General features: G+C 41.9%; 297 protein-coding genes, 8 tRNA genes, 2 rRNA genes, 7 pseudogenes and 1 riboswitch. Of the genes and pseudogenes, 190 read left to right on the top strand and 124 right to left on the bottom strand.

The features are described 5' to 3' along the window. Nucleotides 1-10: 10 nt before the first annotated feature. The 7 genes from I593_RS17675 to I593_RS17645 all read left to right on the top strand — a co-directional run bounded on the left by I593_RS17675 (nt 11) and on the right by I593_RS17645 (nt 7,964). Nucleotides 11-87: transfer RNA gene (locus tag I593_RS17675), tRNA-Ile, on the top strand. 48 nt (nt 88-135) lie between these two features. Further along, nucleotides 136-211 (top strand) — tRNA-Ala (locus tag I593_RS17670). Between the two features lie 395 nt (nt 212-606). Continuing rightward, a 23S ribosomal RNA gene (locus I593_RS17665) occupies nt 607-3,498 on the top strand. A 213-nt stretch (nt 3,499-3,711) separates the two neighbouring features. Beyond that, nucleotides 3,712-3,826 (top strand): 5S ribosomal RNA (rrf, locus tag I593_RS17660). Between the two features lie 354 nt (nt 3,827-4,180). Continuing rightward, the gene (locus tag I593_RS17655; protein ID WP_016168934.1) at nt 4,181-5,542 is read left to right on the top strand and encodes an MFS transporter; all 1,362 of its coding nucleotides are present in this window, start codon (nt 4,181-4,183) and stop codon (nt 5,540-5,542) included. Nucleotides 5,543-5,905: 363 nt separating this feature from the next. After that, nucleotides 5,906-7,072, top strand: coding sequence for a PQQ-dependent sugar dehydrogenase (locus I593_RS17650; RefSeq protein ID WP_016168933.1), 1,167 nt, complete (start codon nt 5,906-5,908; stop codon nt 7,070-7,072). A 166-nt stretch (nt 7,073-7,238) separates the two neighbouring features. Further along, entirely contained in the window at nt 7,239-7,964 is a 726-nt protein-coding gene (locus I593_RS17645) for a sulfite exporter TauE/SafE family protein (protein ID WP_016168932.1), read from the top strand. Here the strand turns inward: I593_RS17645 and I593_RS17640 are convergent. From I593_RS17640 to I593_RS17625, 4 genes are all read right to left on the bottom strand, one after another. Next, on the bottom strand, nt 7,954-8,877 hold the full coding sequence (locus I593_RS17640; RefSeq protein WP_016168931.1) for a LysR family transcriptional regulator: 924 nt from the start codon (nt 8,875-8,877) through the stop codon (nt 7,954-7,956). The two genes, I593_RS17645 and I593_RS17640, sit on opposite strands and share 11 nt — an antisense overlap. A 119-nt stretch (nt 8,878-8,996) precedes the next feature. Beyond that, complete coding sequence (locus I593_RS17635; RefSeq protein WP_016168930.1) at nt 8,997-10,301, bottom strand: solute carrier family 23 protein; 1,305 nt, start codon at nt 10,299-10,301, stop codon at nt 8,997-8,999. Between the two features lie 369 nt (nt 10,302-10,670). Next, the gene (ppc, locus tag I593_RS17630; protein ID WP_016168929.1) at nt 10,671-13,361 is read right to left on the bottom strand and encodes a phosphoenolpyruvate carboxylase; all 2,691 of its coding nucleotides are present in this window, start codon (nt 13,359-13,361) and stop codon (nt 10,671-10,673) included. 147 nt (nt 13,362-13,508) lie between these two features. Continuing rightward, on the bottom strand, nt 13,509-14,132 hold the full coding sequence (locus I593_RS17625) for a TetR/AcrR family transcriptional regulator (RefSeq protein WP_016168928.1): 624 nt from the start codon (nt 14,130-14,132) through the stop codon (nt 13,509-13,511). A 145-nt stretch (nt 14,133-14,277) separates the two neighbouring features. On the opposite strand from I593_RS17625, the gene I593_RS17620 reads away from it, so the two are divergent. From I593_RS17620 to dnaJ, 4 genes are all read left to right on the top strand, one after another. Further along, nucleotides 14,278-15,399: an efflux RND transporter periplasmic adaptor subunit gene (locus I593_RS17620; RefSeq protein WP_016168927.1), complete on the top strand. Its 1,122-nt coding sequence runs from the start codon at nt 14,278-14,280 to the stop codon at nt 15,397-15,399. After that, nucleotides 15,396-18,518: an efflux RND transporter permease subunit gene (locus I593_RS17615; protein WP_016168926.1), complete on the top strand. Its 3,123-nt coding sequence runs from the start codon at nt 15,396-15,398 to the stop codon at nt 18,516-18,518. Before I593_RS17620 ends, I593_RS17615 begins: the two co-directional genes overlap by 4 nt. Nucleotides 18,519-18,659: 141 nt before the next feature. Next, entirely contained in the window at nt 18,660-19,034 is a 375-nt protein-coding gene (locus tag I593_RS17610; RefSeq protein ID WP_016168925.1) for a hypothetical protein, read from the top strand. Nucleotides 19,035-19,140: 106 nt separating this feature from the next. Next, nucleotides 19,141-20,256, top strand: a complete 1,116-nt coding sequence (dnaJ, locus tag I593_RS17605) for a molecular chaperone DnaJ (RefSeq protein ID WP_016168924.1) — start codon at nt 19,141-19,143, stop codon at nt 20,254-20,256. Nucleotides 20,257-20,309: 53 nt separating this feature from the next. Here the strand turns inward: dnaJ and I593_RS17600 are convergent, their stop codons facing one another. Continuing rightward, nucleotides 20,310-20,564, bottom strand: a complete 255-nt coding sequence (locus I593_RS17600; RefSeq protein WP_016168923.1) for a hypothetical protein — start codon at nt 20,562-20,564, stop codon at nt 20,310-20,312. Nucleotides 20,565-20,856: 292 nt separating this feature from the next. Between I593_RS17600 and dapB the strand changes: the two genes are divergently transcribed. Next, nucleotides 20,857-21,678 carry a 4-hydroxy-tetrahydrodipicolinate reductase gene (dapB, locus tag I593_RS17595; protein ID WP_016168922.1) on the top strand — a complete coding sequence of 274 codons (822 nt, stop codon included), beginning with the start codon at nt 20,857-20,859 and terminating at the stop codon, nt 21,676-21,678. A 58-nt stretch (nt 21,679-21,736) separates the two neighbouring features. After that, nucleotides 21,737-22,381 carry an START domain-containing protein gene (locus I593_RS17590; protein WP_016168921.1) on the top strand — a complete coding sequence of 215 codons (645 nt, stop codon included), beginning with the start codon at nt 21,737-21,739 and terminating at the stop codon, nt 22,379-22,381. Nucleotides 22,382-22,409: 28 nt separating this feature from the next. Here the strand turns inward: I593_RS17590 and I593_RS17585 are convergent, their stop codons facing one another. Both I593_RS17585 and dkgB read right to left on the bottom strand, forming a co-directional pair. Continuing rightward, nucleotides 22,410-23,609, bottom strand: coding sequence for an MFS transporter (locus I593_RS17585; protein WP_016168920.1), 1,200 nt, complete (start codon nt 23,607-23,609; stop codon nt 22,410-22,412). Between the two features lie 9 nt (nt 23,610-23,618). Next, complete coding sequence (gene dkgB, locus I593_RS17580; protein WP_016168919.1) at nt 23,619-24,422, bottom strand: 2,5-didehydrogluconate reductase DkgB; 804 nt, start codon at nt 24,420-24,422, stop codon at nt 23,619-23,621. A gap of 111 nt (nt 24,423-24,533) precedes the next feature. Here dkgB and I593_RS17575 point away from each other — a divergent pair, with 111 nt between their 5' ends. Then, nucleotides 24,534-25,424 carry a LysR family transcriptional regulator gene (locus tag I593_RS17575; protein WP_026440919.1) on the top strand — a complete coding sequence of 297 codons (891 nt, stop codon included), beginning with the start codon at nt 24,534-24,536 and terminating at the stop codon, nt 25,422-25,424. On the opposite strand, the gene I593_RS17570 is transcribed toward I593_RS17575, so the two are convergent. Continuing rightward, on the bottom strand, nt 25,384-25,785 hold the full coding sequence (locus I593_RS17570; protein ID WP_016168917.1) for a hypothetical protein: 402 nt from the start codon (nt 25,783-25,785) through the stop codon (nt 25,384-25,386). The two genes, I593_RS17575 and I593_RS17570, sit on opposite strands and share 41 nt — an antisense overlap. A 98-nt stretch (nt 25,786-25,883) precedes the next feature. Here I593_RS17570 and I593_RS17565 point away from each other — a divergent pair, with 98 nt between their 5' ends. Beyond that, entirely contained in the window at nt 25,884-27,326 is a 1,443-nt protein-coding gene (locus I593_RS17565) for an aminotransferase-like domain-containing protein (RefSeq protein ID WP_016168916.1), read from the top strand. Here the strand turns inward: I593_RS17565 and ahr are convergent. From ahr to I593_RS20175, 8 genes are all read right to left on the bottom strand, one after another. After that, nucleotides 27,296-28,333, bottom strand: coding sequence for an NADPH-dependent aldehyde reductase Ahr (gene ahr, locus I593_RS17560; RefSeq protein ID WP_016168915.1), 1,038 nt, complete (start codon nt 28,331-28,333; stop codon nt 27,296-27,298). The genes I593_RS17565 and ahr overlap by 31 nt on opposite strands. Before the next feature lie 26 nt (nt 28,334-28,359). Further along, nucleotides 28,360-28,923: a DNA-3-methyladenine glycosylase I gene (locus I593_RS17555; protein WP_016168914.1), complete on the bottom strand. Its 564-nt coding sequence runs from the start codon at nt 28,921-28,923 to the stop codon at nt 28,360-28,362. 25 nt (nt 28,924-28,948) lie between these two features. Continuing rightward, nucleotides 28,949-29,194 (bottom strand): hypothetical protein, encoded by a 246-nt coding sequence (locus I593_RS17550; RefSeq protein WP_016168913.1) that lies wholly within the window; start codon nt 29,192-29,194, stop codon nt 28,949-28,951. Nucleotides 29,195-29,213: 19 nt separating this feature from the next. Continuing rightward, entirely contained in the window at nt 29,214-29,753 is a 540-nt protein-coding gene (locus I593_RS17545; protein WP_016168912.1) for a M23 family metallopeptidase, read from the bottom strand. 65 nt (nt 29,754-29,818) lie between these two features. Further along, complete coding sequence (gene mutY / locus I593_RS17540) at nt 29,819-30,847, bottom strand: A/G-specific adenine glycosylase (protein WP_016168911.1); 1,029 nt, start codon at nt 30,845-30,847, stop codon at nt 29,819-29,821. Between the two features lie 123 nt (nt 30,848-30,970). Further along, complete coding sequence (locus I593_RS17535) at nt 30,971-31,336, bottom strand: HIT family protein (protein ID WP_016168910.1); 366 nt, start codon at nt 31,334-31,336, stop codon at nt 30,971-30,973. A 75-nt stretch (nt 31,337-31,411) separates the two neighbouring features. Then, entirely contained in the window at nt 31,412-32,152 is a 741-nt protein-coding gene (locus I593_RS17530; protein WP_016168909.1) for a dienelactone hydrolase family protein, read from the bottom strand. A gap of 292 nt (nt 32,153-32,444) precedes the next feature. Continuing rightward, on the bottom strand, nt 32,445-32,603 hold the full coding sequence (locus I593_RS20175) for a DUF1328 domain-containing protein (protein WP_016168908.1): 159 nt from the start codon (nt 32,601-32,603) through the stop codon (nt 32,445-32,447). Between the two features lie 188 nt (nt 32,604-32,791). Between I593_RS20175 and I593_RS17520 the strand changes: the two genes are divergently transcribed. The 3 genes from I593_RS17520 to I593_RS17510 all read left to right on the top strand — a co-directional run bounded on the left by I593_RS17520 (nt 32,792) and on the right by I593_RS17510 (nt 35,592). After that, entirely contained in the window at nt 32,792-33,244 is a 453-nt protein-coding gene (locus tag I593_RS17520) for a YcgN family cysteine cluster protein (RefSeq protein ID WP_016168907.1), read from the top strand. 88 nt (nt 33,245-33,332) lie between these two features. Then, nucleotides 33,333-34,235: an alpha/beta hydrolase gene (locus tag I593_RS17515; protein WP_016168906.1), complete on the top strand. Its 903-nt coding sequence runs from the start codon at nt 33,333-33,335 to the stop codon at nt 34,233-34,235. A gap of 82 nt (nt 34,236-34,317) precedes the next feature. Then, nucleotides 34,318-35,592: a replication-associated recombination protein A gene (locus tag I593_RS17510; RefSeq protein ID WP_016168905.1), complete on the top strand. Its 1,275-nt coding sequence runs from the start codon at nt 34,318-34,320 to the stop codon at nt 35,590-35,592. A 224-nt stretch (nt 35,593-35,816) separates the two neighbouring features. On the opposite strand, the gene I593_RS17505 is transcribed toward I593_RS17510, so the two are convergent. The 5 genes from I593_RS17505 to I593_RS17485 form a co-directional block, all read right to left on the bottom strand. After that, a complete protein-coding gene (locus tag I593_RS17505) occupies nt 35,817-36,593 on the bottom strand; it encodes an ABC transporter ATP-binding protein (RefSeq protein WP_016168904.1) in 777 nt (258 codons plus the stop codon). 11 nt (nt 36,594-36,604) lie between these two features. Further along, entirely contained in the window at nt 36,605-37,318 is a 714-nt protein-coding gene (locus I593_RS17500) for an ABC transporter permease (RefSeq protein ID WP_016168903.1), read from the bottom strand. Further along, nucleotides 37,315-38,004, bottom strand: coding sequence for an ABC transporter permease (locus I593_RS17495; protein ID WP_016168902.1), 690 nt, complete (start codon nt 38,002-38,004; stop codon nt 37,315-37,317). Before I593_RS17495 ends, I593_RS17500 begins: the two co-directional genes overlap by 4 nt. 92 nt (nt 38,005-38,096) lie before the next feature. Then, the gene (locus I593_RS17490; RefSeq protein WP_016168901.1) at nt 38,097-38,882 is read right to left on the bottom strand and encodes an ABC transporter substrate-binding protein; all 786 of its coding nucleotides are present in this window, start codon (nt 38,880-38,882) and stop codon (nt 38,097-38,099) included. A 349-nt stretch (nt 38,883-39,231) separates the two neighbouring features. After that, a complete protein-coding gene (locus tag I593_RS17485) occupies nt 39,232-39,846 on the bottom strand; it encodes a LysE family translocator (RefSeq protein ID WP_026440922.1) in 615 nt (204 codons plus the stop codon). A gap of 91 nt (nt 39,847-39,937) precedes the next feature. Between I593_RS17485 and I593_RS17480 the strand changes: the two genes are divergently transcribed. After that, nucleotides 39,938-40,396: an Lrp/AsnC family transcriptional regulator gene (locus I593_RS17480; RefSeq protein WP_016168899.1), complete on the top strand. Its 459-nt coding sequence runs from the start codon at nt 39,938-39,940 to the stop codon at nt 40,394-40,396. 125 nt (nt 40,397-40,521) lie between these two features. Here the strand turns inward: I593_RS17480 and purC are convergent, their stop codons facing one another. From purC to dapA, 3 genes are read right to left on the bottom strand one after another with little or no spacing between them, the layout of a single operon-like run. Next, nucleotides 40,522-41,241 carry a phosphoribosylaminoimidazolesuccinocarboxamide synthase gene (gene purC / locus I593_RS17475; protein ID WP_016168898.1) on the bottom strand — a complete coding sequence of 240 codons (720 nt, stop codon included), beginning with the start codon at nt 41,239-41,241 and terminating at the stop codon, nt 40,522-40,524. Between the two features lie 37 nt (nt 41,242-41,278). Further along, complete coding sequence (locus I593_RS17470; RefSeq protein WP_016168897.1) at nt 41,279-41,887, bottom strand: hypothetical protein; 609 nt, start codon at nt 41,885-41,887, stop codon at nt 41,279-41,281. Between the two features lie 13 nt (nt 41,888-41,900). After that, nucleotides 41,901-42,800 carry a 4-hydroxy-tetrahydrodipicolinate synthase gene (gene dapA / locus I593_RS17465; protein ID WP_016168896.1) on the bottom strand — a complete coding sequence of 300 codons (900 nt, stop codon included), beginning with the start codon at nt 42,798-42,800 and terminating at the stop codon, nt 41,901-41,903. Between the two features lie 636 nt (nt 42,801-43,436). Here dapA and mhpT point away from each other — a divergent pair. The 4 genes from mhpT (at nt 43,437) to ppk1 (ending at nt 48,734) form a co-directional block, all read left to right on the top strand. Continuing rightward, nucleotides 43,437-44,654 (top strand): 3-(3-hydroxy-phenyl)propionate transporter MhpT, encoded by a 1,218-nt coding sequence (gene mhpT, locus I593_RS17460; protein WP_016168895.1) that lies wholly within the window; start codon nt 43,437-43,439, stop codon nt 44,652-44,654. Between the two features lie 184 nt (nt 44,655-44,838). Next, nucleotides 44,839-45,474: a bifunctional nicotinamidase/pyrazinamidase gene (gene pncA, locus I593_RS17455; RefSeq protein ID WP_026440923.1), complete on the top strand. Its 636-nt coding sequence runs from the start codon at nt 44,839-44,841 to the stop codon at nt 45,472-45,474. A 53-nt stretch (nt 45,475-45,527) separates the two neighbouring features. Continuing rightward, nucleotides 45,528-46,502, top strand: coding sequence for a bile acid:sodium symporter family protein (locus I593_RS17450; RefSeq protein WP_016168893.1), 975 nt, complete (start codon nt 45,528-45,530; stop codon nt 46,500-46,502). Between the two features lie 168 nt (nt 46,503-46,670). After that, a complete protein-coding gene (ppk1, locus tag I593_RS17445) occupies nt 46,671-48,734 on the top strand; it encodes a polyphosphate kinase 1 (protein WP_016168892.1) in 2,064 nt (687 codons plus the stop codon). Between the two features lie 60 nt (nt 48,735-48,794). On the opposite strand, the gene I593_RS17440 is transcribed toward ppk1, so the two are convergent. Then, nucleotides 48,795-50,048 (bottom strand): hypothetical protein, encoded by a 1,254-nt coding sequence (locus I593_RS17440; protein ID WP_016168891.1) that lies wholly within the window; start codon nt 50,046-50,048, stop codon nt 48,795-48,797. Nucleotides 50,049-50,125: 77 nt separating this feature from the next. Between I593_RS17440 and serB the strand changes: the two genes are divergently transcribed. The 3 genes from serB (at nt 50,126) to I593_RS17420 (ending at nt 52,939) form a co-directional block, all read left to right on the top strand. Continuing rightward, nucleotides 50,126-51,346 carry a phosphoserine phosphatase SerB gene (serB, locus tag I593_RS17435; protein ID WP_016168890.1) on the top strand — a complete coding sequence of 407 codons (1,221 nt, stop codon included), beginning with the start codon at nt 50,126-50,128 and terminating at the stop codon, nt 51,344-51,346. Nucleotides 51,347-51,757: 411 nt separating this feature from the next. Then, nucleotides 51,758-52,090, top strand: coding sequence for a ciprofloxacin tolerance protein AciT (aciT, locus tag I593_RS17425; RefSeq protein WP_016168889.1), 333 nt, complete (start codon nt 51,758-51,760; stop codon nt 52,088-52,090). A 369-nt stretch (nt 52,091-52,459) separates the two neighbouring features. Then, entirely contained in the window at nt 52,460-52,939 is a 480-nt protein-coding gene (locus I593_RS17420) for an SCP2 sterol-binding domain-containing protein (RefSeq protein ID WP_016168888.1), read from the top strand. 63 nt (nt 52,940-53,002) lie between these two features. Here I593_RS17420 and dtd read toward each other — a convergent pair whose 3' ends face one another. Further along, on the bottom strand, nt 53,003-53,443 hold the full coding sequence (gene dtd / locus I593_RS17415; RefSeq protein ID WP_016168887.1) for a D-aminoacyl-tRNA deacylase: 441 nt from the start codon (nt 53,441-53,443) through the stop codon (nt 53,003-53,005). A gap of 156 nt (nt 53,444-53,599) precedes the next feature. Between dtd and pncB the strand changes: the two genes are divergently transcribed. From pncB to asd, 3 genes are all read left to right on the top strand, one after another. Then, on the top strand, nt 53,600-54,808 hold the full coding sequence (gene pncB / locus I593_RS17410; protein WP_016168886.1) for a nicotinate phosphoribosyltransferase: 1,209 nt from the start codon (nt 53,600-53,602) through the stop codon (nt 54,806-54,808). A gap of 109 nt (nt 54,809-54,917) precedes the next feature. Next, the gene (locus I593_RS17405; protein WP_016168885.1) at nt 54,918-55,766 is read left to right on the top strand and encodes a sulfurtransferase; all 849 of its coding nucleotides are present in this window, start codon (nt 54,918-54,920) and stop codon (nt 55,764-55,766) included. Then, complete coding sequence (gene asd / locus I593_RS17400) at nt 55,763-56,614, top strand: archaetidylserine decarboxylase (protein ID WP_016168884.1); 852 nt, start codon at nt 55,763-55,765, stop codon at nt 56,612-56,614. The genes I593_RS17405 and asd overlap by 4 nt, the downstream gene beginning before the upstream one ends. Before the next feature lie 87 nt (nt 56,615-56,701). Here the strand turns inward: asd and phoR are convergent, their stop codons facing one another. The 3 genes from phoR to I593_RS17385 form a co-directional block, all read right to left on the bottom strand. Beyond that, a complete protein-coding gene (phoR, locus tag I593_RS17395) occupies nt 56,702-58,060 on the bottom strand; it encodes a phosphate regulon sensor histidine kinase PhoR (RefSeq protein WP_016168883.1) in 1,359 nt (452 codons plus the stop codon). Between the two features lie 10 nt (nt 58,061-58,070). Then, entirely contained in the window at nt 58,071-58,781 is a 711-nt protein-coding gene (gene phoB, locus I593_RS17390) for a phosphate regulon transcriptional regulator PhoB (protein ID WP_016168882.1), read from the bottom strand. A gap of 221 nt (nt 58,782-59,002) precedes the next feature. Continuing rightward, nucleotides 59,003-59,689 (bottom strand): TetR/AcrR family transcriptional regulator, encoded by a 687-nt coding sequence (locus tag I593_RS17385; protein WP_016168881.1) that lies wholly within the window; start codon nt 59,687-59,689, stop codon nt 59,003-59,005. Nucleotides 59,690-59,899: 210 nt separating this feature from the next. Here I593_RS17385 and I593_RS17380 point away from each other — a divergent pair, with 210 nt between their 5' ends. Further along, nucleotides 59,900-60,739 (top strand): SDR family NAD(P)-dependent oxidoreductase, encoded by an 840-nt coding sequence (locus tag I593_RS17380; protein WP_016168880.1) that lies wholly within the window; start codon nt 59,900-59,902, stop codon nt 60,737-60,739. A 63-nt stretch (nt 60,740-60,802) separates the two neighbouring features. Here I593_RS17380 and I593_RS17375 read toward each other — a convergent pair whose 3' ends face one another. The 5 genes from I593_RS17375 to I593_RS17355 all read right to left on the bottom strand — a co-directional run bounded on the left by I593_RS17375 (nt 60,803) and on the right by I593_RS17355 (nt 66,049). Further along, nucleotides 60,803-62,170 carry an MATE family efflux transporter gene (locus I593_RS17375; RefSeq protein WP_016168879.1) on the bottom strand — a complete coding sequence of 456 codons (1,368 nt, stop codon included), beginning with the start codon at nt 62,168-62,170 and terminating at the stop codon, nt 60,803-60,805. 127 nt (nt 62,171-62,297) lie between these two features. Continuing rightward, complete coding sequence (locus I593_RS17370) at nt 62,298-63,452, bottom strand: methionine aminotransferase (RefSeq protein WP_016168878.1); 1,155 nt, start codon at nt 63,450-63,452, stop codon at nt 62,298-62,300. 100 nt (nt 63,453-63,552) lie between these two features. Then, nucleotides 63,553-64,857 (bottom strand): DUF445 domain-containing protein, encoded by a 1,305-nt coding sequence (locus I593_RS17365; protein WP_016168877.1) that lies wholly within the window; start codon nt 64,855-64,857, stop codon nt 63,553-63,555. Nucleotides 64,858-64,872: 15 nt separating this feature from the next. Then, on the bottom strand, nt 64,873-65,451 hold the full coding sequence (locus I593_RS17360) for a CC0125/CC1285 family lipoprotein (protein WP_016168876.1): 579 nt from the start codon (nt 65,449-65,451) through the stop codon (nt 64,873-64,875). 58 nt (nt 65,452-65,509) lie between these two features. Further along, entirely contained in the window at nt 65,510-66,049 is a 540-nt protein-coding gene (locus I593_RS17355) for a DUF924 family protein (RefSeq protein ID WP_016168875.1), read from the bottom strand. Between the two features lie 316 nt (nt 66,050-66,365). Here I593_RS17355 and gshA point away from each other — a divergent pair, with 316 nt between their 5' ends. Further along, nucleotides 66,366-67,943: a glutamate--cysteine ligase gene (gshA, locus tag I593_RS17350; protein WP_016168874.1), complete on the top strand. Its 1,578-nt coding sequence runs from the start codon at nt 66,366-66,368 to the stop codon at nt 67,941-67,943. A gap of 18 nt (nt 67,944-67,961) precedes the next feature. After that, a complete protein-coding gene (locus I593_RS17345; protein WP_016168873.1) occupies nt 67,962-68,477 on the top strand; it encodes a disulfide bond formation protein B in 516 nt (171 codons plus the stop codon). Nucleotides 68,478-68,538: 61 nt separating this feature from the next. On the opposite strand, the gene I593_RS17340 is transcribed toward I593_RS17345, so the two are convergent. Continuing rightward, nucleotides 68,539-69,870, bottom strand: coding sequence for an alpha/beta fold hydrolase (locus I593_RS17340; protein WP_016168872.1), 1,332 nt, complete (start codon nt 69,868-69,870; stop codon nt 68,539-68,541). 243 nt (nt 69,871-70,113) lie between these two features. Between I593_RS17340 and I593_RS17335 the strand changes: the two genes are divergently transcribed. The 8 genes from I593_RS17335 (at nt 70,114) to urtE (ending at nt 79,024) form a co-directional block, all read left to right on the top strand. After that, nucleotides 70,114-70,698: a YqiA/YcfP family alpha/beta fold hydrolase gene (locus tag I593_RS17335; protein ID WP_016168871.1), complete on the top strand. Its 585-nt coding sequence runs from the start codon at nt 70,114-70,116 to the stop codon at nt 70,696-70,698. Nucleotides 70,699-70,712: 14 nt separating this feature from the next. Continuing rightward, nucleotides 70,713-72,593 carry a DNA topoisomerase IV subunit B gene (gene parE, locus I593_RS17330; RefSeq protein ID WP_016168870.1) on the top strand — a complete coding sequence of 627 codons (1,881 nt, stop codon included), beginning with the start codon at nt 70,713-70,715 and terminating at the stop codon, nt 72,591-72,593. After that, nucleotides 72,593-73,150, top strand: coding sequence for a DUF6714 family protein (locus tag I593_RS17325; RefSeq protein ID WP_016168869.1), 558 nt, complete (start codon nt 72,593-72,595; stop codon nt 73,148-73,150). Before parE ends, I593_RS17325 begins: the two co-directional genes overlap by 1 nt. Nucleotides 73,151-73,392: 242 nt before the next feature. Further along, complete coding sequence (gene urtA / locus I593_RS17320) at nt 73,393-74,676, top strand: urea ABC transporter substrate-binding protein (protein WP_016168868.1); 1,284 nt, start codon at nt 73,393-73,395, stop codon at nt 74,674-74,676. Nucleotides 74,677-74,765: 89 nt separating this feature from the next. Next, complete coding sequence (gene urtB, locus I593_RS17315; protein WP_016168867.1) at nt 74,766-76,391, top strand: urea ABC transporter permease subunit UrtB; 1,626 nt, start codon at nt 74,766-74,768, stop codon at nt 76,389-76,391. 5 nt (nt 76,392-76,396) lie between these two features. Further along, nucleotides 76,397-77,500: an urea ABC transporter permease subunit UrtC gene (gene urtC / locus I593_RS17310; protein ID WP_016168866.1), complete on the top strand. Its 1,104-nt coding sequence runs from the start codon at nt 76,397-76,399 to the stop codon at nt 77,498-77,500. Continuing rightward, nucleotides 77,497-78,315, top strand: coding sequence for an urea ABC transporter ATP-binding protein UrtD (urtD, locus tag I593_RS17305; protein ID WP_016168865.1), 819 nt, complete (start codon nt 77,497-77,499; stop codon nt 78,313-78,315). Before urtC ends, urtD begins: the two co-directional genes overlap by 4 nt. A gap of 10 nt (nt 78,316-78,325) precedes the next feature. Then, complete coding sequence (gene urtE / locus I593_RS17300) at nt 78,326-79,024, top strand: urea ABC transporter ATP-binding subunit UrtE (protein ID WP_016168864.1); 699 nt, start codon at nt 78,326-78,328, stop codon at nt 79,022-79,024. Between the two features lie 28 nt (nt 79,025-79,052). Here urtE and I593_RS17295 read toward each other — a convergent pair whose 3' ends face one another. After that, nucleotides 79,053-79,796 (bottom strand): hypothetical protein, encoded by a 744-nt coding sequence (locus I593_RS17295; RefSeq protein ID WP_026440925.1) that lies wholly within the window; start codon nt 79,794-79,796, stop codon nt 79,053-79,055. A 226-nt stretch (nt 79,797-80,022) separates the two neighbouring features. On the opposite strand from I593_RS17295, the gene I593_RS17290 reads away from it, so the two are divergent. After that, nucleotides 80,023-80,523, top strand: a complete 501-nt coding sequence (locus I593_RS17290) for a DUF1877 family protein (RefSeq protein WP_016168862.1) — start codon at nt 80,023-80,025, stop codon at nt 80,521-80,523. 72 nt (nt 80,524-80,595) lie between these two features. Here I593_RS17290 and I593_RS17285 read toward each other — a convergent pair whose 3' ends face one another. Continuing rightward, complete coding sequence (locus I593_RS17285) at nt 80,596-81,321, bottom strand: outer membrane protein OmpK (protein ID WP_016168861.1); 726 nt, start codon at nt 81,319-81,321, stop codon at nt 80,596-80,598. A gap of 894 nt (nt 81,322-82,215) precedes the next feature. On the opposite strand from I593_RS17285, the gene I593_RS17280 reads away from it, so the two are divergent. The 5 genes from I593_RS17280 to I593_RS17260 all read left to right on the top strand — a co-directional run bounded on the left by I593_RS17280 (nt 82,216) and on the right by I593_RS17260 (nt 86,585). Next, entirely contained in the window at nt 82,216-82,593 is a 378-nt protein-coding gene (locus I593_RS17280; RefSeq protein ID WP_016168860.1) for an HPF/RaiA family ribosome-associated protein, read from the top strand. 142 nt (nt 82,594-82,735) lie between these two features. Further along, entirely contained in the window at nt 82,736-83,278 is a 543-nt protein-coding gene (locus tag I593_RS17275) for an ankyrin repeat domain-containing protein (protein ID WP_016168859.1), read from the top strand. Between the two features lie 15 nt (nt 83,279-83,293). Further along, nucleotides 83,294-84,064 (top strand): transporter, encoded by a 771-nt coding sequence (locus tag I593_RS17270; protein ID WP_016168858.1) that lies wholly within the window; start codon nt 83,294-83,296, stop codon nt 84,062-84,064. Nucleotides 84,065-84,081: 17 nt separating this feature from the next. After that, nucleotides 84,082-85,902: a protein-disulfide reductase DsbD gene (gene dsbD / locus I593_RS17265; RefSeq protein ID WP_016168857.1), complete on the top strand. Its 1,821-nt coding sequence runs from the start codon at nt 84,082-84,084 to the stop codon at nt 85,900-85,902. Between the two features lie 2 nt (nt 85,903-85,904). After that, nucleotides 85,905-86,585 (top strand): glutathione S-transferase family protein, encoded by a 681-nt coding sequence (locus I593_RS17260; RefSeq protein ID WP_016168856.1) that lies wholly within the window; start codon nt 85,905-85,907, stop codon nt 86,583-86,585. 14 nt (nt 86,586-86,599) lie between these two features. Here I593_RS17260 and I593_RS17255 read toward each other — a convergent pair whose 3' ends face one another. Continuing rightward, nucleotides 86,600-87,799 carry a GGDEF domain-containing protein gene (locus I593_RS17255; RefSeq protein WP_016168855.1) on the bottom strand — a complete coding sequence of 400 codons (1,200 nt, stop codon included), beginning with the start codon at nt 87,797-87,799 and terminating at the stop codon, nt 86,600-86,602. A 237-nt stretch (nt 87,800-88,036) separates the two neighbouring features. Here I593_RS17255 and I593_RS17250 point away from each other — a divergent pair, with 237 nt between their 5' ends. After that, nucleotides 88,037-88,603 carry an FMN-dependent NADH-azoreductase gene (locus I593_RS17250; protein ID WP_016168854.1) on the top strand — a complete coding sequence of 189 codons (567 nt, stop codon included), beginning with the start codon at nt 88,037-88,039 and terminating at the stop codon, nt 88,601-88,603. Between the two features lie 55 nt (nt 88,604-88,658). Here I593_RS17250 and I593_RS17245 read toward each other — a convergent pair whose 3' ends face one another. Further along, nucleotides 88,659-89,570, bottom strand: a complete 912-nt coding sequence (locus I593_RS17245) for an alpha/beta hydrolase (protein WP_016168853.1) — start codon at nt 89,568-89,570, stop codon at nt 88,659-88,661. 157 nt (nt 89,571-89,727) lie between these two features. Between I593_RS17245 and I593_RS17240 the strand changes: the two genes are divergently transcribed. Beyond that, nucleotides 89,728-90,165, top strand: coding sequence for a DUF2147 domain-containing protein (locus I593_RS17240; RefSeq protein WP_016168852.1), 438 nt, complete (start codon nt 89,728-89,730; stop codon nt 90,163-90,165). 68 nt (nt 90,166-90,233) lie between these two features. Here I593_RS17240 and I593_RS17235 read toward each other — a convergent pair whose 3' ends face one another. Beyond that, a complete protein-coding gene (locus tag I593_RS17235) occupies nt 90,234-90,584 on the bottom strand; it encodes an arsenate reductase (protein ID WP_016168851.1) in 351 nt (116 codons plus the stop codon). A gap of 476 nt (nt 90,585-91,060) precedes the next feature. After that, on the bottom strand, nt 91,061-91,879 hold the full coding sequence (locus I593_RS17230; protein ID WP_016168850.1) for an exodeoxyribonuclease III: 819 nt from the start codon (nt 91,877-91,879) through the stop codon (nt 91,061-91,063). 40 nt (nt 91,880-91,919) lie between these two features. On the opposite strand from I593_RS17230, the gene pyrE reads away from it, so the two are divergent. From pyrE to I593_RS17215, 3 genes are all read left to right on the top strand, one after another. After that, nucleotides 91,920-92,570, top strand: coding sequence for an orotate phosphoribosyltransferase (pyrE, locus tag I593_RS17225; RefSeq protein WP_016168849.1), 651 nt, complete (start codon nt 91,920-91,922; stop codon nt 92,568-92,570). A gap of 383 nt (nt 92,571-92,953) precedes the next feature. Then, nucleotides 92,954-93,721, top strand: a complete 768-nt coding sequence (locus tag I593_RS17220; protein WP_016168848.1) for a helix-turn-helix domain-containing protein — start codon at nt 92,954-92,956, stop codon at nt 93,719-93,721. Nucleotides 93,722-93,818: 97 nt separating this feature from the next. Then, nucleotides 93,819-94,658, top strand: a complete 840-nt coding sequence (locus I593_RS17215; RefSeq protein ID WP_016168847.1) for a sterol desaturase family protein — start codon at nt 93,819-93,821, stop codon at nt 94,656-94,658. A 227-nt stretch (nt 94,659-94,885) separates the two neighbouring features. On the opposite strand, the gene I593_RS17210 is transcribed toward I593_RS17215, so the two are convergent. Next, on the bottom strand, nt 94,886-95,098 hold the full coding sequence (locus I593_RS17210; RefSeq protein WP_016168846.1) for a DUF3565 domain-containing protein: 213 nt from the start codon (nt 95,096-95,098) through the stop codon (nt 94,886-94,888). A 122-nt stretch (nt 95,099-95,220) separates the two neighbouring features. On the opposite strand from I593_RS17210, the gene gshB reads away from it, so the two are divergent. The 8 genes from gshB (at nt 95,221) to lpxC (ending at nt 104,572) form a co-directional block, all read left to right on the top strand. Then, entirely contained in the window at nt 95,221-96,168 is a 948-nt protein-coding gene (gshB, locus tag I593_RS17205) for a glutathione synthase (protein WP_016168845.1), read from the top strand. Between the two features lie 306 nt (nt 96,169-96,474). Further along, the gene (gene murG / locus I593_RS17200) at nt 96,475-97,572 is read left to right on the top strand and encodes an undecaprenyldiphospho-muramoylpentapeptide beta-N-acetylglucosaminyltransferase (RefSeq protein WP_026440927.1); all 1,098 of its coding nucleotides are present in this window, start codon (nt 96,475-96,477) and stop codon (nt 97,570-97,572) included. Nucleotides 97,573-97,584: 12 nt separating this feature from the next. After that, the gene (murC, locus tag I593_RS17195; RefSeq protein ID WP_016168843.1) at nt 97,585-99,033 is read left to right on the top strand and encodes a UDP-N-acetylmuramate--L-alanine ligase; all 1,449 of its coding nucleotides are present in this window, start codon (nt 97,585-97,587) and stop codon (nt 99,031-99,033) included. Nucleotides 99,034-99,084: 51 nt separating this feature from the next. Beyond that, on the top strand, nt 99,085-100,014 hold the full coding sequence (locus I593_RS17190) for a D-alanine--D-alanine ligase (RefSeq protein WP_016168842.1): 930 nt from the start codon (nt 99,085-99,087) through the stop codon (nt 100,012-100,014). A gap of 3 nt (nt 100,015-100,017) precedes the next feature. After that, nucleotides 100,018-100,872, top strand: a complete 855-nt coding sequence (locus tag I593_RS17185; protein WP_016168841.1) for a cell division protein FtsQ/DivIB — start codon at nt 100,018-100,020, stop codon at nt 100,870-100,872. Between the two features lie 64 nt (nt 100,873-100,936). Then, nucleotides 100,937-102,199 (top strand): cell division protein FtsA, encoded by a 1,263-nt coding sequence (ftsA, locus tag I593_RS17180; RefSeq protein ID WP_016168840.1) that lies wholly within the window; start codon nt 100,937-100,939, stop codon nt 102,197-102,199. A 161-nt stretch (nt 102,200-102,360) separates the two neighbouring features. Further along, entirely contained in the window at nt 102,361-103,545 is a 1,185-nt protein-coding gene (ftsZ, locus tag I593_RS17175; RefSeq protein ID WP_016168839.1) for a cell division protein FtsZ, read from the top strand. 124 nt (nt 103,546-103,669) lie between these two features. Then, on the top strand, nt 103,670-104,572 hold the full coding sequence (lpxC, locus tag I593_RS17170) for a UDP-3-O-acyl-N-acetylglucosamine deacetylase (protein WP_016168838.1): 903 nt from the start codon (nt 103,670-103,672) through the stop codon (nt 104,570-104,572). Between the two features lie 97 nt (nt 104,573-104,669). Here lpxC and I593_RS17165 read toward each other — a convergent pair whose 3' ends face one another. Then, complete coding sequence (locus I593_RS17165) at nt 104,670-105,110, bottom strand: hypothetical protein (RefSeq protein WP_016168837.1); 441 nt, start codon at nt 105,108-105,110, stop codon at nt 104,670-104,672. A 107-nt stretch (nt 105,111-105,217) separates the two neighbouring features. On the opposite strand from I593_RS17165, the gene I593_RS17160 reads away from it, so the two are divergent. From I593_RS17160 to recJ, 10 genes are all read left to right on the top strand, one after another. Next, nucleotides 105,218-105,907: a M23 family metallopeptidase gene (locus tag I593_RS17160; RefSeq protein ID WP_016168836.1), complete on the top strand. Its 690-nt coding sequence runs from the start codon at nt 105,218-105,220 to the stop codon at nt 105,905-105,907. A gap of 330 nt (nt 105,908-106,237) precedes the next feature. Further along, nucleotides 106,238-108,952, top strand: coding sequence for a pyruvate dehydrogenase (acetyl-transferring), homodimeric type (aceE, locus tag I593_RS17155; RefSeq protein WP_016168835.1), 2,715 nt, complete (start codon nt 106,238-106,240; stop codon nt 108,950-108,952). A gap of 2 nt (nt 108,953-108,954) precedes the next feature. Beyond that, complete coding sequence (locus I593_RS17150) at nt 108,955-110,919, top strand: 2-oxo acid dehydrogenase subunit E2 (RefSeq protein WP_016168834.1); 1,965 nt, start codon at nt 108,955-108,957, stop codon at nt 110,917-110,919. A 167-nt stretch (nt 110,920-111,086) separates the two neighbouring features. Further along, nucleotides 111,087-111,380 carry a hypothetical protein gene (locus I593_RS17145; protein ID WP_016168833.1) on the top strand — a complete coding sequence of 98 codons (294 nt, stop codon included), beginning with the start codon at nt 111,087-111,089 and terminating at the stop codon, nt 111,378-111,380. Between the two features lie 71 nt (nt 111,381-111,451). Beyond that, nucleotides 111,452-111,594: riboswitch (yybP-ykoY riboswitch) on the top strand. An 84-nt stretch (nt 111,595-111,678) separates the two neighbouring features. Then, the gene (locus tag I593_RS17140; protein WP_016168832.1) at nt 111,679-112,254 is read left to right on the top strand and encodes a TMEM165/GDT1 family protein; all 576 of its coding nucleotides are present in this window, start codon (nt 111,679-111,681) and stop codon (nt 112,252-112,254) included. Nucleotides 112,255-112,433: 179 nt separating this feature from the next. Next, nucleotides 112,434-113,231 (top strand): oxygen-binding di-iron domain-containing protein, encoded by a 798-nt coding sequence (locus I593_RS17135; RefSeq protein WP_016168831.1) that lies wholly within the window; start codon nt 112,434-112,436, stop codon nt 113,229-113,231. A gap of 183 nt (nt 113,232-113,414) precedes the next feature. Beyond that, nucleotides 113,415-114,881, top strand: a complete 1,467-nt coding sequence (guaB, locus tag I593_RS17130; protein ID WP_016168830.1) for an IMP dehydrogenase — start codon at nt 113,415-113,417, stop codon at nt 114,879-114,881. Nucleotides 114,882-115,004: 123 nt separating this feature from the next. Further along, the gene (gene glmM / locus I593_RS17125) at nt 115,005-116,336 is read left to right on the top strand and encodes a phosphoglucosamine mutase (protein WP_016168829.1); all 1,332 of its coding nucleotides are present in this window, start codon (nt 115,005-115,007) and stop codon (nt 116,334-116,336) included. An 11-nt stretch (nt 116,337-116,347) separates the two neighbouring features. Further along, on the top strand, nt 116,348-117,004 hold the full coding sequence (pdxH, locus tag I593_RS17120) for a pyridoxamine 5'-phosphate oxidase (protein ID WP_016168828.1): 657 nt from the start codon (nt 116,348-116,350) through the stop codon (nt 117,002-117,004). Then, on the top strand, nt 117,005-118,705 hold the full coding sequence (recJ, locus tag I593_RS17115) for a single-stranded-DNA-specific exonuclease RecJ (protein WP_016168827.1): 1,701 nt from the start codon (nt 117,005-117,007) through the stop codon (nt 118,703-118,705). It abuts the gene before it with no gap. A gap of 54 nt (nt 118,706-118,759) precedes the next feature. On the opposite strand, the gene I593_RS17110 is transcribed toward recJ, so the two are convergent. Then, the gene (locus I593_RS17110; RefSeq protein ID WP_016168826.1) at nt 118,760-119,536 is read right to left on the bottom strand and encodes a putative porin; all 777 of its coding nucleotides are present in this window, start codon (nt 119,534-119,536) and stop codon (nt 118,760-118,762) included. 310 nt (nt 119,537-119,846) lie between these two features. Then, entirely contained in the window at nt 119,847-120,671 is an 825-nt protein-coding gene (locus I593_RS17105) for a putative porin (protein ID WP_228130588.1), read from the bottom strand. A 197-nt stretch (nt 120,672-120,868) separates the two neighbouring features. Between I593_RS17105 and prfB the strand changes: the two genes are divergently transcribed. The 5 genes from prfB (at nt 120,869) to I593_RS17080 (ending at nt 125,821) form a co-directional block, all read left to right on the top strand. Continuing rightward, a protein-coding gene (gene prfB, locus I593_RS17100) for a peptide chain release factor 2 (RefSeq protein WP_151504452.1) occupies nt 120,869-121,964 on the top strand; the annotation gives its coding sequence in 2 pieces (ribosomal slippage) (nt 120,869-120,940 and nt 120,942-121,964; 1,095 coding nt in all). Between the two features lie 141 nt (nt 121,965-122,105). Then, nucleotides 122,106-122,405, top strand: a complete 300-nt coding sequence (locus I593_RS17095) for an ArsR/SmtB family transcription factor (protein WP_016168823.1) — start codon at nt 122,106-122,108, stop codon at nt 122,403-122,405. A gap of 26 nt (nt 122,406-122,431) precedes the next feature. Next, nucleotides 122,432-123,511 (top strand): alkene reductase, encoded by a 1,080-nt coding sequence (locus I593_RS17090; protein WP_016168822.1) that lies wholly within the window; start codon nt 122,432-122,434, stop codon nt 123,509-123,511. A gap of 99 nt (nt 123,512-123,610) precedes the next feature. Further along, a complete protein-coding gene (locus I593_RS17085) occupies nt 123,611-124,891 on the top strand; it encodes a 3-deoxy-D-manno-octulosonic acid transferase (protein ID WP_016168821.1) in 1,281 nt (426 codons plus the stop codon). A gap of 222 nt (nt 124,892-125,113) precedes the next feature. After that, on the top strand, nt 125,114-125,821 hold the full coding sequence (locus tag I593_RS17080; protein ID WP_016168820.1) for a 16S rRNA (uracil(1498)-N(3))-methyltransferase: 708 nt from the start codon (nt 125,114-125,116) through the stop codon (nt 125,819-125,821). Here I593_RS17080 and I593_RS17075 read toward each other — a convergent pair. Together I593_RS17075 and I593_RS17070 are read right to left on the bottom strand one after the other, a co-directional pair. Beyond that, nucleotides 125,801-126,736 carry a mechanosensitive ion channel family protein gene (locus I593_RS17075; protein WP_409360598.1) on the bottom strand — a complete coding sequence of 312 codons (936 nt, stop codon included), beginning with the start codon at nt 126,734-126,736 and terminating at the stop codon, nt 125,801-125,803. The two genes, I593_RS17080 and I593_RS17075, sit on opposite strands and share 21 nt — an antisense overlap. 156 nt (nt 126,737-126,892) lie before the next feature. Next, the gene (locus I593_RS17070) at nt 126,893-127,474 is read right to left on the bottom strand and encodes a DUF805 domain-containing protein (protein WP_016168818.1); all 582 of its coding nucleotides are present in this window, start codon (nt 127,472-127,474) and stop codon (nt 126,893-126,895) included. Between the two features lie 290 nt (nt 127,475-127,764). Here I593_RS17070 and acs point away from each other — a divergent pair, with 290 nt between their 5' ends. Both acs and I593_RS17060 read left to right on the top strand, forming a co-directional pair. Then, the gene (gene acs / locus I593_RS17065) at nt 127,765-129,714 is read left to right on the top strand and encodes an acetate--CoA ligase (RefSeq protein ID WP_016168817.1); all 1,950 of its coding nucleotides are present in this window, start codon (nt 127,765-127,767) and stop codon (nt 129,712-129,714) included. A gap of 212 nt (nt 129,715-129,926) precedes the next feature. Next, complete coding sequence (locus I593_RS17060) at nt 129,927-130,262, top strand: hypothetical protein (protein ID WP_016168816.1); 336 nt, start codon at nt 129,927-129,929, stop codon at nt 130,260-130,262. A 151-nt stretch (nt 130,263-130,413) separates the two neighbouring features. Here the strand turns inward: I593_RS17060 and sfnG are convergent, their stop codons facing one another. Both sfnG and msuE read right to left on the bottom strand, forming a co-directional pair. Beyond that, nucleotides 130,414-131,511, bottom strand: a complete 1,098-nt coding sequence (gene sfnG, locus I593_RS17055; RefSeq protein WP_016168815.1) for a dimethylsulfone monooxygenase SfnG — start codon at nt 131,509-131,511, stop codon at nt 130,414-130,416. A gap of 26 nt (nt 131,512-131,537) precedes the next feature. Continuing rightward, nucleotides 131,538-132,272 (bottom strand): FMN reductase, encoded by a 735-nt coding sequence (gene msuE / locus I593_RS17050; RefSeq protein WP_016168814.1) that lies wholly within the window; start codon nt 132,270-132,272, stop codon nt 131,538-131,540. Nucleotides 132,273-132,641: 369 nt separating this feature from the next. Between msuE and I593_RS17045 the strand changes: the two genes are divergently transcribed. Beyond that, nucleotides 132,642-133,292 (top strand): response regulator, encoded by a 651-nt coding sequence (locus tag I593_RS17045; RefSeq protein WP_016168813.1) that lies wholly within the window; start codon nt 132,642-132,644, stop codon nt 133,290-133,292. A 64-nt stretch (nt 133,293-133,356) separates the two neighbouring features. Here I593_RS17045 and I593_RS17040 read toward each other — a convergent pair whose 3' ends face one another. Together I593_RS17040 and I593_RS17035 are read right to left on the bottom strand one after the other, a co-directional pair. Continuing rightward, the gene (locus I593_RS17040; protein ID WP_016168812.1) at nt 133,357-134,124 is read right to left on the bottom strand and encodes a hypothetical protein; all 768 of its coding nucleotides are present in this window, start codon (nt 134,122-134,124) and stop codon (nt 133,357-133,359) included. Between the two features lie 437 nt (nt 134,125-134,561). Further along, a complete protein-coding gene (locus I593_RS17035; RefSeq protein WP_016168811.1) occupies nt 134,562-138,053 on the bottom strand; it encodes a hybrid sensor histidine kinase/response regulator in 3,492 nt (1,163 codons plus the stop codon). 184 nt (nt 138,054-138,237) lie between these two features. Between I593_RS17035 and I593_RS17030 the strand changes: the two genes are divergently transcribed. From I593_RS17030 to I593_RS17015, 4 genes are all read left to right on the top strand, one after another. Then, nucleotides 138,238-138,570: a DUF485 domain-containing protein gene (locus I593_RS17030; protein WP_016168810.1), complete on the top strand. Its 333-nt coding sequence runs from the start codon at nt 138,238-138,240 to the stop codon at nt 138,568-138,570. Next, nucleotides 138,570-140,285 (top strand): cation acetate symporter, encoded by a 1,716-nt coding sequence (locus I593_RS17025; protein WP_016168809.1) that lies wholly within the window; start codon nt 138,570-138,572, stop codon nt 140,283-140,285. Before I593_RS17030 ends, I593_RS17025 begins: the two co-directional genes overlap by 1 nt. Nucleotides 140,286-140,487: 202 nt before the next feature. Beyond that, nucleotides 140,488-141,171: an ion channel gene (locus I593_RS17020; RefSeq protein ID WP_016168808.1), complete on the top strand. Its 684-nt coding sequence runs from the start codon at nt 140,488-140,490 to the stop codon at nt 141,169-141,171. A 168-nt stretch (nt 141,172-141,339) separates the two neighbouring features. Next, the gene (locus I593_RS17015; RefSeq protein ID WP_016168807.1) at nt 141,340-143,313 is read left to right on the top strand and encodes a BCCT family transporter; all 1,974 of its coding nucleotides are present in this window, start codon (nt 141,340-141,342) and stop codon (nt 143,311-143,313) included. Between the two features lie 51 nt (nt 143,314-143,364). Here the strand turns inward: I593_RS17015 and omp33-36 are convergent, their stop codons facing one another. Beyond that, nucleotides 143,365-144,267, bottom strand: coding sequence for a porin Omp33-36 (gene omp33-36, locus I593_RS17010; protein WP_016168806.1), 903 nt, complete (start codon nt 144,265-144,267; stop codon nt 143,365-143,367). Nucleotides 144,268-145,333: 1,066 nt separating this feature from the next. On the opposite strand from omp33-36, the pseudogene blaOXA reads away from it, so the two are divergent. After that, nucleotides 145,334-146,173 (top strand): annotated as a pseudogene (gene blaOXA, locus I593_RS17005) (OXA-1036 family carbapenem-hydrolyzing class D beta-lactamase). 202 nt (nt 146,174-146,375) lie between these two features. Then, complete coding sequence (locus I593_RS17000) at nt 146,376-148,079, top strand: GGDEF domain-containing protein (protein ID WP_016168804.1); 1,704 nt, start codon at nt 146,376-146,378, stop codon at nt 148,077-148,079. 34 nt (nt 148,080-148,113) lie between these two features. Here the strand turns inward: I593_RS17000 and I593_RS16995 are convergent, their stop codons facing one another. The 4 genes from I593_RS16995 to uvrA form a co-directional block, all read right to left on the bottom strand. Continuing rightward, on the bottom strand, nt 148,114-148,908 hold the full coding sequence (locus I593_RS16995) for a toxin-antitoxin system YwqK family antitoxin (RefSeq protein ID WP_026440929.1): 795 nt from the start codon (nt 148,906-148,908) through the stop codon (nt 148,114-148,116). A gap of 138 nt (nt 148,909-149,046) precedes the next feature. After that, the gene (locus tag I593_RS16990; protein WP_016168802.1) at nt 149,047-149,244 is read right to left on the bottom strand and encodes a hypothetical protein; all 198 of its coding nucleotides are present in this window, start codon (nt 149,242-149,244) and stop codon (nt 149,047-149,049) included. Between the two features lie 10 nt (nt 149,245-149,254). Beyond that, nucleotides 149,255-149,767, bottom strand: coding sequence for a hypothetical protein (locus I593_RS16985; protein ID WP_016168801.1), 513 nt, complete (start codon nt 149,765-149,767; stop codon nt 149,255-149,257). A 121-nt stretch (nt 149,768-149,888) separates the two neighbouring features. Further along, the gene (uvrA, locus tag I593_RS16980; protein WP_016168800.1) at nt 149,889-152,720 is read right to left on the bottom strand and encodes an excinuclease ABC subunit UvrA; all 2,832 of its coding nucleotides are present in this window, start codon (nt 152,718-152,720) and stop codon (nt 149,889-149,891) included. Nucleotides 152,721-152,966: 246 nt separating this feature from the next. Here uvrA and I593_RS16975 point away from each other — a divergent pair, with 246 nt between their 5' ends. The 3 genes from I593_RS16975 (at nt 152,967) to I593_RS16965 (ending at nt 154,977) form a co-directional block, all read left to right on the top strand. After that, nucleotides 152,967-153,569 (top strand): TetR/AcrR family transcriptional regulator, encoded by a 603-nt coding sequence (locus I593_RS16975; protein ID WP_016168799.1) that lies wholly within the window; start codon nt 152,967-152,969, stop codon nt 153,567-153,569. 3 nt (nt 153,570-153,572) lie between these two features. Then, a complete protein-coding gene (locus I593_RS16970) occupies nt 153,573-154,550 on the top strand; it encodes a zinc-binding dehydrogenase (protein WP_016168798.1) in 978 nt (325 codons plus the stop codon). 73 nt (nt 154,551-154,623) lie between these two features. After that, entirely contained in the window at nt 154,624-154,977 is a 354-nt protein-coding gene (locus I593_RS16965; RefSeq protein ID WP_016168797.1) for a DUF1304 domain-containing protein, read from the top strand. 54 nt (nt 154,978-155,031) lie between these two features. Here the strand turns inward: I593_RS16965 and I593_RS16960 are convergent, their stop codons facing one another. Further along, a complete protein-coding gene (locus I593_RS16960; RefSeq protein WP_016168796.1) occupies nt 155,032-155,406 on the bottom strand; it encodes a hypothetical protein in 375 nt (124 codons plus the stop codon). Nucleotides 155,407-155,671: 265 nt separating this feature from the next. Between I593_RS16960 and I593_RS16955 the strand changes: the two genes are divergently transcribed. Then, nucleotides 155,672-156,013 carry a GlpM family protein gene (locus tag I593_RS16955; protein WP_016168795.1) on the top strand — a complete coding sequence of 114 codons (342 nt, stop codon included), beginning with the start codon at nt 155,672-155,674 and terminating at the stop codon, nt 156,011-156,013. Between the two features lie 43 nt (nt 156,014-156,056). On the opposite strand, the gene I593_RS16950 is transcribed toward I593_RS16955, so the two are convergent. The 3 genes from I593_RS16950 to tenA form a co-directional block, all read right to left on the bottom strand. Beyond that, nucleotides 156,057-156,863, bottom strand: a complete 807-nt coding sequence (locus I593_RS16950) for an SDR family NAD(P)-dependent oxidoreductase (protein ID WP_016168794.1) — start codon at nt 156,861-156,863, stop codon at nt 156,057-156,059. Nucleotides 156,864-156,956: 93 nt separating this feature from the next. Then, nucleotides 156,957-157,328 carry a MerR family transcriptional regulator gene (locus tag I593_RS16945; protein ID WP_016168793.1) on the bottom strand — a complete coding sequence of 124 codons (372 nt, stop codon included), beginning with the start codon at nt 157,326-157,328 and terminating at the stop codon, nt 156,957-156,959. 71 nt (nt 157,329-157,399) lie between these two features. Continuing rightward, nucleotides 157,400-158,074, bottom strand: a complete 675-nt coding sequence (tenA, locus tag I593_RS16940; RefSeq protein WP_016168792.1) for a thiaminase II — start codon at nt 158,072-158,074, stop codon at nt 157,400-157,402. 211 nt (nt 158,075-158,285) lie between these two features. On the opposite strand from tenA, the gene I593_RS16935 reads away from it, so the two are divergent. The 4 genes from I593_RS16935 to I593_RS16920 all read left to right on the top strand — a co-directional run bounded on the left by I593_RS16935 (nt 158,286) and on the right by I593_RS16920 (nt 163,500). After that, a complete protein-coding gene (locus I593_RS16935; protein ID WP_016168791.1) occupies nt 158,286-159,371 on the top strand; it encodes a DUF475 domain-containing protein in 1,086 nt (361 codons plus the stop codon). A gap of 150 nt (nt 159,372-159,521) precedes the next feature. Beyond that, nucleotides 159,522-160,886, top strand: a complete 1,365-nt coding sequence (locus I593_RS16930) for an MFS transporter (RefSeq protein WP_016168790.1) — start codon at nt 159,522-159,524, stop codon at nt 160,884-160,886. A 51-nt stretch (nt 160,887-160,937) separates the two neighbouring features. Continuing rightward, nucleotides 160,938-161,534, top strand: a complete 597-nt coding sequence (gene ssb / locus I593_RS16925; RefSeq protein ID WP_016168789.1) for a single-stranded DNA-binding protein — start codon at nt 160,938-160,940, stop codon at nt 161,532-161,534. Nucleotides 161,535-162,060: 526 nt separating this feature from the next. Beyond that, entirely contained in the window at nt 162,061-163,500 is a 1,440-nt protein-coding gene (locus I593_RS16920) for an amino acid permease (protein WP_016168788.1), read from the top strand. A 72-nt stretch (nt 163,501-163,572) separates the two neighbouring features. Here I593_RS16920 and pdxR read toward each other — a convergent pair whose 3' ends face one another. Then, nucleotides 163,573-165,072 (bottom strand): MocR-like pyridoxine biosynthesis transcription factor PdxR, encoded by a 1,500-nt coding sequence (pdxR, locus tag I593_RS16915; protein ID WP_026440932.1) that lies wholly within the window; start codon nt 165,070-165,072, stop codon nt 163,573-163,575. Nucleotides 165,073-165,228: 156 nt separating this feature from the next. On the opposite strand from pdxR, the gene gabT reads away from it, so the two are divergent. The 3 genes from gabT (at nt 165,229) to ahpC (ending at nt 168,763) form a co-directional block, all read left to right on the top strand. Beyond that, nucleotides 165,229-166,527, top strand: coding sequence for a 4-aminobutyrate--2-oxoglutarate transaminase (gabT, locus tag I593_RS16910; RefSeq protein ID WP_016168786.1), 1,299 nt, complete (start codon nt 165,229-165,231; stop codon nt 166,525-166,527). Then, nucleotides 166,524-167,981 carry an NAD-dependent succinate-semialdehyde dehydrogenase gene (locus tag I593_RS16905; protein ID WP_016168785.1) on the top strand — a complete coding sequence of 486 codons (1,458 nt, stop codon included), beginning with the start codon at nt 166,524-166,526 and terminating at the stop codon, nt 167,979-167,981. The genes gabT and I593_RS16905 overlap by 4 nt, the downstream gene beginning before the upstream one ends. Nucleotides 167,982-168,199: 218 nt before the next feature. Beyond that, complete coding sequence (gene ahpC / locus I593_RS16900; protein WP_016168784.1) at nt 168,200-168,763, top strand: alkyl hydroperoxide reductase subunit C; 564 nt, start codon at nt 168,200-168,202, stop codon at nt 168,761-168,763. An 87-nt stretch (nt 168,764-168,850) separates the two neighbouring features. Here ahpC and ycaC read toward each other — a convergent pair whose 3' ends face one another. After that, nucleotides 168,851-169,477: an isochorismate family cysteine hydrolase YcaC gene (gene ycaC / locus I593_RS16895; RefSeq protein ID WP_016168783.1), complete on the bottom strand. Its 627-nt coding sequence runs from the start codon at nt 169,475-169,477 to the stop codon at nt 168,851-168,853. A 307-nt stretch (nt 169,478-169,784) separates the two neighbouring features. On the opposite strand from ycaC, the gene I593_RS16890 reads away from it, so the two are divergent. From I593_RS16890 to I593_RS16880, 3 genes are all read left to right on the top strand, one after another. After that, nucleotides 169,785-170,669 carry a pirin family protein gene (locus I593_RS16890; RefSeq protein WP_016168782.1) on the top strand — a complete coding sequence of 295 codons (885 nt, stop codon included), beginning with the start codon at nt 169,785-169,787 and terminating at the stop codon, nt 170,667-170,669. Nucleotides 170,670-171,102: 433 nt separating this feature from the next. Next, nucleotides 171,103-172,401 carry an FAD-dependent oxidoreductase gene (locus tag I593_RS16885; RefSeq protein ID WP_016168781.1) on the top strand — a complete coding sequence of 433 codons (1,299 nt, stop codon included), beginning with the start codon at nt 171,103-171,105 and terminating at the stop codon, nt 172,399-172,401. A gap of 4 nt (nt 172,402-172,405) precedes the next feature. Further along, on the top strand, nt 172,406-173,245 hold the full coding sequence (locus I593_RS16880; RefSeq protein WP_016168780.1) for an SAM-dependent methyltransferase: 840 nt from the start codon (nt 172,406-172,408) through the stop codon (nt 173,243-173,245). 56 nt (nt 173,246-173,301) lie between these two features. Here the strand turns inward: I593_RS16880 and I593_RS16875 are convergent. From I593_RS16875 to I593_RS16865, 3 genes are all read right to left on the bottom strand, one after another. Further along, nucleotides 173,302-173,377 (bottom strand) — tRNA-Thr (locus I593_RS16875). A 126-nt stretch (nt 173,378-173,503) separates the two neighbouring features. Beyond that, nucleotides 173,504-173,830, bottom strand: coding sequence for a gamma-glutamylcyclotransferase family protein (locus tag I593_RS16870; protein ID WP_016168779.1), 327 nt, complete (start codon nt 173,828-173,830; stop codon nt 173,504-173,506). 33 nt (nt 173,831-173,863) lie between these two features. Then, nucleotides 173,864-175,108, bottom strand: coding sequence for an MFS transporter (locus I593_RS16865; RefSeq protein WP_016168778.1), 1,245 nt, complete (start codon nt 175,106-175,108; stop codon nt 173,864-173,866). A 121-nt stretch (nt 175,109-175,229) separates the two neighbouring features. Between I593_RS16865 and I593_RS16860 the strand changes: the two genes are divergently transcribed. Beyond that, the gene (locus I593_RS16860) at nt 175,230-176,150 is read left to right on the top strand and encodes a LysR family transcriptional regulator (protein WP_026440935.1); all 921 of its coding nucleotides are present in this window, start codon (nt 175,230-175,232) and stop codon (nt 176,148-176,150) included. A gap of 160 nt (nt 176,151-176,310) precedes the next feature. Then, entirely contained in the window at nt 176,311-176,775 is a 465-nt protein-coding gene (locus I593_RS16855) for a surface-adhesin E family protein (protein WP_016168776.1), read from the top strand. Between the two features lie 23 nt (nt 176,776-176,798). On the opposite strand, the gene I593_RS16850 is transcribed toward I593_RS16855, so the two are convergent. Beyond that, complete coding sequence (locus I593_RS16850; protein WP_016168775.1) at nt 176,799-177,680, bottom strand: LysR family transcriptional regulator; 882 nt, start codon at nt 177,678-177,680, stop codon at nt 176,799-176,801. A 168-nt stretch (nt 177,681-177,848) separates the two neighbouring features. Here I593_RS16850 and I593_RS16845 point away from each other — a divergent pair, with 168 nt between their 5' ends. From I593_RS16845 to I593_RS16820, 6 genes are all read left to right on the top strand, one after another. Continuing rightward, nucleotides 177,849-179,366 carry a CoA-acylating methylmalonate-semialdehyde dehydrogenase gene (locus I593_RS16845; RefSeq protein WP_016168774.1) on the top strand — a complete coding sequence of 506 codons (1,518 nt, stop codon included), beginning with the start codon at nt 177,849-177,851 and terminating at the stop codon, nt 179,364-179,366. 11 nt (nt 179,367-179,377) lie between these two features. After that, a complete protein-coding gene (gene mmsB / locus I593_RS16840; protein ID WP_016168773.1) occupies nt 179,378-180,268 on the top strand; it encodes a 3-hydroxyisobutyrate dehydrogenase in 891 nt (296 codons plus the stop codon). 84 nt (nt 180,269-180,352) lie between these two features. Continuing rightward, nucleotides 180,353-182,014 (top strand): AMP-binding protein, encoded by a 1,662-nt coding sequence (locus tag I593_RS16835; RefSeq protein ID WP_016168772.1) that lies wholly within the window; start codon nt 180,353-180,355, stop codon nt 182,012-182,014. Between the two features lie 120 nt (nt 182,015-182,134). Next, nucleotides 182,135-183,259: an acyl-CoA dehydrogenase family protein gene (locus tag I593_RS16830; protein WP_026440936.1), complete on the top strand. Its 1,125-nt coding sequence runs from the start codon at nt 182,135-182,137 to the stop codon at nt 183,257-183,259. A gap of 92 nt (nt 183,260-183,351) precedes the next feature. Then, a complete protein-coding gene (locus I593_RS16825) occupies nt 183,352-184,155 on the top strand; it encodes an enoyl-CoA hydratase (RefSeq protein ID WP_016168770.1) in 804 nt (267 codons plus the stop codon). A 9-nt stretch (nt 184,156-184,164) separates the two neighbouring features. Continuing rightward, nucleotides 184,165-185,229, top strand: a complete 1,065-nt coding sequence (locus I593_RS16820) for an enoyl-CoA hydratase/isomerase family protein (protein ID WP_228130591.1) — start codon at nt 184,165-184,167, stop codon at nt 185,227-185,229. Between the two features lie 467 nt (nt 185,230-185,696). Here I593_RS16820 and I593_RS16815 read toward each other — a convergent pair whose 3' ends face one another. Continuing rightward, nucleotides 185,697-186,437: a hypothetical protein gene (locus I593_RS16815; protein WP_016168768.1), complete on the bottom strand. Its 741-nt coding sequence runs from the start codon at nt 186,435-186,437 to the stop codon at nt 185,697-185,699. A 71-nt stretch (nt 186,438-186,508) separates the two neighbouring features. Here I593_RS16815 and I593_RS16810 point away from each other — a divergent pair, with 71 nt between their 5' ends. From I593_RS16810 to I593_RS16800, 3 genes are read left to right on the top strand one after another with little or no spacing between them, the layout of a single operon-like run. Beyond that, the gene (locus tag I593_RS16810) at nt 186,509-186,958 is read left to right on the top strand and encodes a hypothetical protein (RefSeq protein ID WP_016168767.1); all 450 of its coding nucleotides are present in this window, start codon (nt 186,509-186,511) and stop codon (nt 186,956-186,958) included. Next, nucleotides 186,959-188,569 carry a glycoside hydrolase family 19 protein gene (locus I593_RS16805; protein ID WP_016168766.1) on the top strand — a complete coding sequence of 537 codons (1,611 nt, stop codon included), beginning with the start codon at nt 186,959-186,961 and terminating at the stop codon, nt 188,567-188,569. After that, entirely contained in the window at nt 188,556-189,266 is a 711-nt protein-coding gene (locus tag I593_RS16800; protein ID WP_016168765.1) for a hypothetical protein, read from the top strand. Before I593_RS16805 ends, I593_RS16800 begins: the two co-directional genes overlap by 14 nt. Nucleotides 189,267-189,452: 186 nt before the next feature. On the opposite strand, the gene I593_RS16795 is transcribed toward I593_RS16800, so the two are convergent. From I593_RS16795 to I593_RS16780, 4 genes and pseudogenes are all read right to left on the bottom strand, one after another. Further along, entirely contained in the window at nt 189,453-189,800 is a 348-nt protein-coding gene (locus I593_RS16795) for a hypothetical protein (protein WP_051195133.1), read from the bottom strand. A gap of 144 nt (nt 189,801-189,944) precedes the next feature. Next, nucleotides 189,945-190,814, bottom strand: a pseudogene (locus tag I593_RS16790) (IS982 family transposase). A gap of 74 nt (nt 190,815-190,888) precedes the next feature. Then, nucleotides 190,889-192,064: pseudogene (locus I593_RS16785) on the bottom strand (tyrosine-type recombinase/integrase). Nucleotides 192,065-192,244: 180 nt separating this feature from the next. Further along, a tRNA-Ser gene (locus I593_RS16780) sits at nt 192,245-192,335 on the bottom strand. 121 nt (nt 192,336-192,456) lie between these two features. On the opposite strand from I593_RS16780, the gene I593_RS16775 reads away from it, so the two are divergent. Further along, nucleotides 192,457-194,334, top strand: a complete 1,878-nt coding sequence (locus I593_RS16775) for a potassium transporter Kup (protein WP_016168760.1) — start codon at nt 192,457-192,459, stop codon at nt 194,332-194,334. Between the two features lie 94 nt (nt 194,335-194,428). On the opposite strand, the gene I593_RS16770 is transcribed toward I593_RS16775, so the two are convergent. Further along, nucleotides 194,429-194,890, bottom strand: coding sequence for a hypothetical protein (locus tag I593_RS16770; protein WP_016168759.1), 462 nt, complete (start codon nt 194,888-194,890; stop codon nt 194,429-194,431). A gap of 250 nt (nt 194,891-195,140) precedes the next feature. Here I593_RS16770 and I593_RS16765 point away from each other — a divergent pair, with 250 nt between their 5' ends. Together I593_RS16765 and I593_RS16760 are read left to right on the top strand one after the other, a co-directional pair. Next, nucleotides 195,141-196,217: a DNA/RNA non-specific endonuclease gene (locus I593_RS16765; protein ID WP_026440939.1), complete on the top strand. Its 1,077-nt coding sequence runs from the start codon at nt 195,141-195,143 to the stop codon at nt 196,215-196,217. A 41-nt stretch (nt 196,218-196,258) separates the two neighbouring features. Continuing rightward, nucleotides 196,259-196,504: a hypothetical protein gene (locus I593_RS16760; RefSeq protein WP_016168757.1), complete on the top strand. Its 246-nt coding sequence runs from the start codon at nt 196,259-196,261 to the stop codon at nt 196,502-196,504. A 51-nt stretch (nt 196,505-196,555) separates the two neighbouring features. On the opposite strand, the pseudogene aqpZ reads toward I593_RS16760, so the two are convergent. Continuing rightward, a pseudogene (aqpZ, locus tag I593_RS16755) lies at nt 196,556-197,244 on the bottom strand (aquaporin Z). 126 nt (nt 197,245-197,370) lie between these two features. Next, nucleotides 197,371-198,378, bottom strand: a complete 1,008-nt coding sequence (locus tag I593_RS16750; protein WP_026440940.1) for an AraC family transcriptional regulator — start codon at nt 198,376-198,378, stop codon at nt 197,371-197,373. Nucleotides 198,379-198,460: 82 nt separating this feature from the next. Here I593_RS16750 and I593_RS16745 point away from each other — a divergent pair, with 82 nt between their 5' ends. Continuing rightward, the gene (locus I593_RS16745) at nt 198,461-199,129 is read left to right on the top strand and encodes a sterol desaturase family protein (protein ID WP_016168754.1); all 669 of its coding nucleotides are present in this window, start codon (nt 198,461-198,463) and stop codon (nt 199,127-199,129) included. Between the two features lie 153 nt (nt 199,130-199,282). Here the strand turns inward: I593_RS16745 and hisF are convergent, their stop codons facing one another. Beyond that, the gene (gene hisF, locus I593_RS16740; RefSeq protein ID WP_016168753.1) at nt 199,283-200,041 is read right to left on the bottom strand and encodes an imidazole glycerol phosphate synthase subunit HisF; all 759 of its coding nucleotides are present in this window, start codon (nt 200,039-200,041) and stop codon (nt 199,283-199,285) included. A 113-nt stretch (nt 200,042-200,154) separates the two neighbouring features. Here hisF and I593_RS16735 point away from each other — a divergent pair, with 113 nt between their 5' ends. The 3 genes from I593_RS16735 to I593_RS16725 are packed head-to-tail and all read left to right on the top strand — an operon-like array spanning nt 200,155 to nt 202,152. Then, nucleotides 200,155-201,105: a homoserine kinase gene (locus I593_RS16735; protein WP_016168752.1), complete on the top strand. Its 951-nt coding sequence runs from the start codon at nt 200,155-200,157 to the stop codon at nt 201,103-201,105. A 14-nt stretch (nt 201,106-201,119) separates the two neighbouring features. Then, nucleotides 201,120-201,734: a DUF1294 domain-containing protein gene (locus I593_RS16730; protein ID WP_016168751.1), complete on the top strand. Its 615-nt coding sequence runs from the start codon at nt 201,120-201,122 to the stop codon at nt 201,732-201,734. A gap of 31 nt (nt 201,735-201,765) precedes the next feature. Further along, on the top strand, nt 201,766-202,152 hold the full coding sequence (locus I593_RS16725) for a DUF4870 family protein (RefSeq protein ID WP_016168750.1): 387 nt from the start codon (nt 201,766-201,768) through the stop codon (nt 202,150-202,152). 415 nt (nt 202,153-202,567) lie between these two features. Here I593_RS16725 and I593_RS16720 read toward each other — a convergent pair whose 3' ends face one another. After that, complete coding sequence (locus tag I593_RS16720) at nt 202,568-202,927, bottom strand: COG3415 family protein (RefSeq protein WP_016168749.1); 360 nt, start codon at nt 202,925-202,927, stop codon at nt 202,568-202,570. Between the two features lie 97 nt (nt 202,928-203,024). On the opposite strand from I593_RS16720, the gene I593_RS16715 reads away from it, so the two are divergent. Both I593_RS16715 and I593_RS16710 read left to right on the top strand, forming a co-directional pair. Next, nucleotides 203,025-204,356 carry an APC family permease gene (locus tag I593_RS16715; protein ID WP_016168748.1) on the top strand — a complete coding sequence of 444 codons (1,332 nt, stop codon included), beginning with the start codon at nt 203,025-203,027 and terminating at the stop codon, nt 204,354-204,356. Between the two features lie 72 nt (nt 204,357-204,428). Next, on the top strand, nt 204,429-205,841 hold the full coding sequence (locus I593_RS16710; RefSeq protein ID WP_026440941.1) for an NAD(P)/FAD-dependent oxidoreductase: 1,413 nt from the start codon (nt 204,429-204,431) through the stop codon (nt 205,839-205,841). A gap of 65 nt (nt 205,842-205,906) precedes the next feature. Here the strand turns inward: I593_RS16710 and I593_RS16705 are convergent, their stop codons facing one another. Continuing rightward, nucleotides 205,907-206,806, bottom strand: a complete 900-nt coding sequence (locus tag I593_RS16705) for a DMT family transporter (RefSeq protein ID WP_016168746.1) — start codon at nt 206,804-206,806, stop codon at nt 205,907-205,909. Nucleotides 206,807-206,904: 98 nt separating this feature from the next. Between I593_RS16705 and I593_RS16700 the strand changes: the two genes are divergently transcribed. Then, nucleotides 206,905-207,453 carry a helix-turn-helix domain-containing protein gene (locus I593_RS16700; protein WP_016168745.1) on the top strand — a complete coding sequence of 183 codons (549 nt, stop codon included), beginning with the start codon at nt 206,905-206,907 and terminating at the stop codon, nt 207,451-207,453. Between the two features lie 72 nt (nt 207,454-207,525). Here I593_RS16700 and hisA read toward each other — a convergent pair whose 3' ends face one another. The 4 genes from hisA to hisB form a co-directional block, all read right to left on the bottom strand. Continuing rightward, nucleotides 207,526-208,257, bottom strand: coding sequence for a 1-(5-phosphoribosyl)-5-[(5-phosphoribosylamino)methylideneamino]imidazole-4-carboxamide isomerase (gene hisA, locus I593_RS16695; RefSeq protein WP_016168744.1), 732 nt, complete (start codon nt 208,255-208,257; stop codon nt 207,526-207,528). An 85-nt stretch (nt 208,258-208,342) separates the two neighbouring features. Beyond that, nucleotides 208,343-208,975, bottom strand: a complete 633-nt coding sequence (locus I593_RS16690; protein WP_016168743.1) for a 3'-5' exonuclease — start codon at nt 208,973-208,975, stop codon at nt 208,343-208,345. A 103-nt stretch (nt 208,976-209,078) separates the two neighbouring features. After that, the gene (gene hisH / locus I593_RS16685) at nt 209,079-209,696 is read right to left on the bottom strand and encodes an imidazole glycerol phosphate synthase subunit HisH (protein ID WP_016168742.1); all 618 of its coding nucleotides are present in this window, start codon (nt 209,694-209,696) and stop codon (nt 209,079-209,081) included. Beyond that, nucleotides 209,696-210,289, bottom strand: a complete 594-nt coding sequence (gene hisB, locus I593_RS16680) for an imidazoleglycerol-phosphate dehydratase HisB (RefSeq protein WP_016168741.1) — start codon at nt 210,287-210,289, stop codon at nt 209,696-209,698. Before hisB ends, hisH begins: the two co-directional genes overlap by 1 nt. Nucleotides 210,290-210,385: 96 nt before the next feature. Here hisB and I593_RS16675 point away from each other — a divergent pair, with 96 nt between their 5' ends. From I593_RS16675 to I593_RS16655, 5 genes are all read left to right on the top strand, one after another. After that, complete coding sequence (locus tag I593_RS16675) at nt 210,386-210,769, top strand: GNAT family N-acetyltransferase (protein ID WP_016168740.1); 384 nt, start codon at nt 210,386-210,388, stop codon at nt 210,767-210,769. Nucleotides 210,770-210,989: 220 nt separating this feature from the next. Next, nucleotides 210,990-211,065: transfer RNA gene (locus tag I593_RS16670), tRNA-Phe, on the top strand. Between the two features lie 138 nt (nt 211,066-211,203). Beyond that, a tRNA-Phe gene (locus tag I593_RS16665) sits at nt 211,204-211,279 on the top strand. A gap of 111 nt (nt 211,280-211,390) precedes the next feature. Then, complete coding sequence (locus tag I593_RS16660) at nt 211,391-212,143, top strand: class I SAM-dependent methyltransferase (protein WP_016168739.1); 753 nt, start codon at nt 211,391-211,393, stop codon at nt 212,141-212,143. An 85-nt stretch (nt 212,144-212,228) separates the two neighbouring features. Next, complete coding sequence (locus tag I593_RS16655) at nt 212,229-212,741, top strand: hypothetical protein (RefSeq protein ID WP_016168738.1); 513 nt, start codon at nt 212,229-212,231, stop codon at nt 212,739-212,741. Nucleotides 212,742-212,814: 73 nt separating this feature from the next. On the opposite strand, the gene I593_RS16650 is transcribed toward I593_RS16655, so the two are convergent. The 3 genes from I593_RS16650 to ompR all read right to left on the bottom strand — a co-directional run bounded on the left by I593_RS16650 (nt 212,815) and on the right by ompR (nt 217,260). Further along, nucleotides 212,815-214,332, bottom strand: coding sequence for an acetyl-CoA hydrolase/transferase family protein (locus I593_RS16650; RefSeq protein ID WP_016168737.1), 1,518 nt, complete (start codon nt 214,330-214,332; stop codon nt 212,815-212,817). 432 nt (nt 214,333-214,764) lie between these two features. Then, nucleotides 214,765-216,225, bottom strand: coding sequence for an ATP-binding protein (locus I593_RS16645; RefSeq protein ID WP_016168736.1), 1,461 nt, complete (start codon nt 216,223-216,225; stop codon nt 214,765-214,767). A gap of 270 nt (nt 216,226-216,495) precedes the next feature. After that, nucleotides 216,496-217,260 carry an osmolarity response regulator transcription factor OmpR gene (ompR, locus tag I593_RS16640; protein WP_016168735.1) on the bottom strand — a complete coding sequence of 255 codons (765 nt, stop codon included), beginning with the start codon at nt 217,258-217,260 and terminating at the stop codon, nt 216,496-216,498. 337 nt (nt 217,261-217,597) lie between these two features. On the opposite strand from ompR, the gene I593_RS16635 reads away from it, so the two are divergent. The 3 genes from I593_RS16635 (at nt 217,598) to I593_RS16625 (ending at nt 221,996) form a co-directional block, all read left to right on the top strand. After that, nucleotides 217,598-219,964, top strand: coding sequence for a Tex family protein (locus tag I593_RS16635; RefSeq protein WP_016168734.1), 2,367 nt, complete (start codon nt 217,598-217,600; stop codon nt 219,962-219,964). 122 nt (nt 219,965-220,086) lie between these two features. Continuing rightward, entirely contained in the window at nt 220,087-220,764 is a 678-nt protein-coding gene (locus I593_RS16630; protein WP_016168733.1) for a hypothetical protein, read from the top strand. Nucleotides 220,765-220,790: 26 nt separating this feature from the next. After that, nucleotides 220,791-221,996 (top strand): helix-turn-helix domain-containing protein, encoded by a 1,206-nt coding sequence (locus I593_RS16625; RefSeq protein WP_016168732.1) that lies wholly within the window; start codon nt 220,791-220,793, stop codon nt 221,994-221,996. Between the two features lie 229 nt (nt 221,997-222,225). Here the strand turns inward: I593_RS16625 and I593_RS16620 are convergent, their stop codons facing one another. Together I593_RS16620 and I593_RS16615 are read right to left on the bottom strand one after the other, a co-directional pair. Then, nucleotides 222,226-223,113, bottom strand: a complete 888-nt coding sequence (locus I593_RS16620; protein ID WP_016168731.1) for an SDR family NAD(P)-dependent oxidoreductase — start codon at nt 223,111-223,113, stop codon at nt 222,226-222,228. Between the two features lie 284 nt (nt 223,114-223,397). After that, nucleotides 223,398-224,675, bottom strand: a complete 1,278-nt coding sequence (locus I593_RS16615) for an O-acetylhomoserine aminocarboxypropyltransferase/cysteine synthase family protein (protein ID WP_016168730.1) — start codon at nt 224,673-224,675, stop codon at nt 223,398-223,400. Nucleotides 224,676-224,968: 293 nt separating this feature from the next. On the opposite strand from I593_RS16615, the gene ettA reads away from it, so the two are divergent. Continuing rightward, nucleotides 224,969-226,630 carry an energy-dependent translational throttle protein EttA gene (gene ettA / locus I593_RS16610; protein WP_016168729.1) on the top strand — a complete coding sequence of 554 codons (1,662 nt, stop codon included), beginning with the start codon at nt 224,969-224,971 and terminating at the stop codon, nt 226,628-226,630. Between the two features lie 50 nt (nt 226,631-226,680). Here ettA and I593_RS16605 read toward each other — a convergent pair whose 3' ends face one another. Next, entirely contained in the window at nt 226,681-227,118 is a 438-nt protein-coding gene (locus tag I593_RS16605; RefSeq protein ID WP_016168728.1) for a tetratricopeptide repeat protein, read from the bottom strand. A gap of 246 nt (nt 227,119-227,364) precedes the next feature. Between I593_RS16605 and I593_RS16600 the strand changes: the two genes are divergently transcribed. From I593_RS16600 to I593_RS16585, 4 genes are all read left to right on the top strand, one after another. Next, complete coding sequence (locus tag I593_RS16600) at nt 227,365-227,727, top strand: cation efflux protein, CzcI-like (RefSeq protein WP_016168727.1); 363 nt, start codon at nt 227,365-227,367, stop codon at nt 227,725-227,727. 108 nt (nt 227,728-227,835) lie between these two features. After that, complete coding sequence (locus I593_RS16595) at nt 227,836-229,152, top strand: TolC family protein (protein WP_409360597.1); 1,317 nt, start codon at nt 227,836-227,838, stop codon at nt 229,150-229,152. 1 nt (nt 229,153) lies between these two features. After that, the gene (locus I593_RS16590; RefSeq protein WP_016168725.1) at nt 229,154-230,401 is read left to right on the top strand and encodes an efflux RND transporter periplasmic adaptor subunit; all 1,248 of its coding nucleotides are present in this window, start codon (nt 229,154-229,156) and stop codon (nt 230,399-230,401) included. Further along, nucleotides 230,391-233,573: an efflux RND transporter permease subunit gene (locus tag I593_RS16585; RefSeq protein ID WP_016168724.1), complete on the top strand. Its 3,183-nt coding sequence runs from the start codon at nt 230,391-230,393 to the stop codon at nt 233,571-233,573. The genes I593_RS16590 and I593_RS16585 overlap by 11 nt, the downstream gene beginning before the upstream one ends. A 45-nt stretch (nt 233,574-233,618) precedes the next feature. Here the strand turns inward: I593_RS16585 and I593_RS16580 are convergent. Beyond that, nucleotides 233,619-234,423 (bottom strand): annotated as a pseudogene (locus tag I593_RS16580) (DUF4198 domain-containing protein). Between the two features lie 166 nt (nt 234,424-234,589). Between I593_RS16580 and I593_RS16575 the strand changes: the two are divergent. Next, nucleotides 234,590-235,561, top strand: a complete 972-nt coding sequence (locus I593_RS16575; RefSeq protein WP_016168722.1) for a cation diffusion facilitator family transporter — start codon at nt 234,590-234,592, stop codon at nt 235,559-235,561. Nucleotides 235,562-235,589: 28 nt separating this feature from the next. On the opposite strand, the gene I593_RS16570 is transcribed toward I593_RS16575, so the two are convergent. The 5 genes from I593_RS16570 to I593_RS16550 form a co-directional block, all read right to left on the bottom strand. Then, the gene (locus I593_RS16570; protein WP_016168721.1) at nt 235,590-235,931 is read right to left on the bottom strand and encodes a hypothetical protein; all 342 of its coding nucleotides are present in this window, start codon (nt 235,929-235,931) and stop codon (nt 235,590-235,592) included. Nucleotides 235,932-236,059: 128 nt separating this feature from the next. Then, a tRNA-Glu gene (locus tag I593_RS16565) sits at nt 236,060-236,135 on the bottom strand. Between the two features lie 29 nt (nt 236,136-236,164). After that, a tRNA-Ala gene (locus I593_RS16560) sits at nt 236,165-236,240 on the bottom strand. Nucleotides 236,241-236,297: 57 nt separating this feature from the next. After that, a complete protein-coding gene (gene gltX, locus I593_RS16555) occupies nt 236,298-237,806 on the bottom strand; it encodes a glutamate--tRNA ligase (RefSeq protein WP_026440944.1) in 1,509 nt (502 codons plus the stop codon). 124 nt (nt 237,807-237,930) lie between these two features. Further along, nucleotides 237,931-238,227 (bottom strand): hypothetical protein, encoded by a 297-nt coding sequence (locus tag I593_RS16550; protein ID WP_016168719.1) that lies wholly within the window; start codon nt 238,225-238,227, stop codon nt 237,931-237,933. A 400-nt stretch (nt 238,228-238,627) separates the two neighbouring features. On the opposite strand from I593_RS16550, the gene I593_RS16545 reads away from it, so the two are divergent. From I593_RS16545 to I593_RS16510, 8 genes are all read left to right on the top strand, one after another. Continuing rightward, nucleotides 238,628-239,629 carry a sulfate ABC transporter substrate-binding protein gene (locus I593_RS16545; RefSeq protein ID WP_016168718.1) on the top strand — a complete coding sequence of 334 codons (1,002 nt, stop codon included), beginning with the start codon at nt 238,628-238,630 and terminating at the stop codon, nt 239,627-239,629. A gap of 175 nt (nt 239,630-239,804) precedes the next feature. Then, complete coding sequence (gene rsmH, locus I593_RS16540) at nt 239,805-240,716, top strand: 16S rRNA (cytosine(1402)-N(4))-methyltransferase RsmH (protein ID WP_016168717.1); 912 nt, start codon at nt 239,805-239,807, stop codon at nt 240,714-240,716. Between the two features lie 10 nt (nt 240,717-240,726). Next, the gene (ftsL, locus tag I593_RS16535) at nt 240,727-241,059 is read left to right on the top strand and encodes a cell division protein FtsL (RefSeq protein WP_016168716.1); all 333 of its coding nucleotides are present in this window, start codon (nt 240,727-240,729) and stop codon (nt 241,057-241,059) included. A gap of 12 nt (nt 241,060-241,071) precedes the next feature. Further along, nucleotides 241,072-242,895, top strand: a complete 1,824-nt coding sequence (gene ftsI / locus I593_RS16530) for a penicillin-binding protein PBP3 (RefSeq protein WP_016168715.1) — start codon at nt 241,072-241,074, stop codon at nt 242,893-242,895. A 10-nt stretch (nt 242,896-242,905) separates the two neighbouring features. Continuing rightward, the gene (locus tag I593_RS16525; RefSeq protein WP_016168714.1) at nt 242,906-244,402 is read left to right on the top strand and encodes a UDP-N-acetylmuramoyl-L-alanyl-D-glutamate--2,6-diaminopimelate ligase; all 1,497 of its coding nucleotides are present in this window, start codon (nt 242,906-242,908) and stop codon (nt 244,400-244,402) included. Between the two features lie 9 nt (nt 244,403-244,411). Next, on the top strand, nt 244,412-245,821 hold the full coding sequence (locus I593_RS16520; protein ID WP_016168713.1) for a UDP-N-acetylmuramoyl-tripeptide--D-alanyl-D-alanine ligase: 1,410 nt from the start codon (nt 244,412-244,414) through the stop codon (nt 245,819-245,821). A 1-nt stretch (nt 245,822) separates the two neighbouring features. After that, nucleotides 245,823-246,941, top strand: coding sequence for a phospho-N-acetylmuramoyl-pentapeptide-transferase (gene mraY / locus I593_RS16515; RefSeq protein WP_016168712.1), 1,119 nt, complete (start codon nt 245,823-245,825; stop codon nt 246,939-246,941). A gap of 70 nt (nt 246,942-247,011) precedes the next feature. Then, nucleotides 247,012-247,815 carry a putative RNA methyltransferase gene (locus I593_RS16510; RefSeq protein WP_026440945.1) on the top strand — a complete coding sequence of 268 codons (804 nt, stop codon included), beginning with the start codon at nt 247,012-247,014 and terminating at the stop codon, nt 247,813-247,815. A 52-nt stretch (nt 247,816-247,867) separates the two neighbouring features. On the opposite strand, the gene ponA is transcribed toward I593_RS16510, so the two are convergent. Then, entirely contained in the window at nt 247,868-250,393 is a 2,526-nt protein-coding gene (gene ponA, locus I593_RS16505) for a penicillin-binding protein PBP1a (RefSeq protein ID WP_016168710.1), read from the bottom strand. Between the two features lie 165 nt (nt 250,394-250,558). Here ponA and I593_RS16500 point away from each other — a divergent pair, with 165 nt between their 5' ends. The 18 genes from I593_RS16500 to I593_RS16415 all read left to right on the top strand — a co-directional run bounded on the left by I593_RS16500 (nt 250,559) and on the right by I593_RS16415 (nt 273,084). Continuing rightward, nucleotides 250,559-251,617: a pilus assembly protein PilM gene (locus I593_RS16500; protein WP_016168709.1), complete on the top strand. Its 1,059-nt coding sequence runs from the start codon at nt 250,559-250,561 to the stop codon at nt 251,615-251,617. Continuing rightward, entirely contained in the window at nt 251,617-252,294 is a 678-nt protein-coding gene (locus I593_RS16495) for a PilN domain-containing protein (RefSeq protein ID WP_016168708.1), read from the top strand. Before I593_RS16500 ends, I593_RS16495 begins: the two co-directional genes overlap by 1 nt. After that, on the top strand, nt 252,291-253,037 hold the full coding sequence (locus I593_RS16490; RefSeq protein WP_016168707.1) for a type IV pilus inner membrane component PilO: 747 nt from the start codon (nt 252,291-252,293) through the stop codon (nt 253,035-253,037). Before I593_RS16495 ends, I593_RS16490 begins: the two co-directional genes overlap by 4 nt. After that, nucleotides 253,034-253,561 (top strand): pilus assembly protein PilP, encoded by a 528-nt coding sequence (locus tag I593_RS16485; RefSeq protein WP_016168706.1) that lies wholly within the window; start codon nt 253,034-253,036, stop codon nt 253,559-253,561. The genes I593_RS16490 and I593_RS16485 overlap by 4 nt, the downstream gene beginning before the upstream one ends. Nucleotides 253,562-253,621: 60 nt before the next feature. Next, nucleotides 253,622-255,736, top strand: a complete 2,115-nt coding sequence (gene pilQ, locus I593_RS16480; RefSeq protein WP_026440947.1) for a type IV pilus secretin PilQ — start codon at nt 253,622-253,624, stop codon at nt 255,734-255,736. A gap of 37 nt (nt 255,737-255,773) precedes the next feature. After that, nucleotides 255,774-256,316: a shikimate kinase AroK gene (gene aroK, locus I593_RS16475; protein ID WP_016168704.1), complete on the top strand. Its 543-nt coding sequence runs from the start codon at nt 255,774-255,776 to the stop codon at nt 256,314-256,316. Between the two features lie 20 nt (nt 256,317-256,336). Beyond that, a complete protein-coding gene (aroB, locus tag I593_RS16470; RefSeq protein ID WP_016168703.1) occupies nt 256,337-257,419 on the top strand; it encodes a 3-dehydroquinate synthase in 1,083 nt (360 codons plus the stop codon). A 10-nt stretch (nt 257,420-257,429) separates the two neighbouring features. After that, complete coding sequence (locus I593_RS16465) at nt 257,430-258,302, top strand: hypothetical protein (RefSeq protein ID WP_016168702.1); 873 nt, start codon at nt 257,430-257,432, stop codon at nt 258,300-258,302. Nucleotides 258,303-258,748: 446 nt separating this feature from the next. Beyond that, nucleotides 258,749-263,224, top strand: a complete 4,476-nt coding sequence (gltB, locus tag I593_RS16460; RefSeq protein WP_154653751.1) for a glutamate synthase large subunit — start codon at nt 258,749-258,751, stop codon at nt 263,222-263,224. Nucleotides 263,225-263,293: 69 nt separating this feature from the next. Further along, entirely contained in the window at nt 263,294-264,715 is a 1,422-nt protein-coding gene (locus tag I593_RS16455; protein WP_016168700.1) for an FAD-dependent oxidoreductase, read from the top strand. 192 nt (nt 264,716-264,907) lie between these two features. Beyond that, nucleotides 264,908-265,786: a metal-dependent hydrolase gene (locus tag I593_RS16450; protein ID WP_016168699.1), complete on the top strand. Its 879-nt coding sequence runs from the start codon at nt 264,908-264,910 to the stop codon at nt 265,784-265,786. A gap of 135 nt (nt 265,787-265,921) precedes the next feature. Beyond that, a complete protein-coding gene (locus tag I593_RS16445; protein ID WP_016168698.1) occupies nt 265,922-266,512 on the top strand; it encodes a LemA family protein in 591 nt (196 codons plus the stop codon). 26 nt (nt 266,513-266,538) lie between these two features. Further along, complete coding sequence (locus I593_RS16440; RefSeq protein WP_016168697.1) at nt 266,539-267,588, top strand: TPM domain-containing protein; 1,050 nt, start codon at nt 266,539-266,541, stop codon at nt 267,586-267,588. After that, nucleotides 267,582-268,142: a TPM domain-containing protein gene (locus tag I593_RS16435; protein ID WP_016168696.1), complete on the top strand. Its 561-nt coding sequence runs from the start codon at nt 267,582-267,584 to the stop codon at nt 268,140-268,142. The genes I593_RS16440 and I593_RS16435 overlap by 7 nt, the downstream gene beginning before the upstream one ends. A gap of 263 nt (nt 268,143-268,405) precedes the next feature. Beyond that, nucleotides 268,406-268,849, top strand: a complete 444-nt coding sequence (locus I593_RS16430) for a pilin (RefSeq protein ID WP_016168695.1) — start codon at nt 268,406-268,408, stop codon at nt 268,847-268,849. 217 nt (nt 268,850-269,066) lie between these two features. Then, entirely contained in the window at nt 269,067-269,507 is a 441-nt protein-coding gene (locus tag I593_RS16425) for a pilin (protein WP_016168694.1), read from the top strand. A gap of 116 nt (nt 269,508-269,623) precedes the next feature. Then, nucleotides 269,624-271,297 (top strand): PglL family O-oligosaccharyltransferase, encoded by a 1,674-nt coding sequence (locus tag I593_RS16420; protein ID WP_016168693.1) that lies wholly within the window; start codon nt 269,624-269,626, stop codon nt 271,295-271,297. Between the two features lie 173 nt (nt 271,298-271,470). Then, nucleotides 271,471-273,084: a PglL family O-oligosaccharyltransferase gene (locus I593_RS16415; protein WP_016168692.1), complete on the top strand. Its 1,614-nt coding sequence runs from the start codon at nt 271,471-271,473 to the stop codon at nt 273,082-273,084. A 56-nt stretch (nt 273,085-273,140) separates the two neighbouring features. Here the strand turns inward: I593_RS16415 and bfr are convergent, their stop codons facing one another. The 6 genes from bfr to gmk all read right to left on the bottom strand — a co-directional run bounded on the left by bfr (nt 273,141) and on the right by gmk (nt 278,016). Continuing rightward, on the bottom strand, nt 273,141-273,605 hold the full coding sequence (gene bfr / locus I593_RS16410; protein WP_016168691.1) for a heteropolymeric bacterioferritin subunit Bfr: 465 nt from the start codon (nt 273,603-273,605) through the stop codon (nt 273,141-273,143). Nucleotides 273,606-273,830: 225 nt separating this feature from the next. Further along, nucleotides 273,831-274,025: a bacterioferritin-associated ferredoxin gene (locus I593_RS16405; RefSeq protein WP_016168690.1), complete on the bottom strand. Its 195-nt coding sequence runs from the start codon at nt 274,023-274,025 to the stop codon at nt 273,831-273,833. A gap of 219 nt (nt 274,026-274,244) precedes the next feature. Continuing rightward, entirely contained in the window at nt 274,245-274,628 is a 384-nt protein-coding gene (locus tag I593_RS16400) for a RidA family protein (RefSeq protein WP_016168689.1), read from the bottom strand. Between the two features lie 74 nt (nt 274,629-274,702). After that, nucleotides 274,703-276,808 (bottom strand): RelA/SpoT family protein, encoded by a 2,106-nt coding sequence (locus I593_RS16395; RefSeq protein ID WP_016168688.1) that lies wholly within the window; start codon nt 276,806-276,808, stop codon nt 274,703-274,705. 223 nt (nt 276,809-277,031) lie between these two features. Next, nucleotides 277,032-277,313, bottom strand: coding sequence for a DNA-directed RNA polymerase subunit omega (rpoZ, locus tag I593_RS16390; protein ID WP_004978050.1), 282 nt, complete (start codon nt 277,311-277,313; stop codon nt 277,032-277,034). A 79-nt stretch (nt 277,314-277,392) separates the two neighbouring features. Continuing rightward, nucleotides 277,393-278,016, bottom strand: coding sequence for a guanylate kinase (gene gmk, locus I593_RS16385; RefSeq protein WP_016168687.1), 624 nt, complete (start codon nt 278,014-278,016; stop codon nt 277,393-277,395). Between the two features lie 135 nt (nt 278,017-278,151). Between gmk and ispH the strand changes: the two genes are divergently transcribed. The 12 genes from ispH to rplS all read left to right on the top strand — a co-directional run bounded on the left by ispH (nt 278,152) and on the right by rplS (nt 289,329). Continuing rightward, entirely contained in the window at nt 278,152-279,102 is a 951-nt protein-coding gene (gene ispH / locus I593_RS16380; RefSeq protein WP_016168686.1) for a 4-hydroxy-3-methylbut-2-enyl diphosphate reductase, read from the top strand. Between the two features lie 165 nt (nt 279,103-279,267). Then, the gene (locus I593_RS16375) at nt 279,268-279,765 is read left to right on the top strand and encodes a GspH/FimT family pseudopilin (protein ID WP_016168685.1); all 498 of its coding nucleotides are present in this window, start codon (nt 279,268-279,270) and stop codon (nt 279,763-279,765) included. Next, nucleotides 279,765-280,307, top strand: a complete 543-nt coding sequence (gene pilV, locus I593_RS16370; protein ID WP_016168684.1) for a type IV pilus modification protein PilV — start codon at nt 279,765-279,767, stop codon at nt 280,305-280,307. The genes I593_RS16375 and pilV overlap by 1 nt, the downstream gene beginning before the upstream one ends. A gap of 1 nt (nt 280,308) precedes the next feature. Further along, a complete protein-coding gene (locus tag I593_RS16365; protein ID WP_016168683.1) occupies nt 280,309-281,295 on the top strand; it encodes a PilW family protein in 987 nt (328 codons plus the stop codon). Beyond that, nucleotides 281,292-282,119 carry a pilus assembly PilX family protein gene (locus I593_RS16360; protein WP_016168682.1) on the top strand — a complete coding sequence of 276 codons (828 nt, stop codon included), beginning with the start codon at nt 281,292-281,294 and terminating at the stop codon, nt 282,117-282,119. Before I593_RS16365 ends, I593_RS16360 begins: the two co-directional genes overlap by 4 nt. A gap of 17 nt (nt 282,120-282,136) precedes the next feature. Next, nucleotides 282,137-286,009: a PilC/PilY family type IV pilus protein gene (locus I593_RS16355; RefSeq protein ID WP_016168681.1), complete on the top strand. Its 3,873-nt coding sequence runs from the start codon at nt 282,137-282,139 to the stop codon at nt 286,007-286,009. Further along, nucleotides 285,997-286,581 carry a type IV pilin protein gene (locus I593_RS16350; protein WP_016168680.1) on the top strand — a complete coding sequence of 195 codons (585 nt, stop codon included), beginning with the start codon at nt 285,997-285,999 and terminating at the stop codon, nt 286,579-286,581. Before I593_RS16355 ends, I593_RS16350 begins: the two co-directional genes overlap by 13 nt. Next, entirely contained in the window at nt 286,581-287,024 is a 444-nt protein-coding gene (locus tag I593_RS16345; RefSeq protein WP_016168679.1) for a type IV pilin protein, read from the top strand. Before I593_RS16350 ends, I593_RS16345 begins: the two co-directional genes overlap by 1 nt. Before the next feature lie 149 nt (nt 287,025-287,173). After that, on the top strand, nt 287,174-287,431 hold the full coding sequence (gene rpsP / locus I593_RS16340) for a 30S ribosomal protein S16 (protein WP_016168678.1): 258 nt from the start codon (nt 287,174-287,176) through the stop codon (nt 287,429-287,431). A 25-nt stretch (nt 287,432-287,456) separates the two neighbouring features. Beyond that, the gene (gene rimM, locus I593_RS16335) at nt 287,457-288,005 is read left to right on the top strand and encodes a ribosome maturation factor RimM (protein ID WP_016168677.1); all 549 of its coding nucleotides are present in this window, start codon (nt 287,457-287,459) and stop codon (nt 288,003-288,005) included. Nucleotides 288,006-288,032: 27 nt separating this feature from the next. Continuing rightward, nucleotides 288,033-288,776, top strand: a complete 744-nt coding sequence (gene trmD / locus I593_RS16330) for a tRNA (guanosine(37)-N1)-methyltransferase TrmD (RefSeq protein ID WP_016168676.1) — start codon at nt 288,033-288,035, stop codon at nt 288,774-288,776. Between the two features lie 178 nt (nt 288,777-288,954). Beyond that, nucleotides 288,955-289,329 (top strand): 50S ribosomal protein L19, encoded by a 375-nt coding sequence (rplS, locus tag I593_RS16325; RefSeq protein WP_016168675.1) that lies wholly within the window; start codon nt 288,955-288,957, stop codon nt 289,327-289,329. Between the two features lie 57 nt (nt 289,330-289,386). Here the strand turns inward: rplS and I593_RS16320 are convergent, their stop codons facing one another. The 3 genes from I593_RS16320 to I593_RS16310 form a co-directional block, all read right to left on the bottom strand. Beyond that, a complete protein-coding gene (locus I593_RS16320) occupies nt 289,387-290,358 on the bottom strand; it encodes a lipase family alpha/beta hydrolase (RefSeq protein WP_016168674.1) in 972 nt (323 codons plus the stop codon). 165 nt (nt 290,359-290,523) lie between these two features. Then, nucleotides 290,524-291,507, bottom strand: a complete 984-nt coding sequence (locus I593_RS16315) for a lipase family alpha/beta hydrolase (protein ID WP_016168673.1) — start codon at nt 291,505-291,507, stop codon at nt 290,524-290,526. A 35-nt stretch (nt 291,508-291,542) separates the two neighbouring features. Continuing rightward, complete coding sequence (locus tag I593_RS16310; protein WP_016168672.1) at nt 291,543-292,580, bottom strand: lipase secretion chaperone; 1,038 nt, start codon at nt 292,578-292,580, stop codon at nt 291,543-291,545. Nucleotides 292,581-292,733: 153 nt separating this feature from the next. Here I593_RS16310 and truB point away from each other — a divergent pair, with 153 nt between their 5' ends. From truB to I593_RS19820, 3 genes are all read left to right on the top strand, one after another. Next, nucleotides 292,734-293,639: a tRNA pseudouridine(55) synthase TruB gene (gene truB, locus I593_RS16305; protein WP_016168671.1), complete on the top strand. Its 906-nt coding sequence runs from the start codon at nt 292,734-292,736 to the stop codon at nt 293,637-293,639. A 13-nt stretch (nt 293,640-293,652) separates the two neighbouring features. Further along, nucleotides 293,653-294,423: a sulfite exporter TauE/SafE family protein gene (locus I593_RS16300; RefSeq protein ID WP_016168670.1), complete on the top strand. Its 771-nt coding sequence runs from the start codon at nt 293,653-293,655 to the stop codon at nt 294,421-294,423. A 310-nt stretch (nt 294,424-294,733) separates the two neighbouring features. After that, nucleotides 294,734-296,977 (top strand): collagen-like triple helix repeat-containing protein, encoded by a 2,244-nt coding sequence (locus I593_RS19820; protein ID WP_016168669.1) that lies wholly within the window; start codon nt 294,734-294,736, stop codon nt 296,975-296,977. Between the two features lie 41 nt (nt 296,978-297,018). On the opposite strand, the gene I593_RS16290 is transcribed toward I593_RS19820, so the two are convergent. The 4 genes from I593_RS16290 to serA form a co-directional block, all read right to left on the bottom strand. Next, complete coding sequence (locus I593_RS16290) at nt 297,019-298,107, bottom strand: tetratricopeptide repeat-containing glycosyltransferase (protein ID WP_016168668.1); 1,089 nt, start codon at nt 298,105-298,107, stop codon at nt 297,019-297,021. Nucleotides 298,108-298,287: 180 nt separating this feature from the next. Beyond that, nucleotides 298,288-299,175 carry an EamA family transporter gene (locus I593_RS16285; protein WP_016168667.1) on the bottom strand — a complete coding sequence of 296 codons (888 nt, stop codon included), beginning with the start codon at nt 299,173-299,175 and terminating at the stop codon, nt 298,288-298,290. Nucleotides 299,176-299,244: 69 nt separating this feature from the next. Next, nucleotides 299,245-300,150 carry an EamA family transporter gene (locus I593_RS16280; protein WP_016168666.1) on the bottom strand — a complete coding sequence of 302 codons (906 nt, stop codon included), beginning with the start codon at nt 300,148-300,150 and terminating at the stop codon, nt 299,245-299,247. A gap of 290 nt (nt 300,151-300,440) precedes the next feature. Then, a complete protein-coding gene (gene serA, locus I593_RS16275; RefSeq protein ID WP_016168665.1) occupies nt 300,441-301,673 on the bottom strand; it encodes a phosphoglycerate dehydrogenase in 1,233 nt (410 codons plus the stop codon). 355 nt (nt 301,674-302,028) lie between these two features. Here serA and I593_RS16270 point away from each other — a divergent pair, with 355 nt between their 5' ends. The 5 genes and pseudogenes from I593_RS16270 to craA all read left to right on the top strand — a co-directional run bounded on the left by I593_RS16270 (nt 302,029) and on the right by craA (nt 307,107). Next, nucleotides 302,029-303,438, top strand: coding sequence for an FAD-binding oxidoreductase (locus I593_RS16270; protein WP_016168664.1), 1,410 nt, complete (start codon nt 302,029-302,031; stop codon nt 303,436-303,438). Nucleotides 303,439-303,618: 180 nt separating this feature from the next. Further along, entirely contained in the window at nt 303,619-303,990 is a 372-nt protein-coding gene (locus tag I593_RS16265) for a hypothetical protein (RefSeq protein WP_016168663.1), read from the top strand. 147 nt (nt 303,991-304,137) lie between these two features. Then, nucleotides 304,138-305,001 (top strand): hypothetical protein, encoded by an 864-nt coding sequence (locus I593_RS16260; RefSeq protein WP_016168662.1) that lies wholly within the window; start codon nt 304,138-304,140, stop codon nt 304,999-305,001. Between the two features lie 334 nt (nt 305,002-305,335). Beyond that, nucleotides 305,336-305,562, top strand: a pseudogene (locus I593_RS20920) (multidrug transporter MdfA); the annotation flags it as partial. Nucleotides 305,563-305,877: 315 nt separating this feature from the next. Then, a complete protein-coding gene (gene craA / locus I593_RS16255) occupies nt 305,878-307,107 on the top strand; it encodes a chloramphenicol efflux MFS transporter CraA (protein WP_016168660.1) in 1,230 nt (409 codons plus the stop codon). 77 nt (nt 307,108-307,184) lie between these two features. On the opposite strand, the gene I593_RS16250 is transcribed toward craA, so the two are convergent. The 5 genes from I593_RS16250 to I593_RS16230 all read right to left on the bottom strand — a co-directional run bounded on the left by I593_RS16250 (nt 307,185) and on the right by I593_RS16230 (nt 312,616). Beyond that, nucleotides 307,185-307,469, bottom strand: a complete 285-nt coding sequence (locus tag I593_RS16250; protein ID WP_016168659.1) for a DUF3817 domain-containing protein — start codon at nt 307,467-307,469, stop codon at nt 307,185-307,187. A 158-nt stretch (nt 307,470-307,627) separates the two neighbouring features. Continuing rightward, nucleotides 307,628-309,778 carry a YccS family putative transporter gene (gene yccS / locus I593_RS16245; RefSeq protein WP_016168658.1) on the bottom strand — a complete coding sequence of 717 codons (2,151 nt, stop codon included), beginning with the start codon at nt 309,776-309,778 and terminating at the stop codon, nt 307,628-307,630. Between the two features lie 250 nt (nt 309,779-310,028). Next, a complete protein-coding gene (gene sodC, locus I593_RS16240) occupies nt 310,029-310,577 on the bottom strand; it encodes a superoxide dismutase family protein (protein WP_016168657.1) in 549 nt (182 codons plus the stop codon). Between the two features lie 145 nt (nt 310,578-310,722). Beyond that, entirely contained in the window at nt 310,723-311,853 is a 1,131-nt protein-coding gene (locus tag I593_RS16235) for an AI-2E family transporter (protein WP_026440952.1), read from the bottom strand. Nucleotides 311,854-311,971: 118 nt separating this feature from the next. Continuing rightward, nucleotides 311,972-312,616, bottom strand: a complete 645-nt coding sequence (locus I593_RS16230; RefSeq protein WP_016168655.1) for a ParA family protein — start codon at nt 312,614-312,616, stop codon at nt 311,972-311,974. A 111-nt stretch (nt 312,617-312,727) separates the two neighbouring features. On the opposite strand from I593_RS16230, the gene I593_RS16225 reads away from it, so the two are divergent. Continuing rightward, complete coding sequence (locus tag I593_RS16225; protein WP_016168654.1) at nt 312,728-313,198, top strand: Holliday junction resolvase-like protein; 471 nt, start codon at nt 312,728-312,730, stop codon at nt 313,196-313,198. Between the two features lie 31 nt (nt 313,199-313,229). Here the strand turns inward: I593_RS16225 and I593_RS16220 are convergent, their stop codons facing one another. Beyond that, nucleotides 313,230-313,862, bottom strand: a complete 633-nt coding sequence (locus tag I593_RS16220) for a class I SAM-dependent methyltransferase (RefSeq protein WP_016168653.1) — start codon at nt 313,860-313,862, stop codon at nt 313,230-313,232. Between the two features lie 190 nt (nt 313,863-314,052). Here I593_RS16220 and I593_RS16215 point away from each other — a divergent pair, with 190 nt between their 5' ends. Next, a complete protein-coding gene (locus tag I593_RS16215) occupies nt 314,053-314,574 on the top strand; it encodes a hypothetical protein (protein ID WP_409360596.1) in 522 nt (173 codons plus the stop codon). A gap of 87 nt (nt 314,575-314,661) precedes the next feature. On the opposite strand, the gene I593_RS16210 is transcribed toward I593_RS16215, so the two are convergent. Next, a complete protein-coding gene (locus I593_RS16210; RefSeq protein ID WP_016168651.1) occupies nt 314,662-314,994 on the bottom strand; it encodes a HopJ type III effector protein in 333 nt (110 codons plus the stop codon). A gap of 163 nt (nt 314,995-315,157) precedes the next feature. On the opposite strand from I593_RS16210, the gene crcB reads away from it, so the two are divergent. Further along, on the top strand, nt 315,158-315,541 hold the full coding sequence (gene crcB, locus I593_RS16205) for a fluoride efflux transporter CrcB (RefSeq protein ID WP_026440953.1): 384 nt from the start codon (nt 315,158-315,160) through the stop codon (nt 315,539-315,541). Nucleotides 315,542-315,630: 89 nt separating this feature from the next. On the opposite strand, the gene I593_RS16200 is transcribed toward crcB, so the two are convergent. The 4 genes from I593_RS16200 to I593_RS16185 form a co-directional block, all read right to left on the bottom strand. Next, a complete protein-coding gene (locus I593_RS16200) occupies nt 315,631-315,885 on the bottom strand; it encodes a type B 50S ribosomal protein L31 (protein WP_016168649.1) in 255 nt (84 codons plus the stop codon). A 97-nt stretch (nt 315,886-315,982) separates the two neighbouring features. Continuing rightward, a complete protein-coding gene (locus tag I593_RS16195) occupies nt 315,983-317,287 on the bottom strand; it encodes an ABC1 kinase family protein (RefSeq protein WP_016168648.1) in 1,305 nt (434 codons plus the stop codon). Between the two features lie 306 nt (nt 317,288-317,593). After that, nucleotides 317,594-318,892 (bottom strand): MATE family efflux transporter, encoded by a 1,299-nt coding sequence (locus I593_RS16190; protein WP_042068984.1) that lies wholly within the window; start codon nt 318,890-318,892, stop codon nt 317,594-317,596. A gap of 92 nt (nt 318,893-318,984) precedes the next feature. Further along, nucleotides 318,985-319,446, bottom strand: a complete 462-nt coding sequence (locus I593_RS16185; protein WP_016168646.1) for a DMT family transporter — start codon at nt 319,444-319,446, stop codon at nt 318,985-318,987. A 79-nt stretch (nt 319,447-319,525) separates the two neighbouring features. Here I593_RS16185 and hemW point away from each other — a divergent pair, with 79 nt between their 5' ends. The 3 genes from hemW to I593_RS20910 all read left to right on the top strand — a co-directional run bounded on the left by hemW (nt 319,526) and on the right by I593_RS20910 (nt 321,558). After that, nucleotides 319,526-320,725 carry a radical SAM family heme chaperone HemW gene (hemW, locus tag I593_RS16180; RefSeq protein WP_016168645.1) on the top strand — a complete coding sequence of 400 codons (1,200 nt, stop codon included), beginning with the start codon at nt 319,526-319,528 and terminating at the stop codon, nt 320,723-320,725. A gap of 38 nt (nt 320,726-320,763) precedes the next feature. Next, nucleotides 320,764-320,970: an acyltransferase family protein gene (locus I593_RS20915; RefSeq protein WP_016168644.1), complete on the top strand. Its 207-nt coding sequence runs from the start codon at nt 320,764-320,766 to the stop codon at nt 320,968-320,970. 108 nt (nt 320,971-321,078) lie between these two features. Further along, nucleotides 321,079-321,558 carry a hypothetical protein gene (locus I593_RS20910; protein WP_228130587.1) on the top strand — a complete coding sequence of 160 codons (480 nt, stop codon included), beginning with the start codon at nt 321,079-321,081 and terminating at the stop codon, nt 321,556-321,558. Between the two features lie 180 nt (nt 321,559-321,738). Here I593_RS20910 and I593_RS21065 read toward each other — a convergent pair. Further along, nucleotides 321,739-321,867 (bottom strand): annotated as a pseudogene (locus tag I593_RS21065) (hypothetical protein); the annotation flags it as partial. Between the two features lie 349 nt (nt 321,868-322,216). Here I593_RS21065 and hchA point away from each other — a divergent pair. After that, nucleotides 322,217-323,086, top strand: coding sequence for a glyoxalase III HchA (hchA, locus tag I593_RS16170; RefSeq protein ID WP_016168641.1), 870 nt, complete (start codon nt 322,217-322,219; stop codon nt 323,084-323,086). A gap of 65 nt (nt 323,087-323,151) precedes the next feature. Here the strand turns inward: hchA and I593_RS16165 are convergent, their stop codons facing one another. After that, nucleotides 323,152-324,975 carry an acyl-CoA dehydrogenase C-terminal domain-containing protein gene (locus I593_RS16165; RefSeq protein WP_016168640.1) on the bottom strand — a complete coding sequence of 608 codons (1,824 nt, stop codon included), beginning with the start codon at nt 324,973-324,975 and terminating at the stop codon, nt 323,152-323,154. Between the two features lie 240 nt (nt 324,976-325,215). Here I593_RS16165 and I593_RS16160 point away from each other — a divergent pair, with 240 nt between their 5' ends. Continuing rightward, on the top strand, nt 325,216-327,600 hold the full coding sequence (locus tag I593_RS16160; protein ID WP_016168639.1) for a hypothetical protein: 2,385 nt from the start codon (nt 325,216-325,218) through the stop codon (nt 327,598-327,600). 70 nt (nt 327,601-327,670) lie between these two features. On the opposite strand, the gene aroE is transcribed toward I593_RS16160, so the two are convergent. From aroE to hemF, 3 genes are all read right to left on the bottom strand, one after another. Next, nucleotides 327,671-328,459, bottom strand: coding sequence for a shikimate dehydrogenase (aroE, locus tag I593_RS16155; protein ID WP_016168638.1), 789 nt, complete (start codon nt 328,457-328,459; stop codon nt 327,671-327,673). 96 nt (nt 328,460-328,555) lie between these two features. After that, nucleotides 328,556-328,762, bottom strand: a complete 207-nt coding sequence (locus I593_RS20165; protein ID WP_016168637.1) for a hypothetical protein — start codon at nt 328,760-328,762, stop codon at nt 328,556-328,558. Between the two features lie 284 nt (nt 328,763-329,046). After that, nucleotides 329,047-329,988: an oxygen-dependent coproporphyrinogen oxidase gene (hemF, locus tag I593_RS16145; protein WP_016168636.1), complete on the bottom strand. Its 942-nt coding sequence runs from the start codon at nt 329,986-329,988 to the stop codon at nt 329,047-329,049. Nucleotides 329,989-330,219: 231 nt separating this feature from the next. Between hemF and hemN the strand changes: the two genes are divergently transcribed. Continuing rightward, the gene (gene hemN / locus I593_RS16140; protein ID WP_016168635.1) at nt 330,220-331,590 is read left to right on the top strand and encodes an oxygen-independent coproporphyrinogen III oxidase; all 1,371 of its coding nucleotides are present in this window, start codon (nt 330,220-330,222) and stop codon (nt 331,588-331,590) included. Between the two features lie 57 nt (nt 331,591-331,647). Here hemN and ribA read toward each other — a convergent pair whose 3' ends face one another. Further along, nucleotides 331,648-332,250: a GTP cyclohydrolase II gene (gene ribA / locus I593_RS16135; protein ID WP_016168634.1), complete on the bottom strand. Its 603-nt coding sequence runs from the start codon at nt 332,248-332,250 to the stop codon at nt 331,648-331,650. A gap of 302 nt (nt 332,251-332,552) precedes the next feature. Here ribA and dxs point away from each other — a divergent pair, with 302 nt between their 5' ends. From dxs to I593_RS16120, 3 genes are all read left to right on the top strand, one after another. Further along, nucleotides 332,553-334,460 carry a 1-deoxy-D-xylulose-5-phosphate synthase gene (gene dxs / locus I593_RS16130; RefSeq protein WP_016168633.1) on the top strand — a complete coding sequence of 636 codons (1,908 nt, stop codon included), beginning with the start codon at nt 332,553-332,555 and terminating at the stop codon, nt 334,458-334,460. Between the two features lie 116 nt (nt 334,461-334,576). Further along, entirely contained in the window at nt 334,577-335,407 is an 831-nt protein-coding gene (locus tag I593_RS16125; protein WP_016168632.1) for an inositol monophosphatase family protein, read from the top strand. A 435-nt stretch (nt 335,408-335,842) separates the two neighbouring features. Further along, a partial coding sequence (locus tag I593_RS16120; protein WP_016168631.1) for a DEAD/DEAH box helicase occupies nt 335,843-337,260 on the top strand: 1,418 nt, incomplete at its 3' end.

The raw sequence follows: 337,260 nt of genomic DNA, 5'->3' as shown, positions 1-337,260 counted from the left end.
ATGTATCTGAGGGTCTGTAGCTCAGTTGGTTAGAGCACACGCTTGATAAGCGTGGGGTCACAAGTTCAAGTCTTGTCAGACCCACCACTACTGACGAAGTACGGAAGATCAGAAACATTGACTTATTGATAAGCTGGGGACTTAGCTTAGTTGGTAGAGCGCCTGCTTTGCACGCAGGAGGTCAGGAGTTCGACTCTCCTAGTCTCCACCATCACATTGCATTGCAATGAGCTAAGAAACAAGCAAACGAAGTTTTAGATTATAGAAATTAATAAGAAGTTAGCGTAATATGCGCGTCTTGTTAACTTCTGTGATTTATCACAGTTTACTGCAAGCTGACGAGGCTGTAGTTAATCATTAACAGATTAGAAAATTGAGTCTGAAATAAATTGTTCACTCAATAACAAAGAAAGAAGAAGTAATTCTTTGATCTAAGTTGATTGAGAACTAGCAAAAACACTGAATCAAGCGTTTTGGTATATGAATTTAGATTGAAGCTGTACAGTGCTTAAGTGCACGGACAACAAACTGTAAGAGATGAATGAGCGATCATTGATCACTGTCTTATTACTACTTGTAGGTAATAACGACTGTTTGGGGTTGTATAGTCAAGTAATTAAGTGCATGTGGTGGATGCCTTGGCAGTCAGAGGCGATGAAAGACGTAATAGCCTGCGATAAGCTCCGGGGAGGCGGCAAATATCCTTTGATCCGGAGATTTCTGAATGGGGGAACCCACCTACTATAAGGTAGGTATTGCAACATGAATACATAGTGTTGCAAGGCGAACGAGGGGAAGTGAAACATCTCAGTACCCTTAGGAAAAGAAATCAATTGAGATTCCCTCAGTAGCGGCGAGCGAACGGGGAAAAGCCCATTAAGTCATATCAGTTTTAGTGGAATGCTCTGGGAAGTGCAACCATAGTGGGTGATAGTCCTGTACACGAAAGGGCTGATATGATGATGTCGAGTAGGGCGAGGCACGTGAAACCTTGTCTGAATATGGGGGGACCATCCTCCAAGGCTAAATACTCCTGACTGACCGATAGTGAACCAGTACCGTGAGGGAAAGGCGAAAAGAACCCCTGTGAGGGGAGTGAAATAGATCCTGAAACCGCATGCATACAAGCAGTGGGAGCCGACTTGTTCGGTGACTGCGTACCTTTTGTATAATGGGTCAGCGACTTACATTCAGTAGCAAGGTTAACCGTATAGGGGAGCCGTAGAGAAATCGAGTCTTAATAGGGCGTTTAGTTGCTGGGTGTAGACCCGAAACCAGGCGATCTATCCATGAGCAGGTTGAAGGTTGGGTAACACTAACTGGAGGACCGAACCCACTGTCGTTGAAAAGCCAGGGGATGACTTGTGGATAGGGGTGAAAGGCTAATCAAGCCTGGTGATAGCTGGTTCTCCCCGAAAGCTATTTAGGTAGCGCCTCGGACGAATACCATAGGGGGTAGAGCACTGTTTCGGCTAGGGGGTCATCCCGACTTACCAAACCGATGCAAACTCCGAATACCTATGAGTACTATCCGGGAGACAGACTGCGGGTGCTAACGTCCGTAGTCAAGAGGAAAACAATCCAGACCGCCAGCTAAGGCCCCAAAATCATAGTTAAGTGGGAAACGATGTGGGAAGGCATAGACAGCTAGGAGGTTGGCTTAGAAGCAGCCACCCTTTAAAGAAAGCGTAATAGCTCACTAGTCGAGTCGGCCTGCGCGGAAGATGTAACGGGGCTAAAACTATGTGCCGAAGCTGCGGATTTGACATTAGTCAAGTGGTAGGGGAGCGTTCTGTAAGCCGATGAAGGTGTATTGAGAAGTATGCTGGAGGTATCAGAAGTGCGAATGCTGACGTGAGTAACGACAAAACGGGTGAAAAACCCGTTCGCTGAAAGACCAAGGGTTCCAGTCCAACGTTAATCGGGGCTGGGTGAGTCGACCCCTAAGGCGAGGCCGAGAGGCGTAGTCGATGGGAAATTGGTTAATATTCCAATACTTCTGTGTAATGCGATGAGAGGACGGAGAAGGTTAAGTCAGCCTGGCGTTGGTTGTCCAGGTGGAAGGTTGTAGGCATGTATCTTAGGCAAATCCGGGGTACTCTATGCTGAGAACTGATAGCAAGCTGTACTTGTACAGTGAAGTGGCTGATACCATGCTTCCAGGAAAAGTCTCTAAGCTTCAGTTACACAGGAATCGTACCCGAAACCGACACAGGTGGTCAGGTCGAGTAGACCAAAGCGCTTGAGAGAACTCTGCTGAAGGAACTAGGCAAAATGGTACCGTAACTTCGGGAGAAGGTACGCTGCTGACGGTGATAGGACTTGCTCCCTGAGCTATTGGCAGCCACAGAAACCAGGCCGCTGCAACTGTTTATTAAAAACATAGCACTCTGCAAACACGAAAGTGGACGTATAGGGTGTGATGCCTGCCCGGTGCTGGAAGGTTAATTGATGGGGTTAGCGTAAGCGAAGCTCTTGATCGAAGCCCCAGTAAACGGCGGCCGTAACTATAACGGTCCTAAGGTAGCGAAATTCCTTGTCGGGTAAGTTCCGACCTGCACGAATGGCATAATGATGGCGGCGCTGTCTCCAGCAGAGGCTCAGTGAAATCGAAATCGCTGTGAAGATGCAGTGTACCCGCGGCTAGACGGAAAGACCCCGTGAACCTTTACTGCAGCTTGACATTGAACTTTGACCTTACTTGTGTAGGATAGGTGGGAGGCTTTGAAGTTGGAACGCCAGTTCCAATGGAGCCGTCCTTGAAATACCACCCTGGTAATGTTGAGGTTCTAACTCTGTCCCGTTATCCGGGACGAGGACCATGTCTGGTGGGTAGTTTGACTGGGGCGGTCTCCTCCTAAAGAGTAACGGAGGAGTACGAAGGTGCGCTCAGCGTGGTCGGAAATCACGCGTAGAGTATAAAGGCAAAAGCGCGCTTAACTGCGAGACCCACAAGTCGAGCAGGTACGAAAGTAGGTCTTAGTGATCCGGTGGTTCTGTATGGAAGGGCCATCGCTCAACGGATAAAAGGTACTCTGGGGATAACAGGCTGATACCGCCCAAGAGTTCATATCGACGGCGGTGTTTGGCACCTCGATGTCGGCTCATCTCATCCTGGGGCTGAAGCAGGTCCCAAGGGTATGGCTGTTCGCCATTTAAAGAGGTACGCGAGCTGGGTTTAGAACGTCGTGAGACAGTTCGGTCCCTATCTACCGTGGGCGCTGGAAATTTGAGAGGATCTGCTCCTAGTACGAGAGGACCAGAGTGGACGAACCTCTGGTGTACCGGTTGTGACGCCAGTCGCATCGCCGGGTAGCTATGTTCGGAAGGGATAACCGCTGAAAGCATCTAAGCGGGAAGCCTACCTCAAGATAAGATTTCCCTAGGACTTTATGTCCTCTAAAGAGCCGTTGAAGACTACGACGTTGATAGGTTGGATGTGGAAGCATAGTGATATGTGAAGCTGACCAATACTAATTGCTCGTGAGGCTTGACTATACAACACCCAAGCAGTTGTATGTAAAGCTTATAATCGATTCATAAAAGATCAGTTAAACCTGATCTGAAACAAAAAACTTGATTTAGTGAAAGCTAGAACATAAAATTCGACTCAGTTAACTAATCCGTTAATAACTCATTTGGTACAAAGTACGGTAGCAATAAGATCATAGGATCTGAGCATAAAACCCGAACAAGTCCATAAACAGTTGTGCTGGCGACAATAGCAAGAGTGAACCACCTGATCCCTTCCCGAACTCAGAAGTGAAACCTCTTAGCGCTGATGGTAGTGTGGGGTTACCCATGTGAGAGTAAGTCATCGCCAGCTCATTAATTCAAACACCCCCTTCTAATAAGAAGGGGGTGTTTTTTTATATAAATATTTATTTAAATTTATATAAAATGATCATTTTTTAAAGCAAGCTAACTTTGGTCTTATTGTTGAATAATTAAAAATTAACCTAATGATTTTAAATAACTAATTATTATTGATTGCGATATAAGTAACGTTTTTACTACATATTAAGTACTATTAACTACCTAAATTGCTGACGAAACGTTCCATTTTAAGCATTGAATACTTAAAAGGTATTTATTTATACCTTTGAGGTTTTAGACAAAAAATGAACGGCTATTCATTGTATGTTGACAATAAAAAATCTCACAATTGGAGGTGAGTAAAATGACAGCGACGACAATGAATGTAAATGCTGTGATTGATCAGGCTAAATTTAAACCTTTTCATCTAACGGTAGTTTTATGGTGCTTATTTGTAGTTTTGTTTGATGGCTATGACTTGGCAATTAATGGTGTGGCATTACCCTTATTGATGAAAGAGTGGGGGATGACTGCAGTTCAAGCTGGAATGTTAGCCAGTACTGCATTGGCTGGCATGATGTTTGGAGCCATGTTATTTGGTATGTTGGCAGATAAAATCGGTCGTAAAAAAGTCATTATTATCTGTGTTACCTTGTTTAGTGGCTTTACCTTTGCAGGTGGTTTTGCCTCTAACCCGACTGAATTTGGTATTTTACGCTTTGTTGCGGGTTTAGGGATTGGTGGTGTATTGCCTAATTTAGTTGCCCTGACTTCAGAATATGCTCCACAAAAATTCCGTAGTACTTTAGTGACTGCTATGTTTAGTGGCTATGCGATGGGTGGAATTATGGCAGCCTTATTGGGTGCAGCATTTACCCCTACCTTTGGCTGGAAAATTATGTTTTTCATTGCTGGTATCCCATTGTTATTTGTGCCAATTTTATGGAAATTCTTACCTGAATCAGTCACTTTTTTAGTCAAGGCTCAGCAAACAGAAAAAGCACGCGATATTATTCAACGTCTTGTCCCTGCAGAAACCGTAACTCAAAATACTGTATTGGTTCTGAATGAAGCGAAAGTTCCAGATGCTTCGGTTGCAGCACTGTTTAAAAATGGTCGTGCAATGGGGACCATTTTATTCTGGAGCTGTTTCTTCATGTGCTTGCTAATGGTTTATGCCTTAGGTAGTTGGTTACCAAAACTCATGATGGCAGCGGGTTATTCATTGGGCAGTAGCTTAATGTTCTTGCTTTCTTTGAACATTGGTGCAGTTATTGGTACCGCAGGTGGTGGTATCCTTGCCGATCGCTTCCATTTAAAACCAGTTATTATCAGTATGCTTATAGTAGGTGCATTGGCACTGGTTGGTTTAGGTTTTAACTCTCCACAGCCTGTAATTTATTTATTGGTGGCATTGGCAGGTGCAGCTTCAATTGGTTGTAGTATTTTGTTGTATAGCTATGTTGCGCAATATTACCCATTGGCAGTTCGTTCAACAGGTTTGGGATGGGCATCTGGCATTGGTCGTGTCGGGGCGATTGTAGGTCCGATTGTGATTGGGATGTTATTAGGCATGGAACTTCCACATAAAATGAACTTCATTGCCGTTGCGATTCCTGCGATTATTGCGGCTTTTGCGGTTTCTCTAATTAAAACGAATCCAGCAGAAGAATTGGTTGAAGTGCCTACAACATCTCAAGCGACCAAACAAAGATCATATAGTTAAGCTATTCCTGTGAATAAGGGCCTCTAGATGAGGCTCTTTTTATTCAAATAGGAAATGACAAAAATAAAAAAGCCCCGATGGGATATCGGGGCTTTTTCGTATTTCATTAAAGGTAAAACTCCTGTAATACCTCAACGTCCTGTTGTCGACTCTTTATTGTTATTCTAAGAAACATCCTGTTTCTGTATGCATTCAATTTATCCTGAAATTGGATGCGAGGATAGGCGTATTAGCGGTATTTTCTGTACGCTTTGGCTGACATAGATTCACTCTTAAATAGGTTTGAATGCTACATATTGAATCTATTTATCAGGAGAGAGTTTGGTTAGATTGAATAGAAATAAGACAAACAGTGAGAGCATGATGAAGTATTCAAAATGTGGTTTCCTTTTGTGGCTCAGCTTTCTCAGCCCAATGTCTATTTCCGCTTGTCATGCACAAGATAAAACAGTCGATGAACAACACCAACAAGCAGCAATTGCTCCACTTTCACAACCTTATCAAATTAAAAAAATAACTGAATTCAATGAGCCTTGGGCATTAGCAGTCATGCCCGATCAGCGCTTATTGATTACTGAGAAAGCAGGGAAGCTGTTTGTATTTAATCCCCAAACGCAGCAAAAAATAGTTGTAGAGGGCGTTCCGCAGGTTGCCTATGGAGGCCAAGGTGGTTTGGGCGATGTGGTGCTGCATCCAGATTTTAAGCAGAATCATATTATTTATTTCAGTTATGCCGAACAAGGTAAAGGTGGCTATGGTGCAGTAGTTGTGCGTGCTGTTTTAGATGAGCAGCTATCCAATCAACCACGATTAATGAACTTGCAGCCGATTTGGCGGCAAGTGCCTAAAGTTTCGGGACAAGGTCATTATGCACATCGCTTGGCCTTTGATTCAGCAGGAAAATTATGGATTAGTTCAGGAGAACGACAGAAGTTTCAACCTGCACAAGATATGCAGAGCAATTTAGGTAAAATTTTGCGCTTGAATGATGATGGTTCGCCAGCAATAGGCAACCCATTTATAGCTCAAGGTCCGATTGCGGCTCAAATTTGGAGTCTAGGACACAGAAATCCTTTGGGGATGGCTTTCGATGCACAAGGACAGCTTTGGGTTGCTGAAATGGGGCCTCGTGGTGGCGATGAGTTAAATCGTATTTATAAAGCTGCAAACTATGGATATTCGATTGTGTCGAATGGTGATCATTATAGTGGGCGAGATATTCCTGATCATACGACTCGTCCTGAGTTTCAAGCTCCTGAGATTAGTTGGACTCCAGTCATTTCTCCATCGAGCTTAATGTTCTATCAAGGTTCTAAATTCCCGAAATGGACCAATAAAGCACTCATTAGCGGCTTATCTTCACAAGCAATTATTATAGTAGATACGCAAACTGTGCCTGTACAAGAGGTACAACGTTTAGCTATGAAACAGCGAATTCGTGGTTTGGTTGAAGCAGAGGATGGTTCAATTTGGGGAATAGAAGATGGCAAACATGCCGCCTTATTCCAATTAACTGCGCCTAAACCCTAAAGTGCAATGTCTATTTCATCTTTATCTGTTTATGAAAATTCTACTTTCGATATGCCAACTTTGAGTAAGCCTCAGGAAAAACCTGAGGCTTAGTACAAAAAAGCCTGATTTTTCTTTGTACTGAAGCGCCTTAGCATAGCACTGGGATGTTTTAAGGAAGAGAGCAGTGCTGAGTTTTATTGTGGTGGTTTTTCTGTTGGCAGGGATGGTAAAAGGCATGATTGGTTTAGGTTTGCCTGCCGTATCGATGGGACTATTGTCCATGTTGATTAGCCCTTATCAAGCAGCAGCATTGCTGATAGTACCTTCTATGGTTACCAATATTTGGCAGTTATTTGCTGAAGGACAGGTATTACGGGTTTTAGCTCGATTCTGGACGCTTTTGCTGGGGATTATTATCGGTTCAATCTGGAGTATTTTTCCCAACCTAGGTCAAAGTGAATTTCATAGTGAAGCGCTTTTAGGTGCCATGTTATTGCTTTACGGCTTATATGGTTTAGTTGCCAAACAAATACCAAACTTGTCGCGTTATGCTTGGATCTTATCTCCATTGATTGGGTATTTGGGTGGGGCATTGACTGTGGCAACTGGCGTTGTGGTCATTCCCGTGGTGCCTTATTTGCAGTCTTTACATTTACAGCGGGATGATCTGGTTCAATCCCTAGGTCTGGCATTTACCGTATCGACCATGTGTTTGGCTATATTTTTACAGCAGAATCCTGTGGCTCATCTCGAGATTGATTATCTATGGTCAGTGATGGCTTTGATTCCTGCCTTACTTGGCATGTGGTTGGGCACGCGGATACGCTATAAAATTGCAGAGCAGAAATTTCGCAAAGTCTTTTTCTGTGGTTTGATGGCTTTAGGTGGGTATATGCTGCTTAGTCATTAATTGTGTTGGGTATACTGTCAAGCTGAGGACGTTGTTGAATTAAATATTGGCTAAAATGTTGATAATCTAAAGTTAAGGTATCAAAATTTTGTGCAGCCAACAGTAACTTTCGGTTTGCCCATGCACCTTTTAATTGAATTTGTTGGAATGCGTACAACTGTTGTAAGCGTTGGGCAGCCCGTTTCGGAATGATGGCAATCCCAATGCCATTGGCAACGACCTGTGCAATTGCACCAAAATTAGGAAGACGAAGACGATACTGAATGCTATAGCCCAGTAATTTGGCTTGTGCTTCAATCGATTGCTGTAAGGAGTGATATTGCATTAATCCGACAAAGGCATGTTCCAAGGTATCAACCAAGCTTAGTTCAGGATGGTGGGTTAAAGGATGGTGGCGTGGGCAGATCAATACCAGAGGATCATCTGCAAACTCTAGGGTTTGTAGGGGGTGAGCATTAAAAAAACTCGAGATTAAGCCAAGTTGTGCGATCCCTTTGCTTAAAGCTTGAATAATGTCATTGGACTCTGCTTCTTGCAATTCGATATGTAAATGCGGATTTTCCATTAAGTAAGCTGGTAGAACCAAAGGTAAATATTCACTCTGAGCTGAAGAATTACACCACAGGGTCATGCTGCGATGTTGTCGTTGAGAAAAAGGCTGCATTGCCTGTTCAAGTTGCTGATGTTGTTGAATTAAAGTTTGGGCATGTTGATTAAACATTTGACCTGCCAGTGTGAGTTTGACGCCAGTGGCATGGCGGGTAAACAGCGAGACAGAGAACTGTTGTTCGAGTTTTTTAATCCGTTCACTGGCGGCTTGTAAGGATATTGCAGAACGTTCTGCACCCTTAGTCAAACTGCCTGTTTCGACAATATTCAAGAATAACGTTAAGTCAAAAAAGTCGAGGCGCATAGCCATAAATTCATCTTATATTGAGTTTTCCATCTTAAAAACTTGATCACCAAGAGGCAATGTTAAAGCCTGAAAATATAAAAAAAGCAGCCCGTAGGCTGCTATAAATGGAGCAATATTTATTCGCTTTTATCTTTTAAGCTGAAGAACCAGTTTAAAACCAAGGCTGCGAAGGTAGCCGTTCCAATGCCGCCCAAATTGAAATTGCCGAACTGCAAGGCAAAATCACCTGTACCTAAAATAATGGTCACTGCTGCAACCATCAGGTTTTTATTTTTAGAAAAATCGACTTTGTTTTCAATCCAGATTTTGGCACCCGCAATGGTAATTAAACCAAAGACTACAATAGAAGCACCTGTGAGAATTGCAGTTGGAATGGTGTGAATAATGGCACCAAACTTTGGCGATAACCCCAAGAAAATGGCAAACACACCTGCAATCACAAATACAATAGTTGAGTAAACGCGCGTAACAGCCATCACCCCAATGTTTTCGCCATAGGTGGTCATACCTGGTGCACCAACACCGCCAGAAAGCGTCGTTGCAACACCATCTGCCAAAAAGGCTTTACCAATTTGCGGGTCTAAGTTTTCACCCGTCATGGCACTGACTGCTTTAATATGCCCCAAATTTTCAGCCACTAAAATTAGCGCTACTGGAGCAATAATCAACATGGCATTCACATCAAACTGTGGCGAATGGAAGGTTGGAAAGCCAAACCACGCTGCTTGTTGAATTGGAGTAAAATTAATAGGTGTACCGTATCCCATGACATTCGAAATGATGAAATAGAGTAGATATGCCAGTAATAAGCCGATTAAGAGCAGTAAGCGTTGCAATAGGCCTTTGGTGAAGACAGCAATTGACCCCATACAAAGCACTGTCACCAGTGCCATCCACATATTAAAGGGATTGCCCGCCACGCCTTTTACTGTCACAGGTGCCAGATTTAAACCAATAATCATCACCACAGCACCAGTTACTACTGGTGGCATGAGTTTTTCAATCCATTTGGTGCCCGTTGCCATGACCATCAGACCAAACAGTGCGTACAACACGCCACATGCCATGATCCCGCCAGCAGCGACGGCTAAATTGGCATTCGGTGCACCCGTTCCAGAAGCGGCATAACCTGTGGCAGCAATGACCACGCCAATAAAAGCAAAGCTTGAGCCAAGATAACTTGGAACACGTCCACCTGTCATTAAAAAAAACAGAATGGTACAGATGCCCGACATAAAAATCGCAAGATTGGGGTCAAAACCCATCAAGAATGGGGCAAGAACTGTCGCACCAAACATGGCAAAAGCATGTTGAATGCCCAACACAGCACTTTGTACAGGCGGAAGATACTCATTTGTGCCGACAGGCTGCGTCTCGACATTGCCTGTATATGGACGCCATTTGGGAAACCAATTGGACATAAATTGATCGCTTTAAAAATAAATTGTGCACATCATACTCTTTCTTTTCGAGTGATTTAATCATTGATTTTTAATTTCAGATTAAGTAGAACTCTGATTTATAATAATTTTATACCAAGTGGTAAAATGTTTTGATTTTTAAATTAACAATAAATCAATATATTATTCTATAAATTATAGTCAATAAAAGCTGTTTGTTCGCTTTGCTTAGCGATAAATTTTTTTTATCAATCTTTCAAAAATTTTTTAACAATATAAAAAAACTGCTGAAAATTGAAGGTGGCAAGAAATATTTTGCCAATCGATTCAAACAAAATGCTGTTTTGGCAACCCAGCATACGGCTGAGTTGCCAATTGAGAATACTTACATCAACCCGTATTGCGAAGACCTGCTGCAATACCTGCGATACTGACCATTAAGGCATGATCGACTGGGGTATGTTCAGCTTGACGTTCTGCTAGATACAAACGACGTCGTTTCATCAGTTCTGCTTGCAGCAAATGCAGAGGCAGTAAGTAAGGTTTACGAACCCGCATCGATTGATCCAAAACTTCGTTGCTGCTGAGCAATTTGGATTCATCTTTTAAGGTGAGCAGGGTTCCCACTGCATCTTGTAGACGTTGGCGCAATGTTGTGCCCAGAGCTTTTAAGTCTTCATCTTGGGTCAAGTGGGTTTCATAGTATAAAGCCACATGTCCATCAGCTTTGGACAGGACCATTTCCAACATATCGATCAGGGTTTGGAAATAAGGCCATTGCTGCAACATGTCCTCTAAGGTTGCTTTATGTCCTTGTTCAATCACTTGATTAATAGCCGCACCTGTGCCTAACCAAGCGGGGAGCATCAGACGAATTTGCGTCCAGGCAAACACCCAAGGAATAGCACGTAAGGATTCAATCCCGCCACTGACTTTACGTTTGGCAGGTCGAGAACCCAATGGCAACATTTGCAGTTCCAGTTCAGGTGTGACGGTTCTTAAATATTTCACAAAGTGCGGATTTTCACGTACCGTTTGACGGTAAACCTGTACCGAAAGGTCAGTCATGCGATGCATCAGTTCACGCCATTCGGCTTTCGGCTCTGGCGGTGGAAGTAAGGTTGCTTCCAGTGTGGCTGCGGTATAAATTTCCAGATTTTGTAGCGCAATGCCTTCCAGTCCGAATTTAAAACGGATCATTTCGCCTTGTTCGGTGACGCGAATGGCACCAGAAATCGAACCTGGAGGCTGAGAAAATAACGCTTGTTGGGTTGGAGCACCGCCACGACTGATAGAACCACCACGACCATGAAACAGGGTCAGTTGGACCGCATGTTGTTTGGCGATGGCAGTCAACTCTTCTTGCGCACGGTATTGCGCCCAGTTGGCAGACATAAAGCCAGCATCTTTGGCCGAGTCTGAATAACCAATCATGACTTCATGTTTGCCCTGAATATGCTGTTTGTACCAATGCATATTGAACAGGGTTTGCATGGTATGTGCCGCACCATCCAAGTCTTTCAAAGTTTCAAATAGGGGAACTACACGTAAAGGCTGTTGAATGCCAGCTTCTTTTTGTAAGAGTAGAACAGCAAGCACATCACTTGGATATTCCGCCATGGAAATAATATAGGCACCGAGGCTTTCAGCAGGCTGTTCTGCCAAGGTCCGCATGGTGGCAAACACTTCTTGTACATCGGGGTGTAGAATCAGGCTTTGCTCAGGCTCATTCAAATGTTTTGGCAGCAACGGGCGTTTGCTTTGTAATTCTTGTAATAAGAAGTTTTGACGGGCTTGTTCCGTCCAAGTTTCAAAATTGCCTAAACCTAAATATTCGGTGATAGCGGAAATGGCTTGGCGATGACGCCCTGATTCCTGACGAATATCCAACTTTAATAATTCGATACCAAAGCAATTGACCCGATGAATAAAGTCCAATAATTTTCCATTGGCAATTTCAGGTAGGTTGCACGACATGAGAGAGCGATAACAGAGTAATAAAGGCTGTAATAGTTCCTGTTTACTTTTGATGATGCGACTGTCATCTAAAACCTGATCTTGCCCCTGAAGCTTATGGGCCAACCATTCTCGGGTGATTTTTAAGCGCTCGCGAGTGTCACGTAAATATTCACGATAAGGTTCAGGATGAGGCGCTCCCAAAGCCTGAACTAATTCATTGCTACAGTTTTGAATCGACAATTCCCAACGTAGGTCTTCAATATCACGTAAATATAAGTCAGCCGCTTTCCAGCGTGACAACCACAGCACTTCTTGGGTCACATTGTGGGTTACGTTCGGGTTGCCATCACGGTCACCACCCATCCAAGAAGCAAAACGCACGGGAGCAACATGTAGCGGTAAACGTTGTCCACAATGTTCTTCTACCATCCCATCCAGTTCACGCATGAACTTGGGTACTGCATTCCACAAGGTTTGTTCAATGGTGGTGAAACCCCATTTGGCTTCATCGATAGGGGTCGGACGATGTTGACGAATTTCATCGGTTTGCCATGCAGAACAGATCAGCTGTTTTAAGTCTTCTAGTACGGCTTGGCGTTCACGCGGGGTGAGTTTTTGCTGATCGAATTTGAATAAACAGTCATTAATGCCATCATATTTTTGAATGAGGGTACGACGGCTCACCTCTGTAGGGTGTGCGGTCAACACCAGTTCAATTTTAAGTTCACACAGTTGTTGATAGAGCTGTTCTGCTGAGACTTGATGGGTTTTGAATTTTTGGAACAGATGATCGAGTGGATTTGGTGATGGGGCTTCAGGATCAAATTCACTTTGGCGACGGCTACGTACCACATGGTACTGTTCGGCGATATTGGCAAAGTTCAAAAAGTGCGTAAATGCACGGGTGAGCGGAAGAATCTCATCATCTTCTAGACTGAGAAAGAGCTGCTCTAGTTGTTTTTCGGCTTCAACTTGTCCATCACGTGCACCTTTGGCAAGTGCTCGAATCTGTTCTATCTGATTAAACAAATCTTGCCCGGCATGTTGTTTTAAGGTTTCCCCTAATAAATTACCAAGTAACCGTACGTCTTCGCGTAGTGGAGCATCAATTTGTTGAATCATTTTCCATTCTCCAGTTCTTATTCTTTTTGACTATACCCCGATTTAATCGAATGCCAAGTAGCAGGGCTACAAAAGTCGCAAGCTTTTGTTGATAAAACTAGCAATTGGATAATGGAATGGCGTTGGAAGGATCAAGGAAAAGAGGCACTAGGCATGCGAGCCATATTTCAGCATGAACAGTTCGATACTTTGTTGGATGATTTCCTGCTGTTGTTGAGAGGTTGGAATAGCACGTACACCCAGTAAAATTTCTAAATGACGTAGTCCAAGCAGTAAGGACAGTAGCAATAGGCGTTGCTGTTCCACATCCCCATGTTGAATAAAACCCAAGGTGGCAGCTTGCTGAAAAAACTCTTCCCAGCCATCACACATTTTTTGATGGGATGCATTATAAAACTGTAATGCTAAGGGATTTTGTTCGGCAGCCAGTTCAATCAGCAAATGTTCCAACTTCACTGCTTCGGGTAGGTACACAATGTTTAATGCGATTTGGCAAGCTTGAGCAAAAGCCTCAAGAAAATCACTGTCTGCATTCAATTCAAAGGGACGTGTTTCCATTAAATTTTCGCAGGTTTGTTCAATCGCACAGGTAAAAAGCGTGGCTTTGTCCTGAAAATGATTATAAATCGTTAGCTTGGTGACCCCAGCTTCTTGGGCAATTTGATTCATGCTCGAACCATGATAGCCATATTTGAGGAACAGGTTTCTAGCAGCTAGCAGAATTTGCTTATGCTTTTCTAAATCTTTGGGCCGACCGACATTCGTTTGCACAAAATTTTCCACTTTCGCTTAATTAAGACATTTACTTTAAACAGGGCTTTTAATTAATGTACCGCGTGGTATATTAATTAAAAATTGTTCAAAGAACAGCATAGTATTTTGCCTTAAAAATGACATTTAGATAAGAGCACGACGAATGAACCTTGCCAAGACCCTAATCGCCAGTCTTATAATTTTATCCAGTTTGACCCTTTGGGGGTGTAATCGAGAACAGACGACAACAGAACAAGTCCCTTTTGTCATGGTGGTACAACCATCCACCTCTTTAACTGAGCAAAAAAGTTATGCGGGTGAAGTTAAAGCTCGACAACAAACGGATTTGGCATTTCGGGTGTCTGGGCAGGTTATGCAACGTTTTGTCGATGTTGGTGATCAGGTTCGGGTTGGACAGGTTTTGGCAAAGCTGGACGTGAAAGATGCTCAATTACAATTAAATGCTTCCCGCGCACAATTGGAAAGTGCTCAGTCAGCAGCGAAAGTCGCTGAACAGGAGCTAACACGTTTTAAGCAATTATTGCCGATGAACGCCGTGAGCCGTTCACAATATGATGCGATGAATAATCAGTATCAAGCTGCATTGGCCAGCCTGAAACAGGCGCAATCCAATTATGAAGTCAGTCAAAACCAGACTCGCTACAATCAGCTTATTGCAGACAAAAGTGGTGTGATTACCGCACGTAATATTGAAGTGGGGCAGGTGGTTGCAGCAGGGCAAGCGGCTTATCAATTGGCGATTGCAGGCGAGCGTGAGGTGGTCATTGGTGTGCCTGAACAAGCCATTAATGATTTACGCATTGGGCAGGAAGCATGGGTGACTTTGTGGTCAAAACCACAAGATAAATTTGCAGCTTATGTGCGTGAAATTTCCCCAGCAGCGGATCAGTCGCGTACTTTTAGTGTGAAAGTTGCCTTAAAGAGCCAGAGCCAAGACATTCAGTTGGGGCAAAGTGCACGAGTCTTTTTTAGCAGTTTGCAGCACAATATCTTGAGTGTGCCTTTATCCAGTGTGTCTGCGAATGAGCAACAGGCCTTTGTTTGGGTGGTGCATCCAGACTCACGTGTCCATAAAGTTCCTGTCACCTTAGGTGCTTACGGGCGTGACAGCGTCCCTGTATTGTCTGGGTTAAAGCCTGAAGATTATATTGTAGTGGGTGGTGTACACCTGTTAAGAGAGCAACAAAAAATTCGCCCGATTGATCGGGAAAATCGTGCAGTGCAACTGTCTAGTACCAAGTCTGCGACAGGAGCGAAATCATGAATTTCAACCTGTCAGAATGGGCATTAAAAAATAAAGGCTTAATCCTATATTTCATGATCTTGCTAGGCATCGTCGGTATGGTGTCCTATTCCAAGTTGTCGCAAAGCGAAGATCCACCATTTACCTTTAAAGTCATGGTGGTGCAAACCTATTGGCCAGGTGCAACAGCGAAGCAAGTTTCCCTGCAAGTGACTGACCGTATTGAGAAAGAACTCATGAGTACGGGCAATTATGAGCGCATTATGGCGTACTCGCGTCCAGGCGAGTCGTTGGTGACTTTTTTCGCGAAAGATTCGTTGCGTTCTGCACAAATTCCTGATGTCTGGTATGACGTACGTAAAAAGGTCAATGACATTCGGCATGAACTACCGAGTGATGTACAAGGCCCATTTTTTAATGACGAGTTTGGCGATACCTTCGGCAATATTTACGTACTTACGGGCAAGGGCTTTGACTATGCGGTACTCAAAGAATATGCCGACCGCTTACAACTACAATTACAGCGGGTTCAAGATGTAGGCAAGGTCGATCTGATTGGGTTACAAGACCAGAAAATCTGGATTGATTTATCCAATACCAAAGCCACGCAACTGGGCATTCCTATCACTGCGATTCAGCAGGCTTTGCAGCAACAAAATGCCATAGCCAGCGCAGGTTATTTTGAAACTCAGACCGATCGCATTCAAATTCGCGTGAGCGGTCAGTTGCATAACGTCGAAGATCTGAAAAAAATGCCCTTATTGGTGAATGGTCAAACCATTCAACTGGGGGATGTGGCAGAGGTTTACCGTGGCTTTAGTGAACCTGCCCAGCCACGCATGCGTTTTATGGGTGAAAACGGCATTGGTATTGCGGTTTCGATGCGTAAGGGGGGAGATATTCTGGCTTTGGGGGAAAACTTACAGGCCGAGTTTGCAACCTTACAGAAAAGCTTACCTTTGGGGATGAAGCTAGAAAAAGTCTCTGATCAGCCCGTTGCGGTTGAACGCAGTGTGCATGAATTCATGAAAGTCTTGGCTGAGGCCGTGATTATTGTACTGTTGGTAAGTTTCTTTTCTTTGGGTTTTCGTACTGGCTTGGTGGTGGCATTTTCCATTCCGCTGGTACTGGCTATGACCTTTGCAGGCATGAATTTATTTGATGTAGGACTGCATAAAATTTCTTTAGGTGCACTGATTTTAGCCCTTGGTTTATTGGTCGATGATGCCATTATTGCCATCGAAATGATGGCGATTCGCATGGAACAAGGCTATAGCCGCTTGCAAGCCGCGGGGTTTGCATGGAAAACCACGGCCTTTCCAATGCTGACGGGGACTTTAATTACCGCAGCAGGATTCTTGCCGATTGCCACAGCCGCTTCTAGCACTGGAGAATATACCCGTTCCATTTTTCAGGTGGTGACCATTGCTTTAATTGTGTCTTGGTTTGCTGCGGTATTGTTTGTCCCTTATTTGGGGGATAAGTTATTGCCTGATTTTCAGCAGCAACCAACTAGAGCACCTTGGTATCAAAGGCTTTGGGCTCGTTTCAGAAAACAACCTGAGCCACAGCCCATCAAGTTGCATAGTACTGAACATGATCCTTATCAGACCCAGTTTTATCAACGTTTTCGTGCATGGGTAAACTGGTGTGTGACCTATCGTAAAACCGTGATTGCCACGACCTTGGGTATGTTTGTGCTTTCAGTGTTGATGTTTAAATTGGTTCCACAACAATTTTTCCCGCCATCAAACCGCGCTGAAATTTTGGTAGATTTAAAACTTGAAGAAGGCGCTTCTCTTAAAGCCACAGAGGCGGCAGTGAAAAAGGTCGAGCATTTTCTTTCGAAACAACAGGGAATTGAAAATTATGTGGCTTATGTAGGGACAGGTTCGCCGCGTTTTTATTTACCTTTAGATCAGCAATTACCCCAAGCCAGTTTTGCTCAGTTTGTGGTTCTCGCATCTTCTTTGGATGATCGCAATGACATTCGCCATTCTCTGGAACAGCAAATTCGTCAATTACTACCTGAAGTGCGGACACGGGTTTCCTTATTGGAAAATGGTCCGCCGGTAGGTTATCCAATTCAATACCGTATTTCGGGAGAGGATCTTAATTCGGTTCGCCAATGGGCGCAAAAAGTTGCTGCTGTAGTGGGAGAGAATCCAAATACCACAAATGTGCACTTGGATTGGGGTGAACCCAGCAAGATTATTCAATTGCAGATTGATCAAGACCGTGCCCGCCAAATGGGAGTCTCGAGCGTAGATTTAGCCAATTTTCTGAATAGTTCAATTCAGGGCGCTGTATTGCATCCCTACCGTGAAAAGCGCGAGTTAATTGATATTCGGTTACGTGGTGATGAGGCAGAGCGTTTGAGTGTTGAATCTCTCGCCAGTTTGGCTGTACCGACTACCCAAGGGACTTTCGTACCATTGGCCCAGATTGCCAAAATTGAATATCGTTTTGAAGAGGGGTTAATTTGGCACCGTAATCGCTTACCGACCATTACGGTACGCGCGGATATTCGGACCAAATTACAACCCGCAACGGTGGTGGCTGAATTGTCAGATCGTATGCAACAAGTCCGTTCAGAATTGCCTGCGGGCTATTTGCTAGAAGTCGGAGGCACAGTCGAAGAATCGGCCCGTGGGCAAAAGTCAGTGAATGCGGGGATGCCGCTGTTCTTGGCTGTGGTCATGACCTTGCTGATGATTCAACTTAAAAGTATTTCCCGTGCCACCATGGTCTTGCTCACGGCACCGCTCGGTTTAATTGGCGTAGTATTATTCTTGCTGTTGTTTAATAAGCCGTTTGGTTTCGTCGCGATGCTAGGTACAATTGCCCTTTCAGGCATGATCATGCGAAATTCTTTGATTTTGATTGATCAAATTGAACAAGATCGTGCCGCAGGACAAGCTACCTGGGAGGCAATTATTGAAGCGACGGTCCGCCGTTTCCGTCCAATCTTGTTAACTGCACTGGCCGCAGTTTTGGCCATGATTCCATTATCACGCAGTATTTTCTTTGGGCCAATGGCGGTGGCGATTATGGGTGGCTTAATAGTTGCGACTTTGCTCACACTATTCTTTTTACCTGCTTTGTATGCGCAATGGTTTAAGGTGAAAAAGACCGTTTAGTACAAAATATTTTAGTAATATCAGGTGCGAAAGTTTGAAAATTTCAATATAGTAGCACCTTATATTTTTATTAAATTTCAGTTTAGGAATTTTGCTACATACTAAAAAAAACAAAGATGTAGTAATGAGGTTTAATCGCACATGAAGCAAGACAGTTTAACCAAGTATCGCCGCTCTATCGCGATTTCTTATGTCTTCATGTTTTTGGCATTATTTACCGTCATCAGCGGTATTTTTGCTTATTGGTTTGCCCGTAAAGTGACCCAAGTGGATACTGAAGTCTGGTTACAAGCCCAAGCCCTTTGGGTTATGCGAAATATCATTATTTATACCGTACTCAGTTTATTTGCTGCATTGTGGTTTATTCCTTTATGTTTCTTCACTTGGAATAGTGCACTTTGGGTTACAGGATGTACCGTTGCAGGTGTGGTATTCGCATTGATTGCCTTTTTATATTTACTCAATGCTTGGATTAAAGGCCTTTCTAAGTTTATAAAAAATAAAGCAGTTTTCTAGAATTTGTAAATTTTTTAACATTTTGCCCTTGTAAAATCACGCTTCACCCCCAATTTCAGAGCATTATTCAGTATGAAATGAAATTCCGTGAGGAGCATCGCCAGCTATGGCTAAACGTGATTATTATGAGGTTTTAGGTGTCGCTAAAACCGCTAGTGATGATGAAATTAAAAAAGCCTACCGTAAGTTGGCGATGAAATATCATCCAGACCGTAACCCAGACAACCCTGAAGCAGAAGAAAAATTTAAAGAAGCCTCTGAAGCTTACGAAATTCTTTCCGACAGCGAAAAGCGCAGCATGTACGACCGTATGGGACATGGTGCATTTGAAGGTGGTTTCGGTGGCGGCGGTGGTGGCTTCGGCGGTTTTAGTGCAGAAGACATTTTCAGCCAGTTTGGTGATATCTTCGGTGGTGCTTTTGGTGGTGGCGGTCGTGGTCAACAGCGTCAGCGCCGTGGTTCTGACTTACGTTATGTGATGGAACTCACTTTAGAAGAAGCAGTAAAAGGGGTGAAAAAGACCATTACCTTTACTGCGCCAGCACCATGCGAGAGCTGTGACGGTAAAGGTTCTAAAAACCCGAATGATGTTGAAACGTGTAAAACCTGTCATGGTGCAGGTCAAGTCCGTATGCAGCAAGGCTTTTTCTCAGTACAGCAAACCTGCGGTACATGTCGTGGACAAGGTAAAATCATTAAGAACCCTTGTCAGAAATGTCATGGTTCGGGGGTTTCTGACCGTCAGCAAACCCTAGAAGTGACGATTCCAGCTGGGGTAGACAATGGCGATCGCGTGCGTTTAAGCGGTAAAGGTGAAGCCATTCGTGATGGTCAATCTGGCGACTTATACGTAGAAGTTGTGGTACGTGAACACGAAATTTTCCAACGTGATGGTGCAGATCTGTATATGGATGTACCAGTAAGCATTGCTGATGCTGCTTTGGGTAAAGAGATTGAGATTCCAACGCTAGAAGGTCGTGTAAGTTTGAAAATTCCTGAAGGTACGCAAACTGGAAAAATGTTCCGTTTACGTGGCAAAGGGGTTAAACCTGTACGTACCAGCATGCAGGGTGATTTACTCTGCCGTATTGTGGTGGAAACACCTGTGAACTTGACGGCTCGTCAACGTGAACTGTTGAAAGAACTGCAAGTGACTTTAGATGGTGAAGACAATAACTCTTCACCAAAGAAAAAGTCATTCTTTGATCGTTTGTTTGACTAATTCAAAGTAATAAAAAAAGGGCGTGTAAAACATGCCCTTTTTTTATGTCTGTTTTATTGTGGGATAGGTGCATCAATCGCTTCAACACTCACCGTTTCTTCAACTGGTTGTTGCGCTGCACTCGCGGATGTTTGAGTAGCATTCGTTGCCATGCGTTCGGCAAGGCTTCCAGGTTGACCATTAACGTTGGTCATAATTTTAACCCCTGCCAAACTGTCAATGCTGTCGCCAGATTGGGCAGCAGGTTCAGCATACACATGAGCAGCAACAGTACACAGTAAAGCGAGTATTATTTTTTTCGAATGCATAGAAAGTCTCCTGACAATTTTTATCTTGATGATTCGTGATGGCTAGTCTGAGTAAGCAAGATGTAAATTGTGTGAAAAATGAGAGGTTTCATTTTCATTTTTAAAGATTTTTTTCGATATAAACCCATACCATGATCTAATTCTTCACTATCTCGATACGTTGAGAGTGGGCACTTTGAAGTTTAAATCGATTCAACCAAGATTTTTGCGAAAAAATTAGATTACAACTTAGTCGTGTTCCAGAGTTTTGTTATAGTAAAGGCAATTTTAAATTCGAGATTAGGAACGGATTATGTCTACAAGTCCACGTATTGGGGTATTGGGTGCAGGCGGTCGTATGGGTCGCATTCTGATTCAGGCGGTACAACAAGCGGGCTATCAACTGGCTGCTGCGGTTGAGCGACCAGAAAGTAGTTTAGTGGGTTCAGATGCAGGTGAGCTTGCAGGCATTGGCAACATTGGTGTGAAGATTGTGGGCAGTCTGCAAGAAATTTTACCTGTATGTGATGTGGTGATTGATTTTACTGCGCCTGTTGCCACCGAACAGCACTTGAAGCTTTGCCGTGAAGCGGGTGTCGCCATGGTCATTGGCACTACTGGCATGAATGATGAGCAAAAAGCACTTCTTGATGAAACATCAACTCATACGCCAGTCGTCTATGCAGCCAACTATTCTGTAGGCGTGAATGTATCAATTAAATTATTGGAACTGGCATCAAAAGTCTTTGGCGATACAGTTGATATTGAAATCATTGAAGCGCATCACCGCCATAAAGTTGATGCTCCATCGGGTACTGCTTTAATGATGGGTGAAGCCATTGCAGATGCATTAGGTCGCGACTTGAAACAAGATGCTGTGTATTGCCGTGAAGGCCATACTGGTCCACGTGAACGCCAAAGCATTGGTTTTCAAACCATTCGTGGCGGTGACATTGTGGGTGAACACACTGCAATGTTTATTGGTGAAGGTGAGCGTCTAGAAATTACTCACAAAGCCACCAACCGAATGAATTTTGCTTCGGGTGCAGTTCGTGCCGCAGCATGGGTGGTTGGACGTGAAGCACGTAAATATGACATGAAAGATGTACTCGGTTTTAACGATATTCAAGTGTAAAACACGGCCTGAATTTGCGAAAACATTTGCATAAAATTAAAATAAGAAGCTGAATTAAATGAAAATAAAACTTATCACTTGCTGTGCTGTAGCCTTATTGGCTACAGCACAGGCCAAGTCTATCGACAATGCCAAACTCAGTATTAACAAGCAGAATATTAAAGTTTGGACCTATCAAAACAGTACAAACCCTGTGGTGTTGTATAAAGCCGAAACTCATTTTGATGTGCCGATTGAAAAGGCCGCTGCCCTGATTTTGGATGTGGAACAAGCGCCAAGATGGGTGCCTTATATGGGCAGCGTCAAAGTCTTATCTCGCGATGACAGCAAAGGCGAGTTTCTGTTATATATGGTGCTGGATTTTCCCTTTCCTTTAAAAGACCGAGACTTGGTGGTAAAGGGGAAAATGAGCAAAGATGCTCAAGGTATGATTCATATTCAAAACAAGGCTGTGAATCAAGGCTATCCGTTAAATCCAAATTATGTACGTTTAACCCGTTATGAAGGTGATTGGACTTTTCAGAAACTGGGGAAGCAGAAAGTGAAAGTCTCGACCTATGGCTATGCCGATCCTGAAGGTTCTATTCCGCTTAGCGCTGTGAATTTATTTGTGGAGCAGCAGCCATATGAAATGTTGTTAAAAATGAAGGATGAATTGGCAAAACCGCGGAATTATGCAGCTTTGCCAATCGCATTGCGCTAGTCAATATGATGTTAAAATCGACATGGATTTAGTGTTCAAGACATTGAGGTTCTATTTTCTGTATTTGGCTTTGCACAAGCTGTTTGTTCAGTAACATTTTTTGTAAGCCGACCAACAGTAAGGCTAGACCACTTAATAGTGCACCGATCCAAGACACCGCCGTATAGCTGAGTCCAAAACTGAGTACACTGGCGCCCGCCAGTGCACCCAAGGCATTGCCTAAATTAAAGGCGCCAATATTGACCGAAGAGGCAAGTCCAGAGGCTTCATGCGCAACCGACATGACGCGCATTTGTAAAGGGGGAACCACTGCAAATGCGGCTGCTCCCCAAAGGGTTAATGCAATGGCTGCCCCAATGGCGGTTTGTGCCAGTAGCGGAAACAGTAGCATCATGATGCTGAGTAGGCTGAGAAAACCCAATAGCGTCCGATCCAGTGAGCGATCTGCGAATTTTCCCCCCAGATGATTGCCAATTGAAAAGCCAATCCCAACCAGAACCAACATGAACGTGATCAGGCTGGGTGTAGCTTGAGTGAAGTTTTGCAAACTGGGTGCAATGTAGGTATACAGTGTGAACATCGCGCCTGAGCTCATGACTGTGGTCAATAATGCCAAAACCACAGGTAAACGACGGAGTACCTTGAGTTCCTGAGCAATATTGGGACGAGGACTGGCTTGACCTTCGGGAAGTGCTTTCCAGAGAGACAGCATGGTGATTACACCCAGTAGCGTGATGCCCAGAAAAGCAATGCGCCAACCAATATGTTGCCCCACCCAAGTGGCAAAGGGAACGCCGCCAATATTGGCCAGAGTCAGCCCCATAAACATGGCTGCGACGGCACTGGCTTGTTTTTCTTTGGGTACCACGCTGGCGGCGACCACGGAACCAATGCCAAAGAAAGCACCATGATTTAAGCTGGTCAAGATACGTGCCAGCATTAAGCTCGAATAACTGTGGGCAAAATAAGCTAGCAGGTTACCTAGTGTGAAAATGACCATGAGCAGGATCAGGGCACGCCGTTTGGAATAGCGGCTAAACCACAGTGTCATCAGCGGGGCGCCCAACATCACCCCAATCGCATAGGCACTGATGAGCATACCTGCTTGTGGAATAGAAATACTCAGATCATGGGCAATTTCAGGTAAAAAGCCCATGGGGGAAAATTCAGTAGTTCCAATAGCAAAGGCGCCAATCGCCAGCGCCAATAACGGGTAATTCATTTTCATTTGCTTGCCCTAATCCCACTTGGGAGCGAGTTGTTCAGGATTGACCTCACGTGAGTTTCGGTCGAGTTCAGTAATTGCCTGCATCTGTTCAGGAGTGAGCTGTAAATCTTGTGCTTTCAAATTTGCCAACAAATGCGCTCGTTGTGTAGAAGAGGGAATGACGGCATAACCTTGTTGCAGCGCCCATGCCAATGCCACTTGTGCGGGACTGGCATTGATTTGCTGGGCAATCGTCTGTAAGACAGGATCTTGCAGCACTTTGCCATAGGCCAAAGTCATGTAAGAGGTCACATCAATCTGTTGCTGTTGCAGATAACTAACCAAGGGGCGATTTTGTAAATAAGGACTCAGTTCAATTTGATTGGTGGCAATATGCTCGAGTCCAATACTGTTAATTGCCTGTTGGGTTAGGGCGATATTAAAATTTGAGATACCGATATGTTCGGTCAGTCCTAATTGCTTGGCATGCAGCAAGGCTTGCATGACTTCCTCAATTTGAATGCCCAGTAGTGGGGCAGGCCAATGAATTAAAGTCAAATTCACTGCATCCGTGCCTAATTTCTGTAGGCTCTGTTTTAAGCTCAGAATCAATTGCTCTGGAGCGTAATTTTCAGTCCAAATTTTGGTGGTTAAAAATAATTCATGTTGTGGTACACCACTGTTGGCAATGGCTTGACCAATTTCAGCTTCATTGCCATAAATTTGTGCCGTATCAATGGCACGATAGCCGACTTCAAGCGCCATCTGAACAGCATCCCTTACCGTTGCACCCGTCAAGCGAAAGGTACCCATTCCCATTTTTGGAACAATCATGTTTTTCTCAACCGAACTTTTTTAAAGATGGAGCTATTTTGCTGAAATAACTGTTGTGGAAAAATCTAGGAATTTGCAAAATATTGTTGACCAATAATCAATAAAATGACGATGAAATCGACCATTGAAGAATTAAATGCTTTTGTTCAGATTGTCGAAAGTGGCTCGATCGTGAAAGCTGCGGAGCAATTAGGACAAACCACATCGGGTGTTAGTCGTGCCTTGCAGCGCTTGGAAAGCAAACTCAATGTGACCCTGTTGGAACGGACTACGCGCAAGTTGAAACTGACGCAAGAAGGGCAGTTGTTTCTGGAAAAATCGCGTAAGATTTTGAATGATTTGACCGAAGCTGAAGATGCGCTATTAAAATCTGATCATGATATTTCAGGTCTCATTCGGGTGGATTCAGCGACGCCCTTTGTGCTGCATGTGATTGTGCCGTTGATTCAAGAGTTCATGCAGCAATATCCCAATATTCAAATTGAATTGAATAATCACGATCAGATTATTGATTTACTGGAACATAAAACCGATGTGGCGATTCGTTTTGGCGAGTTAAATGATTCCAGCTTACATGCCAAACTGTTGTGCCGTAGCCGCCTATATATTGTGGCCAGTCCTGATTATTTAGCCCAACATGGCACACCCAACCAGCCTGAGCAGTTGTTGCAGCACCCCTTGCTTGGTTTTACCCAGCCCACACATTTAAATACTTGGCCATTAAGGTTACAGGGACAACATCTTAATATTCATCCAAAAATCAAGGCATCGAATGGGGAAACCGTACGTCAGTTGGTGCTTAACGGTACTGGGATTACCTGTTTGTCGCGTTTTTTGGTTCAAGATGATCTCCGTGCAGGACGTTTGGTGGCCCTGTTTGAAGATCAGATTGAACTGCAATATCAAAAAATCCATGCGGTGTACTATCAACAAGAACACTTACCGAAACGGGTTCGCTTGTTCATTGAGTTTTTGGCGCAGAAACTTGCAATTTATCTGTAGCTTTAGGCAAGTGAAGCTGTACAGTGAGCAAGGCTTGTCGTGGTGCTTGGTTCTGATCATGTTGAGCAATCGCAAAATGCTGTGCATCGTTCCAACAGACAAAGCGTAACTCTTTTCGCTGTGTTTCACCAATTAAGGTGGTGCGTGTTGAGCCAGATTGATAGCTAAACAGGCGCTGCGGGATGACGCTGTCCACGACATCACTTTTCTGCGCGAGCTCAAAATTCTGCTGTCCAGATGCTTTTAAAAAACCTTCAATTAAAGACTGACAAATAAAATCACGTTGCTGTTGCCAAACTGAGGTATTCGGTTGGCAAGCGGAAAGACACAGTGCGAGTGCGACCAAGCTAAAACGATACATGTTGATTTCCCCCCAGGTAAAAATGAACTGTACGCCTAGCATAGGGAAGGTGTATTCTTGGTTACAGATACAAAATATATTAAAAAATGAGTACAGTAATGGGCATTCAGTATCGTGATTTGGCACACCAGTTAGCACAGAAAATTTATGCAGGAGAGTTGGGAGCAGGGCAGCGTTTGAGTTCGTTACGTCAGTTTGCCCAGTCGCAACAGGTCAGTCTCAATACCGCCAAAAGTTGTTATGAACTATTAGAGGCGCAAGGCTTAATTACGGCCAAGCCTCAAGCGGGCTACTTTGTGCAACCACAAGCTTTGGCAGTCGCTGTTCCGCAGCATGTCGATTTTGCGGTGACTGCCCGAGAAGTGTCTAATTTAGAACTACAAATAGAAATTCAAGAAGCCTCCATTCATGACCAAATGATTCATTTGGGATCTATTCAGCTTTCGCCAAATTTAGTGCCTGTAGAGGCACTCCGCCGTTCTATTCAACGTGCGCTGAAGCACAGTAAACCTGAAGATTTTTTGTATAGTGATAAACAGGGACATCGACGTTTAAGAGAAGCATTGTCGGCGCATTGGGCAGAAGATGGCATTTACATGGCAGCTGAAGATATTTATATCAGCAATGGTTGCATGCCTGCTTTGTCGGTGGTGATTCAAACCCTGACCCAAGAAGGCGATAGCATTATTGTACCGACACCCAACTTTAACGGGCAATTGCAATTGTTGGCGAGTCTGAATCGTAAAATTGTTGAAGTTCCAGCGCATGCCAATGGCTTTGACCTGAATCGATTTGAACAGGCGATGCGTGATTCGGGGGCGAAAGCGTGCTTACTCACTGCCAATTTTCAGAACCCTCTGGGCTTTTGTTTAAGCCCTGCAGAAAAGGAAAAAATTGCTCAGTTGGCAGCTCAATATCAGTGCTATGTGATCGAGGATGATATTTATGCCGAATGCAGTTTTGATTTAAAACGTCCATTGCCGATTCAATACTGGGATCGACAGGGTTATGTTATTTACTGTGGCTCGGTTTCCAAATCCTTATCTACTGCTTATCGGGTGGGGTGGTTTTGCATGCCGTCACGTTTAAACCATTTACGTGCACAACTTCTGACTCGACATGTTGCGGTGAATACGCCCTTGCAATTGGGCTTGGCTGATCTGATTTATAGCCGCGCCTATCGAGAGCATTTAAACCGTTTAAAACCCTGTTTAATGCAACAGGTCGAGCAATATCGGCAATTTTTAATACAGGCTTTTTCAGGTATAGACATTCGCTTGAATCAACCCAAAGGCGGCTATGCGCTGTGGTTACAGTTGCCTGAAGCCATTCATAGTTTGGATTTGTATCGTTATGCCCAACAGCAAGGCATTAGCATTGTGCCAGGTATCGTTTTTGGAGAAGAGCAGCGTTATAAAAATTGCATACGCTTAAATGCAGGTCATGAATTATCCACCGAGATCCGCCAAGCAATTGAATGCTTGGCGAATTGGACTCGGCGACAATTGGATTATGTTGTGCTGGATTCGAAGTCGGCTTGAAGCACAATCCGATAACGGGCTTGGCCTGAGTGCAAACGCTCGATCGCCTGATTGAGTTGTGACATCGGGAACAATTCAATTTGTGGCGCAATGTTTTTACGTGCAGCGAACTTGAGCAGTTGACGTAATGCAGCAGGTGAACCTGTAGGTGAGCCTGTGATTGACTTTGCTCCGCCAATCAGACTACCCACATTAAACTTGATGGGTTCTAGTGGTAAACCTAACAGATGTATGGTGCCATTTGGTGCCAGTGTACTGATATAAGCAGGCCAATTCAGCGTGACATTAACCGTACTGAGCAACAGGTCAAATTTGCCTCGTTGGGTTTTCAGTGCATCTACATCGCGGCTATTTACGACATGGTCTGCGCCCATCGCTTTAAGTTCATCGGTCTTGTCCAGACTTGAAGTAAAGGCGGTAATTTCACAACCCCAAGCTTTAAGTAATTTAATTGCCATATGCCCCAAGCCACCAATGCCAATCACACCGACATGATGCGTGGCTTGAATATTGTGCTTGAGTAAAGGATCAAAAACGGTAATCCCGCCACAGAGCAGAGGCCCTGCGCTTTCAGGGTCTAAATCTTCAGGCAGCGGAATGACCCATTGCCATGCTGCTCGGACTTTATCGGCAAAGCCACCAGCATGACCTACAATGGTCGCAGTGCTGCCACTGCTGCATAATACAGGCTGTCCAGCCACGCATTGATCACAGTATTGACAGCTTTCCGCAGTCCAACCCAACCCTACGCGTTGACCTATTTGTAATCCTTTGGCTTCAGAACCCATTCTTAAGATGGTGCCAATCACTTCATGCCCTGCGATTACAGGATAAACAGCATTGCCCCACTGATTCTCAATCACCGAAACATCAGAATGACAGAGTCCACAATATTCCACTTTAATTTCAACTTGATGGGCTTGAAGTTCGCCTGCATCAAATTGAAAGGGGACCAGTGCCTCGCCTGCATGTAGGGCAGCATAGCTATTGATCAGATTATTACTCATGATGGCATCCTCTATTTTTATGGGGACTATTTTGTTGTATTTTTGGCGGGGCAATGATCTTCGTGATCATCGACCATACCCACGGCTTGCATAAAGGCATAACAGGTCGTTGGCCCCACAAATTTGAAGCCTTTTTTCTTTAAGGCCTTAGACATTTGTTGGCTAATGTCAGTTTGTGCAGGTGCCGTTTTATAGTTAGGTACAGCATTCAAAATAGGTTTATGGCTGACAAAACTCCACAACCAATCCACGACATTTTCTTGTTGTTTTAGGCTTTGCCAAGCGCGTGCATTCTCTCGAATGGCTTGTAGTTTGCCAATGTGTCGAATGAGTCCAGCATCTTGTAATTTGGCTTCTAGGTCAGCATCGCTCAGCTCGGCAATCTGTTGAATCGGGTGCTGAAAAAAATGTTGGCGGTAGCTTTCCCGTTTTTTCAGTACAGTAATCCAAGACAGACCCGCTTGCTGTCCTTCGAGACAAAGCATTTCAAATAAATGTTGCTCATCATGCACAGGTTGTCCCCATTCATGATCATGATAGGCAATGTAGAGAGGATCCTCGGTACACCAGCCACAGCGTTGTTTAGTCATTGTTCCTCTCTATGTTGTTGTCGATTTATAAAGTGAAGTCTATCCACTGATCCGTTTTATTGTCCCAGTAGGATAAGTTTGCTTGTTGTAGCTCGTTAAATGAAATCCAGAAATCTTTGCCTGATTTGTCTGCAAAACCTGTACTAATCAACAGGGCATCTTCGGTAATTTCCATGACCCAGCCTTGATAGCTTTGTCCTGCAACTACAATTTTTTGTTGATTGCCTGATTCTGCAAATTCAACCAGACGATTCATCAACACTTCAGACATGTGTATTTCCTAAAAAAAATTAACGTAAATATGGAAAAGGATTGACCGCACCGCGACCTTTGCCTTCTAAATAGATGCCATAATGCAAATGGGGTGCAGTATGTCGAGCATTTCCAGTGTTGCCTACATAGCCAATCAGATCGCCTTTTTTGACATAATCTCCAACGGCCAGCCCACGTTTGTGCTCATTTAAGTGTGCATAATAATGCCAAGAGCCACTTGGCCCCAACACCCAAATTACTTTACCACCCAAATTGTTATCGCGTAAGTCAGCAATTAATCCATCGGTAGTGCTATACACTTTGGTTCCACGTGGAGCCAAAATGTCGATACCTTCATGTCGACGCCCTTGGCTGCGTGAAGCACCCCATGTATCGGTCAATTGTTTGGTTTTAATATTTTGCACAGGAATGGGTAAGTTCGATTTAAGCGGTGTGCGTTGTAGGTCTTGAACGGTAGAGAGCGGCAGCCCAGAGCCTGTTTTCTTGGGTGTCGAAGTACAGGCGGTGAGTACCAAAAAACTGATTGTTAAACTGCTAATCGCAAACTGACGAAGCACAATTTTTCCTTTTGATTATTGTGATTTTCAAGAAGCTAAACTTTCAGTTTCAGACTATGTCATATCTATAAGGCAGAGATCAATTTTTTCATGGCAGTAGGCAGCCCCATTTGTGTAGCTTTTTGTGGCGTGTACCATGTGCCTGAGAGTTCAATTGCAATATGCTCTTTTTGTTCTGGTTCCACGTGGAAACAAATCGCATCAAGTAACCAAGTAAAATGCGTAAAACTATGTGAAATTTGCGCATTCTTACTGTTTGGTTTTAGACCTAACATTTGTGTGGTTTGGGTCAATTCAGCACTATCGTCATAGATGGGTAGACTCCATAATCCACCCCACAACCCAGTATTGGGGCGCTGTAACCATAGCCATTGATCTTGGCACTGCAATACCATGACTTGTGCCGATTTTACAGGAACGGCTTTCTTGGGCTTCTTATATGGCAGTTCTGTTTCTAAGCCCTGTTGATGAGCTTTGCAATGTTGCTGCATGGGACAATACAGACATAGCGGTTTTTTGGGAGTACAGATGGTTGCCCCTAAGTCCATAATGGCTTGGGTATAGTCATGATTCCGTTGTTCTGGGCACAGTTGTTCCGCCAGTTGCCACAAGGCACGTTCATGGACAGGTTTGCTAAGATCATCTTCAATGGCAAAGAAACGGGCGAGTACGCGTTTGACGTTACCATCCATAATCACGCCATATTGTCGTAATCCCAAGGACATTAATGCACCCGCCGTGGAGCGTCCGATGCCTGGCAGTGCCATCCATTCTTCTAAGCCGCTAGGGAAATGACCCTGCTGTGCCACAATTGCTGCGGCCTTATGCAGATTACGCGCGCGTGCGTAGTAGCCTAAACCTGCCCAGTAAGGAGCAACATCATCCCAAGAGGCACGGCCTAAATCTTCAACAGTGGGGAAGCGTTGCACAAAACGTGCAAAATATTGGAGTACGGTTTTGACTTGTGTCTGTTGCAGCATAATCTCGGAAACCCATACTTGGTAAGGATTATCTGCCACTTGCCAAGGTAGGTCATGTCGACCATGTAGATCGAACCAAGCTAATAGGGCATCTGAGAAAGAAAACGAAGACATGTGAACTCTATACAATTTCAAGCGACTTAGTATAGCGGAGCCGTACTGATTTTTGCTGAGTCCCGACAGGAAATTTAGGCATAAAAAAATGATGCGATCGCATCATTTTTTTATGGTGGCAGATTAAGCTTCGCTTAACATTCCCCAACGCGCATCGAGTTTTAGCGGTTGGTCATCGTAACGAGGGATAATGTGGATGTGCAAATGTTCAGATGCTTCACCAAACACCGAGCCATCGTTAAAGCCGATGTGAAAACCTGTAGGTTGATGACGAAGTTGTAGTTCATTGCGAGCCAGTTCTAAAAGCGACATTAAACTTTTACGTTCTTTGTCAGTGACATCAAAGAAAGAGCTGACATGGCGTAGAGGGATAATGACGCAATGTCCTTTAGAGAGTGCATTTGGTTCAGGTAGAATTACACCAAACTCATTTTTATCAATGATATCAAACTCATCAAAATTGCAGTATGGGCAGTTGTTCTCAGTCATTATCTTGTCCTCTTAATAAAGCATTCAAATTCAAAAATGATGTTGGATAAAGCCAACATCCACGTTTCTATTTTTTTATTCAGCTAAACGACGTTGTAGTAGTTCATACATGGCTTCAAGCCCTTGTCGTTCCGCTTCAGCATTATAGCCTAAGTCTACACCATTGGCTTTGGCTCTTTCATCTGCTTGTGGGTTACTGAAACCATGCTTTGCATCTTCAAAAACAATGACTTCGTGTGGGACTTGAGCGGCATACATTTCTTCACGGAAATGTGCAACATCATCTAAGCTGACCATGCTGTCGAGTTCACCGTGTAAGACCAAAATTTCAGCTTTGACTTGACCTGCTTGGGCAGGCACTTGTGCTGACAGATTGGCGTGGAAGGTCACGACAGCTTTCAGTTCAGCACCCGAACGTGCTAAATCCAAAATAACTTTACCTCCATAACAGAAGCCAATTGCAGCCAGTTTATCTGCATTTACTTCGGTTTGTGCAGCCAAAGTTGCTAAACCTGCTGACGCACGAGTCACAATGGTGTCTGGTGTTTGGAAGGTTTGCATCATCCATTCGTTGGCTTGCGCCGCAGATGTAGTGACATTTTTATCGCCATACATATCAATGGCAAAGGCTGCATAGCCATGTTCGGCCAGTTCGCGTGCACGCTGTTCTGTATATTCATTGCGTCCCCACCATTCAGGTGCAACCAAAACACCTGCAACTGGTTTAGCCGTGCTTGGTGCAGCAAAATATCCAATTAAGCGCGTACCATCTGCGGCAGTATATTCGATTTCACGAGTTTGAATATTGGTGGTCATCCCTTAGTCCTTAGTATTATTGAGTACGAGAATTGAATGATTAAAGCATAAAATAATCCATGATTTTGAAAAAATAATGTCATGGCGCTGAAGAAGTGTAAAAAAACATCTATATATTTGGATTGATTTATTTAAACTATTGAAATTAAAAAAATGAATAAAAATCTTTGATTGGGTGAAAATAAAAAATATGAGTAGAACGCGCGGTTTCTATGCTTAAACTAGCCCTTTAAACATAAAAAAAAGAAGGAAAAATCCTTCTTTTTTATGAAGTATATTTGATGACCGTATTCTAAGCTTTCCCTCTAGAAATAAAGCCGATGATCGCCAAAATGACGGCAACGACCAATAAGATCACCGCAAAGTCTTTGGATAACCCTGCAACACCACCAAAGCCGAGTAAGCTCGCAATTAATGCAATCACTGCAAAAATAATCGCCCAACGGAACATAAGTCTTCTCCATGTTGTTGTTGTCTTGCACTCAGTATAGGTTTGGATAGCGCTTTAAAATGTTGATCTTTTGTCTAAAAAATGTTCGCATATTGGAGTAAGTCTATGATTTAACGTAAAAGAGATTGCTGCATTGTTGCAGGATTTTATTGATATAATGATCATGTTATTTTTAGTTTTTGCCCACCATGTCTAGTGAATTACGCCCGCAGTTCTGGAAAAAATATCCGCTTGAAGCCCTGAATACTCAAGAGTGGGAGGCTTTATGCGATGGTTGTGGCTTATGCTGTTTGGTGAAATTAGAGGATGAAGATACGCAAGAAGTTGCGTATACCAAAGTCGCGTGCAAACTACTGGATTGTACAACCGCACGTTGTAGCAACTATCCTGAACGCTTGGATTATGTCCCAGATTGTATTCAATTGACGCCAGAGAAATTAAGACAGATTCATTGGTTGCCTGCGAGTTGTGCATATCGGCGTTTAAATGAAGGGAAAAGTTTACCTTCATGGCATTATTTAAATACAGGTTCGCGGCAGAGTGTCATTCAAGCCAGAAAGTCGGCAGCAGGTCGTTGTATCTCTGAGACCGAAGTCGATGAAGAACAGATTGATGAATATATTGTGCGTTGGGTACGTTAACCCACAGATAAAACAAGCTGTTTTAATTGATAATGATTCTTAATACAGATATTATTTGATCTCTTTTGTGGGTCTTTGAGGTCTGGTTGTGTTTCATTTCTCATGCAAGTCTGTACTGTTACTGATATGTGGCTTTAGCTTGCTGATCCATGCAGACGTACAGGCAAAACCGAATCTAGCCCCCTTAAAAGCCAATATTGCAGAACAGGGCTCCGCCTACTATCAGTTTCAGGTGAAGTATTTCCAATCTGCCGATCAGCAGCGTCGTTATAAAGTCTGGTTAGGTCTTCCGCACCAACAAACAGCAAGAGTCTCTCCTGCATTATTCATGCTCGACGGTAATTCGGCGATGTCTTATTTGTCTGAAGATGTATTGCAGCATTTGGCAACGCGTGAAGCGCCAGTTTTGGTTGCAATTGGCTATGACACAGACTTGCCTTTTGATACAGCAGCACGTGCTTTGGATTATACCCCAACAGATGAAACTGGAAAAATTACAGCAGATCCCCGTCGACCTGAGCGCTTAAGTGGGGGCAGCATACAGTTCCGTGAAGTCTTATTCAGCCAAATTCAACCTTGGGTAGCTGGACAGATTAAATTAGATCCTCAACGGCAAGCTTTATGGGGACATTCTTATGGCGGGCTATTTGTATTAGATAGTTTGATGCACGCTCAATACTTCAGTCATTATTTTGCTGCAAGTCCATCTTTGTCGTGGGCGGATGGCCGTATTCTGAAAAATATGCAAACTAAGGCAATGTCGCATGATCAGGCCCAAGCTTTATGGATTATGGAAGGGGATTTAGCACAACTTCATCCTGCGACAAAAAGCCCAAATTTTAATCTGAAAACGGTGCAAGAGAATCGAGATGTGATTGCACATTTTCAACAACAAGGGGTACAAAGCAAACTGTTGCTTTATCCAAATTTAAGTCATGGACAAATGTTTGCAGCCTCTTTGTTGGATATTTTAAATTACCAGCTATTCTAGTGGGATCTTAAACATTCAGGTATTCAGTCTGCTTGGCATTCCAGTGTAGACTAGAATCACCTTCATTGGCTGAAATAACCGTATGTCAGACACCCAGATTCCGCTTCCAGAACGTCTTCGTCCTCGTGATTTGTCTGAAATTATTGGGCAAGATCATTTGTTGGGCGAGCAGGCACCTTTACGCCAGATGATTGATCAAGGGCATTTACCTTCAATTATTTTCTGGGGACCGCCTGGTGTCGGTAAAACCACGATTGCCTTGTTGTTGGCACAAGCGGTAGACCGTCCTTTTGTTAGTCTGTCGGCATTAAATACGGGCGTGAAAGAATTACGTGAAATCATTGCAGAAAGTGGTGATTTGCTGACCCCTGTGGTGTTTATTGATGAAATTCACCGTTTCAACAAATCACAGCAAGACGCTTTATTGAATGCGGTGGAAAAGGGCAAGATTACGCTGATTGGTGCGACTACAGAAAATCCTTCCTTTGAAGTCAATAGCGCCTTATTGTCGCGTTGTCAGGTTTATACCTTAAATGCACTCAGTAATGAGGCGATTCAGGAACTGATTCTACGAGCGATACAACAAGATCATTTTTTAAAACAACGCTTTATTCAAATTGAAGAATTTGATGCCTTGTTGCAGTTTGCCGCAGGTGATGCACGTAAGGCACTGAATTTACTCGATCTAATAGCCAGTACCTTTGAAGCAGATGTTGAAAATATCATCACCAATGCCATTGTCGTGCGTGTTGCACAGCAAAATATTGCGCGGTATGACAAATCAGGTGAACAGCATTATGACTTGGTTTCGGCCTTTATTAAGTCGATTCGCGGCAGTGATCCAGACGCGGCTTTATATTGGATGGCACGGATGCTAAAAGGCGGGGAAGACCCCGTATTTATTGCACGTCGCATGTTGATTGCCTCTTCGGAAGATATCGGCAATTCTAATCCGAATGCTTTGCTTTTGGCTGGAGAGTGTTTCCGTTCGGTGCAAGCGGTGGGTATGCCTGAAGCACGGATTATTTTAGGACAATGTGCCGTGTATTTGGCAACCAGTGCCAAAAGCAACAGCACTTATCTGGCAATTAACAAAGCCCTCGATTTGGCAGAAAGAACGGCGAATTTGCCAGTGCCATTGCATTTACGTAATGCCCCAACCAAACTGATGAAACAGCAAGGCTATGGGGTGGACTATTTATATCCGCATAACTACCCTGAACATTTTGTCATGCAAGAATATTTGCCTCCAGAATTGAAAGGTACCAAGTTGTACGAATCTGCGCGTAATAAACGTGAAGTAGAAGGTGAGCGTTTACAGCAACGCCGTTGGATGCAAGAACAACAGCAGCAATAAGGCTGTGTAGTCTAAATAAAAAAGCCCGACATCCTGTCGGGCTTTTTCGTATGCGCTGCTTAGGTATAACTCCTGTCGTACCTCACATCCTGGTGGTGTCACTTATCATTATTGTTTTATGTTTTGGAACATCCTGTTCTCTATATTTCCATCATATGAAAAAAATTCAACCTGATCTAGAAGACATCTTCCTGAATCTTTGTAAGCTGTAACCTACAAAGTGTTTATTTAAAATTGCCTTCAAGGAACTGTTTCAGTCGTTCACTTTTGGGATTGATCAGGACTTCTTTAGGGTCACCTTGTTCTTCAATTTTACCTTGATGCAAGAAAATCACATGGTTGGAGACATGCCGAGCAAAGCCCATTTCATGGGTCACCACAATCATGGTTCGGCCTTCTTCTGCCAGACTTTGCATGACCTTCAATACTTCTCCCACCAGTTCAGGGTCTAAAGCACTGGTCGGCTCATCAAACAACATGACTTCGGGTTCCATCGCCAATGCACGTGCAATCGCTACCCGCTGCTGTTGCCCACCCGATAAGAAGGATGGATATTTACCTTCTACACTTTCAGCCAGTCCCACTTTTCTTAAGTATTTGCGCGCACGCTCTTCAGCTTCCGCACGTTTTAAACCCAAAACATGAATTGGCCCTTCCACGATGTTTTCCAACACAGTCATATGTGACCATAAATTAAAATGCTGAAACACCATCATCAGTTGGGTGCGCATTTTCTGTAGCTGTTTTGGGCTGGTCGCTTTTAAATTGCCTGATTTGTCCAGTACAGTATTGAGTTGCTCTCCATTCAGTTGAATGGAACCTTGACTCGGTTGTTCTAAGAAGTTGATGCAGCGGAGGAAGGTACTTTTTCCTGAGCCTGAAGAACCAATAATACTAATGACATCGCCTGCGTTAGCATTTAGAGATACACCTTTTAGGACTTCATTGTCCCCGAAGGTTTTATGTAAATCACGAATCACCAGTTTTGCTGAGTTTTCCATCTATGTTTCTCCTAATGATTCGATGGTTTTAAAAATGCCAACCAGCGTTGTTCCAATTTACGAAAAATCCAAATCAAGATAAATGCCAAACATGCATATAAGATTGCCGCGATGCCAAAAGCATCAAACGTGGCATAGGTTGCCGCATTCACATCTCGTGCAATTTTCAAAATATCAGGCACGGTTGCGGTAAAGGCAATGGTGGTGGCATGCAGCATTAAAATGACTTCATTACCATAAAATGGCAATGCACGGCGTAACATGGATGGAATGATAATACGGGTATAACGTTTCCACGGAGACATGCCAAAGGCACGGGCTGCCTCAATTTCGCCATACGGAATAGAACGAATCGCACCTGCAAAAATTTCGGTAGTATAGGCTGCGGTATTCAGCGCAAAAGCCAAAATGGTACAGTTGAGTCCTTCGCGAAAGAATTCATCCAGACGCTCATGGGCATGAATATAATCGAGGCTATAAATACCCGTGTAAATAATCAGTAGTTGTACATAAAGTGGCGTGCCACGAAATACATAGGTATAAAACCAAACAGGCAGGCGTAAAAATGGATTTTCTGATACGCGGGCAATGGATAGCGGGACTGCCACTACAAAGCCTATCGCAATTGAGAGCACCAAGAGCCATGCGGTCATGGCCACGCCTGTCATTTGAAAACCATCGGTCCAAAGGTATGACTGCCAATATTGTTGAAGAATTTCAATCATAGTTGTCCCTTTTTCACACCAACCGAGTAACGACGTTCTAACCACATCAAAATTAAATTCGAAATGGTAGTGATCGCCAGATAAATCACTGCGGCAATGACACTGAAGTAAAACACCTGCATGGTGCTACGACCTGCATCTTGAGTAATTTTGACGATGTCCGTCAAACCAATGAGTGAGACCAGTGCGGTAGCTTTAATCAGGACTTGCCAGTTATTGCCAATACCTGGTAAGGCAAAACGCATCATTTGTGGAAATAAAACACGACGAAAGACTTGAAATGAAGTCATACCATAGGCATAAGCAGCTTCAATTTGTCCTTTGGGTACCGCTTGAAATGCACCCCGAAACGTTTCGGTGAAATACGCGCCATAAATAAATGCCAAGGTAATCACGCCCGCAACAAATGGATTAATATCAATTTGTTCCATTTGCAGTGATTCAGTAATCGAGTTTAGTCCCAGTTGCAGGCTATAAAATAGCAGCAGCATGATGACCAGATCGGGAACACTTCGAATGAGTGTGGTGTAGGCAGTCGCAATATAGCGGACAAATTTAAGACTAGAGAGTTTAGAACTTGCACCAATCAATCCAATCATGATGGATAGTAACAGTGATAACAATGCAAGCTGTATGGTCATCCAAGTGCCTTCAAGCAACACGGGACCATAACCAGACAAAAACATACTCATCTACTCCGAACAAAAACTATAAATAGAATATTGATGAAATTCAGTCATGTATAAAAAATGTCGGTTTAAAACCGACATTTTTGTCATCAATAAATACTGAAGGAGAAGTATTTTTTCTCGAGTTTTTTGTATGTTCCATCGGCAATAATGGCGGCTAAAGCACCATCAATGGCTTTTTTCAGATCAGCATCTTCTTTACGTAAGCCAATCGCGGCACCTACGCCAAGGGTTTTCGCATCGACCACGTTGCCACCTGCAAAGCCAAACGCTTTACCTTTTGGTGATTTAAGGAACCCACCATCAACCATAATGGCATCTTGTAATGTTGCATCTAGACGTCCAGACACCATATCTTGGTAAAGCACGTCTTGGTTTGGATAAGGCACTACATTGACACCTTTAGGTGCCCAATAGGCTTTTGCATAACTTTCTTGAATGGTGCCTTGTTGCACGCCCACACGCTTCCCTTTTAAAGATGCAGGGCTTGGCAATAATGGAGAACCCTTCTTCGCGACCATGCGGGTTGGGGTGTTGTAAATTTTATTACTGAAAGCAATTTGTTTTGAGCGATCCGCCGTAACGGTCATTGAAGACAAAATACCATCAAACTTTTTCGCTTTGAGTGCAGGAATCATCCCGTCAAAAGAGTTTTCCACCCAGACACATTTGGCTTTTAATTTGGCGCAAATGGCATTACCTAGGTCGATGTCAAAACCCACCAACTTGTTGTCAGGAGTTTTATATTCAAAAGGGGCATAGGCAGATTCGGTACCGAAACGAATGACTTTCCATTCTTTGGCTTGCACTGTGCTGCCAAGCGCTGTCAGCATTAACGTTGTTGAAAGTAATACTTTCTTTTGCCAGCTTTTCATCGTAAATATTAGCATCCGTAAAAAATCAAATTTCAAAAAATAAGACGAAGACAAATTTACTCCACCTTTTGCTTTGAAATAAAAGCAACATATATACCAAAATATCCATTTATTGGTGATTTATTCAGCTTACACCATTTGTAATGGTGGAAATTTGGGTATTCTCTACGGTTCAGAATAATTTTGTTTTGCAGCATCCTATTCGCAATCTTTCATCATATTTAAAAGCTCACACAGCACATAGTGGAAAAACTCGGGAAGCTTTGTGCGCTATGGCGTACACAGTTGCTGCTTTTTTTTACAGTTTTTCTTCACAATGGTTTTCGCTTAGAAATGTGTAGACCAAATATTAGGACTGTAATGTGATGAATTTAAAACATATAGGTAAAACTGCGATGAGTAATGCAATTGCCATACTGAGATTAAAAATGAAGGCAAATTTAGCTTGTATTAACAATTGACGTAAAAATTTTCCTGCGATTGCCCAGATACCAACGCACGGAATCGAGATCAACATCAAAATTAAGGCGGCATAGGTAATGTCGATGAATTGTTGGCTGGCAGCAAAGTAGGTTGAGACGGTACTGATCGACATCATCCATGCTTTAGGATTTAGCCATTGGAAAACAGCGCCTTGTAAAAATCCCATTGCAGGTTTTTCATCTAGACGCGCGTTGAGTGGACCACTGGACGCAATTTTCCATGCCAGCCAGAGAATATAGGCGGACCCAATCAGACTTAAGATGGACTGGAATTGGGGAAAATGTAGAAATACTTGATGAAGTCCCAGACCAATTACCATAAGTTGGAAGGCAACACCAAAGGCAATCCCTAGAATTAAAGGTAGGGTTTTCTGGAGCCCAAAGCGCGCTCCTGAAATTAGCACAAGGGCATTATTCGGACCTGGGGTACTGGTCATGACCAAACAAAAAAGTAAATAAGAGATAAATAGAGAAGGAGACATGTGTATTTCATCATAAATAAAAAACATTTTATTGTTCAGATTACGCAATTTGGTTGTATATTGAGCTTAAAAATAAATTGTTTTGCAATAAATGATTGAGCTAGACCGATTAGACCGAAAAATATTGTGTGAGTTGGAAGCAGATGCACATTTAACCAATCTTAAATTGGCTGAACGTGTCGGTTTGTCCCCATCAGCATGTTTGCGTCGGGTACAGGAATTAGAAAAAATTGGGGTGATTAAGGGCTATAAAGCCATTATTGATCGATCACTTTTGGGCATTGGATTAATTGTCTATGTGACCATTGGTTTGTCTAGTCATTCCAAGGCATCTTTAACGCATTTTGAGGAAGTGATTGAGGCTGCACCTGAAGTCACCGAATGTCATACTATTACTGGGGCCGTGGAGTATTTACTTCGAGTCGAGGTAACCGATATAAAATCCTATAAAAAATTTCATACCGATGTCTTGGGCACGATTCCTTCCATTTCCTCAATTACCAGTTTATTGGTGATGGGCACCACCAAAGATTTGCGTGTTCACGTATGAACAACAGGAAAATCTACTCAAGAAATCAAATTCAATTCAGGCTATAGCTATTGGAAAATCATTATTTCAGAGCATAAAAAACCGAGCCATCAGACTCGGTTTTTATTTTGAAGTTTCAGAGCAAATTAGATGTCTGAAAGGTCGATGCCAATACGTGCAGCAACTTCTTCATAAGCTTCAACCACACCACCTAAACCTTGGCGGAAACGGTCTTTGTCTAATTTTTTCTTGGTGTCTTTATCCCATAGACGGCAACCGTCTGGAGAGAATTCGTCACCTAACACGATACGGTCATGGAATACGCCAAACTCAAGTTTGAAGTCAACCAAAATCATGTTGCCTTTGTCGAACAATGCTTTTAATACATCATTTACTTGATAAGTGAGTTCTTTCATTTTTTCAAGTTGTGCAGCAGTTGCCCAACCTAAAGCAATAGCTTGAGATTCATTTACCATTGGATCGCCAAGCGCATCATCTTTGAAGAACAATTCGAAAGTAGGAGGAGTTAGTTCTTTACCTTCTTCAACGCCTAAGCGACGGCATAATGAACCTGCTGCGTAGTTACGAATCACGCATTCCACAGGAATCATGTCTAATTTCTTTACCAACACTTCTGTTGGAGAAAGTAATTTTTCAAAATGAGTTTCAATGCCAGCAGCAGCCAGTTGCTCCATGATAAAGGCGTTAAAACGGTTGTTCACCTTGCCTTTACGATCTAGTTGTTCGATTTTTTCGCCATTGAACGCAGAGGCATCATCACGAAATACTAAAATCAGGTGGTCTTGATTATCTGTTTCATACACAGATTTCGCTTTACCAGTATAGAGCAAGGTTTGTTTTAACATGGGGGAACCTTTTGCAAAAAAAAATGCCTAGTATGATCTAGGCCGGCCAGTTTTGGTAAATCTGGGTTAACAGTTCTGCAGCTTTTTGTTTATCTGCAAAGCTGTTATCGGCATTAAACACTGCCAAATTGTGACTTGAACCTACTGATGTTAGTCGCAGTATGTAGATCTGCTGATCGATTTTAAGCGTTACTTCGTAACGGTTTTTACTTTGACCTACAACGTTCTGGTTCAGGCTGCTGAGCGTGGCAAGTGTATACTGCCAAATTGTATCAGAATTTCCGTCAATTTTGAGCAATGGATTTTGATTTCCATCAGTTAGTAATTGCGGACGACCTATCTCAGTGCTTTGCTCAGATGTAGCAGTTGCTGTGCTGTTGGGTGCAGCAACATCTGGGCGAGGTAAAGCAAAACGGTTGCCTTTGCTATTTTCGAGCTTTGGTGCGTGTTGAATCGCTAAAGGTTCAACCGTTGGTGCTGGATACAGTGGCGTTGCTGGACGAACCATTGACCCTTCAGGATATTGTAGCGGTTCGAGGGTTGCTGTCTCTTTATAGCTCAAAGATTTATTGCTAACCGCAAGTGAACTACAACCCGCTAAACTCAATACTGAAAGTGCAAGGGTTAAACCTAAACGTAACTGCATAATATAGTGCTCTTTATTTGATTATACCTGCCGCCACCAACGCTTCACGCAGTGGTGCGCGGTATTGTTCTGCAAGAGGTGTTAATGGTAAGCGAATGCCAGTACCAATTAAGCCCATTTCGTGTAGTGCCCATTTCACAGGAATTGGGTTCGATTCACAAAACAGAATATTGTGTAAATTTGCAACTTGAGCATTTAGTGCTTCTGCACGTGCAGCATCGCCTGCAATCGCAACCGCACATACTTCGCTCATTTGTTTAGGTGCAACATTCGCAGTTACTGAAATATTACCTTTCGCACCATGTTCGATTAACTGGTAAGCGGTTGCATCATCACCTGAATAAACCACCATGTCTTTACCACGTAAGCCTTCAATCAGTGCTTGACCACGTGGAACATCGCCAGTTGCATCTTTAATGCCGATAATTTGCGGAATATCAGCCAGACGGATGACCGTTTCATTCGCCATGTCTACGCCAGTACGACCCGGTACGTTATACAGAATTTGAGGTAAATCAACAGCTTCAGCAATCGCTTTGTAGTGTTGATATAAGCCTTCTTGTGTCGGTTTATTGTAATATGGTGTGACCAATAGGGCTGCATCAGCACCGAGTTTTTTTGCTTCTTTTGTGAGTTCAATTGCTTCGCGCGTTGAGTTTGCACCAGTACCAGCAATAATTGGAATACGTTTGTTGGCTACACGAACGACTTCTTTAATCACTTGTGTATGTTCAGCCATGCTTAATGTAGAAGCTTCACCAGTTGTTCCAACTGCAACAATACTGTTTGTTCCCTGTTCTATGTGCCACTCAACGAGCTTCTCAAGACCCTTCCAATCTACGCTGCCATCTTCAAACATTGGGGTGACGATTGCGACTATTGAGCCTTGAATGATCTGTGCTTGCTGAGTCATTTTGAAAAAATATCCTATTTGTCCATCCAGTGAAGTGAAAAAAATGAGGTTGGATGGGTGCGCATTTTGATTTATAGCAGTTCAATTAGAATCTGTCGAATTGAATAATGCTTACGCAAATTATGACTGAACAAGCGATGAAGAACAATATGCTTTAGTCAAAGCAATTCAAAACTTTAAAAAAGTGAAAATTAACTCGTAGTGAGGGGACGTATCTTGCACTTCAGAAGGTCAAAAAAAGACGTAGATTTACATAATTGAGTAGGAAAGATAAATAAGATTAAGAGCTTATAAAACTTACTAAAGAGCTTATAACTCTAGGTAACGTGCAAGAAAATATGAGGCTTCATAATAAAAGCCGCTGTCAATTATTGATCTGAACAATAACTGATTGAGCATTGCTTAATTTGAGCTATGGCTAAGTATTTAAAGTTTAACTGAATTGTTGACTAATTTAGTCAAATTTCGTTCGGATTAATTGTTTTTAAGACTATCGGTCAGATGTATTGAAAATGTGATTTATCTCATAATTTATAAAAAATTATCAAAAATCTTCAACTTAAGGTGGGTTAATTAAAATTTCTGCTTCACAGATGATGGGCTTCATTTTGGACGATGTTTAAACAAGGAGTTGAAATGAAGGCATCTTCTTCAGCGCGTAAGCACTCCGTGATTACGGTGGCAATTTGCTTTTTAATCGCCGTGATTGAAGGCTTGGATATTCAAGCTGCGGGTATCGCTGCGGCAGGAATTCGGGAACATTTTGCACTGGACAGTTCACAACTGGGTGTATTTTTTAGCGCAGGAATTTTAGGATTATTACCTGGCGCATTGGTGGGTGGACGTTTTGCAGACCGCATAGGACGTAAAACAGTCTTGGTCTGGTCTGTCGCTATATTTGCGATATTCACTTTATGTACCGTCTGGGTAAATAGTTTTTACAGTTTATTACTGGTTCGCTTTTTGGCTGGCGCGGGCTTAGGTGCTGCGATGCCGTTGTTAATTACGCTAGCATCGGAAGCGGTTACTCCTGCAAAGCGTGGGCAAGCGGTGGGGTTAATGTATTGTGGTATGCCTGTCGGAGCTGCGATTCTGTCCTACATTGCCAGTTTAGATTTCGGTTCGAACTGGAAAAATATTTTTTATCTGGGTGGCTTGTTACCTATTATTGTGCTGCCGATAATGATCAAGTTTTTGCCTGAATCGCGTGAATTCTTAAAGGCCCAAACACGTGTTGAAACCGCAGAGGTCGAGCAGAATGTCTCTTTTCAGGATTTGTTTAATCGCCATAATTTAATGCGTACTGGATTGATTTGGTTTAGTTATTTCTTCACCTTAATGGTGGTTTATATCATGCTGAGCTGGTTACCTTCGTTATTTATGGAGCTTGGTTTCTCGCGTAAGGAAGGCAGTACAGCGCAATTCTACTTCATGCTCAGTGCAACCGTAGGAACGGTGATTTTGGGTATGCTGACAGACCGCTGGAAAAAGGCTTATGTGATTGTGTTGATGTATGGCGGAATTTTGGCAGGCTTATTTGCTTTAAATGCTGCAGCTTCACTCACACAAATGTATTTGGCATCAGCACTGGTTGGGGCTTTTGTGATTGGTTGTCAGGGTGTGCTCTATGCGTTTGGGAGTATTGTTTATCCCACTGAGCTACGTGGCACGGGTGTGGGGATGGCTTCGGCTGTTGGGCGTATTGGGGCGATGTTGGGTCCGACTATTGCGGGACAGTTGTTGGCAGCAGGTTTTGGCGCGACAGGTGTTGTTTCAGCAGCGATTCCTTGTATTGTGATTTCTGCCGTATTGATGTTAATTCTGGTACAACGTCTACAGAAAGTCACCGTTTAAATAGCCTATAGTCTATGAATAGCCCGTATTTACGGGCTATTTTTATGGGCAATAAACAATCGGTAACAGCAGGAATTGTTGTAGATCAAGGCAGTGAGACTGATGCGCTCACTACATCCTTGAACTTTTGTTATATGCTAGCGAACAATTAAAAAGAACAGTGAATGAAACGGACATGCAACAGATACAAAACAAAAAAGCGTTGATTGTGGTGGATGTACAAAATGGTTTTACCCCAGGAGGAAATCTTGCGGTTGCCCATGCCGACCAAATTATCCCCAAAATAAATCAATTGGGGAATTATTTTGAACAAATTATTCTGACCCAAGACTGGCATCCCGCACAGCATATTTCTTTTGCCGACAATCATGTGGGTAAACAAGCCTTCGATCAGATTGAACTGCCTTATGGCACACAGGTGCTTTGGCCAGTGCATTGTGTACAAGGTAGCCATGATGCCGATTTTCATCCTGATTTAGCCTTACCCCAAGCCCAATTGATTATCCGTAAAGGCATGCATGTAAATATCGACAGTTATTCAGCATTTATGGAAGCAGACCGAAAAACCACGACAGGTTTGGCAGGTTATTTAAATGCACGCGGCATAGATACGGTGTATATCGTGGGTATTGCAACGGACTTCTGTGTGGCATGGACAGCGATAGATGCCTGTCGTTTAGGTTTTAAAACCTATGTGATTGCCGATGCAACCAAAGCAATTGATTTAAATGGTTCGTTGCAACATGCTTGGCAAGATATGTTGGCTGCTGGTGTGCGACGGGTCTACATCAAAGATATTGTTACAGCCATGTCTGCATAACTCTCTTATCTCGCTTCACCTTCTCTAGTTTGCCTACCCATTGAGGACTGACGATGTCTGCATTATTGCAATTGAGCCGTTTGATTCAGAAAACTTTTGCTTTGTGGGTGGTGCTGTTTGCAGCCATTGCATTAATTCTGCCTGAAGCCTTTGTGTGGTTAAAAGCTTATATCCCATGGATGTTGGGAATTATTATGTTGGGCATGGGGATGACCATGCAACTGGAGGACTTTAAAGCGATAGCACAAACGCCGAAAGCGGTCTGTATTGGAGTAATCGCACAATTTGTGGTGATGCCATTGTTGGCTTATGTCCTATGTTTGATTTTTCAATTGCCTACAGAGCTGGCAGTTGGGGTGATTTTAGTGGGCTGTTGTCCTGGGGGAACCGCTTCGAATGTCATTACTTACATGGCAAAGGGCAATACGGCATTATCTGTCGCTTGCACTGCGGTTTCGACCTTATTGGCTCCAATACTTACCCCATTTATTTTCTATCTGCTTGCGAGTCAATGGATTGAAATTAATACGTGGTCGATGCTGAGTTCTATTTTACAGGTGGTGCTATTGCCGATTGTGGTGGGCTTAATTTTAAGACGTTTATTGAAACAACGGATTCAGCAGTACATCACTGTGATGCCGCTGATTTCGGTGTTGGCTATCGTGTTGATTGTGGCGGCCATTATTGGTGGCAGTAAAGCACAGTTGTTACATTCAGGTTTATTGATTTTTCTGGTGGTGGCATTACACAATGGCCTAGGATATCTGTTGGGATTTGGGTGCAGCCGTTTATTCCATTTAAATTATGCAGACAGTAAGGCTGTGGCGATTGAGGTCGGGATGCAAAACTCAGGTCTGGGCGTGGCATTAGCCGCAGTTCATTTTGCAACAGCGCCATTAACCGCCTTACCCAGTGCAATTTTTAGTTTATGGCATAATATTTCTGGGCCGATTTTGGCGACCTATTGGGCAAGTCGACAGCATAAATCGGTTGCTGAGTCAGAGTTAGACGCTCGAAAATCTGAATGAAATCAGTGTGATTTTTAATAAAAATTTGACCAAGTGTTTATAAAGTAAACAGTGAGTTCGCATATTCAAGCTGAGTTCAAGCGTGTAATAAAAATGTCATAAACACTACATAACATGCAGGCACAGAGGGTAAAGAGTTGATTAAAAAATCAACCATATTGAGTCAAAATGAAAAATTTTCAGCATTCATCAGCAACGTATTTCAATCGTGAATTGGCGCTCATTGAATTTAATCGGCGTGTTCTAGCTCAAGCGAGAAATCCTGATTTACCCATTTTAGAGCGCCTTAACTTCCTGATTATTTTCTCCCGCAATCTGGATGAATTTTTTGAAATTCGAGTTGCGGGGCTAATGAAGCAACAGGATTTAAACGCCATTACCCGAATGCCTGACGGTATTCCAACCGATGTAGTTTTGTCTGAACTTTCGACTATTGTGCATCAGGCGGTACAAGAGCAGTACGAGATTTTCAATCATTCCATTTTGCCGCAGCTACAAGACTTTGGGATTCATTTCATTCAATATCAAGATATTTTAGAAAAGCATAAGCCGTGGATTGCCCACTATTTTGCTAAACAAGTGCAGCCTGTGTTGACCCCAATCAGTTTGGATCCATCACATCCTTTTCCGCGTTTGGTGAATAAAAGCCTGAATTTCATTGTCAGCCTAGAAGGTAAAGATGCTTTTGGACGTGAAATCGAAATGGCGATTGTGCCTGCACCGCGTTCTTTACCACGTTTGATTCATTTGCCTGAGAGTGTGGTAGGGAACCATCAAGAACAGATTTTCCTGACCGCTATTATTCAACAACATATCAGCGATTTATTTCCTGGCATGAGAGCGACAGGTTGTTATGCTTTCCGCGTCACACGCAATGCGGATTTAATTTTATCTGAAGATGTCGATGATCTGGCGGTGGCATTAAAAGATGAGCTGTCTTCTCGGCGTTTTGGTCGCGCGGTGCGTTTAGAAATTGAAGATGATTGTCCTCGTGAAATTACGGATTATTTGCTTAATCAATTCGATTTAGATCAACAACATTTGTATTCGATTTCGGGGCCCATCAATTTATCGCGCTTAACCACCAGTTTTGATCGCCCTGATTTAAAATATCCTGTGTTTAATCCTGTCATTCCCAAGCCCTTTCGCAAGCAACAGTCCATCTTTGAAATTTTGAAAAAAGAAGATGTATTACTGCATCATCCTTTTGACTCATTTCAACCTGTGATCAGTTTATTACGTGAAGCGGCAAAAGATCCGAATGTATTGGCCATTAAACAAACGTTATATCGTAGTGGAGCAGATTCGGAAATTGTGCAAGCCTTAGCAGAAGCTGCGCGTAATGGCAAAGAAGTCACAGCGGTGATTGAACTGCGGGCACGTTTTGATGAAGAGTCGAATATTACCGTAGCCAATGTCTTGCAAGAAGCGGGGGCGGTAGTGGTATATGGCATTGTGGGTTATAAAACCCACGCCAAAATGATTTTAATCGTACGTCGTGAAGATCAGCAATTGGCGCGTTATGCACATTTAGGCACAGGCAATTATCATGCAGGGAATGCCCGAATATATACCGATTATAGCTTGATGACCACGCAACCTGACATCTGTGAAGATGTACACCTGATGTTCCAAGAACTGACGGGCATGGGTAAAATGGCAAAATTAAAGACTTTGCTACATGCGCCTTTTACTTTGCATACAGAATTACTGAAGTTGATTGATCAGGAAATTGCATACGCACAAGCGGGAAAAAACGCGCGTATTATCATTAAGGTCAATGCACTGACCGAGCCACAACTGATTGCTGCTTTATATCGTGCCTCACAGGCAGGGGTGAACATTGAACTGATTATTCGTTCAATTTGCTGTTTGGTTCCGCAACTGGAGGGCTTGTCCGAAAATATACGAGTGCGATCGATTGTGGGACGTTTCTTGGAACATACCCGTGTGTATTATTTTGAACAGGGCGGAGAAAAGAAACTGTACTGTGCCAGCGCAGACTGGATGGGACGTAATTTATTTTCACGTGTCGAAACCTGCTTTCCTATTTTAGACTCGAAGATCAAAAAGCGTATTCTGCAAGATGGTTTACTCAATTATTTGTCGGATCAAAAGGGTACATGGCAATTGCAGTCTACTGGAGAGTGGATTCAAGCCTGCGTTGCTCCAGATGAAGTGCCTCATTCCGCGCAAGAGTTCTTAATCAGCAAGAGCTTACAAAAAATTTAATCTTTTAAAGACCGCACAAAAAAAGCCTGATACGAGTCAGGCTTTTTTATCGAAGCAAGCTTATGAGGCTTTAGATTGTTTACCTTTCAAAATCTCAGTTCTTAAACTTTGTGCCAATTCGGCTGTACTGCTATCCATCCCATTGACCATAAAGGCATGACGAGTCAATACATTGGTCGGATTCGGTAAGGACACCAAGTCATAGTGTTCGCTGATATCCTTTAACAATTCATTGTTTAGATGAACCGCACTTTCTTTGGCAGAGAGTTGATGGACCAGACGTTCAGCCGCTTGAACCGCAGACAACTGCATTGCTTCTACAGACGAAGAAATAGCACTGCGTGTTTGTAACACGAAACGTTTTTCTTCACGGTAGCGTTTATATAAAACTTCCGACAATAATTGGAACACTGAGCTAATCATCACTAGACAAGGCACGGCATTAGGCATGTCTGCCGATAAAGTGATGGTTGCCCCTTGCGCACTGAATTGTTGTACCGTGGTAATGTCGGAGCGATTCAATTTATAGTGCTGAACAGCAAGTTCAATACTTTTATTTAAGAAAATCTGGCACAAATTGAAATAGGGTACAGATACGGTCTGATTGACGGAATCGAGGAGTTGCTTCGGATCATAATATTGAATGTTCAATGCGACTGAGCAATCATCCAAAATCACAGGTTTAATTTCTTTGGCTTTATTTTTATTTTGGAACTGCTGTTGGGCTTGCGCAATGGTTAACGCAGCATTATGTTTCTCTTGCTCCAGTGCTTGAGTTAAGGCCTGAATTTCGTGTTTTAAGCGTGATTCATTATTAATACGTGCTAAATATTCGGTACGGCTTGGGCGGGCAATCGCGCGGTAACCTAACCATAACAGACCATGAATAAAGAACGAGAACAAAATGGCTAACCATTGAGTCCGTAAAATTTCCCCAATACTAGGTTTGATCAGGGTAATTTCTATGGTGCCGACTTTTTTCTCATTTTGTAGGGCATCACGAACAAAAACCTCACCATCACGGGTTTTGGATAAACCACCTGTTGCCAAAACCTGATTGGCGCCGTCCAAAATTCGAATAGAGGCGACACTTGGATTGGTGGCATAACGATTCACCAACAAGGCCAGTGATACCGTATTGGCAGGTTCAAGCTCAGATAAGCTGTCTGTGACCAATTGGCTGGTCATCAACTGTCCCTGATTCGCACGGTTCTCATTCAGTTGGTGAGTGGTTGCAATCACCAATAAAAAGGTATGAAGTGCAAAACTTATTATCAGTAGGCTAGCAAATAGCCCTTGTCTAGGCGCATTCAACGTAAACTTCCAAGGCAATTCTATTCAAATTCGATTATGATTCTCACAATAGTTGTAGCTCAGACCCGAGTCAATTCATGCGAGAAATCATTCTTATATCATTTTTGGGACCCGACCAGCCTAATCAATTCACTCGATTAATGCGGGTTTTGTCCACTCATTCCTTACAAATTCTAGATGTTGGACAAGCCGTCATCCATAATCAACTGACTTTAGGTATTGTTGTTTCGTCAGATGACCAGACTGCAACAGCATTAGCCATGAAGGAAATTCTGATTCTAGCACATGATATCGGCTTAACAGTGCGCTTTAAACCGATCTCTGCAACAGAATATGATCAATGGGTAAGTGAAGGTGGACGGACACGCTATATTGTTACGGCTTTGGCGCCTGAACTGACGGCTGCACATTTACAAGCTGTTACCAATATTGTGTCGAACCAAGGTTTTAATATCGAAACAGTGACCCGTTTATCAGGCCGTCCACAACTACAAAATCAGTTGGAAGGACCAAAACGTTCTTGTGTGCAGTTTGGTCTAAGTGGACAAATGTTAGATGCAACAGCAATGCGCGCAGCTTGTTTACGTTTGTCTTCTGAACTCAGTATTGATATTGCGGTGCAAGAAGACAATGCTTATCGTCGCAACAGCCGTTTAGTCTGTTTTGACATGGACTCGACCCTCATTGAACAAGAGGTGATTGATGAATTGGCGATTGAAGCGGGTGTGGGTGAGCAAGTTGCAGAAATTACTGAACGTGCTATGCAAGGGGAACTAGATTTCCAACAAAGTTTCCGTGCGCGTGTGGCGTTATTGAAAGGTTTGGATGCTTCGGTATTGCCTAAAATTGCGGAACGTTTGACCATTACAGAAGGTGCTGAACGCTTAATTACAACCTTAAAATCATTAGGTTATAGAACAGCAATTTTATCGGGTGGCTTCCAGTACTTTGCAGAGTATTTACAAGCCAAACTCGGGATTGATGAAGTGCATGCCAATGTACTAGATGTACAAGATGGTTACGTCACAGGTGAAGTCAAAGGACATATTGTCGATGGTGCACGTAAGGCATTTTTGTTGAGTGAACTGGCAGATAATATGGGTATTTCACCAGAGCAAACCATTGCGGTGGGGGATGGTGCCAATGATTTACCCATGTTGTCTTTGGCAGGCTTAGGGGTTGCTTTCCGTGCGAAACCTTTAGTCCGTCAGAATGCCAATCAGGCGATTTCAAGTGTAGGACTCGATGGAGTTTTATACTTGTTGGGTGTGCATGATAAAGATCTTAACTGCGCGTAACCATTACAGTTTCATGAAAAAACGCAATCTTAGGATTGCGTTTTTTGTTTTCTTCTGCGTGACTTTTGTATTAAAAAATCATCTAACGATTGGGCACAATCTGCTTCATATCGGGTATCTAAAAAATATTTTTTTCAGTGAAAAAACCCGTTGTTTTTTTGTAATGACACGCCAACTCATGGCATATCTTGCTTCCATTCAAGTCGAAATGACAAAAAATGTAATGACAAAATAATATTGCGACAATGTATGTCGTTTAATAAAAAAGCATGCCTTTTTTTCTGTTTAAAACTGCTCATAATGCTTGCATAGAGATGCAGATAAACAAATTTCACAAAATTAATATAGGTCGTGAGAATTAAGGGTTGAGTATCTGCCCAGACACGATTCCCATTGAAGACGGAGGTTTTTATGGTCACAGCGAATTTAGCAACCATAATTGGCTTGAGTTGTGTGGCTGTTGCATTGATTGCTGTTTTCTTCTCGCCTTATCGCCGTTGGCTGAGCTTTATGTTCGCAGGTATGATGTTCTGGGGCTTGTTAGAAATGATTCGACTCAGCATTCAGGTCGTATTTGATGTACCCATGGCGTATAGCTATTTGGCAGCGGTGAGTTTAGCCATGACGATGGTGACGCTATTATTGTTTCGAGAAGACCGTCGTGCTGAACGTGCTTTATCTAAACGTCGCTATATTGAACATACTCCTGTGTATGAGGACGATCAGCAGTACAGTAGTCGTTAAGTGTTTATTGCTCCTTTTCAGCCAAGGTGGGAAGGAGCTCAGTTTCGGTGAAGCTGAAGCATAAGAAAATATCCATACAACCAGCTTATCTATATTCTTATGGTTGATACCAGAGTCGGCTTATCGCTTCATATGAATTTTTATTTTTAATGTTATGATTGTGATTGAATCCATTTCACTTATACAGGCTGTAATTGCTGATTTAAGTATTAGTAAAAAGACAGCCTTTTTATGATGAGAATAAAAATTTTGTTTGTGACTTTGGTGGTCGGATCAGGATTGTTATACAAAGCCTAGCTTCCATCAGAATTAAGTTATGGTAGGATGGAGCAGTCAATTTTTCTACAATTACAATAGGCTTCAAACGTCATGAAACTGTCTTCAATTCCAGTTGTCAAACTACCATTGGTCGATGTGAGCACGGATCCACTTGATCTTTTAGTAGCAAGTTTAGTGTTGCGCATGAAACAACTGGCTCGTACCAGTCCAAAATTTATCGAGTTAATTCATGAGCGTCAGTTCCGTATTCAAATTGGGACAGATCAAGGCGTAGCGCGTCAAATTATTGTCGACAATGGACAAATTGATACAGTTTCAGGCGATGCAGAGAAAGCTGATTTTATCTTGCAATTCGCAGACAGCGAGCAAGGGGTGAAAACCTTGTTGAAAGGAGACCCTTCTGCATTTATGACTGGGATGCAAAATGGCAGCATCAAAATGGAAGGTGACTTCAGCTTATTGGTTTGGTTTAACAAAGTTGCAAAATTGATTCCACCAAAATTACCAAAACCAGTGAAAGAGAAAATTCAATTGGCACGTCAATTCTTAAAAGAAAAGACAGGCCGATAAGTCTTTCACTGCGAAGCAATAAAAAGCCTACAATTCACTGTAGGCTTTTTATTGCGGAATATTTTATTCAACTTCAAGTTGAAAAGTCACAGGGCCATCATTAATTAAATGGACTTTCATGTCTGCTGCAAAAATGCCTGTTTGTACCTGTCCAAATTGCGATTTGGCATAGTCCACCAATTGCTCATACAAGACTTTGGCAGCATCAGGCGGCATTGCAGGACCAAAATCTGGGCGTAAGCCTTTTTGCGTTTGCGCCATGAGGGTAAATTGCGACACCAACAATAGGCCACCTTGAGCTTGTGCCACGTTCCAGCCCATTTTGCCTTGTTCATCATCAAAAATGCGGTACTTGAGGATTTTATCAATCAGCTTTTTGCCTTTTTCAAGCTGATCTTCTTTCCCTAGCCCTAAAAAGACCAGCAACCCATGTTGAATTTCACCCGTGACTTGACCGTCGACGATCACTTTGGCTTCAAGTACTCGTTGTAATAATGCACGCACGAGAATCCCTCGATGTTAATGTGGAAGGCATTGTAGCAAAGATCATTCTGATACAGATTTTGAGACATCTTGATTTGGTGAGTTTTCTGCAATCAATGGCTTTTTTCAGTTTGAAAGTGTGTTTTAATGCTAGAAGTTGATAAAAACTGAACCTTTATGTCTGCAATCATTCAATCTTTACTCGATACTGACTTATATAAATTCACCATGCTACAAGTGGTGTTACATAAGTTCCCACAAACGCACAGTGTTTACCATTTCCGTTGCCGTAATTTGGACGAGACGGTCTATCCCTTGGTGGATATCCTGCAAGATTTGAATGAGCAGTTAGATTATTTGTGTCAGCTTCGATTTCAAGAAGATGAATTGCAATATTTGCGTAGCTTACGTTTTATTAAAAGTGACTTTGTTGATTATTTAGAATTATTTCAACTCAAACGCCGTTTCATTCATACAGGCATAGACAGCGAAGGCCGTTTGGATATTTGGGTCGAAGGTCCCATGGTCCAAGCGATGATGTTCGAGATTTTTGTTTTGGCGATTGTCAACGAGCTGTATTTTCAACGCATTCGTACACCAGAAGTACTTGAAGAAGGTAAGCGTCGTCTTAAAGCCAAAATTGAATTCATTCAACAGTGTGAACAGCAGCAACAACCAGAAGATCCCCCGTTTCTGGTGTCTGACTTTGGCACCCGTCGTCGCTATAGTTTGACTTGGCAAAGACAGGTCATTCAGGCATTTCACCAAGCAGTACCGAATGTTTTCCGAGGGACCAGCAATGTGCTGTTGGCAAAAGAATTAGGAATTTCACCAATTGGCACCATGGCACATGAGTTTTTACAGGCCTTTCAGGCTTTAGATGTGCGTCTGCGCGATTTCCAAAAAGCCGCATTAGAGACTTGGGTACAGGAATATCGAGGTGATTTGGGTATTGCCCTGACTGATGTAGTGGGAATGGATGCTTTCCTGCGTGATTTTGATTTGTATTTTGCCAAATTGTTCGATGGCTTAAGACACGACAGTGGTGACCCTTTTGTTTGGGGAGACAAAGCCTATGAACATTACAAAACCTTAAAAATTGACAGCAGAACCAAAATGCTGACTTTCAGTGACGGTTTGAATTTACAAAAAGCGTGGGCATTACATCAATATTTCAAAGACCGTTTCAAAGTGAGCTTCGGTATAGGCACCAATCTGACCAATGATATGGGGCAGACTCCATTGAATATTGTATTGAAGTTGGTGGAATGTAATGGACAATCGGTGGCGAAAATTTCAGATAGTCCGGGTAAAACCATGACCGATAACGATACCTTCTTGGCCTACTTACGTCAGGTTTTTCAAATTACAGAGTTTGAGCATTAATTGATTTATATTGCTGATTTTCTGCAATGATCTCTAGGAAAATCGGCAGTTGGTAGACATGGGCTTATGCTAAGATCAAGCTGTTGCCAGAACAAAACGTGTAAAAAAGATGACGGAATCTACGCTAAATTTGGGTTTATTAATCGAGGTGGAAGAGCTACTTCCACATTTAGACAATAAAAAATTACGTATTGTGGATTTAAGTCGAAGTTCAGTCTATGAGCAGTTGCATATTCCACATGCGATTCCGCTTAAACCCGCGCAGTTGTTGCGTCAAGAAGAAAATGCAACGGGCTTGTTACCTCATGCTGAAGGTTTGCAGGCACTGATTCAGTATTTAAATATTAGTCCTGAACATCATGTGGTGGTTTATGACGATGAAGGTGGCGCTTGGGCTGGGCGATTGATCTGGAATTTGCATTGCTTGGGTTTTTATAATACCTCGCTGCTCAATGGCGGTATTCATGCATGGTTAGGGCAAGGTTTGCCCACGACTTCAGAACAGGAGCAATTCGCTCCTGTAGAATCCTTAGTGCAAGTCAATTTGGCTGCACAAGATCAAGTCCGTATTGAATATCCCGAGTTGTTGTCTTTGGTACAGCAACAGGCCATTCAGCTTTGGGATTGTCGAACTGAAGATGAATATACGGGTTTAAGATTAGCAGCACGACGCGGTGGTCATATTCCAAATGCGCGCCATTTTGAATGGAGTACTGCACTTAACCGTGAAAATCATTTAAAATTGCATGCTTTAGAACGCACACAACAACGCTTAGAACAACAAGGTTTCAATTTACAAGAACCTGTCGTGGTGTACTGTCAGTCACATCATCGTTCAGGTTTGGCTTATATTTTGGGTCGTGTATTGGGTTGGAATATTCGAGCTTATGATGGTGCGTGGAGTGAATGGGGCAATCGCCTCGATAGTCCAATCGTTACTGGAGAGTTACCGTCTTGAGCCTCACCTCGCGTTTAACAAAACAATTCTTTATTCAGGCGCAACGTGTTGTGCCACAACATCAACTCTCGCGTGTGGTAGGTAAGATTGCTGCCAGTGAACATCCATTGATTAAAAACACGGCAATTTCTGCATTTAAAGCGCAATATGGCATTGATATGTCAATTGCAGAGCAAAAAAATGCGTTGAAATACAAGTCATTCAATGAATTTTTTACCCGAGCTTTGCAAGAGGGTGTACGTGAGATTGATGCCGATGAGACAAGCATCGTGTCTCCTGCCGATGGGGCAATTTCACAATTGGGGCATATTGAGTCTGGTGAAGTGTTTCAAGCCAAAGGGCAAAGTTTTTCGGTTGAAAAACTGATTGCGGATCCTCAATTAGCAGAGCCATTCAAACACGGTGAATTTGCTACGGTATATTTATCTCCGCGTGATTATCACCGTGTACATATGCCGTTTGCAGGTACGCTCACAGAAACCTTATACGTACCTGGTGAATTGTTCTCTGTGAACCAGACAACGGCTGAAAATATTCCAGGTTTGTTCGCACGTAATGAGCGTATGGTGTGCCTGTTCGATACCGAATTGGGGCGTATGGCAGTGGTGTTAGTCGGTGCGATGATTGTGGCAGGCATCGAAACGGTTGCGACAGGCAAAGTGAAACCGACGGGGCGTTTAGAGTTGAACCAGCACAATCTATTCCTTGAAAAAGGTGCAGAGCTAGGACGTTTTTACTTAGGTTCGACGGCAATTGTCTTGTTTGAACAAAATAAAATGCAGTGGGATGCCCAGTTTAAAGCCAATTCGACGGTAGTGATGGGCGAAGCATTGGGACATACCCTGTAATGATGGCTTTGAGATGGTTGTTCGATGCAACCATCTCAATCCTTATTTTTTAAATCATATAATAATCATTGCTGAATAAAACAATTTTTAGCTCAAGTGGTACAGGCGTTCTTTCGGAAAAACCACTTTAAAGGTCGAGCCTTGATTCTCTTTGGATTCAATTTCTAAATGTGCGTTGTGCTGCATCAGTACGTGTTTCACAATCGCCAGTCCTAAACCCGTTCCACCGGTTTGACGACTACGTGCGCTATCCACACGATAGAAGCGTTCGGTTAAACGTGGCAAATGTTTCGGATCAATACCAATACCCGTATCTTCAACAGTGAAATAACCATGTTCACCATCATCATGCCAACCCATGGTAATGGTACCGCCTTTTGGGGTGTATTTAATGGCATTGGTGATGAGGTTGCTAAAGGCACTGGCCAATTCGGTATCGGAGCCAATCAGGTCACAATGACTGTCGATGTCCAGATTCAGCGTATGACCATAATCCACGTTATAGGCCTGCGCATCATCAAACAATTGATTCATCAGGCTGGGCATTTCAATAATCTGGTTTTTGGCAATTTGCTTGTTATTTTCCAAACGGGATAACAGCAACAGGTCATTGACCAAGGCATTCATGCGTTTGGTCTGTGCCTGCATTTGCTCAAACGCGCGTTTCCAACGCGGATTTAAGTCTTCTTGGTCGGTAAAGGTTTCAATATAACCACTGAGCACTGTTAAAGGCGTGCGTAATTCATGTGAAATATTATCGACAAAATCTTTACGCATTTGCTCCAAGTTATGCATCCGAGTCACGTCATACGCCACTAAAAGACGGCTTTCACCGCCAAAGCGAGTCATTTTGATTTGTACGTAATGATCTTCAAACACTGAGGATTTCATTTTAATCCCATCAGGGATTTGATCGCTTTGTTTGAAATATTCAATAAAACTTGGCTGGCGTAGAATGGTCATAATATTGCGACCACGATCTAGCGCCTGAATGCCCAATAATTTTTCTGCCGCGGGATTCCACCATTCAATTTGATGTGACTCATCAATTAACACCACGGCTTCTGCCAGTGCCACCAAAGAGGATTGTGCACGGTCAATCAAACCAACCATTTCGGCTTGAACAATACGTTCTTGGCGCTGTGCACGATAGACATTAAATAATAATGCTCCCCAGATGCCATTTAAATTGGGCGGAACATCATAAGGACGGTTAGAAATCCATTCATTGACCAAGTACAAAGAGCGCAGTTGGAAACCGAAGAAAATAGTAAAAGCAGTAAAAATACAAACCCAAAAATACCCGATGCCAAACCCGATCAAGCTTGCAATCAGCAATAGAAAAACCAGTAAACGTAAATCTTGTTTGGCAAATATCCATAAACTGCTGTAACGGAATTTTTGATGCTCACGCGCCAGTTCGGGGACAGGGTAGGGTTCATACATAAAACTAAAATTAACCTAAAGCTACATCAGCACGAGTGGAGAAGCGGTAACCCGTTCCACGCACGGTTTGAACAAAACGGTCTGCACCATAGGGTTCTAAGACTTTGCGTAAACGGCGAATATGGACATCAATAGTACGGTCTTCAATATAAACATTTCCACCCCAAACTTGATCAAGCAGTTGCGCACGGGTATAAGCACGCTCAGGATGCGTCATGAAGAAAGCCAATAAACGATATTCAGTTGGACCCATTTCTAGAATATTATTGCCAAAACTCACGCGTTGGCTAACTGGGTCAAGCAATAAACCATTGGCATCAATGGTTTTTTCTCCACTCAGAGCATTGGCGCGACGCAGAACAGCTTTAATGCGCGATACCAATTCGCGTGTCGAAAAAGGTTTGGTCATGTAGTCATCTGCACCAGCATCGAGACCTTGGACTTTATGGTCTTCCTCTCCGCGTGCAGTGAGCATAATCACAGGAATTTCAGATAAATTTTCATCGCGTTTAAGGCGACGGCAGAGATCGACACCGCTGACACCACCAGGCATCATCCAGTCGAGCAGAATTAACGCTGGGCGTTGATCGACAATCATTTGATGCGCCTGTTTTGCATCTTCTGCCTGTAAGCATTGAAAGCCTGCCATATCCAAAGAGGTATGAATCATCTCTCTAATTGGAAGTTCGTCATCGACGATTAGTATGTAGTCATCTTTCACAACGCAATATCCTATTGATGATAACGGTAGGCCGTTTTTTATTTATGACAGGCTTATTACAAAGATTAATTATGACAGTATCATTGCAGAATAGGGCAGAATCCCAATTTTCGCAAAGTTTTGTGACAATTTTTAGTCTAATTCGTGAACAATTTTAGACAAACTTAATGGCTGAGTTCAAATCTGGTTCAATTCTTTTGTAAAAATTAAATTGCTGTAATTTAATTTTTTTTCTCAGAAAATGATTCGAGTAGAGCTAAAAAAACCACTCGACATGATGCCAATACATCGTCCAGAGACTGTTTAAAGCCACTGATGACCCAACGAATCGCAATCTGGGTAACATAACCATTTAAGCCTGTAGAAACCCATGAAATTTCACGTTCTGAATGCGGGATATTCGGCATCATCAACATGACAAAAGCATGAATCATACGGTCAAAACGCAACATGGTTTCGTGAATGGTGGCTTGGTTATGCAGTTCTTGTACCAGCATAGCATCGATATAAATAATACGTGCCATACGTGGGTTGTCTTTGAGCGTGGTGAGTAGGGCGGTTAAGCCGGCATCGACCATTTTTTCATGACTGTTTGAGGCTTGCATAATCGCTTGCATGACATTTTGTTGCAGTTCATCAATCAGTTTTAAAAAGATGGTTTGGAAGAGTTGATCACTCTTTTTAAAAGATTCATAAAAATAGCGTTCGGTCAGTTTGGCTTCATTGCAAATGTCTTTGACCGTGACCGCAAAAAAACCATGGGTGCCATAAACTTCAATACCAGCCTCGATGAGTTTTTCACGGCGTGCCTGCTGACGTTCAGTCAAAGACAGCCCTTTAAACTGGCGTTCTTTATTTTTTAACGGTTGGTTATTTTTTCCTGCATCGTTGGTATTGGAATAAGTCATAAAGATAAAACGTAGCAAAGACCGCTTATAGTTTAACAACAATTGTTGCAAATGCCTAAATTAAACGCGGAGTTTGACCGAAAGGAGATTCATCAGACATTTATTGACAATGGTTATTGTCAAATTTATATTGAGAGAGTCTTTCGCATCATGCATAAAAGAATGGGGGTAGCTTTGTCATACCGCCTTAGGAACCAATAAGGAAAGAAAATGAAAACATTTAACAATAAAGTCGCCGCTGTAACAGGTGCGGGTTCAGGGATTGGTCAACAGTTGGCATTGCTTTTAGCCAAGCAAGGTTGCCACCTTTCTTTAAGTGATATTAATGAGCAAGGTTTGGCAAAAACCGTAGAATTACTCAAAGACAGCAATGTTCGAGTGACCACCAAAAAACTGGATGTGTCGGATCGTGAAGCCATGCGTGCTTGGGCAGAAGAAACGGTACAAAATCATGGTTCAGTCAATATGATTTTTAACAATGCTGGGGTGGCGTTGGGCTCGACAGTAGAAGGTGCGAGTTATGATGAACTGGAATGGATTGTGGGGATTAATTTTTGGGGCGTGGTGTACGGGACCAAAGAGTTTTTACCATTGATTAAGCAAACAGGCGATGGTCATATCATCAACATTTCTAGCTTGTTCGGCTTAACGGCTCAACCTACCCAATCGGCTTATAATGCCACCAAATTTGCGGTGCGTGGTTTTACCGAATCCCTACGTCAGGAACTGGATATTGAAAATTGTGGGGTTAGCGCGTTGTGTGTCCACCCAGGTGGTATTCGCACCAATATTGCCAATGATGCGCGTATGAATGACAGTTTGCGTAGCTTGGGGATGAACCCAGAAAAATCGGCACGCACATTTAACAAGTTATTACGTATTCTACCTGAAGAAGCGGCACGTCAAATTTTAGCGGCGGTACAAAAGGATAAGCGTCGTGTATTGATTGGCAATGATGCTAAATCTTTAGATCTAATTCAGCGTATTTTGCCAACAGGCTATCAAAAAGTGACGGCTATGGCGACGTCATTGAGCAAGCGATTTAAATAACAAGCTGAGTAAATAAGCAGGTGTTGATCTGAAGATCAGCACCTGCTTTTTATTTACGGGCTATCAAATTAGGCTTTCTACGGTTTTCTTTTTCCAGACAAATTGATAATACAGACCTTGCATCACACATAGGCACACAAAGGCAAGTGCATAGGCATACCAGATACCTTGTAGCCCCCACCAGTCACTAAATAAATAAGCGCAGGGAACTTCAATAGCAATAATGGCAACAATGTTGATGATCATCGGAACGGTGACGGTACCACTGGCACGCATAATCGAAGCAAAAATCGCGCTGGCACCAAAGAATAAAATGGACCATAACACAATAAACAAAAGCTGTTGACCCAGTTCGACTACAGCGTGATCTGTGATAAAAAGTGCCATGAGATATTTTGAAAATAGATAGCCCAAGACCACCAATAATCCTGTAATCGCAATATTCATCCCGAGTGCGGTACGTGTAACTTTGGAGAGTAATTCTGACTTTCCAGCGCCAATCGCTTGAGCGGCAAAAATCGATGCAGCAATCGCAATCGAAAGTGCAGGAAACTGAATATAATTCAGAACCTGATTCACAGCTCCATAGGCAGCAGTCGCATCAGCACCATGACGATTGACTAATCCTACAATCACCAAACCAGCAACCGAAGTCGTGACCATTTGTATCCCAGTTGGAATACCGAGGCGTAAAATAATTTGACACAGTTGGCGGTCAAAACGAATATGACGCAGCATTTGCGCGTCGAGTCTAAGAGGGTGGCGTTTATAGCCCAGATAAAAATATAAGAAAATGAGAACGGAAACAAAACCTAGGGTCGATGCAATCGCAGGTGCAACAATTCCCAGTCGAGGAAAGCCCCAATAGCCTGCAATCAAGACAGGAGTCACACAAAGACCTACTAAAATGGTCATGCCTGAAGCGATTAAAGGGGTAGTGCTATCGCCCACACCGCGTAAAATGGAGGTATAAATAATATAGATAAATAATAAAGGGCTACCTGCGAGCATCCACTGCACATAAGGCAAGGACAAATGCATGACGGCTTCATCCGTACCCAATGCCAATAACACATGGCGGGAAAATACTACCCCTAGTAGGGCAATGATACTTCCACCAATCAGGGTCATAAATAGGGTCGAGCCGACCACCGCCCGCACTTTTTCTATATTCTGTGCACCCCATGCTTGTCCAATCAGTACGGTTGAACCTGCGGACAAACCAATCACAAAGGCCATTAAAAAGAACAAAATCGGAAAAAATACCGCCACTGCGGCAATCGCTTGTACCCCCATCATCTGCCCGACAAAGACCGTATTAATTGTCCCTGATAGATTTTGCAGAATATTGGTGGCAATCAACGGCATAAGAAAAATAAAAAAGGCTTTCCATAGCTTTTGATGTTGCACCAAAGGGTTGTGTGCCGACATAGATAATCCTGTGCTCTTTTTTATCGTGTTTCTTCAGCTTACCCTAGCACAGTTAGCATAGAAAAAATGGATGTATTTCAGTAAGCAAAGTCATATTGCAGAGCGTATTTTTATGCTTGGATGGGCTTTAAACCGCACTAAGAATTTGGGTGGCTTGGGTCAAGGTCTGTTCGGTTTTGGCAAAGCAAAAGCGAATCAGTTTCAAATCTTCAGATGGTTGCTGATAAAACACGGAAATGGGAATCGCTACAATGCCATGCTGTTCTGCAAGGAAGTGGCACATGTCAACATCATTCAAATCGGGGCGAATTGCACGATAATCCAAACTTTGGAAATAGGTGCCTTGAGACGGCGTCAATGTAAATCGGGAAGCTGCTAAACTCGCATTGAATAAATCACGTTTCTGCTGATAAAAACGAGCAAGCTGCTGAATATGTTCAGGATATTCTTGCATGTACTGTGCTAAAGCCACTTGAACTGGAGTGACCCCACAAAAATTGGCAAATTGATAAACTTGACGAAAGACCCGCATCAACTCAGGCGTAGCCACACAATACCCTGTTTTCCAACCAGTCACATGGAAGGTTTTTCCGAATGAACCGACCACAAAACACCGTTCACGTAGTTCTGGAAAAGACAAGGCCGAATAGTGCTGTTGTCCATCGTATACCAAGTGTTCATAGACCTCATCTGAGAGCACCACAATATTGCGATTTTGGATCAGTTGAATCAGCTGTTGCCAATCTTGTTTGGACCAAATCGCCCCAGTTGGATTATGTGGCGTATTGACAATGATCATGCGGGTTTTGGCATTAATTGCGTTGGCAACTCGGTTCCAGTCCACATGAAAATGCGGTGCCATTAAAGGAATATGAACTGCTTTTGCACCGACCAAAGCAATACTTGGTGCATAGCTGTCATAGCTCGGATCAAACACAATGACTTCATCACCCGCATGCACAATGGCTTGAATGGCACTAAACAGGGCAATGGTCGCCCCAGGTGTAATGGTGATTTCATGGATGGGATCGATCTGTAGTTGATCGCGCTGTAGAAATTGTTGCGCGACTTGTTGGCGTAGGCTGAGTAAACCATCGCCTGCTGCATATTGATTGGAACCGTGTAAGGTCGCATGGCTTAAGGCTTCAACCAAGGCTTGCGGGGGAGCAAAGTCTGGAAAGCCCTGTGATAAATTGAGTGCATTCAGCCGTTGTGCCATGGCAGTCATCTGGCTAAAAATCGTGACTCCTTGGGCAGGAAGTTTGGAATGAATTTTAAGCATGACCGCAGACTCAAGGAAGAATAAACCGATTTAATTTAGCATGTTGCAAGGTTTGTACAAGTTTAAATCTATTTTTTCTTTGTCTGAACCGTGTCGTAAACTAGAGCAAATAATCGACCACAGCACGAATAATCCCCAGTGCGAGACCAATAAAGGCACCCACCACCACGCCATTCACGCGAATCATATGCAGGTCGCCACCGACCTCATTTTCAATTTTACCAATCATCTCGCGTGAGTCCCATTCATGAATGCGTTCGCTAATAAAACGAATCACTTTTTCACTGTATTGATCACTCAAATTAACCGCCAAACCGCTCATGCGATCATTTAATAACTGGCGAACAGCCTGATTGGCAATGATATTCTCTCCAACCTGTTGAATTGCCACGCGTAGGTTGGCTGCAATACCTGAATCAGGCTGCATCAAATCTGCTTTGATGGCATCACATAAAATCACTACCGCACCGCGAATAAAATTCAGCACTTGAGGGCTATCTAGTAAGGCATCTTTACCCTGATTTAAGCGTTGGCTTGCGACACTGTTCCGATCGGTTAATTGCAGCATCAGTTCTTGGGCTGTTTCTTCAATCTGTTGTCGCCAAGGATGCTCTGGATTGGCGAGCATGGATTCTACCCGTTCAATCAGTGAGTCAATAGTGCGTTGTTGCACATCAATCCCAATCCAACTGGCACCTTTGGCCAATTTAGAGACCCCAAGTTCTTTAAACAGCTTTTGCGTGAGTTCGCGGGTTTGCTCTGGATGGTTGATCATCCAGTCATGCACGATATCTAGGCCACGTTGCAATACATCTTGGTGGAAGTCATTTTCAATGACCGCACGCAGCATTTCACTGGCCAGCATGTTGATATTGGTATTGCGCACCCATTGCACACTATTGTTTTGAATAAAGCGACCAATCTGCTCTTGCCCAACAAAGTCAAAGATTTTCGGGACGGTTTGCTGAATCACTTGCGTGACTTGCGTGTTGTTGTGAGGATTGGCTAACCATTGACCCACTGCCAGACTCAAGTCGATATTCTTGAGACTGCGTTCGACCACTTGAGGGGAAAGAAAATTCTCTTGGACAAAACGCCCCATAGACTCGGCAATACGCGCCTTGTTACGTGGAATAATTTCGGTATGGTCACGCAAAAAATTGGGAATTGGCATTTTGCCAAAAGGATTGCGGAACAACACGGTGATGGCATACCAGTCTGCCAACCCACCGACAACGCCAGCTTCTGCGGACAACATGAAAATATGAATCAGCCATGTATACTCAGGTATGAATTTGGCGAGCACCATGAGCACAATCCATGTCATGACCGCCAGCAATAAAGCGATATTTGCGAAGCGTTTACTTCGTTGTAAGCTTTCAGAACTGGTGGTCGCTACATGCATAGAATTGTCCTAATCTTATTTTTGGGTTGGAGCAGATACTTCGGGTTGTGGTTGAATGACCTCGCCTGTAGAGGTCAGTCCATATTTTTTTCCCAAAGACTGTAAGATGAGTGTGGCATCAAAAGCATCGCTAGGTACTTTGTCTTTTTCTTTAAAACACTCAATGGTATACGAGACTTGTACAGGGTCAATATTCACCACCTGTGGTGTATCGTAAAATGGGTCAGGCCAATATCCTGGATAGCGGCGATAATAGCCACGAGGATAGTAACCATAAGGGTAGAAAGATGGTGAGTGATACACCACCGCTTGACGAGGGGGTTTATTGGTCAAATTACTGGGATCATCCAACACTTTAAAATAGCGAAAGCCATTTTTGACCGTGGTTTGGGCCGCTTTGACCAAGGTAATTTCTTCCGCGACGCCATAGTTCATGTTGGGGTCGGCTTCAAAACTGATCCGATAGGTCTGCGTATTCATGGGATAGGTATTAAACCGTCCCAACTGATCAAAGGTTCGAGGTTTGGATGGTGTAGACGCACAGCCCGCCAGTGCAAGTGTGATAAGTGTCAGGGCAATAAGCTTAGTTTTCATGTGTATACTCCGCAGACTGCTGATGAAATAGGGGAGAAAGAAGACACACCACTCAGGGTTAAAAATGGCTATTTGGTTGTGTCAAAAATTCTAATTCTTCAGCGCTAGATGATCGTCCTAGAATGTGATTTCGGTGTGGATAGCGTCCAAATCGGTCAATAATAGCTTTATGTTGTCGTTCAAATTCTAAGGCAATCGGATGTCCCAATTGTTCAAATAATTTTAACCCAAATTCATGTACACGTTGCGACTCGCTGTGCATAAAAGGCATATATAAGAAATAACGGTGTTCTGGGCTAAGTTTTAAGTCATGTTGACCTAAAATGGCTTCTTGTGCCAACCCTAACGCAAGTCCATCTTGCGCAAAGGCCTGTGCTTGATCACGAAATAAATTGCGGGAAAATTGATCTAGAATAATCACTTCGGCAAGACGCCCTTCAGGCTGTTGACGCCATTCCCACAGTTCAGCTAAAGCAGCTTGCTGATGTATCTGGCCAAACTTTTCTGCTAACATTCGATCAAATTCGCTGCTTTTGGCAAACCAGTGCGGTTGGGTTTCGGGGGCAAACCAAAAGTTTAAAATATCCTGATAATTCATTTTTATTACAGATCCTTAGCACTTATTCTTCCATAAAATCATATTTTTTGGGTGTCTTATAGAGTAACTTTGTGATAAAAAATTGCCGCAATAGGTGCACTTTTTCAGAAATTTTTATATTGACCCGTTGAACATAAGCGATGTTACCCATATTAATGCTACTGATCTGATTTAGTGGATCTTTTTGACAGAAGCAGCAAATGTTGCGAATCTGTTTGAAAAATAGACAGCGTGTCATGTGGTGGCATCAAATCACAGTAGACTGATATAAACTGATGATTTTATTTTAGTAGTTCTTCCAAAAAGCGAGATGATAATGAATCAACCCGAATCGACCTCTCAAGCTGTACTTCCGACTTGGGTGGATTCTTCGCTGTTACAAGGGATGTTGCGTGGTATAGAACGTGAAAGTTTGCGTATGCAAAGTAATGGTTTTTTATCGCAGGCCGATCATCCTAAAGCGTTGGGATCGGCATTGACCCATCCGCATATCACCACCGATTATTCAGAAGCCTTGATGGAGTTTATTACTCCTCCACAAGACAGTATTGCCAAAACCTTGTCTTATTTGACCGATATTCATGCTGTGGTGCATCGTCACTTAGAGAACGAAGAAAGACTTTGGCCTTTGTCGATGCCTTGTATGTTGGACAATGAGGAAGACAACATTCGTTTGGCACAATATGGCAGTTCTAATATTGGCCGTTTCAAGACATTATACCGTCATGGTTTAGGCATCCGTTATGGTCGCCGTATGCAGACCATTTCTGGGGTACATTATAATTTATCTTTCCCAGACCGCTTATTTAGTGCATTACAACAACAAGAAACCGATCCTCATTTACGCCAACTCTCTGCACAAGATTACCGTAGCCATCGTTATTTTGGCTTAATTCGGAATTTTATTCGTTTAACGCCGTTGGTGATGTTTTTGCTGGGTGCGAGCCCGTCAGTGTGTAAATGCTTTATGACGGGGCGTGAGCATCATTTGCTGCCGTTGTTAAAAGGGACCTTATATTTGCCTTATGCCACTGCTTTGCGCATGGGACGTTTTGGTTATCAGAATTCAGCGCAGAAGCAACTTGGCATTCACTATAATGACATTCAGGGCTATTTAGACGGTTTACAAAAAGCGGTCAAAACTCCGTATGCAGACTTTAGCCGTTTAGGGTTAAATGATGCGCAAGGTGAGCCAACCCAAATTAATGACCATGTCCTGCAAATTGAAAATGAGTACTACAGTCTAGTGCGACCAAAGCAGGTGCCTCAGGCCGGTGAAACGCCTTCGGAAGCTTTAGCGAATCGTGGTGTGGGCTATGTCGAGCTGCGTGCGGTGGATGTGAATCCGTATAGTCCGATTGGGATTGATGAAAGCAGCGCTGGTTTTCTGGAAGTCTTGGCATTGTATTGTTTATTACAAGACAGTCCTGCGTTGTTAGATGCTGAGCAAGAGCAGATTGAACAGAATCAGGCTGAAGTGGTCAATCGGGGGCGTGCACCGAATGCACACATTGTGGAAGATGGACAGGATTACCAGATTGAAGCTTGGTGTCAAAAACATCTGGATGCGATGCAACCCTTCGCAGAATTGCTAGATCAAGCCAATACCACGCAGTTGTATGTTCAAGCTTTACAACTGATGCAACAACGTATTGATGAGGTTGATCATACCCTTTCAGCACAGGTGATCGCAGATACTTTGACCCATGGTGGAACGTGGAATTTTGGTAGCGTGATGGCTCAACAACATGCGGCAGTGTATGAACAGCATCAATTAAACCCTGAAACACAGGCCTATTTTGATGAACTGGCACAGACATCGCTACAACAGCAACAACAACTTGAACAAGATACTGACATCAGTTTTGACGAATATCTTGCACATTATCGATAAAAATTAAGAGGTTTGACCATGCAATGGAGTTTTCGCTTCGTGAGCGGGTTTTTAGTGATTGCCAGTATTGTGGGTATGGCGTTTGCGCTGTATCTCGAACATGTCCAAGGTTTGTCTCCATGCCCATTGTGCGTCTTTCAGCGAGTGGGTTTAATGGGGTTAGGTTTTATTTCCCTGATTGCATTGATTCATAATCCAAAGTCTACGGTGGGAAAACGCATTTATGCCTTACTCGGTAGCTTGTCTATTTTATGGTCGGCAGGTGTTGCAGCACGCCATGTTTGGTTACAGAATTTGCCGCCCGATCAGGTGCCGAGCTGTGGTCCAGGACTAAATTATCTGATTGATGCCTTGCCGCTGAAAAGCGTCTTGGCGCAAGTGCTGACGGGTTCAGGTGAGTGTGCAGTGATTGACTGGACCTTCTTGGGACAGTCTTTGCCTGTATGGTCATTGTTATTTTTCGTGGTATTGACCGTGGTGAGTCTGTGGCAATTGGTGCGCCGTTATCCAACTGCAGCGAAAGCGAAAAAATAATAGCGACTTTGTCCAATAGACATAAAAAAAGCCAACAGTTGTTGGCTTTTTTTATGTGGTATCAGGTCAGGGCAATGCCTTCAAAATCATCTAAACCAATCATATGTTCATGAGCATGCAGTTGGTGATGTTGTGCTTTTTCAGGATAGAACCAATGCACGATTTGTTCTGCCACGCTGGAGTGATATTGAATTTCTAAATGATTCAGACCGTAAAAAATGGCTTTATGTGATTCGGGCAATTTCAATTGAAAACGCGGATTAGGATGTTCACCTAAGGCACTTTTTACACTGACCAAATAATCGCCAATCACTTTTAGGGTTTTGTTTTTACGGTGTTCGAATTCGAGTGTGCCCGCGACCAAATAGGTATTGATATGCGAAGGTAGGGGAGCAGGTTTACGGTTATCGTCAAAGAAACCAATCCGTGCTTCATTATGCTCCCAATCGTCATCGCGCACACTGCCATAACGTAAATCTAAAATGCCATTACTACGAATATTCACCAGATGCCCGACTAATTTCACAATCGGAAAGCGCCCCAGTTTTTCTTGAACTGCAAAACCAAACCGTTCCAGTACTGCACCATGATGCGGAGAGCCTAGACAAACTAAATTTTCGACCATGTGCAGCCATTGATGCATATTTTGTTTGCCATAGAACAAGGCACTGCGGGCAACTAGTCCACCCATACTATGTCCAATAATATCAATACTGGTAATGCGCGGGTTACGCTGAATCAGATCTTCTAAGGTATTGGCGAGGCTGCGTCCATTGGCTGAAATACGACGGCCTGTGTTGTAGTTTAAATACAACATGGTGTTGTGGTCACGTTGTGCTAGCAGTTTTTCTCCAAAACCGCCATTATTACGGTTGGTCCAGTCAAGATGGTTCATACACAAACCATGCACAAAAAGGACCACCCGACCCGATAAATCTCCACGTTGGATTTCACCGTAGTGATCATAGAGCACCATCGGTAGTGCCATCGGATTATGATATTTCAGCAAATAGTCACCCAATACACCATTCACCGCACCGACTAAAAAATGCAGAGTTGGAGTAAGTGGTTTTTCATGCAGTTTTGGGTATTTCTCAATAATCTGGCGTAGGCCTGGGGCTAAAAGATAATGTCCATAATTTTCTAATAAACTCATACTTAAGCGGTTAAATCGAGCAATTTGTGGTCGATTTTGTAAATTTTTGAATTCTTGTTCATCAAGACCAAAAATACTTGAGAAGATTTCCCGCTGAATAGTACGCATAAAATCTTGCACCACATTGTTAAGTGGCGTACTGAGTAATTGGGCTAGACCTTCCAGTAAGTCGGCTTGGCTGGGTGGCGTGCGGTCCCATTTACAATAAGTTTCATGCAGCGGTGTTAAACTCGGCATTTGTTGTTATCCTTGATGCTTTGTTTGTCTCATCTCAACGCTTTCATTTTGATTAAGATAGAGGTATAACTTTTTTCAGTTTTCATCATATCGAGTACCACTCGAATAATTTTAAAATACCGATGAATATCATGAAATAGGGCTTATTTTGTCTAACAATTCGAGGCTTTCGACGAATTTAGAATAATCCTGCGTCAGAATGATGAAAAATAGATGAAGGGATAACCTACGTAACCAGAAAATATGAATATTATTTATATCCATGGCTTTCAAAGTAGTCCAAAATCAATCAAAGCACAGCAGTTACAACAGTATTGTGCGCAAGATGATGAATTGACGGTCCATGTGCCCGACTTAAATATGCCGCCTGAGCAAGCCCTGCAAGTGTTACAGGATTTGGTGCTGAACTATCCAGATGTCGCTTTGATCGGCAGTAGTCTGGGGGGCTTTTATGCGACACAATTGGTCGCAAGGCATGCTCTGCCCGCTGTTTTGATTAACCCCGCTATGCGACCATGGCAACTGTTCCGTGATTTATTTGGGCAACAACAGTTACCTTATCAGGTTCATCCTGAATGGATCTTAGATGAGGCACAATTGGACTATTTAGAACAGATTGCTGTGCCAAATGTTCAGCAAGCAGACAAAGTGTTGGTGTTATTACAACAAGGCGACGATGTTTTAGATTATCGTGAAGCGGAACGTTATTATGCGTCGCAGCAGCCTCGCGCATGGGTCATGACCGAAGCGCATGGCAACCATGCAATGGATGATTTTGCTGCTAAAATCCCCATGATTTTACAATTTTTTTCGTCTTCCAGATTATAAGGAAATCGTACAACGTGTCTCAATATACCGCTCAATCGCTTGAAGTTTTATCTGGTTTGGACCCTGTCCGTCGTCGTCCGGGGATGTATACCGATACGTCTCGTCCGAACCATTTGGCTCAGGAAGTCATTGATAATGCGGTGGACGAAGCACTGGCGGGGCATGCCAATAAAATTACGGTAACGGTGTATAAAGATGGCTCTTTGGCTGTGGCCGATAATGGTCGTGGCATGCCCGTGGATATTCATCCTGAATATGGGCAGAGTGGGATTGAAATTATTTTAACCAAACTGCATGCAGGCGGAAAATTTAGTACCGATAACTATCAGTTTTCGGGTGGTTTGCATGGTGTGGGCATCTCGGTAGTAAATGCTTTATCGACCCGTGTAGAAGTAGAAGTACAGCGTCAGGGTAACCTCTACCAAATGGCATTTGAGCAGGGTGAACCTGTTGCACCTTTAAACGTTTTAGAGGGTAAAGCACCTAAACGGGCTACAGGAACTTTGGTACGTTTTTGGCCAGAAGCGAAATATTTCGATTCACCTAAATTTGCCCTAAAAGCACTCAAACATAATTTAAAAGCCAAGGCAGTTTTAGCGGCAGGGCTACAGATTATCTACGTTGATGAAATCAACGATGAGAAAATCGAATGGCAATTTGAAAATGGTCTGGTCGATTACTTAATGGACGAGCTGGAAGACCGTGAGATAGTGCCTGCACCTGCATTTGTCGCTACTGGAGATGCTGAACGCGCCAGTGCAGAATTTGCCATTTGCTGGAATGCAGAAGGTGGTGAGCAAATTCAAGAAAGTTACGTCAACCTGATTCCGACTGCGCAAGGCGGAACGCATGTCAATGGCTTGCGTTCAGGGGTCACGGATGCTTTACGTGAGTTCTGTGAGCTACGTAACTTATTGCCACGTAACTTGAAACTGTCTGCGGAAGATGTTTGGGATGGCGTCAACTATATTTTGTCGCTGAAATTCCAAGAACCACAATTTTCAGGACAAACCAAAGAGCGACTTTCCAGTCGTGAAGCTGCGGGTATTGTACAAAATATTGCCAAAGATGCTTTTGCATTGTGGTTGAACCAGCATTCTGAAATTGCCATGCAACTGGCAGAAATGGCGATTTCCAAAGCAGGTCGTCGTTTAAAAGCTGCGAAAAAAGTAGAGCGTAAGAAAATCGTGTCGGGACCTGCTTTACCGGGGAAATTGGCGGATTGTGTCGGGCTAACCCGAGAAGATTCAGAACTGTTTATTGTGGAAGGCGATTCTGCGGGTGGCTCAGCCAAACAGGCACGTGATAAAAATTTCCAAGCCATCATGCCAATTCGCGGCAAGATTTTAAATACTTGGGAAGTCTCTTCTGATGAAGTATTGGCCTCTCAGGAAGTACATGATATTGCGATCGCGATTGGGGTCGATCCAGGCAGCGATGATTTATCTGAACTGCGTTATGGCAAAATTTGTATTTTAGCGGATGCCGATTCGGATGGTTTACATATTGCCACGCTGTTGTGCGCGCTATTTGTGAAGCATTTTCCAACTTTGGTGGAAGAAGGGCATTTATATGTAGCCATGCCACCGCTGTTCCGTATTGACGATGGTAAAGACGTGCATTATGCATTAGATGAAGATGAGCTTGAGTCGATTCTGAAAAAAGCCAAAACCAAGAATCCACAAATTACCCGCTTTAAAGGCTTGGGTGAAATGAATGCCAGCCAATTACGTGAAACCACGATGGACCCGAATACCCGTCGTCTGGTGCAATTGGATTTAGACGATAGCCATTTCACTGCAAGCTTATTGGATAAATTGTTGGCCAAGAAGCGTTCAGGTGACCGTAAACATTGGTTAGAGCAAAAAGGCAATCTGGCAGATATTGCGGTCTGATGAGAAAGTATCCTTCACCTGATGATATTCAGGAAATGCGTAAAAATGGCTATGATCTGATCACAATTGTAGAGGCTGAAGAACTCTTGCCACGTTGGCAAGAGTTAGAGCAAGTGAAACAAAAGATTTGTAGTGCTTTTGCTGGAGTCACCTTACAAGAGGGTGTTGGCTTATATCAGGCACATGGGATAGATGATTATGCCAGCCAAGCACAGTGCTTGGCTTATCGTGCTAAAGATGAAAAATTAAATTGGAAAAATATTTCGATTGATGATTTGAATCGCTGTAACAGTAGCCTATCTTTTTTTGATGCTCAGGGTATGTTGTTTCATTTGCCTGCCTTTTTATTGGCAAGTTTAAATGATGAGTATCGATTTGACTTAATTTTTACGCTAACACAACTAGATCCTCATACGGACAGAAAATTTAGCTTATTCAATGCTGAGCAGCGCTCTGCTGTCAGATCTTATCTTTTGTTCTTACTGGATGAACCAGATGAGGTTTATCACTATCCAGACATCTTGGAAGCTTTAGCGCAATATTGGCAAGAAGAGTAAAGCTATTTTTAAAAATCAAAAGCATTTCTTTATCAATAAATCCTATGATGGAAAGATGAACACATTTGCATCATTTTAGGTCGGCAAGCATTTTTTGTATGCAATGATGTATACAAGATCAGCAAAATAAATTAAATTTTTAAAAATAAAATAATAAAAACAATACCTTATTCAATTGGCATGGAAATTGAATACTCAGGGCAGACATAACCAAAAAACATAAAATGCTTGGAGAACTGAAGATGTTCCAACAAAAATTATTGACTCAAACCCTTCTGGCGGCGGCGATAGCAGGGAGTATGGCATTAACAGGTTGTTCAAAACCCGCAGAAAAAATAGAAACAGCCGCATCTGAAGCCAAAGCACCCGCAGCCAGTGGCGATACCATTAAAGTGGGAATTTTACATTCTTTGTCAGGCACTATGGCCATTTCCGAGACTTCGCTGAAAGATACGGCATTGATGGCGATTAACGAAATTAATGCCAATGGCGGGGTATTGGGTAAAAAATTAGAACCTGTGGTGGTTGACCCTGCTTCAGACTGGCCACTGTTTGCAGAGAAAGCCCGTCAGTTGATAACTCAAGATAAAGTGGCGGTGATTTTTGGCTGTTGGACATCGGTATCGCGTAAATCCGTCTTGCCTGTGGTTGAAGAGCTAAATGGTCTGTTGTTCTACCCCGTACAGTATGAAGGACAAGAGCAGTCAAAAAATATTTTCTATACAGGCGCAGCGCCGAATCAGCAAGCGATTCCAGCCGTGGAATACTTGATGAGCGAGGAGGGGGGCAAAGCGGAGCGCTTTGTATTGTTAGGCACCGATTATGTTTACCCACGTACCACCAACAAAATTTTACGAGCTTTCTTAAAGTCGAAAGGGATTGCCGATGCCGACATCATGGAAGAGTACACGCCATTTGGTCATAGCAACTATCAAACCATTGTAGGCAATATCAAGAAATTTGCCGCGGGCAAGAAAACCGCGGTCATTTCCACTATTAATGGCGACTCAAATGTACCGTTCTATCGTGAACTGGGTAATCAGGGCATTAAAGCCTCGGATATTCCAGTCATGGCGTTCTCGGTGGGTGAAGAAGAACTACGCGGTATCGACACCAAACCATTGGTGGGACATTTGGCGGCATGGAACTACTTCATGTCGGTGAAAAATCCGAAAAATACTGAATTCGTGAACAAGATGAAGCAGTATGCGGTGGAATACAAGTTGCCAAATGCAGATAAATTGGTGACCAATGACCCAATGGAAGCAACCTATGTCGGCATCAATATGTGGAAGCAGGCGGTAGAAAAAGCTGGCACAACCGACGTTGATAAAGTTCGGGATGCCATGGCAGGTCAAACCTTTGCTGCACCATCGGGCTACACCCTAAAAATGGATGAAAGCAATCATCATTTACATAAGCCTGTGATGATTGGTGAGATTCGTGGCGATGGGCAGTTTGATGTGGTGTATAAAACGGCCAGTACCATTAAAGCGGAGCCTTGGAGCCCGTACATTCCAAAATAATTCCCCTCAACCTGCTGTGATGGCAGCAGGTCTTTTCGTTTTATTTATCCCGATAACCGACCATTGGCCTTGTGAGGGGGAGTTTTTTCATGTCGATTAAGAGCTATTTTCTGGCGCTATTTTGCGCATGCCTACAAGTATTCTTCCATCCTGTTTGGGCCGAAACTTCTGTACAGGATGCACAACTGCAAGTTCAGCAGGCTGATCCGATTCAGCGTTTTGTTAAAGCTGATTTTGCTCAACGTCGTGCCATGTTAAACCAATGGCCTGCCAGTATTGAAAGCCTCGATCAGTTGGTGGCGTATATTGATCAAAATGAACTGTATCGAGATAGTGCAGGTCAAACCTATCTCTTAAAAAATGATGAGAAGTTGTATCAATATCCTGCCATGCAAGAGCTGAGTACGTGGCCTGCCGATTTGTCTCAAGTCACTTTGGTGAATACGTTACGTAAAGCACTCAGTTTTGGGCAAGCCAAAATGAAATTGAAGTCGGATGAAACGACGCAACGTTTAGACGCCATTGATATTTTAGAAAATAATTTAGACGAACTTGATCCAGTCTGGATTCGTCAACTCTATCTGCAAGAACAAAACAATAAAGTCAAAGCACGTTTGCAACAGTTGAAAGCGCGTATGGATTTCAGCAGCCCTGATGCTTTGGTCAAGCTACAGGCTGTGCAGACTTTATCTGCATCGGATCGTCCCGATGTCTTAGCCATGATTGAACAAGAACTCAGTCAAGCAAACTTAAATCCTGAACTTGAAGCAGCTTTGCAGGCTGCAAAGAGCAGTATTAAAACTCGATTACAAGCCAGTGAGTGGGCGGGGCACGTCTTTTCAGGCTTCAGTACCGCCAGTATTTTGCTATTGGCGGCGTTGGGTCTAGCCATTACTTATGGTCTGTTGGGCGTGATCAACATGGCGCATGGCGAGTTGATCATGATTGGTGCCTATACCACTTATGTGGTGCAAAGCCTCTTTAAAACCCATTTAGGTCAATATGTGGATTGGTACTTACTGGTCGCGATTCCCGCTGCCTTTTTGGTGAGTGCCTTGATTGGTATGTTGATTGAGCGCACCGTGATTCGTCCCTTATATGGCAGACAACTGGAAACTTTGCTGGCGACCTTTGGGGTCAGCCTGATTTTAATGCAACTGGTGCGGATGATTTTTGGGGCACAAAATGTCGAAGTTTCCAATATTGCATGGCTTTCAGGTGGTATTTCCTTAACGCCAAGTTTAATGCTGCCATATAACCGCATTGCCATCATTGTCTTTACCGTCGCAGTGCTCTTGCTGTTGGTCTATCTCTTGAATAAAACCCGCTTTGGTTTATTTGTTCGTGCTGTGACGCAAAACCGCCAGATGGCGCGTGCGGTGGGCATTCGTTCGGCACGCATTGATATGTTGGCCTTTGGTTTAGGTTCTGGTTTAGCTGGTTTGGCCGGCTGTGCTTTGGCACAAGTGGGCAATGTCGGTCCAGATTTGGGGCAAAATTATATTATTGATGCCTTCTTGGTGGTTGTGGTTGGCGGTGTTGGACAAGTGTGGGGTGCTGTACTGGCTGCCTTGGGTCTAGGGATCAGTGGTACGGTCCTAGAAATTGGTTTAGGTGCAGTACTGGCCAAAATTCTTCTATTGGTGCTTGTGATTCTGTTTATTCAGAAACGTCCACAAGGCTTGTTTGCTCTGAAAGGGCGTTTTGTGGAGTAAACCAGATGAAAATTACAACTTTATTTGCGGAAAAGTCAGAGCGTACCTCGAACATCACAACAAAGTCCTATGGCACTTTGAGTATTGCAATGTGTTTTGCAGTGATGCTAATTGTGCCGTGGTTACATCTATTACCCGCCGAATCGGCATTCTATCTTTCCGCTTATTGGGTCACCTTGATTGGCAAAATCATGTGTCTTGCACTCGTGGCATTGGCTTTAGATTTGGTCTGGGGCTATGCAGGCATTTTAAGCTTGGGGCATGGACTATATTTTGCCCTTGGCGGTTATGCGTTTGGTATGTATTTGATGCGTGAATCGGCGGGGTCAGAACTGCCCGATTTCATGCGTTTTCTTAGCTGGACTGAATTGCCGTGGTATTGGGTCGGCACGGAACATTTTCTGTGGGCTTTGATTTTGGTGGTGTTGGTTCCAGGTTTAATCGCGTTCATTTTTGGCTTCTTCGCTTTTCGTTCCAAAATTAAAGGCGTGTATTTCTCCATCATCACCCAAGCTATGACTTTTGCTGCAGCATTACTGTTTTTCCGCAATGAAACAGGCTTCGGTGGCAACAATGGTTTTACAGGCTTTAAAACCATTTTGGGCATGGACATTACCTCGGCATCCATGCGAGCCACCCTGTGCTTTTTAACGGCATTGGTGTTGCTGCTGTGTTATTTAGGTCTACGTTACTTAATGAATCAACCTTATGGTCGGGTGCTCGGGGCGATCCGTGACAGCGAGAACCGCTTGCAATATTTGGGCTACCGTACTCTCTGGTACAAGCTCTCGGCATGGGTCTTGTCTGCGGTCATTGCGGGTATCGCGGGGGCCCTTTATGTCCCGCAAGCAGGCATTATTAATCCAAGTGAAATGAACCCTGTGAACTCCATTGAAATGGCGGTCTGGGTGGCAGCGGGTGGACGTGGCACTTTAATCGGTCCAATTCTGGGAGCAGGTTTGATTAATGCGGTGAAAACTTATTTCACTGTGGCTTATCCAGAAGCGTGGCTACTAATTTTGGGTGGTTTATTTATTGTGGTGACTTTATTCCTGCCCAAAGGGGTGATTGGTCTGTTTGACCGTTTTAAAAAGGAGCATGATGCATGAGCGAAATCATTCAGCCGCATGGTGGACATGCTTCAGAGGGCTATGGGCGACCAAAAGAACAAGGTGCCGATTTTAGCCACGGTATCGCCCTGTATTTGGAAAAAGTCAGTGTCTGGTTTGATTCTTTTCGGGCCCTTAATGATTTGTCGCTGTATATCGAACAAGGTGAGTTACGCTGCATCATTGGTCCGAATGGGGCAGGTAAAACCACATTGATGGATGTGATTACAGGGAAAACTCGCCCCACGGAAGGTTCAGCCTTTTTTGGACAAACCTATGATTTGGCCAAGATGAGTACCGAACAAATTGCCGAGTCAGGCATTGGGCGTAAATTCCAGAAACCCACCGTATTTGAAAATTTCACGGTATTGGAAAACTTACTGCTGGCCGCACCCAAAGATAAGCGCGTAACAAAAAGCTTCTTCAGCAAATTGGATGCAGAGGTGCAGATCGCACTGGATCAAACCCTTGAACAGATTCGTTTAAAAGAATTGGTTAAAAAACCTGCGGGTTTATTGTCTCATGGTCAAAAGCAATGGCTGGAAATTGGCATGTTGCTGATGCAACGCCCAAAACTGATTCTATTGGATGAACCTGTGGCAGGTATGACGGATGCGGAAACAGAGCGAACTGCGGAACTGTGTCTGGAACTAAAAAAAGAGCACACCTTGGTGGTGGTTGAACATGATATGAGTTTTATCGACACCATCAGTGAAAAAGTCACGGTGCTGGCACAGGGTGCAATTCTGGCAGAGGGCACGCTGGCAGAAGTCCAAGCCAATGAAGACGTGATTGAAAAATATTTGGGACGTTAAGGAGCAGCACATGTTAGAAGTGAATGCAGTAAACCAATATTATGGGGGCAGCCACATTTTACGTGATGTGTCGTTCCAAGCGCCGATAGGAGAATGTTCGGTGGTGTTAGGACGCAATGGTGTCGGTAAAACCACCTTACTGAAATGTCTGATGGGGATTTTGCCGATTAAGTCGGGACAGATTGTATTGGATGGCAAAGACATTTCGAAACTGAGTCCTGAACAGCGAGTACGAGCGGGTTTAGCTTATGTCCCACAAGGACGGGATATTTTTTCAACTTTAACCGTAGAAGAAAATATTTTAATTGGCATGGCGAAGTTTTCTGGTGCCAAAGCTAAAAAAGTGCCTGAATATCTGTATGAAATTTTTCCTATACTTCATGAAATGAAGCATCGCCGTGGAGGGGATTTATCGGGTGGACAGCAGCAGCAATTGGCAATTGCCCGTGCACTGGCTTCTGAACCCAAAGTGTTAATTTTGGATGAACCGACAGAGGGTATTCAACCCTCCATTATTAAAGATATTGGCCGTGTGATTCGTAAGCTGGCGGATGGCGGAGAGATGGCCATCATCTTGGTGGAACAGTTTTATGACTTTGCTGAAGAACTGGCAGATGCCTATACCGTGATGGCACGTGGTCAAGTGATTGCACAGGGACGAGGTGTAGAAATGCCTGACAAAGGCATTAAAGATTTAGTGGCGATTTAAACAGGAAAGCCTCTGATGAGGCTTTTTCTTACTTGGTTTCTACCTTCAAATACGTGCCGCTGGCAGAAACATTATGCCCAAAGCCACAGCCCGATGTATTTTGTTGTTCTTCTACCACAATTTTCTGTCCCAGTTTGGCATCAGTGGTAAAATTTAATTGAATTTGACAGTCCTCATAACGATAAACCACTTTTTTCTGTTGTAGCGGCATTTCTACATCAAAACTGCCGAGGTTTGGTCCATAAATTAGACCGCGTAAACCGAAGTAATAGCCTTCAAATTCAATTTGATAAGCATTTTTTAGTTTCTTTACGGTGATGGTGTCCCATTGTCCAAAGCCATTTTTTGCCACATAAGTTCCTGCCAATGATGTTGATTGTTGCATTTTGGGCAATTGGGACAAATTAAACTGGCTCATTTTAGAATCGGGGTTACGTAGAAACCATGCCCGTGCCCAAAGGGGCTTGCCCAGTTTGGCATACGTCAGCCCGACATTATTGTTGGCGATTTCGATATCTCGATCTGTGACATTAACACCACTCTCTTCGGCATTGATCTGGCAAAAGTGAGACCAAGCTGCCTGATCTTCAAATTGGGTTAGGGCTTTGGCATATTGTTTTTGATCGTAATATTGCTTACCTAGACGCGCATATTGTTTTAGTTTGCCACAGCCTTGCTGTAATTGTTGTGTGTAGTCCAATTCAGCGGCTTGAGTGTTTGAAAATGAAAGTAGGAGGCTCATGGTACAGCCAAGTGTTAAAATTTTGAGAATATTCATTGTTATTCAAGTAGAAGAATAGAGTCCGGTTTATTCTACGGTAAATCGCATCAATTGAAATCTCCCAATGTTTGTAGAGGAAAGGTCAGACTCGACACAACCAAATCAAAGCCTTTGATTTTTAAGTTACAAACTACTGTTGAATTGACACATTTTAGCGAGTGTTTTGCAGTACAAATCGAGCTAAGCTAATTTCAATAAGTATAAGAAGGAGCTCATCATGGACGCGTTTCTTTTTAGCATAGCCCCGAATGATTTAGAAAACTTGATGCTTGATGCCTACAGCATGGAGGATATAGAACATGCCCCAAACTTACAGCAACAAATCGATTTGGGGAAACTATGGCCTGTGTTAGATCAGGTGTTAAGTCAACACAGTTCAGCAAGTTTGAGTTTGCATGATTTAATTTATGCTGAATATCCCATTTCAGAACATCCAAAACTAAAACCCGTCGCACGTTATAATCCTGCGGTCCATGTCATGGAATTAACACAGGCACTCGAACAAATCAGCACAGAAGATTTGCAAAAATATTGTCGGCAACACCGTCCTACGTCTGATGTCGCTCAGTTATTAGGGGATAACACGGCTGAGTTGGATCAAGCTGAATTGACCTTATTGTTGACCCAATTAAAAAGCTTTTATCGCAATGCCATGCAACAAAATCACGCTGTTATTAGTCTCATTGCAGAGAATTTACGTCCAAAACGCTTAATTTAAACGATGGAACTTTTCATTTAGCCATAAAAAAAGCAAGACAGATATCTTGCTTTTTTAGCGTTAATTAAATGCTTAGAAATGGTATTTAATTAAAGCACTGACATTATTTTCGTCTTTACCTTTAATACTGTATTTGTTATTCCATACTGACCATTCAGTACCAAGGTATAAACGTGTATTTGGAGAAATGTGTTTACCTACATTCCATTTCCATTGTGTCGTCCAGTTCATTTCGCTTGCATGACCATCTTCTTCAGCAGTAGACCAGTCTAAGAAGCCATCAACCAAGAAGTCTTCTGAACCGACTTTAAATGGCACGCCATATACCAAAGTCATTTGGTAATCGTCAGGTGTGTTTTTGTAGTTGTCTACTTTGTAAAGGTTAACTTGCGCATATTGGAAATATGGAATCGCTAAATCTACACCAATACCATATAAGTAGTTATTGAAGCCTTCGCCACCTTCCCACGTGGTTGCAACCAATACATCTTTAATTGGCCCAAGCTCAAGTTTTTGACCAGAGACAGCACCGAGGCTCAAACGCGGTGAAACTTCGAAATAAGTTTCGTTGCCACTCACATCGTTATTGGTGCGGTCAGCAAAAGCGAAAAAATCACCGTATTGCAATTTTGCTGCGTATTCAAAAGTTACCGTACTTTGCTCATCTTCACGTGCAATCAGTTGGTAATCTTCACCATATAAACCTGTGATACTAAAATCTTGCCAGATTGGCGCAGCTTGAGTAAAAGTTGCTGCAGTAGCCAATGCACATGTCGCCGCAATTTGAGTCAGTTTCATTAAAAATATCTCCCCCGAGAAAGCGTATAAAGGATACAGATTCTTTAGCAAAAATAAAGCCAAATTTGACCAATAATTTAAAAAATTAGCCATTGAAAAATAGCTTGTAAAAAGATAGTCAATGTTATTGAAAACATTGATCATTTTCCCAATCGGTGTATGTTTTATTGGTTTTTTTAGGCAGTGAAAATATGATTTAAATTTACTGGCTATTTATTCATCAATATAAAAATGATATGCAACAAATATTTGCACCGATTTTGTGATAAATAATTAACCGAGTGGTCAATTATGGGGAGTTTTGAATCACTATAAAAATATATAAGATTAAGATTATTTTTTAGCAGTTTAAGAGAATGGGGGTGTTCATCAACATCAAGGTTTCTTTATTGATTATGCAATAAAACTTATGAATGCACAGTCATCTCGGCAAATACCGTGTCACACAATCTGTTGATAATAAGTTCTTAACTTATACTCAAGCTCGTTTTCTTCAAAGTTTTTACCATTCGCTACAAAAAGCACTGCGACACAGGTTTAATGCGACGATGTAGGGTGAATAATTTGACCGTAATAGCCAATTAAATTGTGGCAATAGGGCGCAGTGCGTATGGAGTTGATGAGTTCTTAACCATGCAAGTAAGGAGTTGTCATAATTGGTTATCCTTTTGCTATTTTTTTTAAAATAGCACTTGCATATTTTTGAGTTAAGCCCGATATTCAAAGGACAAGGACACGATTCTGCAGACTCAAAAGTGTTCATCATTTCAATGAGGAGATGAGTTCCAAAATTGATTAAAGATGTTCGAATGCTGTGTAAACAGCAAGTTACAAGCGTGCCAAGATAAAAAAGTTTTGCACAAAAAGATTCAGATAGATAAAGAGGATTAGATTATGAACATTGAAATCCGTACAGATAAAAACATTCAAAATAATGATCGTTTAATTAGTTATGTGCGTGCAGAACTGAATGAAGAATTCCAACGTCATAGTGAACGTATTACCCATTTCTCCGTACATTTAAGTGATGAGAATGGGGATAAAGGCGGCGATGATGATATTAAATGTATGATTGAAGCACGCCCAGCAGGATTAAAACCTGTGGTTGTGAATCATAAAGGACATAATGTTGATACCGCTTTGCATGGCGCTATTGATCGTTTGAAACGTAGCCTTGAGCATCTGTTTGAAAAAAGAGAAAATCCCCGAGGTGGGCAATTAGAATTTGCGGATGCTGATGCAGACAAAGATGTGATTGATGATGAAGATTAAGCTCAACTGATTGAGCCTAAAATAGAAAAAAGCCCTGCGGGGCTTTTTTTATATGAATTAAAAACTTTAGATATACATTTACATAAAACAAATGACCGAGAATTCGGCATAATATTCTGAAACTGATGAAAGAGTATGTTCCATGTTAACAGCACAACAACAAGTCTTTGTGCAGGCGATAGAAGAATTAGACCTGCCACAAGTACAACGTCTTTTGGCTGAAGGTTTAGATCCAAACTTTATTGATGCTGAAAAAGGACCTGCTGTTTCAGTGTGGTCGGATGGTTTATTTCAATGGTGGGAACATGTCAGCGAAGCTTACGAAGCAGGTCAAGGACTCAGCGAAGAACAAAAACAGCAAGAATTAGCCGTTCATTTAGATATTTTGGAAGCCTTAATCCAAGCTAAAGCCAATTTTTATTTATGGGACAGTGAAGAGTTGTATGGCCCACTTTGGGATGCGGCGAGTTCAGCGTGTGTACCTGCTGTGCAGCGCTTATTGGCAATTAAAGTTGACCCAAATACGCGTGATGAGCAAGGGCTGACTATTTTATCTTCAATTAGTGATTTATTTTTTGATTGCGATTTTGATGAAATCAATTGGAGTGAAGCTTTACCAGAAGAACGTCAAACCCTAGAATTGTTGCGTAGTCAGGGTGCAAAAATGTCGAAAGAATTAGCTTAATCACTGAGGCGAATCATGAAAAAATTACAACAATGTAGCGTATTGGCACTGACTCTTGGTGCAGCTTGTCCAGCTTTTGCGGCAGACTTCTCTTTTGATCGACCAGGTTCGGGTATTGGGACAGGGATTACCCCAATTGGGCAATTGGCTTGGGAACAAGGTTTACCAAGTGCGAATTATGAAGAAAGTACGGTCAATGGTGTACAGCAAAAAACGACGACGCTAAATGCCGACATGTTACTCCGTACGGGGATTGCACATAACTTAGAATTACAACTGGGTTGGCAAGGGCCATCATGGAGCCAAGTCAAACAAGCGGGAAAAACCGTTGATGAAGATGGTTTAGGTGATGTGAGCATCGGTTTAAAAAGTGCAATTGATTTGAACGATGAAAACTTGACCATGGCTGTGCTTTTAGAAGCGGTGTTGGCCACAGGAAATGATGGCTTTACCGCAGAAGATGATATTTATGCCTTGGCGACTGCCGTTTCTTATAAGCAAAGCGATTTGGTCGATACGTCGATTACCATGCGCTATGAAGTTCAAAATGGGGATTGGGCTGTGACGGCAATCCCTACCATTGGCTATAAACTTTCTGACAAATGGTCTGGTTTTTCTGAATTTGTATATCGCAAAGCAGAGAGCCAAGATTATGAATATTCATTGGGCTCGGGGGTCATTTATGCATTGAATGACCGTACTCAGTTCGATGCCAGTGTGGGGGTCGTGCTCAGTGGCGCAGATAAGAGTTATCAATCAGGTTTAGGCGTTTCGTACTTATTCTAAGGGTGTCAGTCTTGTTTATGGAAAAGTCTCTGCTGCTTTCAAAATCTTATGGGCGCAGTGTGCTCTGGCTGTGTGCTGTTTTGTTGGCTTTCTGTTCAACCTTCCTACATGCGCAGCAAGCCTTATTATCTGCCGAAGAGGCTTTTCCTGTTCAAGTCGAATCTGTAACTGCACAAGAAGTGCAGTTACATTGGGATATTCCCGAACATTATTATTTGTATCAGCATAAATTTGAAGTGCGGCAAGGGCAACATGTTTTGCCCTTAAAACTGCCAAAGGCAGAGGACTTGCATGATGATAACTATGGTCAAACTCAAGTTTATTATCAGCAGGTACAATTTAATGTGCCAACGCAGGCTTCACAAACATATCAAGTGACTTGGCAAGGTTGTGCCAAAGACCGTATTTGTTATCCACCACAAACCATTGAATTTAAAACCGATGCAGATGGTTTGGTGGCTTTGCAAAATCAATTTACAGCACCTAAGCGATTGTTAGATTTAAATTCGAATAACAATAGTGCTACCGTAGAAAATACAGATGCTTTAGATCAGACCAATGCAACATCTGCATCACAAACTGCTCAGGACCAACGCTGGTCTACGCAATTGGCACAGCGCTCACCGATTTATGGTTTATTGCTGTTCTTGGGTTTAGGCATTTTGCTGGCATTTACACCATGTTCTTTACCTATGATCCCAATTCTCAGCTCCTTGATTGTACGTGATCGGCGCGGAGTCAAAGCATGGATGATTGCTTTGGTCTTTGTATGCAGTATGGCGATGGTCTATGCAGTGTTGGGCTTGGTTGCCTCTTCCGCAGGTTTGAACTTTCAGCGTTGGTTACAACAGCCCTCAACTTTAATTGCGTTTAGTTTGCTGTTCGTGGTGTTTGCGCTCAATTTATTTGGACTATTCGAATTACGTTTGCCACATGCAGTGGTACATCGTTTAGATCATTGGCAGTCGATGCAGAAAGGCGGTAGCCTGATTGGCGCGGCAGTTATGGGCATGATTTCAGCTTTGCTGGTCGGTCCTTGTATGACAGCACCACTCGCAGGCGCTTTGCTATTTATTTCTCAAACCCAGAATCAGTGGCAAGGTGCTTTACTGTTGTTTACGCTGGGTTTTGGTATGGGCCTACCTTTATTGCTGGCCAGTATTCTTGGAGCTAAAGCCTTGCCAAAAGCAGGTTTATGGATGAACCAGATTAAGGTGTTATTTGCCTTTCTGATGTTAGCCTTAGCACTTTATTTCATTCGCCCCTTGCTTTCAGAAAGCTGGATGCAGGGTTTAAGTCTGTTATTGGGTCTTAGCTTTATCGGTTATGCGTTGTATCGTGCCCTATGGCAACAATCGCCTTTACGTCCATTATATCTTGTGATTTTGCTGTTGGTGGTACCTTATGTGTTTTATAGCCAATATCAACAAAGCCAGCGTTTCTTCGTAGAACAGGGGCAACAACAGATGCAGTGGCATGTGGCGCAAACCGCCGCAGAGTTTCAGCAAATTTTGGCACAAGCTCCGAAAGATCGGGCCATTGTGATTGATGTTTATGCAGACTGGTGCGTGGCATGTCAGCCGATTGAGCATCGCATTTTAAAATCGGCCCAAGTCCAGCAAGCACTCAGTCCATACACGCTGATTAAGTTGGATTTAAGTCATTACGATGCCAGTCATCAACAATTATTAAATCAATGGGATATTTTAGGCCCACCGACCTATTTATTTTTAACCCCTCAACAACAGGAAGTCCGCGGACTCCGTTTAACAGGAGCATTTAGCGAAGCTGAGCTGTTGCAACAATTAAAACAATTCGGACAAGATCTAGGACCTTAATCATGTTAGAGCTTTATATTGCCAATAAAAATTATTCCAGCTGGTCGATGCGCCCATGGTTGGTGCTCAAAGCCTTTGAAATTCCTTTTCAAGAGCACATGATTTATTTTGATCGCGAACGCTCCATTGGCGCATTTAAGCAAAAATTATTGTCTATTTCGGACAATGCTAAAGTGCCGATTTTGTATGATCAAGAGGTCAAAGTCTGGGATTCTTTGGCTATTTGTGAATATTTAGCAGAACAATATCCTGAGTATGCGCTTTGGCCCAAGGATAAAGCTCAACGTGCCAGAGCCAGAAGTATCAGTGCGGAAATGCACAGTGGCTTTACCCAATTAAGAACCTTATGTGGCATGAATATTCGGGCACACTTGGCAGAAGTGGGTCAACGGCTTTGGGCTGAAAATAGCGAGTTAAGGCAAGATGTCGCACGTATTGAGCAAATCTGGGCAGAACGTCCAGATCTGGATGGGTTTCTCTGCGGAGCATTCAGTATTGCCGATGCATTTTATGCGCCTGTGGTGATGCGATTTAAAACGTATGCTTTGCCCGTGTCTGCATCGAGTCAGCGTTATATGCAAAGTATGTTACAACATCCTGCGGTACAGGCTTGGGTTGAAGCAGCGATGGTGGAAGGGCGTTGGGTCAATTATTTGGAAGCCTATCAAACCGAAGCTGAGTAAGTGAGAATAAAACACTAAGGGACAGACACCCCATTTTCTGTTTGCGCTTGGAAAATATGCACTTGATTACGTCCAGATGCTTTGGCCAAGTATAAGGCTTTATCCGCTTGGGTCAGTAACTGAAAGGGAGTTAAAGGGGATTGTGCGGTTGAAATTCCAAAACTGGCAGTCAGCGCAATACGGCTGCCATTATCATCCTTCAATTCTAAATGTTCAATTGCAGCGCGACAGCGTTCCGCCGTGTGTTGAGCCTGTTCAAGCGTGGTGTGATACAGCAGCAATAAAAACTCTTCTCCTCCAAAACGTCCCACAATATCGGTTTCACGTAAATGCTGCTTGAGCAGTTGCCCGACTAGAATCAAGGCTTCATCGCCTTTATGGTGCCCATGGCAGTCATTTATAGACTTAAAATGATCCAGATCAAGCAAGACTAAGGCATAATTTTGATTTTTCTTACGCTGGATGTGCTCTAAATATTGATTCAGACTACGCCGATTATAGGTATTGGTCAGTGGATCAATTCTGCTGAGTTGTTGAATGAGCTGTTCACGATTGCGCCATTGACTGAGTAGAATTTCAAATAAGATCAGACAAATCATGACCACAGGGGTAATGAAATACAGCATACTTCCAACCCAAAATGCATTGGCGTAGGTATCATTGGGTAAATTGAAAATGGGGGCATAAGGCAACATGCCATGTAAACTCAAATAACCACAAACAAATAAATATAAAGTTGAAGGGATTAAGGCGCTGTAAACAATTGAACGGGGAAATAAAATTAAACCTACCGTGAGTAAACTGACAAAAGAGCTTAAGGTCGCAGGGCTGAGTACGCCAATTAGATATGCATCTCGGCATAAAGAGGTAATAAAACACCACACCGTAATATAAGGTAAAAAACGTTTGACCCAAGCTTTGTGTTGCCAATAAATGCAAGGATAAATCAGGCTACTAAGCACGACGATAAAAATCAGATTCAGTACAATTTGTTGTTTAATGAGTCCTAAATTGGTCATGCTCCATAGGCTGGGGTTCAACCAAATAAAAATTTTCCAGAGCATCCAAATTAGATGAGTCACACAGCCTAAAATTAACATCAGAATACATTTATTCAATGTATTCCAGTTCATGATCACCCCATATTCAAGCACAATTTTCTTGAGTCTATGTTGAAGCGAGGCTGGAGATGGGGGCGGTGAGTTGGTCGTCATTGATTTTTATTCCCTCGACATCAACAGTTCCTTTGTTGTTTTAAAGCGAGAATTATTTTTGCTAACCATAGCATAAATTTTAATCAAACTTTTGATTGCTTTACATTTCTCTTTTTCAGAGAGATTTAAATTTGTTCTAAAAATGGAACATAGTGTATTAACGGAAGTAATTATTCTATTTTTATAGATGGCCTAAACTTGCTTCTATTCCAAGAGAGCAAAAATTACGGTGGCATCATGAAAGTTTTACATATCGACTCAAGCATTTTAGGTACAGCATCAGTTTCGCGCCAGTTAAGCCAAGCGATTGTTGAGCAATTACAAGCGAAGCACGACAATGTACAGGTTGAGTATTTGGATTTGGCCGCACAGCCGATTCCACATCTAACTGCAGAAATCTTAATGGGTCAAAATGCTGAGCAAGCAGCTTTAGGTGAACAGATCATCCAGCAGTATTTAGCTGCAGATGTGGTCGTTGTAGGTGCAGCAATGTACAACTTTGGTTTGGCTTCAACCTTAAAAGCATGGATTGACCGTATTAGTGTTGCAGGTAAAACTTTTAAATATACTGAAAATGGTCCTGTAGGTTTGGCTGGCAATAAACAGGTTTATATTGCCAGCAGTCGTGGCGGTGTCTATGGTGATAATAGTCCTGCGGATTTCCAAGAAGGCTTTTTGAAAACGGTGTTTAACTTTACTGGTGTCGAGCAGGTAGATGTTGTACGTGCTGAAGGTGTCAATATGGGTGAAGAACTTAAAAATAAAGCGATTGAAGCAGCTTTGGCACAGGTTAAACTCATCTAAGCTTGAAGATTAAGAAACGAAAAGGTCAGCAGATGCTGACCTTTTTTATGGCATTTTAATTTTTATCTAGGCGGTGCGCGAATGCGGCTAAATCTGCTAAAGCTTGTTGGGCTTCTTCAAACCAAGCACTAAACATATGAAAGTTATGCCACATCCCTGTGTAAATCTTAAATTCAACTTGAACGCCTGCAGCCTCGGCTTGTTGCTGAAAGCGTTGCCCATCATCCATTAAAATTTCTTTAGAACCGACCTGAATCAGTGTCGGAGGTAAACCCGTCAAATCATCGAATAAAGGTGAGACGCGTGGGTCTCCACGATCAATGTCCGCAGGTAAATAGTAATCAATGCCTGCTTCGAGGGCTTCAATAGAAAGTAAGGCATCATGCTTTTGATTAAAGCGCAGTGATTCACTGGTCAGGGTCAAATCTAAAAATGGGGAAAGCAAAATTAAACCACTGACCTGTTCGAGTTGTGCTTGGCGGATTTTAATTGCCAAAGCAACTGCGAGGTTTGCACCGCAAGAATCACCCGATAAAATAATATCTTTGGCTAGAATACCTTGATCCAGTAAATTTAAATACGTGTTGAACAGTGCATCAATTGCTTCTGGGAACGGGTGTTCTGGTGAGAGTGGATAATCGACATGTAACACCTGCATTTGTGTCCGTGCTGCGATCTGGCTCAAAAATGCACGATGCGTATTTAGTGAACCCAGAAAAAAAGCACCACCGTGAATATGGAAGATGAGCTGGGTCGATTCCTTTTGTGGTTTAAGTTCTTCGGCATTCAATTGCCCTAAACGTAAAGGACGAACTTGGACATCTGCCTGAGTCGGGAAAATCTTACAGAGTTGTTCTAAGCCATGTCGCAGTATATTTGGGGGGAGATTGTATTGGCTCGGCGTACGGATGGTCGTTTTTAAAAGACTTTCTGTAATGAATTGTTTCCACGGTGCTGATATCTTCACGGTTCTTCCATTTTGTTATAAATTATGCCTAATAGTAGTATATTTACCCACAATAATTACAAGGGTACACTAAACAGTCACATTCAAGAATTGCAAATTTGCTGTGGCTTTACAATACTTAAAGACGTCTACAGACAGACTAGGGAAATCAACAAAAATGAAAAAAATTGCACTTGCATTAGGATTGCTCGGATTAACCGTACTTGCGAATGCGGCTGATCCATTAAATGGCACAGTTTGGAAAACCATTGATGATAAAACCAAGCAACCACGTGCGGTTGTGAAATTTACTGAGCAAAAAAATGGTGTTTTGACTGCCAGCATTCAAAGCATTTTGACACCAGGTGAAGAAAATGCTTGCAGTAAATGTGAAGGTCCATATCACAACAAATCATTGAAAGGCCTAACGATCGTTCGTGGTCTGAAAAATGTCGGCGGCACAAAATATGATGAGGGTACGATTTTAGACCCGAAAAATGGCAAAACCTATAGCTTAAAAGGTGAACTGACTTCGGGTGGGAAAAAGCTTGAGCTCCGTGGTTATTTGGGTGTAGCTGTATTAGGACGTAACCAAACTTGGGTTCGTATGAACTAAAGTGGTAAAAAAGATGTGATCAAAAGCCTGATTGTCTATCAGGCTTTTTTACATCTAAAAAGTGCCTTTTAAGCAGGAATTGCTCGATAAGCCGCTTCATCAAAACCGACCAGATAACCTTGAGCAGTTTGTAAAACAGGGCGCTTGATTAAACTCGGCTGTGCCATCAGAGTTTCGATTAATTGGTCTTGTGAAGCCAAGGCATGTAGTTGTTCTGCTTCAGTCAGTTTACGCCAAGTGGTGCCTTTTTTATTGAGAATCAGCTCTTGTCCAACTTGGTCTAGCCAAGTTTTTAAGGTGTCGGCATCAATTCCTTGTTTTTTATAATCATGAAATTCATAGGTCAAGCCCAGTTCAGTCAGCAAATCGAAGGCTTTTTTCATGGAGCTACAGTTTTTAATGCCATAAATTTTTAGCATACAGAATACATTCCTGAAGATAATGATTGAGCATAGGGTAAACAAAAAAATCTGCTTTCTCTAGCATTGCAGGAAAATTAGGCGAAAGATGCTGATGTCATGGGAATTGTCATCGAATTGCAATCTAAACTTGGCATGCTATGTTCATGAAAAACAAGAATGTTAAAACAATCAAAACATCAGCGCTTAAATAAAAATAAGCAATAAAAAAAGAGAAAACCCGCATTTAATCATCCTGATTATGCGGGTCTCATTACAACGTCCATTGTCACATCCTTGAAAACAAACTCAAAACGAGTTGTTTTTTATTCCATCCTACGGCTTCCTATCCCTTTGCTGTCATCCTGACATGTCCCTGTGCCGTGCCGCTATGATGCCGTTTCTGACCGAGGATAAAAAGACCACAAATGCGTCATGTGCTGTGAGCAAAAAGATAATATTGAGTGAACATTTGTTCACTCAAATGCGCAAACTATTTAAATTTGATAGTCAATAATGACGGGTGCATGGTCACTAAACCATTCATCTTTATACACCCAAGCATTGACTGTACGTGACTTCCAGTCAGGTGAACAGGCTTGGTAATCAATACGCCAACCGACGTTCTTGGCACGGGCTTGCCCACGATTCGACCACCAAGAATAAAGCTCAGCTTCTTTGCGTACTTCGCGGAAGGTATCGACATAACCGAGTTCATCATAAATATGATCGAGCCAGGCACGTTCATGTGGTAAGCAGCCTGAAGATTTTTGATTGCCCGACCAGTTTTTAATATCAATGCGCTTATGCACAATATTGTAGTCACCACACACAATGATGGATTTATTTTCAGCGCGCCATTGTTTAAGAATCTGTTGATAATTTTCTAAAAAATGATCTTTGCGTGCTTGTGCTTCGTCACCTGACGAGCCTGAAGGTAAATACAAAGAGCAAATATGAACAGGTTGATCTAAACCTAAATCAAATTCTGCACTGATAAAGCGTCCTTGAGAGTCGGCCAGCTCAAAACCTAAACCATCTGTTATAGACACAAAGGGCAAACGGCTATAAATAGCCGTGCCTGCATAGCCCGCACGTTCCGCAGGGAATAAATGTGTGTACCAGCCTTCTGGTTTAAATTTATCCGTCCATTGTGCATGGGTAATACGGCTTTCTTGCATACAGACCACATCAGCATCAGACTTTTCTAACCATTCAAGTAAGCCTTTGGTTACCGATGAGCGTAAGCCATTTACGTTAATTGAAACCACTCGTAGAATTTTTTGATCACTTGGGTAGCTACTCTTTGGTATCATGCGCAGTCATAACCTCAATGTATGAATTTCGGAGCACCTCATGTCAACGCCAGCTCAATTTAACCCACAAGCATTTATCGAACTCGCTTTATCACGTGGTGTGCTTAAATTTGGTGAGTTTACTTTAAAATCAGGCCGAGTGAGTCCTTATTTTTTCAATGCAGGTTTATTGAATGATGGTGAAGCCTTATCGCTATTGGCTTCTGGCTATGCAGACAAATTGACCCAGTGTGACAATGTCGAAGTGGTGTTTGGTCCTGCATATAAAGGGATTCCTTTTGTTGCAGCAACGGCTGTAGCATTATCGCAAAATCATGGTGTGAGTGTGCCATGGGGCTTTAACCGTAAAGAAGCCAAAGACCACGGTGAAGGTGGCGTGTTGGTCGGTGCATCGGTTGCAGGCAAAAAAGTCTGGATCATTGATGATGTCATTACCGCAGGAACAGCGATTCGTGAAGTGGTCACCATTCTAAAAAATGCAGGTGCACAAATTGCAGGTGTATTGGTGGCATTAGACCGTCAGGAAAAAGGTCAGGGTGAATTATCTGCCATTCAGGAAGTACAAAAAGAATTGGAAATTCCTGTACATGCCTTAATTACCATGAAAGATTTAATGAATTATTTAGATGCCAAAGGTGAAAGCGAAGCCTTGGCGAAAATGGAAGCTTACCGTGTGAAATATGGTATCTAAGTCTATATGGACTTGAAAAAAGGAAGCGATGGCTTCCTTTTTTCATTTATCAGCGGATTAAACTGTTGAGTAGATCTCATTAAATTTGTAAAAAATTGGTTACATCATAATCGTGGAACGTGAAGAATCATGAAAAAGCCGTTCTAGTGCGCTGAATCTTAGAAGAATTTAGTTAAAATATTGATTTTTAAATAAAAATTTAAATAATTTTGTATAACGACCATTATGTTAATTTTAGAATTTCTTAAATTAAAAGAAATCAAGTTTTTATTTTTTGAGGACTCTTAAATTTTATATATTCCATCTCGATACTAATATAACTGAATTATTTGAATATCTTTATAAAGCATTCAATTTTAGCGTTAATCTTGTAAAATATAAACATGATAAAAAAAGAGCAGCTATCACATTGGCAAGGTCAGATGGCTATTGGTTTGGGTTACGGTTATTTTTGTGGACAAGCAGGAGATAACAGACCACATCGACATCTTGCACATCAGATCACTTTTCCCCTCGATCCACTACAATCTATGCAGATTATTGGATACGAGCAGTTACATACGGGTATGGGTTTTTTCATTCCAGCAAATACTGTTCATCAGTTACAGAAAGGCAAGTATTGCTCGATTTATTTGGATGGAACTTATTATTTAGGGCAGGCTATACATCAATTTTTTGCCTCAACTTCTCAGATACAAATACTGCCGACAACGCTTCTGGAGCAATTGCGGCTTTATTTTTTGCATACTAATAATATTACCAAAGCCTTTGCTCAATTACAGTGCTATTTTGATTGTATGGTAGCTAGTGAACGTGCTCAATTAATAACGGGCTATATCTATCAACATCTATTATATAATTATGTTCCTTCACGTCAGGAGCTGGCAGCGTTACATCAATTATCTGAAAGTCGTCTAACACATTGGTTCAATTCCCATTTTGGTATTTCATTACGTAGTTATCGCAAGTGGTTACGCTTGGTTATTGCACTTAAAAATCTACATGAAGAAAATAATTTAACTGCAGCAGCGCATCAGAGTGGCTTTACCGATCAAGCACATTTTTCTAGAACCTGTATGCAAATGTTTGGTATACAACCTTTGGTAATCAAAAACATTCAAAACAAGATGATCCTGTTGCCTGAATCTTAAGTAAATTCAATTTTTAAATAAAATATAGCCGTTTTATTCAATTTAAACATCAAACAATCCTGCATGGTAGTGATCAATCTAAATAGAGGACATCATCATGCTAAAGTATAGTCATTTTTTAATACGTTATTTGAGTTATCCGATTTTATCTGTTACGGCCTTAGCAATAGTATTATTGATGGCTTATCAAAAAATACCCTATTGGCCCTCCGCACTAGTATGCATTGTATCCATTAGCGCTATGGTTGCAATGTTAGAGCACTTTTTGCCATATCAGCAAAAATGGTTACATGATCAAGAGGATACATTCACTGACATTTTTCATGCGATTTTTAATGTAGCACTTATTCTAATAACCGCAACAATTTTACAATTTATCCTGAAATTCGAGTTTTCTTCTAAATTATGGCCTATTCAATGGCCAATATGGGTACAATTTTTACTGGTGGGGATAATTATCGATTTTGGTTTATGGTATATGCATAAACTGAGTCATCGTCGGCGCTGGTTGTGGAAATTACATGCCATTCATCATCAACCTAAACGCTTATATTGGTTAAATGGTGAAAAACGTCATCCATTAAGTGCGATTGCACTAGCAACACCTAGTTTATTGGTATTAACGATATTAGGGGCACCAACCTTGCTGATAGGTTGTTGGCTAACCTTTACTGCGGTACATTTAAGTTTTCAACACGCCAACTTAGACTATCGGGCAGGGCCATTAAAACATGTATTTGCTGTTGCTGAAGTACATCGTTGGCATCATAAACAGGGCTTTGGCAGTAAAAATTTTGCCGAGGTTTTTGTGATTTGGGATCATATTTTTGGCACTTTTCACTACGAAGAAAAAGCAGTTTCTGCAGATAGTTTGGGCATTAGTACCCCTATATCGAATCGATATTTCAAGCAGTTGTTGTGGCCATTTAAAAAATAGCTGTAATCATAGTCCTTGGACTATGAAATGGTCTAATTAAATCATCAATAACTTTAGAATTATCAGGTATTGATGATTTAAATTTTCATGGATAGAAGTTGAAGTAACTAAACCACAAACTGAAGGGTTGGTGAGAAATCACAGCAAATGCCAATTGGTATATGACTTTTAATTTTAAAAAGTACCGTGCTGAGCTATCTAGAGTTTAGCCTTATTTAATAGTTCATTTAACATAAAATCTCATCTACGAAATCTTTCTCATCACATTTCTTACACTCTAGCATTACGCCTAATTTCTCTTTGCGCCCTTGTTCAGTCATCACCCAAGGGCGATTTTGCCAAGGCGGAGTGTGGCGGACATGTTGAGTATGTCCGCAGGCTAAATCTGCCACCCAATGCTGTTCATCATCTAAATGAAAACCAATAATGGCTTGTTGCATAGCGGAAACCTAAATGAAGTTATACAAAATTATCCATAAGCGAAAATTGAAATTCAGAAATAGAACCGAATAATCTCCGTTATACTCCTAGCTGATTATATCTTTAAACAAGAGTTTTGATTATGCGCGTACTTGTTGTGATGGACCCCATTGAAAGTGTCAATTTGAAAAAAGACTCAACTATGGCCATGTTATGGGCGGCAAGCCGTCGCGGGCATGAACTAGGTTATGCATTACAACAAGATTTATATATCGAGCAGGGTAAAGCGTTTGGTTTAATTGCACCATTACAGGTGTTTGAAGATTATGACCATTATTATGAATTGGGTGAAAAGAAGAAAGAATCCATCGCGGCGTATGACGTGGTGTTGATGCGTAAAGACCCGCCGTTTGATATGAACTTTGTCTATACCACCTACATTTTAGAGCAAGCAGAACGCGAAGGGGCGTGGATTATTAACAAACCACAAAGCCTGCGTGACTGTAATGAAAAACTGTTCGCAACCCAGTTCCCTGAGTTGCAAGTCCCGACTTTAGTCACTTCACAGCAAGGTTTAATTCGTGAATTTATTAAAGAACAAGGCGATGTGATTGTAAAACCACTTGATGGTATGGGCGGCATGGGAATTTTCCGCCTCTATCAAGATGGTGTGAATATTGGCTCAACCATTGAAATTTTAACCAACCATGGTACTCAGCCAATTATGGCACAGCGTTATATTCCTGAAATTGTCGAAGGCGATAAGCGTATTTTAATGATCAATGGCGAGCCTGTACCGTATTGCTTGGCGCGAATTCCGCAAAATGGTGAAGTTCGTGGCAACTTGGCAGCAGGTGGTTTGGGGGAAGCCCGTCCATTGACTGAAAATGACCGTAACATTGCAGAAAAAGTGGGCCCATTCTTACGTGAGAAAGGGCTGATTTTTGTCGGTCTAGATGTGATTGGCAATTATGTGACTGAAATTAATGTCACTAGCCCAACGTGTATTCGTGAAATTGACAACCAGTTTGGTACTCAAATTGCGGATGATTTATTTGCTGTATTAGAGGCGGGCCGCCCAAGCGTTTAAGTAAATTTGAATATACTCAATGCCTCGACCACATGCGTGTGGTTGAGGATTGTGCAGTACGCTAGAGGCTCAAAATTAAGCAAAAGATCTTTCCAAAACTACAAGCGATTTGCGGTTTTTAACAAAGATAGCGGTTTTTTATACTAGATTAATAATAAAACTTGTTTAAACTTACAAAACTGAAGAAAAAAACAATGAAACGCTTGGTGAAACAAAGTAAATAAACTTTCGCGCCTCTGCGTTTGTGATTACAATTGTTAACTTAAATGAATTTTTGCCTATTTTTTTGAACTGAAGAATTAAACCGTGACTGATGTACAGCAAACAAAGCCCAAACGCGTAATGATGATGGCCGCTGGTACTGGTGGACATGTTTTTCCAGCACTTGCCGTTGCAAAACAATTGCAACAACAAGGAACACAAGTGTCTTGGTTGGCAACACCTACAGGCATGGAAAACCGCTTATTAAAAAATCAAAATATTCCAATTTATCAAATTGATATTCAAGGCGTACGTGGTAATGGTGTGGTACGCAAATTGTTGGCACCTTTTAAAATTTTAAAAGCAACCTTAAGCGCTATGCGCTATATGAAACAGTTGAATATTGACGCTGTTGCTGGTTTTGGTGGTTACGTGGCTGGGCCCGGCGGTTTGGCTGCACGCGTTTTGGGCATTCCTGTGCTTATTCATGAGCAAAATGCTATCGCGGGATTTACCAATACCCAATTGTCACGCGTAGCGACTATGGTGTGTCAGGCTTTTCCGAAGACATTTTCTGAACAAGCCAAAATTGTCACCACAGGCAATCCTGTGCGTAAAGAAATTACCGAAATTTTAAATCCATCTTGGCGTTATCAAGAGCGTGAAAAAGCCAATCAACCACTTCGCATTTTAATTGTCGGTGGTTCTTTGGGGGCGAAAGCACTAAATGAATGTGTACCCGAAGCTTTAAAGCAATTAAATGTGCCACTTCGTGTCTACCATCAATGTGGACAAAACCATGCTGAATCGACACAGGCACAATATGCAAACGCGCCTACGAGTTTAGAAGTCGAAGTCCACCCGTTTATTGAAGATATGGCTCAAGCCTATTCAGATGCAGATCTCATTATCTGTCGTGCTGGTGCGTTAACGGTGACAGAAATTGCTACAGCAGGAGTCGCGGCTATATTTGTACCGTTGCCAAGTGCTGTGGATGATCACCAAACGGCGAATGCCAAGTTTTTAGCGAATATTGGGGCTGCAAAAATTTGTCCGCAAGCCAATATGACGCCTGAAAGTTTAAAAGAATTGTTAGTGCCGTTAATGAATCGTTCATTATTGTCTGAAATGGCAGTCAAAGCGCGTCAACAGGCTCAACCCGATGCAACTCAACATGTCGTTGAGCTAATTCAAGAATTGTGATTAGAGTAAGCTATGTCTCCATCTACACCTGCTGATCAAGCAAAAAAGTTAATTAAAATCCCTGAAATGCGTCGTATTAAGCATATCCATTTCGTGGGTATTGGTGGTGCTGGGATGTGCGGCATTGCTGAAGTATTGAAAAACCAAGGCTATAAAGTATCTGGTTCAGATATCAAGGCATCAAAAACCACGGTACAGCTTGAAGAAAACGGCATTAAAGTCTATATCGGGCATGCTGCTGAAAATATTCAAGGTGCTAATGTTTTGGTGGTTTCAACGGCGATTGACCCAGAGAACCCTGAAATTAAGGCAGCTATTGAACATCGTACACCTGTGGTTCGTCGTGCGGAAATGCTGGGTGAATTGATGCGCTACCGTCATGGTATTGCTGTTGCAGGAACTCATGGTAAAACCACAACCACTAGTCTTGTCACTTGTATGTTGGCTGAAGAAAACCTCGATCCAACGTATGTGATTGGTGGTTTATTAAATCGTACTGGTGTTAATGCGGCATTGGGTGCAAGTCGTTTTATTGTGGCTGAAGCGGACGAGTCAGACGCATCTTTCCTGCATTTACAGCCTATGGCCACCATTGTGACCAACATCGATGCGGATCATATGGATACCTATGGTGGCAGCTTTGATGTACTCAAAGACACTTTTGTCCAGTTTTTACAAAAAATGCCGTTTTACGGTTTGGCAGTGGTGTGCGGTGATGATGCCAACATCCGTGAAATTATGCCGCGTATTGGTCGTCCATTGGTGACCTACGGATTTAATGAAGACAATGACATCCGCGCAGTAGATGTAGTACAAGAAGGCATGCAGTCACACTTTACCGTATTGCGTAAAGATCGTGAGCCTTTGCGTCTAACGATTAATTTACCTGGTTTGCATAATATTTTAAATGCACTGGCTGCGATCGGTATTGCCACCGATGAAGGGGTGTCTGATGCTGCGATTGCACGTGCATTAGAAGGTTTCAGCGGTGTGGGGCGTCGTTTCCAAGTTCAGGGTGAGTTTGAGTTGGGCGAAGGCAACGTAAAATTGGTGGATGACTATGGCCATCACCCGAAAGAAGTAGAAGCCACCATTAAAGCAGCACGTGCTAGCCATCCAGACCGTCGTTTGGTCATGTTGTTCCAGCCGCACCGTTTTAGTCGTACCCGCGATTGTTTTGATGATTTTGTTGATGTGTTGTCACAAGTGGATCAATTGTTGTTATTAGAAGTCTATCCTGCTGGGGAAAAACCAATTGTAGGTGCGGACAGTCGTGCATTAGCGCGTAGTATTCGTTTACGTGGTGAAGTTGAACCTATCTTGATTGATCCGGTAGAAGGAAACTTGCCAAATGTAATGCGTAAAGTGTTACAAGCGAATGACTTGTTATTAACACAAGGCGCAGGTAATGTGGGAGCTATCTCGGTTGAGCTGGCACAGCATCAATTATATGTAGATTAATTGCCGTTTTCGGTTTCAATTAAAAAGTTATAACAGTTTAAGGATAAAAACGTGTCAAATGCTTCAAAGTTCGGCAAAGTTGCCGTGTTGCTTGGTGGTAAATCAGCTGAGCGTGAGGTTTCTCTCGATAGTGGTCAGGCTGTACTTGAAGCATTGATTCGTTCTGGGGTAAATGCCGAGGCATTTGATCCTCAGAATCGTAGCGTGACAGAATTGGTCAATTATGATCGTGCCTTTATTGTATTGCATGGTCGTGGTGGTGAAGATGGTCAGATCCAAGGTGTATTAGAGTGGTTAAACATTCCTTATACAGGAACTGGTGTTCAAGGTTCTGCTATTGGTATGGACAAAGTTAAAACCAAGCAAATTTGGCAAGGTTCAGACTTACCAACTGCACCGTACCGTATTATTGATAAAGACAGTGATTTAGCCGAAGTTGTAGAAAGCCTAGGTTTGCCACTCATTATTAAGCCTGTACACGAAGGTTCTAGTGTAGGCATGAGCAAGGTTGAAAAGGCTGAAGATTTGGCTGCGGCAATTGCTAAAGCCACTCAGCATGATGCTGTGGTCATGGCTGAAAAATGGATTACAGGACGTGAATTCACGATTTCATTCTTGAATGGTCAACCGTTACCTGTGATTCGTTTACAACCACCTGCGGATGTTGCGTTCTACGATTATGAAGCGAAATATCAACGTAATGATGTGCAATATGGTATTCCGTGCGGTTTAACGGAAGCTGAAGAACAACGTCTACAAGCCTTATGTTTACGCGCATTTCAAGCGGTTGGGGCAAGTGGTTGGGGACGTATTGATGCCATGCAGGACGAACAAGGCAACTTCTGGTTACTTGAAGTGAATACAGTACCAGGTATGACCAGTCACTCATTGGTGCCAAAAGCTGCCAATGCTGTAGGCTATAGTTTTGATGCGTTATGTGTTGCAATTTTAGAACAAACACTTACAGGTGTAGCACACTAAGTTATGGCTCAACTTCCAGCATCGATGCGCCGCAAACGCGCCGCAATTACCTCGATTCATGACAAACCACCCACGCGAAAAGAACAACTGACTAACGTGGGTGGCTGGCTGCTCTTGGTTATTGCTTTTGTGGTCTTGGCTGCTGGAATATTTGGCTTATACAAGGTCATGACCGATGCGCGTGTAGCAGATTTGGATGTGGTTGGAACACGTTCCGATGCTGAGCATCGTCAAGTGATGTTGCACGTGGCGCCAACTTTACAAAATAATTATTTTACTTCTGATTTAGAGCAAATCCGTGACCGTGCTTTAGAGTTGTCATGGGTAGATCGTGTTGTGGTTTCTCGTGCATGGCCGAATGCGATTCGCGTCCGTGTAATGCCTCGTCATGCGATTGCCCGTTGGGGAACTGGGCGTTTGCTCAGCGATAGCGGTGATGTTTTTGCTGAAGTGACACCCAAAAATTATCAACAATTGCCATTGCTTCATGGGCCGATCAGCCAATCCAAAACCATGATGCGTCGCTATAATGAAATTAACCAATTATTCCTTCCAGTCAACCTTCGGCTAAAAGAATTATATTTAACGGAGCGTATGACTTGGTTTATGCAGTTTGATTCTGGATTACGTGTTATTGTTGATCAAGATCAAACTATGAGTAAGCTACAACGTTTGAGTCATCTCGCACAAAGTGATTTGAAACCAGTATGGCCACAAATCTCTGCAATCGATTTACGCTATAGGAATGGCCTAGCAATTCAATGGAAAAGCACAGCCCCACCCAAAATTGTAAATGGTCACTTTGTTGTAACGATTAATGACACAGGCATTGCGGATGGGATAAGTGCAAAGCCATAATGATTGGCTTTATAAATAGAGGCGTAAAGCCATAAATTAAACAAACATGTAATGGTAGTAAATAATGAGTGAAGCTGTTCCCTCAGTTGTTGCGATTGACATTGGGACACATAAAGTTTCAGTTTTGATTGGTAAGGTGCATGCCCCAGACAAGATACAAGTCATTGGGATGGCGACTGCACGTAACCGCGGTATGAACAAAGGCAAAATCGTGAGCTTGGACAAAGTCATCACGGCGATAAAAAATGCCGTTCAGGAAGCGGAAGATATGGCTGAGTGCCGTGTGCATTCAGCTTGGGTTTCTATTCCAAGTGCAGAATTAAAAAGTTTTTATGCTTCGGGGCGTACCCCAATTGAAAACGCTGAACATAGTATTAGCACCAATGAAGTCGTGAGAGCATTAGAGTTGGCCAAAGCCAGCCATGTCACTTCAGATCATTATTTGGTAAGTGCAGTTCCACTAGGTTTTGAATTGGATGATTCTCCAGAATGGGTGCAGAATCCAATTCGGATGTCCGCACACACGATGAAAGGGCATTATCAGTTGATGATGTTGCCGATCAGTACCATGCAGAATTTGGATCGTGCCATGAAAGGTGCAAACATCACCGTAGAAAAAATGGTGGTGTCTTGTTTGGCCACAGCAGAAGCCAGTTTGCTGAAAGACGAAAAAGAATATGGGGTTTGTTTGCTCGATATGGGCGCTGGAACCACCAATCTTGCGGTCTATTTAGATGGTCGTCTGGCGATGGCGGAAACGTTACAACGTGGCGGTGAACATGTGACACGTGATATTGCTGCCGTTTTACAAACCACGACAGAAGAAGCAGAAAGAATTAAGTTACTTTATGGTTGTGTTGATTTAAAAGTGGTTAAACCCGACCATATGATTCAAATTCAAGGGATCGATGGTCCGCAAACCATTAGCCGAATTGAATTGTCTGACATTATGATTGCACGCTATGAAGAAATTTTGACCCAAGTTCGAGAAGCACTTGAGCGTAGTGGCGCTATTCATGGTTTATATCATGGTGTTGTTTTGACGGGTGATGCTTGCCAAATTGAAGGCATGGTCAGCTTGGTGCGTCGCATGTTGGGTATTTCAGCGCATTTGGGCAATCCACCTGTACAAGTTTATGCCGATGAGCCTTATTTGGCATCATTACGCCGTTCCCAATACGCAACGGCGGCGGGCTTATTGATGTTCAGTCAAGGGGATCCACAAGAGACCTTGGTAGAAACCGTAGACCCTGAAACACTTTCGTTCTGGAAACGTGCTGGACGAGCATGGTCAGGGCTAAATGACAAGTTGAAGTCTATTTTTTAGTGGTATTTTTAAGGAATATTGTTTGGAAGTTGTACGTTAGGCGGTCAAGACTTGACAACCTAGACATTGAACAGCATTCTAAAACCAATTTTATTTATGCAGATCAAGGCAGTATACGGGCTTAAGTGACTGCCAATTACGAATTAGGAAATTTAAAGGTCATGGCCTCATTTGAATTTTTAGAAGATGATCAGAACGATAGCAACGGTCAAGCCCGTTTCACTGTATTTGGTGTAGGTGGTGCAGGCGGTAATGCCGTTCAACACATGTTGGAATCGGATATTCAAGGTGTAAAATTTGTTTGTGCCAATACGGACAAGCAAGCATTAGACCGTATGAATGCGCAATTTAAAATCCAGTTAGGCGAACAAAGTACCCGTGGTTTAGGTGCAGGTGCCAATCCTCAAGTGGGTCAAACGGCGGCCGAAGAAAGTCGTGAGTTGATCCGCCAGCATTTAGAAGGCACCGACATGGTGTTCGTGACTGCGGGTATGGGTGGTGGTACAGGTACAGGTGCTGCACCAGTCGTTGCAGAAATTGCCAAAGAAATGGGTATTTTAACGGTAGGTGTAGTGACTACGCCGTTTAATTTTGAAGGTAAGCGTCGTCAACAGTCTGCTGAAAAAGGCATTGAGGCTTTAGAAGCGCACGTAGACTCACTTATTATTATTCCAAACCAGCGTTTGCTCAAAGTATTCCGCGATATCTCGATGAAAGATGCTTATAAAAAGGCAGATGATGTATTGTTGAATGCGGTACGCAGTATCTTCGATTTGGTGGTTCGCCCTGGTCACATTAACCTTGACTTTGCCGACTTGAAAACAGCAATGAGTACTCGTGGTTATGCCATGATGGGTGCAGGCTCAGGTCGTGGTGAACATCGTGCGCGTCAAGCTGCAGAACAGGCGATTCGTAGTCCGTTATTAGATAACGTAACTATTATGAATGCTAAGGGTATTTTGATTAACGTCACTGGTGGTGATGATGTTACCTTTGGTGAAATTGAAGAAATTACCGATGTCGTGAACCAAATTGTGGACTTGGATGAAGGTCAAGTCTTCTACGGTACGGTCTTTGACCCTGATGCACGTGATGAAATTAGCGTGACTGTGATTGCAACAGGTTTAACCCGCAATTCAGCAGATGCGATTGAACCTGTGAAGCGTCCAAATACGCAGGTTTCACGTTCTGCAACGACCCATGCTGTGGTTGAGGAAGATGATGTTCCTGCGATTCAACGTCAGCAGGCTGATGCTCCAGCAATTAATGCGGCTTCATCTGCTGGTGCATCACGCCCAACACCAATGAGTATTCAAGATTATTTGAAAAATCAGCAACGTAAGTAATTATTTTTCAATAACTTGCTTTTGAAATACTATAAAAGGTAGCGTTATCGCTACCTTTTTGTTTTTTATCAATGGCTAAATATGCTAACGTATAGCGGATTTATGGGCAGATGATAGAAAGAGCATGTTGAAACAGCGTACCCTGCAACGTGTCGTGAAAGCGAGCGGTATTGGTCTTCATAGTGGGCAAAAGGTATTAATGAACTTTGTGCCGCACCATGTGGATGGGGGTATTGTATTTCGCCGTATTGATTTGGATCCACCTGTGGACATTCAAGCCGATGCAATGCTGATTCAAGAAGCCTTTATGTGCTCTAATTTGGTTCAGGAAGATGCCAAAGTAGGCACCATTGAACATGTGATGAGTGCGATCGCAGGTTTGGGTATTGATAATTTAATTATCGAAGTTTCGGCTTCAGAAGTGCCAATTATGGATGGCAGTGCTGGCCCATTTATCTATCTGTTAATGCAAGGTGGATTGGTCGAGCAAAATGCAGCCAAAAAATTTATTCGAATCTTAAAACCTGTTGAAGCATTAATTGATGATAAGCGTGCAATTTTCACGCCCCATTCAGGTTTTCAACTGAATTTCACCATCGATTTTGACCACCCCGCATTTAAAAAAGAATATCAGTCAGCCACCATCGATTTTTCAACTGAAACTTTTGTCTACGAAGTTAGTGAAGCACGTACATTTGGCTTCATGATGGACTTAGATTATTTAAAAGCCAACAATTTGGCTTTAGGGGCAAGTTTAGAGAATGCCATTGGTGTAGATGATACTGGCGTGGTCAATGAAGAAGGTTTGCGCTTCTCAGATGAATTTGTTCGTCACAAAATATTGGATGCTGTAGGTGATTTATATTTATTAGGACATCAAATTATTGCGAAATTTGATGGATATAAGTCAGGTCATGCTCTCAATAACCAATTGTTACGCAATGTTCAAAGTGATCCAAGTAGCTACGAAATTGTAACATTTGATGACATGGATCAATGTCCAATCCCTTATGTAAGTGTGACATAAGTCATTGTCTTATATGGGCTACGTTATAATATAACAAATTGAAATGTGAATTAAGTCACGTTCGTTGGCTGAGGCATTTTCCAAACCCAGCCCTAGGTTACTTTTTATTGCTTGCCAAACGTAGCATTGCTTGGCTAAGCTTAGGGTCGCTCACAAAGTCAGCAGCCCCTTTTAATAAATCTTGGGTTTCTGGGCTAAGAGATCGGGAAGATGATTCAGTTGTCTGTGTAGTTTTTGAGGATACTCTTAAACGAACCTGTATTTTTTGTAAGTCTTTCAGTTCTTCTAGTTGAGCCAATTGAACAATATAGTGCTTTTGTAAGTAACCAAGTTGACTCACCATCGCTTGATTTTCACCCGTTACGGTTAAAACACCATATTGATAACAAGCAACCTGCCATTGCTCTGGTTGAGGCAATAACGGTTGAATGAGTTTGCTAAGTTTCTGCCATGCAGCAACTTGGGTTGAGAGAAACGACAAGTTTCCTGTTTTTATGCGTTTTCTTGTTTGTTGAAAGAGATTCTCTGGTTCAGACATACATATTACCTTCATATTTGTGTCTTAATCTTATGCGCTCCTTTCAGTAGATATCAAGGAAGAGATCACGCAAGGAACTTTTGTAAGAACAGTTTAAAGAGGTTTTCATGCACACAAGACGTATTTTATTGGCATTTTCTTTGGCAGCTTCGGCCGCATCGGTGGCTTTCGCTGATTTAGTTCAATTAAATTCTAACACCACTGCTTCACCAGATCGTATAGAGCAACTGACTCAAACTTTAGCACAAGGTTCGTATGCTGAACCTGAAGATATTGATCTTCCTGCAAGTACCGAGTTATCAGTCAGATTGCGTGAAAAAACAGTTGAGCTAAATAACGAATCGATTGCTAAAAAATATGCCACTAAAACTTCGTATTCTGCATCTTCGAATAGTCCTTATTCATGGTTAGTCTCTCATCCATTACCAGACATGAAACGCATCAGCTCGGACTTTGGTGGTCGTACTATGGGTGGTCGTGCTGAACATCACTCTGGTTTAGATTTGTCAGCACCAAGTGGTACGCCAATTTATGCGACAGGACCAGGTGTTGTAACCAAATCGGGTTGGGGTTCTGGTTATGGTCAATATGTTGAAATTAACCATGGCAATGGTTATATCACACGTTATGCACATGCTTCACGTTTAATTGCACGTGTTGGTGATCGAGTAAATGCGGGTGAACATATTGCCAATGTGGGTTGTACAGGCCGTTGTACGGGACCACATTTGCATTATGAAGTTGTAAAAGATGGTCAGCGTAAAAATCCATCAACTTATTTAGCCATGTTGCCATAATTACATCTCGTTATTAAAGCTTCAAATCCTTCTAAAGGCAGTGTATTGGGTCCTACCTCTTTCCCATACACTGCCTTTTTATTGTTTCCAATATTTGCACCAAAGTAGTGACGTTTTCTGTATCTTTTTTCATGTTATCAGGCAGAAGAGTTTTGTTTGTATAAAAAAACATCATTATTGGCGATTTTTTGTTAATTTGAGTGTTAAATCGTCATTAATTATTTATTTTATAAATAGTGGTACCTGCCCGTATTCAGCTACAGCGATAACTTCTAATACCAAAGTATGGTACATATACATAATAGATTAAGCTTAAGGAATAGGTGGATTATGGCGTTTTATGGCGATACAGATGCGCAAGAAACCCAAGAATGGCAAGATGCTTTCGATTCGGTTCTAAAACACATGGGAACAGAGCGTGCTGCATTTTTATTAGAAAAATTATATCAACGTGCAATCGCGAAACATGTTCCTATTCAGCGCTTAAACACTCCTTATTTAAATACGGTTTCTGTTGAAGAACAACCAGCAATGCCAGGCGACCAAGATATGGAACGCCGTATTCGTGCATTGATTCGTTGGAATGCTTTGGCAATGGTACTTCGTGCCAATAAAACAGGTGATGACCTAGGTGGTCACTTGGCGAGTTTTGCATCTTCAGCAACTTTATACGATGTTGGTTTTAACCACTTCTTCCGCGCAAACAGCAATAACTTTGGCGGGGATATGATTTATTACCAAGGTCACTGTGCGCCTGGTATTTATGCACGTTCTTTCTTGGAAGGACGTTTAACTGAAGAACAGTTAAGTAATTTCCGCCGTGAAGTGGGCGGTAATGGTTTACCAAGCTATCCACATCCATACTTAATGCCGGACTATTGGCAATTCCCAACGGTATCAATGGGTCTTGGTCCAATCATGTCGATTTATCAAGCACACATTCAAAAATATTTGATGAACCGTGGCTTGATCAAAGAAGAAGATCGTAAAGTTTGGGCTTATCTGGGCGATGGTGAGATGGATGAGCCAGAAAGTACTGGTGCAATTTCACTAGCTGGCCGTGAAAAACTTGATAACCTCATTTGGGTTGTTAACTGTAACTTACAGCGTCTAGATGGTCCTGTACGTGGTAACGGTAAAATTATTCAAGAATTAGAATCTTTATTCCGTGGTGCAGGCTGGCGTGTCATTAAAGTAGTATGGGGTCGTCATTGGGATCCGCTACTTGCAAAAGACAGCACAGGCGCTTTAAAAGCGGTCATGGAAGAGACAGTTGATGGTGAATACCAACGCTATCAAGTAAAAGGTGGTGCATACACGCGTGAGAAATTCTTTGGCAAGTACCCAGAAGCTGCGGAGCTTGTAAAAGATTTAAGCGATGAAGATATCGATAATCTTAACCGTGGTGGTCATGACCCGTACAAGGTTTTTGCTGCATATGCAGAAGCAATGAAAGCCAAAGGTCAACCAACAGTTATTCTTGCGAAAACTGTTAAAGGTTACGGTTTGTCTGAAGAAATTGAAGCGGTGAACAAAACTCACCAAATCAAGAAAATGCAGATCGACTCTTTGAAATATGTACGTGACCGTTTCAACCTGCCATTTACAGACGATAAGTTAGAAGAGCTTCCATTCTACCGCCCAAGTGAAAACTCTCCAGAAATGAAGTATATGAAGGCGCGTCGTGAAGCTTTGGGTGGTTACCTACCTGCACGTCGTAAAGAGAGTGAGCAATTAGCCATTCCTGAATTGTCGGTATTTGATGCAGTATTAAAAGGTTCTGCGGGCAAAGAACAATCTACTACCATGGTGATGGTTCGTTTGATTGCTTCTTTACTTAAAGAAAAAGCAATTAAAGATCGCGTAGTACCAATCGTTCCAGATGAAGCACGTACGTTTGGTTTAGAAGGGATGTTCCGTCAGCTCGGTATTTATGCCGCTCACGGTCAAAAGTACACCCCAGAAGACCAAGAACAGTTAATGCATTACCGCGAAGCAAAAGACGGTCACATGCTTCAAGAAGGCATTAACGAAGCGGGCGCGATGAGTGCATGGGCAGCGTTGGCAACGAGTTATTCAACCAATAACTTGCCGATGATTCCAATGTACATGTACTACTCTATGTTTGGTTTCCAACGTATTGGTGACATTGCATGGGCTGCGGGTGATGCACAAGCTCAAGGTTTCTTGTTAGGTGCAACTGCTGGTCGTACGACACTGAACGGTGAAGGCTTACAGCACCAAGATGGTCACTCGCACATCCTTGCGAACACGATTCCAAACTGTGTGTCTTATGATCCATGCTTTGGTTATGAATTAGCAGTGATCGTACATGATGGTTTACAGCGTATGTATGTGAACCAAGAGCGTATTTTCTACTACCTCACCGTAATGAACGAAAACTACGAACACCCTGAAATGCCACAAGGTGTTGAAGAAGGCATTAAGCGTGGGATGTACTTATTCGAACAAGATGAGAAAGCAACAGTTCAATTGCTCGGTTCGGGTGTCATTCTACGTGAAGTGATTAAAGCGGCAAAAATCTTACGTGATGAATACCAAATCCATTCAAACGTTTGGAGTGTAACAAGCTTCAATGAGTTGGCACGTGATGGTATGGCATGTGAAGAATACAACCGCTTACATCCGTTGGCTGAACAAGCGAAAGAAGCGTGGATTTCTCAGTTACTTCGTCCAACTGACGGTATCGTTGTGTCTGCAACTGATCATATGCGCGCGTATAGCGAACAAGTTCGTGCTTACTTACCTGACAACCGTCCATTCGTAGCCTTAGGTACAGATGGTTATGGCCGTTCAGATACACGTGCAAACTTACGTAGCTATTTTGGCGTAGATGCTGCACACATTGTGGTTGCGACCTTGAAAAAACTAGCAGATGAAGGTGAAGTCGATGCGCGCCTAGTCAAAGATGCGATTTCTTCATTTGAGTTAGATACAGACCGTCCAGTGGCATGGGCTCCTCAGGCACACCCTGAAGTTCATGCAGTTGCGGACTACAAAGAACAATCAGGTGAGGAGAACTAAGCATGCAAATCACAACACCTGATATTGGCGTGGACAAAGCCACAGTTGCAGAAATTTTAGTGAAAGTGGGTGACCAGATTGCTGTTGATGACAGTCTAGTTCTCCTTGAGTCAGACAAAGCCTCTGTTGAAGTGCCAAGCACTTCAGCAGGTGTGGTTAAAAGCATCAGTGTTGCAGTGGGCGATGAAGTGTCTGAAGGCGCTGTATTGATTGAGCTTGAATCAGATGCTGCTTCAACTCCTGTCGCAGCAAAAGTGGAAGAAAAAGTAGCTGAACCTACTCCAGTTGCTAAACCAGAAGTAGCTACTCCTGTTGCAGCGACTCAACCAGCGACAAGTGCTGTAGTTGATGTACAAGTTCCAGACATTGGTGTTGAAAAAGCAGTCGTGGGTGAAATACTGGTCAAAGCTGGTGATACGATTGAAGTTGATCAAAGTATTGTGGTAGTTGAATCAGACAAAGCGACAGTTGAAGTACCGAGCACGGTTGCGGGCACAGTTGAAAGTGTTGAAATTCAAGCCGGTGACACCGTGAAAGAAGGTGTTGTACTGTTAAAAGTGAAAACAACATCTGCATCAAGTGCGCCAGTTGAAGCTCCTGTTTCTACAGCAGCTCCAGTGGCAGTGCCTGCACCAGTTCAACAAGAAACTGTAACTGCGACTGCTACTCAATCTGGACCAGTTGATATTAACGTTCCTGATTTGGGCGTAGATAAAGCAGTTGTTGCTGAAATTTTGGTACAAGTTGGCGATAAAGTTGATGTAGACCAAAGCCTTGTTGTGGTTGAGTCAGATAAAGCGACTGTGGAAGTTCCAAGTACTGTTGCGGGTGTTGTGAAAGCGATTCACTTGCAAGCAGGCCAGCAGGTTTCACAAGGTATATTGCTTGCAACAATTGAAGCTGAAGGCCAAGCACCTGCTGCGGCACCAGCGGCAAAAGCAGAAGTAGCTCCAGCTCCACAGGCAGCAGCACCTAAAGTGGCAGCTCCTGCTCCGACTCAGGCTGTATCTGCCCCAGCGTCTGGCAGTGACAAGTTAACCAAAGAGCAAGAAGCCGAAAACGCTAAAGTATATGCTGGTCCTGCTGTACGCAAGCTTGCTCGTGAACTTGGTGTGATCTTGTCACAAGTTAAAACTTCTGGTGAGCATGGCCGTGTTGTTAAAGAAGATATCTTTGCTTATGTGAAGACTCGTTTAACTGCGCCACAAGCTGCACCAGTTGCTGCTGCACCAGCGGTTTCGGGTTTGCCAAAGCTTCCTGACTTCACTGCGTTTGGTGGCGTGGAAGAAAAAGTACTGACGCGTTTGCAGCAAGTATCAATTCCGCAATTGTCGTTAAACAACTTTATTCCGCAAGTTACCCAGTTTGATTTGGCTGATATTACTGAGTTAGAAGATTGGCGTAATGAACTGAAAGGCAACTTCAAAAAAGAAGGTATCAGCCTGACGATTATGGCATTCATCATCAAAGCGGTTGCGCATTTGTTGAAAGAAGAGCGTGAGTTCGCAGGTCATTTATCTGATGATGGTAAATCAGTGCTGTTGCGCAATGAAATCCATATGGGAATTGCGGTAGCAACTCCAGATGGTTTAACGGTTCCAGTATTGCGTAATCCAGACCAAAAAACCATTAAGCAAATTGCAGTTGAATTGGGTGTATTGGGTCAAAAAGCACGTGACAAGAAACTTTCACCGAAAGACTTGCAAGGTGCGAATTTCACTATTTCAAGCTTAGGTGCAATTGGTGGTACGGCATTTACTCCGTTGGTGAACTGGCCACAAGTAGCAATTTTAGGAATCTCACCAGCAACCATGCAGCCTGTTTGGAATGGCAAAGACTTTGACCCACGCTTAATGTTGCCGTTATCTTTGTCTTACGACCATCGTGTGATTAATGGTGCAGATGCGGCACGCTTTACCAATAAGCTCACCAAGTTATTGGGTGATATTCGCAGTTTACTGCTCTAATTTATTTCTAGATCAGCGCATAAAACCTCGCCTCGGCGGGGTTTTTTTTATGGTGATGAATTTGGATAAATCGTAAAAATCTGTTGTGAAGTCTCGTGCATTCGCATGATTTGGTTAAAATGCATAAAGATGTCAAAGATAAATTGAATGCAGGGAGTTGCATGCAGATGTTTGCCTTTTTTAAATTTATGCTGCCAGTCTTATTATTGGTTTTGGTGTTGATGGGGCTTTGGCTCAGTGTGCTGCATTTTCCATGGCATTGGGTGACGTATATAGTGATGGGGCTGGAAATTTTCACCGCCACGATTGTCTTTTCAATGGAATATCAGGCACAGCATATTGGTGGTGCCAGCGGTTGGGGAAGTTTTGGTTGGTTGGGCTTTAATGTCGGTTTGGCGATGTTCTTGGGATTGTGTCGAATCGCTATTTGGCTATATCAACGTTTTGAATTTCAGTTTTAAACTGAACTCAATTACGTGATGATAAAATACAAATGAAAGAGTGGAAAACTTGAGTAAATTTTGTATAATGGTTGCGATTCATTGGGGAGTAGCCGCTTTTTACGCTATGTAAAAAGGTGATGATCAACATAATTGTTCCACAGAACATGGTCATCATAGCAAAGAACCAAATAAGCTTATCGAACAGCTTTTTTTGTTGGCAAGACCTTTGATTTACCACTCTGCATCAATCTATTTGATTTTGGCTAGCAGGAGAGGTAAGTCATAGGCAAATTTTGCTAGCCAGAGAAAAGATGTTATGCATGAGTTCCTCATTTCGACAGCAATTGTCGCACTCGCTGAAATGGGTGATAAAACCCAACTTCTTGCCTTATTATTGGCTGCACGTTTCCGTAAACCTGTTCCTATTCTGATTGCAATTTTAGCTGCAACGCTGATTAACCATGGTTTATCTGCAGTATTGGGGCAGTGGATTACGACTGTTTTGAGTCCTGAAGTCTTAATCTGGGTACTTTCACTTGGCTTTATTGGTATGGCAGCGTGGATGTTAATTCCAGATGAGCTGGATGATGAGACCGATAGTATCAATAAGTGGCAGAGATTTGGCGTATTCGGTGCAACCTTTGTCTTGTTCTTTTTGGCAGAAATTGGCGATAAAACTCAAATTGCAACTGTGGCCTTGGCTGCGCGTTACGACAGCATTTTCTGGGTGATGGCTGGAACCACAGTAGGCATGATGTTGGCAAACGCACCTGCAGTTTTTGTGGGTAATAAGTTGGCAGATAAGCTACCGATCTCATTAATTCATAAAATTGGCGCAGCCATCTTCTTGATTATCGGGGTCTCGACCTTAGTGCAGCATTATTTCTTCTAAGTGAGATTTTTTAGAAAACCCAGCAAATTAGTTGGGTTTTTTATTAGGTAAATCAGTCAAATAAGTACATAAAAATGAAAACTAGCTCTGTATATTTATTGTAAGTTTAGTTATTTCCATTTATGTTATAGGGAATTAAAAAATTGTACTTAATAGAATAGAATTATTGGGGTTTTGCTATGGCTTTTGATCGCACCACGTCACAAGTGTTATTTGATAATGGCACACATAAGTGCATCAGTTTTACCAGCTTGGTTAAAGGTGAAGGCGTACAGGCAAACCAGTTTCTGATTTTAGATCATGAGCGTGCTGCAGTATTAGATCCAGGGGGAGATTTGACCTATGTACCCCTAACCATGGAACTGAATAAATATACACGCTTGACCAATCTTGATTATGTGATGGCCTCGCACCAAGATCCGGACATCATTACTTCAATGCCACGCTGGCTGGTGTATACCGAGGCTAAAGTTGTGGCTTCAAAGCTTTGGGCGCGCTTCTTACCTCATTTAAACTCTGCCTTTATGAGTGACCGAATGAAAGGTGGTTGGTTAGAACGCTTGATCGAATTGCCAGACCACGGTGGGATCATTCCTTTAGGTGAATCCAGTATCGTTGTTGTCCCTGCGCATTTTCTACATTCAGTTGGGAATTTTCAATTTTACGACCCAATCGCAAAAATTTTGTTTTCAGGTGATATGGGCGCATCTATGGTGGATGATGCCAATAAGCCCTTGGAAAATTTTGCTGCGCATATCCCAAAAATGAAAGGTTTCCATCAACGTTATATGTGTTCCAACAAAGTGATTCGCCTTTGGGTGAACATGGTGCGCAGCATGGATGTTGAAATGATTGTGCCGCAACATGGTACGCCGTTTATCGGTAAAGAGATGATTAACCAATTCTTGGATTGGATTGAAACTTTAGAATGTGGCATTGACTTAATGGATGAAAGTATTTTTACCTGCCCAACCTAACGTCTTACCCAATTGAGAAATGAGATTGGCAGGTCAGCCAATCTCATTTCTAACATTAAAACGGGGGCTGAAAAATGCTTTACCGTGTACCTATATTTTTTAAATGATATTTTTTTAATAAAAAATGAAATTTAAAGCTAAATTTGTTTATAATAGCGCACGGAAATTACCAGTGAGACTGTTATGTTGACCATCGTTCAAGAAGCGTTAACCTTCGATGATGTCTTATTACTCCCTGCCTATTCTACTGTCCTCCCAAAAGATGTCTCTCTAAAGACACGCCTGACTCGTGGCATTAACTTAAATATCCCTCTCGTTTCAGCAGCAATGGATACCGTGACTGAGTCACGTATGGCAATTGCGATGTCACAAAACGGTGGTATTGGTATTTTGCATAAAAACATGGATATTGCTGCCCAAGCTGCAGAAGTACGCCGTGTGAAAAAATTTGAAGCAGGTATGGTCAAAGACCCAATTACAGTAACACCAGAAACCACAGTACGTGAGTTGATTGCGATTACGCAAGCCAACAACATCAGTGGTGTGCCTGTAGTAAAAGACGGGAAAGTGGTTGGTATAGTGACAGGACGTGATACGCGTTTTGAAACCAATCTTGAGCAACCTGTAAGCAGCATTATGACGGGTCAAGACCGTTTAGTGACTGTACGTGAAGGCGAATCTAAAGAACAGATTCAAGCACTCTTACAGAAACACCGTATTGAAAAAGTATTGGTGGTTGGCGAAAACAACGAATTAAAAGGTCTCATTACGGTCACTGATTTCCGTAAAGCAGAACTTTATCCAAACAGCTGTAAAGATGACTTAGGTCGTTTACGCGTAGGTGCTGCAGTGGGTACAGGCGTAGAAACACCAAGCCGTGTAGAAGCATTGGTTGATGCAGGTGTTGACGTGATTGTGGTCGATACCGCACATGGTCACTCTGCAGGTGTTATCGAACGTGTACGTTGGGTTAAACAAAACTACCCACAAGTGCAAGTAATTGGCGGTAACATTGCAACAGGTGATGCTGCATTAGCTTTACTTGATGCAGGTGCTGATGCTGTAAAAGTCGGGATTGGTCCAGGTTCAATCTGTACTACTCGTATTGTTGCGGGTATTGGTATGCCGCAAATCTCTGCGATTGACAGTGTTGCCAATGCATTAAAAGATCAAATTCCTTTAATTGCTGACGGTGGTATTCGCTTCTCTGGCGATATGGCAAAAGCGATTGGTGCGGGTGCAAGCACGATTATGGTGGGTTCACTCCTTGCAGGTACTGAAGAAGCACCTGGTGAAGTGGAATTCTTCCAAGGTCGTTACTACAAAGCTTACCGTGGTATGGGTTCATTGGGTGCAATGGCGGGTGCGACAGGTTCGGCTGACCGTTACTTCCAAGACTCTAAAGCGGGTGCTGAGAAGTTGGTGCCAGAGGGTATTGAAGGTCGTGTACCGTACAAAGGACCAATGGGCAATATCGTACATCAAATGATGGGTGGCTTACGTTCTTCTATGGGGTATACGGGTTCATCGACCATTGAAGATCTACGTCAAAATGCAAAATTCGTGAAGATTACTGCCGCAGGTATGTCAGAGTCTCACGTGCATGATGTCACCATTACCAAAGAAGCACCCAACTATCGCGTTGGTTGATTTTTCGTAATTTAGATCTAAAGAGACCGTCAACACTATGACGGTCTTTTTTGTTTTGGTGTAAAGTATTTCACTATGACAAAAGGTGGATAACAGCACCTAGCTATAAGAAGTGAGTAAAACATGAGTTATTTTGGCACAGATGGTATTCGTGGGAAATTTGGAGAATTACCAATTACGCCTGAATTTGCATTAAAACTAGGATTTGCAGCAGGAAAAGTCTTAAAAAAAAATTCGCAGAAAGAAAAGCCAATCGTCGTATTAGGTAAAGATACCCGATTATCGGGCTATATTTTAGAAGCGGCTTTACAGGCAGGACTAAATGCTGCGGGTGTTTATGTGCATTTATTAGGGCCATTACCAACGCCTGCAATTGCCCATTTGACTCGTGCTTTGCATGCGAGCTTAGGGATCGTGATTTCTGCGTCGCATAACCCGTATTTTGATAACGGCATTAAATTCTTTTCTGGTGAAGGCAAAAAGCTGCCTGATGCATTGCAAGAAGCAATTAATCAAGAGTTGGAAAATGACTTGTTGATTGAAGATACTGCCAACTTAGGTAAAAGTGTTCGTGTGAAAGATGCGAACGGCCGTTATATTGAATTCTGTAAATCGACTTTCCCATATCATTATGATTTGTCAAATTTAAAAATTGTAGTGGATTGTGCTAATGGGGCTGCGTACAACGTGGGACCTGCCGTGTTTAAAGAACTCGGTGCCAAAGTAATTGCACTTTATAATGAGCCAGATGGTCTCAACATTAATAAAGACTGTGGTTCAACCCATCCTGAAAACTTACAGAAAGCTGTTGTTGAACATAAGGCAGATGTAGGGATTGCTTTTGATGGTGATGCGGATCGCGTGATTATGGTCGACCGTAATGGTGAACAAATCACAGGTGACCATATTCTGTATATTTTGGCGACACAAGCCAGCAAAAAACCAGCAGGTATTGCTGGTACAGTCATGAGCAACATGGCGCTAGAATTGGCATTAGAACAAGCTCAAGTGCCATTTGTACGCGCTAAAGTGGGCGACCGTTATGTGTTGCAAGCTCTTGAAGAAAATCAGTGGGTCATAGGTGGTGAACCGTCAGGTCATATCCTAACGCTAGATAAGAGCACGACAGGGGATGCGATCATTGCGGCATTACAAGTACTGACAGTAATGGTTGAACAGAATAAGCCATTGCATGAACTGGTTGCAGACTTCAATCTATTCCCGCAAGTATTGGTCAATGTGCGTTTGGAGCAGATGATAGACCCGTATGCAAACCCTGCAATGGTGGCTGAATTTGAAAAAGCGGAAGCACAGCTCGCAGGTCGTGGTCGACTTTTGATTCGTAAATCAGGCACGGAACCAGTGATTCGGGTCATGGTCGAAGGTGATCAACTAGAAGAAGTGACTACTTTGGCAAATCATCTTGCTGATGTTGTTCGTACCCAAGCCGCTTAAGGAATCATGTCATGAGCGATTTAATTAAAGATTTAAGTGAATTGCGGTTGAGTTATCAGAAAGGGGAATTACTCGAGTCGGAGGTTGAACAGTATCCGCATGAGCAATTTCTCAATTGGTTTAATATGGCCTTAGAGGCACGTTTACACGAACCTTATGCCATGTATTTGGCGACTGCCAACAGCCAAGGTCGTCCACACGTCCGTACGGTACTGTTACGCGGTGCAACTGAAGCGGGTTATGATTTCTATACCAATTATGATAGTCAAAAAGGCTTAGATTTGGTTGAAAACCCTTATGCTGAGCTATTGTTTTATTGGCCCGAGTTGGAGCGCCAAATTCGTGTCAGTGGTCGTGTCGAAAAAATTTCTGAAGATGAGGCAACAGCCTATTATCGAAAGCGCCCACGTGACAGCCAGATTGCTGCACATATCAGTACGCCGCAAAGTGGTGTGATTGCCAGTCGTGACGAGCTTCAGCAACGGTTCCAGAATTTACAAGAGCAGGTTGTAGATCAGTCCGAATTGGATAAACCTACTTTTTGGGGCGGCTATCGTTTGCAGCCAGACTATTATGAGTTTTGGCAAGGGAGACCAAATCGTTTACATGACCGTCTGAGTTATGAAAGAATCGATGGTAAATGGAAATTACAACGACTGATGCCTTAAATGACTCAGATACAAATTAAACAACGACCTTATTTAACACGCCCTGAAAATATTCAGGGCGTGTCACCTTTTATTGCACAAATTTTGGCGCGCCGTGGGGTGCAATCTGAACAAGAACTGGAATTAAAGCTAAAACATCTTTTAGCTCCGAATTTAAAAGGATTGCCTCAGGCGGTTGAACTGCTCGATCAAGCCCTCGATCAGCAAAAAAAAATCGTCATTGTTGGGGACTATGATGCAGATGGTGCTACCAGTACGGCATTAATGGTTTTGGCATTGCGAGAAATGGGGGCACAAGTGAATTATCTGGTGCCTGACCGCTTCAAATATGGTTATGGTTTAACCCCTGCAATTGCAGATTTGGCTTTTGCGAAGTTTCAGCCTGATGTTTTGGTTACGGTGGACAATGGAATTTCCAGCCATGCGGGTGTGGCTCAGGCACAAGCACATGGCATGCAGGTGGTGATTACCGATCATCATCTCACGACCAAAGAGACGCCTGCTGCTGAGGCTGTGGTGAATCCTAATCAATTGGGCTGTGAATTTCCAAGCAAAGCCTTGGCTGGTGTAGGCGTTGCGTTTTATCTGTTGGCGAATTTAAGTAGTGGTCGTGCTCAGCAAGGTAAATCCAGTGCCAAAATGGCGCAGTATCTGGATTTGGTGGCTTTAGGCACCTACGCAGATGTCGCTGCACTGGACTATAACAACCGTATTTTGGTCGATGCGGGCATTAAACGGATTCAACAACAACAATGTCGCATCGGGATTTCGGCTTTATTGGAAATTGCTGGTCGTGATGCTGCACAACTGAAAGCCCCAGACTTAGGTTTTGTTTTGGGGCCACGCATTAATGCTGCGGGACGCATGGAAACCATGGACATTGGTATTGAATGTTTGTTGGCAGAAGAATACAGCACTGCATATGCTTTGGCTCAGCAACTGAATCAGTTGAATGTGGAACGACGTCAAGTCGAAACTCAAATGAAGCAGGATGCTTTAAGCGCTCTGGCACAATTCAAACTTGAGCTAAGCGAGACACCTGCTGCGTTGATTTTATTTGAACCCCATTGGCATCAAGGGGTGATAGGGATTGTGGCGGGACGCTTAAAAGAACAGTTTCACCGTCCTGCCATTGTATTTGCTGCCGATGAAGATGGTGAGCATATTAAAGGCTCAGCCCGCTCAATTGAAGGCATTCATATTCGTGATGCCATAGAAAACGTGGCAGAGCAGTTTCCACATTTGGTCAGCCATTTTGGTGGACATGCCGCAGCCGCGGGCTTAACCATCAAGAAACAGCATTTCGATGAATTTAAACAGCATTTTGTTCAACTCATCCAAAGTATGGATGAATCACTGTTTCAAGCAACGTTGTGGACCGATGGCATATTACCGACTGAGGCATTGAATTTAGATACGGTTCATTTACTGCAAAATTTAACCCCTTGGGGGCAAAAATTTCCTTCTCCTATCTTTGAAGGGCAGTTTCAGGTGTTGGATTATCGTTGGTTAAAGGAAATTCACCTGAAATTACGTCTGGCTTTGGAGAATGGGCAAGTGGTGGATGCGATTGCTTTTAATGCTGCGGATAAATTCAGCTTTGATCCAATGCAGTCCTCGGTACATTTGGTATATGAATTAGAACAGAATAGTTTTAATGGGCAAGTGAGTTTGCAATTGCGAGTTTTGCATTTGCAATAATTAAAAAACCGCTGAATTCAGCGGTTTTTTAATTAAAGCTTAGGTAAATTAGAATTAGAAGCGGTATTTCGCTGCTACACCAAACTTGTTGTAGTCATTGTTACCAACTTCACCAAAACCTACACGACCTTCAAGGCTCACTTGCGGAGTAAAGAATTTACGTGCATTTACACCGAATTCATTGACATCGTTTAAGTCATTGCTGTAGTAGTCTGCACCCACACTGAAGCTTTTATCAATGAAATAGTCAGCAGCAAGGTTGTATTCGTCTAAGTCACCAAAAGAAGCACCTGCTTCAAGGTTGATGTCTTTACCATTGCTGAGTTGAGTGACATATTTCGCACGGATTGTAGGGTCTACACCGTCATCATGGTCATTGTCATAACCTTTAAGACCAGCCGCCACCAAGAAGCCTGGTGCTGGTAAGTAACCCACTTCAGCGCTGTAAAGTGTGGTGTCAAAGTCAGCACCATTCTTGAATTTCACATCTTGACGGCCAATATTACCACTCAAGTAGAAATCTGAGTTTGGAACAAAGTATTCAGCGCCTACACCATAATTGTTGACTTCGTCATCACCAACTTCGTTATAAGCATAGTGCGCATTCACATTACTTGCGCGGTCTAGGAATGCAGCTTCGGCTAAAGGTGCATTACGGGTTTGAACTGGGTTGAAGTAATAGGTGCCATCTACACCAAAAGAACCGCTTGAGCTGCCGTTATCAGGATCGATTAGTCCAGCAGAAGCACCAACTTCGGCTTGGTATGCATGAGCTGTTCCAGTCATGGCAACGACAGAGAACAACGCTGAGGCAATTGCTAATTTTTTCATGGAATGGACCCCTCTGAAACTTGGCTAAAAATAAATTAATTTTTTGTTACACTTTTAGTCTAGGGCAAAACAAGATTGCGTCAACAGCGTGAAGGTTATGGAATTGTTTCGGGCGTAATATTATGTAATTACCTTTTATTAAGTGTTTGATATATATTAAATTTAATAATTGTAGTGATTTATTAAAATTGTGGATTTTCTATGAATAGCATAGAAAATGGTGAAATATTCGACGAAATTGTAAGTAGAAAATACTAAAAAACACGCCGAATGGCGTGTTTTTTTGGAAAACTTTAAACGTCAGAAAATCTTAAAAACGCAGTGTGGCATTTAAATTAAAGCCTTGTACATCATCACCAAAACCGACTGCACCACCGACAGCAAAGTTTGGATTAAAGAAATATTTAGAGCGCACTGAGAAGAAGTCGATATCCTCATCGCCATCATCTTCTATGTTATAAGCCAGTCCAAAGCTAAAAGCAGGATCAAAGTAATAATCGGCTGCCAAGCTGATATTGTCGACATCGCCCCAAGCAGCATCCGCTTCAAGATTGATAAATTGCCCTTGACCCACAGGAGCAACGTATTTGGCAGCTAGTGCAAAACGGTTATCATCATTGTCTTCATCTCCTTGGTAGCCATCAATTCCTGTAGCAAGGAGTAAGTTAGAGATTGGCATATAACCCACTAAGGCGCGGTAGGTCGTGGCATCGTAATCGTCTTTATATTTAGCACTACCCAGCACAGATTGAATTTTAGTTTCATCTTTTGCTTGCCCAAAATCCACTTGACTATTCAAATAAAATTGCTCAACAGAATATTCCATGCCTACTACTATATGATGACCTCGTATTTTTTGAGCAGCACTGTTGCCTAAGTCATCCATGACAGTCTTGCTGTCCCAATAATCATAGTCATAACTTAAATAGGCATTGCTATTGTGACCCAAGAATGCTGCTTCATTGAGCGGCCCGTTTTTGGCAATAACAGGATTAAAGTAGAAGGTTCCTTTCAGGTCAAACTGTCCTTCAGCATCAGTAATATCATCATTGCGGTCAAAATAACTAAAGCCTGTATCTATTTGAGCATTATAGATAAAACTTGAGGATGCTATGAGTACCAAAGCTGAACTCACAAAAACTTATTTCATGTAATAAAGCCCTAAAGTGGTTGTCGTTATAAAAGTGTTATGTTTTTTTTAAGTGGAGCTATGGTTGATAAATCCATCAGCGCCTTCAATTCCTAATTGCAGGTGGCGGCTAAAAATCTCCAAATGCTCTGTGCTATAATTGAGGGCTATTTAAGCTAATTATTGATTTGAGAGCAGCTCCCGTGGAAATTAATCCTTATTTAAACCAATTAAAAGATTTAAACGACCGTGGTCAAACACTACGGGGGTATCTTTGACTACGATCTAAAGAAAGAGCGTTTAGAAGAGGTTTTACGTGAATTAGAAGATCCTACAATTTGGAATGACCAGAGCCGTGCACAGGCTATGGCTAAAGAAAAAGGTGAACTTGAAAACGTTTTAAACGTGTTGGATGGTTTAGCCACTCAACTTGAAGATGCACAGGCAATGCTGGACTTGGCGGTAGAAGCCGATGATGAAAGTCTGTTGGCAGACGTACAATCGGAATTATCTTCTGCCGAGGAAGAGCTGGCAAAACTTGAGTTCCGTCGGATGTTCAGTAACCCAATGGATCCAAATCCATGTTATGTGGAAATTCAGGCAGGTTCAGGGGGTACTGAAGCTCAAGACTGGGCGTCCATGCTGTTGCGTATGTATATGCGCTGGATTGAACGTCATGGCTTTAAAGCTGAATTGATGGAAGAGTCTGATGGTGATGTGGCTGGAATTAAATCAGCGACCATTCGTGTAGAAGGTGAGTATGCCTATGGCTGGTTGCGTACAGAATCTGGCGTGCATCGTTTAGTGCGTAAATCTCCATTTGACTCGGGTAACCGTCGTCATACTTCATTCTCTGCGGTTTTTGTTTCGCCAGAAGTGGATGATAACATTGAAATTGATATCAATCCTGCTGATGTACGTACCGATACTTATCGTGCTTCGGGTGCAGGTGGTCAGCACATTAACAAAACTGACTCTGCGGTACGTTTAACCCACGCCCCAACAGGTATTGTGGTGGCGTGTCAGAACCAGCGTTCACAACATGCCAACCGTGACCATGCATGGAAACAGTTACGTGCCAAGTTGTATGAGTTGGAAATGAGCAAACGTAATGAAGCTGCGCAAGCTTTGGAAGACTCGAAGTCGGATATTGGTTGGGGCAGTCAGATTCGTTCATATGTTTTGGATGACTCACGCATTAAAGATTTACGCACTGGTGTTGAAAACTCGAATACAGGTGCAGTATTGGATGGTGACTTAGATAAATTTATCGAAGCCAGCTTAAAGCAAGGCTTATAAGTCAATTATCATCAATAACTTAGCTAAGTTTGATGCAGTTTTTTACAATATATCTAAAATATTCGATATAAAAATCGAAAAAATACGATATATTAAAGAAAAGCTGAATCAAGCTTGCACATGATTGAACCTGTCTGAACTATGGATATTGATTTAATTTTTAAAGCACTGGCGAATCCGACCCGTCGACAAATTTTGGAATGGTTAAAACATCCTGAACAATTTTTGTCGAGTGACGAATGTGGTGACTTTAGACGAGGCGTATGTGCGGGGCACATTGAACGTTTAGGTAAAGTCTCGCAATCAACCATGTCCAATCACCTATCGGTGCTCCAGCAAGCAGGTTTAATTCAAGTCGAGAAATATGGGCAATGGTCTTATTTTTCCCGCAATGAAGCCTTGATTCAGCAATATATCGAACATTTGCAACGTTCACTTTAATTGAAAAAGTGGCGATCGAGGCGACTATGGCTGAATTGAATACTCCTTTAACTCTGGGTGATCTACACTTAAAAAACCGTGTGATTATGGCACCTTTAACGCGTAGTCGTGCAACAGCAGACCGCGTGCCAACTGCCATGATGGCGGAATATTATGCGCAGCGTGCAAGTGCAGGTTTGATTATTTCTGAAGCGACCGTGATTTCGGAAGAAGCCAATGGTTACTTGAATACACCAGGGCTGTTTAATGAAGCGCAAGTTGAAGGCTGGAAACAGGTCACTCAGGCGGTACATGCCAAAGATGGCTTAATTGTGGCGCAGTTGTGGCATGTAGGGCGTGTATCGCATCCTGATTTACTCAATGGGGAAACACCTGTTTCAGCAAGTAATGTACAACAGAAAGGTTATGTCAGCTTATTGCGTCCAAAACGTGAATATGTGGTGCCACGTGCTTTAGAGATCGCAGAAATCCAAGCCATTATTGAGCAATATAAACAAGCTGCGATTCATGCCAAAGCAGCCGGTTTTGATGGCGTTGAATTACACGCAGCCAATGGCTATCTGATTGACCAGTTCCTACAAAGTTCTACCAATTTACGTGATGACCAATATGGTAGCAGTGTTGAAAACCGTGCACGTTTGTTATTAGAAGTGGTGGATGCGCTGATTGAAGTCTGGGGTGCAGGTCGTGTTGGGGTGCATTTGGCACCGCGTGGCGATGAGCATGACATGGGCGATGCCAATCCACGTGAAACATTCGGTTATGCACTCGAAGAATTGGGTAAACGTAATATTGCCTTTTTCTTTACCCGAGAATATTTAGCTGATGACAGTATCAGTACTTACTTGAAACAACGTTCAGGTGGCGTACCGTTGATCGCTAACATGCGTTTAAGCCGTGAAGATGCGATTGAATTATTAGCAACAGGACAGGCAGATGCGGTGTCTTGGGGTAAAGACTATATTGCCAATCCAGATTTGTTTGAGCGTTTGGTTCAAGATGCACCTCTGAATGAGCTTAAGCTAGAAAACATGATCGGGACAGATGTAGCAGCAGGATATATTGATTATCCAACTTTAGCTGAAACTGAAACAGCAGTGGTTTAAATTGCTTTTCGGCTAAATTCACGACAAGATAACAGCGCAATTTACCCAGTGTGATAAATTGCGCTGTTTTATTTGTAATCGTTTTTTCGGAGCACGTATTTGGCTACTCCTTTTTGGTATAACGCAGCACTCGCAATGATTAAACCGCTGTATCAATGGCGAATCAAAAAACGGGCGCAAGATGAAAGAGCTTACCAACAAGAATGTCTTGAGCGTTTTGGGCCATTTCAAACGCCGAAAAACCGCAATGCGCTATGGTTCCACGCCGTTTCAGTCGGTGAAACCAATGCAGCACAGCCTTTAATTGAACACTATTTAAAACAAGGTCATCCTGTCTTGGTGACCAATACGACTAAAACAGGACAGGCACGCTCTAAGTCGCTATTTAATAAAGCACCCTATGATGCTCTGTTTCAAGCGGTGTATTTACCTGCCGATCAAAAGGCTTTGCTACAAGCCTTTTTCCAGAAATATCAACCAAAGCTTTTAATTTTAGTTGAAACTGAATTATGGCCAAATTTGTTGGATCAGGCACAGCTCTTTAAGGTTCCCTCGATTCTGGTGAACGCACGTCTCTCGGAAAAATCGGCACAAGGCTATGCCAAAGTATCAGGTTTAACTCGCGCGATGTTACACGGGCTAGACCAGCTCTTGGCACAAGACCGAGCAACGGCTGAACGCTTTATCCAGTTAGGTACAGCGCAGTCAATAACACAGGTGGTCGGCAGTATTAAATTTGATATTCATGCACCTGAATTGTTTGTCAAACAAGCGGCTCAACTAAAACAAGAATGGTCACTTGCTGGGCGGAAAATTATAACTATTGCCAGTACCCATGCACCTGAAGAACAAAAATTATTAAGTGCTTTAAAACCATATTTGGATGCACAGCCTGAACTGTTGTGCATTGTGGTACCAAGGCACCCTGAACGTTTCGATGAGGTCTTTGCAATTGCACAAAGTTTAAATTTAAACACGGCTCGTCGAAGTTTAAAGCAAGAAATAGTGGCGGATAACCAAGTCTACTTAGCTGACTCAATGGGTGAACTGTGGTTATGGTACGCCTTATCGGATGCATGTTTTGTCGGTGGTTCACTCAATGAACCGGGCGGTGGACATAATATTTTAGAGCCGATTGCCTTAGATGTCCCGACCGTATTGGGGAAAAACTATTTTAATTTCCAAAGTATTGTGGATGAATTTTTACATGCCGATGCAGTGAAAGTGGTTGAGAATGCTGAACAAGCCGTTGTCGTACTGATGCAGTTATTGGTAGATACTGGGCAAGCCCAACAGTTGAATCAAGCAGCACAGAAGATTATGCAGTTGAATACTGGATCTCTGCAAAAGCATATTCAAGCAATTGATGGCTATTTATAAGTCTCTGAAATTTGAATGCGTTTGTCACAACCGCAAATATTGTGGATTCAGTTGATGCCTTTGTGTAGGTGATTCCTACTTTTCAGAGATGAAAAGTAGCAAAAATCTTTTGCGGTGCTGAAGGTACGTCCTGTACCTCAGCACCGCGGGCGACATCCCTGTCACCCTCTGCGATAGCATGTGCTGATTGAGCCTTTACTGATTGGATTTGTTCTCTTTATTATGAATATCGTTCTTTTAGACCCGCGCCAAACCGAATCTGAAGTTTGGTCAATTACATCCACTCGCCAGTTAGCGCACTTACGTACCCATCTGAACGTACAGGTTGGTGATCGCTTGAAAGTCGGGATCCGTGAAGGTCAACGCTATTTAACCGAAGTCCTGATGGTCAGTGATCGTGTCATTCAAGTGACACCCATTCAGACTGAACCTGTTCCTGCTAAATTGCCAGTAACCTTAATTGTGGCGATGCCACGTCCGAAAGTATTGCGGCGTTTAATCATGGACAGCGTGACGATAGGGGTGGAAAAAGTTGTATTGCTACACAGTTATCGGGTGGATAAAAGTTATTGGCAAACCCCTTTTTTACAGCAGATTGATCAATACGTGACCTTGGGATTAGAGCAAGCTGGCGATACAGTTGCACCGAAAATCGAAATTTATAAGCGGTTTAAACCTTTTGTGGAAGATGTATTACCGACGTGGATTACGGTTGAAAGACCTGCTTATGTGGCGCATCCTTATGCAGGCATGACTATGCCGAATGCGATTACACATGCCTGTACCTTGCTGATTGGGCCAGAAGGCGGCTTTATTCCTTATGAAATTGATCTACTTGAAAAAAATGGCTGCCAAGCGGTGAGCTTAGGCAACCGAATTTTAAGAACGGAAACTGCAATTCCCTATATTTTAGGGCGTTTGTTTACCTGAGGTTTCTGCGTTCATGTAAGGAAGGTTCTGGTCACGGTGGACTTTTACCTCTTGTACTGGATAAGGAATATTAATATTGTGTTCATTAAAGGCTCGTTTGACTTCGGCCTGAATTTCACTGATTGATGCCGCAATATTGGTTTCAGTAGTATCAATCCACCAACGTACGGTCAGATTCACCGAAAAATCAGCCAACGCACTGACATTAACTGTAAAGCCAGGTTGACTGAGGACATTACGATTTTTATCTAAAATGGCTGTAATAATGTTTTTGGCTTTTTGTTCATCATCTTCATAACCAATCCCTACTATGAACTCACAACGACGACGTTGGTAAGCGGTATTCACCGTAACAGGGCTGGTATAGACGGTTGCATTTGGAATCACAATGCGGCGACCATCATTGGAGCGTAAGAAGGTTGCGCGAATCTGAATATCCTCAACGGTCCCTTCCATATTATTAACGATAATATCATCGCCTATACGGAACGGTTCACCGAGTAAAATCAGAATACCTGACAGCATATTCTGGAAAATGTCTTTGAAGGCAAAACCAATCGCCACCGAACCAATTCCCAAGGCACTCATCAGTTGTCCTGGAGTAAAGCCTGGAATGGCAATGACCATGGCAATTAGAAAACCAAAGAAAATAATGATACTGGTTCCGACACGATTCAATACCAGCACCAGATTTTGTCGCGTATATGAGCGATTTTCTAATGTTTTACGAACAAAGAACTTAAACACCTTAGACAATAGCCAGAAAATAACTATAACAATCAGGGCAATACAGAAATAGGGTACACGCTCCCAAAAACTGGCCATGATTTTATCAATGGTGGTGTAGGCATCATTATATTTTGCAGTATGTGCAATCACGGTTTCAGCCGTTTTTGCACCTGCTTCTTGTATCATTTGAGAAGTTCCCTGAGCAACTTCGCTCAGGTTGTGTTGTTGTTCTGCCACAGGAGATCCGAAACAATTTAAATTTGTCGCTATTTTGCCTGAAAAGTGCCAGAAAGATAACCAAATAGAACTGAAGTTATACAGCTTTAATCATGTGGATCGCCGTTAAAAATATTCAGTTCCTTTTTGAATGACTTCTTGTGGGGTTTCGAGCTCACCTGCTCCCATCATATAAGAGATGAAACTCCCAGAGGCCATAAAACTTAACACAAACAAAATGATCATCAGCCACGCTAGAATTTTCTCCCAAACAGGTGTGGTACGCGGCGCACCGTATTGATTTAATCCTGCTGTACCTGAAGCCAATAATACATAAAATGCCATAAAAAAATTAACAAGCGGAATCAAGAACAACAACAGCATCCAGCCTGATTTATTCAGGTCATGAAGGCGACGGATCATAATCACCAAACTGAAATAAAAATACAGAATGAAAATGACCCAAAAACCAAGTCCAGCCACGCTTAAAAAGGTTTGTAAGACATTGCTTTCTAAAGAATAGGTACTGAAATTAAAAATTCCAAGGAACAGGCTTAAGGCCAATGTGGCAAAAAAGGTGATTAGATTGAGAAAACCACTCCAAGCAATCAAGCTCAGTCGACCAAAGCGCCCTTGCATAGACAAAGGATTCTCATTTTGAGGTGAGACATTACGTGAGAAAAATGGTGATGTTTGCGGAGTGCTCATAGGCTTTCCTAGTGTGGATTCGGTAATGAAATGTTGCGTTTTGCAAAAGAAGATACGTGGCATTTCAGGAAAATTATAAGATGAATTTAAGCGCCAAACACTGATTCATCGAAAGTTTTTCTAGAACTTAGATTTCATCTTTTGAATTTAAGCTGTATAAATAATATACGACCAAAGCATGATTGCAGTGTCTAAAAAAGAGCCGTAATACTGCCCAGATGCAGCAATAAAAAATATATAACGTGGCATGCATCTCGTGATGAGATGGAGAAGATCAAGGAAGTATGAATATGAAAGAAGTCTATCCTGTTCCAGAAGAATTTAAGAAAACGGCACGGACCAATGAAGCCGAATATTTTGAACGTTATCAGCAATCCATTGAGCATCCTGAAGATTTTTGGGCAGAGCAAGCTCACAAACTGGAGTGGATCACCCCATTCACGCAAGTCAAAAATACCAATTTTGCTAAAGAAAATTTTAAAATTGAATGGTTTGCCGATGGCGAATTGAATGTCTGTGCCAACTGCTTAGACCGACACTTAAAAGAACATCCGTATAAACCTGCCATTATTTGGGAAGGAGATCATCCTTCACGACATAAAATTATTTCTTATATGGAATTGCATGATGAGGTTTGTCGGTTTGCCAATGTTTTGAAGAAAAATGGGGTTAAAAAAGGCGATCGAGTAGTACTGTATATGCCAATGGTTTCGGAAGCTGCAATTTCTATGTTGGCTTGTGCTCGGATTGGCGCCGTACATTGTGTGGTGTTTGGTGGATTTTCTCCCGATTCTTTGGCCAGCCGAATTGAAGACAGTCAGGCGAAAGTCGTGATTACGGCGGACTCTGGCATGCGCGGTGGCAAACCGATTTTTCTGAAAGAGAATGTCGATGCTGCTTTAAGTCTGTCAGGTACAGAGTCGGTGCAAAATGTCATAGTGGTACACCGTACAGGCAATCCAATTGAGATGAAACCGCAGCGTGATTTGTGGTATCACACGGAAATTATGTCGGTGAATGATATTTGCCCGCCAGAACCCATGAAAGCTGAAGATCCATTATTTATTTTATATACCTCAGGTTCGACTGGGAAACCGAAAGGAGTATTGCATACCACAGGGGGTTACTTGACCTATGTGAACAGTACTTTCCGTGAAGTATTCGATTTAAAACAAGATGATATTTTCTGGTGTACTGCTGATGTGGGCTGGATTACAGGACACTCCTACGTGATTTATGGACCACTTTCGAATGGTGCAACCACGGTCATGTTTGAAGGTGTCCCGCAATATCCAAGTTGGGCACGTACGGGGCATATCGTCGATAAGCATAATGTCACTATTTTATACACTGCACCTACCGCTATTCGTTCTATGATGCGTGAGGGCGATGCCTTTGTGCGAGAGAGTGATCGGAGCAGTTTACGTTTATTGGGTTCGGTGGGTGAACCAATTAATCCTGAAGCATGGAATTGGTATTACACCGTTGTGGGAGAAAGCCGCTGCCCGATTGTGGATACGTGGTGGCAAACCGAAACAGGCGGTATTTTAATTTCCCCATTACCTGGTGCAACGGATTTAAAACCGGGCTCTGCTACACGTCCCATGTTTGGAATTCAACCCGCTTTGGTTGATGCAGAGGGCAAAGAACTGGAAGGTGAGGCCGAAGGCAATCTGATTATTAAGGATTCTTGGCCGGGGCAAATGCGTACCATTTGGGGTGATCCCGCACGCTTTATTGAAGCCTATTTCTCGACTTATCCGGGCAGTTATTTTACAGGGGATGGGGCGAGAAGAGATAAAGATGGCTATTACTGGATTACAGGACGTGTGGATGATGTGTTAAATGTTGCAGGGCATCGTCTAGGCACGGCAGAAATTGAAAGTGCCTTGGTGGCACATGAAGCTGTTGCTGAAGCTGCTGTGGTGGGTATGCCGCATGAGATTAAAGGGCAGGGTATTTGTACTTTTGTGACTTTACAAGCAGATGTTGCTGAGTCTGAAGAACTGAGAGCTGAGTTGGTGGCGTGGGTACGTAAAGTGCTGGGTCCTGTTGCTACGCCAGATGCGGTACATTGGGCACCTGCTTTACCTAAAACCCGTTCGGGTAAAATTATGCGACGAATTCTCAGAAAGATTGCCGCGAATGAATTGGATAGCTTAGGGGATACTTCAACCCTAGCTGACCCACAAGTGGTGGAGGTTCTGATCGCCAATGTTTACTCGAAAGCCCCCTCTTAAGTCCGCTTGGATTGGGTTCTAAATTTATAAGAAATTTAAGGCAAGAAGTCGCGTGATACGCTGCTTCTTGCTAATCGGATTAAAAAATAATTTAACGTCTGGTTAAAACGAATTATTTTTAAGATTTTGGAAAGAAGATGTAAGTATAAATTTTTTAAGTTGACGAGTCAGATTGAAATCTGTAGATTTTCTTTTTGTGAGGATCTTTTCAAATGATTTTTCAATCTATTTTGACCCAATTCCAAACGCTCTCTTTGGGCACTGATGCCTTCAAAAAACTCAAACAGCTTTGTGAGCAAAGTATTCCACTTGCCATAGATTCATCTGAACAAACCGCTTTATTTTTAATTTACGGGTTTGCTAAAAATTACGTTTTACTCTACGAAGATCAAGCGGTCACATCTGAGTTTGCCCAAGCCGCCAAACAGCAGCTATTGGATTATATGTTGCAACTGGGCAATGTAATTCAGACGGGTCAAAAAGACCAGATTTTGGACAGTTTGAATCAGGTAACTGCAGAATATATGCAAAGTTCTAGAGTATTCTAAGACCAAGTATTTAAACGGATATCACGGCGAATTAAATTTTATTTTATCCCAAAAAAATCCCCTAAGCCGAGCCTCAGGGGAAATTTGGTGTTGCCATGTTATTGTTGTTATAGGTACATGAAACCAGTCTGCTTAAATTGTAATGCAATAATTAAGCAGACTTTGCTTGTACACGATGTTGTGCTTCAAGTTCACGGACCAAAGGCAACACCTTTGCGCCGAAGTATTCGACTTCTTCAATAAAATGTAAGAAGCCAGATAAAACCAGATCAACCCCCACGTGTTTTAACTCAATGATTCGCTGGGCAATCTGTTCAGGTGTACCAATCAGATTGGTTTTAAACCCATCGTTATATTGAACTAAGTCTTCAAAAGTCGATTTTGCCCAGTTGCCTTCGCCTTCTATCGTTGCAGCGCCTGCTTCACGTGTGGCGTCACCAAAGGCATTAACGGCTGAAATATTGGCCTTGGCAATAATTTCCTGTAATACTGCTTGAGCCTCTTCTTCTGTATCACGGGCAATAATGAAGGCATTTACCCCAATTTTGACCTGATGACCATTTAGTTTGGCTTTCTCGCGAATATCATCGATTTGTTTTTTCAGTTCTTCGACGGTATTGCCATTGGTGAAATACCAGTCCGAAACGCGGGCAGCCATATCACGTGCGGCACGAGAGCTGCCCCCCTGAAAGATTTCAATATGAGGTTGCTGCACAGGCTTTGGTTTTAAGGTGTAGTCATTAAATTGGTAGTAACGGCCTTGAAAACTAAAATGATCCTGTGTCCAAATTCCTTTGAGGCTCCGAATGAATTCTTCTGAACGTGCATAACGTTGATCATGTTCGGGCCATTCTTCCCCAATGGCATCGAATTCACCTTTAAACCATCCACTGACCACATTAATTGCAATGCGTCCTTGCGATAAGTGATCAATCGTGGCTAATTGTTTCGCAGCTAAAACAGGTTTCCAGGGACCAGGCAAAATCGCAGCAATAACTTTGAGTTTTTCTGTTTTAGCCAAGAGACCATGGCTAAAACTCACCGACTCATGTTGATTTTCTGCACCATAACCAGCGGTAAAGCGAATTTGAGTCAGTGCATACGCAAAGCCATTTTGCTCAGCCGTTTGCGCCAAACGGACATTGTACTCATAACTCCAGTCAGTACGCTGTTCAATGTCACTAACGACCAAGCCACCACTGACATTGGGCACCCAATAAGCAAAAAGAACGTCATTATGTTGTGTCATGCGGAGACCCTCAAAAGGTTTAATTTTTATGCAACATGGCTTTGTAGCGGTTTTTTTGCATGGAGCCGAGACTCAGCCGCATCTAAACTTGGTACTGCGGCAGAAGGTAAAACTTCGGCCTGTTCAATTTGCGTATTAATGCCCAAAGTTTGATTAGCATGTTGGGATTTTTCTTTGATGACATCGGCACGTTGTCCTTTGGCTGGCGCCCATTCCAAAATTGGTAAGGCACGTGCAACAGCCAGAGTAATACGGTCACGCAACAGTTCACTGTGAATGGTGTATTCTGGAGTGAAATCACGGTCTGTGGCATACACGCCAATTGGAAGCGTTTGTGCTTGGAAAAAGCTAAACAGCGGACGTAGTTGGTGCTCCAATACCAAGGCATGACGGTCACTTCCGCCTGATGCAGCCAGTAATACAGGGACATCCACTAATGCGGTTTGCTCGACAAAGTCAAAGAAATGTTTGAAAAGTCCTGTAAATGAAGCACGATAAACAGGAGTCCCCACAATCAATGCATCGGCTGCTTCTACTGCCGCTAAATCATCTTGGATACGTTGAGGTAACTGATGGCGATAAATAGCGCCCCCTAATAAATGTCCAATTTCGCTAAACTTAATAAAATGTACATTGATTGGCGTGGCTTCACCCAGTTCATTCAGAATTTCTTGAACCAAAGCTTCGGTTTTAGATGGTGTATTTAAACCACCTGAAACAGCGACAATATTGAGGGGTTTGGGTTGATGAGAAGATGACATAGTAAATAACCTAAAAGCAGTCTTAGAATGTTTACTATTTATCAACAGGAGCAAAGGCGCTGTAAAATAAGGAAAAACAGATTCATTATCTGATTTTAAGATATATCTAAAAATGGTGAGATGAGTCGCAACAATCTTGAGTAATTGGTTGAATTCTCAATTTATATTGCAAATGAATAAGGATTTTTAACCTGAGAATTAGATTTATAGTAAATTCAGATTTGTTTTTCGCCTTTTTCGAAAAACTTTATACGGGTGATTTCCCTATTTTTTGTAGTTATTTAAAAAATAGTTAATATTTGCATATCCTTAAGGGCACATGTATGGTTAGAATAAGAATTACTGTGCACTAGATCTCTTACGCTGCTTATGAATATTTTAATCGTTGATGATCATCCGTTGTTTCGTCATGCTTTGATTCAAGCCGTTCGCTATAGCTTACCTCAAGCCCAAATTAATGAGACTGCCGCAGTAAATGAATTTTATGAACGTTTAGAAAAAGGTCCTGAACCTGATTTGGTCTTATTAGACTTAAATTTACCTGGTGCTTCAGGTTTTTCTGCATTGGTTCATGTTCGTGCACAATACCCATCGCTGCCGATTATTGTGGTTTCTGCGCATGAGGAAGTGTCAATTATCCAGCGTGCCATTGCGCATGGTGCTATGGGTTATATTCCGAAGTCAGCACATCCGAGTCATATTGGTGAGGCGATTCGCCAAGTTCTAGAAGGTGAAATTTGGTTGCCACCAAATTTGCCAACCAATACGAGTTTTGACCCGCGTGCAGCAGATGAAACTGAATTGGCAGAGCGTATTCAATCGCTTACGCCACAACAGTTCCGCGTGTTAATGATGGTTGCGGAAGGTTTGCTCAACAAGCAGATTGCCTATGAACTAGATGTATCAGAAGCTACGATTAAAGCGCACGTGACTGCCATTTTCCGTAAATTAGGCGTGCAGAATCGTACTCAGGCGGTCTTGGCCATTAATGCGCTGAATATTGATGAAAAGAAAATGTAATGCTGTGAAGTACAAAAAATAAAGACCTTTTAGAGGTCTTTATTTTTATCTGTATCAAGCGGCATTAAGCCAAAAAGTCTTGTTTGTGCATGGTATTGTCACAATAAAGTGGGTTGAGTGCACATTCCAATTCATCAATTTGTTCTTGGCTAATATAACCTTTCGATTTTAAATATTCTGCGACGCGATCATCGCGTAGACTCAAAAATGCAGCGTCATAGACGCCCAAATCTACAAACAATGCAGCAGTTTCCAAACTGTTGAAGCGGTCGAGATAGATTTGATTGTCATACATTAAAAAGATGTGATCATATGGATCATTTACATCGACCATCAGCCAATTTGCTAATTCCATTGGTGGCGTTTTAATAAACAGTAGATCGGACAGTTCATCGAATTGACTGGTGTCTAATTGGTCTAAATTGGTTTTGACTTTACCTAACCATGCTTTGAATACTAGTACAGCACCTCCGCGAAGTAACATACTCCAAATTTGGTGACGAACAGCAGGATTTAAATTACGTGTCTCGGTCTGAAGTAACTGCAACAGTTTTTCTTCCTGTTGAGTTAGTTTTTCAAAGAGTCCTAGCCCTTGTGGTTTATATTCGGCAGGGGTAAACACATCAAAATTGAGTTCATCAAAAACTTGTAGCGCAAGTGGGACGGCATTTTGATAGAGGGTATTTAGTGCTTCAACATGAGTGGGGGTAATTTTACTTTGTTCAAAAACATGATTCCAATCAATATCGGGCAATAGTGCATTTACACCATAAAGTCGATGAAACTGTTGTGCTTGATGTAAATCATGTGGAACCATTTCAGAAATATTCATTGAGGTCTCCTGAAAGCTTGTGCAATGTGGGCGAGCATTGACAATTGAACGATTGGTCTTGTGAATTTTTTGCTCGAGGGATGTCCTCATTTATGGAATTTCTGCCTTGGAAAATGTATAAGACTAAAGTCGTATATGGTGGGAAATAAGTAATAAATATCAATAAAATGATGAAGTTGAAATTTTGTAACTAAGTGTACAACTGTGCATTAATGTAACCTGAATGAATCTGCCATAGCCAAAAAAATAAAATGCGAGAACGACTCCCTAATTTTTTATAATTTTATAATTTTCATTGAGTTAATTTTATATATGAGAGCAGCATATGAAGTCAGTTAAAAGTTTTTGTCCTTACTTAAGGTCATATTTGGCATTTTAAAAGCAAAATGATGCATTCAGAATGCTCTGAATACACCATCCTGTAAGTATTAGGATGCTTAGTCACTGGAAATTTTTAACCCAGATAACCACGATCGTAGCGATGCAGGTTTTAAAGGTTTTCTTAACAAGACAATATTGAGTTCTTTTAAGGTCTGTGGCAACTCTGGATCAGAGTCTGCGGTAATGAGTGCGATAGGTACTTTTTCCTGACGATTTTGTAAAATAAAGTCCAACCCCATTTTATCGTCATTTAAATGTTGGTCAACCAACCAGACTTGAATGTTTTCTTGTTGAATTAAGGCAAAAGCTTGCTCTGGTTCAGTGGCTTTAAACACTTGATAGCCCCATTTGGTCAGTAAAGTGCTCATACCCTCCAAAATGGTTTCATCATTATCCAAACATAGAATCTTATAGGCTTTAGTTTTTAATGGCACCGCTTGTATAGGAGTTGCAATGACCTTAGGTGCTGCGACCACAGGCACTTCAATCATGAAGCAAGAACCTTTGCCCAGCTCGGAATAGACATGTACTGGATAATCTAATAGTCCCGTCATGCGTTGTACAATCGCCAAACCTAGTCCCAGACCTTGTTCACCCCAAGGGGAGGTATGCCCGCAGCGCTCGAATTCTTGAAACAGCTTGATTCGTTGCTCTTCGGCAATACCAGGTCCAGTGTCCCAAACCCCAATCCGAATATGCTGCGGACGTTCTGAAGCACGTAGAACACCGACAATGACACGTCCTTTGGCAGTATAGCGTAACGCATTGCTGACAAAGTTCTGAATAATACGGCGAATCCATTGCGGGTCAGTATCAATCCAGAACTGAGCATCATGTACATGTAGTTGAATACCGCGTTGTGCTGCAATCGACTTAAACTGTAATTCTAAGTCGCTTAACAAGTCATGTAATGGATAGGCTTGACGTTTTGGTTGAATCGTACCGCCTTCTAAACGGGCAATATCTAATAATGCCGACAACATACTTTCTGCCCCATGCAAAGCACGGTCCAGTTGTTGTAAGGTTTTACGGTCTTCTTCGGATTGAACACTTTGTTCCAACGCCGTACTGAACAAACGTGCAGCATGCATGGGCTGTAACAGGTCGTGACTGGCTGCGGCAATAAATCGGCTTTTCGACATATTGGCTTTATCGGCCTGTTCACGTGCCAACTGTTGCTCTGTCAAAGCATCCGCAAGCTGTTGGGTACGATCTTGTACCCGTGCCTCTAACATCGCTTCATTTTCTCGGAATGCAGTAATGTCGGCGAAGGTGGTCACAAATCCCCCACCTTCAATCGGATTGCCACGCATTTGAATGACACGACCATCTTTACGAATTCGTTCAAATTCGTGTGCACTGCCGACTTTCATCCAGTGAATACGTTTACGCACATGTTCTTCCACCGACCCTGGTCCACATTCGCCACGCTCTGCGTTATAGCGAATTAAATCGGCAATTGGACAACCGACATAAGCCAGATCTTTAGGATAATCAAATAATTTAAGATATTGATTATTCCATGCCACTAAGCACATGTTTTCATCCACAACACTCACACCTTGGGTCATGTGGTCGATCATGGTCATAATCAGGTTTTGATTAAAACGTTGCCATTGAGAGGCTTGGTCTAAGATGTTCGCCACTTGCCCTAAAGCTAAGCCATTATTGACCATTGCAGTCGTCAATAAAGTACGTGCAGATGCTGCACCAATGGTGCCTGCCAAATACTGTTCCGTAAAGCGCCACCACATGCCATTGGCGCTGCTGTTGGCATTTAAAACGACATTGTTTTGTTGACAGAATTGTTCAAAAGCTCGGGTTGTAGGTCCATCTCCAGTAATGCGTTTGGCTAAGGTAATTAAGTCTGCAACTTTTAAACGTGCGACATCATGATGTAAATAGTTGATTTCAGAAGATGTATTTTGAGCAGGTAGTGGTTTGGTTTCATAATAAAAGAAACTTTCTGCTTGAATTTGTTCTGCAATGCTTGGTCGGAAAATACGAGAAATCCAGATATATAACAGAATATTAAGACCCAAAGCCCAAATGACACCGTGGGTTAAGGGCGCAAAAGATTCAAAACCCAGTAGGGCTTCAGGGCGTAACCAGCTTAGACCGAATGGGCCATGGAGTAAGAACTGCATGGTGAAGGTGGTGTAATCTTCAGGGAAGCTGCGTAATATGGTGGGTAGTAGTAGGGTATAAGCCCACATCATAAAACCAACAATTAAGCCTGCATAAACGCCTTGTTTACTCCCACCACGCCAGTACAAGCCTCCAATTAAGGCAGGGGCAAATTGTGCTACCGCACTAAAAGCCAATAGGCCAAATACCGAGAGCTGATCAATATCGTTGAAGAAATGAAAGAATAAAAAGCCCAACAGCATGACCGCTAAGATACAGACCCGACGAGTAAACTTCAGCACCAAAGGCATACGTTTATCATGTCGAGAAAGAAAATTGAAGCGCCATAGAGCCGGCATGATCAGGTCATTACTGAGCATGATAGACAAGGCAACCGATGACACCAACAACATGCCTGTTGAGGCAGAAAATCCACCCAAAAATGCCAAGATAGTGAGCCAATCCTGCTGATAACTAATCGGAAGTGAGAGTACTGCAACATCGGGAATCGCTAAATACTCAGGTGCAGCATGTAATGCCCAACTGGCAATCGGAATAATCGCCAGTGTGGTGAGAATAAGATAAATGGCAAACCAGCGACGCGCGCCACGAATATGTTTTTCATCCCGTAGTTCGACCACAGCAACATGGAATTGGCGAGGTAGACAGATAATGGCTAAGGCGGCCAACAGCGTTTGAATCCAGAAGGTTTCGGGTACGCCAAAGAGTTGGACATCTTTGAAGGTTTTGCCGACATCATGTGAAATTTGCCCAAGGTTTTCAGGTTCAGCAAAAACGAAGAAAATGGCCACGCAAAGCAAAGCGAATAATTTGACGAAAGATTCAAACGCCACAGCCAGCATTAATCCGCCATGCTGCTCGGTATTGGCGATTTGTCGCGTTCCGAAAATCATGGCCAAAATAGCCAGAATACCTGTCAGAAAAAGCACACTATTGGTGGTACTTTCCAACCCTGTGTTTTGCTGCAAAATAACGGTTGCACTTAAAGCAATCGCACGGAGTTGCAGCGCGAGATAAGGAATAATAGCAATCACTGCTAAAATGGTGACCAGTGAAGCCAAAGGTCCACTTTTACCATAGCGTGCTGCCATAAAGTCAGCAATTGAAGAAATCGCATGGTGTTGACGCACACGACCAAGTCTACGCCAAATGTCATAACCCAGCGCAACAAACAGTAAAGGGCCTAAATAAATTGGCAGGAAGATAATGCCTTCACGAACTGCGGCACCTGTTGCACCGTAAAATGTCCATGAAGAACAATACACTCCTAAAGTTAAGCTAAACAACAGCATCCGTCCACGCGTGCTTAGACGAGTTGCGTGTTTCTCCCCATAGAAAGCGCAAATAAAAAGTAATACGATATAAAGTGCGAGAACACCAATAATAAGCCAACTGTTCATAGTGCTGAATTGTCCCGAGTTACGGGCTTATCATAGCCTATTCAAGTTCGTGGCAGTTTGATTTGCTTAAAATTTAACGACCAAAGTCTAAATTACAAGAACCCTACAACATTGTTAAGTTTGTATACGAAATAATTCAAATTAAAAATGCGTCTATGGCTGGACGCTTCACAGGAGCAAGATTATGGATGAGGTTCAGGTAAACCAAATTCTGCAAAATCCCAAATTTAAGGAAATGGTCAGTCGCAAAAGTAAACTCAGCTGGACACTGACGGTCATTATGTTAGTAGTGTACGTTGGTTTCATGCTGTTGGTCGGCTATAACAAAGAGTTTTTAATGACTTCCTTTAGTGGTGGTGTTACCACAATTGGTATGCCATTGGGTCTAAGTATTATTGTATTGTCTTTTGTTTTATGTGGTGTGTATTCGTATATCGCGAATAACAAACTTGATGCATTAAATGAAGAAGCAATCCGCGAAGTTGAAGCAATTGCGCATGAGAAAGGACACCACTGATGAAATGGAATTCATTGAAAGCACTTACAGTTGCTGCAACAACCCTAATGGCTTCAGGTGTCGCACTAGCAAGTCCAGACTTAGGTGCAGCAGAACAGCAAGCAACTAACTGGCATGCCATCATCATGTTTGCCATTTTTGTCGGCTTTACCTTGTTTATTACGAAATGGGCGGCAAAACAAACCACCAACACTGCAGACTTCTATACAGCAGGTGGTGGAATTTCAGGTTTCCAAAATGGTTTAGCGATTGCGGGTGACTATATGTCCGCAGCGTCATTCTTGGGTATTTCTGCAATGGTTTTCAGCTCAGGTTTTGACGGCTTGCTGTATTCATTGGGTTTCATGGTGGGTTGGCCAGTTGTATTGTTCTTGGTGGCTGAACGTCTACGTAATTTAGGTAAGTTCAACTTATCTGACGTGGTGTCATTCCGTTTGGCGGAAAAACCAGTACGTACACTTGCAGCAATCAGTTCATTAGTTGTAGTTGCATTCTATCTGATTGCTCAGATGGTGGGTGCAGGTCAGTTGATCAAACTTCTATTTGGTTTGAACTACAACATTGCTGTAGTGATTGTTGGTCTTCTGATGATGGCTTACGTAATCTTCGGTGGAATGTTGGCAACGACTTGGGTACAGATTATTAAAGCGGTAATGCTTTTATCTGGCGCTTCATTTATGGCATTCATGGTCATGAAAGGCGTAGGTTTTAGCTTCGCTGAAATGTTCTCTCAATCGATTGATGTTTTTGCAAAAGTACATGAAATTACTGTAGCTGAAGCAGGAAACATCATGGGTCCTGGTAAACTTGCAGCGAATCCAATTGATGCGATTTCTTTAGGTCTTGCATTGATGTTCGGCACAGCAGGTCTTCCACACATCTTAATGCGTTTCTTTACCGTTAAAGATGCAAAAGAAGCACGTAAATCAGTAGTTGTGGCAACAGGTTTTATTGGTTATTTCTATCTTTTAACTTTCATCATCGGCTTTGGTGCGATCCTTTATGTATCGAACAACCCACAGTTCCTTGATGTTGCGAAAATGGCAATGACTGGCAAGCTTGAGCTTGTTGGTGGTAACAACATGGCTGCGGTTCACTTGTCTGATGCATTGGGCGGTGACTTGTTCATGGGCTTCATTTCAGCAGTAGCATTTGCAACGATTCTTGCAGTAGTTGCAGGTTTGACATTGTCTGGCGCTTCAGCAATCTCTCATGACTTGTATGCAAACGTATTCAAGAAAGGTCAAACGACTCCTGAATCTGAACTTCGCATGTCTAAAATTGCAACTTTAGGTTTAGCTATTTTTGCCATGATTTTGGGTATTTTGTTCGAAAAACAAAACGTTGCCTTCATGGTTGGTTTAGCATTCTCTGTAGCTGCATGTGCGAACTTCCCAGTGCTTGTATTATCAATGTTCTGGAAAGGCTTAACGACACGTGGTGCAGTAATTGGCGGTTTGGTGGGTCTAATCACTGCGGTGGTACTCATTATCTTAGCGAAAGCAGTTTGGGTAGACACTTTGGGTATTTCTGATACGCCAATCAACCCATTCAATGGTCCTGCAATCTTTGCTATGCCATTGGCGTTTTTCTGCTGCTGGTTGTTCTCTGTGACAGATAATTCTGCACGTGCCCAAGCAGAACGTAAAGCATTTGATGCACAGTATGTACGTTCGATGACAGGTGTTGGTATTTCAGGCGCGTCTGATCACTAATTCTGAATCAAACAATAAAAAAAGCCCCGTCAGGGGCTTTTTTTATTGCGTACTCAAAGTTGTCAAATAATGAATACCGAATACCTGCTAGACCTAGTCCACTAAATACGCTAAAACAGAATAAGTAAAATAAAAGATTTCTCAAAAATAAGTACAAACAAATGTTTGAAGTGTTCCCATCAATTGAATAAGGCAGGCAGATATGCAAGTGATGATCGACTTCTGGAAAGGATTTCGTTTATTGCCATCGGCATGGTTATTGTTGGTTCAATTCTGTATGTTATGGCTGTCGATCATGGGACACCGTGGGTTGTCATATCGGGCATTTATGTGGTGTCTGGGGGTATTGGCTTTACTAATTATTGCCAAAGTAATTCGACAAACGCCCGTTTATACTTTTCTGGGCTTAAGCTTTGTTGGAGGGGCTTTTATTTTTTCTCTTCTGATTTTATTGGGCTTTGACACCATCACGATACAGGTAATTGCACACAGTTTTGAAAGTTTGGCTTATTTTTTGGCAGCCTATGGTTTGGTACGCTATATGTTTGCAGACCGTTATTTGACCAAAGATGAAATGTTTGCAGCAGGCGCTGTATTTACCTTGATGGCTTGGGGGTTTGCATTTTTATATAACATTTGCCAACTTCTGATTCCCCATAGTTTTCAAAGTCCAACGTCGGGTCTACAATCTTGGTTGAACCTATTATTTTTAAGTTTTAGTTTACAGTCGGCGACAGGACTGTCCGATATTATGCCCATGACGCCCGCCGCACGTATTTTAGCAATGCTGCAAATGTTTTGTGGTGTCATGTATTTAGCCTTAATTGTCTCCAGACTAATTGCACTACAATATATTCGGCATGATCCGCGACACAATAATGAATAATGCAACGCGATAAATCGTTACAGGAATTGAACTGCTTTGCCTCACCGTATTTATTATCATTAATAAGAATCGTTAAAATTTAACATATTCATTTCTTAATAAGATCCGCGAAATTAACCGAATTGGTTTCATCTTTTTTACATCTATAAAAATCTTCTGGGGGAAATTATGCCTTCCATCAAGACGTCTCCATTTGCCAATGTCAAACGGAATGTATTTTTAAGTACTGTTGCGATTATCGCGCTATTTTTGGCGCTCATTTTATTCGATCCAAGCGGTTTTGAACGCTTAACCAAGCATTTAAATCAATGGATTATTGATTCTTTTAGCTGGTTTTATGTTTTAGCCGTTGCTTTTTTTCTTATTTTATTGATTTTCATTGCCATATCGGACATGGGTAAAATTAAACTGGGGCCTGAGCATAGCAGCCCCGAATATAGTAAAGGCTCTTGGTTTGCCATGCTGTTTACCGCTGGTATGGGGATTGGGCTGATGTTTTTTGGCGTGGCTGAACCCGTCATGCATTATGTCAGCCCACCGACTGGGGAAGGGGAAACGTTAGCCTCGGCACAGCAAGCGATGCGGATTACTTTTTTCCATTGGGGTTTGCATGCATGGGCTATTTATGCGCTGGTGGGATTATCATTGGCTTATTTTTCCTTTCGGCATAATTTGCCGCTAAAAGTCCGTTCAGCATTGTATCCACTGGTTGGCAAAAAAATATATGGTCCTGTAGGGGACGCGGTTGATACTTTTGCCACTTTGGGCACGATTTTTGGGGTAGCCACTACACTCGGTTTTGGCGTCACGCAAATTAATTCTGGCTTAAATTACTTATTCGGTATTCAGCAAAGTGTGGCTATTCAAGTGGGGCTGATTGTCTTTGTCAGCTTTTTAGCATCCTTATCGGTCGGTTTTGGGCTAGATAAAGGGATTAAGCGACTGTCTGAGTTGAATTTGATTCTCGCTTTAGTTTTGCTTTTATTCGTTTTTTTCGCCAGTTCCTCAATTTATATCCTACAAACCACGATTCAAAATGCTGGGCAATATGTATCTAACCTGTTTAGCATGACGTTTAATTTATATGCCTATCAACCCAATGGCTGGATTGGCGGGTGGACGATTATGTACTGGGCATGGTGGATTTCATGGTCGCCATTTGTCGGAATGTTTATTGCCCGAGTCTCTCGTGGGCGCAGTATCCGAGAGTTCATTGTTGGTGTGTTGTTTATTCCGACAGGTTTTACTCTAATCTGGATGGGTTTTATGGGGAATGCGGCGCTGTTCAGTATTCTTCATGATGGGCAAACCTCCTTAATTGCAGCAGTACAGCGTGATTCATCTGTAGCATTGTTTGAGTTTTTGACCCATCTTCCTTTTGTCCAAATTTCGAGTCTGATTGCCACGGTATTGGTGGTGCTGTTCTTTGTCACTTCCGCTGACTCGGGCTCTCTCGTGATTGATTATTTAACTGCAGAAAGTGAGAATTCACCTTTATGGCAGCGATTATTTTGGACGATTCTAATTGCATTGCTCTCGATTATTCTCTTGATGGCGGGTGGCCTAGCGGCATTGCAATCGGCCACAATTATGAGTGCTTTGCCATTTACTTTGATTATGCTATTGATGAGTTGGGGCTTAATCAAAGCGCTCAGTTTAGATTTGACTAAAATGCAAGCACTGCAAGAAGCAAGGATTACTCCACGAGCCATTCAAAATCCACGCAGTTGGCAACAGCGTTTAGGGCTGATTATGCATTACCCGCATACCCAACAAGAAGTTGAGCAGTTTATACAACAAGATGTGCAACATGCTTTTCTACAAGTACAAAAGGAATTTCAGCGCCGTCAACTTGAAGTGACCATTCGACCCGTCGAACAGGGATTGCAACTGCGTGTTGATCATCACAATGAAATCAATTTTATTTATCAGGTGGTTTCACGTGAAACTCATCCGCCGAGTTTCATGGCAGATGCGCGAGAGCAAGACCAGCCGTTTTATCAAGCCGAAGTTTTCTTGCGGGAAGGTGGTCAAAATTATGATGTGATGGACTGGACCTTGGAAGATTTACTGCAAGATATTATTGATCAGTATGAACGTCATTTACATTTCTTGAGTTTGGTGCGTAGCCCGAACGCATAAGCATAAAAAAGGACGCATGCAGCGTCCTTTTTTAATTCAGGGTCTAATCAATTAGAAACGGAATTTAGCATTTAAGCCAACAGTTTGTGTATCACCAGCATATGAAACCGCTTGGCCTTTATCTGCTTGGTAGTTAGCATTTACGTAACTCGCACCTACAGCAACTGCTGGAGTGATGAAGTAGTTTACGTTTGCACCCCAAGCTGAGTCAGGTGTACCTTCGTAACTAGATTCAGCATAAGAAGCGCCAACACTTAATTTAGGATTTAAATAAAGGTCAGTTTTTAATTGGTATGCAGTTGAATCACCGTAAACAAGGCCAGATTCAAAACCGATTGACATGTTTGTACCGTCAATGTTGCCTACGTATTTAGTACGTGCAGTGATTGCATCTTGGTCTTCATCAATCGTTGCAGTTTCACCTACGGCATTAACCACACCTTTGCTCATTACATTAAATGCATCTAAAGCAAATTGATCAGCAGCGCTAGTATAACCTACAGCAACCAAGAAGTTTGGAGTAGCTAAAGCACCAACTTCCAATGCATAACGGTCACCGTTGTCTTCAAGAGCGGCAGTTTGGTTATTTTTCGCATCTAAAATTGTATGACTGTAAGACGCGCTTGCATATACAGGTACAAATTTAGTTGGTACATAAGCTTCAGCTTTAGCACCATAGTTGTGAGCAGTAACATCAAAACCGTTCGAACCTAATTCAGCATAGTTGTATGCCAAAGAAACATTAGACGCTTGGTTTAAGAAAGCTGCTTCAGCTAAAGGACCTTTAGAAGAATCTACATCTTTAAAGTAGTAAGTACCTTGCACACCACCAGTAAAGTCTTTGTCATTTACAGTAGTATCGATGTACTCAGACTGACCTTGTACTTCGAATTGGTATGCTTGAGCACCGGTCATGGCTAATAATAAAGCAGTGGCTAAACCGAGTTTTTTCATGAGTGTTACCAGTTTGTTAGAATGGATTAAACAAGTGGCATTGTATTGTAACAATTTATTTAGTCAATTAAGTGTATGTTACAGAGTGCAGTGGGTTTTCACCTAAAAAAAAGATGTACAGAAATTAGACAAATGGAAAAAAATGTGTCAACCTTTAAAAAAAGACAAGGATAACAATTAAATAAGTGCATTCTTTTCTAAATTTTTGGCACAATAACAGTGCGAAATAAGATGGCTTTTTGATTGTAAAAAAGAATTAATTTGTTAAAAATAATTGACAAAAACAATGATAAATTTCATTAAATTGAAGCAAAATTTTGTAATTCATTCCAAATTTTTGTTCAAAATTTCATTAAATATTGCGAAAAATGTAACAATTGGCTTTTTTATAAGCTATTTTTACTTATTAGTGTGACTTAATTCTCGAAATTTGTATTAAATGTGTCTTTATATAAAACAAAGTAATTTAATCGGCTTTACTTCTGAACAAAAGAGGGACATAATAATTGAGTAATCAGATCATGTTTCATGTAAATAGTGTGATACTTGCCTGATTCTCCACAAAAAGTTTTTAGTTTATCGCCCAACTTTCCCCAAGGTTGGGCTTTTTTTTGCTTTTAAAAACATGATTTATAACTTGAAAATATCAACATTCAGAGAAGAATTAATGTATTGCATAGGCCACAGATGAGGAGGATTAAGAGTCATCAACTGATCTAATTACATTTTTTCAGGGGTGTAGGGTGAGTATAAATATAACAAATCAAGCCAGTATTTGCATTATTTATGCACCAATATAGTGCAATTATTCTTTAGATTTACGTGAATTTAATGTTGAGATTTAATTGCATAAGCAAAAAAAATCCCAGTTTAAATAAATAAACTGGGATTTTTTTTGCCAAAAAACAGGGAAATTTAAAAATATCTGCTGAGGATGAAATTAAAAACGCCCTAATTTTGTGCATTATGCACCATAATGGATCAAAAGTAAACAAATTCAAAGGAATTTATTCCGTTTGGTCAAAATCTGGCTATGATAGGTCTAAAAATAAGAGGACAAATCAGGATGTGGATGTTAAAAACGATATCTTGTTCAGTTTTAAGCTGGATGTTGTTAAGTGCATGCAGTCAGCAAACTCTGAAAGATCAAATGCAACAGCCATTGATGATGCAACAACCACGGTTAGCAGAGTTGAATCATATGTTTCAAGCAGTGGATAGCGCCGTGGTCTTTGTGACTTATGATGGGGAAAAATTACAGCGTTTTGGCAATGATTTGCATCGTGCCGAAACTGCCTATATACCAGCTTCAACTTTTAAAATACTAAATGCTTTAATTGGTTTGCAGCAGCATAAAACCACGACCACTGAAGTATTTGTATGGGATGGAAAAGCACGTGCATTGAAAAGTTGGGAACGGGATATGACTTTGGCAGAGGCGATGCAAGTCTCGGCAGTTCCCGTCTATCAAACCTTAGCGCGACGAATTGGTCTACCACTGATGCAAAAAGAGCTTCATCGTGTCGATTATGGAAATGCTCAGATTGGGACACAGGTTGATCGGTTTTGGTTAGATGGACCCTTAAAAATCACACCACAACAAGAAGCTGAATTTGCTTACAGACTTGCGACTCAGACTTTACCTTTTGATATACATGTGCAACAAGAGGTAAAGGAAATGCTTTATGTGGAGCGACGCGGTGTTGCTAAATTGTATGCTAAGTCAGGATGGGGAGCCGATGTAAAACCTCAGGTGGGTTAGTATGTGGGATGGGTGGAACAGCCCAATGGCAAAATTTTGGCCTTTGCTTTAAATATGCAGATACAGAATGAGCAGCAATTGGCAATGCGTAAACAGCTCACCCTAGATGCTTTAGATAAACTTGGTATCTTTCCTTATTTATAAAAATAAAAGACATACAATAGACGAGGTAATGAGATGAAAGCAGCCTAAGTTTGTTTACGAGTGCTTAATTGTTTATGTTAAATTTAAATACCTCAACACGAAGTCAAACTAACAAATTAAAATATCATTTGCAGAGTTGCATCTTTTATAAAGGTTGTGGTTTAACTATAAAGACGCAACGTAGAGAAATTTAATCATATTCATGGCAAGATTACGTGCAGAAAATATAAGTCAGCGATTATTGGGTGCAATGTTGGTCATTGTACTTTCGTTACTGTTTATTTCCGTACCCCTTATTTTTAAAAGCCACCAAAATTACCAGCATGCACAGCTTTCCTTAACAGAGATTCAGAGTCTCCGTGCAGTTGCCGAATTATCCAATAAAATTTCACGTGAACGTGCACCCAGCAACAAAGTCATGTCGAGTACCCCTGAAGATTATGCACAAAACCTACAAGAATTAGTTGAATATCGTCGAGGTGTGGATCAGCATATTCAGAGTACTATTTTACGTCTGAAAGAAACGGGATTTAGTACTGAAGCGATTGAAATTGTGACGCAATTACAACCACAGTTACAACAAGGGCGTGAGGCGGTAGATTCGTATGCGGCTTTGCCCCGTTCACAACGCAATATGGAACAATTGGATGCCGCCATTTTACAGATGTTCTCGGCATGGGATGCAAGTCATAATGTATTGAAAAATATGGTAATTCACTCACAAAACCTTGATGAGCATACCTCGAATTATTATACCTTGATTTTAATTTTAGCGGATTTACGTGATCAAGCGGGGCGTGTGGCTTCGAATGTGATTGCCCCAGTAACGTTTAAACAGAAAATGCCAGATACCAATTTGGCACGTTCTTTACAAACCCAGCATCAGGCACATTATTTATGGGATTTGGTGAATACCGTCTTGCCTGAACAAGATAAAACTGCTGAATTCATGCAATTACATGACAAAGTCAGAACGGACTTTCTTGAACAGGGGATTAGTACGGTACAACATTTGATACAAGACAGCCTTTCGAGTCGACCTTATGGACTGTCGGGGACCGAGTTAACCAAGAAAATCGTCGATAAATTCAGTTCTGTTGTGAATTTGCAAACCTATATTTTAGATTATAGTTTGCAAGTGGCAGAACGAGAGAAATTACAGGCGCAACGTCAATTTTTTCTGACCCTTTTTGTGACCACTGTTTCCTTGTTTGCTGCTTTATTCACCATGATCTACGCGCGTCGTAGGGTTTTTGAACCGTTAATTCAAGCGCGAGAAACGATTTTAAATTTGTCCCAAGGCTCAAAGCTTGAGATAGCTGAAACATTACAGCATGGTTCAGGGGTAGACTCACTGTTTACCGCAATACGTAAATTAGAAAGTATGTTGCAACAACGAGATGCTTTAGAGTTTCAATTAAAAAATATTGCCAATTCTGATGCTTTAACTGGCGTAGCGAATCGTTTGGCTTTAGAGAGTTATATTCGGCACTTAGAAAATCAGCCAAAAAAACTCGAAAAGCTGGGTTTGATAGTGATTGACATTGATGATTTTAAACAAGTGAATGATCAGTATGGGCATATGATTGGCGACAAAGTGATTCAGATGGTGGCCAATATTTTAAAAGCCCATGTGCGTAGCACGGATTTAATTGTGCGTTATGGTGGCGATGAATTTTTGGTCTTGCTTGAGCAAATGAACGATGTTGAAGCGCTGAGCATAGCCGATCAGATTCGTCGTGATGTAGATAAGACAAATATGCAGGTGGGTCTAGCCCCCGATTTACATGTCTCTGTCAGTGCGGGCTATGCCATTGGCGGCGCCAGTTGGTTAGAGTTATTTCATAAAGCCGATCAGTCTTTATTTAAAGCGAAGGCGAAAGGGAAAAATGCGGTACAAGGTTAGACTTATCACCGCATCAATAAGTGTTTATTTAGAATTATTCTTCATCTTGATAGCTGCTAAGACAACTATTGCGAGCACGAGGTTTGCCAGCTTCGTTCCAACATTGGGCTTGGACAATACTGCCTGCATCATAGGTTAAAACAGCTTCAGGTGTGCCATCTTCATACCAAATTTCATAACGGTTTTGTCTGAGACCATTACGGTATTCTCCGCGACGTTCCAATTTGCCGTTGTGAAACCATTGCTTGAGTTCACCACGCATCACGCCATTTTCAAAACGGACATAGGTCCACGGTTTACCGTCGGCATACCAACGCTGTTTCATTCCATTTTGTAGCTCATCTTTATATTTCATGGACAGTGCTAATTGTCCATTCGGGTGCCAAATACGATACTCCCCATCTGGAATGCCGTAGTTCATCGTTGACTCTTGTTCTTTTAAACCGTTGGCATGCCAAAAAATGAGTTTGCCATGATAACTGCCATCTTCATATTCAATGTGGCTGCGTATTTTGCCATTCGGATAATAACTTTCGAATGTCCCTGACCCTTGCACCTGATCTGGAAAATGCACCAGATGTTCGCATTCGCTGGCTTTGTTCGAAGGCTTTTGTGTAGTGATAAATCCAGAGGTTAAGGGGCTTTGGTCGGAGTAGAAATATTGCACTAGCCATGATTTTGAAGAACCGCCTGCTTGAATACTGGGTGTGCATTTGGGATGGTCTTGCCATGGATCATCACTGCCATCCGATTCTGAAGTGAAAACAACCATATTTTCATTGATATAGCCATCGGCGAAGGTGTGTAGGGACACAAGTCCCAAAGACATGCTGAGAAGAAATGCTTTCATGATTTTGATAATGTAATTGAGTTATTGAAAAGTCATAGGGCTTCTGTTTTGATAAAAGCCGAGTCGGATTTTACGTGATTTGAATTTAAATTGAGAAATAGAATTTAGATTTTGGTGTTAAGTGATTTGAATATCCGTTTGATTCTTTACCACGTCCTCATATTCAAATAGCAGTTTTGATTTTAGTTTCGTAGGAGTTGCCTCACTTTTGACTGGACAAAAGTGACAAAACCCTTGTGTTTGACTGATGCTCAGTCCTTTGAGTACATTCAAACGGGCGACATCCATGTCGCCTGTCATGTGATTGGGTTTCATCTAAATTAAGTCATTGGGAGAGTGCTTTATTTAGACTTTGATATAAGTCTTTTCTTGCTTCTAATATTTTTATTTTATATTCAGCCGTGTTTTGTGTGTCTACAGAGCCATTTCTAAATAATGTATATGAATTAAATTGTCCTAATAATTCACCATAGATTCTTAACTTTTCTTGTTGTTCAGTGAATCCGTGAAGTAATAACAAACCTTCATTTTTGCTTAGCAGGTTAAAGTCATTAAAAAGAGATTTTCGTAATGGATCGAGTCTTTCAAAGATTTTGTTTTGATCAATAGGTATTTGCTTCACTTCAAATTCAAAAATAGCCCAAATCTTTAAGATCAAATGATTAATTTCTTCAACATCTTTAGAAATATTTGTCAGTATAGTTCGATGATATAAAAGATTCTCTTTGGTAACGGAAGCTGAAATGTTTGCTTTTTGGTTAAAATGCGCTATGACACCAGTGATCAGTGCCCCTAAACCAATTTTTATTGTTGTATCTATTATTTCTAGGTAATTCATCTATATAAAATAAAGAACGGTGAATGAGTCACTGTTTTAGCATAATTATCTTACGGAAAAAATCCTCCCTAACCCTCCTTTGGGAAAGGAGGGAATTAAAAAGAGGGGGAGGGTTTTACAATCACTTCAACAACGGTTTTAAGAACCTTGCTGTATGTGAAATTTTATTTTTCACCACTTCTTCGGGTGTACCTTCGGCAATAATCTGACCGCCACCCGCACCACCTTCAGGACCTAAGTCAATAATCCAGTCTGCGGTTTTAATCACATCCAAATTATGCTCAATCACCACAATGGTGTTCCCTTTGTTACGTAGCTCATGCAGGATGTCGAGCAACTTGGCAATGTCATGGAAATGCAGACCTGTAGTCGGTTCATCCAGTACATATAAGGTTTTACCTGTATCGCGTTTTGCCAACTCACGTGCCAGTTTTACCCGTTGAGCTTCACCGCCAGACAGTGTAGTTGCTGACTGTCCTAAACGGATATAACCCAAACCTACTTGGTTCAGAGTTTCTAAACGACGGTGAATGACTGGAATGGCATCGAAGAAATGCATCGCATCTTCAACGGTCATGTCCAATACATCGGAAATGTTTTTGCCTTTGTAGCCGACTTCCAAAGTTTCACGGTTATAGCGTTTACCGTGACAGTTATCACAGGGCACATACATATCTGGCAAGAAGTGCATGGCGACTTTAATCATACCGTCGCCTTCGCAGGCTTCACAGCGTCCGCCTTTCACGTTAAAGGAGAAACGACCTGCCGCATAACCGCGAGCTTTGGCTTCTGGCGTTTGCGCAAACAACTCACGAATTGGGGTAAATAAACCTGTATAGGTGGCAGGGTTGGAACGTGGGGTTCGTCCAATCGGGCTTTGGTCAATATCTACGACTTTATCGAGGAATTGTAGGCCATCAATCGAGTCGAACTTCTCCGCAGTGAGGGTGGTTGCACCATTGAGTTGGGTGGCAGCCAATGGCAATAAGGTACGGTTAATCAGCGTTGATTTACCTGAACCCGACACGCCTGTGACGCAGGTCATCACACCCAGTGGAATGGTGAGGTCAACATCTTTTAGGTTGTGTCCCGCTGCACCCATGAGTTTAATCTGTTCATCAGGACGTGGCGGTTGCGTACGCTGTTTAGGCACAGCAATTTTGAGTTTTCCAGACAGATATTGCCCTGTGAGTGAATCTTCATGACGTGCCAATTCATCTGCTGTGCCTTCGGCAATAATCGCACCACCATGCACGCCCGCACCTGGACCAATATCAATAATATGATCGGCTGCACGAATCGCATCTTCATCATGTTCGACCACCAACACGGTATTGCCGAGGTCACGCAAGCGCACTAAGGTTTCCAGTAGACGGTCATTGTCACGTTGATGCAGACCAATCGATGGCTCATCCAACACGTACATTACGCCCATCAAGCCTGCACCAATTTGCGAAGCTAGACGAATACGCTGTGCTTCACCGCCCGACAGGGTTTCTGCCGAACGCGACAGACTAAGATAATTCAATCCGACAGAAACGAGGAAGTGTAGACGCTCACGAATTTCTTTAAAAATCTTGTCGGCAATTTCGCCTTTAGCACCAGTTAAATTCAGAGTTTGGTAATAGGCTTCCGCATCGCCAATCGACATTTTGGTGATTTCAGCAATGGTTTTATCTTTGACACGCACATTGCGGGAAATTTCGTTTAAACGTGAACCACCACAGGCATCACAAGCCGCATTGGATAAATACTGTGCCAAATCATCGCGCACATAGTTACTCTCGGTTTCACGGTAACGACGCTCAAGGTGCGGTAAAATCCCTTCAAAAGGTTGTACCCGATTGTGCTTGCGTCCACGTTCGTCGATATAACTCAAATCGACCTTTTCTTTGCCTGTTCCGTATAAAAACTTTTTCTGGGTGTCTTTATCCAGCTCGTTCCACGGGGTATCGAGTGACAATTCAAAATGGTCGGCAACTTTTTGAATCATGCTGTAGTAATAGGGGCGTTGTCTGTCCCAACCACGAATGGCACCCTGACTAATCGACAGTTCTGAATTTGGAATGAGTTTATCGGCACTGAAATGGCTACGCGTACCTAAACCATCACAGACAGGACAGGCACCAAAGGGATTGTTAAAGGAAAATAAGCGTGGTTCCAGTTCTGCTACAGCACGGTCACATTCAGGGCAAGAGTGCTTGGCTGAAAAAACACGGTCAGGATGTTCGCCTTTCATCCATGACAATACTGCAATATCACCACCTAAACGTAAGGCAGTTTCAAAACTTTCCGCAATACGGTTGCCGAGGTCATCACGGACTTTAAAACGGTCAACCACCACTTCAATGGTGTGCTTTTTCTTTTTGTCCAGTTCAGGGGGTGAATCAATATCGATGATTTCACCATCTACACGCGCACGAACAAAACCTTGGCTTTGCAGTTGTTCAAACAGGTTGCTGTATTCACCTTTGCGTTCACGTACCACAGGTGCAAGTAGCATCAGGGCTGTGCCTTCTTCAAGGGCTTTGACTGCATCGACCATTTCCGAAATGGTTTGTGCCACCATTGGTAGGTCATGTTCAGGGCAAAAAGGCGTACCGACACGTGCATAAAGTAGACGTAGATAGTCGTAAATTTCAGTAATGGTGCCTACTGTCGAGCGAGGGTTGTGGCTAGTAGATTTTTGCTCAATGGCAATCGCTGGGCTTAAACCTTCAATCGAATCGACCTCAGGTTTTTCCATTTGCGATAAAAACTGACGCGCATAGGCAGATAGTGATTCTACATAGCGACGCTGACCTTCGGCATATAAGGTATCGAAAGCGAGAGAAGATTTACCTGAACCTGAGAGTCCCGTAATCACCACAAACTTGTCGCGGGGAATATCGAGGCTCACATTTTTTAAATTGTGGGTACGTGCACCTCGAATACGGATATGACTTTGGCTCATGAAAACATCTCAATTATTGTGCAAATAGAAACTTATATGATAGCGCTTTAAAATTGTTCAAGTCAGTGATCTGAATTTTTAAACGACAAATCATGACGGATGAATTATCCCTGAACAATGCAGCAGAGTATAGCTCGCTATTATTAACATTCATTTGCCACAGTGGCTACTTCTCGAAAGTGTAATGCAATCTAAGTTACATAAATTAACTAGACGACTGGTCTAATATTTAAATATAGTCAGCTCATGAAACGATCAAGTAAAAGTGAAGCCACCCGCCAGCATATTCTCGACACCAGTTTTCCGCTGGTATTACAGAAAGGCTTTGTTGGGGTAGGGCTACAAGAAATCTTAAAAGCCTGTGACGTGCCGAAAGGTTCGTTCTACCATTATTTTGCGTCGAAAGAGGCTTTTGGTTGTGCACTGTTAGAGCAGTACATCACGGACTATAAAAATCAGGTAGAGCAGTTGTGGCAACTGACCGATGGCAGTGCCTATGCGCGATTGATGGCGTTATGGCAAGCGTGGATTGAAGACCCGATTCATGGCGGTTGGGCAGAAAACTGTCTGATTGTGAAATTAGCGGCAGAAGTTTCAGACTTGTCTGAAGATATGCGTCAAATCCTGAATTTTGGCGTAAATAAATTAACCGAACGCGTTGCGACTTTGCTTGAGGAAGGACAGCAGGAAGGTTCCATTCCTGCACATATTCAGCCTGTAAAAATGGCGCAAGTGATGTATCAACTGTGGTTGGGTGCAGCCTTGCTGGCTAAATTGGCACAAGACAAAGCCCCTTTGCATTTGGCGCTTGAAACCACACACAACCTTTTACAACCCATCAAGGATTAACCCATGCGCAGTATTATCCATCGTCGTTTTGGCGAACCAGTTGATGTATTAGAACAAGCAGACATGCCACAACCTGAGCCAAAAGCAGGGCAAGTCCGTTTGAAAGTGATTTTATCCCCGATTCATAACCATGATGTGTGGACAGTCCGTGGCAGCTATGGCTATAAGCCTGAATTACCTGCCATTGGGGGGAGTGAAGCAGTTGGAGTAATTGATGCATTGGGTGAAGGCGTCACGGGTTTTGAATTGGGACAGCGTGTTTCGGTCGCGGGCATTCATGGCAGTTGGGCAGAATATTGTCTAGCACCCGCAGCAGCACTGATTCCTTTACCTAATGCGGTTCCAGACGAATTGGCCGCACAACTTATTGCCATGCCTCTCAGTTCTTTAATGTTATTGGATTTTGCCAACTTAGAGTCAGGTCAGTGGATGATTCAAAATACTGCCAATGGTGCAGTAGGTAAAACCATAGCGATGGTGGCACAAGCACGTGGCATTCATGTGATTAACTTGGTGCGTCGTCAAGAAGCTGTTGCCGAAATGACTGCTTTAGGCATTCAAAATGTGGTGGCAACCGATCAAACCGATTGGAAAGCCCAAGTCAAAGCTATTCAAGGTGATCAGCCATTGATGGTTGGGGTCGATTCGATTGGAGGTAAAGCCAGCGGTGAGTTGTTGAGCTTATTGGGTGAAAATTCCTTATTGGTTTCCTTCGGTAGCATGACGGGTGAAACCATGCAGATCGAGTCGGGCGATTTAATCTTTAAACAAGCCACAATCAAAGGATTTTGGGCGAGTGTAGTGAATCAGCACATGCCTGCGGAACGTAAAAAAGCTTTGGTGGCTGAATTATTAACGCTCGCGGCACAGCAGAAACTGACCCTGCCTGTCGAAGGAGTTTATACCTTTGATCAGGTGTCGCAAGCAGCAGAAAAAGCAACTCAAGCAGCACGCCAAGGTAAAGTGTTATTTAAACCTTAATTTTGAAGGTTGAAGTGGGCCGAAAGGCTCACTTTTACCATCATAGATAAAACAACAAAGAAGGAAAATAAAAATGCTCGGACAAATTTTAGTGGGACTCATTGCAGTTTTGCATGTGTATATTTTAGTGCTAGAAATGTTTTTATGGGATAAACCCTATGGCTTGAAAGCCTTTGGCAACACTCCTGAAAAAGCCCAATTGACCAAGGTTATGGCACAAAATCAGGGACTGTATAACGGCTTCTTGGCAGCAGGTCTATTCTGGTCATTGTGCGCACCAGAAAGCTATGCCTTAGCTTTGGCAAATTTCTTTTTAGGCTGTGTATTGGCGGCAGGGATTTATGGTGGTTTGACCGCCAGTAAAAAGATTATTTATATTCAGGCGGTGCCTGCACTATTGGCATTATTGGCAGTCAATTTACTTTAAAAACTTCCTACGAGGTGTTAGTACCCTGTGCATAACACCTTTACTTGGGATGATTTAGCAAGCCCAGGCAAGGGGACATTCAAAAATTGAATCAATGGATTCGAAAGCATATTGCCTTGGAAGATCCTGATACTGGCGTGCATAAACATTTATATCTTTTTCCAAAATCTGCAGAAAGTCATTGTAGTGCTGTTCAAAATTTTCGACATAAAGTAAATCTAAACCATGGTTATAGACACAGCTGTATTGTGCAATAAAGTCCAGTAAGCGTTTTTGAATATGCGTATTGGTAAAATAAATTAGATAAGTTGCGGCTGAACCGCAATGTAAGCAGCCTTGTTCTAAGTAAATTTCTTCATTATTTAACCAACAACATTGTAAGGTGAAAAATGCTCGAATGGCTTCTGTACCTAAAGTTGCTTGTTGCATGAGCAAACCTCGCAAAAAAGTCACATATTGTTAATGATAATCATTATTATTTAATTAATTAAAAATGTCTAGAGATTATTAAGATGGTGCATACCCTTGCACAGAACGTCACCATGTTTAGCCGAACGTTGGTTGATGAGCAAAATTGGCGCAGATTCGATATTTTTCCCTAGATATTTCCACTAAACTCACATGCAAAGCTACCTTTTAAAGCGCAGAATACGAGGGTGGGTTAGGTAGTGAAAGTATTGGATAGAACCGAAGTATGTGGGCATTATTTTTAAAATGTATGTTGGGGGCAGCAGTTGTGCTGCTGATTTCAATTTTATCCAAAAGTAAGGCTTTTTATATTGCGGGTTTGGTTCCTCTGTTTCCCACTTTTGCCCTGATTGCACATGTGATTGTGTACCAGCAAAAAGGGGCGGAAGCCTTACAAAAAACCGCGTTATTTGGCTTATGGTCTCTGATTCCTTATGCCATTTATTTAGCTGCCGTTTATGTGTTGGCGACGCGCATGTCGATGTGGTCATGTTTGGGCGTGGCGACACTCAGTTGGGTCGTGGCGGCGGCAGGTTTAATTTATGCGTGGCAAATCTTTCAGCACTGAAAAGATTAAGTAAAGTTTCTTAATCTTTTCAATTGGTATATATTTACGATGCTTTCAGAACGCGGTCTCTGAGAATACGTTCAGCCATATGAAGCATTTTCTTACGAGATAGAATACGGGGCAATTGAGCGGTGAGATAGTTACTACACCCGACAATAATAGATGTTTTGTTTTGATCTAGGGCGACTAATGTGGCTGAAACGACGTCATCAACTGAAGAGCTTTTCATGCCGCGAGTATCGGCATTTGCCACTTCTGTAAAATTGGTTTCGGTATTGCCAGGACAAACTGCCAACAATTTAACCCCTGAAGATGCATATTCTCCTGCAAGTCCTTCAGTAAAATTAAGCACGTAAGATTTGCTTCCTCCATAGACCGCAATATAAGGTAAAGGTTGGAAAGCTGCTGTCGATGCGATATTGATCATGATGCCTTTTTTACTCGCCAGCATCTGTGGCAAAAATAAATAACATAAGGACGTTACACTATTCATGTTGAGCATGATCATTTCGTTGTAGGTTGTGGCAGATTGATCTAGAAATTGACTCCATTTTCCAAATCCAGCGTTGTTAATTAAAATCTCGACCGACAATTTTCGTGCTTGTACCTCATCAAACAGCTTTTGTGCTGCATGGGGTTGAGCCAAATCTAGACCAATGACTTCGACCTGAATGTTATATTTTTTTTCAAGCTCATTGGCTAACTCATTCAGTTTTTGCTCAGAGCGCGCGGTTAAAATTAAGTGGATGCCTAAAGACCCAAGCTTTTGCGCATAGCCTTTGCCGATTCCTGAAGATGCGCCTGTAATTAATGCTGTTGAATTTTTAAATATAGAAAGATGAGAACTCATTTTATAAATCCATAATAAAAGGAGTTATGACCATAAACCTTTCCCCTAGGGGCAGAGTCAAGCTTTAATTTGCAGATTTGTGAATTGACGCTGCTATACAGCGCTGTTGTCGGTCATATAGGTTTGGGTAATTTCATCTTCCAATTGCTTTAAGTTTTCTTGTAAACGGTTTAAGGCTTGTTGGTGTTCTAAAATTTGCTGATGCTTGTTGGCGATTAAAGCCTTCGCCACTTCTACAGGAAATCGGTTCTGTTGATATTTTAAAACAGAAAGGTCGTAAAGCTCGGCAAGACTGAATCCAACCGCTTGGGCAAGACGAATCATTTTGACTGATTGGACATCAATCGCTGCATAAATACGATAATTTCCTTTTCTTTTTGCGACGGGCAATAAACCGAGTTTTTCATAATGCCGAATAGCTTTCGGGGTGGTGCCTTTTAACGCAGCCAATTCTCCAATATACATATTTTTCCCCATCACTTAAAAAGATGATCATGAGCCAACAGCCCTCATGATCAGTTTAATAGATACTTCAATTATAGATGGTCTAAACCCAACCATTGTCTTTGATCATAAGCACTGTCCCAGAATAACCATTCGAGTTTGGCGCCCATGCGATACGCCGCGTGCATTTTTTCTAAGGTGTCGGCATCGCAACGTGCGGCGACTTTATTTACAGTGGCAATCACATTGCGCACAGCGGTATGGAATTCTTCGCCCGCATAGGTATCAATCCAAGCTTGGTACGGATTATTAGCTACAGAATGCTGCACAATGTCTTGACCAACTTCGGCATAAATCCAAAAGCAAGGTAACAATGCAGCCAGCACGACAGGATAACTTTCTGACCACGCAGTTGCACTTAAAAATGATGTGTAATGATGACAAGCCAAGGTCAGTGGTGTAGTTTCAAACTGTTGTTTCGAGACATCGAATTCTTGCATAAAGCTGTCATGCAAACTGCGCTCAACCACAATCGCAATTTTGGCGGCGTCCGAAAATTGCATGACATCATCGGCTTCATATGCTTTTGCTGCACATACCGCTAAAGCACGGCCATATGCCAATAAATAATGCGCATCCTGAATGACATAATGACTAAAGGCTTCACGGCTGAGCGAACCTTGTGCGAGTTCTTGGTTGAAAGGAAGCGCTAAAGTTTTTTGGTAGAGGTCGAGATTACGCTGCCACAATTGTTCAGAAAAAAGCATGCGGGTTTCCTGGTCTAGCTTTACAAATTATGGCGACTAGACTAACGCAAGCATGCTCAATAGACGACCCATTTTTTACAGGGCAAAGTTCTTCGCAGAAAAAATCGCAGAACAATTTTGGTTTAGCGTGTAAAAGCGTCATAATATCGCGCATGAATTTTTATGCTGTAGTCATGCTATAGCGCTCTTATTATCCAAAGGTCACTTCGTTATGATGAAACATTTTGGTTTCTCTATCTTATTTACGATTGTGTGTCTTGCCATTTCTGCTTATTGGGGCTTTACGCATGGTCCTGAAGCAGGCTTGAAGACCATGTTTACTGCGCTGACCATTACCGCAATTTTGGCGGTGATGGAAGTTTCATTGTCGTTTGATAATGCGGTCGTGAATGCTTCGGTCCTCCGCGGATGGGATCATTTTTGGAAAATGATCTTCTTAACCGTGGGTATCATTATTGCCGTATTTGGCATGCGTCTGGTGTTCCCAATTGTGATTGTGGCTGTGACTGCCGATATGGGCATGCTCGAAGTGGTGAACATGGCATTGAATGAGCCACAACAATATTCAGAAAAACTGATGGCCCATCATGCTGAAATTGCTGCTTTTGGTGGTGCATTCTTGTTATTGGTGTTTTTGAATTTCTTCTTTGATGAAGGTAAAGACACGCACTGGTTTAAATGGTTAGAGCATCGTTTAGCCAACTTGGCCAATGTTCCTGCAATGTCTGTCTTTATTTCATTGATCGCATTGTTGATTATGGCAGCCAATGTTTCAGATGCTGAACGTTTGTTGGTGACGATGGCGGGTATTTGGGGCATCGTGGTGTATATCGGTGTGCAAGTACTGAGTCATTTGTTAGGTGGTGAGCCTGAAATTGATGAAGAGGGCAATGCCGTGGCACATGATGCTAGTGGTGCATCTACAGGCGTGATCAAAGCAGGTTTGGGGGGCTTTATTTATCTTGAAGTCCTCGATGCCTCATTCAGTTTTGATGGTGTAATTGGCGCATTTGCGATTACTTCGGATGTGGTCATCATTATGCTGGGTCTGGCAATTGGTGCAATGTTCGTGCGTTCAATGACGATTTATCTGGTTGAAAAAGGCACCCTCGATGCCTACATTTTCCTTGAACATGGTGCGCATTATGCGATTGGTGCTTTGGCATTCATTATGTTGGCCAGTGGGACAGGTGTACATGTTCCAGAAGTGGTCACAGGTTTAATTGGTGTCGCCTTTATTGTTTGGGCCGTTATTGCGTCCATTCAATATAGCAAGCGCCAAGGACAGCAAGGCTAAATCGTTCATGGGAACGAAATGTCCACACAGTAGAATTCAGGGTGCATTGAATTGCGCCCTTTTTTCTTGAGATAATTCCAGAATCACCACGCATTCATGTCTGAATGTTGTAGCATAACTTCCAAATTCAACGCATTTAAGTCTATTGATATGATGAATTCCTTAGAACGCCGTTCGACCTTTGCTTTAAGCAGTATTTTTGCATTGCGCATGTTGGGCCTGTTCATGATTATTCCAGTCTTTTCCGTGGCTGGTCAGTCGTATCAATATGCGACACCTGCGCTGATTGGTTTGGCTGTGGGCGTATATGGGCTCAGTCAAGCCATTTTACAAATTCCGTTTAGCTTAATTGCCGACCGTTTTAGCCGAAAGCCTTTGGTAGTATTGGGTTTATTGTTGTTCGCGATTGGTGGTGCAGTCGCAGCGATGTCTGACACCATTTATGGCGTGATTATTGGTCGTGCCATTGCGGGTGCGGGTGCGGTTTCTGCAGTGGTGATGGCTTTGCTGGCTGATGTCACCCGTGAAGAGCAGCGTACCAAAGCCATGGCGGCTATGGGTATGAGTATTGGTTTGTCTTTTGTGGTGGCATTTAGTTTGGGTCCTTGGCTGACCAGTTTGGTGGGTATTTCGGGCTTGTTCTGGGTTACAACCATTATGGGCTTGGCGGCCATTGCCATGTTGTTGCTGGTACCGAAAGTAACCCGACATCACAAAAACTTTCAGCAAGGCTATTTGGCACAGTTAAAGCAAGTGCTGAAAATGTCAGATCTGAATCGTCTGCATGTGTCTGTATTTACCCTGCATTTATTGCTCACGGCAATGTTTATTTATGTGCCATCCCAATTAATTGAATTTGCAAAAATTCCATTAGCCAAGCATGGTTTAATTTATCTGCCTTTGCTGGTGATTAGCCTGTTTTTTGCTTTCCCCAGTATTATTGTGGCGGAAAAATATCGAAAAATGCGCAGTATTTTCCTGACTGCAATTGCAGGCATCATTTTAGGTTTAATTACCCTCATTTTTGGCTATGAATCTAAATATATCTTATTGATCGGACTGGGTTTATTCTTCATTGCCTTTAATGTCATGGAAGCTTTATTGCCATCGTGGCTGTCTAAAGCTGCACCGATTCAGTCCAAAGCCACTGCGATGGGCGTAAATGCCAGCAGTCAGTTTTTAGGGGCATTTTTTGGCGGTACATTGGGTGGTCAATTATTGATGCTGAATAACACCGCATTCGGTTGGAGTATCCTCACCGCAATTGCTATAATTTGGCTACTCATCAGTTTTGGATTGGCTCAACCACGTTATCTTTCATCGTTGGTATTGCGCTTACCCGAGAATAAACAAACAGATGAGTGGACTTCTCAACTTTTAGCGATTCGTGGTATTGAAGAAGTTGTGGTGATGTCGGACCAACAAGTGGCGTATGTGAAAGTAGATAAGCAGCGGATTGATGAAGCTGCGCGACAACATTTAACGCACTTGTTGGGGAAAGAGGTAGCCATTTAAGCATAACTCTTATAAAGTAAATAATAGAAATAGATAGGAAGTAAACATCAGATGCGCGGTGTAAATAAAGTTATTTTAGTGGGCACATTAGGCCGAGATCCAGAGACGAAAACTTTTCCAAATGGGGGCTCGCTTACTCAGTTTTCAATCGCAACCAGCGATTCTTGGACTGACAAAAGCACAGGTGAACGTAAAGAACAAACTGAATGGCACCGAATTGTCTTGCACAATCGTTTAGGTGAAATTGCTCAGCAATATTTACGTAAAGGTTCAAAGGTTTATATTGAAGGTTCATTACGTACGCGTCAATGGACAGACCAAAATGGTCAAGAACGTTACACCACAGAGATTCGTGGTGAACAAATGCAAATGCTTGATTCGAACCGTCAGCAAGGTGAAGGTGTGCCGAGTGATAACGCTGGGTTTAATCAACCGCGTTTTAACAATAACCAGAACAGTGGTTATGGCAATAACACAGGTTATAACAATAATAATAACCAAGGTTATGGCAACGCAGGCGGTTTTAACAATAATCAGGGCGGTGGTAACCAAGGTGGTTATGGCAACAATAATCCAGGTGGTTTTGCACCTAAAGCAACACCTTCTGCACCAGCACCTGCAGATTTGGATGATGATTTACCGTTTTAGATCATAGATCTAAGGCAAATATTTTAATCCAATTGCCTCCAAAACAGATAAAACCTTCTTGGCTTTGCTAGGAAGGTTTTTTTTATTTAGTTTGACTACATAGTGTCAAGTCAGACCAAAGTTATAGAGAATGGCTCCTCCATTCTTTTGAACATATTATTTATTCGAGTAAGCCTTTATTTTAACTGTTTCTTAATTATAACAAGCTGATATATATCTATTTTTATATTAAATATGTACTTTATTCAGTGGGTTAAAATATTGAATAATAACATAAATGCACAAAATTGGTGCATTAAAGCAACAATTGGCTCTTTCTTTCATAAGAAAAATGGCTCTCGTTTCTTGAGTGCCAAAACGACAAATTAAGCCTATATAGAAGTATGCATACGGAAACGTCGGATTTGCCCACTCAATCTTTCTCCTTAGGCGATTGGGCAGATTCACCAGAAAATTAGGAATATTGATGACCTAGAGTAAACTGACTTTGGGACAGCTATATTTCTATCATGTTAAGGAAAATTGTATGGCTGGACATCAAAAGTCAGGAGCTAACGGCTCTCAAGGCTTACATAACGGGCTTAAATCTCGCCATTTGACCATGATCTCAATTGCAGGTGTCATTGGTGGTTCTTTATTTGTCGGTTCAGGCAGCATTATTTATAATACTGGACCTGTGGTATTTCTCACTTATGCTTTAGGCGGTTTATTGGTTTGGTTCATCATGCGTATGCTTGGTGAAATGGCTGTTTTAAACCCTGATAGTGGTTCTTTTTCTACTTATGCTGACCGAGCAATTGGTCGTTGGGCGGGTTTTTCAATTGGTTGGCTGTATTGGTGTACGCTCGCGATGCTCATGGGTTGGGAAGCTTATGTTGCAGGTAAAATTTTAAATAATTGGTTTCCATTTATCCCGATCTGGGCCTATATGACGGTCGTCATTGTTGCTTTGGTCGCGGTCAATTTACAAAACGTGAAAAACTACGGTGAATTTGAATTCTGGTTTGCCTTGATCAAAGTTATCGCGATTGTGATTTTTCTTGTGCTCGGTAGTTTAGCGATTATGCACTTATGGCCTTGGGGCAATCCTGCTGCATCAGGCATCAGTAATTTAACCGCACAAGGCTTTATGCCTAATGGAGTATCCTCAGTCATTACGGCTTTACTCGGTGTAATGTTTGCCTATATTGGTGCTGAAATTGTCACCGTTGCAGCCGCAGAATCAGCAGATCCTTCGAAGGAAATCCGTAAGGCTTCTAACTCAGTGGTTTGGCGTATTATCTTGTTCTATGTGGGTTCAATGTTTGTAGCAGTGTGCTTGATTCCACACAACAATGAACTTTTGAAAGATTCGACTTGGGGTACCTATAGTGTGACTTTGACGGCACTTGGAATTCCTGGCGCACGTCATATTGTCAACTTTGTCGTACTGACTTCGGTTTGTAGCTGTTTTAACTCAGCACTGTACACCTGTTCACGTATGTTGTTCTCTTTAGGCAAACGTGGTGATGCCCCGAAGAGTTTTGGTACGGTGAACCGTCATGGTAGCCCAGCAGTAGGCGTGATAGTCTCTTGTTTCTTCTCTGTGATTGCGGTGATTCTAACAGCAACCAAGAGTATGGATGTTTATGATGTATTCATGCTCACTACAGGTGCAGCGACGCTATACGTGTACTTGGCAATTGCTTATTCGCAACTCCGTATGCGTAAAAAACTTGAAGCAGAAGGGGTACAAATTGATTTTAAAATGTGGATGTTCCCTTATGTTACCTATGGTGTGATCATTGCCATTATTGGGGCAATTCTGACCATGTTGATTGAAGGCACCTATTTTAAAGAAGTGATTTATACGACGGTCTTGTTCGGTACGATTGTGTTCTTTGGATTACTTTCGGAAAAATTGGGTTGGGGAAAAGAGCGTAGGGCTTCTCATTTAGCACATCACAATACAGAAAAACTGGTTTAAGCTGCGTTAAGCTGAATTGAAAAAAAAAGAGTCTCTAATCGGAGACTCTTTTTTTTGGTGCTATTCAGATAATCAATTCACGGTGGGTACACCAGCTTCACGTAGACATTGTAATAGCACACCAAAAGACATCACCATATCGCGCTCATTCACACATGCAAAGCCCATCAGCAGTCCACGCTGTGCACGTGCGTGCGAGTGCATATAATATTGAGACAAGGGACGAACTTTAATACCACGTTCTAAAGCTTTAGACGCAATCGCAACATCATCGCACTGTTCAGGCAGTTTCATAACCAGATGCAGACCTGAATCATGGCTATATTCGTGGACAAATTCGGGTCCTAAATAGCGATGAATCAAATCGACCAGATAAGCACGACGCTTACCATACAGTAGGCGCATACGTCGAATATGTGCTTCATAATGCCCTTCACGAATAAACACCGCTAAGGCTTTCTGTTCGAGTAAATGTCCACCACGATAAAGTTCTGCGGCCAAAATCCGTAATGGTGAAAAGAGCGAACGTGGCACCACCAAGTAGCCAATACGTAGTGCAGGGTAAATGGTTTTACTGAATGTTCCCATGTAAATGACGGGAGCATCGGATTCTAAACCTTGCAGTGATGGATAGGGTTGACCCGAGAAGCGGAATTCACTGTCATAGTCATCTTCCACGATCCAGCTATTATTTTGCTTGGCAATACTCAAGAGTTGTTTGCGTCGTTCTAGGCTTAGATGTGATCCCAATGGATATTGATGTGACGGCGTCACAAAAATCAGTTTGGGTGGTTTTTCTGGATTTTGCTCTGGAATAATACCGTCGGCATCTACAGGCATGGGGTGAATGTCTAGGCCATTAATACGTAAAGTGTTGCGCATTCCCCAATAGGCAGGATCTTCAATCCAGACCTGATCGCCAATATCACACAGGGCTCGAGAGACCAGATCTATGGCTTGATGAATCCCTTCGGTAATAATAATTTGGTCGGTGTCGCATTGAACTGAACGGGCGACACGCAAATAATCGGCCAGCGCACTACGTAGTTCTAGGCAGCCGCCAGCATTGCTGTAAATTAATTGTTCAATATTGGGTTCACGGTTTAAACGTGCTTGAATCCGACTAAAAATATGATGTGGAAATTCAGTCACATCAGGTGCACCCGGTACAAAAGCACCCCATTGATGTGGAGATGCCGCGGCATGTCCCATCACTTGTGTACCACGTTGTGATAAAGATGCATTTTTTTTGGCTCTGGCAATTCCTTCAACTTTCTTGCCATGAATGGTATTTAAAAATACTTCGGGTAAGTGCTCCGCAACCCAAGTACCGTGACCCGTACGTGCTTCCAAATAGCCTTCGGCTTGCAGTTGCTCATAAGCAGACAGCACGGTATTGCGCGATACCTTGACTTCATTGGCCAAATCACGAGATGCAGGTAAGCGCGTTTTGGGCTGAATCACACCTTCGGTAATCGCACCTCTCAAGCAACGGAATAGGCGTTGATGTAGCTTACCCTCCGTATCTTGCTGGAGACGTTGTAATAAATGATCACCTAACAAACTGCGCAATTGGCTCTCTCCTACAGTTAAAAAGTGGCTCTGGTCAGTTGACCCAAGAAGCGCGAAATTACAGTCATAGGCAGTCATTGTAAAGCATCCTGAAATTAGGCGAACGGATGCATAGACCAAAGCTGTAATTGACGATGAAAAAATGAGGAAAAAATAATGGATGCTAATCATTCTGCACTCAATGCGCGTAAACAGCAAGCAACCCCACGTGGCGTAGGCGTGATGTGCCAGTGGTATGCGGAAAAAGCAGAAAATGCCACAATTTGGGATAAAGATGGCAACGAATACATCGACTTTGCGGGTGGTATTGCAGTATTGAATACAGGTCACCGTCATCCAAAAGTGATTGCGGCTGTGACTGAACAGTTAACCAAGTTCACCCATACGGCTTACCAAGTAACACCATACGAAAGCTATGTATCTTTGGCTGAGCGTATCAATGAACGTGCACCAATTGCAGGTCAAGCAAAAACTGCATTTTTCACGACAGGTGCAGAAGCGGTTGAAAATGCGGTAAAAATCGCACGTTCTTACACAGGTCGTCACGGCATTATTACCTTTGGTAACGGTTTCCATGGTCGTTCATTCATGACGATGGCAATGACAGGTAAAACTGCACCATACAAACGCGATTTTGGTGTAATGCCTGGTGGCGTATTCCATGCGCGTTACCCAGTGGCATCTAAAGGTATTTCTGTTGATGCGGCGATTGAAAGCGTTGAAAATATTTTCAGTGAAGATGTATCTGCACATGACGTAGCTGCAATCGTGCTTGAACCAGTACAAGGTGAAGGCGGTTTTAACGTTGTTCCTGCTGAATTCTTAAAACGTTTACGTGCAATTTGCGACCAACACGGCATTTTGTTGATTGCAGATGAAGTACAAACTGGTTTTGCACGTACTGGTAAATTGTTCGCAATGGATCATTACGAAACTAAAGCTGACCTGATCACGATGGCGAAAAGTCTTGGCGGTGGTTTCCCAATTTCAGGTGTTGTGGGTCGTATCGACGTGATGGATGCACCAAACCCAGGCGGTTTAGGTGGTACTTATGCAGGTAACCCAATTGCAGTTGCAGCAGCACATGCAGTGATTGATGCGATTGAAGAAGAAAAGCTTTGCGACCGTGCTAATGTTTTAGGTGCAGAATTAGTTGCGGTATTGAAACAAATTCAATCAGAAACGACCATCGTGAATGATGTTCGTGCATTAGGTTCAATGGTTGCTGTTGAAGTCGAAAATGCGGATATCGCAAAAGCTGTACAAACTTTTGCAATGCAGAAAGGTTTGTTGTTATTAACTTGTGGTAAAAACGGTAACGTAATTCGTTTCTTATATCCACTGACCATTCCAACAGAACAATTCCGTCAAGCTTTAGACATTTTAAAACAAGGTTTTGATTCTTTAGCATTGCCAGCAACTGTTGGGGCGCAAACTGCGGAGCAATCAGCATGATTCAACAAGGATTGCAATATTTATTAGCACATCCTGATATTGCCCTTGAAGCACCTGCTTCAAGCGGCTTTATTGAAGTTCAAGATGCAGCGACTGGCGAAAGTTTGGCATGGGTAAAAACCTATGATCAAGCGGGCGTTGAAGCAGCCATTACTCGTTCTGAACAAGCACAAGCACTTTGGAAAAAGCAAACCGCTTTACATCGTGCCGACATCTTGTGGGCGTGGTATGAATTGATGCTTGAGCATAAGGAAAACTTGGCGCAGTTGTTGACTGCGGAACAAGGTAAACCTTTGCTTGAAGCACGTGGTGAAATTGCCTATGCAGCCTCGTTTATTCGTTGGTTTGCAGAGCAAGCCCGTCGTATTGATGGTGCGGTTCTTCCTCCAACTCAAGCGCATCAGCGTTTGGTGGTGATCAAGCAAGCGATTGGTGTGACTGCGGCCATTACGCCGTGGAACTTCCCAGCCGCGATGATTACGCGTAAAGCAGCACCTGCACTTGCAGCGGGTTGTTCAATGTTGGTGAAACCAGCAGAACAGACCCCGTTATCTGCCTATGCATTAGAAGTATTGGCCTTGCAAGCAGGCTTGCCACAAGATCTTCTGTTGAACATTGTGGGTGATGCTGCTGAAGTGGGTCAAACATTGTGTAACAGCGATGTGGTACGCAAACTGAGCTTCACAGGTTCGACGCCAGTGGGCCGTATTTTGATGCAGCAATGTGCACCAACCATCAAAAAACTCTCTTTAGAGTTGGGTGGTAATGCGCCTGTGATCGTATTTGATGATGCGAATCTTGATCAAGCTGTGCAAGGCATCATGATGAGCAAATTCCGTAACAGCGGTCAGACTTGTGTGTGTGCCAACCGTATCTATGTGCAAGCAGGCATTTATGATGCACTTTGTGAGCGCTTAGTGGCTGAAGTTGCAAAATTAAAAGTGGGTGATGGTCGTGTCGAAGGCTCGACGCAAGGTCCATTGATTGATGCGAAAGCCGTAGCTAAAGTGCAATCACATATTGATGATGCGAAAACGAAAGGTGCGAAAGTACTGATCGGTGGTCAATTACATGCTTTGGGTAAAACTTTCTTTGAACCAACCGTTCTGCGTGATGTAACGCAAGACATGCGTGTTGCGAAAGAAGAAACCTTTGGCCCATTGGCACCGTTATTCCGCTTTGAAACTGAAGCAGAAGCGATTGCGCTGGCAAATGACACTGAGTTTGGCTTAGCCAGCTATATCTTTACCCAAAGTGCTGCACGTCAATGGCGTGTGGGCGAAGCGTTAGAATATGGCATGGTGGGTGTAAACACAGGCGCGATTTCGAATGAAGTTGCTCCGTTTGGTGGTGTGAAACAGTCAGGCTTAGGCCGTGAAGGTTCAGAATGGGGCATCGATGAGTACTTAGAAATGAAGTACATGTGTATCGATGTGACCGACCCTTCAGCATAATCTTTGCTGTTGATAGAAAATGCTGGTGATGGCTTTGGTGGTCACCAGCATTTTTATTTGTATCGGATAAAATCATTAAAAAGGAAAATAGCATCTAAATTTTAAATCTATAAAACCGATTAAAATTATAAAAAACTACGGTTTTACCTATATGGGGAAATTTCTTATTCTTGGTTTCAAGTTAAACAAATACAGTCACTGATACCGAGGAACCGCACATGAGTTTAATCAATACTGAAATCAAACCCTTCAACGCAACGGCTTATAAAAATGGTGAATTTGTTCAAGTGTCTGAACAGAATTTTTATGGCAAATGGTCGGTTGTGTTTTTCTATCCTGCCGATTTTACTTTTGTATGTCCAACTGAATTAGGCGATTTAGCCGATCATTATGCAGAATTCCAAAACATGGGTGTAGAGATCTATTCAGTTTCGACTGATACCCATTTCACGCATAAAGCATGGCATGACAGTTCAGAAGAAATTAAGAAAATTCAGTACAGCATGATTGGTGATCCAACATGGATTTTGGCGAAAAACTTTGAAGTGCTGATTGAAGCAGAAGGTTTGGCAGATCGTGGCACATTTGTGATTGATCCTGAGGGGAAAATCCAAATTATTGAAATTAATGCGGGCGGTGTGGGGCGTGATGCGCAAGAACTATTGCGTAAAGTTAAAGCAGCCCAGTATGTGCATGCACACCCTGGTGAAGTTTGCCCAGCAAAATGGAAAGAAGGTGATGCGACTTTGGCACCATCGATTGATCTGATTGGTAAAATCTAAGTCAAAACACTTTGAATTTAAAAAATCCAGAACTGATGTTCTGGATTTTTTTTAAATGATCACTTCAGTGTTTCAGCAATCAGGGCATTACTTTTGTGGGTTATTTTGATCAAAACTAATCATTAAATTACGATAATCAGGAATATGATTGGAGAAGAGTGTACCCAAGCCTTCAATATCATTTCGCCAGTCACGATGCAGTTCACACGCCATGCCAAACCATGTCATGAGTTGTGCACCTGCTTGTGACATACGCTTCCATGCGGCATCACGGGTCAAGGCATTGAACGTGCCTGAAGCATCGGTAATCACAAATACTTCAAAATCCTCTTCTAGTGCGGATAGTGCTGGAAAAGCCACACAGACCTCGGTCACGACACCTGCAATAATCAGTTGCTTTTTACCTTTAGCTTTAATGGCTTTGACAAAGTCTTCATTGTCCCACGCATTGATCTGTCCTGGTCGAGCAACGTAGGGAGCATCAGGGAACATGGTTTTTAATTCTGGAATAAGCGGACCATTTGGACCATTTTCAAAACTGGTGGTCAGAATGGTAGGCAAATTAAAATATTTAGCAGCATCGGCCAAAGCCAGTACATTGTTTTTGAATTTATCGGGATCGATGTCACGTACCAAGGACAACAGTCCAGTTTGATGATCGACCAACAAAACGGCAGCATTATTTTTATCTAAGCGAGTATAAGGTTTACCCATTTTCTTATTACTTTAGTGGATGAATAGAGAACTCAGCCATGCTCATAATTATGTTTAGCGCATGGTTGCGTTGTTGTTATATTAAGCAGAGTTGTAATTAAGCTTAAAGGATGATCTTGGGAAAGATTGTCTTATTTTTGAGATAGTTTTGTTGTTGCACTCGATACGAAAATAAAAACATATAAATTCAATATGCTGGAGAGATTGTTGTAAAAATAGGATGGTGTATCGCATAAGCTCACTATGTCCTGCACTTTAAAATGCTTAACATGACTGCATGTTAGATCCTAGAGATAGGAGTTTTGAAATGAAAAAAATTACAGGTGTGTACCGTAACCAAAATATGCATTGGGTCGGTGATGGTTTTCCAGTGAGAAACCTGTTTTCTTATGACCGTTTAGGACAAGCGATTAGCCCATTTTTGTTGTTAGATTATGTTGCGCCGTATCCATTTACACCTACCAAAGAGCAGCATGGTGTGGGTTCACATCCGCACCGTGGCTTTGAAACCGTGACCATTGCCTATCAAGGTGCAGTCACACATAAAGATTCTAGTGGCGGTGGTGGCACGATCCAAACGGGCGATGTGCAGTGGATGACTGCGGGTTCAGGTTTGGTGCATGAGGAATTTCACTCGACTAAGTTTGCGCAGAAAGGCGGTTTGTTTGAAATGGCCCAGTTGTGGGTAAATTTACCCGCAGCCGATAAAATGACAGCCCCGCAATATCAAGCCATTCAAGCTCAAGAAATTCCTGTGATTCACTTTGAAGATGAAGCTGGGCATTTACGTGTGATTGCGGGTACGTATGCAGAGCAGCAAGGTGCAGCGTCAACCTTTAGTCCAGTGAATGTCTGGGATGGTGTGCTGAAAGCAGGTCACCGCCAAGACGTATTTGTGCCAGTCGATCACAACACCTTAGTCGTGGTGTTACAAGGTGAAATGCTACTGAATGGTCATCAAAAAGTGTTGGATAACTCGATTGTGTTATTTGCACATGATGCTGAACCACAGATTCAGTTGGAAGCGCTTACGGATGCGAAATTCTTAATTTTGACAGGAAAACCGTTGAATGAACCAATTCAGGGTTATGGTCCGTTTGTGATGAACACCAAACAGGAAATTATTCAGGCCTTTGAAGATTTCAATCAAGGTAAATTTGGTGAGATTCCAGTTCAGGAACATCATCGCTAAGCAATTCAGCCAATCTGAATGTAGTAACTGCTAGAAAAAAGAAGAAGCCCCGAAGTCATTCGGGGCTTTTTGCGCTTTAAGCTTTGTTGTAGATGACACAGATGTTATCTAAATTTGCGTAGTGCTATATTTTGGTTAGTGTGATGAATTTATCATTTTTATGTGGTGCATGATACCTACTTTTTTATTATTTGTAAAACGGGATGTAAAAAGTACATCGATTTAAGTTGCTAATTTTAAACAAAAAATAAAGTATATATTCTTTAAAAAAAGACTTTGTTTAAAAAATAAGCATAAAAAAGTAATAAAGCCAGCAAGCTTTAATTAAATTGTTAACGAATTTTAAAAGCATGGATTCTGGCATTTTTTAATAGTCTGTTTTGTCGCCCTGTAGTACATAATTTCCTTAATGTGTAACTGACGGATAATAACTTTGGATATTGCAGTTATTGGTAGTGGCATGGCTGGACTGGCTACTGCGAGAATTCTTAAAGATGCTGGACATAACATTACAATTTTTGAAGCCCTACCAGGGCGTGGAATGGACAGTCACAGCACCGAATTTGAAGGTGGGTTGATTGATGCACCTTTGCGTGTCATGAATCCGCATTTATGGAAAAACACCTTAAGTTTAGCAACCTATTTAGGTATTCAAACTTATCCAGTACGAACCTATATGGCATGTAGCTGGTTATTTGAAGATAAAACTGAAACATGGCTCACCACCACCCGTACCCGTATTGGTAATTTCCCAATTATCAATAACCGTAAAGGCATCAAACAATATGGTTGGCGCTTGGTTAAAGGCATGTTGCAGTTAAAAACTGCGATTTCTCAATTTTTTAAATCTGAGAATCAAGAGATTACTTTGGCAGAATTCATTAATCAGAATGATATTGAAGAAGTCTTCTGGCATGGTGCAGTAATGCCAGTGCTATATACCATTTGTACTTGTAATCCAAAAACCATTGGTGATTGGCCCGCAAAACCGTTGTTGACCTTCTTGCGTCAACTCACGGATGGAGATGCTTTATTGCGTATGCAGGGGGGTACACCAGCCTTAGTTGATAAGTTGATACAAGGTATTGAAATCCGTAGTGGCTCTGCCATCACCCATGTGAAACAGCAAGGCGATAAAGTACAGGTTGAAAATTCGGCAGGTGAAACCTACCAGTTTGACCGTGCTGTGATTGCAACACCAACCAACAAAATTGATACTTTCCTTGATCAAGCACAATTTAAAGACGACATTGATTTATTAAAGCAATTTAAATTTGAACAAGGTCAATTGGTCATTCATACCGACACGTCTGTTATGCCACCGAAGCGTAAAGACTGGGCAGTGTTGAGTTATATGATGGATCGTAAGTTTACCCGTCAGCAATTCACAGTCTGGTTAAACGCAGTTGAGCCAAGCCTCGTGGGTAAAAATCCTGTGTTCCAAACTTGGCGTCCTGTGACTGAAATTGATCCGAAAAAGATCATTTCAAGCGTAACATTAACCCGTGCGGTGGTGAACTCGGAAACCGTGGCATTGAATAAACAGTTGCAAGAACGTCATAAGCAACCTGATCGCAAAGTATTCTATTGTGGTTCTTGGTCGTGTGATGGTTTGCCAATCTTGGAATCGGCGGTGACCTCTGCCATGAATATTGCTGAGATTTTTGGTGCGCCATTGCCGTTCGTTGGCTTAAAGCCTAAAGTAGAGGTTGCTCCGCAACTCGGCTACTAAGTTCATGAAATGGCTCCAACAGCTTCGCACAGAGGTTTCCCAACATAAATATGCCATCAATGCAAAATTATTAGGGGACAGCAGCGAACTGGCTTGGAGCAATCTGGGATACTGGTCTGAAACGAATCAGACCTATCCTGAAGCTTGCCGTGCCCTTGCCGATCATTTGGCCCACAGTGTGCAATTAACCGCATCAGATCATGTACTGGATTTGGGCTGTGGACAGGGGGCGAGCCTGTTGCATTGGCAGCAACAGTATCAGATACAACATATTGAAGCGGTTGAATTACAACCTAAATATATACAAAAAATTCAAACAGCAATTCCTCAACTGAAGGCTATTCATTGCCACTCTTTTTTAAATTTAAAACAAATTTCCTTTCAGCAAGCTTTTGATGTGGTGCTGTGTATCGATGCGGCCTATCACAGTAGTTTGAATTCATTTTTAAATTCAGTTGCACCCGTTTTAAATTCAAAAGGGCGTTTGGCATTTCATTACTTAATTTTAAGCCCGAAGTTTTTGAATTTAAATGTCGCGGAAAAAATACAGTTGGCCTTGTTGCTTAAAGCTGCCGATGTGAATTTAAAAAACTTGTCTGATAACGTTGCTGTACAGCAACAGTTGGTACAAGCAGGTTTTGAACAGATTCAAATTGAAGATTTCTCTGAAGCTGTATTGGGTGGTTTTTCCCAATATATTCAGCAGCAGACAACAGCACCGCAGACTGAAGAGCAATATACAGCTTTTGATGTAATGAAGATTCAGTTGACAGCAAAACTGTGTCAGAAATTATGGATGCAAGGCGTAGTGCGGTATGTGCAAGTGACAGCACAGAAGAAATAAAAAATGCAGGTTTAAAAACAACAAAAGCCCACTAATAAATAGTGAGCTTAAGTAAATGGTGCCGGCACACGGATTCGAACTGTGGACCTACTGATTACAAGTCAGTTGCTCTACCAACTGAGCTATGCCGGCATCTTGTGCTGTGCATTTTACATTAAGTTGTTTTGAATGCAAGCCAAAAAATAACCGATTGAATGTTCAGCGTTATGAACTGAATCTAAGTTTCGACTCATCAGCTATTTTTGTATAAAAAGAAAGCTATTTTAGACTGTAAATCCAAGTGTTAATACATTCACCTGTCTCAATTAAAGTGGCCTGTACTGGGCTACGAACATAACCTTCGCCTTCAAATTCATCGAGCATTGTCCAATGTTGGGCTAAATTTTCCGAGAAAAACACAAAGCCTTGTACAGTAGAAGCATTTTCATTGAGCAGAATACCGGGAAAACCTAATGCTGCGCCCCAACCTTTGGCATGTAATTCGCTATGTACATAGGCTGTTGCCCATGTCCCACCCATATTTTCTAAAATATGCGCATTAGGGCGGTTTGGTCCAAGGGTGCCATAAACAAATAAGCTCAACATGATAAAAATATGTTCCTCGATTGATTTGAAAAGTTAAGTCTGGTGTAGAGGGGAAACTTTAATGAGGCTGAGTCCAATACCTGCAAACACCAAGAGCATTGCCAAGAGAACAACGCCTAACCATCCTGCATGTAACCAGAACCATCCTCCTGCTGAACCGATGATGCTGGAACCGAGGTAGTAAAACAGTAAATATAACGAAGTCGCATGTCCTTTGTTGTCTTGGGCTGTAGCACCGACCAAACCACTACAGAGGGCGTGGGCAATAAAGAAACCTGTAGTAATCAATGCTACGCCTAAAATAATGACCCAGAGGTTTTGCGCTAAGGTACAGGCAATGCCTAATCCCATAATGATAAAGCCGAGAATCACTATACTTTGTCGGCCATAGCGTTGTGCCAGACGAGCGGCCAATGATGAAGACACCATACCTAAACTATAAGAAAGAAAAATTAAGCTGATTTGGGTTTGACTCAAAAAATACGGAGCCGCATCGAGACGGAAAGTAATGTAGTTAAATAGAGTTACAAAGATACTGGTCAACACAAAACCTAGCGCATAGAGACGCAGTAATGAGCGATTGCGCAGATGAGCACACCATGCTTGCACATGAAAATTTAAATTTAGCCCTTTTTTGGCAACGAAGTGTCGTGAGGGAGGGAGTAGCAGAATAAAGCCGAAGGCACAGAATAAACACAATAGACCCAATAAACCTAAGGCTGTTTGCCAGTTGACCCATTCAATCAGCATCCCCATGCCAACCCGTCCCATCATGCCGCCAAAAGCCGTTCCCGCAATATACAGTCCCATAGTTTGTGCCAAGGCTTTGGGATCCATTTCTTCTGCAATCCATGCCATGGTGACGGCAGGAACCCCACCTAAGACAAACCCTTCCAGTGCACGTGTAGCGAGAAAGGTATGCCAGTGGGGAATAAACATCGCCAAGATATTCAGTCCAGCCGCACAAGCCATGGACATGAAAATGACATTACCCCGACCTAAAGCTTGTGAAAAAGCACTGGAGAGCACAATGGAAACTGCCAAGAAAGCAGTGGTCAGCGACAATGCCAATGCGCTATTGGCAGGGCTCACCGCAAAGGTCTGGGTAAAAGCAGGCAGTAAAGGTTGTACACAATAAATCAGGGAGAAACTGGCAAATCCCACCAAGAACAGGGCCAGCCCTGCACGGTAATAAGTGCTTGTACCCGATTCAATCCAAGATTCGGATAAAGGGGAGATTGGCTCAAGTTCTGGACTTGAAGAAGCGGGGCTAAGCATCTGAATTTCCAACAGCCAAAGTCTTTGGCTTGTATGATCATTTACAGAATAAGCCTAGCAGCGAGAAGGTCATCCTTCTAATATATTTGAGTCTATAGCAATATATGTTTTATATATGAATATAGAGCTGCGCCATATCCGCTATTTTTTAACCGTGGCTGAAGAAAAAAACTTTACCCGCGCGGCCCAACGCTTGTGCATGAGTCAACCGCCCTTGAGTATGCAAATCCGTGATCTGGAAGAGTGTATTGGTGCAGACTTGTTCCTGCGAACCTCGCAAGGCGTGGTGCTGACCGAAGTGGGACAAGCTTTTCTCACTGCGGTGGAACCGTTACAACATCAATTGGACGATGCCATTCAGTTGGCACGCCATGTTTCCAATGGTGAAGTGGGGCAGTTGCGTTTAGGCTTTACAGGCACTTCAATGCTGAACCCTTTAATTCCAGAAAGCATTCGTCGTTATCAGCAGCAGTACCCCCAAGTTGGATTAAAACTAGAAGAAGCCAATTCTCTCAAATTAATTGACTATGTGCTGGAAGACCGCCTAGATATTGCCATTATTCGTCCACCTCGACAAATTCATAGCAGTTTAGCCATGCAAGAGTTGTTGAATGAAGCATTAATTGCAGCGGTTTCTGTACGCCGTGATTTAGCGCATGGTGAGCAACCTTTACAGGTGACCTGCTTATGTGAGCACGAAATGATTTTGTCTCCCCGCAGTGTGAGTGCAGGCTTATATGATGCGGTAACTGATGCTTGTCAACAAGCAGGCTTTGAACCCAAACTGGGGCAGAGTGCACCACAGATTGTCTCGATTTTATCTTTGGTGGCGGCTAATTTAGGGGTATCGATGGTGCCTGAATCTTCGCAGCAATTACAAATTCAGGGTGTGGTTTATCGACCTTTTGCCGAGCCTGTACCTACAGTTGGGCTGGCTGTAATTTATAAACAGCATTTGGCAACACAACTGGCCATCAATTTTGCCAGCATTTTGCAAATGGTTTGCCATCAGGGTGCTAAATATTCCTCAGAGTCGATTTAGAGTGCCAACCAGTCATAGTAATATCACTGAATCTGTGCTGAAAATGCTGAAATAAAATTTATATTAATTTAATTATTTCAGTATCTTAGTTTGATTTTATCATGTGATTTAAGCGGTGGAGTTGCTATAATCCCTTGCGCCTATCTGGGGGGATAGTATTGTGTTAAATCGTGTGCTGATCAGTTTTGTCAGTTTATTTTGGAGTGTGTTTGCATGTGCCGAGTGGACCTACGTCAATGCAAATTATGATCACTCGCAATATATTTATGTCGATTTTAATCGGGTGAGAGTACTTGATGCAAAAAGCAATGAAGTTGAATACTGGGTCAAGTATTTAATTAAAAATGACAAAGAAAAAGATGGCTTGGAACTGGGTGATTATTCCTTGGCCTTGTACCGTGTGGGCTGTGAGAGTGAACAATATAGCATTCGCTCCTCGGCTAATTTCAAGAAAAATGGTTCCTTAATGAGTAGCCAGAATTATGCTGCCAGTCAGGCTCGCCCGATTATTCCCAATACTGCACTCGATTATACTGCTGCAATGGTCTGCCGTGTTTTGCCACAAAGTCAGAAAGTCGATCGTCTGGAACAGCTCACCCGACGTATTGCAATGGGAGAATACTGATCAAGCAATCAACTTCGTCAGCCTTAATCCATAAGAATACCTTGCTTAAGGTCAGCCTGTTTACGTAAATAATCCCAGACCAATTTAATCCGTGGCTCGTGTTGTAAATCGACAAAAGTCAGCATCCAAAAGGTATGGGTAAAGCGCACTTGCTCGGCCAGCACTTGTTCTAAATTGGGCTGATTATGGGCTAGAAATTGCGGCAAGATGGCCAAGCCTGCGCCTGCATTCACCGCAATTTGCTGCGCTAAAATACTACTACTGCGAAAATTGGCGGTCAGTGGAATCGGCAGGCGTTCCAAACAATACAGTTCTGAGCTATAAATCAGATCATCAATATAATTCACAAAGCGGTGGCGTGCTAAATCTTCCATATTTTGAATGGGCGGATGTTGTGCCAGATAGCTTTTGCTGCCGTAAATTTTTAAACAATAATCGGTCAGTCGGGTAATGATATAAGGACCCGATTTCGGACGGTCTATCGAAATGACAATATCGGCTTCGCGATGGGACAGCTTCATCATCTTGGGAACAGGAATCAGGTCGATCGTGAGCAGCGGAAATTGCTGCGACAGTTCTGCTAATAACTGGGTCAAAAACGCTGTGCCAAAACCTTCGGGTGCACCAATTCGCACGCGACCTTCAAGTGGCTGTTGCGGTTTTTGAATTTGCAAAAAAGCCTGTTCCATTTGCTCTACGCGCGGCACCAGTGCCATACCATCGACAGTAAGTTCATATCCTGTGGCTTCACGTTTAAATAAGGGTGTACCTAACGCGACTTCTAAAGACTGTATCCGTCGAGCCACAGTACTGTGTTCAACCCCAATAATCCGTGCTGCATTGGTCAATGTTTTGGCACGTGCCAAGACCAAAAAAAATTGCAGATGATCCCAATCTACTTTCATTTTTATTTTCCACATCCTGTGCAAAATTGCACAACCATCGTGCACCAATCTGCATTGGTGGTCAAAGTTTTCTTTGCTAGTCTGATTTGAAAATCACAAATTGAACATACGGTTTAAGTCGTAGGGTTCAGCAGCAACACAATAAAAATGAATGCCTATGGAGAGGTTATGAATACGGTTTCTAAAATCCAATTATCAACAGCTAAATTATTGATTAACGGTGAGTTTGTCGAGTCTAAAACCCAGCAATGGCAAGACATTGTTAATCCAGCAACTCAAGAAGTCATTGGTTTAGTCCCTTTTGCAACACCTGAAGAAGTACAGTCTGCAATTGCTTCGGCAAAAGCGGCATTTGCCAGTTGGCGAGAAACCCCGATTCAAGCCCGAATGCGCATTATGTTGAAATTGCAGGAACTCATTCGTGCCAATGCCAAGAAAATTGCACAGGTACTCACTGCTGAACAGGGCAAAACCTTGGCGGATGCGGAAGGTGATATTCAGCGTGGTTTGGAAGTGGTGGAACATGCGTGTTCAATTGGCACCTTGCAAATGGGCGAATATACCGAAGGGGTGGCACGTGGCGTAGATACTTATACCTTGCAACAACCTTTAGGTGTCTGTGCGGGGATTACCCCGTTTAACTTTCCTGCGATGATTCCTTTGTGGATGTTTCCCATGGCAATCGTCTGCGGTAATACCTTTGTTTTGAAGCCATCTGAACAAGATCCGCTCTCCACCATGATGTTGGTCGAGTTGGCAATCGAAGCAGGTATTCCCGCAGGCGTACTGAATGTGGTGCATGGCGGCAAAGAGGTGGTCGATGCGCTGTGTACCCATCAAGACATCAAAGCCATTTCCTTTGTGGGTTCGACTGCTGTCGGCACGCATGTCTATAACTTGGCGGGTCAACATGGCAAGCGTGTGCAATCCATGATGGGTGCGAAAAACCATGTGGTCGTGATGCCCGATGCGAATAAAGAACAAACCTTAAATGCCATGGTCGGTGCAGCCTTTGGTGCGGCAGGGCAACGTTGCATGGCGCTTTCAGTTGCAGTCATGGTCGGTGACAGTAAACACTGGATCAATGAATTGGTGACTAAAGCCAAAACCTTAAGTGTGAATGCAGGGCATGAGCCGAATACGGATATTGGCCCTGTGATTTCACCACGTGCCAAAGCCCGTGTGATTGATTTAATTAACAGTGGTGTCGAGCAAGGTGCTGAACTGCTGCTAGATGGTCGTGATATTCAAGTCAAAGGCTATGAAAATGGCAACTTTGTCGGGGCAACGGTGTTTAGCAATGTCACCACGGATATGCGTATTTATAAAGAAGAAATCTTTGGGCCAGTACTGACGATTCTCTGTGTGGAGACTTTGGATGAGGCGATTGAACTGGTCAATGCCAATCCATTTGGTAATGGTGTGGGCTTATTTACCCAAAGTGGGGCAGTAGCACGGACTTTCCAAAACCGTATTGATATTGGTCAAGTAGGCATCAATATTCCAATTCCAGTCCCTGTGCCATTCTTTAGTTTCACAGGTTCGCGTGGCTCAAAGCTCGGTGACCTAGGCCCTTATGGTAAACAGGCGGTACAGTTCTATACGCAAACCAAAACCATTACCAGTCGTTGGTTTGAAGACAGTCAAGAAGCAGGGGAAGTCAATACCACCATCAGTTTACGCTAAGGAGTAGCGAGATGAAGATAGCTTTCATTGGTTTAGGGAATATGGGCGGTTCGATGGCACAGAACCTGCTCAAAGCAGGGCAAACGGTGTTAGGTTATGACCTAAGTGAAAAAGCTTTGCAGCAGTTTTCCGAAAGTGGCGGAATCGTCTGTGACAGCCCTCAAGCTGCGGCTGAGCAGGCAGATGTGGTCATCAGTATGTTGCCCGCAGCTAAGCATGTACGTGACGTGTATTTGAGTGAGACGGGAATTCTGGCGGTAATGCGTGCAGGCAGTCTCTGTATTGACTCAAGTACCATCGACCCGCAAACCATTAAAGATGTTGCTGCTGAGGGCTTGAAGCATCAAGTTCAAGTCTGCGATGCGCCTGTGTCTGGTGGCACCATTGGTGCTAAAGCGGGGACCTTGACCTTTATGGTTGGTGCCGATGACGTGACCTATGAGCGTGTGCAGCCGATTTTAAGCTTTATGGGCAAGAATACGGTGCATTGTGGTGCAGTAGGTGCAGGGCAAATTGCTAAAATTTGCAATAACATGATTCTCGGCATTTCTATGGCGGCCGTGGCAGAAGGGATGGCTTTGGGCAGCCGATTGGGCATTGATACCCATGCATTGGCAGGCGTGATCAATAGCTCAAGTGGCCGTTGCTGGAGTTCTGAAATCTGTAATCCTTGGCCCGATATTAGCCCGAATGCACCCGCAGGACGAGGTTATACCGACGGTTTTGCCTCACAACTCATGCTTAAAGATTTAGGTTTGGCCATTGAAGCGGCAGGCCAAGTCAAGCAACCTGTATTACTCGGTGGTTTGGCACAGCAGCTCTATCAACAGTTGTGTTTGCAAGGCAATGCACATTTAGATTTTTCTAGCATTATCCAGCAATATTTACCCCGAGAAAATTGATTTAAAAGAAATGAAAGGGTGCAATGAATGCACCCTATAAAAAACCCTTGTCGTGAATAACAAAAATGTGACTGAGGTGAAAGGATGGCTTCAAATTATCAACAAGCGCAGCAAAATTTTGATTTGCAACAGGCTGCGCAACGGTTTCTATCAGGTTCAATCGATGCACTGAATGCATGTTATGAATGTTGCGATCGACATGCTTTGCCGGGGCGGATTGCCTTGTTTTGGCAGGGTAAAGATGGTCGTAAAGAGCAATATACCTTTCGAGAGTTACAACAACGTGCCAGCCAATTTGCCAACTTTTTAAAGTCTCAAGGCGTGTCTAAAGGTGACCGTGTATCGGGCTTATTGCCACGTACCCCAGAGCTGATTATTACAATTTTAGCGGCATGGCGGATTGGTGCGGTTTATCAACCGCTATTTACTGCGTTTGGCCCGAAAGCCATTGAGCACCGCTTACAGTTGGCACAAAGCAAACTGGTGGTGACCGATGTGGGCAATCGTGACAAATTGCACGACGTAGAGGGTTGCCCTGCAATTGTGACGGTCACGGGAGCCAAAGGCACAGGGCTGTATCAAGGGGATTATAGCTTTTGGGCAGAAGTAAACCGCCAGTCTGATCAATGTGAATTGGAGATGATGAACATCCAAGATCCATTCTTGTTGATGTTCACATCAGGGACGACAGGCCCTGCCAAACCCTTACAAGTGCCACTCAAAGCGCTGATTGCATTTGGTGGCTATATGCAAGATGCAATTGGTTTAAGAGCTGAAGATTCGTTTTGGAATATTGCTGATCCAGGTTGGGCCTATGGATTGTATTACGGCATTACGGGTCCGCTCTTATTGGGTCATCCGACCATTTTTTATGAAGGCGCATTTACTGCCGACAGTCTATGCCAGATTGTAAATGACTATGGCGTGAATAACTTGGCAGGTGCACCCACAGCCTACCGTATGATGATGGCGGCTGATCCGAAGCAAATGGCGAAATTACATGGCAAATTCCGTGTGGTCAGCAGTGCAGGTGAGCCATTGAATCCTGAAGTGTTTCGCTGGTTCAAACAAGTATTAGATGCGCCAATCTATGACCATTATGGCCAGACTGAAGTTGGGATGGTGGTGTGTAATCATCATGCATTGGAACATGAGGTTCGAGCAGGCTCGGCAGGTTTTGCCAGTCCCGGCTATCGTGTTGTGGCACTAGATGAACAGGGCAATGAACTCGGTGCAGATACCCCAGGAATTTTAGCGGTAGACATAAGTCAGTCTCCGATGATGTGGTTTGGCGGTTATCAAGAAAGTCGTAAATCGCCATTTATCGGACATTATTATTTAACGGGTGATACCGCTGAAATACATGCCGATGGCAGCATGAGTTTTGTCGGACGCAGTGATGATGTGATTACCACCTCGGGCTATCGTGTGGGGCCCTTTGATGTGGAAAGTGCCTTGTTGGAACATGATGCCGTGATTGAAGCCGCCGTGATTGGTGTACCTGACCCTGAGCGAACAGAAGTGATTAAAGCTTTTGTGATTTTATCAGGTGAAAGTGCAGCCAGCGCTGAGCTCGAAAATGAACTGAGCCAATTTGTGAAGAAACGCTTATCTGCTCATGCTTATCCACGTTTGATTGAGTTTGTGACTGAACTTCCCAAAACCCCAAGTGGAAAAATTCAGCGCTTTTTACTGCGCAATCAGGAAATTGCCAAGCAACAAACAACGGTAACTGCTGCAAGCTAAGATATTGTAAGGAAAGTAATTATGCAATTCACTGAAGGACAAGCTCACATGCAGGATATGGTAAAAAGTTTTGATCACGACCAGATAAAACCGACGGCCAGTGAGTGGGATCGACAAGGTATGTTTTTTGAAGAACAACTCTTGATTCAGGACATGGCAAAAAGTTTTGCCCAAGAACAAATTAAACCCTATGCCAGTGAGTGGGATCGACAGGGTACTTTCCCAGCCCAAGCCTTACAGCAAATGGGGCAACTGGGTTTTATGGGGATGTTGGTGCCTGAAGAATGGGGTGGTTCGGCAACAGGCAACTTGGCCTATGTACTGGCGTTGGAAGAAATTGCCGCTGCGGATGGTGCAACATCGGCGATTATGAGTGTGCATAATTCGGTGGGTTGTGTGCCGATTTTGAAATTTGGTACCGAAGAGCAAAAGCAACAATTTCTGGTGCCTTTAGCCAAAGGGGAAATGATCGGGGCTTTTGCACTGACTGAACCGCATACTGGTTCTGATGCTGCTGCCATTAAAACCCGTGCCGTGAAAGATGGTGACCATTACATTATCAATGGTGCCAAGCAATTTATTACTTCAGGACACAATGCAGGCGTGATTATCGTGTTTGCTGTGACCGATCCGAGCGCAGGGAAAAAAGGCATGAGTGCTTTTTTAGTCCCGCGTAATACACCTGGCTACGAAGTCATTCGGGTCGAAGAAAAATTGGGTTTACATGCCTCTGACACTTGCCAAATTGCTTTGACCGATGTGCGCGTGCACAAAAGTATGTTGTTGGGTAAAGAAGGCGAAGGTTTAAAAATTGCCTTGTCTAATTTGGAGGGCGGACGCATTGGCATTGCCGCTCAAGCCGTTGGATTGGCACGTGCCGCTTTGGAAGAAGCCACCCGTTATGCCAAGGAGCGTGTAGCTTTTGGGAAGCCAATTTTTGAGCAGCAAGCAGTGTCGTTCCGATTGGCCAGTATGGCAACAGAAATTGCCGCAGCACGTCAGTTGGTACATCAGGCAGCGCGTTTAAAAGAAGCGGGTCAACCGTGTTTAACCGAAGCGTCGATGGCGAAGTTGTTTGCCTCTGAAATGACCGAGCGGGTCTGTTCAAATGCTCTACAAATCTTTGGCGGTTATGGCTATCTGAAAGATTTTCCGATTGAGCGCATTTATCGTGATGCTCGGATTTGTCAGATTTACGAGGGTACCAGTGATATTCAATGCTTGGTGATTGCCCGTAGTTTATAAACCCAATATCGAAAAACAGACCCTTGCACATGTGAGTGATCACGAGATGTGAAAGAGATATGTGCATGGGTCTATAGAAGAAGGATCGCAACATGCAGTGGGAAAAAACATTCATTGAAGACTTACAGTGGGACACGATTTTAGTTGAAAAGCGCAAGGGTGTCGGGGTCATTACCCTGAACCGTCCTCAAGCGTTGAATGCCTTAAACAGTCAATTGATTGCTGAAATTAACCAAGCCTTAGATCAGTTTGAACGCGATGCTGAAATTGGCTGTATGGTGTTGGCAGGTTCTGAAAAAGCTTTTGCTGCGGGGGCTGATATTAAAGAAATGGCCGAGCTGAATTTCCCGAATATCTATTTTGATGATTTTTTCCATTTGGCAGATCGGATTGCGCAGCGTCGTAAACCTTTAATTGCTGCAGTGAGTGGCTATGCACTGGGCGGCGGCTGCGAGTTAGCTTTGATGTGCGATTTTATTTATTGTGCGGATAATGCCAAGTTTGGTTTGCCTGAAGTAACCCTTGGGGTGATTCCCGGCATTGGCGGAACGCAGCGTTTAACTTTGGCCTTGGGTAAAGCCAAAGCCATGGAAATGTGTTTAACCGCACGGCAAATGGGCGCGCTTGAAGCAGAACAAAGTGGCTTAGTGGCGCGCGTCCTACCGAAAGAGGAATTATTAGCCTATACCTTAGAGGCTGCGGAGAAAATAGCACAGCGATCTCTGACTGCCACCATGATGATTAAGGAAAGCATTAATCGCGCCTTTGAAGTGAGCTTAAGTGAAGGATTACGCTTTGAACGTCGTACTTTCCATTCCATTTTTGCAACTGTAGACCAAAAAGAAGGCATGAAAGCCTTTGTGGAAAAGCGACCAGCCCAATTTAAAAATCAATAAATAAGGAGTCTGCGCATGGAAAATAATTTACAGATTAGTGTCCAAGGGCATTTAGGCGTGATTACGCTAGATCGAGCGAGTCATTTGAATGCACTGTCCTTAAGCATGATTCATGGCATTAGCCAGCAGTTAGAACTGTGGCGTGAGGACGATCAGGTTCAAGCCGTCTTGATTGACTCTAATAGCCCGAAAGCCTTTTGTGCAGGCGGAGATATTCGTTTCCTCTATGACAGCTATCAAAATGGAACCGCCAATTATCAGCGCTATTTTGCAGATGAATATCACATGCTGAAGAGCCTACGCCAATATGCGAAACCTGTCATGGTGTTTTTAGATGGCTATGTCTTGGGTGGTGGTTTTGGTTTGGCACAAGCTTGCCAGATTATTGTTAGCAGTGAGAAATCTCGTTTTGCCATGCCAGAAACTGCGATTGGCTTTTTCCCAGATGTGGGCGCAACCCATTTTCTGTCTCGTTTAGATGATATTGGCGTGTATATGGCGGTGACTGGGGAACAAATCAGCAGTAGCGATGCCTTGCATTTAGATTTAATTGACTATTTGGTGCCGAGTGACCACTTGGCACAGTTGCAAACTGAGTTGGCACAGGCACCCCAGTTGAATCAACAGTTAATTGAGCAGATGATTGTGCGTTATTTAAAAGAACCAGCACCCAGTGAATTAAAACAGTATGAAGATGCGATTCGGCAGCATTTTTCACATACTGAATTGGCTCAAATTGAAGACAGCCTAGCCAATACATTAGAAAGTGACTATATGGATTGGGCTGAAAAAATCTTAGCAAACTTGCAGCAACGTTCTTTGTTAGCCAAGCAAATCAGTCTAAAGCTACAGCATGTTGGGCGGGGGCTATCTTTAGAGCAATGTATGCAGTTAGAACGGGATTTACAAGATATCTGGTTTGAGCAGGGCGACATGATTGAAGGTGTACGGGCTTTGCTGATTGATAAGGACAAGCAACCGAAATGGCAAACTGAAAACCCTAAGTTAATGCAGATGTTTGAGAAGTTGTTACCGCCTTCGCGACAGCAGCGTCAGGCGAGTGCGCAAGTCTAAGTTTGCTTTTCAAGCAGTACAGAAAATCCTCCAATGCTTTGGGGGATTTTTTATAGCTTTTGACCTAAATAAATAGCTTAAATTTTGAATTATTTATTTTAAGATTTCATTCTCAGAAATTGGATAAATAACGAATGAATGACTTAACAACAAGATTTTTAAATAATTTTACCCAGTGGCATGAAGTAGGGCTGACGCTCATAAATCGGTACTCACTTTGTTCGTACTCTATTGAATCTCGCTTTGCTCGATTCCTGGGGCAGTTTTTGGTTAATTTTATTTGTGAAATCCAAAAGCAAAAGCAACTATGAATTCGCTTTGCTCATTTGTTTTTTACTCGCTTACGCTCGACTATAAGACAAAGGTTATACAGTCGCTTTGCTCGGTTAATTTCGTTAAGGTATAAAAGCAAGTATTGTAATCAGGGAAAAGGCATGGCTGAATTTTAATTACGCTCACTCGCTCGGTTAAACTTTATTTGTACTCCAATAATTTAACTCTTTAGATAGTGGAGAGGATAAAACTGAATTTTCAATGTGCAGAGCTAAGCTATGTCCTGTTGAGCAAATTTGAATATATAGATCAAAAGATGTCGTAATACTTGGGTCTATTGAGGCTTGCATAGCAAAAACTTGTTTCAGTTGTTGAATGTGATATTCAAGAAAGGCGAATTCATTTTCAAAGCTTGATAGACTTTTTAAGTGTCGTTGGAAGTTTTGGAGGCTACTCATATCAGGTGGTAAGTTAAAACACGTCACATCGACTATTAAAGGGCTGATTTCATGAACATAGGGATGAATAACCCTAATGCCATCTTTTCGTTTAATTTCCTTAAAAAATGGTTCTATCGGAATGGAATACAGACGGCTTTCCTTTCCATCAAACATTGAAAATATCAATGTATTATTGATCAGCATTTCTTTTGGGACACCTTCCATTAAACGCTTTTCAATTTCCTCATAAATCACATTCATTTGTTTGAGTTCTTGATATTCTTCTACTTTAAAATTGGAAAAATAGTCCATGATTCGATTTAAAAAGATCGTTTCTCCTGTCCCTGCGATTGCACCTAGACTCCATAATTTAATTTTAGCTTCATCATCATGAAATAGAGACATTTCTCCTGTTTCTACATCACAGACCATTGCTCGTTTATCTGCTGCAATTAGTAAGCAATCTTCTAAATGAGCTGAAATGATCATCGTCATGTAAGAATTTCTTTATTTGAAAAAGTTATGTTATTTTAGTGACATAATTAAGTATTAGAGAAATAATAACAATGGCAGGTGGTTCTCGTATTGTTATCAGTGATGATGGGATTACTATATCTACAGGTGGAAAAATTATTTATAAAGCTGGACAACATAATTTTGAAGGTGGTCAAAAAGTGGTTTCGCCTAAAACAGCTTTACCTATGTTTGAGACACCATACAGTAATAAGATTGATTACACATGGGATAGCAACCTTAAGAATAAAAAAGAAATTTTTGTTTTAGATCAAAATAAAAATAGTTTAATAAAATCAAAAGTAGATCACTTAGATCATGAAAATAATCTGAGTTCCTTACGTTTTTACACACTACAGTCAACAGAATTTATAGCTTTGGGATTTAATTCCTCATATGTTTCTGTAGAACAAAAACGTTTAGATGGTGAAAATAGAGATGAATTGTTAGAAGAAGCCCTATTTGAAGAAGATGATGATGTTTCGACGGGGGATGATTTTTAAATGTCTGAATTAAAAACAATTACAGCAAGATTTTTTGATGGTTCTGGAAAGTATGTAAGAAATTTAAATGTAAAGTCTCGTTATGCAGGTTCATCCAAAGAAAATATAAGAAAAACTGATATAAATGGTTTTTTTATATTTCAAGCATCTTCAAATAGAACTGTAGAGATTTTAGCTAAACCTCCTAATCAGCCTGACTATATTTTATTTAAATCAATAAATTCATCAATTATTTCATCGGAAAATAATCCCATAGTTGTAAATTTACCTAAAACAATTGATGAATATAAAGCAAATAATCCACCTTTGAAAAAAGGTATTGTTAGTACCGTATTTAAAATCGTTGATAGTAATGGGAAAGTAATGGTGAATTTCCCAATTCAGTCTAGACCTAAAAGTAAGGGGAATTCCCCAGATAAATATACCAATGATCAAGGTCTTGTTGAGGTTTTATCATCTCCAAATAGAGATATTGAAGTTCTAGTCCTTACTTCTGGAGATCAATTTGAGCTTAAATTTTCTGGAAACTCTGGGTCTGGGACAAAGCAACCGATATTAATTAAACTGAATGAGCCATACGATAGTTTTAAAGGTTTTACATTAATAAAAGTATTAGATAAATCGGGTCAGCGTTATGCAGTTCAAGATGTTGATGTTGAAATGGTTTTTGATAATGTTAATAAAAAAAATCTTAAAGTTAAAAATGGACAATTAAAATTAACGAATTGGGTTGGTCAAAAAATTAAATTGACGATTTTTAAACCTGATGGAACGGCACTAGACTCAGTAGAGTTTATGGTTAGAAGAGTAAAAGAAGAGTTTATTGATCTACAATTAGATGTAGATGTTTTAAATGGGAAAACAGCCCAAAATGATCCTAGCATTCCTCAGCGGATAGAAGATAGCTCTACGGGACAGATTATTTCATTAAGCTTCTTTAAAGAAGTTTATGGAACAAAAAAACTATTTTGGCACAAAACAATGAATGGAAGACCTACTCAAAATTCGACTCCAGAACAATTCTTACCAGCTTTGAATAAAGGATTATTGAAGTATAAAATGACAGAGAAGCTTATATTATGTCATTTTCTTGCTCAAATTTATCATGAGTGTGATCACTTCAATACTTTGATTGAATATGCAAGTGGAAAGGATTATGACATTGCGACTTTTCCTCCATCGGTTTGTAATGCTCCTAAGAGTCGATCATGTAGAAGACGTAAACAAATTATAGCAGAAGGAAATACTACTCCAGGCGATGGACCTAAATACAAAGGGAAAGGACTAATTCAATTAACGTGGAAAAGTGCTTACATTAAATATAAGAATTACTCAGGAATAGATGTGGTAAGTAATTCAGACTTATTATGCGATGATCTTTTTCATGCAGTGGAAAGTGCAGTATGGGCTTTTAATGAGTTCAAAAATGCAGATAGTTTAGTTCGTAATGGTTATAGTGATTTAACAAAAACATACTCTGATTCACATCATTTAGGTGTGGTGGATAAGGTAAGTAGACGAATTAATGGAGGAACAGTTGGTTTATCTGAAAGAAAAAGCTTATTTTTAAAAATATTAAGAGAGGTTGAAAAGCGAAATGGGTTCAAATAATAAATTTATTTTTTTATTATTATTAATTTATTCAACAGCTTCTTGTGCTAGTGATGAGTTGCTTAAGGAAAATAATAAAATTTTTTTTAAAAAGGGAAATAATAAAATTTTTCTATTTGCCGATAGTGATTATTGCTTTGATAAAGACGCTTTTTCAGTTGAAAATTTAACAAATGATAATAAAAAATATTTATTTGTAAATCATACAGATGATTGTAATCCTAGTGGTAAATATGAAATATTCGATATATCCGAAAATAAAGCTAAAAAATTCTATTTAAGCCCACTATATGACCCAGAAGTCGATAAAAATAAAATTATTGAAAGATTTAAGGATGGTGCTGTAGGTTATACTCGTATATATGTTTTAAAAAATAGCAAATATTACCTATTAGAGGAATTGAAAACATTAGACAATAATCTTAATTTAAGTACGGTTTATTCAAGTAAATCACCTACATTTTATTTAAAAGATGATTCAAATCAGATAATAAAAAATTTAGAAATAAGTTCAACTAAAGCATATTTTTTTGATGAAAATTTAATAAAAACAAAATCTTATATTATTAGTGGTGATAAGGTTAAAATTATTAATTTAATTAAAAAAAATAATTTAATTTATGTGAAAGTTGAATTTCAGGGTAAAAATAAGCTAACAGAAGGATATATAAAATTAGAAGATTTTTTATACAAATAAGTGATGGTTTTAGGCTGCATTCGCCTTTGAGGCAGCTTCAAAATGAGGCTGTCTCGTGTCTAGGATACTGGGAGCAATCCAGTTTACGATTCAGTTCGATGATCGATTAAAAGATCATTTATAAAAAATGGAACTTACACAAAATAATTTACAGGCTCTACTTACACAAAATTTAGAACAGTCCCGTTATTTATAATTTTTATCTAACCATTTCTTTATTGAAGCAATATTTTTTAAATTAAACTTCATATATTCATCTGAAACGCCATCTAATCCTGAACTATTACTACCTAAAATATCGGTAATAGATTTTACACTTATCTTATTATTCTTGTATATTTCATACAAATTAATAGTATATAAAGTACCAGTAGGTTGAGGATAGCAACAATATTTTTCTGAATATGGTTCTATTAAAATAGGAGGCCTATTTATTTTCTTGTAGACCCTAACAGCAATTAATTTCACTCCTTCGCCATTTCCAATCCGACTATTTACTTTACTAACACTTTTTTTTATATCATGTGTAATCAAAGAGCTTTCAACGAATTGATTATCAGGAGATAAGTCACAGTTTTTTGATATAAATTCACTATCATTTTTAGAAAAAAACTTAATTTAACATTATCTTTCTGACAGGATTTGGAATCATCATTATTTGCATAACCCGAATCCTGTTTAAGCCGATGTTTCCATAAGACGAATCATTGGCTTATTTTGATGACAAAGTTGATAAGCGCACAGAGAAGCATAAATGCCTGTCAAATAACCTGTAATACTCCGTGCTTTGCTCGTGACTAAGTTGTATGTCCCTTTTAGCAAGCTGAATAATGTTTCTATTTTATTACGTTGTTTTAAGTGGTAGTGATCCGCTTTTGATAATTTAATCGCTTGCATGTTTTTACGATGATAGGTCATCAAATCAATACCTTGATCTTTAAGCCTGCTCTTAAGCTCATGACTAATATAGCCACGATCAGCATACAATTTGGCTATGATTCCCTTAACTAGTTGCTCCACCATTTTGATATCTGCTGTATGTCAATTGGATAAAACCGTATTTACTATTCCACCTGATTGATTCATCAGCAAATGCAGCTTACAGCCAAAGAACCAACCCATTGAGCTTTTTCCAAGTGTTGCAATAGCCGATAAAGACTTATGACGTTGTATTCGCTGATTTTTACAGACAGGTAATATGGTTGAATCAATCCATAAATAATTGCTTTGCTGATCTTTCATCAAAGCAAAATGTAGAGCATGTAAAGCCAGTTGATGTGTATTCATTAGATGAATCATGCGTTGATAACACGATAGATGTTTAAATAGATGGCTATTGTTATATTTTAACGCTGTAAAGAATGCTTTGAAATTATTGAAATGAGAGCACTTATACCAAATTGCAATAAAGGTAATTTCAGAAATACTGAGCTGAGCAGACCGACATCTTAGGCGTTGAAAGTTCTGTTTTAGAAATTTCCAATAAGTTGCTTCAAATTTAAGAAAGAAATCATCAATTATGCAGAATAATTCGGTACTATTGAACATCAGGACTAGAGCTTTAAGTTTGGTGTGGTAACTCAACTGATGGCTCTAGTCTTTCTCTTTTTCAAGTCAATTTCTTATCCACGATTCAGGTTACGTAAGCTATCAATAAAATTAGCCCATTCTTGCATCATCTTTGTTCTGTACTCAAGGTGTTGTGCATGGTTATACGCTTGAGAGACAGCATTACCAACCGTATGTGCTAGCTGTATCTCAATTGCATCATGCATATAGCTTTGTTCATGTAATGTTGTTGATGCAAGCCCCCGAAAGCCATGCCCCGTCATTTTTCCTGTATATCCCATAGTGCGAATGGCACTTAACAGAGCATTATTACTTAGTGGTTTTGCCGTACTGTGATTATAGAAAACAAATTGCTTATTTCCTGTGAGAGGTTGTAGGCCTTTAATGAGCTCAATAGCTTGTCGTGATAGAGGAACAATATGAGGTAGAGCCATTTTCATCTTATATGCTGGAATTCTCCATAAATGATTATCAAAATCAATTTCATTCCACTCCATGTTAATGAGTTCGGCAGTTCTCACAAATGTTAGAGTCATAAACTGTAAAGCTGTCTTAACAAGGATATTGCCGTGATAATGATCCATTCTTTCTAAGAAAGGTGGGAATTCAGAAATATCTAAACGAGCCATATGTTTCACTTTACGTGGCTTGAGAGCTTCTTGAAGGTGAGGGGTCGGATCATTCTCAATTAACCCTTTACGAATCGCATAACGGAAAATACGTCCAGCCAAAGGAATAGATCGTTTAGCCATCTCCTGAGCACCACGTGCTTCAATTTGCTTAGCGCAAGCAAGGATATCTTTCCCTTTAATCTGATCAATAGGCATATGTCCTAACGCAGGAAAAAGGTCTTTTTCAAATACAGATAGGTCACGTAAATATGTACCTTCTTTAATAACAGCCTTACGATCCTCCATCCATTCCATAGCAAGTGCTTTGAAAAGAATGCTTTCATCGACTTGTTGTTTCTTTTGCTTTTTCTCTTAATTGGGATTAATCCCATCTTTAAGCTTTAACCTTGCTTCATCTCTAGCACGGCGAGCCTGTGCAAGCGTAGTTTCAGGGTATGTACCAATACTGAAGATATTCTCTTTTCCATTCAAACGAAACTTCATTCGCCAATGCATTCCTCCAGAAGGAGTGACCTCTAGATACATGCCTTTTTCATCAGAGTATTTAGTTTTCTTTTCTAAAGGTTTTATTTTTCTGACTTGAGCATCTGTAAGCATGACAATAAATCCACAGAATTGGGGGTATAATTTTAGGGGTAAAATATTATACCCCCAGTTATACCCCCAACTACATCAAGCTTGCAATAGATTAAGTAGATTGTATGAGACGTAAAAAAAGCTTAAACCCTTTAGATTTAAGCCTTTTTAGACCTTATGAGATTCCATAAGAATTGAATTTGGCGGTGAAAGAGGGATTCGAACCCTCGAAACGCTATAAACGTTTACACACTTTCCAGGCGTGCTCCTTCAGCCACTCGGACACTTCACCATGGCGGAGGATAATATCGAAAAACATAGCCATCGACAAGGTGAAACAATTGAATTCGAGCAAAAGTTTTAGCTCAATGATATGATTCGCAAAAATAGTGTCGATAATTGAAGACAAGCTTATGCAAAGTTCTGCAAAAAAAGCCGCATTGCCTGCGATTACCTTGGCAGCATTAGGGGTTGTGTTTGGGGATATTGGAACCAGCCCACTCTACGCATTAAAAGAATCTTTCCATGCCGCGCATGGATTAGGGATTAATCCTGAGAATGTTTTGGGTATTTTGTCGATTATCTTTTGGACAATGACATTGGTCATTACCATCAAATATGTCGCAATTGTCATGCGTGCAGACAACAATGGGGAGGGTGGCATTATGGCGTTGCTTGCCCTAAACCTGCGTAATACCAATTTTAGTGATCGCAAAAAATTATTGTTAATCGCGATTGGCTTTATTGGGGCTTCCTTGTTTTTTGGTGACGGGATTATTACCCCTGCCATTTCAGTGTTGTCAGCAGTAGAGGGTTTGTCCATCGCGACGGATGCACTTGATCCTTATATTGTGCCCATTGCGATTAGTATCGTGACCGCTTTGTTTGTGATGCAAAAATATGGCACAGCTTTTGTTGGTAAGTTTTTTGGCCCTTTGACCTTATTATGGTTTTTTGCCCTTGGACTATTAGGTATCTCTAGCATTATTCAAACCCCTTTGGTTTTGGGGATGCTGAGTCCACACTGGGCTATTCACTTTATTGTATCTAATCCACTCATGGCATTCTTTATCATGGGTGCGGTCGTGTTAACCGTAACGGGTGGTGAAGCTTTATATGCCGATATGGGACACTTTGGTCCTGTTCCAATCCGTTTAGCATGGTTTGTTGTGGTTTTACCTTGTTTATTGCTTAACTATGCAGGGCAAGGCGCATTATTACTGCGTGACCCAAATGCCATTGAAAATCCATTCTATTTATTGGTACCAGAATGGGCGTTGTACCCAATGATTTTCTTGGCAACTATGGCTGCTGTTATTGCATCTCAAGCAGTCATTTCAGGGGTGTTCTCTTTGGCACGCCAAGCCATTCAATTGGGGTATTTGCCGCGTTTAAGCATTAAGCACACCTCCGATTCGGAACAGGGGCAGATTTACGTACCTTTACTCAACTGGATTTTGCTCGCAGCGATTATTGTTTTAATTCTAATTTTCCAAACCAGTTCGCGTTTATCCCATGCTTACGGTTTGGCCGTGACCATGACCATGCTCTGCGATACCTTATTGATTGCAGTTTTCATACGTTACACATGGAAATGGAGTAAGCCAAAACTAGCATTACTGATTACACCATTTCTATTGCTGGATTTGGTCTTGGTGAGTGCCACTTCGCTAAAAGTTCTGTCAGGTGGTTGGGTGCCATTATTGATTGGCGGAATTGCATTTATGTTGTTAATGACGTGGAAAGATGGTCGTGAACTCACTTTTTCCAAGCTACAACAAGATACACTTCCGCTCGATTTATTTGTGCAGAGTATTGGTGAGCAGGCAAACTGGGTCGAAGGAGAAGCCGTCTTTCTGACAGGGACTCCAACAGTTGTGCCACATGCCATGTTACACAACATGAAGCACAATAAGGTTTTACATCAAAAGAACATCATTCTGACAGTAAAAATTCAGGATGTGCCTTATGTTACCGATCAAGATCGATTCCACGTGGAAACCATGAATCAGCATTTTTATCGCGTTGAATTGTTCTACGGCTTTAAAGATGAAATGAATATTCCAATGGCGTTGGAAGCAGTCTATCAAGCGATAGGACTCGAATATAACTTAATGCAAATCAGCTTCTTTGTTTCGCGTGAACGTATTATTAGTACTGTTGGAGATGGCTTGGCGCCGTGGCGTGAAAAGCTGTTTATTTCGATGCAGCGCAATACCAGTCCTGTCAGTGACTTTTACCAAATTCCACCGAATCGTGTAGTGGAATTGGGAAGCCAAATTGAAATCTAATGATTTCATTCTTTCATCAGTCTAAGTGCTAAAAAAACCAAGGCATTGTCCTTGGTTTTTTTATGCAGATTGAAATATTTTAGAGTGATATGCCTTATTGTGAAACTTCAGATGAAGCTTCAGCAGGCATCTGTTCTGAAGGGTTTTGCATAGGCTGCGCTTCAAGATTTTGCTCAGATTGTGGCAGATGATTATTTGTGACGTCTATATCTGGACTATTGATTGGCTGACTCGCGGAAGAGCTTAATTGTGGTGCTGGGGAAATGGCTTGATTAGGTGCGGCTGCGGATGCATCCTCGATACTATTCGGAGTTACGCTCATATTGGATGCTGTAGGATTATTCTCGGTATTGAGCAAACGTACTTGTCCAGATTGTATTAAGTCTTGAATGGATCCTGGTTGTCCATTAATCGTGGTGCTAATTTTGGCTTGTGACAAACTTTCTAGCGTTTCACCTGCCTGTACTGCAGGTTCTGCAAATGCGTTGACGCTGCTGAAACCGAGTAATAATCCAGAAGCTAAAACTGTTGCTGAAATTAAATTATGTGAAGACATCATGACTCCGTGATTTATTGTGACCATTCGTTGTGCCATTACCTTGGCACATACAAAATCCAACTGACAATTGAATCTACCCAATTGCATCGATAAGCTACTTAAACACCTGATGAAACCAGACAATTTGTTACAACCTTCACTTGCTTGTCACGATTTTGTTGAATTGTTAAACGATCAGTCACATCTAGATATACTTCTACAGAAGGGCTTTGTTAAGCTCCTGCAAAATCAGTCGTTTGATAAAGTAATGGCCAGTAAAAAACGTAGTTCAAAGCAATCCTTTCCTTGGTTTTTTAATCAGCACAGTTCAAAAGTGGTGTTGGGAGTGGTTGCCGCAGGGAGTTTTGCCATTGCCTTTGGACAAGAGCGAATTAGCCAGTTTTTGTCTTTACCGAGTGCATCAAACTCGGCCTGTCTAGATCAGTTTTATCGGGATGTTCCCCCTTATTTAAATAAGGAAAGCCTCCAAAAGCAGAGCTATGCTTTGTGTTTTAATGGCTTTAATGTCATGTATTCTGGGGTGTCTAAAACGCCACTATGGGTGGCAGAAGCTTTAACGCCTGCGCGCTTAAGCCAGAAAATTCCACGTGAAGACAGTTTCCATGAAGAAGAGCGGATTCCAGCACAATATCGTGCCACTTTGTCGGATTATCGTGGCTCTGGCTATGACCGAGGTCATATGGCTCCGAATGCCGATATGCCGAATAAAACCTCACAGTTTGACAGTTTTTCTCTGGCCAATATGGTGCCGCAAGCACCTAAAAACAATCAGGAAGTGTGGCGTAAACTGGAAGAAGCGACACGTGCCATTGTGACCAAACACCAGACTGAGGTGTATGTGGTGTCAGGTCCAACTTTTACCAGTAAAAAATTAAAAGTGATTGGACAAGGGGTTATCGTGCCAACTGCCGTGTATAAGGCGGTGTATATTCCAAAAACGGGTGCAATCGGGGTGTATTACGCGCCGAACAATAATTCACAAGAAGTGAAAATTGTCAGTGTATGTTATTTGGAAGAACAAATTGGTGTGAATGTATTCCCCCAATTGACTGAAGATCAAAAGCGAAATACCTATCAGTTGCCACTGACTGCAAATGCAGTCAAAGCAAAACAAGAAATTGCCTATTCGCATTGGGATGCAGAGAGTCAGTGTGCAGAAGATGTATCCGCAGAACAGATCAAAACTGCACAACAAAGCTTTAGTTCAGGTAGCAGTAAATCTACTACAAGTTCGAAGCCAAGTTTAGATGCAGAGACACAGGATGCCATTGTGAAACAGTTGATTGAAGCGTTGTTGCAGTATATGTTGCAATTGGTGAAGTAGAAAAATACCTATCCATTTGAAGTATTGGCTTCGAGGTGATTATGTTTAAACCCTTTGAAAATGACACCGAATCACATGCAATTCATGATTTAACCTTAGAAAATCAATGTGATCGAGTCAATATTTATGGCAATTTGCAAATAGGCAAAGATCAGGCAGGTTTAGCGGCTGCAAAAGCTTTGCAGGCTTATTTAAATGCGATTGTGGCAAAGTTGGAAGCAGAAGCAGATTTGCCAGAACAAATCATTAATGCTGCGACCCAGGAAGTTGAAAATCCATTTTTATAAATATTCAATCTTCAAAAAGCCAGTCGATCTTAAGATCGACTGGCTTTATTTTTAAGGGGCGGTTTTACTTCGCGCAACAAATTTATAAATTGAACTGCCGATGACCGCACCTAGAATTGGAGCAAGCCAGAATAACCACAGTTGTCGCAATGCTTCAGTTTCTGCGAATAGTGCGACCCCTGTGCTGCGAGCGGGATTCACCGAGGTATTGGTGACAGGGATACTGATTAAATGAATGAGGGTGAGAGCTAAACCAATGGCAATTGGAGCAAAACCTACAGGTGCACGTTTATCAGTAGCTCCCATAATAATAATCAGGAAAAATGCCGTCAGTACTACTTCAATAAGTAGTGCTGAAAGTAGGCCATACTTTCCAGGGGAAAGTTCTGCATAACCATTACTGGCGAAAGCACCTGTACCTGTAAAACCAGCTTGTCCTTGCACAATCAGGAACAGGACAAAAGCCGCTAGAATCGCACCAATGACTTGAGCTGCAATATAGGGCAAAAGGTCTTTACCATCGAAGCGTTGTCCAACCCATAAGCCAACACTGACGGCGGGGTTGAAATGTCCGCCAGAGATATGCCCAAAAGTATAAGCACCCGTTAAGACAGTTAAACCAAAGGCGAGGGCAACCCCCGCAAAACCAATGCCAAGTTCAGGAAATGCCGCGGCAAAGATTGCACTACCACAGCCACCAAACAAAATGTGCCGAGAAATTCGGCTAGATATTTATTCATCTTCATCTCCAGTGTTATTCGTTATGATGAATTTTTGTTCTAAAGCACGACAGTCTATCTTTAACGAAAAATATAAAATGACTCAATGTGAAGATGATTAAAAAATGTGCTTATTCTTATAAATGCTTATATTACTTGAAGATATAGTTTACGAAACTGCTGCGGTGTTTGCCCTGTCCAGAGTTTAAACGCACGTTGAAAAGCACTTTGTTCGGAATAACTCAAAAGTAGGGCAATCTCTTGTAAGCTGAGATGGGGGTCCTGTAAGTATTGCTCTGCGAGCATTTGGCGGACTTGTTGAGTACGTTGTTGATAATTACTGCCTTGAGCCTGTAAATAACGTTGCAGTTGTCGCACAGAAACATTGAGCTGTTGGGCAATTAGCTCGATTTGGTATTGGTTTTTCTGTAGACCCGTCAGGATGGCTTGCTGGAGACGTTGATCTAACTGGGTCGAATGTGGCAATTGCTTTAATAGTGCCTGTGCCTGTTGCATTAATAATTGTTGCAAGGTGTGGTCACCTTGTTGCAAGGGTTTATTTAATTCGGCAACTGGGAGCAAGACCTGCGTGACAGGTTGTGAAAATCGCACTTTACAATGAAAAAACTGTTCATAGCATCGGCTATTTTTCGGAGCAGCATGACGGAAATGTACTTCATGGAGTTGAATAGGATGAGTAGTCATATTCTGATTTAAGAACTGCACCATTAAGGCAATCGCAATTTCGTCGGTGAGTTGCGTGGTCAGATGTTGGGGTAATTCACCCCAGCGGATGGCAAGGTAATCAGTAGATAGATCAATTTGCAGTGGACTACCATCATAAATCAGACGATGAAAGTCATGATAACGGTTGAGTGCTTCGCCCAAAGTGTCACAGGCGAGGGCGAGATAAGCCAGAATGCCCAAATGTTTTGTTTGTACATAGGTGGAGATTTCTAAACCGAGGGCGGGGCGAGGCACTTGTTGCTGTAATTCATTCAATAACTCATGCCAAATACGATAATCAAAGCGTTCAAGGTTTTGCACTTTCAGCAATTGCGGCTGAATGACAAGACCTTGGGCTTGACTATAAGCATACAGTAGGTGTCCCAGTCCACCATAGACGGAGCCTGTATAATCATTCAAGGTAAGCATCATCTGTTTTTTGTTGTCGTGATTTGTCAATATTTATCACATTCAGTTTTCTATATTCAAGTTATGAATGGAGAAATAAATTATGTGGAAAGGATTTTTAGCAGGATTGGTCGTTGCAAATGGTTTTGAATGGGTGGCGCATAAATATGTGTTACATGGTACTCATCGTGCAGGTCAGCCTCGTTATAGCCCAGTGCCTTTAAGTATGAAATCGCATTGGGAGCATCATCGAGAGGTGCGTAAACAGCAATTTTATGATGATAGCTATGTGGAAGGTTTGCCACATTGGCGTACCAAAAATGAAGTGATGTCATTAGTGGTTGCTGCAGGGGTGAGCAGTGCCTTGTTTTATCCTATTTCAAAAGGGATGGCAGCCGCTGCAGTATATAGTGCCTGTAATTATTTTTATATCCATCGTCGAGCGCATCTGGAACCTGAATGGGCCATGAAGAAAATACCGTGGCATTATGATCATCATATGAATGCCAATCAGGATGCTAACTGGTGTGTGACTAAGCCATGGTTTGATTATTTGTTGGGCACACGAGTGATTTCGGCTGCGAATTTGCAAGAGCAGAATCCATTAGGTATTGCCTTGCCACAAGTGCTTGCCAAGCGATTGAATCAAGTGGCGCAACGTTATTTCCCTGCCAAATGGGTGGAGAAAAACAATAGGGCGACGGGGTTAGAGTTAAAAACTGAAGTAAATGAAGCTGTACAGCAGCAAGATTCTGTCGCAATGGCTCAATGATCTTGGCAGCAATTATCATGCTTAATGATATTTAAAATTGTTTTATTGGCTGCTTGATTTGTTAGGCGCCATTAAGAAGCGTTTTTATGCAGGATCGGTATATAAAAAAGAGCACTCTAGGCGCTCTTTTAGATCATTAAATACCTGCTCTGCTTACAGGCGCATTTCAATGCCTTGTGCTGCCAAATATTGCTTCGCTTCAGGAATAGTATGCTGTCCAAAGTGGAAAATGGATGCTGCCAGTACTGCATCGGCACCACCTTTTAAAATTCCATCTGCCAAATGTTGCAATGTTCCTACACCACCAGAAGCAATGGTTGGAATGGTCACGCGGTCATTAATGGCACGCATCAGCCCAAGGTCATAGCCTGCTTTGGTCCCATCGGCATCCATCGAGGTAATCAGTAATTCACCTGCACCGTAGTCCGCCATTTTCACCGCCCATTCAATCGCATCAATCCCAGTTTCTTTACGACCGCCGTGGGTGAAAATTTCCCATTTGTTTTCTGCAGTTTTTTTCGCATCAATCGCAACCACAATACATTGTGCGCCAAAGCGTTGGGATGCTTCTTGGACAAACTCAGGGTTATAAATGGCTGCGGAGTTAATGCTGACTTTATCTGCGCCCGCATTTAATAATAAGCGAATATCTTCGACTTTACGGACACCACCACCGACTGTAAGCGGAACAAACACGCTTTCTGCCATACGTTCTACTGTACGGTAAGTGGTGTCGCGTCCATGATGTGTAGCAGTAATATCAAGGAAGGTAATTTCATCGGCACCTTGTTCGTTATAGCGACGGGCAACTTCAACAGGGTCACCTGCATCACGAATATCAAGGAACTGTACACCTTTCACCACACGACCGTTGTCGACGTCGAGACAAGGAATAATACGTTTAGCTAGCATAATTTTTTCCAATAATTACAGCCGATTATGAAACTCACCTACACAAGCGCTACACCTTGGTAGATTGAAACGGTATTCTATCAAACTTATGTAAGATTTTTCGCAGGTTTTCTATGTCGGTTTATACCACTTTGACTTTAAAGGAAGTTCAGGACTTCGCAGCCCCTTATGGATTAGAGGTGATTGACCTGATTCCCATTCAAGGAGGTATTCAAAATACAAACTATTTTCTGGTCTGTGAAGACCAAAGCCAATATGTATTAACCGTATTTGAAGAGATGGATGAACATGGTGCGGGTGAAATTGTGCCTGTATTGGAACATTTAGGACAGCAAGGTCTAGCTGTGCCTGTGCCGTTAAAACATTCAGGACAAGCCATTCACTTTATTAAACAAAAGCCTGCCCAAATTGCACCGCGTTTAATGGGTAAACATCCGATGCCAGCCTCTGTGGCACAGGTGGAAGCGATTGCGGTAGCACAAGCGAAAATGCATGTGGCCTTGCAGGATTTTCCACTTGAACGTGCCCAATACCGTAACCATCAATACTGGCGTCAGGTGTCGCGTGAAATTAAACCGACACTGAATGCTGCGGATACTGCATTACTGAATGAATTGCTCGGTTTGTATGATGCCATGACTGCAGTTTATCCAGACCGACCAAAAGGTTTTATTCATTCGGACCTGTTCCGTGACAATACCTTATTTGAAGGGGAGCAACTCAAAGGCATTCTCGATTTTTACGAATTGAACAAAGATGAGTTGTTGTTTGACATCGCCATTACCCTAAATGATTTCTGTACTGAATATCCAGATGTGCATTTAGATGAAGAAAAAGCCTTGGCCTTCCTTACCGCCTATCAAACGGTTCGTCCTCTCACAGAAGATGAGAAAGCCTGTTTGGAGCTTTATTTAGCGATGGCAGCAGGGCGTTTCTGGATGATGCGATTACAAGTAGCTCAGAAAAATGCCGCTGAAGGGCGTACAGGTGATGACATTTTGCAGAAAAATCCTTTAGAAATGCGTAATATGCTGATTGAACGCTTAAAGTTTGTAAATGGTTAAACAAGGAAGATCACATGCGAGATCAGGGACGCTTGGTAGAATGGTTTGATGATAAAGGCTACGGCTTTATTCAACCCAATGATACCAATAAAGAGCGGGTGTTCTTACATATTAAGGACTTCGCACGACCTGGTCCGCGTCCAATTGTTGGCTGTGCTCTGGAATATATGGTCTTGTTGGATGGTCAGGGGCGCTTTCGGGCACAACAGGTCACTTATTTAAAAGCTTCACAAACAGGTCTGAAGCCCAAAGCCAAGCCGATTCCGCCACAAAAGCATTCCGTGATGCAACTGGCATGTATGGCGTACTTTGTGGTTTTGGCCGTTCTGGTGATTGCGGGACTACTGAGTGGTTTGGTGTTGTTATTGATTTGTTTAATGAATGCAGCCAGTTATTGGTTTTATGCACAAGATAAAGAAGCCGCGCAATTGGGCGGGCGTCGTGTACCTGAACAGACGCTACATATTTTGGCTTTTTTGGGTGGATGGCCAGCGGCATGGTTAGCCCAGCAAAAGCTGCGACATAAAACACAAAAACAACCTTTTAGAAAGGTGTATTTCTGTACTATAGCCTTAAATCTATTACTTATTTTATGGCTGATCTCTCCTTTAAATAGTTTGCCCATCTAAAGGAGAGTGTTTCAACAATAAGGGGAGAAAAATGAATAAACCCATAGATCAAGATCCTAATCGTAGCTTAACGCTGGTGTTATACGTCCTTTACATCATTGCGATTTTTACTGGCGGCTTATTGGCACTCATTGCCTTGATTATTAATTATGTCAAACTGAATGATGTTCGTGGCTCTATCTTCGAAAGCCACTTTCTCTGGCAAATCCGCAGCTTCTGGTGGTATTTGTTTTGGAACGTGATTGCATTTGTGCCGTTCTTTTTCTTGTTCTTTACGGGGAATAACCCTGACTTATTTGCGGGTGTTGCTTTGGGCAGTACCATCTTTTGTATTGGCATGATTGCACTATCATGGATTTGGATTGTCTATCGTGCCATTCGCGGCATTATCACTTTAAATGATAATCAGCCTATTTAAAATTTCTGGTCAATGATGAGTCGAGAGTTTTCGATTTGGCTTGAAGTAAAATGAAATCTAAAATGAAAAAGAGTGGCGTTTGCCACTCTTTTTTTTGCCCGGTTCTGAGACCCAGTGCACCACTGCTTGGCAGTATTGTGCCCCAAGCTGGGCTTTTTTGACATGAAAATGTGACATGATCGTTTTAAAGTTATGAAATTGTTATTAAATATTTTACTTTTTTAATAATTGAAATTTACGTTTTTATATTAATAAATTTACTTTTTTAATAATTAAAATTTACATTTTTTTATTTTAAAGTTTATATTTTTAATAATTATATTTTACATTTTTAATAAATTAACTTTACATATATGTACATTTATTTAATTAAATATGTAAGCTTAATTTATTTAAAAAATAGCCTAAAATTTGATTAACAATAGAAGCGACCACGACGTCTACGCAAGCCCAAAACATGGATTGCACGGACCAAAACGGCATACGAAACCGTATAGCCAAACTCCTGTTCAAAAAGCGGAACTAGATCACTAATATTCTGAAATTTTGTTTTTTTAACAAATACTTGGAAGCTATTCCAGTCCTTGATATGATTTGGTGCACCACGCTTTTCACTCGGCTTGGGGACAAGATCTCCGGTTTCTTCTTCAAGCTTGATCCAAGCATCGAGGGTGACACGGGAAATGTTAAATTGTTTGCATACCGCTACTTTGTAGTCGGTTATCTTGTAGGCTTGAATTGCAGCTTTACGTAGTTCAATAGAGTATCTAGGCATTAACTTGTCTCATTTTAAAATAAGATTTTTTATATTATATGGCATAGTTGTTGCAAAAAAATAATTAAGTTAAATAAAATATGTAAATGGAGTTTAAATGAAAAGAACAGAGGTTTCTTTAAGATCATTGTCCTTGTGGCAAGTCATTATTATTGGTGTAGCGTACATGACCCCTATGGTGGTATTCGATACCTTTGGTATCGTCTCGGGGGTGACTGAAGGTCGAGTACCACTCGCCTACATATTGGCGCTATTTGCGATGCTCTTAACGGCGTTTAGTTACGCACGTTTCAGTCGAATCAGTGAAGATTCGGGTTCAGCTTATAATTACACCGCCCAGTCCTGCGGAGCAAAAGCAGGTTTCTTTGTGGGTTGGTGTTCATTGCTGGATTATATTTTGTTACCTTTGGTGAATGCTTTACTGGCAGGCATTTATTTAGAAGCCGTGATTCCCAGTGTACCGTATTGGGTTTGGGTCGCTTTGTTCACTGGCATCGTGACGCTGATTAACTGCTTCCGCATTAATATCTTGGCAAATTTAAGTCTGCTTTTTGTCTTTCTGCCACTGTTGCTCATGGTGGTGTTTATTTATTTGGTTATTCAGGGCGTGGGTTCAGAACAAGGTTATGCCCATGTATTGACCTTAGCCCCTTTATTTAACGGAGATACCACGGTTATACCTTTGATTGCGGGTGCATCTATTCTGTGTTTTTCATTTTTGGGTTTCGATGCCGTAACCACATTGGCCCATGAAACCAAAGATCCGAAAAAGAATATTCCACGTGCGGTGTTGCTTACGACGTTGGTGGGCGGTGTCATTTTCTTCACGGCTTCATGGTTTATTCAATTGTATTTCCCAAGCAATGTTCGCTTTAACAAGCCAGATGAAGCCTTGCCTGAAATCGTACTGTATGTGGGAGGTGCTTTATTCCAAGCGGTTTTCTTGTGCGCCCAAATTATGAATACCTTTGCTTCAGGCTTGGCAACCCATGCTAGCGCGTCACGTTTAATTCATATCATGGCCAAAGATGGCATTTTTCCCAAAGCAACCTTTGGGCAACTGCATGCAAAATTAGGCACGCCGCTGTATGCCGTATTGACCATTGGACTAATTTCACTGTCTGCCATTTTTCTTGAGTTGGCAACGGTAGTGAGCATGATTAGTTTTGGAGCTTTAATTGCCTTTACCGCAGTGAATTTCTCGGTCTTTGTCAAATTCTATTTGCGCGACAAACAAACGCAACGCATGAAGAACAAATTTTTTAACCTGATTCTGCCACTTTTATCGGTAATGGTCATGATTGGACTCTGGGTGAATTTAGAGCGTAATGCCTTGATCTTTGGATGTTCTTGGTTGGCTGTCGGTATTGGCTTATTTATCTATAAAAAACTGAAAAGACAAAATATTGTGATCGAAAATGCTTATTAGACCTGACCTGAAAATAAAGTAAATGAGAGTGTGAATGACATGAAGATAAATAAACCAATCTTTGAAAATGACATGAAGATAAATAAACCAATCTTTGAAAATGACGTGGAGTATAGGGCCAGTCATGCTTTACACAGTGGCAAAGAGTGGAATTGGCTTAATCCGAAGCGGGGCGAGTTTAGTCATCCTGCAAATTACTATGAAAGTTCATTAAAAACATGGCATCAATTTGCGTCTTTAAATGCCGATATGGTCTGTGATGTTTTAGTTATTGGTGGGGGATTATTGGGTGCATCTACCGCTTTGCATTTGGCAGAGCAAGGTGTAGACGCCGTACTGGTCGAAAAAAACCGTATCGGCAGTGCTGCATCCGGGCGTAATGGGGGACAACTGACTCCCGGCTTGGCACGTTGGGAAGCCGAAACCATGGTAGAGCATTTCAGTTTTGAAGATGCCAAAAGGTTATGGCATTTCACGTCCACCGAAGCCATGGCGTTAATTGATGGTATCAGTGAAAAATATGAGTTGGAATTGCAACGCAAACGCGGTCATATTACGGCTGCGGTACACCCTGGGCATTTAGATGCTTTACGCGCAGGGATGCAAGCACGTGAGTATTTGCAAGAAACTCATACTTCGCTCTTAAATCAGGATGAGTTGTGTGAACATGTCGCTTCTGAACATTATTTCGGTGGTTTGTTGGATCACCTCGGTGGGCACATTCATCCCTTAGCCTTGACCCGTGGTTTGGCGTATGGCTTTTGTCAAAATGGTGGCAAAATTTATGAGCAAACTGAAGTGCAATCCATACAAGAACGTGCCGATGGTATTTATGTCACTACGGCCAATGGGGTCATTAAAGCACGTAAAAGTGTGGTGATGGCCGTGCATCATGCTTCGTTTAAGTTGCTAGAAGAACATAAACAAACCACTATTCCGTTTTATACCTATGTGTGTACTACAGCGCCACTAGAGCTTGATTTAAAAGCATTGCTCCCGACGGATCTCCCTGTCTATGACACACAGTTTCAGATTGACTATTACCGTGGTGTATCGAAGAACCGCTTATTGTTTGGGGGGGAAGGGACAGGCTCATGTTGGGATGCAGCACAAACATATGATTATTTGTTAGGGCGTATTCAACATGTATTTCCGCAACTGAAACAGGTCGAGCTTGATTTTGTTTGGAGTGGAACCACCGATTTAACCGTGAATGGGGCTACGGACAGTCGTAAATTTGGCAATCAATATCCGATTTATGCGGTACAGGGTTGGAGTGGACATGGCGTGGCACAAACGGTAAGGATTGGGAAAGCCATTGCCGATGATTTCTTGGGGCTGTCAGATGATTTTGAAATGCTGACCAAAATTCAACACATGAATATTCCAATGGGTCGTGCATTGGCACCGATTGTGATTCCGATTGCGAAAACTATGTATGGCATTGGCACCATGATGAATTCAGGAAAAATGGTGTCGTTCTAAATAGATCACGTGATGATGAAGTCGATGGAATGAACCCACTGACTTCATCGTTTTGTTTTGGGCGATTAGAGTTGTTCGATTTCTGTTTTGGCTTTCAATCGCTTGGGTTTCCATTCACTGATCAGAATACCAAAGACCACCAATACCCCGCCCAATAAAGCCAAGGGGGCCAAGCGTTCACCTGCAAGGCGTCCAAAAAGTGCAGCCCAAACCGGTTCACCGGCATAAATAATGGCCGCTTGTGAAGGGTCTACCGAACGTTGTGCCCAATTCATGACATATTGAATCAAGGCACTGGTGAGACCCAAACCCATAGCAATACTGAGTAAAGGCCATGAAAAGCTAGGAATGGTATGTTCACCTACCAATGGCATTGAGGCAAAGGCCAGTACAGAAGCCACCGCCAGTTGAATAACTGTCACCCGACCTAAATTTACTTTTGGGGCAAAATAACCAATCAGAATAATTTCCAATGCGATTCCAATTGCACCAAGTAAAGTCACTACCTGACCAAAATTTAAAGTGATTGCATGGAAACCATTACCCGTCAATAAAACCAAGCCTATAAACGCACAAAGCGCGCCAATCCAAATCATAAAATGTGGGGCTTTACGGAAAATTAACCACAATAATACAGGGACTAAGGGCACATACAATGCGGTTAAAAATGCCGACTCACTGCTACTAATGGTTTGTAAACCCACAGTTTGCGTACCATAGCCGATAGTGAGCATACAGCCGATCATACAACCTGCGAATAGGTCTTGCGCAGTAATGTGTTTGAGCTGCCTAAAAGAGAGCAAACCAATAATGGTTGCTGCACAGGCAAAACGACAACCCACAAAAAACATTGGTGAACTAAAATTAAGGGCATATTTCACGGTCAAAAATGTACCGCCCCAAATAAAAGTAATAAGTATCAGGGCAATCACAGGAGCATTGGAGCCAAAACGTGCATTGAACATAGTGATCATTGGAGTTGTGTGCAGTATATTGCACATAGCTTGTCATGCTTTTATTTTTTGTGCAATATATTGCTCAAATTTTTTCTTGAAATGCCATTATGAAGCATCCTGCGGTTTTACAATATGTGAGTCAAAATGTTCGCCATTACCGTAATCTAAAAGGCTTAAGTCAACAGCAATTGGCAGATTTGGCAGGTTTAAGTCGGCGCATGGTGGCAGGGGTGGAAACTGGGCAAGACAATATTAGTCTGGCGAAACTGAGTTTAATTGCCGATGTACTTGAGGTAGATTTTGCCCAGATGATTGCTGCGCCTGAACAACACGGTCAAGCGGTTGTGAATGCGTTGGCATGGCAAGGAACACAAGCCCAAAGTGAAGCAATACTTTTGGCTTCTGTATCTGCCAGCAAAAAGGTAGAGCTCTGGATGTGGACTTTGGCACCCAATGAACAATATTGTGCCGAACCCGACCCAGAAGGCTATCGTGAGATGTTGTATGTGATTGAAGGGGAGCTCACCTTAGATTTGGCAGGTGAAGTGCAAGTACTCCATGCAGGCGAATCGATCGTGTATGCCAGTACGATTGAATACCGTTACATTAATCAGGCCGAAGTTCCGCTCAAATTTATTCGTAATGCGATTTACTAAAGCGAGCATATGGGCTGAATCTAATTTTCAGCGAAAAAAGAGGTCATTTGACCTCTTTTTTATTGCTTAGACTTAAAGCGATTGCTGATCCAATAACAGTTGTGCTTCACGTAAGTTCAATGAACCTTCGTAAATAGCACGACCTGTAATTGCACCTAAAATACCAGGTTGACCTTTTAAGTGACGGACATCATCTAAATTCGTCACACCACCAGAGGCAATCACAGGCAAGCCTGAGTATTGTGCCAAATGAACGGTTTGTTCCACGTTTACACCTTGCATCATGCCATCACGGGCAATATCGGTATACACAATGCTCGATACGCCAGCATCTGCAAAACGTTTTGCGAGATCAGTGGCTTTCACATCTGTCACATTAGCCCAACCATCGGTTGCGACCATACCGTTCATGGCATCAATCCCGACAATGATATGACCAGCAAATTTCTTACATGCTTCTTCGACAAACTCAGGCTCTTTCACCGCTTTGGTGCCAATAATCACAAATGACACGCCTGCATCAAGGTAATGCTCAATGGTTTCCAGTGAACGAATACCGCCACCAATTTGAATTGGCAGCTCAGGTTGTGCTTTGGCAATCGCCTCAACCACAGGTTTATGAATCGGGGTACCCGCAAAAGCACCGTTTAAATCGACCAAATGCAAGCGACGTGCGCCTTCATTAACCCAATGTTGTGCAGTTGCTACAGGGTCATCAGAAAATACGGTATCGTCTTCCATACGGCCTTGTTTTAAACGGACACATTTGCCATCTTTCAGGTCAATTGCAGGGATGATCAGCATGCTTTCGCTCCTTACCCGATCTTTTAGAATTTATTCGCCGCAATCTTAGCAAAGTATTGGCAAATATCTAAGCAAGATGTTGCTTTTATTTCGTTCTATGTTGTGCAGCAGGCAAAGTTATACCTAAACGTTGTAACTCTTGATAAATCAGCACAGGGGCATAGGCATCGGCAGCCGCATATTGGATTTGTGCCGCGCTTAAAGGAAATTTACTCCAGTTTGAGGTGCTGACACTTTTACTTTTTGGAAAATTGACCTGAAACAGCAAGGCCATCGCATTTTTAACACCTACGGGAGTCGTGATGCCAAATGCAGTAAAAGCTTTGGCAAGATCAAGCACTTGATTGAAATGAATGCCTTTTTTACGAAACAGATGGGCATCATTTTTTAAACCAAAGCCAACTTTAAGTTGTTCAGGATTTTCAAAAATTGGAGTTAAAAAGTCCAAAATAGCAGGGCTAATTTGAAAAACATAGGCCTGATCGGCTGTTGCCAATTGAATGACATGCGGCCCCGTCGCAACTTCACCTTTACGAAAGGTGGGTTTAGATTCGGAATCAAAGCCAAACAACGGGGCAGAAAATAGTTCATCTTGCAGAGCATGACACTGTTCGAGCTTGGAAATTAGTTGAATCTGATCGGGTAGCAGATTTTGAAAAACAGGTAATTGCTGAATTTGTTCTTTACTGGGTAGGGGAGAAAGTGAATGCAAGGTCATAGGCGATAGCCATGTAATTCGGCAAGGAGCTAGGCACTATCATCTGGTAAAAATAAAGCCTAGGTCAACTAGGCTTTAAGTGTGGATGCTGAACAGGGTCGTTTTAAATATCCCATTCCACAAAATTTTTCAGCAATTGTAGTCCAGCCGTATGACTTTTTTCTGGATGGAACTGTGTCGCGAACAGGTTTTCTTGATGAATAGCAGTGCAGAATTGAATGCCATAATCACAGGTTGCCGCGACAATATTGCTGTCTTTCGGTTCGACATAGAAACTATGTACGAAGTAGAAACGTGCATCTTGTTCAATATTATTCCACATTGGGTGGCTTGGATCGGCCTGATGCACTTGATTCCAGCCCATGTGAGGTACTTTTAAGCCATCCATGTCTGGAAAGCGTTTGACGGCACCTTCAAAAATGCCGAGTGCATCCGTACCACCATTTTCTTCAGAATGCTGCATCAGTGCCTGCATACCTACGCAAATGGCCAAAACAGGTTTGTTAAATGCGGCTTGACGTACCACTTCATCAATCCCTGCTTCATGCATGCCTTGCATACAGTCTCGCATCGCACCGACACCTGGGAACACAATTTTGTCTGCTTGAGCAATCAGTTTCGGGTCATTGGTGACATCCACCGTAGCACCGACATATTCCAGTGCTTTTGCAGCTGAGTGCAAATTGCCCATGCCATAATCAAGAAGTGCAATACGGGTCATTACAAACTTCCTTTGGTTGACGCAATGGTATTGGCAGCACGAGGATCAACCTCACATGCCATACGCAATGCACGAGCAAATGCTTTGAACACACTTTCAATTTGGTGGTGGCTATTTTTACCCTTAAGGTTGTCAATGTGCACTGTCATGAGGGCATGATTGACGAAACCTTGGAAGAATTCAGAAAATAAATCCACATCAAAACGACCAATCATAGCGCGAGTAAATGGAATATCCATAAATAAACCCGGACGACCAGAAAGATCGACCACCGCACGGCTTAAAGATTCATCAAGTGGCGCATAAAAATGTCCATAACGACGCAAGCCTTTTTTATCACCTAATGCTTGGGCAAAGGCCTGACCTAGCGTAATACCGCAGTCTTCCACCGTGTGGTGATCATCAATTTCTAAGTCGCCATCACAATGGATATCAATATCAAATAGTCCATGCCGCTTGATTTGATCAATCATATGGTCTAAAAAAGGAACTCCAGTGTTTAAAGTGCCTTGACCAGTACCATCGAGATTTAAGCGTACTCGAATTTTGGTTTCGTTGGTATTTCTTACCACTTCACTGATACGTTCTGTCATAGACACGTTCCTCAAAAACGTCAAAAATGATTGATGTAAAATGTTTTTCGCCGTGACGAAATCACCGCATATTAGATTGCTCAGGAGGGTTTATCAATGCCTATTACCGTACATGCTTATACTTCACTAGAAAATGAAGAAATGCGCAGCCAGCTTGAGCGACTGTATGACACCAGCCCAGAATTTGGTGATGGGCAAGATGCGATAGAACAACTTGAACAAAACTTAGCTCAGTATACCCTAGTTTACACCGCAGAATTTAATACTAAAGTGATAGGTGCGATTTGGTGTACAGGGCAGGGTGAAAGTAAGACGCTGGAGTATATTGTGGTGCATCCTGCGAATCGTGGTCGTGGCGTTGCAGAACGCTTGGTCGCAGAAGTTTGCCGTATGGAAGAGGCCAAAGGGGTGAAAATATTTGAACCAGGTTGTGGAGCGATCCATCGCTGTTTAGCCCATTTAAATAAATTACCTAGCTAAACAGAATTAATCATGAAGCAGTAATCGGGTTGCATCTGTATAGATTGAATAAAAGGGCAGCATTGATGCTGCCTTTTTATATGTAAACCTGAATGGTGTATGAGAATGGGTGTAGTTTATGGCGATAACTCAAAATTTGTTGAAAAACCCATCATTTGATACAAAATTTGTAAAAATGTGCTTGACGCTTGTGGCTTAAACCGCTTTAATACGCCCCATCGGCGTGATAGCTCAGTAGGTAGAGCAACGGATTGAAAATCCGTGTGTCCCCAGTTCGATCCTGGGTCTCGCCACCATATATTTTAAAACCGTATTTGTATTTTCAATCCCTGATCCCATCAGGGATTTTTTTTGGCTGAAAAATATCCGATTGATCAAAAAGTTATGGATTAGGATTGACTAATCCGCTGAGATGAGGCTTAATACACGGCATCGGCGTGATAGCTCAGTAGGTAGAGCAACGGATTGAAAATCCGTGTGTCCCCAGTTCGATCCTGGGTCTCGCCACCATATTCAAAAAACCCTTAAACATTGTTTAAGGGTTTTTTTATGCACAAAAAAAGTTGTGCTCTGTACAATCATGACTAAATTTAAAATAAAAATGGCGGGGAGCGAGGGGCAATGGCCAAGGATTTATTTTCTGCAAACAGTGAATTGTATCAACAAGCACGTCCTCAATATTCGACAGAAATTCTTGATGCCATTTTGACTTATGTGCCCGAACGGGCATTGGCTTGGGATTGTGGGGCCGGTTCGGGCCAATTTACCCAGTTAGTTGCACCTCATTTTGCGCAGGTGCTCGCGACAGACTTAAGCGAGCAGCAGCTTCAACAGGCTCCTGTCTTTGCCAATGTGCGTTATTTACAAGCCACAGCGGAACACAGCCCTTGTACGTCTGCGTCAGTGGATTTGGTTTGTGTGGCGCAAGCCATTCACTGGTTCGATTTTACGACCTTCTATGCTGAGGTAAAGCGTGTATTGAAACCAGAGGGTGTACTTGCCGTGGTTGGCTATGGTCTGATTCAATTGCAGGATGCTGAATTGCAGCATGCCTTACAGCAGCTCTATTTCAAAACGCTACAAGGTTATTGGGATCCAGAGCGGCGTTATATTGATGAGCATTATCAAACCATTCCTTTTCCTTTTCAGGAGTTGGCTGTTCCTGCTTTGGCCTTACGCTATACATGGAGCAGTATGCAACTGTTACAGTATTTAGCGACATGGTCAGGCGTACAACACTATCAGCGACAGCACCAGCAAGACCCGTTGCAGAATATACGTCAGTGCTTAGTAGCAAAGGGAAATCCTACAGTGAAGCTGAGTTTTCCTGTCTTGTTACGGGTAGGGCGTCAATTTGCGAGTGATGTTGCCTAAATGGCCGTTTTACGTGGAAACAACTGTTTAATTATTTATAGAGTTTTAAAATAAAAAGGGTAGAAATTTAAATGGACATTTTGCCATGTATTTCTCTTCCAAAATATTCAATGCACTGGCTTTGGGTGCATTGTTGATGAGTCATGGCTATGCCAATGTCCCATCTGATCTTTCCGCGCTGACAGAGCAAGATTTACGTCTTCAAACTGGAGATATTCAATCCCAGCCCGATGACGTCAGACAGCAAATCTTTGACCATTATTTGATAAAACTTGAGACTGCTCCGCAGCAGTGGACATTGATCGACACGGCACGTGTTTCACAAGAAATTTTACCTCCAGAACGTATTCCAACTTTTGATTTGCCTTTACCGATTTTGTTACACGTTTATTCAATTGCGGATGGCTTACAGTCGGATGACCCGAGACTGGGGCTATATCGAATGATTGATCCCGTGGTGAATCCGAATAGTCCTATCCAGTATTTACAGCAAGCACCCCAAATTCAGTTGAATTTGGGCGTGGTTTCAATTGGGACAATTGAGCAGCAGATGAATGTTGATGGGTTAATGAAGATGTTTTTATTGACGCCACATTAAGTTGTTATGGTTTAAATTCTAAACTCAGCCAATAAAAAACGCCCCGATGGGGCGTTTTTTATGCTGATTTGAATTAAGCAGATTTTGCTTGTACTTCAGGAGCAAGCATGTGACCTGTTTCTTCAAAGTTAGAGTGCCAAGAAAGCGCTTCACGAAGTAAGTGAGGAGTATGGCCACCTTTTGCACATGAACGATCAAAGTAGTCGTTTAATGCATCGCGGTAAAGTGGGTGTGCACAGTTGTCGATAATCGCACGAGCACGCTCACGTGGTGCTAAACCACGAAGATCTGCCAGACCTTGTTCAGTTACAAGGATGTCTACGTCGTGCTCTGCATGGTCAACGTGTGATGCAAATGGAACAACAGAAGAAATGTCGCCACCTTTTGCAATTGATTTGGTCACGAAGATTGCCAAGTGTGCATTACGTGCGAAGTCACCTGAACCACCGATACCATTCATCATTTTTGTACCACAAACATGTGTTGAGTTCACGTTACCGTAAATATCAAACTCAAGTGCAGTATTGATACCGATAATACCTAGACGACGTACAAGTTCAGGATGGTTCGAAATTTCTTGTGGACGAAGCACCAGTTTGTCTTTATATGCTTCAAGGTTATTGAACACTTTCTCGCCGTATTTTGCAGAAAGTGTAATCGAAGAACCTGACGCAAAAATCATTTTACCTGCATCAATCAATTCGAAAGTACAGTCTTGAAGAACTTCTGAATACATGATCAGGTCTTCGAAGTTTGAATCTTTCAAACCGGTCAATACTGCGTTTGCGATTGAACCGATACCTGCTTGAAGCGGACCTAAGTTTTTCGGTAAACGTTCTTCAGCCACTTCTTTTTCGAAGAATGCGATTAAGTGGTTTGCGATTGCTTGAGTTTCATCATCTGGAGCAGTCACAGTTGATGGAGAATCATGTAATTCGCTGTTGAATACGATACCGACAATTTTAGATGGATCGATGTTGATCGCAGTTGTACCAATACGCTCGTCCACTTGAGTTAATGGAATTGGTTGGCGTGTTGGGCGATATGTTGGAATATAGATGTCGTGTAAGCCTTCAAATGCTGGGCTTAAGTTCGTATTGATTTCAACAATCACTTTCTCAGCAAAAATTGCAAAGCTTGCAGAGTTACCTACAGATGTTGTTGGAATGATGCCGCCATCTTCAGTGATCGCTACGGCTTCAATCACCGCAACATCAGGCTTTTTCAACTGAAGGTTACGCATTTGTTCAACAGTTTCAGACAAGTGTTGGTCAATGAACATCACTTCGCCATTGTTGATGGCTTTACGTAAGGTATTGTCGACTTGGAATGGAAGGCGACGAGCTAGAACACCCGCTTCAGTCAATTGTTTGTCAAGGTCATTCCCTAGACTCGCACCCGTAATTAACGTGATTTTTAATGGGTTCGTGTGAGCACGTTTTACTAAAGCCAATGGAACAGCTTTTGCTTCGCCAGCACGGGTAAAGCCACTCATACCGACAGTCATACCGTCTTGGATGAATTCCGCAGCTTGTTCTGCGCTGATGACTTTGTCGTGTAGTGAAGCTAAACGAATGCGATCTAATGACATGGTTTACTCTCGTTGGAATTTTGAAACTGATAGGGATTGTACCCATCAGAAAACGCATTTTGCATACCTGTTAGGCTAAGGTCTAATTTTTTAGAAAAATGTGGGTATAAAAAATTTTGATAATTTTTAATCAATTGATTTTATGAGGGATATTTCATAACTATTCGGTTGTTTTTAATACTGACTGTACGGTTATTGATCAAAATTAGTGCAAAATTTGTTACAAATGGCATGTTTTGAAGATCACAACATCACGATACAGAAAAATTTAGATTAAAAAGCAGAGTAAATCATTTTAAATAAGCTGGAAATTTCACTCAATCGCTGTTGAAGGAGTGATCAGGAGAGGATGGGTAAAAACATTAATTACAGAAAGGTGAAAGTCCATAATTTAGAAATACGGCTTTCACCATTGCAGGATAAGCAAAGAAATTAGAAGTGTTCGCTAATACTTTGTTTTAATTTTTCTATGGGATTGGCGATGCTTAGTTCTTCAGGTTCGTCTTTGGGCAAAGGCAGTAAAATAATGGCTTCAAGCCCACCTTGCTCACGATTGTGAATGAGGAGTTTACCCTGATGAATGTCCACAATGCGCTTCACAATTGCCAGTCCTAAGCCACTGCCTTGCACTGTTCGAGCAGCATTGCCTCGCACAAATGGTTGCATCAGATCTTCAATTTGGTCTTCTGGAATCCCTTCACCATGATCGGCCACACTAATTAAAATATGTTCGCCTTCCACCCGTGCGGATAACTCAACAGGTTCTGCGCCGTACCGTTTAGAATTATTAATTAAATTACCAATTAAGCGTTTCAGGGACAGACTGCGTGCTTGAATTAGGGGTAGTTCTTGCGGACTAAAGCGAACATCAAGAGGTTTAAATTGAATGACCAATTCCTGCAATAAATTATTGATATCCGTAGCTTGTAGGACTTCATCTGAGCCATCGCGCATAAAGGAAATGAATTGATTTAAAATAGCATCCATATCTTCTACATCATAAATCAGACCTTCTTTCAGGAAGTCATCATCTGGCATCATTTCTGCGCTGAGGCGAATACGTGTGAGGGGCGTGCGTAAGTCATGTGAAATACCTGCCAGCATAATACGACGATCTCGCTCTGTCTGATCTAGTGTATAAATCATATGGTTAAATGCCTGATTTACCTCACGAATTTCTTGCGGACCATGATTGGTTTCTAAGTACGGTGCAGTACCTGTTTTACTGTAGCTGTTGGCGGCATTTTGCAAACGACGCAATGGGCGGTTCAACTGACGCACCAGCGTTAAAATAATTACAGCAGATATGAGTGGAACCCCAAACAGCCAGCCGAAAATGAGTTCAGGACTGTAGTTAGCGTAGGTTTTTAAGGGTTCACGTACCCAGTGTCCATTCATTTCGGGGGTTTGCACCCAAATTCTGGGACTTGGTTTAAACTGAAAATATACGGTGACGTCTTTGATATTTAATTCTTTGGCAAGCTGATGCTCAATGCGGTTGGTAAAGAAGTCGGCAATCAGTTTATCTTTGACGTTTGGATATTCATTAGGATCGGTGACATATTCAACCCCAACGCGTTGTTTGAGCCATTGGTCAATGTCGAGTTGAACATCATCGTGGTAAATCTTTAAGCGAGGGTTGTTGATCATTTCTAATTCAACGGCAAGAAATCTCGCGTGCTGTTGAATTTCAGGTAAATACAGGGTTTTCCAGAAGAACCATAACGACATAAATAAGCTAAAGAACACCACAAACAACACCAGTACCGTGGTGCGCATGGCAGCAGAGCGAGGCTTGATTTTATCGAAAAAACGTTCTGAAGAAGTGCGTTTCTTTTCAGAATAGGCGACAAAATCGGTAAATTCTTGCGGGTCGATCGGATCTAGTTTCACGGTAATTCCCCATAATTTAAGAACAGGGTTAAGTTTGTGCAGGGTCTTACTGTGATTAATTTAAATTCCAGTTTTAACCTTCGGTTCGACCTACTTTTGTTTTGGCAAAAGTAGGCAAAACCATTTCCATTTGCAAAATTCGACAGATACAAACATTGATCTGAATTCTCGCAGAAACATTTTTATTTAAAATCTCCTGCCTCGAACAGTTGCAAATGGTTATGTCACGAAATTCTTAAACATGATTTAAGATATTTCTTTGAGTTTTAATTACTCAGCACCATCTGGAACAAAAACATAACCTACACCCCAAACCGTTTGAATATAACGGGCACGGGCAGGGTTTTCTTCAATCAGGCGACGTAAGCGAGAAACTTGTACGTCAATTGAACGCTCCATAGCCCCCCATTCACGTCCACGCGCTAAATTCATTAATTTGTCACGAGTGAGTGGTTCGCGCGGATGTTGTACGAGGGCTTTCAGTACTGCAAACTCACCCGTAGTCAGTGTAACCACTTGACCTTCACGCGTTAAAGTTCGGGTTGAAAGGTCTAATGACCAAGGCCCGAAGCTGACTACTTCCATTTGCTGACTTGGTGCACCAGGCACTTCGCGGACTTGACGACGCAACACTGCACGAATACGGGCTAACAATTCATTTGGGTTAAATGGCTTAGGTAAATAATCATCTGCACCCGCTTCTAAACCCGCAATACGGTCTGAATCGCTACCACGCGCGGTCAGCATAATAATAGGCGTATCAATATTTGAATGGCGCAAACGACGACAAATACTTAAACCATCTTCCACAGGAAGCATAAAATCGAGCACGATAAGTGAAAACAGTTCACGTTGAAGTAAGCGATCCATTTGAGTGGCATCGTGAGCCGTTTTCACCACGAAACCTTTATCTTCCAAGAATCGCTGTAATAGCGTACGTAAACGCACATCATCATCTACGACGAGAATGCGTTCAACGCGGTCAGTGTCTGCATGTACAACATCGCCATGTTCCGCAGGTACAACTAAACTCATGATGTGTGCTCCTTATTCTTTATTGTCATCGTATACGGGGTCAAGAGATCACAAGGAGTATACGATTCATTTATATCGATTTGCTATGTTCTAAAGCAACAAATATTGCAGATAAAATCAAGGCATAGATACCAAATATATACATCTAAAATAACGGATTAATGACTGATTTACTGTAGTTCTTTGCTTAATTATGAAAAAAAAGTGTGCGATTGATGAAAAAATCGAAAATTGGCAAATTCGACCAGAATGAAATTTAATAAAACAATTGTGGATTTTATGGTCTTGGTCTTTATAATCATGGCTTTTAGAACTTATCCTTGTGGGATCAAACACGATGACTGACTTAGTTCAGCAGTTGGCAACAGAGCTTGCCGTACGTTCAAATCAAGTCGAAGCTGCGATTAAACTAATCGATGAGGGCGCAAGCGTTCCATTTATCGCACGTTACCGTAAAGAAGTGACGCAAGGTCTAGACGACACTCAGTTACGTCAGCTCGATACACGTTTAGCTTATTTAAGAGACTTATACGAGCGTCGCGAAAAAGTCATTGAATCATTGAAAGAACAAAATAAATTGTCAGATGATTTATTGGCCCGCGTGAATGCTGCTGAAACCAAAAATGCTTTAGAAGAAATTTACGCGCCTTATCGTCCAAAGCGCACCAGTAAATCATTTAAAGCGAAAGAAGCGGGCTTGGGTCCAATTGCAGAAAAAATCTTTCAAGAAGCAGTTGAGCCAAGTGAAGCACTGGCGGGATTTAGTCATGAAGAATACCCAGATGTGGAAAGCCAGCTTGATGCAATCCAGCACATTTTGATAGATGACTGGGCACAAAATATTGCGTTAACCACCGAGTTAAAAAGTACTTTTGCCAAAACAGCTGTATTAAAAAGCTTAGTCGCAAGTGAAGAGAAAAAAGAAGTCGGTAAAAAATTCCGTGATTACTTCGACTTCTCTGAAAACTTGAATAAAGTTCCTTCACATCGTTTGTTGGCGATGTTACGTGGCCGTCAAGAAAATGTCTTGGGCTTAAAAGTTGATGGTGACGATAATGCACCATTGGCACGTATTGAAGTTGAATACAACTTAGATCAAGTTCAGCCACAAGCACGTCAGGACTTTTTAAAGCAAACTGCAAAACTGTTCTGGTTAGGTAAAGTTCGTCCAAGCATCGAACATTCATTATTGACAGAAAAGCGTTTGAATGCCGAAGCTGAAGCGATGCAAGTGTTTGCAGAAAACCTACGCCACTTATTGCTTTCAGCACCAGCAGGCAGCCGTTGTACGCTAGGTGTCGACCCTGGTATTCGTACAGGCGTGAAATTGGCTGTAGTCAATGAATCAGGTGATGTGGTTGCACATAGCACCATTTATCCATTTGCACCGAAAGAAGACAAAGCAGGTTCAATTGCTGAATTAGCGCGTTTGTGCCAAGAATTTAAGGTCGATTTAATCGCGATTGGTAATGGTACAGCTAGCCGTGAAACAGAAGCTGTCGTTGCTGAAATGATGGCACAACACCCTGAACTTAAGGTTACCCGTGTGACCGTCAGTGAAGCTGGTGCATCGGTTTATTCAGCATCTGAATTGGCTTCGGCTGAATTGCCAGAGTTGGATGTGTCGATTCGTGGTGCGGTTTCAATTGCGCGTCGCTTACAAGACCCATTGGCTGAATTAGTCAAAATTGATCCAAAATCAATTGGGGTAGGTCAATATCAACATGATGTGAATCAAACTGGTTTAGCCAAAACCCTAGATGCTGTGGTTGAAGACTGTGTGAACGCAGTGGGTGTAGATGTAAACACTGCTTCTGCTGCAATTTTGGGTTATATCGCAGGTTTGAATAAAGCGATTGCACAACAAATCGTGGAATTCCGTAAAGAAAATGGTCGTTTCGACAACCGTCAAGACCTGAAAAAAGTGCCTCGTTTAGGCGATCGTACTTTTGAACAAGCGGCAGGTTTCTTACGTATTCAAAATGGTAGCGAACCACTAGATGCTTCTGCGGTGCATCCTGAGAGTTATGGTTTAGTCGAAAAAATGGTGACTGCCAAAGCGACTACCGTAAAAGACTTAATTGGCAACAGCGAAATTATTCGTCAAATTAAGGCAGAAGATTTTGCTGATGAACAGTTTGGTCTGCCAACCATTCAAGACGTTTTAAGTGAATTGGAAAAACCAGGCCGTGACCCACGTCCAGAATTCCGTACTGCTAAGTTCCGTGAAGATATTACAGAAGTTGCCCAACTCACTGAAGGCATGCAGCTTGAAGGTGTCGTGACCAATGTGACGAACTTCGGTGCTTTCGTTGATGTGGGTGTACATCAGGATGGTTTGGTACACATTTCTGAATTGGCGAATGAGTTTGTTTCCGATCCGCACAAAGTAGTGAAACCTGGTCAAATTGTTCAGGTGCGCGTACTACAAGTTGATGCAGAGCGTAACCGTGTAAACTTATCAATGCGTCCAGAAGGTTCTGAAGCTCCAGCTAAAGCACCGCGTCAACCACGTCGTGAGCAAAATCAGGAACAGCGTGCTGAACGTAAGCCACAAGGTAAACGCCCACAGCAAGCGCGTCCACAAGGTGAGCGTCCACAGCGTCAAGGTGGTCAAAAACCGCAAGCCCATAAACCGCAAGAGAATAAGATCGGTGGTTTAGGTGCATTGTTATTACAAGCAGGGATTAAAGGCTCGAAATAAGCCTTAACCTAAGGAAAAACCTCCCGCTTGGGAGGTTTTTTATTTGTCTAAAAAATATTCCATTCGAAGAAAAAATATGATATTTTCCAATTTAATAAAAATTCCATTAAGGATATACTAGAGTGGCTAAAACCCCGTCAGAGTTACAAAAGAGAAATCGAAAACTCTTTCAAGAATTTTTCGTTCGCGACTTTTCTGATAAATTTCTTATAGATTTGGATGAAACTATTTTTAGAGAGTATGAAAATTCATCAGAATTTTGTTCTAAGTATAAGCGTAAACTTTTGAGGCAGAGAGCTTTAGGTTATCTAAAGTATTTTGATGGAAGTGATTCATTAGATAAAGTCTGTAATAAACATGGCATTACATGTGAGTCTAGAACTACTAATGGTCATGAAGGTGGAGAATACCTTTTGGCAAAAACGAATAATTTTTTGCTAGCTTTTTCTAATAATCCACAAGTGTCTCAAAAGAGAACGGAATATCAGAAAAAATTAGCTAGTTCGAATGCTGAATTGGGCTTGCAACAAGGTGAATTTGAGTTTGAAGAGACTATTCAAAAAATCACCCTTGATGATGAACGTTTTTATGTGACGATTGGGTTGAAACAGAACTCAAAAAAACGGTCAGAATTAGTATTTAATATACCAAATGCTGATGGTTTTAGTATGTATAGATTCTATTTGAAGGATCTATTAGATGTTTATAACGAGCTTCAAAATAGTACTATTGAACCTAGATTGGATGAAAAGGAAGCAATAGTTACTTTAAGAGCTGAAATTAAGAAAGGTATGTTATAAGCCTATTCTTATATTAGGAGTTTGTAATGCGTGGAGTCATGCAATTTAACGGTAAACGCTTGACCCAAGCTCTGTATGCGAGATGTATGACACAAACATCTTTAAGCGAGTTAATTGGATATAGTTCAGGAACAGTTTCAAAATGGATTAAGGGGCAGCAGTTACCAGAAGCTTATGCTCTTACTCAAATGAGTACTGTTTTAAATTTTCCTGAAAGTTGGTTCTTGAAGAAAGATCTAGATACAGGAAGCCAAGTATCTTTCTTTAGATCTAATGCTACAGCTACTCAGCTTTTGCAAAGAAAAGCAGAAGCCCATCTTGAAATTACATTTGAAGCATCTGCTTACTTAGAGAATTGGGTGAATTTACCTAATGTTTTCTTTCCCAAAATATTAAGTAGAGAAGAATCTTTTTTACTTACACCTAGTGAAATTGAAAAAATTGCAACCGAATATCGTGAAATATGGGGATTGGGTAATACACCAATTTCTAATTTAATTACGCTATTAGAAAATGTTGGTGTGATTATTATTCGCGAGGATTTAGGTGCAACCTCTATGGATGGTGTATCTAAATGGATTTTGGGCCGTCCATATATTTTGATTTCGAGTGACAAGGCGAGTGCATGCCGAAATAGGTTTGATTTAGCTCATGAACTTGCACATTTAATTTTGCATGCGAATTTGACCGCAGAAGATTACAAACTCCGATATAAGGAAATAGAGAAAGAAGCACATCACTTTGCTTCGTGTTTCCTATGTCCTGCTGATGGCATTGCCTTTGATTTACATAGCCCGACTTTAGACTCTTTACTTATGCTGAAAAGAAAATGGAAAGTTTCAGTTGGTGCATTAATTATGCGTGGCGTAAGTCTTGATATAATTCCTGATGATTTATCTACACGCTTGTGGCGAAACTATAGCTATCGTAAATGGCGAATGGGTGAGCCACTAGATGATGTAATTCAGCCAGAAAAACCTACATTACTGAGTAAAATGGCAAAGCTTTTAATATCCGAGAATATTTTTAAAAAGTCACAATTAAAACAAGATTTGGCGATGATAGATCAAGATATTGAAATCTTATTTGGTTTACCGAAAGGATATATGTCTGAAGAATTTGGGGCAGTGGTCAGTTTAAAAGACTATACTAGTAGAAAGGTTAATAATATCCAATATGTAGATGATGATAATAAGATTATTCAAATGAGAAGAAATAAAGAAATTTCATAAAAAAACCTCCCAATCGGGAGGTTTTTTATTTGATTTTTTACGAATTAACGATTGGCACAATCAAGCCACATAAGATCAGCATAATGCCCAAATGACCCAGCTTGCGCGTTATTTTCTCTACTGTAGAAACCTGAGAGATGCTTCTTTAAAATCTAAAATTAAAAAAGTTAAGAATGTTAATAGCATAAAAAAGCCAGTCTATAGACTGGCTCGTTCGTATTGCAAGGGCTTACCAATGTTCACCTGGGAACAGGCGAGCATACGCTTTTTGTACCCAATTGAGGCGTTCTTGTTTGCCCACAGAAGCAGAAGAGCTTGGGAACAGGTTGTAGCCAATCGACATAAACATGTTGTTGATGTCTGGTGCGACGGCATAAGTAATGGATGCTAAACGACCAAGATTTGTGGCAATTTTCTTTGGACGCTTCACAATTGCATAAGCAATTAGGTCAGCGGCTTGTTCAGGAGACAGCGTAGGCACATATTTATAAATTTTGGTTGGTGCAATCATCGGCGTGCGAACCAATGGCATATAAATTGAGGTAATGGCAATTTTATGTGCATGTGCTTCTGCAGACAGACAGCGGCTAAATGCGTCTAGTGCTGCTTTAGAAGCGACATAAGCCGAGAAGCGAGTCGCATTGGCCAATACACCAATCGAGCTGATATTAATGATCTGACCGCCTTTGCGCTCCATCATGTGCGGTAATAAATTCAGCACCAAACGGACTGCACCGAAATAATTCAATTGCATGGTGCGTTCAAAATCATGGAAACGGTCGAGTGATTCGTGCACTGCACGACGAATAGAACGACCTGCGTTGTTAATCAAAATATCAATATGATCGACAGACGCTAAGATATCTTTAGAGACCGCATCAATTGCTTCCATGTCATTTAAATCACATGGGAAGACTGAGGCTTTACCGCCTTTGGCTTCAATTTCTGCTTTGACTTCATCTAGGGTTTCTTTGGTTCGCGAAACCAATAGCACATGTGCGCCTGCATCGGCAAGACGATGTGCTGTGGTTAAACCAATGCCACTAGATGCGCCAGTAATAAGGACGATTTTACCGTGAATACGGTCCCGAAATTGTTTCTCTAATTTTGCTTTCACGCTGTGTTTCCCTGATTAGAATTTAGTTCACTTAAATCCTAAATTGTCTTTATTTTATTGGAGAACTTAGTTCACATTATTCCATGAGTTGACTAAAACTCACACGCATAATGATAGCGAATATACTAAAAAAAGCTATAAATAAGTCTTTGAATTTACAAATAAAATTAGAGTAATTGCTCTATTGTGAAGTTATGTTTTGTTAGTTTTTAGCACGATTTTATTTAAATTCCAAGAGATAATGCTGAAAAATCAAGACCTCTTTTGAGGTCTTGATCGGTTATTTAGACTTTTGCCAATGCTTGTTCTAGATCGGCAAGTAGATCATCAATATGCTCAATCCCAACAGATAAACGAACCATATCGAGACTGACACCTGCCGCTTTTAGTTCATCTTCATTGAGTTGACGATGTGTGGTCGTTGCAGGATGGCAGGCTAAGCTTTTGGCATCACCAATATTGACTAAGCGTGTGAAGAGTTGTAGTGCATCAATAAAACGCGTCCCACCTTCACGGCCATCTTGTACCCCAAAGGATAAAATCGCAGAGGGCTGACCTTTGACATATTTTTGCGCCAAGCCGTGTTGAGGATGATCTTTCAAGCCTGCATAGTTGACCCATTTCACTTTTGGATGATTCTGCAAATATTCTGCCACTTTCTGTGCATTGTAGGTATGACGTTCCATACGTAGGTTCAGCGTTTCTAAGCCTTGTAGAATCAAAAACACACTGAGTGGACTGATGGCGGCACCTGTATTGCGTAGTGGTACCACACGCGCACGAGCGATATAAGCGGCTTCACCTAAAGCTTCGACATAGTTCACGCCGTGATAACTTGGATCTGGCGTATTCAGCACTTTAAAGCGTTCAGGATATTTACCCCAAGGGAACTTGCCACTGTCGACAATTGCACCGCCAATCGAGTTGCCATGCCCGCCAATATATTTGGTGAGTGAATGAATCACAATATCTGCCCCATATTCAAATGGTTTTAGCAGTGCAGGAGTTGCAACGGTATTATCGACAACAACAGGCACACCATATTCATGTGCGATGTTGGCAATGGCTTCTAGGTCAATAATATTGCCCAGTGGATTACCAATCGATTCAACAAAGACCAGTTTGGTTTTTTCATCAATTAAACCGCGTAAAGCTTCTGGGTTTTGATAATCAAAGAAACGGACTTCGATGCCTTGTTTCGGCAAGGTATGCGCAAACAGGTTATAAGTACCGCCATAGAGGGTAGAAACTGAGGCGATATTGTCCCCCGCTTCGGTAATGGTTTGTATCGCATAGGTAATGGCAGCCATGCCAGAAGCTAACGCCAATGCACCAATACCACCTTCGAGTGCGGCCAAACGCTGTTCCAGCACTGCCGTGGTTGGATTCATAATTCGGGTGTAAATATTGCCTTGGACTTTAAGGTCAAATAAATCTGCACCATGTTGTGTATTATCAAAGGCATAAGAAGTCGTTTGATAAATGGGTACGGCCACAGCTTTAGTAGTGGCTTCAGGGCTATAACCTGCATGAATGGCTAAAGTTTCGTCTTTATAGGTCATGAACTTCATCTATGTGAGTTAAATTTTGCACAGTCTATCATTAATGAATATGATGGAAAGCGTGAAAATAATGAATATTTATCTAAAAAATTCATAAAGATGAGCTTTAAGTCGTTGTTTATCTATAGCAGAGTGGGATAAAGGCAGTGTTTAAAAAATCAGCGTGATCAAAGTTGTAACATTGCATTGAAGATCGGTTTGATGCCTTATTTTTTCAACGTATTCATCGTATAATGCCCGCAAATATTTTTCGCTTCTGGCGATTTTTTGGTTTTTCTATTGAGGAGTCCTACGTGGCCCAATATATTTATACGATGAACCGAGTGTCTAAAATGGTTCCGCCTAAGCGCGAAATCTTAAAAGACATCTCTTTGTCATTTTTCCCAGGTGCAAAAATTGGTGTACTTGGTTTAAACGGTGCAGGTAAATCGACCTTGCTTCGTATTATGGCGGGCGTAGACAAAGATTTCTCTGGTGAAGCGCGTGCTCAACCGGGTATCAAAATCGGTTATTTAGAGCAAGAACCACCGCTCGATCCAAATAAAGATGTACGTGGCAACGTTGAAGATGGTTTACGTGAACCATTGGATGCCTTGGCGCGTTTGGATGAAGTATTTGCTGAATATGCAGCTGAAGATGCAGACTTCGATAAGCTTGCAAAAGAGCAAGAAAAATTAGAAGCCATTATCCATTCATGGGATGCGCACAACCTCAGCAACCAAATGGATCAAGCAGCAGCAGCCTTGAACCTTCCAGCTTGGGATGCAGATGTAACATTGCTTTCAGGTGGTGAGCGTCGTCGTGTTGCACTATGTCGTTTGCTTTTATCTAAGCCAGACATGTTGCTTCTCGACGAACCGACGAACCATTTGGATGCAGAGTCAGTATCTTGGTTAGAACGTTTCTTGAAAGACTTCCCAGGTACGATTGTGGCGATTACGCATGACCGTTACTTCTTGGACAACGTCGCTGAATGGATTCTTGAACTTGACCGTGGAATGGGTATTCCATATCAAGGCAACTATTCTGCATGGTTAGAGCAAAAGAATGCGCGTCTAGAGCAAGAACAGAAACAAGAAGAATCTTTTGCGAAAGCATTGAAAAAAGAACTTGAATGGGTTCGTTCAAATGCCAAAGGTCAGCAAAAGAAAAACAAAGCACGTATGGAGCGCTTTGAAGAACTTAACTCGCGTGAGTTCCAACAACGTAACGAAACTTCAGAAATCTATATTCCACCTGGTCCACGCCTAGGTAATAAAGTGGTTGAAGTAGAAGGCATCAGCAAATCATTTGATGGTCGTTTGTTGTACGAAAACTTAAGCTTTACTGTACCGCCAACTGCAATTGTGGGTATTGTGGGTCCAAACGGTGCAGGTAAAACCACACTATTCCGTATGATGACAGGCGAACAGCAGCCTGATACGGGTACTGTGACTTTAGGTGAATCGGTTAAAGTCGCTTATGTAGGTCAGATCCGTGATACTTTGGATAACAACAAAACTGTTTGGGAAGAAGTTTCTGGCGGTTTGGATATCTTAAGAATTGGCGAATACGAAATTGCATCACGTGCTTATATTGGTCGTTTTAACTTTAAAGGCCAAGATCAGCAAAAACGTGTAGGTGAATTGTCGGGTGGTGAGCGTAACCGTTTACAACTGGCGAAAATCCTGCAAATGGGTGCTAACGTAATCTTACTAGATGAACCATCGAACGATTTGGATATCGAAACTTTACGTGCGCTTGAGGATGCAATTCTTGTGTTCCCGGGTACGGTAATGGTGGTATCGCATGACCGTTGGTTCCTTGACCGTATTGCAACGCACATTTTGTCATTTGAAAATGAACAGCCTGAGTTCTATGAAGGTAACTATGCTGAGTATGAAGCATACCGCTTAGCTCGTTTAGGTGAAGATGCGGTACAAAAACGTACCAAATACAAAAAGATTGGTGGTTAATTCTAACCAATAAAAACCAGCCTTCGGGCTGGTTTTTTTATGCATGTGTTTTAAGAAAAAGCCAATTCACTATAGGCATCATACAAACAGCGTTTCGCGTCAGGATGACCATCTTGTGCGGCTTTTTTTAACCACTGCTCGGCTTTATCATAATTACGATCTAAACCCAGTTGACCATTTAAATAGCCAATCCCCATTTTAAATTCAGCTTCCGGGTGACCGCGTAAAGCAGAGCGGAGAAAATACCACATCGCATTACGGCTGTTACTGGACGACATTGGGCTGTGGTCGATCTGTACAGGGGCTGCCATTTGCAAGACATTTTTTTGCATGAACACATGGTAATGTTCACATAATGCCAGTTGCTCAAAATGCAGTCCACGTTGATATTCGTATTCACCTGAATGATCAAATACAGGTGTTACCAAGTCGTGATAGGGAGTGTGAAATAACAGTGTCCATACTGTTTTGAGGTATTCCATATTCATCTTCGCCTCCTTGTTACTGACAACATTAGTGGTCATTATTTAATTTAAACGTTTTGGCACTCAGATATATTAAATTATTGTAACAAAATGGTTTTTATTGGTGTGTGCTGTGAAGAGCATGATGAATATTAGTGGTGTAATTTTATTACATCCATGAAGCTGCTATAGTGTCGGCAAGTTGTAATGATCGTATTTTATCTTGTGAAACGCTCTCATGTTTTTATCACCTTATTGCTGAGTTTGTTCATGTTTCAAAGTCTTTGGAACGTGGCAGCGGCATTTTGTGTGCATGAAGAGTCAAAGAGCGTGAGTATGATGCCACATTTTGGACATCATGTTACTGCAAGTTGCGAGTCAAAATCGCATGGAATGGCAAAGAAAAGTACGACACAGCCTACATCTTCCTTCGATTTAGCTGACTTTACACAAGATGATCATAGTGATCATCTACCTTCTTTTGCACATATCATGCTGACAGAAGCACAGCATTCAGCTTTATCTCCTGTCTTTATTCCCAAATTGGTTCAGGTTCAGTTTAACTGGCAAAATCTGTATCAATCGCCCCATTTATTCCTTACCAACCCACCTCCTGTTTTAACCCCGCTATAGGTGGGGTAGCCGAAAATATTGCCCACCACTAATTTTTAACTTTAGTGGGGCATCAACATGTCTTTTAAAACTTCGAAAGTTCCAGATTTCGATCCTATCCGTGTGTCTATGCGTGCAATAGGCTTGGTACTGAGCGTAGCACTTTGCAGTTCGCCTGTATGGGCAGGCGAGCAGCCACAATCACTCACTTTGTCACAAGCTATTCAACGTTCAACAGATTATCAACAGGCTCAAGGTGTGTGGAAAACGCAACAACAAATTGCGACTGCGCACATAAAACAGGCAAAGCTGTGGATAAATCCAGAGTTGTCCATAGAGCAAACGGGCTTTAATTCTGATCAAGATCGGGAACTGGCATTGGGTCTTTCTCAGCGTCTGGATATTTTTGGCGAACGCAAGGCGAATCAAAAACGCGCGAAAATTGCCGAACAGCAAATCGGACTGAAACAGCAGATCTACCTAGCGCAGTTAGAGTTAGCTGTTAAATACTTGTGGTCACAACTGGCGATCTACGAATTGGAACGTCAGGTGGTGCAAGAGCAATTACAGGTGAGTGAAGAAAATCTGAATGCCATTACAAAGCGTTATCAGGCAGGGAGTGTAGCGCTGGTTGATGTTGATCGTGCTCGATTAAGTCATGCTGAAAGTTTACGTTTATTCCGACAGGCTGATTTACAAGTCCAACTGGCAAAACAGTATTTATCAAGTGCTTGGGGAGAGCGGGATCAGTCGGTGGCTGTTGCTCTGAATCCGTCACACTTATGGCCTACAACGACAGCTCAGCAAGTCCAGCAGCATTTAGCCGCCAATTTAATGGAAAAAAATCGACAATTATTGTTGCTTGATTCACATGCCAAAATTGAGCAATTGAAAGCCCAAGCACGTCCTAGCCCTACTGTGAATGTGGGTGTGAATCGCAGTCGATCAGTAGAAACGAATGCGGACAATGCATTAGTGGTCGGTGTTTCAATTCCTTTAAATCTCTTTGACCGTCAGCAATATGGCAAGGAAATCGCACAGGCGCAGCAAACTCAGCTAGAGCAGCAACAGGAATTTTATCTTAAGCAAAATGCCTTGCAGGTTGGGAGTTTACTGACGGAATTACAAGGTCTAGAAGTGCAGTTTAAGGTGTTGCAACAGACGCAATTGCCTTTGGCTCAAACGGTTCAACAAAAGACGTTGCAAGGGTTTAAGGTCGGTAAATTTGCACTTTTGGATGTGCAGCAAGCCACTTTGCAGTTGCAAGAAGTTCGTATGCGTAAAGTTCAGTTGTTGAAAGATGCTTGGCAGTGTGCCCTTGCAGCAGAAAGCCTTAGTTTAGGCATTGATCCTAGTCAGGTCATGAACAAAGATGCGATTGCACAATTAAATCAAAGCCTGTGGCAAGACACACAGGCATTATCAGATATTGGTGGGGGAAATTAACATGTTGAATTTTAAAAATAAGAGATTGAATCAACAGGGAAAAATCTCCCAAAAACTGTTAATCATATTGGTCATTATGATTACGGCAGTGGTGTCCATAGCTGTGTTGTTCTTTACGCAAAAGTCATCTACGAAGGAAGATGAGCACGGACACGGGGAGGCAGAAGAACATGCAGATGAAAAAGGTCATGAAGAAACGGAGGCACATGATGCAGCAATTGCTTTAACGGCTAAACAGGTGACTGAACAAGGGATTCAACTGGCTGTTGCAGAGTTGGGTCCTGTCGTGAAATCGGCAGCCTATCCTGCCAAGTTGGTGGTAAATACTGACTACCAAGCACATGTAGCACCTGCATTTGCTGGGCATGTCGAAGCCGTCTATGTCGAATTGGGGCAGCAGGTAGCGAAAGGACAAGCACTCGCCAGTTTATTGGTGCCAGATCTGGTGGATCAGCAAGCCAGTTTACAAGTGGAACAAGCCAATTTGGAATTGGCACGTCAAGACTACGAGCGCGAGAAAAAGTTATGGTCAGAAGGTATTTCTGCCAAGCAGGATTATCAACGTGCCTATAACGCCTATCAACAAGCGCAGATTCAAGTTAAGGCAACACGCTCTCGTTTATCTGCTTTTGGTGCTCAGTTAAATAGCCAAGGGCGTTATGTACTCAAGGCACCCATCGCAGGAATGATCAGTCAGAAAGATCTGGTGGTGGGGGAGAACGTCCAATTGGCAGATCAATTGTTTGTGATTGACCAGTTGGATCAATTATGGTTGGAATTTATTGCACCGAGCAGTGAATTTGCCACCATTGTGCCAAATCAAAATATTGAGTTTAAATCCTTACAAACGGGAAATGTATTTAAGGCACAAATTCAAAGCTTAAATAGTCAAGCTGATGCGCAAACGGGGCGTCTACAAGTCCGTGCAAAAGTCTTGTCCAATGCAGCAGAATTACGTCCAAATTTAATGGTGAATGTGCAGTTACAACAGCAACAAGTGCAGCAGGGATTACGTATTCTTGCTAGTGCGGTACAGCAAGTGGAAGGGAAAGATGCGGTGTTTGTGGCAACGCAGCATGAACAAAAGCTTGAATTTATGCCTCAAGCTGTGACTTTAGGCGCTCGCTCTAGTGATGGTCAATGGATAGAAGTGCAATCTGGTTTAAATAAGGGGCAACAATACGCAGCACAAGGCAGTTTCTTACTCAAGTCTGAATTAGAAAAAGGAGAGGCGAGCCATGCACACTAAACCACCGCTTCCGCCAGAGGTTGAAACGGCACAGCTTACTTCAGACGGTTTACCTCCGCCAGAAGGATGGTTTGACCGTATTATCCAGTTTTCTATTCGCAATGCCATTTGGGTCATGCTCTTTGTATTGACTTGGATTGGGGTTGGGATTTACAGCTATCAACAATTGCCAATTGATGCTGTGCCCGATATTACCAATACGCAGGTGCAAATTAATACCCAAGCCACAGGTTTTACCGCATTAGAGGTCGAACAACGAATTACCTATCCCATAGAAAATGCCATGGCAGGTTTGCCTGAGTTACAGCAAACCCGTTCCATTTCACGTTATGGTTTGTCTCAGGTCACCATTATTTTTCAGGATGGCACCGATATTTACTGGGCAAGGCAGTTGATTAATCAGCGTCTACAAGAAGCACAGGCAGAACTTCCTGAAGCCATTATTCCGACCATGTCACCTATTTCCACTGGATTGGGGGAAATTTATCAATGGGTAATTAAGGCGGAACCGAATGCGCGTAAGGCAGACGGTACAGCGTATAGTGCGATGGATTTACGTGAAATTCAGGACTGGATTGTTCGTCCACAATTGCAACGTGTCGCAGGTGTTGCGGAGGTCAACTCAATTGGTGGGTATAACAAAACCTATGTGGTCACTCCAGATTTGCAACGCTTACAGCAATTGCAAATTCCACTCAGTGAGTTACAAACTGCGCTGACTGAAAATAATGAAAACCGTGGTGCGGGTTTTATTGAACAGAATGGGCAGCAGCTTACGGTACGGGTGCCAGGTACACTCACTGATATCAAAGCGATTCAAAATGTCAGCATTAGCAATAAAAATGGTTTTCCAATTCGAGTGGCTGATGTTGCAACAGTGTCCATTGGGCATGATTTACGTACAGGTGCAGCAACCTATAACGGAGAAGAAACTGTATTGGGCATCGCCATGATGATGATGGGCGAAAATAGCCGCACCGTCGCCCAAGCTGTAGATGCCAAATTGAAACAGGTTCAACAGTCTTTACCTCAAGGTGTGGTCATTGAAACCGTCTATGACCGTACCAGTCTAGTCGATCGTGCGATACGCACCGTACAGAAAAATTTGGTCGAAGGTGCAATACTGGTTATTGTGATTCTGTTTTTATTTCTGGGGAATTTCCGCGCTGCATTGATCACCGCCTGTGTGATTCCACTTTCGATGCTATTTACTTTAACAGGAATGGCTCAACAGAACATTAGTGCCAATTTGATGAGTTTAGGTGCACTGGATTTCGGCATCATCGTAGATGGTGCTGTGGTGATTGTGGAAAACTGTATTCGCAGATTAGCAGAAGCCCAGCATCGACATCGACGTTTACTCACCCGTTCTGAACGTTTCCGAGAAGTGTTTTTAGCAGCGAAACAGGCACGACGACCATTAATTTTTGGGCAACTGATTATTTTGGTGGTGTATTTCCCGATCTTTGCGCTGTCTGGGGTAGAAGCCAAACTGTTTCACCCCATGGCAATGACGGTGGTGTTAGCCCTGATAGGTGCTATTCTTCTCTCGATCAGTTTTGTTCCTGCCGCAGTAGCATTATGGGTTACAGGAGAGATCAAGGAAAAGGAAAGTCGCTGGATGCTCTGGCTCAAGCAGCAGTACACACGATTACTGAATTGGGCGTATGAATTCAAAGCTTTGGTGCTGACCCTTGCCTTGTGTATTTTATTTTTTACAGGTGTACTTGCCACACAGGTCGGGAGCGAGTTCGCACCGCAATTGAGTGAAGGGGATTTTGCGGTACAACAAATGCGTTCACCCAGTACAGGTCTAGAACAGTCTTTGCGTATGCAGGAAAATACTGAAAAGCTACTGTTAAAAGAATTTCCAGAGATTAAGGCAATTTTTGCGCGTACGGGAACCGCAGAGGTCGCAACAGATGTGATGCCCCCCAATATTTCCGATGCGATTGTATTGTTAAAGCCACGGGAGCAATGGCCAGACGCCAAAGAAAGCCTCGATGGGTTACGTCAACGAATGATCGCTTTTCTGGCGCCTTTACCAGGCAATAACAGCGAGTTTTCTCAACCGATTGAACTGCGTTTTAATGAGCTGATTTCAGGTGTACGCAGTGATGTTGGGGTCAAGATTTTTGGCGATGATATGCAGGTGCTGAATCAGCAGGCGACGCAGATTGCAGAAAAAATTCAGCGGATTTCGGGCGCAACGGCGGTCAATGTTGAGCAAACTAGTGGTCTTCCTTTATTGAATGTAGAGGTGAACCCAGCCTTAGCGGCGCAATATGGTTTGTCGGTCAAAGCGATTCAAGATTTGGTGGCGACCAGTGTGGGTGGTCAAAATATTGGACAAATTCTACAAGGTGATCGACGCTTTGATTTTGTCATTCGTTTAGACGATCAACAGCGAACGCCTGAACATTTAGCCGTATTACCGCTACAAACCGCAAATGGAGGACTCATTCAACTACAAGACGTGGCTAAAGTCGAAACCATTTTGGGCATCAATCAAGTGAGTCGTGAAGATGGTAAACGCCGTATGGTGGTGACCGCCAATGTCGAAGGGCGTGATTTGGGTTCATTTGTACAGGAGCTGCAAACGACGCTGGCAGAGCAGCCTTTACCTGAAGGTTATTGGTTGGATTATGGTGGACAGTTTGAAAATTTAATCTCGGCTAAAAACCGTATGCTCTGGGTGGTACCGCTGGCCTTAATTGCAATTTTTATTCTACTCATGGCCGTGTTTCATAACATCAAAGAGAGCTTGTTGGTGTTTACTGGGGTGCCATTTTCGCTGTGCGGTGGTTTGATTGCTTTATGGTTACGTGATATTCCACTTTCAATGTCAGCAGGTGTAGGTTTTATTGCTTTATCAGGTGTTGCCGTCTTGAATGGTCTGGTCATGCTGACCTTTATTAAAGAGCTACGACAGCATTTAGATATTTACCCTGCTACATGGCAAGGTGCAATTTTGCGTTTACGCCCCGTGTTGATGACGGCTTGTGTTGCTTCATTGGGGTTCATTCCCATGGCTTTGGCGACAGGAACAGGGGCGGAAGTACAACGGCCTTTAGCAACAGTCGTGATTGGTGGAATTTTATCTTCGACGATGCTGACCTTGGTGCTCTTGCCAATTTTGTATCGTTGGATGCATGAAACCAAAGCACCTTAAATGAAAGATGCCTTGATTCTTTTTGAATCAAGGCATTGTTGAGTCTTAAGAATTTGCTTGAGCAACATGCACACTGATAATCGTGGCGTACTGATTTTTCGGAGTCGTTTTGTTATCGAATTTTTCAGACACTTCGATCAAGTAATTTCCTGCATGTGGAAAAATTAATATTGGCACTGCCATTATTTTGTACAGGAATATTGAGTGCTTGAGCTTCAGTTGTGCCTTGAGCACGAACCACTAACTCAGCCTGAGCTAAAGGTTTGTTGGCTTTATGAATTTGGAGCTGAACCGTTTGCTGCGCGATGAGTTGATTTGGATGGGTAGAAAAATTGACTTGAATCGGTGCTGAACTCGCAGCAATCGCAGAAGTCGATTGTTTACTGATATAAGTCTGCAAGGTCCATTCACGAACGGTGTCTACTTTTTTGGGTAATTTGCCCTTAAAGTCGCTAGCAATCACATAATCACGCTCACTTAAAGGCGGGACTTGATCTGTTGTAGCATCGGCTAAAATTTTCCATTGTTTATTATGCTGAACATATTGGATCGGGTAACTGGTTTTGGCAAAAACTGTATAGGTGCCTTTTTCGGGTAGAGGTAAATCAAAGATGGTGGCAGATTTTAAGGTCGTTGTGGGCTGTAAGGTGGCTTGCTTTTGGTTGGGTTGAATAATGGTAAATTGTGGATCTTGGACTGCATATTCTGCATGTAGGGCTTGCTCTGCATAAGCTGCAATAATAGGAATTTGGGTGTTATCTGTGACAAAGGCCAATGGAGCGACATAAGGTTCATGTGCAAAACTATAGCTGCTCAGCATTACCGTAGAAAGAATAACAATTTTTTTCATAACAGAATTCCAATTTCAAAAATGATGCGAGAAGATGAATGAAGTTGTAGCCAATAAATTAAATATGCAAATGATAATTATTTTCATGTATTTTGCAAAGTAAAATAGAGGGTGTAGGTCGAAGCTGGCCACGTTGACTGAAATAAGAATGAATAGAGGCAACAATATGAGTGGATCGCATGGGCATGATCATACACATGCAACCGTGACTGAAAAAAATGCAAAGAAGTTAAGTTTTGCTTTAGCGCTGACCAGTATTTTTTTAATTATCGAAGTCATTGCGGGTTTTATCACGCAGAGTCTGGCATTGCTCTCGGATGCGGCACATATGTTTACCGATGCAGCAGCACTCGCGATTGCTTTGGTTGCTATTAAAATTGGCAAATTGCCTGCAGATAACAAACGGACCTTTGGTTATCAGCGTTTCGAAATTTTAGCAGCTTTATTTAATGCGCTGATGTTGTTTCTGGTTGCCATGTATATTTTATACGAAGCCTATCAGCGTTTTAGTCATCCTCCAGAAATTCAAAGTATGGGGATGCTGGTCGTGGCCGTCATTGGTTTGATCATTAATTTAATTTCCATGCGCATCTTGTTTTCTAGTGCGCAGGAAAGTCTGAATGTGAAAGGCGCTTATTTAGAGGTTTTGAGTGATGCCTTAGGTTCAGTCGGCGTGATTATCGGGGCAATTGTGATTTATTTTACCCAATGGTATTGGGTGGATACGCTGATTGCGGTCTTGATTGGTTTTTGGGTCCTGCCACGGACATGGATTTTACTTAAACAGAGCATTAATATTTTATTGGAAGGGGTACCCGAAGAAATTGACATAGAGCAATTACGCCAAGATTTACTGCAATTGCCTAACGTTGAAAGTATCCATCAACTCAAGGTCTGGGCCATTAGTTCTAAAAATATTCATCTCACTGTACACCTTTACGCCCCACAAGCCGATCAAAAGCAGTTGTATCAGGTAGCTTCCGCGATGCTGCATCAGCAACATGGCATTGCCGAAATGACCTTACAGATTGAAGATGATGAATGTCTGGCACATGCACACAGCCAGCCACACACGCATCAGTCGCATGAGCATGTTCACACGGAACACGAAGTAGAGGATCCTTCACATCAGCATTAAGCTGATGTGAAGTGCTGTGGATGAATAGTTAGATTTCCCACTCATGCTCGCATTCGCGGCATTTCCATTTTTTCTGTGACTGCATGAAGGCTTGCATTGAAATTTTAAAATCAGGTAAATCACGATAAAATAGAAAACCTGCAACGGCACAGATCACAAATACCACAACCGTTGCAATTTGCAGGGTTGAGCCTGCACCATCACCAAATAACCACATAGCGATGCTGATTAATACCAAAAGCAACAAGACAAAAATGGAAGGAACAAGAAATACTAAACTTTTAGGGACAACTGGACGTGCCGCAGGTGCATTGGCTTGGGCAACAGGCATAATCTTCGGACTTTGGCATTTTGGGCAACGGTATTGCATTTCAGCTCCATCATTTTTATCTGGGTTTATTTTAGCGGAATGTTGCACATAGCCAAAATAATTCAGGCAATTTTATGTTGTGTTGAGGCAATAAAAAAGCCACTGTTGAACAGTGGCTTTTTTGAATTTGGCGTCCCTACGGGGATTCGAACCCCGGTTACCGCCGTGAAAGGGCGATGTCCTAGGCCTCTAGACGATAGGGACTTATGAGGCAACACAGGTAAAACGATTTTTGGTGGAGTCAAGCGGGATCGAACCGCTGACCTCTACAATGCCATTGTAGCGCTCTACCAACTGAGCTATGACCCCAGTCTGTGTGAGCGCAATATTAGGGATATTCTGCTCACACGTCAACAGCTAATTTAATTAGGCTTGTTCAATTGCATCATTTTTCGGCAATTTCAGGCTTTCATTCAGTTTTTCCCATACTTTTGCTTCTTTTTTGCTCGGTGCACCCACAATTTCTAGTGCATGACGTAAACGAGCGAAGGTCAAGTCTGGACCTAAAGTCACCATCGATTGCATGACTGGAGTCGAAGAAGTTGAACCTGCAATCGCAATAAAGAAAGTCGGCATGAAGTCACGGAGTTTAATGTTCATCTGGTTGGCTAAATCCATCAGGATTTGACTCACCGTGTCATTATTCCATGTGAACTGGCTTTCTAAACGCCAAATGGCAAACTGTAAACTTTGACGCACTTGTTCTTCAGTCAATTTTTTGCTTTCAAACTGTTCTTTGCTAATTTGAGGCATATGATTGAAATAGAAACCTGCCCAATTCACAGCTTCAGAGAGCAAGTGAATACGTGGTTGAATTGCAGCTGCAATATCTTCTAAGGTATTGCGGTCACTTTTCCAGCTCAACAGACGATCGAGTAACTGACCAGGAGTGAGGGATTTAATCCATTGACCATTCAGCCAATTAAGTTTTTCCACATCAAAAATTGGACCACCTAAAGACACACGTTTCACATCAAAGTGTTCAACCATGTCATTTAAGGTAAAGACTTCACGTTCGTCAGGCATTGACCAGCCCATACGACCTAAGTAGTTCAAGAGTGCTTCAGGCAATACACCGATGTCACGGTAGTAATTGATTGAGGTTGGGTTTTTACGTTTAGACAGTTTTGATTTGTCTGGGTTACGCAACAATGGCATGTGGCACAGAGTTGGCATTTCCCAACCAAAATATTGGTAAAGTAACTGATGTTTTGGTGCAGATGGCAACCATTCTTCACCACGAAGCACATGGGTGATTTCCATTAAGTGATCATCAACCACGTTTGCCAAGTGATAAGTTGGCAAGCCGTCGGTTTTTAATAACACTTGCATGTCGACTTGCGCCCAAGGAATTTCGACCTCACCGCGCAATAAGTCATTAATTTTACACACGCCTTCTTCAGGTACTTTCATACGAATTACGTGTGGTTCACCCGCTGCAAGGCGACGTTGCACTTCTTCTTGGGTGAGTTTTAAGCCACGGCCATCATATTTTTGTGTTTCGCCGCGTGCTTGTTGTTCTTCACGCATTTGATCTAGTTCTTCAGCCGTGGCGAAGCAGTAGAAGGCATGACCTTTTTCAATCAAATCTAAAGCATATTGTTTGTAGATATGCATACGCTCCGATTGGCGATAAGGTGCGTGAGGTCCGCCCACGTCTGGTCCCTCAGACCAATTCAAACCTAACCAGCGTAAAGAATCTAAAATCATTTTTTCAGATTCAGGCGTTGAGCGAAGTTGGTCGGTATCTTCAATACGTAAGATAAATTCGCCGCCGTGTTTTTTAGCAAAACACATGTTAAATAATGCGATGTAGGCAGTTCCTACATGAGGAAACCCTGTAGGGGAGGGAGCAATACGGGTACGAATAGTCATAACAATATTTTCAAAAGATAAACTGAGGCTATTATAACGAAAAAGCCCAATCACTTAATGCTAAATTCAACATTTGTGATTGAGCTTTACACCAATTTTTAAGGGGGAAAATTGGTAGTTCAGATTAGGAATTATTTTGCGGGAAAATTGATTGTAAGAAACGAGAGAAGCGTTCGTTCTGTGTAGCAAAGAAACTTTGTGTAGGTGCAACTTTAATTGCGGTCAACATCTTCAAGTTATTGTCTGTCTGCAAATAATTGTCACCTTGCTTTTGCTGATTGAGAGCTTTCTCAATCAAAGAGACTTTTTCAGAGGCAACGCTTTTATTCATGGTTGCTTTAATGGCAGCCGTATGACCAGTCTGTGCCATCAGACCTAAGCCAAGACTGAGGCAAATAGCTTGAAAATAGTGTAAGTTCATCTCGAATTCCCCTTTAACTCAATATGTTGAGAACTTTTTTATAAAATAGTGTTCTACATACTATAGCTACAATTTAAACATCTTTAGAAACAAAAAGTAGACTTACGTCACACTTTTTACAAAAAGATAAGAAAATCTAAGCGATTCTACGCATCATTGTTACAGTAATGTCGATGTCTTGCTGTTTTAACAAATAAATATGAAGACATCATGAAGATTGTAATATTGTGACAAATTTTAGACCATTTCATGAAATGATTTCAGCATCTTTCTTTGTATATATTGCAACATTTGGTATATCTGAAAATTAGAAAAACTATGAATAAATGCTTATAGCCACATGATTGTGAAAACTGTTTATTAAAAATATAGTGCAAAAAACAGTCATTAGAGTCCAAAAATGAATAAATCTCTCTTTGCATTAGGAATTGCGTTTTTAGCTGGCGTTTCGGGGCACGTCTTTGCAGCAAAAAGTTTCTTGAATGTATCTTATGATCCGACCCGCGAATTTTATCAAGAGTACAACAAGGAATTTGGTCAATACTGGAAGCAGCACACGGGTCAGGACATTGAATTTAAACAATCTCATGGGGGCTCTGGCAAGCAGGCACGCGCTGTGGCAACAGGTTTAGAAGCCGATGTCGTAACTTTGGCCTTGGCCAATGATATCGATGAAATTGTGAAGGTGGGTTATATCGATAAAAATTGGCAAAAAGAATTTCCAAACAATTCGGCTCCCTATACTTCAACTGTCGTTTTTTTGGTGCGTAAGGGCAATCCTAAGCATATTAAAGACTGGAATGATTTGGTAAAGCCGGGCGTAGAAATTATTACGCCTAACCCAAAAACAGGAGGAGCACCACGTTGGATTTATTTGGCGGCATGGGGTTATGCCTTGAAACAACCTGGAGGCAATGATGCCAAAGCACGTGAGTTGGTCAAAAACCTGTATCACAATGTCAAAGTCTTAGATTCAGGCGCGCGAGGTTCTTTAACCACCTTTGCTGAACGTGGCATAGGTGATGTGTTGCTGTCTTGGGAAAACGAAGCTTTGTTGGCAACGAAAGGTTTGGGTAAAGGCGAGTTTGAAATCGTTTATCCTTCGATTTCTATTTTGGCGGAACCTTCAGTCGCGATTGTTGATCGAACCGTTGATAAAGATGGCAATCGCAACTTAGCCAAGGGGTATTTAAATTATTTGTATTCCCCGAAGGGGCAAGATTTAGCAGCAAAATACTATTTCCGTCCACGCAATGCACAGGCAGCAGCCAAGTATGCAGCCCAATTTCCAAAAATCAAATTATTCACGATTGGTGATGTGTTTGGTGGTTGGGCAAAAGCGCAACAAACACATTTTGTAAATGGTGCGATCTTTGATCAGATTTATAATCAAAACAATTAAGATAGCTTAAAACTGTATAAAAAAGTCTCGACCAGAGGCTTTTTTTGCTTGGTGAATACAATAGAAACGGTTTTCTCTATAGAAAGTAATATTTCCCTACAAAAAGACGTTTGGAGCTTTACTAAAACAAGGTAATAATGTGCAGTTAAATTTTTGGTACTTTGATTGCACTGTTATGTCTCATATTTCTGTATTACTTCATGAAACTGTGGATGCCTTATTGGCAGGCCGAAATACAGGAATTTACGTCGATGGCACCTTTGGTCGAGGGGGACATACCCGATTATTGCTTTCAAAACTCGACGCTAATGCGAAAGTTTATGCTTTCGACAAAGATCCACAAGCGCTTGCAGTGGCGGCTGAATTGGCAGCAGAAGATTCTCGTTTTCACATTATTCATGCTAGTTTTGCAGACTTAAAACAAGAATTGGCTGCATTGGGTTTAGAACATGTCGACGGCGTCATGGCGGATTTAGGCGTGTCTTCACCGCAACTTGATCAGGCTGAACGTGGTTTTAGCTTTATGCAGGATGGTCCTTTGGACATGCGTATGGATAACTCGCAAGGACCGACTGCGGCAGAATGGCTGATGCAGATTGAGGAAGAAGCTTTAGCGAATGTGATTTTTCAATATGGTGAAGAACGTTATAGCCGTCGCATTGCCAAAGCAATTAAAGCAGCAGGTCAAATTGACACCACGCGTCAGTTAGCAGAAATTGTAAAAGTTGCACATCCAAAGTGGGAAAAAAATAAACATGCTGCAACGCGTACATTTCAGGCAATACGTATTGCGATTAATAAAGAATTAGAAGATATTGAAGCTTTCCTACCTCAAGCGGTTGAGGTGTTAAAACCAGAAGGTCGTTTAGCAGTCATTAGTTTCCATTCCCTAGAAGATCGACTGATTAAACAATTTATTCAAAAAGAATCGACTTTGGCAGAAGACACAGGATGGGGTCTACCACAACAACAGCAAGATACCCGTCGTTTGAAAAAAATTGCACGTGTGCGTGCGAGTGAAGAAGAAGTGAAAGCCAATCCACGTTCACGAAGTGCTTGGCTTCGTGTTGCGGAACGCTTAGTTTAAAAGGCAAACAATGAAAACTGAAGCAGTCGAAAAGAAAGCGGAAAAATTTCGGACGAAAAAATATATCACTTATGCTTGCCTGTTAATTTTGGTTTTCATTAGTGCAATTATGGTGGTCTTTCAGGTATTTGAATATCGACATGACTATCGTGAGTTAAGTTCATTTATGCGCGAGCGCGATGACTTAAATGCCGAGTGGGGGCGATTGTTAATTGAGCAGCAGACCTTTGGTGCAACCGCACAAATTGGAACTCGTGCAGTGACTCAGTTACGTATGTATTCTCCGCCTGCCGCACAAACGGTTGTGATTTCTTTACCAATGACTTCAGATGAAAATAAATAAGGCTAGCTGTATATGGTAGACAAGCAGACTAAGCAACCACGTAAAAAACAGCAGTCAATTACGGGTAAAAATGCCATTAGTGTAGAGATGTGGCGTTTTTATCTGATGTGGGCCGTGGTGTTACTGTGCTTTTTGGCATTGGTCGGTCGTGCATTCTATGTGCAAGTGATTAACCGTGACTTTTTACAAAATAAAGCCAATGCCAATATTTTACGGACTGAAAAACTCAAAGCAATGCGTGGCGTGATTTATGATCGTCATGGTGTGCCTTTGGCAATCAGTACCCCTGTAATGAAAGTCGTGATTGATCCACGTGACTATTTTGATAATAAAAAATTATTTGATGACATTACTGCTGAATTGGCGAAAGATCCGCATAACCGAAAATTAAAGCGCCAATTGCCAGAAAAGAACCTTAATCTGGATGAGTTGGCTGATGCTGTTGGGATGGATCGGGCAGAGCTTAAGAAAAAACTATATGAACGTCCTCGCTCTCGCTATCTAGTGCTACAAAAAGAAATTCCGCCACAGCAGGCTGAGTTGATTGAAAAGCACGAATTCCAAGGCGTCTATACCGAAAAAAATTATAAGCGATATTATCCGCAGCCACAGCCGAATGCACAAATTATCGGCCTGACCAATAGTGAAGGCGTGGGTATTGAAGGTTTGGAAATGCAGCTCAACAAACGCCTTGCGGGTGTGGATGGCGAGCAGCAAGTGGTACGTGATAAGAAAGGAAACCGTGTAAAAGACCCAGAGATCGTGAAAGAGGTGGAGTCAGGGGAAAATATTACCCTGAGTATCGATTCACGCCTGCAATATATTTTATACCGTGAACTGACTGCCGCGGGTGTGGCGAACAATGCACGTTCGGCATCAGCAATTGCTGTAGATGTAAAAACGGGTGAAATTTTGGCGATGACCAGTTGGCCATCATATAACCCAAATGATAAAAATGGTTTGGCAAACAAGGATGCCATGCGTAACCGTGGTGCAACAGATATGTTTGAACCAGGTTCAACCATGAAACCATTAACAGTGGCTATGGCATTGGAAACAGGGAAATACATGCCAACAACCGTAGTGAACACATCACCAGGGTCTATGCGAGTAGGTAACCATACTATTCGTGATACTCATAACTACGGACAACTGACTTTGGCAGGGATTATTCAGAAATCGTCTAACGTAGGTGTGGCGAAAATTGCCTTATCTTTACCTTATGCAACTTTACCAACTTTTTTAAAGCGAGTGGGTTTTGGTCAGCGTTCAGCAGTCAAATTTCCGGGTGAAAGTTCAGGTATGGTGCTTCCACCAAGCAAGTGGAATGTATCTGAGGTTGCGACCATGGCGTATGGTTATGGGATTAACGCAACTGTACTGCAAATGGTCGATGCGTATGCCATGTTAGCCAATCATGGGGTAAAAGTTCCTCTGAGTCTGTATAAGCTAGAAGAACCGCCTAAAGGTCAACAAATGATTGATCCGAAAATTGCCGATCAAGTGTTGTTGATGATGGAAGCGGTGACGCTACCAGGTGGTACAGCACGTCAAGCCAATATACCGGGTTATCGTGTAGCGGGTAAAACAGGGACTGCACATAAATTACGTGCGGACCGTAAAGGTTATTCGGAAAAAGAATATCGTGCATTATTTTCAGGGGTTGCGCCTGTGAGTGATCCACGTCTCGCGATTTTTGTGGTCGTGGAAAATCCGCAAGGTCAATATTATGGTGGCTTAGTTGCTGCGCCTGTCTTTGCTCGAGTGATGCAAGAGTCACTCCGTTTAATGAATGTGCCTTTAGATAAGCCTTTAGACACACCAAAAATCCAGTAATAGGTGCTAAATGTCAATTACATTTCAAGAACTGCATCCTTCTGATCAGATCGCTGGATGGATGAATCAACCTTTTCAAGGCTTTTGTTTAGACAGCCGTTATGTGCAAGCAGGGCAAATTTTTATTGCCCTTAATAGCTTGAGCCAGCCTGAGAAAACTGTGCAATTTGCTCAAGCAGCATTGGACAAAGGTGCTGTGGCTATTATTAGTGAAACTGAGCTGGGGCTTTCTCCAAGTTTAGTGGTGCCTGATGTGCGTCATTTAATGGGCACATGGCAAAAACAATATTTGCAAGCGGTATCGCCAACCGCAGCACTACAGATTTTGGCTGTGACAGGTACAAATGGCAAAACGACAATTTCACGTTTGGTTGCAGAATTGTTGATGTTGCAAGGACAACCTTGCGCAGTGATGGGTACTACAGGCAATGGCATACTTCCACATCTGGAAAGCTCTTCACATACCACCTTGGATGCCTTGCAGTTGCAAAATGCTTTGCATGGTTATGCGAAACAAGGTGCAAAATTTGCTTCGATTGAAGCAAGTTCGCATGGTTTAGAGCAAGGTCGTTTAACGGGTTGCGCAATTGAAATAGCAGCGTATAGCAATTTAAGTCGTGATCATTTGGATTATCACGGTACGCTCGAGGCCTATGCTGAGGCGAAGGCTCGACTATTCCAATTCACCTCATTAAAAGTAGCCGTCATTAATCTTGATGATGAATATGCGCCTATCATGCTCGCCGCAGCACAAGCTAATCCAGCAAAACCGCAGATTTTGACGTATTCCATGACGCAAGCCGCAGATTATCAAGTTCAAGATATTGAATATAGTTTGTCTGGCGCGCACTTTAGTTTGATGACCACTCAAGGCCAGTTCATAGTACAAAGCCCACTGCTTGGACATTTTAATATCGAAAATTTAGTGGCAAGTTTGATTGTGGCGCAACAAGCAGGCTTTGATTTGGCGCAGTTGATTGCAACAGTCCCTCAGCTCAAAGGTGCACCGGGACGCATGCAGGTGATTCGTGATAATGCGCGCTTGTTTTTAGTGGATTATGCACATACACCAGATGCCTTGGTACAAGTCTTAACTACTCTAAAACGTCATGTAGAGCAGAATTTATGGGCGGTGTTTGGCTGTGGTGGTGATCGAGATCGGGGGAAACGCCCACTGATGACTCAAGCAGCTTTAAATGGTGCAGATGTGGTGCTGTTAACCTTAGATAACCCACGGACGGAAAATCCTGAACAGATTTTTGCCGATATGAAGGCAGGTATTGATTTCTCTGGCCATGTGGTACATGAGATACATGACCGTCGTGAAGCAATTAAATTTGCGGTAAAAACTGCACAAGCAGGTGATATTGTCGTAATCGCGGGCAAAGGGCACGAGAACTATCAAGAAATTGAAGGTGTTCGTCACTGGTTTGATGATGTGGTTGAAGTACAGGCGGCGATTGATGCACAACAGCTCGCCACAAATTCAGCATATCCCGCGCAATAGGAAATTAAGATGCATACTTCAACCACCAGTACGGTTCCTTTAGAACCTTGGACTGCGACAGAATTACTAGAAGCAACTCAAGGCTATTGGTTGCATGATCGGCAGCCAAGTGGTGAAATTAAACGAATTTTGACTGATTCACGTCATGCGGAACACGGTGATGCATTTTTAGCGCTCAAAGGTGAGCGTTTTGATGCACATGATTTTGTTGTGAAAGTTGTGCAGCAGGGCTGCGAGGTGGCAATTGTCAGTCATCCTGTAGATGCTGATATTTGTCAGTTGGTCGTGCCTGATACGCGTTTGGCTTTAGGGCATTTGGGGGCTTATCGACGTTCGCAGCAGCAAGACTTAAAAGTGATTGCTTTGACAGGCAGTAGTGGTAAAACCACCACCAAAGAAATGCTCGGTAGTATTTTGTCGCGTCTTGAACCGACCCTGATTACGCGCGGTAATTTGAACAATGATTTGGGTGTTCCGATGATGTTGTTAGAGTTACGCGCAGAGCATCGTTATGCGGTTATGGAGTTGGGCGCCAGTCATCAGGGTGAAATTGATTACACTTCACAATTGGTTCAACCCCATGTAGCAGGTATTCTGAATATCGGAACAGCGCACTTGGGTGAGTTTGGCGGTCGTGACGGGATTTGTCGTGCCAAATCTGAAATTTATGCGCATATCGCTCCGACGGGGACCGCGATAGTTCCTGCAGCAGATGATTTTACCGATCAAATTCGCCAAGTGGTACACACAGATCAAGTCTTGAGTTTTGGTCAGGGTGGCGATGTCTATGCTTCAGATGTGCAGTTACAACCGCAATCGGCAAGTTTTACCTTGCATACCCCGCAAGGTGAGCGAACTGTAAATTTACCCTTTGCAGGTGAGCATAATGTGCAGAATGCCACAGCTGCTGTTGCTTTTGCACTGGCGATCGGCATTGACCTAGATGATATTGTACTTGGTCTAGAGCAGGCAAAAGGTGCCAAAGGTCGTCTGAACTTTATTCAGAAAGCCCCTTATCTGTTCATTGATGATACTTATAATGCCAATCCAACTTCCATGCGTGCTGCGGGTGAAGTGCTTGCACAGCAAGACGGTGTCCGTGTGATGGTCATTGGAGACATTGGTGAGCTGGGTCAAAGTGCGGCACAGCAACACTATATGCTGGGGCGTGATTTGGTCTCGATCAAAGGCATTAATTTCGTGGTGGCGGTCGGTGAATTCTCCCCTGCAACGCAAGAAGGTGCGCGCAGTACTCAATATGGTAAAAAATTACAGGCTTTCTTGAATCAAGAACAAGCCTTACCGTTTTTAATTAGTTTAGTCGAAACACATCAACCCCAGTCGATGAGTTTCCTGTTTAAAGGTTCTCGTTATACCCATATGGAAACGTTGATGACTGACTTGATGGAGAAACTCTAAAATGCTGTTATGGTTATTTGAACAGCTTGCGGGCTATCACAGCTCATTCCAAGTAGTACGCTATTTAACATTACGTTCATTGCTCAGCGTTTTGACCGCACTTTCCATTGGATTGGTGCTGGGTCCAGTCATGATCCGTAAGTTACAAGCCTTAAAATATGGTCAGGCGGTGAGTACCTTTGCTCCAGAAAACCATGCCAAGAAGATGGGTACACCGACCATGGGTGGGGTCTTGATTCTACTCTCGATTGGGATTTCAACCCTACTCTGGGCGGACTTATCTAACCCATATGTCTGGATTGTCTTAGGCGTGATGGTGATTTTTGGTGCTGTCGGCTGGGCAGATGACTGGATCAAAATTCGCTATAAAGACAATGCTGGTTTGCCAGCGCGGAAGAAGTTTTTCTGGACATCGGTTGCGTCGATAGGTGCGGGCATTGCGTTGTATGTGATTGCTAAACAACAAGATAATCCAGTGCATACCGCGAATATGCTGGATTTGCTGATTCCATTCTTCAAGAACCTCAGTATTCCATTGTCAGCGATACCTTTAGGGATTGGCTTTATTATCTTTACCTATCTGGTGATCAACGGGGCATCCAATGCCGTGAACCTGACGGATGGTCTGGATGGTCTGGCGATCATGCCGATTGTACTGGTGGCTGCGGGTCTAGGTGTCTTTGCCTACTTGGCGGGTGATGTACGTTTTGCTAACTACTTACATATTCCTTATGTTAAATATTCCTCGGAACTGGTGGTGATCTGTGCAGCGATGATTGGCGCAGGTTTGGCTTTCCTCTGGTATAACGCACATCCTGCTCAGGTATTCATGGGTGATGTCGGTGCTTTATCGTTGGGTGCGATGCTGGGTACGATTGCCGTGATGGTTCGTCAAGAAATCGTATTTGCAATTATGGGTGGTGTATTTGTGGTAGAGGCGATTTCGGTCTTCCTTCAAATTGGTTCACTGCGCATGCGCAATAAGCGGGTGTTCTTGATGGCACCGCTGCATCATCATTACGAGAAAAAAGGCTGGCGTGAAACCCAAGTGGTGATTCGTTTCTGGATTATCACAATTATGCTGGTGGTTTTGGGTCTAATGACTTTAAAATTGCGCTAAGCAAAATCCGTAAAAATAAGGTCGGCATATGCCGACCTTTTTATTTTATGGGCAGTTTTTGGAGAATATGATGAATCTAATCATGTGCCCTGTATGTCGTGAGAAATTAAGTTTGGTCGAAAAGACGTGGCAATGTGAGAATCGTCATAGTTACGATGTGGCTAAACAAGGTTATGTGAATTTACATGTGGTACAGCATAAGCACAGTAAAACACCTGGGGATACGGTTGAATCGGTACAAGCGCGTCGTGCATTCTTGAGTGCGGGGTTCTATGCGCCTTTGCAGCAGGCTGTGGTAGAGAAATTACGTCAGCTTCGCATTGAAAACCTGTTGGATATTGGCTGTGGTGAAGGCTATTACACTGCTGCTATGCAGTCTGAAGTATTGCAATGTGTCGGTGTGGATATTGCGAAAAATGCGGTGCAGGTTGCGGCTAAACTAAATCCAGAAGTGACTTGGGTGGTGGGTACGGGTGCAACCTTACCTGTATTAGATCAATCGATTGATTTGTGTAGCAGCCTATTTAGTCCTATTCCGCAGCAAGAAATCTTACGTGTTTTAAAAGACAAAGCTTACTTGTTGGTGGTGACGCCTGCACCAGAACATTTGTTTGCTTTGCGGGAAGCATTGTTTGAGGAAGTCAAACCACATGAGCCGAATAAATTTGTACAGCAACTGGCTTCTGATTTCGACTTGCTTGAATCGCAGGTGGTGAGTGCTGAATTGCAGTTGCCGCAACAACAGTTAAAGAACCTGGTTGCAATGACGCCCTACGCTTACAAAGCTAAGGTTGAACGACGGAGTGCATTGGAAGCATTAGCTGAGTTTCGCGTAACCGCACAGTTCCAATTGTATTTATTTCAAAAGAAATAAGCTTATAAAAAAGCCCTCAAATAGAGGGCTTTTTTACGCCGTCATGCATCGCTTATTGGAACTGATCAATCAGATGTTCAATGGCATCAGCCTTTTTTGTCGCAGGTGCGTTTTGCATGGCTGGAGGTGCTTGATCACTTGGAGTCAACGGCTCTTCATCAGGTAAGTCATCAAAATCACGTTCAGGTGCCCGTGCGGGTGCAGCAGGTTTAGGGCGTGATAATGGCTGAGCCAAAGGTGGTGAAGAGCGGTAGTCCTTTTTGGTCTCACCTTCGATAAATTGGGTGTCATTGTGCAAAGTTGGTGCTTTGGCATTTTGATCCAAATGTACCCAAGCAGATGGTGTGCCTTTTAGAGCATTGTCCATAAAGTTGGTCCAGATCGGTAGTGCAGCAACGCCACCATATTCACGACGACCTAAAGTGGTGGGTTGGTCAAAGCCGACCCATGCAATACTGACCAATTTGCCATTAAAACCAGCAAACCACGCATCTTTAGCATCATTGGTGGTTCCTGTTTTACCCCCCAAGTCATCACGACCAATTTTGAGTGCAGCACGGCCAGTACCGTGCTGAATCACATCTTTGAGGATGTTGGCCATATCAAAAGCTGAACTGGATTTTAAAATACGCTGTGCTTGGCGATATTCTGGATTGGTCGCACTTGGCTCCGTAATTTTGGCTTCCGCAGCTTGGTTGGTGACCTGAATGACTTCATCGTCAGGTGTTACAGGTGCTGCTGAATCAGAAGCATCTTCTTTTGCATTAATGCATTCGATACAAGCATATTCTGGATTGGATTGATAAATGACTTTGCCATACGCATCTTCAATACGATCAATAAAGTGTGGTTGAATGCGATAACCACCATTGGCAAATGTGGCATAACCTGTTGCCATTTGAATTGGTAGGACTTGCGGTGTCCCTAAGGCGATGGTGTAGTTATTGGGGATTTGATCCTCTTGCAGACCAAAATCCATAAATAACTGGCGAGTACGTTCAATCCCTACAGCTTGAAGTAAACGGACGGAAACAGTATTACGTGATAAATAGAGGGCGCGACGTAATGGAATCATACCCAAATAGCGGCCATCTGAATTTCGAGGTGACCACTTGCCAATGGTAATTGGGCTGTCGTTGACCATGGTAAAAGGCGTCATGCCACGCTCTAAAGCCAAAGCATAAACAAAGGGTTTAATGGTCGAACCAGGTTGACGCCAGCCCTGTAAGGCACGGTTGAATTTAGATTGATAAAAATTATAACCACCGACAACCGCTTCAATCGCCCCATTGTTTGGATTCAACGCAATCAGTTGACCTTGTACCTTGGGAATTTGAACCAAGGCCCATGAGCTTTTGTCGGCATTGGGTCTTAAGCGCACAATATCTTTGACTTTGACAATTTGAGATGCACGACTGGGTGCAGCACCAACACTGTTGGCGTTGCGATAGGGGCGCGCCCAAGACATGCCAGACCAAGGCACTGTCACGCTAGAACCATCCTGCATAAAGGCTTCAAAAGAAGTATCGTTGACTTTGGTTACTTTGGCAGGATAGGTGTTGGCATAGGCGGTAAACTGTTTTAGATCTTTATCGTGGGCTTCTGCACCACGCCAGCCATGGCGTCGGTCATAGGCTTCCAAACCATCTTGTACCGATTGTTCTGCGAAGAATTGGCGTTGGCTATTGATGGTCGTATAAACTTTATACCCAGAATCAATCGCTTGCTCACCAAATTTACTGACCAATTCTGAGCGAACCATTTCCCCGACGTACGGAAACAAATTGCTCACGCCACGGTCAGGCATGTCTAGGTTGATGGGTTCAGCAATTGCAGTTTGATATTGTTCTTGGTTGATATAGCCCAGTTGTAACATACGACCCAAAATCCAGTTGCGACGCTCTAGTGCACGCTCTGGATTAGCGACGGGATTGTATTTTGAAGGTGCTTTTGGAAGACCTGCAATCATAGCCATTTGTGCAATGCTTAAATCTTCAAGGTTTTTGTTGTAGTAAATCTTGGCAGCAGCAGCGATCCCATAGGCATTTTTACCCAAAAAAATCTTGTTCACATAGAGCGTGAGAATTTCTTCTTTACTCAGGTTTTGCTCAATCTTGCGCGCAAGGAAAACCTCGGTCAATTTACGCTTTAAAGTGCGTTCAGGGCTAAGGTAATAGTTTTTTGCCACCTGCATGGTAATGGTCGAGCCACCTGTTTGAACATTTGACCCTGTAATGCTTTCACTGACCGCGCGTCCTAGCCCCTTAAAACTAATGCCACTGTGTTCAAAAAAGGCCGAATCTTCTGCAGCCAAAAAAGCATGAATGAATGTACGTGGGATTTGATCATACTCAACAGGTACAGAAAGTTTGCCACCATATTCTGCAATCAGTTGTTGATCTGCACTATAAACTTGTAATGGTTTTAATAAGGGTGCTTTTTTTAAGATGCTCATTTCAGGCAAAGAGGGGGCAATATAGAGATACATGCCATAAAACCCCATAGGAATTGCGACCAAGACTATAATTATGATCAAAAAAAATGGATGAACACGGCCTGAACAAGATAGCTTTTTCATAACAAGTAAGTTTTAATAGGAGCTAATGGCAAACTAATTGGTGGTCAGTATAGCCGTTTACAGATACGGATTGTTAATGAGTTATTGTATCCGTATAAAATTATAGACCACAGCCAGTTGGTTAGTTACTTCTATTGGGGATAAAAAAATAATAGGAATAGTATTGTGCTCAGGTTATATCGTAAGCCAAGTAAGGGGTTAATAGGAGTAGATATTAGTTCCACTTCTGTTAAGTTGTTAGAGCTGTCTGTAAAAAACGGTCGCTATTGGGTGGAAAGCTATGCTTTGGTCCCATTACCAGAAGGCAGTGTTGTTGAAAAGAACATTTTAAATCCTGAAGCGATTGGGGATGCTTTGGAACGTGCTTTAAATCTAGCAAATGTTCAATCAAATGCGGCTGCAATTGCCATTCCAACATCTATGGTGATTAGTAAAACTATCGAAATGGATGCTGATATGACGGATGATGAGCGTGAAGTTCAAATCCGTATGGATGCCGAACAATATATTCCGTTCCCTTTAGATGAAGTCAGTCTTGATTTTGAAGTGTTGTCTGACCGTTTGGCGAATCCAAATCGCGTCAATGTGCTCTTGGTCGCAACACGTCTGGAAAATGTTGAAGCACGCTCAGAGGTGCTGGAACTGGCAGGACTCACACCTAAAATTGCAGATGTCGAAAGTTTCGCAATGGAGAATGTCTATAAAGTCTTTGCGGATACCATGCCTATGGGGGTGAATACTGTCGGGATTTTGGATATTGGGCATACCATGACCACCTTGTCTGTAATGCAAAATGACAAGATTATTTATACCCGTGAACAGGTCTTTGGTGGAAAACAGCTGACTCAGGAAATTCAAAATCGTTATGGACTGTCATTTGAAGAAGCGGGACGTGCCAAAAAAAGTCGTACGCTTCCTGATGATTATGATGTAGAAGTGCTAGAGCCGTTTCTTGAAGCGGTAGTGCAACAGGCTGCCCGTTCTTTACAGTTTTTCTTTTCATCTTCGCAGTTTAATGAAATCGATCATATTTTATTGGCGGGCGGAAATGCCAATATTCCTGGTTTGGCTAAATTATTGCAACAAAAACTCGGTTACCGCGTCACGATTGCGAACCCATTTTTGCAAATGGGTTTCTCTCCAAAAATAGATATTAAAAAAATTGAAAATGATGCTTCCTCTCTCTTGGTGGCGTGTGGTCTAGCATTGAGGAGTTTTGATTAATGGCAAAAATTAACCTGCTCCCTTGGCGTGATGAGCTGAGAGAGAAACGAAAAAAAGAATTTATTGCGATTTGTATTGGGGCGGCTTTAATTGGGGTGTTATTGGTTGTAGGGGCCTGGTTCTATTACAACTATAAGCTTGAAGATCAAGAACAAGCGAATCAGCTTATTATCAGTACCAATCAAAACTTGGATGTACAACTAAAATCTTTAGAAGGTTTACAAGAGCAACGTAATGCGATTGTAGAACGTATGAAGTTGATTCAGGGACTGCAAAGTCAACGTCCAATTGCCGTGCGTTTAATTGATGAAATGGCGCGTGTCGTCCCTGCGAATTTATATATTACTAAGTTCAGTCGTATTGGCGATAAGTTTACTATTGAAGGTAAAGCAGAAAGTCCAAATGCAGTAGCCGAATTTTTACGTAATTTAGAGGCTTCGCCTTGGTACCGTAATGCATTTATGGATTCCTTTGTTGCTGTGGAAGATAATAAAAATAAAGCGCCGAGTTCGATTGTTCCTCGTGTTGAGGATAGTTATGGCAGCTTTGTGGTAACTGCAGATCTGGATGAGATTGCTATGCCGATGGATGCAGCGAATGAAGCTGCAGGTTCAATGGCGGTAGCGGCAAATGATGCAAATGCAGCAGCTAGTTCAACAGCGGGGGCAGCACAATGAGTCGTGATGAGTTTGATGATCTAAATCAAGAAGCCGTTGTTAAAACTAAGAAAAAAATGACAGTAGATAAGTTTTTTCAACAATTTAACACGTTGGACCCGAATAATTACGGCAGTTGGCCTTTATCAGTCAAAATTACCTGCTGGATTTTTATTGTCTTTTTAATTTGTGCTGTTGGCTATTTTGTTGTAATCAAGCCGCAATTAGATGCGATTTCTAGCGCACATGCGCAAGAGCAAAACTTGCTAAATGAATTCAGAGAAAAGGATTCTAAGTTACGTAATTTGCAACAATATCAAGCCCAGTTGCAGGAAATGGAGGCGAACTTTAATCAGCAATTGGAACAATTGCCAAAGGAAACTGAGATTCCAGGTCTGGTTGAAGACATCAATGTGACAGGTGTGAATTCTGGGCTGAAATTTAAAAATATTCGTTTAGAGCCTGAAGTCAAACAAGAGTTTTTTGTAGAGCAGCCAATTAGTATTGAAGCGACAGGCGATTATCATGCCTTTGGTTCTTTTGCGAGTGGCATTGCAGCATTACCTCGAATTGTGACCTTACATGATTTTGATATCAGTTCTTCAATTAGTACGGATAAAAAATCTGAAATTCCGCAAGTGACTTATGTTGCGAAGGCACGTACCTATCGCTATATAGGTAATACAGATGATCAAAATGTGGCAGCTGGTGCGAATGCTACAACTCCTCCTGCTCAAGTTACTCCAGAAGGAGCGAAGAAATGAAATTTGAGAAAATAGCATTTGCTTTGATGTTCGGGCTGGTTTTGGTGGGGTGTGATTCACGTATTGATGCGGTAAACATGGAAATGGTAAATATTCGTAATCAGCAACCTTTGCCGATTGAACCAGCGCCTGTTTTCCCACCTGTACCGACATTCAATTATGCAGCGCATCAATTGAAAAGTCCGTTTATGCCGAGTTCGTTGGCAGCAGAATTAAAAATTATGTCGGGTAAGCGAGTGTATCCGAATTTTTCGCGTCAGTCGCAGCCATTGGAAAGTTATGCTTTAGAATCCTTAAATATGAAGGGAAGTATGCGTAATCAGTCTGGGCAAATTTTGGGGTTAATCCAAACGCCTGATGGTGAAATTGAGCGTGTGCAAGTCGGAAATTACATGGGGATGAATCAAGGGCGAATTGTGAAAATTACGCCTACACAGATTGATCTTGTGGAAATTATTCCCGATGGTCGAGAGGGGTATGTTGAGCGCCCGCGTAGCCTTGTCTTAATTGGACCCGCACCTTAATTCAAAGGAATAAAAATGAAAAACAGTATTCAAGATTTTATATTTGGGGATGGTAATACAATGAATCATATTTTCCGTCAATTCTCTATGGGTGCGGTTGCTATGGCTGTGATGCAAGCTGCCAGTGCACAAGTTAGCATCACGAATGTCGTACCTATGCAAGTACCAGGACAAGGGACTGAAATTCGTGTGATGTTTAACGGAATACCACCACAGCCTCAAGCTTACCAACTTGAACAACCATCAAGACTGATTTTAGATTTTGATAAAGCGCAACAAACATTAAAGCAAAATAATATTCAGGTTGCGACAAAAGAAGCCAGTTCTGTCGATGTATCTTCAGATGCGCAGCGTTCTCGATTAACCATTAATCTTGCAGATGCAGGTGCTTTCACTACCCGTGTTGAAGGTAATACCTTTATTCTTAAAATAAATGCGACTGATAATAGTTTTGCGACTCCTGTAGCAACAACGGCTAAAGCGCCATCACAAGGTGTTTCCAATATTGGTTTTCAACGTGGTTCAGAAGGTGAAGGTCAGGTTGTTATTGATTTGCTCGGCAGCAATACGCCAGCAGATGTGCAGCAACAAGGGAGTAAAATTGTGGTGCGTATGTTGGGAAGTAAAATTCCGGCACATTTGACTCGCCGCCTCAATGTCAATGATTTTGCAACACCTGTGGCAACAGTAGATGCTTATAATGATGGTAATAGTGGTGTAATTACTATTCAGTCCTCTGGTAGCTACGAGTACATGGCTTACCAAGCTGAGAATAAGTTAACGATCAGCTTAAAGCGTCCTGTCGATAAGAATCCAATGAAACCGCGTACAGCTAATAACTACACGGGTAAGAAGATTTCATTGGATTTCCAAGATATTGAGGTACGTCGTGTATTGCAGTTATTGGCAGATTTTACTGGTATTAACATGGTGGCTGCTGATACGGTACAAGGCAATATCACCTTGCGTCTGAAAGATGTTCCATGGGATCAAGCTCTTGATATTATTTTAAAAACAAAAAATTTAGATAAGCGTCGTAATGGTAATGTGATTTGGATTGCACCAGTTGCTGAATTGATCAAGTCTGAAGAAGATGAAGCCAAAGCGATAGCGCAGAGTGTTAAGTTGGCACCAATTCAAACTGAATATTTGCGTTTAAGTTATGCTAAAGCAGCGGATGTTTTTAAACTTGTAACAGATTCTAGAAGCGAAGCTGGTAAAAATACAGGTGTTAATAATCAAGACTCTTTAGCTTTAGAAAGTTTATTAAGTGCAAGAGGAAGTATTGTCTCAGATGATCGTACAAATACGTTAATCGTAAATGATACAGCGCAAAACATAGATAAAATTAGAAAAATGGTTGATTTGCTGGATGTTCAAGTACAGCAAGTTATGGTTGAAGCACGCATCGTACGAGCATCTACTTCATTTACTAAAGAGATGGGAGTGAAGTGGGGGATTCTTTCACAAGGGATTAATAGTAATAACGATCTCTTAGTGGGTGGTAGTGATCAAACTTTATGGGATTTAAAAACCCCAGATGATGATGGAAAATACACTATTCAGCGTCCGGATAACTTAAACGTTGATTTGGGGGTGACCAATCCTGCGGGTCAAATTGCTTTTAGCTTGATTAGCCTGTCCGATTTTATGTTGGATCTTGAGCTCTCAGCTTTACAAGCAGATGGCTATGGTGAGGTGATTTCAACACCAAAAGTTTTGACTGGAGATAAACAAAAGGCCAAGGTAGCGACAGGTCAAGAAGTACCTTATCAAACCACAACGAACTCTGCTTCTGGCTCAACAGCAACTACCTCATTCAAAGAAGCGCTGCTCAGTTTGGAAGTTACGCCAAGTATTACCCCAGACGGTAAAGTGCAAATGCAGCTTGATATTGCGAAAGACTCGATTGCAGGCGAAGCGCCAAATGGTGAGTTGATATTAAACAAAAACACAATTACGACCAATGTTTTGGTCAATAATGGCGAAACAGTGATTTTGGGTGGTGTATTTGAGCAGACAACCAGTAACTCGCAAACTAAGGTGCCGTTCTTGGGGGATATTCCTTATATCGGAAGATTGTTTAGAAAAGATACCAAGTCGGATGACAAGCAAGAGCTGTTGATTTTTGTGACACCACGAATTGTTAATGACAGTGTTTCAAGAAATCATTAATATATTTTCAATTTAAACAAAATTAATAGGTGACTCCTTGCCAAGCAAAGAGTTTAATTCCCTACCAAATATCTATTTGGTAGGGCCAATGGGGGCAGGAAAAACAACAGTCGGACGGCATTTGGCAGAATTGTTGGGCCGTGAATTTCTCGATAGTGATCATGAGATTGAACGAAAAACAGGTGCAACCATTCCTTGGATCTTTGAGAAAGAAGGTGAAACAGGATTTCGTACTCGTGAAACTATTGTGATTGATGAGTTGACTGCCCGACCACATTTAGTCTTAGCGACTGGTGGTGGTGCAGTGACTCAGGCTCCTAACCGTAATTTTCTAAAACAACGTGGTATTGTTGTTTATCTCTATACTCCTGTTGAAATTCAACTTCAGCGTACTTATCGCGATAAAAACCGTCCTCTCCTACAGGTTGAAAATCCTGAGCAAAAACTGCGTGATTTACTTGCGATTCGTGATCCTTTATATCGGGATGTGGCTCATTATATTATTGAAACCAATCAAGGTGCCGCACGAGATCTTGCACATAAAATCTTAACGATGATTACCACACAACCTATTGATTGAATACCGAAGTAATTGAACTCATGCAAACTTTATATGTAGAACTCGGTGAACGCCGTTACCCTATCTTCATTGGTAGTGATTTAAACCCTCATGATTTACTGGCGCCGTATATTCTCGGGCAGCAAGTCATGATTGTGACCAATACCACCGTTCAGCCTTTGTATTTAGAGCATTATGTAAAAGCTGTTGACGCATTGGGTAAAAAGGTTGCTACTTGTGTTTTGCCTGATGGTGAAAAATATAAAGATATTCAACATCTGAATTTGATTTTTGATGCTTTGCTTGAAGCAGGTTTTAACCGCGATTGTACAGTATTGGCTTTGGGGGGTGGAGTGATTGGTGATATGGCGGGCCTTGCATCAGCATGTTTCCAGCGTGGTGTATATTTTATCCAAGTCCCAACGACATTATTATCACAAGTCGATTCTAGTGTTGGCGGTAAGACGGGGATTAATCATCCTTTGGGTAAAAATATGATTGGGGCATTTCAGCAACCACAAGTAGTACTGGCGGATATGTCTCAATTGAAAAGCTTGCCTGATCGTGAATTGTCTGCTGGTTTAGCTGAAGTGATTAAGTATGCCTTGCTCGGAGATGAGGATTTTTTAGTCTGGCTTGAAACAAATATGGATGGCTTGGTCGCACGTGATCCTCATTTATTGGCTGAGGCGGTTTATCGTTCTTGTGCACATAAAGCGCGTATTGTAGCAAATGATGAAAAAGAACAAGGCGAGCGTGCATTGTTGAATTTAGGTCATACCTTTGGTCATGCGATTGAATCCTATCTAGGATATGGGGTGTGGTTGCATGGTGAAGCTGTTGCAACGGGAATGGTCATGGCGGCAGATTTATCACAACGTATGGGTTGGATTTCTGTAGCAGACTTAGAGCGTACAAAAAAAATCATACAGCGTGCAGGTTTGCCGATAGTATGTCCAGCAATTCCATTGGATGACTTCTTGAGTTATATGGCACATGACAAGAAAGTACTGAATGGTCAGCTTAGATTAGTGCTGTTAAAACAGTTGGGTCAAGCAATCATTACCAAAGAGTTTGATGTTGAACTGATGAAACAGGCAATTCTAGCCAATCAAACAATATAAAGGTGAAATTATGACAACACTCCGCAAATATTGGAAAAATACACAGGGTTATATCTGGCTTGTGGGCGGAGTGTTATGTCTTTTTGTGGCATTGATATTTTGGGCAGGATCGGACAGTAGTGAAGAACTGGTCGAAGTCAATAAAAAGGTGGAGTCTGATGCTGAGCTGCAAATCCAACCAGCCCGTGTCACAGCTACAACCAATTTAGGCACTTTACAAGAAGAAGTTCGCCCTATTACACAGACTACTCGAGTTATTGCTACGGGAAATCATGCGAATGAATTCCGAGGAAGTAAATTCATTGAGGAACAGAAAAATAAGTCAAGCTTAGAATTATTTAGTGTGACTGAAGAAGACATTATTAAAAGTTTTTTAAATAAACAGGGTGATCGAAAAAATTATTTTTATTTGCGATTGGCTGGGGATCAACAACAAGAGCGATATGTTTTATTTTACGGTTTATATTCGAGTGAAAGAGAAGCGAATCAAGCACGCGAGCAATTGAGTATTAAATTACCTGCTTCTGTCCACCCTAAAGTGATGGCCTTGGAAGATTATGCATCACAAGTTAATGATATGGGGATGGAGGAGTTACAAGGTTCCTCAGTTTTGTATGAAGTTAAATTAAGTCCTGCAGCTTTGCCAAAACCAGATGCAGCTTTAATGGATTTAAGTAAACCGAAAGCTGCGGGTACAACAGCGAATAGCTCAGATACGGGTAATGTATCTACCAGTACAACTGTGACTCGTCGAGATGCTGAAGGCAATGTGATTGATGTGCAAAAATTTCAATCGCATGCAGAGACAGGAACAAAATCAGCCACTTCATCGACCAATTCAAATTCGCCTGTGCGCCAAGAAATTGCAGATCCGTTTAATTAATCGTTCTAAAATAGAGCACATTGTGCTATACCAATAATTAAATGCGCAAAAATGGTGCAATTAATATAAAGCTTCAAATGCTCTAATTCAGGTCGAACACTTGATATTTCTGTATTTAAAAGAATTAGATTTAATAATCTCAAGTTGGCATATTTTTTGCTTAAATGGTGCATGATTTGAGTTGATGTCACTATTTTGGCGCGAAAAGATTCAAAGAGTGTGCGAAAACATCAAGATTGCTTGCTTTAAAAGAGTGCGCAAAAGTCGCAATAGTTTTTTGCATTTCGGTCATGTACAAAAGATAAAATCAGTCTATCTTTGACATGAGAGTGCAAGATCATTGCATTAAATTGATCTTAGTGTGAGAAAGTTAGACTAAGTCGCAAAGAAGTTAGATAGTCAGCGCCCGATTCAGGGCCAAGTAGAAAGAAGGGTACGCTATGCACATGCCATCGCCTAATACTGTAGCTCCCGCTCAAGGTTTATACCAACCGGATGAGTTTAAAGATAACTGTGGTTTCGGCCTTATTGCACATATGCAAGGGGACGAGAGTCATGATCTGGTCAAGACAGCCATTCATAGCTTGAGCTGTATGACCCACCGTGGTGGTATTGCCGCCGATGGTAAGACTGGAGATGGGTGTGGTTTATTATTGGCGATGCCGAAACAGTTCTTCCGCGAAGAAGCAAAAAAACTGAGCGATATTACTCTCAGTGAAATTTTCGCTGTTGGTACAGTTTTCCTTAACTTGGACCCAGCAATCGCTGCACATTCAAAGCAAATTCTAAGTAAAGAAATTGAAGACGAAGGCTTGCGCGTTCTGGCTTGGCGTGTAGTGCCAACCAATAATGCAGCACTCGGTGAAATTGCGATGCAATCTTTGCCAGCCTTTGAACAAATTATTGTGAACTGCCCTATGGGAGTTACTGAGGTTGAATTTAACCGTAAGTTATTCTTGGCACGTCGTCGTGCAGAGCAGCAACTTAGCAATGATCCATCATTCTATGTAACAACACTGTGTTCAACAGTCATCAGCTATAAAGGTTTGATGATGCCTGCTGCAATTGCAGACTTCTATACAGACCTTGCAGATGAGCGTTTAGCATCACATATCGTGGTATTCCACCAACGTTTCTCAACCAATACTTTACCGCGTTGGCCTTTGGCTCAACCATTCCGTTATCTTGCTCACAATGGTGAGATCAACACCATTACGGCAAACCGTAACTGGGCAATGGCACGTACACCGAAGTTTGAAAACCCATTATTACCAGGTTTAACTGAGCTTAAGCCGATTGTAAACCGTACAGGTTCAGACTCTTCGAGCTTGGATAACATGCTTGAAATTCTCGTCGGTGGCGGTATGGATCTATTCCGTGCGCTACGCATGTTGGTTCCACCAGCTTGGCAAAATGTTGAAACTTTAGATGCTGATTTACGTGCATTCTATGAGTTTAACTCGAAGCACATGGAAGCATGGGACGGCCCTGCTGGTTTAGTAATTCAAGATGGTCGTCATGCAATCTGTATGCTAGACCGTAATGGTTTACGTCCAGCACGTTGGGTGATTACCAAAAATGGTTACATTACTTTAGCCTCTGAAATTGGTGTATGGGATTATCAGCCTGAAGATGTAATTTCTAAAGGTCGTGTTGGTCCTGGTCAAATTCTTGTGGTAGATACCTTTACTGGTAAATTGCTTGATACTAAAGATGTCAGCAACCACTTGAAAAAAATGCGTCCATATCGTGAATGGTTGCGTGAAAATTCAATTCGCCTGCAAGGCAGCCCAGAACTTGAAGAATATTTGTGCGAGCAAGGCTTAAAAGGTGATGACCTGAAAGCAGCGCAAAAAATGTTTATGGTGACCTTTGAAGAGCGTGATCAACTACTGCGTCCGATTGCTGAAAGTGGTCAGGAAGCGGTAGGTTCAATGGGTGATGATACCCCTATGGCGGTGTTGTCGCGTCAAGTACGTCATGTATCGGATTACTTCCGTCAACAGTTTGCGCAAGTAACAAATCCGCCAATCGATCCATTACGTGAATCAATTGTGATGTCATTGGAAACATGCTTTGGTCGTGAGCAAAATGTATTTGAACAAGGTCCAGAACATGCAGATCGTTTAATTGTCTCAAGTCCTGTACTGTCAAACTCGAAAATGCATCAAATCCGTACTTTAGGTCGTAAGGGTTATGAAATTGCAGATATCGATTTGAACTACGCTGAGAGTGAAGGTTTAGCGGCAGCAATCACGCGTATCTGTGAAGAATCTGCACAAGCAATTCGCGATGGCAAAACTTTATTATTACTTTCGGATAAGAAAATCCGTGAAGGCTATTTACCTGCAAATGCTGTAATGGCAACAGGTGCAGTACATCATCACTTGATTAATGTCGGTTTACGTACTGATGCCAACATTATTGTGGAAACGGGTTTTGCTCGTGACCCACATCAATTTGCAGTGATTTTAGGTTTTGGTGCAACAGCAATTTATCCATATTTAGCTTACGATGTAATCAATGACTTGATTGCAAAAGGCGAGTTATTGGGTGATCCAATTCATGCACAAGCAAATTTCCGTAAAGGTATTGATAAAGGTCTACTTAAAGTCCTATCAAAAATGGGGATTTCAACAGTAGCATCTTACCGCGGTGGTCAGTTGTTTGAGGCAGTAGGTTTGTCTGAAGAAGTTGTAGGCAAATGCTTTACTGGTGTGCCAAGCCGTATTAAAGGTGCAACTTTTGTTGACCTTGAAAATGATCAGAAAAAATTGGCTGATACTGCTTGGAAATCACGTAAGCCAATCGATCAGGGCGGTTTATTGAAGTTTGTATTCGACAAGGAATACCATGCATTTAACCCTGATGTGATCAATGCTTTACACAAAGCAGTACGTTCAGGTAACTATGCTGACTTTAAAGAATATGCTGAGCTGGTGAATCATCGCCCAATTGCAACCATCCGTGACTTATTTAAGTTAAAAACAGATAACTCGATTGCTTTAGAGCAAGTTGAGTCGGTTGAGTCAATTTTGCCACGTTTTGACTCTGCGGGTATGTCTTTGGGTGCATTGTCTCCTGAAGCACATGAAGCAATTGCAATTGCTATGAATACGATTGGTGGTCGCTCGAACTCAGGTGAGGGCGGTGAAGATCCTGCACGTTACGGTACGATTCGTAACTCAAAAATCAAACAGATTGCATCTGGTCGTTTTGGTGTAACACCAGCGTACTTAACTTCTGCTGAAGTGTTGCAGATTAAAGTGGCGCAAGGTGCAAAACCAGGTGAAGGTGGTCAGTTGCCAGGTGGTAAAGTGAATGGCTTAATTGCACGTTTACGTTACTCGGTGCCAGGTGTGACATTGATTTCACCACCTCCGCACCACGATATTTATTCGATTGAAGACTTGTCGCAATTGATCTTTGACTTGAAACAAGTCAATCCAAAAGCGATGGTTTCTGTAAAACTGGTGTCTGAGCCAGGTGTAGGCACAATTGCCGCAGGTGTTGCGAAAGCCTATGCCGATTTCATTACCATTTCAGGTTATGACGGTGGTACAGCAGCATCTCCACTTTCATCAATTCACCATGCGGGTTCACCATGGGAGTTGGGTCTTTCTGAAGCACATCAAGCGCTTCGTGTGAATGACCTGCGTGGGAAAGTTCGTGTACAAACCGATGGTGGTTTAAAAACTGGTTTAGACGTGGTTAAAGCTGCGATTTTAGGTGCGGAAAGCTTCGGCTTTGGTTCAACACCAATGATTGCTTTAGGTTGTAAATACCTACGTATTTGCCACTTGAACAACTGTGCAACTGGTGTTGCAACACAACAAGATCATTTACGTCAGGAACACTACATTGGTGAACCTGAAATGTTGATCAATTTCTTCCACTTTATTGCGGAAGAAACACGTGAATGGTTAGCGGCATTGGGTGTAGCTAGCTTGAAAGATTTGATTGGTCGTACTGACTTGCTCGAAGTATTGCCAGGTGAAACTGAAAAGCACGCTCACTTAGATTTAAGTGCACTGCTTGAGTCACATCCTGCGGCTGAAGGTAAGGCACAATATTGTCAAGTTGAAGGCAATGCACCATTCGATAAAGGTGTGTTAGCAGAGCAGATGGTGACAGAAATGTTGCCAGCAATTGAAGCTGGTACGGGCGGTGAATATAGCTTCACGGTTGGTAACTGTGACCGTTCAATTGGTGCACGTATCTCTGGTGAAATTGCGCGTCGTTACGGCAATTTAGATATGGAAGCGCATCCTGTTGTGATGAACCTGAAAGGTACTGCGGGTCAGTCTTTAGGGGTGTGGAACGCAGGTGGTTTGCATATCAAGCTTGAAGGTGATGCGAACGACTATGTCGGTAAAGGCATGGCGGGTGGTCGCGTATCGATTTTCCCACCAAAAGGTTCGCCGTTCCAAACGCAAGAAACTGCGATTATTGGTAACACTTGTTTATACGGTGCGACAGGCGGTAAGTTATTTGCTGCGGGTACTGCGGGCGAGCGTTTCGCAGTACGCAACTCAGGTGCCTTTGCTGTCATTGAAGGTGCAGGTGACCACTGCTGTGAATATATGACAGGCGGTGTAGTGACGGTACTGGGCAAAGTTGGCCACAACTTCGGTGCGGGTATGACAGGTGGTTTTGCTTATGTACTTGACTTGGATAATGACTTTGTCGACTACTACAACCACGAGTTAATTGAGTTGAACCGTATCTCAACAGAATCGATGGAAGAGCATAAAGAGTTCTTATTGCGTATTCTAGATGAGCATATTGCTGAAACAGGTAGTGCGTGGGCGTACAAGATCCGCAACGAGTTCGATTTTTACAGCCGTAAATTCTGGCTTGTAAAACCAAAAGCTGCTAACTTGCTTACGCTTTTGAAAACGACCAAAGCTGATCCACAATAATTCCACTACTGCAGATATATAGGCAGGTGCAGCAGAGAAAAATGACTGCACCTACCCACGGAGAGAGACATGGCAGAGCGCCTAAATAATGACTTTCAATTCCTGGATGTCGCACGCCAAGACCCAGAGAAAAAAGATATTACTGTCCGCAAAGCAGAGTTTGTGGAAATTTATAAACCCTTTACTGCGGAAGTGGCTGCCAATCAGACCCACCGTTGTTTAGGCTGTGGTAACCCATATTGTGAATGGAAATGTCCAGTCCATAACTACATTCCAAACTGGTTAAAATTAATTGCGGAAGGTCGTATTTTCCAAGCAGCAGAGCTTTGCCATCAAACCAATACCTTACCAGAGGTGTGTGGTCGAGTTTGTCCTCAAGACCGTTTGTGTGAAGGGGCATGTACCTTAAATGATGGTTTTGGTGCAGTAACGATTGGTAATGCCGAAAAATATATCAATGATACGGCTTTTGCTTTGGGCTGGCGTCCAGACATGTCCCATGTGAAATGGACCAACAAAAAAGTTGCGATTATTGGTGCTGGACCTGCGGGTTTAGGTTGTGCTGATATTTTGGTGCGTAACGGGGTAAAACCAGTAGTATTTGATAAACGTCCTGAAATTGGTGGTTTATTAACCTTTGGTATTCCTGAATTTAAAATGGAAAAAGACGTGATGAAACGTCGTCGTGAAATTTTCACGGGGATGGGCGTTGAGTTCCGTTTAAACACCGAAATTGGTACGGACATTACCATCGAACAGTTACTTGCAGATTATGATGCTGTGTTCATGGGGATGGGGACTTATACCTACATGAAAGGTGGCTTCCCAGGGGAAGATATGGATGGTGTTTATGATGCTCTGGACTTTCTGATTGCCAATGTGAACCGTTGCCAAGGCTGGGAAAAAGATCCAAGCGAATACATCAGTGTTGATGGTAAAAAAGTGGTTGTGCTGGGTGGTGGCGATACTGCAATGGACTGTAACCGTACCTCATTGCGTCAGGGCGCGCATGATGTAACTTGCGCATACCGCCGTGACGAAAGCAATATGCCAGGTTCTGCGCGTGAAGTGAAAAATGCCTATGAAGAAGGTGTAAAGTTTCTATTCAACCGTCAACCAATTGAAATTGTTGGTGAAAATGGAAAAGTGACTGGTGTGAAATTTGTAACCACACAAATGGGTGAGCCAGATAGTCGTGGTCGTCGTAGCCCAGAACCTGTTCCAGGTTCTGAAGAAATTTTACCAGCAGATGCAGTATTACTTGCATTTGGTTTCCGTCCGAGTCCTGCTGACTGGTTTGCAGGGGCGAATATTGGTTTAGATGGTTCGGGTCGAGTTGTTGCTATTGAAAAACAACAATATAAATTCCAAACTTCTAACCCGAAAATCTTCGCGGGTGGCGACATGGTGCGTGGTTCTGACTTGGTTGTAACCGCTATCTGGGAAGGTCGTCAAGCCGCAGAAGGTATTTTAGATTACCTAGATGTGTAAGAAGGATTTATCTCGTTCAACATTCTAGATTTATAAAAACCCACTTCGGTGGGTTTTTTGTTGGTTTATAAATTGCTTACCAACGGTCGGGTTGACTCTTTTGGTTAATCAGCTAAGCATTTTTGCCATTTAGTGAAGGACATGACCTTTAGATACTGAGTATCTGAACTTTGCTAATGTTGAGAATTCATCATGCTGAAACAGACGACAGAAAAATCATACTTAAATCGTCCTAAAGCGCACGGAATTACTGTTCGAAAATTGCAGTTTAATCCCAAAGCCATTCGTCGCCATTATTTTGCCAACTCACCCGTCATGTCGCATTTACTGACCGCGTTGTCTTCCACCTTTCCAATAGGCGAGCAATTTTTTGTACATAGCGTGCGTAATGTAAGGGATCAGGTAACCGATGCACAGTTGCAAGCCCAAATCGCTGCATTTATTGGACAGGAAGCCATGCATTCCAAAGCCCACATGGAGTTTAATCAAGCGTGGCGACGTGAAGACTATAATTTAGATCGTTTTCAAGATTGGTTGGCACGCAAAGATCACCATGTCAAAAACTTACATCCCAAAATCCAGTTGGCAATTACCTGTGCCTTTGAGCATTTTACCGCGCTATTGGGAGGATATATTTTACGTCATCCTGAAGTTCTCAGTACTTTGGAGGAAGATGCGCAAAAATTATGGGTCTGGCATGCTATAGAAGAAATTGAACATCGGTCAGTAGCATTTGATGTTTATCAGCATGTTTATGGGGATGATGTAATCCGTCGCATGATAATGCGCAGTGTCACTACAGGTTTTGCCAGTTTAACTTTTTATTCGACCAGTCGTTTGTTTTGGCAAGATCGTAATAAAAGTCTATTGAAGGTGAAAGGGAATCTTTTTGGCGGGTATTTGTTACTGAAGATGCTGATTCAATTGGCACCTGAATATTTGAGCTATTACCGAAAGGAATTCCATCCTGCGGCACATGACTATAGTCAAATTGTGAATTACTGGAAACAACGCTTGGCGGAGGATTACCAGATGAAGGAATTTATGGCAGAGACAGTATCTGTATCATAATTAAAGTCGGGACTTTCCCCGATTTTTCATGCCAATTGACGATTAAATAAATCAAACACAACGAAAATCAATTCGGTCTACAATATTTGCATTCAATAAGAAATGACATACCAAGAAAAAGATGAGGAATGAACGATGCCGTGGATTAAAAAGAGTGCGTTAATTGTGTTGTTGAGCGGGAGCTTGATGTTGACAGGCTGTGGCTATAATACTTTACAAGTTAAAGATGAAGCTGTGACTGCATCTTGGTCAGAAGTACAAAACCAGTATCAACGTCGTGCAGACTTGGTGCCGAATTTAGTGAATGTGGTTAAAGGCTACGCCAAACATGAAGAGCAAGTGCTTACTGAAGTCACACAAGCCAGAGCCAATGTTGCAGGTTTAAAAGTCGATAAAGAAGTGCTAGAAGATCCAGCACTCTTTCAAAAGTATCAAGAAGCACAAGGTCAGTTGACGGGTGCATTATCACGTTTAATTGCAGTATCCGAAAACTATCCTGATTTAAAAGCCAATGAACAATTCCGTGATTTACAAGTGCAACTGGAAGGTACTGAAAATCGGATTGCTGTGGCGCGTAATCGCTATATCACTACGGTGCAAGATTACAATGCCTATGTCCGTCAATTCCCGCAGGTGATGACCGCAAAAGTCATTGGGATGCACACCAAACCAAACTTTAGTGCGGAACAAAGCGCGCAAACTGCACCCAAAGTATCTTTTGATTAAACATTCAACTGAACTGGAATAAGTGTATGTATTGCTTAAAGTACCCCATCCAGCAGGCTGTACGGTTCCTGTTAAGTGCTTTGCTGTCTTTAATTTTCTGTTCAATCTGCTGGGCTGAAGCATCTTCCACCGTCAATGATGCAGAAGATGCTGTGGTGATTGAGCAGGTTATTCAGCAGGCAAAAAAAGGCACGCAACCTTTAGATGCTGAACAACAGGCAGCATCCTCAGTACAAGTAGCAAATGATTTGGCTGATGGGCAAATGCGCAAATTACCAAGCCTAAATACACCTATTATTGATCAAGCCAATATTTTGTCTGATTCAGATAAACAGGCCTTGAGCCAACACATTTTAAAATTGTATGAACAAGGTAAAGCGCAAATTGGTGTGGTAATTGTGCCTACTACGGGGCAGGAAGCCATTTTTGATTATGCCATGCGAGTCGCTGAACAATGGCAGTTAGGAACGGCCAAGCGCGATAATGGCTTACTCATGGTCATTGCAATCAATGACCGTAAAATTCAGATCTTAACGGGTTACGGTTTAGAAGGCGTGCTGCCTGATATCGTTGCTGGGCGCATTATTCGTAACGAGATCACGCCATATTTTAAACAAGCCCAATATGCACAAGGCATTCAATCTGGACTCAGTGAGATTGAGCGAATTCTGAATCTAGACCCTGAAATTGCGCAACAAGCAGCACAAGAATTACAAGAGCAACAAGCTCAGGCATTACATGAACAACACGCGCGATCACAATTCTGGACTTATGCCTTAATTATTATTGTGGTTGGCGCTTTTGCATCGATGATGATCGGTAAGCGCCTTAGTGCTGCGACTGCGGGTGTAGCAGGTGTGGTTGCGGGCTTGGTCAGTGGTGTGGGTTTATTGACCAGCCTCTTGGTTGGATTGGGTATTTTCTTACTGCTCGTTACCTCATTGGCACAGTTGATCTTACAAATACTGGCTTCAGGTTCTGGACGAGGTTCAGGTGGTGGTGGCTTTGGTGGAGGTGGTGGCTATCGAGGCGGTGGTGGGGGTTTTGGTGGAGGAGGTGCTTCAGGCTCATGGTAACAAAAACAGATTCAACTCAGATAGTCACAACACCGAAATTACAAGAACATGTTCAACCTAGTTTTAAGCGTTGGCTCAAGCATTGTTTTTATTTTTCAAATACACGACGCTATTTTAAATCTGCCGATTTGAAGAAAATAGCAGTTGCTGTACAGCATGCAGAGCAGGGGCATGTGGGTGAGATTCAAGTGGTAATCGAAGGACATTTACCATGTTTGCAAGCCTATCGGCAAAATACACGAAAACGTGCAGAGCAGTTATTTGCGGAATTGGGTGTTTGGGATACCAAGCATAACAGTGGGGTATTGTTGTACTTAAACTTATGTGAGAAACAGGTCGAGTTAGTTTTTGATCGTGGATTACAGCAAGCGACTGAGCAAGAGGTATGGAATTCAATTTGTCAGAACTTGGTGCAACAATTTGGTCAACATCAATATGATGAGGCCGTCATACAAGCAATTTCTAGTGTCGGAAAATTGCTACAGCAATTTTATGCTGAAAAGGAAATCGATCAAATCAATGAATTACCCAATGAGCCGATTATTTTAGATTAAGAATGAGAATTAAGACACAAACATGCTGAGTGATAAACTTAAAACTAACAATTATTGTCACATACGTATCTATTTTGTCTTATTTGGAAGAATAATGAGTGAAATTTATTTGAAAAAAATATGGCTAAGATGCTGTTTTTTTGTTGGATTTAACTATAATAAATCTTGGCACATTCCGTGCTAATTATAAACAAAGCATACAAAAGCGCTTCTTGCTTTACAAAGCTTAAAAAAAACTAAACAAAACATTTGTGGAGAATGTTATGAACGCTCAAAAGGGTTTCACTCTTATTGAATTAATGATTGTTGTCGCTATTATCGGTATTTTGGCAGCAATTGCGATTCCTGCTTATCAAGATTACATCGTACGTTCAAAAGTAACGGAAGGTTTGAACTTAGCTTCTTCTTACAAAACTGTAATTGCAGAAAATGCGGGTAATGGTGCTTCTGACTTAACTTTAGGTATTCCTAATTTTGTTGCTACTAAAAATGTATCAAAAATAGAAGCGGCTCCAACTACTGGTGTGATTACAATTACTTATACAGCTGATGCAAAAGGTGTAGTAATCACATTGACACCTAAAGATGGTGCTGAAACTGGTACTGCTATTAAAAATAAAACAGTTCCAGCGAATCAAATTTCTTGGGTATGTGCGGTTAATAATACAGCGAACTCTAAATATGTTCCTGCGAACTGCCGTGTCTAATTTAATTAATTAAGTTTAGAAAGCCAGTTTAACTAAAAGTTAGACTGGCTTTTTTATTGTAAAAAATTAGATATTAAATGTGTATAGATGACTGAAATGGTCATTTTATGCCATTAAATGCTTTGAATTAAAAAATAAAATAATAGAAAACAATAAGATAAGAGTTGGCATGGTTTGTGTATAATCATGATATTAGAAAAGTGAGTAAGGTGAAAAAATGCAAAAAGGATTCACTTTAATTGAACTGATGATCGTAGTTGCAATTATTGGAGTATTGGCAGCTATTGCAGTCCCAGCGTATCAACTATATATGGTTCGTGCAAAAGTTACGGAAGGATTGGAATTAACTATTCCATATAAAACCATCATTGTCGAAAATGTGGGTACTGGTGCGTCGGATTTAACCAAAGGTCTTCCAAATTTTGCACCTACTAATATTGTGGCGGATATAGAAACCTCTAAAGATACTGGTAAAATTACCATTAGTTATACAGATAAAGCACAAAATATGCAGCTATTCCTTACTCCCTATGATGGTGCGGAAGGTGTTAAACCTATTGCAGCAGCAGTGGTGCCAGAAAAGCAGATTACATGGGTGTGTAGTGTAGATAAACCAGAGAATGAGAAATATGCGCCTGCAAATTGTCGAGGTCATTAATTTTAATGTGTTGCTTAGGATAGACTTGAAGTCGATGAAAAGACAAGGAAAGATATTGAATTAACTGATATAGTACATTCATAAGAATGAATTTTTAAGCAGTTTAATATTAGATCATGAGCTTCAGTCGATTATTCCAGCCATTATTAATTATTTCCTTTTTGTTCTTTTGCTTATCTATTTTAAATCCTGTTCATACGCGTCCTTGGCCAGGATTTTTTTCTGAGCTATGTGCTTTTATCGGTGTAATTCTTTTATTGCCTATTCTGTGGCAAAAGAAAGTTGTTGTGCCTAGAATTTTAATCCCTTTTCTATTTATTTCACTCATTCCTTTGGTGCAATATGCTTTAGGGCAAGTTTTCTTTTATTCAAATGCAATATTATCTTTTAGCTATCTTTTCTATTTTTGGCTTACTTTGGTTATAGGTTTTAATTTAACTATAGATCAAAATAAGCTAAATGGAGGGGATAGTTTCAATTTATATAACTTCCTTGCTTATGTCTTTATATTCTGTGGCTTAGTCTCCAGTGTTATGATGTATTTTCAGTGGTTGGGCCTTGCACAAGCATCATCATTTATTATGAGCTATGTAGGTAATCGGCCTTATGCGAATATGGCTCAACCCAACCATTTAGCTACTTTTTTGTATGCGGGTATTTGTTCATGTTTATACCTTTTTGAAAAATATAGAATTAATAAAATACTATTAGTTTTTTTTGGTGGCTTGCTATTATTTTCAATTGCATTAACCCAATCAAGAACAGCATGGTTAATTACAGTATTCATATCATTTTTTCTTTTTTATTATGTTAGAAAAAAATCACTACGGTTAAGCAAGAAAACAATTTTATATTCAATTGTTTATTTTATCTTTGTGAGTTTGGTTTTACCTTATTTGAATTCATTTCTAAGTCATTACTTTAGTATAAATTCGACTCATACTGTTTATGATCGAGCAACTACGGGCTTTGGGCGTTTAAATATATGGAACCAAATGTATCATGCTATAGTTCAGAGTCCATGGATTGGTTATGGTTGGAATCAGACTACAGCAGCTCAGTTTAATGTCGTTGATGCAATATCGGGTAGAGAGTGGGCTACGAGCGCGCACAATTTATTTTTAGATATCTTGGTGTGGTGTGGTATTCCATTAGGTCTGTTGATTATTTTATTTTTCACATATTTCTACTTTAATCTCTTTAAAGGTATATCAAACATCGAAGGAGCTTTTGTATTTCTAATCATTTCTAGTTTTATTATTCATGCTTTATTAGAGTATCCACTTTACTATGCATATTTTTTATTACCTTTTGGTTTAATGTGCGGTACTTTGATAATCAATAAACAGCATAAAGAATTAATTATTAAGAAAATTTATATTATATACATATTTGTATTGAGTCTATTGGGACTGACGTTTATTGCATCTGAATATGTGAAAGTTGAAGATAACCTTTTTGCAGGACGATTGCATGCAATGGGGAATTTAAAATCAAATGTAGAATTGCCATATCGACTTTATTTTTTTGATAATTTCAATCAGCGTGCTCATTGGTTGGCACTTTATCCTAAAATGAAGGTTAATCAGCAGCAAATCCAAAATTCACAGTATATGGTGAAATCATATTTGAAGCCTTATGATCTCCATAAGTCAGCTCAACTTTTGGCATTTAATGGTTATTCTGATGAGGCAAGACGTCAATTGAAGATATTGCAGATAATGTATGGCCTAGAATTTTCATATCAGTCTTTACTGGATGGAAAAGAAGAGCAAGTTTTAGAAAAGTGAAATTGAGTAAAGGAAATGTTTGAATCAATGTTGAATTTAATTAGATGCTAAAAGAATATTGATTAAAATGAGCAGGACGTTGAGTAACTTGCTTGTATTGAAAGAACTCAATAACGCAGAAAAAACCAACATTTTGAATTACACTATGCGCAGTCCTGCAACTGTAGCGCCCCATGAAATTTATTCTTTCTCTACTTGCTAGTGTGCTGATTGCACTGGCATGGCTATTACCCGTTCACTATCGCCCTTGGGTGACTTACACGGGTGAGTTATTTGCTTTTTTATCTTTATTTGCGCTCACCGCCATTTTTCTTCAGCAAAAAATAAAAGTACCAGTTTTGACACTTCCACTAGTTGCTATGGCATTTATTCCATTGTTGCAATGGGTATTTGGGCTGGAATTTTTCTTTAGTATTGCTTTAATTTCAAATCTTTTTGTCTTTGCTTTTTGGTTAAGTATGCTATTGGGTTATAACTTATCTTTAACCCTAAAAGATCGAGAACAAGTATTTACGAATTTGAGTTATGTATTGTTGGTGGTCGGTACACTCTCAGGAGTGATGGCAATCTGTCAGTGGCTCACCATTGAAAATTCTATTCCTGGGATAGCCAATTTACGCAGTAATCGTCCTTATGCGAATTTTGCCCAGCCGAATAATATGGCTACTTTCCTAATCCTTTCATTAATGGCGATTCTGTATTTATTTGAGAAAAGTAAGCTCAAGGCGTGGATTTTAAGTCTCTGCTCATTAACGATATTAATCGCCTTAGTCTTAAGTCAGTCTAGAACTTCATGGGTGGTCTGTATTCTATTTTTAGTGTATTTCTTCTATCAGCAATATAGAGGATATTTGCGTCTTAAATGGTATTCAATGCTGACTTGGGTTGGTTTATTTATTGGGCTAATTTTAGTCATGCCAATCGTTGATCATTGGGTGGCGCAAGTTGCACATTTGGCAATTGCGGACTCGCCAACAGCGATTGAGCGGGCAAGTACAGGGCATTTACGTTTAGGTATATGGCAACAAATGCTTTACGCCATTTCAGACCAACCATGGTTTGGTTATGGTTGGAATCAAACCAGTGTGGCTCAGGTTGCTGTAAGTGAATATTATCGTATTCCTGAATGGGTACGAAGCTCGCATAATTTTGTGTTGGATTTCTTGGTATGGAATGGCTTACTGATCGGTGTACCATTTTTGGGTTATTTAATTTATCTTGGATATCGCCTAATTAGTAGAGTGAATTCTACAGAATCCGTGATTGGTATTTTGATGATTGTGGCAGTATTGGTGCATGCCTTATTGGAGTATCCACAGAACTATGCTTACTTCTTATTACCATTGGGTTTTATCGTAGGTTTGGTGCTGTCGCAGGAAACTCAACTGAAAGTCTGGACTTTAGCGCCTAAATATACACAAATGATGTTTGTTGTAGGGGGCTTGCTTTTGGTGTTAATTCATCGTGATTATATGGTTGCGGTGCCAAAACTGAATCAATCGATGCGTTATGAACATACCCCTGAAAAAATTACCAATCATGATCGCATTTATGTCTTAGATGAGCTCAGTCGCAGAATTGCATGGATTCGATTGAACCCGAACACGGTATTGAGTAAAGCTGAATTACAGCAAATTCATGAGATGGTACAGTGCTATCCAACCAAATATGATTTGTTGAAATATGCACGTGTTCTTGCCTTTAATGGGGATGAACAGGGGGCACGTCACCAATTATGGTTATTAAAAGAGTTGAAACATGTCGATGTGAGCTATGAATCTTTGTGAGAACCAGCTCAATAAAAGACCTAAAAAAGCCAGCAATACGCTGGCTTTTTTATTGATTAGAGTTGGCTTTGAATATAGTTTTCAATGCCAACACTTTCGACTAAATCAAGTTGAGTGGTGAGCCAGTCCCAATACTCTTCTTCTTTCTCTAGAATTTCTTGAACCAAATCACGCGTTACATAGTCTAAGGTTTGTTCAGCCAAAGTCACAGCTGTTTTAATACTTTCAATGTTCTCTTTCACTTTGCGAATATCACAATTCAGAACTTCAGCAGTGTGTTGACCGATATAAAGTTTACCGAGGTGTTGTAAATTTGGTAAGCCTTCTAAAAATAAAATCCGTTCAATAATTTTATCGGCATGTTTCATCTGACGAATCGATTCTTTATATTCGGCAGAACCCAATTGTTCAATGCCCCAGTCATTAAACATTCTTGAGTGCAGGAAATATTGGTTAATAGCAGTTAAATGATGATAGAGCACCTGATTTAACTGGTTAATCACATCGCGATTGCCTTTCATAGCATAAACTCCATCAATCAATGCTGATTTAAAATTGTAAGTTAGACTATAACAGCCTGTTATTCTGTAAATCTTAAACAAGAAAATGCTGAAAGGCGAGTGCTTTATTGAACGGCAAATGAAAATCGCAATCAAAAACAATTGGATATTAAACTAGAAAAATAAAACCCGCTTAGAGTCAAAAGCGGGGGATAGAGACCATTACATTTATAAATATTGTTATTCTTAGGCAGCGACGGCAATACGTCCCGCAATCTCTGCAATTTCATCACTAATGATGGCACGAGCTTCAGGCGCACAACGACCACAGCATGTACCAAGATCAAGCAAATCACGGATTTCGCGATAGCTTTCTGCACCATTAGCAACGGCATCTTTAATATCTTGATCTGTAATACCACGACACAAACATACGTACATGACTGCGAGCCAGATAAATTTAAATACGATAAGTAATATTATTGATAATTGTTATCGTTTGTCAATAACATTCATTTAAAAAGAGAATTATTATCATTGGGAATTTGAATAGAAAAACATCATCTGAGCGGAAATCCGAGTTCTGCTCGGATTTCACGCAAGAGATTTATATAGTTTAGAGCTAAATATTGAAGGTGGTGATTGAATTAATTTTATAAATTATTGTGGAATAATCACAATGCCATCCATCTCGACCAACGCTCCTTTAGGTAGACTTGCCACACCTAACGCAGCACGTGCTGGGTAGGGTTGAGCAAAATATTCCCCCATAATTTGGTTGACCAGTTGGAAATTAGATAAATCCGTTAAAAAGATATTGAGTTTAGCAATATCAGCCAGAGAGCCACCTGCGGCTTCACACACGGCTTTTAAGTTATCAAAAACTCGGCGAATTTGCGCCTCAATGCCTTCTACCAATTCCATACTGTACGGATCTAAACCGATTTGCCCTGAAAGATAAAGTGTTTCACCAACGAGAATTGCTTGAGAATAAGTACCAATCGCAGCAGAGGCATTTTCAGTATGAATAACTTGGCGGGACATCGATTTCTCCTTTTATATCTGAATACATCTTAAAGGATTGTATCCAGATACAGAAGCCCTATCGATTTAAATGATTAACTTGCTATAGAAGCTTCAGTCATATTTATTGGTATGGATAGGCGGGTAATACGTGGAAAGCCATAGTGCATGCGTAGGTCACGAATGATTTGGGCAATTTGTTTGCGGTTATTCACTACAATATTGACATAGGTTTTATGGTCATAATTGCGCACCATTTCCACCCCTGTTTTAGCTTTACGGCATTGATAGATTAAATCTGAAATCTGTTCATCATCCATCTCCATATCAATGCAAAGATAGGCGGTAAAGCTAACATCGTCGAGGTCTTCGGAAGACCATTGCAACGGCATAATATTTTCAGGATGTAGATGTTGTTCATGCAACAAGTTGTGGCATCGGGCACGATGCACGATTAGTCCGCGACGTGAAAGATGCCCTTGAATTGGATCGCCTAACACGGGGTTGCAACAATGTGCATATTTGACATCAACACCCTCTGTACCTTGAATGAGACGGTCAGAGTTATGATCTTCAGCGGATTGATCTTGAGCAAATAAATGATTAGCAACCAATTGTGGTAATAAGTCACCCACTGCAATTTGCTGAAATAGACGCTCTTTGGAATCTAAATGACGCCATTCTAGCAAGTCGAGCCAATCATCTTTGGTCAAGTCATCTGTAGAGCGATGAAAGAGTTTTAAAGCACGATTGAGGGCTTGCTCTCCAACCAATTGCTGTTCTTCTACATCCTGATCTCGTAGGATATTTTGAATGGCACGTCGGGCCTTTTGCGTATTAATAAAGCTGAGCCAGTCTGGATTTGGCGTGGCGAGTACATCGGTAATAATTTCGATGACTTGTCCACTCACAAGCGGTGTAGATAAAGGCTTAGTTTCGCCATTAATCTTTGCTCCGATCGCATGGTTGCCTAAAAAAAGGCTTGCTGAATAAGCAAAATCGACGGCAGTTGCGCCTTGTGGTAATTCATGTAATTGCCCGTGTGGGGTGTACACCCAAATTTTTTCTTGATGTAGATAGTCAAGCAAATCATTAAACGTAGTTTTTGCACAGCTACTATCAATTAAAACGTTTAAGTTTTGCATAGAGGCTTGAATAGCAGAGCGACAAGCTTGAGGAGCATTTTCACCCAAGACCACACCATAACGCGCAGCTTTACGCATCAATTCGGTCTGTAGGGTAAGGGAGAGCGTGGTTTTCTCGCCTTTGAGGCGCAGCATGAGTGACTGGTTACCACCCGGCAATGGTCGTCGAATATGGTCTTGATAAGACAGAACTTGGAAATGTTCTTGTAAAATTTCGGCAAGATTATCGCAATCCGCAATGCTTTGCAGAATAATTTCAAAAGCATGACTATGAGTCAGTTCTTGCAAATCAATGTCGTTTTTAACGAAGTGACGAAGTAATTCAATGTTGTTGTTTTTCTTTTTAATTCGCCCACTGATTTGATTCTGTTGTAACAGTCCAGTCAGATTTTTTTCCCATAAGGCTTGATATTCACAGCGTTTGGGCTTGGTTTTGAGTAAGGCTTCTTGGACATTATTAAACATGTCTAAATCAAGATTTTGATAACAGAGATGTTCAAGATTATCAGCCATTTCATTCATGCCCACCAAACGAGCCATCGGCACGAACACATCAAACGTTTCTTGAGCAATTCGAGCGCGTTTATCTGGGCGTAAAGACTCCAGTGTAGTCATATTATGATAGCGGTCAGCCAATTTAATAATAATGACACGTGGGTCTTGTAGGGTAGCTTGTAAAATTTTTCGGAACGAAGCAGCTTTGTTATATTCTTTATCACTAGAATGGCTGAGTTTGGTGACACCGTCGACCAGTTCTGCCACAGTTAGTCCAAATTTTTCTTTAATATCTTCTTTGCTAAAATCGGTGTCTTCAATCACATCATGTAGCAATGCAGCCATCAGAGTTTCTGCATCTAAACGCATGTGTGCCAAAATGCAACTGACGGCAATCGGGTGCAGTATGTATGGCTCACCACTTTTCCGCGTAATTCCATCATGCGCAATATCGGCATAATCGCAGGCCGCAAGCACTCGTTCGACTTCACTTTCATTCAGATAAGCGTCGATAATCACTTTGAGTTGTTGTTTGGCTTGGCTGACTTCTGCGCCTGGCATATAACACCTGTACCTATACCATGAGGAATCTATTCGTTAGTTCAATTTTTAATAAAAAGCAAAGTGCGAAACTTGTCAAATTTTTTATGCAAAAATCGCAAATCGGCAGTTTAAAAAAATAGCGTAATTTAAGTTAATGTTATAACTGTTCTTGAAGAAATATTAAAGTTCCAAGCATAAAAAAGCCTAGTTAAAAACTAGGCTTTTATGTAGTTTTTCTTTCTTATTGGAAAGAGAAACCATCTAAATTCAAATTGTTTGCAGAAAGTGCAAGATCAAGGCTTGAAGTTTGGTAGTCTTGCTCACGTTGTTTCAAAATATCTTTTGAAACGTGACCAATTGCGATTTCACGCAGTGCGACAACTGTTGGTTTATCGTTGTCCCATTCTACAGTTGGTTCAATACCTTGGCGTGCGAGTTGGCGCGCACGTTTGCTTGCCACTAGTACAAGCTCAAAGCGGTTGTCTACATGGTCTAAACAATCTTCAACGGTTACGCGTGCCATATGTGCTCTCGTATAAATGCTAAAATTCGGAAACAGACTGTGCAGTATAAAATGCTTTCAGTTCAGACTCAAGTTTTAATCATGATTCAACTGGAGTGATCAACTTTTGAATTAAGTCTTGATGGCGGTTGGCTTGCTGCGTTAGAACCAAACGGTTTGCTGTAATGACAGATTCAAGATCATGCAAGGCTTTATTAAAGTCATCATTAATAATGACATAGTCAAAATTAACAAATTGTTGCATGTCTTCAACTGCACAGCTTAAACGATGTTCAATCACTTCTACACTGTCTGTACCACGATTAGATAGACGTTGACGTAAATCAAACTGACTTGGTGGTAAAATGAAAATCTGTATTGATTCTGGGAACAATTTGCGAACTTGTTCTGCACCTTGCCAGTCAATTTCTAGTAAAACATCATGTCCTTTGGCGAGTTGCTCTTTTACAGTCGCTTGCGCAGTGCCGTAATAATTGCCAAAGACTTCTGCATACTCAATAAAACCGCCTTGATCCACTAAAGTCAGAAAGTTTTCTTTTTGAGTGAAATGGTAATGCACACCATCAAGTTCACCAGGACGCTGCCCACGAGTGGTATGAGATACAGAAACATGTAAATTACTTACACGCTCAAGCAGGGCTTTTACGAGAGATGTTTTGCCAGTTCCTGACGCAGCAGAAACGACAAACAAGAGACCCGACATGATATTTTTCCTGATATGATAAAATATCTTCTCTATTTTAGAGTAGATGTGTTGCAAACTAAATAGCTAGTCGAATTTTAGTTTGCATAAATTTAGTTTCGCATGACGTGCATTTAAGTGAGCAATGAGGATCTTATGGAAATTGTATTGGCTAATCCGCGTGGTTTTTGTGCAGGGGTCGATCGAGCCATTGCGATTGTAAATCGTGCACTTGAGTGTTTTCAGCCACCAATTTATGTACGCCATGAAGTGGTACACAACAAATTTGTCGTGGATGATTTACGTCAGCGTGGTGCGATTTTTGTTGATGAGTTAGATGAAGTACCAGATGATAATATCGTGATTTTTAGTGCACATGGCGTATCTAAAGCGGTACAGCAAGAGGCAGAGCGTCGCGGTTTAAAAGTTTTTGATGCAACTTGTCCTTTGGTCACCAAAGTGCATATTGAAGTCACTAAATATGCCCGTGAAGGGGTGGAAGCCATTTTGATTGGTCATGAAGGTCATCCTGAAGTGGAAGGCACAATGGGACAATATGACAAAAAAAATGGCGGCGATATTTATCTGGTTGAAGATGAAGAAGATGTCGCTCAGTTGAATGTGCATCATCCTGATAAAGTGGCTTTTGTAACACAAACGACATTGTCGATTGATGACACTGCTAAAGTGATTGATGCGCTGCGCAAAAAATTTCCGAAGATTCAAGGGCCTCGTAAAGATGATATTTGTTACGCCACACAAAACCGTCAAGATGCGGTACGTGATTTGGCTGAGCAGTGTGATGTGGTTTTGGTTGTCGGATCTCCAAACTCATCAAATTCGAACCGTTTACGCGAACTAGCAGAACGTATGGGTAAAGCAGCTTATTTGGTTGATAATGCTGAACAATTGCAGAAAAATTGGTTTGATGATAATACTAAAATTGGAGTAACAGCTGGTGCATCTGCACCTGAAATTTTGATTAAGCAAGTCATTCAGCGTTTACAAGATTGGGGTGCGAAAGTGCCAGAAGAGCTTGCTGGACGTGAAGAAAACATTACCTTTAGTTTGCCAAAAGAGTTACGTATCCCTGTAACACAAGCTTAAAGTGATAATTACTTAACATTTTATTTTTATTCATAATTTGACAGATGATTGCTTTTTGGCAATCATCTGTTTTTTTATGCCATTTATCCTTTTTGTGTTCGTTTTGTAAAAAAAAGAAATATGATTTTAAATAGGGTAAAAGATTAATTGCCTTGGGGAGGGCGTATGCGAACAAATCGAGGGTTCACCTTAATAGAGCTCATGGTGACAATTGCTGTGTTGGCGATTATTGCGACCATGGCAGCACCTTCTTTTGGGAATTTGGTTGTAAGACAAAAATTGAATGGTAACGCACGCGACTTTATTACAACGCTTAATCAAGCTAAATCGCAAGCGGCACTATTGCGAACAACAGTTGCAGTATGTCCAAATAAAACCAATAGTGATGATAATTTTACAAAAGATGAATGTGCATCTGCAGTAATTCCAAATTATGCATCTATGACGAACACGCAGAAACAAACAGTGCAAATTGATCGCGTTTTTCAAGTCACGGTGGATCCTGCTGTGACAGTACAATCAACAAGTAGCACTGCAGCATTATTTAACTCTACTGGCAGCGCTAATGCTCAGGTCTCATTTAATATCTGTGCTTCTGGAAATTCACGGACGATAACCGTGCAACGTTTAGGTGCAGTTAGTCAAAGTTCAGGAACCTGCTAATGAACTACAATAAATATCAAGCTGGCGTAGGGCTTATGGAAGTGCTGGTTGCTTTATTGCTATTGGCAATTGGTGTACTAGGCTATGTTGCCTTGCAACTACGTGCAATTGATGCTTCATCTGAAGCTTTGACTAAATCTCAAGGGATATTAATTCTAAGAGGTTTGGCTGAAAATATTCGCGCAAATGGCGCAGGCCAAGCTAATTATGCAACGGCTGTTCGGGGTTATACATCTATTACAGCAACTCCAACAGCTCCAACTCCATCTTGCTTCAATCCTTCAACATTATGTACCCCAGCGCAAATGGCGAATTACGATGCCTATAATGCAGCAAAGTCAGCATTTGAAATTGGGATGAAAATTACGATGGCGGAATGTCCAGGTGTTTCAAGTGCGCCTGTTAAAAGACAATGCTTATATGCTGCATGGGATAATACAACCATAACAGCAACGTCATCTGCGGCTGATGTTAGTCAATGTATGTCATCTAATGGAATTTATGTAAATACTGCACGTTGTTTGATGATGGAGGCATATTAAAATGAATAACAACTATGTTTCTATGACAAAACAACAAGGTTTTACCTTAGTTGAATTGATGGTAGCCCTAGTTTTGGGGTTATTGATCAGTGCTGCTGCAATTCAATTATTTACTGGGGGATTGCTGTCCTCTCGCATGCAAGAGGCAAGTGCAGAGTTACAAAATAGTGGTGTATTTGGTTTGGATTATATTGCCAAAGACATTCGTTTAGCCAATTATGCTAACACGACCAATCCTGAACTAAATGAACAAACCTCATGGGGTGGGGTAGTCCTGACTGCAAGAACGGCTACAGTCACAACAGCGAATATTCCTATTCCAGCTTCTACTCCATTTGTTTCAAATGGCTTATTAAGCCACAGTCAAGGCGACACCTTAAGTACTGTAACAAATGAATGGCGTGGACTTTCGAATGTTAACCTTACTAGCGACCAGTTGACCATTCAATTCATTTCTCCAAATGCGATGATAAATTGCGAAGGAGCAAATGTTCAAGCCGGTGACTATGTTATACAACGATATTTTGTTAGACGAGATCCTGCAACTGCTACCTCTGGTACAGACTATGGACTAGCTTGTGATGCAAATCAACCAACTGCTGCTGGAACAACGCCAGTTTTGCCACCCACAACAATTAATGGTTTTGGTGACGCGGGAGAAATTATTATTCCACGTGTAGATCATTTTACAGTGCAATTAGGCGTAAGAAATAGTTTGGGGAACTTGGCATATTACACAATTAATCAATATCGGACACTTGCAACAACTGAACGTGCAGCAGCTAGAATTCCACCACGTATTATCTCTGTAAAACTTGGGGTCTTGGTGCGATCAATGGACAATACTAATAATTCGGCTATTGATTTAACGAAGCAAATTCCAATTTTGAATCAAAACGTTACGTTAAATAATACAACCACAAAATTTGCTCGTCGTGTATATACCACCAATATTACATTGCGCAATGGTTTAGGAGAAGCACTATGAAACACAGTACTTTAACTCACCAAGCACAGCGTGGTGCGACATTGATAGTTGTGTTATTCATGTTATTGCTCATTACGATTGTGGGCATCATCGGTATCCGTGTGGCAATCACATCCTTAAACATTGCGACCAATAGTCAAGTGGGGCAGCTTTTATTGCAAACAGGTGATACACCGACCAATCAATTTTTAAACGTCTCTAATTATAATGATTTAACGGTTTTGAGTGGTGCGATAGGTAAGGCGATTGAAGAAAACAAGGTTGCACCTGGTAAAGAAATCATTTTTTGTTATAAACCAACATCTAATCTCAAATTGGGTTCAGCACTTGATACGACAGTGCTAGTGCCACCTGCTAAAGGTGATCCTGCAGATAGCAAAGCGACAATAGATTCGACCCAGACCAATCGTAGTGGGTTTTGTGATTTAGAGGCTGATTATGGGAGTGCTCGTCAGGCAGTAGTCACACAAGTTGCTGTGCGCATTCCTACTGACGCCATAACAGATGCAAATCCAGGTTCAACACTTGCACGAGATACAGATGTAAGTTTGCAATCAAATACGTCTAAAGGAAAAGTTGAAGCTCGAGTACGTGTTACGTCAACAGCAATTATGCCAGCATATTCAACAGAAAATCTTGCGACGGTACAAAGTGAATGTATCGGCTCTTCAAGTACAGTGGGGTATATCAATGACAATATTGATGATGCCGTTTCTGGAAAAAGAACGGTTGCTGATTGTTTAAGAAGTTATGGTATTCCTGTGAATACTCAAGTCCAAGAAATTGATTTACGTAAACGTGATATTCAAATCACAGCACCATGATGAGTGGGAGAACAATAATGAAACCAAATAAGTTTGAGCGAAAAGATCGCACCCAAATTCATACTGGTGCTGTATTTTCAGTTGTGTTTACGGGTACGTTGCTCGTTGCATCATCTGTTGTTCAAGCGACAGATTTACAGATTTACGCAAAGCCGAGTGCGGGTAAAAAAACCATTGTCATGATGTTGGATACATCAGGCTCTATGAGTTATACAGATTCTGGGCAGACTGGTTCGCGTTTAACTCGTTTAAAAAATGGGATGTATGCTTTTTTAGATAGTAATAACCCTACCTTAAATGAGGTAAGAGTTGGCTTGGGGCATTATTCGGTTGGTGGTAATGGGCGAGCAGGTCGTATTCTAGTTGCAGTAGATAAGTTGGGTCCAGTCGGTTCAGCTCAGCGTAATGCTTTGCGAGCTGCAGTGCAAGGACTATCAGCTGATGGAGGAACTCCCACAGCGCATGCATATGCAGAAGCAGCAGCATATTTGATGGGGACGTCAACGCGTAGTGTTGCTACGATAGAGAAAGATGTATATAGGAAACAGAATATTAATTATTATTCGTGTCCAAATGGTTATCCAAACTTTAACTCATCAGATCTAAAATGTTATAAAAACAATGGCAGTAGTACTAATGCGACTTTTGTAGAAACCAAAACCTTATATTATCAATGTAATAGTTATAATAATACAAACTTCAGTACGGGTACTCAAACTTGTTCTGATTGGAGCCAGTTAACAAGTCCCCCTTCAGCTACAGAGCTTGCTCAAGATGGAAACAAAGAAACGAGCTTAGGCACAATTTATTTTAAATACGAAGAGCAGTTAGATGGTTCTAATGCTGACAGTGGTTTTGCTAATTCAATTGATTCAATAAAAAATAGTACTAAAACTGCTTATGTTTCTCCATTGCCTGCCGAAGCGGATCGAGTGAGTTGTGATGGGCAGGGAGTTTATATCTTGTCGGATGGTGCCGCAAATGGTACCAGTACATCTAGAGCAACAAATATCATGAGTACTGCACTGGCAAGTTATGGCAGTGGTTTTACCTGTTCTGGAGGTATGTCTGATGCAAATGATCCTGATGGTAATGCTGGTGGTTGGCATTGTATGGGGGAGTTTGCAAAAAAACTCTTTGATAAAACTAAAAATCCTGCTGGGGTGTCAATTCAGACTGCATTTGTAGGTTTTGGTAATGATATGAATGGGCTAACTAAATCATATGTCCAAAGAGCATGTCAACTGAGTTCGCGTTCTCAGCCAGATCGTGCAGGTGATGATTCGTGCTCACCAGATCAGGGTACGTATTCAGTAACTTATCCTGGTTATGGTAATGGTGGATTTTTTACAACGCAAAGTGCTGCAGGTGTAACTGATAGTGTAATTGCCTTTATTAATAACTTGGGTGCTGCACCTTTGGAACCATTAACTACGGGTGCGATTTCAGTGCCAGTCGATAGTTTGAACCCAAATGGTTTGCAACCTTATGGTTATTTGCGTGCTTTAGAGCCAAACCCTCAGAGCAATAAAGTTATTTGGGCTGGGAACTTAAAGAAATATCAAGTTTTGCTTTCTGGTACGAATGCTGGTGCTTTCGCTGCGGCGAATGGTACAACCTTGGTTTATAATACAGATGGTGGTTTCCAAACCAATACCAAGGACTTATGGAACAGTGCCAGTGTTTATCAGAATGAAAGTTATAATGATGGCGGCATTATTACTCTAGGTGGCGCTTATTCCAAAGTTCCAATGCCAATTCTAGGGCAATCTCAAAATTTAAGTGTGACCCCAAAACAATATGCTTATACAGCAAATGCTAATCAACTACGTCGCTTGTATACCGATGTATCTGCGACTGGAGGAGCTACTTTAACGAATGCTGCAAATGGCGCGAGCTTGCTTACTATTCCAAGTGGAACTTTACCCTCTTCTAATATCACAACCTATATTTTGAGTCAGTTTGGTACCCAAACAACGCTTAAAGATTTCCCATTATTGGTCAAGCAAAAGCTATTAAACTATTTGGGTTATAGTGTTCCTCTAGACGAGACGGCTACAGCTCTGCCAACCACGTTGACTACTCCAAATTCGCCATATTTAGCAATGGGCGGAAGTATTCACTCCTTCCCAGTTCAGTTGACTTACTCAGGTACACTAGACAGTGCTGGTGAATTAACCAGTACTCGAAGTCAATCAGTATTGTATGGAACAATGGATGGTGGTTTGCATTTGGTCGATGGTGAAACTGGTGTAGAGCAAATGGTATTTGTTCCTGCTGAATTATTAAGAGGCACAGTATCATCTAAAGCATTAGTAAAAGGACAAGATGACACCAATGCGCCTGTAGATGGCGTGGATGGTGCATGGGTGGCAGATCCTGCTTATAAAACTCAAAAAGCTGCATCATCTTCAGAAAGTAGTATGGTTAAAGCACGCCAAATGAATATTTATGGCGGGTTACGTATGGGGGGGAGCAGCTATTATGGTTTAGATGTGTTGACCCCTACGAGTCCGAAGTTGTTGTTTAGAGTTGGTCCTGATATCGCTAATTACAGTCGAATGGGACAATCTTGGTCTAAACCAGTATTGGCAAATATTCGTTATAACGGCGCAATTCGTCGCGTTATGATTGTTGGTGGGGGCTATGATCAATGTTATGAAAACCCTAGCTTCCGTTTAGGAGTAACTGTTGCAACAACAGATTATCCCGATACCACTTGTAATAATAAGTCAGCTGCTCAAGGAAATGCAGTTTATATTATTGATGCAAAAACAGGTGAACGTATCTGGTGGGCAAGTTCGACTGGTGCGGACACAAATAATGTCAATATGACGCACAGTGTGGTAAGCCGCATCAGTGCACTGGATCGTGATGCAGATGGCTTGATTGATCATCTTTATTTCGGTGATTTAGGTGGGCAGGTCTTTCGTGCTGACTTAAATAATAGCCAAACTTTATCTGGGTCAACTTACAGTGCATTTGGTGTGCGTGTTGCTCGTTTAGCAAATCTTGCAACGGATGGGACGACTGGTGCGGCATTGACTTTAGGTAAAAATCCACGTTTTTATGAGGCACCAACCGTAACGATTCATGATCAAGGGGCGACCACATTTATTCTTGTTGGTTTGGCATCCGGTAACCGAAGCACACCACTTGATGTTTATCCGAGTGTAGGTCGTGATGGTATGTTACCAACCACAGCCTTGACTGATCGGTTGGTCAATAACGTATATGGTATTATTGATCGTGACTTTATTAAGCGTAATTTAATTACAGGTTCTCCAACCTTAGAGTCTCAAAATAAGACCCTTGCGAATTTACAAAAAAATCCACAATTATTATCAGGTGTTGTTGCATCTACCTTTATTGGTACAAGTGCAAGTAAAGATGGTTGGTATCGTTCACTTTCAAGTAATGGAGCTGGTACAGAGCGTGCTGGAGGAAGCTTCCGTGTACTAGGTGGAATGAAGGCTTTTGAAGAACCAATGGCGATTACGGGAAATCTAATTGTGCCAGTATATGACCCACAAGGTACGGGTATTGCACCACAAAATCCATGTTTACCACGTGTGGTGGGTGAAACAGACCGTCAAAAGTATTGCTTACCATTTGGTGCATGTTTGACTACGAGCGGTGCCGTTGATATTACTCGAGAAGGTGGGACAGGATTTGTTACAAAAACGACAGGATGCCCTGCTGGTGTGGCTGAGTGTAATGATAATCCAATTGGTTCAGGTATTCGTGGTATTGCTTTAGTGCCAACAGGTTCGGGTACAGGTGGACCGGACTGCGAATCAACTATTAGTACCAGTCAGGGAGGAGTGGGTAAATGGGAATGCCGTCGAATTGTCAATCCAACACGGTGGTATGAAAAATGGGTGCAATAAATAACAATAAAATCCCTAAATTACATGCTGTTTGGCGTAATTTAGGGCGGAGACCACAAGGTTTTACCTTAATTGAATTGATGTTGGTTGTTGTGATCGTGGCAATTTTTGCTGCGATTGCAATACCAAGCTATTTGAATTATGTACGCCGTGCAGACGCAGGATTAGCGCAACAAGAACTGCAAAAAATTGCGGAACAATTGGAGCGCCATAAATCACGTAACTTTTCGTATAGAGGGTTTGATCCCAATTTTATTTATGGGGTTACAGGTGCGATGAATTCTGTAACCTTGCCACGGGGGGCAACTAGCTCAGGCATCAAATATACCATCACCATTCGTGATGGTGATGATCCGACCAAGTTATTAACAGATACGACCGCTTCGCCAGCAATTAGAGCGCGACGCTGGGTGATGATGGCAGAATCAACAGATGTTAACAATTATAGTTATTTGCTCAGTAGTACAGGGGTGCGTTGTAAGAATAAAACGAAAGCAAATCTCGAATATCAAAACAGTACAACAAAAGATGCTAGCTGCGGTTCATCTGCAACAGGGAGCGAAAGTTGGTAATGAAGGGCTTTACACTTATCGAGTTAATGATTGTTGTAGCAATTATTGGAATTCTTGCGGCAATTGCTTATCCATCTTATACAGGTTACAAGGTTCGTGTGCAAAGAGCAGATGCACAAACTGAAATGTTGCAAATTGCCCGTACTTTGGCAAGTTATAAACTTGCTAACAGTAATTTTGCAGGAAGAACATTATCGAATGTTTATGGTTCAGCTCAAACCTCTGATGGGATGTATGATTTCACGCTCACAGATAGAAATAATGTTTCATTAACAAATAGTTCTGCTAATACGAATGGTTGGTTGTTGATTGCCACACCTAAATCAGGGACAGTTCAAGATGGTAATGGGGTTATCTGTTTAAATGATCAAGGACAAAAATACTGGTCAAAAGCTGCAACCACATGTGTGCTGTCAGCTAGTTCAACTTGGGAAGGTCGCTAGTTAGCTCCCAAATTCAAAACTGTGGATAATCATTTTTTGATCTTTCCCTCTAGCAGAATTTAGCGTAGAATGTCGCCCTCTATGAAAGGGGTTTGAAGTGTATCGATGGTCGATACAGGGATAATCCGTAAAAACTATAAGGTTGTATCATGGTAGTTATTCGTCTTGCACGCGGTGGTGCTAAAAAACGTCCGTTCTATCAAATCATTGTGACTGATAGCCGCAATGCGCGTGACGGTCGTTTCATCGAACGTATTGGTTTCTTCAACCCGACAGCTCAAGGTAAAGCAGAAAAACTTCGTTTAGATGCTGACCGTTTTGCTCACTGGGTAGCACAAGGTGCTCAACCTTCTGATCGTGTTGCTTCTTTAGCTGCTCAAGCTAAGAAAGCTGCAGCTACTGCATAATTTTAGATTAAGTAGTAGGTAGCCCATGACACCAACACAGAATGTTCCCGAAGATCGTATTCAGATTGGACAGTTACGTTCAGCATATGGATTAAATGGGTGGCTCTGGGTCTATTCCAATACAGAACCGATGAGCAACATCTTTGACTACCTGCCTTGGTACATTGAGACCAAAGCAGGTTGGCAACAAGTTGATGTAAAACGTTGGAAACCGCATGGCAAAGGCTTGGTTGTTTCGCTAAAAGGTGTGAGTGATCGTACTGCGGCGGATAATCTGGTTGGCGCAAATGTCTGGATTTCAAAATCGCAACTGCCTCAAGCAGGCGTGGACGAGTATTATTGGTCGGATTTAAAAGGCTTAACTGTGTTAGGTCTAGATAATGAAGAACAAGAAGTTAATCTCGGTCAAATCCATGAATTGTTTGAAACAGGTGCTAACGATGTGATGGTAGTTCGTGCAACTGCTGAAAGTGTCGATAGCGATGAGCGAATGATTCCATGGCATAAAGATGTGGTACAACGCGTTGATCTTGAAGCTGGTCGTATCTACGTGAATTGGGGCGTAGATCACTAATTATTTTTGGAAATACGGGAGTCTGCGATGTTTTTTGCAGTCATTACGCTTTTTCCTGAAATGTTTGAAGCGATTACAGCCTACGGTATTAGCGGGCGCGCAGCAAAACGTGACATAGTACAGCTCCATTGTATCAATCCACGTGAATTTGCTGAGGGCAACTACAAAAGAGTGGATGAACGTCCCTTTGGTGGTGGTCCAGGTATGGTGATGATGGCTGAGCCTTTGGCGAAAGCAATTCAATGTGCCAAACAGCTTGCAGAGCAAGCGGGAGCAGTTCATGTTCCTGTGGTGTATATGTCACCGCAAGGCAAAACCCTGAATGAACCAGCTGTACAACAGTTCGTCGATTATGATGGCTTGATTGTGCTGTGTGGGCGTTATGAAGGGGTCGATGAGCGTTTAATCCAAAAATATGTTGATCAGGAATGGTCGATCGGGGATTACGTATTATCGGGTGGTGAACTTCCTGCGATGGTGCTGTTAGATAGTGTAATTCGGAGACTTCCGGGTGCGATGTCTGATGAGCAATCTCATGTGCAAGATTCTTTTGTGGATGGTCTGTTAGATTGCCCACAATATACCAAGCCAGACCATTTTGAAGGATTGGATGTACCTGAAGTCTTGAAATCGGGACATCATGCCAATATCGAGAAATGGCGGTTTTTGCAGCGTTATCAACGTACTCTTGAACGCCGACCTGAGTTGGTGGAAAAGGTTGAGTTGAGCAAGCAGCAGAAAAAATGGCTCAAAGATTTATCAGGAAAATAACTTTCGGTTATTTACTGAAGCCAATACTTGAGCGGTTGTGTTGAAGTATTGTTTATTAGGCTCTTTATGACTTGAAGCGGTCAAGCATAAAGGGAAAGTCAATCGGGTCTATGCGCTTTAGCCTCTATACCCAGTGGATCTCAGACCTCTTCTGACCCACACATATTGGAGATACCCCATGAGCGGTAAGCATCCTTTAGTACAAGCTGTTGAAAATGCACAGCTTAAACAAGACATCCCAGCTTTTGCACCAGGTGACACTGTTATCGTTCAGGTAAAAGTAAAAGAAGGTGATCGTGAGCGTCTTCAAGCATTTGAAGGTGTTGTAATCGCGAAGAAAAACCGTGGTTTGAACTCTGCGTTCACAGTACGTAAAATTTCTAGCGGTGTTGGTGTTGAGCGTGTTTTCCAAACTCACTCTCCAATCGTTGCTAAAATCGAAGTGAAACGTCGTGGTGACGTTCGTCGTGCTAAACTTTACTACCTACGTGAATTGTCTGGTAAAGCTGCACGTATTCGTGAAAAGTTACCAGCTCGTAAAACTGTTGCTTAATCAGTTTTATTTGAGTGAAAAAATGCGCCGTTTGGCGCATTTTTTTTGGGTTAAGCTTTAGAGCCCTTGAAGTTTTAAGCGGTTGGCATGTTGACGATAAACATCGACTGGATCTGGTGAGAATACCGAACGCAAAGCAAAGAATTGATTAATCACATCTAAGTGGTTCCAGTTGTAATTATCTCGAATGGTTTTGCCATACTTTGCGCTACAACGTGAGACCAAGCCATCATTGTCATTCGGAGCTTGCATCAATAAACCTGTTGCTGCCAATAATGAATCAGTATCAAGGATATTGGTTAGAGTTGAATTACCAGAGAACGAATAGAAGTAAATGCCATTTTCTGTTGCAGCACCTTCACCGCAGGCTGTCTTCGGCATACCTAAAGCATACTTTTGACTAAATGATTTAGATCCTGCCTGACTTAAGCTTTTTCCAGCAGCAAGGGCATCATGCGGGAGTGAATTAGGATCCTGCTGTTGTGCCCATACAATCGCTTTAGAACCAAAGTTAATCAGACTGACCAAGGGCTGCTCTAATGGTGTACCTTGAGCTGAAATAATCAGATCAGCCACAGGAGAGCCTTTTAAAGGGCTTGATATTGCAGTTGATGACGCAACTTTAGAGGGGGCAACATTTGAAACATAAGCAATACTATGCCCACCGTGACTATGCCCCAGTAAATTGACTTTGCTTGCACCAGTAATTGCTAAAATTTCATCGACTTGTTGTAGCAGTTGTTCCCCACGAACTTCGGAACTATTAAAGGGCGAAACGCGTGTTGCCCATGCGTTGGCACCATTACGTGCTAAATCAGGCAAAATTTGATACCAATAATCTACACCCAGTTCATCTGTGCCTGCACGAATCCATCCTCCCATACCATGTGCAAAGACCAATGGGTATTTGGTTTTTGCATAGTTTGAGGTGACGTATTTAGCTTGAATTTGTGATGCGCTGGCTTGAGTTTGGGTGGTGCTTAGTACGCAGGTTGATAGCAGTCCAGCTATCAATAGTTCATATTTCATTGATCTTCCTCTATTTTAATTTTTCTATCGACAAAAATAATTGTCAAAATGAGTATAAAGTTGGAGTGAGGATTGGGCAGATAAATCCGATTAAATTAAATACAAATTGTAACTTTATAATTCTAAATAAATCCCGCTAAGTCATCTGCTTAGCGGGAGGGTGTATTAAAGCCCTTGAAGTTTTAAGCGGTTAGCATGTTGACGATAAACATCGACTGGGTCTGGGCTGAAGAGACCTCTTAATCCCAAAACTTGGTTGACTTCATCTAAGTGATTCCAATCGTAATTATCACGAATGACTTTGCCGAAATGGGTGCTGCAACGCGCAACCAATCCGTCATTGTCAGTGCTGATATAGGAGATTGGAGCCAGCAGCGAAATGGCACTGTCTGCAACATCAATCACGTTGGTCACTTGAGAGGTTCCTGTCCAAGAATAATAGTAAATCCCATTATTGGAGCTGGCTCCACTTTTACTACAGTCCGATGCTAAGGCTGTGGTTGGGTATTTTTGATTGAAAACTTGAGAACCTTTTTCACTGATCGAGGTTAGCGAAGCCTTCAGATCGCTTTTCAGCGATGGGTTCCCCTCGGCAAAGGTAATAAGTGGTCCAATAATATAATCCGTAGCGATGCTCAAGAGCTGTGAACCTGTTTGGCTTGACAGTAAATCGTCTGCGACTTTGGAGCCTCTGAATGTTGCACCAACCCCCGTGAGTGATGCGACATATTGTGGTTTAACTGCTTCGACATAGCGAATCGTCGGTCCCCCATGACTATGTCCAATTAAATTGACTTTGGGTTTTCCCGTAATAGCCATCACTTCTTCGACTTGTTGTAACAGTTGTTCGCCACGAACTTCGGTCGATTCTAAAGGCGAAATTTGTGCGGCAAAGGTGGTTGCACCATTACGTGCCAAATCGGGCAGAATTTGATACCAATAATCTAAGCCGAATTCGGCGACACCAACACGGCTAAAACCAAACATCCCATGAGTAAATAATAATGGGTATTTGGTTTTAGCATAGGTACTTTGAGCAGTGGTATTTACGCTAAGCACGCCCGCAGTTACCGAACTGGTCGTGAATCCGATGCATGCGACTAAACCCAGCAGTGAAATGCTATGTGCTATTTTTTTCGTTTTATACATATTTTCATCCTGAAAAAAGGTTTGGTTGGGCAGAATTATTCTGCGAAGGGTAGTTTTCCTCCTGAGTCATGTGTGGTTTCAAAAGTTCCAAGTCGAAGTTGTTCTTGTGGATTTTTAAATTGTTGCTGGCGTAATTGAGCAATGGCTTGTTGTTGTGCAGATTCGCTCATCTGGCTCTTTAGAATTTGGTCACGCTGCGTTAAGTAGTCATTCACACGTGATTTCCATTGACCTCGGTCTTGATCTAGTTGTTCCAGTCTAGCGGTTGCATCTGCACCGACTAAATTCATGCGCATTTGGCGAAGTTCATCAGCAGAACCACCGCGAGCTTTAATATCACTGGTCAATTTGCGTAGATCTTCCAACTTAGACAATTGTTCTAAATTCTCACGCCAATCTTCAGGTAACTGGGCAAATAGTTCTTTTAGTTTTTGTGCTTTTTGAACTTCATTTAGAGATGAATCTGCCATGATTGACATGCGGTCTAAGGTATATTCATGGTAGCTATTTTCTGCACCAAATAATCCCTCAATTTCAGTAGCGGAAAAAAATTGTGTGCGTAAGTTTTTCATCAATGCAAAAACTTTTCGATAGTACTCTGGGTCTTGTTTATCTAGGTTGGGTTGTTTTAAGTTACCTAACTGAATACGGTAATCAATATAGCGATTCCACAAATCAATAATTTGGCTTAACACAGGTTCTTTGTAGCCTTTTTGCATGTAGTGCGTAAAATCTTGCTTAATCTGGTCAATCTTTTTTTCACCATATTGGGTAATGAAATATTCAAAGCAATTTCGCGTTTGTTCATTCACGATTAAATGCTGACTTTGATCTAAACTAAGCTGACAATTCACTTCGGTATCTTGTTGGCTTGTGCTGACAAAAGGCTGTGTGGAGTCATGTGATAATGCTGTATTCCCAGCAAGAGCCGATGTGGAATTCGACGGCGCATCTGCGAGTGAAGAGGCTGTGGTGTTGGAGCCAGTGGTTGCACTCGGCGCAAGCCACACTAAAAAACCAAGTAGAATAATTACTACAACGGCGAGTATCAGCCATAATTTCTTTTTTTGCATATCCTATGCCCAATATCCATTTTTAATTTTTATGGGGTTCATTCGCTGAACTTGTTTTATTGTGCAATGCAAACGCAAATAAACAACAGAAAAGTTGTAAAACTAGATGAGCGGTTGTTAGTATTGCGGCAGTTGAAATACGTGTTCTGAGTTATGAAATCATCTGCTGCAAAAATCCAGCGCCGCGCGGTTCATGGGGTGTTTTTGTTAAATAAACCCTTGGGTATTAGTTCAAATGCGGCATTACAAAAAGTGCGCTGGTTATTGAGGGCAGAGAAAGCAGGACATACGGGTGCTTTGGATCCCCTGGCATCTGGTTTATTACCCATTTGCTTTGGTGAAGCAACGAAGTTTTCTCATTTCTTATTAGATTCAACCAAGCGTTATCAAACCACGATCCAGCTTGGCCACAGCACAACGACGGGTGATGTGGAAGGGGAGATACTGCTCGAACAAGCGGTGCCAGTATTGACTGAAGAGAGTATCCAGAATGTATTGAATCAGTTTGTTGGAGAAATTCAGCAAATTCCTCCAATGTATTCTGCCCTCAAAAAGCAGGGGCGTCCGCTATACGAATTGGCACGTAAAGGCATTGAAGTGGAACGTGAAGCACGTCCTATAACCATTGAAGCCATTCAGCTCCTTTCCTTTACTGAAAACAGCATTACTTTAGATGTGACTTGCTCTAAAGGCACCTATATTCGTGTGTTGGGGGAAGATATTGCCAAAGCTTTAGGATCCTATGGGCATTTAACCTATTTGCACCGCATTCAAACGGGTCATTTTGAACTGATTCCAAGCTATACCATTGAATATCTAGAAGGCTTAACAGAACAAGAGCGCGAAGCGCTGTTATTGCCTGTGTATGCACCCGTACAGCATTTTACTCAAATTCAAGTCCCAGAAGGTCGGGCAGAATATTTTAGTCGTGGCATGGAAAGTAATATTGATCATACTGCTGAAGCACAAGTGTTGGTTTTTGATGGTGATAAGTGCTTGGGTCTAGCTGAAATCAACGATCGAAAGCGTTTAATTCCTAAACGTGTTTTGAATCTGTAGGAGACCCAATATTATGGAACTTGATCTTATTCTGAGTTTGGTCTTCTTTGCTTTTTGCGCGGGAGCAATCGATGCTGCTGTGGGTGGTGGTGGACTCATTCAAATCCCTGCCATTATGGGGGCAATGCCACAGTTGGCACCTGCTACAGTTTTTGGCACCAATAAGCTCTCTTCTATTTTTGGTACGGCATCTGCGGCATTTTCATTTATGCGCCGCGTATCCTTATCATGGAAATTGCTATTGGTGATTGGAGTGGGGGCTTTTATTAGTTCTTATTTGGGAGCCGCATGTGTTTCCATGATTCCTACCCAAGTACTGAAACCCTTTGTACTGTGTATGTTGATTATTATCGCCATTTACACATTCATGAAGAAACAATTTGGTCAGGTACATTTTCAACAGGAAATCACCACTAAAATACTGGTACTTGCAGCAGTCGGCAGTATCTTGATTGGCTTTTATGATGGAATTTTTGGACCAGGAACGGGCAGTTTCTTTATTTTCTATTTTATTCGCTACTTAAAAGTCGATTTTCTTCATGCTTCGGCACTCTCCAAAATTGCCAATTTCATGACCAATTTTGCGGCACTGAGTTTTTTCGTGCCTGCAGGTCATGTATTGTTTGGCATTGGCTTAACTATGGCTGTTGCCAATATAGCAGGCTCTTTGGTTGGAGTTAAACTCGCTTTAAAATATGGCAGTGGTTTTATTCGTATCATCTTTTTAATATTAGTGTCTATTTTAATTGTCCGATTAAGTTACCAAATTCTCTTTCCTGCTTAATTTTCAAATATATGCATTGAGACATGAGGATTAATCATGTTTTGATGCCTAAACATAAAATAATTACACGTCTTATTTTTGATTATTTATTCCAAAAAGTAATTCTTTTTCTAGGTAGGCGATTTATTTCACTATTTCTATTGAATAGTGTGTCTTTTTTTTTTATTTGTATGAATAATAAACAAAGTATAGCCATAACGATTTTTTTGCTGCAGATAACTATTTGAATAGACATTAGAAGATTCATCAAGAAATAAGCTCTTAGAGATCGTAAGTATTATAGATTTTGTTGAAAAACTATGGGGTAAAAATGAGAAAAGTTAATGTTGTTTATCAGGGACAAGGTTTAGTTAAAAAAACGGCATTGAGTGCCATGATTCTTGGGGCTGTATTGGTACTTAGTGCATGTGAGGATACCAAACATATTACAGAGACCATAACCGTGACTAACTCCGTCAATTCTGTGAGTAGTGGAACAGGTGCGCCGAAAGCCGATATTGGGGTAGATGGTGGTTTTTACATCGACACTGATGCTTATGTAATGTACGGACCGAAAAAGAATGGCACTTGGCCAGCTGTAGGTGTTGCTTTGGTAGGTGCCGCAGGGGCAAACGGGGCAAATGGTTATAGTGTTTTAAGTGGGAAAGGGGCTCCTGCGCTTACAACAGGTCAAATTGGTGATTTCTATATCGATACTGATGGCGTTATTTTATATGGTGCTAAAACTAGTGCTGGTTGGCCTACCACAGGGATTTCGTTGATAGGTGCGACTGGTTCTCCTGGTCAGAATGGTGCAACAGGATCGGCAGGTCAAAATGGAGCTACAGGAGCACAAGGAGTTGCAGGATTTTCAATCCGTAGTGGTCAAGGAGCACCATCCGCAAGTGAGGGAAATGTTGGTGATATATATGTAGATGTTACCAATGGTCGATTGTATGCTGCAAAAACAACAAGTGGTTGGAACTATTCAAATTATAGTTCATTAGTTGGAAGCACAGGAGCGACAGGTGCCACAGGTGCAGCAGGTCAAAATGGCGCAACAGGTGCGACAGGTGCCACAGGTACAGCAGGTCAAAATGGAGCAACAGGAGCAACAGGAGCGACAGGTGCCACAGGGGCAGCAGGTCAGAATGGTACAACAGGAGCGACGGGTGCCACAGGTGCAGCGGGTCAGAATGGAGCTACAGGAGCGACGGGTGCCACAGGTGCAGCAGGTCAAAATGGCGCTACAGGAGCGACAGGCACCGCAGGATCTGATGGACGTACTATCTTAAATGCGGCAAGAGCACCCCTCGCTTCAGATGGTGAGGATGGTGATTTTTATATTGATACAACCAGCAATATTTTTTATGGACCAAAAACAGCAGGAGCTTGGGGTGCTGGAATAGTATTGCAGGGCGCAACAGGAGCGACAGGTGCAGCAGGTTCAACAATTTTGTCTGGAAGCGGAGCACCGGCTGCAGCTGTTGGCAATACGGGTGACTTATATATAGATACTTTAGATGGTGCGCTATATAGCAAAACCAGTGTAGGTTGGACGTCTTTGGCATTGTCTTTACAAGGTCAAACTGGAGCTACAGGCGCAACGGGTGCCACGGGTCAAACGGGTGCTACAGGCGCAACAGGAGCGACAGGTGCTATAGGTATGGCTGGGAATAAGATTTTCTATGGTAGTACTGCACCATCCTTTATGGTGGGAAATATTGGTGATCTCTATATTGATGCTGATGGAACTTTATATGAAAAAACTGATTTGACCACTTGGGTGTTACGTATATCACTAAAAGGTGAGACGGGTGCAACAGGGGCAACCGGAGCCACAGGCCAAACGGGTGCAACAGGTGCAACGGGAGCGACAGGTGCCACAGGAATAACAGGGGCAACAGGTGCCGCTGGCGTAACGGGAGCGACAGGCGCAACGGGTGCAACTGGGACGATGGTATATACAGGTTCGGCTGTACCTAATAATAGTCAAGGTAATAATGGTGACCTATATATTCAGACAGGTACTGGACTGATCTATAGTAAGTTAGGCGGATCATGGGGAAGTGGTATTGCATTAGGAGGGGGAGCAGGAGCAAGTTTACAATTGTATGTGACTAAACTTACTAACCAGACTTTAAGTCTTCCACCTATAACCCTTATCGATCCAGACAGAGTTACTTTTTCTTCATCTAATAGCATGAATGCAAACTTAACTGGTGGAAACTTTTGGGATGGAACCGTATTTACTGTGGGAACCGCTGGGTTATATCAATTTAATGTTCAGATTGTAACAGATGGTAGCCCACCTCCAGCAGGAGGTGTTGCGAGTGCTGCACTTCCAATGTTGGATATTGGAGATAATAGTTATGATGATAACGATATATTCGGTGTACACGCTGCTTTAACTTCAAGTGTTATGCCAGATGCCTACCGACAACGTGGGATTGTAACTACTACAGTTTATCTAACAGCAGGAACCAGAGTATCGGTAAGAGCCTCTGGAACAACGTCTACAACCCCAGCAGTAATAAGGGCAAATGCTACAACTTTAACCATCACTAAATTATAAGTTTGATATAGTTGTAAAATAAGAGCTTCTAAATGAAGCTCTTATTCTTTATAAAAATGTAAATTGGCAACAATACGTTCTTGTTCAGAAGTGGGAAATTTTTGCTCCATTAAAAGTTTGATCATGGCATTTTTACCGTCTTGCTTATACTTGGCACAATAGGTTGCAGAAACACTCAACTCATCTAAAGATTTCCATGCATAGACACTGTCATCGACAAACAGAATGTCATTTGGAGACTTAATGTTAACTGCCTGCAGTGCAAAGTGGCACGCGGTTTCAAATTGCTTTTGTTCACGATAATAGCGCGCCAGTTCATATAATGGCTCTGCGCGTTGTGGACGGCTGACCCAAGCCTGTAAGTACGCCATATAAATTTGTTCGATGGGTTTGTTGAGCCGTTCGGTTAATTGTGCTGCTCTAAATTGTGCCATCCAACGCTCTTCTTCCCAACCTCCTGCATTAGCACGTCGTTGATAGGCTTCAAGTGCCTGTTGAGGCATGTGTGCATCTTGATAACTCTGTGCGAGATAAAATTGATAGCGTAGATTATCTGGTTCATCCAGAATACCCTGTTTTAAGACTTCAATATCTTTGAGATAGGTTTGCGGGTCATGTCCGCGGGCACTGTCATGTTGTACAAAAATACGTGGACCTTCAAGAGACGTCCATTGATGAGGCGAAGTAGAATCAAGATATTCATGTAATACGCCTTTCCACATCCAAGGCAATTGGGTCGAAATCAGAGCATTGCGTTGATAACGTAAATGATCATAAATGCATTCAAAATAATATGCTGTCCCCGATAATGTACCCCATTGAAATTCCGGTTTTACCAATAAGCTTTCATCGGCATCGATAAACATTAAATAGTCGGCATGGGGAAGGGAAGAATCCTGTGCCAATTGTAAAGCTTCGGTACGATTGAAACCAAAATTGTGCCAAGGGCGTTCAAACAGCTTGCCTGGCAAATCCTGCATAAAGTCCTGAATCAGTTTTTGTGTGCCATCGGTTGACCCCGTATCGACAATCACCCAAGAATGAATCCACGGTTTGACCGATTTTAAACATCGTAAAATCACAGCAGATTCGTTTTTAACGATCATATTGAGGCGAATATGTGGTTGCATTGTTATTCTTATGTTCCCTTCAATCCTTTTGATTATATTAGTTTTTCATTGGGTTGAATTCAAGGATATTCCAGTAAACGTATTATTGTTGAGAGCCTTTGGCGAGATGAAATTCTTTCATTTTAAGAACAGTTGCTGACATGAAAATGTAGCCACTGTTCTTTGGCATTTAATTTGGATTTAAGAGGCTGATACTTTACTAGATTCAGGTGCAGTGCGACTTGCACGGTAGGTGACACCGACTGAAGCGGTCATAATGCAGATTAGAGCTAAAGTTTGCCAAAGGGTGATATGTTCTTTTAACAGCAGCATACCTGCAATTGCTGCTAAAGCAGGAGATAAGCTCGAGAGTGTGCCATAGCTGAGTTTACTCAGACGTTTGAGCGCCATTAAATCAAGGGTATAAGGAATTGCAGTGGCTAAGAGGGCAATCATTAAAGCTTGTGGCCAGTACTGAAATTGCAACATCGCTTCAGGATTACGAATGCTATTAATCGGCAATAAAATTAGCGTTGACAGTACGATGGCGATACTCAGTGCGTGCATCCCCATATTTTGGCGAGCAACTCTTTGACCAAAATAAATATAAAATGCCCAACAAATACCTGCACCTAATGCATATGCTGCACCGATATAAGAAAAATTGTGAGCATGGGTATCTTGCCACGGTACCATTAGAGCAATCCCCGCAATTGCGAGTCCGACCCAAATATAATCACTTTTGTGTTTAATCGAGAGCAGTGCTAAGGTCAGTGGTCCTAAAAACTCTAATCCGACGGCAATGCCTTGCGGTAATTTACCTAAAGAGGCATAAAACAAAACATTCATGACACAGACTGCGGCGCTGTAAAATAATAAGTCTCGCCATTTTAAATGAGGTAGGCGTTGTATGATTTTCCATGAACGGAACATCAACACCACCAAAATAGACGCAAAGCTAAGCCGTAAAGTCACCACAGTAAAAGGGTCTAATGCTTGCATGAGCTGCTTAGCATAAGAGGCACTGACTTGATAGGACAACATGGAAAGTACCATAAATAAGACAGCACTGAGTTGACTGTTGCGCATATCGCTTTTTCTCTACATTTGGGCGGTGGGTCTAATATGAAGTTATTGAGATAATTGGTACAGCTCATCTCAATCGGTTTGGCTTGAAGATGCTAAACTGCTTTGTTTCGCACGTTTGGCTTGTTGGGTCGTATAGGTACAGCCAATCGAAGCTATAATAATGGTGCTTAGGGCTAACCACTGCGTCCAGAGTAATTGTTCATTTAGAAAGACGAAGCCTGATAATGCTGCAATCGCAGGCTCTAGACTCATTAAAGTCCCAAAGCTCATTGCCGTAAGGTTGCGTAAGGCAATCATCTCCAAAGTAAAAGGTAAGGCACTCGCCAGAATGGCCAAGCCAATAAAATAGAATACATTGGAGGGGAGGAAAACATCACTGGTCATACCTGAAAACATCGCGACAGGCATTAAACACAACATGCCGACAAACATACCCAAACATACCGTATGATTGCCTGAAATGCCCGATGGACGTTGACCTGCAATAATATAAACCGCCCAACATGCCCCTGCACCAATCGCGAAGGCAATGCCCGTTAAATCGAGTGATTGTGTGGCTTGGTCAAAAGGAAACAGCAAGATTAAGCCTAAAATTGCCAAACTGACCCAAAGGAAGTCATATTTTTGTCGAGCATAGTACAGGGCGACGCTTAAGGGGCCAATAAATTCAAATGAAACTGCAATGCCCAAAGGGAGCCGTTCAATCGACAAATAAAACAGGCCGTTCATCCCTGCCAGTGCGATGCCATAACTTAAAATGGAAGACCAGCGCACGTTTTTAAAATTAATTTTCCAGATTTGAAAAATAATTGCCAGAATGAGCGCACCAAGCAGCATACGCATGGCAGAAACGGTAAGAACTGGAAATTGCTGAAACAGAATTTTGGCTAATGAGCCGCTACTTTGCACACAAAGCATGGCAACAAAGAGCAGGAAAACCGCTTGCAAATAGGAGGGCGTTTTAAAGTTCAGCATGAGTTAGGACATTTTGTTTTATATCAGATGATCAATTTGTATATTTTTTTCAATCATAACACTGTGCTGGGGAAATAGCTTGTCAGGGATGAACTAAATTAGTGCAATAGATGCAGAACAAAACAAGAGCGTGTTGGTTGGAATACTGAGCTTGAAACAAAATCGATCTATTTCCTGTAGGTAATAGATCGATTTTAAGTTGTGAAATGCGCTTTATTGATTCAATTAAGCGGAGGATGAATCAATAAAAAACCACAGACACAAGTCTGTGGTTTTTCACATCGAATAACTTAGAACAATACGCGAACGCGGATTGTACCTTCAACGTCTTGTAATGTATCAAGTGCTTCTTGAGATGCAGTTGCATCAACATCCATCACTAAATAGCCAACATCACCTTTGGTCATTAAAGACTGACCAGAGATGTTGATGCCGTGTTCAGCAAACAAGTTGTTGATTTTTGAAAGTACGCCAGGCACATTCTTGTGAATGTGAAGTAAGCGGTGTTTACCTTCAGTTAATGGCAACGCAATTTCTGGGAAGTTTACAGCAGATAAGGTCATCCCTTTGTCTGAATAAGAAACGAATTTCTCAGCAACTTCTAAACCAATATTTGCTTGCGCTTCCATGGTCGAACCACCTACGTGCGGGGTTAAGATCACGTTTGGTAGGTTACGTAACGGAGAAATAAATTCTTCACCGTTTGCTTTAGGTTCTTTCGGGAAAACGTCAACCGCAGCACCTGCAAGATGGCCTGATTTTAAGGCATCGGCTAAGTCTTCGATGATGACACATGTACCACGTGCAGCATTGATGAAGATTGAACCTTCTTTCATTTGTGCAAATTGGTCTTTACCGAAGAAGTTACGTGTAGATGGAACATCTGGAACGTGTAAAGAAACCACATCAGCATTAGCAAGAAGTTCACCCATGCTACCGACTTGACGTGCATTACCTAAAGGTAATTTGGTCACTGTATCAAAATAGATAACTTTCATACCCATGCTTTCAGCCAAAACTGAAAGTTGAGAACCGATTGAACCGTAACCTACGATACCTAAAGTTTTACCGCGTGTTTCAAATGAACCTACAGCAGATTTGTTCCAGCCACCTGCATGTGTATCTGTCGATTTTTCAGGTACACGGCGAAGAAGAAGAATAGCTTCTGCAAGTACAAGTTCAGCCACTGAACGAGTATTTGAATATGGTGCGTTAAAGACTGGAATACCGCGAACCATCGCAGCATTTAAGTTCACCTGGTTAGTTCCGATACAGAAACAGCCCACAGCAATCAGTTTGTTTGCTGCTTCAAAAATTTCTTCAGTCAATTGAGTACGGGAACGAATACCAATGAAGTGTGCATCTTTGATCGCTTCTTTCAACGCTTCACCCTCAAGCGCAGTTTTACGATAATCGATGTTGGTGTATCCAGCAGCATTTAAAGTGTCGACTGCGTTTTGGTGAACGCCTTCTAACAACAAGAAACGAATTTTATCTTTAGGCAGGGAAAGATGTTGGCTCATTACGGCTCCGCTACAAAGGCCAAATTTGGTCGCGGTATCATAACATAGGACTTAGGTCGATATACATTTCCTTTATGACCCAGCGATCAGGTATTTTGGTGAAATATGCGTCACAGCCTGTCGTAATCGGTCTAACTAAGCCTGTAATTTACAAGGTAACCTTGTTAAAACGTGATTTTCTGCGGGTTTTATCGAAAAATGGCTTATAATAATGCTCCGTGAAAAATTACGGTGCAGATGAACTGTCCGTTACTTCACGCGCAGTCTAGTTATTGTTCCTTTGTTACGCAGTTTCAGCTGAATAATGCATTAGATTCGACACCACTTGTTTACTTCATTGCAAGGTCTGAAAACGATGAATGCTCCAGTCGCTTTAACCCCAGAGTTGTTGACCCAATTGACCGAAATTGTTGGCGAAAACCGTATTAAAACGGATACCGATAGCCTGCAAAATTGGGGTCGGGATTATACCAAACACTTTGATCCAAACCCATCTGTGATCGTTTTCCCTGCAACGACTGAACAAGTTCAAGCCATTGTTAAACTTGCGAACCAATACAATGTTGCGGTAACCCCATCGGGTGGTCGTACTGGTTTATCTGCGGGTGCTGTAGCAGCTAATGGTGAAATTGTGGTGAGCATGGACAAAATGAACCAGATTCTGGAATTTTTCCCTGCTGACCGCATGGTGCGCGTACAAGCGGGTGTGGTAACTGAACAGCTACAGCGTTATGCTCAAGAACAAGGCATGTACTACCCAGTAGATTTTGCATCTGCAGGTTCTTCACAAATTGGTGGCAATATTGGTACCAATGCGGGCGGCATTAAAGTCATTAAATATGGTATGACTCGTAACTGGGTGTTGGGTTTAACCGTAGTGACGGGTAAAGGCGACATTTTACGTTTAAACAAAGGCATGATTAAAAATGCTACGGGTTATGCGCTACAGCATTTATTTATTGGTGGTGAAGGCACTTTAGGTTTAGTCACTGAAGCTGAAATTAAATTAGAGCGTCAACCGCAAGACCTTCAAGTCATGGTGTTGGGTGTGCCTGATTTTAATGCGGTGATGCCTGTACTACATGCCTTCCAAGCTAAAATTGACCTCACTGCATTTGAATTCTTTGGTGAATTGGCAATGCAGAAAGTTTTAGACAATGGTCATGTACAACGTCCATTTGAAACAGAATGTCCATTCTATGTGTTACTTGAATTTGAAGCGCCGTTTGAGCCCATTATGGACAAAGCGATGGAAATTTTTGAGCATTGCATGGAACAAGGTTGGGTACTGGATGGTGTGTTGAGCCAAAGCCTTGAGCAAGTGGAAAGCTTATGGCGTTTACGTGAAGACATTTCTGAGTCGATTGCGCCATTTACTCCATACAAAAATGATATTTCAGTGTTGATTACGCACGTGCCTGCGTTTATTCAAGAAATTGATAGTATTGTGGCAGAAAATTATCCAGACTTTGAAATCTGTTGGTTTGGTCATATTGGTGACGGTAATTTGCATTTAAATATTCTGAAACCTGCGGATTTAAGCAAAGATGAATTCTTTGCAAAATGTCAGGTGGTGAATAAATACGTATTCGATACTGTGAAAAAATATGATGGTTCTATCTCTGCTGAACACGGTGTGGGCATGACCAAAAAGCCATATTTAGAATATTCACGCAGTGCTGAAGAAATTGAATACATGAAAGCCTTGAAAAAAGTCTTCGATCCAAACGGTATTATGAACCCAGGTAAATTATTCGATTTATAAGTTTATCTCGAATGAAGTACTGAGCACCGTGATGGCAACATTGCGGTGTTTTTTTATTGCAGTAATAAAAAAGATAAAAAATTCAACTCAGAAAAACAATCGCTACATTGTTGCCATAGAGTTATGTGCTTAAGCATTGCATCATTACGGGTAAGTAATGATATCTATGGGGAATTTGTCATGTTGCGTTTAGCCGCGGTTTCAGCTTTGTGTTTGGGTTTATTGGCAGGCTGTGCCACCACTCAGAATTTAGTCAATAAAGTCAGCAGTTCGGACACGCCTTTGGCGCAAGTATTAAAACAACGTCCTGATTTGGTCAAAGAATTATCGACCGTTGAAATTCGTCAATTTTTCAACAGTGTAGAATCACCAACGGCTGCACAAGTCAAAGTGACAGAAACTGGGTTAATGGATGATTCAGTGCGTTCAATTCGTACCATTTATAGTTTTAAGCATGTAGATAATGACTGGAAATTGGTTGAAACCGAAAAGTCTTATCAATGTATGCGTGGTAAAAATACCAAGACTTTCCAGACGGCAGTGTGTTCTTGATGATTTTATATAAATGAATTAAGGGAAAATTAAGCCATTGATAAAGAATGAGTAATAATTTAATGTTTCTATGATTGGTTTTATATTAATCAATTGATTTTTTAAAATTAATGTCGTAAAAAGCACTCTGTTAAAGAGGTTCTTTTTATGGCATTAGCAAAAATATTACAAAAACCTTGGTTAAGTTCAGCTTCTGTTATTTTAACTGGTTTGTATTATGGCACATTGGATATTTGGGGCGACGATTGGAAATGGATTTCTGAACATAAAGATTTGCATGGATATATTTATAGTTTTTTAATGTTAGTCACAATTATATTTGTTTTATGTAAGTGTTTTATTGATATAAAAGAAGAAAAAATTAAGAAAGATAAAGAGGAGTTATTGAAAAAATTTTTAATATTTATAAAAAATGTAGTCCAGGCAAAAAGAACACGTTTTTTTGATAGAGTTTCAAGGATAGAGCAAAGTAAGAGAATTAATTTTTTCGATGAAATTACTCATCCAAAAGATCAGATACGATTCATTATGACGCAGGCTGTAGAGTTTCTTGAGTTTTATGGGGTAAATAGAACGCATATAGAAATGACTGTATTAGGTACTAATAGTGAGTTAGGAACTTGGGAATACGCTTTGGTTTTAGATAGACAAAAGCAATATACTGATCCCAACATCATTATGGCGAACACATCGTTGGCAAAGAGGGTGATTGATAGTGGCGAAAGTACGTTTATTAGCGATTTGAATGAAGGCGTTCAACAGAATTTATTTTACAAATCCAATAGATCTGATAGTGTGAGTAATATAGGTTCTATTTACTGCAAACCTGTAACATTAAAAATTCAAGATAAAACTTACAAATATGTTTTTACTCTAGTATCATACGGCACTTATTTGTGCTCACCAAATGATCAGCAAGAAGCTAACGAATTTGCAACACTTCTTGATGAAATTGGAGATAGAGTGGAATTAGAGCTGTATCTTCTAGCAATGAAACAGCATAAAAAATAAATAGCGGGGATTGAAAATGGCCAAAACTGTTAAAGTTAGAGTTATCGTATCTAACTCATCTGCTACCAATAAAGATTCGTCTAATATCGCAAAAGGTCATAAACATCTAAGTTTTTTGGCAGGATATTTTAAGTCGAATACGTCTACTAAAAAAGAATATAAACCGACTTAGTGATAAATAATTGAATTCTTGTTTATTGTTTGAAAGTAATTTAAAAAACCCACATTAAAGTGGGTTTTTTCATGATCCTAAATTTTTAATAGTATGTGAGGGAGCTTTTTTATTATAAGTTGGTGTCATTTTATTTTATAGAAATCTAATTTTTAAAGATTAATTCAAAAAGCTCAAACAACTATGTTGAACCTTGCCGCTGATGTTTTCTTTAGCCTTAGTGCTGTTCGAGTTAAAATTATTTAGTCCAATCTACCATACTGGCCATCACCAAAGAATTTGGTGTAAGCAGCAGTTGGGCGCCTTCTTCCATTTCTTTTTATTTGCTGGGCGATGTTTGTGTAGCATGGTTGTTGGATTCATTGCAAGATCATCCACAACGCAAAAAAGATACTCTCAAGGTCAAAACAGAAATCTCGGCTTAGCGATCACAACAAAAATTACAATTCCCGACCTATAAACTGCTACACTACACCCACTTGACCTAGTGGGTGTACTAGCTTGAGTGATAAAAAATCTCACAACTGAAATAGCTTGATTTGTCTTAGACACCTTGTGAATACGGTGTATTAAGCCGCTTAACCTAAGCGCATTCAAAAAACGTAATTTAAATAAATCTCTCAGTGCTGGTCATTGGGCTGACGCTTATCTCCCGAAAAAATTGCGTAAGACCTCGACCAGACCATCATGATCTGTAGAAAATAATGCAAAAAGTTCAAACGACCACGTTGAACCGCGCTACGCTGATGTTTCCTTTAGCCTTGGTGCTGTTCGAATTTTCCGTCTATATCGGAAATGATTTAGTTCAACCTGCCATGCTGGCCATCACCAAAGAATTTGGTGTCAGCAGCAGTTGGGCACCTTCTTCCATGTCTTTTTATTTGCTGGGTGGCGCCTGTGTGGCATGGCTGTTGGGTCCATTATCAGATCGATTAGGGCGTAAAAAAGTCCTGCTCACAGGCGTACTGTTTTTTAGCGTCTGTTGTTTACTGATTTTATTGACTCATAATATTGAGCAATTTCTGGCCCTGCGCTTTTTACAAGGCATTGGATTAACCGTGATTTCAGCCGTGGGTTATGCTGCCATTCAGGAAACTTTTGAAGAGCGTGATGCCATTAAAGTCATGGCACTGATGGCTAATATTTCCTTACTTGCACCTTTGCTCGGCCCAGTTTTAGGGGCATTCCTGATTGACCATGTGTCATGGCATTGGGGTTTTATCGGCATTGCTGTATTGGCCTTTCTGAGTTGGTTTGGTTTAAAAGCAAAAATGCCTGCAACACAGCCAACCGTAGTGAAACAGCCATTACGTTATATTTTTTCGGACTTTAAACGCGTCTATCAAAATAAACGGTTTCTTGGTTTAACCTTGGCATTGCCGATGGTCAGTATGCCGTTGATGTTATGGATTGCACTGTCACCTGTGATGTTAGTCGAAGAGCTAGGGCTCAGCAGTTTGCAGTATGGTCTAGCACAGTTCCCTGTATTGGGTGGGTTGATTGCAGGCAATTTAGTGTTGATTAAAATCATTGATCGACTGGCTTTGGGCAAAACAGTGATGATGGGCTTACCGATTATGCTGTTGGGCACGTTGCTGATTCTGGCGGGTATTTTCTGGCGGGATTATTTCCTGCTGTGTTTAATTATCGGTATGACCTTGATCAGCTTTGGTGAGGGGATTAGTTTTTCGGTACTGTACCGTTTTGCTTTAATGTCTTCTGAAGTGTCAAAAGGCACTGTGGCTGCCGCCGTGTCGATGCTGTTGATGTTTAGTTTCTTTTTTATTATTGAAGGGGTGCGTATTCTGTATGAGCAGTACCACTTACTGGCCTATGGCTTGACGTGTTTTGTTTTGATTGCACTGTGGTTTAGTTTCCCACGACGTATGTTGCAACAAGTCTTGTTGGAGCGTAAAGCCAAAGGTGAGTTTTAATTTGCTTAAAACTTTTTGTTCAAACAGGCAGATATTTGCCTGTTTGACTTTTATTGATACTAGGAACATGCAATTGTTTAAGATTCAAATTTCTTTAATTTGTGATCAAAAACAAAGGGACCAAAGGGTAAAATTGAGGCGATAAAGCCCAAAATAAACATTTTAATCGACCATTTCTGTTTTTCGCAGACAATAAATAGCACGGCCAAAAATAGAATAAACAGAATGCCGTGTCCCATGCCGACGAATTTCACTAAGATTGGATTGCCCCAAATATATTTTAAAGGCATGGCAATAAACAGGAGAAGTAGAAAAGATAAGCCTTCTAGAAAACCAACAATACGCAAGGTTTTAATATTCATATTCAAAACAATAAAATTGAGAATGAATCTCGATTCTAGCTGAATCGGGTGAATCTTTATACATAAAATGTGAGGCTAATCGACAAAACTTTAGCTGTCTTCAGTGACCAATCTGAGTGAATCAGCACAAAATTTTGAATGTTTTGTATGATTCATATTTATTTAATTTCTAATGCCAATAAGCGTTGTTTCAGTCTTAATAATTCAGGCAAGGTTTCGAGTAATAGACTCATTTGCTTGAGCACCAATTGCCAATGTTCAGGCAGTTCAGAGTCATTACTCATATATTGAAGTTCATCCAGTTTGCTTTGGATGTGTTGTTGATCCAATTCGTGTTGTAGGATTAAGCTATCTTGTAAGGTCTGTAAACACCATTGCAACAGTTCCAAAATTTTAGGATCTTGAACCTGCTCACGATGGCTGCCCAAAGCAGCAATATAACTGAGTTGGCTATGGCTATAGACTAGATAACGGAAGGCATGTTGAATCAGTTCAGGGTTTGGCTGTGGTTCAGCACTTAGACTGGAAATCATGCTAGACAGTTCAATTTGCGCGTCATGCGCTAAGCGACGCGCCTTACGGTAAGCCATACTGTTGTTTTTACCCTGCTGATATTGCTCCACAATGGCCGTGAAATAATCCAAGGTTGCGTTGCTGCTGTTCAGAATATTTTTAGAAATATTACGGAAATTCCAATCTGGCCAAATGGTGTTGACTGCAAACCATGCAATAAAACAGCCGAGTAGGGTATCTATAATGCGTGGCAAAATGATGTCATAACCTGCACCTTTGAGGTTGAAAATCAGCAACACCATCAAGGTTGCCATGAGTGTGGCTATGGCGTATTTTTGTGAGCGTAAATAGAAAAATGCCACCCCAGATAAAATGGTCAGGATCAGTTGTCCTTCAATACTGGGCACAAAATACAGTAGTGGTATACCCAAAATCACGCCCAAAACTGTTCCGAGGGTTCTCAGCTTTAAACGGCTTTTGGTGGCAAAATAACTGATTTGGCAGACAAATAAACTGGTGAGTAAAATCCAGTAACCATGTTTGGCAAATGGTAATAAAGAAATGGCATAGCCTACCGCAAAGACAAAGGCGATACGCACTGCATGACGAAACAGGGCAGATTGTGGGGTTAAATGTTGACGGAGTTTGAGCCACAGGTCTTGTATGCCATGAATGTCATCATCTAACAGATTTAAATTGTCTTGATGCGTAGAGTAATGCTGTTGGTAATGGTCTTGTTCAATGGCTAAGTTGGAAAATTGTTCTTGGACACTGCGTAAATTTCGTAACACCAAACTCAAGTTTTTGACTTCAATATTATGAGGATGATCTAAAACCCAATGGTGCATGGAATCTTCTAGGTATTGCAAAGCGGATGCATGTGTCGAATCCAATTCAAAAGCCTGTTGCTGCAATATACATTCTGCCAATTTTTGACAGGAGTTGGCTTGCAAACGAATATTTTTTTGAATCCGAAAGATTAAATCGGTGCGGCTAAAGTTGCGATGAATATTCTCGTAATGTAAATAATTGGACGTGGCTTGTTCGTGAATGTCTTGCGCTAGAAAATAAAGATTGAGCCAGTACATGGTTTTTTGATTGGCCCGTGAGGCTTTTAAACGAGTCAGCAATGAGGCTTTGCAATGATTTAAGCGTTGCACCACTTGTGCATTTTGCAGGGAAACCTCAAATAACAGCGTTTCGACATTCTCAATATTATCAGGATCAAACAGTCGCGCTTTTGCTTGTAATAAAGCTGCAAGTTGCTGAAAACTTTGCGCCAAATTATCTTGGACGGCCTGTGTGGGTTTGAGCAAATAGAACAGTATCGAACTGAGTCCGTACCACACCGCACCTAAAACAAAATAACTAGGTTGTTGATACCATGCTTGATATTCACCGAGCCCAAACATAGTGTAAATGGACAGTAAAATGGTGCCAAACGAAATTGTGGCATAGCGTTGCCCTAATGCACCCATCAAAATTAGGAAAGCACTGGATAAAGATAGATAAAGAATAAACAGCAATTTATACGGGGCAAGAAATTCCAGAATACTGCTGACACTAAAAAATAAAATACAGACATAGAACAAATTGCGCAGACGAATACTGAGCCGATCATCGAAATCGGTAAGAGCTGCGGCAATCGCACCCAAAGTGACAGGGACAATTAAAAGTTGATGTCCTGTATAGAACAAACCGAGCGTTGTTCCAGTTAAAACAATCAAAATTTGTAAGCAGTAGACCCAAATAGAATTGGTGAAAAAAGGACGCAGAAACTGACGTAAAGGATTCACAGTATTGTTCTTTATAGAGTGTTATCGTTTTCCACTAGACTGAGCTTTTTTAGCTCAACTGTCAATTCTGGAGTCATTATTGTTCAAGGCTTTAAGCTATTTTTTTCTTTGGCTTTGCCGATTTTATCGCAATTATTTTATCAAAATGCATGTGAATGAGACCAAATTGTGGATAAGTCTAGGTTTATCAACACTGTCGAAATGGTAAACTTGCACTTGTGCATAACCTCGAACTTATCCACAGTTGTCTTTAAATGACACCACAAGCAATACGTTCTCCACCACCACCTAATGGTTTAGGTTGATCGGCATAATTGTCACCACCAGCATGAATCATCAGGGCATGACCTTGAACATCTGCCAATTTTAAGCGTGGTGCAATCAGTTTGAGCTGTGATTGTCCCGCAGAATTGACATGTAATACAGGTAAATCTCCCATGTGACCTGTCATAGGGGTTCCATGGTGGGTAACTTGAGTTGGATTGTAATGCCCACCCGCAGCTAAAGCGGCCACCATTTTGCCATCTTTTTCAGCAGGTTCGCATGAACCTTTTTCGTGGATATGAAAACCATGTGGGCCAGCAGGCAGGTTAGTTAATTGTGTTTGAATGATTAAGCCGACGGGACTGTCCTGTAAGGTCACAGTTCCCACCGAAGCACCAATGCCTTGGGCAGAAACACTGTTTATTTGAACAGTACGAACATTAGACGTAGATTGGGTGGGGGTGGTACTACAACCTGCAATCAGCAGAGCAGTACAAAGCGTGAGTATCCCAGTATTAAAGTAAGCAGTTCGCATTCATGTTCCTTATTCTGTGATCGATGTAAGTGATCACTATTTAATCAGATATCTGGCTTGAATAAAGTATTGATTGCGTTTGGGAATGTATAAGTTTCATCAATAAAAAAGCCAGTTGATATATCACTGGCTTTCAAAGATGGTTTTATTTAGGAGGATCTTTGGGGGGATCAAAGTCATTATCCAGATCATAAGCGAGACTCGCTTTAGGCATCATGAGTGCTTCTTCTTCATGGGTTTCATGTAACCATTCACGCCAAATAGCGAGGAGTACCGCTAAAATTACGGGACCAATAAAAAGTCCAACCAAACCGAAGCTGGCGATACCGCCCAATACCCCAAACATAATCAGTAAGAACGGAATCTGGGTTGCGCCAGAAATGACCAAAGGACGAATCACGTTGTCCGCAGTACTGACAATACAGACGCCCCATGCCATGACACCAATCGCTTCAATAGTTTGTCCTTGAGCAAATAACCAGAGGGCAACAGAGGTATATGCTACAGGAGGACCGAAGGGAATGAGTGCAAGTAAAAAGGTGATAATGGTCAGTACCATCGGATTTGGTACACCTGCAACCAGATAACTCAGACCTGCCAAGAACGATTGGGCAACAGCAGTTAAACCTACACCATAAACCACAGCACGTGTGGTTTCAGAAATGGTATCAATATAATGGTGTACACGTGGACCAATCACCATTTCCAGTGCTTTACTGACTTGATTTAAAATGGTTTGCCCATCGCGGTAAAAGAAAAACAGCGACATGATGGCAAAACACAGTTTAATAATATTTTTACTAATTTCATTCAGTAAAAATTTGCCATAATTCAGATGACCTTGAATCCAATTGGAAATATTCTGAATAATACTGTTTGGGTCTTGATTTAATTCTTTGAGAGTCCGTGTAATTTCTTTACCAATCACAGGCAGGTCACGGATAAATTGTGGGACATTGAAATGCCCAGAAAAGACCTGCTTCTGTAGTTCGTAATAGAGATTACGTCCTTCATGCTGCAAAATAAAAATGGCAAATGTGAGTGGAATTCCAATGACCAAGATAATGAACAAGATCATCAGTGTGGCACTGAGAGTAGAGCGTTGACCACAGGACCGGTAAATTGACTGGTACAGCGGCCAAGTCATATAGGCAATAATCGTAGCCCACAGCACAGGCACAATAAAGTATTTGAGCACATGAAAGCCCAAAAACATCAGGATAAAAAACAATCCAAATAACAAGACTTTCTGTATTGTAGGCGCGTATTGTTGCACTATTTTTCACTGATTAATATTAAAGTTCAAACTCATCTTAACCGAAAACAGCACACTCGAAAATGAGTGCTCGGCAAGTTTCACATAATCTCGACGTGGTTGTGTTATCCCTCAAAAATCAAAACCATTCGCTTGGATCATCAATAATGGCGTTCAATACAGGCTGCCATTGGCTTTGCAGGGTTAAATAGTTTTTCTGAGATTTATCAAATACACTTAAACCTTGCATCGCCAGTTGTCCATAAGCAGTGCGTTCTGAAATCCATGCGATAGGTTGTTGTTCAATTTTGCTGAAGAACTCTTGAATTTCTTTTGAACCCGAAGTATTGGCTTTTACGCGGTTTGCCAATAGCAAAATCTGCACTTTTCCTTTACGAATCCGCTTAATCTCTTGCAAATGCTTTAAGAAGCGACGGGTACTATCAATATCGAAAAATGAAGGCTGCAATGGTGTGATAATGGCATGGGCTTCACTGATTAATTGTTCAGCTTGACTGTCTGATAACGCCCCAGGCGCATCAATGACCAGATACTCAATGTTTTTTGGACTTTCACCCACGGACTTGTCTTGACGCCAATCCAGACTTTGAATATTAGCAGCAGTTTCAGGGCGTTGTTTCAGCCACTGACGTGCAGATTTCTGATTATCCGCATCGGCAAGAGCGACTTTATAGCCTTTTTGAGCTAATGCTGCGGCAAGACTAATCGCTGTGATAGTTTTCCCACAACCCCCTTTCTGATTGGCAATTAAAATTGTTTTCATGACCCTAAAGATTTAATTCTGTTCAGTCCTAGCATATCATTCTTTTGTGCGAAGACTAGGGCACAGGACAAAAGTTGTAAGTCAAAATTTATTTGAAATTAGGATGAATGCATGTCGATTTGGATGGCTATGTTGATAGGGGCATGTATTGGGGTTGTACTGACGACATTAATTTTAAGTCAAACCCGTAACGGTAAAATTAAAGCTGAATATGAACGCTATATTGCAGAGTTGCAATTGGAACATCAGCAAGCCCTTACTCAGGCACAAAAACGCAGTGTAAATACCAGCCGTGCAGTATTAAAAGGCAAAATGGCGGAACAATTTGCCCCGATTTTACCTGAGTTTCAATACTTACCCAGTGATGCCAAGTTTTTAGGTGATCCTGTAGATTATGTGGTCTTTGATGGTTATACCGATTTGCGCGATGGACAAGGCAAAGTTGATGATGTCGAGATTGTACTCATCGATATTAAAAGTGGCGGCGCGCGACTTACTAAAGGTCAGCAAGCGATTGCACAAGCCATTCAGCAAGGTCGAATTCGTTTTGAGACCATTCGGATTGATTTTGAAGACAGTTAACGCAACACCTTAAATATTGTAAGCCCTGCATTTAAGAAGACGGTAATTTTTGCGCACGTGCCAATAACATTTGTTGCCCAATTTTTGGAATGCCTTCAGCATAAAAATAATCATACTGATCGAGCTGAAAACCTGCTTTAGCTAATGCCAGCTCGATATTGCGATTTAGGCGACAACCATCTGCCAAATGTTTCTGAATAGGTGTAATCAGATGTTGCAGTTGGCGAATTTTTTTATTTTCGGTATTAAGTACATGCTCGACCAAATGCAAAGTTCCTGTCGGTTTGAGTACGCGTTGAATTTCTTGCAAGACTTGATCAAGTCGTTTTACGCTACACAAGGTCCAAGTACTGACCACATGGTCGATAGAGTGATCGGCTAAGGGAATATGTTCCGCACGGGCTTGTAAATGTTGAACGTCGATATCACTTGCAAAAATTCGCTCGGATGCCAGTTTAAAAACATCCTGATTTGGTTCAAGGGCATAGAGTAAATCGACATTTTGATAAAATGGTAAATTGATGCCTGTACCAAAGCCAATTTCGAGTACTTCACCTGCAACAGGCAGTAAAAGTTCCCGCCGTTTATCCATTAAACTGGGCGTTTGCATCACCTGATTGAGCAGGTGAGGGAAAATCTGTTGTTGATAAAACTGATAAAGCATGGCGGTATCTGTCCAATTTAAATGGCTGTTGACTTGGTGGGTTGTGACCAAACTCTTCTATATTGTTACCAATTCTGCAAATTTTAAGCTGTTATTCAGGCGTATGATTGACACTAGAACAGGTTTAAAAGCAATACAAGAGGTCGCCATGAACATTCGAATGATCGCACTTTCATTATTCGGTTTGAGTATGTTGAGTACAGGCTCAATGGCATCTTCTGTCGAATATAATATTGCTAAAGGTTTGGCACCAATTATTCAAGATCAATCAATTTCGGTATTGCAGCCCTTTAAGGGGGATTTTCGGATTTTAGGTTCTAAGACCTATACTGATGATGAGCAAGCCAAGTTTTCACCCATCGATTATGCAGTGAGCTGGGGCCTGTTTGCAGAACCTGAAATTGCCCGTCATATTTCGGTTAATCAGTATGACCGCTACTTGAATTGGAAAATGGATAAAGTGCCAGTGCCAACTGAGCAAGCCATGCAAATGGTATCGAATATGCATATTATTCCTGCCAATCCTAAGGTTGCACAGCAAATTCAAAAAGTAAAACGAGGAGATTTGGTGCGCTTACAGGGAGATTTGGTCGAGGTTAAAGACAAAGATCTGGTTTGGCGCTCATCTTTAACGTCCACAGATACTGGCGATGGTGCATGTGAATTATTTCGTGTGAAATCTATTGTTTGGATTGAGAAAGTCAAAGCTTAATTCGATGCGCTCGGGCACTGTTCAACCTTTATTTCATCACGAAGTGCAGGACAAATTTGAACAGTGCTTATATTGATGAACGAGCAATTATTTTGCAGTTAACGCTTGCCCTTCAAACTCAATACCTGCCCAGCCATTTTGCATGAACTGACGAATGTTTTGATGATCTGTTGCTTCAGGCGTTGCCAATACCGCAGCATAGTGCTCTGCAAATAAAGACAAGGTTTGCTCAGGGTTTAAATTATTGAGCTTGGCAAAAGAAAAAACTTTAGCACTGCCTTGGTTTTCGCTTGCAGCATTGCTGTGTTGTCCATTTTTAAACGCAGTTGGGGTGTGGGTATAACGTGCTTCGATATAAGCCAACACATCTGCAAATTTAGCTTCGCCAGATTGTAATTGCGCCAGTAAGTCCTGAGCCATAATGTCCTCAAACACAGTAGAAAATGGGTTCTGACTATAGCAAGTTTTGTCTAAATTCGGATGATTTTTATGTTGGCTCTGTCATGATTTTATCAGAGTGAGCGTTGACAATATCGGATGAGAAGCGGATAACAGGGTTTATTTGAATGAAGATGATCAAGGCATGAATTGGCTATTAGTGGCACTGGGGGGAGCAATCGGTGCTGTTTCTCGTTATGGTTTGGGCAGTTATTTCATTAAATCCAGTTCAACCTTTCCATGGGCAACATGGTGTATTAACTTGCTGGGTTGTTTTTTGGCAGGTGTATTTTTTGCCTTTAGTCAGCAATATCCAACTTTACAGAACAATGCACGTTTATTTTTAATGGTGGGCATTTTAGGAGGCTTCACCACATTTTCTAGTTTCGGCTTAGAAACCTTTAATTTACTGCGCGAAGGACAAGCCATGTGGGCAATTGGCTACGCTGTTTCGAGTGTGATTCTTGGAGTGATTCTTCTGGCCGTAGGCTATGTTATTTTTTCCCATCTATTGTCATTAAAAACTTGAGTAAAAAAAAGAAGTCTAAGTGGAGGATAGAGACTTAGACTTCTGAATAGTTGTAGTTTAGAACGTCAAACTTAAAGCAAGATTAATTTTTAACGATTACGCTGAAAACGTGCAAAACGTTTATTAAAGCTGGCAACGCGACCTTCATTGCTGGCTTGACGTACTTCACCTGTATAAAACGGATGTGAGGCGCTGGAAATATCTAAGCTGACATAGGGATAAACCTGTCCTTGATATTCTTTTTGCTGCGCTGTATGCATGGTACTTCCAATAATAAAGTAAGCATCTGCATTGGTATCATGAAACAGTACTTCACGATATTCGGGATGAATGTTCGGACGCATTTTAAGACTCCTTATTGAATTTAAATTGATATGTTATAATATAACATAAATAATCTAAATAAAAAGACTGATATCATGATCAGTCTTTTATGGAGTTTTATTGGATATGCGGGGAAGGGACAAGTTCTTCAAAAACATCATTTAAATTATCATTTACTTTTAAATGAATCAGATTCCAATAATGTCCAGAGACGGTGCGATTGACCATTAAGGTGTCAGGAGAAGGTTTAAACACATCCCAATATTTCAGGGATGATTTCACCAGTTCCATGCCATCATGATGCGCTGAATTTTCTGCAAAATCATAATGTGTTGTCAGTGGACGCATCAGCACTTCTAACCAAGCTTGATATAGAGGTTCTGGGAATTTGCCTTGTTCAGCAATGGCATGTAAGGCATTCAGTTGCTGTTCAATTTCGGAAATATCCTGTCGACGTGAGGCTTGGATCAATTGTTTGAAATGATGCACAATTTCATTAGACAGCACTTTCACACCGCCGTAATCATAAATAATCACACTGCCATCTTCACGAAATGCGAAGTTACCTGGGTGTGGGTCACAGTGAAAGCGTTTCAGATAAAAAATTTCCTGCCCAATCGCACGTAGTAAGCGTCGTCCCAATTCATTGCGGGTTTGTTGTGGCCAAGTGCTGGCAGTTTCAATACTGTCACCAGCTTCTAAGCTCAAAGTCAGGATATGTCGTGAAGAGTAGTCGGGATAGACCTTGGGAATAATAATTTTACTGTCGAGTTTTTCATGGAAGGTACGTGCGACTTCCAAGTTCTGTGCTTCAATCTGATAATTGAGTTCATTGTCTAAACTGTGTTGGATTTCTTTAAATAAACGATCTTGTAATTTACGATCAACCTTTAATACCCCCATCAGACGCAAGGCGAGTCTTACTTGTTTGAGATCACTCTCACAGGCTTCATCTACGCCAGGATATTGCACCTTCACTACCACTTGTTCACCATGCGGCAAGATGGCTTTATGCACTTGACCAATCGAAGCCGCAGCAAAAGGCTGTTCATCGAAGTGTTTAAAGATTTGATCTAAGGGTTTGCCTAGTTCTTTTTCGACTTGTTTTTTGATTTCGCCAAATGGCATGGCAGGGGCTTGACGTTGCAGTTTGGCAATCGCGCGTGATACTTCAGGCGGGAAAATATCTTTATATTGTGAGGCAATTTGACCGACTTTCATCACGGCGCCTTTCATCTCACCGAGCGTGTCTGCAATTTGAATCCCAATATCCTGAAACAACTGGCTACGTGCCGCATTTTTTTGTTCTTCATCGGCATTAAAGTTTCTAATCGAATTGGACACGGTTTTGGTGGCAATACTTGCTGTCATACTGGCAAGTTTCATAAAGCGACGACCAGGTGTACGAGTCGTTTTGGCCATGCAGTGTACCTCGGAAAGATCTTAATCTTGAGTGTTTTTGATCATAGGCGTTAAAACTAAGTTTGCCTATTTTAAATTGTTAAAAATGCGTGAATATATTTAAATTTTCGCTTCAAATTTTCAACTTTTATGGTTGTTGTTCAGTATTTAAGGCTCAAATACATTGAATTATTTGGCATCAATACAGGATAAAAAAGATCAATAGAATGCTGAAAGCTGTGAAGAGTTTGATTGGAGCAACAGATTGATAGATTTAAAATAAAAGTATTCCCTCGTATTCAAGCTACAAGGGAATATAGTCTTTGATTAAGCCGATTGTTTGAGACGGTGATTATTGAGATAAAGACGGCTGAGCAAGAGCACACAAGCCACAGTTAAACCAACAATCAAGCCTACCCATACGCCTGCTGCTTGCATGGACGTAAAGCGCGCCAAATAAATACCGACAGGAAAAGCCACGACCCAATAGGCTATCATGGTGATCCACATTGGCCCTTTGGTGTCTTGCATACCACGCAAACAGCCCGCAGCACTGACTTGCCATGCATCCATGAGTTGATAGGCGATCGCAAATAAAACCAGATACATTGCAATTTGTGCCACATCATAGTCCGATGTATAAATCGCAATAATTTCGGCACGGAACACCCAAAGTAACAACATGGTAATAAGGGCAAAGCAGGTGCCCGCCGTCAATCCGACAGTTTGAACTTTGCGCATGGCTGCCCAATTTTTCTCACCATAATAGGTTCCAACACGAATGGTGAGTGCAATCGCCAAGGACATTGGAATCATAAATAATTGTGAGGTAATCGAGATTGCAATTTGATGGGCGGCGACAATCGTATCGCCTAATGGACTGAGAATAATCGCCGCAGTACTGAAAATACTGACTTCAAAGAAAATGGCTAAACCAATCGGCAAACCCAATTTTAAAATGCGTTTGATCCAGTAAGGGTTAATTTTTTCCCATAGGGCAAAGACTTGAGTCGATTTATATGCACTGCTTTTAAAAATATAGGTGGCAAGGGTCAAGAACATCAACCATTGCAAAATGGCCGTTGCAAAGCCGCAGCCTGCACTACCCAATTCGGGCACAGGTCCTAAGCCATACATAAACACAAAGTTCAACGGAATCAGTGCGACTAAAGCTAGAAGGCTAATGGCGGTGACAGGTCGTGGATAGCCTAAAGCTTCGGAATAGCCGCGCAGTGCCGCATACATGGTCACGGCAGGCATACCAAAACCAATTGCATGTAAAAACAGGCTGGCTTTGGGTTGCAGGCTTTCAGGTACACCAAATAGTGGCAGTAAAAACGGCATAACCTGTAAAACAAGTCCTGCAATGGTTCCTAAAATAAAAGCGACCCATAGGGACTGCCGAGCAATGGTGGCAATTTTTTCAGGCGTACGAGCGCCTTTGGCTTCCGCCACCAAAGGTGTGGTCGCAATCATGATGCCACTAAACAGCAACATGACAGGAATCCAAAGACCAACAGCAACAGCAATCGAGGCTAAATCGTTTGGCGATAAATGTCCTGCCATAATGGTATCAATTAATCCCAAACCAGCTTGGGCAAATTGCGTCACCAAAATGGGTAACATTAAATGGAAAAGTTGTTTTAATTCATAGCGGGTAGATATGACATTCGACACAAAAATTACTCATCTTCATTATGTGCTTGGTCAGAATAGATTTAGCGTTGTAAAGTGAGAAGCACACCAATAAAAATTACGACGCCGCCGAGTAAACGCTGCCAATTCACAGGCGTTTTGTCGGTACCAAGTAGACCAAAATGGTCAAAAATCATCGATGTCAGAATTTGGCCAAAAATAACCAAACCTGAGAACGTGAGAAAACCTAATTTAGGGGCAGTATAGATGCTTATACTGATGGCATAAACCCCTAAGCATCCACCTAGCCACAAGTACCAAGGAATACTGGAAAAATCTTGTAAATTAGGTTTAGGTACAGGTTGGAATAGCACAAACAACGCTAAGACGATAGTTCCCACAGTAAATGACAGTAATGCTGCTTGTAGTGGGGAGTGTAAATGTTCTCTTAATTGACTGTTAATGGCAGTTTGAAAGGTCATGGCAATACCAATACCGAATGCAAGCGGTAAGAAAAACAGCAATTGACTCGATATTTTCATCATTTTAACCCATTCATTCTTCTTGTCTTTTTATCAGTCTAATCCAAATACACATAGATTTCATAAGTGTCTTGATGCAGTCATGTTAAAATATGCAAGATTCCCGTTGTGCTTTAGAGTCTTTTCCTTGACAGATTTACATCCTGAAAATATTCCGTTGTCTTTATATATTCACATGCCGTGGTGTGTGCGTAAGTGTCCGTATTGCGACTTTAATTCGCATGCGGTGCCAGATGGCAAACTGTCTTTGGATTTGGAGCAACAGTATTTACAGGCTTTGGTTGAGGACTTTAATACCCAAGTTGAATTTGCTCAAGGTCGAGCCATTCATAGCGTATTTATTGGCGGTGGTACGCCCTCGCTCATTTCTGCACAAGGTTATCAATGGTTATTTAGCCAATTAAAAACCTTACTGCCTTTTGAGGCCGATTGTGAAATTACCTTAGAAGCCAATCCGGGTACGGTCGAGCATGATCCTTTTGCCGATTATTTGGCAGCAGGTATTAATCGTCTCTCGATTGGGGTACAAAGTTTTAATACCGAGCATTTAAAAAAGTTGGGACGAATTCACAGCAATGCCGATGCGATTTCTGCGATTGGTTTGGCACGTGATGCAGGATTTCAGCGGATTAATGTGGACTTGATGCATGGTTTGCCTGAACAGACTTTAGAGCAGGCTTTGTTAGATTTAAAGTTGGCGGTAGAAAATGGTGCAACCCATATTTCATGGTATCAATTGACCATTGAACCGAACACGGTATTCTTTAGAACGCAGCCTATTTTACCTGTAGATGATGTACTCGAAGAAATTCAGGTGCAGGGTGAAGCTTATTTAAAAGCACAAGGCTTTATTAACTATGAAGTTTCGGCATGGCGTAAAGAATTACCTTCCGCACATAATTTGAATTACTGGCAGTTTGGCGATTACTTGGCAATCGGGGCAGGGGCACATGCGAAAGTTACCCAGCCAGATGGCGTGTACCGTTTTCAGAAAACCCGCTTACCTAAGGATTATTTAGCCAAAGTTCCTGCGGAGCATGTGCAGTTTAAGCGGATTGAAGCAGATGAATTGCCGTTTGAGTTCATGATGAATGCTTTGCGTTTAAATGATGGAGTTGCTGCTGAAAATTATGCGCAGCGTACAGGTTTGAGTTTGACTGGCTTGGATGAACTTTTAAGTTCTTTACGTGCACGAAAGTTGATGTCGGATGATGAAACACGTTTAGCGTGTACTGAGCAAGGGCATGTATTTTTAAATTCGGTGTTGGAAGAGTTTCTTTGATTTTAAAATTTAACTTTATGTACGTGTATGAGTAGAAAATGGAAAGAAATTTATCGATTGATATTTTGAAAGTCATTTTAGCAATTGCTGTGGTTTTTTTACATACCCGTATTTTTTATGATCTATCGACACTTTTAAGCCATGTTTTCGTGCAGGGAATATTTAGGCTAGCAGTCCCTATTTTTTTAGTCATTACAGGCTATTATTTTGTTTATATTAATAGTCTCCAAAGATATAAAACATGACTGAAACGTATTTTTATTTTGTATGCCGTTTGGATGATCTTTTATTTACCCATATGGTGGACTCAAAGCTTTTCCTATAATCGTTCTGTTTTGTATAATGGTTATTATGTGCTTTGGTATATTCAGGGCGTGTTGTTGGGTGGCTCTATTTTATATTTCTGTAGAGCAATAAATGCGAAAAAGCTTTTTGTTGCGAGTGCTGTTTTATTTTTGTTTGGGGTTATGCTTCAGCAAGTCGGTAATTTACATTTATTTCAGGGAAAAATAGATGCTGAATTAAATACATACACAGTACATCGTAATTTTTTATGGGTGAGTTTCCCCTTTTTGACTTTAGGTTTTCTGCTGAATAAATGTCAGGATAAAATTAAAAATAAAATAACGATCAAGCTTTGGCATGTCATTGTTGTAGTTTTTTTAGTGATCGTAGAATCACTCGCGAATTATTTTTTCATTAGCCAGAAGGAAAGTCTGCATCAGATGTTTTCCTTATTTATTGCTGTACCGATTATCTTTCTATACTTTTTCAATAAAAACATACTAGGGACAAATAAAGAGTTGGCAAGTTTATCGACGGCCATTTTTTAATTCATCCTTTTTTTATTTACCATTTAAAAGGCTATTTTTTAAATCAACAAACCTTATTTAGCTTGGCTGTATTGGCATGTTCAATCTTTGCTGGATTAATATTACTGAAAATGAATAAAAAACTAAAATACTTGTTATAAAAAAGACCGCCTTAGCGGTCTTTTTTATTGAATTTATAACTTAGTAATCAAAATTAAAGTGTTCCGCAGCCAATGAAGTCATGGTACGTGCAGGATTGACCATTGCTTCAGCATGACCTTGTGTACGAGGTAACAAATGCTCAAAGTAAAAGTCAGCGACTTTGACTTTGTACGAATTAGCTTACATCAATTCCCGCTTTTTGCGCCTATGCGCCTCATCCTGATTTTCATATTATGGAGCCATAGAGAGCAGGATGCTCCAATAGAATAACAATAAAGATCTGCACAAGGACGAAGGTAAGACAGGAGTCATACCTCAGCATTGAATATGAAAAACCCCGACAGGATGTCGGGGTTTTTTATTGGCTAAATTTTATTTGTTGTATAGAAAAGCTTTGAATTACATCTTAAAACAGTGCCACTGTGAAACTTTGTTATGCTGAATAAATGAGCTGTAGTGTAAGACTCTAGGTTTCGAAAAGTTGAAAATAACCACGCAATAATAAAGGAGAATTCGCATGGTACAGACCAGCCAAGACCATAATCCAACCCCTGATTTAGCTGAAGATAATGCCTTTTTCCCTTCGCCTTACTCACTTTCTCAATACACTGCCAGTAAAACTGATTTTGATGGCACGGACTATCCAACGCCTTATACTGGGAATAAAAAAATTCTGATGATTGCAAGCGATGAACGCTATTTGCTCATGAAAAATGGCAAATTCTTCTCTACGGGCAACCATCCTGTAGAAACCTTGTTGCCGATGTATCATCTAGATCGTGCAGGTTTCAAAATCGATATTGCGACCTTATCAGGCAATCCTGTCAAGCTTGAAATGTGGGCGATGCCTCATGAAGATGCTGTGGTGCCAGCAACATTCCAAAAATATTTAGCCCAGTTTAAAAAGCCTTTAAAACTTGCAGATGTATTGAAAAATAGTTTAGGTGAGGACTCTCCCTATTTGGCTATTTTTATTCCCGGTGGGCATGGTGCTTTAATTGGTTTACCTCAAAGTGAAGACTTAAAAACTTTACTGAAATGGGCAGTGGACAAAGATAAATTTGTGATTTCTTTGTGCCATGGACCAGCAGGATTATTGGCCGCGGCTGTGAATGAAGCACCAGAAAATTATATTTTCAAAGGCTATAAAATGTGTGTTTTCCCTGATGCACTTGATCAAGGAGCAAACCTAGACATTGGCTATATGCCGGGGGAATTACCTTGGTTATTGGCCGAACGCCTCGAACAACTGGGTGTTGAGGTGGTCAATAAAGAGATGTCAGGACAATGTATTCAAGACCGTAAGTTAATTACAGGTGATAGTCCATTGGCATCGAATACCTTGGGTAAAATGGCAGCTCAGGCTTTATTGGAAGAAGTTCAGTAGAGAAATTAAAAGAGATGCGAAGAATAAAAAGACCGCCTTAGCGGTCTTTTTATTGAGTTTATAACTTAGTAATCAAAACTAAAATGTTCCGCAGCTAATGAGGTCATGGTGCGTGAAGGGTTGACCATCGCTTCAGCATGACCTTGTGTACGTGGTAGCAAACGTTCAAAGTAGAAGTCTGCGACTTTAATTTTAGCTTTATAAAATTCTGGGGTTTCTTGACCTTCACCTGCTGCAAGTTTAGCAGAAGCTACTGCCGCTTGTTGCGCCCAGAAATAAGCCATCATCACATAGCCCGAGAACATGAGGAAGTCTACAGATGCACTTGATACGATATCGCGGTCTTTACGTGCTGCAAGCATAATACGCACAGTTAAAGCATTCCACTGTGCGCAAAGCTTGGTTAAATCCCACGCAAAACGGCGCATGTATTTATTGCGTGCATGTTGACCACAGAATTTTAAAATTTCAGCCGTATAGTCACGAATCACTTTACCTTTAGAGGTCAGTAAAACTTTACGACCAATCAAGTCAAGTGCCTGAACACCTGTAGTTCCTTCGTATAGGGTTGAAATACGTGCATCTCGTGCAATTTGTTCCATCCCCCATTCTTTAATATAACCGTGACCACCATAAACTTGCATACCATGGTTGGCCGCTTCTAAGCCTAATTCTGTTAGAAAGCCTTTTAAAATTGGGGTGTAAAAACCTAAATGATCATCGGCTGCTTCAAAAGCGGCTGTATCACCCAGTGTTAAGGCATCGGCCATTTTATCGGCAATTTGTGCAGCATGATAAATCATGGCACGACCACCTTCAGCAATGGCTTTTTGAGTCAACAACATGCGACGCACATCTGCATGGTGAATAATCGCATCTGCGACTTTTTCAGGGTCTTTTTTACCTGAAAGGGCACGCATCGACATACGTTCTTTGGCATAAGGCAACGCGCCTTGGAAAGACAATTCGGCATGTGCAATACCTTGAATCGCGGTCCCAATACGTGCAGTATTCATAAAGGTGAACATGGCATGTAAGCCTTTGTTCGGTTCACCGATTAAATAACCTACAGCATTATCAAAGTTTAAGACCGCTGTTGCAGAAGCTCGAATCCCCATCTTATGTTCAATTGAACCACACGTTACAGGGTTGCGTTCACCGAGGCTACCATCCTCATTCACCAAAAATTTAGGCACAATGAACAGAGAAATACCTTTGGTGCCAGCAGGTGCATCTGGAAGGCGGGCGAGAACGATGTGAATGATGTTTTCAGTTAAATCCTGTTCACCCGCAGAGATGAAAATTTTGGTGCCTGAAATATTATAGGTACCATCGCTATTTGGCTCTGCTTTGGTTTTGACTTGGCCTAAGTCTGTACCACATTGTGGTTCTGTTAAACACATGGTACCTGACCATGTTCCTGCAACCAAATTTGGCATATACAGGTTTTTTTGTTCGTCTGTACCAAACTGTAAAATGGTGTTCATACAGCCAATACTTAAACCTGGGTACATCTGGAATGACCAGTTTGCCGTCCCCATCATTTCCGATTTAATCAAGTTTAAAGATTGTGGTAAGTTTTGACCGCCAAATTCCTCAGGGAAAGATAAACCTTGCCAACCACCTTGGACAAATTGGTCATAGGCTTCTTTAAAACCTTTTGGTGTTTTCACTTCTCCATTGTCAAAATGGCAACCTTCTTCATCGCCAGATTGGTTAATGGGAGAAAGTACGTTTTCACAAAAATCCGCTGCACCTTCTAGAATCATGTCTACAGTGTCAGCATCAGCGAGTTCGCCGTTGGATAAAGTTTTGTAATGTGCTGGGTAGTCAAACACTTCATTCATTAAAAAACGAATGTCGTGTAGGGGAGCTTTATATGCTGGCATGATATTAATCCTAATTTAGAAATAGTTTTGGATTATCCGAATCGATAATTTGATTATTCACATTAGTTATAAAAATACATTGATAGTGTAGCCCAATAAAAATGTCAGAAAGGCTAATTAAAGTAAAAAATGTTATCAAAATATTGTATTTTTTTGCTACAGTATCTGCGGTCTTTTGATCATTTAATCAATTTTTTTGATGTCTTAAAGTATAAATAAATAAGGGGTTTAAAAAAACCTATGCGTTTAAAATATTTAAGTTGCTGTCTTTTAAGTTTGAGCATAGTCGGTTGCTCTCAGCATGTCATAAAATCCAATTCGAATACATCTAATTCGACCAATACCTCTTTGGAACAACAAGCGGTTACTGGCGTCAATGCGATGTATGAATATCCGAGTTACGATTATCGCGGTAACATGGGTTTCCAGTTTGATACCAGTAAAGGCAAAATTGCCAATACTCAAACAACTTCTAATTCGACGCAGAATTTAGACCCCGCCATTCAAAAGCAGTTAGATCAGTACTTAAAACAACAAAAGTTGTCGTTGAGTAAACAAGAGAAGCAGGTCTTGTATGAGGCGATTCTTGCAGAGCAAAGCCCGTATTCTTACGGTCAAGGTTCGGATTCATCATCTGCCCGCATTGCTGCAGGTCTGATGAATTTTATGAATGATTTAAAAATTAGCTATGATGGTTCGGTACATTATCGAGACAAAATGGCATCTTTAAATCTGGTGGCCAAATATCAAAAACCAACGCTATTGGTTGAAGCGAAGCTCCCAATGGTGGTGGATTTTCAAAACTATAAGTTCTATGCCAACTATTTTGCGTTCATGCCGTACTTGGTCAATAAAGACAGTCAGGCATCTTTTGCATATTTAGATTTTTCCAAATATAAACAAGATCTGGATCGTGTAAATGTGCCTAAACTGGTCGATTACCTGAAACAGATGAATGCTTTGCCTTATGTATTGGCAGATACTAAACAATTGCAGCGTATGCATGTTTCAGCATCAGAAAAACAACAGGGCATCAGCAATAAAATCCGCTATCAAGGTGATTTGGGCAATTTAATGCTGCAAATGAGTTTGTTTGAGCAGATTAATAAACCATACCTTACTCAGCGAGTCATGGGCGTGGTTGAAACTGATACCGCTAGTGAAGATGCTTCAACTGTAGCAGAAGAGGCCGAAAAAGCTGCAGACGCAGCGGTTGCAGCAAGCAGTGAATCAGTGAGTGCACAAGCCTACGCATCTTCAGAGCGTGTAGCAACCTTAATTAATAATCGTTTGGATGAGTTGTTATATCCAGAGCAAGAATCAACTGATGCATCTGAACATACAGAAGAGGTTGCCGAAGCGCAGGAAGAAACTGTTGAAGATGAAGTAGCAGAAGATATTGCTACGGGTGCAGTTGCTGCAGCATCATCAAGTCAACTTTTATCGGAACAGGCATGTGAAGCATTGTTGAGCAGTAAAAAACATCTCGCAATTGGTGATGTAACTTACTGTCAAGATATCTATGGCATCAAGTTGCTACAAACAGCGCAAGGTAAAGCGAAATCAACCGCTTCTGCTTCTGCACTGGAGCAAAAAGTGTTGGCGATGCAAGAGGTAGAACATATTTTTGAACCTTATGTTAGCGATCAATTAACCGATGTGCAGGCGTTTAAAGCGCTTTGGATTAAGCATCAACCTGAAATTCAGGCTGCTTTAGCGGAAAGTGGGCAGGCTATGCCAGTCACTATAGATGTGGCGTTGGATAATCAAGGTCGTGCAGTAGATTTGGCATATCAATTACAATTTGCTGATGAGACCATTGGGAACTTCGGTATCAATCTAGATATGCAAGTCTCGAATTATGGACATGGTACACCGATTGATAAAAAAGCATTACGCGATGCCAAATCGGTTGAGGAAGTCACCAAAGGCTCAATGCTAGAAAATGTAGTGACAGGCTTTACCAAATCGTTAGGTATGTCTGGAACTGGTGTAGATGGACAGCAGGGAGAACAGTTGAGCTTTGATCAGCAGTTGTCGGACTTGGCAGAAAAAACTTTTGCAAACACAGGTTCTTATATTAAGACTTACCAATCGGTCTTCGTCTTGATGCTGTCTGCAAACCGCCCTGAAATAGTGAAGAATTATAGCAATAGCGAGTTAAATGAAATTGCAGAAGTCTATGCTTACCGTTTCAATGACCGTTTAGAAGAGCCGAAAGGCAAAGCTTTAACTCGTTTGAATAGCCTGAAAGCAAAGCACAAATTACTAGATCCAGATCAGTTTGATGAGTTGGGTTATAGCGCTGCGCGTATTGTTCAAGACGCTTCGGAAGGTGCGAAAGAATATCAGGCATGGAACAAGCGAGTTCAGCAGTATAAAACGCCGCAAGCGGTCTTTGCAGATTATTATATTGAGTTATTTAAGGATGACTATGAGCTCAATGCTGAGCAAACCAAAACCTTAAAAAGTGCGGCAGCGGTACTGGGTCAAGCATTTGCAGATGATCGTAAGGATAAACTTTCCGAGCAATCTATTGCCAAGTTAAACAAAGACCACGATGGTTTTATGGATTATGATCTGTATGAAAAAGCGTATGTCGCTGTGGTTAAGCATTTGAAATAAAGTTATGTATTCAAAAAAGCCAACCCCAGTCGGTTGGCTTTTTTATTTTCTCAAGGGTGTGCTTGAGTGATTAAAGGAAATCTTTTAATTCAGGTTTCACCCCATTCCAAATGGAAAATGCTTCTATAGCTTGCCCAACTAACATGCCAAACCCTTCAGAACTTGGGATACCGCGTGCTTTGGCTTGGTCAAGAAAACTGGAGGGTTTACCGTAAGCCATTTCGTAAGCATGGTGAAAAATCAGTTGCTCTGGAAGGATTAAGGTTTCACCACTCAAACTGGCAGAAGTGGCATTAATCACCAGATCAAATTCTCCAGTTAAGGTAGTGAGTGCTGTCGCACTGAGTTCAGCTTGTGGCACATGCTGTTGTAAATCTGTCACCAGTTGTTCCGCACGAGATAGTGTACGGTTGGCGATCACGATGTGTTTCGCGCCTGCTTGTACCAAAGGATAAATCACACCACGGGTGGCCCCACCTGCACCTAAAATTAAGATGCGGCTTTGCGTGAGTGACCAACCCAAAGCATGGATGGCATCGACCAGACCTTGACCATCGGTATTGTCGCCATGAAGTATGCCATCTTGCATCCATAGCGTATTGACGGCTTTGGCAATTTTGGCTCGTTCGGTCAGTACCTGACATTGTGCAAAGGCTTGCTCTTTAAATGGAACAGTGACATTCATACCACTGCCACCATGAGCGAAAAAATCTTGCACACTGGCTTCAAAGCCATCTAGAGGGGCTAAGCGTTTGCTGTAGCGGAGGTCGATGCCTGTTTTTGCTGCAAAGGCATGATGAAGTTCAGGGGAACGAGACTGTTCAATCGGGTTGCCGATGACAGCGAATTGTTTGCTCATCGCACAAAATCCATGTGAGAAATGCCGTTCAATATACGGCAAATTGCACTCAGGCTAAAGCGCTAACCTATTTTTTCTGGGGTGGAAATCAAGTGCTTATGGATTACAAATATTGTGAATCGTATCAAAGATGAGTTTTGCAGTAGTCAGTGCTAAGCCAATCGCTGCAAGTACGGCAATACTGATCGAAGCATTATCATTGAATGCACTTTCAGAAAAAATAGTCGTACTAATTGAACTCAGGAAGACAATAGCAAAGCAGGAAAAAACCATGATGGTTGAACTAACTCTTTTTGTGAACATGTTAGAGACCTCAGATGACAGCACAGAACGATACGAGATTTTCATGTCATTAAAATGAATATATTAAAAATACCTTCTTTTAGTTTATGTATTTTTAAACCGTAAAGAGCGGGAATGCTGTTTTAAAGCGGTGACAGTATTTTTGATAAATGCAAAGAATAGACATTTTTGTAGAAGACATTCTACGGGGAGTTTGTGGGGAAATATACCAATCTAATCTATAAGTCGCCCTGATCTGGTTAAAAAGGGCGTACTTAAGGTTTCAAAATTGTAAGTCCGTGTGTCTATTTGAGTAGATTGAGCCAATCTTGAGGTTTTAAATAATAATCCGTGAGTTTTTTCTCGGCAGAGTCTGCCTCCCATTCAGGGCGATATGACCAACCCGCTAAATTAGGCAAACTGACCAAAATTGATTCAACTCGTCCGCCTGTTTGTAACCCAAATAATGTGCCACGGTCATAAACCAGATTGTATTCGACATAACGACCACGACGGTAAAGCTGGAATTCACGTTGTGCTTCAGTATAAGGTTTATCTTGATTTTTTTGGAAAATTGGCAGGATCGCGTTTAGGTAACCATTGCCCACCGCTTGAATGTAGTTAAAACAGGTTTCAAAGTCCCATTGATTTAAATCATCAAAGAACAAACCACCAACACCACGTTGTTCATCACGATGCTTTAAATAGAAATAGTCATCACACCATTGCTTATGCTCGGCGTAGACGCCATCGCCAAATGGAGCACATAAGTCATACGCCGTTTGATGCCAAGACAGTACATCTTCATCGTTAGGATAAAATGGGGTGAGGTCAAAACCACCTCCAAACCACCAGATTGGGTCTTGTCCTTCAGGCTCCGCTACAAATAACCGTACATTGGCATGTGAAGTCGGCACATTCGGATTTTTAGGATGAATCACTAAAGACACCCCCATGGCTTGGGCTTTTGCACCTGCAATTGAAGGATGACGTTCAGTGGCAGAAGCAGGCAGTTTGGAAATGTTGATGTGTGAGAACATCACACCACCTTTTTCAATCACTGTACCATTTTGTAATACGCGTGAACGTCCGCCACCGCCTTCAGGGCGTTGCCAATCATCAATGATAAATTCAGCAGTTCCACCGCCAGCACGTTCTTGTTGTTCTAAGCTAGCACAAATACGGGCTTGTAAATCGAGAAGAAAGTCACGAACACGTTGAATATCTGTGGACGTTGGATGTTGCATCTCAACCCTCTAAAAAATAATAAAAGTTGCCCTAACATGTAACATAAAATCATAAAAAAATTAAGGTTTTTTCTTATTTGGATAAATAAGTTGGTTGGTTTGAATTACAGTATCTATCTGATCTCATAGAAATTATCCCGACTAAAAGGCTAGGTTGAATTCTGAATTTAAGCTCCGCACAATAGAGGAAACACGCCTGTTGTATCAGGCAGAGATTCTGATGAGGCATCCATGACTCAAGCCAATTCCCTTATTCAAAAGTACAATGTTGCAGGTCCACGCTATACCAGTTATCCAACTGTGCCGTATTGGGAAGAGCAAGATTTTAGTTTGGTGCAGTGGAAGCAAAGCCTAAAGCGAGCATTTGATGAATCGAATGCCCGAGAAGGCATTAGTTTGTATATCCATCTGCCGTTTTGTGAAAGCCTATGTACCTTTTGTGGCTGCCACAAACGAGTCACCAAAAAGCATGAGATGGAACAGCCTTACATTCAAGCAGTGTTAAAAGAGTGGGACTTGTACTGTCAGTTGTTGGTCGAAAAACCCATTATCAAAGAAATTCATTTGGGCGGTGGCACACCGACTTTCTTTTCGGCCGAACATTTAACTCAACTTATCCAAGGCATTTTGTCGCAAGCGGAAATCTCGGACGAATATGAATTTAGTTTTGAAGGGCATCCGAACAATACCACGCGTGAACATCTGCAAGCCCTATATGACCTTGGTTTCCGCCGTGTCAGCTACGGAGTGCAGGATTATAATGAAAAAGTACAAAAAGCCATTCATCGCATTCAACCCTTTGCGCATGTACAACAAGTGACGGGCTGGGCGCGAGACATTGGTTATACCTCTATCTCGCATGATTTGGTGTTTGGCCTGCCTTTCCAAGATTTAACCGATGTTTTACATACCATTGATCAAACCAATCTGTTACGTCCAGACCGTTTGGCATTTTATAGTTATGCGCATGTGCCTTGGATTAAAGGCAATGGACAACGTGGTTTTAAAGATCAGGATGTCCCCAAAGACGAATTAAAACGCCAGCTCTATGAAGAGGGTAAGAAAAAACTGCTGGCACAGGGTTATTATGAAATTGGCATGGACCATTTTGCTTTGTCACACGACAAAATGTATCAAGCCTTTCAGCACGCAAATTTACATCGTAATTTTATGGGGTATTCCTCATCCAAAACTCAGGTCATGATTGGTTTGGGGCTTTCGTCCATCAGTGATAGTTTGTACAGCTTTGCGCAAAATGAAAAAACTTTAGAAGATTATTATGCGCGTCTAGAGCAAAATGAAATACCTGTCTATCGTGGCCATATTTTAAGCGATGAAGATTTGGTCATTCGGCAACATATTCTGAATTTAATGTGTACCTTTACGACGTCATGGAAGGACAAAGCTCAGCGATTTCCAGAATTACCACAGGTGTTACAACAACTAGAAGAAATGCAAAAAGATGGCTTGTTAACGATTGAAGCAGATCATATTCAAATTACTGAGCAGGGCAAACCTTTTGTGCGAAATATTTGTATGGCATTCGATTTGCGTTTAAGTCGAAAAATGCCGAATAACCGTATTTTCTCGATGACGATTTAGCTGACTTAAATGCTGTTATTGATTGAAAAATGTGCAAATAAATCAGGCGAGGATGACTTAAAAGTCATCCTTTTTATACATATGTGCCATGCGTTCATGTTTGGTTTTTAAATAATCTTCATTGAACGGATTTAAACCCACCGTTAATGGTACACGGTCAATTACATTAATGCCAAGATCGGTTAATGCTTTAATCTTTAATGGATTATTGGTAACCAAGCGAACTTCTTTGATATTGAGATGATCCAACATAATACTACACATATCATAGCGACGTGCATCGGCAGGCAAATTCAGCATGAGGTTGGCATCAACGGTATCATGTCCTTGATCTTGCAGGGCATAGGCACGAATTTTATTGGTAAGACCAATGCCACGACCTTCCTGACGCAAGTAGAGAATGACGCCTTGTCCGACTTCATTAATGAGTTTCTGGGTGGCTTGTAATTGCGGGCCACAGTCACATTTTAATGAGGCAAAAGCATCGCCAGTCAAACATTCCGAGTGAATGCGAACCAATACTGGACCCGTTGGTGGTGTATCGAGTCCTTTAGAGAGCGCAACATGTTCTTCACCCGTTTTCGGGTCTTGAAAGACCGTAATTTTAAATTCACCAAAAGCAGTGGGAAGGCGAGACGTTGCGACAAATTCTATAGGCACTGTTTAACCCGTTAAATAGTTTATAAATTGACTAAAGTATAGCGTAATGCTTGGACATTAGTAGAATAGTCACATTGAAAATGTATGCAAGATTTTCTTTTTTGTAGAAAGCGAACGATAATAGTTGATAAATAGCTATATTATTCAGGATAATCTACGCACCAAAAAACGCCAATTGAGTTTTGTACTCAAGTACGCATCGCCAGAAATGTGGCTGATTGAAGGTGATATCATCCCACGATGATCAAGTAACCCATTTACCTAGCTTAGGATTTGCCAGGCTTTAGAAGGCTTTGCCACATATGTTGTATACAGAAATACCAACTCAACGCCCTGTAACACCGTTGCTGGATACGATCGATCATCCACAACAACTACGTTTGCTCGCGCGTGATCAACTACCACAAGTGGCGGATGAGTTACGTCAATTTATTTTGTATGCAGCTGGACAAAGCGGCGGACATTTTGGCGCGAACTTGGGGGTCATTGAGTTAACAGTTGCCTTGCATTACTGTTTTAATACGCCAGATGATCGCCTCATTTGGGATGTGGGTCATCAGGCTTATCCACATAAAGCCTTAACAGGTCGTCGTGAGTTATTAACCACCATTCGTGCTAAAGATGGTCTAGCAGCATTCCCTGTGCGAGATGAATCGATTTTTGATACTTTTGGGGTTGGCCACTCATCTACTGCAATTTCAGCGGGGCTGGGAATGGCATTAGCGCGTCGCTACCAACAAAATCCTTGTGATGTGGTCGCGATTGTAGGTGATGGTGCTATGACTGCGGGCATGGCATTTGAAGCCATGAATGACGCCGTGGCGCATAATGCTGACTTGATGGTGGTACTCAACGACAACGATATGTCGATTTCGTGCAGTACGGGTGGTTTTGCCAAGCATTTGGCAGCAATTTGGGAAAGTGGTCAGTCAGTACATATTTCAGAACAAGGCGAAGCTTACGTACAACCACATCCAAAATGGTCATATAACTCACGCTTACATCAATCCGCAACAGAAGCTGCTGACAATCTGTTTAAAGCGATTGGTTTTGATTATTTTGGACCCTTTGATGGCCATAATGTCAAAGAGTTGACGCAAGTTTTTGATGCTTTGAAAAAACGCAGTGGACCACGCTTAATTCACGTTTATACCAAAAAAGGCAAAGGCTTTGCGCCTGCTGAAGCAGAACAAATTAAATACCACGCCATTAGCAAAATAAATGCCAAGGCGGCACCGCAAACAGCGCCTAAATATTCAGATGTATTTGGTCAGTGGTTATGTGATCAAGCAGCACAAGATACACGTTTATTAGCGATTACGCCTGCCATGTGCGAAGGCTCAGGTATGGTCAAGTTTGCGCAGCAATATCCAGAGCGTTTCTTTGACGTGGCGATTGCAGAACAACATGCAGTGACACTGGCTGCTGGAATGGCGTGTGAAGGCTTAAAACCTGTGGTCGCCATCTATTCCACCTTCTTGCAGCGTGGTTATGATCAGTTGATCCATGATGTGGCATTACAAAATCTGGATGTGACGTTTGGTATTGATCGTGCAGGTTTGGTCGGTGAAGACGGCCCAACGCATGCAGGAGCATATGACTATGCCTTCATGCGAACTGTGCCGAATATGGTCATCATGGCACCGAAAGACGAAAATGAATGTCGTCAGATGTTGCATACTGCATATTTATATCCAGGACCAGCAGCGGTACGTTATCCGCGTGGTAATGGCTTAGGTGTGGAAATACAGCAGCACATGACTGAACTAGAAATAGGGCGTGCTGAAATTGTCTTGCAATTGAACGAAACTGCCGATGAACAGATCAGCATTCTGGCTTTTGGTAGTCGTGTTGCGGCATCTGTAGAGGCTGCACGTAGTCTGGCACAGCAACTGGATGTTGGCGTGCGTGTGGTCAATATGCGTTTTGTGAAACCTTTAGATGAACAGATATTGTCGCGCTTAGCCGATCAAACTCAATTGTTTGTCACCGTGGAAGAACATGCAGTAATGGCGGGTGCGGGTAGTGCAGTCAATGAATATTTGGCACAAGCGCAAATTGTTAAGCCGATGCTGAATTTAGGTTTGGCTGATAACTTTATGCATCAGGCAACACACAATCAAATGTTGCAACAAGCAGGCCTAGATGCACAAGGTATTGTTAAATCAATAGAATCAGCATGGTTAAAGTTTGTACAAAGTATAGGCTAATCAAAAACTAAATTTTCGAAACATTTTTTCCCTAAAAGCGCTTATATTTGTTAAGATATAGGGGCTTTTATGCATTATTCTTTAATCAATATCTTCAAATTTGTAGTGGGTGTTCAATGGAACCTATGGTGGTGATGGCTGCGCGTGCGGCTCAAACAGTCGGTCAAGAGCTTTTAAAAGCGCATCAAAATCGTCATAAACTTGATCTACAAGTCGAAGAAAAAGGAATTGATGGGCCTGTAACGCGTGTAGACCGTTATTTGGAACAATTGACCATCGATACGCTACGTAAAAGCTATAAAAACCACAGTTTCCTTGGTGAAGAGTTTGGTTATCAAGAAGGTAAAGGTCACGACGCAGATTGGTGTTGGATCATTGACCCACTTGATGGCACTTTAAACTTCATTAATGGTGTTCCTCATTTCTGTATCTCTATTGCAGTTCAACATAAAGGCATTACTCAACACGGTGTAATTTACGACCCTGTGAAAGATGAGTTGTTCTCTGCGAGTCGTGGTCGTGGTGCCATGATGAATCAACGCCGTATTCGTGTAAATGTGAAAGACAGCCTTGAAAATACATTCATGTCTGTAGGACATGCTTACCGCGCAAAACGTAATGGTGAAGTGATTTCTTATGCAAAAAATCATTTTGCTTCATTGTTAAATGTAACTGAAGCTGGTGCGCAATATCGTCGTACAGGTTCAGCAGCATTAGATTTGGCGTATGTAGCAGCGGGTCGTTTCGATGCTTATTTCGAACTCGGTCTAAAGCCTTGGGACATCGCAGCAGGCGAATTGATTGTGAAAGAAGCGGGCGGCACTGTGGTTGATGCACGTGGCGGTAGCGACTCTATGGAAAATGGTCAAGTACTTGCATGTTCAATGAAAATGTTAAAGCCATTAATGCAGGCAGTCGTGCCAGCGTGGGGCGAAGCAGCAAAGTAATTGAATGATTACCTGATCAAGTGACGATAAAAAAGCTCTCAATTTTGAGGGCTTTTTTATATAAAATTCCAAGCTTTAATTGCATCTTTAAATAATATTTTTTAAAAAAATGGTAAAAGTCGATTAAAAAAGGTGACTTTTAAAAATATGCTGTTATAATCTTGCCACGCACTAAATTTCGTTCATTACCTGAACATTCTCTTCTATCATTGTGTATGCGCGTCCGGTCCAAAGAGAGGACATTATTTCGCGCCCCACCCAATCGCTTAAGCGATTCCTTCAGGTTGCGGCTGTAATCAAATGTGCGTTATACGCATCGTCGTTCTCGGATCGCCGCTGATTCTATATTTTCAGCGATTATTGCTGTGCCGCTTTTTGCCGATGTCCATCTGACTTTATTTTAATGGAGCACCCAGTTTTCGGGTGAAAAACTCTATGAGCAAAACTTTTGCTGAATTTTCTTTACATGAATCGTTACAACAAGCTCTACAAAGCCTAGGTTTTACATCTCCTACGCCGGTACAGGAACAATCGATTCCTGCTGCTTTAGAAGGTAAAGACCTTCTTGTATCAAGCCAAACAGGTTCAGGTAAAACTGCGGCGTTTTTACTTCCAACGTTAAACGCACTTGCAGGTCAAGAGACTTTCGTTCCGTTCAAAGAACGTATGAAAGCAATTACCCAACCAAATATTTTAGTACTTTGCCCAACACGTGAGTTGGCGCAACAAGTAAGCCAAGACGCAATTGCATTTGTACGTCACATGAAAGGTGCACGTATTGCTGCGATCATGGGCGGTATGCCATTTGGCAAGCAAATCCAACAGTTAAAAGGTGCACAAGTTGTGGTTGCGACACCAGGTCGTTTACTTGACCTTGTGAACCGTCGTCAAATCAAACTTGATAAAGTTGATGCATTAATTGTTGACGAAGCTGACCGTATGCTTGATCTAGGCTTCTCTGAAGACTTAGAAGCGATTAGCGATCTTGCGGCAAACCGTAAACAAACATTAATGTTCTCTGCAACATTTGCACCACGTATCATCACTCTTGCTGAACGCATGATGAATGATCCTGAGCGTATTGCAATTGAAACAGGTCATTCTACCAATACAGACATCACTCAGACTCTACACTGGACTGATGGTTTTGAGCACAAGAAAAAACTTTTAACTCATTGGTTGAGTGAAGAAGATCTTGATCAAGCTGTTGTTTTCGCGTCTACACAAGAAGACACAGACATGCTTGCTGAAGAATTGGCTGAAGCGGGTCACTCAGTAGTTGCACTTCACGGTGCAATGCCACAAACCGTGCGTAACCGTCGTTTACGTAGTATTCGTGAAGGTCGCGCAAAAATCTTGGTTGCAACTGACGTTGCGGCGCGTGGTTTAGACGTACCAACGATTTCACACGTAATCAACTTTGGTCTGCCAATGAAGAACGAAGACTATGTACACCGTATTGGTCGTACAGGTCGTGCAGGTCGTACAGGTAAAGCAATTACTTTGGCAACTTACCGTGAACGCGGCAAAATCCGTGCTTTAGAAGATTACTTAGATGCTCGTTTAGAAGTTTCTGAAATCGAAGGCTTAGAGCCATCTCCACCTCCAGCACGTTCTGGTCGTGATGGTGGTCGTGGTCGCAATGGCGGTGGTCGTCGTGAAGGTGGTCGTGGCGGTTTCGGCGGTGGTCGTCGTTTTGAAGGTGAATCTAACTTCAAACGTCGTGAAGGTGGTCGTGATGGCGACCGTCCACAGCGTTCATTTGGTGGTGAAGATCGTCCACGTCGTGAATTCAACAATGATCGTCCACGCCGTGAAGGTGGTTTCGAAGACCGTCCACGTCGCGAATTTAA

The organism is Acinetobacter tandoii DSM 14970 = CIP 107469, assembly GCF_000400735.1.
Classification (GTDB): domain Bacteria; phylum Pseudomonadota; class Gammaproteobacteria; order Pseudomonadales; family Moraxellaceae; genus Acinetobacter; species Acinetobacter tandoii.
This window is presented reverse-complemented; position numbering and strand designations above follow the sequence as displayed.

Excerpts from the sequence above, each read along its gene's own strand:
- I593_RS17655 (WP_016168934.1), top strand. The coding sequence starts at position 4,181 with ATGACAGCGACGACAATGAATGTAAATGCTGTGATTGATCAGGCTAAA.
- I593_RS17650 (WP_016168933.1), top strand. The coding sequence starts at position 5,906 with ATGAAGTATTCAAAATGTGGTTTCCTTTTGTGGCTCAGCTTTCTCAGC.
- I593_RS17640 (WP_016168931.1), bottom strand. The coding sequence starts at position 8,877 with ATGCGCCTCGACTTTTTTGACTTAACGTTATTCTTGAATATTGTCGAA.
- I593_RS17635 (WP_016168930.1), bottom strand. The coding sequence starts at position 10,301 with ATGTCCAATTGGTTTCCCAAATGGCGTCCATATACAGGCAATGTCGAG.
- ppc (WP_016168929.1), bottom strand. The coding sequence starts at position 13,361 with ATGATTCAACAAATTGATGCTCCACTACGCGAAGACGTACGGTTACTT.
- I593_RS17620 (WP_016168927.1), top strand. The coding sequence starts at position 14,278 with ATGAACCTTGCCAAGACCCTAATCGCCAGTCTTATAATTTTATCCAGT.
- I593_RS17615 (WP_016168926.1), top strand. The coding sequence starts at position 15,396 with ATGAATTTCAACCTGTCAGAATGGGCATTAAAAAATAAAGGCTTAATC.
- I593_RS17610 (WP_016168925.1), top strand. The coding sequence starts at position 18,660 with ATGAAGCAAGACAGTTTAACCAAGTATCGCCGCTCTATCGCGATTTCT.
- dnaJ (WP_016168924.1), top strand. The coding sequence starts at position 19,141 with ATGGCTAAACGTGATTATTATGAGGTTTTAGGTGTCGCTAAAACCGCT.
- I593_RS17600 (WP_016168923.1), bottom strand. The coding sequence starts at position 20,564 with ATGCATTCGAAAAAAATAATACTCGCTTTACTGTGTACTGTTGCTGCT.
- dapB (WP_016168922.1), top strand. The coding sequence starts at position 20,857 with ATGTCTACAAGTCCACGTATTGGGGTATTGGGTGCAGGCGGTCGTATG.
- I593_RS17590 (WP_016168921.1), top strand. The coding sequence starts at position 21,737 with ATGAAAATAAAACTTATCACTTGCTGTGCTGTAGCCTTATTGGCTACA.
- I593_RS17585 (WP_016168920.1), bottom strand. The coding sequence starts at position 23,609 with ATGAAAATGAATTACCCGTTATTGGCGCTGGCGATTGGCGCCTTTGCT.
- dkgB (WP_016168919.1), bottom strand. The coding sequence starts at position 24,422 with ATGATTGTTCCAAAAATGGGAATGGGTACCTTTCGCTTGACGGGTGCA.
- I593_RS17575 (WP_026440919.1), top strand. The coding sequence starts at position 24,534 with ATGAAATCGACCATTGAAGAATTAAATGCTTTTGTTCAGATTGTCGAA.
- I593_RS17570 (WP_016168917.1), bottom strand. The coding sequence starts at position 25,785 with ATGTATCGTTTTAGCTTGGTCGCACTCGCACTGTGTCTTTCCGCTTGC.
- I593_RS17565 (WP_016168916.1), top strand. The coding sequence starts at position 25,884 with ATGGGCATTCAGTATCGTGATTTGGCACACCAGTTAGCACAGAAAATT.
- ahr (WP_016168915.1), bottom strand. The coding sequence starts at position 28,333 with ATGAGTAATAATCTGATCAATAGCTATGCTGCCCTACATGCAGGCGAG.
- I593_RS17555 (WP_016168914.1), bottom strand. The coding sequence starts at position 28,923 with ATGACTAAACAACGCTGTGGCTGGTGTACCGAGGATCCTCTCTACATT.
- I593_RS17550 (WP_016168913.1), bottom strand. The coding sequence starts at position 29,194 with ATGTCTGAAGTGTTGATGAATCGTCTGGTTGAATTTGCAGAATCAGGC.
- mutY (WP_016168911.1), bottom strand. The coding sequence starts at position 30,847 with ATGTCTTCGTTTTCTTTCTCAGATGCCCTATTAGCTTGGTTCGATCTA.
- I593_RS17535 (WP_016168910.1), bottom strand. The coding sequence starts at position 31,336 with ATGACTGAGAACAACTGCCCATACTGCAATTTTGATGAGTTTGATATC.
- I593_RS17530 (WP_016168909.1), bottom strand. The coding sequence starts at position 32,152 with ATGACCACCAATATTCAAACTCGTGAAATCGAATATACTGCCGCAGAT.
- I593_RS20175 (WP_016168908.1), bottom strand. The coding sequence starts at position 32,603 with ATGTTCCGTTGGGCGATTATTTTTGCAGTGATTGCATTAATTGCGAGC.
- I593_RS17520 (WP_016168907.1), top strand. The coding sequence starts at position 32,792 with ATGTCTAGTGAATTACGCCCGCAGTTCTGGAAAAAATATCCGCTTGAA.
- I593_RS17510 (WP_016168905.1), top strand. The coding sequence starts at position 34,318 with ATGTCAGACACCCAGATTCCGCTTCCAGAACGTCTTCGTCCTCGTGAT.
- I593_RS17505 (WP_016168904.1), bottom strand. The coding sequence starts at position 36,593 with ATGGAAAACTCAGCAAAACTGGTGATTCGTGATTTACATAAAACCTTC.
- I593_RS17500 (WP_016168903.1), bottom strand. The coding sequence starts at position 37,318 with ATGATTGAAATTCTTCAACAATATTGGCAGTCATACCTTTGGACCGAT.
- I593_RS17495 (WP_016168902.1), bottom strand. The coding sequence starts at position 38,004 with ATGTTTTTGTCTGGTTATGGTCCCGTGTTGCTTGAAGGCACTTGGATG.
- I593_RS17490 (WP_016168901.1), bottom strand. The coding sequence starts at position 38,882 with ATGAAAAGCTGGCAAAAGAAAGTATTACTTTCAACAACGTTAATGCTG.
- I593_RS17485 (WP_026440922.1), bottom strand. The coding sequence starts at position 39,846 with ATGTCTCCTTCTCTATTTATCTCTTATTTACTTTTTTGTTTGGTCATG.
- I593_RS17480 (WP_016168899.1), top strand. The coding sequence starts at position 39,938 with ATGATTGAGCTAGACCGATTAGACCGAAAAATATTGTGTGAGTTGGAA.
- purC (WP_016168898.1), bottom strand. The coding sequence starts at position 41,241 with ATGTTAAAACAAACCTTGCTCTATACTGGTAAAGCGAAATCTGTGTAT.
- I593_RS17470 (WP_016168897.1), bottom strand. The coding sequence starts at position 41,887 with ATGCAGTTACGTTTAGGTTTAACCCTTGCACTTTCAGTATTGAGTTTA.
- dapA (WP_016168896.1), bottom strand. The coding sequence starts at position 42,800 with ATGACTCAGCAAGCACAGATCATTCAAGGCTCAATAGTCGCAATCGTC.
- mhpT (WP_016168895.1), top strand. The coding sequence starts at position 43,437 with ATGAAGGCATCTTCTTCAGCGCGTAAGCACTCCGTGATTACGGTGGCA.
- I593_RS17450 (WP_016168893.1), top strand. The coding sequence starts at position 45,528 with ATGTCTGCATTATTGCAATTGAGCCGTTTGATTCAGAAAACTTTTGCT.
- ppk1 (WP_016168892.1), top strand. The coding sequence starts at position 46,671 with ATGAAAAATTTTCAGCATTCATCAGCAACGTATTTCAATCGTGAATTG.
- serB (WP_016168890.1), top strand. The coding sequence starts at position 50,126 with ATGCGAGAAATCATTCTTATATCATTTTTGGGACCCGACCAGCCTAAT.
- aciT (WP_016168889.1), top strand. The coding sequence starts at position 51,758 with ATGGTCACAGCGAATTTAGCAACCATAATTGGCTTGAGTTGTGTGGCT.
- I593_RS17420 (WP_016168888.1), top strand. The coding sequence starts at position 52,460 with ATGAAACTGTCTTCAATTCCAGTTGTCAAACTACCATTGGTCGATGTG.
- pncB (WP_016168886.1), top strand. The coding sequence starts at position 53,600 with ATGTCTGCAATCATTCAATCTTTACTCGATACTGACTTATATAAATTC.
- I593_RS17405 (WP_016168885.1), top strand. The coding sequence starts at position 54,918 with ATGACGGAATCTACGCTAAATTTGGGTTTATTAATCGAGGTGGAAGAG.
- phoR (WP_016168883.1), bottom strand. The coding sequence starts at position 58,060 with ATGTATGAACCCTACCCTGTCCCCGAACTGGCGCGTGAGCATCAAAAA.
- I593_RS17385 (WP_016168881.1), bottom strand. The coding sequence starts at position 59,689 with ATGACTTATTCCAATACCAACGATGCAGGAAAAAATAACCAACCGTTA.
- I593_RS17380 (WP_016168880.1), top strand. The coding sequence starts at position 59,900 with ATGAAAACATTTAACAATAAAGTCGCCGCTGTAACAGGTGCGGGTTCA.
- I593_RS17375 (WP_016168879.1), bottom strand. The coding sequence starts at position 62,170 with ATGTCGGCACACAACCCTTTGGTGCAACATCAAAAGCTATGGAAAGCC.
- I593_RS17370 (WP_016168878.1), bottom strand. The coding sequence starts at position 63,452 with ATGCTTAAAATTCATTCCAAACTTCCTGCCCAAGGAGTCACGATTTTT.
- I593_RS17365 (WP_016168877.1), bottom strand. The coding sequence starts at position 64,857 with ATGCATGTAGCGACCACCAGTTCTGAAAGCTTACAACGAAGTAAACGC.
- I593_RS17360 (WP_016168876.1), bottom strand. The coding sequence starts at position 65,451 with ATGAAAACTAAGCTTATTGCCCTGACACTTATCACACTTGCACTGGCG.
- I593_RS17355 (WP_016168875.1), bottom strand. The coding sequence starts at position 66,049 with ATGAATTATCAGGATATTTTAAACTTTTGGTTTGCCCCCGAAACCCAA.
- gshA (WP_016168874.1), top strand. The coding sequence starts at position 66,366 with ATGAATCAACCCGAATCGACCTCTCAAGCTGTACTTCCGACTTGGGTG.
- I593_RS17345 (WP_016168873.1), top strand. The coding sequence starts at position 67,962 with ATGCAATGGAGTTTTCGCTTCGTGAGCGGGTTTTTAGTGATTGCCAGT.
- I593_RS17340 (WP_016168872.1), bottom strand. The coding sequence starts at position 69,870 with ATGCCGAGTTTAACACCGCTGCATGAAACTTATTGTAAATGGGACCGC.
- I593_RS17335 (WP_016168871.1), top strand. The coding sequence starts at position 70,114 with ATGAATATTATTTATATCCATGGCTTTCAAAGTAGTCCAAAATCAATC.
- I593_RS17325 (WP_016168869.1), top strand. The coding sequence starts at position 72,593 with ATGAGAAAGTATCCTTCACCTGATGATATTCAGGAAATGCGTAAAAAT.
- urtA (WP_016168868.1), top strand. The coding sequence starts at position 73,393 with ATGTTCCAACAAAAATTATTGACTCAAACCCTTCTGGCGGCGGCGATA.
- urtB (WP_016168867.1), top strand. The coding sequence starts at position 74,766 with ATGTCGATTAAGAGCTATTTTCTGGCGCTATTTTGCGCATGCCTACAA.
- urtC (WP_016168866.1), top strand. The coding sequence starts at position 76,397 with ATGAAAATTACAACTTTATTTGCGGAAAAGTCAGAGCGTACCTCGAAC.
- urtD (WP_016168865.1), top strand. The coding sequence starts at position 77,497 with ATGAGCGAAATCATTCAGCCGCATGGTGGACATGCTTCAGAGGGCTAT.
- urtE (WP_016168864.1), top strand. The coding sequence starts at position 78,326 with ATGTTAGAAGTGAATGCAGTAAACCAATATTATGGGGGCAGCCACATT.
- I593_RS17290 (WP_016168862.1), top strand. The coding sequence starts at position 80,023 with ATGGACGCGTTTCTTTTTAGCATAGCCCCGAATGATTTAGAAAACTTG.
- I593_RS17285 (WP_016168861.1), bottom strand. The coding sequence starts at position 81,321 with ATGAAACTGACTCAAATTGCGGCGACATGTGCATTGGCTACTGCAGCA.
- I593_RS17280 (WP_016168860.1), top strand. The coding sequence starts at position 82,216 with ATGAACATTGAAATCCGTACAGATAAAAACATTCAAAATAATGATCGT.
- I593_RS17275 (WP_016168859.1), top strand. The coding sequence starts at position 82,736 with ATGTTAACAGCACAACAACAAGTCTTTGTGCAGGCGATAGAAGAATTA.
- I593_RS17270 (WP_016168858.1), top strand. The coding sequence starts at position 83,294 with ATGAAAAAATTACAACAATGTAGCGTATTGGCACTGACTCTTGGTGCA.
- dsbD (WP_016168857.1), top strand. The coding sequence starts at position 84,082 with ATGGAAAAGTCTCTGCTGCTTTCAAAATCTTATGGGCGCAGTGTGCTC.
- I593_RS17260 (WP_016168856.1), top strand. The coding sequence starts at position 85,905 with ATGTTAGAGCTTTATATTGCCAATAAAAATTATTCCAGCTGGTCGATG.
- I593_RS17255 (WP_016168855.1), bottom strand. The coding sequence starts at position 87,799 with ATGACGACCAACTCACCGCCCCCATCTCCAGCCTCGCTTCAACATAGA.
- I593_RS17250 (WP_016168854.1), top strand. The coding sequence starts at position 88,037 with ATGAAAGTTTTACATATCGACTCAAGCATTTTAGGTACAGCATCAGTT.
- I593_RS17240 (WP_016168852.1), top strand. The coding sequence starts at position 89,728 with ATGAAAAAAATTGCACTTGCATTAGGATTGCTCGGATTAACCGTACTT.
- I593_RS17235 (WP_016168851.1), bottom strand. The coding sequence starts at position 90,584 with ATGCTAAAAATTTATGGCATTAAAAACTGTAGCTCCATGAAAAAAGCC.
- I593_RS17230 (WP_016168850.1), bottom strand. The coding sequence starts at position 91,879 with ATGATACCAAAGAGTAGCTACCCAAGTGATCAAAAAATTCTACGAGTG.
- pyrE (WP_016168849.1), top strand. The coding sequence starts at position 91,920 with ATGTCAACGCCAGCTCAATTTAACCCACAAGCATTTATCGAACTCGCT.
- I593_RS17220 (WP_016168848.1), top strand. The coding sequence starts at position 92,954 with ATGATAAAAAAAGAGCAGCTATCACATTGGCAAGGTCAGATGGCTATT.
- I593_RS17215 (WP_016168847.1), top strand. The coding sequence starts at position 93,819 with ATGCTAAAGTATAGTCATTTTTTAATACGTTATTTGAGTTATCCGATT.
- I593_RS17210 (WP_016168846.1), bottom strand. The coding sequence starts at position 95,098 with ATGCAACAAGCCATTATTGGTTTTCATTTAGATGATGAACAGCATTGG.
- gshB (WP_016168845.1), top strand. The coding sequence starts at position 95,221 with ATGCGCGTACTTGTTGTGATGGACCCCATTGAAAGTGTCAATTTGAAA.
- murC (WP_016168843.1), top strand. The coding sequence starts at position 97,585 with ATGTCTCCATCTACACCTGCTGATCAAGCAAAAAAGTTAATTAAAATC.
- I593_RS17185 (WP_016168841.1), top strand. The coding sequence starts at position 100,018 with ATGGCTCAACTTCCAGCATCGATGCGCCGCAAACGCGCCGCAATTACC.
- ftsA (WP_016168840.1), top strand. The coding sequence starts at position 100,937 with ATGAGTGAAGCTGTTCCCTCAGTTGTTGCGATTGACATTGGGACACAT.
- ftsZ (WP_016168839.1), top strand. The coding sequence starts at position 102,361 with ATGGCCTCATTTGAATTTTTAGAAGATGATCAGAACGATAGCAACGGT.
- lpxC (WP_016168838.1), top strand. The coding sequence starts at position 103,670 with ATGTTGAAACAGCGTACCCTGCAACGTGTCGTGAAAGCGAGCGGTATT.
- I593_RS17165 (WP_016168837.1), bottom strand. The coding sequence starts at position 105,110 with ATGTCTGAACCAGAGAATCTCTTTCAACAAACAAGAAAACGCATAAAA.
- I593_RS17160 (WP_016168836.1), top strand. The coding sequence starts at position 105,218 with ATGCACACAAGACGTATTTTATTGGCATTTTCTTTGGCAGCTTCGGCC.
- aceE (WP_016168835.1), top strand. The coding sequence starts at position 106,238 with ATGGCGTTTTATGGCGATACAGATGCGCAAGAAACCCAAGAATGGCAA.
- I593_RS17150 (WP_016168834.1), top strand. The coding sequence starts at position 108,955 with ATGCAAATCACAACACCTGATATTGGCGTGGACAAAGCCACAGTTGCA.
- I593_RS17145 (WP_016168833.1), top strand. The coding sequence starts at position 111,087 with ATGTTTGCCTTTTTTAAATTTATGCTGCCAGTCTTATTATTGGTTTTG.
- I593_RS17140 (WP_016168832.1), top strand. The coding sequence starts at position 111,679 with ATGCATGAGTTCCTCATTTCGACAGCAATTGTCGCACTCGCTGAAATG.
- I593_RS17135 (WP_016168831.1), top strand. The coding sequence starts at position 112,434 with ATGGCTTTTGATCGCACCACGTCACAAGTGTTATTTGATAATGGCACA.
- guaB (WP_016168830.1), top strand. The coding sequence starts at position 113,415 with ATGTTGACCATCGTTCAAGAAGCGTTAACCTTCGATGATGTCTTATTA.
- glmM (WP_016168829.1), top strand. The coding sequence starts at position 115,005 with ATGAGTTATTTTGGCACAGATGGTATTCGTGGGAAATTTGGAGAATTA.
- pdxH (WP_016168828.1), top strand. The coding sequence starts at position 116,348 with ATGAGCGATTTAATTAAAGATTTAAGTGAATTGCGGTTGAGTTATCAG.
- recJ (WP_016168827.1), top strand. The coding sequence starts at position 117,005 with ATGACTCAGATACAAATTAAACAACGACCTTATTTAACACGCCCTGAA.
- I593_RS17110 (WP_016168826.1), bottom strand. The coding sequence starts at position 119,536 with ATGAAAAAATTAGCAATTGCCTCAGCGTTGTTCTCTGTCGTTGCCATG.
- I593_RS17095 (WP_016168823.1), top strand. The coding sequence starts at position 122,106 with ATGGATATTGATTTAATTTTTAAAGCACTGGCGAATCCGACCCGTCGA.
- I593_RS17090 (WP_016168822.1), top strand. The coding sequence starts at position 122,432 with ATGGCTGAATTGAATACTCCTTTAACTCTGGGTGATCTACACTTAAAA.
- I593_RS17080 (WP_016168820.1), top strand. The coding sequence starts at position 125,114 with ATGAATATCGTTCTTTTAGACCCGCGCCAAACCGAATCTGAAGTTTGG.
- I593_RS17075 (WP_409360598.1), bottom strand. The coding sequence starts at position 126,736 with ATGATACAAGAAGCAGGTGCAAAAACGGCTGAAACCGTGATTGCACAT.
- I593_RS17070 (WP_016168818.1), bottom strand. The coding sequence starts at position 127,474 with ATGAGCACTCCGCAAACATCACCATTTTTCTCACGTAATGTCTCACCT.
- acs (WP_016168817.1), top strand. The coding sequence starts at position 127,765 with ATGAAAGAAGTCTATCCTGTTCCAGAAGAATTTAAGAAAACGGCACGG.
- I593_RS17060 (WP_016168816.1), top strand. The coding sequence starts at position 129,927 with ATGATTTTTCAATCTATTTTGACCCAATTCCAAACGCTCTCTTTGGGC.
- sfnG (WP_016168815.1), bottom strand. The coding sequence starts at position 131,511 with ATGACACAACATAATGACGTTCTTTTTGCTTATTGGGTGCCCAATGTC.
- msuE (WP_016168814.1), bottom strand. The coding sequence starts at position 132,272 with ATGTCATCTTCTCATCAACCCAAACCCCTCAATATTGTCGCTGTTTCA.
- I593_RS17045 (WP_016168813.1), top strand. The coding sequence starts at position 132,642 with ATGAATATTTTAATCGTTGATGATCATCCGTTGTTTCGTCATGCTTTG.
- I593_RS17040 (WP_016168812.1), bottom strand. The coding sequence starts at position 134,124 with ATGAATATTTCTGAAATGGTTCCACATGATTTACATCAAGCACAACAG.
- I593_RS17035 (WP_016168811.1), bottom strand. The coding sequence starts at position 138,053 with ATGAACAGTTGGCTTATTATTGGTGTTCTCGCACTTTATATCGTATTA.
- I593_RS17030 (WP_016168810.1), top strand. The coding sequence starts at position 138,238 with ATGGATGAGGTTCAGGTAAACCAAATTCTGCAAAATCCCAAATTTAAG.
- I593_RS17025 (WP_016168809.1), top strand. The coding sequence starts at position 138,570 with ATGAAATGGAATTCATTGAAAGCACTTACAGTTGCTGCAACAACCCTA.
- I593_RS17020 (WP_016168808.1), top strand. The coding sequence starts at position 140,488 with ATGCAAGTGATGATCGACTTCTGGAAAGGATTTCGTTTATTGCCATCG.
- I593_RS17015 (WP_016168807.1), top strand. The coding sequence starts at position 141,340 with ATGCCTTCCATCAAGACGTCTCCATTTGCCAATGTCAAACGGAATGTA.
- omp33-36 (WP_016168806.1), bottom strand. The coding sequence starts at position 144,267 with ATGAAAAAACTCGGTTTAGCCACTGCTTTATTATTAGCCATGACCGGT.
- I593_RS17000 (WP_016168804.1), top strand. The coding sequence starts at position 146,376 with ATGGCAAGATTACGTGCAGAAAATATAAGTCAGCGATTATTGGGTGCA.
- I593_RS16995 (WP_026440929.1), bottom strand. The coding sequence starts at position 148,908 with ATGTCTTTGGGACTTGTGTCCCTACACACCTTCGCCGATGGCTATATC.
- I593_RS16990 (WP_016168802.1), bottom strand. The coding sequence starts at position 149,244 with ATGAAACCCAATCACATGACAGGCGACATGGATGTCGCCCGTTTGAAT.
- I593_RS16985 (WP_016168801.1), bottom strand. The coding sequence starts at position 149,767 with ATGAATTACCTAGAAATAATAGATACAACAATAAAAATTGGTTTAGGG.
- uvrA (WP_016168800.1), bottom strand. The coding sequence starts at position 152,720 with ATGAGCCAAAGTCATATCCGTATTCGAGGTGCACGTACCCACAATTTA.
- I593_RS16975 (WP_016168799.1), top strand. The coding sequence starts at position 152,967 with ATGAAACGATCAAGTAAAAGTGAAGCCACCCGCCAGCATATTCTCGAC.
- I593_RS16970 (WP_016168798.1), top strand. The coding sequence starts at position 153,573 with ATGCGCAGTATTATCCATCGTCGTTTTGGCGAACCAGTTGATGTATTA.
- I593_RS16965 (WP_016168797.1), top strand. The coding sequence starts at position 154,624 with ATGCTCGGACAAATTTTAGTGGGACTCATTGCAGTTTTGCATGTGTAT.
- I593_RS16960 (WP_016168796.1), bottom strand. The coding sequence starts at position 155,406 with ATGCAACAAGCAACTTTAGGTACAGAAGCCATTCGAGCATTTTTCACC.
- I593_RS16955 (WP_016168795.1), top strand. The coding sequence starts at position 155,672 with ATGTGGGCATTATTTTTAAAATGTATGTTGGGGGCAGCAGTTGTGCTG.
- I593_RS16950 (WP_016168794.1), bottom strand. The coding sequence starts at position 156,863 with ATGAGTTCTCATCTTTCTATATTTAAAAATTCAACAGCATTAATTACA.
- I593_RS16945 (WP_016168793.1), bottom strand. The coding sequence starts at position 157,328 with ATGTATATTGGAGAATTGGCTGCGTTAAAAGGCACCACCCCGAAAGCT.
- tenA (WP_016168792.1), bottom strand. The coding sequence starts at position 158,074 with ATGCTTTTTTCTGAACAATTGTGGCAGCGTAATCTCGACCTCTACCAA.
- I593_RS16935 (WP_016168791.1), top strand. The coding sequence starts at position 158,286 with ATGATGAAACATTTTGGTTTCTCTATCTTATTTACGATTGTGTGTCTT.
- I593_RS16930 (WP_016168790.1), top strand. The coding sequence starts at position 159,522 with ATGATGAATTCCTTAGAACGCCGTTCGACCTTTGCTTTAAGCAGTATT.
- ssb (WP_016168789.1), top strand. The coding sequence starts at position 160,938 with ATGCGCGGTGTAAATAAAGTTATTTTAGTGGGCACATTAGGCCGAGAT.
- I593_RS16920 (WP_016168788.1), top strand. The coding sequence starts at position 162,061 with ATGGCTGGACATCAAAAGTCAGGAGCTAACGGCTCTCAAGGCTTACAT.
- gabT (WP_016168786.1), top strand. The coding sequence starts at position 165,229 with ATGGATGCTAATCATTCTGCACTCAATGCGCGTAAACAGCAAGCAACC.
- I593_RS16905 (WP_016168785.1), top strand. The coding sequence starts at position 166,524 with ATGATTCAACAAGGATTGCAATATTTATTAGCACATCCTGATATTGCC.
- ahpC (WP_016168784.1), top strand. The coding sequence starts at position 168,200 with ATGAGTTTAATCAATACTGAAATCAAACCCTTCAACGCAACGGCTTAT.
- ycaC (WP_016168783.1), bottom strand. The coding sequence starts at position 169,477 with ATGGGTAAACCTTATACTCGCTTAGATAAAAATAATGCTGCCGTTTTG.
- I593_RS16890 (WP_016168782.1), top strand. The coding sequence starts at position 169,785 with ATGAAAAAAATTACAGGTGTGTACCGTAACCAAAATATGCATTGGGTC.
- I593_RS16880 (WP_016168780.1), top strand. The coding sequence starts at position 172,406 with ATGAAATGGCTCCAACAGCTTCGCACAGAGGTTTCCCAACATAAATAT.
- I593_RS16870 (WP_016168779.1), bottom strand. The coding sequence starts at position 173,830 with ATGTTGAGCTTATTTGTTTATGGCACCCTTGGACCAAACCGCCCTAAT.
- I593_RS16865 (WP_016168778.1), bottom strand. The coding sequence starts at position 175,108 with ATGCTTAGCCCCGCTTCTTCAAGTCCAGAACTTGAGCCAATCTCCCCT.
- I593_RS16850 (WP_016168775.1), bottom strand. The coding sequence starts at position 177,680 with ATGAAAGTAGATTGGGATCATCTGCAATTTTTTTTGGTCTTGGCACGT.
- I593_RS16845 (WP_016168774.1), top strand. The coding sequence starts at position 177,849 with ATGAATACGGTTTCTAAAATCCAATTATCAACAGCTAAATTATTGATT.
- mmsB (WP_016168773.1), top strand. The coding sequence starts at position 179,378 with ATGAAGATAGCTTTCATTGGTTTAGGGAATATGGGCGGTTCGATGGCA.
- I593_RS16835 (WP_016168772.1), top strand. The coding sequence starts at position 180,353 with ATGGCTTCAAATTATCAACAAGCGCAGCAAAATTTTGATTTGCAACAG.
- I593_RS16830 (WP_026440936.1), top strand. The coding sequence starts at position 182,135 with ATGTTTTTTGAAGAACAACTCTTGATTCAGGACATGGCAAAAAGTTTT.
- I593_RS16825 (WP_016168770.1), top strand. The coding sequence starts at position 183,352 with ATGCAGTGGGAAAAAACATTCATTGAAGACTTACAGTGGGACACGATT.
- I593_RS16815 (WP_016168768.1), bottom strand. The coding sequence starts at position 186,437 with ATGACGATGATCATTTCAGCTCATTTAGAAGATTGCTTACTAATTGCA.
- I593_RS16810 (WP_016168767.1), top strand. The coding sequence starts at position 186,509 with ATGGCAGGTGGTTCTCGTATTGTTATCAGTGATGATGGGATTACTATA.
- I593_RS16805 (WP_016168766.1), top strand. The coding sequence starts at position 186,959 with ATGTCTGAATTAAAAACAATTACAGCAAGATTTTTTGATGGTTCTGGA.
- I593_RS16800 (WP_016168765.1), top strand. The coding sequence starts at position 188,556 with ATGGGTTCAAATAATAAATTTATTTTTTTATTATTATTAATTTATTCA.
- I593_RS16775 (WP_016168760.1), top strand. The coding sequence starts at position 192,457 with ATGCAAAGTTCTGCAAAAAAAGCCGCATTGCCTGCGATTACCTTGGCA.
- I593_RS16770 (WP_016168759.1), bottom strand. The coding sequence starts at position 194,890 with ATGTCTTCACATAATTTAATTTCAGCAACAGTTTTAGCTTCTGGATTA.
- I593_RS16765 (WP_026440939.1), top strand. The coding sequence starts at position 195,141 with ATGGCCAGTAAAAAACGTAGTTCAAAGCAATCCTTTCCTTGGTTTTTT.
- I593_RS16760 (WP_016168757.1), top strand. The coding sequence starts at position 196,259 with ATGTTTAAACCCTTTGAAAATGACACCGAATCACATGCAATTCATGAT.
- I593_RS16750 (WP_026440940.1), bottom strand. The coding sequence starts at position 198,378 with ATGCTTACCTTGAATGATTATACAGGCTCCGTCTATGGTGGACTGGGA.
- I593_RS16745 (WP_016168754.1), top strand. The coding sequence starts at position 198,461 with ATGTGGAAAGGATTTTTAGCAGGATTGGTCGTTGCAAATGGTTTTGAA.
- hisF (WP_016168753.1), bottom strand. The coding sequence starts at position 200,041 with ATGCTAGCTAAACGTATTATTCCTTGTCTCGACGTCGACAACGGTCGT.
- I593_RS16735 (WP_016168752.1), top strand. The coding sequence starts at position 200,155 with ATGTCGGTTTATACCACTTTGACTTTAAAGGAAGTTCAGGACTTCGCA.
- I593_RS16730 (WP_016168751.1), top strand. The coding sequence starts at position 201,120 with ATGCGAGATCAGGGACGCTTGGTAGAATGGTTTGATGATAAAGGCTAC.
- I593_RS16725 (WP_016168750.1), top strand. The coding sequence starts at position 201,766 with ATGAATAAACCCATAGATCAAGATCCTAATCGTAGCTTAACGCTGGTG.
- I593_RS16720 (WP_016168749.1), bottom strand. The coding sequence starts at position 202,927 with ATGCCTAGATACTCTATTGAACTACGTAAAGCTGCAATTCAAGCCTAC.
- I593_RS16715 (WP_016168748.1), top strand. The coding sequence starts at position 203,025 with ATGAAAAGAACAGAGGTTTCTTTAAGATCATTGTCCTTGTGGCAAGTC.
- I593_RS16710 (WP_026440941.1), top strand. The coding sequence starts at position 204,429 with ATGAAGATAAATAAACCAATCTTTGAAAATGACGTGGAGTATAGGGCC.
- I593_RS16705 (WP_016168746.1), bottom strand. The coding sequence starts at position 206,806 with ATGTTCAATGCACGTTTTGGCTCCAATGCTCCTGTGATTGCCCTGATA.
- I593_RS16700 (WP_016168745.1), top strand. The coding sequence starts at position 206,905 with ATGAAGCATCCTGCGGTTTTACAATATGTGAGTCAAAATGTTCGCCAT.
- hisA (WP_016168744.1), bottom strand. The coding sequence starts at position 208,257 with ATGCTGATCATCCCTGCAATTGACCTGAAAGATGGCAAATGTGTCCGT.
- I593_RS16690 (WP_016168743.1), bottom strand. The coding sequence starts at position 208,975 with ATGACCTTGCATTCACTTTCTCCCCTACCCAGTAAAGAACAAATTCAG.
- hisH (WP_016168742.1), bottom strand. The coding sequence starts at position 209,696 with ATGACCCGTATTGCACTTCTTGATTATGGCATGGGCAATTTGCACTCA.
- hisB (WP_016168741.1), bottom strand. The coding sequence starts at position 210,289 with ATGACAGAACGTATCAGTGAAGTGGTAAGAAATACCAACGAAACCAAA.
- I593_RS16675 (WP_016168740.1), top strand. The coding sequence starts at position 210,386 with ATGCCTATTACCGTACATGCTTATACTTCACTAGAAAATGAAGAAATG.
- I593_RS16660 (WP_016168739.1), top strand. The coding sequence starts at position 211,391 with ATGGCCAAGGATTTATTTTCTGCAAACAGTGAATTGTATCAACAAGCA.
- I593_RS16655 (WP_016168738.1), top strand. The coding sequence starts at position 212,229 with ATGTATTTCTCTTCCAAAATATTCAATGCACTGGCTTTGGGTGCATTG.
- I593_RS16650 (WP_016168737.1), bottom strand. The coding sequence starts at position 214,332 with ATGTCATTAGATCGCATTCGTTTAGCTTCACTACACGACAAAGTCATC.
- ompR (WP_016168735.1), bottom strand. The coding sequence starts at position 217,260 with ATGAGTTTAGTTGTACCTGCGGAACATGGCGATGTTGTACATGCAGAC.
- I593_RS16635 (WP_016168734.1), top strand. The coding sequence starts at position 217,598 with ATGACTGACTTAGTTCAGCAGTTGGCAACAGAGCTTGCCGTACGTTCA.
- I593_RS16625 (WP_016168732.1), top strand. The coding sequence starts at position 220,791 with ATGCGTGGAGTCATGCAATTTAACGGTAAACGCTTGACCCAAGCTCTG.
- I593_RS16615 (WP_016168730.1), bottom strand. The coding sequence starts at position 224,675 with ATGACCTATAAAGACGAAACTTTAGCCATTCATGCAGGTTATAGCCCT.
- I593_RS16605 (WP_016168728.1), bottom strand. The coding sequence starts at position 227,118 with ATGAATATGGAATACCTCAAAACAGTATGGACACTGTTATTTCACACT.
- I593_RS16600 (WP_016168727.1), top strand. The coding sequence starts at position 227,365 with ATGTTTCAAAGTCTTTGGAACGTGGCAGCGGCATTTTGTGTGCATGAA.
- I593_RS16595 (WP_409360597.1), top strand. The coding sequence starts at position 227,836 with ATGCGTGCAATAGGCTTGGTACTGAGCGTAGCACTTTGCAGTTCGCCT.
- I593_RS16590 (WP_016168725.1), top strand. The coding sequence starts at position 229,154 with ATGTTGAATTTTAAAAATAAGAGATTGAATCAACAGGGAAAAATCTCC.
- I593_RS16585 (WP_016168724.1), top strand. The coding sequence starts at position 230,391 with ATGCACACTAAACCACCGCTTCCGCCAGAGGTTGAAACGGCACAGCTT.
- I593_RS16575 (WP_016168722.1), top strand. The coding sequence starts at position 234,590 with ATGAGTGGATCGCATGGGCATGATCATACACATGCAACCGTGACTGAA.
- I593_RS16570 (WP_016168721.1), bottom strand. The coding sequence starts at position 235,931 with ATGCAATACCGTTGCCCAAAATGCCAAAGTCCGAAGATTATGCCTGTT.
- gltX (WP_026440944.1), bottom strand. The coding sequence starts at position 237,806 with ATGACTATTCGTACCCGTATTGCTCCCTCCCCTACAGGGTTTCCTCAT.
- I593_RS16550 (WP_016168719.1), bottom strand. The coding sequence starts at position 238,227 with ATGAACTTACACTATTTTCAAGCTATTTGCCTCAGTCTTGGCTTAGGT.
- I593_RS16545 (WP_016168718.1), top strand. The coding sequence starts at position 238,628 with ATGAATAAATCTCTCTTTGCATTAGGAATTGCGTTTTTAGCTGGCGTT.
- rsmH (WP_016168717.1), top strand. The coding sequence starts at position 239,805 with ATGTCTCATATTTCTGTATTACTTCATGAAACTGTGGATGCCTTATTG.
- ftsL (WP_016168716.1), top strand. The coding sequence starts at position 240,727 with ATGAAAACTGAAGCAGTCGAAAAGAAAGCGGAAAAATTTCGGACGAAA.
- ftsI (WP_016168715.1), top strand. The coding sequence starts at position 241,072 with ATGGTAGACAAGCAGACTAAGCAACCACGTAAAAAACAGCAGTCAATT.
- I593_RS16525 (WP_016168714.1), top strand. The coding sequence starts at position 242,906 with ATGTCAATTACATTTCAAGAACTGCATCCTTCTGATCAGATCGCTGGA.
- I593_RS16520 (WP_016168713.1), top strand. The coding sequence starts at position 244,412 with ATGCATACTTCAACCACCAGTACGGTTCCTTTAGAACCTTGGACTGCG.
- mraY (WP_016168712.1), top strand. The coding sequence starts at position 245,823 with ATGCTGTTATGGTTATTTGAACAGCTTGCGGGCTATCACAGCTCATTC.
- I593_RS16510 (WP_026440945.1), top strand. The coding sequence starts at position 247,012 with ATGAATCTAATCATGTGCCCTGTATGTCGTGAGAAATTAAGTTTGGTC.
- ponA (WP_016168710.1), bottom strand. The coding sequence starts at position 250,393 with ATGAAAAAGCTATCTTGTTCAGGCCGTGTTCATCCATTTTTTTTGATC.
- I593_RS16495 (WP_016168708.1), top strand. The coding sequence starts at position 251,617 with ATGGCAAAAATTAACCTGCTCCCTTGGCGTGATGAGCTGAGAGAGAAA.
- I593_RS16490 (WP_016168707.1), top strand. The coding sequence starts at position 252,291 with ATGAGTCGTGATGAGTTTGATGATCTAAATCAAGAAGCCGTTGTTAAA.
- I593_RS16485 (WP_016168706.1), top strand. The coding sequence starts at position 253,034 with ATGAAATTTGAGAAAATAGCATTTGCTTTGATGTTCGGGCTGGTTTTG.
- pilQ (WP_026440947.1), top strand. The coding sequence starts at position 253,622 with ATGAATCATATTTTCCGTCAATTCTCTATGGGTGCGGTTGCTATGGCT.
- aroB (WP_016168703.1), top strand. The coding sequence starts at position 256,337 with ATGCAAACTTTATATGTAGAACTCGGTGAACGCCGTTACCCTATCTTC.
- I593_RS16465 (WP_016168702.1), top strand. The coding sequence starts at position 257,430 with ATGACAACACTCCGCAAATATTGGAAAAATACACAGGGTTATATCTGG.
- gltB (WP_154653751.1), top strand. The coding sequence starts at position 258,749 with ATGCCATCGCCTAATACTGTAGCTCCCGCTCAAGGTTTATACCAACCG.
- I593_RS16455 (WP_016168700.1), top strand. The coding sequence starts at position 263,294 with ATGGCAGAGCGCCTAAATAATGACTTTCAATTCCTGGATGTCGCACGC.
- I593_RS16450 (WP_016168699.1), top strand. The coding sequence starts at position 264,908 with ATGCTGAAACAGACGACAGAAAAATCATACTTAAATCGTCCTAAAGCG.
- I593_RS16445 (WP_016168698.1), top strand. The coding sequence starts at position 265,922 with ATGCCGTGGATTAAAAAGAGTGCGTTAATTGTGTTGTTGAGCGGGAGC.
- I593_RS16440 (WP_016168697.1), top strand. The coding sequence starts at position 266,539 with ATGTATTGCTTAAAGTACCCCATCCAGCAGGCTGTACGGTTCCTGTTA.
- I593_RS16435 (WP_016168696.1), top strand. The coding sequence starts at position 267,582 with ATGGTAACAAAAACAGATTCAACTCAGATAGTCACAACACCGAAATTA.
- I593_RS16430 (WP_016168695.1), top strand. The coding sequence starts at position 268,406 with ATGAACGCTCAAAAGGGTTTCACTCTTATTGAATTAATGATTGTTGTC.
- I593_RS16425 (WP_016168694.1), top strand. The coding sequence starts at position 269,067 with ATGCAAAAAGGATTCACTTTAATTGAACTGATGATCGTAGTTGCAATT.
- I593_RS16420 (WP_016168693.1), top strand. The coding sequence starts at position 269,624 with ATGAGCTTCAGTCGATTATTCCAGCCATTATTAATTATTTCCTTTTTG.
- I593_RS16415 (WP_016168692.1), top strand. The coding sequence starts at position 271,471 with ATGAAATTTATTCTTTCTCTACTTGCTAGTGTGCTGATTGCACTGGCA.
- bfr (WP_016168691.1), bottom strand. The coding sequence starts at position 273,605 with ATGAAAGGCAATCGCGATGTGATTAACCAGTTAAATCAGGTGCTCTAT.
- I593_RS16405 (WP_016168690.1), bottom strand. The coding sequence starts at position 274,025 with ATGTACGTATGTTTGTGTCGTGGTATTACAGATCAAGATATTAAAGAT.
- I593_RS16400 (WP_016168689.1), bottom strand. The coding sequence starts at position 274,628 with ATGTCCCGCCAAGTTATTCATACTGAAAATGCCTCTGCTGCGATTGGT.
- I593_RS16395 (WP_016168688.1), bottom strand. The coding sequence starts at position 276,808 with ATGCCAGGCGCAGAAGTCAGCCAAGCCAAACAACAACTCAAAGTGATT.
- rpoZ (WP_004978050.1), bottom strand. The coding sequence starts at position 277,313 with ATGGCACGCGTAACCGTTGAAGATTGTTTAGACCATGTAGACAACCGC.
- gmk (WP_016168687.1), bottom strand. The coding sequence starts at position 278,016 with ATGTCGGGTCTCTTGTTTGTCGTTTCTGCTGCGTCAGGAACTGGCAAA.
- ispH (WP_016168686.1), top strand. The coding sequence starts at position 278,152 with ATGGAAATTGTATTGGCTAATCCGCGTGGTTTTTGTGCAGGGGTCGAT.
- I593_RS16375 (WP_016168685.1), top strand. The coding sequence starts at position 279,268 with ATGCGAACAAATCGAGGGTTCACCTTAATAGAGCTCATGGTGACAATT.
- pilV (WP_016168684.1), top strand. The coding sequence starts at position 279,765 with ATGAACTACAATAAATATCAAGCTGGCGTAGGGCTTATGGAAGTGCTG.
- I593_RS16365 (WP_016168683.1), top strand. The coding sequence starts at position 280,309 with ATGAATAACAACTATGTTTCTATGACAAAACAACAAGGTTTTACCTTA.
- I593_RS16360 (WP_016168682.1), top strand. The coding sequence starts at position 281,292 with ATGAAACACAGTACTTTAACTCACCAAGCACAGCGTGGTGCGACATTG.
- I593_RS16355 (WP_016168681.1), top strand. The coding sequence starts at position 282,137 with ATGAAACCAAATAAGTTTGAGCGAAAAGATCGCACCCAAATTCATACT.
- I593_RS16350 (WP_016168680.1), top strand. The coding sequence starts at position 285,997 with ATGGGTGCAATAAATAACAATAAAATCCCTAAATTACATGCTGTTTGG.
- I593_RS16345 (WP_016168679.1), top strand. The coding sequence starts at position 286,581 with ATGAAGGGCTTTACACTTATCGAGTTAATGATTGTTGTAGCAATTATT.
- rpsP (WP_016168678.1), top strand. The coding sequence starts at position 287,174 with ATGGTAGTTATTCGTCTTGCACGCGGTGGTGCTAAAAAACGTCCGTTC.
- rimM (WP_016168677.1), top strand. The coding sequence starts at position 287,457 with ATGACACCAACACAGAATGTTCCCGAAGATCGTATTCAGATTGGACAG.
- trmD (WP_016168676.1), top strand. The coding sequence starts at position 288,033 with ATGTTTTTTGCAGTCATTACGCTTTTTCCTGAAATGTTTGAAGCGATT.
- rplS (WP_016168675.1), top strand. The coding sequence starts at position 288,955 with ATGAGCGGTAAGCATCCTTTAGTACAAGCTGTTGAAAATGCACAGCTT.
- I593_RS16320 (WP_016168674.1), bottom strand. The coding sequence starts at position 290,358 with ATGAAATATGAACTATTGATAGCTGGACTGCTATCAACCTGCGTACTA.
- I593_RS16315 (WP_016168673.1), bottom strand. The coding sequence starts at position 291,507 with ATGTATAAAACGAAAAAAATAGCACATAGCATTTCACTGCTGGGTTTA.
- I593_RS16310 (WP_016168672.1), bottom strand. The coding sequence starts at position 292,580 with ATGCAAAAAAAGAAATTATGGCTGATACTCGCCGTTGTAGTAATTATT.
- truB (WP_016168671.1), top strand. The coding sequence starts at position 292,734 with ATGAAATCATCTGCTGCAAAAATCCAGCGCCGCGCGGTTCATGGGGTG.
- I593_RS16300 (WP_016168670.1), top strand. The coding sequence starts at position 293,653 with ATGGAACTTGATCTTATTCTGAGTTTGGTCTTCTTTGCTTTTTGCGCG.
- I593_RS19820 (WP_016168669.1), top strand. The coding sequence starts at position 294,734 with ATGAGAAAAGTTAATGTTGTTTATCAGGGACAAGGTTTAGTTAAAAAA.
- I593_RS16290 (WP_016168668.1), bottom strand. The coding sequence starts at position 298,107 with ATGCAACCACATATTCGCCTCAATATGATCGTTAAAAACGAATCTGCT.
- I593_RS16285 (WP_016168667.1), bottom strand. The coding sequence starts at position 299,175 with ATGCGCAACAGTCAACTCAGTGCTGTCTTATTTATGGTACTTTCCATG.
- I593_RS16280 (WP_016168666.1), bottom strand. The coding sequence starts at position 300,150 with ATGCTGAACTTTAAAACGCCCTCCTATTTGCAAGCGGTTTTCCTGCTC.
- serA (WP_016168665.1), bottom strand. The coding sequence starts at position 301,673 with ATGAGCCAACATCTTTCCCTGCCTAAAGATAAAATTCGTTTCTTGTTG.
- I593_RS16270 (WP_016168664.1), top strand. The coding sequence starts at position 302,029 with ATGAATGCTCCAGTCGCTTTAACCCCAGAGTTGTTGACCCAATTGACC.
- I593_RS16265 (WP_016168663.1), top strand. The coding sequence starts at position 303,619 with ATGTTGCGTTTAGCCGCGGTTTCAGCTTTGTGTTTGGGTTTATTGGCA.
- I593_RS16260 (WP_016168662.1), top strand. The coding sequence starts at position 304,138 with ATGGCATTAGCAAAAATATTACAAAAACCTTGGTTAAGTTCAGCTTCT.
- craA (WP_016168660.1), top strand. The coding sequence starts at position 305,878 with ATGCAAAAAGTTCAAACGACCACGTTGAACCGCGCTACGCTGATGTTT.
- I593_RS16250 (WP_016168659.1), bottom strand. The coding sequence starts at position 307,469 with ATGAATATTAAAACCTTGCGTATTGTTGGTTTTCTAGAAGGCTTATCT.
- sodC (WP_016168657.1), bottom strand. The coding sequence starts at position 310,577 with ATGCGAACTGCTTACTTTAATACTGGGATACTCACGCTTTGTACTGCT.
- I593_RS16230 (WP_016168655.1), bottom strand. The coding sequence starts at position 312,616 with ATGAAAACAATTTTAATTGCCAATCAGAAAGGGGGTTGTGGGAAAACT.
- I593_RS16225 (WP_016168654.1), top strand. The coding sequence starts at position 312,728 with ATGTCGATTTGGATGGCTATGTTGATAGGGGCATGTATTGGGGTTGTA.
- I593_RS16220 (WP_016168653.1), bottom strand. The coding sequence starts at position 313,862 with ATGCTTTATCAGTTTTATCAACAACAGATTTTCCCTCACCTGCTCAAT.
- I593_RS16215 (WP_409360596.1), top strand. The coding sequence starts at position 314,053 with ATGTTGAGTACAGGCTCAATGGCATCTTCTGTCGAATATAATATTGCT.
- I593_RS16210 (WP_016168651.1), bottom strand. The coding sequence starts at position 314,994 with ATGGCTCAGGACTTACTGGCGCAATTACAATCTGGCGAAGCTAAATTT.
- crcB (WP_026440953.1), top strand. The coding sequence starts at position 315,158 with ATGAATTGGCTATTAGTGGCACTGGGGGGAGCAATCGGTGCTGTTTCT.
- I593_RS16200 (WP_016168649.1), bottom strand. The coding sequence starts at position 315,885 with ATGCGTCCGAACATTCATCCCGAATATCGTGAAGTACTGTTTCATGAT.
- I593_RS16195 (WP_016168648.1), bottom strand. The coding sequence starts at position 317,287 with ATGGCCAAAACGACTCGTACACCTGGTCGTCGCTTTATGAAACTTGCC.
- I593_RS16190 (WP_042068984.1), bottom strand. The coding sequence starts at position 318,892 with ATGTTACCCATTTTGGTGACGCAATTTGCCCAAGCTGGTTTGGGATTA.
- I593_RS16185 (WP_016168646.1), bottom strand. The coding sequence starts at position 319,446 with ATGATGAAAATATCGAGTCAATTGCTGTTTTTCTTACCGCTTGCATTC.
- hemW (WP_016168645.1), top strand. The coding sequence starts at position 319,526 with ATGTTAAAATATGCAAGATTCCCGTTGTGCTTTAGAGTCTTTTCCTTG.
- I593_RS20915 (WP_016168644.1), top strand. The coding sequence starts at position 320,764 with ATGGAAAGAAATTTATCGATTGATATTTTGAAAGTCATTTTAGCAATT.
- hchA (WP_016168641.1), top strand. The coding sequence starts at position 322,217 with ATGGTACAGACCAGCCAAGACCATAATCCAACCCCTGATTTAGCTGAA.
- I593_RS16165 (WP_016168640.1), bottom strand. The coding sequence starts at position 324,975 with ATGCCAGCATATAAAGCTCCCCTACACGACATTCGTTTTTTAATGAAT.
- I593_RS16160 (WP_016168639.1), top strand. The coding sequence starts at position 325,216 with ATGCGTTTAAAATATTTAAGTTGCTGTCTTTTAAGTTTGAGCATAGTC.
- aroE (WP_016168638.1), bottom strand. The coding sequence starts at position 328,459 with ATGAGCAAACAATTCGCTGTCATCGGCAACCCGATTGAACAGTCTCGT.
- I593_RS20165 (WP_016168637.1), bottom strand. The coding sequence starts at position 328,762 with ATGTTCACAAAAAGAGTTAGTTCAACCATCATGGTTTTTTCCTGCTTT.
- hemF (WP_016168636.1), bottom strand. The coding sequence starts at position 329,988 with ATGCAACATCCAACGTCCACAGATATTCAACGTGTTCGTGACTTTCTT.
- hemN (WP_016168635.1), top strand. The coding sequence starts at position 330,220 with ATGACTCAAGCCAATTCCCTTATTCAAAAGTACAATGTTGCAGGTCCA.
- dxs (WP_016168633.1), top strand. The coding sequence starts at position 332,553 with ATGTTGTATACAGAAATACCAACTCAACGCCCTGTAACACCGTTGCTG.
- I593_RS16125 (WP_016168632.1), top strand. The coding sequence starts at position 334,577 with ATGGAACCTATGGTGGTGATGGCTGCGCGTGCGGCTCAAACAGTCGGT.